This window comes from Arthrobacter sp. StoSoilB5, from assembly GCF_019977235.1.
Classification (GTDB): Bacteria; Actinomycetota; Actinomycetes; order Actinomycetales; family Micrococcaceae; genus Arthrobacter.
Genome location: NZ_AP024646.1, coordinates 450,002 through 911,374, shown reverse-complemented (window position 1 = coordinate 911,374; position 461,373 = coordinate 450,002). Strand labels below are relative to the sequence as shown.

General features: G+C 62.5%; 406 protein-coding genes, 6 tRNA genes, 3 rRNA genes, 1 other RNA gene, 2 pseudogenes and 2 riboswitches (2 of these 420 only partly in view). Of the genes and pseudogenes, 204 read left to right on the top strand and 214 right to left on the bottom strand.

Features of this window, described 5'->3' with window-relative positions; translation table 11 throughout:
- From LDN75_RS04325 to LDN75_RS04295, 7 genes are all read right to left on the bottom strand, one after another.
- Positions 1-470 carry the 5' portion of a pyridoxamine 5'-phosphate oxidase family protein gene (locus LDN75_RS04325; RefSeq protein ID WP_223935941.1) on the bottom strand. Its footprint begins 19 nt before the window's first position, so only the first 470 of its 489 coding nucleotides appear in the window; its start codon is at positions 468-470; the stop codon falls past the left edge of the window.
- Between the two features lie 61 nt (positions 471-531).
- Entirely contained in the window at positions 532-1,857 is a 1,326-nt protein-coding gene (locus tag LDN75_RS04320; protein ID WP_223935940.1) for an MFS transporter, read from the bottom strand.
- A 131-nt stretch (positions 1,858-1,988) separates the two neighbouring features.
- Positions 1,989-3,449 carry an FAD-binding protein gene (locus LDN75_RS04315; RefSeq protein ID WP_223937479.1) on the bottom strand — a complete coding sequence of 487 codons (1,461 nt, stop codon included), beginning with the start codon at positions 3,447-3,449 and terminating at the stop codon, positions 1,989-1,991.
- A 92-nt stretch (positions 3,450-3,541) separates the two neighbouring features.
- Positions 3,542-5,497, bottom strand: a complete 1,956-nt coding sequence (locus tag LDN75_RS04310) for a glycoside hydrolase family 13 protein (RefSeq protein WP_223935939.1) — start codon at positions 5,495-5,497, stop codon at positions 3,542-3,544.
- Between the two features lie 2 nt (positions 5,498-5,499).
- Positions 5,500-6,438, bottom strand: a complete 939-nt coding sequence (locus LDN75_RS04305) for a sugar ABC transporter permease (RefSeq protein WP_223935938.1) — start codon at positions 6,436-6,438, stop codon at positions 5,500-5,502.
- Complete coding sequence (locus LDN75_RS04300) at positions 6,438-8,096, bottom strand: ABC transporter permease subunit (protein ID WP_223935937.1); 1,659 nt, start codon at positions 8,094-8,096, stop codon at positions 6,438-6,440. Before LDN75_RS04300 ends, LDN75_RS04305 begins: the two co-directional genes overlap by 1 nt.
- A gap of 98 nt (positions 8,097-8,194) precedes the next feature.
- On the bottom strand, positions 8,195-9,493 hold the full coding sequence (locus tag LDN75_RS04295) for a maltose ABC transporter substrate-binding protein (RefSeq protein WP_223935936.1): 1,299 nt from the start codon (positions 9,491-9,493) through the stop codon (positions 8,195-8,197).
- A 206-nt stretch (positions 9,494-9,699) separates the two neighbouring features.
- Between LDN75_RS04295 and LDN75_RS04290 the strand changes: the two genes are divergently transcribed.
- Both LDN75_RS04290 and LDN75_RS04285 read left to right on the top strand, forming a co-directional pair.
- Entirely contained in the window at positions 9,700-11,442 is a 1,743-nt protein-coding gene (locus LDN75_RS04290; RefSeq protein WP_223935935.1) for a glycoside hydrolase family 13 protein, read from the top strand.
- Between the two features lie 20 nt (positions 11,443-11,462).
- Positions 11,463-12,485: a LacI family DNA-binding transcriptional regulator gene (locus LDN75_RS04285; protein WP_223935934.1), complete on the top strand. Its 1,023-nt coding sequence runs from the start codon at positions 11,463-11,465 to the stop codon at positions 12,483-12,485.
- 26 nt (positions 12,486-12,511) lie between these two features.
- Here LDN75_RS04285 and LDN75_RS04280 read toward each other — a convergent pair whose 3' ends face one another.
- Positions 12,512-12,955: an N-acetyltransferase gene (locus LDN75_RS04280; RefSeq protein ID WP_223935933.1), complete on the bottom strand. Its 444-nt coding sequence runs from the start codon at positions 12,953-12,955 to the stop codon at positions 12,512-12,514.
- A gap of 73 nt (positions 12,956-13,028) precedes the next feature.
- Positions 13,029-13,523 (bottom strand): SRPBCC domain-containing protein, encoded by a 495-nt coding sequence (locus LDN75_RS04275; protein WP_223935932.1) that lies wholly within the window; start codon positions 13,521-13,523, stop codon positions 13,029-13,031.
- Positions 13,524-13,764: 241 nt separating this feature from the next.
- Between LDN75_RS04275 and LDN75_RS04270 the strand changes: the two genes are divergently transcribed.
- Complete coding sequence (locus LDN75_RS04270; protein WP_223935931.1) at positions 13,765-14,781, top strand: patatin-like phospholipase family protein; 1,017 nt, start codon at positions 13,765-13,767, stop codon at positions 14,779-14,781.
- Between the two features lie 108 nt (positions 14,782-14,889).
- On the opposite strand, the gene rrf is transcribed toward LDN75_RS04270, so the two are convergent.
- From rrf to LDN75_RS04240, 6 genes are all read right to left on the bottom strand, one after another.
- Positions 14,890-15,006: ribosomal RNA gene (gene rrf / locus LDN75_RS04265) — 5S ribosomal RNA — on the bottom strand.
- 160 nt (positions 15,007-15,166) lie between these two features.
- Positions 15,167-18,312, bottom strand: a 23S ribosomal RNA gene (locus LDN75_RS04260).
- Between the two features lie 543 nt (positions 18,313-18,855).
- Positions 18,856-20,376, bottom strand: a 16S ribosomal RNA gene (locus LDN75_RS04255).
- The 16S, 23S and 5S rRNA genes sit together here, the layout of an rRNA operon.
- 491 nt (positions 20,377-20,867) lie before the next feature.
- Positions 20,868-24,524, bottom strand: a complete 3,657-nt coding sequence (locus LDN75_RS04250) for a 1,4-alpha-glucan branching enzyme (RefSeq protein ID WP_223935930.1) — start codon at positions 24,522-24,524, stop codon at positions 20,868-20,870.
- Between the two features lies 1 nt (position 24,525).
- Positions 24,526-26,322, bottom strand: a complete 1,797-nt coding sequence (gene treS / locus LDN75_RS04245) for a maltose alpha-D-glucosyltransferase (RefSeq protein ID WP_223935929.1) — start codon at positions 26,320-26,322, stop codon at positions 24,526-24,528.
- Positions 26,322-28,382, bottom strand: a complete 2,061-nt coding sequence (locus LDN75_RS04240) for an alpha-1,4-glucan--maltose-1-phosphate maltosyltransferase (RefSeq protein ID WP_223935928.1) — start codon at positions 28,380-28,382, stop codon at positions 26,322-26,324. The genes treS and LDN75_RS04240 overlap by 1 nt, the downstream gene beginning before the upstream one ends.
- 152 nt (positions 28,383-28,534) lie before the next feature.
- Here LDN75_RS04240 and glgP point away from each other — a divergent pair, with 152 nt between their 5' ends.
- Positions 28,535-31,159 (top strand): alpha-glucan family phosphorylase, encoded by a 2,625-nt coding sequence (gene glgP / locus LDN75_RS04235; protein ID WP_223935927.1) that lies wholly within the window; start codon positions 28,535-28,537, stop codon positions 31,157-31,159.
- A gap of 78 nt (positions 31,160-31,237) precedes the next feature.
- On the opposite strand, the gene LDN75_RS04230 is transcribed toward glgP, so the two are convergent.
- The 3 genes from LDN75_RS04230 to glgX are packed head-to-tail and all read right to left on the bottom strand — an operon-like array spanning position 31,238 to position 34,193.
- Complete coding sequence (locus tag LDN75_RS04230) at positions 31,238-31,597, bottom strand: barstar family protein (protein WP_223935926.1); 360 nt, start codon at positions 31,595-31,597, stop codon at positions 31,238-31,240.
- Positions 31,598-31,603: 6 nt separating this feature from the next.
- Positions 31,604-32,068 carry a ribonuclease domain-containing protein gene (locus tag LDN75_RS04225; protein WP_223935925.1) on the bottom strand — a complete coding sequence of 155 codons (465 nt, stop codon included), beginning with the start codon at positions 32,066-32,068 and terminating at the stop codon, positions 31,604-31,606.
- A 10-nt stretch (positions 32,069-32,078) separates the two neighbouring features.
- Complete coding sequence (glgX, locus tag LDN75_RS04220; RefSeq protein WP_223937478.1) at positions 32,079-34,193, bottom strand: glycogen debranching protein GlgX; 2,115 nt, start codon at positions 34,191-34,193, stop codon at positions 32,079-32,081.
- Positions 34,194-34,430: 237 nt separating this feature from the next.
- Between glgX and LDN75_RS04215 the strand changes: the two genes are divergently transcribed.
- Complete coding sequence (locus LDN75_RS04215; protein ID WP_223935924.1) at positions 34,431-35,240, top strand: carbon-nitrogen hydrolase family protein; 810 nt, start codon at positions 34,431-34,433, stop codon at positions 35,238-35,240.
- Positions 35,241-35,607: 367 nt separating this feature from the next.
- Here the strand turns inward: LDN75_RS04215 and rlmB are convergent, their stop codons facing one another.
- The 6 genes from rlmB to LDN75_RS04185 form a co-directional block, all read right to left on the bottom strand.
- Entirely contained in the window at positions 35,608-36,600 is a 993-nt protein-coding gene (gene rlmB, locus LDN75_RS04210) for a 23S rRNA (guanosine(2251)-2'-O)-methyltransferase RlmB (protein WP_223935923.1), read from the bottom strand.
- 79 nt (positions 36,601-36,679) lie between these two features.
- Complete coding sequence (cysS, locus tag LDN75_RS04205) at positions 36,680-38,149, bottom strand: cysteine--tRNA ligase (RefSeq protein ID WP_223935922.1); 1,470 nt, start codon at positions 38,147-38,149, stop codon at positions 36,680-36,682.
- A gap of 35 nt (positions 38,150-38,184) precedes the next feature.
- Positions 38,185-38,541 carry a hypothetical protein gene (locus tag LDN75_RS04200; RefSeq protein ID WP_223935921.1) on the bottom strand — a complete coding sequence of 119 codons (357 nt, stop codon included), beginning with the start codon at positions 38,539-38,541 and terminating at the stop codon, positions 38,185-38,187.
- The gene (ispF, locus tag LDN75_RS04195; protein WP_223935920.1) at positions 38,534-39,094 is read right to left on the bottom strand and encodes a 2-C-methyl-D-erythritol 2,4-cyclodiphosphate synthase; all 561 of its coding nucleotides are present in this window, start codon (positions 39,092-39,094) and stop codon (positions 38,534-38,536) included. The genes LDN75_RS04200 and ispF overlap by 8 nt, the downstream gene beginning before the upstream one ends.
- Positions 39,094-39,876, bottom strand: coding sequence for a 2-C-methyl-D-erythritol 4-phosphate cytidylyltransferase (ispD, locus tag LDN75_RS04190; RefSeq protein WP_223935919.1), 783 nt, complete (start codon positions 39,874-39,876; stop codon positions 39,094-39,096). The genes ispF and ispD overlap by 1 nt, the downstream gene beginning before the upstream one ends.
- A gap of 122 nt (positions 39,877-39,998) precedes the next feature.
- Entirely contained in the window at positions 39,999-40,481 is a 483-nt protein-coding gene (locus LDN75_RS04185) for a CarD family transcriptional regulator (protein ID WP_011690592.1), read from the bottom strand.
- A gap of 292 nt (positions 40,482-40,773) precedes the next feature.
- Between LDN75_RS04185 and LDN75_RS04180 the strand changes: the two genes are divergently transcribed.
- Positions 40,774-41,319 (top strand): hypothetical protein, encoded by a 546-nt coding sequence (locus LDN75_RS04180; protein ID WP_223937477.1) that lies wholly within the window; start codon positions 40,774-40,776, stop codon positions 41,317-41,319.
- A gap of 94 nt (positions 41,320-41,413) precedes the next feature.
- On the opposite strand, the gene LDN75_RS04175 is transcribed toward LDN75_RS04180, so the two are convergent.
- Both LDN75_RS04175 and LDN75_RS04170 read right to left on the bottom strand, forming a co-directional pair.
- Positions 41,414-42,094: a response regulator transcription factor gene (locus LDN75_RS04175; protein ID WP_216921232.1), complete on the bottom strand. Its 681-nt coding sequence runs from the start codon at positions 42,092-42,094 to the stop codon at positions 41,414-41,416.
- Complete coding sequence (locus LDN75_RS04170) at positions 42,091-43,377, bottom strand: ATP-binding protein (RefSeq protein ID WP_223937476.1); 1,287 nt, start codon at positions 43,375-43,377, stop codon at positions 42,091-42,093. The genes LDN75_RS04175 and LDN75_RS04170 overlap by 4 nt, the downstream gene beginning before the upstream one ends.
- A gap of 198 nt (positions 43,378-43,575) precedes the next feature.
- Here LDN75_RS04170 and phoU point away from each other — a divergent pair, with 198 nt between their 5' ends.
- Entirely contained in the window at positions 43,576-44,229 is a 654-nt protein-coding gene (gene phoU, locus LDN75_RS04165; RefSeq protein ID WP_223935918.1) for a phosphate signaling complex protein PhoU, read from the top strand.
- 147 nt (positions 44,230-44,376) lie between these two features.
- Here phoU and LDN75_RS04160 read toward each other — a convergent pair whose 3' ends face one another.
- Positions 44,377-45,123: a phosphoglyceromutase gene (locus LDN75_RS04160; protein ID WP_223935917.1), complete on the bottom strand. Its 747-nt coding sequence runs from the start codon at positions 45,121-45,123 to the stop codon at positions 44,377-44,379.
- A 79-nt stretch (positions 45,124-45,202) separates the two neighbouring features.
- On the opposite strand from LDN75_RS04160, the gene LDN75_RS04155 reads away from it, so the two are divergent.
- Positions 45,203-46,024, top strand: a complete 822-nt coding sequence (locus tag LDN75_RS04155; RefSeq protein ID WP_223935916.1) for a class I SAM-dependent methyltransferase — start codon at positions 45,203-45,205, stop codon at positions 46,022-46,024.
- A gap of 6 nt (positions 46,025-46,030) precedes the next feature.
- On the opposite strand, the gene LDN75_RS04150 is transcribed toward LDN75_RS04155, so the two are convergent.
- Entirely contained in the window at positions 46,031-46,372 is a 342-nt protein-coding gene (locus LDN75_RS04150) for a DUF2516 family protein (RefSeq protein WP_216921243.1), read from the bottom strand.
- Between the two features lie 10 nt (positions 46,373-46,382).
- Entirely contained in the window at positions 46,383-47,567 is a 1,185-nt protein-coding gene (locus tag LDN75_RS04145; protein WP_223935915.1) for an aminotransferase class I/II-fold pyridoxal phosphate-dependent enzyme, read from the bottom strand.
- Between the two features lie 74 nt (positions 47,568-47,641).
- Between LDN75_RS04145 and tmk the strand changes: the two genes are divergently transcribed.
- Genes tmk through LDN75_RS04130 form a run of 3 tightly spaced genes read left to right on the top strand, consistent with a single transcriptional unit; the run spans position 47,642 to position 51,083 of the window.
- Positions 47,642-48,316 carry a dTMP kinase gene (gene tmk, locus LDN75_RS04140; protein WP_223935914.1) on the top strand — a complete coding sequence of 225 codons (675 nt, stop codon included), beginning with the start codon at positions 47,642-47,644 and terminating at the stop codon, positions 48,314-48,316.
- On the top strand, positions 48,313-49,464 hold the full coding sequence (locus LDN75_RS04135; RefSeq protein WP_223935913.1) for a DNA polymerase III subunit delta': 1,152 nt from the start codon (positions 48,313-48,315) through the stop codon (positions 49,462-49,464). Before tmk ends, LDN75_RS04135 begins: the two co-directional genes overlap by 4 nt.
- A gap of 8 nt (positions 49,465-49,472) precedes the next feature.
- Positions 49,473-51,083: an alpha/beta hydrolase gene (locus LDN75_RS04130; RefSeq protein ID WP_223935912.1), complete on the top strand. Its 1,611-nt coding sequence runs from the start codon at positions 49,473-49,475 to the stop codon at positions 51,081-51,083.
- A gap of 21 nt (positions 51,084-51,104) precedes the next feature.
- Here the strand turns inward: LDN75_RS04130 and LDN75_RS04125 are convergent, their stop codons facing one another.
- Positions 51,105-51,836, bottom strand: a complete 732-nt coding sequence (locus LDN75_RS04125) for an HAD family hydrolase (protein WP_223935911.1) — start codon at positions 51,834-51,836, stop codon at positions 51,105-51,107.
- A 219-nt stretch (positions 51,837-52,055) separates the two neighbouring features.
- Here LDN75_RS04125 and LDN75_RS04120 point away from each other — a divergent pair.
- Positions 52,056-52,128: transfer RNA gene (locus LDN75_RS04120), tRNA-Thr, on the top strand.
- Positions 52,129-52,208: 80 nt separating this feature from the next.
- Here LDN75_RS04120 and LDN75_RS04115 read toward each other — a convergent pair.
- The 3 genes from LDN75_RS04115 to LDN75_RS04105 are packed head-to-tail and all read right to left on the bottom strand — an operon-like array spanning position 52,209 to position 55,197.
- The gene (locus tag LDN75_RS04115; protein WP_223935910.1) at positions 52,209-53,615 is read right to left on the bottom strand and encodes an amidase; all 1,407 of its coding nucleotides are present in this window, start codon (positions 53,613-53,615) and stop codon (positions 52,209-52,211) included.
- Positions 53,612-53,827, bottom strand: coding sequence for a hypothetical protein (locus LDN75_RS04110; protein ID WP_223935909.1), 216 nt, complete (start codon positions 53,825-53,827; stop codon positions 53,612-53,614). Before LDN75_RS04110 ends, LDN75_RS04115 begins: the two co-directional genes overlap by 4 nt.
- Positions 53,824-55,197, bottom strand: a complete 1,374-nt coding sequence (locus tag LDN75_RS04105; RefSeq protein ID WP_223935908.1) for an amidohydrolase family protein — start codon at positions 55,195-55,197, stop codon at positions 53,824-53,826. The genes LDN75_RS04110 and LDN75_RS04105 overlap by 4 nt, the downstream gene beginning before the upstream one ends.
- 92 nt (positions 55,198-55,289) lie before the next feature.
- On the opposite strand from LDN75_RS04105, the gene LDN75_RS04100 reads away from it, so the two are divergent.
- Positions 55,290-56,219, top strand: coding sequence for a polysaccharide deacetylase family protein (locus LDN75_RS04100; protein WP_223935907.1), 930 nt, complete (start codon positions 55,290-55,292; stop codon positions 56,217-56,219).
- Between the two features lie 12 nt (positions 56,220-56,231).
- Here LDN75_RS04100 and LDN75_RS04095 read toward each other — a convergent pair whose 3' ends face one another.
- The 15 genes from LDN75_RS04095 to LDN75_RS04025 all read right to left on the bottom strand — a co-directional run bounded on the left by LDN75_RS04095 (position 56,232) and on the right by LDN75_RS04025 (position 69,261).
- A complete protein-coding gene (locus tag LDN75_RS04095; protein WP_223935906.1) occupies positions 56,232-56,951 on the bottom strand; it encodes a hypothetical protein in 720 nt (239 codons plus the stop codon).
- Between the two features lie 2 nt (positions 56,952-56,953).
- Positions 56,954-57,571, bottom strand: coding sequence for a cupin domain-containing protein (locus LDN75_RS04090; RefSeq protein WP_223935905.1), 618 nt, complete (start codon positions 57,569-57,571; stop codon positions 56,954-56,956).
- Positions 57,572-57,684: 113 nt separating this feature from the next.
- A complete protein-coding gene (locus tag LDN75_RS04085; RefSeq protein ID WP_223935904.1) occupies positions 57,685-58,407 on the bottom strand; it encodes an aldolase/citrate lyase family protein in 723 nt (240 codons plus the stop codon).
- Positions 58,408-58,470: 63 nt separating this feature from the next.
- Complete coding sequence (locus LDN75_RS04080) at positions 58,471-58,896, bottom strand: cupin domain-containing protein (RefSeq protein WP_223935903.1); 426 nt, start codon at positions 58,894-58,896, stop codon at positions 58,471-58,473.
- Positions 58,896-59,828 carry a polysaccharide deacetylase family protein gene (locus LDN75_RS04075; RefSeq protein ID WP_223935902.1) on the bottom strand — a complete coding sequence of 311 codons (933 nt, stop codon included), beginning with the start codon at positions 59,826-59,828 and terminating at the stop codon, positions 58,896-58,898. Before LDN75_RS04075 ends, LDN75_RS04080 begins: the two co-directional genes overlap by 1 nt.
- A gap of 38 nt (positions 59,829-59,866) precedes the next feature.
- Positions 59,867-60,691, bottom strand: coding sequence for an MBL fold metallo-hydrolase (locus LDN75_RS04070; RefSeq protein ID WP_223935901.1), 825 nt, complete (start codon positions 60,689-60,691; stop codon positions 59,867-59,869).
- A complete protein-coding gene (locus LDN75_RS04065; RefSeq protein ID WP_223935900.1) occupies positions 60,688-61,452 on the bottom strand; it encodes an MBL fold metallo-hydrolase in 765 nt (254 codons plus the stop codon). Before LDN75_RS04065 ends, LDN75_RS04070 begins: the two co-directional genes overlap by 4 nt.
- A 34-nt stretch (positions 61,453-61,486) precedes the next feature.
- Positions 61,487-62,170, bottom strand: a complete 684-nt coding sequence (locus LDN75_RS04060) for an isochorismatase family cysteine hydrolase (protein ID WP_223935899.1) — start codon at positions 62,168-62,170, stop codon at positions 61,487-61,489.
- Positions 62,171-62,249: 79 nt separating this feature from the next.
- Positions 62,250-63,845, bottom strand: coding sequence for an ABC transporter substrate-binding protein (locus LDN75_RS04055; protein WP_223935898.1), 1,596 nt, complete (start codon positions 63,843-63,845; stop codon positions 62,250-62,252).
- Between the two features lie 28 nt (positions 63,846-63,873).
- Positions 63,874-64,704, bottom strand: coding sequence for an MBL fold metallo-hydrolase (locus tag LDN75_RS04050; RefSeq protein ID WP_223935897.1), 831 nt, complete (start codon positions 64,702-64,704; stop codon positions 63,874-63,876).
- Between the two features lie 9 nt (positions 64,705-64,713).
- Positions 64,714-65,541 (bottom strand): hypothetical protein, encoded by an 828-nt coding sequence (locus LDN75_RS04045; RefSeq protein ID WP_223935896.1) that lies wholly within the window; start codon positions 65,539-65,541, stop codon positions 64,714-64,716.
- Between the two features lie 51 nt (positions 65,542-65,592).
- Positions 65,593-66,678: an ABC transporter permease gene (locus tag LDN75_RS04040; RefSeq protein ID WP_223935895.1), complete on the bottom strand. Its 1,086-nt coding sequence runs from the start codon at positions 66,676-66,678 to the stop codon at positions 65,593-65,595.
- Positions 66,675-67,478 carry an ATP-binding cassette domain-containing protein gene (locus LDN75_RS04035; RefSeq protein ID WP_223935894.1) on the bottom strand — a complete coding sequence of 268 codons (804 nt, stop codon included), beginning with the start codon at positions 67,476-67,478 and terminating at the stop codon, positions 66,675-66,677. The genes LDN75_RS04040 and LDN75_RS04035 overlap by 4 nt, the downstream gene beginning before the upstream one ends.
- Before the next feature lie 2 nt (positions 67,479-67,480).
- Positions 67,481-68,377 carry an ABC transporter ATP-binding protein gene (locus LDN75_RS04030; RefSeq protein ID WP_223935893.1) on the bottom strand — a complete coding sequence of 299 codons (897 nt, stop codon included), beginning with the start codon at positions 68,375-68,377 and terminating at the stop codon, positions 67,481-67,483.
- Positions 68,374-69,261, bottom strand: coding sequence for an ABC transporter permease (locus LDN75_RS04025; RefSeq protein WP_223935892.1), 888 nt, complete (start codon positions 69,259-69,261; stop codon positions 68,374-68,376). The genes LDN75_RS04030 and LDN75_RS04025 overlap by 4 nt, the downstream gene beginning before the upstream one ends.
- A gap of 442 nt (positions 69,262-69,703) precedes the next feature.
- Between LDN75_RS04025 and LDN75_RS04020 the strand changes: the two genes are divergently transcribed.
- The 3 genes from LDN75_RS04020 to LDN75_RS04010 are packed head-to-tail and all read left to right on the top strand — an operon-like array spanning position 69,704 to position 73,080.
- The gene (locus LDN75_RS04020) at positions 69,704-70,678 is read left to right on the top strand and encodes a branched-chain amino acid transaminase (protein WP_223935891.1); all 975 of its coding nucleotides are present in this window, start codon (positions 69,704-69,706) and stop codon (positions 70,676-70,678) included.
- A gap of 12 nt (positions 70,679-70,690) precedes the next feature.
- The gene (locus LDN75_RS04015; protein WP_223935890.1) at positions 70,691-71,647 is read left to right on the top strand and encodes an acetamidase/formamidase family protein; all 957 of its coding nucleotides are present in this window, start codon (positions 70,691-70,693) and stop codon (positions 71,645-71,647) included.
- Between the two features lie 8 nt (positions 71,648-71,655).
- Positions 71,656-73,080: an amidohydrolase family protein gene (locus tag LDN75_RS04010; RefSeq protein ID WP_223935889.1), complete on the top strand. Its 1,425-nt coding sequence runs from the start codon at positions 71,656-71,658 to the stop codon at positions 73,078-73,080.
- A 66-nt stretch (positions 73,081-73,146) separates the two neighbouring features.
- On the opposite strand, the gene LDN75_RS04005 is transcribed toward LDN75_RS04010, so the two are convergent.
- The 5 genes from LDN75_RS04005 to LDN75_RS03985 are packed head-to-tail and all read right to left on the bottom strand — an operon-like array spanning position 73,147 to position 78,819.
- Positions 73,147-74,694 carry a carboxyl transferase domain-containing protein gene (locus LDN75_RS04005; protein WP_223935888.1) on the bottom strand — a complete coding sequence of 516 codons (1,548 nt, stop codon included), beginning with the start codon at positions 74,692-74,694 and terminating at the stop codon, positions 73,147-73,149.
- Positions 74,695-75,960 (bottom strand): CoA transferase, encoded by a 1,266-nt coding sequence (locus tag LDN75_RS04000; protein WP_223935887.1) that lies wholly within the window; start codon positions 75,958-75,960, stop codon positions 74,695-74,697.
- A 19-nt stretch (positions 75,961-75,979) separates the two neighbouring features.
- Positions 75,980-77,209 (bottom strand): amidohydrolase, encoded by a 1,230-nt coding sequence (locus LDN75_RS03995; RefSeq protein WP_223935886.1) that lies wholly within the window; start codon positions 77,207-77,209, stop codon positions 75,980-75,982.
- Between the two features lie 49 nt (positions 77,210-77,258).
- Complete coding sequence (locus LDN75_RS03990; RefSeq protein WP_223935885.1) at positions 77,259-77,990, bottom strand: hypothetical protein; 732 nt, start codon at positions 77,988-77,990, stop codon at positions 77,259-77,261.
- Between the two features lie 52 nt (positions 77,991-78,042).
- A complete protein-coding gene (locus tag LDN75_RS03985) occupies positions 78,043-78,819 on the bottom strand; it encodes a DUF5058 family protein (protein ID WP_223937475.1) in 777 nt (258 codons plus the stop codon).
- A 271-nt stretch (positions 78,820-79,090) separates the two neighbouring features.
- On the opposite strand from LDN75_RS03985, the gene LDN75_RS03980 reads away from it, so the two are divergent.
- Entirely contained in the window at positions 79,091-80,557 is a 1,467-nt protein-coding gene (locus tag LDN75_RS03980) for an amidase (RefSeq protein WP_223935884.1), read from the top strand.
- Here LDN75_RS03980 and LDN75_RS03975 read toward each other — a convergent pair.
- The 8 genes from LDN75_RS03975 to LDN75_RS03940 all read right to left on the bottom strand — a co-directional run bounded on the left by LDN75_RS03975 (position 80,538) and on the right by LDN75_RS03940 (position 88,065).
- Positions 80,538-81,494, bottom strand: coding sequence for an AsnC family transcriptional regulator (locus LDN75_RS03975; protein ID WP_223935883.1), 957 nt, complete (start codon positions 81,492-81,494; stop codon positions 80,538-80,540). The genes LDN75_RS03980 and LDN75_RS03975 overlap by 20 nt on opposite strands.
- Positions 81,495-81,687: 193 nt before the next feature.
- Entirely contained in the window at positions 81,688-82,527 is an 840-nt protein-coding gene (locus tag LDN75_RS03970; RefSeq protein WP_223935882.1) for an aldo/keto reductase, read from the bottom strand.
- A gap of 132 nt (positions 82,528-82,659) precedes the next feature.
- Positions 82,660-83,100, bottom strand: a complete 441-nt coding sequence (locus LDN75_RS03965) for a hypothetical protein (RefSeq protein ID WP_223935881.1) — start codon at positions 83,098-83,100, stop codon at positions 82,660-82,662.
- 8 nt (positions 83,101-83,108) lie between these two features.
- Positions 83,109-83,750: a bacterial proteasome activator family protein gene (locus LDN75_RS03960; protein ID WP_223935880.1), complete on the bottom strand. Its 642-nt coding sequence runs from the start codon at positions 83,748-83,750 to the stop codon at positions 83,109-83,111.
- Positions 83,751-83,829: 79 nt separating this feature from the next.
- Complete coding sequence (locus tag LDN75_RS03955; protein WP_223935879.1) at positions 83,830-84,021, bottom strand: YbdD/YjiX family protein; 192 nt, start codon at positions 84,019-84,021, stop codon at positions 83,830-83,832.
- Positions 84,021-86,315, bottom strand: coding sequence for a carbon starvation CstA family protein (locus tag LDN75_RS03950; RefSeq protein WP_223935878.1), 2,295 nt, complete (start codon positions 86,313-86,315; stop codon positions 84,021-84,023). Before LDN75_RS03950 ends, LDN75_RS03955 begins: the two co-directional genes overlap by 1 nt.
- 153 nt (positions 86,316-86,468) lie before the next feature.
- The gene (locus LDN75_RS03945; RefSeq protein WP_223935877.1) at positions 86,469-87,011 is read right to left on the bottom strand and encodes a PadR family transcriptional regulator; all 543 of its coding nucleotides are present in this window, start codon (positions 87,009-87,011) and stop codon (positions 86,469-86,471) included.
- Positions 87,012-87,081: 70 nt separating this feature from the next.
- Complete coding sequence (locus tag LDN75_RS03940; RefSeq protein WP_223935876.1) at positions 87,082-88,065, bottom strand: NAD(P)H-quinone oxidoreductase; 984 nt, start codon at positions 88,063-88,065, stop codon at positions 87,082-87,084.
- A gap of 102 nt (positions 88,066-88,167) precedes the next feature.
- On the opposite strand from LDN75_RS03940, the gene LDN75_RS03935 reads away from it, so the two are divergent.
- From LDN75_RS03935 to LDN75_RS03925, 3 genes are all read left to right on the top strand, one after another.
- Positions 88,168-88,258, top strand: a tRNA-Ser gene (locus LDN75_RS03935).
- Positions 88,259-88,479: 221 nt separating this feature from the next.
- Entirely contained in the window at positions 88,480-89,265 is a 786-nt protein-coding gene (locus tag LDN75_RS03930; RefSeq protein WP_223935875.1) for a VOC family protein, read from the top strand.
- A 4-nt stretch (positions 89,266-89,269) separates the two neighbouring features.
- Positions 89,270-89,638 carry a hypothetical protein gene (locus LDN75_RS03925; RefSeq protein ID WP_223937694.1) on the top strand — a complete coding sequence of 123 codons (369 nt, stop codon included), beginning with the start codon at positions 89,270-89,272 and terminating at the stop codon, positions 89,636-89,638.
- 78 nt (positions 89,639-89,716) lie between these two features.
- On the opposite strand, the gene LDN75_RS03920 is transcribed toward LDN75_RS03925, so the two are convergent.
- Both LDN75_RS03920 and LDN75_RS03915 read right to left on the bottom strand, forming a co-directional pair.
- Positions 89,717-91,204, bottom strand: a complete 1,488-nt coding sequence (locus LDN75_RS03920; RefSeq protein ID WP_223935874.1) for an amino acid permease — start codon at positions 91,202-91,204, stop codon at positions 89,717-89,719.
- A 132-nt stretch (positions 91,205-91,336) separates the two neighbouring features.
- Positions 91,337-91,435: riboswitch (glycine riboswitch) on the bottom strand.
- A 74-nt stretch (positions 91,436-91,509) separates the two neighbouring features.
- Positions 91,510-93,495, bottom strand: a complete 1,986-nt coding sequence (locus LDN75_RS03915; RefSeq protein ID WP_223935873.1) for an FAD/NAD(P)-binding protein — start codon at positions 93,493-93,495, stop codon at positions 91,510-91,512.
- Between the two features lie 59 nt (positions 93,496-93,554).
- On the opposite strand from LDN75_RS03915, the gene LDN75_RS03910 reads away from it, so the two are divergent.
- Entirely contained in the window at positions 93,555-95,822 is a 2,268-nt protein-coding gene (locus LDN75_RS03910; protein WP_223935872.1) for a prolyl oligopeptidase family serine peptidase, read from the top strand.
- Positions 95,823-95,899: 77 nt separating this feature from the next.
- Positions 95,900-95,987 (top strand) — tRNA-Ser (locus LDN75_RS03905).
- Between the two features lie 66 nt (positions 95,988-96,053).
- On the opposite strand, the gene LDN75_RS03900 is transcribed toward LDN75_RS03905, so the two are convergent.
- Both LDN75_RS03900 and LDN75_RS03895 read right to left on the bottom strand, forming a co-directional pair.
- Positions 96,054-97,487, bottom strand: coding sequence for an MFS transporter (locus LDN75_RS03900; protein WP_223935871.1), 1,434 nt, complete (start codon positions 97,485-97,487; stop codon positions 96,054-96,056).
- Between the two features lie 140 nt (positions 97,488-97,627).
- Positions 97,628-99,793, bottom strand: coding sequence for a RecQ family ATP-dependent DNA helicase (locus LDN75_RS03895; protein ID WP_223935870.1), 2,166 nt, complete (start codon positions 99,791-99,793; stop codon positions 97,628-97,630).
- Positions 99,794-99,934: 141 nt separating this feature from the next.
- Here LDN75_RS03895 and LDN75_RS03890 point away from each other — a divergent pair, with 141 nt between their 5' ends.
- From LDN75_RS03890 to LDN75_RS03875, 4 genes are all read left to right on the top strand, one after another.
- Entirely contained in the window at positions 99,935-101,353 is a 1,419-nt protein-coding gene (locus LDN75_RS03890; RefSeq protein WP_223935869.1) for a phosphomannomutase/phosphoglucomutase, read from the top strand.
- A gap of 12 nt (positions 101,354-101,365) precedes the next feature.
- Positions 101,366-101,821, top strand: a complete 456-nt coding sequence (locus LDN75_RS03885; protein WP_223935868.1) for a hypothetical protein — start codon at positions 101,366-101,368, stop codon at positions 101,819-101,821.
- Positions 101,822-101,844: 23 nt separating this feature from the next.
- Positions 101,845-102,315, top strand: coding sequence for an Rrf2 family transcriptional regulator (locus LDN75_RS03880; RefSeq protein ID WP_223935867.1), 471 nt, complete (start codon positions 101,845-101,847; stop codon positions 102,313-102,315).
- Positions 102,316-102,455: 140 nt separating this feature from the next.
- Positions 102,456-103,628 carry a globin domain-containing protein gene (locus tag LDN75_RS03875; RefSeq protein WP_223935866.1) on the top strand — a complete coding sequence of 391 codons (1,173 nt, stop codon included), beginning with the start codon at positions 102,456-102,458 and terminating at the stop codon, positions 103,626-103,628.
- Between the two features lie 98 nt (positions 103,629-103,726).
- On the opposite strand, the gene LDN75_RS03870 is transcribed toward LDN75_RS03875, so the two are convergent.
- Positions 103,727-105,553 carry a phosphoenolpyruvate carboxykinase (GTP) gene (locus LDN75_RS03870; RefSeq protein ID WP_223935865.1) on the bottom strand — a complete coding sequence of 609 codons (1,827 nt, stop codon included), beginning with the start codon at positions 105,551-105,553 and terminating at the stop codon, positions 103,727-103,729.
- A 284-nt stretch (positions 105,554-105,837) separates the two neighbouring features.
- On the opposite strand from LDN75_RS03870, the gene LDN75_RS03865 reads away from it, so the two are divergent.
- A tRNA-Arg gene (locus LDN75_RS03865) sits at positions 105,838-105,911 on the top strand.
- A 154-nt stretch (positions 105,912-106,065) separates the two neighbouring features.
- Here the strand turns inward: LDN75_RS03865 and LDN75_RS03860 are convergent.
- Positions 106,066-106,794 carry a FadR/GntR family transcriptional regulator gene (locus LDN75_RS03860; RefSeq protein ID WP_223935864.1) on the bottom strand — a complete coding sequence of 243 codons (729 nt, stop codon included), beginning with the start codon at positions 106,792-106,794 and terminating at the stop codon, positions 106,066-106,068.
- Between the two features lie 336 nt (positions 106,795-107,130).
- Here LDN75_RS03860 and LDN75_RS03855 point away from each other — a divergent pair, with 336 nt between their 5' ends.
- The 7 genes from LDN75_RS03855 to LDN75_RS03825 all read left to right on the top strand — a co-directional run bounded on the left by LDN75_RS03855 (position 107,131) and on the right by LDN75_RS03825 (position 115,385).
- On the top strand, positions 107,131-108,768 hold the full coding sequence (locus LDN75_RS03855; protein WP_223935863.1) for an ABC transporter substrate-binding protein: 1,638 nt from the start codon (positions 107,131-107,133) through the stop codon (positions 108,766-108,768).
- Between the two features lie 156 nt (positions 108,769-108,924).
- The gene (locus tag LDN75_RS03850; RefSeq protein WP_263422343.1) at positions 108,925-109,830 is read left to right on the top strand and encodes an ABC transporter permease; all 906 of its coding nucleotides are present in this window, start codon (positions 108,925-108,927) and stop codon (positions 109,828-109,830) included.
- Positions 109,831-109,833: 3 nt separating this feature from the next.
- Complete coding sequence (locus LDN75_RS03845) at positions 109,834-111,945, top strand: dipeptide/oligopeptide/nickel ABC transporter permease/ATP-binding protein (RefSeq protein ID WP_223935861.1); 2,112 nt, start codon at positions 109,834-109,836, stop codon at positions 111,943-111,945.
- Positions 111,942-112,757 (top strand): ATP-binding cassette domain-containing protein, encoded by an 816-nt coding sequence (locus LDN75_RS03840; protein ID WP_223935860.1) that lies wholly within the window; start codon positions 111,942-111,944, stop codon positions 112,755-112,757. Before LDN75_RS03845 ends, LDN75_RS03840 begins: the two co-directional genes overlap by 4 nt.
- A 37-nt stretch (positions 112,758-112,794) precedes the next feature.
- A complete protein-coding gene (locus LDN75_RS03835) occupies positions 112,795-113,712 on the top strand; it encodes a dihydrodipicolinate synthase family protein (RefSeq protein ID WP_223935859.1) in 918 nt (305 codons plus the stop codon).
- 6 nt (positions 113,713-113,718) lie between these two features.
- Positions 113,719-114,684 (top strand): ROK family protein, encoded by a 966-nt coding sequence (locus LDN75_RS03830; RefSeq protein ID WP_223935858.1) that lies wholly within the window; start codon positions 113,719-113,721, stop codon positions 114,682-114,684.
- A 14-nt stretch (positions 114,685-114,698) separates the two neighbouring features.
- Positions 114,699-115,385 (top strand): N-acetylmannosamine-6-phosphate 2-epimerase, encoded by a 687-nt coding sequence (locus tag LDN75_RS03825; protein WP_223935857.1) that lies wholly within the window; start codon positions 114,699-114,701, stop codon positions 115,383-115,385.
- 17 nt (positions 115,386-115,402) lie between these two features.
- On the opposite strand, the gene LDN75_RS03820 is transcribed toward LDN75_RS03825, so the two are convergent.
- A complete protein-coding gene (locus LDN75_RS03820; RefSeq protein WP_223935856.1) occupies positions 115,403-116,218 on the bottom strand; it encodes a sulfurtransferase in 816 nt (271 codons plus the stop codon).
- Between the two features lie 152 nt (positions 116,219-116,370).
- Between LDN75_RS03820 and LDN75_RS03815 the strand changes: the two genes are divergently transcribed.
- From LDN75_RS03815 to LDN75_RS03795, 5 genes are all read left to right on the top strand, one after another.
- On the top strand, positions 116,371-117,828 hold the full coding sequence (locus LDN75_RS03815) for an NAD(P)/FAD-dependent oxidoreductase (protein WP_223935855.1): 1,458 nt from the start codon (positions 116,371-116,373) through the stop codon (positions 117,826-117,828).
- A gap of 70 nt (positions 117,829-117,898) precedes the next feature.
- A complete protein-coding gene (locus tag LDN75_RS03810; RefSeq protein ID WP_223935854.1) occupies positions 117,899-118,648 on the top strand; it encodes an ABC transporter ATP-binding protein in 750 nt (249 codons plus the stop codon).
- Positions 118,645-120,681: a YhgE/Pip domain-containing protein gene (locus LDN75_RS03805; RefSeq protein WP_223935853.1), complete on the top strand. Its 2,037-nt coding sequence runs from the start codon at positions 118,645-118,647 to the stop codon at positions 120,679-120,681. Before LDN75_RS03810 ends, LDN75_RS03805 begins: the two co-directional genes overlap by 4 nt.
- Positions 120,678-121,310 carry a TetR/AcrR family transcriptional regulator gene (locus LDN75_RS03800; RefSeq protein ID WP_223935852.1) on the top strand — a complete coding sequence of 211 codons (633 nt, stop codon included), beginning with the start codon at positions 120,678-120,680 and terminating at the stop codon, positions 121,308-121,310. Before LDN75_RS03805 ends, LDN75_RS03800 begins: the two co-directional genes overlap by 4 nt.
- Before the next feature lie 76 nt (positions 121,311-121,386).
- Positions 121,387-122,010, top strand: coding sequence for a hypothetical protein (locus LDN75_RS03795; protein WP_223935851.1), 624 nt, complete (start codon positions 121,387-121,389; stop codon positions 122,008-122,010).
- Positions 122,011-122,051: 41 nt separating this feature from the next.
- On the opposite strand, the gene LDN75_RS03790 is transcribed toward LDN75_RS03795, so the two are convergent.
- Complete coding sequence (locus tag LDN75_RS03790; RefSeq protein ID WP_223935850.1) at positions 122,052-122,972, bottom strand: EamA family transporter; 921 nt, start codon at positions 122,970-122,972, stop codon at positions 122,052-122,054.
- Between the two features lie 64 nt (positions 122,973-123,036).
- On the opposite strand from LDN75_RS03790, the gene LDN75_RS03785 reads away from it, so the two are divergent.
- A complete protein-coding gene (locus LDN75_RS03785; RefSeq protein ID WP_223935849.1) occupies positions 123,037-123,957 on the top strand; it encodes a LysR family transcriptional regulator in 921 nt (306 codons plus the stop codon).
- 13 nt (positions 123,958-123,970) lie between these two features.
- Here LDN75_RS03785 and LDN75_RS03780 read toward each other — a convergent pair whose 3' ends face one another.
- Together LDN75_RS03780 and LDN75_RS03775 are read right to left on the bottom strand one after the other, a co-directional pair.
- On the bottom strand, positions 123,971-124,495 hold the full coding sequence (locus tag LDN75_RS03780; protein WP_223935848.1) for a histidine phosphatase family protein: 525 nt from the start codon (positions 124,493-124,495) through the stop codon (positions 123,971-123,973).
- A gap of 214 nt (positions 124,496-124,709) precedes the next feature.
- Positions 124,710-125,576 (bottom strand): winged helix-turn-helix domain-containing protein, encoded by an 867-nt coding sequence (locus LDN75_RS03775; RefSeq protein WP_223935847.1) that lies wholly within the window; start codon positions 125,574-125,576, stop codon positions 124,710-124,712.
- 670 nt (positions 125,577-126,246) lie between these two features.
- On the opposite strand from LDN75_RS03775, the gene LDN75_RS03770 reads away from it, so the two are divergent.
- The 10 genes from LDN75_RS03770 (at position 126,247) to LDN75_RS03725 (ending at position 138,571) form a co-directional block, all read left to right on the top strand.
- Positions 126,247-126,987 carry a response regulator transcription factor gene (locus tag LDN75_RS03770; protein ID WP_223935846.1) on the top strand — a complete coding sequence of 247 codons (741 nt, stop codon included), beginning with the start codon at positions 126,247-126,249 and terminating at the stop codon, positions 126,985-126,987.
- 3 nt (positions 126,988-126,990) lie between these two features.
- Positions 126,991-128,484: a HAMP domain-containing sensor histidine kinase gene (locus LDN75_RS03765; protein ID WP_223935845.1), complete on the top strand. Its 1,494-nt coding sequence runs from the start codon at positions 126,991-126,993 to the stop codon at positions 128,482-128,484.
- Positions 128,485-128,594: 110 nt separating this feature from the next.
- A riboswitch (cyclic di-AMP (ydaO/yuaA leader) is annotated at positions 128,595-128,779 on the top strand.
- Between the two features lie 3 nt (positions 128,780-128,782).
- Entirely contained in the window at positions 128,783-129,595 is an 813-nt protein-coding gene (locus LDN75_RS03760; RefSeq protein ID WP_223935844.1) for a hypothetical protein, read from the top strand.
- 242 nt (positions 129,596-129,837) lie between these two features.
- Positions 129,838-130,740, top strand: coding sequence for a glycosyltransferase (locus tag LDN75_RS03755; RefSeq protein ID WP_223935843.1), 903 nt, complete (start codon positions 129,838-129,840; stop codon positions 130,738-130,740).
- Positions 130,741-130,865: 125 nt separating this feature from the next.
- On the top strand, positions 130,866-131,885 hold the full coding sequence (locus LDN75_RS03750; protein ID WP_223935842.1) for a LacI family DNA-binding transcriptional regulator: 1,020 nt from the start codon (positions 130,866-130,868) through the stop codon (positions 131,883-131,885).
- A 207-nt stretch (positions 131,886-132,092) separates the two neighbouring features.
- Positions 132,093-133,403 carry an extracellular solute-binding protein gene (locus LDN75_RS03745; protein WP_223935841.1) on the top strand — a complete coding sequence of 437 codons (1,311 nt, stop codon included), beginning with the start codon at positions 132,093-132,095 and terminating at the stop codon, positions 133,401-133,403.
- Positions 133,404-133,483: 80 nt separating this feature from the next.
- Complete coding sequence (locus LDN75_RS03740) at positions 133,484-134,371, top strand: sugar ABC transporter permease (protein WP_223937474.1); 888 nt, start codon at positions 133,484-133,486, stop codon at positions 134,369-134,371.
- Between the two features lie 187 nt (positions 134,372-134,558).
- A complete protein-coding gene (locus LDN75_RS03735) occupies positions 134,559-135,314 on the top strand; it encodes a carbohydrate ABC transporter permease (protein WP_223937473.1) in 756 nt (251 codons plus the stop codon).
- A gap of 6 nt (positions 135,315-135,320) precedes the next feature.
- A complete protein-coding gene (locus LDN75_RS03730) occupies positions 135,321-136,403 on the top strand; it encodes a glycosidase (RefSeq protein WP_223935840.1) in 1,083 nt (360 codons plus the stop codon).
- 68 nt (positions 136,404-136,471) lie between these two features.
- The gene (locus LDN75_RS03725) at positions 136,472-138,571 is read left to right on the top strand and encodes a hypothetical protein (protein WP_223935839.1); all 2,100 of its coding nucleotides are present in this window, start codon (positions 136,472-136,474) and stop codon (positions 138,569-138,571) included.
- 3 nt (positions 138,572-138,574) lie between these two features.
- Here the strand turns inward: LDN75_RS03725 and LDN75_RS03720 are convergent, their stop codons facing one another.
- The 4 genes from LDN75_RS03720 to upp all read right to left on the bottom strand — a co-directional run bounded on the left by LDN75_RS03720 (position 138,575) and on the right by upp (position 141,998).
- Positions 138,575-139,966 carry a pyridoxal-dependent decarboxylase gene (locus LDN75_RS03720; protein ID WP_223935838.1) on the bottom strand — a complete coding sequence of 464 codons (1,392 nt, stop codon included), beginning with the start codon at positions 139,964-139,966 and terminating at the stop codon, positions 138,575-138,577.
- Between the two features lie 71 nt (positions 139,967-140,037).
- Positions 140,038-140,742 (bottom strand): HAD-IA family hydrolase, encoded by a 705-nt coding sequence (locus LDN75_RS03715; protein WP_223935837.1) that lies wholly within the window; start codon positions 140,740-140,742, stop codon positions 140,038-140,040.
- Between the two features lie 45 nt (positions 140,743-140,787).
- Positions 140,788-141,165 (bottom strand): VOC family protein, encoded by a 378-nt coding sequence (locus tag LDN75_RS03710; RefSeq protein ID WP_223935836.1) that lies wholly within the window; start codon positions 141,163-141,165, stop codon positions 140,788-140,790.
- Between the two features lie 197 nt (positions 141,166-141,362).
- Positions 141,363-141,998 carry a uracil phosphoribosyltransferase gene (gene upp / locus LDN75_RS03705; protein ID WP_223935835.1) on the bottom strand — a complete coding sequence of 212 codons (636 nt, stop codon included), beginning with the start codon at positions 141,996-141,998 and terminating at the stop codon, positions 141,363-141,365.
- A 23-nt stretch (positions 141,999-142,021) separates the two neighbouring features.
- On the opposite strand from upp, the gene LDN75_RS03700 reads away from it, so the two are divergent.
- Positions 142,022-142,558: a nucleoside deaminase gene (locus LDN75_RS03700; RefSeq protein WP_223935834.1), complete on the top strand. Its 537-nt coding sequence runs from the start codon at positions 142,022-142,024 to the stop codon at positions 142,556-142,558.
- Positions 142,559-142,580: 22 nt separating this feature from the next.
- Positions 142,581-142,961, top strand: coding sequence for a VOC family protein (locus LDN75_RS03695; RefSeq protein WP_223935833.1), 381 nt, complete (start codon positions 142,581-142,583; stop codon positions 142,959-142,961).
- A 42-nt stretch (positions 142,962-143,003) separates the two neighbouring features.
- Here LDN75_RS03695 and LDN75_RS03690 read toward each other — a convergent pair whose 3' ends face one another.
- The 4 genes from LDN75_RS03690 to LDN75_RS03675 all read right to left on the bottom strand — a co-directional run bounded on the left by LDN75_RS03690 (position 143,004) and on the right by LDN75_RS03675 (position 146,652).
- The gene (locus LDN75_RS03690; protein ID WP_223935832.1) at positions 143,004-144,227 is read right to left on the bottom strand and encodes a crosslink repair DNA glycosylase YcaQ family protein; all 1,224 of its coding nucleotides are present in this window, start codon (positions 144,225-144,227) and stop codon (positions 143,004-143,006) included.
- Between the two features lie 4 nt (positions 144,228-144,231).
- A complete protein-coding gene (locus LDN75_RS03685) occupies positions 144,232-145,068 on the bottom strand; it encodes a glycosyltransferase (RefSeq protein WP_223937472.1) in 837 nt (278 codons plus the stop codon).
- Between the two features lie 180 nt (positions 145,069-145,248).
- Positions 145,249-145,647, bottom strand: coding sequence for a 6-carboxytetrahydropterin synthase (locus tag LDN75_RS03680; RefSeq protein ID WP_223935831.1), 399 nt, complete (start codon positions 145,645-145,647; stop codon positions 145,249-145,251).
- A gap of 3 nt (positions 145,648-145,650) precedes the next feature.
- The gene (locus LDN75_RS03675) at positions 145,651-146,652 is read right to left on the bottom strand and encodes a zinc-binding alcohol dehydrogenase (RefSeq protein WP_223935830.1); all 1,002 of its coding nucleotides are present in this window, start codon (positions 146,650-146,652) and stop codon (positions 145,651-145,653) included.
- A 160-nt stretch (positions 146,653-146,812) separates the two neighbouring features.
- Between LDN75_RS03675 and LDN75_RS03670 the strand changes: the two genes are divergently transcribed.
- Both LDN75_RS03670 and LDN75_RS03665 read left to right on the top strand, forming a co-directional pair.
- A tRNA-Ser gene (locus LDN75_RS03670) sits at positions 146,813-146,902 on the top strand.
- 547 nt (positions 146,903-147,449) lie between these two features.
- Positions 147,450-149,033: a glycosyltransferase family 39 protein gene (locus LDN75_RS03665; RefSeq protein WP_223935829.1), complete on the top strand. Its 1,584-nt coding sequence runs from the start codon at positions 147,450-147,452 to the stop codon at positions 149,031-149,033.
- A gap of 93 nt (positions 149,034-149,126) precedes the next feature.
- Here the strand turns inward: LDN75_RS03665 and LDN75_RS03660 are convergent, their stop codons facing one another.
- Complete coding sequence (locus LDN75_RS03660; RefSeq protein ID WP_223935828.1) at positions 149,127-150,410, bottom strand: MFS transporter; 1,284 nt, start codon at positions 150,408-150,410, stop codon at positions 149,127-149,129.
- Positions 150,411-150,988: 578 nt separating this feature from the next.
- Here LDN75_RS03660 and LDN75_RS03655 point away from each other — a divergent pair.
- The 6 genes from LDN75_RS03655 (at position 150,989) to LDN75_RS03630 (ending at position 159,686) form a co-directional block, all read left to right on the top strand.
- Positions 150,989-151,540 carry an SRPBCC family protein gene (locus tag LDN75_RS03655; RefSeq protein ID WP_223935827.1) on the top strand — a complete coding sequence of 184 codons (552 nt, stop codon included), beginning with the start codon at positions 150,989-150,991 and terminating at the stop codon, positions 151,538-151,540.
- 134 nt (positions 151,541-151,674) lie between these two features.
- The gene (locus LDN75_RS03650; protein WP_223935826.1) at positions 151,675-152,295 is read left to right on the top strand and encodes a hypothetical protein; all 621 of its coding nucleotides are present in this window, start codon (positions 151,675-151,677) and stop codon (positions 152,293-152,295) included.
- A gap of 100 nt (positions 152,296-152,395) precedes the next feature.
- A complete protein-coding gene (locus LDN75_RS03645; RefSeq protein WP_223935825.1) occupies positions 152,396-153,133 on the top strand; it encodes a YcnI family protein in 738 nt (245 codons plus the stop codon).
- Between the two features lie 113 nt (positions 153,134-153,246).
- Positions 153,247-153,876 (top strand): DUF4232 domain-containing protein, encoded by a 630-nt coding sequence (locus LDN75_RS03640; RefSeq protein WP_223935824.1) that lies wholly within the window; start codon positions 153,247-153,249, stop codon positions 153,874-153,876.
- Between the two features lie 55 nt (positions 153,877-153,931).
- A complete protein-coding gene (locus LDN75_RS03635) occupies positions 153,932-158,842 on the top strand; it encodes an ATP-dependent helicase (RefSeq protein WP_223935823.1) in 4,911 nt (1,636 codons plus the stop codon).
- Positions 158,835-159,686 (top strand): DNA-formamidopyrimidine glycosylase family protein, encoded by an 852-nt coding sequence (locus LDN75_RS03630; RefSeq protein WP_223935822.1) that lies wholly within the window; start codon positions 158,835-158,837, stop codon positions 159,684-159,686. Before LDN75_RS03635 ends, LDN75_RS03630 begins: the two co-directional genes overlap by 8 nt.
- A gap of 8 nt (positions 159,687-159,694) precedes the next feature.
- On the opposite strand, the gene LDN75_RS03625 is transcribed toward LDN75_RS03630, so the two are convergent.
- Positions 159,695-160,414 carry a hypothetical protein gene (locus LDN75_RS03625; RefSeq protein WP_223935821.1) on the bottom strand — a complete coding sequence of 240 codons (720 nt, stop codon included), beginning with the start codon at positions 160,412-160,414 and terminating at the stop codon, positions 159,695-159,697.
- A 60-nt stretch (positions 160,415-160,474) separates the two neighbouring features.
- Between LDN75_RS03625 and LDN75_RS03620 the strand changes: the two genes are divergently transcribed.
- Positions 160,475-161,929: a PLP-dependent aminotransferase family protein gene (locus tag LDN75_RS03620; RefSeq protein WP_223935820.1), complete on the top strand. Its 1,455-nt coding sequence runs from the start codon at positions 160,475-160,477 to the stop codon at positions 161,927-161,929.
- Positions 161,930-161,936: 7 nt separating this feature from the next.
- On the opposite strand, the gene LDN75_RS03615 is transcribed toward LDN75_RS03620, so the two are convergent.
- A complete protein-coding gene (locus tag LDN75_RS03615) occupies positions 161,937-162,434 on the bottom strand; it encodes a DUF4188 domain-containing protein (RefSeq protein WP_223935819.1) in 498 nt (165 codons plus the stop codon).
- A gap of 89 nt (positions 162,435-162,523) precedes the next feature.
- Between LDN75_RS03615 and LDN75_RS03610 the strand changes: the two genes are divergently transcribed.
- Entirely contained in the window at positions 162,524-163,099 is a 576-nt protein-coding gene (locus tag LDN75_RS03610) for a TetR-like C-terminal domain-containing protein (RefSeq protein ID WP_223935818.1), read from the top strand.
- An 89-nt stretch (positions 163,100-163,188) separates the two neighbouring features.
- On the opposite strand, the gene LDN75_RS03605 is transcribed toward LDN75_RS03610, so the two are convergent.
- Positions 163,189-163,881 carry an SRPBCC domain-containing protein gene (locus LDN75_RS03605; RefSeq protein ID WP_223935817.1) on the bottom strand — a complete coding sequence of 231 codons (693 nt, stop codon included), beginning with the start codon at positions 163,879-163,881 and terminating at the stop codon, positions 163,189-163,191.
- Positions 163,874-164,509, bottom strand: coding sequence for a helix-turn-helix domain-containing protein (locus LDN75_RS03600; protein ID WP_223935816.1), 636 nt, complete (start codon positions 164,507-164,509; stop codon positions 163,874-163,876). Before LDN75_RS03600 ends, LDN75_RS03605 begins: the two co-directional genes overlap by 8 nt.
- Before the next feature lie 161 nt (positions 164,510-164,670).
- On the opposite strand from LDN75_RS03600, the gene LDN75_RS03595 reads away from it, so the two are divergent.
- Both LDN75_RS03595 and LDN75_RS03590 read left to right on the top strand, forming a co-directional pair.
- Positions 164,671-165,621, top strand: coding sequence for a pseudouridine synthase (locus LDN75_RS03595; protein ID WP_223937471.1), 951 nt, complete (start codon positions 164,671-164,673; stop codon positions 165,619-165,621).
- Positions 165,622-165,710: 89 nt separating this feature from the next.
- A complete protein-coding gene (locus tag LDN75_RS03590; RefSeq protein ID WP_223935815.1) occupies positions 165,711-166,370 on the top strand; it encodes a hypothetical protein in 660 nt (219 codons plus the stop codon).
- Between the two features lie 31 nt (positions 166,371-166,401).
- On the opposite strand, the gene LDN75_RS03585 is transcribed toward LDN75_RS03590, so the two are convergent.
- Complete coding sequence (locus LDN75_RS03585) at positions 166,402-166,896, bottom strand: Lrp/AsnC family transcriptional regulator (RefSeq protein WP_223935814.1); 495 nt, start codon at positions 166,894-166,896, stop codon at positions 166,402-166,404.
- 101 nt (positions 166,897-166,997) lie between these two features.
- Between LDN75_RS03585 and LDN75_RS03580 the strand changes: the two are divergent.
- Positions 166,998-168,224 (top strand): annotated as a pseudogene (locus LDN75_RS03580) (amino acid permease); the annotation flags it as partial.
- 134 nt (positions 168,225-168,358) lie between these two features.
- Here LDN75_RS03580 and LDN75_RS03575 read toward each other — a convergent pair.
- On the bottom strand, positions 168,359-168,898 hold the full coding sequence (locus LDN75_RS03575) for an O-acetyl-ADP-ribose deacetylase (RefSeq protein WP_223937470.1): 540 nt from the start codon (positions 168,896-168,898) through the stop codon (positions 168,359-168,361).
- Positions 168,899-168,951: 53 nt separating this feature from the next.
- Between LDN75_RS03575 and LDN75_RS03570 the strand changes: the two genes are divergently transcribed.
- Entirely contained in the window at positions 168,952-169,584 is a 633-nt protein-coding gene (locus LDN75_RS03570; RefSeq protein WP_223935813.1) for a DedA family protein, read from the top strand.
- Between the two features lie 7 nt (positions 169,585-169,591).
- Here the strand turns inward: LDN75_RS03570 and LDN75_RS03565 are convergent, their stop codons facing one another.
- The 8 genes from LDN75_RS03565 to LDN75_RS03530 all read right to left on the bottom strand — a co-directional run bounded on the left by LDN75_RS03565 (position 169,592) and on the right by LDN75_RS03530 (position 179,258).
- Positions 169,592-169,897, bottom strand: a complete 306-nt coding sequence (locus LDN75_RS03565) for a hypothetical protein (RefSeq protein WP_223935812.1) — start codon at positions 169,895-169,897, stop codon at positions 169,592-169,594.
- A gap of 149 nt (positions 169,898-170,046) precedes the next feature.
- Positions 170,047-172,845 carry a phosphoenolpyruvate carboxylase gene (gene ppc, locus LDN75_RS03560; RefSeq protein ID WP_223935811.1) on the bottom strand — a complete coding sequence of 933 codons (2,799 nt, stop codon included), beginning with the start codon at positions 172,843-172,845 and terminating at the stop codon, positions 170,047-170,049.
- 117 nt (positions 172,846-172,962) lie between these two features.
- Positions 172,963-173,274 carry a hypothetical protein gene (locus tag LDN75_RS03555; RefSeq protein WP_223935810.1) on the bottom strand — a complete coding sequence of 104 codons (312 nt, stop codon included), beginning with the start codon at positions 173,272-173,274 and terminating at the stop codon, positions 172,963-172,965.
- Positions 173,275-173,335: 61 nt separating this feature from the next.
- A complete protein-coding gene (locus LDN75_RS03550; RefSeq protein WP_223935809.1) occupies positions 173,336-174,469 on the bottom strand; it encodes a hypothetical protein in 1,134 nt (377 codons plus the stop codon).
- Positions 174,466-175,752: a glycosyltransferase family 2 protein gene (locus LDN75_RS03545; protein ID WP_223935808.1), complete on the bottom strand. Its 1,287-nt coding sequence runs from the start codon at positions 175,750-175,752 to the stop codon at positions 174,466-174,468. The genes LDN75_RS03550 and LDN75_RS03545 overlap by 4 nt, the downstream gene beginning before the upstream one ends.
- Positions 175,740-176,663, bottom strand: a complete 924-nt coding sequence (locus LDN75_RS03540) for an ATP-grasp domain-containing protein (RefSeq protein ID WP_223935807.1) — start codon at positions 176,661-176,663, stop codon at positions 175,740-175,742. Before LDN75_RS03540 ends, LDN75_RS03545 begins: the two co-directional genes overlap by 13 nt.
- On the bottom strand, positions 176,663-177,577 hold the full coding sequence (locus tag LDN75_RS03535; protein WP_223935806.1) for a PIG-L deacetylase family protein: 915 nt from the start codon (positions 177,575-177,577) through the stop codon (positions 176,663-176,665). The genes LDN75_RS03540 and LDN75_RS03535 overlap by 1 nt, the downstream gene beginning before the upstream one ends.
- 112 nt (positions 177,578-177,689) lie before the next feature.
- Complete coding sequence (locus LDN75_RS03530) at positions 177,690-179,258, bottom strand: sigma-70 family RNA polymerase sigma factor (protein ID WP_223935805.1); 1,569 nt, start codon at positions 179,256-179,258, stop codon at positions 177,690-177,692.
- A gap of 207 nt (positions 179,259-179,465) precedes the next feature.
- Here LDN75_RS03530 and LDN75_RS03525 point away from each other — a divergent pair, with 207 nt between their 5' ends.
- The 3 genes from LDN75_RS03525 to LDN75_RS03515 all read left to right on the top strand — a co-directional run bounded on the left by LDN75_RS03525 (position 179,466) and on the right by LDN75_RS03515 (position 182,695).
- Positions 179,466-180,161: a hypothetical protein gene (locus tag LDN75_RS03525; RefSeq protein ID WP_223935804.1), complete on the top strand. Its 696-nt coding sequence runs from the start codon at positions 179,466-179,468 to the stop codon at positions 180,159-180,161.
- A 91-nt stretch (positions 180,162-180,252) separates the two neighbouring features.
- Positions 180,253-181,680, top strand: a complete 1,428-nt coding sequence (locus LDN75_RS03520; RefSeq protein ID WP_223935803.1) for an Ig-like domain-containing protein — start codon at positions 180,253-180,255, stop codon at positions 181,678-181,680.
- Between the two features lie 187 nt (positions 181,681-181,867).
- Positions 181,868-182,695 (top strand): DUF1684 domain-containing protein, encoded by an 828-nt coding sequence (locus LDN75_RS03515; protein WP_223935802.1) that lies wholly within the window; start codon positions 181,868-181,870, stop codon positions 182,693-182,695.
- Positions 182,696-182,722: 27 nt separating this feature from the next.
- Here the strand turns inward: LDN75_RS03515 and LDN75_RS03510 are convergent, their stop codons facing one another.
- Positions 182,723-183,994 (bottom strand): acyl-CoA dehydrogenase family protein, encoded by a 1,272-nt coding sequence (locus tag LDN75_RS03510; protein ID WP_223937469.1) that lies wholly within the window; start codon positions 183,992-183,994, stop codon positions 182,723-182,725.
- Complete coding sequence (locus tag LDN75_RS03505; RefSeq protein WP_223935801.1) at positions 183,994-184,815, bottom strand: SDR family NAD(P)-dependent oxidoreductase; 822 nt, start codon at positions 184,813-184,815, stop codon at positions 183,994-183,996. Before LDN75_RS03505 ends, LDN75_RS03510 begins: the two co-directional genes overlap by 1 nt.
- A gap of 90 nt (positions 184,816-184,905) precedes the next feature.
- Here LDN75_RS03505 and LDN75_RS03500 point away from each other — a divergent pair, with 90 nt between their 5' ends.
- The 4 genes from LDN75_RS03500 to LDN75_RS03485 all read left to right on the top strand — a co-directional run bounded on the left by LDN75_RS03500 (position 184,906) and on the right by LDN75_RS03485 (position 190,077).
- Complete coding sequence (locus LDN75_RS03500) at positions 184,906-186,063, top strand: glycoside hydrolase family 76 protein (protein ID WP_223935800.1); 1,158 nt, start codon at positions 184,906-184,908, stop codon at positions 186,061-186,063.
- Positions 186,064-186,252: 189 nt separating this feature from the next.
- Entirely contained in the window at positions 186,253-187,308 is a 1,056-nt protein-coding gene (locus tag LDN75_RS03495; RefSeq protein WP_223935799.1) for an iron ABC transporter substrate-binding protein, read from the top strand.
- Between the two features lie 4 nt (positions 187,309-187,312).
- On the top strand, positions 187,313-188,914 hold the full coding sequence (locus LDN75_RS03490; RefSeq protein ID WP_223935798.1) for an iron ABC transporter permease: 1,602 nt from the start codon (positions 187,313-187,315) through the stop codon (positions 188,912-188,914).
- Complete coding sequence (locus tag LDN75_RS03485) at positions 188,911-190,077, top strand: ABC transporter ATP-binding protein (RefSeq protein WP_223935797.1); 1,167 nt, start codon at positions 188,911-188,913, stop codon at positions 190,075-190,077. Before LDN75_RS03490 ends, LDN75_RS03485 begins: the two co-directional genes overlap by 4 nt.
- Positions 190,078-190,095: 18 nt before the next feature.
- On the opposite strand, the gene LDN75_RS03480 is transcribed toward LDN75_RS03485, so the two are convergent.
- Positions 190,096-190,701 (bottom strand): YdeI/OmpD-associated family protein, encoded by a 606-nt coding sequence (locus LDN75_RS03480; protein ID WP_223935796.1) that lies wholly within the window; start codon positions 190,699-190,701, stop codon positions 190,096-190,098.
- A gap of 81 nt (positions 190,702-190,782) precedes the next feature.
- On the opposite strand from LDN75_RS03480, the gene LDN75_RS03475 reads away from it, so the two are divergent.
- From LDN75_RS03475 to tgt, 6 genes are all read left to right on the top strand, one after another.
- Positions 190,783-191,514: a hypothetical protein gene (locus LDN75_RS03475; protein WP_223935795.1), complete on the top strand. Its 732-nt coding sequence runs from the start codon at positions 190,783-190,785 to the stop codon at positions 191,512-191,514.
- Between the two features lie 286 nt (positions 191,515-191,800).
- Positions 191,801-193,483, top strand: a complete 1,683-nt coding sequence (locus tag LDN75_RS03470) for a prealbumin-like fold domain-containing protein (RefSeq protein WP_223935794.1) — start codon at positions 191,801-191,803, stop codon at positions 193,481-193,483.
- Positions 193,484-193,866: 383 nt separating this feature from the next.
- Positions 193,867-194,406: an NUDIX hydrolase family protein gene (locus LDN75_RS03465; protein ID WP_223935793.1), complete on the top strand. Its 540-nt coding sequence runs from the start codon at positions 193,867-193,869 to the stop codon at positions 194,404-194,406.
- A 91-nt stretch (positions 194,407-194,497) separates the two neighbouring features.
- Positions 194,498-195,478 carry a DUF6707 family protein gene (locus tag LDN75_RS03460; protein ID WP_223935792.1) on the top strand — a complete coding sequence of 327 codons (981 nt, stop codon included), beginning with the start codon at positions 194,498-194,500 and terminating at the stop codon, positions 195,476-195,478.
- Positions 195,479-195,588: 110 nt separating this feature from the next.
- Positions 195,589-196,299: an SRPBCC domain-containing protein gene (locus LDN75_RS03455; protein ID WP_223935791.1), complete on the top strand. Its 711-nt coding sequence runs from the start codon at positions 195,589-195,591 to the stop codon at positions 196,297-196,299.
- A gap of 47 nt (positions 196,300-196,346) precedes the next feature.
- Complete coding sequence (tgt, locus tag LDN75_RS03450) at positions 196,347-197,672, top strand: tRNA guanosine(34) transglycosylase Tgt (RefSeq protein WP_223935790.1); 1,326 nt, start codon at positions 196,347-196,349, stop codon at positions 197,670-197,672.
- A 102-nt stretch (positions 197,673-197,774) separates the two neighbouring features.
- Here tgt and LDN75_RS03445 read toward each other — a convergent pair whose 3' ends face one another.
- Together LDN75_RS03445 and LDN75_RS03440 are read right to left on the bottom strand one after the other, a co-directional pair.
- Entirely contained in the window at positions 197,775-198,485 is a 711-nt protein-coding gene (locus tag LDN75_RS03445; protein WP_223935789.1) for a queuosine precursor transporter, read from the bottom strand.
- A 206-nt stretch (positions 198,486-198,691) separates the two neighbouring features.
- Positions 198,692-199,192 (bottom strand): isoprenylcysteine carboxylmethyltransferase family protein, encoded by a 501-nt coding sequence (locus LDN75_RS03440; protein ID WP_223935788.1) that lies wholly within the window; start codon positions 199,190-199,192, stop codon positions 198,692-198,694.
- 449 nt (positions 199,193-199,641) lie between these two features.
- Between LDN75_RS03440 and LDN75_RS03435 the strand changes: the two genes are divergently transcribed.
- From LDN75_RS03435 to LDN75_RS03415, 5 genes are all read left to right on the top strand, one after another.
- Positions 199,642-201,045: an MFS transporter gene (locus LDN75_RS03435; protein WP_223935787.1), complete on the top strand. Its 1,404-nt coding sequence runs from the start codon at positions 199,642-199,644 to the stop codon at positions 201,043-201,045.
- Between the two features lie 144 nt (positions 201,046-201,189).
- Positions 201,190-201,852, top strand: a complete 663-nt coding sequence (locus tag LDN75_RS03430) for a response regulator transcription factor (RefSeq protein ID WP_223935786.1) — start codon at positions 201,190-201,192, stop codon at positions 201,850-201,852.
- Complete coding sequence (locus LDN75_RS03425; RefSeq protein ID WP_223935785.1) at positions 201,849-203,264, top strand: HAMP domain-containing sensor histidine kinase; 1,416 nt, start codon at positions 201,849-201,851, stop codon at positions 203,262-203,264. Before LDN75_RS03430 ends, LDN75_RS03425 begins: the two co-directional genes overlap by 4 nt.
- A 4-nt stretch (positions 203,265-203,268) precedes the next feature.
- The gene (locus LDN75_RS03420) at positions 203,269-204,219 is read left to right on the top strand and encodes a TAXI family TRAP transporter solute-binding subunit (RefSeq protein ID WP_223937468.1); all 951 of its coding nucleotides are present in this window, start codon (positions 203,269-203,271) and stop codon (positions 204,217-204,219) included.
- Positions 204,220-204,261: 42 nt separating this feature from the next.
- Entirely contained in the window at positions 204,262-205,104 is an 843-nt protein-coding gene (locus LDN75_RS03415) for a hydroxymethylpyrimidine/phosphomethylpyrimidine kinase (protein ID WP_223935784.1), read from the top strand.
- Here LDN75_RS03415 and LDN75_RS03410 read toward each other — a convergent pair.
- Positions 205,101-206,030 (bottom strand): cytochrome b/b6 domain-containing protein, encoded by a 930-nt coding sequence (locus LDN75_RS03410; RefSeq protein ID WP_223935783.1) that lies wholly within the window; start codon positions 206,028-206,030, stop codon positions 205,101-205,103. The genes LDN75_RS03415 and LDN75_RS03410 overlap by 4 nt on opposite strands.
- A gap of 307 nt (positions 206,031-206,337) precedes the next feature.
- Between LDN75_RS03410 and LDN75_RS03405 the strand changes: the two genes are divergently transcribed.
- Complete coding sequence (locus LDN75_RS03405) at positions 206,338-206,952, top strand: TetR/AcrR family transcriptional regulator (protein WP_223935782.1); 615 nt, start codon at positions 206,338-206,340, stop codon at positions 206,950-206,952.
- A 91-nt stretch (positions 206,953-207,043) separates the two neighbouring features.
- Here LDN75_RS03405 and LDN75_RS03400 read toward each other — a convergent pair whose 3' ends face one another.
- Together LDN75_RS03400 and LDN75_RS03395 are read right to left on the bottom strand one after the other, a co-directional pair.
- On the bottom strand, positions 207,044-208,345 hold the full coding sequence (locus LDN75_RS03400) for a serpin family protein (RefSeq protein ID WP_223935781.1): 1,302 nt from the start codon (positions 208,343-208,345) through the stop codon (positions 207,044-207,046).
- 147 nt (positions 208,346-208,492) lie between these two features.
- Complete coding sequence (locus LDN75_RS03395; RefSeq protein WP_223935780.1) at positions 208,493-210,007, bottom strand: XRE family transcriptional regulator; 1,515 nt, start codon at positions 210,005-210,007, stop codon at positions 208,493-208,495.
- Positions 210,008-210,161: 154 nt separating this feature from the next.
- Between LDN75_RS03395 and aceA the strand changes: the two genes are divergently transcribed.
- Together aceA and aceB are read left to right on the top strand one after the other, a co-directional pair.
- Positions 210,162-211,484: an isocitrate lyase gene (gene aceA / locus LDN75_RS03390; protein ID WP_223935779.1), complete on the top strand. Its 1,323-nt coding sequence runs from the start codon at positions 210,162-210,164 to the stop codon at positions 211,482-211,484.
- A 245-nt stretch (positions 211,485-211,729) separates the two neighbouring features.
- A complete protein-coding gene (gene aceB, locus LDN75_RS03385) occupies positions 211,730-213,382 on the top strand; it encodes a malate synthase A (RefSeq protein WP_223935778.1) in 1,653 nt (550 codons plus the stop codon).
- A 199-nt stretch (positions 213,383-213,581) separates the two neighbouring features.
- On the opposite strand, the gene LDN75_RS03380 is transcribed toward aceB, so the two are convergent.
- Entirely contained in the window at positions 213,582-214,775 is a 1,194-nt protein-coding gene (locus LDN75_RS03380) for an MFS transporter (RefSeq protein ID WP_223935777.1), read from the bottom strand.
- Positions 214,776-214,860: 85 nt separating this feature from the next.
- On the bottom strand, positions 214,861-216,081 hold the full coding sequence (locus tag LDN75_RS03375) for an ROK family transcriptional regulator (protein WP_223937467.1): 1,221 nt from the start codon (positions 216,079-216,081) through the stop codon (positions 214,861-214,863).
- A 182-nt stretch (positions 216,082-216,263) separates the two neighbouring features.
- Between LDN75_RS03375 and LDN75_RS03370 the strand changes: the two genes are divergently transcribed.
- The 12 genes from LDN75_RS03370 (at position 216,264) to LDN75_RS03315 (ending at position 228,069) form a co-directional block, all read left to right on the top strand.
- Positions 216,264-217,004 carry a sugar phosphate isomerase/epimerase gene (locus LDN75_RS03370; RefSeq protein WP_223935776.1) on the top strand — a complete coding sequence of 247 codons (741 nt, stop codon included), beginning with the start codon at positions 216,264-216,266 and terminating at the stop codon, positions 217,002-217,004.
- On the top strand, positions 217,001-218,143 hold the full coding sequence (locus LDN75_RS03365) for a Gfo/Idh/MocA family oxidoreductase (RefSeq protein ID WP_223935775.1): 1,143 nt from the start codon (positions 217,001-217,003) through the stop codon (positions 218,141-218,143). The genes LDN75_RS03370 and LDN75_RS03365 overlap by 4 nt, the downstream gene beginning before the upstream one ends.
- A gap of 42 nt (positions 218,144-218,185) precedes the next feature.
- Positions 218,186-219,514 carry a sugar ABC transporter substrate-binding protein gene (locus tag LDN75_RS03360; RefSeq protein ID WP_223935774.1) on the top strand — a complete coding sequence of 443 codons (1,329 nt, stop codon included), beginning with the start codon at positions 218,186-218,188 and terminating at the stop codon, positions 219,512-219,514.
- Positions 219,515-219,574: 60 nt separating this feature from the next.
- Positions 219,575-220,588 carry a sugar ABC transporter permease gene (locus tag LDN75_RS03355; protein WP_223935773.1) on the top strand — a complete coding sequence of 338 codons (1,014 nt, stop codon included), beginning with the start codon at positions 219,575-219,577 and terminating at the stop codon, positions 220,586-220,588.
- On the top strand, positions 220,581-221,420 hold the full coding sequence (locus LDN75_RS03350) for a carbohydrate ABC transporter permease (RefSeq protein WP_223935772.1): 840 nt from the start codon (positions 220,581-220,583) through the stop codon (positions 221,418-221,420). Before LDN75_RS03355 ends, LDN75_RS03350 begins: the two co-directional genes overlap by 8 nt.
- Before the next feature lie 74 nt (positions 221,421-221,494).
- On the top strand, positions 221,495-222,271 hold the full coding sequence (locus tag LDN75_RS03345) for a sugar phosphate isomerase/epimerase (RefSeq protein WP_223935771.1): 777 nt from the start codon (positions 221,495-221,497) through the stop codon (positions 222,269-222,271).
- Complete coding sequence (locus tag LDN75_RS03340; protein ID WP_223935770.1) at positions 222,268-223,389, top strand: Gfo/Idh/MocA family oxidoreductase; 1,122 nt, start codon at positions 222,268-222,270, stop codon at positions 223,387-223,389. The genes LDN75_RS03345 and LDN75_RS03340 overlap by 4 nt, the downstream gene beginning before the upstream one ends.
- A 32-nt stretch (positions 223,390-223,421) precedes the next feature.
- Positions 223,422-224,663, top strand: coding sequence for a Gfo/Idh/MocA family oxidoreductase (locus tag LDN75_RS03335; protein ID WP_223935769.1), 1,242 nt, complete (start codon positions 223,422-223,424; stop codon positions 224,661-224,663).
- A 1-nt stretch (position 224,664) separates the two neighbouring features.
- A complete protein-coding gene (locus LDN75_RS03330) occupies positions 224,665-225,666 on the top strand; it encodes a sugar phosphate isomerase/epimerase family protein (protein WP_223935768.1) in 1,002 nt (333 codons plus the stop codon).
- Between the two features lie 12 nt (positions 225,667-225,678).
- Positions 225,679-226,578, top strand: coding sequence for a biopolymer transporter Tol (locus LDN75_RS03325; RefSeq protein ID WP_223935767.1), 900 nt, complete (start codon positions 225,679-225,681; stop codon positions 226,576-226,578).
- 4 nt (positions 226,579-226,582) lie between these two features.
- A complete protein-coding gene (locus tag LDN75_RS03320) occupies positions 226,583-227,602 on the top strand; it encodes a Gfo/Idh/MocA family oxidoreductase (protein ID WP_223935766.1) in 1,020 nt (339 codons plus the stop codon).
- A complete protein-coding gene (locus LDN75_RS03315) occupies positions 227,599-228,069 on the top strand; it encodes a heme-degrading domain-containing protein (RefSeq protein WP_223935765.1) in 471 nt (156 codons plus the stop codon). Before LDN75_RS03320 ends, LDN75_RS03315 begins: the two co-directional genes overlap by 4 nt.
- A gap of 70 nt (positions 228,070-228,139) precedes the next feature.
- Here the strand turns inward: LDN75_RS03315 and LDN75_RS03310 are convergent, their stop codons facing one another.
- Positions 228,140-228,922: an IclR family transcriptional regulator gene (locus LDN75_RS03310; protein WP_223935764.1), complete on the bottom strand. Its 783-nt coding sequence runs from the start codon at positions 228,920-228,922 to the stop codon at positions 228,140-228,142.
- A 404-nt stretch (positions 228,923-229,326) separates the two neighbouring features.
- Here LDN75_RS03310 and LDN75_RS03305 point away from each other — a divergent pair, with 404 nt between their 5' ends.
- From LDN75_RS03305 to LDN75_RS03290, 4 genes are all read left to right on the top strand, one after another.
- Positions 229,327-230,700: an MFS transporter gene (locus tag LDN75_RS03305; protein ID WP_223935763.1), complete on the top strand. Its 1,374-nt coding sequence runs from the start codon at positions 229,327-229,329 to the stop codon at positions 230,698-230,700.
- Positions 230,701-230,741: 41 nt separating this feature from the next.
- Positions 230,742-231,506: an SDR family NAD(P)-dependent oxidoreductase gene (locus LDN75_RS03300; protein WP_223935762.1), complete on the top strand. Its 765-nt coding sequence runs from the start codon at positions 230,742-230,744 to the stop codon at positions 231,504-231,506.
- Positions 231,503-231,928, top strand: coding sequence for an RbsD/FucU domain-containing protein (locus tag LDN75_RS03295; RefSeq protein WP_223935761.1), 426 nt, complete (start codon positions 231,503-231,505; stop codon positions 231,926-231,928). Before LDN75_RS03300 ends, LDN75_RS03295 begins: the two co-directional genes overlap by 4 nt.
- A 134-nt stretch (positions 231,929-232,062) precedes the next feature.
- Positions 232,063-233,172: an ROK family protein gene (locus LDN75_RS03290; RefSeq protein WP_223935760.1), complete on the top strand. Its 1,110-nt coding sequence runs from the start codon at positions 232,063-232,065 to the stop codon at positions 233,170-233,172.
- A gap of 55 nt (positions 233,173-233,227) precedes the next feature.
- Here the strand turns inward: LDN75_RS03290 and LDN75_RS03285 are convergent, their stop codons facing one another.
- Positions 233,228-233,797 carry a TetR/AcrR family transcriptional regulator gene (locus LDN75_RS03285; protein WP_223935759.1) on the bottom strand — a complete coding sequence of 190 codons (570 nt, stop codon included), beginning with the start codon at positions 233,795-233,797 and terminating at the stop codon, positions 233,228-233,230.
- Between the two features lie 101 nt (positions 233,798-233,898).
- Between LDN75_RS03285 and LDN75_RS03280 the strand changes: the two genes are divergently transcribed.
- Entirely contained in the window at positions 233,899-235,107 is a 1,209-nt protein-coding gene (locus LDN75_RS03280; protein ID WP_223935758.1) for an MFS transporter, read from the top strand.
- Positions 235,108-235,237: 130 nt separating this feature from the next.
- Positions 235,238-236,269 (top strand): LLM class flavin-dependent oxidoreductase, encoded by a 1,032-nt coding sequence (locus tag LDN75_RS03275; protein WP_223935757.1) that lies wholly within the window; start codon positions 235,238-235,240, stop codon positions 236,267-236,269.
- Positions 236,270-236,346: 77 nt separating this feature from the next.
- Here the strand turns inward: LDN75_RS03275 and LDN75_RS03270 are convergent, their stop codons facing one another.
- From LDN75_RS03270 to LDN75_RS03260, 3 genes are all read right to left on the bottom strand, one after another.
- Complete coding sequence (locus LDN75_RS03270; RefSeq protein WP_223937466.1) at positions 236,347-236,772, bottom strand: ChaB family protein; 426 nt, start codon at positions 236,770-236,772, stop codon at positions 236,347-236,349.
- A gap of 99 nt (positions 236,773-236,871) precedes the next feature.
- On the bottom strand, positions 236,872-237,540 hold the full coding sequence (locus LDN75_RS03265; RefSeq protein WP_223935756.1) for a response regulator: 669 nt from the start codon (positions 237,538-237,540) through the stop codon (positions 236,872-236,874).
- Positions 237,541-237,542: 2 nt separating this feature from the next.
- Positions 237,543-239,132 (bottom strand): sensor histidine kinase, encoded by a 1,590-nt coding sequence (locus LDN75_RS03260; protein ID WP_223937465.1) that lies wholly within the window; start codon positions 239,130-239,132, stop codon positions 237,543-237,545.
- 293 nt (positions 239,133-239,425) lie between these two features.
- Here LDN75_RS03260 and LDN75_RS03255 point away from each other — a divergent pair, with 293 nt between their 5' ends.
- The 5 genes from LDN75_RS03255 (at position 239,426) to LDN75_RS03235 (ending at position 243,552) form a co-directional block, all read left to right on the top strand.
- On the top strand, positions 239,426-240,436 hold the full coding sequence (locus LDN75_RS03255) for a tripartite tricarboxylate transporter substrate-binding protein (RefSeq protein WP_223935755.1): 1,011 nt from the start codon (positions 239,426-239,428) through the stop codon (positions 240,434-240,436).
- Entirely contained in the window at positions 240,433-240,936 is a 504-nt protein-coding gene (locus LDN75_RS03250) for a tripartite tricarboxylate transporter TctB family protein (RefSeq protein WP_223935754.1), read from the top strand. Before LDN75_RS03255 ends, LDN75_RS03250 begins: the two co-directional genes overlap by 4 nt.
- The gene (locus tag LDN75_RS03245; protein WP_223935753.1) at positions 240,936-242,546 is read left to right on the top strand and encodes a tripartite tricarboxylate transporter permease; all 1,611 of its coding nucleotides are present in this window, start codon (positions 240,936-240,938) and stop codon (positions 242,544-242,546) included. The genes LDN75_RS03250 and LDN75_RS03245 overlap by 1 nt, the downstream gene beginning before the upstream one ends.
- Positions 242,543-242,935: a universal stress protein gene (locus tag LDN75_RS03240; protein ID WP_223935752.1), complete on the top strand. Its 393-nt coding sequence runs from the start codon at positions 242,543-242,545 to the stop codon at positions 242,933-242,935. Before LDN75_RS03245 ends, LDN75_RS03240 begins: the two co-directional genes overlap by 4 nt.
- Before the next feature lie 86 nt (positions 242,936-243,021).
- Complete coding sequence (locus LDN75_RS03235) at positions 243,022-243,552, top strand: GNAT family N-acetyltransferase (protein ID WP_223935751.1); 531 nt, start codon at positions 243,022-243,024, stop codon at positions 243,550-243,552.
- A gap of 12 nt (positions 243,553-243,564) precedes the next feature.
- Here LDN75_RS03235 and LDN75_RS03230 read toward each other — a convergent pair whose 3' ends face one another.
- Together LDN75_RS03230 and LDN75_RS03225 are read right to left on the bottom strand one after the other, a co-directional pair.
- The gene (locus LDN75_RS03230) at positions 243,565-245,700 is read right to left on the bottom strand and encodes a glycogen debranching N-terminal domain-containing protein (protein WP_223935750.1); all 2,136 of its coding nucleotides are present in this window, start codon (positions 245,698-245,700) and stop codon (positions 243,565-243,567) included.
- A 40-nt stretch (positions 245,701-245,740) separates the two neighbouring features.
- Positions 245,741-246,823 (bottom strand): glycosyltransferase family 4 protein, encoded by a 1,083-nt coding sequence (locus tag LDN75_RS03225; protein ID WP_223935749.1) that lies wholly within the window; start codon positions 246,821-246,823, stop codon positions 245,741-245,743.
- Positions 246,824-247,042: 219 nt separating this feature from the next.
- Between LDN75_RS03225 and LDN75_RS03220 the strand changes: the two genes are divergently transcribed.
- On the top strand, positions 247,043-247,741 hold the full coding sequence (locus LDN75_RS03220; RefSeq protein WP_223935748.1) for a DsbA family oxidoreductase: 699 nt from the start codon (positions 247,043-247,045) through the stop codon (positions 247,739-247,741).
- A gap of 101 nt (positions 247,742-247,842) precedes the next feature.
- Here LDN75_RS03220 and LDN75_RS03215 read toward each other — a convergent pair whose 3' ends face one another.
- From LDN75_RS03215 to LDN75_RS03195, 5 genes are all read right to left on the bottom strand, one after another.
- Positions 247,843-249,381, bottom strand: a complete 1,539-nt coding sequence (locus tag LDN75_RS03215) for an alpha-N-arabinofuranosidase (RefSeq protein WP_223935747.1) — start codon at positions 249,379-249,381, stop codon at positions 247,843-247,845.
- Positions 249,382-249,434: 53 nt separating this feature from the next.
- On the bottom strand, positions 249,435-250,337 hold the full coding sequence (locus LDN75_RS03210; RefSeq protein ID WP_223935746.1) for a carbohydrate ABC transporter permease: 903 nt from the start codon (positions 250,335-250,337) through the stop codon (positions 249,435-249,437).
- Positions 250,338-250,339: 2 nt separating this feature from the next.
- Entirely contained in the window at positions 250,340-251,287 is a 948-nt protein-coding gene (locus LDN75_RS03205) for a sugar ABC transporter permease (protein WP_223935745.1), read from the bottom strand.
- Positions 251,288-251,322: 35 nt separating this feature from the next.
- The gene (locus LDN75_RS03200; protein ID WP_223935744.1) at positions 251,323-252,657 is read right to left on the bottom strand and encodes an extracellular solute-binding protein; all 1,335 of its coding nucleotides are present in this window, start codon (positions 252,655-252,657) and stop codon (positions 251,323-251,325) included.
- Between the two features lie 182 nt (positions 252,658-252,839).
- Complete coding sequence (locus LDN75_RS03195; RefSeq protein ID WP_223935743.1) at positions 252,840-253,838, bottom strand: LacI family DNA-binding transcriptional regulator; 999 nt, start codon at positions 253,836-253,838, stop codon at positions 252,840-252,842.
- Between the two features lie 159 nt (positions 253,839-253,997).
- On the opposite strand from LDN75_RS03195, the gene LDN75_RS03190 reads away from it, so the two are divergent.
- On the top strand, positions 253,998-254,669 hold the full coding sequence (locus tag LDN75_RS03190; protein ID WP_223935742.1) for a TetR/AcrR family transcriptional regulator: 672 nt from the start codon (positions 253,998-254,000) through the stop codon (positions 254,667-254,669).
- Positions 254,670-254,704: 35 nt separating this feature from the next.
- Here LDN75_RS03190 and LDN75_RS03185 read toward each other — a convergent pair whose 3' ends face one another.
- Together LDN75_RS03185 and LDN75_RS03180 are read right to left on the bottom strand one after the other, a co-directional pair.
- Positions 254,705-255,379, bottom strand: coding sequence for a LytR C-terminal domain-containing protein (locus LDN75_RS03185; RefSeq protein ID WP_223935741.1), 675 nt, complete (start codon positions 255,377-255,379; stop codon positions 254,705-254,707).
- Positions 255,372-255,671: a type II toxin-antitoxin system VapB family antitoxin gene (locus LDN75_RS03180; protein ID WP_062069994.1), complete on the bottom strand. Its 300-nt coding sequence runs from the start codon at positions 255,669-255,671 to the stop codon at positions 255,372-255,374. The genes LDN75_RS03185 and LDN75_RS03180 overlap by 8 nt, the downstream gene beginning before the upstream one ends.
- 136 nt (positions 255,672-255,807) lie before the next feature.
- Between LDN75_RS03180 and LDN75_RS03175 the strand changes: the two genes are divergently transcribed.
- Positions 255,808-256,728, top strand: coding sequence for a hypothetical protein (locus LDN75_RS03175; protein WP_223935740.1), 921 nt, complete (start codon positions 255,808-255,810; stop codon positions 256,726-256,728).
- A gap of 112 nt (positions 256,729-256,840) precedes the next feature.
- The gene (locus LDN75_RS03170) at positions 256,841-258,370 is read left to right on the top strand and encodes a stealth family protein (protein ID WP_223937464.1); all 1,530 of its coding nucleotides are present in this window, start codon (positions 256,841-256,843) and stop codon (positions 258,368-258,370) included.
- 9 nt (positions 258,371-258,379) lie between these two features.
- Here the strand turns inward: LDN75_RS03170 and LDN75_RS03165 are convergent, their stop codons facing one another.
- The 4 genes from LDN75_RS03165 to LDN75_RS03150 all read right to left on the bottom strand — a co-directional run bounded on the left by LDN75_RS03165 (position 258,380) and on the right by LDN75_RS03150 (position 262,212).
- The gene (locus LDN75_RS03165; RefSeq protein WP_223935739.1) at positions 258,380-259,333 is read right to left on the bottom strand and encodes a phosphodiesterase; all 954 of its coding nucleotides are present in this window, start codon (positions 259,331-259,333) and stop codon (positions 258,380-258,382) included.
- Between the two features lie 140 nt (positions 259,334-259,473).
- Positions 259,474-259,956, bottom strand: a complete 483-nt coding sequence (locus LDN75_RS03160; protein ID WP_223935738.1) for a glutathione peroxidase — start codon at positions 259,954-259,956, stop codon at positions 259,474-259,476.
- Between the two features lie 95 nt (positions 259,957-260,051).
- A complete protein-coding gene (locus LDN75_RS03155) occupies positions 260,052-261,677 on the bottom strand; it encodes a M23 family metallopeptidase (protein ID WP_223935737.1) in 1,626 nt (541 codons plus the stop codon).
- Positions 261,678-261,834: 157 nt separating this feature from the next.
- The gene (locus LDN75_RS03150; protein ID WP_223935736.1) at positions 261,835-262,212 is read right to left on the bottom strand and encodes a MarR family transcriptional regulator; all 378 of its coding nucleotides are present in this window, start codon (positions 262,210-262,212) and stop codon (positions 261,835-261,837) included.
- Between the two features lie 96 nt (positions 262,213-262,308).
- On the opposite strand from LDN75_RS03150, the gene LDN75_RS03145 reads away from it, so the two are divergent.
- The 6 genes from LDN75_RS03145 to LDN75_RS03120 all read left to right on the top strand — a co-directional run bounded on the left by LDN75_RS03145 (position 262,309) and on the right by LDN75_RS03120 (position 269,003).
- A complete protein-coding gene (locus tag LDN75_RS03145; protein WP_223935735.1) occupies positions 262,309-263,748 on the top strand; it encodes an MFS transporter in 1,440 nt (479 codons plus the stop codon).
- Positions 263,749-263,839: 91 nt separating this feature from the next.
- Positions 263,840-264,760 (top strand): oxygenase MpaB family protein, encoded by a 921-nt coding sequence (locus LDN75_RS03140; protein WP_223937463.1) that lies wholly within the window; start codon positions 263,840-263,842, stop codon positions 264,758-264,760.
- Positions 264,761-265,076: 316 nt separating this feature from the next.
- Positions 265,077-266,171, top strand: a complete 1,095-nt coding sequence (locus LDN75_RS03135) for an extracellular solute-binding protein (RefSeq protein WP_223935734.1) — start codon at positions 265,077-265,079, stop codon at positions 266,169-266,171.
- Between the two features lies 1 nt (position 266,172).
- Positions 266,173-267,060, top strand: coding sequence for an ABC transporter permease (locus tag LDN75_RS03130; protein WP_223935733.1), 888 nt, complete (start codon positions 266,173-266,175; stop codon positions 267,058-267,060).
- A complete protein-coding gene (locus LDN75_RS03125; protein WP_223935732.1) occupies positions 267,047-267,874 on the top strand; it encodes an ABC transporter permease in 828 nt (275 codons plus the stop codon). The genes LDN75_RS03130 and LDN75_RS03125 overlap by 14 nt, the downstream gene beginning before the upstream one ends.
- A gap of 7 nt (positions 267,875-267,881) precedes the next feature.
- Positions 267,882-269,003: an ABC transporter ATP-binding protein gene (locus LDN75_RS03120; RefSeq protein WP_223935731.1), complete on the top strand. Its 1,122-nt coding sequence runs from the start codon at positions 267,882-267,884 to the stop codon at positions 269,001-269,003.
- Between the two features lie 72 nt (positions 269,004-269,075).
- Here LDN75_RS03120 and LDN75_RS03115 read toward each other — a convergent pair whose 3' ends face one another.
- Positions 269,076-272,534 (bottom strand): bifunctional proline dehydrogenase/L-glutamate gamma-semialdehyde dehydrogenase, encoded by a 3,459-nt coding sequence (locus LDN75_RS03115; RefSeq protein ID WP_223935730.1) that lies wholly within the window; start codon positions 272,532-272,534, stop codon positions 269,076-269,078.
- A gap of 124 nt (positions 272,535-272,658) precedes the next feature.
- On the opposite strand from LDN75_RS03115, the gene LDN75_RS03110 reads away from it, so the two are divergent.
- Both LDN75_RS03110 and LDN75_RS03105 read left to right on the top strand, forming a co-directional pair.
- The gene (locus LDN75_RS03110) at positions 272,659-273,558 is read left to right on the top strand and encodes a LysR family transcriptional regulator (RefSeq protein ID WP_223935729.1); all 900 of its coding nucleotides are present in this window, start codon (positions 272,659-272,661) and stop codon (positions 273,556-273,558) included.
- Positions 273,559-273,765: 207 nt separating this feature from the next.
- Positions 273,766-274,971, top strand: a complete 1,206-nt coding sequence (locus LDN75_RS03105; RefSeq protein WP_223935140.1) for an IS481 family transposase — start codon at positions 273,766-273,768, stop codon at positions 274,969-274,971.
- 25 nt (positions 274,972-274,996) lie between these two features.
- On the opposite strand, the gene LDN75_RS03100 is transcribed toward LDN75_RS03105, so the two are convergent.
- A tRNA-Ser gene (locus LDN75_RS03100) sits at positions 274,997-275,081 on the bottom strand.
- A gap of 308 nt (positions 275,082-275,389) precedes the next feature.
- On the opposite strand from LDN75_RS03100, the gene LDN75_RS03095 reads away from it, so the two are divergent.
- The 6 genes from LDN75_RS03095 (at position 275,390) to recR (ending at position 281,430) form a co-directional block, all read left to right on the top strand.
- On the top strand, positions 275,390-275,740 hold the full coding sequence (locus LDN75_RS03095) for a hypothetical protein (RefSeq protein WP_223935728.1): 351 nt from the start codon (positions 275,390-275,392) through the stop codon (positions 275,738-275,740).
- 9 nt (positions 275,741-275,749) lie between these two features.
- Positions 275,750-276,664 (top strand): hypothetical protein, encoded by a 915-nt coding sequence (locus LDN75_RS03090; RefSeq protein WP_223935727.1) that lies wholly within the window; start codon positions 275,750-275,752, stop codon positions 276,662-276,664.
- 13 nt (positions 276,665-276,677) lie between these two features.
- The gene (locus LDN75_RS03085) at positions 276,678-277,436 is read left to right on the top strand and encodes a M15 family metallopeptidase (RefSeq protein WP_223935726.1); all 759 of its coding nucleotides are present in this window, start codon (positions 276,678-276,680) and stop codon (positions 277,434-277,436) included.
- 108 nt (positions 277,437-277,544) lie between these two features.
- Positions 277,545-277,641, top strand: an RNA gene (ffs, locus tag LDN75_RS03080) — signal recognition particle sRNA small type.
- Between the two features lie 33 nt (positions 277,642-277,674).
- The gene (locus tag LDN75_RS03075; RefSeq protein ID WP_223935725.1) at positions 277,675-280,797 is read left to right on the top strand and encodes a DNA polymerase III subunit gamma and tau; all 3,123 of its coding nucleotides are present in this window, start codon (positions 277,675-277,677) and stop codon (positions 280,795-280,797) included.
- A 33-nt stretch (positions 280,798-280,830) separates the two neighbouring features.
- Entirely contained in the window at positions 280,831-281,430 is a 600-nt protein-coding gene (gene recR, locus LDN75_RS03070; protein WP_223935724.1) for a recombination mediator RecR, read from the top strand.
- Here the strand turns inward: recR and LDN75_RS03065 are convergent.
- Positions 281,384-282,508, bottom strand: coding sequence for a hypothetical protein (locus tag LDN75_RS03065; protein ID WP_223935723.1), 1,125 nt, complete (start codon positions 282,506-282,508; stop codon positions 281,384-281,386). The genes recR and LDN75_RS03065 overlap by 47 nt on opposite strands.
- Positions 282,509-282,706: 198 nt before the next feature.
- Here LDN75_RS03065 and LDN75_RS03060 point away from each other — a divergent pair, with 198 nt between their 5' ends.
- The gene (locus LDN75_RS03060; RefSeq protein WP_223935722.1) at positions 282,707-284,053 is read left to right on the top strand and encodes an aspartate kinase; all 1,347 of its coding nucleotides are present in this window, start codon (positions 282,707-282,709) and stop codon (positions 284,051-284,053) included.
- A gap of 81 nt (positions 284,054-284,134) precedes the next feature.
- Here LDN75_RS03060 and LDN75_RS03055 read toward each other — a convergent pair whose 3' ends face one another.
- Positions 284,135-284,734, bottom strand: a complete 600-nt coding sequence (locus LDN75_RS03055) for a TetR/AcrR family transcriptional regulator (RefSeq protein WP_223935721.1) — start codon at positions 284,732-284,734, stop codon at positions 284,135-284,137.
- Between the two features lie 145 nt (positions 284,735-284,879).
- Between LDN75_RS03055 and LDN75_RS03050 the strand changes: the two genes are divergently transcribed.
- A complete protein-coding gene (locus tag LDN75_RS03050; RefSeq protein WP_223935720.1) occupies positions 284,880-287,372 on the top strand; it encodes a glycoside hydrolase family 3 C-terminal domain-containing protein in 2,493 nt (830 codons plus the stop codon).
- Positions 287,373-287,530: 158 nt separating this feature from the next.
- A complete protein-coding gene (locus LDN75_RS03045) occupies positions 287,531-287,830 on the top strand; it encodes a DUF4193 domain-containing protein (RefSeq protein WP_216921958.1) in 300 nt (99 codons plus the stop codon).
- Positions 287,831-287,932: 102 nt separating this feature from the next.
- Here the strand turns inward: LDN75_RS03045 and LDN75_RS03040 are convergent, their stop codons facing one another.
- From LDN75_RS03040 to LDN75_RS03030, 3 genes are all read right to left on the bottom strand, one after another.
- Positions 287,933-288,142, bottom strand: coding sequence for a hypothetical protein (locus LDN75_RS03040; protein WP_223935719.1), 210 nt, complete (start codon positions 288,140-288,142; stop codon positions 287,933-287,935).
- On the bottom strand, positions 288,120-288,497 hold the full coding sequence (locus LDN75_RS03035; RefSeq protein ID WP_223935718.1) for a LapA family protein: 378 nt from the start codon (positions 288,495-288,497) through the stop codon (positions 288,120-288,122). Before LDN75_RS03035 ends, LDN75_RS03040 begins: the two co-directional genes overlap by 23 nt.
- Before the next feature lie 218 nt (positions 288,498-288,715).
- Positions 288,716-288,946 carry a hypothetical protein gene (locus tag LDN75_RS03030; protein WP_223935717.1) on the bottom strand — a complete coding sequence of 77 codons (231 nt, stop codon included), beginning with the start codon at positions 288,944-288,946 and terminating at the stop codon, positions 288,716-288,718.
- A gap of 336 nt (positions 288,947-289,282) precedes the next feature.
- Between LDN75_RS03030 and LDN75_RS03025 the strand changes: the two genes are divergently transcribed.
- Complete coding sequence (locus LDN75_RS03025) at positions 289,283-290,671, top strand: potassium transporter TrkG (RefSeq protein WP_223937462.1); 1,389 nt, start codon at positions 289,283-289,285, stop codon at positions 290,669-290,671.
- A 21-nt stretch (positions 290,672-290,692) separates the two neighbouring features.
- Here LDN75_RS03025 and LDN75_RS03020 read toward each other — a convergent pair whose 3' ends face one another.
- The gene (locus LDN75_RS03020; RefSeq protein WP_223935716.1) at positions 290,693-290,917 is read right to left on the bottom strand and encodes a hypothetical protein; all 225 of its coding nucleotides are present in this window, start codon (positions 290,915-290,917) and stop codon (positions 290,693-290,695) included.
- 86 nt (positions 290,918-291,003) lie between these two features.
- On the opposite strand from LDN75_RS03020, the gene LDN75_RS03015 reads away from it, so the two are divergent.
- Positions 291,004-291,468 (top strand): MarR family transcriptional regulator, encoded by a 465-nt coding sequence (locus LDN75_RS03015; RefSeq protein ID WP_223935715.1) that lies wholly within the window; start codon positions 291,004-291,006, stop codon positions 291,466-291,468.
- Positions 291,469-291,489: 21 nt separating this feature from the next.
- Here the strand turns inward: LDN75_RS03015 and LDN75_RS03010 are convergent.
- Positions 291,490-291,684: pseudogene (locus LDN75_RS03010) on the bottom strand (M24 family metallopeptidase); the annotation flags it as partial.
- Positions 291,685-291,742: 58 nt separating this feature from the next.
- On the opposite strand from LDN75_RS03010, the gene LDN75_RS03005 reads away from it, so the two are divergent.
- From LDN75_RS03005 to LDN75_RS02995, 3 genes are all read left to right on the top strand, one after another.
- On the top strand, positions 291,743-292,393 hold the full coding sequence (locus LDN75_RS03005; protein ID WP_223935714.1) for an SSI family serine proteinase inhibitor: 651 nt from the start codon (positions 291,743-291,745) through the stop codon (positions 292,391-292,393).
- Between the two features lie 34 nt (positions 292,394-292,427).
- Positions 292,428-293,294, top strand: a complete 867-nt coding sequence (locus LDN75_RS03000; protein ID WP_223935713.1) for a 3-methyladenine DNA glycosylase — start codon at positions 292,428-292,430, stop codon at positions 293,292-293,294.
- A 64-nt stretch (positions 293,295-293,358) separates the two neighbouring features.
- On the top strand, positions 293,359-293,748 hold the full coding sequence (locus tag LDN75_RS02995) for a serine protease inhibitor (RefSeq protein ID WP_223935712.1): 390 nt from the start codon (positions 293,359-293,361) through the stop codon (positions 293,746-293,748).
- 72 nt (positions 293,749-293,820) lie between these two features.
- Here the strand turns inward: LDN75_RS02995 and LDN75_RS02990 are convergent, their stop codons facing one another.
- Together LDN75_RS02990 and LDN75_RS02985 are read right to left on the bottom strand one after the other, a co-directional pair.
- Positions 293,821-296,988 (bottom strand): S8 family serine peptidase, encoded by a 3,168-nt coding sequence (locus LDN75_RS02990; RefSeq protein WP_223935711.1) that lies wholly within the window; start codon positions 296,986-296,988, stop codon positions 293,821-293,823.
- Between the two features lie 258 nt (positions 296,989-297,246).
- Positions 297,247-300,171 (bottom strand): exo-alpha-sialidase, encoded by a 2,925-nt coding sequence (locus LDN75_RS02985; RefSeq protein ID WP_223935710.1) that lies wholly within the window; start codon positions 300,169-300,171, stop codon positions 297,247-297,249.
- Between the two features lie 166 nt (positions 300,172-300,337).
- Between LDN75_RS02985 and LDN75_RS02980 the strand changes: the two genes are divergently transcribed.
- On the top strand, positions 300,338-301,276 hold the full coding sequence (locus tag LDN75_RS02980; RefSeq protein WP_223935709.1) for an NAD(P)-dependent oxidoreductase: 939 nt from the start codon (positions 300,338-300,340) through the stop codon (positions 301,274-301,276).
- A 67-nt stretch (positions 301,277-301,343) separates the two neighbouring features.
- On the opposite strand, the gene LDN75_RS02975 is transcribed toward LDN75_RS02980, so the two are convergent.
- Both LDN75_RS02975 and LDN75_RS02970 read right to left on the bottom strand, forming a co-directional pair.
- The gene (locus tag LDN75_RS02975; RefSeq protein ID WP_223935708.1) at positions 301,344-301,634 is read right to left on the bottom strand and encodes a DUF1540 domain-containing protein; all 291 of its coding nucleotides are present in this window, start codon (positions 301,632-301,634) and stop codon (positions 301,344-301,346) included.
- Between the two features lie 136 nt (positions 301,635-301,770).
- Positions 301,771-301,968: a hypothetical protein gene (locus tag LDN75_RS02970; protein WP_223935707.1), complete on the bottom strand. Its 198-nt coding sequence runs from the start codon at positions 301,966-301,968 to the stop codon at positions 301,771-301,773.
- Between the two features lie 256 nt (positions 301,969-302,224).
- Between LDN75_RS02970 and purS the strand changes: the two genes are divergently transcribed.
- Genes purS through purL form a run of 3 tightly spaced genes read left to right on the top strand, consistent with a single transcriptional unit; the run spans position 302,225 to position 305,569 of the window.
- A complete protein-coding gene (gene purS / locus LDN75_RS02965) occupies positions 302,225-302,476 on the top strand; it encodes a phosphoribosylformylglycinamidine synthase subunit PurS (protein ID WP_011773385.1) in 252 nt (83 codons plus the stop codon).
- 1 nt (position 302,477) lies between these two features.
- A complete protein-coding gene (gene purQ / locus LDN75_RS02960) occupies positions 302,478-303,263 on the top strand; it encodes a phosphoribosylformylglycinamidine synthase subunit PurQ (protein ID WP_223935706.1) in 786 nt (261 codons plus the stop codon).
- On the top strand, positions 303,260-305,569 hold the full coding sequence (purL, locus tag LDN75_RS02955) for a phosphoribosylformylglycinamidine synthase subunit PurL (protein WP_223935705.1): 2,310 nt from the start codon (positions 303,260-303,262) through the stop codon (positions 305,567-305,569). The genes purQ and purL overlap by 4 nt, the downstream gene beginning before the upstream one ends.
- Positions 305,570-305,620: 51 nt before the next feature.
- On the opposite strand, the gene LDN75_RS02950 is transcribed toward purL, so the two are convergent.
- From LDN75_RS02950 to LDN75_RS02935, 4 genes are read right to left on the bottom strand one after another with little or no spacing between them, the layout of a single operon-like run.
- Complete coding sequence (locus tag LDN75_RS02950) at positions 305,621-307,045, bottom strand: bifunctional diguanylate cyclase/phosphodiesterase (RefSeq protein WP_223935704.1); 1,425 nt, start codon at positions 307,043-307,045, stop codon at positions 305,621-305,623.
- Positions 307,042-307,545, bottom strand: coding sequence for a hypothetical protein (locus LDN75_RS02945; protein ID WP_223935703.1), 504 nt, complete (start codon positions 307,543-307,545; stop codon positions 307,042-307,044). The genes LDN75_RS02950 and LDN75_RS02945 overlap by 4 nt, the downstream gene beginning before the upstream one ends.
- Positions 307,542-308,720, bottom strand: coding sequence for a GGDEF domain-containing protein (locus LDN75_RS02940; RefSeq protein WP_223935702.1), 1,179 nt, complete (start codon positions 308,718-308,720; stop codon positions 307,542-307,544). The genes LDN75_RS02945 and LDN75_RS02940 overlap by 4 nt, the downstream gene beginning before the upstream one ends.
- Before the next feature lie 34 nt (positions 308,721-308,754).
- A complete protein-coding gene (locus tag LDN75_RS02935) occupies positions 308,755-309,189 on the bottom strand; it encodes a hypothetical protein (RefSeq protein WP_223935701.1) in 435 nt (144 codons plus the stop codon).
- Between the two features lie 128 nt (positions 309,190-309,317).
- Here LDN75_RS02935 and LDN75_RS02930 point away from each other — a divergent pair, with 128 nt between their 5' ends.
- Positions 309,318-309,611 (top strand): DUF503 domain-containing protein, encoded by a 294-nt coding sequence (locus tag LDN75_RS02930; protein ID WP_223935700.1) that lies wholly within the window; start codon positions 309,318-309,320, stop codon positions 309,609-309,611.
- 8 nt (positions 309,612-309,619) lie between these two features.
- Here the strand turns inward: LDN75_RS02930 and LDN75_RS02925 are convergent, their stop codons facing one another.
- On the bottom strand, positions 309,620-310,261 hold the full coding sequence (locus LDN75_RS02925; protein ID WP_223935699.1) for a GntR family transcriptional regulator: 642 nt from the start codon (positions 310,259-310,261) through the stop codon (positions 309,620-309,622).
- A 215-nt stretch (positions 310,262-310,476) separates the two neighbouring features.
- Between LDN75_RS02925 and LDN75_RS02920 the strand changes: the two genes are divergently transcribed.
- Genes LDN75_RS02920 through LDN75_RS02895 form a run of 6 tightly spaced genes read left to right on the top strand, consistent with a single transcriptional unit; the run spans position 310,477 to position 315,704 of the window.
- Positions 310,477-311,820, top strand: coding sequence for an MFS transporter (locus tag LDN75_RS02920; protein WP_223935698.1), 1,344 nt, complete (start codon positions 310,477-310,479; stop codon positions 311,818-311,820).
- Complete coding sequence (locus LDN75_RS02915) at positions 311,817-312,611, top strand: carbon-nitrogen family hydrolase (RefSeq protein WP_223935697.1); 795 nt, start codon at positions 311,817-311,819, stop codon at positions 312,609-312,611. Before LDN75_RS02920 ends, LDN75_RS02915 begins: the two co-directional genes overlap by 4 nt.
- A 37-nt stretch (positions 312,612-312,648) precedes the next feature.
- Positions 312,649-313,335, top strand: a complete 687-nt coding sequence (locus LDN75_RS02910) for a DUF2848 family protein (protein WP_223935696.1) — start codon at positions 312,649-312,651, stop codon at positions 313,333-313,335.
- Positions 313,332-314,804, top strand: coding sequence for a 4-hydroxyphenylacetate 3-hydroxylase N-terminal domain-containing protein (locus LDN75_RS02905; RefSeq protein WP_223935695.1), 1,473 nt, complete (start codon positions 313,332-313,334; stop codon positions 314,802-314,804). Before LDN75_RS02910 ends, LDN75_RS02905 begins: the two co-directional genes overlap by 4 nt.
- A 2-nt stretch (positions 314,805-314,806) precedes the next feature.
- Positions 314,807-315,178, top strand: a complete 372-nt coding sequence (locus tag LDN75_RS02900) for a cupin domain-containing protein (protein WP_223935694.1) — start codon at positions 314,807-314,809, stop codon at positions 315,176-315,178.
- Between the two features lies 1 nt (position 315,179).
- Entirely contained in the window at positions 315,180-315,704 is a 525-nt protein-coding gene (locus LDN75_RS02895; protein WP_223935693.1) for a flavin reductase family protein, read from the top strand.
- A gap of 125 nt (positions 315,705-315,829) precedes the next feature.
- On the opposite strand, the gene LDN75_RS02890 is transcribed toward LDN75_RS02895, so the two are convergent.
- From LDN75_RS02890 to LDN75_RS02820, 15 genes are all read right to left on the bottom strand, one after another.
- On the bottom strand, positions 315,830-316,723 hold the full coding sequence (locus LDN75_RS02890) for a carbohydrate ABC transporter permease (RefSeq protein ID WP_216922004.1): 894 nt from the start codon (positions 316,721-316,723) through the stop codon (positions 315,830-315,832).
- Positions 316,723-317,748, bottom strand: a complete 1,026-nt coding sequence (locus LDN75_RS02885) for a sugar ABC transporter permease (protein WP_223935692.1) — start codon at positions 317,746-317,748, stop codon at positions 316,723-316,725. The genes LDN75_RS02890 and LDN75_RS02885 overlap by 1 nt, the downstream gene beginning before the upstream one ends.
- Complete coding sequence (gene ngcE / locus LDN75_RS02880; protein WP_223935691.1) at positions 317,745-319,154, bottom strand: N-acetylglucosamine/diacetylchitobiose ABC transporter substrate-binding protein; 1,410 nt, start codon at positions 319,152-319,154, stop codon at positions 317,745-317,747. The genes LDN75_RS02885 and ngcE overlap by 4 nt, the downstream gene beginning before the upstream one ends.
- 176 nt (positions 319,155-319,330) lie before the next feature.
- A complete protein-coding gene (locus LDN75_RS02875) occupies positions 319,331-319,957 on the bottom strand; it encodes a hypothetical protein (RefSeq protein ID WP_223935690.1) in 627 nt (208 codons plus the stop codon).
- 118 nt (positions 319,958-320,075) lie between these two features.
- On the bottom strand, positions 320,076-320,486 hold the full coding sequence (locus LDN75_RS02870) for an MmcQ/YjbR family DNA-binding protein (RefSeq protein ID WP_223935689.1): 411 nt from the start codon (positions 320,484-320,486) through the stop codon (positions 320,076-320,078).
- 24 nt (positions 320,487-320,510) lie between these two features.
- A complete protein-coding gene (locus LDN75_RS02865; protein WP_223935688.1) occupies positions 320,511-321,419 on the bottom strand; it encodes a polysaccharide deacetylase family protein in 909 nt (302 codons plus the stop codon).
- A 64-nt stretch (positions 321,420-321,483) separates the two neighbouring features.
- On the bottom strand, positions 321,484-321,909 hold the full coding sequence (locus tag LDN75_RS02860; protein ID WP_216922015.1) for a CoA-binding protein: 426 nt from the start codon (positions 321,907-321,909) through the stop codon (positions 321,484-321,486).
- Between the two features lie 9 nt (positions 321,910-321,918).
- Positions 321,919-322,788 (bottom strand): hypothetical protein, encoded by an 870-nt coding sequence (locus LDN75_RS02855; RefSeq protein ID WP_223935687.1) that lies wholly within the window; start codon positions 322,786-322,788, stop codon positions 321,919-321,921.
- Positions 322,785-323,339: a sigma-70 family RNA polymerase sigma factor gene (locus LDN75_RS02850; protein WP_223937461.1), complete on the bottom strand. Its 555-nt coding sequence runs from the start codon at positions 323,337-323,339 to the stop codon at positions 322,785-322,787. Before LDN75_RS02850 ends, LDN75_RS02855 begins: the two co-directional genes overlap by 4 nt.
- A gap of 646 nt (positions 323,340-323,985) precedes the next feature.
- Positions 323,986-324,432, bottom strand: a complete 447-nt coding sequence (locus tag LDN75_RS02845; protein WP_223935686.1) for a DUF1801 domain-containing protein — start codon at positions 324,430-324,432, stop codon at positions 323,986-323,988.
- 147 nt (positions 324,433-324,579) lie between these two features.
- Entirely contained in the window at positions 324,580-325,692 is a 1,113-nt protein-coding gene (locus LDN75_RS02840; RefSeq protein ID WP_223935685.1) for an FAD-binding oxidoreductase, read from the bottom strand.
- Between the two features lie 48 nt (positions 325,693-325,740).
- Positions 325,741-326,802 carry a Gfo/Idh/MocA family oxidoreductase gene (locus tag LDN75_RS02835; protein WP_223935684.1) on the bottom strand — a complete coding sequence of 354 codons (1,062 nt, stop codon included), beginning with the start codon at positions 326,800-326,802 and terminating at the stop codon, positions 325,741-325,743.
- Complete coding sequence (locus LDN75_RS02830; protein WP_275959799.1) at positions 326,802-327,602, bottom strand: amino acid ABC transporter ATP-binding protein; 801 nt, start codon at positions 327,600-327,602, stop codon at positions 326,802-326,804. Before LDN75_RS02830 ends, LDN75_RS02835 begins: the two co-directional genes overlap by 1 nt.
- Positions 327,599-328,387, bottom strand: coding sequence for an amino acid ABC transporter permease (locus LDN75_RS02825; RefSeq protein WP_223935683.1), 789 nt, complete (start codon positions 328,385-328,387; stop codon positions 327,599-327,601). Before LDN75_RS02825 ends, LDN75_RS02830 begins: the two co-directional genes overlap by 4 nt.
- 124 nt (positions 328,388-328,511) lie before the next feature.
- On the bottom strand, positions 328,512-329,378 hold the full coding sequence (locus tag LDN75_RS02820) for an ABC transporter substrate-binding protein (protein ID WP_223935682.1): 867 nt from the start codon (positions 329,376-329,378) through the stop codon (positions 328,512-328,514).
- Between the two features lie 182 nt (positions 329,379-329,560).
- Between LDN75_RS02820 and LDN75_RS02815 the strand changes: the two genes are divergently transcribed.
- Together LDN75_RS02815 and LDN75_RS02810 are read left to right on the top strand one after the other, a co-directional pair.
- Entirely contained in the window at positions 329,561-330,658 is a 1,098-nt protein-coding gene (locus LDN75_RS02815; RefSeq protein ID WP_223935681.1) for a LacI family DNA-binding transcriptional regulator, read from the top strand.
- A gap of 184 nt (positions 330,659-330,842) precedes the next feature.
- Positions 330,843-332,093, top strand: a complete 1,251-nt coding sequence (locus LDN75_RS02810; protein ID WP_223935680.1) for an Nramp family divalent metal transporter — start codon at positions 330,843-330,845, stop codon at positions 332,091-332,093.
- A gap of 50 nt (positions 332,094-332,143) precedes the next feature.
- On the opposite strand, the gene LDN75_RS02805 is transcribed toward LDN75_RS02810, so the two are convergent.
- The 3 genes from LDN75_RS02805 to LDN75_RS02795 are packed head-to-tail and all read right to left on the bottom strand — an operon-like array spanning position 332,144 to position 334,716.
- A complete protein-coding gene (locus LDN75_RS02805) occupies positions 332,144-333,355 on the bottom strand; it encodes a phosphatase domain-containing protein (protein WP_223935679.1) in 1,212 nt (403 codons plus the stop codon).
- A gap of 30 nt (positions 333,356-333,385) precedes the next feature.
- On the bottom strand, positions 333,386-333,679 hold the full coding sequence (locus LDN75_RS02800) for a putative quinol monooxygenase (RefSeq protein WP_223935678.1): 294 nt from the start codon (positions 333,677-333,679) through the stop codon (positions 333,386-333,388).
- A gap of 38 nt (positions 333,680-333,717) precedes the next feature.
- A complete protein-coding gene (locus LDN75_RS02795) occupies positions 333,718-334,716 on the bottom strand; it encodes a LacI family DNA-binding transcriptional regulator (protein WP_223935677.1) in 999 nt (332 codons plus the stop codon).
- 177 nt (positions 334,717-334,893) lie between these two features.
- Between LDN75_RS02795 and LDN75_RS02790 the strand changes: the two genes are divergently transcribed.
- The 5 genes from LDN75_RS02790 to LDN75_RS02770 all read left to right on the top strand — a co-directional run bounded on the left by LDN75_RS02790 (position 334,894) and on the right by LDN75_RS02770 (position 340,603).
- Positions 334,894-335,997 carry a substrate-binding domain-containing protein gene (locus tag LDN75_RS02790; protein ID WP_223935676.1) on the top strand — a complete coding sequence of 368 codons (1,104 nt, stop codon included), beginning with the start codon at positions 334,894-334,896 and terminating at the stop codon, positions 335,995-335,997.
- Positions 335,998-336,015: 18 nt separating this feature from the next.
- Complete coding sequence (locus LDN75_RS02785) at positions 336,016-337,062, top strand: ABC transporter permease (protein WP_223935675.1); 1,047 nt, start codon at positions 336,016-336,018, stop codon at positions 337,060-337,062.
- Entirely contained in the window at positions 337,059-337,853 is a 795-nt protein-coding gene (locus LDN75_RS02780; RefSeq protein WP_223935674.1) for an ATP-binding cassette domain-containing protein, read from the top strand. Before LDN75_RS02785 ends, LDN75_RS02780 begins: the two co-directional genes overlap by 4 nt.
- Positions 337,854-337,971: 118 nt before the next feature.
- Entirely contained in the window at positions 337,972-338,931 is a 960-nt protein-coding gene (locus LDN75_RS02775; RefSeq protein WP_223935673.1) for a carbohydrate kinase, read from the top strand.
- 322 nt (positions 338,932-339,253) lie between these two features.
- Positions 339,254-340,603: an MFS transporter gene (locus LDN75_RS02770; protein WP_223935672.1), complete on the top strand. Its 1,350-nt coding sequence runs from the start codon at positions 339,254-339,256 to the stop codon at positions 340,601-340,603.
- A gap of 57 nt (positions 340,604-340,660) precedes the next feature.
- On the opposite strand, the gene LDN75_RS02765 is transcribed toward LDN75_RS02770, so the two are convergent.
- From LDN75_RS02765 to LDN75_RS02745, 5 genes are all read right to left on the bottom strand, one after another.
- Entirely contained in the window at positions 340,661-342,184 is a 1,524-nt protein-coding gene (locus LDN75_RS02765) for an APC family permease (RefSeq protein WP_223935671.1), read from the bottom strand.
- Positions 342,185-342,213: 29 nt separating this feature from the next.
- Positions 342,214-343,887, bottom strand: a complete 1,674-nt coding sequence (locus LDN75_RS02760) for an amidohydrolase (RefSeq protein ID WP_223935670.1) — start codon at positions 343,885-343,887, stop codon at positions 342,214-342,216.
- A 4-nt stretch (positions 343,888-343,891) separates the two neighbouring features.
- Entirely contained in the window at positions 343,892-345,319 is a 1,428-nt protein-coding gene (locus LDN75_RS02755) for a cytosine permease (protein ID WP_223935669.1), read from the bottom strand.
- Between the two features lie 171 nt (positions 345,320-345,490).
- On the bottom strand, positions 345,491-346,987 hold the full coding sequence (locus tag LDN75_RS02750) for an aldehyde dehydrogenase family protein (protein ID WP_223935668.1): 1,497 nt from the start codon (positions 346,985-346,987) through the stop codon (positions 345,491-345,493).
- 32 nt (positions 346,988-347,019) lie between these two features.
- Positions 347,020-347,502: a hypothetical protein gene (locus tag LDN75_RS02745; protein WP_223935667.1), complete on the bottom strand. Its 483-nt coding sequence runs from the start codon at positions 347,500-347,502 to the stop codon at positions 347,020-347,022.
- A 120-nt stretch (positions 347,503-347,622) separates the two neighbouring features.
- On the opposite strand from LDN75_RS02745, the gene LDN75_RS02740 reads away from it, so the two are divergent.
- Together LDN75_RS02740 and LDN75_RS02735 are read left to right on the top strand one after the other, a co-directional pair.
- Positions 347,623-349,599, top strand: a complete 1,977-nt coding sequence (locus LDN75_RS02740) for a primary-amine oxidase (protein ID WP_223935666.1) — start codon at positions 347,623-347,625, stop codon at positions 349,597-349,599.
- A gap of 107 nt (positions 349,600-349,706) precedes the next feature.
- The gene (locus tag LDN75_RS02735; RefSeq protein ID WP_223935665.1) at positions 349,707-350,330 is read left to right on the top strand and encodes a TetR/AcrR family transcriptional regulator; all 624 of its coding nucleotides are present in this window, start codon (positions 349,707-349,709) and stop codon (positions 350,328-350,330) included.
- Positions 350,331-350,406: 76 nt separating this feature from the next.
- On the opposite strand, the gene LDN75_RS02730 is transcribed toward LDN75_RS02735, so the two are convergent.
- Positions 350,407-351,315: a LysR substrate-binding domain-containing protein gene (locus LDN75_RS02730; protein ID WP_223935664.1), complete on the bottom strand. Its 909-nt coding sequence runs from the start codon at positions 351,313-351,315 to the stop codon at positions 350,407-350,409.
- Between the two features lie 133 nt (positions 351,316-351,448).
- Between LDN75_RS02730 and LDN75_RS02725 the strand changes: the two genes are divergently transcribed.
- From LDN75_RS02725 to LDN75_RS02710, 4 genes are read left to right on the top strand one after another with little or no spacing between them, the layout of a single operon-like run.
- A complete protein-coding gene (locus LDN75_RS02725; RefSeq protein ID WP_223935663.1) occupies positions 351,449-351,871 on the top strand; it encodes a RidA family protein in 423 nt (140 codons plus the stop codon).
- On the top strand, positions 351,868-352,539 hold the full coding sequence (locus LDN75_RS02720) for a DUF1028 domain-containing protein (protein WP_223935662.1): 672 nt from the start codon (positions 351,868-351,870) through the stop codon (positions 352,537-352,539). Before LDN75_RS02725 ends, LDN75_RS02720 begins: the two co-directional genes overlap by 4 nt.
- Positions 352,529-353,686, top strand: coding sequence for a M20 family metallopeptidase (locus LDN75_RS02715; RefSeq protein ID WP_223935661.1), 1,158 nt, complete (start codon positions 352,529-352,531; stop codon positions 353,684-353,686). Before LDN75_RS02720 ends, LDN75_RS02715 begins: the two co-directional genes overlap by 11 nt.
- Before the next feature lie 38 nt (positions 353,687-353,724).
- Positions 353,725-355,143 carry an aspartate ammonia-lyase gene (locus tag LDN75_RS02710; RefSeq protein WP_223935660.1) on the top strand — a complete coding sequence of 473 codons (1,419 nt, stop codon included), beginning with the start codon at positions 353,725-353,727 and terminating at the stop codon, positions 355,141-355,143.
- A gap of 139 nt (positions 355,144-355,282) precedes the next feature.
- Here LDN75_RS02710 and LDN75_RS02705 read toward each other — a convergent pair whose 3' ends face one another.
- The 5 genes from LDN75_RS02705 to LDN75_RS02685 all read right to left on the bottom strand — a co-directional run bounded on the left by LDN75_RS02705 (position 355,283) and on the right by LDN75_RS02685 (position 361,899).
- Complete coding sequence (locus tag LDN75_RS02705) at positions 355,283-356,560, bottom strand: NAD(P)/FAD-dependent oxidoreductase (protein WP_223935659.1); 1,278 nt, start codon at positions 356,558-356,560, stop codon at positions 355,283-355,285.
- Positions 356,561-356,764: 204 nt separating this feature from the next.
- Positions 356,765-358,027: an MFS transporter gene (locus tag LDN75_RS02700; RefSeq protein ID WP_223935658.1), complete on the bottom strand. Its 1,263-nt coding sequence runs from the start codon at positions 358,025-358,027 to the stop codon at positions 356,765-356,767.
- Complete coding sequence (locus LDN75_RS02695) at positions 358,024-358,398, bottom strand: MarR family transcriptional regulator (RefSeq protein WP_223937460.1); 375 nt, start codon at positions 358,396-358,398, stop codon at positions 358,024-358,026. Before LDN75_RS02695 ends, LDN75_RS02700 begins: the two co-directional genes overlap by 4 nt.
- Before the next feature lie 263 nt (positions 358,399-358,661).
- A complete protein-coding gene (locus tag LDN75_RS02690; RefSeq protein ID WP_223935657.1) occupies positions 358,662-360,170 on the bottom strand; it encodes an MFS transporter in 1,509 nt (502 codons plus the stop codon).
- Positions 360,171-360,609: 439 nt separating this feature from the next.
- The gene (locus LDN75_RS02685) at positions 360,610-361,899 is read right to left on the bottom strand and encodes an adenylosuccinate synthase (RefSeq protein WP_223935656.1); all 1,290 of its coding nucleotides are present in this window, start codon (positions 361,897-361,899) and stop codon (positions 360,610-360,612) included.
- A gap of 441 nt (positions 361,900-362,340) precedes the next feature.
- On the opposite strand from LDN75_RS02685, the gene LDN75_RS02680 reads away from it, so the two are divergent.
- Positions 362,341-362,973, top strand: a complete 633-nt coding sequence (locus tag LDN75_RS02680) for a uracil-DNA glycosylase (protein ID WP_223935655.1) — start codon at positions 362,341-362,343, stop codon at positions 362,971-362,973.
- 147 nt (positions 362,974-363,120) lie between these two features.
- Here the strand turns inward: LDN75_RS02680 and LDN75_RS02675 are convergent, their stop codons facing one another.
- Positions 363,121-363,543 carry a DUF3151 domain-containing protein gene (locus LDN75_RS02675; protein ID WP_223935654.1) on the bottom strand — a complete coding sequence of 141 codons (423 nt, stop codon included), beginning with the start codon at positions 363,541-363,543 and terminating at the stop codon, positions 363,121-363,123.
- Positions 363,543-364,562 (bottom strand): class II fructose-bisphosphate aldolase, encoded by a 1,020-nt coding sequence (gene fbaA, locus LDN75_RS02670; protein ID WP_223935653.1) that lies wholly within the window; start codon positions 364,560-364,562, stop codon positions 363,543-363,545. The genes LDN75_RS02675 and fbaA overlap by 1 nt, the downstream gene beginning before the upstream one ends.
- Positions 364,563-364,830: 268 nt before the next feature.
- Here fbaA and LDN75_RS02665 point away from each other — a divergent pair, with 268 nt between their 5' ends.
- The gene (locus LDN75_RS02665) at positions 364,831-366,051 is read left to right on the top strand and encodes a DDE-type integrase/transposase/recombinase (protein WP_223935652.1); all 1,221 of its coding nucleotides are present in this window, start codon (positions 364,831-364,833) and stop codon (positions 366,049-366,051) included.
- A gap of 84 nt (positions 366,052-366,135) precedes the next feature.
- Here the strand turns inward: LDN75_RS02665 and LDN75_RS02660 are convergent, their stop codons facing one another.
- From LDN75_RS02660 to LDN75_RS02645, 4 genes are all read right to left on the bottom strand, one after another.
- The gene (locus LDN75_RS02660) at positions 366,136-367,068 is read right to left on the bottom strand and encodes a hypothetical protein (protein ID WP_223935651.1); all 933 of its coding nucleotides are present in this window, start codon (positions 367,066-367,068) and stop codon (positions 366,136-366,138) included.
- 159 nt (positions 367,069-367,227) lie between these two features.
- Complete coding sequence (locus tag LDN75_RS02655) at positions 367,228-368,448, bottom strand: DDE-type integrase/transposase/recombinase (RefSeq protein WP_223933130.1); 1,221 nt, start codon at positions 368,446-368,448, stop codon at positions 367,228-367,230.
- 148 nt (positions 368,449-368,596) lie between these two features.
- The gene (locus LDN75_RS02650; protein WP_223935650.1) at positions 368,597-369,283 is read right to left on the bottom strand and encodes a TrmH family RNA methyltransferase; all 687 of its coding nucleotides are present in this window, start codon (positions 369,281-369,283) and stop codon (positions 368,597-368,599) included.
- Positions 369,284-369,321: 38 nt separating this feature from the next.
- Positions 369,322-370,605 (bottom strand): hypothetical protein, encoded by a 1,284-nt coding sequence (locus tag LDN75_RS02645; RefSeq protein WP_223935649.1) that lies wholly within the window; start codon positions 370,603-370,605, stop codon positions 369,322-369,324.
- Between the two features lie 290 nt (positions 370,606-370,895).
- On the opposite strand from LDN75_RS02645, the gene LDN75_RS02640 reads away from it, so the two are divergent.
- Both LDN75_RS02640 and LDN75_RS02635 read left to right on the top strand, forming a co-directional pair.
- A complete protein-coding gene (locus LDN75_RS02640) occupies positions 370,896-371,726 on the top strand; it encodes an HAD-IIA family hydrolase (RefSeq protein ID WP_223935648.1) in 831 nt (276 codons plus the stop codon).
- A gap of 17 nt (positions 371,727-371,743) precedes the next feature.
- Positions 371,744-372,466: a tyrosine-protein phosphatase gene (locus tag LDN75_RS02635; protein WP_223935647.1), complete on the top strand. Its 723-nt coding sequence runs from the start codon at positions 371,744-371,746 to the stop codon at positions 372,464-372,466.
- A gap of 94 nt (positions 372,467-372,560) precedes the next feature.
- Here LDN75_RS02635 and LDN75_RS02630 read toward each other — a convergent pair whose 3' ends face one another.
- The 4 genes from LDN75_RS02630 to LDN75_RS02615 all read right to left on the bottom strand — a co-directional run bounded on the left by LDN75_RS02630 (position 372,561) and on the right by LDN75_RS02615 (position 376,942).
- Positions 372,561-373,697, bottom strand: a complete 1,137-nt coding sequence (locus LDN75_RS02630) for an alpha/beta hydrolase (RefSeq protein WP_223935646.1) — start codon at positions 373,695-373,697, stop codon at positions 372,561-372,563.
- 72 nt (positions 373,698-373,769) lie between these two features.
- Positions 373,770-374,354, bottom strand: coding sequence for an orotate phosphoribosyltransferase (pyrE, locus tag LDN75_RS02625; RefSeq protein ID WP_223935645.1), 585 nt, complete (start codon positions 374,352-374,354; stop codon positions 373,770-373,772).
- Between the two features lie 55 nt (positions 374,355-374,409).
- Positions 374,410-375,666 (bottom strand): FAD-dependent oxidoreductase, encoded by a 1,257-nt coding sequence (locus LDN75_RS02620; protein ID WP_223935644.1) that lies wholly within the window; start codon positions 375,664-375,666, stop codon positions 374,410-374,412.
- Complete coding sequence (locus LDN75_RS02615; RefSeq protein ID WP_223935643.1) at positions 375,659-376,942, bottom strand: aromatic acid/H+ symport family MFS transporter; 1,284 nt, start codon at positions 376,940-376,942, stop codon at positions 375,659-375,661. Before LDN75_RS02615 ends, LDN75_RS02620 begins: the two co-directional genes overlap by 8 nt.
- Positions 376,943-376,990: 48 nt before the next feature.
- On the opposite strand from LDN75_RS02615, the gene LDN75_RS02610 reads away from it, so the two are divergent.
- The 4 genes from LDN75_RS02610 to LDN75_RS02595 all read left to right on the top strand — a co-directional run bounded on the left by LDN75_RS02610 (position 376,991) and on the right by LDN75_RS02595 (position 380,640).
- Positions 376,991-377,812 (top strand): IclR family transcriptional regulator, encoded by an 822-nt coding sequence (locus LDN75_RS02610; RefSeq protein WP_223935642.1) that lies wholly within the window; start codon positions 376,991-376,993, stop codon positions 377,810-377,812.
- Between the two features lie 97 nt (positions 377,813-377,909).
- Positions 377,910-379,037, top strand: coding sequence for a cupin domain-containing protein (locus tag LDN75_RS02605; RefSeq protein ID WP_223935641.1), 1,128 nt, complete (start codon positions 377,910-377,912; stop codon positions 379,035-379,037).
- Entirely contained in the window at positions 379,037-379,873 is an 837-nt protein-coding gene (locus LDN75_RS02600) for a fumarylacetoacetate hydrolase family protein (RefSeq protein WP_223935640.1), read from the top strand. Before LDN75_RS02605 ends, LDN75_RS02600 begins: the two co-directional genes overlap by 1 nt.
- The gene (locus LDN75_RS02595) at positions 379,873-380,640 is read left to right on the top strand and encodes a maleylpyruvate isomerase family mycothiol-dependent enzyme (protein ID WP_223935639.1); all 768 of its coding nucleotides are present in this window, start codon (positions 379,873-379,875) and stop codon (positions 380,638-380,640) included. The genes LDN75_RS02600 and LDN75_RS02595 overlap by 1 nt, the downstream gene beginning before the upstream one ends.
- Here LDN75_RS02595 and LDN75_RS02590 read toward each other — a convergent pair whose 3' ends face one another.
- The 5 genes from LDN75_RS02590 to LDN75_RS02570 form a co-directional block, all read right to left on the bottom strand.
- Positions 380,641-381,654 carry a LacI family DNA-binding transcriptional regulator gene (locus tag LDN75_RS02590; protein ID WP_223935638.1) on the bottom strand — a complete coding sequence of 338 codons (1,014 nt, stop codon included), beginning with the start codon at positions 381,652-381,654 and terminating at the stop codon, positions 380,641-380,643.
- Positions 381,655-381,750: 96 nt separating this feature from the next.
- A complete protein-coding gene (mmsB, locus tag LDN75_RS02585; RefSeq protein WP_223935637.1) occupies positions 381,751-383,034 on the bottom strand; it encodes a multiple monosaccharide ABC transporter permease in 1,284 nt (427 codons plus the stop codon).
- Between the two features lie 5 nt (positions 383,035-383,039).
- Entirely contained in the window at positions 383,040-384,569 is a 1,530-nt protein-coding gene (gene mmsA, locus LDN75_RS02580) for a multiple monosaccharide ABC transporter ATP-binding protein (RefSeq protein ID WP_223935636.1), read from the bottom strand.
- Positions 384,570-384,681: 112 nt separating this feature from the next.
- Complete coding sequence (gene chvE / locus LDN75_RS02575; RefSeq protein ID WP_223937459.1) at positions 384,682-385,830, bottom strand: multiple monosaccharide ABC transporter substrate-binding protein; 1,149 nt, start codon at positions 385,828-385,830, stop codon at positions 384,682-384,684.
- A 389-nt stretch (positions 385,831-386,219) separates the two neighbouring features.
- Positions 386,220-386,510 (bottom strand): hypothetical protein, encoded by a 291-nt coding sequence (locus tag LDN75_RS02570; RefSeq protein WP_223935635.1) that lies wholly within the window; start codon positions 386,508-386,510, stop codon positions 386,220-386,222.
- 607 nt (positions 386,511-387,117) lie between these two features.
- Between LDN75_RS02570 and LDN75_RS02565 the strand changes: the two genes are divergently transcribed.
- Positions 387,118-387,627 carry a DUF433 domain-containing protein gene (locus LDN75_RS02565; protein ID WP_223935634.1) on the top strand — a complete coding sequence of 170 codons (510 nt, stop codon included), beginning with the start codon at positions 387,118-387,120 and terminating at the stop codon, positions 387,625-387,627.
- Positions 387,624-388,034 (top strand): hypothetical protein, encoded by a 411-nt coding sequence (locus tag LDN75_RS02560; RefSeq protein ID WP_223935633.1) that lies wholly within the window; start codon positions 387,624-387,626, stop codon positions 388,032-388,034. Before LDN75_RS02565 ends, LDN75_RS02560 begins: the two co-directional genes overlap by 4 nt.
- Positions 388,035-388,140: 106 nt before the next feature.
- On the opposite strand, the gene LDN75_RS02555 is transcribed toward LDN75_RS02560, so the two are convergent.
- From LDN75_RS02555 to LDN75_RS02510, 10 genes are read right to left on the bottom strand one after another with little or no spacing between them, the layout of a single operon-like run.
- A complete protein-coding gene (locus LDN75_RS02555; RefSeq protein WP_223935632.1) occupies positions 388,141-388,779 on the bottom strand; it encodes a gluconokinase in 639 nt (212 codons plus the stop codon).
- Positions 388,769-389,998, bottom strand: a complete 1,230-nt coding sequence (gene manD / locus LDN75_RS02550) for a D-mannonate dehydratase ManD (protein ID WP_223935631.1) — start codon at positions 389,996-389,998, stop codon at positions 388,769-388,771. The genes LDN75_RS02555 and manD overlap by 11 nt, the downstream gene beginning before the upstream one ends.
- A gap of 24 nt (positions 389,999-390,022) precedes the next feature.
- Entirely contained in the window at positions 390,023-391,309 is a 1,287-nt protein-coding gene (locus LDN75_RS02545; protein ID WP_223937458.1) for a mannitol dehydrogenase family protein, read from the bottom strand.
- A gap of 44 nt (positions 391,310-391,353) precedes the next feature.
- Positions 391,354-392,748 (bottom strand): glucuronate isomerase, encoded by a 1,395-nt coding sequence (gene uxaC, locus LDN75_RS02540; protein ID WP_223935630.1) that lies wholly within the window; start codon positions 392,746-392,748, stop codon positions 391,354-391,356.
- Between the two features lie 3 nt (positions 392,749-392,751).
- On the bottom strand, positions 392,752-393,678 hold the full coding sequence (locus LDN75_RS02535; protein WP_223935629.1) for a sugar phosphate isomerase/epimerase family protein: 927 nt from the start codon (positions 393,676-393,678) through the stop codon (positions 392,752-392,754).
- Entirely contained in the window at positions 393,675-394,868 is a 1,194-nt protein-coding gene (locus tag LDN75_RS02530; protein WP_223935628.1) for a Gfo/Idh/MocA family oxidoreductase, read from the bottom strand. The genes LDN75_RS02535 and LDN75_RS02530 overlap by 4 nt, the downstream gene beginning before the upstream one ends.
- Positions 394,865-395,713, bottom strand: a complete 849-nt coding sequence (locus tag LDN75_RS02525; RefSeq protein WP_223935627.1) for a sugar phosphate isomerase/epimerase family protein — start codon at positions 395,711-395,713, stop codon at positions 394,865-394,867. Before LDN75_RS02525 ends, LDN75_RS02530 begins: the two co-directional genes overlap by 4 nt.
- Positions 395,714-395,715: 2 nt before the next feature.
- Positions 395,716-396,651, bottom strand: a complete 936-nt coding sequence (locus tag LDN75_RS02520; protein ID WP_223935626.1) for a carbohydrate ABC transporter permease — start codon at positions 396,649-396,651, stop codon at positions 395,716-395,718.
- Positions 396,648-397,709, bottom strand: a complete 1,062-nt coding sequence (locus LDN75_RS02515) for a sugar ABC transporter permease (RefSeq protein ID WP_223935625.1) — start codon at positions 397,707-397,709, stop codon at positions 396,648-396,650. The genes LDN75_RS02520 and LDN75_RS02515 overlap by 4 nt, the downstream gene beginning before the upstream one ends.
- Positions 397,710-397,721: 12 nt before the next feature.
- The gene (locus LDN75_RS02510) at positions 397,722-399,080 is read right to left on the bottom strand and encodes an extracellular solute-binding protein (protein ID WP_223935624.1); all 1,359 of its coding nucleotides are present in this window, start codon (positions 399,078-399,080) and stop codon (positions 397,722-397,724) included.
- Positions 399,081-399,213: 133 nt separating this feature from the next.
- Between LDN75_RS02510 and LDN75_RS02505 the strand changes: the two genes are divergently transcribed.
- The gene (locus LDN75_RS02505; RefSeq protein WP_223935623.1) at positions 399,214-400,233 is read left to right on the top strand and encodes a LacI family DNA-binding transcriptional regulator; all 1,020 of its coding nucleotides are present in this window, start codon (positions 399,214-399,216) and stop codon (positions 400,231-400,233) included.
- A gap of 289 nt (positions 400,234-400,522) precedes the next feature.
- Here LDN75_RS02505 and nadE read toward each other — a convergent pair whose 3' ends face one another.
- Complete coding sequence (gene nadE / locus LDN75_RS02500) at positions 400,523-401,344, bottom strand: ammonia-dependent NAD(+) synthetase (protein ID WP_223935622.1); 822 nt, start codon at positions 401,342-401,344, stop codon at positions 400,523-400,525.
- Between the two features lie 231 nt (positions 401,345-401,575).
- Complete coding sequence (locus LDN75_RS02495) at positions 401,576-402,292, bottom strand: GntR family transcriptional regulator (RefSeq protein WP_223935621.1); 717 nt, start codon at positions 402,290-402,292, stop codon at positions 401,576-401,578.
- A gap of 283 nt (positions 402,293-402,575) precedes the next feature.
- Between LDN75_RS02495 and eat the strand changes: the two genes are divergently transcribed.
- The 9 genes from eat (at position 402,576) to LDN75_RS02450 (ending at position 411,040) form a co-directional block, all read left to right on the top strand.
- Entirely contained in the window at positions 402,576-404,006 is a 1,431-nt protein-coding gene (eat, locus tag LDN75_RS02490) for an ethanolamine permease (protein WP_223935620.1), read from the top strand.
- 50 nt (positions 404,007-404,056) lie between these two features.
- Positions 404,057-405,439 (top strand): glutamine synthetase family protein, encoded by a 1,383-nt coding sequence (locus tag LDN75_RS02485; RefSeq protein WP_223935619.1) that lies wholly within the window; start codon positions 404,057-404,059, stop codon positions 405,437-405,439.
- Positions 405,420-406,178 (top strand): gamma-glutamyl-gamma-aminobutyrate hydrolase family protein, encoded by a 759-nt coding sequence (locus tag LDN75_RS02480; protein WP_223935618.1) that lies wholly within the window; start codon positions 405,420-405,422, stop codon positions 406,176-406,178. The genes LDN75_RS02485 and LDN75_RS02480 overlap by 20 nt, the downstream gene beginning before the upstream one ends.
- Positions 406,175-407,545: an aldehyde dehydrogenase family protein gene (locus LDN75_RS02475; RefSeq protein WP_223935617.1), complete on the top strand. Its 1,371-nt coding sequence runs from the start codon at positions 406,175-406,177 to the stop codon at positions 407,543-407,545. The genes LDN75_RS02480 and LDN75_RS02475 overlap by 4 nt, the downstream gene beginning before the upstream one ends.
- 31 nt (positions 407,546-407,576) lie before the next feature.
- Positions 407,577-408,359, top strand: a complete 783-nt coding sequence (locus LDN75_RS02470; RefSeq protein ID WP_223935616.1) for a 3-oxoacyl-ACP reductase — start codon at positions 407,577-407,579, stop codon at positions 408,357-408,359.
- A gap of 155 nt (positions 408,360-408,514) precedes the next feature.
- Positions 408,515-409,156 (top strand): PadR family transcriptional regulator, encoded by a 642-nt coding sequence (locus LDN75_RS02465; RefSeq protein ID WP_223935615.1) that lies wholly within the window; start codon positions 408,515-408,517, stop codon positions 409,154-409,156.
- A gap of 88 nt (positions 409,157-409,244) precedes the next feature.
- Positions 409,245-410,003, top strand: coding sequence for a MerR family transcriptional regulator (locus tag LDN75_RS02460; protein ID WP_223935614.1), 759 nt, complete (start codon positions 409,245-409,247; stop codon positions 410,001-410,003).
- A gap of 44 nt (positions 410,004-410,047) precedes the next feature.
- Entirely contained in the window at positions 410,048-410,653 is a 606-nt protein-coding gene (locus tag LDN75_RS02455) for a TetR/AcrR family transcriptional regulator (RefSeq protein WP_223935613.1), read from the top strand.
- Between the two features lie 78 nt (positions 410,654-410,731).
- Entirely contained in the window at positions 410,732-411,040 is a 309-nt protein-coding gene (locus tag LDN75_RS02450; RefSeq protein WP_223935612.1) for a hypothetical protein, read from the top strand.
- A gap of 54 nt (positions 411,041-411,094) precedes the next feature.
- On the opposite strand, the gene LDN75_RS02445 is transcribed toward LDN75_RS02450, so the two are convergent.
- A complete protein-coding gene (locus LDN75_RS02445; RefSeq protein ID WP_223935611.1) occupies positions 411,095-412,054 on the bottom strand; it encodes a prenyltransferase/squalene oxidase repeat-containing protein in 960 nt (319 codons plus the stop codon).
- Between the two features lie 102 nt (positions 412,055-412,156).
- On the opposite strand from LDN75_RS02445, the gene LDN75_RS02440 reads away from it, so the two are divergent.
- The 3 genes from LDN75_RS02440 to LDN75_RS02430 all read left to right on the top strand — a co-directional run bounded on the left by LDN75_RS02440 (position 412,157) and on the right by LDN75_RS02430 (position 417,265).
- On the top strand, positions 412,157-413,668 hold the full coding sequence (locus LDN75_RS02440) for an aldehyde dehydrogenase family protein (RefSeq protein WP_223935610.1): 1,512 nt from the start codon (positions 412,157-412,159) through the stop codon (positions 413,666-413,668).
- On the top strand, positions 413,669-415,309 hold the full coding sequence (locus tag LDN75_RS02435; protein WP_223935609.1) for a GMC oxidoreductase: 1,641 nt from the start codon (positions 413,669-413,671) through the stop codon (positions 415,307-415,309).
- 372 nt (positions 415,310-415,681) lie between these two features.
- Positions 415,682-417,265: an APC family permease gene (locus tag LDN75_RS02430; protein ID WP_223935608.1), complete on the top strand. Its 1,584-nt coding sequence runs from the start codon at positions 415,682-415,684 to the stop codon at positions 417,263-417,265.
- Between the two features lie 78 nt (positions 417,266-417,343).
- Here the strand turns inward: LDN75_RS02430 and LDN75_RS02425 are convergent, their stop codons facing one another.
- Positions 417,344-418,564: an acyl-CoA dehydrogenase family protein gene (locus LDN75_RS02425; RefSeq protein WP_223935607.1), complete on the bottom strand. Its 1,221-nt coding sequence runs from the start codon at positions 418,562-418,564 to the stop codon at positions 417,344-417,346.
- Positions 418,565-418,700: 136 nt separating this feature from the next.
- Here LDN75_RS02425 and LDN75_RS02420 point away from each other — a divergent pair, with 136 nt between their 5' ends.
- The 4 genes from LDN75_RS02420 to LDN75_RS02405 all read left to right on the top strand — a co-directional run bounded on the left by LDN75_RS02420 (position 418,701) and on the right by LDN75_RS02405 (position 423,183).
- On the top strand, positions 418,701-420,419 hold the full coding sequence (locus tag LDN75_RS02420) for an AMP-binding protein (RefSeq protein ID WP_223935606.1): 1,719 nt from the start codon (positions 418,701-418,703) through the stop codon (positions 420,417-420,419).
- A gap of 24 nt (positions 420,420-420,443) precedes the next feature.
- A complete protein-coding gene (locus LDN75_RS02415; RefSeq protein WP_223935605.1) occupies positions 420,444-420,953 on the top strand; it encodes a MarR family transcriptional regulator in 510 nt (169 codons plus the stop codon).
- A gap of 86 nt (positions 420,954-421,039) precedes the next feature.
- Entirely contained in the window at positions 421,040-422,071 is a 1,032-nt protein-coding gene (locus LDN75_RS02410; RefSeq protein WP_223935604.1) for a hypothetical protein, read from the top strand.
- A 449-nt stretch (positions 422,072-422,520) separates the two neighbouring features.
- Positions 422,521-423,183 (top strand): TenA family protein, encoded by a 663-nt coding sequence (locus LDN75_RS02405; protein WP_223935603.1) that lies wholly within the window; start codon positions 422,521-422,523, stop codon positions 423,181-423,183.
- A 68-nt stretch (positions 423,184-423,251) separates the two neighbouring features.
- On the opposite strand, the gene LDN75_RS02400 is transcribed toward LDN75_RS02405, so the two are convergent.
- The 8 genes from LDN75_RS02400 to LDN75_RS02365 all read right to left on the bottom strand — a co-directional run bounded on the left by LDN75_RS02400 (position 423,252) and on the right by LDN75_RS02365 (position 430,194).
- Positions 423,252-423,392 (bottom strand): hypothetical protein, encoded by a 141-nt coding sequence (locus LDN75_RS02400; RefSeq protein ID WP_223935602.1) that lies wholly within the window; start codon positions 423,390-423,392, stop codon positions 423,252-423,254.
- An 83-nt stretch (positions 423,393-423,475) separates the two neighbouring features.
- Positions 423,476-423,772 (bottom strand): DUF4190 domain-containing protein, encoded by a 297-nt coding sequence (locus LDN75_RS02395; protein ID WP_223935601.1) that lies wholly within the window; start codon positions 423,770-423,772, stop codon positions 423,476-423,478.
- A 128-nt stretch (positions 423,773-423,900) separates the two neighbouring features.
- The gene (locus tag LDN75_RS02390; RefSeq protein ID WP_223935600.1) at positions 423,901-424,680 is read right to left on the bottom strand and encodes an enoyl-CoA hydratase; all 780 of its coding nucleotides are present in this window, start codon (positions 424,678-424,680) and stop codon (positions 423,901-423,903) included.
- Between the two features lie 39 nt (positions 424,681-424,719).
- Positions 424,720-425,643: a 3-hydroxyisobutyrate dehydrogenase gene (gene mmsB, locus LDN75_RS02385; protein WP_223935599.1), complete on the bottom strand. Its 924-nt coding sequence runs from the start codon at positions 425,641-425,643 to the stop codon at positions 424,720-424,722.
- A gap of 56 nt (positions 425,644-425,699) precedes the next feature.
- Positions 425,700-426,761 (bottom strand): enoyl-CoA hydratase/isomerase family protein, encoded by a 1,062-nt coding sequence (locus LDN75_RS02380; protein WP_223935598.1) that lies wholly within the window; start codon positions 426,759-426,761, stop codon positions 425,700-425,702.
- The gene (locus tag LDN75_RS02375; RefSeq protein ID WP_223935597.1) at positions 426,761-428,260 is read right to left on the bottom strand and encodes a CoA-acylating methylmalonate-semialdehyde dehydrogenase; all 1,500 of its coding nucleotides are present in this window, start codon (positions 428,258-428,260) and stop codon (positions 426,761-426,763) included. Before LDN75_RS02375 ends, LDN75_RS02380 begins: the two co-directional genes overlap by 1 nt.
- 169 nt (positions 428,261-428,429) lie before the next feature.
- Complete coding sequence (locus tag LDN75_RS02370; RefSeq protein ID WP_223935596.1) at positions 428,430-429,827, bottom strand: deoxyribodipyrimidine photo-lyase; 1,398 nt, start codon at positions 429,825-429,827, stop codon at positions 428,430-428,432.
- A 25-nt stretch (positions 429,828-429,852) separates the two neighbouring features.
- Positions 429,853-430,194, bottom strand: coding sequence for a hypothetical protein (locus LDN75_RS02365; protein WP_223935595.1), 342 nt, complete (start codon positions 430,192-430,194; stop codon positions 429,853-429,855).
- A 322-nt stretch (positions 430,195-430,516) separates the two neighbouring features.
- On the opposite strand from LDN75_RS02365, the gene LDN75_RS02360 reads away from it, so the two are divergent.
- Positions 430,517-432,670 (top strand): glycogen debranching N-terminal domain-containing protein, encoded by a 2,154-nt coding sequence (locus LDN75_RS02360; RefSeq protein ID WP_223935594.1) that lies wholly within the window; start codon positions 430,517-430,519, stop codon positions 432,668-432,670.
- Between the two features lie 110 nt (positions 432,671-432,780).
- On the opposite strand, the gene hxlA is transcribed toward LDN75_RS02360, so the two are convergent.
- Together hxlA and hxlB are read right to left on the bottom strand one after the other, a co-directional pair.
- Positions 432,781-433,404: a 3-hexulose-6-phosphate synthase gene (hxlA, locus tag LDN75_RS02355; protein ID WP_223935593.1), complete on the bottom strand. Its 624-nt coding sequence runs from the start codon at positions 433,402-433,404 to the stop codon at positions 432,781-432,783.
- Between the two features lie 78 nt (positions 433,405-433,482).
- Positions 433,483-434,073 (bottom strand): 6-phospho-3-hexuloisomerase, encoded by a 591-nt coding sequence (gene hxlB, locus LDN75_RS02350; protein WP_223935592.1) that lies wholly within the window; start codon positions 434,071-434,073, stop codon positions 433,483-433,485.
- A gap of 149 nt (positions 434,074-434,222) precedes the next feature.
- On the opposite strand from hxlB, the gene LDN75_RS02345 reads away from it, so the two are divergent.
- Positions 434,223-435,488 carry a LuxR C-terminal-related transcriptional regulator gene (locus tag LDN75_RS02345; protein ID WP_223935591.1) on the top strand — a complete coding sequence of 422 codons (1,266 nt, stop codon included), beginning with the start codon at positions 434,223-434,225 and terminating at the stop codon, positions 435,486-435,488.
- 34 nt (positions 435,489-435,522) lie between these two features.
- Here the strand turns inward: LDN75_RS02345 and LDN75_RS02340 are convergent, their stop codons facing one another.
- Entirely contained in the window at positions 435,523-436,941 is a 1,419-nt protein-coding gene (locus LDN75_RS02340; RefSeq protein ID WP_223935590.1) for a ferredoxin reductase, read from the bottom strand.
- Positions 436,938-438,242, bottom strand: a complete 1,305-nt coding sequence (locus LDN75_RS02335; RefSeq protein ID WP_223935589.1) for an aromatic ring-hydroxylating dioxygenase subunit alpha — start codon at positions 438,240-438,242, stop codon at positions 436,938-436,940. Before LDN75_RS02335 ends, LDN75_RS02340 begins: the two co-directional genes overlap by 4 nt.
- Before the next feature lie 169 nt (positions 438,243-438,411).
- On the opposite strand from LDN75_RS02335, the gene LDN75_RS02330 reads away from it, so the two are divergent.
- Positions 438,412-439,344, top strand: a complete 933-nt coding sequence (locus tag LDN75_RS02330) for a LysR family transcriptional regulator (RefSeq protein WP_223935588.1) — start codon at positions 438,412-438,414, stop codon at positions 439,342-439,344.
- A 181-nt stretch (positions 439,345-439,525) separates the two neighbouring features.
- Here LDN75_RS02330 and pdxS read toward each other — a convergent pair whose 3' ends face one another.
- Both pdxS and LDN75_RS02320 read right to left on the bottom strand, forming a co-directional pair.
- Positions 439,526-440,374, bottom strand: a complete 849-nt coding sequence (pdxS, locus tag LDN75_RS02325; RefSeq protein WP_275959814.1) for a pyridoxal 5'-phosphate synthase lyase subunit PdxS — start codon at positions 440,372-440,374, stop codon at positions 439,526-439,528.
- Positions 440,375-440,601: 227 nt separating this feature from the next.
- Positions 440,602-441,282, bottom strand: a complete 681-nt coding sequence (locus LDN75_RS02320) for a GntR family transcriptional regulator (RefSeq protein ID WP_223935587.1) — start codon at positions 441,280-441,282, stop codon at positions 440,602-440,604.
- A gap of 119 nt (positions 441,283-441,401) precedes the next feature.
- On the opposite strand from LDN75_RS02320, the gene purU reads away from it, so the two are divergent.
- From purU to LDN75_RS02260, 12 genes are all read left to right on the top strand, one after another.
- Complete coding sequence (gene purU, locus LDN75_RS02315; protein WP_223935586.1) at positions 441,402-442,316, top strand: formyltetrahydrofolate deformylase; 915 nt, start codon at positions 441,402-441,404, stop codon at positions 442,314-442,316.
- Positions 442,317-442,365: 49 nt separating this feature from the next.
- The gene (locus LDN75_RS02310) at positions 442,366-444,858 is read left to right on the top strand and encodes an FAD-dependent oxidoreductase (protein WP_223935585.1); all 2,493 of its coding nucleotides are present in this window, start codon (positions 442,366-442,368) and stop codon (positions 444,856-444,858) included.
- 116 nt (positions 444,859-444,974) lie between these two features.
- A complete protein-coding gene (locus LDN75_RS02305; RefSeq protein ID WP_223935584.1) occupies positions 444,975-445,601 on the top strand; it encodes a cyclodeaminase/cyclohydrolase family protein in 627 nt (208 codons plus the stop codon).
- Positions 445,598-446,488, top strand: a complete 891-nt coding sequence (locus tag LDN75_RS02300) for a tetrahydrofolate dehydrogenase/cyclohydrolase catalytic domain-containing protein (protein ID WP_223935583.1) — start codon at positions 445,598-445,600, stop codon at positions 446,486-446,488. Before LDN75_RS02305 ends, LDN75_RS02300 begins: the two co-directional genes overlap by 4 nt.
- A gap of 2 nt (positions 446,489-446,490) precedes the next feature.
- Entirely contained in the window at positions 446,491-446,937 is a 447-nt protein-coding gene (locus LDN75_RS02295; RefSeq protein WP_223935582.1) for a hypothetical protein, read from the top strand.
- 106 nt (positions 446,938-447,043) lie between these two features.
- Positions 447,044-449,362 (top strand): FdhF/YdeP family oxidoreductase, encoded by a 2,319-nt coding sequence (locus tag LDN75_RS02290; protein WP_223935581.1) that lies wholly within the window; start codon positions 447,044-447,046, stop codon positions 449,360-449,362.
- A gap of 173 nt (positions 449,363-449,535) precedes the next feature.
- Positions 449,536-449,958: a heme-binding protein gene (locus LDN75_RS02285; protein ID WP_223935580.1), complete on the top strand. Its 423-nt coding sequence runs from the start codon at positions 449,536-449,538 to the stop codon at positions 449,956-449,958.
- A 171-nt stretch (positions 449,959-450,129) separates the two neighbouring features.
- Entirely contained in the window at positions 450,130-451,347 is a 1,218-nt protein-coding gene (gene fdhA / locus LDN75_RS02280) for a formaldehyde dehydrogenase, glutathione-independent (RefSeq protein ID WP_223935579.1), read from the top strand.
- Between the two features lie 107 nt (positions 451,348-451,454).
- The gene (locus LDN75_RS02275; protein WP_223935578.1) at positions 451,455-452,783 is read left to right on the top strand and encodes a molybdopterin molybdotransferase MoeA; all 1,329 of its coding nucleotides are present in this window, start codon (positions 451,455-451,457) and stop codon (positions 452,781-452,783) included.
- Positions 452,771-453,649: a formate dehydrogenase accessory sulfurtransferase FdhD gene (fdhD, locus tag LDN75_RS02270; RefSeq protein WP_223935577.1), complete on the top strand. Its 879-nt coding sequence runs from the start codon at positions 452,771-452,773 to the stop codon at positions 453,647-453,649. Before LDN75_RS02275 ends, fdhD begins: the two co-directional genes overlap by 13 nt.
- A gap of 126 nt (positions 453,650-453,775) precedes the next feature.
- On the top strand, positions 453,776-454,582 hold the full coding sequence (locus tag LDN75_RS02265) for an IclR family transcriptional regulator (RefSeq protein WP_223935576.1): 807 nt from the start codon (positions 453,776-453,778) through the stop codon (positions 454,580-454,582).
- 649 nt (positions 454,583-455,231) lie between these two features.
- Positions 455,232-457,253 (top strand): BCCT family transporter, encoded by a 2,022-nt coding sequence (locus LDN75_RS02260; RefSeq protein WP_223935575.1) that lies wholly within the window; start codon positions 455,232-455,234, stop codon positions 457,251-457,253.
- Between the two features lie 325 nt (positions 457,254-457,578).
- Here LDN75_RS02260 and LDN75_RS02255 read toward each other — a convergent pair whose 3' ends face one another.
- Positions 457,579-458,256: a fasciclin domain-containing protein gene (locus LDN75_RS02255; RefSeq protein ID WP_223935574.1), complete on the bottom strand. Its 678-nt coding sequence runs from the start codon at positions 458,254-458,256 to the stop codon at positions 457,579-457,581.
- A gap of 240 nt (positions 458,257-458,496) precedes the next feature.
- Here LDN75_RS02255 and LDN75_RS02250 point away from each other — a divergent pair, with 240 nt between their 5' ends.
- On the top strand, positions 458,497-460,269 hold the full coding sequence (locus LDN75_RS02250; protein ID WP_223935573.1) for a cytochrome c biogenesis protein DipZ: 1,773 nt from the start codon (positions 458,497-458,499) through the stop codon (positions 460,267-460,269).
- A gap of 123 nt (positions 460,270-460,392) precedes the next feature.
- Positions 460,393-460,965, top strand: a complete 573-nt coding sequence (locus LDN75_RS02245) for a GNAT family N-acetyltransferase (RefSeq protein ID WP_223935572.1) — start codon at positions 460,393-460,395, stop codon at positions 460,963-460,965.
- A 14-nt stretch (positions 460,966-460,979) separates the two neighbouring features.
- Here the strand turns inward: LDN75_RS02245 and LDN75_RS02240 are convergent, their stop codons facing one another.
- On the bottom strand, positions 460,980-461,373 hold the 3' portion of the coding sequence (locus tag LDN75_RS02240; RefSeq protein ID WP_223935571.1) for an IclR family transcriptional regulator. It continues 392 nt past the right edge of the window; only the last 394 of its 786 coding nucleotides appear in the window; its start codon lies beyond the right edge, outside the window; its stop codon occupies positions 460,980-460,982.

Sequence of the window (461,373 nt, the reverse complement as noted above, 5' to 3'; positions counted from 1 at the left end):
GGCGCCTCATCCAGTGGGGTCCACCACGTCACCGGCGGCGTCACCTTGAACCGACGGCCGGAAACGTTCGACGGGACAATTCGGATGAACTGGTCCTTTTGCCCTGCCTCCCATGGAAACAGCAGCAGGCCGATGGTATCCAGCACGTCCTGCGTCAGTTTCACGGCGGATGCCTGCCCCTTGACCACTACGCTCCAGGCAACTCCCGTTTCCGCGTTGACGCCGTCGGCTTCGATGGCCACAGGCGCGTCACCCAGGGCAGCATGAAGCTTGGTTCCCTCGCCCGTGCGGAAAACCATCGTTCCATGGTCCACTTTGTAGTTCACGGGGAAGATGTCCGGGTGGTTGTCCACCCACACCGCTAGCCGACCCACGGAGACTCCGCGAAGGAGCTCCCAGCATTCGTTTGTCTCCAGGATTTCCGTAGCCGGCGTGTTTGGCTGATTCGTTTCAGCTGGTGAGTTCGTCATACCGCCGAGGATACGCCGGGGAATAGCCCGCCGACAGTGTCATCGAACACCGTCCAACGGACTATTCACCCCCGCCTACGAGGGTGAACAGTCCGTTGGAGGATGAATTTCGGCTTACCGGCTCAACGTCGACCACGGGGCCACGGATCGCCAGGAAGCCTGCAGCAGCCAGCACCACAGCCTCAGCCGCGAGCGCCCAGAACGTTACTTCCCAGCCACCGGTCCACGTGTGCAGCAACCCCGCGACCAGCGGACCCAGCGAGGCAAGCGCGAAACCGAGTCCTTGGCTCATGGCGGAGAGCCGGCCCGCCGTCTGCGGCCCGGCGGAGCGGAGCACCACCAACGCCATGGCCAATCCGAACCCGGCGCTCTGGACAACCCCAAGCATCCCCACCATGAGGAACTGTATGCCAGCGGGCGCCATGAGGACCCCCAGGAGTGCGAGCGCCACCGATAATCCGAGTCCTGGGGCCATGATCCGCAGGACGGCCGGACGGCTGGCAAGCACCGGCGCCAGCAAGCTGGCGGGTAGTCCTGCAAGGCTGAACCATGCCAGCAACGCAGCAGCGTCCGCAGATGAGAGCCCCTTGGACACGAGGTAGACGGCCAGCCACGACGTGATGGCGAAGTAGAGCATGGCCTGGAGTCCAAAGAACGCCGTCACGGCCCATGCTGTGCGCTGCTTCCGCAGCGGCTTCCTGGGCACTACGTCAACGGGAACAGCCGACGACGGCGCGTCGCACGTCAGCGCTGCAGCCTCGCCCGCTGCCGGGGTGCCTTTGCCCACGGTGGTGGCTGCCGACGTCGGGCTTTCTCCGGAGCCTTGGATGAGGCATGCTCCCAACAGCGCTGGAACGGCCCAAACCGCCAACGCCCAGGCGAGGCTGCCTCCGAAGGCCTGCTCGAGCGGCTGCACCAGACCGGCTCCGAGCGCTGCTCCGAGTCCGAACCCCATGGTGCAGAGCCCCGTCCACCAGCCGGTGCCATGGTTGGCTTTGACGATCTGGGGAACCAAGACACTGGCCGTCATAATCGCCATTCCGGCCAGGAAAGTGCCCGGGAGCAGGAGCGCAGGAACCGCAACCCTAAGGATGAGGGCTGCGGCCAGCACCAACAAGGCCAGTGCCACGGCACGCCCGATTCCAAGCCGCCGCGCCAGCCACGGTCCGATCGGCCCGGAAATGCCGAAAGCGAGTACGGGCAAGGTACCCAGAAGCGGGAGGAGTCCGGAGTCCAGGCTGAACGCACCGTGGAGTTGATTCATGACGCCGGCGATGGTGGTGATAGCGGGCCGGAGGTTGATGGACACCATCACCAGTGCGAGCAGTATCAAGCCCGCCTTCAGCCTGGGACCTGGGCCCGCTCCGCCCAGCCGTTTCTCGCGCACGTCATTCTCCTCATAATCTTTTGGTATACCAAGTAAGAGTATGAGGAGAATGACGGAAAGTAAATCCTTACAGCTTTAGGGTTTCAACAAGCATCACCAAAGATGCCACGCAAGCTGGAATACCAAATGAGCTAGATAGCCTTCCCGGGGTTCAGGATCCCCGCCGGATCGAACAACTCCTTGATCCGCCGCTGCAGTTCACGCACTGGCTCAGGTTGCTCAAGGCCAAGCCATCGGAGCTTGTACTGGCCCACTCCGTGCTCGCCGGTAATCGTTCCACCCATCTCCAGGCCAACACGGATCGATTCGTCCAAGGCCGCGTTGAGGCGTACCAAGGCGTCGGCGTCTGTGGCAGGGTCTACGCGGTCCATCCAAAACGTGGGGTGGAGGTTCCCGTCCCCGGCGTGGGCCACTACCTTGAGCAGGACCTGGAACCGGGCAGCCATGGACTCAAGTTCGGCGACGAAGTCCACCAGACGGGAGCGCGGAACGGCAATGTCCTCGCCTACGCGAAATTCGTCATCGACTTCCACGCCTCTGCTGTTTCGCCGCAGTTCCACCAGCATCTCCGCCTCTTCGCTGGCTTCCATGGTGACCGTGGCACCGCCCTCGGCGAGCACCCGGCGGACTACGTCGGCCTCCGCCGCAGCTCCATAACCGTCCGTCTGGATCAACAGCAAAGACTTGCCGCGCGTTTGGAGGTCCGAGCCGTTCATCTCATCAAGCTGTACGAGTGTTCCGTTGTCCAGGAGCTCCATGATGGCGGGTTGGACACGGGCTTTGCCGACCGCCAGCACTCCAGCAGCGGCACTGCGGAAATCGGGGTAGAACGCTGCGATGGTCTGCACTTCGCGCGGAAGGTACTTCAGACGGACCGTCACGCCAACCACGATTCCGAGTGTCCCCTCGGAGCCCACCAGGAGCGCCGTCAGGTCATAGCCAGCCACTCCCTTGAAGGTCTGGTGCCCGGTGTGCAGCAGTGAACCGTCGGCGAGGACAACGTCCAAGGCCAGCACAGAATCCCGTGTCACCCCGTACTTTGCACAGCGCAGTCCCCCGGCGTTCGTGGCTACGTTGCCGCCGATGGTGGACATCTTGTAGCTCGCCGGATCCGGCGCATACATGAGGCCGTGCTCGGCGGCTGCGGCGTTCAGTTCGGCGTTGATGACGCCGGGTTCGACGACGGCGGTCTCGTCGTCGGGGTTGAGGTCCAGGATGCGGTTCATGCGTTCCAGGCTGAGTACGATGCAGCCTTGGGTGGCGTGCGCGCCTCCCGAAACACCCGTTCCGGCACCACGGGCGACGATCGGCACCTGGTGGGCAGCGCAACTCCGAACGATGTTTTGGACGTCCCCCACGGATTCGGCCCACACGACAGCGAGTGGCAAGTGCCGTTCCAGCAATGGCCCCTGGTCTGCGGAATAGACCGTGCGGGTGGCTTCATCCTGCGCGACCTGGTCGTGCCGAAGACCGGCGGCCAGGTCCTGCAGGAACGCGCGTTGCTGCTCGGTGTAGCCCGTATCCGATTGCGGGCCGGCTTCCGGGTGGCCGACTGCGCGGCCCTTGATGCTTTCCTCTGTTGTTCCGGCCATAGCCGTTTCGTCCGACAAGGTGGTCCCTTCACACATGAGCGCCGCGGACACGCCAAATCGGCAGTCTTCGCAGCGTTTTCAGTGCCCCCAGTCTAGTCAGCCCCGCCCACCACAGTGGGAACATTGGTTCCGGGCAGGACCCACAGGCCAGTTGAAATTCCGTCGGCGCGCAGCAGCACAGTGCCGTTAATCCCCCGACTCATCGAGATGTTCCCAGAGGCGTGCACGGGCGCTTCGGAGAGCGATTCGAGTTGCACCGTGGAAAGCACTGCGTTGTCCACGAGGACCTGAGCTGAGTCGCGGGCTGCAATGACCAGCACTGCGGAATCGGCCGTCTCCCGCACGAAGACCAGAGCGTCACCTTCAGCGTGGATCCAGCGCACGCCGCCTTCGCTTAATGCGGGCAGCTCACTCCTGAGCCGCCCCAGGCCAGAGTAGAAGGGACGCAGATCCTTGACGGGGTGGCGGCCGGATTTTCCCTCCTGCCAGCCCCATGGCATGGGCGTCCTGGAGTCCTCGCCATTGAAACCTTCAAGGCCGAACTCGTCGCCCGCGAACAAGACAGGGATGCCGGGGAGGGTGAAGGTGAGCACAGCGCCTACTTTCTGGCCGCCGTCGATCATTACCGTTGCTGCGCGTGCGGTGTCATGCGTATTGAGCGCATTCATGTTGTTATTTCGCACACCCCAGCTAAATCCCGCCGAGAGGTCCTGATGCGTGGCCAGGAAGTCTTCGGCCTCGATCTTGTTGGGTCCCGCTTGGGGCGATCCGAAGAAGTTTACGTGCGGTACATCCCCCGCAAGCCAGGACCACAGGGGCCGGGTGAGGTTGGAGTACGTCATGGCACCGTGCCAGTGCTCACCCGTGAAATCCGGCGCGGCGTCGGAGGTGGACTCGGCCAACAAGGCGGCATTCGGGTTGATCTCGCGGACCCGCTCCGCGATGAGCCGCGCAACCTCGTGATTCAGGTCCACGGAGCCAAGGCGTCCGGTCATATTGCCGACGTCTATCCTCCACCCATCCAGGTTGAAGGGCGGCTGGAGCCAGCGGGCAACCACCGAATCGTTGTCCGTCACGAAACGCCGCCGAAGGGCGTCCGAAGACCAGTTAAGTTTCGGCAGCGACGGCACACCCCACCACGACTCGTACGTCGAATGGTCCTCGCTGAAGTAGTAGTAGCCTGCTTCCTCTGAGCCGGGATCGGCGAGCGCCTTCACGAACCAGTCGTGCGCGTCCCCAGTGTGATTGGCGGTGAGGTCACCCATGACACGAATGCCCCGGGAATGCGCCGCGTCCACCAGCTCCACCAGCGCTTGGTTCCCGCCAAGGAGGGGGTCCACGGAGTCGAAGGTGGAGGCATCGTAGCGGTGGTTGGAACGGGCCGGAAAGAATGGTGTCAGGTAGAGAACATCGATGCCCAGTTCCTGGAGATGGTCCAGCTTCTCCGTGATTCCCGGCAGGTCGCCACCGTAGAACTGGATGGGCGTTTCCCGTCCGGTAGCCACCACTGGCTCGTCCCACGCGCTGCCCACAGCCCAGTCCGGGAGGGGGTGCGCATCGGCTTGGGCAGAGCGGGCGAAGCGGTCCGGAAACACCTGGTACATGGTGGCCTGATGCAGCCACTGCGGTGCCGGGGCAAATGTGGTGAGGCGGAAGTCCGCTGAATCGGCTACGTCCCTGTTGAAAAGCCCTTGGGCGTTGAGGTTCCAGTAGTGCCGCCCACTTGCGCTGCTGATGGGAGCACCGGGCCTGGTTCCGACACGGCTGTTTGCTTCGATTTCGAGCAGGAAGCGGTATTTGGCCACAGGATTGGCCACGAGCATCGCCGCTTCCCACCAGTCCCAGCCATCGATGCTGCCGAGCCTGATCGCGGCGTCGTACCGTGGCTCCCCGTCCTGCACCGAACGGACCCAAACGCGGGACGCGGGACCCCACTCCTGCGGAACCCGCAGACGGAGCCGAACAACATCGCCCAATGAAATCCGTCCGGGAGCATGACCCGAAACATGAAGAGCGGATCCGTCGTGATGTGGAACGGCAAGTGACATGGTCATCCTTTCACTGAGCCAGCCGTAAGGCCGCTGACGATGTACTTCTGCAGGAAGAGGAACAGCGCCATGACCGGGATAGCGGCGATAACAGCGCCGGCTGCGAAGACGCCCCAATTCTCGGAACGCTGCTGTGCCACGTAGGAATAGAGCCCGACGGCGAGTGTCTGAGTATCGGGATCGGTCAGGACAACGCTCGCGATCACGAATTCACTTGAGATACCGATGAATGCCAGCAGCCCAACAACCGCCAGAATGGGAGTGACCAGCCGCAGGATGATGCCGAAGAAGATCTGGACGTGGCTGGCGCCATCGATCTTTGCCGCTTCGTCCAGCGACTGCGGGACCGTGTTGAAGAAGCCGTACATAAGGTACGTGTTCACGCCCAGCGCGCCGCCGAGGTACACCATGATGAGCCCCAGCTGGCTGCCAAGTCCCAGGGCCGGGATGACCTGCGAGATTCCGCTGAGCAGGAGGAAGATCGCGACGACGGCCAGCAGTTGCGGGAACATCTGCAGCAGGAGAAGGGTCAACAGTCCTACCCGTCGGCCCTTGAAGCGCATGCGGGAGAACGCGTAGGCGGCCATCGCCCCCAGGAAGACTGTGGCGGCGGACGTCACCAGCCCCACCACCAAGGTATTGAGGAACCAGCGGCCGAAGGGACGGCTCGGATCGCTGAAGAGCGCCGTGAAGTTGCCGGTATCGAACCTGGAGAACAGACCGTTGGAGCCTACCAAGGTGCCGTTGGAGTCCAATGCTGCCGACAAAACATAGAGCAGCGGGAACACGGCGAAGATGGTGGTGACTATGCCGACGGCGTGCCTCCAGCCTTTGTCTTTGAACCAAACCCCGAAGGGACGCCGCTCTGGCACCAACGGTGCGGGACCGCCGTCGTGCGCCTTTTCGGTGGTGGGGAGGGTGCGTACCTGTGCCTCGCTCATTAGTTCACGTCCTCGAGTGCTTTGGTCTGCTTGAAGCTGATGGCCGAAATCGTGGCCACGATGATGAAGATGATGATGGCGAGCGCGCTGGCCAGTCCGTAGTCGCGCCCTGTGCCTTGGCCGAACGCCACCTTGTAGACCAGCGTGATCAGGATGTCTGTGGCTCCGATATCGCGGTCGGTGTCTGCAAAGCGCGGCCCGCCACCGGTCAACATGTAGATGACATTGAAGTTGTTGAAGTTGAACGCAAAGGAGGAGATCAGCAGTGGCGCCACGGAGACCAGCAGCAGCGGCAGTTTGATGGAGCGGAACACTCGCCATGGGGACGCTCCGTCCATGCGGGCAGCCTCATCAATTTCTGTTGGCAAGGATTGGAGTGCCCCGGTGCAAACGAGGAACATGTAGGGGAATCCGAGCCACACATTGACCACCAGCACGCTGATCTTGGCCAGGACAGGGTCCGTGAGCCAGCCAATGTTCGCCCCGCCCAGCAGGGTCTGGTTGAGCCAGCCGAACTCGGGGTTGAGGATGCCGGACCACACCAATCCAGACAGGAATGCCGGGAAGGCGTAGGGCAAAATCATCAGGATGCGGTAAACCTTTTTGCCGCGGAGGTCCTCGCGGTTGAAGGTGATGGCGAGGAAAAGCCCCACGGCGAAAGTCAGGGCAACGGACGCTACGGAGAAGGTGAACGTCCAAAGGATCACGCCCAGCAGGGGACCCCGGAGGCTCGGATCGGTGAAGGCCCGGGCGAAGTTATCCATGCCGACGTCGATCTTCCAGCCGGTGGCCAACGTCTCTCCGTTGGCGTCCGCGAAGGCGCCCTTGCCATTGTCGCGGTAGGCCTTGCCGGTCTCGCTGTCATTGAAGGTATCGGTGGCGGCGTCGTAGCTCAGCGCTGGCTTGAACTGGTAGGCAGTGCTGCCATCCGCGGTGCGCAGGGTCCCATCAGCGGGGTCCTCTGAAACGGGAACGGTAATCTTCAGGATTTCCTGCTGGTTGGCCACGATCTCCTGGAACTTCAGTGTTTCGTAGCCAGGCAAGGAGTTGGCCTTGCCTGCGGAATCCTTTCCAGCACCAGAGACCTCGGTGAGTGGCTCCCCCGTGCTGCCAATCTGGGCTTTGCCGGACGGGTCAGTAAACAACAGGTAGAACGTATCGCCCTTGGTCAGCACGGCTGCCTTGTATGCGGGTGAATCCGGGACGCGCTTCTGTGCCGTCAGCTGGATGGCCGCGATTGCGTCCTCCTTGGTGCTGTTGTGCCCGTCGCCGTAATTGGTGAAGGCGATGTAGCCGCTGAAAAACACAACCAGGACCTGAAACACCAGCAGGAACAGCACACCCGGAGCCAGATACTTCGCCGGAAGGCCGCCCTTGCGCAAATAGATCCAGTTAATGGCCAGGACCACCAGGGAGGACACAGCCAGCGCGGCCCATGATTGGCTCAGGAACAGCATCATCAGCACGTACACGGCAAGGGCATCCACCAGACCCAGCAGGACGATCTTGAGAACGGTGCCCTTGATGGAATCGGGGCCCCGGCGGCTGTTCCGTAGATTCCGGTGGAAAGCGTTCTGGTGGGCAGCAGCGCGAGGCGGCTGCGCCGGCGTCGTACTGGTTGTGCTGGCTTGCAGTTCGTGGACATCTGGCTTTGGCATTTTGGATCCTTGGAATAAGCAGGTTGCGACTGGCACGGGCCGGACGGCGTGAGTACCGTCCGGCCCCGATCAGACCTGTGGAGTCACCGGTCTGGGCGTCAGCCGCCGATCTTGGACTTGATGCTCGCTGCCATCTTGGTCCACGCTTCAGCGGGATCGCCCTGCCCCTTGATGATGGCCAGTTCCGTGGCGCCCCAGTCAGCCCAGACGGCGCTCATTTCGGGGATGGCCGGCATGGGCACGCCGGTGGCACCGATCTTGCCGAAGGCCTCCACGACGGGGTCGCTGGCTGCCTTCTCAAAGGATGCCTTGAGTGCCGGCGGGCGGCCGCCTGCCGTGTACATGGAATCCTGGGCGGACTCGGAGGTGAGGTAATTGGTGACGAACTCATTGGTGGCCAGAGCATTGGCGCTCTTGGCGCTGATGAAGAACCCATTGACGCCGATGAAGGGCTGGGCAGCTTCGCCACCGGCCGTGGGCAACTCGTCAACTGCGAACTTGATGCCCTTCTTCTGAACATCCGGTACGTTCCACGGGCCCGTCAGGAAGTACGGGGATTCGCCGGCAAGGAACTTCTCCTTGGCGATGTCGCCCGTAATGTTGGAGTTGATGATTTTCTCGCCGGCGTCGCCCCAGACGGCCAGCTTCTTGGCGAATTCGACGCCGGCGGCGTCACCAATGAGAAGCTGCTTGGCATCGTAGCCACCGTCGGCGTTCTTACCGAAAACCTGCGAACCCATGGAGGACTGCAACGGGTACAGGTGGTACGGATCGCCCTGCTTGGGATCCATGCCCACCAGGAACGGGAAAGTGGCTTTGCCCTCTGCAACTGCCTTCTTGCCGTTGGCCACTACCTCATCCAGGGTGCTCGCCTTGCTGTCCACGATGCTGGTGTTGCGCAGGAGGGCAATGTTTTCGATGGCGTACGGGACACCGTAGACAGCCCCGTTGTAGGTCATGGCCTTGATCGATGAATCCTGGAACTGGCCGGCTTTGTCGCCAAGTTCCACAGGTGCGATCACACCGTTTTGGACAAACTTTCCAATCCAGTCGTGGGGTCCAACGATCAGGTCGGGGCCTTGGCCAGTAGGAACCTGTGTGATGAAGTCATCGCGGACGGCAGCGAAGTCCTTCACTACGAGCTTGACTTCGATACCGGTGTCCGACTTGAACTTTTCGGTGATGTCTTTCAGAGCCGGCGACCGTTCGGCGTCCACCCACATGGTGATGGTCCCGGCGCCGGCTGCCTTGAGGTCCGGCTTTGCGGCTTCCGAGCTGGGAGCTGTGGAGGCACTGCCGCCACAGGCGCTCAGGGCCAAGGCCGCGACCACGGAGATCGCGCCGGTAGCGAAGACGCGGCGGGTGGTCTGCGTCGCGAGGGTGTTGTGCACCTTCATTGGTGTCCCTTTCCTTATGTGCTTCGACGGCGGGGCACTAGGCCCAGCGGCAGCGTCGGTGATGCGGCTCACAACTGCAAGCGCTTCCACAGAGTACATCCCTAATCGGAAGTTGGTAAACCCCGACACTCCGCAGAGCTGCCATTGGAGGGTCATTTTGATTGAAAGCGTTTCCAATTCTGCACAAGGTCTTCTACGATTTGTTCATGTCTGTTGATTCATTGCTCCCAGTTGAGGCGTCCGCGCCCTCTGCAGCTTTCGCTACATTGACGCCCGTCCACGATGCCTCCCCGGCGCACGGCTGGTGGCGCTCCGCAGTCATTTACCAGATTTATCCGCGCTCCTTCCGGGACCTCAATGGCGACGGAATCGGCGACCTCGCGGGCATCACCCACGAACTCGCCCAGCTCGCCGAACTGGGCGTTGATGCCGTCTGGCTCTCGCCGTTCTACCGCTCACCGCAGCGGGACGCAGGTTATGACGTCAGCGACTATTGCGATGTCGATCCGCTGTTCGGCAGCCTCGCGGACTTCGACGCCCTGATCTACGAAGCCAACCGGCTTCGCCTGCGGGTGATTGCAGATCTTGTTCCCAACCACTGCTCGGACCAACACGCCGCCTTCCAAGCCGCACTCGCGGCTCCGGCCAACAGCCGCGAGCGGGACATGTTTATCTTCCGGGACGGCCAAGGACCTGACGGAAACGAACCTCCCAACAACTGGCAATCCCATTTCGGCGGCCCCGCGTGGACCCGCATCGTGGAACCGGACGGCCGGCCCGGACAGTGGTACCTGCACCTCTTTGATTCATCGCAGCCGGATTTCAACTGGGACAACCACGCCGTGCACGCCGAGTTTGAGCGGGTCCTCCGCTTCTGGCTGGACCGCGGAATTTCCGGTTTCCGGGTTGACGTTGCCCACGCACTGGTCAAGGCAGCCGGCCTGCCCAACTGGGGCGGGCGCGCGGATGGCAACAGCTCAGACGGTTTTCCCGGCCACGAGGCTCCCATGTTCGGCCAACCTGCCCTGCACGATATCTACCGGCGTTGGCGCTCCATCCTGGAGGAATATGGCCCCGACCGGATCCTCTGTGCGGAAGCCAATGTCGATCCCCTTCCCCGGCTGGCACAGTGGGTCCGGCCCGACGAAATGCACCAAGCCTTCAATTTCCCGTATCTGCACGCCGGCCTGGACGTGAACCGCCTCCGTCACATCATCACCGATTCCCTGGTCTCGCTGGACGCTGTCGGCGCCCCCAGCACGTGGGTGCTGTCCAACCACGACGTCGTCCGGCACGCCACCCGATTCGGTTACGAGGGATCCGGTCCCCGCGATGGCGACGGCATCGGTCCCGACGACGAACAGCCCAATGAAGAACTCGGACGACGGCGGGCTGCCGCGGCCACCATGTTCATGATTGGCCTCCCTGGCGGCGCCTACCTCTACCAAGGGGAAGAGCTTGGGCTACCTGACTCCACAAACATTCCCGGGAGCATGCGCCAGGACCCCACGTTCGCCAGGACCGGCGGAGAAAGGATAGGCCGCGACGGCTGCCGCGTGCCGTTGCCGTGGCGGTCTTCGGAATTGCATGCCGGTTTCGGCGATGGCCAGGATCCTTGGCTGCCGCAACCAGAGTCCTGGGCGGCATTGGCGAGGGATAAGCAGCTGGAGGATCCGGCGTCGCACCTTAATCTTTACCGGGAAATGCTTGCCCAACGCTCCGAACGTCGGCTGGGCCAGGGTTCCCTGGCGTGGGTGGAGGACTACTGCACTGATTCCTCGCTCGCCTACATCAACGGCGACACCCTGGTGATCATGAACGTGGGTAGCGAGCCCTTGCCGCTTCCCGAGGGCGAGGTCATCCTTCGCAGTTCAGGGGCGGCTGGCACCAATCCACTTGGCGCGGATCTACTAAGCTCGGGGGAGAGCATTTGGCTCACATCGAGCTAACTTTCCCACCGAGGAGCAGCATGACCGGCATCAAGGACGTAGCCGAGCGATCGGGACTTTCTGTTGCCACGGTTTCACGCGCGCTCAGTGGCAAAGGCAACGTCTCCCCGGCCAGTCGCGAACGGGCACGTGCAGCTGCGGCCGAGCTCGGCTTCGTGCTCTCCTATCACGCCTCAAGCCTGGCCTCCGGCCGTACCCACAACGTTGGCCTGGTGGTGCCCTCGGTCCACCGATGGTTCTATTCGGCGGTGATCGAGGGCGCCTCCGCTGCGCTACTGAGTGCCGGATACGACCTCACCCTCTACAACATCGGCGAGGACCCACAGCACCGGCACAGGGTATTCAACGACTTCCTCCTGCGCAAGCGCGTGGACGCGGTCATTGCGGTCTCCTTGGAGCTCAGCGAAAAGGAGATGCAGCAGCTCCTTGCAGTCCATCGTCCGATCGTTGGCATCGGCGGCCCCCTACCGGGAGCCTCGACCATCCGGATCGACGATTCCGCAATCGCACTGCAAGCCACAAACCACCTAATCGGCCTGGGCCACACCAAGATCGCCCACATGACCGGCGAGGAAGCATATGAACAGGACTTCAAACTGCCCGGCACGCGCCGCGGTGGTTTCGAAAAGGCGATGAACGACGCCGGTTGCCAGGTTCGGCCTGAATGGATCGTTTCCGCGGACTTCACCATCGAAGGTGCTTACGCTGCTGCCCGGCAATTGCTGGGGGGCGCACCGGAGCGACCAACAGCCGTGTTTGCGGCGTCAGACGAGATGGCCATCGGGACCATTCTTGCGGCGCGCGACTTCGGCCTGCGGATTCCAGAGGACCTCTCGGTCATCGGCATCGACGGACACGACCTCGGTAAGGTCATGGGCCTCACCACGATCGATCAGGACGCGAAAGGGCAAGGAGCACTGGCCGTGCGAACCCTGCTGGGCGCCATCAACAATGGCCTGGTTCTTGAACCTGCCGATACTGAACACCCCACCAAACTGGTGGTTCGTTCCAGCACTGCCGTGCCCAGGAACGACGCCGCGTAGCCCACGGCTGCTCCCTAAGCCAACGGCTACTGCTGCAGGGCCTTTTCCATGACTAGTTCCCGCTTCGACGTGTCCTGGGGATATGGTCGGCTGTCGCCTGTGGTGTTGAAACCGTGCCGCCGGTAGAAAGCCAACGCCCTGGTATTGTCCTCGTGGACGCCCAACTCCAGGACCTTTGCGCGCAAGTCGATCCGGGCAGCCTCGCAGGCTTGGTGGAGGAGTTCATCCGCCAACCCCAAACCTCGATGTTCGGGGGCAACATAGACACTTATCAGCATGGCCTGAAGTGGCTTCCGCGGGTCTTGGGGATGCTTCAGGACAACCCTCATCAGCCCACAGAACCGGCTTCCGTCCACGCCACCGTCAGCCACCAAGGTCACACTGGAATCGCCGGCCATAGCCGCAGCACGTTCCTGCCATTGCGCATCCGTTTGCCGATGCGCCGCCTCCAAGCTTTCGACATAAGCCATGGGCGTGTCCGACAGCATTTCCAGCCGGACTTTCCTCAACAGACACCAGTCTTCAGCACGAAGTCGCCTGACCCTAGGCAACGGTCCCGCCCATGAACCGTACATAGCGTTCCAGGACACGAGGCCAACCTTCCGCATACGATGCCCGGCTTGCAGCAGGATCCTCCGCGCCTTCCCAACCGTCGTGAACCAACCGCAATTCCGTACCACCCTCTACCGCCCGGAACGAAACCCTCAGCTCGGTGGACCAGAGAGGCGTGCTCGCCGGATACCAGCTCGCGTGGAAGGACAAAGGCGGCTGCCAGTCATCGATGGTCCCCCAGACCGATGTGCGGCCGTCCTCGGCCGTCTCCAGAATCAGGTTCTCCTCGAACTCCACGTGCGAGCCCGCACCAAACACGCTCTCGTCTTCGAGGGGCCACCAAAGATGGGGATGGTCCGTAAAGCCCATGAAGGCATGCGAAACGTTGGTGGGCACCACAACTGTCACAACGAGCGGGTCAAGTTCGTTGCTGTCCGGCGACGAGGGCTCAGAGTCCGGCTCGGGATGGCTGAAAATACTGTCCATGACCACCAACTCTACCGGTGCGGGAACACACCTTCCTGGCCACATCCACGTTCACCCAAAGGGTTTGGTTGCGCAGCCTCTTCGTGCGGTGCTAGAGTCCCGTTGATCGTGATCTATCAGCAGGAGGTGAGACCCATGAACGCAGTATCCGCAATGGGTGCTTCCCCGCAGTACACGATCTCGCGACTCACTTAGTCGCCAGCGGGAGCGCCCCAGTGGCAATTCGCGAAAGGCGACTCCCATGAATACAACACCTTTTTCAACCCTGCACGTCACTTCCCATCTCACGGGGTCCGCTCAGGACCAGCCTCAGGAGAAACCCACCAACCCTGCGGGGCGTACAACCGGACGGGCGTTGGTGCTTGGTGGCGGTGGATCCACGGGCAATGCATGGCTGATCGGCGTCATCGCCGGAATGTTCGATGCTGGCATGAATGTGACCACGGCCGATCTGACCGTGGGCACGTCAGCAGGGTCCACGGCCGCGGCACAGTTGGCTGGGGCGAGCCCTATAGAAATGTTTGCCGCCATCCTTGAGGCGCCGCCTCAGCCACAGCGACAGCCACAGTCCCAAGTCAATCCACTCAGGCACGCCGAGACATTGAGGCAGGCCAATCCGTTGAAGCAGGTGGTGAACCATTTGGAGAGAACAAGCAAGATCATTGCCGCCTCTACCGACGCCGCCGATATGCGTCGCAGAATGGGTGCTGCTGCGTTGGAGTTGGATGCATCTGCAGACGAGTCAAGGCAAGCGCAGTGGCGTGCCACCGTGGCCTCCCGGCTGCCAAGCCCGCAGTGGCCGCAACGAACGGTCCTCATCACGGCGGTGGACGCCCGCACGGGAGAGCCCGTCGTTTTCGACCGGCACAGTGGAGTGGAACTGGTGGACGCTGTGGCCGCCAGCTGCGCGAGTGGCTTTGCCTACGGCATCGGCGACGACCGATACATTGACGGCGGCTACCGATCCAACGCTGAGAATGCAGACCTGGCAGCCGGGTACGCACGGGTACTGGTGCTGTCGCCATTCGGCGGCAGAACGCGGACTCCCTTGGAATGGGGCATGCACTTGGCAACACAGGTGGACGCGTTACGCGCCGGCGGTAGCCACGTTCAGGCGGTTTTCCCGGACAGCGCCTCCGAGCACATGTTCGGCGCCAACGCGATGGACCTGTCGTTGCGTCCGTCGGCCGCCCAGGTCGGTTACGACCAAGGAAGGGCACTCGTGGAGGAACTCAGCGGGTTCTGGAACGTGGGTTAACACTTGTTAAATGGGGCAAGCCCCGGCCGTGAGGGTCGGGGCTTGCCTGGTTTAAATGTGGGAGACCCCCCGACCTGGTGTGGGTTGGGGGGTCTCGACCTAATGTGTGTCCGGCGGTGTCCTACTCTCCCACACCCTCCCGGGTGCAGTACCATCGGCGCTGTGGGTCTTAGCTTCCGGGTTCGGAATGGGACCGGGCGTTTCCCCCACGCTATGACCGCCGTAACCTTGTTACCCGTCCCCCCGCTTGGCCGGTTGTGGTCCGGTGGGGGTGGGAAGTTTTGTGGTTACAACATTGTGGTGTTGTTATTTAGTTGTGTTTGTTCCTGGGAGCAACGGTGTTGTTGTTCGGGAACCACATAGTGGACGCGTGCAGTGTTTGTGTGTGGTGTAAGTTGTTGGCCTATTAGTACCGGTCAGCTTCACGAGTCTTTGGTCCTCGCTTCCACATCCGGCCTATCAACCCAGTGGTCTGGCTGGGGGCCTCTCACACAAATTGTGTATGGAAATCTCATCTTGAAGCGAGCTTCCCGCTTAGATGCTTTCAGCGGTTATCCCATCCGAACGTAGCTAATCAGCGGTGCACTTGGCAGTACAACTGACACACCAGAGGTTCGTCCGTCCCGGTCCTCTCGTACTAAGGACAGCCCTTCTCAAATTTCCTGCGCGCGCAGCGGATAGGGACCGAACTGTCTCACGACGTTCTAAACCCAGCTCGCGTACCGCTTTAATGGGCGAACAGCCCAACCCTTGGGACCTACTCCAGCCCCAGGATGCGACGAGCCGACATCGAGGTGCCAAACCATGCCGTCGATATGGACTCTTGGGCAAGATCAGCCTGTTATCCCCGAGGTACCTTTTATCCGTTGAGCGACGGCCATTCCACAATGTACCGCCGGATCACTAGTCCCGACTTTCGTCCCTGCTTGAGATGTCTCTCTCACAGTCAAGCTCCCTTGTGCACTTACACTCGACACCTGATTGCCAACCAGGCTGAGGGAACCTTTGGGCGCCTCCGTTACTTTTTAGGAGGCAACCGCCCCAGTTAAACTACCCATCAGGCACTGTCCCTGACCCGGATCACGGGCCGAAGTTAGATGTCCAAAGTGACCAGAGTGGTATTTCAACGATGACTCCACCCGAACTGGCGTCCGGGTTTCAACGTCTCCCACCTATCCTACACAAGCCACTCCGAACACCAATACCAAACTATAGTAAAGGTCTCGGGGTCTTTCCGTCCTGCTGCGCGTAACGAGCATCTTTACTCGTACTGCAATTTCGCCGAGTTTATGGTTGAGACAGCGGGGAAGTCGTTACTCCATTCGTGCAGGTCGGAACTTACCCGACAAGGAATTTCGCTACCTTAGGATGGTTATAGTTACCACCGCCGTTTACTGGGGCTTAAATTCTCAGCTTCGCCACACAAGGTGGCTAACCGGTCCTCTTAACCTTCCAGCACCGGGCAGGAGTCAGTCCGTATACATCGTCTTGCGACTTCGCACGGACCTGTGTTTTTAGTAAACAGTCGCTTCCCCCTGGTCTCTGCGGCCCACACCCGCTCCACAGAGCAAGTCTGTATCACGGGGCAGGCCCCCCTTCTCCCGAAGTTACGGGGGCATTTTGCCGAGTTCCTTAACCATAATTCTCTCGATCGCCTTGGTATTCTCTACCTGATCACCTGTGTCGGTTTGGGGTACGGGCGGCTAAAACCTCGCGTCGATGCTTTTCTTGGCAGCATAGGATCACCGGATCCCCCCTTACGGGAGTCCCATCAGATCTCAGGATCGTGCTCGAAACACACAGGAACGGATTTGCCTATCCCTGACCCTACATCCTTGGACCGGGGCAACCATCGCCCGGCCCGGCTACCTTCCTGCGTCACACCTGTTAATACGCTTACCTCCCGGGATCAGGTCCCGCGCTCGGCCAAAACCCACACACCACAAGGGTGATAGGGCAGGCTCCGGGCGGTTAGTATCCCCCGCTTGGCATGGGCGGTTTTTCGCCGGTACGGGAATATCAACCCGTTGTCCATCGACTACGCCTGTCGGCCTCGCCTTAGGTCCCGACTTACCCAGGGCAGATTAGCTTGACCCTGGAACCCTTGATCATTCGGCGGACGGGTTTCTCACCCGTCTTTCGCTACTCATGCCTGCATTCTCACTCGTGTAGGCTCCACCGCTGGTTTCCACCGCGACTTCACTGCCCACACGACGCTCCCCTACCACTCCACACCCCTGAACCACGAAGGCTAGGGCAATGTGTGAAATCCACAACTTCGGCGGTGTACTTGAGCCCCGCTACATTGTCGGCGCGGAATCACTTGACCAGTGAGCTATTACGCACTCTTTCAAGGATGGCTGCTTCTAAGCCAACCTCCTGGTTGTCTTCGCAACTCCACATCCTTTCCCACTTAGCACACGCTTAGGGGCCTTAGTTGGTGGTCTGGGCTGTTTCCCTCTCGACTATGAAGCTTATCCCCCACAGTCTCACTGCTGCGCTCTCACTTACCGGCATTCGGAGTTTGGCTGACGTCAGTAACCTTGTAGGGCCCATCGGCCATCCAGTAGCTCTACCTCCGGCAAGAAACACGCAACGCTGCACCTAAATGCATTTCGGGGAGAACCAGCTATCACGGAGTTTGATTGGCCTTTCACCCCTACCCACAGCTCATCCCCTCCATTTTCAACTGAAGTGGGTTCGGTCCTCCACGACGTCTTACCGTCGCTTCAACCTGGCCATGGGTAGATCACTCCGCTTCGGGTCTAGATCACGCCACTACACTCGCCCTGTTCAGACTCGCTTTCGCTACGGCTACCCCACACGGGTTAACCTCGCGACGTAACACTAACTCGCAGGCTCATTCTTCAAAAGGCACGCCGTCACCAGAATCAGACTGGCTCCGACGGATTGTAAGCACACGGTTTCAGGTACTGTTTCACTCCCCTCCCGGGGTACTTTTCACCTTTCCCTCACGGTACTGGTCCGCTATCGGTCATTAGGAAGTATTTAGGCTTATCAGGTGGTCCTGACAGATTCGCACGGGATTTCTCGGGCCCCGTGCTACTTGGGATCCTCTCCAGGCGGTACACAACATTACGGTTACGGGGCTCACACCCTCTCTGGCCGGCCTTTCAAGACCGTTCACCTATGCCTGCACTACACACCCCACCAGTCCGGCAGAACCAGTACGGAAAGTCCCACAACCCCGCCCATGCAACGCCCGCCGGCTATCACACATGGAAACGGTTTAGCCTGATCCGCGTTCGCTCGCCACTACTAACGGAATCACTCTTGTTTTCTCTTCCTGCGGGTACTGAGATGTTTCACTTCCCCGCGTTCCCCCCACGCACCCTATGTGTTCAGATGCGGGTCACACAATCACCTTGCAGCGTTGTGCGGGGTTTCCCCATTCGGACATCCTGGGATCAACGCTCGGTTATCAACTCCCCCAGGCTTATCGCAGATTCCTACGTCCTTCTTCGGCTCCTAATGCCAAGGCATCCACCGTGTGCCCTTAAAAACTTGACCACACAAGATCAATAAACTTACTCGAGAGAACCATGCGCCACTTGGGCCCAAGGTTCATTCATAAGAAATTGCTGTAAGAACACACACACACGTGTGTGTGTCCTAGATGCTCGCGTCCACTATGTAGTTCTCAAACAACAACCCCATCAACCAGACCCCCGGACACCACAACCCACAACACGGGGCTGATAACAGTGACCGGCAATACCGGAAGCAGGAACAAGAAGAAACACCAGAACTGTGCCCCCCTGCATTGCTGCAAAAAGGTCCTGTTGCCTCAGGACCCAACAGTGCGCCAAACACAACCCACACAATCCACGCCCCGGCACGTTCCTGACAACACCCCACCACCACAAAAGCAGAAAAGGCGTTGCCGTACTGGCACCAGGACACAACCGGTAAAGGCCATGCCAAAAAACTTTGATTCGTTGATATTCCACCCATGAGCACCCACCGCAGAACAGACGCCTGCGCAATGGGCAACACTGACAACCACCACGCACCCGCATACACGGACACCAGCAGTTGTTAGCAGCTCCTTAGAAAGGAGGTGATCCAGCCGCACCTTCCGGTACGGCTACCTTGTTACGACTTAGTCCCAATCGCCGGTCCCACCTTCGACGGCTCCCCCCACAAGGGTTAGGCCACCGGCTTCGGGTGTTACCAACTTTCGTGACTTGACGGGCGGTGTGTACAAGGCCCGGGAACGTATTCACCGCAGCGTTGCTGATCTGCGATTACTAGCGACTCCGACTTCATGGGGTCGAGTTGCAGACCCCAATCCGAACTGAGACCGGCTTTTTGGGATTAGCTCCACCTCACAGTATCGCAACCCTTTGTACCGGCCATTGTAGCATGCGTGAAGCCCAAGACATAAGGGGCATGATGATTTGACGTCGTCCCCACCTTCCTCCGAGTTGACCCCGGCAGTCTCCTATGAGTCCCCGGCCGAACCGCTGGCAACATAGAACGAGGGTTGCGCTCGTTGCGGGACTTAACCCAACATCTCACGACACGAGCTGACGACAACCATGCACCACCTGTAAACCGACCGCAAGCGGGGCACCTGTTTCCAGGTCTTTCCGGTTCATGTCAAGCCTTGGTAAGGTTCTTCGCGTTGCATCGAATTAATCCGCATGCTCCGCCGCTTGTGCGGGCCCCCGTCAATTCCTTTGAGTTTTAGCCTTGCGGCCGTACTCCCCAGGCGGGGCACTTAATGCGTTAGCTACGGCGCGGAAAACGTGGAATGTCCCCCACACCTAGTGCCCAACGTTTACGGCATGGACTACCAGGGTATCTAATCCTGTTCGCTCCCCATGCTTTCGCTCCTCAGCGTCAGTTACAGCCCAGAGACCTGCCTTCGCCATCGGTGTTCCTCCTGATATCTGCGCATTTCACCGCTACACCAGGAATTCCAGTCTCCCCTACTGCACTCTAGTCTGCCCGTACCCACTGCAGAACCGGAGTTGAGCCCCGGTCTTTCACAGCAGACGCGACAAACCGCCTACGAGCTCTTTACGCCCAATAATTCCGGATAACGCTTGCGCCCTACGTATTACCGCGGCTGCTGGCACGTAGTTAGCCGGCGCTTCTTCTGCAGGTACCGTCACTTTCGCTTCTTCCCTACTGAAAGAGGTTTACAACCCGAAGGCCGTCATCCCTCACGCGGCGTCGCTGCATCAGGCTTTCGCCCATTGTGCAATATTCCCCACTGCTGCCTCCCGTAGGAGTCTGGGCCGTGTCTCAGTCCCAGTGTGGCCGGTCACCCTCTCAGGCCGGCTACCCGTCGTCGCCTTGGTAGGCCATTACCCCACCAACAAGCTGATAGGCCGCGAGTCCATCCAAAACCACAAAAGCTTTCCACCCCCCACCATGCGATGAGGAGTCATATCCGGTATTAGACCCAGTTTCCCAGGCTTATCCCAGAGTCAAGGGCAGGTTACTCACGTGTTACTCACCCGTTCGCCACTAATCCCCCCAGCAAGCTGGAGATCATCGTTCGACTTGCATGTGTTAAGCACGCCGCCAGCGTTCATCCTGAGCCAGGATCAAACTCTCCGTTGAAAACAAAAAATCAAACAGACACAACCACACCCACCGGAAATAACGACGGACCATGGCTGCACAAAATTCGAAACCAGCTGAAAACCAGACCACCACACACGGGGGTGCGCAGCAATCCGGCCATAATTTCAACCAATCAATAAAACAATCGGCATCAACAAACTTGGCACACTATTGAGTTCTCAAACAACAGGTCACTATTCCAAAGCTGTACCACCAGCCTTCGCTGGATCGCTCCGGAGCAACTTTTCAAACTTACCCGCTGGACCTCTCGGAGTCAAATCGGCAAGCATGACTTGATTTTTCGTTGCGGTATCTTGTCGGCTTGGCGATCTCCACTCGGGGACCAGCGCGGGTACTAACTATACCCCTACTCCAGCGAGATGGCAAAGCCCGTCGGTAGAGGTCTCCCTCACCACCTCAGAAACCCCTGAAACACAGGGAAGGAGGGCCCGGAGCGGCAAGCTCCAGACCCTCCCTGATCCAAGGAACTACTCAGCCAACGCGAACCACGAGGCTCCCAGCGGTGGAAGTGTCACGGTCAACGCTGCCGGCTGGCCGTCAGTGCCCGGTGACGCAGCCTTCAGTGTTCCAGCATTGATGACGCCCGAACCACCGTAGGTTTCAGAATCGGTGTTCAGGACTTCAACCCACTCCCCTGCTTCCGGCACTCCCAGGACGTAATCGTTGTGGGGGCCACCGGAGAAGTTGACTGCGCACACCAAAGGCTTGCCGTCGTGGTCCCAACGAATGAAGGTCAGCACGTTGTGGTCGGCATCTCCACCGTTGATCCACTGGAAGCCGCCGGGCTCGTTGTCACGGACATGCAGCGCAGGCGTTGATTTGTATAGGCCATTGAGGTCGCGGACCAGGAGTTGAAGCCCACGATGCGCCGGGATGTCAGCCAGGAACCAGTCGAGCCCGTACTGCTCCGACCACTCGGCTTCCTGGCCAAATTCGGTGCCCATGAAAATGAGCTGCTTGCCGGGGTGTGCCCACTGGTAGGCGAAGAAAGCGCGGAGGTTTGCCAGTTGCTGCCAACGGTCACCCGGCATCTTGCGAAGCATCGATCCCTTGCCATGGACTACTTCGTCGTGGCTGATGGGCAGGAGGAAGTTCTCCGAGAACGCATAGACCATGGAGAACGTGATGGTGCCGTGGTGCCACTTGCGGTTGATGGGGTCTTCAGAGATGTACTTCAGCGAATCGTGCATCCATCCCATGTTCCACTTCAGGCCAAAGCCCAGCCCGCCATGATTGGTGGGGGCTGTGACACCTGGGAACGCGGTGGATTCCTCTGCAATGGTGACAGCGCCGGGGTGCGTCTTGTAAACGGTCGCGTTCACCTCCTGCATGAAGGAAATTGCTTCGAGGTTCTCGCGGCCACCGAACTTGTTGGGTTGCCACTGTCCTTCCTCGCGCGAGTAGTCCAGGTAGATCATGGAAGCCACGGCGTCCACGCGGAGTCCGTCTATGTGGAATTCTTCGAGCCAATAGAGCGCGTTGGCAACCAGGAAGTTCCGCACCTCTGTGCGTCCGAAGTCGAAGATCAGGGTGCCCCAGTCCGGGTGTTCCCCCAGGTTGGGATCTGAGTGTTCGTACAATGCCTCGCCGTCAAAACGGGCAAGTGCCCATGAATCCTTGGGGAAGTGAGCCGGGACCCAGTCCAGGAGGACGCCGATCCCCGCCTGGTGCAGGGAGTCCACCAGGAAACGGAACTCATCGGGGTGCCCGAACCTGGAGGTAGGGGCAAAGTAGGACGTGACCTGGTAGCCCCAGGATCCCCCGAAGGGGTGCTCTGCCACCGGCATGAATTCCACGTGCGTGAAACCGAGCCATTTCACGTAGTCAACCAGTTCCTTGGCCAGTTCCTTGTAACCCAGGCCAAGGCGCCAGGATCCCAAGTGGACCTCATAGACGCTCATGGGCGAGTTGTGCGGATCCTTTTCGGCACGCGCGGTCATCCACTCCGCGTCCTTGAACCGGTAACTGGAGTCGACCACCCGGGAGGCCGTCAGCGGCGGAACTTCCGTACCGAAGGCCAAAGGATCCGCTTTTTCGAGCCAATGCCCGGACTTGCTCAGGATCTCGTATTTGTAGCACGCCCCTGCTACAACCCCGGGAATGAAGACTTCCCAGACACCGGAGGACCCCAGGGAACGCATTGCATGGCTACGGCCATCCCAGCCGTTGAAATCCCCCTTGACCCGGACGGCCTGGGCGTTCGGGGCCCACACAGCAAAGGAAACACCGTCAACTTCACTCAACGAAGAGCGGTAGTGCTGGACATGGGCGCCGAGGACATCCCAGAGGCGCTCATGCCGGCCCTCGCCGATCAGGTGCAGGTCCACTTCACCCACGGTAGGCAGGTAGTGGTAGGGGTCATCAATGGTGACGGGTTCGGCGTCGTACACCACTTCCAGGCGGTAGTCCGGCACATGGCCGTGTTGCAGCGGATCCAGGACAGCGGCCCAAATGCCGTTGGCTTCGTGCTCCATGGCAGTGCGTCCGGCCTCCGTCACCACCGTCACCGACTTTGCGAGGTGCTTCACGGTCCGGATGGTGACGTGGCCGTGATCGTCCAGATGCGCACCCAGCACGGAGTGTGGTGCGTGGTGGGCTCCAGCTGCCACGCGGGCCAAGGTCTCGGAGTCCACATGCAGGGGAACTCGGGGCCGTTCGGTGCGTGCAGAGCCTGTCATTTCATTACCTTCCGCTGTAGCCGCGGCGTGCTTGCCGCGGCTCGTGTTGTCGAGGATTTGCCGCGATGCGTTGACCGGTATGGACAGCCAGTCCGGCCGGTTCCGCAACTCGTAGACCACCTCATATAAGGCCTTGTCCAGCCACAATGCCACAAAGAGCGGCGAGCGGCGGTCAATGGTTCCCGGCATGACTTCGCTGTATCCCGCCAGGAACGCGGTGGCGCAGTCATCCACCCAGGATGCGGGCACTTTGGCTTCCGCGTTCTCACGGACAGCGGCTCCTGCCGCATAGTCGAAGGAGCGGAGCATGCCCACAACGTCCCGCAATGGGAGATCGGGGGTATTGCGCTCGTCAATTGTCCGGAGGGGCTCGCCTTCGAAGTCGAGGATGGCCCACCTGCCAGGCGCGCCATCCTTTCCGGGAACCTTGAGGATTTGGCCAAGGTGGAGATCGCCGTGGACGCGCTGCAGCTGGCCCACATCGCGGGGATGCAGCGCGGCAAGCAGCTCTTCGAGGTTGCCTTCATAAGGCCCGACGGCGGAGGCCGCTTCCGCCCATGACTGGCGGACACGCCGGGCCAGGGTCGCAATGATTTCGGCGCCCTGCGCCTGGCCGTCATGTGTGCCAAAAGTTTCCGCGAGCCTGGCGTGGACCGTCGCTGTGGCGGCACCGAGTTCATGGGCCTCGTGGGTGAAATCGGCACCTGCCGCGGCGGCTTCGACAGCCAGCCGCCAGGCATCCAGTCCTCCCAGCAGGAATTCGTGGGCAACGGTAAGCTCGCCAGTGGCCGATCCGCTGGGTCCTTTGCTGTCCCAGGAACCCGTAATCCAACCGAGCGTTGCCGGGACCTCGGTGGTCCCTGCCGCCGTCAGCGCGGCGCCCAGCTCCACTTCGGGATTCTTGCCGGCCGCCAACACGCGGAAGATCTTCACGATCGCCGTCGAAACGCCGTCGTCAATGATGACGGATGTATTGGACTGTTCGCCGGAGACCACCCGGACGGAGGCGGGCTTTTCCGGAAACGCAACGCGGCCCCGCGTGAGATGGCCGGCCGCAAGGCCGTCGCCCACGATGTCCTCCCGCCGCATGAGATCCAGCCACGCCGTAATGAAGTCGCTGTCGTAAACGGCGTCGTACACCAGTCGCAGCCCGCGTTCCGGGTCCGCGACTTCCCCCAGCAAGGCGGTGGGAGCATCTGGCAACGGCTGGCTTCTGAAACTCAACGGCACCTGGACAATGTCAGTCCGGGGACCGCCGTCGGCCGTCCGATACGTCACGGCGAGCAGTTCAACCTGCAATCCGGCGCTACCTCCCGGGAATGGGAGGTCGAAGCCGCCAACACGCTCCAGCGCAAAGTCGGGGCTCTTCACCGGGAACCAGCGTTTAGTGGGAAGCCAGCTCCGGAGAAGACTTTCGATCGAGGGGTTAAGTGTTCCCTTTTTCATCTCATCCTTTGGTCGACACCACGGGGATCGCCTGCGTAAATGGCGATGAGGGGTTTGAAAACGCCGAGCGCAGCCGCAGCCAATAAAAGCTGTGGCTGCCCAGCATGACCGTCAGTTGGCCATTGTCTCCGACAGCCGGGAAGGTTTGGCCACCGAAAATATCGCGGAAGCCCCTGCCAGCGTACTCCGGCAGATCCAGACTGGCGGCCACGGGATGCTGGGACAGGTTGAAGACGCACAGAATGGTCTCCGCGTCCTCGCCTTCAGGGTTGCCCGCCGGCAGTTCCCTCACGTAGGCCAGTACAACCTCGTGGTCAGCTTCCACGTGGCGGAAGCTTCCCAGGCCGAACACAGGGTGGTTCTTGCGCACGCTCAGGATCTGCCGGGTCCATCGCAACAGTGAACCTGAGTGCGCGGCCTCTGCTTCGACGTTGGCCATGCTGTAGTTGTAGACGAGGGACTGGATCACCGGCAGGTACAGCTTGCCCGGATCCGCGCCTGAGAAACCCGCGTTCCTGTCCGGGTTCCATTGCATCGGAGTGCGGACGGCGTCGCGGTCATCGAGCCAAATGTTGTCCCCCATGCCAATCTCGTCCCCGTAATAGAGGAAAGGGCTGCCCGGCAGGGAAAGCAACAGCGCGTTGATGAGCTCAATCTCAGAGCGGGAATTGTCAAGCAGTGGCGCCAGCCTCCGGCGGATACCGATGTTGGCACGCATCCGGGGATCCGGTGCGTACCAGCCAAGCATGGCGGCACGATCGTCCGCGCTGACCATCTCCAAGGTGAGTTCATCGTGGTTCCTCAGGAACGTACCCCACTGGGCTCCCTTGGGAATATCCGGAGTCTCCCGCAGGGTCTGGATGATCGGAGCCGCCTTCTGGTCCCGCAGGGCGTAGTAGAGCCGGGGCATGATCGGGAAGTGGAAGGCCATGTGGCATTCGGGGGCTTCTTCGGTGCCGAAGTACTCCACCACCTCATGAGGCGGCTGGTTGGCCTCGGCGATGATCACGCGTCCGGGGTAGTTGGCATCCACCATCCTGCGCAGGTCCTGAAGGAACGCATGGGTAGCTGGCAGGTTCTCGCAGTTGGTGCCTTCTTCCTCAAAGAGGTATGGAACGGCGTCGGCGCGGAAGCCATCGATTCCCTGGTCGAGCCAGAACCGGATGACGTCGTAGAGGGCCTCAACGACTTTGGGGTTCTCGAAGTTCAGGTCCGGCTGGTGGCTGAAGAAGCGGTGCCAGAAAAACTGGCGCCGGATGGGGTCGAAGGTCCAGTTGGATTCTTCCGTGTCCACAAAGATGATGCGCGCATCCTGGTATTTCTCGTCAGTATCGCTCCAGACGTAGAAATCGCCATAGGGCCCGGTGGGGTCCTTCCGGGACTCCTGGAACCACGGGTGTTGGTCCGAGGTGTGGTTCAGCGGAAGGTCGATAATCACCCGGACGCCGCGGGCATGCGCCTCTGCCACGAGGCGTTTGAAATCACTGATGGTGCCGAACTCATCCAACACCGAGGTGTAGTCGGCGATGTCATAGCCGCCATCACGCAACGGGGAATGGAAGAACGGCGGCAACCAGAGGCAGTCAACGCCCAGCCATTGAAGATAGTCCAGTTTCTCGATCAAGCCGTGGAAGTCACCGGAGCCATCCCCGTTGGCATCCGCAAAGGCCCGCACCAGTACCTCGTAGAAGACTGCCTTCCGGTACCAGTGCGGATCATGCTGGAGACCGGGAGCATTCAGCTCGAAGGTGTTCTTCGGAGTGAAGTACTGGCTGGGGTTTTGCGGAGAAAAACTCACTAAGGCTGCCTCCGGATGCTCAGGATGTGTGCGGGCTCAACGTGTGCGTCGAGCCTGACGTAGTTGTGCTCGCCCCACCACCAGCTTTGACCGCTGATCAAGTCATCCACCAGGAACCGGCCGTCCTCGTTGAAGTCTGCCGGGTCCAGCTGCAGGGCCGCCAAGTCCAGGGAGACCGTGCTTTCGCGGGCGCTGTGCGGATCCACATTGACCACGATGATCAAGGTGTCCTTGGTGCCGTCCGGCAACGTCTTGTGCTTGGAGTACACGATCGTTGCGTCATCGGTGCTGCTGTGCAAAGTCAGGTTCTGCAGGTCGCCCAGGGCCAGGTGGTCCTTGCGGATTGTGTTAAGCCTGGTGATGTACGGCGCCAACGTCCGGCCGGAGGCGGCTGCACCTTCCCAGTCCCTGGCCTTGTACTCGTACTTTTCATTGTCGATGTACTCTTCCGCACCCGGCCGTGCCACATGTTCATACAGCTCGTAGCCGGCGTACACACCCCAGAGCGGGCTTGCCGTCGCAGCAAGGACAGCACGGATCCGGAAGGCCGCGGGGCCGCCGAACTGGAGGTACTCCGTGAGGATGTCCGGCGTGTTCACAAAGAAGTTGGGCCGGAAGAAAGCCGCGCTCTCGTGGCTGACCTCGTGGAAGTACTGTTCCAGTTCCGTCTTGGTGTTCCGCCAGGTGAAGTAGGTGTACGACTGCTGGAACCCTGCACGGCCCAATGCGTGCATCATGGGTGGACGAGTGAACGCCTCCGCCAGGAAAACTACCTCGGGGTTCTTTTTGTTGATCTTTCCAATCAACCATTCCCAGAACCAGACAGGCTTTGTGTGTGGATTGTCCACGCGGAAAATCTTCACGCCATGGTTGATCCACAACTGAACGATCCTCAGGATTTCCTTGGAAAGGCCTGCCGGATCGTTATCGAAGTTCAGGGGGTAAATGTCCTGGTATTTCTTTGGCGGGTTTTCTGCATACGCAATGGACCCGTCAACACGCGTGGTGAACCATTCCGGGTTGGACGTCACCCAGGGGTGGTCAGGGGCTGCCTGCAACGCCAGGTCCAGCGCGACCTCGAGACCGAGCTCGCGGGCGTGGGCCACAAAAGCGTCAAAATCATCAAAGGTGCCCAAGTCAGGGTGGATGGCATCGTGGCCACCGTCTTTGGAACCAATAGCCCACGGCGAACCCGGATCCTGTGGGCCCGGTGTCAGCGTGTTGTTCCGGCCCTTACGGTGCTGGAAACCAATCGGATGGATAGGTGGCAGGTAGATGACGTCGAAGCCCATCTCCGCAACCGCCTCCAAGCGCTTTGCTGCGGTGCGGAAGTTGCCCGAGGTCCAAACACCTGTGGCGTGATCCAAAACCGCGCCCTCGGAGCGGGGAAAGAACTCGTACCAGGAACCACGACCGGCGAGGTCCCGTTCCACCTGCAGCGGGAACTGCTCGGAAACGGTCACCAATTCACGGATCGGAACGCGTCCGACGGCGGCCAGCACCTGTGGGCTGAAACCGGCGCCAAGGCGTTCCTCGGCAGATTTGGTGGTGTCTGCCAGGACGACTGAAGCAGCACGGAGGGTGCGCTTCTCTGCGGCGGTGCGGCCGGCGTCGTCGTCTGCTGCCTCCGAAAGAAGGGCAGCGCCCTCGGCGAGCATCAACTCGACGTCAATGCCGGCACCCACCTTCACTTCAGCATTGTGGTGCCACGTTCCGTAGCGGTCATGCCATGCCTCAATGACGAAAGACCACGCGCCGGTCCCGGACGGCGAGAGCAAACCTTCCCAGCGGTCCAGGCCCTTCCAGCGCTCATCCTTGGCCGGTGCCATGCGGACCCGCTGGCGCTCCTTGCCCCTGGGATCGAGCAGGACAGCGGAAACACCGAGTTGATCATGTCCTTCACGAAAAACCGTCGCGCCGATGGCGAGGTCCTCACCCGGAAGGGCTTTCGCCGGGAACCGGCCACCCTCAACCACCGGCTGGACGGCCGTGATGGGGAACCGGCCGAAGCGAAGTCCGGCGGTGATGTCCGTTTTCGTCTTGGATTTCAAAGCGGTCATGGTTCGCGAGGTATTCGTCACAACCACGACGTTAGCGACAAATATCCAAGAATGCTAAGCACACGAGCCATCTTGGCGACGCAAGATGACTTTTACCTAAAAGAAACCCAAAGCAGTTCCGACTGCCATGTGAGTCAGTTAGTGTGGCGCTCGTGAAGGCAATTCGAAGGTTTACAGTCCGTACCGTCCTCCCTGAGCCCATCCGGCCACTGGCCCGCTTGGCGACCAACTTGCGCTGGTCCTGGCACCGGCCCACCAGGGAACTTTTTGCGAGCCTTAACCCGGCTCTCTGGGAGGCCGCGCAGCGCGACCCCATCGCCCTCCTGGGATCCATCAGCAGGGAGCAGTTGCAGGACCTGGCCAACAACGGCGAGGTAGTCAACCGCGTACAGGAAGCTGCAGCGGATCTGGACCGTTACCTCAGCGAGCCGCGCTGGTACCAGGGCCTGGGTGAAGAGGCCCCTGCCTGCATCGCCTACTTCTCGCCGGAGTTCGGCATTACCGAGGTTCTCCCCCAGTACTCCGGTGGCTTGGGCATCCTCGCTGGCGACCACCTCAAAGCCGCATCGGACCTCGGTGTGCCGCTGATCGGCGTCGGGCTCCTTTACCAGGCCGGTTACTTCAAGCAGTCACTGTCCCGGGACGCCTGGCAGCAGGAAACGTACCCGGTACTGGACCCGGACGGCTTGCCGCTGACGCTTCTCCGCCAGCCTTCCAAGGACGGCGTTCCCGGCAAGCCGGTGCACATTTCGCTTCCGCTGCCCAACGGCCGGGAGCTTCACGCGCACGTGTGGCGTGCCGACGTCGGGCGCGTTCCGCTGCTGCTGCTGGACTCCAACGTCCCCTCCAATGATGAAGCCGCCCGAGGAATCACCGACCGCCTCTACGGCGGTGGCGGCGATCACCGCCTCCAGCAGGAACTTCTGCTGGGCATGGGCGGTGTCAAAGCCCTGCGCGTGTACCAGGAACTGACGGGCACTCCCGCGCCGGAGGTCTTCCACACGAACGAGGGCCACGCAGGATTCCTGGGAATCGAACGTATCCAGGAAGCCATGTCCGACGCCAACGATCCCCTCACCTGGGACGAGGCCCTCGCTGCGGGACGTGCATCCACCGTCTTCACCACGCACACCCCTGTCCCGGCAGGCATCGACCGATTCGAGACCGTCCAGATCAAGCATTTCTTCGAAGCCGGGCTCGCCCCTGCTGTGCCTGTGGACCGGATCCTGGAAATCGGCCGGGAAAACTTCGACGGCGGCAACCCCTCCGTCTTCAACATGGCCGTCATGGGCCTGCGCCTCGCGCAGCGCGCCAACGGCGTGGCCAAGCTGCATGGCGTGGTGTCGCGGGAAATGTTCTCCGGCCTCTGGCCCGGATTCGACCATTCCGAAATCCCCATCACGTCCGTGACCAACGGCGTCCACGTTCCCACCTGGGTGGACCCGCGGATATCGTCTTTGGCCCGGCAGCAGTTCGGTGCGGAAGCCGAGGCCCTTGGCCGTTGGGACCTCGCATACAACGTCAGTGACGAGGACGTCTGGGGGCTCCGCAGGGAACTACGCGCCCAGCTCGTGGAAGACGTTCGACGCAGGCTGCGCGCCTCGTGGAAGACACGCGGCGCCGCCGACGCCGAGCTTGGATGGACGGACAGCGTACTGGATCCGGACGTGCTGACTATCGGCTTCGCCCGAAGGGTGCCCACCTACAAGAGGCTCACGCTGATGCTGCGCGACCCCGCGCGTTTGAAGGCCCTCCTGCTGCACCCCAAACACCCCATCCAGCTGGTCATCGCAGGAAAATCGCACCCCGCAGACGACGCCGGGAAGAAAATGATCCAGGACCTTGTCCGGTTCACTGACGACCCCGCGGTGCGCCACAGGATCGTGTTCCTGCCGAACTACGACATCGCCATGGCCCGCACACTTTTCCCCGGCTGCGACGTCTGGCTCAACAACCCCCTGCGTCCGCTGGAGGCCTGCGGCACCTCAGGCATGAAGGCGGCCATCAACGGCTCGCTCAACCTCTCCGTCCTGGACGGTTGGTGGGACGAAATGTACGACGGCGAAAACGGCTGGGCGATCCCCACGGCCAACAACGGCGCATCCGCCGATGAACGCGACGACATCGAGGCTTCCGCACTCTACGAGCTGCTGGAAACCCAAGTGGCACCGCGCTTCTACGGGACCACCGTCGCCCAGGGCGCAGGCGCTGCAGGCCCCTCCGAATCCACCCGCGAGACCGTGCCCACGCACTGGGTGTCCATGATCAAGCACACCCTGGCAAACCTGGGCCCGGCAGTCTCAGCCGAACGCATGCTCCACGACTACGTCAACAACCTGTACTGCCCCGCGGCGGTAGCCGGGCGCCGGGCCACTGCGGAATCCTTCAAGGAAGCCAAGGAACTCGCGGCCTGGACCTCCAAGGTCCGCAGCGCCTGGCCCGACGTCGTCGTGGAACACGTCGATTCCGTTGGAGTATCCGAAGAACCCCAGGTTGGCGACACCCTGCAGGTCAACGCGTACGTAGCACTCCACAACCTGACCCCTGACGACGTCTCCGTGGAAGTGGCCTTCGGGCGCGCCGAGGAGTCCGATGAGCTTGAGGACATCGTCGTAGCCGAACTGGCCTCCTTGGAGAACCTCGGCGGCGGACGCCATCTCTTCCATGGCGACCTGGTCATCAACCGCTCCGGGTCCTTCGGATACACCGTCCGGGTGTTCCCGAAGCACTCTGCGCTGGCTTCGAAGGCTGAGCTTGGATTGATCGCGAACGCGTAGTCCGTAACTCGTTCCTGGCCCGCTATTCCGTTGTTGCTCAACAACGGAATAGCGGGCCAGAAACGTCTTTACCCGCGACTAGTTCTCGAAGACGGCGATGACCGCCAAATCCCGGCCGGCGTATTTTTCTGCGTCCTGCAGGATTTCGCAGACTACGCCGAAGGAACGGTCCGTCCGGTAGGCCGCAGGGACCTGCCAGATCATCGTGACGGGAGTGCCGTCGTCGTCCGACAGGGCATCAGCGAAGTCATGCAGGGAGTCGTTGAGGGCGTCCAGGTTCACGCCGTAGTACTCCGGGAAGTCCAGGACCTGGCCAAAGACCTCCAGGACAGCCTTTTTTGTTGTGGCCGGCGGGACGAGGACGGCCCTGCGCCCCGCGTCTGCCACCTGCTCCTGAAGTTCTTCGAGCGTCCAGGTGTCTGCGGAATAGATCTTCATGGGCTCCTACTTGCCTTCGACGATGAACTTGAACGAATCGTAATGGTCAGCGGTGTAGTACTTGGCAGTGTCCTTGCCAACAATGATCCGGCGGGCGCCGCGGTCTGACTCGCCTGGCGTTGGGACGGTGTATTCCTTGTAAAATCCGCCTGACTTCTTGGGCAGGAGGCCCTCAAAGTTGCTGAAGGTCACGCCGTCCCGGTCATAGGGGTACGGACCGCCCTTCGCAATCAGGGCAAGCGTCTGTTGCGCTTCCTTGGGTAGCTGCGAGGCGTTGATGGTGGGCAGCGCAGAGGGGTTTGCCACGGACGGCGGCGTTGACGCGGAGCCAGGCTCCGCCGTCGTGGTTTGAGCGCTTGACGTTTCCTGAGGGGCGGTCAGCGGGCCGCCGCCCACCATTGCGACCACGAGGGCGACGACGGCAATCACCAGAGCTGCGAAGGCCAGCAGTTTGCTGCTGCTCCGTTTCATGCAGGGGCTCCTACGTGCGATAAATGTTGATGGTGTTGGCTTGCAGGATATCCCGCTCGCCCGAGGCCACCAGCGCACCCTTCCGGCGTTCATGCAGCACCGAGGTTGTGAAACGGAGTTCGAACATGCGCTTGCCGATTCCCGTTTCGCTCAGGATCTCGGGCAGCACCATTTTCATGTCCTGGTTGCTGCCGTTCACCACGATCAGCCCGCGAACTTCACTGTCTTCCGCGCCCATCAGCAGCTGAACCGAGCGCACGCTGGGATCGTTCCAGCGCGCCGGAGTCATACGCTTGCCCTTGTCATCGAACCACTGCAGGCTCGCGTCGTTGGCCTTCGCGGGGAAGTTCTCGGGCTGGTGGCGCAGGAACCAGCGGCGAAGCTTCACAAGCTCCTGAGTGGTCCGGAACATGGCGTTGGCTTCCGACGTCCGGCTCCAGTCCAGCCATGCCGTGGGGTTGTCCTGACAGTAAGCGTTGTTGTTGCCCTGCTGCGTGCGGCCGAGCTCGTCACCGGCTGTGATCATGGGGACACCGATGGACAACAGCAACGTGGCCATGAGGTTCCGGATGGACAGCGCACGGGCGGCCACAATCGCCTCGTCTTCGCTGCGGCCCTCGAAACCGTGGTTGTAACTGCGGTTGTCGCCGTGCCCATCACGGTTCTGCTCGCCGTTGGCCTCGTTGTGCTTACGGTCGTAGCTGACAAGGTCCTTGAGCGTGAAACCGTCGTGTGCTGTGACGAAGTTGACCGACGCCAGGCGTGTGCGTCCCGAGGATGCGAACAGGTTGGCCGAACCGGCCATGATCTCTGCCAACGACGCAATGGAGCCGCCTTGGCCCCCGGCCTCCATCGCAGCCCGGTCAGACAACCAGAACCGGCGGACGCCGTCGCGGAAGTGATCGTTCCAGTCCGACCATCCAGGCGGGAAGCGGCCGGTCTGCCAGCCGCCGTAGCCAACATCCCATGGTTCGGAGATGAGCTTCACGACCGAGAGGACAGGGTCTTCCTCGATGGCCCGCAGGAAGGGGTGCCGCGGATCGAACTGGTTGCCGGCGTCGCGACACAGCGTCACGGCAAGATCGAACCGGAAACCGTCCACATGGAACTCGTTGACCCAATAGCGAAGGGAATCCAAGGTCAGGTCCACCACCACAGGATCGCTGAAGTCCAAGGTGTTGCCGCACCCGGTGGTATCCAGATAGCGCCCATGCGCATCGTGGCGGTAGTAGCGGTCCTCCGCAAGGCCGCGGAAACTCAGTGCAGGTCCGTCCGGTCCGGCTTCGGCCGTGTGGTTGTAAACGACGTCCAGGATGACCTCGATGCCGGCGGCATGGAGCAGCTTAATCATGCCCTTGAGCTCATCCTGCACAGCGTGGGGCCCGGCGTTCCGCGCAGCCTCAGTGGCGTAGTCGGCATGAGGGGCAAAGAACGCAGCAGTGTTGTACCCCCAGTAATTCGTCATGCCCAGGTCCTGCAGGTGGGACTCGTCCAGGTGGAAGTGGATGGGCAGGAGTTCCACAGCAGTGATTCCAAGCTCCGTCAGATGCTGGATCATCACCGGGTGCGCCATTCCGGCATACGTCCCGCGGAGGTGCTCCGGGATGTCCGGGTGAAGCATCGTCTGCCCACGGACGTGGGCCTCGTAGATCACTGACGTACGCATAGGGGTCCGCGGCGGTGCGTCGTCGCCCCAGTCGAAGTCTGTTGCCATGTGGACACTCGTGAGGAACTCGCCCCGCTGATCCACGGCGCGACCGTAGGGATCGAGCAACAGTGACTGTTCGCCGTCGTCGTCAAAGTCCAGGGCCGGTACTGACATCGGCAGCCCGCCCCCTGACGGTGCCGCACGGAAACCGTATCGCGTGCCCGGCGGCATACCGCTGACGATGCCAAAATGCACGCCGTCCTCCAGATTGGGGAGCGTGTGGACCCGCCAACCATCACCTGGCGCCTGGTAGGCGACTTCAACGCGTTCCAGGTCCGGTGCAAACACTGCAACGTTGACGTTGTTTGTCTGCTGGGTGACGGCATCGAACAGATCGGGCTGGGGCTCGCTCAGTCCGAGGGGCCTGGGGCGCGATGCATCCAAGGCGGCTGCTGGGTCCAAAATAGGCATAACCATTGCTTGCAAGTTTAGTTCCATACAGAGTGAGTGCTGAGTTGGCCGCCCATGTGACGGCGCCCACCACATCGATTTTCCGGTGGGCACAGGCTACGGCCGTCGTTCCGGGGCGCTCACGTGCTGGAACGTTTTGCCGGGGCAACACCACGCCCCTATCCGCTCCCGCGAATGTGTCGCTGTGGCTGTGTTTTCCGGCAGCCTTGCCATACTGGGACTGACAGAACTGGAGGTTCAATCGTGCGCGTTGCACTCGCTCAAGTCATCACCGGCCGGGACCTGGCTGACAACCTGCGGCTCCTGGAAGACTACGCCCGCCGCGCCAAGGACGCCGGTGCGGAACTTGTTGTTTTCCCGGAGGCAATGATGCGCGCGTTCGGCAACTCCCTGCTGGACATCGCTGAGCCGCTCGACGGCCCGTGGGCGAGCCGCGTGCGCGAGCTCGCAAGGGAATTGCAGCTGGTGATCGTCGCAGGAATGTTCACGCCCGGCGGTGTTTCGGATTCCGGCACGCGCCGCGTCCGGAACACGCTCATGGTCACAGGCCCCGGCGTTGAGACCAGCTACGACAAGATCCACCTTTTCGATGCCTTCGGGTTCGCCGAGTCAGACACGGTTGAGGCGGGAACAGACCCAGTGACGTTCGACGTCGGCGGTGTCACCTTTGGTTTGGCCACCTGCTACGACATCCGTTTCCCGGCACTGTTCACGGCCAACGCGCTGCGTGGAGCCGTGGTCAACATCGTAGCGGCGTCGTGGGGCGCCGGACCGGGCAAGGCTGAACAATGGCAGCTCCTGGCCCGCGCCCGCGCGGTGGATACCACCACGTTCGTGCTTGCCTGCGGCCAAGGAGATCCTGCTACCCAGGGCATCGAAGCGAAAGGCACCGCGCCCACGGGCGTGGGGTACTCAGCCGTCGTGTCCCCCTTTGGGCAGGTCGTGGAGGCACTCGACGGCGAACCCGGCCTTCTCTTCGCCGACCTCGACCCCGCAGTGGTGAACGAAGCCCGCCAAAAGCTCCCGGTCCTGGCCAACCGCCGCGACTTCTAACCCGCCCGTCCGATGCTCGCTCACTTCCTGCGGGTTTTGGGCGGATCTTCTCTCACATCCGGATACCTTCTGGCCGATGCTCGCTCACATCCCTGCCCAAAGGCGAACGGACCGCCCGGGCCAGGTGCCGCCGTCGTCCACATTCTCTGGAAAACAGCAAACGCTCCCCCACGTGCATGACGTGAGAGAGCGCCTGCCGCAAACGGTCAGGATATGAGAGAGCATCCGTAAAAAACCCGCAGGAAGTGAGAGAGCATCCGTAGTTGTCGCGGTCCGGCGCCCGGAAGCGTGCGTCAAAGCGACGAAGGAGCAGCACGCGGAGGGCGGCCGTCGCGACCGCTGCTCACCCCTTGCGCCTTGGCGTGGACTACTTGGCCGCCCGCTGCCTGGACACCTCGTACAGCGAGATACCAACTGCCATGGATGCGTTGAGCGACTCCATGGCGGAGTCAATCGGAATCGAGACGATCTGGTCGCAGTTTTCGCGCACGAGGCGGCTGAGGCCCTTGCCTTCGGAGCCGACCACGATGCAGACAGGCTCTGTTGCCACGGTGAGATCGGGCAGCGAGACGTCGCCGTCGCCGTCCAGGCCAAGGACGTAGATGCCCATGTTCTTGAACTGCTTGAGCGCGTTGTTCAGGTTCGACGCGCGGGCCACGGGTACGCGGACTGCGGCCCCTGCGCTGGTCTTCCAGGCGGAAGCCGTGACACCGACGGAACGGCGCTCGGGGACGATGACACCGTGGCCGCTGAAGGCTGAGACGGAGCGGATGATCGCGCCGAGGTTGCGGGGATCGGTGATGCCGTCGAGTGCAACGAAGATCGGGGCGTTGGAGATGTGCCCCTTCTTCCACTTGGCGATGGTGGTCTCGGCGAGGTCGTATGCGTCCTCATACTCGTACGGCGGGATCTGCAGGACCAGGCCTTGGTGGACAGCGTCCTCGGTCATGCGGTCCAGTTCGGGCTTGCCGGTTTCGAGAAGCGGGATGCCGCGCTCGGCTGCAAGCTTGAGGGACTCCTTGACGCGGTCGTCCATTTCAATGCGGATAGCAACGTGCAGGGCCTTGGCAGGGATGCCGGCGCGCAGCGCTTCTACAACCGAGTTGCGGCCGGTGACCAGTTCTTCGGTTGCGCGCCCCTTCGGGCCGGAGCGGGCGCCGGTACCCGGACGTGCCGGACCGCGCTTAGCAGCGGAACGTTCGGAAAGCTGCTTGTTCTTGTATGCCTTGTGGTAGGTCCGGTCCTCGGCCTTAGGGGTGGGCCCCTTGCCTTCGAGGGCCTTGCGACCGTGGCCTCCGGTACCCGTGGAGGGGCCCTTCTTGCTCTTGCGGATTGCACCCGGGCGACCGTGGTTGGCCATTCTGTCCACCTTGCTTGAAATTAATGAGTCTGCATTCCAGTCTACTGACCCAATGCAATTCGGCCGTGGCGGCGGTTTATCAGTCGCGTTTCAGGCTCCAGGTAGCGCCCTCCGCACCATCTTCGACGACGACACCGGCGGCCGCGAGGGTATCCCGGATGGCGTCAGACGCAGCCCAGTCCTTGTTGGCCCTTGCGGCTGCCCGGGCTTCGAGCTGCGCTTCCACAAGGACTTCCAGGGCGGCGTGTTCACGGCCCTGCACAGCCTCCGGCCGCTTGACGGAATCCAGGCCGAGGACGGACGTCATGGCGTTGACGCTGTAAAGGGCCGCCTTCACGGCATCTAGATCCCCGGCGGCCAGCGCGGTATTGCCCGCACGGACGGTCTCGTGGAGTACGCCAAGTGCTTGCGGAACGTTGAGGTCGTCGTCCATGGCGGCAGCGAAGGCGGCCGGCATGTTTGCCTGCGGAGCCACGGCGTACGCCTTCGGACCGCCCATGTCGTGCCTGACCTTGGCAGCCGCCTTGGCGATAAAACCATCTATCCGTTCCACGGCAGCGGCGGCTTCCTGAAGGGACGTGGGCCGGTAGTCCAGCACGGACCGGTAGTGAGCCTGGCCCAGGTAGTAGCGCACCACGCGGGGTGAGGCGAGGTCGAGCATTTCGGCGGGACTCACCGTGTTTCCGATGGACTTGGACATCTTTTCGCCCTCGTACGTGACCATGCCGTTGTGCATCCAGAAATTGGCGAATTCATCGCCTGCAGCCTGTGACTGGGCCATCTCGTTTTCGTGGTGCGGGAAGCGCAGGTCCAATCCTCCACCGTGGATGTCAAAGCGCGTGCCCAGGTATTTGGTGACCATGGCGGAGCATTCGAGGTGCCATCCGGGTCGTCCGGCGCCCCACGGCGATGCCCAACTGGCGGACTCGGGTTCGCCTTCCTTGTAGCCCTTCCACAGCGCGAAGTCGCGCGGATCCCGCTTGCCGCGAGGGTCAGCGTCCGGGGCGCCCTGCATGTCGTCAATGTTCTGCCGCGTCAGCGAACCGTACTTGCTCCAGGACCGGACGTCGAAATAGACGTCACCGGAGTTGTCCAGCGCGGGGTAGGCGTGGCCGCGATCGATCAGCCGTTGGATCAGGGCGTGCATTTCCGGGATATGCCCAGTGGCACGGGGCTCGTACGTTGGCCGTTGGACACCGAGGGACTCGTAAGCGTTCTCGAATTCCTGCTCGTAGCGGTAAGCCAGAGCCCACCACTCCTCGTTTTGCCGCGCGGTGGGCTCCTCGGCCCAGTCGGGGCCAAAGGATTGCTCGGACTTGGCCAGGATTTTGTCGTCGATGTCAGTGACGTTGCGGACCACAGTGACGCGGAGGCCACGGAATTCGAGCCAACGCGTCAGTTGGTCAAATGCAATTGCGGACCTGACGTGCCCTACGTGCGGCATCCCCTGAACGGTAGCCCCGCAGTAGTACACGCTGGCCTTGCCATGTTCGAGGGGAACGAAGTCGCGGACTTCGGCGGAGGCGGTGTCATAGAAGCGCAGGGTCACCGCTCCAGATTAGCCGATGACGCGGCATGACTTGCCTACTTGCAGTACTCGCCGATTTTGTTGAAGTGCACTGTCAGCTGCTGTTGCTGCTCCTGCGTGGCTGCCCCGAGAGAGGAAGCAGCGGCCTTGTCCATGATGGCGGCCATCTCCTTGATGGGATCGCCGATTTCCGGAGCCAGTTTGTCCGCGATCTCGTGGTAGTGGGCAGCGATCTGTTTGGACTGCTGCTGCTGGTTGCCGTCGGGCTTGAAAGTGTCGTTGTTCAAGAACTCGCAACTGGCCTTCACGTCCATCTTCGGCGTCCCCGCGCACCCACCGAGCAGGAGCGCACCAGCCACAGTCACTGACAACAACGCGGCGGAACGCACGACGCCGGAACCCGGCTTAACCATGTGGCCCACCTTTCGCGGGACCCGGCTCGGATGCCGTGACCGTGTAAACGAGTGCCGTAGCAACAGCAGAAATGCCCTCGCCACGGCCTGTAAATCCCAAGCCGTCGCTGGTGGTTGCCGTGACGCTGACGGGTGCGTTCGCGGCTTCGCTCAGGACCCGTTGGGATTCTTCACGGCGGGGGCCGAACTTGGGCCGGTTGGCTACGAACTGCACGGCGACATTGCCGATCTCGAACCCTGCGGCCCTGACGATCCGTGCAGCCTCGCTGAGCAGCTTTATCCCGGAGGCACCGGCGAACTCGGGGCGGTCCGTGCCGAAGTGGGTACCAAGGTCACCGATTCCGCAGGCTGAAAACAGGGCATCGGCCGCCGCGTGGGCGACGCAATCGCCGTCGGAATGTCCCGACAGCCCTTGCTCGCCTTCCCAAAAGAGACCACCCAACCACAGCGGCTGGGGATCGTCCTCGGGCGCGAACGCGTGCACGTCGATGCCGATCCCTGTACGGGGCAGGGCTATGTTGGTAGCCGCACGCACGGCTTGCTGTGGGCCCATCAGCCTTCCACCCAGCGCATTCCGAGCGGGCCCTCCAGGAGGCCCTCGGCGATGATGAGATCAAGCGGCGTGGTGATCTTCAGCGATTGGCTGGCCCCCCGGACGGCGTGGACAGGAACGCCGAGGAGCTCAACCAACATGGCGTCGTCAGTGACCGCCGCAGCCTGTTTGTCATCAAAGAGCTCCGCGGCCTCGTGCGCGCGGCGTAGCGTGGCCAGTTCGAAACCCTGGGGCGTCTGGACTGCCCTCAGCTGTTCCCGGGGCGCAGTTCCGGTGACAACTTCCGGAGCGATAGAGGACTCCGATGCAGTTGTCTGGGCCACGGTCTTGATCGTGTCCACCACGGGCATGGCAGGAATGACGGCCTGGGCGCCGGAGGCCAAGGCATCGGCTACGCGCTGGAATACGCGTTCAGGGGTCAGGGCGCGGGCGGCGTCGTGGACGAGCACGAATTCGGTACCGTCCTCCAACGCAGTCAAGGCAGCGCGGACGGAATCCGCCCGGGAGGAGCCGCCGTCGACGACCGTCACTTCGGGGCCCCCGTCCACCAGTTCAACAGTGAACCCGGCAATCAGTTGGCGGAGTTCCGTATCCCCCTTGGGCACTGCGATGCAGATCTGGCGTGCGACGTCGGCCGCCACGACGCCTCGGAGGGCGTGCATCAGGATGGTTTCGCCACCCAGCGGAACTTTCGCTTTGGGCATGCCGTAGCCGAGGCGCTCGCCCGAGCCGGCTGCGACGACGACGACGGCCGTGACCGAGCGCTTCGAAGGAATACTCATGCGCCCAAGGTTACTGGGAAAGTACTTGAAAATGCCGCATGATACTTGACTATCAAGTATCTCCGTCAGTTTTGTGGCAAAAAGAAACCCGGCGGCGCTTGCGCACCACCGGGGATCAATTCTTAGGAAGCCAAGACCTCGTCAAGAACGCTTGCTGCCTTCTCTTCGTCTGTCTTCTCAGCCAGGGCCAGTTCTGAAATCAGAATCTGCCGCGCCTTGGCCAGCATTCGCTTCTCACCTGCGGAAAGGCCGCGATCGTGATCACGGCGCCAAAGATCGCGAACGACCTCCGCCACCTTGATGACATCGCCCGAAGCAAGCTTCTCCAGGTTTGCCTTGTAACGACGCGACCAGTTGGTAGGCTCTTCGGTGAACTCGGCGCGGAGAACGTCAAATACGTGCTCCAAGCCTTCCTTGCCCACTACGTCCCGGACCCCAACAAGGTCAACGTTCTCTGCTGGAACTTCAATGGTCAGATCACCCTGAGCCACCTTGAGCTTGAGATACATCTTCTCTTCGCCCTTGATGGTGCGCATCTTGATTTCCTCAATTTTTGCTGCACCGTGGTGAGGGTAAACTACTGTCTCGCCGACCTCAAAAACCATGTGGACTTTCCCCTTTCCCGCAGACTAGTCTATCACGATTAAGGCATACGACTGGCACCGGACGGCCCGCCCAGCCGCGCCAATAAAGGGAAACAGCCCCCAAACGAGCCCACGCTACCCCTTGACGTGAGCCCGGAAAGATGCATCAGGGAGGCAAGGAGCGCGCCGGATCTTCCCGGTCGCGTACGCCACAATGCCTTCCCGAATCCTTGTTTCGGCCGGTTTGCCGATAGGCTATGCCTGAAAAGTTTCCAATGACTCTTGAGGAGTAGGTGTCGTGCGCATTACTGCGATGAACCCTGTCCAGCGCGGCAAGCTGGCAATTGCGGCGGCTGCAATCGGCGTCGGCCTTCTGTCCGTGACCGGCTGCGGCTTCGTCAACGCCCAGCAGACTTCCCACCAGTACTCAGCATCGGACGGGGTCAAAGCGGATCTCGGCCAGCTGCAGCTGCGCAACATGCTGATCGTCGCTTCAGGCGAGAACCAGCCCGGCCGCGTGATCGGCGCAGTGTTCAACAAGTCCAACTCGGATGCCACCCTGACCATCAGTGGTGCAAATGGCGCCCAGACGGAAATCCCGGTCAAGGCCAACTCGGAGACGTACCTGAACGACGAAGCCGACGCCGCGGTTCTTAGCACCGCAGGCACCAGGCCCGGCGGACTGAGCCCGGTCACCATTCGCAGCGGTTCGGACTCCGCAACGATCAACGTTCCCGTGGTTGACGGCACGCTGCCGGAGTACAAGAAGTACCTCCCCTCCTCGAGCGCATCGGCAACGCCGTCTTCTTCTTCCACGGCAACGCCGACGCACACCGAATCTGCAGCTGCCGGCCACTAGCAGGCCGCAAGCTGCAAGCAAGACAACAACGAAGGAAGGGTTCCGCCGCGGCGGAACCCTTCCTTCGTTGTTGCGCAATCTGTTGACTGAAGTTTTACGGCTCGAACTTGTAGCCCAGTCCACGCACCGTCACCAAATATCTTGGAACGGACGGATCAGGCTCGATCTTGCTGCGCAGCCTCTTTACGTGGACATCCAGCGTCTTGGTATCACCCACGTAGTCCGAACCCCACACGCGGTCGATCAGCTGCCCCCGGGTCAGCACACGTCCTGAATTGCGGAGCAGCATTTCAAGGAGTTCAAATTCCTTCAAGGGCAGCGATACTTGCTCACCATTAACGCTCACCACATGGCGCTCAATATCCATCCGGACGGGCCCGGCCTGCACGGTGGATGTGATCAGCTCTTCTGGTTCACCCTGCCTCCGAAGCACTGCCCGCACCCGCGCAACGAGTTCGCGTGAGGAGTACGGCTTGGTCACGTAATCGTCGGCACCCAGCTCCAAGCCAACCACCTTGTCGATCTCCGAGTCCTTGGCGGTCAGCATGATCACCGGCACGCTGGAACGCTGGCGAAGTTGACGGCACACTTCCGTGCCTGGCGTTCCTGGCAGCTGAAGGTCCAACAGGACGAGGTCGGCACCATTCCGGTCGAATTCCACCAAGGCGTCGGTGCCGTTGTCCACTACCTCGACGTCGAAACCCTCTTTGCCCAAAAGGTAGGACAGGGGGTCGCTGAAGGACTCTTCGTCCTCCACTATCAAAATCCGGCTCAAGCGCTGGCTCCTTGCTCTTGGGCGCCGCTGGCGCCCCCTTGTTGATTCGCGTGATGAGGTTGCTGAATCGTGTGATGGGTTTCGAGGGCGGCAATTCCCGCCGCTGGAAGTTCAGGGGACAGAGCCGCGGTGGCAGCGGAGGCCGGGAGGCCGGCGTCGTCGTCCTGGCCTTCCATCTCCGGCAGGCGGATGGTGAAGGTGGAGCCCTGGCCTGGCTGGGACCACACGGTCACCTCGCCACCGTGGTTGGACACCACGTGCTTGACGATGCTGAGGCCCAGGCCGGTGCCGCCAGTGTGCCTGGAGCGCGCAGCATCCACCCGGTAGAAGCGCTCGAAGACGCGTTCCTGGTCCTCGGGGCTCAGGCCCTCGCCCTGGTCCGTCACTGAAATGGCGACGACGCCCTCCCGGGTCCGGACCCCGACGCCTACCCGGGTGTTCTCAGGCGAGTAGCGGATGGCGTTGTCGATCAGGTTGCGCAGGGCGGTGACCAGAAGGTCCCTGTCTCCGAACACCAGGGAATCCGAATGGCCGCCCACCACGATCTGGATGTTCTTGCTCTCCGCTGGCAGCTGGGAGCGGTCCACGGCCTCGGTAATGACGGTGTTGATGTCCACAGCGTGGCCCTGCTGGGCAACGTTGGCGCCTTGAAGGCGGGAAAGCTCAATGATGTCCTGGACCAGCGCTGCGAGGCGCCCTGATTCCTTATGCATGCGTTTGGCGAAGCGGCGTACCGCTTCCTCGTCATCGGGTGACGCTTCCAGCGCCTCGGCCAGGAGTGAAATGGCGCCTACCGGCGTCTTGAGTTCATGGGAAACATTGGCCACGAAGTCGTTGCGGATCTCCTCGGTGCGGGTGATCTCGGTACGGTCGTCGGCCAGCAGCAGGATGTACTCCCAACCGAGCATGGCTGCCCGCACCTGGACCACGATTGTGCCCTTGCCAAGCGGGCCCCGGGGAAGTTCGTACTGCTGCTCCAGGATCACGCCATCGCGGCGCACCTTTGCGGTCATGTCCAGGAGCTGCTTGTGGACTACCGTGTGACCGCGCACCAGGCCGTAGGCGTACGCCGCCGGGCTCGCACGGACCACGCCATCGATCGCATCAACCACTACAAAAGCGCGGCCGACGACGGCAAGCACCTCCGCTGCACCTTCCGGAAGCAGGGGTTCGGTAACATCCAGGTCCACGATCCTGCGTTGCCGCTCGCTGATCCTGAATGCGAGCATGCCAAAGACGCCCAGCGACAGGCCAACCAAGCCTGCAACGACACCAATGAGCAACGGATCCACGTGACCAGCTTATGCTCTGGAATCACGCCAAAGTATTGATCCGGTGCTAAACCGGGGCGGTTCAACTAACGTTCATCTAAAGGTGCGCAACCGTTCACTGGCTCCTGACACAGTTACTGGTTGGACTGCCAATGGTTTTGAAATCCGCACCCCACCCGGGGACGGGATTTCCAAGGAAAGGACGCCTTAGTGCGCAAGGTTTTTCAGGAGGAGCTCACCCAGGTCGGTGACGACCTCGTCGAGATTTCCAAACTGGTTCACGAAGCAATCACGAAGGCCACCACGGCCTTCGAAGGCGCCGACGTCGATCTTGCCCAGGACGTCATCGCGGCAGACGCCCGCATCGACTTCCTGCAGAACAGCCTCGACGAACGTGCCATCGACATCCTGGCCCTGCAGGGTCCCGTTGCCAGCGACCTGCGCATGATTGTTGGTTCGCTCCGTATGAGTGCATCGCTGGAGCGCATGGGCGACCTCGCCCGCCACGTAGCGCAGCTGGCCCGCCTGCGCTACCCGGCCACCGTCATCCCGGCGTCAATGACCCAGACGTTCAAGGCGATGGCCCAGCACGACATCGATATCACTGCCAAGGTGATCGAGCTCCTGGAGACCCGCAACCTTGAGGTGGCCAGGGACATCCTCAAGATCAACATCGCCGTAGACGATCTCCACCTGAGCGTCTTCAAGGCCATTGCGTCCCCGGACTGGAACGAAACTGCTTCCACCACCGTTGATGTGGCTTTGGCCAGCCGCTACTTCGAGCGCTTCGCCGACCACGGCGTCTCCGTTGCCCGCAAGGTCACCTACTTGGTGACGGGCGAATGGCAGCCTGAGGGCTTCTAGCCAATTCCCGCATTACTCCCGCATGACGACGGCGGCCGGTCACCTGAGGTGACCGGCCATCGTTTTAATCTGCTCCGTAGCTGGTGCCGCGGGCGAACTGCGTCTAAGGGAGGAACGACCGAGCACCCGGCGTAGAACCGCGAAGCCCTACTTCTTGCCCTGGTTGGCTACCGCAAGAATCGCATCTGCTGCAGCCTCGGGGTCGAGGTAGGTGCCGCCCGGGTTGATGGGCTGGAAGTCCTCGTCCAGTTCATAGACCAGCGGGATGCCGGTGGGAATGTTCAGCCCTGCAATGGCCTCATCGCTGATGCCGTCAAGGTGCTTGACGAGCGCGCGCAGGGAGTTGCCGTGCGCAGTAACCAGGACGGTCTTTCCGGCCTTGAGGTCTTCCTTGATGTCCGATTCCCAGTACGGGAGGAGGCGGACCAGGACGTCCTTGAGGCATTCGGTCCGCGGAAGGGCGTCGCCGAGGTCCTTGTAGCGGACGTCATGTGCTTGCGAGAATTCGCTGTCGTCGGACAGGGGCGGCGGCGGGGTGTCGTAGCTGCGGCGCCATTCCATGAACTGCTCTTCGCCGAACTCGGCGAGGGTCTGGGCCTTGTCCTTGCCCTGCAGCGCACCGTAGTGGCGCTCGTTGAGGCGCCAGTCGCGCTTAACCGGGATCCAGCCTCGGTCGGCCTTGTCCAGCGCAATGTTGGCGGTGTTGATGGCCCGCTTCAGGAGCGAGGTGTACAGGATGTCCGGGAGGATATTGTTCTCAACCAGGAGTTCCCCACCGCGCACTGCTTCCGCGCGGCCTTGGTCGTTCAGGTCAACGTCCACCCAACCGGTGAACAGGTTCTTGGCGTTCCAGTCGCTGTGGCCGTGGCGCAGCAGAATCAGCTTGTAAGTCATGGTTTTCATCCTAGCCGAGGGGTCCTGTGCCTTGCCGGGCATTACGTTTCTCAACAGAGCCCCCGATAAAGTGGTGGCCGTGGTGCAAAAAGCGGAACGGGTGAGTACTTCCCGCAATCGAAGTGGCAAACCCGTTGGCAACGTCACGCGGGGCACCACGAATCCCAACCGTATGCGCCGCCTGGATCGGTGGCTCTCCGGCCCGCAGGCGTGGCGGCTCCGCGCCGCCGTCGACCCTTTGGTTGTGGACCTGGGCTATGGCTCCTCGCCGGCTACCGCCGTCGAACTGTTTGAGCGGCTCCAGGCCGTCCGTGCGGATGTTCGCGTCTGCGGGATCGAGATTGAGCCTGAAAGGGTTCGCACGGCGAAGTCGCTGGAACGTCCCGGACTTAGCTTCCACGTGGGCGGTTTCGAAGTGCCTGTTCCTGGCAACCCCATTCTTGTGCGGGCCTTCAACGTACTCCGCCAGTACGAAGAGGCGGACGTGGCTGGGATCTGGGCGCTGGTGCAGTCGCGCCTGGCTTCGGGAGGCCTGTTCATTGACGGCACCTGCGATGAAATCGGCCGGTGTGTCACGTGGGTGGCCTTGGATCGGGACCGGCCCCTGAGCCTCAGTTTCTCTGTGCGGTTCGGCAGTTTCGAGCTGCCCTCGGAAGTGGCCGAGCGGCTGCCAAAAGCCTTGATCCACCGGAATGTGCCCGGAGAACCCATCCACATATTCCTGCAGGCCATGGACAAGGCTTGGCTGGAGGCCGCGCCGCTGGCGTCGTTCGGCAACCGGCAGCGCTGGACGGGAATGTGCCGCTTACTGCGCGACGCCGGGTGGCCGCTTCAGGATGGCCCCGCGCGGTGGCGCCTGGGTGAAGTGACGGTGGCCTGGGACGCTGTTGCGCCGAAGTAGCGTCCTCTACCAGGGACCGTAAGGACCCACGTTGCGGTTGCCGCCGCTGCCCGCTTCGCGGACTGCCGGGCGAACGTCCGCGAGGTAGACGCAGGACGCCGTCACTGCGGCGATGCCGAACAGGCCAAGGCCGCTTCCACCACTCAACAGGGTCAACGCGCCGATTGCGAAAGCAACGCCCGTGAGCGCCAGCCAGAAAGTCTTGGTGCGCTTGGAGGCAGCGACGAACAGGGTTGGCCGGTGGCGCAAGCAATCCACAAACGCCCACAGTTCAAGGACAACGGCCACCAAGCCAAGGATGAAGTAGACCGCGTTGGTGACAATCGCGATCAAGAATTTTCCGTCCACGCCCCTTAGCCTAACCGTCCAGCGACTTCAGTGCTTGTTCAAGGTCGGACCAGAGGTCTTCCACGTTCTCGATGCCCACGCTCAAACGGACCAGGTTTTCCGGGACGCTGGTGGGCTCGGCCGCGTGCCGCCGTCGGCGTTCGATCAGCGACTCAACGCCGCCCAAAGATGTCGCTGGGAGCCAGAGCTGCAGCGCGCGGACCAGTTCGTCCGCGGCGTCAGCGCCGCTGCGGGACTCGTCACCGGCGATCTGGATGCAGAGGATGGAACCGAATCCCTTCATCTGCGCCTTCGCGCGCTCATGTCCCGGATCGGTCACGAGGCCCGGGTAGCGGATGGTCTCGACGCGGGGATGGCTGCGGAGCCGTTCGGCGAGGGTAGCGGCCGAGGCCTGGGAACGCTCGATCCGCAACGCGAGGGTGCGCAGTCCGCGCAGCGCCAGCCACGCTTCGAACGGTCCGGCGATGCCGCCGTGGATGATGCGGTGGTGCAGGAGCGTGGCGCGCAGTTCCGGATTGGAGGTCACCAGGGCGCCAAGTACGACGTCGGAATGGCCGGCAAGGTATTTGGTCACCGAGTGGAGCACGACGTCGGAACCCAGGCCCAGGGGCTGCTGCACCAAGGGTGTGGAGAAAGTATTGTCGGTGACCACGATTGCGCCCACCGCGTGGGCGGCGTCCGTGAGCGCGCGGACATCGGCGATGCCGAGCATGGGGTTGGTGGGGCTCTCAAGCCAGAGCAGGTCCGCGGCTTTGCCCTCTTCCGGGCTGATCAACGCCTTCACCGCGTCCGTGTCCGTAATGTCCACGATGCGGAGCTCCAGGAAGCCCTTCTCCGCGAGTTCCGTCGCCATGACCAACGATCCCGAGTAGCTGTGTGATGGCATGACAACAACGCCACCGGCCGGTACCAAGGAGAGGGCTGAGCTGACGGCGGCAAGCCCCGAGGCATAGAGCAGACCGGGCAGCGCTGCGCCTTCCAGTTTGCCCAGGGCGTCTTCGAACGGGTCCCAGGTGGGGTTGGCGTAGCGACCATAGCCGCGATCGCCGTCGCCAAGAGAACCAGTTCCAAAATATGTGGAGGAAAGGACGATCGGCGGATTCACCGGTTCATCGTGTTTGCGCTCGGGGCGGCCGGCAGCCACCACAACGGTTTCCGGGGACAAATCGGCGGCGCGCTGATCGGAAAGGCTCATGGTTTCAGCGTAGCCGCGGGTCAGCCTGTGGATGAAAGCCGTTACGGTTTGCCCGTGATCGGTAGGCTAGACAAGTGAGTATTCAGAGCGCCGGCCTTTTTATTGCTTTCGAGGGCGGAGATGGAGCGGGCAAGTCCACCCAGGCTGCCCTGCTCTGTGATGCCCTCGGCTCGCGGGGCCTGTCCGTGCTGCGTACGCGCGAGCCCGGCGGGACTCCCATCGGCGAAAAATTGCGCTCCCTGGTGCTGGATCATGGCCATGGCACCATCGATGCCCGTACAGAGGCCCTGATGTTCGCCGCGGCCCGGGCAGCGCACGCCAGCCAGGTGATCCGCCCGGCACTTGCGGCGGGGCAGGTTGTCATCACCGACCGCTACATTGACTCCTCAGTCGCGTACCAGGGAGCCGGCCGGGGGTTGGGTGCTGAGGGTGTCCTTTCCCTTAACGAATGGGCCACGGAAGGCTTGCATCCGGACCTGACTGTGCTTCTCGACGTCGAGCCCTCGGACGGGCGTCAACGCCGCATCGCCGGAGCGGCGGCTGAGGACCGCTTGGAATCCGAACCTGATGCCTTCCATTCCACCATCCGCCACGCCTTCCTCGACCTGGCGGCGGCCGCTCCCTCGAGTTACCTCGTACTGTCGGCCAGGTCCGGGATTGAGGCGTTGGCCGCGCAGATCCTGGAGCGCGTGGAATCACTGCTGGCTGAGCGCGGGCTGGGCGAGCGTATTTCGGGAAACCACCTGTGAGCGTTTGGGACGACCTCCAGGGCCAGGCGCCAGTGGTTGCCCAGCTCAAGCAGGCAGCGCAGGGCGACACCGGCCTCACCCATGCCTGGCTTTTCACCGGCCCTCCGGGATCGGGCCGTTCCAATGCTGCCAAGGCTTTCGCCGCTGCCTTGAACTGCGAGCAGGATGACGTTTCCTTACGTGGGTGCGGCGAGTGCGCCGCGTGCCACACCATCCTTGGCGAGACGCACTCGGATGTGACGTTCGTGCGGACCGAAAAGGTCACCATTACCATCGACGAAGCCCGGGACCTGGTGTCCAAGGCCGGTGACCGGCCTGCCACGGGACGCTGGCGGATCATCATCGTTGAAGACGCGGACCGCATGGCAGAGCGAACAACCAACGTCCTGTTGAAGGCGATCGAAGAACCGACACCCCGCACCATTTGGATGTTGTGCGCACCGTCGCCGGCAGATGTGCTGGTAACGATCCGTTCGCGCTGCCGTCCTGTCAGTCTCCGGCTCCCGCCTGCGTCCGATGTCGCAGCGCTGCTGGTCAGGCGTGACGGCGTGGAGCCCCAACTGGCCGATCGCGCCGCGCGGGCGGCTCAAAGCCACATCGGAATCGCCCGTCGGCTTGCCCGCGACGCCGATGCCCGGGAACGACGTTTGGAGACGGTCCGCATCCCGCTGGGCCTCCGCGGCGTTACTGCTGCGGTGATGATGGCCGAAAAGCTGGTCAAGATCGCCACGGACGAGGCCAACAGCTCCAACGACGAACGTGATGCGGCTGAAAAAATTGCATTGCTGGCCAGCCTTGGCGCACCTGAGTCAGGCACACTCCCGCCGTCCATGCGGAGCCAGGTGAGGCAGCTTGAAGACGACCAAAAACGCCGCGCGAAGCGCTCCATCACGGACTCGCTGGACCGCACGCTGACGGATCTGTTGTCCTTCTACCGGGATGTGTTGATCATCCAATTGGGGAACGCGGTGGAGTTGGTCAACGTTGAGCTCAAGAGCGAACTTGAAGAATACGCCGCCCGCTCAGCCCCGGAGACCACCCTCGCCCGCATGGACGCCATTAACAAGGCCCGTGTCCGCATTACCACCACCAACGTCGCGCCGCTGTTGGCGGTCGAGTCCATGGCGACGAGCCTCATCCAGCAATAGGAGAATGCATGAAGTCCGCACTTCGCCGGCCCGCCGGTGCCCTTTCAAGGGACCGGTCTGTCCAGCCTGCTGCGGATGGAGGTGCCCGGCGGCGGGGTTTTGCGGCCCTCTGTCTGGCCCTTGCCTCCCTGCTGGTGCTCAGTGCATGCTCGTTGCCCTTCCTGCCAACACCCACAGCGAAGCCGAGCACCAGCACTGTTGACCCGTCCATCGCGGCCTCGGCGCCTAAAGGTCTCGAAAAGTACTACTCACAGACGGTGAAATGGAGCTCGTGCGAGGACGGGTTCCAGTGCGGTGAGATAAAGGTTCCCCTGGACTACGGCAATCCGGACTCCGCCGAGATCACGCTGTCCGCCATCAAATTGCGGAGCACGGGCACCAAGCAGGGCTCCATCCTGGTCAATCCCGGAGGTCCGGGCGGCTCCGGCGTTGACTTCGTCAAGGACGCTGGAAACACGCACTTCACCGAAAAGCTGCTCGCCAACTTCGACATGGTGGGGTTCGACCCCCGCGGCGTGAAGCGGTCCGCTCCGGTCACCTGCATGTCGGATGCCGAACGGGATGCCGCGCGCGAAAAAGTATTCCGGAAGGAAACGGACCAGGGATTGGCGGCCGCACTGGCTTTCAATAAGTCTCTGGCTCAGAAGTGCGTCGAGAAGACCGGCCCCGTGCTGGAACACATTGATACCGTCAGTGCTGCCAAGGACTTGGACATCCTGCGCGCCGTGGTCAACGATGCCAAGCTCAATTACCTTGGCTACTCCTACGGTACTTTCCTGGGCTCAACCTACGCGGCCCTGTTCCCCGGCAACGTCGGCCATCTGGTCTTGGATGGTGCCGTGGATCCCTCCATCAGCAACGAGGAACTGACCGCTGGCCAGGCGAGGGCTTTTGAAAAGGCCCTCCGCACCTACGTGGACGACTGTCTTCGGCAAAAGGAATGCCCCCTCAGCGGCTCCGTTGATAACGGAATCCAGGAAATCAGGGATCTCATCAAGGCAGTGGACCAGAATCCCCAAACCGCCAAGGACGGGAGGCTGGTTACCGGGACCGAGTTTGTGAACGGGCTCTTCCTTCCCCTCTATGACGACCAAAGCTGGCCAGCATTGACCCAGGCCTTGGACAGTGCATTCTCCGGCGACGTGTCACAGATGCTGCGCATTGCCGATCTCGGCGCAGACCGCGAGGCCAATGGTACGTACAGTTCCAACTCCGCCTTCGCGTTCCAAGCCATCAACTGCCTCGACTACCCGATGGTCACGGACACGCCCGGAATGCGGGCGGAGGAAGCCCGGCTCAAGCAGGAATCCCCAACATTCGGCTCCTACTTCGCCTACGGTGGAGTCACCTGCAAGGACTGGCCCTACAAGAACACACGCACTCCTGCCCCTGTGGAATACAGCGGCTCCTCCCCTATCGTCGTGATCGGCACAACCGGAGACCCGGCCACGCCCCTCGAATGGGCACAGTCGCTGCGCAAGCAGCTTGAAAACGCAGCCCTGGTCACATGGGAAGGTGAGGGGCACACAGCCTACGGACGCTCGAACTCGTGCGTCAGCACCGCCGTCGACGATTACTTTGTTGACGGCAAGCTGCCGCAGGACGGGCTCCAGTGCTAGGGCTCCCCTGACCTAAGCGTGCTAAACGTGCCTGGCTTCGCGTTTCTCCAACAAGAGCGGGAGCTGCTTGATGGAATCCACGACGACGGTGGCGCCCGCTGCGCGCAGCGTCGCCTCAGAGTGCGAGCCAGTGAGGACGCCGGCAATGAGCGACGCGCCCGAACGGACGCCCGAGAGCATGTCTGAGCTGGTGTCGCCGATGACGGCCACCTCACGAACATCATCCAAGTCCAAGGCGAGCAACGCTGTCAGGATCATGTCCGGGTAGGGCCGTCCCCGTCCAGCATCCGCAGGGCACAAGCTGAGGTCCGCCAAGCCCATCCAGCCCAGTGATTCGAGCACCATGTTCTGCGTGTGGCGGCCGAAGCCCGTGGCAAGACAGACCTGCATTCCGCACTCCCGCATCCAGATGATGGCATCCTCCGCGCCGGGAATCGCGCGGATACCGCCGTCCTCAATCAACTCGTCGTAAGCCTTCTCGAAGACCTTGTTCGCGCTCTCTGCAACACCAGGGTCACCAAAAAGGTCCCCGAAGACGGCCATTTTGGAGAATCCCATGGTGTCACGTGCGTAGCCGAGCATGCTCTCAAAGCGGCTGCTGCCGGGTTCTACGCCATGCTCCACCAAGGCCCGGGACAAGGCACGCTCCGTGCGCCCATCGTCTGTGATGGTGGTCCCCACCATGTCCACCACGGCCAGCCGCAGCCGGGTGGGAGTGTTGTTGTTATCCCTGGTCATTGTGTCCCCGGTCATTTGCGCGGCTCCTTCGGCTGGTTTTGCGGGGCCGGATGTAACCCGCCACCGTTGATTTCCCAGCCTCCGGCGGCCGGGAAAAGGCCGATTGAACCCGGCCCGACGTGCAGGTGAACATCCCCGCAACGGCCGCCACCGCCCTCGTTTTGACCCGGGCGCGGTGCCTCTATTACAGTTATGTCTTGCGTGATCGCCCGGGAAACCGGTGATGAACGCGGTGCTTCCTTAGCTCAGTCGGTAGAGCGTTTCACTCGTAATGAAAAGGTCATCAGTTCGATTCTGATAGGAAGCTCAGCAGAGAACCCCCGGAAATCACGGATTTCCGGGGGTTCTCGTGTTTTCCTCCCGTTCCCTGGGAGTCAGATACCTCGCCTACCCCACAGTTTGCGGCAGCATATGCACCGGCACGAACCCCTTCCATTGCGTGGCGCGCTCATAGGCGTGGGCGATGGCCAGCACTGTGGCATCGGTGTGTTCCGGTCCCATGATGTGCAGGCCCACGGGCTGCCCGCTTGCGAAGCCACAGGGAACACTCACCCCGGGCATTCCGGTCAGGTTCGCAGCTGAAAGCATGCGAAGGGCAGCCGAAAGGGAATCCTCTCCGGGGGAACCGGTGAGTTCAGAGGACATAGTGCGGGCGAACGGGGCAATCGCCGGCAGCGTAGGCGACACGAGTCCGTGCACTCCAGCTTGTGCCATGGCGCGCGGCAAGAACCACCGGAGGTGCTCCCTTACCTGCCACGCCAGTTGAAGGTCCTCCTCCGAAGCCAGCGCACCCGTCTCGATCATGATGCGGGTTGCCGGCAAATATCGTTCGGCAGCGCTTCCCAGCCGGGCGCGGTGATGGTGGGAAGCTTCGGACAGTGAGATTGCCACGCTAGCGTGCAGGGCAAGGTCAAGTTCGGGTAGCGGAAGTTCCACGATCTCGAACTTAAGGTCCGTGAGTACGCGCAAAGCTCCTTCCACAGCTTCCCTGACATCCGCGGTAACTCCCCATTCCGACCACATTCTGCGATCGACCCCAAGCCTGACCGGAACAGGGGCGTCACGCATTTGGGCTGACACGGGCCCCCCAAGCAGTGCCATCCCCTGTGGATCCACCATGCCGTCCAGAAGTGCCGCGCAGTCTTCGACGCTCCGGGCAATGGGTCCCACGTGGTCCATGGTGTGGCTTACGTGAAGGACGCCGGAGGAAGAAGCGACGCCGTAGCTTGGCTTGAGCCCCACCAGCCCGTTGATGGCGGCCGGGTTCCGGACGGAGCCACCGGTATCAGTGCCCAGCGCCCCGGGAATTGATCCCACAGCGACGGCAACACCCGATCCAACGGATGAGCCTCCTGCGTACCTGTCAGGATCCCACGGGTTTCGCGACGGCGGAGTTCCCTGTCCGAAGGCGAACTCGTGTGTTTGAAGCTTTCCGAGAATAACGGCACCGCTTTCACGGAGTCGGCGTACCACTCCGGCGTCGTCCAGCGCGATATTCCCACGGAGGCTTTCGGAGCCGGCTTCCGTCGGCATCCCCTGGACGTCTATGACATCCTTCACTCCGATGGGGATCCCGTGAAGGCTGCCTGCGAATTGGCCCCCGACGGCCAGGTCATCGGCGATGCGGGCCGCTTCACGTGCGCCGCGTTCGTCGATATGCGCCCACGCCTGGGCATACTCCTCTGTGGCCCGGGCACGATCCAGAACAGAGTCGAGCAGTTCAACAGCGGACAGGTGGCGGCGCCGGATGAGTACGGCTGCTTCCGCGATGCCCAGTTCCCACGCTTCCGTCAAGGATTCACCTCCCGTTTTGCGTCGGTCTCCTTTTCCAGAAGGATTTGCTGTTCAAAGGCAGCCTTCAGGGAATACATCCCAGTCCGGAAGTCGCGGTAGGCACTCTCCAGCGCGGGAAGGTCCTGCTGGGCAATCGAAGCTCCAACCAGCTCACGGACGATTGCCAGTTGGTGACTGCTCAACGGCAGCGCCTTGTTGGATGGTTGACTCATCGGTGCGCCTCCGGGGTGAGCCGTCCATCGCGAACCACGCAGACGCCGTCTGCCAGAACAAAACGCACATCCCTGAAATCCTCGGCGTTGGCGACCACTAGATCCCCGACTCGCCCAGCCTCGAGCCGCCCGCTTCCGGGTGCGATGCCCGGAACCAGATCAGCTACGGCAGAGGTTGCCATCGCCACGGCACCTGCCAAGGATCGGTGTCCGTGCGCCGCGATGTCCTGGACGGCAGAGATTAGCTCGTCATGATCCCCGTCGTGTCCATAGTCGGTCCCGAGGACTGATATCAGTCCGGGTTCCTGAAGCAGCAAGTCCCAGTGCTCGCGCGTCGTCACCGTTCGCTGGCGGTGCAGCAGATCAAACACTGAAGCCTCGGCCGGCCAACCCATTCTTCTGCCCAGGACAGCCAGTTCGTAGGCCTCTGCCGGCGTGTGGGAAGGGTGGTTAGCGTGCGCCGCAATGATCGTGGCTCCCGTTCCATCAAGCTCGGGCATCAGTTCCCTTAAGACGCTGGAGGTCGCGGATGCGCTGTGCACGATGGCTGGCACGCCAAACTTCGACGCTGCACGGACGCCCTCCCTGATTCCTTCGATGGCCGGGACAAACGACGGCATCACGGTGTCCCTGACGAGCTTCGCCAACTGGGTAGCCGTGAAGGCGTCGGCCAGGCCAGCGTCCTGGGCCGCCTCCGCAAGGGCTGCCGGATCGAATGCGCGGACGTCGATGAACCTGCCCAGGACTGCTTCCTTGATGCGGCGGGCTTGATCAATAGTGACTCGAATGCCGGAGGTTTTTTGGATGGCCGCAGGGATGTATACGAGGTCCTGCCCTCCGCCGCCCAGGGTTTGTCCACCGCCCAACTCACCGATGGCGACAGCGCCGTCGTCGAGCATCGCCTCAACGGTGAGTTCGCCCGCCTCGACTGTAAGACCCCGGCCGTCCGCCAGAGCTGCGGCCCGCAAGCAATGGGGTAGATGCGTCGTTGCACCACGGACGTGCACGGCGTGCCTTTTGTCTGCTTCGCGGACATCGTCCATGGAGGCGAAACCACAGAGGCTGAGGACTGTGGTGGTTCCCGCCAGAAGGTGCCTGTCCAGGTTCGCCATCCATCGCTCGGCGGGCAGCGCCGGTGCCGCACTCGGGAACAGCGGGCCCGGGGTCACTCCGTGGGTGTGGATATTGATCAGTCCTGGCATGACGACGCAGCCGGACGCCTCAATCACTTCGCCGTCAAACGGCTGACCTGCATCCCATCGGTGGAGCACATCCGCAATGCGGCCATCGCGGATGACTACCGCGCCGCCGTCGATGGCTGTATCGCCCGACGCCGTAATGACGGTGCCTCCGCGGATGAGCGTAGACATTCAGGCCCCTCTCGGCTAGTTTCATCATATCGAAGTTTGCTTCACTATAGCCGTAACGCTGCGGCGCAGGAACCCCCGAAATGGAGAAGCCAATGGCACAACCACCCACGCAGCGGGATTTCGTCGGATATGGCGAAACGCCGCCAGAGTTCCGCTGGCCGGGCAATGCCAGGGTGGCGGTTTCCTTGGTGATCAATGTGGAAGAGGGCGCTGAGCGCAGCATCGCCCGCGGCGACAAGGCCGACGACCTGGCGGCACACTGGATTCCCGCCCAGCCAGCAGCAGTACGGAACGTCACCCTGGAATCGGCGTTCGAATACGGCTCCAGGGCCGGCATCTGGCGCTTGCTGAGGATCCTGCGCAAGCACGGCGTCCAGGCCACCGCATTCTGCTGTGCCGTAGCGCTGCAGCTCAACCCTCCAATTGCTGCCGCGTTGGTCCGCGACGGACATGAGATCGCAGATCACGGGCACCAGTGGGACACCCACACGGAACTCGACGACGACGCGGAGCAGCGCCTGATTGTCGCATCCAGGGATGCGATCAAGGAGAGCACAGGCCACGTCCCCACGAGTTGGTACTCGCGCGATGGACTCAAGCCGGGGACCCGCCAGGTGCTCGCCACCAACGGGTTCTCCTACGAATCGAACAGTTTCAATGACGACCTGCCTCATTGGGGCAGTGGCCAGGGAAACCCGCGCCTTCCCGTCCTGCCGTACGCAGGCGATACCAACGATTCCGGGCTGTTCAAGCAATTCCCAACCGCCACAGCGTTCGGCAACCACCTCACCGCCGCCTTGGACATGCTGCTCGAAGATCCCCGCGGCGGCCCCTCCGTGATGAGCGTCGGACTACACCCCCGGCTTATTGGACGGCCAGCGTACGCAGTGGCGCTCGAGCGGTTCATAGCCCACGCGCGCCACAAAGATGTCTGGTTCGCAACGCGCGAGGACATCGTCAATGCCTGGCTGCACATTACGACGGCGGAGCAGACTACGGCGGGTGGGTCTCCGGCGTCGTAGGGCCACCCGCTTCTACTCCAAGGCCAGCAGCGCTCCCCATCCCGGGATCGGCCGAGCGACCCCGGCAATGCGGAGCAGGTGCCAAATAGTCGCGATGGCACTGTCCACTACGGGAATGCCGAATTCCTGCTCAAGGCCGGCCACGAAATAGCCCGAGCGAAGGTTGGTTCCGATACACACCACGGCATCTATGTCCGCAGTGAAGGCGGGCCTCATCAGCCCCTCGACGCCGGACTGGTCCAGCCGGGCTATTTCCGGGTTGGTCATTACAACCTCCGGAACCGAGATATCTGTGACGTCAATGCCGTGGGCGGCGTACTCCCCCTGAATCAGGGATGCAATAGTGCCGGGCCCCGGAAAAACGAGCCCGACGCGCGTCGCCTTCAAGGCTGAGAGGGCCTCGACGACGGCCACGGATGCAGTGGTTGCGGGCGCACCGCACACCGACTCAAGCCCGGCACAAAGTCCCTGATCGCCTGCGATGCCCGTCCAGGAACCGGATGTGCCGTGGAAGGCGATGGCTTGCAGCTCGGCGTCATTCAACAGTGAAGGAGCCTCTCCGAGGACGCCCAGGTCAACTGGATCATCAAGCCTTGGAGGCAGACGGAAGCGACTGTAGTGCACCCCAAGGTCGCGCTGTTCCGCAAGGATCGATGCTGTGAGGGTTTCCGCATTCGAATTGCTCGACGGGACCAGGATGCCAAGCCTGGTCTCCGGGCCGGGAGCGCCCACGGTTAGTGCGCTTTGCCGAGAGAGGGCGGCGTGGAGATGGCGAGCATGACTGCGGCGGAATTCGTTTGGTTGCTCCACCAGTGCGGCAAGGAAGCGTCGTACGTTAGGCTGTCGCCGGCTTCCAGCACGAAATCCTGGCCACCGACGGTCGCTACCAGGGTGCCGGCCTGCAGGATGACACATTCCTCGCCCTCGTGGGAGTGCGGAACGTGCGCGCCCTCGAAGTTGGCTGGAATGGTCATGCTGATGACGCCCAGCTTGCGCTCCGAATCCGGAACGATCAGTTCCATGATGATGCCTTGGGAAGGAATTTCGATGCGTCGCCGGTCGGCCCGGCGTACCAGCATGTGGTCCTGGCCCTCATTGGGGTCCATGAACATGCTTGCCAGCGGAAGGTCCAGTGAATTGGCCAAGCGAAGCAGCGTTGCGAACGAAGGGTTGCCGATTCCGCGCTCGATCTGGCTGATGAGTCCCGCGCTGACGCCGGCGCGTTCGGCAAGTTCCTCCACGGTGAAGCGGCCGAGGCGCTGCTGCTTGATCATGGCCCCGAGATGTGCAATCCAGAAGTCGCGTTCCAGGGACTCGGCTACTTCGCCCTGTGCTGTGTCCGTACCGTCCACGACGACTCCTTCATTAGTCCTCGGTTTTGCGTCAGTATATCGAAGATGATTTCGGTTGGTTGCCTTTTTGAAGACACCGGATTCGACGACGGATGCCCCCTTGGCCAGGTTGCTCACGCCGCCCGCAACCCGGCGTAACCGGTCAACATGGAGGCAACCTCTTTCTCCCAATACACGGCGCATCGGTCAGCTCCACGGCGGAAAACAGTGGCCGCTTCAGCCATGGCGGGCGCTGGCAACCCGATGCTGCAACCGGCACCTGCGACAATATCCACCACACGTTGGATGGCCTCCTGCAACGCTTCCGGACGCTCTTCTCCATGTCGACGGAGGTCTGCGGCGAGGTCCGTCGGGCCCACCCAGCCTCCGCCAAATGCTTCACTGTCAACGAACTCCTTGACGCGCTCCACAGCTTCCGCCGTCTCGAACAACACGGTCAGCAACGGAGAGAAGGAATAGTCCATGCCAAAGGACGAAGCGGGGTTCACTTGGTGAGGGCGCGATCCCAGGGGGGCGTACCTCGTGGCCTCGTAGGCCCGTTCGAGTTGGTCCACCGTGCGCACCTGCGGAAGGACGATCTCGCCAACCCCAGTGTTCGCGAAAGCCACCAGTGTGTTCGGTTCCAGGTCCGGAACCCGCACTGCCACGCGCACCGCGGTGCCAGCCAGGCGCTGCACTACATCGCCGCACTGGCGGATGGAAATCCCTGTCTGCTCAGCGTCCAGAACTAGGAAGTCCACCTCGGCGTGGGCGAGGAGGGCCAGCAGGGTAGGAGTGGGGTCGGCGGTAATGATGCCAACGCTGCGTTTCAGGATCGGAGACTGTTCCTGGGTCACGTGTGGGTCCTCCTGAAGGTGATAATGACGAATGGATCTGGCCTTGAGCGCCCGTTGGAGACTTCACTCATCCGGGACGAATTGCCAGTCAGCAGGCTTGCTCACACCAACTACGAGATCCACATTTTCCGAGCCGTCGTTGGTGAGTCCGTGGGTAGTGCCGCGGGGGATGTAAATGCCATCCCCCGGTTTTGCCCGGTACGTAAGGTCGCCAAGATGGACAATCGGGGTCCCGCTGATGACAACATAGAACTCTGACGCGTCCGGGTGATGGTGGCACAGGTGGTGCTGACCGGGAAGGATCCGGCCCCAGCTGACGCACAAATCATCTGAACCGCTGAGGTCCCGGGAGATGAGCGTGCTGACCAGGCCTTGGTCGCGCTGCCCGTTCAGTCCTACCTTGTCCAGTGCAGTAAAGCCTTGCTCGTGTACGTTGTGCACGAGCCGATCGATGGTTACCGTGGCTGTTTCGCCGTCTCTTGTTCCCATCAGGCCGCCCCTTCGAAAGCAGCGCCGACCGGCGTGGCATTGGCCTCAACAGGCGGGTGCTCCATCCACCACCGTGCGATTTCCTCGCGCGTGGCGAACCAGACGCCCTCTTTGGCGAGCGCGTACTCCAGAAAACGGCGCACGCCGTAGGCAACGCTGGGCCGGCCGCCGATCCTCAAATGCAGCCCGACAGACATCATCTTGGGAACCGTTTCGCCCTCAATCAGCAGGCAGTCCAGTGAGTCCTTCAACACGTTGAAGAAGTCCTCCGCAGTGCCGAGGCTACCGTTGCCCCAAAAGCGGGCATCGTTCGTGTCACCCGAATATGGCACCACCAGGTGATTGTGCGTGCCGGCCTTCACATAGTAGGGAAGATCGTCTGCATAGGAATTGGAATCGTAAAGAACGCCTTCCTCGGCCAGGATGGTTCGCGTGTTCTCGGTGATGCCCTCGCGGACATACCAGCCCACCGGCCGCACTCCGGACACGGCCTCGACGGCGGCCAACGACTTCCGGATTTCCTGCCGTTCTTCCTCGGGTTCCATACCCACGGTTCCGCGCCACTTGTAGCCGTGTGCGCAGATCTCATGACCGTCCCGGACAATAGCAACGGCCGCATCCGGATTCCGTTCAAGGGCAGCCCCGCAAGCCATGACGGTTGCTGGAACGTTGTACTCCCGCAACAGGCCCAGGTACCGCCAGATGCCAACGCGGCTGCCGTATTCGAAGAAGGACTCCTTCATGAGGCTGCGCCGCGTGGGATCAGCGGACCACCCGCCAAAGATCGAAACATCCTCGTCCCGCTCATCGCCGGCTTCGATCGAACTTTCAGCGCCTTCCTCGTAGTTCAGCACCAAGGAGACGGCAACCTTGGCGCCGTGGGGCCAGGTGACAATCGGGGGATTCTCCCCATATCCAATCAGGTCCCGCATTGACTCGCTCCTTGCTGTTCATGGTGACGGGAGTTCATTCAGACCCGCCGCCCTTCGTAAACCTTGCGGTGGGCAGCCAGTGATGTCTTGAGCATGCCCTGGACGTCGTCAATGACGTTTCCGTGGGCAGGCCCTATCAACCTGGCTGGGTAGTTTTCCAAGGATTCCTCGATGCTTCGGAACGCACTGCCGACATCAACGAATTTGGTCCAGTAGAGGGCACGGCCCGTGCCATACGCCGCCTGTTCCACGGACGGCGGTTCCGGCATCTCAGAGGAGAGCAAACGGCACTGCCCGGGCAGATGCACGGGTTCGTCGTCCTCATCCGGTCCCGGTATGTCGTGGATGTAGGAAAAGCCATCGGAAACGAACATGATCCCCGCACCGGAGTCGTAGCCCCAGAGAGTGTTTTCCAGGTCACGAATGTAAGCCGGAAGGAAATGGAACTCCCTGTCCCCCAGGTCAACCGACTCCCCAGCACGCTTGGCTTGCAGACGATCGGCATACTCGGGGAAATGAAGCCCATAGTCACGAACGTCGCCCACAACGACGGCCGACGGATAACGCTCCAGCAGAACCGGAAGATTGCCAGCATGCGGGATTTCCGGATGCGTTGGAAACACGTAATCAAGCGATCGGCTTCCAAGCGCATTCTCCAGTTCCGCCAGCACCGTATCCCTGTGCGCGGGATCTCCCGTGTCCACCAGGATCGAGGCTTCGGAGCCCACCACCAGGTATGACGAGACGTGGTAGTGGACTTCCTGTCCCTCGGCGTTGGCGGACAGGCAACCGCCCAGCCAATGCACACCTTCTGCGATGACGCGACCGTTGGCGGGCTCACCGCCTGAAACCTCGGCACTCACTGGATACCCACCTTCCTGATGGCCTCGGCCAGGGCGGCGGCCTCGGCAGCAGATTCGCCCACGCCAACGATTGGCTCGCCGTACCCGGGTCCGATTGCCTCAACCTCCCGCCGGAGGACTGTTTCTTCAACATCCCTTGCGATGCCGCGCGTATCAGCCCGGCCAAACCACTGGAATTTTTGCAGTCCCGCCGCGGCAGTGGAGCTGCCTGGGTAGCGATGGGTGAATGCGTCCGAGGTCAGGAGCACCTTGGAGACTGGATCGAAGATCCACAGTGTTGGCAGCAGCCGCATCAACGGCGATACGAACTCCAAGGTCAGGCCGTCCATAACCTCCACTTCACGCGACGTTCCAGGATTGACCATGATGCGCTGCGGTGAGGCAGCCATCCTCGGCACCGTAATTCCGCCGGTGTACCAGACCGATTCGACGTTGAACCGTGCTTCGATGGCCGGAAGGTTCAGGCAACACTCCATTTCCGTTCGTGTCAGCACCACAACGAGCGGTTCCCCCTGTTCCAGGAGTGAGTCCAACTGCCGGATGATGTCGGCCTCATGAAGCCGGATACCCGTATCCACCAGCACCGAGCCGTTGTCTCCCTTAATGAGGTAGCAATTGACAGGCTGGGTGGTCCGGGTGCCGGGAGGGCACCAACTGACGTTTTCATCCAGGACGATATTTGCTCCCAAACGATGAACACGGTCTCCAATGAGGCTGTGGGCGCCGGTGACCGCCGCCCGTTGGGCTGTGCGTGGATTCAACGGCTTCTCCTCTCTGTGGTTCTCGTCAGTCGAATCAGGAGCCGGCGCTGGCGCTGGCCGAATCCCACACCTCAATGGCCTGGTCCAGCGTGCAGACATCGTGGCGGGCCCTCATGACAGTCAGCGCAGCGTCGTGGACCACGGTGTCGTAGGCGCCCACGGCGTCCTCGATCAGGACTGCGTAGAAGTCGTTATGAACCGCGTCCCGCAGCGTTGCCTCGACGCAACCGCCCGTAGAGACGCCTACCAAAGCGACTGATTCGATGCCCTGGCTCCGTAGCAGGAGCGCCAATTCCGTGCCTACGAATGCGCTGGGGCGGCGCTTTGTGATGATGACTTCGCCGTCTTCGGGCATGCACGCGGCGCAAAATTCCGTGGCCGGATCACCCCTGAGGCTGAGCCTGCCAAGATCGATCGGCCGCCCGTTGGCAGCCGTGTACAAAGCCCGCAGCCAAGCGGCAGGCGAGCTGGCGCCGTCGGGAAGGTTTTCGACCCGAATGTGGAAGATCGGCACGCCGTTCTTCCGCGCAGACTCAATCGCCCTGCCGCAGCGCTTGGCGACGGCGGGCATCATGCTTAGGTCGTGGCCGGAATCGCCGATGGCGCCGCCGGCGTACACCGCTCCTTCCTGCATGTCGATAACGACAAGGGCCGTGGTGGCTGGGTCCAGTAACTCCTGCAGGGTGTCGCGGACCTGCTTTCCGCAGATTTCAATCATCGGAAGTCTTCCTTCTGTGAAGTGATGCCGGCCGGGTTTCGAGGGCGACCGGCCGGCATCACGCGTGGTTACTGGCGGCCTAGCGGCCGAGGGAATTGAAGTGGATCTGGCCATTGGTCAGTGGAACCGCACCCGAGAGGCCGTCCCTGGTGACCAGCACTCCCCTGGTTTCAACGAGCGACAGAATGGCTGCGCCCTCGTCCACCAGCCCGGCCATCTTCTTGAGAAGGGCATTGCGCTTGTCCGTTTCCTGGTCCGGTGTGGCCGCGAGTTCGCTGCGTGCCTTATCGAATTCGGGGTTGGACCACCCGGTACTGTTGCTGGGAGCGCCCGTGCCGTAGAACGCGTAGCTGTAGAAGGCGGGATCGGCAATGACGATCGGCTCCGAGTACAGCACCGCCTGGTAGCGGCCGTCGATCAGCGCGGTGGAGAAGTCGGTGGAGCTGGCCACATTCTGCAGCTGGACGTCGATGCCGACTTCCTTGAGCATGGACTGGATCAGGACCGCCGACTTGGCGGCTACGGGCCCCGGACGCGTAACGCTGTAGCTAAGGGTCATCGGGAAACCACTGCCATATCCGGCCTCGTTGAGCAGCTTCTTGGCCTCGTCCTTGTTGAACTTGTAGATCGCAGAGTCATCGACATTGGGGAAGATCGAACCTGCGGGTTCACCGAAGCCAGCGTACGCACCCTTGATCAGCGCCTCGCGGTCGATGGCCATGGAGACTGCGTGCCGAACCTTGGGATCGGCAAGTGGACCGGTCTTCGTGTTGATCATCATGGTGTCGCGGGTCTGGCTCGGGCAGTTCAGGACAGTCACGCCAGGAGACTTCTCCAGTGACTTGTACTGGTCGTATTCAAAGCCATTGGCCACCTGGACTTCGCCGGTTTCCACCAGCTGGCTGCGGGTAGCGGTGCTCTGGACAGCCTTGACGGACACGCGCTTAACCGTGCCGCGAGTGCCCTCCCACTGAGGATCCGCCGTCACCGTCAGGGAAGCGCCGGGAGTAAACTCTTCCAGCTTCCAGCCGCTGTAGTCGGCGAGGTTCTTGGAAAGCCAGGCGTTGGCGGTGGGGTCATCCGCCGTGGCATGCTTCTTTGCCTCGGTGCTGTCGTGGATGTAGAAGAGGTTGTTTTGCAATGATTCTTCTGTGTAGGAGGTAATTCCGGTGGTGTTCAGTTGCAAAGTGTGCTCGTCTATCACCTTGACCAGGTTGTCAACGTTGAAGCCGCTGCTCTTCAGCGTCCCCTTCATAACCGGCTGACGCTTCATGCCGATATCGAAGCTCCATCGGACGTCCTCGGCCGACAATGTGTTGCCAAACTGACTGGTGAGCTTGCGAAGAGTGACAATCACGCCCGTTCCGTCCGGGCTTGGTTTGGCGCTTTCGGCCAAGCGGCCGGACACCTCTGTGGACGGCGCTGGGCACGACTTGCCGTCATTTGTTCCAACTTTGTATTCGAGGAGTTGCGAGCCGAGCCCACTGAGCACTACGTGCGAGGCGCTGCCTCCCCAAGGCGCCGGCGTCAGGCTGTCAGGCAGTGCGCCCACAGCAACAACAACGCTTTCGATGGATTTGGTAGCTGTAGATTGTGGGGCTGGACCCCCGCAGGCAACAAGGGTTGTGGTGAGGGCTATTGCAGCGCCTCCGGTGAGCAAACGCAGACTTTTCATGAAGGTGGCTCCGTTTATTGGGGGAAAGCTACGGCTGTGCAGTCTCGTAGCGGTATGCCCGCTTGTGGCCGGCCCGGATGATGGGCTCCACGTCGCGGATGTTGCTAATGAAATTGCCGTGGGTTGGGGCCACGGATGTGACGCCGAGTTCATCAATAAGGTGAAGGACGCGGTCATATACTGCGTCTGCGTCGTTTGCGAAGCGTGCCCAATAGAGGGCACTTCCGGTGAAGAAGGCCGCGTTCTCGACGGCGATGGGAACCTGCAGTTCGCCGGTGGTCAAACCGCATTCGCCCGGGAGGTGTACCGGGTCTTCGTCGTCGAGTTCGGGCCGGTGCATGTAACAGAAGCCGTCGGCGGTGAAGAGCACGCCGGCTCCAGGCGCGAATCCCCATTGGGTGTTGGGCAAGTCCCGGATGAGGGCTTCCACCACCACAAACTCCTGCCCACCAAGATCCACCTTGTCCCCGGGCACCTTTGCGTGGAGATTCGGAACGATCTGAGGGTAAAACAAGTGGTAGTCGCGGGTGTCGCCCACCACCTGGATGTTCGGATACTTCTCCACGAGCCTTGGCAGGTTTCCGGTGTGCGGAAGCTCAGGGTGCGTGGGGAAGACGTAGGTCAGCTCGCGTCCATCCAGCAGCTCATCCAGAGTGCTTGAAATGATCGGCCAGCTGGACGGGTTACCGGTATCGACCAGGATGGACGAGTGTTCACCCTGGACCAGGTAGGTGGAGTTATGGCCGTGGATCACGCGGTCGGCCAGGTGGAACGGGAGGCAGGAACTCATCCACGTGACGCCCTTCGCGACGCTGCGTGGGAGGTCGCTGCTCATCGTTTCTACGAGTTGTTCTTCCATGATTCTCTCCTAAACCAACTGCGGGGTGAGCGCGTCGAGCATGAAACCGAGGTGCCGCCGTACGACGTCGCGTCCCTTGAGAACGCAGCCGCGGGAAGGTGCGATGATCTCTGGGTCCAAGGTGTCGAACTTGTCCTGGAGCCATTCCCTCAGGGGCTCGCACGTAGAGCGCGGGATCCACTCGTACTTCGCATACAAGTGCCCGGCCACCTGTTCCACCGTGGTGGTGTCCTCCACTGTGGAGTCGATAATGCGCTGTCCGTCGGGCCGGTCCATCACGCCATGCGTGAAGGTATCCGAGGTGAACAGCGTGCCCGTTTCCTTGTCCCAGCCCCAGAAGGTGGGAAGGAGGCGCAGAAGGGGCGATTCCACCTGGAGCACGCGACCGGGTGCTATCTCGATCTCGGCAGCCCTGGCCAGGGAGTCACCCTCTTCGGTCCTGTGCGCGTCGATTTGGTGGCGCCTCCCCCGCAGTGCCATCCTGCTCAGGTCATCGAACGCGTCGAAGGGGTTGATCACCCCGCCAGTGAAGAGCCGCTCGATGTCGAATCGCCCGGCGATCGGTTCGAGGTTGGACACACAGTCCATCTCGCTTCGGGTGAAGAAGATGGATACTCCCCCGCCTTCACCAATGAGCTCCGCCAGGTCGTCAAGGATCTCCTCGCTGTGGACAGCCAAACCTGAATCAACCAGAAGGTTGGAGGTTCCTTCGGTCAAGAGGTAGGCGTTCGACGGCTGGAAGCCAGTTGCACCTTGCGGAACCCAGCTCACGCGGCCGTCGAGCGGGATGTTTCCGCCGAGGACCGTCAACTTGTCTGCATGCAATGAAGTGAACATATCTTCAATCTATTGAATCTGGAGGGTTTGTCAAGGACTTTCTTCGGGCTGCTAGCCCTGCTGCACGGCAGGCTCTACAGCCGGCTCTGCGGCAGGACCCAGCTTCGAGGTACGCTTTACCCCACTGATGACGTTGTTGCGCGTCCTGGGATCCAGCAGCGTAATGAGGGTGTCCAACAGCACGTAGCCAAGGAGGCTCGTGGCACCCATGATCAGCACGAACCCCTGGATGACGGGTACATCGCCCTTAAGCACCCCGTCCAATGACCAGCCACCAACGCCTGGCCAGGAGAAGACACTTTCCACAATTGCCGCACCGCTCAATGCGGCCGCGAACAACAGCACCATGTAGGTCATCAAGGCTCCCCTCACGTCGCTGAGGGCGTAGCGGAATACCTGTAGCGGCCTCAATCCGCATGCCCTCGCAAATTCGATCTGCGGTGAGTTAAGCACTTGGAGTAGACCGGTCCTGACGGTCTTTCCAAAGGGAGCCGCAAAAAACAAGCCCATGGTAATGATCGGTAGCACTGCCCTGCTGAGGATGGACTGCATCGTCCCCCACTGCCCGGCGAGCATCGCATCCAGCGCCAGGGATCCCGTGACTTTAGGTGGAGGGATATCGGAGCTGGACAGCATGCCCAAGGGTGCGGGGGCCAGATGGAGTTGCTGATAGAAGATAAAGAGGAGAAGGAGCGCCAGGACAAACTCCGGCATGGCCATGAGGACAGAGACCCCTGCAGTGAATGCCTTGTCTGCTGCGCGGCCGTATCGGTACGCCGCAAGGGTGCCCATTCCCATTCCAATGAGCAGGGCCAGAATCAGCCCTGGCACAAGATAGACAAGCGTGTTGGGCAACCGCGTCCAGATCTCGCTGGAAACGGAGCTTCCCGTGAAGAACGAATTTCCCAGATCCCCGTTCAGCGTCCGGCCGATGTAATCGAAGTAGCGTTCCCAAAAAGGCTTGTCCAGACCAAGCTGGCTATTGATCCGGGCGATATCCGCTTCAGTCGCGTACTCGCCCAAAAGCGCCACAGCCGGATTACCGGGGAGCAGGGAAACCAAGCCAAAGCTCAGCGTAATGAGCCCCAACAGGAGCAGAAGCGCAATAGCAATACGGGAGAGGATGTAGCGGATCATGCCATGGCCTCCTTGGCTCCTGGGGTGTACGGAATGGGAGGCATCGCCGCCGACATCAGGGCCTGGGTGTAAGGCTCCTGGGGATTGGAAAGAACGTCATCCGTGGAACCCGTTTCTACGAACCGTCCGCGATGCATGACAGCCACGCTGGTACAAAAGTGACGGACTGTGTCGATGTCGTGGGAAACGAAGACGTAGGTCAGCCCCCTGGCCACCTGTAGCTTGGCCAGCATGCGCAGGATGGATGCCCGGATCGTCAGGTCCAGCGAGGACGTCGGTTCATCCAGGACCACCAGCGTCGGGTCAGTCACGAGGCAGCGGGCGATGCCCACGCGTTGCTGTTGCCCACCACTGAGGTTTGCGGGACGCCTGCCCAGGAAGTCCGGCGACAACCCCACCTCTTCGAGCGTTTCCGTGACGCGGCGCAGACGTTCAGCCCGGGAGCCATATGTCTTCGCAACGATCAGCGGCTCTTCGACGATCTGGCGGATCGTCAAACGCGGGTTCAGCGACGCGAAAGGCTCCTGGAACACAATCTGCCAGCGCCGGCGTCGTTTCCGCAGCTGTGCTTTCGACAAGTCCCGGATGTCCTCGCCTTCCAGGAGGATCGTGCCCGAATCAGCTTCAATGAGCCTGAGAATAAGGCGGCCCAGCGTGGACTTGCCGGAACCACTCTCCCCAATGATTCCCAAGGTTTCGCCCCGTTCCACGGCAAGTGAGACTCCGTCCACCGCAGTGACGAGTTGCCCCTGCGGGCTTCGGAACGTTTTCCTGACATCCTTCAGTTCGATGATGGGCATGGTTAGGCGCTCCTGGATGGAGAGAGAACGGTGGGATTCGTTTTGTCGGAAGTCTTGGGCTGCATACCGGCAGGCGTCTCGGCTTCCGGCTCTACCTTGCGGGGCACAGCGGCTTTCGGCTGCACCACGGAGTCGAGCAAGGACACGGTGTAGGGATCCTTTGGGCGGACAAAAACCTCGGACACGGGCCCATGTTCAACAATCCGGCCGCGGTACATCACCAGGACGCGATCGCAGTAGTTGGCCACCACTCCAAGGTCATGGGTGACGATCAACATCGACCGGCCACTCCCCTTCGTCAACCGGGTGAGCGTGTCCAGTACCTGGCGCTGCACGGTGAGGTCCAGGGCCGTGGTCGGTTCATCCGCAATAACCAACCGTGGGTTGAGGTACAGCGCCATGGCGATGACGACGCGCTGTGCCATTCCGCCGCTGAGTTCGTGCGCATAGCCACGCATTACACGTTCGGGTTGGTTGACACCGGAGGAGGCCAATAAGTCGAGCGCCCGGCCACGTAATTCGGCGTCCGCCCTAAGCCCGTGCGCTTTGGCGATGTTGGCGAACTGCTTCTCGATGCGGACCACCGGGTTCAATGCGCTGAAGGGGTTCTGCGCCACGAAGCCGATCTCTTTGCCACGGATATGGCGGATTTGCCGCTCCGGCAAACGGATCAGATCCTGGCCGTGGAATTCGGCAGTACCTTCCATGACACGCCCGGGAGGCATCAGCAGCTTGATCACCGAGCGCACCACAGTGGACTTCCCTGATCCCGACTCGCCCACGATGCCCACGACTTCGTTGGCGCCGACATCGAAGGAGATACCGTGCAGGGCCCGCGTTACACCTCCGCGGGAGTGGAACTCGGTGACGAGGTCCTGTACGTGAAGTCCTGTCATCATCGTGCCCTTTCCACTCGCTCGATCTTGGTTTCGATTCCCCCGGCGATCACGTTCAGGGAACCAATCGCCAGGAGCATGGCAAGCGTGGGAAAGGCAGCAGCCCACCATTCCCCACGAATCAGCATGCTGACGCCGTCGTTGATCATTGCCCCCCACGTAGGTGTAGGAGGCTTCACGCCTACGCCAAGGAAGTTCAGTGCAGCAATGGTTCCGAGCGCATTGGCTGCGGTAAGCGTTGCTTGCACTAAAACCACGCCGTAAGCGTTGCGGAAGACGTGGTTGAAGGCGATGCGGATGGGTGAACAACCAATCGCCGCCGCAGCCTCCACGTAGCGCGCGGAGCGAAGCGCCAGGGCCGCAGCGCGGGAAAGGCGCACAAACCTGGGCGCGGCCACGATGGCGATCGCAAGGACCACGTCCGTTGCCCCACCACCCATCAGCTTGATGGAGACTACAGCGATCACGATGATCGGAAGCGCTGCAAATGCGTCAATGACCCGCATGATGGCATCGCCGAGCTTGCCGCTTGTTGCGAACAGGCCCAAAGGGACGCCAACCACCAGCGAGAGTGCCGTGGCGGCGAGGGCAACGGGAAGGTCCAGCTTCGCGGCCTCGATGGTACGGGAGAAAATGTCCATCCCGTTTCCATCAGTTCCGAACCAATGGGTCCCGTTGGGTGCAATACCGATTGCGTCGGTATCCGGACGCAGCGGGTCATGCGGCAGCGGAGCCACCATGGCCATGAGCGGCAATCCCACAATGATGGTCACCGCGACGGCGACCATGATCGTGCTGGACCTGTTCATCAAGAGGCTCTGGCCTCGGCGGGCCCACCCGGTGACGCGGAGGCCGGGCGAGGTACGCGGAAGGCCTTGAATGCTCATGGAGCCTCCTCACGAAGTCCGCGGGTGTTTGAGAGGGAGTAGTTGCGTGCGCTGGCGTTGAGCCCACTCGCAATGTATTGAAGATCGTCCTGACTGCGGACCGGTGGCTGGTACATGTTCAGCTCCTGTTCGGACCTTGACGGGCGAGGGCCTCATATCAAAGTCTCATCACTTTATTGAATTTGACTGTAGCGCCAAGTGTGACGAATTGCACTCTTTTTTGGAAAAATCGCCGGATTGACGCAGATGGAGAGCTGCAGCGCGGATTGTGCCACGACCGCCGCTCTGCGGCCACTTGAACACGGTAAAGCGGCCACGCGACAACCCTGGACCATTGACACCATTGCCAACTAACTTCAATATAGTGAGCAAGTGCCGCTTGAGATGAAGCTGGCTGCTGTCGACGCCGCCAGCACGGATAAAAGAGGAAACGGAACCCACCATGGACGATTTTCAAGAAGCAGCATCCGCAGTTGACACCCGCCAGCCACCTCCGGGCCAGCCAGTGAAGTACCTCCTGCACGACGGTGAGCTGGTGGACTATGCCGATGCCCGCCTCCATGTGCTGAGCACATCCCTGAAGTATGGCGTCGGAGTATTTGAGGGCTTCCGCGCGTATTGGAGCGAGGACGATCAGCAGCTGTACGCCTTCAGGGTGGCCGACCATATGAAACGACTGATCGATTCCATGCGGGTGGTGGAAATTGACGGCCCACAGGACATCAATCAACTCGGCGATCAGCTGCTTGGACTCATCCGCGCCAACAACCTGCGGAGCAATCTGCACATGCGGGCGCAGGTATTCGTTGACTCCAAAGATGGCAAACCTGAGGACACGGGTCCCTCCACCGTCTTTATGGCAGCAATTCCCATGGGCAATTACTTCGGCGCTACCGGCCTGGATGTGCAGATCAGCAGCTGGGCCCGCCTCTCTGATCGGTCCATGCCGCCCAGGGTCAAGTCAATTGCCAATTACCAGAACGGGAGGCTGGCCCTGTTGGAAGCCAAGCGAAACGGCTATGACGCGGCGCTGCTTCTTACCGAAAGTGGACATGTGGCCGAAGGCGCCGGTTACAACGTCTTCATGGTCCGCCAAGGGAGGCTGTGCACTCCTCCCGTCACCGACAGCATCCTTGAGGGAATCACGCGGGACAGCGTTCTGCACCTCGCCCGGACTGAACTCGGCCTCGACGTCGACGTCCGGCCCATCGACCGCACCGAACTGTACTCAGCTGACGAAGTGTTTGTCTGCGGCAGTGCCGCCGAGGTAAACCACGTTGCCTCGGTTGACCGCACCACTATCGGCAACGGAACAGCCGGGGACCTCACCCGCAGCCTCCAGGACCTCTACAGGCGGGCCGTGATCGGACAGGTCGCCCAAGACCAGAACTGGGCCATTCCCGTCTACCCGTCCTGAATGGAGGCACCAATGAACGAAACACAGACGCTGCAAGAAGTGCCGCGCGTCGGATTTGGCAACGCCTCACTATCCTTCGAGTCCGGAGCCAAACCAGAACTTACCGTCGATCAGGGCGAGCATTTCTGGCTGGATGCGCGCAGCCTGCTCACCGGAGGCCTCTTCGAGGAGACCGGGGAGTACGAGAAACTGTCCATCCCCGTCACCGGTCCGGTCGCCGTCCGGGGAGTGAACGCGGGCGATGTCCTGCGGATAGACATCCACGAGATCAGGATTGACCCTCGCGGCGCGATGGTCACCCTGCCAGGAAGGGGCGGATTCACCGACGGCTTGGGCCGGGCTGGTCACGTGGTGGAAATCGTGGACGGGCATGTTGTGTTTGACGAGGACACCGCCATTCCTGTCCGTCCAATGGTGGGAAAAATCGGAGTGGCGCCTGTGGGCGTCGGTCCGAACTCCAGCACGGTAGGAATCCACGGCGGCAATATGGACTGCAAGGACGTAACTGCAGGTTCTGCCGTCGTAATCCCTGTCCAAGTAGCCGAGGCAATGTTGTACGCCGGTGACCTGCACGCGGCGCAGGGCGATGGCGAGTGCTCACTGACCGCAGTGGAGGTCGAAGGCAGCGTGCGGCTCTCCTGCACAGTTGTTCCACGGTCCACAATTCCAGTTGCAGAGGGCGCCGGCATTCAGCGGCCAGTGGTCCTCAGCGGCGGTTCGGTCATCACAATCGGCGACGGCGACACCCTGGATGAGGCGGCAAGGCTCGCCTTGGACGACATGCTGGAACTGCTCCAAGCCGACAGGCAATGGACGCGCGAGAAGACCGCGATGCTGCTGAGCGCAGCCGCGGACGTATCCGTTTCACAACTGGTCAACGCCCGGGTATCGGCCAAGGTCACTCTGGCGTCCCGCTATTTCAACACTGAACCGTTTTCCTTGGAAACTACCGACACTACGAATGCGTAGGTCTGACGATGTTTGATCTCCTCCTGACCAATGGATTGGTCGTCACGCCCTCAGGCGCCGAACGCCTTGACATCGGAATAGCCCAGGGCAAGATCGTGTCCTTGCGCGCCACCGGACTTGGCACGCCCGATGAAGCCCGGCGCGTGGTGGACCTCAAGGGTCAACTGGTGGTGCCCGGCGGCGTCGATCCGCATGTACACACCAACTCGGTCCTTCCCACCGCCGCGGAAAGCGGCATCATGTGCTTCGGCCCCGACCGCGTGAGTGAGGGCGCCATATATGGCGGCACAACCACGCTGGTGGACTTCGCCCACTGGAAGCCCGGCGACGAATTATCTGAGTCGTTCGCCCGGAAGTCCGCCGAGTGGGCCGGCTCCACCTACACCGATTACGCGTTGCATGGGACGTTCAAGGAGCCTGAAATCCCCTTCGAGGTCCTGGAGCAGATCCCCGACGCAGTGGCTGGGGGCCACGGCAGTTACAAGGTGTGGATGACGAATACCACGCCGACGCGGCCCAAACAGAAAACTGATCTGGGCAACATGTGGGGGCTGATGGAACAGACGGCAGCTGCCGGAGCAATGCTCGCCGTGCACGCCGAGGACGATGACATCGTTATGTACTCGTACAAGAAGTTGCAGCGCGAAGGCAAGACCGGCATCGAGTATATGCACCATGCCCACAACAATTTGTCCGAGAAGCTCTCCTTCCAGCGCGCCATCACGCTGGCCCACCATGTTGGGGCTCCCATCTATTTGATGCACGTCAGCGCACGCGAGGGTGTAGATGCAATCCGCGAGGCCCGCGGACGCGGCCAGGCGGTTTATGGAGAAATCCTTCCCCACTACGCGTATTTCACCGCCGACGATTACCGGCAGAAGAATGGCGCCATTTACCACACCTATCCATCGTTGAAGTCTGAGACAGACCGGGATTCGATGTGGGAGTCGCTGCTGGAGGGCTCGCTCAGCACGCTTGCTACTGACGGAGTCTGCACAGACCTTGACGTCAAGACGCGTGGAAAGACAATTATGGACGCAACCGGCGGTCACGCTGGCGTGGAGATGCGCATGGCGGTGGCCTACACCGAGGGCGTCTCAAAGCGTGGACTGGACCTGACGCGTTTCGTTGACATCACCAGTGCCAATGCCGCGAAGATCCTCGGCCTCTACCCACAGAAGGGCGTCATCGCCATTGGCAGCGACGCGGACCTGGCAGTTCTGGACACCAGCGTGGACCGCCGGATCACCGCCTCGGACCTCCACGAGGCGGACTACACGCCATGGGAGGGCTACCGCGTAGCGGCGTGGCCAAGCATGACAGTACTGCGCGGGACCGTCATGGTGGAAGACCGGAAGTTGCTGACCGGCCCGGGTGGCTCGCTGCTCAAGCAGCGGGTGTCCAGCGACGTACTCAACCGGCCGGCCTGCTGACCCAGAACGCGAGGATAGGTTGAGGCCCTGCCCGTTGGCCGTGGAACGGGCAGGGCTCCGGCCCGGCTACGACACCAGTGCGCGATACTTTGCGCGTCGCTGCTGGAGCCCGGGGGCACCCCGCCGGGCAAGGCCTTGGAGCTCGACGGCGATCGCGTCACCGATGCGGCGGCAGAAGTCAACGGGTTCTTCCGCCGCATCGGGATTCTCCTCCACCACCACGTCCACCACTCCGCTTGCTGCGAGCGCGGCGGCCGCGATGCCCTGGCTCTCCGCGAGTGCCGGTGCGTGCGAAACGCTCCGGTGCACAATGGCGCTGGCACCCTCCGGCGGCAGCGGTGCGAGCCAGGCGTTCCGGGCGGCGATGGTCCGGTCGGCGGGCAGCAGTGCCAGTGCCCCTCCCCCGGTACCTTGGCCCATCATGACCGATAACGTTGGCGTTCCGAGGCCCAGCAGGTCATAGAGGGACCGGGCGATTTCGGTGGCCAGCCCACCCTCTTCGGCTTCCTTCGAGAGCGCCGCGCCGGGGGTGTCGATCACTGTGACAAGCGGGAGCCGCAGTTCCTTGGCCAGGCGCATCCCGCGTCGGGCGTCCCGCAGCGAGGCCGGCCCCATGGCGATGGGGCTGTCTTCAGTAGGAGAAGAACGTTGATGCCCCACTACCACGCAGGACGTGGCGCCGAACCGCGCGAGCGCCACGAGCATGCCCAGGTCCTTGGAGCCATCACCCGCGCCGCGCAGCAGCACCACGCTGCCTGCGGCTTCCTTCAAGAGCTCCACTGTGGAGGGTCGCAACGGATCCCTCGAGCGCTGCACGGACTGCCAGGCGCCTGCGTCCGCTGGGCGGGATCCGGAAAGATCCGCGGACGCCGGCCGCGACTCCATAGCCTCGCGCGCACGGGCCGGCCGCAGCAGGTCCAGCACACGCCCGAAGTAATCCCCCAGAGCTTCCGGAGGTACCACGGCATCCACCAGGCCATGATCGAAAAGGTTTTCCGCGGTCTGCACGCCGGAGGGGAACGTTTCGCTCTGCAAAGCCTCGAAAACCCTCGGGCCCAGGAATCCCAAGAGGGCACCCGGCTCGGCCGCGGTGACGTGCCCCAACGAACCCCACGACGCCATGACACCCCCGGTGGTCGGATGCCTCAGGTACACCAGATACGGCAAGCCAGCTGATCGATGCGCCTGGACGGCGGCCACAATTTCCACCATGGTCAGGAACGCACTGGTCCCCTCTTGCATACGAGTTCCGCCCGACGCCGGCATGGCCACGAGCGGGAGGCCCAGGTCCGTGGCACGTTCGACGGCGGCTACGAGCCTTTGTGCCGCGTCCCGCCCGATCGAGCCGGCCAGGAAGGCGAAATCGGACGCGACTATCACCACGCGGTGGTTGCGTATCCGGCCTTCCCCCGTGAGGACGGACTCATCGCTGCCGGACTTCTCGCGCGCCGCTTCCAGGTCGGCAGCGTAGCCAGCGGTCACAGCGCCAGCTGCACCCGGAGAACCCGCCGCGCCACTAACCGGACGATCCCACGAAACGAACGTCCCGGCGTCGAGCATGGTTTCCAGCAGTTCACGGACTGCAAGCCGACGGCGGGTGGCAGTTGACGCCATTCAGCCCACCTCCCCGGCGGCCAGCCATTCGCGGATGCCGTCGCCGTGCTGGTTGAGCAGTGGCGGCGCGGTGTGGGCGCTGCGAGTGGACTCCGTACCGTCAATGTTGTCGAAAAAGCGCAGCGGCGGCCCCGGCAAAGTGACGGGCCCCAGAACGGGGTGATCGACGTCCACAAGCAGTCCTTGCGAGGCAAGCTGCGGCCACTCGAAGACTTCCTTGAGGGTCCGCACTTTCCCGGCTGGAATGCCAGCGTCGCTGAGCTTGGCGAGGAGCGGCTCGGCGTCGTAATCGGCGAAGGCGGCCTCCACGATGTCGATGACGTGGGAGCGGTTCCGGACCCGTTCCGCATTGCTTGCAAGACCCGGTTCAGAGGCGTCGATTCCAAAGGCCACAGCAAACGCGGCCCACAGTTTCTCGCTCCCGACGCTGATCTGGACGCTGCCACCCCTGCATCGGAAGAGCCCGTACGGCGCAATGGACGGGTGATGATTTCCCTGCGCCTCCGGGGCTTCACCGGCGACCGTGACCTTGGTGCCTTGGAAGGCATGAACACCCACAAGGGAGGCAAGCAGGGAAGTCCGCACGACTTGGCCCCGGCCCGTATGTTCCCGTTCCAGCAAAGCAGCCACCACGCCATACGCGCCGTACATCCCGGACAGGAGATCGGCGATCGGCACACCCACCCGCTGCGGATCATTGGGACCGGAACCCGTGAGGGACATGAGCCCGGCTTCGCCCTGCAGGATCTGGTCATAGCCGCTTCGGTGTGATTCCGGACCGTCGTGCCCGAACCCGGTAATGGACAGGATCACCAGGCGCGGGTTGATGAGGTGCATGGCGTCGGTGCTGAAGCCGAGCCGTTCCAGGACACCGGGCCGGAAGTTTTCCACTACGACGTCGGCGCGCTCCAGCAGTTGGCGGAGGACGGTGCGGCCATCGTCGCTCTTGAGGTCCAGCGTGAGGGATTCCTTATTGCGGTTGCAGGAAAGGAAGTACGTAGCTTGCGGATCGTCCTCGGGACCCACGAACGGTGGACCCCACCCGCGGGTATCGTCTCCCGTGACGGGGTTTTCAATTTTGATGACCCGCGCTCCAAGATCGCCCATCATCATGGCGGCGTGCGGGCCGGCAAGCGCCCGGCTGAGATCCACCACGAGCCTGCCTGTGAGCGGGCCTTGGGTTCCTTGCAGAGACGGGCTTATCGATGGCGGTACCTCTGTAGAGCTTTGTGGTTGGGTTAGAGAACCGGTCAGAGCTGAAGTCATGGGAATGTCCTTGAATATGTCAGTTGCCCAGCCGGGACATCAGCACGGCGACGGCGGCCGAGACGCCTCCGGCCAGGGAGCCTTCCAGCTCGGGGGCGAAGAATGGCGAGTGGTTCACGGGGATGGGCCCGGGACCGTCGTGCCCGGCTGCAGGAGTACCGCCGAACATCCAGAACACGGACGGCACACCGATCGCTGTTCCCAGGTGTCCGAAGTCTTCGCTGCCCATCATCGGCGGGGTGATTTCCACCGATTCAGCCCCCAACCCGGCGCGCAGTGCCTCGATCACTGCAGGAACGGCGTCGGGATCGTTGAAGCACTGCGGGAAGCGGTACATCTCCTCGATCACAGGCTTCGGGGCGCCGGAGGCGGCAGCCTCGGCGTCGATAATGCGGCGGACGGCCGCAAGGACCTGTCCGCGGACGTCCTCGTTGAAAGTGCGGATGTTCAGGGTGAATTCCGCGGAAGCCGGAATGATGTTCTCCTTGAGGCCCGCGTGGAACGTCCCCACGGTCACGACGGCGGACTTCCGGGGGTCCAGCTCACGGGACACGATCCCTTGCAACCGGGTGACCATGTGCGCGGCCATAACGATGGGGTCGATGGAATCCTGCGGCTGCGAGCCGTGTGATTGCTGTCCGTGGACGGTAACCTTCAGCGAATCTGCCATGGCTGCCACGGGGCCGCTGGAAATGGAGACCGTACCAACAGGGCGCGGCATGACGTGCTGGCCAAAGACCACTTCAGGACGTGGCGCTCTGTCCCACAGTCCGTCTTCGAGCATGGCGAGCGCACCGGCCGCGGTCTCCTCGCCCGGCTGGAAGATCAGCACCAACGTTCCGGACCAGGCGTCGAGGTTTCCGGCCAAGACCTCAGCGGCGCCCAGAAGGCTGGCCACGTGGGTATCGTGGCCGCAACCGTGCATCACCGGCACCGTTGAGCCGTCAGGCAGCGTTCCAGTATCCGTACTGGAGTATTCCAGGCCCGTTGCTTCCTCGATGGGCAAGCCATCGGTATCCGCGCGGAAGGCCACCACGGGACCCTCACCGTTCCGAAGGATGCCCACCACGCCCGTACCTCCGCAACGGAAATGCTCAATGCCGAGGCCGTCCAACTGTTCCTCGATGAGCGTGGCGGTGGCGAACTCCTGCATGGAAAGCTCCGGGTGGGCGTGCAGGTGCCGGTACAGGGTGTGAAGCTTGGTTGTCTGTTCGCTGTCGAGCTGAAGTGCGGTAGCTGTTTGGGTCATGGTCCTGTCGTCCTTGTTTGTCAGTCGGGAGTTGCTTCGGGCCTGGCCGCTACTCGATGTGGATCGGCTTGGCCTCCATGACCTGCTTTCCGCGGAAGAACCAAGCCAGCAAGATCGTGCCCAGCACTGCGATGGCCGTGGACACCATGGCGAGCGAAGGCACAAACGGCAGGACCACGAACACCACGACTGCCGAGACCAGCAGCGCGAACACCGTGGTGCGTGGCTGCTTCATGGACACGATGGCCTGGACCAGGACGGCCCCCAGGACGGTGGGCAGCACGTACAACCGGGTCACGAGCAGTACAGACGGCGGAATGACGCTGATCAGCCAGCTGCCCAGCAGCCCGACGAAGATCGCGAGGGAGATCAGGTGGACTGCGGCAGCACCGCAGATAGCGACGACGGCGGCAAGCTCCGCGCGCTTGCTGCCCGGCTTTGCGCCGATGTTGGTTTGGGCGATCAAGGCCGCCGGCAGGAGCTTGTTGGAGATGTTGCCGATCATGAAGGCCTGGTACATGGCGGCCGGCCCGAGGATCGGGAAGTACGTGAGCGGCTCAACGATCCAGATGATGCCGAAGGTTGCGGCGACGGCAGCGAAGGCAATCCAGAGTTGGGCAGGGCCGATGTCGAGGCCGCTGGCAAAGACCAGATACAGGGGCCCGGCGATGGAGATCAGTAATCCACCGATCATGGTGATCTGTCCCCAGCGGGACGTGGTGCGGTTGAAGTCCGCCATGGCGGTATTGGTGGTGGCAGGAGCGGAGGTAATGGAAGACATGAGGGGTGTTCCTTTCGTGCTCAAAGGTCAGGGGCTGCAGGCCGGAGTTGGGTCAGGCGCCGACGGCCGGACCGACGGCGAGGTAGGCAGCGCCCAAGCCGATGACGATTGAGAATCCCAGTCCCCATTCGCGCAGCCAGCTCTTGCCGAGCTTCTTGGCCAGCAGCAGGCAAATACCCATGACCGCCGCCGAGACGACGAAGGACAGGACGTGGACCCCGGATTTCGGCAGCTCGGTGAGTCCCAGGCAGGAGAACGCGCCGATCAGGGCGGCTGCCGGGACGATCGCCATGGCCGCCGGGTTCACGGATCGGATCTTGGCGTCGCCCTTGCGGAGCAGCGGGGTCAAGATCAGGGTGGCAAGCATCCACATCGCGCCGCCGATGCTCATGGCGAAGAACGCGACCGCGAAGACGCTCTGCGTATAGCTGGCATCGCCGAGTTTTGCTCCCATTGAACCTGCGGCGATGCCGGCTGCGGATACGTCGTAGGCGGCCGAGCCGATCAGGCCAATCCTGGACAGGACAGCCGGCGCACCAAAGAGTCCCAACAGGGCAATGGCTACGAGTGAAACGGCGAGTGAAGGTCCGATCGCCGAAACGGCTCCGGAGCGTAATGACGTCTTGATGTCCTGTGCGCTCATGTCCACTGAGGGAGCTGCACGGCGGGCCGCCTTCATAAAAATGAGGGACTGGATGATGATGACGCCGAAGACGCCGGCAACGCAGATCCACAGGACTGGGTTGTTCGCGATGGACAGGATGTCGGTTGAGCCGTTCGCGGCGAACGGTTGGAGTGCGAGGGATTGAAGTGCCAGGGGTTGATACATGGGGAACCTCCGGTTGGTGCCCGGCGCCAGTCCGCGGTCGACGTCCTTGTCCGGTACGTACTGCGCTAAGGGCAAATCCTTCCCCAACGACCAGATCGGCCAGTGGGTTAGCAACACCTTCCACTATGAGCCGGATCACACGCAATAGCTGACGGAATCAGCCACTGGATTGGCCGAAATAGTCAAACCGGACTCCTTACAAGCACAGACTTCCGCGGCCTGATGTGACGGGGCACACTTTCAGGCAGAGAACACCCAGCAAAGGAGCACCATGCCTGACACCATTGGCGAGCTGTCCGCCGTCGAACTCACCGCGGCCATCCGGGAGAAGAAGGTCTCGGCACGCGAGGCCCTGGCCGCGCATCTGGAGCGGATCGCCCAGGTAAACCCAATCATCAACGCCGTGGTCACCCTCGACCCGGAAGGTGCGCAGGACCTGGCGCACCGCGCCGACCAGCTCACCGCATCCGGTGCGGAACTCCCGCCCCTCCACGGCCTGCCCATGACGCACAAGGACACCAACAACACCGCCGGGATGCGCACCACCCAGGGGTCGCTTGCGTTGCGCGACTTCATTCCCGACGCCGACGACCTGATCGTTGCACGCTTGAAAGCGGCCGGGGTGGTCAGCACCGGAAAATCCAATGTTCCCGAGTTCGGAGCGGGTTCACACACCTTCAACGAGCTCTTCGGCACCACCACCAACCCCTACGCGCCCACCCTGAGCGCGGGCGGGAGCAGCGGTGGGGTTGCCGCCGTCGTCGCGTCCCGCGTCCAGAGCATCGGCGACGGCAGCGACATGGGCGGCTCGCTTCGCATCCCGGCCTCCTTCTGCAATGTGGTCGGCTTCCGGCCGTCGACGGCGGTCATCCCCATGCCATCCGACGTCAACGCCTATGCGTGGCTGGGGCGGACCGGGCCCATGGCCAGGAGCGTTGAGGACATCGCCTTGTTCATGTCCGTCACAGCCGGCAAAGACCCTCGCGTTCCACATCCGGCAGGTCTTGATCCGCAGGTATTCCGGGCCGGACTGGAGACCGACATGCGCGGGGTGCGCATTGGCTGGTCACGGGACTTCGGCATTGGGGTACCCGTGGAGCCCGAGATCCTGGAGCACCTAGAGCGGCAGCTGGCAGTCTTCGAGAGCCTTGGAGCGGTGGTGGAAGAGGCCGCGCCGGATTTCAGCGAGGCGGACTTGGTCTTCGGCAACACGCGGGCCATGGACTTCGCCGCCGGCCTCGGGCCGATCCTGGAACGCGCCGGGGACCTCATCAAGCCCGAAGTTCATTGGAATGTGAACAAGGGCCTGGGTTTGACCGCCCGGGATCTCATCGAGACCGCGGCGGCCCGGACCCGGCTTGAAAAGAGCGTGCAGGAGTTCTTCGGGCGCTACGACCTCTTCGCCAGCCCCTGCGCCCAAGTCCTGCCTTTCGACGCAACGCTGCGGTACCCCTTGGACGTAGCCGGCACGGCCTCCGAAACCTACTTGGACTGGATGCGCTCCGCTTGCCTATTGTCCGCCACGGGGTTGCCCGTGCTCAGCATGCCCGCCGGATTCAGCTCCGCCGGCCTGCCCATCGGCCTCCAGCTCGCCAGCAACCACTACACGGACATGCAGCTTCTCCGGTGGGGCCGCGCCTTCGAGCAGCAGACCGGATACGCCGCCGTCGCTCCAGTCATTGCGGCCGGGGCCGACACACCAGCGGGCGAAGCAACGCTTACGACGACGGCCGCATGAGCCGTCCGCCGCGCTTCCGGGCGTCGAGCAGGATGGAGACGTCGACGCCTGCAGCGTACTGCGCCCAATCCGAGCCCGTGATGAAGCGGTAGAGGGAGGACATGTCGCCCACGGTCACATCCGCAACGAGCTGGTAGTCGCCTGCGATCGCGGCTGCGTAGCGAACCACCGGAAGCTCCGCCAGGCCTTTGCCGAGCTGCTCAACGTGTTGCGGCGAAGCGCGGATCCAGAGCAACGCCTCTACGGCCAGTCCAAAGGACGCGGGTTCAACGACCGCTCGGAGTTGGACCTGGTTGTTGGCCAGGAGCCATTCGCTGCGGCGCCTGGCAGTAGCCTCGGAGACGCCGACCCGCCGCCCGAGTGCCTCGAAACTCATTCGGCCATCCGCACACAACGCGTCCACCAGTTCAGTGTCCTGGCGGTTCAGTTCCCGCCGGGGCTCCAGGATGCCTGAGTCGGACGTCAAACTCGAGCGAAGCGCTTCAGCCCTGTCCGCGGTCAGGATCTCGGGCCGCCAGCCCCGGATGGTCCGGAAGTAGCGCAATACGGGGTAGCTGGTGGAGTCGCGCAGCCCGATGGTTGAGGGCAACTCATCGGAGAGGACATCGCCCATGTGGTTTGGTTCGGTGAGGATTTCGGCAACGCAATCGCCGGTGCCCGTGGTGGTGTAGACGAACGTGGTGTCGGTGCGCTGCGCGAGTGCTTGTGCAGCGGCACGCACTGTTCCCGGAGTGCAGCGCATCTCCACGAGGACTGCAGTCGGCCTGGGGCGTATCCCCACCACGGCGACGGCCCCGGATTCCAAGAGCTGGGATCCCCGGCGGGCCACTGTCCGCTCAGCTTCACCGAGCACAGCGGCCATCTTGCGCCAAGGACAGCGCGGATCCAGTTGGAGGGCAGCGACAATCTGCCGTTCCAATGCGTCAAGCACCACCATGCGAACTCCGTCCGTTGCGTCGCTCAATTTCACCACGGACTTCGGGGTGCTGCGCCCCGGTGACGAGTACCGCCGTCGTGCGTTAACTGCAGGTGCCCGGCCCCAACTGGGGGGACAGACAACGTCGCTCTGAGCCGTCAGAAGTCCGTTATCTGTCCCCGGGTTGGGCCGGGCACCGGGCCGGGCTTCGGGTTTAGGCGAAGTCGGATACCGCCGGGTCCGGACCGATACGGCCTTCGGCGCCGCGGTCGAGGGCGTTGATGGCCTCGATGTCGGCCGCGTCCAGCGTGACGTTCAGCGCCGCGAAGTTCTCCTGGATGCGGGACTCGGTCACGGACTTGGGGATCACGACGTTGCCGATAGCAAGGTGCCAGGCAATGACAACCTGCGCTGGGGTGGCACCATGCTTGGCGGCAATCTCGGCCACCGTGGTGTTCTCAAGCAGCTCCCCGCCCTGTCCCAGCGGGGACCAGGCCTGGGTCAGAATGCCCTTGGACGCGTTGAACTCGCGCAAGTCAGCCTGGTTGAAGAACGGGTGCAGCTCCACCTGGTTGATGGCCGGGACAACGCCGGTCTCATCGATGATGCGCTGCAGGCCTTCCTTGGTGAAGTTTGAAACACCGATCGACTTGACCCGGCCGCGTTTCTTCAGCTCGATCAGGGCCTTCCAGGTGTCCACGAACTTGTCCTGCTGGGGCTGCTGCCAGTGGATCAGGTAGAGGTCCAAGGTCTCCAGGCCGAGTCGGTCCATGGAAGCCTCGAAAGCTTCAAGCGTGGTTTCATAGCCTTGGTCGGCGTTCCACAGCTTGGTGGTGATGAAGATTTCTTCGGCAGAAAGGCCCGAGGAAGCAATTGCGCGGCCTACGCCGGACTCATTCCCGTAAATCTTTGCGGTGTCGATGTGGCGGAATCCGGCTTCGAACGCCTGGCGCACAACTTTTTCGGCTACATCGTCTTCAACTTGCCACACCCCGTAGCCGAGCTGGGGAATGGTGTTGCCGTCGTTAAAAGTAAGTGTTGGTGACGAAGTCATGAGTGCCATCCTGCCAGCACTGAGTTGCCTGAGGCACCAAATATTACAGAGATCAGCTATCCGCTTAACTTCTTGCAATGTGGAAATAGAGGCGCGCGCCTGTAGTTGCACACGCTTCCCATGTTGGATGCGCTAGTCCCGCAGCTGACGTTCGGCGTCGGCAACCTGCTCGAAAACCGATTCCGCCCGACGCCGAACGGACAATGCGCCCACGGGGACGGGGCCCACCGCCAGCCGCAGCATGGCCGCTGCCTCAGCTGTGGTGGCCAATGAGTTACCAGCTTTGGAAAGGGCGCGGTGGACACCGGCGAGTGAACCAGGAACGTCCAGGCCGTCGCTTGGCGCGCGCCTTTGGGCTTCAACGCAGATGATCCTCACACGTGGCGACAACTCGGCCAGTTCGTTCGCGATCTCTACAAGTTCGTTGTAAAGCTGCTCGTCGTCGACGCCCTCAAGAACCTGGTGGTACCGGTCCAACCCGCGGTGAAAGCGATCATGGGCGCGCCGCCAGAGCCCCTTGCCGAGTTCAAGATCGTCCTTCCGTCCTTGCCGGACGGCCCCAAAGAAACCCACGGTCAAGCTCAGAGGTACTGGCCGGGGCCGTGATCCGGCTCTTCGGGCCGGCCTTGGGCGGCCGCGCCGGGGGCACCCGGTGCGGTTGCCCTCTGGGGTTGACCGTTTTCGCCGATGATAACGCCGGGCGCAATGACAGTTCCCGGCGGAAGCTGACGGAGTTGCATCTGCGCCTTTGCGGCCTGCTGTGCCGCAATCGCAGCCTGGATGCCGTGGAAAAGCCCCTCCAACCAGCCGACAAGCTGGGCCTGGGCGATACGAAGTTCTGCGTCCGTCGGCGCCTTCTTATCCGGAAAGGGAAGGCTGATGCGTTCCAGCTCTTCGATGAGCTCCGGAGCAAGTCCGTCCTCAAGTTCCTTGATGGAGCGCTCGTGAATCTCTGCCAGCCGGCCCCTGGCAGCATCGTCCAGCGGGGCACTTTTCACCTCTTCAAGGAGCTGGCGGATCATGGTGCCGATCCTCATCACCTTGGCTGGCTCGTCAACAAGTTCCTGTACGCTGGCGCCCCTGGGCTTGGAATCCTTGGCAGGCACCCCTTCGCCGGGCTGCGGTTCGCTGGGCGCGACTGTGTCCTCGTCCAGGGTGGTTCCTTCCACGGGGGTGTCGTCCGAAGCCTCATCCGTGGGCTGAATGTCGTTCAGATCGCTCATCCGTTCATACTCTCATGTGGGCTACGGGAACCAATGTCCAGAACCGGAATTTGGACTTCGTTCGTAGCGAAACTGCACGTCAGCAGCAGCGGCCCTGTGGATTGCTGTCCTGCCGGTCCATCCGGTCCCGCCAGAACTCACGTTCTGTCATGGCGGGACCAGAGTGGCCCGTGGACGTGAAGTGCTCAAGGTACTTCCGGTAAGCGTCTGCGCCCATGAGCGAGCCCATGTACGCGGCGAAACCTCGGAAACCCCTCACGACGGCATGCATTAGTGATGCCCTGCCCTTTGTGTCCTTTGCCCGGCCGGCAAGGCATTCCACTCGGCGAGCAACTCCTTCTCGGCAGGCGTCGGGAAGAGTCCGGCAGGGGCAAACACCTTGGATGGCACAGCCGGGTCTTCGTGGTCCTTCCCGCCACCAGCACGGAAGGCCCTGACGGTTGCCACTACGGCCGTGATGATCACAACGATGCTCAATGCGACAAAGATGACCGAAAGCACGCCTTGAATCGCCGTATTGCGGACCACCGCTTCCATGGCTGCGGCCGTCTTGGCAGTCCCGAACTCCGTTTTGCCATCTGCCAGGGCTTTAGCAAATGCCTGGTTGTTGGCAAAGTAGCCCACTGCTGGAACCGGAGAGAAGATCTTGTGAAAGCTGGCCGTGATGGTGACGACGGCGGCGAAGGCCAGGGGGACTGCCACTATCCACAAATAACGGAAGGCCCCGCGCTTGGCCGCGATGGCCATGCACACCGCCAAGGCAATGGCTGCCAGGAGCTGGTTCGCGATGCCGAACAGAGGGAAGAACGTATTGATACCGCCAAGGGGATCCGTGACGCCCAGCAAAAGTACCGCGCCCCAGGCTCCCACCATGATGGCCGTGCACAGCCAAGCGCCCGGGCGCCATGCGGCGTCCTTGAACCTGGGGGCGAAGTTGCCGATGGAGTCCTGAAGCATGAAGCGGGCAACGCGGGTTCCTGCGTCCACTGCCGTGAGGATGAAGAGTGCCTCGAACATGATGGCGAAGTGGTACCAGAAGGCCATCATTGCGGGCCCTCCAATGAACTGCTGCATGATGTGGGCGAGGCCTACCGCCAACGTGGGGGCTCCACCCGAGCGCGAGATGATGCTCTCTTCCCCCACGTCCTTGGCAGTCTGCGCCAAAAGGTCCGGAGTGATATTGACATTGGCCAAGCCAAGGCTGTTTACCCACTGCGCGGCCGATTCAACGGTGCCACCGGTAAGTGCCAGAGGTGCGTTCATGGCGAAGTAGATGCCGCGATCAATCGAGATGGCAGCCACCAGCGCCATGATTGCCACGAAGGATTCCATCAACATCCCGCCGTAGCCGATGAACCGCGTCTGGCGTTCCTTCTCGATCAGTTTGGGCGTGGTCCCGGACGAGATGAGCGCATGGAAGCCGGACAACGCCCCACACGCGATGGTGACGAAGAGGAACGGGAAGAGCGATCCTGAGAAGACGGGGCCGTTCTCACGGCCCGCGAACTCACTGAACGCCGGAACGCTGATTTCCGGGCGGACCACGATGATGGCGACGGCGAGCATCACGATTACGCCGATCTTCATGAATGTGGACAGGTAATCGCGCGGCGCAAGGAGCAACCACACGGGCAGGATGGCCGCGATGAAACCGTAGACGATGATGCCCCAGGCGATGGTGACCTTGTCCAGATGGAACAGGGCCGCGCCCCATTCCGTGCCGGCTACGGCCCCGCCACCAATGATCGCTGCCATCAACAAAATGAAGCCGATAATGGACACTTCCATGACCTTGCCAGGACGAAGGTAGCGGAGGTAGACGCCCATAAAGAGTGCGATGGGAATCGTCATGCCCACCGAGAACACGCCCCATGGGCTTTCGCCCAGGGCGTTGACCACCACGAGGGCAAGAATGGCCACGATGATGATCATGATGAGCAGCGTTGCCACGAGCGCCGCTGTGCCGCCAATGACGCCGAGTTCCTCACGAGCCATCTGGCCCAGTGAGCGGCCACCACGGCGCATGGAAAAGAACATGACCAAGTAATCCTGCACAGCACCGGCAAGAACGACGCCGATGATGATCCAGATAGTGCCGGGGAGATAGCCCATCTGGGCTGCAATGATCGGGCCAACCAAGGGTCCAGCACCTGCAATGGCGGCGAAGTGGTGGCCGAACAGGACGTTGCGGTCAGTGCGAACGTAGTCCTTGCCGTCAGCCTTGTATTCGGCCGGAGTGGCGCGGCGGTCATTGGGCTTAAGGAGATACCGCTCAATGACCTTCGAATAGAAGCGGTAGCCGATCAGGTACGTACAGACCGCCGCGAAAACAAACCAGATAGCGTTGACGGTCTCGCCGCGGACCAATGCCAGCATGAACCAGGCCACGGCCCCCAGCAGGGAAATCGCCACCCAGATTCCGATCCTCGCCGGAGTCCACCTGCGGTCCTCAGCTTCCAGCACGGCTTCATCCACGGCCGTTGGGGGCAGCGCAGGATCGAGCCCCTTCACTTCTTCTGTTTGGTCAGCTTCTGTTTGGTCAGCTTCTGTGTGGTCAGGGGTCATGCCCGTGTCTCCTCCTTGAGAACTGCTGCGGTGGTGGCCGCGGGTGCGCTGAACAGTCAGGGCACGCTAACAATGAGGACATGCCGGAGGTGGTGGCGACACCTGAACCCCAGCGAGCTTGCGGTGAACGGTAGTTCCCCTGCGGTGGGCGTACTAATTCAGCCCTCTGTTGCCCTGCGACTGGATCATCCGTGCCTCGCAAAGATCCAGCCAGCGCACTTCCGCCTCGGCTTGAAAGATCAGGGAATCGAGCACCAAGAGCCATGCGGTATCAGAGGACCGCTGGTTGGCTGAGACAGCTTTCCGTGCTTGCGTATGTTCGTGCAGGGCCCGAACCGAAACCTCGCGCTGGGACTGGATCACCGCCGAGGCGTCCACCCCGGGCAGCGTCACGGCCAGCGCAAGCTTGATGGCAATCTCATTCCGCGGCGGGTTGTCGCGGTCCACCGCCCCTTCAAACCAGGCCGCAACTTCGGCAACCCCGGCGTCGGTGATGCTGTAAACGACGTGGCCGCCGCCGTCGTCGCCGTCTTTGCTGACAAGGCCGTCCCGCTCAAGCCGGTCCAGGGTTGTGTACACCTGACCGATATTCAGCGGCCAGGCAGCACCCGTACGGTCCTCGAATTCCACGCGCAGCTCATAGCCATACCGTGGCTGGTCCTGAAGCAGGGCCAGCAGGCTGTGCCGGATGGACATGAGGCTCCTTGCTTCTTGGGAATTGGCTGCTTGTACGGACGTCCTGCGTGGAACGGGCTGTGGCGACGGGTCAGAGGAGCAACAGGACCTTGCCTACGTGCTCGCCGGAATCAAAGTATTCGTGTGCCTCGCGGACACGGTCCAGAGGAAATGATTTCGCAACCAGGGGCTTGATGCGGCCATCGGCGAGCATCGGCCAGACGACTTCCCGTACGGCGGACATGATGATTCCCTTTTCGGCCACCGGGCGCGGCCGGAGGGCTGTGCCGATGACGGCGGCCCGCTTGCTCAGGAGCTGGCCCAGATTTATCTCCGCTTTCGTCCCGCCCTGCAGGCCGATGACAATAAGCCGGCCGTAGTCGGCGAGCGCTTCGATGTTCTGTTGCAGGTACTTGGCGCCGACGACGTCGAGGATCACGTCTGCGCCTTTGCCGCCGTTTTGTGCCTTGAGGCTTTCAGGGAAGTCTTCCTCGGTGTAGTTAATGGCGATGTCGGCACCGAGGAAGGCCTTGGCGGTGCCGACTTTTTCGTCAGAGCCTGCGGTAGTGGCAACCTTGGCACCGTATGCCTTTGCAAGCTGGATGGCCATGGTGCCGATGCCGCCGGTGGCGCCGTGGATGAGCACGGTCTCCCCCGGTTGGAGCTGGGCAGTCATGATGAGGTTCGAATACACGGTTGCCGCCACCTCGGGCAGTGCTGCAGCGGTGACAAGGTCCACACCTTCGGGAAGTCGAAGTACCTGTTCTGCGGGCACGGCGACCTGCTGGGCATAACCCCCGCCCGACAGCAGCGCTACTACTTTGTCGCCCACCGAGAAGGCTTTGGTGACACCGGGTCCGAAAGCCGCGATCCGGCCGGAGACCTCCAGCCCTGGAATCTCCGAAGCGCCAGGCGGTGGTGGGTAGAAGCCGCGGCGCTGCTGGACGTCCGCGCGGTTCAGGCCCGCGGCCACGACGTCGATCAGTACCTCGCCCTCGCCCGGCACCGGGGCCGGTACGTCGCGCACTTCGAGGACTTCGGGTCCGCCTGGTTCAGAAATATAGACGGCTTTCATGACGAACTCCCGGTTTCTTGCTTGTACATCCAGGCCCGGGGCAGGGACTGGAGAACGTGATGTTTTGGAACAGCCAACTCCCTATGAAACACTACTAGGCAGGGAAGGTTGTCCGAGCGGCCTAAGGAGCTGGTCTTGAAAACCAGTGTGCGGTAACCCCGTACCAAGGGTTCAAATCCCTTACCTTCCGCCAGCAGATGCCCCGGGTTCACGGACCCGGGGCATTTTTGGCTTAAACCGGGGCAACTTTGGCTAAAGACCGGCTTGGCGTTTGGGCCCTAATCCGGATCTGAGAACTGACACCCAGAAGATCATTGAAACTGTCATAGCCCCCGCATAGTGTTCTGCTTGTCCTCACAACCGCTGACAAACAGCCGTAGCTTTCGCTGCGGAGCAAACACAGGAGCCTCATTAATGCCTACGCCTGACATCACCCCCGGCGCACCGTGCTGGATTGATCTGATGACATCCGATACTGAAAAAGCCAAGTCCTTCTACAACGCACTCTTTGGCTGGACATACGAGACGGGCGACCAGGAGAAGTACGGCGGCTACATCACAGCGTCCAAAGACGGACGCATGGTTGCGGGAATCATGCAGAAGCAGCCGGACATGGGTGCCATGCCCGATGTCTGGTCAACGTACCTGCGCACCGACGACATCAAAGCCACCACGGAGGCCGCTGCCGCCCACGGCGGCCAGGTCTATATGGAACCGATGGATGTCCCTGAACAAGGAGTCATGGCAATGTATGGCGACTCGTCAGGAGCCGCAATCGGTGCCTGGCAGTTCGGTGAAATGAAGGGTTTTGAACTGGCCGCAGAGTCCGGCGCCCCGGCGTGGCACGAGCTACTCTCCAAGGACTATGAGTCTGCAGTCACCTTCTACCAAAACGTCTTCGGGTGGGAAACCGCCGTCATGAGCGATACTCCGGAATTCCGGTACACCACCCTTGGCGCTGGTGATAATGCCAAGGCCGGCATCATGGACGCCGGCGGTTTCCTCCCGGAGCAGGTTCCCTCCATGTGGAGCGTGTACTTTGCGGTGGACAACACGGACGCCACAGTGGAACAAGCCTTGGCTCTGGGCGCAACCGTCATGGAAGCGGCAGAAGACACTCCCTTCGGGCGGTTGGCCACACTGTCGGACCCTACGGGTGCCGTTTTCAAGGTGATCCAGAACCTGGACCAGACCAGCTAAACCCTTGAACCGCTCAGCCCGGCCAACGCGGAAGCGGTCCAGCCTGCCAGCTTCACGGGGTCACGGGGTCACGGCCGGAGGGTCCCGCGACGTTGGCGGCAACCTCAAGCTGGCTTCCTTCAATGTGCTGAACTACTTCCCCACCACTGGAGATCAACTCAACGGCTGCGTTTACTACAACGACCGCGACGGCAACCCGATCACCGCCGTCGAATCCGGGACCGTAGTGAAGGCCCTGGTGACGGTCGCCGGGAGCGGCACGAACCCGCCGCAATGCATTCCGCCGGTCAAGCCCGACAAGTGGTACGACATCGTCGGCTGGCTCCGGTATGCCTTTGCCTGGCTGGAATATCAGAAGTGCCTGAGGGGCTAGGCACCCCTTTGCCATGACCGAATGAAGCAGGCCCCTCACGGATGACACGTCGTGAGGGGCCTGCCTTCTGGTTATCAGTTATTTCTTGGCGAGCTCAGGCTCCGCCGTGCGCCTGGAATCCTGCTCCAACTCGGCCTGGAACGCTGCGTAGCGGGCCAGGTGCGCCGGGCGGCGACGCAGGACGAACCAAGCGACACCCAGGATCAGGAACCACACCGGCGTGGCCAGCAGCGCCGCAAAAGTGTCCGGCTGTGTGGTCAAGGTCCAGAGCACGAACGCAAAGAATGCGAAGACCACCCACACCATGGCTATGCCACCGGGCATCTTGAACGCGGAGGCATCGTGCAGGTGCGCCCGACGCTTCCGGAAGGCCAGGTAACTGGCAAGGATGATCGACCATACGAAGACGAAGCAGACCGCGGACACAGTGGTCACCATGTCAAACGCCTTGCCGATGTCCTGGCCGGCATACATGAGGACGACGCCGGACAGCAGGAGAACGCAGGAAAGGAACAGTGCGTTGCGGGGTACTTTGCGTCCGGACAATGCCCCGAAAACGGCGGGTGCGTCGCCTTCCTGGGCCAGCCCGTAGACCATGCGGGACGTGGAATAGATACCCGAGTTGGCCGAAGACATAGCGGAGCTCAGAACCACGAGGTTGACGATGGTCGCCGCGGCTCCCAGGCCAGCCAGGGAGAACATGGCAATGAACGGGCTGTGGCCGGCGGCGAACTGGGTCCACGGAGTGACGGACATCAGGATGATGAGCGCGCCAACGTAGAACAGCAGCACGCGGATCGGAATCGAGTTGATGGCCTTGGGCAGGTTCTTCTCCGGGTCCTTGGCCTCGGCGGCCGTGGTGCCTACCAGTTCAATGCCCACGAACGCGAACACGGCGATCTGGAAACCGGCAACGAAGCCCATGAATTCGTTCGGGAAGAAGCCACCGTGGCTCCACAGGTTGGTGAAACTGGCCGGTCCGGCGTCGTACTGGAAGCCGCTGAAAATCATGAACAGGCCGACGATGATGAGGGCTGCGATGGCGACGATCTTGATGAGGGCGAACCAGAACTCGGTCTCGCCGAACGCCTTCACCGTAGCCAGGTTAAGGAGCAGCAGGATGCCGATGGTGATCAATCCGGGTACCCAGAGCGGAAGGGAAGGCCAGAGCTCCTTGGAGTACCCGGCGATCGCGATCACATCCGCGATGCCCGTAATGACCCAACAGAACCAGTAGGTCCAGCCGGTGAAGAACCCGGCCCAAGGACCCAGCAGGTCCGCTGCGAAGTCGCTGAAGGATTTGTAATTCAGGTTGCTCAGGAGCAACTCGCCCATGGCCCGCATGACGAAGAACAGCATGAAGCCGATGATCATGTACACGAAAATCACGGAGGGACCGGCAGCAGAAATCGTCTTTCCAGAGCCCATGAACAGGCCGGTGCCAATCGCACCGCCGATGGCGATCAGCTGGATGTGGCGGTTACTGAGTTGGCGTTCGAGATGTGGCGAGTCTGCTGGACCGGAGGCGGCGGATGATGGGCGCTGAATCGTCAAGAGGAACTCCATTGTTCAGGCGGCACAGGGTGCCACGATGATTCGGGTTCCTCCCCGCTCTGTAGGTGGACCTGAGAGTTTCCGCAGGGATGGCCTGCTTGCACCTTCGGTGAGCCCGGATGACGGACTGCTTTCCAGAGTTGCCTCGCCGCGGCGGTACATGGGCCTGAGAGATTCCTGGGGAGGGTTTGCTCCTACGGCGCCTGACGGGATGTACCGGCAGGACTCTCCCGCCGCAGATCAAAAGCGCGCACCACCTTGCCGGTGATGCAGCTCACACACTAGCGAAGCGTTGGACTCATCGCAACCGAAGGCAACTAGCTGCCCAGAATACTTCGAGCGATTTCGTCGGCATCCCGCAGGGTTCGCTGGCCGCTGGCATACGCCTTCCCCGTCGCAGGACGCGCCTCTGCAGCAATGGCTGTTCCCCACTGGGTCGCCGATAGTTGGAGGCCCAAAACATACATGCCTTCAGTCACCGAGCCGTTGGAAGCTACAGGTCTGTACGGGTGCGGTTCCACATCCAAGCCCGTTGTTTGTACCGGCGTGCCCTCGGCACTCATCATGATTTTGGTCCGCACAAGGCCGTCGGCCATGAGCTGCTCCAGTAGCGGGGAAATATTAATGCCCACCCGGTTGGCCGGCGACATCGCTTCAATCAAAGTAGGTGCCTCGGCGGGCCCGTCGTGGACCCAGGGCGAAACCGCACGGAAAACCTTAGCGCTTCTATCCACGCTGAACTTCGGGTCGGGGCCAACGAAACCAACGACGCCGGCACGCGCCAAAGCTGCCAACTGCTCCGAACGCAGTGCCGGGGCTCCGCTTGCAAGGCGCTCAACGAACGATTCGAACCATCCACGCAGTTCAGCCACCCACGATTCGTCCGTGATTCCCCCGTCTGCCACAACGGACTTGAGGATCGCCCTGCCCGTGTGGAGGGCGCCGATGGCCATTTTCACGGGATCCGCCTCGCCCAGGGCTGAGCGTCGTGCGTCGTCGTCAAGGTAGGCGGTTACTGCCAGATCCAGCTCCTTGCGGGACGCGAAAGTGCGCCCGGCCAACGGCGCAGCGAGTCCGCGGACATTCAGTCGACGGGAGGCAACCACGTGCTTGTCCACCAAGGCGGCAACGTCGCTTTCCCAGTTGGCGGTGGTGTGCGCGTGGGGCTGCAACGCATCCTCAAGGTCCGCGAGGAACTGCGCCGCATCGCGGATGGCGGCAGGCTGCGACCTGGCAAGGGTGGAGTAATAGGCCCACAAGGCGTCGCGGTGCAGGAGCGGCCAAAGATCGTGGTCGAATCCGGGCTGGATACCGGCTGCCCTGAACCGGTCCACCGCCGCTTCAGTCAGGTAGCGCATGGTGACGCTGCGGGGGTAATACCCCACCAACCCAGCCTTGGCCCGGTACGGTGTGCCGCGCCGGGACGCTGCGATAATCCGGGGTTCCCTGCCCGACGGCCGGTACTCGAGAACTCCGGCTCCCGGTACGCCCGCTTCAACGAACTTGCCTCCGCGCCCCTCGGTCAGCTGGCCCATGACGTCAAAGAAATTCAGTCCCATGCCACGCACCAGGACAGGCTCGTTGTCCGGCACCCGCTGCCAGTCGACGTCGGCCGGTGGTGCAGGCGGGAAGTAGAGGAGGCCGTGCTCATCGGCGGCCCGTTGGAACGAACGCTGCTCCGGATTCAAACGTGACTCGATGTGTCCCAACGCGAGGACCACCGAGCCGACGGTGAGTGTAGTACCGTCGGCCAGTTCGACGTCGAACGCTTGCCGCATCGTGGCGGTCGAGTTGACCGGAACCGGGCGCGCCGCCACGGCGGACGTCTCATGGAAGGTTACCTCCACGCCGTCGGGCATCCGCTTCAGCAGTTCCGCCAAAGTCTGCCGCAGGTACCGTCCGTAGAGCGCCCGGCTGGGAAAATCGTGGGACTCGAGTGTAGCCAACTCCGCCTTTTCGGCGTCGTTCAGGCCCTGCCCATCACGACGCCGGGCCGCGCGCCACTGGTCGAAGGAACCGCCTGCCAGGGGCGGAGCGAGCTTGGGGTCTTCAGGAATGAGAGTGGGATAGAAGGCCTGGGTGTTCATCAAGTACAGCCTGGACTGCTCCGGCTGCCACACATGGCCGGATGCTGCGGGGAAAGGATCCACAACGTGGATGTGCAGTGGGCGCTGCCCAGTATCGCTCTGGTTCGCCCGGTTCGTGGCCCCCGCAACCCAATTCGCGAGCAACCGCTCAAGGACACTTGTGCCCCGGGGGCCGGCCCCAATCAGGGCAACACGGTTGATTTGCGATTTAGCCACGCTCAAGCCTAACTTCCTGTGACTTGCTTCCCGTTGAAAAGTGTTGCTTGGATGGGGCGATGACCACCACAGAAGCTGATCAGACGCCCCTCCCTGACAACGACACTGATCTGGGGACCAAGTCCGGGCCTCGCCACGCTGCGGCAATCGCGCCCGAACCCACGGATGAGAACGTGTGGTTGGAGGACATTCACGGCGAAGAACAGCTTGCCTGGGTCCGCGAACAGAACGCGCGAACCGAAGATTTGCTGGAGGACGCAGACTACGCAGCGGTTGAAGCCGGCATCCTGGAGGTCCTGGATTCAACTGACCGGATCGCCATGGTGAACAAACGCGGCGATTTCTACTACAACTTCTGGAAGGACCAGGAGCACCCCAAGGGCCTTTGGCGCCGTACTACCTGGGAAAGTTACGTTTCCGAGGCTCCCGAATGGGACGTGCTGCTGGACATCGATGCCCTGGCCGCCGCAGAAGGCGTCGAGTGGGTGTTCCATGGGGCTGGGTTCCTCCGTCCGTTGGACGGCGACGAGTACCGCTTGGCCATGGTTTCGCTATCCCCCGACGGCGGCGACGCCAACCGCCACCGCGAGTTCGACGTCGAATCCCGCACCTTTGTTGACCCTGCCGCTGGCGGATTCGATGTGCCCACGGCAAAAGGCAACGTGAGTTGGCTGGACGCGGACACGCTGCTGGTGTCCAGTACGGCAGAGGGGTTGCCTGCAACTACCTCGTCGTACGCCCGAACCGGCGTGAAGCTGCGTCGCGGCCAGTCCCTTGCCCAGGCCGAGCGGATCTTCGACATCCCTGAAGACCACATGCTGGCCATGGTGGCACATGACTCGACCCCGGGCTTCGAACGGACCTTCGCCGTCGACTACATCGACTTCTATAACCGCACTACGTGGCTGTTGCGCGAGGACTCATGGGTTGCCATCGATGTTCCCACCGATGTGAACATCAGCGCGCACCGCGAATGGTTGATGTTCCGCCCGCAGAAGGACTGGGACGTGTCCGGTGCTACCTACCCCTCCGGTTCCTTGCTGGCCGCTGACTTCGAGGGCTATTTGGCCGGATCGCGGCAGTTCGTGGTGCTGTTTGCCCCTGACCACCACACTTCCCTGCAGTCATGGAGTTGGACCAAGGACTATCTGCTGCTTAACCTGCTGCGCGACGTCTCTTCCGAGATCAGGGTGCTGGACCCTTCCCGCGTGGATTCCGACGGCGGCTGGGTTGCCACCGTCCTGGACGCCTGTCCGCCGCTTCACGACGTCAATGCGTACGCCGTGGACGATGAAGACGATTCCGACTCCGGCGCGGGAAATGACTACTGGTTGATCGCCACCGGCTTCACCACGCCCACTACCCTCACCCGAGGGACCCTCACTGCAGGGCCGGCGGCTTCATCCGTTACCGGACCGGCTGCCGGGGTCACCAGCCAGCACGCCGTGGTGAAGCGATCGCCGTCGTTCTTCAATGACGGCGACTATGAGGTCCAGCAGCATTTCGCTGTCTCGGCGGATGGGACGAAAGTCCCCTACTTCCAGGTGGCATCCAAGGACCTGGTCCTGGACGGACAAAATCCCACTCAGCTTTCCGGCTATGGAGGCTTCGAAGTTTCCCGCACGCCTGCCTACAGCGGCACCATTGGCAGGGCTTGGCTGGAGCGTCGCACTTCCGCCGCTGCCTTGGCAGACGGGTCCGGCTCACACGCACGCGGGGGCGTGTACGTCGTTGCGAACATCCGCGGTGGCGGCGAATACGGACCCTCGTGGCACAGGGCAGCGTTGCAGGAAAAGCGGCACCGGGCCTACGAAGACTTCGCTGCCGTGGCGCAGGATCTGATTTCCCGCGGCGTGACCAGCCGCCGTCGGCTCGGCTGCGTGGGCGGGTCCAACGGCGGCCTGTTGGTGGGCAACATGCTGACCCAGTACCCCGAGCTGTTCGGTGCGGTGTCCTGCGGCGTGCCGTTGCTGGACATGCGCCGCTATACCAAGCTCTCTGCCGGATATTCATGGATCGCGGAGTACGGAGACCCCGATGTGCCTGAGCAGTGGGATTTCATCCGTACGTTCTCGCCCTATCACCTGCTTCACGACGGCGTCGAGTACCCCGAAACGTTCATCTGGACCGCGACCTCGGATGATCGGGTAGGCCCCGTTCAAGCCCGAAAGATGGCAGCCCGGATGCAGGCGATGGGTATCCCGAATGTCTGGTTCCACGAAGCACTCGAAGGCGGGCACGCGGGCGCCTCGGACAACCGACAGGCCGCCGCGCTCCAAGCGAGAAGCAACCACTTTCTCTGGCGCGCGTTGGCCGGGAGCAACTGACGGTCGTTCCTCATCGGCGGCGGTTTTGCACTGGACGGCACGTTCTGCGTATCCTTGGTGGGCTAGCAATAGCAAATGGAGACGTGCCAGAGCGGCCGAATGGGCTTCACTGCTAATGAAGTGTGGGGCACAACTCCACCGGGGGTTCAAATCCCCCCGTCTCCGCGATTTGGTCCCGGTTTTCGAACCGGGACCTTTTGCGTTTAACCCAGCCCTTCCGCCGCGCTGGGCTTAGCTGTGCTTCGCTCCGTGGCTGACTTCGGCGCCAGCATGCCGGTGAAGGGCCAGGCTGTCCACAGTGCTGGCCAGCATCAGCACAGCCATGGCTATGAAGGCCCCCTTATAGGCCGACACCTGGTCCGCCCCAAGCACGTCCGTTGCCTCGAACAGCCTCAGGAACAAAGCACCCACGGCGATCCCTGCCGCAGCCGCCAACTGGACGAGCGTCGCCGAGATCGCGTTGGCCGAGGGCAACTGTTCCGGCCCAATGTCGGCATACTGCACGGAAGCATAGGCGGAGAAGCCTATGGATCGGAAGGCCCCGCTGAACAGCAACAACGCGAAAATAATGGGCTCGGGTGTTTGGGCATCCAGCAACGCACACAAGGCAAACGTCACGGCTGACGCGAACGATGCAAAGACCAGAACCGGTTTGAACCCAAAGCGCCTTATCAGGGGCGTGGTGGCTGGCTTGATCCCGATGTTGCCCACGAAAACCGCAGCCACCATGACTCCGGCTTTCAGGGGATCCCAGCCAAATCCATCCTGGAACATCAAAGGCAGCAGGAACGGGACCGAACTGATGGTCAGCCGGTAAATGAAACCGCCCGTGGATGTCGCCCTGAAAGTCCTGGTGCCGAACACGCTGAGGTTGAACAGCGGAACACTTGCTTTGCTCATCCACCAGACGGCACCTGCCAGAGACATGACCCCCGCGATGACCACCACGACGGCCAGCACATTGGATGCATGTCCACCCAACGTTTCCAGACCCACTACAAGGGACCCCACGCCGACAGTAGTCAGCAGCAGGCCAAACCAGTCAAGGCGGCGTTGGGCATCAAAATGTGTCTGCGGCACCAACCTGAGCGCGGCGATGAAGGCGGCCAGGCCGAGTGGGACGTTGATGATGAAGATCCAGTGCCACGACAGGAAAGTTGTGAGGGCTCCGCCCACCATTGGAGCCAAAACCGGAGCAAGGAGGCCGGGCCACACCAAGTAGGCAGTGGCACGGAGAAGTTCAGATTTGGGGGTGCCCCGCAATACCACCAGCGTGCCCACAGGAACCATCATGGCCCCGCCCATCCCCTGCGCCACCCGGCTGAACGTCAGCATGGTCAAGTCGGTGCTGACTGCGCAGAGGAGGGAAGCAACGGTGAACACAGATATGGCCAGACAGAAGATCCTGCGCGCGCCGAACCGCTCGGCAAGCCAACTGCTCAACGGGATGCCCATTGCAACCGTCACTAAATACGCAGTCATGGTGATGTTGATGTCAGCCGGTGCCGCCCGGAAATCTGATGCGATGCTGGGAATGGCCGTGGTGAGGATGGTCCCGTCGAGAAACTCCATGAAGAATGTTGCCGCCACCAACAAGGCCAATCGCGGGCGCCAACTGGTTTCGTTGGCCGCTTCGACGTCCGTGTTGCTCGGGTTTGTGCTCATGGCTCCGGTCCAGGTTTTCGGCTGGGTGGCCCGCGACAGGCAGCGGGTGTGTTTTGCTCGATCCTATAGAGGCAAACTGGCAGCGTTCACAACATGACGCTTTTCAGCACTTACACGTGACGCCCTACCCCGCTTGAGCCCTACCCCGCTTGAGCCAGGGCGAGCGGTAGCACCGCACCCACGCCGGAAAGTCTGAGAGCCCTCGCAGCGATGGTCAATGTCCACCGGCTGTCGATGAGGTCGTCCACCAAGAGCACTGGCTGCCCGACAATACCTCCGAGCGCCTGCGCGAGCTCCGGGCCAACGGCTAGGCGGTCCCACACTCCTGCGAGCCTGTAAGCGCTGTTGCCGCCACGGGATCCTGTGGGACCTCCATTCTCTGGCTGCAACTGACCCAGGTACGGCATCCGCCCTATGCCCGCGATTCCTTGCGCCAGGGAGTCCACAAGTTGCGGCTTGCTCCTCGAGGGAATGCTGACAACTGCCGCCGGGCGACCCACCCCACTCCAGGCTGCTCCGCCGTCTGCCCCCGACCATTCGCGCAGCACCTGGACGCAGGCCTGCAGCATCGCGGGGTCCACTGCACGATCGGGGGCCCCGGCACCGAAGAGCTCGCGGAGCGCGCCACCCCACCCAAGGTCCGTCAGCCTGGCCAGGACGCGGCCTTCAGCGATGCTTTCATGCGGCTTGATCTTGCCCTTGACCCCCACGCCCAGCCTTTCCATCCCGCTGGGCCACTGAAGCCGCGGCTCCACCGCGATTCCGGCTCGTCGGAGCGTCTGGCCTGCTGCATCGACCGCAGCAGCTGCAATGTCCACCGGGAACCAGCGTCCCGCGCAATTGTCACAACGGCCGCACGGGGCTGCGGACTCGTCATCGAGCACGGAGGTGATGTACTCCATGCGACAACCTGCGGTGTCCTGGTAGATCACCATGGAGTCCTGCTCATCCACCCGGGCCTCCGCGATTCGCGCATAGCGCTCGGCATCGTAGGTCCATGGCCGTCCTGTGGCCCGCCAACCGCCACCTACGCGTTCAACTGCACCGTCAACTGCCAAAACCTTAAGGAGGAGTTCCAGGGGCGTACGGCGAAGGTCCACGCGAGCCTCCAGCGCCACGGTGGACGTGGCCGTGTTGGCCTCACCAAGCACCCTCAGCACGGCGTCGGCTTTTTCGGCTGAAGGCATGGATGCGGTGGCAAAGTATTGCCATATTTCGCGGTCTTCGGAGCCAGGAAGCAACAGGACGTCCGCGTTGGCTGCGCCTCGGCCAGCCCGGCCAACCTGCTGGTAATAGGCAACCGGCGAGGACGGCGCTCCGAGGTGGATGACGAAGCCGAGATCCGGTTTATCGAATCCCATCCCCAACGCGGAGGTGGCCACAAGCGCCTTGACCTGGTTGTCCTTGAGGAGTTGTTCTGCCCGCTCGCGATCGGCCGGATCCGTCCGGCCGGTGTAGGACAACACGTTGTGTCCAGCCTCGGAAAGAAGCCGGGCGGTGTCCTCTGCGGCTGAAACAGTCAGTGTGTAAATGATCCCGCTGCCGGGCAGGTCAGCCAGGTGCGTCAGCAACCAACCCAGGCGATCACGTGAGTCTGCGAGATTGAGAACGCCGAGCCGGAGCGACTCACGGCCAAGTGCGCCCCTGATGGTCAGGACTCCGGCGCCGAGTTGTTCCTCGATATCGTGAACCACGCGTGAGTTTGCAGTAGCCGTGGTGGCCAGGACTGGAACGGATTCAGGCAGCTGCGCAATGAGATCCGCGATTCGCCGGTAATCGGGCCTGAAGTCGTGACCCCAATCCGAAATACAGTGGGCTTCGTCGATGACGAGCAACCCGGTCCTCCGGATCAGCTCGGGCAACTGGTTCTCCCTGAACGAGGGATTGGTGAGGCGCTCGGGCGATACCAGGAGAACGTCAACCTCGTCAGCTGCCAATTGGGCCAGGACAGTGTCCCACTCAAGTGCGTTGGCAGAGTTGATGGCTACTGCACGGACTCCGGCCCGTGCGGCTGCCGCCACTTGGTCCCGCATGAGCGCGAGAAGTGGAGACACGATCAGCGTGGGCCCGGCACCCCTGCGGCGCAGCAACAAGGAAGAGACGAAGTAGACGGCTGATTTTCCCCAACCAGTGCGTTGGACCACCAGCGCACGGCGGCCAGCGTCCACCAAGGCCTCAATGGCCTCGAACTGGCCGTCATGGAAGTCAGCTTCAGGGTGCCCCACAAGCTCGCGAAGACAAGCCAAAGCCTGCTGACGGGTAGGGGATTCCACGGAAACGACGGCATTTAGGGGATTGTTGGCCATGGACCCAGTATTCCAGCAGCCCCTGACAGCCAGAACCCGGTGCCCCGGCTATGTGGATAGCGGCTTTCCATAGGACTGGCTTTCCACATAGCAGGTACCCCGGTTCATGCTCAATTGCGTCGCCACAGTAGGATTGAGCCCGTGACTAGCGAGCAGAACAAGAACTTCGACCTCTCGGCATCCTTCAAGGCGTACGACGTCCGGGGCATCGTGGGGGAATCCATCACGGCCGAAATCGTCGAGGCAGTCGGTGCTGCCTTCATCGACGTCTTGGGCCTTGAGGGTGAAACCGTCCTTGTTGGCGGGGACATGCGCCCGTCCTCGCCGGAATTCAGCCAGGCCTTCGCAAACGGTGCTGCCACCCGGGGCGCCAACGTCCAGTTGCTGGACCTGATCTCCACCGACGAGCTTTACTACGCCTGCGGTGCCCTGAACGCAGCCGGTGCCACGTTCACCGCCAGCCACAACCCGGCCGAGTACAACGGCATCAAAATGGCCAAGGCCGGGGCGCAACCCATTTCCTCCGAGAGCGGCCTGAAGGAAATCCAGGCCCTCGCCGAGCAGTACCTGAACGAACGCAACATCCCCGCCGCAGCGGTGCGCGGGCAGATCGGCGTCCGGGACGTGTTGAAGGACTACTCCGAATACCTGCGCCAGCTGGTGGACCTCTCTGGTTCCCGTCCGTTGAAGATCGTCGTGGATGCCGGCAACGGTATGGCCGGGCTGACCACCCCGGCAGTGCTTGGCAACAAACTCCTCCCAGCATTGCCGTTCGAGATCATCCCGCTTTACTTCGAACTGGACGGCTCGTTCCCGAACCACCCGGCCAACCCGCTGGAACCGGAAAACCTCCGCGACCTCCAAGCCGCCGTCATCAAGCACGGCGCGGACATCGGCCTGGCTTTCGACGGCGACGCCGACCGCTGCTTCGTGATCGACGAAAAGGGCGAGCCCGTCTCCCCTTCGGCGATCACCGGCATGGTCGCACGCCGCGAGATCGCCCGCGCCCGGGCCGCAGGTGAACAGACCCCGGTGATCATCCACAACCTGCTCACGTCCAAGGCCGTTCCCGAGCTCGTGGCCAAGGACGGCGGCCGGGCCGTCCGGACCCGGGTCGGTCATTCCTTCATCAAAGCTGTCATGGCCGAAGAAGGTGCCGTGTTCGGCGGGGAGCACTCCGCCCACTTCTATTTCCGTGATTTCTGGAACGCGGACACCGGCATGCTCGCCGCGATGCACGTCCTGGCAGCACTCGGTGAGCAAGATGGTCCCTTGTCCGAGCTCGGCCGCGAGTACGAGCCCTACGTTTCCTCTGGGGAAATCAACTCCGAGATCGAAGACAAAGCAGGCGCCGTCGAGCGGGTCCGCCTCGATTTCCAGGCCGATGATGTCGAGATAGACCACATGGACGGCAGCACCTTCACCGCCACGGATGGGAGCTGGTGGTTCAACCTGCGCCCCTCCAACACCGAGCCCTTCCTCCGCCTGAACGCCGAAGCCAAGGACCTCCCCACCATGGAAAAAATCCGCGACCGCGTCCTGGCACTCGTCCGGGCATAAGGACAGGCGAACATGAGCGAGCAGCCCATCGATGATGCCGCTTCAACCGGGACTGTCCAAGAGCGTGAACTCCGGGAGATTCTGGGTACGGCCTTGGGAACTGCCCAGGAGCACATACTGCAGAATGGCGGCTTCCTTCCCTTCGGGATCACGCTCTCGCACGAGGGTGAGGTGCGGATTGTCATGGTTTCTCCAGGCGAACCGGACGAGGATGGTCACATTGATGCCGGGACAATGTTGACGGACGTTCATGAATTGCTCCGTCAGGGCCGGAACGATTATCGGGCCGTGGCCATCGCAAGTGATGTCGCACTGCCCGAGCATGGCTCTGACGGCATCCATGGCACCGCCGAGCACCGGGATGGCGGGGTCATGGCAGCAGTAATCCCCTACGCCCAAACAGCCGATGGCTTCGCCTTCGGCTCCCTGGAGCCTGACACCCATGAGCCCTCGCTCTGGGTGGACTAGACCTGACTGCGTAAGCTGATGCCATGAAAATCAACGCGTTCGCAGATGTGAGCCTCCGCGCCGTCATGGTGTTGGCTTCCGCCCCTGAGGGTACGTTGCTGACAACCCAGGCTGTTGCCGACGCTGTAGGGACTCCGTATAACCATGTCAGTAAGGCCATGGTCCGATTGCGTAGCCTTGGATTGATTGATGTGGAACGAGGCCGACTTGGTGGCTCGCGCCTGAACGAAGCTGGGCGCCAAGCAACTGTTGGCCAACTCCTTCGCCACCTGGACAGTCGGCAGGACCCAGCCGAATGCCAGTCTCCCAACCGCGACTGCCCCCTCATCACAGAGTGCGGTCTCCGCCACGCCATGAACCGCGCCCGCGAAGCGTTCTATCGCGAGCTCGACACCGTCGTCATCTCCTCCCTGCCGCATGCCCGGCAAATGAATCCGGTCTTCCAAACGATCGGCCTCCGGCCCGAGTTCAGGACCCCCGCAACCCTGCCCTGACCACCTGCCTATAGGCTGGCACTCCGATTTGCACATCTTTTCTACAAGGAGTAGAAATTGAGGTGTAAATACAGGCATTTCAAATACTTGTATTGTGACGGTCCGATCGACCAAGCCGGGCCCCTACCCCCAGGAGAACCATGCTCTCGGAAAAATCCCGCCCCATCATTGAAGCCACTCTTCCGCTGGTCGGGTCGCGTATTAGTGACATCACCGCCGATTTCTACAAGCGCCTCTTTGCAGCACACCCCGAGTTGCTGGACGGCCTTTTCAGCCGCTCCAACCAGCGTTCTGGCGACCAACAACAGGCACTCGCCGGGAGCATTGCAGCCTTTGCGAGCCATCTTGTGAACAACCCGGGCACACTCCCGGAAAAGGTCCTGGCCCGGATCGCCCACAAGCACGCCTCACTGGGCATTGCTGAAGAGCAGTACGGCGTGGTTTACGAGCACCTCTTCGCAGCAATCGCCGCTGACCTGGCGGACGTCATCACACAGGAAATCGCCGAGGCATGGACGGAGGTTTACTGGCTTATGGCAGACGCCCTGATCAAGCTCGAAAAGGACCTCTATGCTTCCCAGGCGAACAACAAAATGTGGATGCCTTGGCGCGTGGTCGCGAAAATGCCGGCGGGCAAGGACGCTATGACGTTCACCTTGGAACCCGCCGATGATACTCCTGTTACAGCGGCCCTGCCCGGCCAGTACGTCAGCGTCAAGGTCGCGCTCCCGGACGGCCTGCGCCAGGTGCGGCAGTATTCACTGTCAGGCGACGCTGGAACCAGCCGGATCTTCACCACTAAGCTCAACGACGGTGGCGAGGTGTCAACCGCCCTGCATACCGGAGTCGAACCTGGCGATGTCCTGGAAATCTCCAACCCCTATGGCGAGATCACCCTCAAGGACGGCGAAGGACCGGTTGTGCTCGCATCAGCGGGCATCGGATGCACGCCGACGGCGTCGATTCTTCGCTCCCTGGCTGAGGCCGGAACAGATCGCCAGGTTCTTGTCCTTCACGCCGAACGCTCCATGGACAGTTGGGCCCTGAGCGGCCAAATGACTGCAGACGCGGCAAGCATTGACGCGGAGCTGCAGCTCTGGCTGGAGTCCCCGCAGCCCGGCAACAAAGCGCAGGGCACCAACGAAGGCTTCATGTCCCTGCGGGAAGTCGACCTGCCGGCAGATGCTTCGCTCTACTTGTGCGGCCCGCTGCCGTTCATGAAGAAAATCCGCGACGAAGCCATCGACGCCGGTATCCCGGCAACCCGAATCCACTACGAGGTCTTCGGTCCGGACGTCTGGCTGGCGAACTAACGCAAGAAGCCCTCAAAGCACGACGGCGGCCCGTCACCTTTCCAGCGAAAGGTGACGGGCCGTCGTCGTTCACTTAAGACGCCATTGTCTTAAGAGGTCTAGCCCAGGCGGGACTTGAGTCCATCCAGCTCGGACTGCAGTGCCGCCGGGAGGGATCCGCCGAAGTTGGCGAACCATTCCTCGATGGATGCCAGCTCGGTTGCCCACTCATCGGCGTCAACACGCACGGCAGACTCGACCTCGGCCGGAGTCATGTCCAAGCCCTCAAGGTCGATCGACTCGCCGGTTGGGACGAAGCCAATGGGGGTTTCCACGGCGTCGGCCTTGCCTTCGAGGCGTTCGATTGCCCACTTGAGCACACGGGCGTTGTCCCCGAAGCCAGGCCAGGCGAAGCCGCCCTCGGCCGTGCGACGGAACCAGTTGACCAGGAAGATCTTGGGCAAGCGCTCCGGGTTTGCCTTGGCGGACAGGTTGACCCAGTGGTTCAGGTAGTCACCTGCGTCGTAGCCAATGAACGGCAGCATGGCCATGGGGTCGCGGCGAACAACGCCGACGGCGCCGGCAGCTGCAGCCGTGGTCTCCGAAGACAGAGTGGAGCCCATGAAGATGCCGTTTGACCAGTCGCGGGCCTCGGTGACCAGCGGGATGGTGGTCTTGCGGCGGCCGCCGAAGAGGATCGCGGACAGCTCCACGCCTTCCGGGCTGAAGTATTCCTCAGCCAGCATGTCGATCTGGTCGATCGGCGTGCAGAAGCGGGAGTTCGGGTGCGCGGCGGGGGCGTCGGAGTCCGGAGTCCAGGAGTTTCCGCGCCAGTCGGTCAGGTGCGCCGGAGTTTCCTCGGTCATACCTTCCCACCACACGCCACCGTCATCGGTCAGGGCAACGTTGGTGAAGATGCTGTTGCCCTTGGCGATGGCGCGCATGGCGTTGGGGTTGGTGCCCCAGCCGGTGCCCGGAGCGACGCCGAACAGGCCAGCTTCCGGGTTGACGGCGCGGAGCTCGCCTTCCTTGCCGAAACGCATCCAGGTGATGTCGTCGCCAAGGGTTTCGACTTTCCATCCCTTGATGGTGGGGTCCAGCAGCGCGAGGTTGGTCTTGCCGCAAGCCGAGGGGAAGGCAGCGGAGATGTAGTAGGTCTTCTGCTCCGGGGAGGTCAGCTTGAGGATGAGCATGTGCTCGGCAAGCCAACCCTCATCGCGGGCCATCACGGAGGCGATGCGCAGCGCGTAGCACTTCTTGCCCAACAGCGCGTTTCCGCCGTAGCCGGAACCGAAGGACCAGATGGAACGCTCTTCGGGGAAGTGGACGATCCATTTGTCGGTGTTGCACGGCCACGCGACGTCGGCCTGGCCGGGTTCCAGCGGAGCGCCAAGCGAGTGGAGGGCCGGAACAAAGAATGCATCGGTCTGGGTAATGCGGTCCAGGACGTCCGTGCCAATGCGGGCCATGATGCGCATGGAGGCAACGACGTAGGCGGAGTCAGTGATCTCGACGCCGAACTTCGGGTCCTCAGCATCCAGGTGGCCCATGACGAACGGGATGACGTACATGGTGCGGCCGCGCATGGAGCCGGCGAACAGTCCGCGCAGCTTCTGCTTCATCTCGGCCGGAGCCATCCAGTTGTTCGTGAACCCTGCGTCGCGCTCATTCTCGGAGCAGATGAAGGTCTGCTCTTCCACGCGGGCAACGTCGGCGGGGTCGGAGAACGCCGCGAAGGAATTCGGGAATGTTTCCGGGTTCAGCCTCTTCAGGGTGCCGGCCTCGACCAGTTCGTCGGTCAGCTTCTTGTTTTCTGCTTCGCTGCCATCAACCCAGTGGATGCGGTCCGGCTGAGTCAGCTCGGCAACTTCCTCAACCCAGGCCAGCAGGCGTGCATGCGTAGTAGGTGCCTTCTCAAGCAGCGGCAGTCGCGCCAGATCGCCCATTGCGGTTCCCTTCCTCGGGTTCAGTGGTGTGTCCTAAACGATAGGGGTCCCGGACCAGACCAATCCCCTGTCAGACATCGGACGACCGCAAGCCCCGAAAGGAAAAACCGCTAGAAATCAACACTTCCGTTTCATGGGAGGGTGATTTAAGTGAGTAAGGTCACATAGACCGGTCTAGTTGCGTAGATTACAGCTTTTCGATTTGGAACTTCACATGAACTTCTGTAAAGTTTATTGAGGTTCGAGGGGGTCAGAGAAACAGACCGCCGAGAATCACGCGAAATGCGCCCATAGCTCAGCTGGATAGAGCGTCTGTCTACGGAACAGAAGGTCAGGGGTTCGAATCCCTTTGGGCGCACAGATCAAGACCCGCACCGGTTAGCCGGTGCGGGTCTTTTGTTTTAGCGACACCTACTGTCCCCCAGTTGGGCGATCCGAGCGCAGAAACGCAAGGGCCGCCGTCGTACTTTCTGAAAAAGTACGACGGCGGCCCTTGCCGTGAGTGGGGGCGCTTACTCCCCAACGGCCTCGGTGATGCGGCGCCGGATGCCGTCGAAGTGGCGGTTGAGCAGCTCGGCCGCGAGCACCTTGTCTCCCGCTGCAACCGCAGCGTAGATGTTCCGATGGATGGCAGCTGTCTTGGCCAGGTCCTCGTTGCCGGCGCCGATCTCTACGTGGATCTTCCGGTAGACCTTCCAGAAGACCCCCATCAGGTTGATCAGAAGATCGTTGTTGAGGGGCTCGAAGAGCCGGCGGTGGAACTCGGCGTCAGCGGCGACGAAGTTCTCTCCGGCGGCCGCGAGCTCCTCCATTTGCTTCACAGATTCCTCTATGGATGCCAATTGCTCTTTGGTCATGACATCAATGGAGGATCCGATCAGCCCGGACTCCAACGCCTGCCGCACGTCCACCAGCTGCAAAGCTTCGAGTCCCTGGTGGCGGAGCGAAAGGCGGCCGCGGAATGTCAGGCCATCAGCCAAAGCATCAAAGTTGCTGGGCGCCACGAACATCCCGAAGCCGTGGCGGATCTCGATCACGCCCAGGGCCTGCAGCACTTTCAGGGACTCGCGCAACGTATTGCGCCCAACACCGAGGGCGACTGAAAGCTCGCTCTCCGTGGGCAACGGATCCCCCGCCTCGAGCTCGCGCTCAAGGATGAGCTCCATAATGTCCGACTGCAATGCACGCAGCCGGGCCTGTGCACTGAACCGCGCTTGCGGTACGACACCGGAAGTTGTCATGGCGCTCTCCTTGCCAATGCACTCTTCCCGCAGAAGCCTGTGAACCTCGGATGCGGACGGAGTGCGGTGTTAATATTGAGGCGAGCTTAGTGCCCACCACAGAATGAGTGACTCGCAACATACAATATCGGATGTCCCACCTCCTTGATAAGTATGTCTCGGAAATTCGTTGCGAATTCCGCCTCCTGGCGCCTGGATGGCCGTGAACTCTTCACGCTCCGGCCTCCCAAGCAGCCTCACCGTGATCCATTTCTCACTTGACGTCCCCTTGTGACCGCCCTTACAGTTTCAATACGAGCATCGGACGTCCTACATCCGATAACCCACGAAACTCGAATGGTGAGGCACCTTATGAGCAAGACGATCAACAGCCTGCCGCTGGTCAACGACGCCAGCCGCCGGAACTTCCTGAAGCTAAGCGGCGCAGTTGGTGCAGCAGCCGCCTTCACGGCAACCCTCTCTGCGTGCGGCGGCGCTGCCAGCACCACAACAGGGAACACGGCGAACACGGCAGCCGTGAACAAGGACCTCATTATCGAGGCAGGCATCTCCTACGCTCTCTCCACGGGCTTCGACCCGCTGAGCTCCTCGGGCGCCACGCCGATGGCAGCCAACCTGCACATCTTTGAAGGCCTCATCGAGCTGCACCCGGCAACCCGACAGCCCTACAACGCACTGGCCGCAACGGATCCCAAGAAGATCAACGACACCACGTACCAGGTGACCATCCGTGATGGTGCCAAGTTCCACGACGGCTCCCCCGTCACCACCGAGGACGTCGCTTTCTCCTTTACACGTGTCATGGATCCGGCGAACAAGTCCCTGTTTTCCCAGTTCATCCCCTTCATCCAAGACGTCAAGCCGCTCGACGCGAAGACCGTCGAGTTCACCCTTAAGTACGCCTTCCCGGGCTTCGGACCCCGCATCTCGGTGGTCAAGATTGTTCCCAAGGCACTAGCGACCGACCTGAAGGCCTTCGACGCCAAGCCAATCGGCTCCGGTCCCTACAAGCTCGTCTCGGCAGTCAAGGACGACAAGATCGTCTTTGAAGCCTTCGCCGATTACAACGGCCCCAAGCCCGCGCTGGCCAAGGGCATGACGTGGCTGTTGCTTTCGGACGCCGCGGCCCGCGTCACCGCCGTCCAGTCCGGTCGTGTGCAGGCCATTGAAGACGTTCCGTACCTGGACGTCGATGGCCTCAAGTCCAAGGTGAAGGTGGAGTCCGTCCAGTCCTTCGGCCTGCTGTTCCTCATGTTCAACTGCGCCAAGGCACCGTTCGACAAAAAGCTGGTCCGCCAAGCCCTGCACTACGGCCTGGACAAGGAAGCCATCATTAAGAAGGCCCTCTTCGGCAACGCGAAGGCTGCCAGCTCCTATTTCCAGGAAGGCCACCCGGACTACGTCAAGGCCAAGAACGTCTACGGTTTTGACACTTCCAAGGCCGGGGACCTGCTGAAGCAGGCGGGAGTCACCAACCTCGAGTTCGAACTGCTCACCACGGACACTGCCTGGGTGAAAGACGTTGCACCGCTGATCCTTGAGTCGTGGAACAAGATCCCGGGCGTCAAGGTCACCGTCAAGAGCCTGCAGTCCGGCGCCCTTTACAGCGACCGCGTGGGCAAGGGCGATTACACCGTGGTTGCTGCCCCCGGTGATCCATCCGTGTTCGGTAACGATGCGGACCTGCTCCTGAGCTGGTTCTACTCGGGTGCCACGTGGATGGAGAAGCGCGCCTTCTGGACCACTCCTGAGCGCAGCAAGCTGCAGGAACTCATGAACAAGGGATCGCAAGCTTCCGGAGACGACGCAAAGAAGATCGTCGCCGAAATCGTGAACATGGTTTCGGACGAGGTCCCCCTGTACCCGATCCTCCACCGCCAGCTTCCCAGCGCCTGGGACGAGAAAAAGCTCAACGGCTTCCAGCCCCTGCCTACCACCGGATTGTCGTTCATCGACGTCGGACGTACCGCCTAGGCGACTCCCAGCCGTTGCGAGGCCTGCTCTGCGCCCCAAGATTCGCAAATAGCACGCAGAGCAGGCCCCACAACAAGCAGCACCCCCAACTAACCGGAGAACAAATTGGTCACGATATTGCGTTTGCTTGGCCGCAGACTTGCAGCATTGCCATTGATGATCCTGGGCATTACGTTGCTCGTCTTCCTCGTCCTGCAGGCCGCTCCCGGCGACCAGGCCAGTTCCGCCCTCGGTGACGGCGCCAGCGAAGAAGCGAAGCAGCAATACCGCCAGGAAAATGGCCTCAACGACCCCCTGGTTCTGCAGTACTTCCGATTCCTCGGCAAGCTCCTGCAGTTGGACCTCGGCGTCACTACCCCGCCGGCCAAGTCGGTGGCTTCCATGATCGGCTCGGCGTTCCCGCTGACGCTGCAGCTCACCTTCCTGGGCGTCCTCATCGCGATTGTCCTTTCGCTCGCGTTCGGCATCCTCGGTGCCCTCTACCGCGACAAGTGGCAGGACCAGTTGGTCCGCGTCTTCTCGATCGCCGCGATCGCCACGCCGTCGTTCTGGCTCGGCATCCTGCTCATCCAGTGGTTCGCCCTGGGCGCCAACCCAATGTTCCCCTCAGGCGGAATTGCGACGCCGGAATCAGGCTTTGGCGGTTGGCTCAACTCGATGGCCCTTCCGGCACTCGCGCTCGGCATCCCCGTCTCGGCCTCGTTGATCCGCGTGGTGCGTACCTCCATGGTGGAAGAGCTTGACCGCGACTACGTCCGCACCGCCATCGGCAACGGCGTTCCCTACCGCGAGGTCGTCTCCAAGAACGTCCTCCGCAACGCGCTCGTCACCCCGGTGACCGTGCTGGGACTACGCGTCGGCTACTTGCTGGGTGGCGCCGTCGTGATTGAAATGATCTTCGCCCTGCCCGGCATGGGCCAGCTGATCCTCAACGGCATCACCAACCTGGACGTCAACCTGGTTCAGGGCGTGGTGCTCACCATCTCGGTCACCTTTGTCCTGGTGAACATCGTGGTGGACCTTCTCTACCTGCTCATCAACCCCCGAATCAGGACGGTATAGCTCATGCGCAGCAAGCTCGCAGAACGGCTAAGCGCCCCGGGCATACGCTTCAAGGCCCTGCCCTGGGGCTCCCGCATCGCCCTGCTCTTCCTCATCATGATTGTCCTGGCAGCCGTCTTCGCGCCGGTCATTGCACCGCACGATCCTCTGGAGACGTTCATCCCGGCCACCCCGCCGGGCACCGAACACTTCTTCGGCACGGACCGTCTGGGCCGTGACATCTTCTCGCGGCTCCTCTTCGGTGCCCAGTCATCGCTGCTGATCGGCCTTGGCGCAGTTGGCCTGGCAATCCTCGCCGGTGCACTCCTCGGTTCCTTCGCCGCGACGTCCAGCAAGTCCGTCAATGAGATCATCATGCGGCTCATGGACATACTCATGGCATTCCCCGGTATCGCGCTGGCTGCTGTGTTGTTGGCCGCTTTCGGCAACTCGGTTCCGACGATCATCATCGCGATCGCCATCATCTACACTCCCCAACTGGCACGCGTGGTCCGCGCCAACGTGCTGGCCCAGTACGGCGAAGACTATGTCCGTGCCGAGCGCGTGATCGGTGCAGGCCGTTTCTACATCCTGGTCAAGCACATCGTCCGCAATACCGCCGCTCCGGTGCTGGTGTTCGCCACGGTCATGGTGGCCGACGCCATCATCCTCGAGGCATCGCTGTCCTTCCTGGGCGCCGGCGTCCAGGATCCTGCGCCGTCGTGGGGCAACGTGATTTCCTACGGCCGCAACCTGGTCCTGTCCGGCGGCTGGTGGGCCACCACTTTCGCGGGTGTGACCATCCTGCTGACCGTGCTGTCCCTGAACATCCTGGCCGAGGGCCTCACCGACGCCATGGTGAACCCGAAGCTGCGCCGTGCTCCTGTGGTAAAGGACGACGACGGCTCTGCCGCGGCTATAGCTGTTGATTCCGAGGTTGCGACGTCGGTCGCCCAGCCCTCCGTGGTTGAAGAACACGAGCTCGACGGCGTCCGCGCGGCTTCCGGAGACGCCGGCACCGATGATTTCGGCAAGTCAGCCCTCCTCACCGATGTGAGGGTCGCAGCCACCAACCCGCACCTCCTGCTGGACAAGGAATTGGAACTGCTCGCAGCCATCGAAGCCAAGCGCACGGACCGCCTCCCCCAGGTCGCGGCAACCGCCCGCAACGTCCTCGAAGTGAAGAACCTGTCCATCCGCTTCCCGGGCCGCTTCGGCGACATCGCGATCGTGGACAACGTCTCCTTCACGGTCCGCGAAGGCGAAACCATGGGTCTGGTGGGCGAATCCGGTTGCGGTAAATCCATCACCTCGTTGGCGGTGATGGGACTGCTGCCCAAGACGGCCCAAGTCACCGGATCCATCAAGTTCGACGGCAAGGAACTGCTGGACCCAGAGACCAAGCACAGCAAGGTCAAAGCCTACGAAGGCCTCCGCGGCGAACAAATCGCCATGGTCTACCAGGACGCCTTGAGCTCCCTGAATCCGTCCATGAAGATCAAGGACCAGATGGAGCAGCTCACCAAGCGCGGCGGGCGAAAGACCCCGGCGGAACTGCTGGAAATGGTGAAACTGGACCCCGTCCGGACCTTGGCTAGCTACCCGCACGAGCTCTCCGGCGGACAGCGCCAGCGCGTGCTGATCGCCATGGCCCTGTCCCGTTCACCGAAGATCGTTGTGGCCGACGAACCCACCACCGCTTTGGACGTCACCGTCCAAAAGCAAGTTGTTGATCTCCTGAACGAGCTGCGCGAACAGCTCGGATTCGCCATGGTGTTTGTTAGCCACGACCTCGCTTTGGTGGCCTCGCTGGCCCACCGCATCACGGTCATGTACGCCGGCCAAGTGGTTGAGTCCGCACGGGCATCGGAGCTCCTGCAGAACCCCAAGCACGAGTACACGCGGGGCTTGCTCGGCGCGGTCCTCTCCATCGAGGCCGACGCCGTCCGCCTGCACCAGATCCCCGGCACAGTCCCGTCCCCGCGGGATTTCGCCACGGGTGACCGGTTCGCAGCACGTTCATTGCGTGCCGACGCCGATCCCCACCAGAAGCTGGTCCTCACCACTGTTCCAACCGCGAACGGGGACGACGCCGACCACTACTGGGCGAGCCACCTGAAGGAGGACGCGAAATGAGCGAGTCAATTCAACAAGGCTCCAAGCCGGTCATCGAACTCAAGGACGTCAAGGTCTACCACCATGCACGGACGGGCGGCCTGTTCCGGCCGAACATCGTCAAAGCCGTCGACGGCGTTGACTTCAGCATCAGCCGTGGCGAAACCGTGGGCATCGTGGGTGAGTCCGGCTGCGGCAAGTCCACGCTCGCGTCCGTGCTCGTGGGACTCCAGCCGCCGACGTCGGGCGAGGTGCTGTTCCACGGCAAGCCGGCCATCAAGCGGAACGCATCCATGCGCAAGCAGTTTGGCCGCTCCGTTTCCGTGGTCTTCCAGGATCCTGCGACGGCGCTCAACCCGCGCATGACCATTCAGGACATCCTGACCGATCCGCTTCAGATCCACGGAATCGGCAACGCGGCCAGCCGCGCAGCCAAGGTCAAGGAACTGTTGGCGCTGGTCGGCTTGCCGCAATCGGCAGCCGAGGTGACGCCGTCGCAAGTTTCCGGCGGCCAGCGCCAGCGTGTGGCGATCGCCCGCGCCCTGGCGTTGGATCCGGACATCATCGTGGCGGACGAGCCGACGTCGGCCCTGGACGTTTCGGTCCGCGCGCAGGTCCTGAACCTGCTGTCCGACCTGAAGACCCAGCTGAACCTCGGCATGGTGTTCATCTCGCACGATATCCAGACCGTCCGCTATGTATCGGACCGCATCTGCGTCATGTACTTCGGCAAAATCGTCGAGCAGGGCACAGCCGCACAGGTCTTCGACAACCCCAGCAACGACTACACCAAGAAGCTGCTGGGCGCCGCGCCGAGCCTGCTTCACATCTAGCTTTTCCTTTCACAAGTTACAAACAACGGAGATTTCTGTGTCCACTCAGTTCCAGGGCGTCATTCCCCCGGTCATCACCCCGCGCCACGCCGACGGCAGCATCGATACTACGTCGCTGAAAAACGTCACCAAGCACCTGATCGACGGCGGTGTGTCCGGCCTTTTCGTCCTGGGCTCCTCCGGCGAAGTCCCCTACCTCACCAACGCCGAGCGTGAACTGGTGGTCTCCACCATCGCCGACGCCAACGCCGGAGCCGTCCCGCTGATCGTGGGCGCAAACGAGCAGACCACCAACCGCGTGATCGAGGAAGCGCGCAAAGTGGTGGATCTTGGTGCCGACGCGATCGTAGTCACGTCCATGTACTACGCAATCGGCAACGCCGCGGAGACCGAAACGCACTTCCGCAGCATCCACGCCGCCATCGACAAGCCGATCTTCGCTTACGACGTCCCGGTCCGCACCCACTTCAAGCTGCCCACGGACCTGCTGGTCCGGCTTGGCCGCGACGGTGTTATCGCCGGCGTCAAGGACTCCTCGGGCGACGACGTCTCCTTCCGCCAGCTGCTTTTGGCAGCCAAGGACATTCCCAACTTCGACATTTTCACGGGTCACGAAGTTGTGGTGGATGGCGCCCTCCTTGGCGGCGCGCAGGGCGTCGTTCCGGGTCTTGGCAACGTTGACCCGGCCGGTTACCGACGCCTTTTCGACGCCGCGCAGGCCGGAGACTGGGCTCTCGCGGCAAGGGAGCAGGACCGCCTGGCCGACGTCTTCGAGATCGTCTACACCCCCAACGGCCGCGTCTCCGGTGGTGCCGCTGGGCTGGGTGCCTTCAAGACCGCACTGCAGGTCATGGGAGTCATCGAGTCGAACACCATGAGCGAGCCCATGCTGTCTTTGAATGAATCGGAGACCGCGTTGATTCGCGAAATCCTGGAGCGGAACGGGCTGGTCTAAGCTATCGTGACCGCTCCCCTAGCCCAAGCGACCCACGTGATCGGTGTTGATCTCGGCGGCACCAAAACCGCCGCCGGGGTTGTTTCCGAGCTTGGTGAAGTGCTCATGTCGGAGACCATTCCGACGTTGAACAGGGACGGTGGCGAGGCGATCCTCGACGCCACCGCAGCGCTGATCACGGGCTTGGTGGAGCGCGCTGCCGACGCCGGACTTTCCGTGTCCGGCGTCGGCGTCGGCTCCGCAGGGGTCATCGATGCTGTTGCCGGGTCTGTGGTGTCGGCGACCGACGCGATTCTTGGCTGGGCCGGGACTTCCCTTGTTACCGGGCTGTCCTCACGGCTTGCTGTCCCGGTGGTGCGTGCCGTTAACGACGTCCACGCCCACGCCCTCGGTGAGGCCTGGCTTGGTGCGGCTGCCGGTTCCTCGAGCTCGCTCATGGTCGCCTTCGGAACCGGAGTTGGCGGGAGCTTTGTGCTGAACGGCGCTCCTGTCCTGGGACACCGCTTTGTTGGCGGGCATGTAGGTCACGTCGCGTCGCCGCTGGCTGTGTTTGACGGCGTTCCGTTGCCTTGCGTGTGCGGTGGATCAGGACACATCGAGGCCATCTCCTCGGGGCCCGCCATTTACGAATCGTTCCTGCGCTTTGGTGGTTCTTCGCGTGAGGCAGCGGACACGCGGGGCGTGTTTGCGCTGGCCGCTTCAGGAACTCACGACGGCGGTGCTGCCGCTTTGCGTGCCATCGGCATCGGGGCCACGGCGGCCGGACAAGCCGTAGGTGGGCTCATTAACATTCTCGACCCCGAAACCGTGGTGATATCCGGCGGGCTGGCCGATGCCGGCGAGCTTTGGTGGAAACCCATGGAGACGGCCCTGCGCCAGGAATTGCTGGCACCGTTGGACGACGTCCCGGTAGTGCGGGCGACCCTCGGCAACACCGCGGCCATCGTTGGTGCCGCGAAACTTGTTCTTTAGCAGAGAAAGACATCATGATCCTCACCACTGAAGGCCTCGAAGCCCTCCGTTCCCAGCTGATCGTCTCTTGCCAGGCGTACCCGGGCGAGCCGATGCGTGACCCGCGAACCACTGGGCAATTGGCGGCTTCAGCGGTCATCGGCGGCGCCGCGGGGGTCCGCGTCCAAGGGTTGGCCGACGTGCAATCCACGCGCACCGCCGTCGAAGTCCCCGTCATCGGGCTCTGGAAGGACGGGCACGATGGCGTCTTCATCACCCCTACGCTCCGGCACGCGCTTGCCGTGGCTGGTGCCGGTGCGCATGTTGTGGCGATCGACGGGACCCGGCGGGTCCGCCCTGACGGATTGTCCCTTCAAGCGACCGTTGCCGGTATTCATGCGGAATCCCATGCGCTGGTCATGGCCGATTGCGGTTCGTTTGACGATGCTGTTGCAGCCGTTGAAGCCGGCGCGGACCTGATCGGTACCACGTTGGCCGGTTACACCGGCGAGCGCCCGAAGTCCGACGGCCCGGACCTGGTTCTCTTGGAGCAGATCGCTTCCGCGGGACTGGGCAAGCCGCTGCTCGCGGAAGGCCGGATCCACACCCCGACCCAGGCACGTCAGGCCCTCGATGCCGGTGCGTTCGCCGTAGTTGTAGGCACCGGCATCACACACCCGGCCACGATTACGGGTTGGTTCAAGGGCGCGATGCACAGGTAGCACCTGTGTTGCAGGGGTTAGCTCTCCGTCTCGACCGGTCTGTCCGTCGCATGCCCGTACTGGGACCACCCGCCGACGAATAGCCTCCCCTTGCCCATTGCCAATTGCTCCATCATCAGGAGGTTGTGGCAGGCGGTCACTCCGGATCCGCAATAGGTAATGGTGTTCGATGCAGACACCACTCCTGCACGCTCGAAGTTCGCACGAATTTGCGGCTCCGGGAGCAGGTGTCCCGTGGAGTCGAGATTCCCGCGGCATGGGACATTCACGGCACCGGGTATGTGGCCAGGTCGGGGATCTATGGGGTCTTGGCGGCCCTCGAAGCGGTCGCGATTCCTGGCATCCACAGTGATGTAGTTTTCAGAGGAAGCCTCCGAGATGTCTGCCAGCAGGTGCCACACTCGGGCCGAGAAACTGCCCCTCCGGCGTTCCGTGCCCTCCACAGTGAGGTCTCCCGGATAGCTCCCCATACCCCCGTCCAGGATGGCTGCATTGTTGCCTGTCGATCGGAGCATCCACACCAGCCGGGCCGCGATGACTCCACCGGCGTCGTCATAGGCCACCACGGTGTCGGAATCGTTGATGCCGGCTTCCCGCATCCCTTGGGCAAACACCTCAGGATCAGGTAGCGGGTTCCTCCCAGCCTCTTGGGAAGCTGGCCCGGAAAGCCATCTATCCATGTCCATGAAGATGGCGCCTGGGATATGGCCAGCATGGTAGGCATCCTTCCCGGATGATCCATCCAGGTACCAGCGCGTATCCACGAGAATGAACTTTCCCTGGTTGCGGGCGCACCAGGCCCAATCCACAAATGGCTTCAAGTCAGTGCTCATGAGCAGCAGCCTAGTTCTGAAATCCATATGTTGAGATATAGATATCAATATATGGACAAGCAAAATGAGGGCCCCCCTTCCGTCCCCATAGGCCCTCTTGAGCATGCAAAACAGGCCTCACAACGTCCGGGCAGCGGTTGTAGGCTTCTCCCATGACTGCCGAAAGCTCCCGTGAATTCGACGTAATTGTGATCGGCGCGGGCGCCGTCGGGGAAAACGTCGCGGACAGAGTGGCTCGTGGCGGACTGACGGCAGTGATTGTGGAAAGTGAACTGGTGGGCGGCGAATGCTCGTACTGGGCGTGCATCCCTTCCAAAGCTCTCCTTCGACCAGGCAGCGTGCTCCACGCGGCGCAAGGAATTCCCGGGGCTTCGGAAGCCGTCACGGGATTGGTTGATGCCGAGGCAGCACTGAAGCACCGGGACTGGTTTACGAACAATTGGCAGGACGGGAGCCAGGTCGAGTGGCTTGATAATGCGGGCATCGAGTTGATCCGTGGGCGAGGCCGCATCACAGGTCCGCGCGAGGTCCAGGTGGACGGTATCGATGGCAACAGCTACGCCCTCAAGGCGCATCATGCAGTGGTTGTGGCCACAGGCTCAACCCCCACCATCCCGGATATCGAAGGCTTGAGGGACGTGCCGTTCTGGACCACCCGCGGCGCGACCGCGGCGAAAACCATCCCCAAGCGTTTCACGGTGCTCGGAGGTGGTGTGGCCGGCGTGGAGTTGGCCCAGGCTTTTGCCCGCCTCGGTTCAGTGGTTACGCTCATCGCACGTGGCCGCCTGTTGAGCAGCTACACCGAGGAGGCTGCCAATCTGGTCCTGGCCGGGCTGCGAGCCGATGGCGTCACCGTCCACCTCCATTCTGATGTCGAAAAAGTCGAAGAAGACGACGACGGGTCAGTGGCGGTCACGCTCAACGGCGAGGTCATCATGGCCGACAAACTCCTTGTCGCGTCCGGCAGGCATCCAGCGTTGGCCAATCTGGGCCTGGAAAATGTGGGGGTAGAACCGCAGAACGGAAAACCGCTGCGGCTCACTACCGACGCCAGCGGATTGGTCGAGGGCCCGGCCAGCGATGGCACCAGCGGGCTGTGGCTGTACGCCGCAGGTGATGCCGCGGGCAAAGTGTTGCTCACGCATCAGGGAAAGTATGAAGCGCGGGCCACCGGCGATGCAATCGTCGCTCGAGCCAACGGCAAGCTCCAGGGCACACCCCGCCCTTGGAGTGCATGGGCCCACACCGCCAACGAGCACGCGATTCCAAGCGTCGTCTTCACGGACCCGGAAGTAGCATCGGTGGGTCCGAGCCTTGAGCAGGCCCTACTCCAAGGCAGGCACGTCACGGGCGTGGAATTGCCCATCGACGTTTCCGGGTCGCAGCTCTATTCCCCCGGCTACAAGGGGTGGGCTCAGATCGTGGTGGATGAGGACCGGAAAGTCATCCTCGGCGCTACATTCGTTGGCCCAGGGGTAGCTGAACTGCTCCATTCGGCCACGATCGCGATCGTTGGCGAGGTCCCATTGGACAGGCTGTGGCACGCGGTTCCTTCGTACCCCACCATCAGTGAAGTGTGGTTGCGGCTCTTGGAGAAGTACGGACTCTAGCCCCTATTTGAACTGACCAGTCAGTTCAGTTAGACTTTCAGCAGACACCATTTCTGCGAAAGGCTTCATTGTGCTGTCCGTACAGCAACTCCAGATCAACGGCCGCCGGGACGATCTCCTTCCGGCAACGTCACTCCAAGCACGCCGCGGCGAACTCCTGCTCGTGTCCGGCGAAGGCCAGGATCAGCGGACCGCGTTGGCCTTGGGACTCAGCGGCCGCATGAAGCCCAGCAGCGGCGTCCTCAGTTGGGACAACAACACCAAGACCAAAAAGATCCGGCTCGCCAGCGCCTTGGTTGATTCGCCCGGGGTCAACGAGCCCGAGCAGCACCTGAGCGTCCGTGACCTCGTCACCGAGGACCTCTCCCTCATTCCGCGCCGCTACCGTGGTGCCCTGCTCAGCAAGCCGTGGCTGAAGATCAACAGCTTCGAGGACATCGCCGGCCTCTGGATTGAACAGCTTCCCGCCAGCCGCCGGCTGGAACTGCTGACTGCCCTTGCTTTGGCGGATCCGGCCACCGACCTCCTCGTGGTTGACTCCCCCGATCGCCACAGCGCCGATCCCGGAGCATGGCTGCCGCGACTTGAGGCATTGGCGTCCGACGCCGGGCGGCCGCTTGCCGTCGTCGCCGTCGTCGCTGCCCTTCCGGAGAACTGGACCGGCCCTGCTGCGGTGATCGGTAACTCAATCCTGCACCCGCCCGAACCGGAAACGGAACGGGAGCCAGAACCCGAAACGCACACGGACACCGAACAACCCGCCGCAACCAAACAAGAACAACCCCAAGAAACCCCGGTACTTCAAAGGACTGCAAAGTGACTGTTCTGCGGCTCGCCCGCTCCGAACTCAAACGCATGACCGGCGGGCTCCTGCCCAAGCTGACCATCCTGGCCTTGACGATGGTGCCGTTGCTCTACGGCGCCGTATATCTCTATGCCAACTGGGATCCTTACGGCAACCTGAACCAGATCGACGCCGCATTGGTAGTAGAGGACACTGGGGCAACCCCAAAAGATGGCACCGAACTGCAGGCTGGCAAGAAGGTTGCCGACAGCCTGGTGGACGGCCACGTCTTCAACTGGAAACAAGTTTCCAGCGCCGAAGCCGCGGACGCGGGTGTTCGGACGGGCGAGTACGCTTTCGCGCTGCGGATCCCCAAGGATTTCTCCGCCAACCTGGTCTCCCCCGGCAGCTTCGATGCCGCCAACCAGGCAATGCTCCATGTCACCACCAACGACGCCAACAACTACCTCCTGAGCACCATCGTGGACAAACTCACCACGGCCGTGCACTCAACGGTCGCCAAGGAAGTGGGCGAGGAAACAGCCAACCAACTCCTCACCGGCTTCGGCACCATCCACGCCTCCATCGTGAAGGCTGCGGATGGAGCATCCGAACTAGCTACAGGCGTGGGGCAGCTCAGTGACGGCGCAGCAACGCTGCATGACGGCACCACCCAGCTGGTCACGGGGGCAGACCAGCTTGTCGCCGGGCAGACCAAACTGCGCGACGGCGCTGTCCAACTCAACAGCGGCGCCGGCCAGTTGAGTTCGGGCCTCACCGAGCTGAAAAACAAAACTGCGACCCTCCCTGCGGATTCGCAAAGGCTTGCCGACGGTGCAGCGCAAGTAGCGGCCGGGAACGCGGAGCTGAACGCGAAAGTCCAGGACGTCGTCGGGCAGCTCGATGCCGCAGACAAAGGCCTTCGCAATCGCGTTGTCGAGTCCAATGCGCGGCTGGTGAGCGCTGGCGTGCTCACCCAGGAGCAATCGGACAAGATCCTTGCCGATTTCGACTCCACTGCAACCTCCGGCCCGGTTACCGACGCAAAGGCCAAGATCGCGGGCGATGCCGCCAAAATCCAGCAGCTCTCCGATGGTTCAGCGGCCGTGAGCGCCGGGGCTTCGAAGCTCGCCGCCGCAACGCCTACTCTCACCGACGCCATTTCGCAGGCTGCGGCAGGAGCCGGGCAGCTCAGCACTGGCGCTTCCACCCTCGCCGCCGGCCAGCAGACCGCCTTGGATGGCGCAGTGAAGCTCGACGACGGCGCCCACCAACTCAACGACGGCGCCGGGGAGCTTGCCAGCGGTGCGGTGAAGGCCTCCGATGGCTCACATACCCTGGCCACGGAACTTGCCAAGGGTGCCGGAGACATCCCAAACCCGAACGACGAACAGAAAAGCAGTGTGTCCAAGGTGATCGCCGATCCCGTGGCGGTGGACAACGTATCGCAGGCCAAGGCAGGTTCTTACGGCGCCGGGCTGGCACCCTTCTTCCTGACATTGGCCTTGTGGATCGGCGTTTTCATGCTGGTGCAGGCCATGCGTCCCATCACCCAACGGGCGCTGGCATCCAACGCCCCCGCTTGGAAAATCGCGGTGGGAGGCTGGCTTCCCTTCTTCGTCGTCTCAGTCCTGCAGGCCACCATCCTCACCCTCGTGGTGAACCTGGGCCTTGGCCTGAACGCCGCCCACCCCATAGGCATGTGGCTGTTCATGCTGGCCGCGGTGATGGCATTCAGTGCGATCATCCAAGGCATCGTGGCGCTGATGGGAACCCCGGGCAAGTTCGTGGTGCTGATCCTGCTGGTCCTGCAGCTGGTCTCTTCCGGCGGCACGTTCCCTTGGCAGACCACTCCCATGCCACTTCACGTGGTCCATGAAGTCTTGCCCATGGGTTACGTGGTCACGGGGATGCGGCACCTCATCTACGGCGGCGAACTCAGCATGATCTGGCCGACGGTCCTGGGCCTGCTTGGATACACTTTGCTGGGAGCGGCACTGTCCACGCTCGCTGTCCGCAAACACAAGATGTGGACCCTCAAGACGTTGAAGCCGGAGATCGCAGTATGACTACCACCGAGCCGGCGGGCCAGGGCCCTGCCGAGAAGAAGCTCCGGCCGGGACGCACCAACGCCACCAAACAGCGCCTCTTCGAAGCGTCCATGGAATTGATCGGCGAACGCGGCGCCGCTGGCGTGACCGTGGATGAGATCGCGGCCGCGGCAGGAGTGTCCAAGGGAACGGTCTATTACAACTTCGGCAGTAAATCGGACCTGATCGCGCAGCTGCTGCGGCACGGCGTAGACATTATGCTGGTACGTCTCCAAGCAATCGAAGGGCAGAGCAGCGATCCCCTGGAGTCCATGAAGAACATGGTGGGGCAGGCCATGGAGTTCATGGACGAGTACCCGTCTTTCGCGCGGCTGTGGGTCAGCGAGAATTGGCGGACTCCGGGCGAGTGGAGTGCCGTGTTCGCGGAGCTACGCGGTGAACTCCTGGCCGTGATCGGCTCGGCGGTGGAGCGCGTTGCTTCCGGGTACAAGGTGGACGAGTCCATCGCCCGGGGCAGCCTGGAAGCTGCGATCTTCGGGGCAATCTTCGTGGTGGGACTCGACCGGCAGACCTATAACCCGGAGCGCACCCGCGAACAGAGCGTGGCCGCCGTCATGACCATCATGCACGGGTACGTCATCAAGTAGCGCTTTCCCGGGAACGGTATCCAACTGCAATCTACGACGGCGTGGCGCGGCCCGCTGGTCGGCGATGATTAACCTCATGCGTCACATGGGGAACAGCGGAAAGCTTGCGGTAGTGGCCGCCTTTGTGTCTCTCGGGCTCTTGGTGCTCGCCGCTGTGGTCCTCGAAGAACTGGTCCTGTACCTGTTCCTGGGAGCGGTGCTGACGTGCTACTTGGCCTCGATCGTGCAGGTCTTCAACCGGCGGCGATACCTTGTGGTTCTCCTTGGCGCCGCCGGCACCAGCCTGTTCATCGGCTTCAGCATCGCGTTCCTTCGCATGTGGGGGCTGGCGTTCAACCAGGACGCCAACGCCATGGGAAGTGCGGTAAGCACCGAGGACTCCGACATCTACTTCTACTTGGCCGCCGTGGCTGGCTGCGGAACCTTGCTGGTCCTGTTCCTGGGGGCGGTCTGGCCTTCGTGGGGTTCCGCCCGGGCGCGGCAACCCGTCCCAGCGGCTAAGCGGGCCACGGCTCAGCGGACCACCCCTCAGCGGGCCACGGCTCAGCGAACCACCGCTCAGCGGACCACGGCTCAGCGGACCACGGCTACACGGGCCGCAACACCAACTAAACGAGCATCCACCCCTCGGCCTGCAACAGCTGCCAAGCGCCCGGCGTCGAGCGTTTCACCCCAACGCAAACCCACCCCGAGGCGCTAACGCCTGCGTTGCGGGGCCTGCACTGCGTGCTTCGCGAGCGATTAGACGCGCAGAGCGGGCCTCACAACGGGAGTTTCCGTGCGTTTTCGCGAGGCGCCGAGCACGGCAGTCGCCACTCCGAGGAGCAGGATCAGCCCTCCCATGATTTCGGCCACCGTAGGGATTTCGTTCAGGACCAGCCAGGCCGCCGTCATGCCGACCACCGGAACCAGCAGCGTAAAAGGCACGACGTCGGAACTCGGGTAGAGCGTCAGCAGCCGGTTCCAGATGCCGTACCCAATAAGCGAGGCGAAAACCGCCGTGTAGATTGCGCTCAGGATCGTAGCTGGTTGGAGGTCTGTGATGGTCGCCCACATGGCGCCCGGACCGTCCACCACAAGTGACAATCCCGCCAAAGGAAGCGGCACCACGGCCCCGGACCAGACCACCAGGCCCAGCCCCGACGTCGCTTTCGAGTGGCGCGCCACCACGTTTCCGATCGCCCAGGACAACGCTGCGGCCAGCACGATCATGAGGGGCAGGACGGGCGCCACGGCACTGCGCCCAACAGCAACCACGCCGAGACCCGCCAGGCCCAGCACAACCCCGAGCATTTGCCTGCGATTGGGCCTCTCGCCCAGGAACCGCGCTGCGATCAGCACTGTGAACAGCACCTGCGCCTGCAAGACAAGGGAGGCCAGGCCCGCCGGCATACCCAGCGCCATGCCCAGGTACAGCAATCCGAACTGACCGGCGCTCATGAAAAGCCCGACGCCGATAATCGCCTTCCAACTCACGTCCGGTTTGCGGATGAAGAGGATGAACGGAAACACCACGAGCAGGAATCGGAAGGCGACGAAAAGCAGGGGCGGGACATCGCGACCGTTGGGGTGGAGCCCCAGGTCTATGGCGACAAAGTTCACGCCCCACAGGACGGCGACAAGGACGGCGAGGGCAGAGTGGCGGAAGTTCACGAGAAACACTCTGGCACCTGAATGGTTTAAGCACCAGCGTTGAATTCAGCATGAAACCAAGTAGATTTACTTCATGATCGATATTTCAGCCTTGCGGGCCCTGGTAGCCGTGGAACAGCACGGATCGGTAGTGGCTGCCTCCGATGTGATGGGCTACAGTCCATCGGCGGTTTCACAGCAGATCAAGAAGTTGGAGAAGCAAACCGGGGTGACCGTGCTGGAACGCAACGGCCGCGGCGTACTCCTTACCGAAAGGGGCCTTGCCCTCGCCGGCTACGGACGGCGGATCATGGGCGAACTCGAGGAGCTGCAGGCAACACTCCTCGCCGATCCCGCCAAGCCTTCCGGGCTCCTGCGGCTCGTGGCATTCTCAACGGCCTGCCGCGGTTTGGTGGGGCCCATGCTCGGACGTATTGGCACCACGGATTCAGAACTTGAAATCAGCGTGCTGGCGGAGGACCCGCGTGAAGCCGTGCAGCGGGTTGCATCAGGCGAGGCTGAGCTTGCCGTAGTGCACAACTGGAACTCCGTGCCGCTTGTCATTCCTGAGAATCTGGTGCATGAAGACCTGTGCCTGGACCAGGCCGACGTCCTCGTTAACAGCAGCCACGAACTTGCTGGACGGACCGTCGTCGAGCGTGAAGACCTGCTGGACGAAATTTGGGTCAGTACACCGGCTGGCGCCATCTGCAACGAAGCCCTCCTGCAGATCTTCGCCGGGCTGGGGCGGGTCCCAGATATCCGTGTCTACGATCCCGACTTCTCCACCCATATCGCCATGGTGGAGCAGGCCGTGGCCGTAGCGCTGGTGCCTCGGCTGGGCAGGCCGCCCCTGCCACCGGGCGTCGTTGCCGTGCCGGTCGTCAACCCCATCCAGCAGCGAGCGGTGGGAATCGTGTACAGAAAAACCATGACCGCCAGCCCCAATATCCGGCATGCAGTCCGCCTGCTGCGCGAAGTGGCGGCCGAGCACGAACTGCCCGTCAGGGGCTGAGCAACGGGCGTAGCTACTTGCGCGGCACTTTAAAGTGCGTCAGACGGGCGTCCTGCCCATCCAGCTCCGCCCATGGCTTGTCAGTCTCCATCACTGTCAAAGCACTGGTTGGGAACCGTGTGGCGGCATCCATATAGGCATCATGGTCCGAATCGCGCGAAGCGAGGTGCATGGCCAGGTCCTGGACGCCAGGCATGTGCGAGATAACCATCAAGGTGGTGACAGTGTCCGGGACGTGGTTGATCACGGTCAACATCCGGTTTGCCGAGGCGGCGTACAGGCCGTCCTCGAGCTTGGGCGTCGGCGCCTTGTCTCCCAACTCATCGCACACCCACGTGCAGGTTTGGCGGGTCCTCAGCGCAGACGAGCACAGAATGAAGTCTGGAACGACGCCATGCTTGAGCAACCATCTTCCGGCCAGTGGGGCCTCACGGTGTCCGCGTTCCTCGAGGGGACGTTCATGGTCCGGAACCCCCATGGGCCAATCCGCTTTGGCATGCCGCATGATCACAAGGCGCCTGATGTGATGGTCACTCATGAACCAACCCTATAGCGGCAAACCCTCTCCGCGGCGGAGGCCAATACTCACGGGAGCACTACAAAAGCAGAAAGGCGGCATGTCCCGATAGCGCCGTTGTTGCTGGGCCCACTCCGCCCGGGTTCCCTGACCGAGCTTGCGAGGGCAGGGAGGCGGAGGGGAGGCACGAGCGCAGGCGCAGAGGGATATGCCGCCTTTCTGCTGCAGCAGTAGCTTAGATCGAGTATTCCGGAGCGGCCCAGACGATGACCTCAGGGTGCTCGTAGAAGCGGTAGCCCTGGCCACGTACGGTGCGCACGGTGTTGGCAAGGCGGCCCAGCTTGGAGCGGAGGCGGCGGATGTGGACGTCGATGGTGCGCTCGTTGGGCACTTCTTCGGCGTTGCGCCACAGGCCCTCAAGCAGCTCGTCGCGGCCAACCGTGCGGGTACCGTTTTCGACGAGGTAGTTGAGGAGCTCGAATTCCTTGAACGTCAGGTTCAGCGACTCACCGTCGAGGTGGACTTCGCGGCGGGCGAGGTCGATCAGCACGCCGGAGGGGCGGGCTTCCTGCTGCGGTGCCGGGCGCGCAGCCTCGGTGCGCTGGCGGGCTGCGACCGTGGGGTCACCGAAGGTGGAACGCACGACGTCGAGTGCGGACCCGGGTGCCCCGGCCGGTGCAACGGCGACTGCAGCGTAGCTCTCTGCGCCGGTGACGAGGGACTGGGCATAGGCCCGGATTTCCTGGGCAAGCTTGGCGATGGACGTACCAGCCGCTGCTGCTGTCTCTTCGTCGATGCCCATGTAGAGCACGAAGCCGCGGGCCACGTTGTCGTTGGCGACGGGGCGGAGGCGGTCAGACTGCGCAATGACGGGAGTGGGCGCCGTCATGGGTGCTGGCTCGTTGGTGGGAACTGCCCGCAACTGGCCGTAGGAGTTGGGGTTGTAACCCTGGGGCACGTAGCCGGGGGCCTGCTGGCCGTTGCCCTGGGTGGCGGGGGCGTACCCGGGACGGTTGCCGAAGCCGGGGCGGAGCCCTGCGTTTGAAGCGGCCTTGTTGGCGTTTCGGACTGAGATGTGGACGTAACCGGATGCAACTGACATGGAGTGATTACCTCAAAAGTGAATAGCCGTCATCGCGGCTTCGAATGCTGGTTGTCCCCGCAATGAGTTTGGGGAAGGGCGCCCAACGCTGGGCTAGGGGGCGAATGCCTGAAACTTCTTTGGGGTGGAAAGTTAGGCTTGCATTCGACAACAGCGGGTCTCGTCGCCAGCGGGTGTGCTGGACCAGATTGCTGCGGCTGCAGGTGCTGTTGAGTTCTTGTTCACATTGGAAGTGTGCAACGTAACAATGGCAACACGCAAGTAACAAAGCGCCAAACCGTCCACATTTTGAGACAAGAGGGTCTATTGTGCCGCAGATCACAATTCTTCCCTCGTTGAAAATGAACGTCATTTCATTCGGTCTCGACGAGAAATATTCGGTATATGGTGAATTTTCTTCGGCCGATAAGGCATGATGTCCTCCCCGATTCCCATTCGGCACAGAAGGACGGAATCTCAAGATCTGAAACACTTGCTGTCCAATCGCAAGCCGGTCCGATCTCGAATTTTTGCTCCAAAATCTGCTACAAGCCGTAGAAACAGTCTGTATGGGCCTGCCCAGGGTCCACGAACTCCTGCCACCTAACTCCCACGTAGCTAGTGTTGATCTCACAGCGTCCTCACAGGACTGCCAAAGCCTCGGCAAACCAGCAGAATGGAGAGTTGTCACATGGCCTCCTCGCACTCCATGACCAACAACCTTCCCCAGCTCTCCCACCCGGACGGCTCCCCAATCCGAGCCCTGGTAGTGGACGACGAACCCAGCCTTGCCGAACTCATGAGCATGGGTTTGCGCATGGCAGGCTGGTCCGTGGCGGTAGCTGCCGACGGACCAGAAGCCGTGAAGATTGCCAAGGACTTCCGCCCTGACGTGCTGGTGCTGGATGTCATGCTTCCGGGATTTGACGGTGTGGAGGTCCTCAACCGGATACGCGCCTTCGCGCCCGAAGTACCTGCGCTGTTCCTCACAGCCAAGGATGCTGTCCAGGACCGCATCGTAGGCCTTGCCGCCGGCGGCGACGACTACGTCACCAAGCCCTTCAGCATGGAGGAGGTCCTCCTGCGCCTGCACAGGCTCGTCCAACGATCAGGCGTAGCCGCCATGGACACCGCCGAACTGGTGGTGGGCGATCTCACCCTGAACGTGGATACACGCGAAGTTTCCCGCGCCGGCGAGGACATCCAGCTCACGGCAACGCAGTTTGAGCTGCTTCGTTACCTCATGGAGAACCCCAAGCGCGTGGTCAGCAAGGCACAGATCCTGGACCGCGTCTGGGACTACGACTTCGGCGGGCAGGCCAACATCGTGGAACTGTACATTTCCTACCTGCGCAAGAAAATCGAAGCCAACCACCCCCCGATGATCCACACCATCCGCGGGGCCGGCTACGTCATCAAGCCTGCGGACTGAACCTTGTCCACCCTTTCAGGAGTAGCCCGCAAGACCCAGCGGAGCTGGTTCAATCCCTCTACCTGGCATCTGCGCACGCGACTGGTCCTGGTGGCAATGGCATTGCTGGTGGCGATTTGTGGTGCAGTCGGGGTGGTCAGCTATGCCTCCATGGACATGTACTTCAACAAGCAACTCGATAAGCAGTTGGAGCAGGCGTCCAGCCGCGCGAATGACTTCGGCAGGCCGCCGTCGAACTTTCCTTCAAGCGGCCGGCCAGATCCCCTGGAGGCCCGCGGCCAAGGTGCCGGGACCCTCAACGCGAGGATCGATGGTTCCACCGTCATCAACTCGGGCCTCATAGATGCCAACGGACGGCGCGCCGCACTCTCGGCCGAAGACAAGCAGGTCCTGCTGTCACTCCCCCGCGGCAATCTGCCTGTGGACCGCTCATTGTCCAATGGCGACTACCGGCTGGTGGCCGTTGAGACCGCCTACGGCGACGTGATCGTGACGGGACTGCCGTTGGCTGACAAGCAAAACGCCGAGGCATCGCTGGTATGGACCATGGTGTTTGTTTCTCTTGGCGGCCTGGTACTGATCGGACTCGCGGGTACCGTCATTATCCGTAGGACCATGCGGCCCCTGGAGCAGCTTTCGGAAGTCGCGACGAAAGTCTCGCGGCTGCCCCTCGACGCCGGTGACGTGGCACTTGCGGTGCGCGTACCGCCGTCGGCCTCCCATCCGGGAACGGAAGTGGGCAGCGTTGGCCACGCTTTGAACCAAATGCTCAACAACGTTGCCAGGGCGCTGGCAGCCCGGCAGGAAAGCGAAACCAAGGTCCGACAATTTGTGGCCGACGCGTCCCACGAACTCCGGACGCCACTGACCGCCATCCGCGGCTACACAGAGTTGCTACGCATGACCGAGAACTTCACCGACGATGGACGAAAATCCTTGGCACGCGTCCAGAGCCAATCGGAACGGATGACCACGCTAGTGGAGGACCTGCTTCTGTTGGCGCGCCTGGACGAAGGCCAGCCGTTGAAGGTCACGGATGTGGACCTGACGCAGCTGGTGATCGAGACCGTCAGCGACGAAAAGGTGATGGCACCGGACCATATCTGGAAGCTCCAGCTCCCTGACGAACCGATTACGGTGCGCGGTGACGCAACCCAACTGCATCAAGTGTTGGCCAATCTGCTGTCCAACGCACGCAAGCACACAGATCCCGGCACCACGGTAGTCACAGGCGTCATGCTCTCTGCTGACGGTAGTGCGGTGGTCACCGTCACTGACGATGGGCCTGGCATTCCGCCCGAATTCCAAGGCCGTATTTTCTCGCGATTTGCCCGGGCTGACGCCGCAAGATCGGGCTCTGAGGGGACCTCCGGATTGGGCTTGTCCATTGTCGAATCGATCGTTCAAGCGCACGGCGGAAGCGTGGAAGTTACGTCCAAGCCGGGACGCACTGAGTTCGCCCTCCGGCTTCCCTCAGTTTCAAACGAACGCGCATAACGAATCGGGCAACATGACGCGCCGTGATCGTGATCTCTGTTACCTAAATGTGACTTAAGCCGAAACCTCCTGTACCGTCGAAAGGGTGGGTCGCCCCTAACTGGCCCCACACCCGGGATGCGCCGAGCTCTGCCACTTCCCGGAGTTCCGTTCTCATTCGAGGCAGAGACGGGGGACCCAGAGTCTCCGGGCACAGTATTTTCCTTGCCCTTGGGGTGAAGCCGCAGCTACGCGCGCGGCCGGATGACCTCATCCGAACCCGACAGCTAACTCCGCAGGCGCTGAGAGGTAATCACACATGTCTGAATTCAACGATCAGACGCGCCCTTCCGCGCGTCACCGTGACGAACACAATGCTCCCCTGACCAAGTCGCAAACCGTTCTGAAGAACGCTGCACGCCGTGGCAAGACCGGGCAGCGGATGTCCGTTGTTGCAGGAGTCGTTGCCGCCGCCTTGGGCGTCGCCTCGCTCGGCCAGGCCGCAAACGCTGCGTTCAACCTCCCGGAAACGAGCCAGGCGTCCGAGACGCAGGCTACCGCCCAGGTCAGCAACAAATCAGCGGAAATCTCAGCTTCCTTGGATGCTGCCGCCAAGAAGGGCGCCGCCGATAGGGCCGCCGCAGACCAGGCAGCGGCCGCACAAGCCGCCGCCGAGAAGGCCGCCGCTGAGAAGGCTGCCGCGGACCAGGCAGCGGCCGCACAAGCCGCCGCCGAGAAGGCTGCCGCTGACGCAGCCGCCAAGCAGGCTGCAGATGCCGCCGCTGCTGCAGCCGCAGCCGCCGCAGCTGCCCCCAAGGCAGTGGACGATCCCGCAGCTGCCAAGGCGTACGCCGCCAGCATCCTCGCCAACTACGGCTGGGGTCCGGGCGAAATGACTGCGCTGAACACGCTGTGGGAGAAGGAATCCAACTGGCGGACCACCGCGACCAACGCCTCCAGTGGCGCCTACGGAATCGTGCAGTCATTGCCGGCTTCCAAGATGGCGACTGCCGGCGCTGACTGGGAGACCAACTACCAGACCCAGATCAAGTGGGGCCTGAACTACATCAAGGAACGCTACGGCTCCCCCTCGGCCGCCCTTGCCTTCCACTTGGCCAACAACTGGTACTAAGCCAAACCCTGAAGCAGGCTTGAGCCCACCCCAGCGGGCTCAATCGTGCAGGGCCTGATTGCCGCCCCGTTTCCGCCGTTCGCAGTGTTTATTGAAGCGACCGGCAGGAACCGGGGCGGTTTTCGCGGTTCAGGCCGTTTCCCCGTTTGAAGGCTTTCCACGTTTCAAGGCTTTCCACGTTTCACAGTCACATCACAGCGGCTGCCTATGGCCCTCATAATCCCTGGCCGCATGCTGGATGCATGACGCTCATAGATCCAGCGGGCAACGCAGTGCAGCACGCTGCACACGCTGGGCACTGTGGTGCTTCAGCCGTGCCTCAACAGCGGTCGCGGCGGTCTCCCGTGAACATCCGGGGAACAGTTCCCGTCCTTGACGTCGCGGTTCCCGTCTTCAACGAGGAAGGCCACATCGAGTGGAGCCTGCGCCGGCTGCACGCGCATCTCGTGGACTCGTTGCCTTACAGCTTCCAGATCACTGTGGCCGACAACGCCAGTACTGACACCACATTGAGAATTGCCGAACGGCTGGCCCGCGAACTCCCGAGCCTGAAGGTCCTGCGCTTCCAGGAACGAGGGCGGGGAAATGCGATCCGCCATGTCTGGCTCCATTCACCCTCACCTGTGCTGGCCTACGTCGAAGCCGGCATGTCCATCGACCTTGCCGCGGTGGCTCCCCTGCTGGCACCAGTAATTTCCGGCCATTCGGATCTTGCCATTGGCACACGGCTAGCCCGGACTTCCAATGCGATTGGTGGTCGCCGAAGCACCTTGGTTTCCCGCGGCTACAACATCCTGCTGCATCTGGTCTTGGGCGCCCGATTCTCCGACGCCCAGTGCGGTTTCAAAGCCATCCGCGCGGATGTAGCCCATCGGATCCTGCCGCACGTTAGGGACGACTCGTGGTTTTTCGATACCGAACTCCTGGTTATCGCTGAGCGCTGCGGCCTGCGCATTCACGAAGTCCCCGTCGACTGGACCGACAATCCCGACCCAAATATCGACGTCGTACGGACCGCTGCGGCTGACCTGCGGGGTATCGCGCGCCTGGCGCGCGATCTCGTGACGGGGCGCATCCCCATCGCGGAACTCCGGGCAACACTGGAGCGTGGCCCTTGCCCGCGTCGTTGCCCCGTTCCGAAGTGACACGTCGCACCAGCGTGCAATAAGCCCCGCCTCATCCTGCTTGACATAGGTCAACTGAACCGGTTTACTTACCAACAACTGAACCGGTCAAGTGATCGGGATCACTGCTCGTAAATTGGGGAGTCATGGCCGTTACCATCAACGACGTCGCGAATGCAGCAGGCGTGAGCAAGGGTGCTGTTTCCTACGCGCTGAATGGCCAGCCGGGCGTCAGCGAAGGCACGCGGACGCGGATCCTCCAAGTTGCCAAGGAACTGGGCTGGAAACCAAGTCTCCGGGCCAAGGGACTGTCCTCCTCCAAGGCTTATGCCTTGGGACTCGTGGTGGCACGTGATGCGAAACTGCTCAGCACGGACCCCTTCTTTCCGGCCTTCATAGCTGGCATCGAAACCACCCTGGTCCGGCATGAATACACGTTGGTCCTGTCCATCGCTTCCGGCCCCGAGGCAGAAGAGAAAAGCTACAGAAAGCTCGTAGAGGATGGTCGCGTGGACGGCGTCATCCTCACCGACATGCGGAACAACGATTCCCGCATCGCCCTGCTCGGCGAGCTGGAACTGCCCGCTGTCACACTCAATCGGCCGGACACGCGCTCACCTTTCCCCGCGGTCTGCATGGACGATACCGATGGCATCACGTCCGCCGTCAAGCACCTGATCTCTCTGGGACATACTCGAATCGCCCACGTGGGCGGGCCCCAGCCCTACGTCCACAGCCGAAGCCGCCACGGCGCGTGGGCACGAACGCTCGAATCAGCTGGACTCGGAACGGACCTGTTTATCGAGGCCGATTTCACGGCAGCAGGCGGAGCAGCCGCCACAGAATCTTTACTCAGCCGCCCGAACCGGCCCACGGCCATCGTTTACGCCAACGACCTCATGGCCATCGCCGGACAATCACTTGCCCAAACGCGAGGATTCAATGTGCCGGAAGACTTGTCCGTCACTGGCTACGACAACACCGAGATCACGCAGTACTTGAACCCCCCGCTGACCACCATCTCGACCGATCCGCTTTTGTGGGGGCAGACGGCAGCACAGCTGCTGCTCAATCGGCTCAACGGAACCCCCGCCGAAGACATTCTCTTGCAAGCCCCACGGCTGCTTATCCGTGGCTCTACCGGCCCAGTCAGCCCGGCTGACTGACTGACCGACCAGGCCAGGCCAGCCGGATCAACAAAGAAGTTCCAGCAATGCCGCTGTAACGCGCCTCGCTGCTGCCACCCATGGGTGACAGCGCGTGGCCATGCATTCCCGTGTCCTGCGCCATGACCGCCGTCATGACCGCCGCAACGGACCATCACAAGTACCAACGCTCCACCACGCATCAATTACCTTCAATGAGGAGTTGCAATGAAGCACGGACTTACTTCGACACGAATCGTGTCCATGGCTGCGATGGCAGTATTGGGTGCCACGCTGGCGGCTTGCGGCGGCGGAGGAAGCGGCAGCACCACCACCACCGCTGACGCTGCAACCGCGGCCAAAGGCCCCATCAAGATCTGGTACTCAAACAACGAGTTCGAGGTGAAGTGGGGCAAGGCCATGGTGGAGTCGTGGAATTCCGCCCACCCCGACGAAAAAATCGACGCCCAGGAAATCCCGGCCGGAAAGTCCTCCGAGGAAGTCATCGGAGCGGCCATCACAGCGGGCAATGCGCCGTGCCTGGTCTTCAACACCGCCCCGGTGGCAGTGCCGCAATTCCAGAAACAAGGCGGACTGGTGGCACTGGACAAGTTCCCCGACGCCGCGCAGTACATCAAGGAGCGCATAGGAGACCTGGCAGAGCAATACAAGTCAACCGATGGCAAGATGTACCAGTTGCCGTGGAAGTCCAACCCCGTGGTCCTCTTCTATAACAAGGACATTTTCCAGAAGGCCGGGCTGGACCCGGAAAACCCTAAGCTGGCCACACAGGACGAGTTCCTGGACACCGCCCGCACTCTGGTCAAGTCCGGATCAGTAGCCAATGCCGTCTGGCCGTCCCCGGCAAGCGACTTCTTCCAATCCTGGTTCGATTTCTACCCGTTCTACGCCGCCAATTCCGGGGGCACCCCATTGGTGAAGGACGGTAAAGCCACCTTCGACAACGAATCAGGTAAGCAGGTTGCCGGCATGTTTGAGACCCTCTATAAGGAAAAACTGGCCTCAAGCGAGGTCTACCAAGGTGATTCCTTCGGCGAGGGTAAAGCGGCCATCGCCATGGCAGGGCCCTGGGCCATCAACTACTACAAAGGCAAGGTCAACTGGGGTACCGCACCAATCCCAGGTTCCAAGGCCCAGGCTGACGGTTACACTTTCTCCGACGCCAAGAATGTGGCAATGTACTCAGCCTGCAAGAACCAAGGCACGGCCTGGGAGGTCATGAAATTCGCCACCAGCCAGGAACAGGACGGCAAGCTGCTGGCCGTTAGCGGTCAGATGCCCATGCGCAAGGACTTGACGGCAACCTACCCTGACTACTTCGCGAAAAACCCTGCCTATGAGCGGTTTGCCGAGCAGGCCGCGCACACCGTGGAGGTCCCCAACGTGGCCAACTCGGTAGAAATCTGGTCCACCTTCCGCACCGCCTACGCCAAGTCAGTGATCTTCGGCAACGAGAGCATTGACACCTCGTTCAAGGGCGCGGCAGAGAAGATCAACCAACTGGCAGCCCAAAAGTAGCCGTGGCCCCCATGCCACTCGCCTCCTCCGAAAGCACATCCGCAACACGGAAAGCCGACGGGAGAACAGTCTTCCGGCGGCTGAGGCCAAAGTGCATCTTTGGCCCTCAGCCGCTGGGATTGTTGTTCAGCGCACCATACGTCATCTTCATCCTGGCGGTACTGGCTTACCCCTTGGGGTACGCCGTCTACATTTCCTTCCACGATTTCTTCTTCACGGCCCCCGGTGTACCCGTGGAACGTCCCTTTGTGGGCTTGGAGAACTACGTCACCATCTTGTCCGACCCCGCTGTCCAGCGATCGTTCGCCAACATCGGAGTGTTCCTGGCCATCAACGTTCCACTCACCGTGGGCTTATCCCTCGTGCTGGCCAACGCCTTGAACCGGGTCACCAGGCTGAAGACTTTCTTCAGGGTCAGCTACTACGTCCCATACGTCACGGCGAGCGTAGCCGTTGTCGGAGTCTGGCTCTTCCTGTTTCAGCAGAACGGCCTGGTGAACTCCCTCATGGGACCGCTGGCTCCGAACCCGTCGTGGTTGGTCAACTCCTGGCTCGCGATGCCCACCGTGGCGCTGTACGTGACGTGGAAACAGCTGGGCTTCTTCATCCTGCTCTACCTCGCCGCGCTCCAGAACATCCCGGATGAACTGTACGAGTCCGCCTCTGTGGATGGTGCCAACAAGTGGGTTCAGTTCTGGAACGTCACTGTTCCGGGCGTGCGCGCGGCCAGCGTGCTCGTCACCCTTTTGGCCACTATTACTGGCGCAAACCTCTTCACTGAGCCGTACCTCCTCACCGGTGGCGGCGGGCCGGATGGCGCATCCACCTCGCCGGTGTTCCTCATGTACCAAAAGGGCATCCTGCAGGGCAATCCGGATGTCGCCGCTGCGCTGGGGGTGGTGTTGGTGATCGGTGTGTTGCTGATTGCCCTGATCCAGAAACGCCTTGTGGGCGGGAAGGAGGCCTGACATGTCGGTAGTCAGCGCCAGCAACCGAACAAACGACGACGACGGCCGGCGGCTTGGTCCGTCAGTGTCAGTTCCGGAAAACGTCGCTCCGGAAAACTCCTCTGTGGAAAAGCACCGGAACCTCGGCGTGGGAAGCTTTGTGCTTCTGGCCATCGGCGCCTTCGTATTCCTCTTTCCCTTCTACTACATGCTCATTGGCTCGTTGCAGGGCTCGCCGGATACTTCTGTGGCCGGCGCATTCCCCAATCCGGCAAACCTCACAGTCGAGAACTACAGCAGCATCAACGGGTCAATCGATCTGCTGCGTGGATTGGCCAATTCCGGCATCTTCACGGGCGGCGTCATTTTCTTCACCGTGGTGTTTGGGTTGCTGGTTGGCTATGCGCTCGCGCAGATGCAGTTCCGGGGTCGCGGTGTGGTGTTCGCAATGATGCTCCTGGTGCAGATGGTCCCGTTCCAGCTGCTGCTGATCCCGCTGTACGTCATGATCGTGCGCGATTACGGGCTGGCTGACAGCTATTTGGGCATGATCCTGCCGTTCGCCATCAACTCAACTGCCGTATTCGTGTTCCGCCAGTACTTCATGCAGTTGCCGTCAACGCTGTTTGAAGCAGCGAGGATCGACGGCGCGTCTGAGCTTAGGATCCTGTGGCAGATCGCCATTCCGCTTGTCCGGCCGGCAATCGTCACAGCGGTCCTCTTGACGTTCATCGGTCCGTGGAACGAGTTCCTGTGGCCATTCCTGGTGACAAAGGACCAGGCTATCCAGCCACTGGCCGTTTCCCTGGCCAACTACATCTCCAACATCGCCGCGACAGCTTCAAACCCGTTCGGCGCCATCCTGGCCGGTGCCTGCGTCCTCGCGGCCCCTGCCATCGCGCTTTTCATTTTCTTCCAACGCCAATTCATTTCCAGCAACATCGGTTCAAGCGTAAAGGGCTAACTTCTTATGACTTCCACTCAATCAGCACTGCCAACTGTCCCGTTCGCCCTCACTCGTGCCGGCGTCATCATGACGCCGGAGGACGGCAATGATTTCGAAGCGGAGGGGGTGCTCAACCCTGCCAGTGGCCGCGGCCCGGACGGCGAGCTTTACCTTCTACCCCGCTTGGTCGCGAAGGGAAATGTCTCCCGTGTGGGCCTCGCCAAAGTGGTCATTGGCGACGACGGCGTCCCCACCGGCGTCGAACGCCAGGGCGTCGTGATGGCCCCCGACGAAGGATGGGAACGGGGCCTGAACAACGCAGGCACAGAGGACCCCCGCACAACGTGGGTGCCCTCGCTGGGCAAGCACTTGATGACATACGTGGCCTACGGGCCTTTGGGTCCCCGCCTGGCGTTCGCCCATTCCGAGGACCTGCGCAACTGGGAACGCATGGGTCCGTGTTTCTTCGAGTACAAAGCCGAGCTGTCCATGGACCTGAACCTGTTCCCGAACAAGGACGCCGTGTTCTTCCCTGAGCCGGTCAACGACCCCGACGGCGTGGCGTCCTATGCCATGCTGCACCGGCCAATGTGGGACCTCGGCTGGATCCGGGAAGGCGAAGGCGAGCATGTGCCCGCCGGACTCACGGACAAGCGGCCCGGAATCTGGATCTCGTATGTGGCTGTGGAAGACGTCCAGAAAGACCTCAGGAACCTGGTCCACATGGGCAAGCACAAGCTTGTTGCCCTGAGTGAGTATCCCTTCGAGGAGCTCAAGATCGGCGGCGGGCCGGCGCCAATCCGCGTGGAAGAGGGCTGGTTGCTCATCCACCATGGAGTGACCGGCAAGATCGTTGCCTCGGCTTTTGGACAACAGCAAAACGTCAACTATTCCGCAGCGGCCATGATCCTGGATGCCGATGATCCCTCCCTCGTCATCGCCCGCAGCGACAAGCCGCTCCTTGCCCCCGAAACCGAGGACGAAATCTCCGGCATCGTGCCCAACGTAGTCTTCCCCACCGCGATCGAAAAGATTGGCGACCAGCTGTTTGTGTTCTACGGCATGGCTGATTCAAAGATTGGCGTCGCCAGGCTCGATCGAGTCTGACGGTGCCGTGGCCGGGGCATCAAGCCTCGGCCATGATCGCCCCCACCCTACCCAAACCAGGAGAAGACATGACCAAAACACCTGTCCGTTCGAAGCTGCTCGCCAAGCCCGCGGCTCTCGCTGCGGCGATGTCATTGCTCGTGGTGGGTGTCGGGACCGGACCTGCCGCCGCTGCGCCGGTAGAGGCGCCCCTTGTTGCACCGACGGCAACATCGGACGCGACAGTGACTGAGCCGCTTACCAACCTGTCCCATCTGGATTTCCTGCTGGAAACGGTTCCGCTCGCGGCCCTGGAAGGGCACACTACCTACGAACTGGAGGCGCAGCCGAGCGCGCAGGCCCCCTGGACCTATGCGGACAAGAACGCGGACGGGAGCTTCCGGCGCGTTGGTGGCGGATCCCTGGACCCGGCCACCGGACACTGGAGCCAAGGCGCGTATAACGCGGACGACATCGCCCGGACCGCCGTGGTCTACCTGCGCCATTGGCAGCAGACCGGACGGGAAGCGAGCCGAGAACATGCTTTCCAAACACTGCGTTCTTTGACTTTTCTGCAAACCACCACCGGCCCCCACGCGGGAAACGTAGTGCTGTGGCAACAGCCGGACGGAACACTGACCCCCAGCGCCTCGCCCATTGAGTTGCCGGATCCTTCCGATTCCGCCGAGTCATACTGGCTCGCCCGTACTGTCTGGGCCCTCGGCGAGGGGTATGCAGCCTTCAAGACCGCCGACCCCCAGTTCGCTTCTTTCTTGCAGGATCGGCTGCATTTGGCCGTCGAGTCCCTAAAAAAGCAATCCTTGGCCAAATACGGCAGCTACGACGTGGCCGACGGCACCAGGGTCCCGGCCTGGTTGATCGCCGGTGGCGCAGACGCTTCGGCGGAGGCCGTGTTGGGGCTCGCCGCATATGCAAAAGCCGTGCCGGATGACATGCTTGCCAATACTGCACTGACCCAGCTAACTGAAGGCATCGCTGGGATGTCTTCAGGCTCTGTGGGCCAATGGCCATTCGGTGCGATCATGCCGTGGAACAAGTCCCAGACGCTCTGGCACGCCTGGGGCGGCATGGCGCCGGCCGCCGTCGCCACTGCCTCGCCGGTCCTCGACCGGGACGACCTACTGACGTCTGCCGTTCGGGATGCCGCACAGTTCACCCCGCAGCTGCTAGTCGCCGGTGGCCCGGACAACGCTTGGAGTCCGACGCCGGGCGAAGCACAGATCGCTTATGGCGTGGATTCCCGCGTGCAAAGCCTCGTGGCAACAGCCAAGGCAGGCAACGCACCCGGGCTGCTGGAGGTGGCAGCGATCACCGCCGGCTGGTTCTTCGGAGCCAACCGCAGCAACGCTCCCGCCTACAACCCGGCCACCGGTACCGCCGTCGACGGCATTGAACGCGACGGCCGCGTCAACCCGAACTCGGGCGCTGAATCCACTATCCACGCCCTGCTCACCATGCTTGCCCTGGACGCCGATCCGGCGCTGAAGGCGAAGGCACTCGGCATCAACAAGACTGTCAGCACCAACGGGCTAAGCGTCGTCGAAGCCGAATCCGGCACAATCGGTGGCTCAGGTTCAGTGGTCAAGCCCACCTCCGCATGGACGGGCGAAGCCAACTATTCCGGCGGTGCCTACGTAACGCTGGAGGCTGGGGCGTCGCTGGGCTTCCAGTTACCGGCTGCGGACCAGGAGCGGGCCGTCTACCCGATCGTCAATCAGGGCATCACGCCTTCGGGGACTACGGGTTGGTCTGCCAATCGGACGCTGCTGGGCACTACTGCCAACGGCGAGGCCGGCGCGCAGGGCATCACGGAAGCAGCGGGCAAGCTGTCCCCACTCTCGCTGGAACGTGCACTGCCGGCGGGAGCAGGCAACTTCCTCGGCAAGAGTACAGGTACTGTCGTCATCGATGCCCTGCTCATCCAGCCCATCATCTCTGCCGTCTCCGTCACTGGAGCCGCGGGAACCTCCACGCTGTACATAAGCGCCGCCGCAGACACCAGGGTGCGCAAGGTAGATGTGCCCCGCGGCTTTACGCTCCGACAACAGGCCTACGACGCGTCCGGTAAGGCTATTCGCCCGGCCCAGGCAAGCATTGGAGAGGACCGTTCCGGCCGCGTGACCGTTGCGCCCGGTGGTTTCACCATGGTCCAGTTGGTGCGGAAGTAGGGGCTATCCTTCCGGTTCCGCCTTCACCGCACGCCGCACAGCGTCCACCGACCGGGCGACGTCGTCGGCATCCGTGGACCAGTTGCTCACGGAGATCCGCAGGATGTCCCGGCCTCTCCAGGCGGAACCTGACATCCACACTGCGCCCTCGGCCATGAGACGCTGCGTGATGCGGCGGGTACGCTCATCGCTGCCGAAGCTGACGGAGACTTGGGTGAATACGACCTCGTTGAGGATCTCCACTCCCGGAATGCCGGACAGACCCTCAGCCAAGGCGCGGGCGTTGGCGGCCAGTCCTTCCACCATCTCGATTGTTCCTGAGCGGCCCAACTGCCGGAGGGCCGCCCAGACCGGAATACCGCGGGCACGGCGGGACAATTCCGGGACCTTGTCGAACGGATCGCCCAGTCCGGTCTCCGTTGCAATGAGGTAGCTCGTATGGATGCTGAAGGCGCGTCTCAGAGCTTCCGGTCGGGAGACAATGGCCAAGCCACAGTCGTACGGAACGTTCAGCGTCTTGTGGGCATCGGTGGCCCATGAATCGGCCGCCTCCACTCCGGCCAACCGCTCCCGCAGGTGTGGGCTGACCGCGGCCCACAACCCAAACGCCCCATCCACGTGGACCCAGGCCTCGCGGTCATGGGCTACCGCGATTGCTTCAGACATCGGATCGAACGCACCTGAATGCAGGTTGCCGGCCTGCAGGCACACGAGGGAACGTCCGGGTTGCTCGTCCATGGCGTCCGCGAGGGCCTCCGGCAGGATCCTGCCTTGATCGTCCGTGTCCACGGGAACGCAGGCTCCCAGCCCCAGATACCGCAGGGCAAGGTCCACTGCCGCGTGCCTTTCCCGGCCAGCAAACGTGGTGATCCGCGGCGCCCCCGTCAAGCCCAGGTCCGCGAGGTCCCACCCGGCTTCATCCATCAGGTATTGCCGCCCGGCAGCCAGCCCCGCGAAGTTGGCGGTGGTCGCCCCCGTGGTGAATCCGACGTCGGACCCTTCGGGAAGGTGCAACAGGTCCAGCAGCCACGCTGCAGCCGACTCCTCAATGGCAGCGGCGGCTGGCGTCGCAAATCGAAGTCCGGCGTTCTGGTCCCACGCGGTGACCAGCCAATCAGCGGCCATGGCAGCTGGCAGGGTTCCGCCCATGACCCAGCCGTAGAACCGTCCCGACTGGATCGCCATCAATCCCGGTTCGGCCAGCGCGGCGAGTTCATCAACTACGTCCGCCGCGTCCGTAGGACCATCGGGGAGGCGCGGAAGAAGGGTCGCGGCGACTTGATCGGCGTCGAATTCAGGACGGACTGCCCGCTCGGGTACGGATGCTAGCCAGTGGGTAGCGTGGGCCATGGCCCGTTCCAGTGCAGCACCATACGCCTCCGGCAACGCAGACATGCGCACAGCCTACTCCCGGTTCACCGGTTGGAACAGTCGGGGCCTGCCGGGGCTAAAGAGGCTAACCAGAGCTATAGCGTGAAGCTGATGAGGTGACCGCCGTCGTCGTCCTTCACAGCAGTGACGGTGACTGCGGAGTAGTCCGGGATACGCCACATGCCGGGCCCAAGCTCGCCACCGGCGTCGCCTACCACTACGGTCCGCATCCCGGCCGCACGGGCCGCCGCGATGCCTGCGGGGGCATCTTCGAAAACCACGACGTCGGCCGGGTCCGCGCCCAGCAGAGCCGCGGCTTTGAGGTAGCCCTCCGGGTGCGGCTTGCCGCGCGTGACAGCCTCGGCGGTGACCGCGGTCGCCGGCATCGAAAGTCCGGCAGCCTGCATGCGGATGTCGGCAAGGATGCGGTCGGCAGACGTGACCAGCGCGATGGCGTCGTCAGGCAACGCAGCAAGCAGGGCTTCGGCACCCGGGAGGGCAACCACGCCATCGATTCTGGTGCGTTCCATTTCGCCCAGCTCGGCCGTCAGAGCTTCAAAATCAGCACCTGCCGGCGCATAGCGGCGCACAGTATCGCCCGCTTGCACGCCGTGGGACGTCCGCAGGATCTCGTTGTAATCAAGGCCGTATCGTTCGGCGAACTCCAGCCACACCTGCTCCACGATCGCTGTAGAGTCCACCAGTGTTCCGTCCATGTCGAAGAGGACAGCACGGACGGTCAGGGTTGGCGCCCGCTCGGCTCGTTCGGCAGGCATAGTCGGTTCGGCAGGATGGCTCATGGCTCCATCCTGCCGCACCATGCAAGGGTAGGGGCGAACTGTGACTTAGCCGTTGGGCCGATGCGGAATGTATTGCACCGCCCATTTATTGCCGTCGGGGTCCGCAAAATGGACGAACTGTCCCCAGTCCTGGACGTCAATATCGCTGACCTCGACGCCGTTCGCCTTGAGCTGCTCGTGCGCCTTGTTGATATCGCTCACCACCATTTGCAGGGATGGCGCTGTTCCAGGAGGGGCATCGCTGAGCCCCTCGCCGATCGCGATGGAACAGGCCGAACCCGGCGGGGTCAACTGCACAAAGCGGATGCCGTCCATGGGACGCTCATCGAAATCGGGGTTGAAACCAACTTTGTTGACGTAAAAATCCTTCGCGCGATCCACATCGGACACAGGGACAAACACCAGTTCAAGTTTCCAGTCCATGCGCCACAGGCTATCCGGGGACCCACGAAACCGGTAGGGGGCAATCGTTCCCGGGAGAACTGACATTCCTGCCCAGTTGCCACCGGTAGCAGGAGTTTTCGGCACCGGGCAGTCCCGGAAATCCGGCGATCCAACACGGATTTTCCGGGACCGGGCTTAGCTAACTGGGCAGGAGCGTCGAGGCAGAAAAGGGAGCGTCAGCCGGCCACACCGTACAGGCGGTCGCCGGCGTCGCCGAGGCCCGGCACGATGTAGGACTTCTCGTTGAGCTTCTCGTCGATCGAAGCGAGGACCACCTTCACGTTGGCGTCTTTGAGTTCCTCTTCCAGCTTGGCCAGGCCCTCCGGAGCTGCCAGCAGGCAGATGCAGGTAACGTCCGATGCGCCGCGCTTGAACAGGAACTTGATGGCTTCGCGCAGCGTGCCGCCGGTGGCCAGCATGGGGTCCAGCACGAAGATCTGCCGGCCGGTGAGGTTCTCGGGGAGGCGCTCGGCGTAGGTGATGATGTCCAGTGTTTCTTCGTCCCGGGCCATGCCCAGAAAGCCGACCTCGGCTGTGGGAACGAGCTTGGTCATGCCTTCAAGCATGCCCAGGCCTGCGCGCAGGATGGGAACCACCAGTGGAGTGGGCTTGGTGAACGCCGTGCCCACGGTCTTGGTGACAGGCGTCTCGATCTCGACGGGCTGCGTCTTGACCTCTCGGGTGGCTTCATAGGCCAACAGGGTTACGAGTTCTTCAGTCAACTGCCGGAAGACCGGTGAAGGAGTGTTCTTATCCCGCAGAACGGTGAGCTTGTGAGCGACCAGCGGGTGGTCCACGACGAGTGTGCGCATGCGTCCAAAACTATCATTGAGATATGAGCGCCAACGAGCCGTATCACGCAGAACACATGGCCTGGATGGGCCTTGCCTTGGACGAGGCCCGGCTGGCGTTGGAGACGGACGACGTGCCGATCGGCGCCGTCGTCTTAGGACCCGACGGCGGTGTGCTGGGTACTGGTCGCAACGAGCGGGAAGCGCACGGGGATCCGACCGCCCACGCAGAGATCGTCGCCATCAGGGAAGCTGCCGCAGCCCTGCAACGCCATGCCCTCGAGTTGGGCGAAGGTGGCGATGGCTGGCGGCTTGAGGACTGCACGCTCGTGGTCACCTTGGAACCGTGTGCCATGTGTGCCGGAGCAGTTGTGCTGGCCCGTATCCCCCGGGTCGTCTTCGGCGCTTGGGATGAGAAAGCCGGCGCAGCAGGTTCTGTGTTCGACATCCTCCGCGAGCGCCGCCTCAACCACTGGGTGGAGGTCTATGCCGGAGTACGCGAGGAAGAATGCGCGGCCCTCCTCCGGGACTTCTTCGCTACGCACCGGGTACCAGCAGCGGAGCACCGCTCGCCCGCTTGAGCTGCCAATAAGGGAGCAAGCCATGACAGTCGCTTTCAACCACACCATCGTCTACGCCACGGACAAGCACGCGTCCGCTGCGTTCCTGGCCCGCATTCTTGGGCTTCCCGCGCCGCAGCCCATGTGGTCCTTCGTCACTGTTCCCTTGGAGAACGGCGTCACGCTGGACTTCCTCGAGGCCGCCGGAGATATCGCGCCGCAACACTATGCCTTCCTTGTCAGCGAGGAGGAGTTCGATGCGATTTTCCTCAGGATTACCGCCGAACACATCCCCTATTGGGCCGATCCCGCACGCTCCCGAGCCCAGCAAATCAACCACAACGACGGCGGCCGCGGGATCTACTTCTGTGACCCGGACGGCCACTTTCTCGAAGCGATCACCCGGCCGTATGGTTCTGGCTGAGTGCCTTTGGTTCTGGCTGAGTGCCTTGGATGGCCAAGTGCCCTAGAGACCAGCGGCCTCGTTGAGGGCATCGATCCGTAGCTGGCGGGACGCCGGCGAGTCCAGGCTGAACGACCTGAAGTCGCCAAGTTCGTCCCGGATCCAGGCCTCGATTTCGCCGATTCGACGACTGACCGCGGCAGTGGGCGCCGCGAAGGTCCATGCGGCAATGCGTTCGTTGGCGGGATCGTACTGCCACAGGCCGATGATCCTGCCCCGGTCCAGGATCGGATGATCCGGGAGGTCGGCCTGAAGGGCAAGGGTGGTGTCCAGGACCTTCTTTCCTTTGTCCTCCTCAGCGAACATGTCAGCCGAATTCCGCCTGTGGAGGACCAGTGAGTCCGTGCCAGCCAACAAGTGGATCTGCTCGTCTCCAGGCTCTTCGAAGTCGGCCAAACGTTCGACGTCGTCAGGCAGCATCCACAGCACATCGCCACTCGCCGTTGGCACCTCCATGGCGCCGACGGCGGCGAGCGCCGCTTTGCTCTGGGCCACGGTGAACGCGGTGAACCACTGGCTCTGCTTGAACGTCGCACCGCCAGTCCAGCGTAAGTAGCGTTCGAGCAGGAGGCGGCGGGCGCCGTCGTCGTCGAGTTTGCTGGGCGGCAGGCCCCAATTCGTGTAGGCGTAGCGCTGCTGATCGAGGCGGCCGTTGATGGGGACGCGGCGGATGCGGCCGTCGGCCTGAAGAAGTCCCAGGGCCGTGGGCAGCGTGGTGGCGGCGCCCTTCTTCTTGCCTTCCTCCCCGAGGCTCCGGACGGAATCACCCAGTAGATCCTTGAGCTGTTTGGGGTCCAGGGGATCGCCGGATTCTTTGAGGGCGTGCTCAATCTCGTCTTCCAGCAACGTGATCTCGCCGCGGTCAACACCCATCCTGGCCAGCACTTTGAACGGGGCGATGGCGGCATCCCTGCCTACCTGCAGGCCCCATGCAAAGTCGGCTTGGCCCAGGACGTAGGTGCAGGCACGTGCAGTGGGGAGTTCGTGAATCCGCAGTTCTTTGACGTCGCGGTCCACCTGTTCGCGGCTGATCCCCGCCCGCGCAAACAGCGTCAGGTACGGGTTGGCGCCGCCCACCGAACGTGCCCATCCGGCATGGTCCAGGACTTCCTCGGAGGCCTTTCCGGCCAGTGACCCGTCGAGGCCCTGTTTGTGCCATGCCCAGGCCCGGAGGCGTTCCGGAGTGAGGGTTGATGCGGCCGGTATGGTCTGGACTTTGGGCGTCATGGCCCTATTCTGCACCCTCGCCCCAGCCAAGGGCTTTCAGAACTGTCGCTGCAGTGGTGTCCCAGCCGGGAAGGTTGGCCCGGGCATGGAGTGCCGCAGTGCGCCAGCTCCTTTGGAGTTCGTGGTCGCTGAGCCAGCGCCGGATGGTTCCGGCGAGGTTGTTGGGGCCCGTAAGGTCTAGCGCCGCCCCGGCTCCGGTGTGTCCGAGGGCCTCCACGGCGCCGGTCCCCTGCCGGACAAGGACCGGTACGCCGTGGGCCAACGACTCCGTCACCACCAGCCCGAACGCCTCAGACTTCGAAACCAGGACGCTGAGATGCGCTTTGTGCCACTGGTCCTCCAACGCGTCGCCGGCGAGCTCCCCAGTCATGGTGATGCGATTTTGGAGTCCGTAACGCTCGACGGAGGCTCTCACCTCCGCGGCGTAGGCCGGGTCAGCGTGTTCGGTGCCGATCAGGGCAGCCGTCCATGGGAGGTCCTTCAGCGTGGCAAGGGCTTCCACGATTTCTGTTTGGCTCTTGTTGGGCAGCAACGCGGCGAGGGCGATGATGTGCGGGGTTTCCGAGCCCTTTGCCATCGCAGCCGCTTCAACTCCGGGATGGGCAACCACCACGTTTTTGAGGCCATGCCTTTTTTCCAGTGCCGCAGCAGCATGGGCGCTCGGGCAGATCACTCCTGTGGCCGCGCCCAAGGCCCTGGATTCAAGGTCCGGGTGGTCTGCGAGCGCCATGTGGGAGAGGATCCACAGCCTGGTTCCTGCACTCACCGCGCCGGCGACCTCATCCGGCGCCCCGCTCGCAACCAATCCGTCGGCAATCACTGCGGTGCCGCCGTCGAGCATTTCGGCGAACCGCTGCCGGTCCGCCGGGCTCCCAACCGGCCAGCCGCCGTCGACGATGACTGTCTCTATTCCGACGCCCAGGGCCGTCAGGTGCTCGGCGAGCATGGCGTTGTACTTGTTCCCGCCAGAGCCGTGCCGGACGTTTCCCGGCACCAGGAAGCGGATCGCCTCCACGACAGATTAGCTGCGCGTCAGGTCAAGTGAATACCCTGCCCACGCATCCGGGTTCTCACGGAGGAGGACGTCGATACCTGTGAGGGCCCTGCCGTCGGGAGTGCTCGCGATGTTGCCGGCGACGGCCTCAGCGATGTGCTTCGCCAGCGCCTCCGTGGTGGACAACTTGCCCTTGAACGCGGGGTGTTCGTCGAGGTTCTTGTAGTTCAGGTCTTCGAGAATTTCCTCAAGAATGCCGCCTGCAGCGCCGATATCGAGGACGATGGCGTCCTCGTTGAGGTCGGGGCGCCGGAAGGTCACCTCGGCGACGAACGTGGCACCGTGGAGGCCCTGGGCTGGGCCGAACGCTTCGCGGGGAAGGCTGTGGGCAATCATGAAATGGCGTCGGACGGTCAGGCTGAACATGTCTTACTCCTCCGGCTTTGGATAGGCGACCACGTGGCAGAAGCCGCCTGGCTTTTCCAACAACTTAACGAGTGTGGTGGGTAGGTTCTGAAATTGGCATTCGCTACTGAGGAACGTATCGAACAGCGGATCTTTCAGGGTTGCTGCCGCGAGTTGGAGGCGCTGGGCGTTGGTTCTCCTGTGCCGCCTGGGCAGCGCCACTGCCCCAACTTGGCTGGAGCGGATGGTGAGCCGCCGGGCGTGGAAATCTTCCCCGAGTGGCAGCGTGACTTCCTTGTCGGCGAACCACGAAAGCTCGATCACGTCGGAATCATCGCCCGCAAGTTGGAGGCTCAGTTTGAGGCCCGCGTTGGATGCGGAGCAGTGGAAAACGATGTCGCAATCGTTCTCTGCCTCGTCCGGGAGGGCGAAGTCGATGTTGAGCTTTTCCGCGAGGACTCGCTTGGCCGGGTCTGAGTCCACTAGTTGCAGGCGCCCCAGCGGATACTTCCGTAGGAGCGTCGCCAGGACGCCGCCCACCAGGCCACCACCGACGACGGCGACACGATCTCCCAGCCTCGGCCCGGCTTCCCAAAGGGCATTGATGGCCACCTCCACAATGCCCGTGAGCACGGCGCGGCGGGCAGGCACGTCCTCCGGGATGGCTGTGAGCTGGTTCGTAGGGACTACGTAGAAATCCTGGTGCGGGTGCAAGCTGAAGACGGTCTTGCCGGTCCAGTCCTCGGGGCCTTCTTCTACGACGCCAACCGACAAGTAGCCGTACTTGACCGGGCCCGGGAAGTCGCCTTCCTGATGTGGGGCATGCATCAAATCAGCCACGCGCTCTGGGACGCGCCCTTCATGGACTACGCGCTCCGTGCCGCGGCTGACGCCTGAGTAGAGAGTCCTGACGAGCGCTTCTTTGGGACCTGGGGTTGGGATGGCCTCGGGGCGCAACTCACCGTGCCCCGACTCAGTGACCCAATAGGCATGGGCCTCGTGTTCTTGATCGCGCGAGATAGTCATGATGCTTATGAATCTATCGCTGGGCTGGTGCAGGTGGAAGCTGGCGTCCCTTACCGGCGATTCCCTCGTGGTTGGTTGGGGGCTCGTTGGGGCTCGTTCGCGGCTCGCTTTGGGGCTCGTTTTGGGGAACAGGCCCCGACTCCGGTACCCTATTTCAGTTGGTGACGTGTCCGAGCGGCCGAAGGTGCAACACTCGAAATGTTGTTTGGTGTAAAAGCCAACGTGGGTTCAAATCCCACCGTCACCGCCACGTTGAAAGGCCCTGGTTCCCTTTGTTTACAAGGGAGGCGGGGCCTTTTGCTTTGCCAGCACTGGGCTCCGTCGTAAGAAATTGGCAAGCGAAGCCGAACTTGGTCAGTGCCCCTTCCCCGCCCCCAAGTACCTACGGGCCGAGACGAAGGATGCCGACTGTCCGGACGCCGACACTGACTACCTGCGTGAAGGAAGAACCATCCATTTTCACCCGACCCATGTCCTGTATTTGACCGCGGAAATTGACCGCGGACCGTCAGGCGATTAACGACGGTGGCGCAGCCTCACTCCGTCGTTGGCAACGGGCCCTTTCGCGGCGGTTCGCCAATAAATCAGAACCCGTCACCTTAGGCAATTCCAGCGCGTAAACAAAAATCTTAATTTCGTGACGCGGAAAACAGTAGACTTAATCAAATTGAGACTAAGTGCTAGGTGACGCTCGATACCCAATACCAGCGCGAGTAGCCCAAATTCTTTGAACCACGAAAAGTCCATTACCTTTGGGAATCGTGCACGAAGTGCATGAAACAACCCTGAGGAGAGCCATGGACTCGCTGGAACAAACCGAAGCATCGCCACCACATTTTCGAGTGCGGAAGCCGGCCAGCACATCTCCGCGGCGACTTCAACATTCATGGTGGATCGCGGTGTCTGTAGGACTACTTGGCCTGGTATTCCGAGTGTTCGGCGTTCAACGGGCAAACGATGTATTTATCGACGAGGTTACCTACGCGGACTTGGCTAGAGAAATCGCCGATGGAAAAATGCCATCAATCCTCGGCAACCCATTTTTCCTGCATCCGCCGGCTTCTTACGCTCTAAACGCGCTGGTAATACGTGTGCTGGGTCTCGAGGGCCATCCTATGGACCTGGCTTTGCAATTGCGTTGGGTCAACACGGTCCTCGGAGCCTTGACAGTGGTTGTCTGCTTTCTGTTGGTACGCCGTCTGGTCGGAATAGGGCCCGCTGCGGTGGCTGCCGTCATCCAGGCGAGCGATCCATTTGTCCTCCGCATGGACGGGCGTCTGATGATGGAGACTCCAGCCGGCTTCGCGGTATTGTCGGGATGGCTGCTGGTCCTGCTTCTGATAAACCGTAAGTGGGACCGCGCGCGATTGTGGCTTGAATTAAGCGCCGGGACGGTCTTCGGGCTGGCGATCCTCACCAAAGATATGACCGTCGTCTTCACGGTCGTCCCGCTCTTGGCCGCCACGTTCTGGCGCAGAACCGTTCCCCTGCTGACAACTCTGCGAATCCTCGTCGTTTCCCTCGTTCCCTATTTGATCTATCTGGGTGTGATCGCCGCTAACGGGCTTCTGCCGCAATTCGTAGAACAAAAATCGGTGGGCGTCCTTAGAATGATGGGAGTCGTTCAAATGACCGGCTTCAATTCTGTTCCGGGCGTAAACCTGGTAGAACGACTCATAGACATGGCTGGCCGGTTCGGCACCAGTTATCTGCTTTTGGGTCTATCGATTCTGGCTGGTGCGGTGGCCGCCACCTCACAACTGGCGCATCGGCGCGTCATTGGCTTGTTCTCGCTTTTTACAGGTTTCGTAGGCATCTACTCTGTATTCTTCGGGGCGGCGGAAGAACAATTTGGCTACTGCGTAGTGCTTGCAGCCCTGGTTTCAACACCGGTAGCCGTCGCGATGTTGATTTCGTGGCGGCCCCGACTTCGCAAGGCCACGGCCGCTGCGGTGGCAATCGTGGCAGTTCTGAGTCTTGTTTTGGGTGTTCAGGAAAGGTCAGTGGTGGATGACGGCCTTGTCCGCGCACGAGATTGGATCAATGCCGAACTTCCCGGATCCTCAAAGGTGGGTTTGACCTCAGTAACGGGTGAATTCGCGCTATTGCCACACGAAGGTTGGGAGGTACTTCCCTCGTTGCGGTCCCTAAGGGATGGAGGCGCTGAGTATGTCCTGACCCAGGGCAGGCCATTGAGTGAGGGCTATGGCTTCGCTGCTCCGGAACTCCTGGACTGGCTGCAAGACAATGCACAACCGGTTTTCACATTTACCGGACCCACTTCAGGTGACACGGTGGTTTGGAGGCTGGACCGAACCAAGCTGGACGCCGCCGTCGCCGGAGGGACGATCCTCCCACCGATAAATGGAGGGTACCGGTGAGGCAGGATTTTGCCAATTTCGGTTCGAATGGCTCTCGATATCGCCTATATGTCGCAGATGAGTGCGGTGGCAACGCGGCATTGCAGGATGCGCCTACCCATGCGAAGTTAGGGACGATTTCTCCGGGTGTCTTGGCCTCGGAGTAGCGGCAGCGGCCCTTGCTGCAGAGATACGCCCTACAACCAAGACGAACCCAAGAGCAACCATTACAGGCACGCACACTGAAAGAACTATGAAGCTGGTATCTACGCCGAATCCAATAAGGATCCCGCCGAAGATCGGTCCAACCACGGAGCCGAGTCGCCCCAGCGAAGCTGCCCACCCGACGCCGGCGGTCACTGTTGCTTGCGGATACAGTGCGACTGCCAGCGCGGTAGCGCCGATCATCCCAGCCTGGAGTCCCAGGCCGACTCCACCAAAGACGAGCAGCAGCAGAGTTTTGTCGGGGCCGAGAAACGCAGAAGTAACAAGAAACATAATGGCTACTGACGTGGTTCCAGCCAGCACGGACGTCATGCGGAATCGACGTGATCCGATAATTAGCACGCCAGCGCCCACGATGCTTCCGATGCCTAGAGCCGCTGACCCCATTGGTGCTAGACCGGCACTGAAGCCGTAGCTGGTGAGCAAGGTCGGCAACCATGACGAGAACACGTAGAACACGGCGAATATGAGAAAGGAAAAGGCCCATAGGAGAAGAGTTCTGCTTCGAACGGGGGCATCGAACAGGCGCGCAACCGAGGCATGGTGCTTAGCTTCGAGCGCTTTGTTGAGCGTGTCTGGCCTTTGGCTTCCCGAGAGCCCGAACCACAAGAATGGCAGAAGAATACCGGAGGCGATAGCACCCAAAATGAACACCCATTCCCACCCAAAAGCCCCCACGATAGCGCTGCCGGTAAGCCCTGCAATGAGTGCCCCGAATGAGATGCCTGTCATTACGACCACTGCGATAGATTGACGCAAACGTGCGGGATTGACTGCGGTTGCATGGGATACGGCGGCAGGAAGAACGGCGCCCAACCCTAGGCCCGTTATGAACCGCAGAATCGTGAGTTCCACAATCGAAGTCGACCACGCTGTCATCACTGAAGCAAGAGTGAAGACCACAACGGCAGAAAAGATGACGTTCCTTGTGCCCAGCTTTGCCACGAGGCGTCCCACAGCGAGATATCCCAGGGCCACTCCGGCGCTGGTCAGCGAGAGGGCAGGAGTGAAAAACGAGGGTTGAACCGCCCAGTCTTTCGCAATTGTCGGTATGGATACGCCCAATGCGACCGTGTCGTAGCCATCGAGCACTACAGCCGCACAAGTGAGGAAAAGTACCCACCAATTTGGTCTTGTCTCTTCCTGCTTCTTGAGTTCGGTCTTCATGTCCATCGGGACATCCTTAAGGTTGGGAGGGCTTCGAATCCAGTGTCGAAGGGGGGCATCCGCCGGTCACCGGCGGTTCAACAGGCCAGGGCCATAGGCGAGCCTCCGTGATTGCAGGCTCGGCCAGGCAACTACTTCACACACCAACGAGCAAGCTCACTTCGCCCATAACTCTGCCCAACAGGTGCGGCCTGGCGAGGTGCCGGATGTGGTGAAGATCATGGCACTGCGTCAGTTCTATCTCCTTAGCGCTTAAAGGTCAAGAACCCATTTTCTTAATGCAAAGCATCTTAGTACTGTCATTCCTTGGCATGGCGTGAAATCCATGCCGTCGTGGGCCTGGAAGAATTCGTCCCATTTCATGGCTCTGAGTCGCTCATGGACACGCTGGAACTGGGAGGTAAATCTCCAACCATCATTTTTCCGACGCGGATCTGGAGCAGGCCGTCACCGGTGTGCTTTACGGAATGCTCTTACAGGTCCAACTGGCGGTGGCTTTCGTAGAACCAGGCATGGTCCCGGCGGTACATTGAGTCCGGATGCCATGAGACATCCTCCTAACCAGGCGGACCGCGGAGGCACCAATGGCCAGGTCAACACAGCGAACCAGCAAAAGCACCGACTACGAGTTCCTTACGGTCTGGAGAGTGGCCGGAACGCGCGAGGAAGTGGTGGAAGTCCTCGGTAACGCGGGCACCCTCAAGCAGTGGTGGCCCTCGGTGTACCTCAACGTGACACCTGTGGCGCAAGGCAACGCGGACGGCGTGGGCTCGTCCTTCGACCTCCACACCAAGGGCTGGCTGCCCTACACCCTGCGTTGGCGGCTCACCGTTACCGAACCCGTCACCCTGCACGGCTTTGCGCTCAAAGCCGAGGGAGACCTCAACGGCACGGGCCGCTGGACATTCGAAACCGACGGCCCTGAAGTCGTCATCACCTACGACTGGCGGGTCAGTGCCGCCAAGCCGCTCCTTCGCAGGCTGAGCTGGCTCCTGAAACCTGCGTTCTCGGCCAACCACCACTGGGCCATGGCGCGTGGCGAGGAAAGCCTGAAACTTGAGCTCCGCCGTCGTCGTCCCGGTGCGGACCTCAGCCGCATACCGGAACCGCCCGGACCAACCTTTGTCCGCACCTAAAGCGCCAGGAACCCCACCGGCGCACAAGTTATCCACATACGCACCCATCCGAGGCCAGTCCGGCTCCGAACTCCCGATAGAATCAAGGCGCTGACAACAGGCAGCATCCAACCAGGCAATCGAGGGAGGACTCCGTGCGCTCATCGCCGTTCCGGGCACCCTTCCATGCGTTGCGGTCCGGCGCGATCTCGCTCGTTATCGTGCTTCTTGCAGCTGGCGCCCACGTGATCGGCGGCGGGGAACTTCCCACTGCTCCGGTCCTGTTGGCACTCGTCGCGTTGACGGCATTGGCTGCGACGCTGGCCACGCGCTTCAAGCTGAACTTCACTGCCATGACCGCTTTGCTTGGAACCAGCCAGCTCGCGCTCCACGAAGCGTTCACGGCCTTGGGTCCGGTAACCACCACTGCTCAAGGGACCGCGCACCACCTCTCTGCCGAACCCCTGAATCCATTGCTTTACACAGCGACGCCCCACGTCCATGAGCTCGGCACCACCGTAGGCACTGCGATGTTGGCTGGGCACATTCTTGCGACGATCGGTTCTGCCGTGATCCTGGCCAAGGGCGAGGTCGCCCTGTGGCAGTTGGCGGCTTGGCTGCGTCCTTTGGTTGCGTTACCCACACTGTTGTTCAGGCCCGACGCCGGTGCCTCACGTATCGCCGTTGGCGCACCCGGCGTTTTCCTGCCCCGCCCTTGGCGGAACCTGAGGCAAGACAGCCGCCGCGGCCCGCCCGCCGCCGTCGTTCTTCCCTGATTCCGCCCGGCACCAGCGCAACGCATCACGCAGAAGCCTTTGGTGACGGGCCACAAACCCGTACCCGGCGCCGACTCCGGCGCCCCCGAAAGGCAATCCCATGAAGAAGTCCACCCTGCGCCGTACCCTGTTCGCGACCGCTGCCGCCAGCGGAACCGCTGTCCTGATGATGGCCGGCCTCGCCGGAGCATCCGCACATGTATCGGCCGATCCGAACAAGACCGCGGCGAACTCGTACGCCCTGTTGACGTTCGGCATCCCCCACGGCTGCGACACGTTCGGCACTACAAAAGTCGCCATCTCGTTGCCCGAGGAACTGACCGATGCCCAGCCCACGGTCAATCCAAACTGGACGGTCGAGAAGGTCACGGAGACCTTGGCCGAGCCGAAGAAGCTGGACGATGGCACCACCATCACTAAGCGGACCAGCCAGATCGTCTACACAGCCAAAGCACCGTTGGACCCGCATCTTCGTGATGCTTTGGTTCTCTCGGTCAAGCTGCCCGACGCAGCGGGCAAGACGCTCTATTTCCCCACGCTGCAGACTTGCGAGCAGGGCCAGACTGACTGGTCCGAAATCCCGAAGGAGGGACAGGACGCCCACGAACTGAAGGCGCCGGCTCCGTCCGTCACCATCACACCGGCCGAAGCCCCAGGTGACCACCATGCTGCAAGCACCGTGTCCACGGAGCAGGCCTCAGCTGTGACTGACGACGGATCACAGGCCCGCAGCTGGGCAGGCCTGATCGCCGGTATCGCTGGTTTGGTTCTGGGCGGCGCCGCATTCTTCCGCAGCCGGTCAGCAAAGACGGCAGTAGCCAAGGTCGACGCCAAGTAACTGGCAGGCCTTTAGTGGGTTGGCGTCCGGAAAGATCACGATCCGGACGCCAATCCCCTTTCCCCGCCGTGGCTCGATTGACTCCCGCCACACCCGGCGCAAGGCTGGTGCCCATGTGGACTCAGCGCATCAAAACCGGACTCGTGACGACGACCGCGGCAGCCTCGCTGCTGCTCCTTGCTGCTTGCGGACCAAGCCCAAGCCCGGCGGGAAGCAGCAGTGCCCCGCCCACCTCATCTTCGGCTTCTCCGACGTCGGCCTCCCCCAGTGCGAGCAACTCGCCTTCACCGTCCGGAACAGTTACGTCCGCAGCACCTGCCGCCGAAGGTCTCTGCAAGGCCGGTTCCCTGACGGCCGCCACGGATGCCACTGGCGGCGGTGCTGCTGGAAGCATCTACGAGAAACTGATCCTGACGAACTCCGGAACCACGCCTTGCACCTTGGAGGGTTTCGCTGGCGTTTCCCTGACGGCCGACGCCAACGGTGCCCCTATCGGCGAGCCTGCTACCCGCGAAACCACCACGCCGGTCACCAAGGTTGAGCTTGCTCCGGGCAAATCGGCGTGGGCTGAACTGCGTTACACCCAGGCTGGAAACTACGGCGATTGCACCAAGGTTCCTGCCGCCGGTTACCGCATCTACCCGCCCAACGACACCGCTTCGCTGTTCGTCGCTGAGCCGCACGATGCCTGCAGCAACACCGGCATCAAACTCCTGACCATCACTGCCTTCCAGGCCGTCTAAGCATCAGCCCACGGCTCGGGCTTATTCTGTCTGAGCCGTGGGGCATGATGGAGGAATGCAGGAGCAGCAGGCGTCCATGGGCGCCATCGGCCGTTTCAGCCAGGCAACCAGGGAATGGTTCCTCGGCGCTTTTTCCGCGCCCACACCCGCCCAGGATGGTGCGTGGAACGCTATCTCTTCCGGCTCTCATGCCCTCGTGGTGGCACCCACTGGTTCCGGCAAGACCCTCGCCGCTTTCCTTTGGGCCTTGGACCGGTTGCATTCCAGGCCGTCGAATACGTTGCCGGGATTGGAATCCGTGCCCGATGGAAAAGGCCGTGCCAAACGTCCCAAGACCAAGACCCGTGTCCTCTACATATCGCCTCTCAAAGCACTGGGCGTGGACGTGGAGCGGAACCTGCGCTCACCGCTCATCGGGATCACGCAAACCGCCAAGCGTTTAGGGCTCCCGGCACCTCTTGTGACAGTCGGCGTACGTTCAGGAGATACGACGGCGGCAGATCGCCGCTCGCTGCTATCGAACCCACCGGACATTCTGATTACAACGCCGGAGTCCCTGTTCCTCATGCTGACGTCCCGTGCACGGGAGACGCTCAGCGAAGTCGAAACCGTCATCATTGACGAAGTGCATGCTGTCGCGGGAACCAAGCGGGGCGCCCACCTTGCCGTGTCCCTGGAAAGGCTCGATGCCCTTCTACCCAAGCCCGCACAGCGGATCGGCCTCTCGGCTACGGTGCAGCCGCGTGAACTTGTGGCCCAGTTCCTGGCCGGCCAGGCCCCTGTTGAGATTGTGGCTCCGCCGTCCAAGAAGAACTGGAATCTCACAGTCACTGTGCCTGTGGAGGACATGTCGGACCTCCAAGGGGCTGCGGGCGCGTTTGACTCCGGCCCTGCCTCCGGGCTCCAGCCGCAAGCGTCCATCTGGCCACATGTTGAGGAACAGATCGTCGATCTTGTCCTTTCCAAGCAGTCCACTATCGTCTTCGCCAACTCGCGCCGCTTGGCCGAACGCCTGACCGCCAGACTTAACGAGATCCATGCGGAGCGGCAAATGATGGCGGCGGGCGGCGATGAGTGGTCTGGCACCAGGGAGGCAGAGGATCCGGGAAGCTGGGGAACAGGGCCAGCCACTAAGGCTGCGGCGGCCGTGCCCGTCTCCACCGCTACTCCCGCGCACATGATGGCCCAGGCCGGCAGCACCAGCGGAGCAGATCCTGTGTTGGCGCGTGCCCATCACGGTTCGGTCTCCAAGGACCAGCGGGCCATGATCGAGGATGACCTTAAGTCGGGCAGGCTGCGCTGCGTGGTGGCTACGTCGTCACTGGAACTTGGCATCGACATGGGAGCCGTGGACCTGGTCATCCAGGTTGAGTCACCGCCGTCGGTGGCCAGCGGCCTGCAGCGTGTAGGTCGTGCCGGCCACCAGGTGGGCGAGATCTCCGAAGGCGTGCTGTTCCCCAAGCACCGGGCTGACCTCCTGCACACCAGCGTCACCGTCGAACGGATGCTGAGCGGCCAAATCGAACGCCTCAGCATCCCCACCAATCCGTTGGACATCCTGGCCCAGCAAACCGTCGCCGCCGCGGCGCTGGGCAGTATCGACGTCGAGGAATGGTTCAGCACCGTCCGCCGATCGGCGCCGTTCGCCAGCCTGCCCCGGTCCGCGTTCGAGGCCACATTGGACCTTCTTGCGGGACGCTACCCGTCCGACGAATTCGCAGAACTCCGGCCACGCATCATCTGGGACAGGCATGCAGGCACCATTGAGGGCAGGCCGGGGGCCCAGCGCCTTGCCGTCACCTCTGGTGGCACCATTCCGGACCGCGGCCTCTTCGGCGTGTACATCATCGGCACCGAGGTTGAAGGGTCCTCATCCGCAGCCAACGCGGACGGCGATGCTCCCAGCGCCTCGGCCCGGGCCGCGAAAGGCGGACGCCGCGTTGGTGAACTCGACGAAGAAATGGTCTATGAATCGCGGGTAGGCGACATTTTTGCCCTCGGTGCCACCAGCTGGAAAATCGAAGACATCACCCACGATCGCGTCCTGGTCTCCCCCGCTTTCGGCCAACCAGGGAAGCTTCCCTTCTGGAAGGGCGATTCGCTTGGCCGCCCCGTGGATCTGGGCCGCGCTTTGGGCGCCTTTATTCGAGAACTCTCGGCGGCCGATCCTGCGCCGGCCATGGAGCGCTGCCAAGCCAGCGGGCTCGATTCCTTTGCGGCCGCCAACCTGCTGCAATATCTGGAGGAACAGAAGCAGGCTACAAACATCGTTCCCAGCGATCGAACATTGGTTGTGGAACGTTTCCACGATGAGCTCGGGGACTGGCGGGTTGTGCTCCATAGCCCCTTCGGCATGCCCGTCCACGCACCTTGGGCACTGGCCGTTGGACAACGCCTTCAGCAGCGCTACGGCCTGGATGGTTCAGCGATGGCAGCGGATGACGGCATCGTTCTTCGCGTACCCATGATGGAGGACGAGCCACCCGGCGCCGAGCTGTTCCTCTTCGATCCCGAGGAACTCGAACAGATCGTCACCGCCGAGGTTGGGGGCAGCGCACTGTTCGCCTCCAGGTTCCGTGAGTGCGCCGCCCGCGCCCTGTTACTGCCCCGCCAAAACCCCGCCAAGCGCCAACCCCTATGGCAGCAACGCCAACGCTCTGCCCAATTATTGGACGTCGCCCGGAAGTACCCGTCCTTCCCTATCGTGCTGGAAACCGTCCGCGAATGCCTTCAGGATGTCTACGATCTGCCCGCCCTTAAAGACATCGCGGCATCGGTTGAGCGCCGCGAACTGCGCATCGTAGAGACCACCACCCAGCAGCCGTCGCCATTCGCGAAGTCCCTGCTGTTTGGCTATGTGGCCCAATTCCTTTACGAGGGCGATTCCCCTTTGGCGGAGCGCAGGGCAGCCGCCCTCGCCTTGGATTCCACGCTGCTCAACGAGCTTTTGGGCAGGGTGGAGCTGCGCGAACTCCTGGACGCCGCAGTCATCGATGCCACGGAACGGGAGCTGCAGCGGCTGGTCCCGGACCGTCGCGTGCGCGGGATGGAAGGCGTTGCTGACCTCCTCCGCCTCCTGGGCCCGCTCAGCACCGAAGAAGTAGCGGAGCGTCTTGAAGAAGGGCCGGACGCCGGGTCCCACCTCGCAGCACTCCAGAAAGCCAACCGTGCACTCAAGGTGACAATCGGCGGCGTCGAGCGTTTCGCGGCAGTGGAAGATGCCGCCCGGCTGCGGGACGCCATTGGTGTTCCCCTGCCTATGGGCGTGCCGCTCGCCTTCATTGAGCCTGTTCACGATCCCCTGGGCGATCTCGTCTCGCGGTATGCGCGCACCCACGGACCTTTTACGGCGGCCGAGGCTGCATCAAGGCTGGGACTTGGTGTGGCCGTCGTCAATACTGCGCTGAAGCGGCTCGCTGCCGACGGCCGCGTTGTGGAGGGTGAGTTCCGGCCTCACGCGGTGGCGACTGAGAGCACCACCCAGGAGGCCACCGACTCCGAGCTCATGTCCGCAGACGCGCCGCCGTCCAGCGAATGGTGTGATGCCGAGGTCCTGCGGAAGCTTCGGCGTCGTTCACTGGCTGCCTTGCGTGCAGAGGTTGAGCCCGTGGACACTGCCGCCTACGGGCGGTTCCTGCCCGCCTGGCAGAACGTGACGGCGCCTGGGAAATCCCGAAGCCAGGCGTTGCGTGGACTCGATGGCATCATCACGGCGGTAGACCAACTCTCTGGCGTGCCCATCCCCGCCTCCGCGTGGGAGCCCTTGGTGCTCGCGAGCCGCGTGGCCGACTACAAGCCAGCCATGTTGGACGAACTCATGGCGGCGGGTGAGCTGCTGTGGTCCGGAGCTGGCGCCCTGCCCGGAAACGACGGCTGGATCAGCCTCCACGTGGCTGACTCCGCCGAGCTGACCCTAAATCCGGCTCCGGACTTCGAACCCGGGGATGCCCAACAGCGGCTCCTGGACTACTTGAGTGCAGGTGGCGGCTACTTCTTCCGCCAACTCACTGAAGTGGCAGGCGGAATGGACTCCGTGCTGAGCGATGATGCCGTGGTCTCGGCACTCTGGGATTTGGTGTGGGCCGGCCGCGTCACGGGCGACACTTTCGCTCCCGTACGGGCCATGATTGCCGGTGGGCACACAGCGCACCGGCAGGTGGCCAAGGCACCACGCGCCCGTGCCCCGAGAATGAGCAGGTTGGGGCGCTCCCACGGTACAGGCCTGCTGGGATCCCCTGGGCTTACGGGCGGGCGATATGGTTCCGTGTCCGGCACAGCTCCCGCCCCGCCCTCGGCAGTGGGACGATGGTCTGCACTGCCTTCGCCCGAACTTGACCCGACCATCCATGCACGCGGCACCGCCGAACTGCTGCTGGATCGGTACGGCGTAGTCACCCGCGGATCGGTCATGGCCGAGAACATCATCGGCGGTTTCGGGCTCATGTATAAAGTTCTGGCACGGCTTGAGGAAGCCGGGCGTTGCCGCCGCGGCTACTTCATCGAACATCTGGGGGCCGCCCAATTTGCCGTCCCCGCCACTGTGGACAGGCTGCGTTCCTTCACCGAAGATGCGCGCATCTCCAAGGCAGAACCGGCCGCCCTGGCACTTGCAGCCACGGACCCGGCCAACCCTTACGGCGCCGCGTTGCCTTGGCCTGCGCTGTCCGTCGACGCCGGCTCCGGACACCGCCCGGGGCGGAAGGCAGGCGCGCTGGTAGTGATGGTCGACGGCGCGCTGGTCCTTTATGTTGAGCGCGGCGGTAAGACCCTCCTCACCTTCACCCACGACGACGCCGTCCTGGCGGTCGCTGCCGAAGCGTTGGTGGATGTGGTGCGTCGGGGAGCAGTGGACAAGCTCTTCATGGAGAAGGTCAATGGTCATGACCTCCTGGGTACGCCGATTGCCGTTGCGCTTGCGGCTGCCGGGGCCTACTCAACGCCGAAGGGGCTGCGGATCCGTGCCTGAGGGAGATTCCATATGGCGTGCAGCTTCGCGCCTTAACGCGGCCTTGGCCGGGCACGTCATCACCGCTTCAGACTTCCGCGTGCCGCGCTTCGCCACGCTCAACCTCGCGGGCTGGACAATGACCGAGGTGATTCCCCGTGGCAAACACCTGCTCATGCGCTTGGTGGGACCTGCGGACCAGGAATCCGGCGCAAGCCGAAAACCCCGTGAGCTGACCATCCACTCCCACCTCAAGATGGAAGGCAGCTGGATGGTCTACCCACCGGGAGGTCGCTGGACCAAACCAGGCCACACTGCACGTTGCGTGCTGCGAACAGCTTCCGCTGATGCGGTCGGGTTCTCGCTGGGCATTCTCGAGGTGGTGCCAACCAGCGAGGAAGATCGGATCGTCGGCCATCTGGGGCCTGATCTACTCGGCCCTGACTGGGATGAAGAAGAAGCCCTCCGCCGGCTCCAAGCTGAACCTGACGTTCCCATCGGCTACGCCCTGCTCGATCAGCGGAAGCTGGCCGGGATCGGCAACATCTACCGTTGCGAAGCGTGCTTCCTTTCCGGGATCCACCCCGCGTTGTCTGTCGGCTCAGTACCGGACCTCGCCAAGACCGTCAACGATGCGAAGCGGCTCCTGGGCGAGAACCTGGGTCCGGGCCTGCGGACCACCTTGGGCCCTCGGGCGATGAGGCCCGGCTACTGGGTCTACGGCAGGGCCCGCCAGCCGTGCCGTCGCTGCGGAACGCCTGTTCGTCGAGACGTCCTCGCAGCGCCGGATGGAACCGAGGAGCGGGATATCTACTTTTGTCCCCGATGCCAACCAGTTCCACAGGGCCAGGAACCCGCCAGGTAGGCTGACGGTCAGGCGGCCGGCGCGGCGTCCACGGCTTCCGTGGGGGCCGTCGCGTTGGCCGTTTCCGGGACCCTGCCTGGCTCCGCGCCCCTGGCCTTTTCCGAGACCTGGACTGGCTCCGCGCCCCTGGCCTTTTCCGAGACCTGGACTGGCTCCGGGACCATGAACTTCGGCAGGAGAACCTGCACGATCGGGCCGATTGCGAGCGCGTAGACCACCGTGCCTACACCGACGGAGCCACCCAGCAGGAAGCCAACGGCGAGGACCACTACTTCAATTCCCGTCCGGACCAGGCGGACGGACCAGCCTGTTCGGCGAACCAGTCCGGTCATCAAGCCATCACGGGCTCCGGGACCGAGGCGCGCTCCGATGTAGCAAGCCGAGGCGATTCCGTTGAGGATCACCGCACCGGCCAGCATGGCAATTTGCCCGCCCAGATGTGAGAACTCCGGGATGAGCCACAAGCCCAGGTCAGCAAATACACCCACAAGCACCGCGTTCGCCAGCGTTCCGACCCCCGGCATTTGCCGCAGCGGGATCCAGAGGAGGAGCACAAGGAAGCTGACTGCGATCACCACAACCCCAATGCTGAATCCAGTCTTTTCCGAAACACCCTGGTGGAAGACGTCCCAGGGATCCAGGCCAAGCCCGGCGCGGATAAACATGGCCAGGGAGATGCCGTACATCGCCAGGCCGATCAGGAGTTGTGTGATTCTTCGGGTCATCATGAAACCATGGTCGCGGAAAACTGGCCTTGCATTCCATAGCCAGTTTGGAATACTGGTCTCATGCCCGGCTCACTGAATCCCACTGCACTGGTCCGCCTCCTGGGCTCTTGGAGCAACGGCGCCCTGCCCGCCTACCGTGAGCTGGCCGACGTCGTGCGTTTGCTGGTGATGGATGGGCGCATCCCACTTGACGTCGCACTCCCCAGCGAGCGTGCGCTTGCGCAGACGCTCGGCCTAAGCCGCACCACTGTCACCGCGGCCTATGCGAGCCTGCGCGAGCAAGGTTTCCTCACCACAGGCCAAGGCAGCCGCGGCAGGACGAGCATCCCCCACCGCAACGCACCGGTGAGCATTCCGGGCCTTGCCGCCCCGGAGGGACTCCTTGACCTGGCCTACGCGTCGCTTCCGGCCGCCGGCGAAGTTGTTCACCGGGCATTCGCTGACGCCCTCACCGAGTTGCCTGCGTTGCTCCCCGGTTTCGGGTACGACGCCCTTGGAGTTCAGGCGTTGCGTCAGGCGATCGCCGAGAAGTATGCCGCGGAAGGAGTGCCCACTACCGCGGATCAGATCCTGGTGACGTCCGGCGCACAGCACGCTCTCAACATCGTTCTCCATACACTCGTGGGAAAGCAGGACAAGGTTCTGGTGGAACACCCCACGTACCCAAATGCCCTGGACGCCATCCGGGTGGCCGGCTGCAAAGTGCTGCCCGTGGCGTTACCGCCGCACGCCTCACCTGCTTGGGACGTTGATGCGATGGTGTCCACGATGAACCATCAGCGCCCAGCGATGGCCTACCTTGTGCCCGATTTCCACAACCCGACCGGGCGCATCATGTCGGATTTGCAGCGCCGCCGCTTGGCGAGGGCGGCCGTTGCTGCCGGGACGGTCCTGGTGGTGGACGAGACGTTGCGCGGGTTGAACCTCGATGGCGTCCGGACGTCGCCGATGTCCGCCTTCAATCCCAGCGTGGTTGCGATCGGTTCGCTCAGCAAATCCCATTGGGCCGGACTCAGGACGGGCTGGATCCGGGCGGAGGAGGAGATGATCACCCGGTTCGTGGCGACGAGGACCACCATGGACCTGGGCGGACCAGTGGTCGAGCAGTTGGCCGCCGCGCGGTTGGTCAGGTCATTCGCGGAACCGCTCGATGCACGACTGGACCAGCTGCGGCACAATCGGGAATCGCTACTGGCCTTGCTTGCTGAACACCTGCCGCAATGGGAAGTGGAACGGCCCCGCGGCGGCCTCACCGTTTGGTGCCGCCTACCCAGCGCCTGCAGCACCGCCCTCACAGTGCTGGCGCCGGATTTCGGGCTACGGCTGGCGGCCGGACCGCGCTTCGGAGTCGGCGGAGCTTTCGAGCATTACCTGCGCGTCCCTTACACGCTGCCACCCGCGCAGCTCGAATTCGCCGTCGGTGCACTGCATGCCGCCCAGCAGAAGCTCGACGCCTCGCCCCAACTCCGCCGGACCCTCAAGACCGAGCGGCCGGCCGCCGTCGCAATCGCCTAACTGCGACCTACTTGGGGGCGACCCCCGCGGCCGAACTCATGCGTTGCTTCGCCGTGTTGCTGCCCGGGCCGACGGGAACATGGGAAGTTGCCTTTGCCAAGCCAAAAAGCGGCATCCCGTTGTACACCACTTCAATGCCCGACGCCGGTACCTGGTACGTCTCGTGCCACACCCCGACGTCGCCGCCGCCTGCAATTTCCTTCATGAACTTCCGCCACGGACCCAGATGTGGCGAATCGCGGTCCGCGGCGAAGCGCCTCAGATGCTCAGGACTTTCCCAATAACTGAGCAGGATGGTGGTGCGCCCAAACCATTGCTCGCTGCCAAGCAACCCCGCCTCGGGATTGGCGGCAAGATGCCGCATCATCGTGGGCATGGCTGATGCCACCCGCCCTACCTTGCCCATCTTCCACCACCGGTTGGCGCGCATTCCGATCAGGAAGACGGTCACTGTTTCGCGCCCGATATCCGCCGTAAAGCGCCCCGGAAAGACCTCTTGTGCCATGACACTCCTTGGGTTTGGGAACCAGAAACGTTGCGGACTTCCGGTTTCGTAACGTTGTTATGAAACAATGTTATGAAACACTTGGAGACATGGCAAGACCCATCGTTCATGATCAGCACGTACAGCAGCGGCTGCTGGAAGTAACGGCCGAACTCGTAGACCGGGAAGGCCCCGCCCGGGTCACCCTGCGCGATGTTGCCGCGGCTGCAGACACCTCCACCTCGGCGATCTACTCGCTCTTCGGCGGAAAGGCGCAACTATTGACGGCCGCCGTCGACGACGGCTTCCGTTCCTTCGGAGAGTCGCAGCAGGACGCGGCCGCAGACGGACTCCTGGGCCTGGGCCGGGCCTACCGCGTCTGGGCTTTGGAGCATCCGGCCCTTTACCGGCTCATGTTCAGCGGCGCCTTGGCCGCTTACGTGGATTGCAGCCCGACGCCGGAAGTCGCCTCAGCCTCGATGCGCCCCTTGCTGGAGGCAGTAGCCGCAGCCCAGGAGGCCGGGAGGATCCGTTCCGATGACCCCTCGATTGTCGCAATGGCCATTTGGGGGCAGGTCCACGGGCTCGTCAGCCTGGAGTTGGCCGGGATGAACGAACCCGAAACGGACTGGGCCGGGATCTATGAAGCATCCCTTCTGGCAGTTGCCCGGGCCTGGGCCCCCTAGGGCCCCAACCCAGGGGACAGCAGATGTCCCAATACCCGCTCAATAGGACGTTTGCTGTCCCCTACTTGGGGGCGCCCCGGAAGGTGACCCTACGCGTACACCTTCTCCAGGAACGCACCCCACGCCTGCGCCGTCTTCCCAGAGTCCCCCGAGCCACCGAATTCATGCACGGTCATGCCCACCGGTGCACCAAATGCGTTCCTGCCGAAGAATCGGAACAGCGCATTGGAGGTGCGCAAGCCCAGGAAGTTCTCGTTGGAGAAGTCCACCTCGCCGCTCAGCCGGCCCACGCCGTCGACGTCCACCTCGAAGGGCGTGCCGGCCGCTACTCCTTCCACACCCAAAGCCTTTTTCAACTGCACAAACCCGTCGGGGATCTGCGACGAAGCGGGCGCTTGGATATCCGTGAAGACCACAGGCTGACCATCGAAATGCTGCAGGTACTGGCCCAGCGTGTGCAGGTAAAACTCGGTGTGCTTGCTGGCGCCGTCGTACTGCTCGTCCCAGTTGTCGGCGAAGATGCCGCTGTGGACGTAATGGAGCTTGGCGCGGCCACCTTCTACAGGCTCAAGGACGTGCTCCAACTGGTTGAACCAGCCATCGGGACCATCCATCCGCGACACAAGGTGGCTGGGGTATTCCTCTACAGTCTTCACGTCGGGCCACTGGTCCGTGGGGAACATCCAGGCCGCCGTATCCTTGGTGACCGCTTGCCACACCCGCTCAGGAGTGCCCGGCAGTTCGGTGTCCGCCACGATCTCAAATTTCCGGTTGTCAGTCATTGCCGTGTTCCTTTTCTGCTGCTTTTTCCGTTGACGGGACTTTAAGTGCGGGGTGAAGTACGACGACGAGCCGGTGCTTGCGTGCGCCGCTCGCCACTGCGGTAGCACCGCCGTCGTGGTACTTATCGACAAGTTGGGTCACCGCCACCCCAAGCTCTTCCGCGAAGGCGGCACGTTCTGCGGCTGAGCGGAAGGTAATTTCGCCGTCGATCGCGAAGCTTGCGAGCTTCTTCTTGGCTGCGGCCGCACCGGCAATGAGCTTCCCCATTTCCTGCACAGTGCGGGACGCCAGCGCCAAGAGCCAGAAGGCGGAGAACCTGTCGGCGAAATGCCGCGGATCCGGCGCCACGGAAGCCAAGGCGACAGGCGAGATCAGGTACGAGGCCGCCGTCGCCTGGAAAACGCGCTCGGTGACGTTGCCTTTCCGGCGCTCTTCCACAAGTTCCACCAAACCATGCCGCTCAAGGGCTTTGAGGTGATAGTTGACCTTCTGCCGGGGCAGCCCCACCTTGGCGGCCAGTTGAGTGGCCGAGCCCGGCTCGGCAAGCTCACGCAGCAGGCGCGTACGGATCGGGTCCAACGAGGCCTCTGCCGCGGCTGCATCCTCAATCACTTCGATGTCCAACATGCTTCCAGTATGCCAACCGACAATTTTTATTGTCAAGAACTTTTTTGTCGTCGGTTGGTCCCTGCGTTGCGGGGCCTGGTTTGCGCCCTTCAACCCCGCGGAGGCGCGTAAAGCGGGCCCCACAACGGGAGAACCAGAGGCCACAGTAGAATTAACCGGTGATGCAATCCCCCCTTCCCGTGCGCGACGGCGTAAACGCGACCCGCTTGCGCCTCCCGGACGAGGGGCCTTGGGACACCGCGATGGACTACATGATGCACCGCTGGGGACACATCGACCCCCAGGGCATCGAGGACCGTTTCGATGCCGGCGAAATCGTGGGCGAAGGCGGGGTGCGCCTGAACAGGGGCACCAAGCTCGAGGACCACACCTTCATCTGGTACTACCGCACGCTCCCCCCAGAGACCCGCCTGCCCGTGGAAATCAATATCCTCCACCAGGACGAGCACATCCTCGTGGTCGACAAACCGCATTTCCTGCCCACCACGCCGGGGGGCACGTACATCCAAGAGTCCGCGCTTGTCCGTCTGCGTAACCTGCTGAATCTTCCGGACCTCATCCCCATGCACCGCCTCGACCGCATGACGGCCGGTATTTTGCTGCTCTCCACCAACCCGGACACCCGCGGCAGATACCAGGTCCTCTTCGAGAAGCGCCAAGTCCAGAAGGAATACGAATGCGTGTCTGCCGCGACCCCCGCTGCAGGCTATCCCGCCGTCGAATTCCCCGTGGTGGTCCGCAACCGCATGACCAAGTCCCGCAGCTATCTCCTCGCCGAGGTCATCGATGGCGAACCGAATGCGGAAACGCGTATCGAAAGAGTCAGGGCGTTCGACGCCGGTGACCCCACCGACCACACGGCTACTTCTCGACGCGCGCTGTACCGGCTTGAACCTCATACCGGCAAAACTCACCAGCTCCGGGTCCACATGGCCTCGCTCGGTCTGGGTATTGTCAACGACGCCTTTTATCCGGACCTCCTCGACAAAGCCCCGGATGACTACACCAAGCCTCTTCAATTGCTGGCCCGCGGCATCACCTTCGTGGATCCCATCACCAAGGAGCGCGTGGAATACCGCAGCCAGCTGGAGCTCAGCGAAGCACGCGGCTGAGCCCGCTCCGGAGCGTGTTACCGGACGAGGTTCCATCCAACGCAGCGCGGGTCTAGCATGATTCTGCTGGGCAGGATCCGGGAGTTGCGATGGAGCACATCACTGAAATGCCAGGCGACAGGACCGTCTCGGTCTTCGCCTATTCTGCCGCGACTGTCGGCGTGGCCGGGGTACTGACGCTTGGCGCCATGTATGCGGTCGAAGTACCCAAGGGTGGCCCCTACGTTTTCGGGACCATCAACGATGCCACTGGAGCAGCGTTCAATCTCCTGGCCATCCCGGTGATCCTTCAAGTGCACAAACGTCTTCCGGCAACTCCGTGGAATCAGCCGTTGAAATGGATCACGGCCGGCGCCTGCGCTGCGGGGGCAACAAGTTCCGCGCTGCTGGTGTTCAAGATCCTGGCCTTCGAGCCGTCAACGGCAGTATCGGTGGCCGCGATCATCACCCAGGGAGTCTGGTTCCTGGTTGCGAACAACAAGCTCCTGGATGTCGAGGGGTACCCGACCGGACTGGCGCGGCTGGGCCGGTTCATCGGTGGTGCTTTGCTTGTCGGGCTGCCCGTTGCCGGCTTGGGATTCCTGATTCCGGGCCCGGAGTGGCTGCGCTACACCATCATGGGTGCTGGGATCGCTGCTGGTGCTGCGGCGTGGGCCGCCTGGCCCTACTGGTACTACCGCACAGGTAAGTTCCTCCGGCATGGTCACGCCATCGAAGTGCCCCGCGGGGCCACGCCGGAAGCAGCCTAGGCCCGGTCCCCGGGGCGTCAGTTGAAGGGCGTTAGTCCCCCGGTGTCAGGTGATCGAAGACCAAGTTTGTCTGTGTGTTGGCAATGGCGGGATCCGACGCCAAATGCAGGGCAATGAAATCCCGCAATTCCTTGGGCGTCCCGCAGGCTACGTGCATAAGGAAGTCCTGGTCGCCAGCAAGCAGGAAAACGCTCTGGACGTTCGGCAGCGCCCTTAGCCGCTGCCCGATTGCCAACATCTTGTTGCGGGCCTGCGAGTTCACGCGCACGGAGATGAGCGCGTAAACCAGCAACCCCAAGGCCTCCAGATCCACGGATGCGTGGAAGCCCCGGATAATCCCGGCGTCCCGCAACGCACGGACACGGCCCAAGCACGTGGAGGGCGCGATCCCGGCTTTTGCGGCGAGCACGTTGTTGGGGATCCTGGCATCTGCCATGAGTTCCTTGAGGATCAGGCGGTCCGTGTCGTCCAGTCGAACCCGATTCGAATGCTTGTCCAAGGTACGCGTAGAAAGTGAATCCGCCATGAAAAAGCCTCCAGAATATTTGCAATGATTCAGAATCGTTGCTGTCCATCTGATCTCAATTCTATCTTGAAGGGATTTGCAGAATCGACTAGGAGGTCGTTATGGCCAGTTTCGACAAGATCCAAGCGCGTGAGGGCGGGCTCAAACGCCAGCTCACTTCGCGCCAAATGACCATGATCGCGCTGGGCGGTGCCATCGGGACAGGGCTGTTTCTCGGGAGCAAGTTTGCCATCGGTCTGGCGGGCCCCAGCGTCATCATCAGCTACGCGATCGGCGGCTTGATTGCCCTGTTGCTGATGGGAAGCCTGTCAGAGATGACGGTTGCCCACGCTACATCCGGATCGTTTGGAGCCTACGCCGAACACTACGTCAGTCCGCTGGCCGGATTCCTGGTCAAGTACATGTATTGGTCGTGCATCGTCCTTGCAGTGGGAACGGAGGTCACGGCCATTGGCGAATACATGAAGCTGTGGTTCCCGGATGTTCCGGCACTGCTATGGGTCGTCTTCTTCTCGGCGGTGCTGATCGCAGTCAACGCCATGAACGTCAAGGCCTTTGGGACACTCGAATACTGGTTCTCGAGCATCAAAGTGTTCGCAATTGTGGCCTTCATCGTTCTGGGTGCCTACATCGTGTTCGGCAGCCGGAAGGAGGGCACGGGCTTCCAAAACTACGCTGCCGACGGTGGATTCTTCCCCAACGGCTTGTCCGGCACTTGGTTCGCGGTGATCGTATCGATCTTCAGCTATCTCAGTATCGAGATGATCGCTGTGGCGGCTGGCGAGGCAAAGGATCCCGCTACAGCGGTCAAGAAGGCCTTCCGCACCACCATCGCCCGGTTGCTCCTGTTCTACATCGTCACGCTCGCCCTCATTATGGCCATCGCGCCGATGGGCCAGATCCTGGCCGGCGGAAGTCCGTTCGTCACGGTCATGCAAAGCCTCGGCATTCCCTTCGCGGACAGCCTGCTGACGTTTGTGGTGATCATCGCTGCGCTCTCCGCCATGAACAGCCAGTTGTACATCTCCACCCGAATGATCTTCAGCCTCTCACGCAGCGGGGACGCACCGGCCCTGTTCGGAAAGCTGCGCGCCAATGGTTCGCCCGTGAACGCCTTGGTCCTCTCTACCACCGGAATCGCGATCGCCACAATCGTCTATGCGATGTTCCCTGAGACAGCGTTTACGTTCATGATGGCCATTTCCATGTTTGGGGCGATGTTCACCTGGTTCATGATCTTCGTGACGCACTGGTTCTTCCGCCGCAGCGTGAAACGGTCAGGAACGGAACTCACCTTCAAGACCAGGTTCTACCCCGGAGGCACCATCCTTGGCGCCGCACTGATGCTCGCGATCCTGATCAGCACCTTGGCCACTGAGGCTTTCAACATGACCCTGTTCTTCGGCCTGCCGTTCCTGGCGCTCGTGACCGCGATGTTCTTCGTGGTGCGGCGACGCAAACGTCAGGACTCGAACGCAGCGCGGAAGACCGCCGTCGTTTCTTCCGAAAACAGCACGAACTCCACTAACTCCAGCACGCTGGCTGAGGCTGCACTTCCTGACGACGACGGCGAAAACGACCGCACGGCGTCGAACGCTACCTCGGCGACCTGACGCGCGTCCCATCCGTAGATCCCGGCGCTGAGCGCGGGAAAGGCGATTGACCGTGCACCCACCTCCACGGCTGCTCTTAGACTTTCACGGAAACAAGAAGCGAGCAGCTCAGGATCGGTTTGCCCAGCGTGCCGGTTGGGACCCACGGTGTGAATCACCCAGCGCGACGGGAGCCTGAATCCGGGAGTCACGACGGCGGCGCCAACCGGCAGCCCGTCCGGAAGTTTGGTGCGGCGGACCTCGCGACAGGCTTCAAGCAGTTCGGGCCCGGCGGCCCTGTGGATTGCGCCGTCCACTCCCCCTCCACCGAGCAGGGCCGAGTTGGCGGCGTTGACGATCGCATCGACGTCGCGCGTGGTGATGTCCCCGTGCATGATTTCGATCTGCATTGCGCCAGTCTCCCGCCGAGCGGCCACGGCGGCAAGTGCGGTACCTTGTGCCAATGGACTTCATCGCCCCCGAGACGTGGGGATCCGCAATTTACTTGTGGATCGTTCCCATCGTGCTCGGCGATGCCATTTTCCCGCCGATCCCGTCCGAAATGGTGGTCATCACCGGCGGAGCGCTGGCGGCCGACGGCCACGCCAATTTCTGGCTCATCCTCCTCCTCGCAGCCTTCGCGTCCTGGCTCGGAGACATGGCAGTCTACGTGCTGTTCAAGCGGCGGGTGAGCCATGTACTGGATCGCTGGGGATGGGGCCGGAAAGTCCACCGTGGAATCCACGAGGCTATCGCCAAGGCCGGCCGATCCTCCACGTACGGCGCCATTATCGGCGCCCGGTTCGTCCCTGGCGGCAGGCTCGCAACCTCGTCCGCAGCTGGAATCGCCAACGTCTCCGCCCGCGGCTTCAGCCTCTGCGCCGGATTGGGCGCAGTGCTGTGGGCGGTGTGGCAGGTGGGCCTGGGCTACTTCACGGGCTCCGCAACCAAACTGCCGTTCTGGGCCAGCTCACTGATTGGAGTGGGGGTCGGCTTGGTCATCGGCGTGGTGGTCGGATTGATCGTCACACGGCGGCGCGGGAGCCGCTCCCCAGTTGATGAACCGTTCGACGGAGACGTGCCCCAGCCGGAGTGACGCCTGCCTAGATCGGCGCCCAGCGTCCGCGGCTGCGGCGCAACACGTAAAGGCTCCCTGTCAGCGCAACGCGTTCGACGGCGTCGCGCATCATGGCCGCCGACGTCCGGGCTTCGTCGTTCTCACCGATGTAGTCCCGCGCATCCACCATGAAACGGAGGCTAAGCTGCGGGACGCCGCCCACGATATCGAGCTGGTTCGACTCGACATGATGGCGGGTTTCCAACGCCTCGATGGCCGCCGCCATGACCGACTCGGGAGGGTTGCCAGGCTTGAGGCCAGTGATCTTCAACTTGGTCTGGAACGACGGCATCCAACAACCCTAACGCTCATGCGAAGGTGCCTTAAGCCGAAACGCTCCCCCGCCCCATCGACAGTTCATTGGGGTGAGAGAGCGATCCGAAAAAACCGGCAGGATGTGAGAGAGCGATCCGTCAGAAGCGGCAGGATGTGAGAGAACGTCTAGCCTGTGTTGCGCAGGCCGGCGGCCACTCCGTTGACGGTGATCAGCATGGCGCGCTGGAGCCGCTCATCGATCTCCGCACCGGATACCGATTCCTCGCGGACGCGTCGGAGCAGCTCCACCTGGAGGTAGCTGATGGGATCCAGATACTGGTCACGGATTTCCAGGGACCGCTTCAGCGTGGGCTGGGCGTCCAGAAGTTCAATCTCTCCAGTGAGGCGTTCGATTTCCGCCACGGTGAGCTCATACTCGTCCCGGATCATGTGGAACAGGCGGTGCAATTCCTCCGGGACCAACGAGGAAACGTAGTGCCCCGCGATTTCCATGTCGGTCTTGGCCAAGGTCATTTCGACGTTGGAAATCACCGAACGGAAGAAGTGCCAGCGGTCCATCATTTCCATCAGCTGATCGGCGTCACCGGCTTCGCGTGCTGCCTTCAGGCCAGAGCCTACGCCAAACCAACCGGGAACGATCTGGCGGGACTGCGTCCAACCGAACACCCACGGGATCGCACGGAGGCCGCCCAGTCCTGCTCCGGAATCGGGCCGCTTGGAGGGGCGTGATCCGATGTTCAAGGAACCCAGCTGCTCCACAGGTGTGGACGCCAGGAAATAGGCCGGAAGATCGGCGTCGTCGATCAAAGCCCGGTAGCGTGCAAAGGCGGCATCGGAAATTGTTTCCATGACGTTCGCGTAGCGCTCGCGCTCGTCTTCGGAGGTACGCGGAGTCCGGTGCAAGGCAGAACCCTGCATGACAGCTGCCAGGGAAAGCTCAAGGTTCTCGCGGGCAAGCTCGGGGAGCGAGTACTTGTCCGAGATGACCTCGCCCTGCTCGGTGAACTTAATTTCGCCCTCAAGGACACCATTGGGCTGGGCCATGATGGCGTCGTACGTCGGACCACCGCCACGGCCCACGGAGCCGCCGCGGCCATGGAACAAGCGGACCCTGACGCCGTGCTTGGCAGCCACGTCGCGCAGCTTCCGCTGGGTCTTGTGGATCTCCCACTGGCTGGTCATGACGCCGGACTCCTTGTTGGAATCGGAGTACCCGAGCATGATTTCCTGGACGTCCCCGCGGAGACGGACGAGCTCACGGTAGGACGGATCGGAGAGCAACTGATCCACAATCTCAGCGGATGCGCGCAGTTCCTCCACGGTTTCCAACAGTGGGGCAAAGCCGATCTTGGCGTGCGGCTTGGCACCGAAGAGGTCAATCAAACCAGCCTCGCGTGCCAGAACAGCGGCGGCCAGGACGTCATCGGCACCGCGCGTCATGGAGATGATGTAAGTTTCCACAACATCCGGACCGTAAGTGTGCAAAGCCTGGCGGATGCTTCGGAAGACATCGTACGTGCCGTCAGCTGTGCCTTCGAGCTTGATCGGGTGGCCCGAGAGCGGGCGGCGGGATGCCAGCTCGGCACCGAGGAATTCCAAACGTTCTTCGCGGGTCAGGGAACTGTACGGTTTCTCGGTACCGAGACGGTCCACGAGCTGTCCGACGGCGTCGTGGTGGTAATCCGCATGTTCACGGATGTCCAGGGTTGCCAAATGAAGGCCGAAGGCTGCGATCGCACGGCGAACACGGGCCAACGCGCCATCGGCAACAAGGCCTGCAGCGTGGTTCCGGAGCGACTCTTCGAGCAAGCCGAACTCGGCCAGCAGCTCCGTTGTCGTGGCGTAGTCCCTGCCGGGCTCATGGTACGTCGAGGAAGAAACGCGGCGGCCAGTGTTGATGAGTTTGGCTTTGATACACGTGAGCTTGAGTCGATAAGGCTCTTGGGCATTTAGCTCCAGGATGCGCTTGTCCAAACCAGGGAGGTTCTTGAGGTCCACATCGATCGAATCCAACAGCTCCTGGTCAGCCCCGAACAAGGCAGTGGAGTTGGACAGGACCGAAATCAGCTCGTCGATCAACGCAATACTGATCCGCACAGCGTTCTGGTTCTGCAGCTGCAGAATTTCGCGCGTAACGGCCGCAGTGACGTTGGGGTTTCCATCGCGGTCGCCACCGATCCACGAACCGAAACGCAGCGGCGCGCTGCCAGCGGGCAGAACCACGCCGTGCTCGGCCAGGAGTTCGGAAAGGTCCGTCAGCATTTCCGGCATGGCATCGGTGAGGATGCTGTTCAGGTAGTAGATCGCATTACGCGCTTCATCCACCGGTGTTGGCCGGACCTGGCGGAGCTCGTCGGTCTGCCACATTTGGTCGATGATTTCCGAAAGCTGGCGATCCTGGCGGCGTCGGGCAGACGTTCCCTCTTCAGTGGGCTGGGCCAATACGTCGGAAAGTTTGCGGACCTTGTCCAGTACTGAGCGACGGGAGGCTTCCGTGGGGTGCGCCGTAAAAATGGGCCGAACATCAAGTTCGTTCACCACGTCCTGAAGGACCTGCGGGCCGGCCTGGCCCGCGATCTCCGTGACAGCCTTCGCCAGCCAGCCGTCCTTTTCCTGCCGGGTCCGCAGCCCACGGACGCGATGGACCTGTTCGGCCGCATTGCTGAGGTGGAAATAGAACGCGAAGGCACGAACCAAGTCCGTCGCCTGGTCCAGAGGCAGGGACGCGAGCAACTCGCGGACCTGGGCAACGACGTCGTGCGCGCTCCAAGGGCCGGTGGCGTCGGCGCCGCCCCGCGCGGCCTCTTTGGATTCCTTGGTCAGCAAGCGGACCTGCTCCACGAGCTGCAGCAATTCCGGGCCGTGTTGTCGTACCAGGGACTCACCCAACAGGGTGGAAACGCGGCGCACATCGGCCCGCAGTTCTGCAGCGAGATCGGTGTCTTGATGGGCAGTGTGAACCATTGATACTTACCTTCGGGATCTGGTTTGGCTCGTACACTGCGCTGGATACTGTGAGCCGGATTACTAATGTTTCCTACGGGATCTTACCTGTACAGGAGTCCACTGCGGGAATACGTGTCAGATTTTGGCGTCACCGGAGTGCTGCTTAGCAGCTTTGCTCGTCGACGGCGGCAGGACCACCTTCCCGGCGAAAAGCCCGGCCTCTGCGGTGCCAGGGCCGGCTACCAATTTCTCGTGCCTTCGCTGCCGCATTTCCTCGCGGGCTGCCGCCGCCTCCATTTTGGTCGGCGCACCTGTGGCTGGCTCGATCGTGGAGAGGACACTCCCGAGCGTGCCCGTTGCCCCCTTCGCGGAAACACCTTTCTGCACCATCCGCGTGCCAGCCCAAACCGACCCAACAATGAGTGCCAGGCTTACTACTGCCGCCATCACGGATTCCATGCCCATGCGCTCAGGGTACGCCTCGGGATGAGCACCGGACATCCCGTAATTACCGTGCCCAGGCTTTCCGCAAGACCTCCCAATGCCCGGCGCCCATGAGGCTTGCGGGTGTCACGGACACGGATGTGGCACCGCCCCGAACAGCATCATCCAAGGCGGTTTTGAACCTTTCATCGGAGATCGTGCCGTCATCGGACCAAAGCCCGATAGACAATGACATGCGGGAGCCTGCGCGGCGGGTCAGGGCTTCAGCGAGGTCCTTCGTCTGCGGCGAGCGCTCGGCATTGAGTCCTACGTACTCCCAAACGTGGAGCCGATCGAGCTGCTTGAGCAAGAGGTCGTAGTCATGGCCGCTGTCAGCACGGTCCGCCGATGGTGAATCCCGCGGCGAGCGCACGTCCATCTCCAACCGGACACTATATGGTTCGACGGCGGCCCTCACCTTGCGCACGATGTCAGCCATGGCTTCGCTCCGCCATGTGCTGATCCGGGCATCCGACTGGTCGATCCCGCCTTCATGGTTCCTGGGCCAGTCATTTTCCCCGGTAGTGGCTTTGAAGTCATCAAAGTCTTCGCTGCCAAAAGTGAAATCGTCGAACATCAATTCCGTAAGGTTCACCGCTGTGGGCCGGTACTTCTTCGCGACGGCGGCTGCCAAGGAAGCCAAGCGAACACCGGCCCTGCCATGCCGCAGGGACGACACACTGGCAAAGGCTTTGGACGGCTCGCCAGCAGTATTTCGTCCTGCCAGGGAGGGGTCGTCACTCAGCGCACGGTCCAAAAGGACATCGATCGTGAGGATCACATCACGTTCCATACCGCTTTTCGCCACCCCCAATGCTGAGATCGACTCCCCCACGAAGTCCCGGCCAGTGCGGGAAACCTCATAAGAGGTCGCATTGGTTTGGCCGGACCAGGGAAAGGCCGTCCAATCTGTGCGTCCCACGGAGATCGATACGGCAGTGGCGTCTACAGCATCCAATCGTTCCGCCAAGTCCACAAGGTGTGAGCGGTCCTCGTTGACGACGTCCTCGAAGCCAAGATTTACCATGCGGTCCTCGGGACGAGCCTGCGGGTCCCCTGCGCACGCAGTGATACCCGTCAATGCAACACCAAGGAGAACCGAGCCCACCAGGGCAGCACTGAGCCTGGCAACCAAGAGCGTGGGTCCAAAAGCCTTCATACCCCTGCCTCGTAGCGGGGGCCGGCCTCTGTGGCAGTTACGGAGATGACGCCGGTCCGTTGCAACTTGTTCCACAAGGCAGGGCTGCCGCGGATCTCCTTGATGATTGCACTGGCTAAGGCCAGGCCAACGAATACCGAATACAGGGGCCACAGGGGCAGCGTCCACAGAAAGCGAAGGTCCTTCCAGGACCGGTTGAGTCCGATGGAGAAGACGATCAGCGCCAGGGACACGAACAACCCCAACCAACCAAGAATGGCGAGGACTTCACCTGGTACGGGACCCGAACCGGCAAGATAGAGGAATGGCAACACCGCCAAAATGGCAAGTTGCAGCACTGGGATCACCACCATGGTGATGGCGTTGAACAACAGGAACATGCCAAACAGCCCGTAACGCCGCCGCCCAAGCATTCCCATATGCATCCGGAGCGTCTGCAGCAAGCCCCGGGACCACCGAACCCGCTGCCGCCACAATCCGCCCATCGTTGACGGCGACTCGGCATAAACCAGGGCCGAGGGCTGGAACCTAACCCTGTAGCCAGCCTTATAGACACGCCACGTAAGCTCAAGATCCTCGCCGAGTGTGTCCTCGTGGAAACCGCCAACCTGCTGGACCACGTCGCGGCGGAAGGCACCTATGTTTCCCGAGACGATAGGCAGGCAATGCAAGAGGGACAAGGCCCGGCGGACCAGGCCTGTCCCGACGTGGCTTAGGACAGCAAGCATCATGGTCTGAACCCGATTCAGGTTAACCGGCCGGTCGTCGCCGCACACCGCTCCCACTTTGGTGTGATCAAAGCCATCGAGCATGCGCATCAGAGTGTCGGGTGCGAAAATTCCGTCGGCATCAACGAACATCAGGATGTCGCCGTGGGAGGCAGCGATACCGTAGTTAAGCGCAGCTCCCTTCCCCGCGTTGGCTTGTGAGAGAAAACGGACCCGATCATATTGATCTGCAAGCCCGGCCATGATGCTGGCGGTGGAATCAGTGGAGCCGTCGTCCACCAGAATCACTTCCAGGCGTAGATAACGGCTGGCCAGAATCGACTCGACGCAGCTGGTGATCACCACGGCCTCGTTGTAGCCAGGCACGATCACAGACACCAGGGGCCGATCAGTAATGATGGAATAGCGATGCTTGGCAGAGTTGGAACGGTAAAGCCGGTTGAAATACAAAGCCAGTGGAACATAGACGATTTTGACCACGCCGAAGCTGAGAATCAGGACTCCTCCAACCTGGACAAACGCCAGTGCAGCATCAAGAGGTGTCACGCATGCCATCCGGTCAATCGACCGCCGACGTATCGTCTGAGGACACTCTCCAGGAGTTCGGGGGCGAACGCACTGTTTGCACCAAACCTCGCGTTGATTTCCAGTACCACTGGGCGTCCGCCCTGCAAGCGGCGTACATCGATGTCGATCGGTCCTGTCAAGCCGAGTGCGGCCACGGCTGAATCAGCCAATTGCGCCACGTCCGCACTCTCAGCCCCCTCTATCCTCCTGACAGACAGGGCATTACCGACCCGCCCCTCTTTGAGTTCCGTCTTCTCCAGCACCACCACAATGTCGTCCTGACCCGACTCAGGGCTATGGCGGAGGACCACGGGTGCATACTCCGTACCTGGTGCGAACCGTTGCACAATCCACGAATCGTCCAAGGAAGACCAGACGTGCGCGGCGTTCCGGCCGCCGTCGACAGTTCTTTCCAAAACCTGGACCCCGCGTCCGCCGCGGGAAATCCTTGGCTTGACCACCAGCGATCCCCCGAGCCGGGCCATTGCCTGGTTGACAGAGGTGAAATCGCTCGACAACCCGAAGTCGGGGACAGCGACGCCAGCGTTTGCAAGGCACCTCATGGTGAGGAATTTGTCATTCGCGATTCGAACGGGAGCGGGGTCGGCAATGAGGACTTCGGCACCAGGAGCGAAGCCATGCCGGCCTTCCGAAACGAGGACCAGTTCATCGCTAACCGTGGGTACCACGAGCTCGATTCCATGGGTGCCCACCAGTCCCCCCAGTTCCTGCAGGTAGCCAGGAGAACTGGAGGCCGATACCAATGAGACCGTATCCGCCACAGAAGCATGGACCGGCCGCATATCAACGCCCAGAACCCAATGTCCCAGTTCCCTTAGCTGGCGCGCCAATGAGGAGCCAGCCGGTCCGCCAACGCCTGTCACGAGTACCCGAACCATCAGAACTCCCCTACGGCGGAGCCGAGCAATCGAACTGGCTCGAAGCCCTCTGCATACGTGGTTTTCACTTGCGAGCCCCTGAACGCTGCGAGGCTGCGCACTCTTTCTGCACTCATATATGGCTTGCCTTTTTGGTTCCGGTGCATGGCGACGGCGTGAATCTTCACGTCCACGTAGCCGGCGATATCCACGAAGACGCTGGGGTCGAACTGCCGCGTGGATGAAGGACTCTCGAAGCACAGGATGGAGGAATGCTGGCGGGCTGCCCGCATGGTGGCACTGTGTACGGCCTGATGGTCCTGGTGGTAGTCGTTACGGGAATGGGTAATGACAACGTCAGGTCGAAATTCCTCCATGAAGGCCTCAATCGCCTGGACCATTTCATCCCCGTGCTCCGCCAGGCTGGTATCCGTAAAGTCGTGGACCTGCACCTCGGATGCGCCCATGAAGTCCGAGCCTGATGCAGCTTCGGTCACACGGACGGAGCTGTCTCCTCCCTTTCCGCCGGAGCTCATCACCATGGTTCGGACTTCATGGCCGGCGTCGGCCAATTTGGCGAGAGTGGCACCGCAAGCCAATTCGAGGTCGTCTGGGTGCGCTCCAATAGCCAGCACCCTCCGAGGCTGCGAAGCCACCCCATGGTGAATCCGGAAAGCGGGCGCGACGAGAAAGCCCACAATCAACCCTGCTCCCGCGAGCAGGCCTACAATCTCAAGCCACGGGCGGTACGTCGGCCCGATTGCGTATCCCACCAGTGACAGCAGCAACATGGTGCCCAAACTTGTCACGGCCCATCGGAGGCCGTGCGGCGAGCTGAACCTGCGAACGAACCATTTTTGACCGATCGGGACCAAAGCCCAAACCGCCGTCAAGGCGCCCAGCAAGCCAGCAACGGCCAACAACGTTGCTTTCATAATTCCCCTAAATTGCACAGATAAATGTGCGGCTCCCGCCTCCGGGCCACCGCCGCTTGGTTAGTGGCCGGTGCAATAGCTTCGTGACGCTGTCTTTCGCAGGGAATCGTGATCAGTAGTTGTGGACAAACTCACCCGTTTCAAGACCGCTTCCACTCAAGGAATATGTGAGGACACCTGCGCCCTTTTGACGCTTGGACTGGGCGGAAACTTCAAAATGGAGATCGCCTGGCCGGGCCGAACCCGTGATGCATGTGACGTTTGTTTGCCCCTCCATGGAGCACGACCACCCCTCCGGAGCAAGCAGCGAACTCTCCTGGATCCGAGCATCCATTTCCACCGAGAACACGGCTTTGGCCGGTCCTAAGGACTGTGAGTCACGGATCCCAAAGTCCACCTCCATCGCCGTCATGCCGGAGCCATGGTCCTTTGGTATCCGCACCGAGGCTGTCACTGCCACAAGCGACGCCGGAAGTGCTGTCGCGGCTGGTGTGACCGGGATATGCGAGGGAGTAAGCTGTTGCGCCGACGGCTGGGATTCCGCCGGCGCGGCGACCGGTGGTTCGGGCGCAGCGTTCGACGGCGGCGGCTCAACCGCCGTCGGCGACACGGGCAATGGCGGACTCGGTTTCGATGTCGGGGTCGGGGCAGGGGTCGGGGGCAGGGTCCCGACGAAAGACTCCTGACGGGAGGAGGTTGTCTCAACGGCCAACTGCTCCATTGGAGCATCCGGTGTCAGGCGACCAACGATTCCAACCGCCCCCAGAACCAGGCCCAAGCCTGCTACTGCAACCATGGCCATCACCGCTGGTTGCCCAATGGCTGGCACCGCAATGGCTGCCTTGATGGGCACCAGCCCTCCCAAAACACCCAGTCCGGCACCCTTACCGGTCAGGGTCGCGAGGGATATGCCGGTCACCAGCGGGAGAAGCACGGCCCTCATGGTTCCTTGGACGTCCTTCAGCTCGGCGAGTGCACCGGTGCACCTGGAGCAACCGTTGAGGTGATGACGCATCTTGCGTTCAGCCACCCTCGAAAGTCCCCCGCGAATGAAAGTGCCGAGTTTTGAAGCGAATCCGGCGCAGCCGCTGTCCAGTTCTTCCGCGACGTGGGCCTGGAGGTATTGCCTCCTCAAACCTTCCCGCGCGCGGAGCGCAAGGGCTGAGACAGCATTGGCGGAGAGACCCAGGAGTGGTGCCACAGCAGCCGGCTTCATTCGTTCCACGTCCAGATACCAAAGCACCGCCTGCCACCGTTCCGGGAGGGCACGGAATGCCTTTGCCACCGTATGCGATTCGAAGGCTTTCAGTACTGCATCGGGATCCGCCAGCGTGCGGTCAAGGACGGCGTCGTCCCCGCTGGGCAGCGCCCTGCCCGCCTTCCGGTTCCGATGATGTGACAGCCGGGTAACCGTGGACAGCAGATAAGCCCTGAAGAAGTTGTCTGGACCCCGGCCGGCAACCAGGCTCTGCAACACGGCTTGGAAAGCCTCGGCCACAATATCCTCGGCATCACTTGGATTGTCCACGTTGCGACGGGCCACGGTGGACGCGACGGACACATGGCGTTCATACAATTCGTCGAATGCGGACATGTCACCGCCACGCACCAACCCGATAAGATGCCCGTCGCTCTCAACGCCCGCGCTTGAAGCGTTGTCAGTACCTGTCCCGGATGCCATCTATGGCACCCCCACAACGTATAAAATCGTGCCCATATATAGGCAGTGGGCATCAACCGCAAGTCATGACGCGATTTTGTACACAGTCTTTACCAAAGAGAACCTCCTGCCGTTTCGTCATGATTCCTTGTCCCGACGCACTAGTCGGATATGACATCGTTCCGGACAAAATCAGTGGCTGAGTGTACATTTTCCCGACACCTGTTGATGCGCAGATGGCAGACCACCAGCTATGAAAATGGTTGGCGGTTCCGGGCCGATTGGTTCCTGCCAGAGGTCCGGACGGTGGTAACTTCCCTGGCTACGCGGGCCAGTGTCCCAGCTCCATCGGCAAGGTCCTTGGGCGCTGCGCGAGCCCGGAACGGCGTCGGCATCAGTGAAACCATGACGGACTTCCGCGCCCTCTTCCTTGCCGCAGACCAGAACATGGACATCGAGGCTCTCCAATCCTTGGCTGAAGGTTGGGCAGAAGCCGCCGAATCCGCACCCCCGATTTCGTGCACGGATGTTTATACGGGATTAGCCACACAAGCCTATTTCCAGCGACGCATCCACGAACTCTCCATTTTTGGGCCGGCATGCGCCCACCCCTATGCCCTTGCAATCCTGTCGCTGCCCCAACCCCGTGAGAGCCGCAGCCATCGCTGGACCCTGCTGGCGCGACTTGGAGAAATTGTTCAAAGCGAGTTACACGGAACGGGGGCTACGGCCATGTACCAGAACTCTGCAGTCCACGTGCTGTTACCCCTCTCAGAGAACAACGTTGCACGCCTCATGGAGTGCAGGACAGCCATGGAAAGGCTGGGCGAAGGAGCGCTGGGACCGGCGCGCATACAGTTCTTCCCGTTGGCAAGTGCCCCCTCCGAACCAGCACCGCAGGAGCACATTCCCGAAGCAATATGAGTGACGCCTGTTGGTGCCGTCACGAACAGCGTAGAGCCGCCACTCACCATGCGACGAGACACGCTTCCGGATTCGAAGGACCATCCAACAAATGAAGAATCAGCTCCATCTAAAGTCCGCCTCCCTGGTGGCTGCACTACTGGCTGTTGTCATGACAGCCTTGGGACTCGCTTGGTCGGCAGCGCCAGCCAACGCTGCCGTCATCCCGGGCGCAGTGGTAACCATCAGCACGGATTCAGTGGTTACAGACCAGTGGGACCAAGTAGATCTGGCCTGTCAGTGGTCCGTCCCGGATAACTCGCAACCCGGCGATACCTTCAATCTCCAACTGCCAGAACAGCTTCGCTGGTTTGGCGCGGCGTCGTTTGATCTCGACAACGCCGACGGCGAAACGGTCGCCAAAGCCGCAGCGAACGACGCCGGACAAGTGGTGTTCACGTTGACCGCCTTCGTGGCGACCCATCCCAATGATGTGGGTGGGACGTGCAACTTCACCACTCAATACGCTGCGCAGCCAGGCACCGGCGGAACTACGGAACTGACTTTCACTGTGGGCTCCACGGTGGTCCGCGTGCCCGTGGTTGTCGACGGTCCGTGCACCAAGGACTGCGACCCCGCTCCTCCGACTTCGGCAGGCAAATCAATGTGGTGGGCCGACGCCGCACAAACTGAACTTGAATCCATCTTCTACATGCCTCCCATGCCTTCAGAATCAAACGATGTCGTTGTGACGGACACTCCCGCCGCTGGCATGGAGATCGATTGCAGCCACATAACTCCACGGGTGGGCAAGGTTGTCAGCAGTTCCGGGAACATCATTGATCCAATGGACAACGAGCAATACCCGGCCAGTGTCGACTGCAGTCCCCAGGAAGCAACGGTCCGCTGGACTGACCTGCCCAAGGGTGAACGAGTGGAGCTGTTCGTCGTCACTAAAGTGACCGACAAGAAGCAGGACGTCTACAACAACAGCGGAACCGTCACCATTGCAGGCGAGGAGACTCCCGTCAGTGCCGAGACCCGGCGGACCCGCGCTGACGGAACGGGCGACGGAACAGCAAGCCCAACACCCACACCCACCCCAAGCACCACCACCGCAACACCCACACCCACCCCAAGCACCACCACCGCAACACCCACACCCACACCCAGCCCCACCACCGCAACACCCACACCCACACCCAGCCCCACCACCGCAACACCCACACCCACACCCAGCCCCACCACCGCAACACCCACACCCACACCCACCCCAAGCACCACCACCCCAACACCCACCCCAAGCACCACCCCCGCAACACCCACACCCACCCCAAGCACCGCCAGCCCTAGCGCAACCACCGCGCCGCCTATAGCGACTGGCGAGCCCACTCAGCCCGCAGAAGTTGCCGTGCCAGAACCCCTGGCTTCCACTGGCGCTCAAAGCCCGGTGTTCATCTTCGCAGCCGCCGCGCTGTTGGCTCTGGGATCGTTGCTCGCTTTCCTGGGTGCCCGGCGTTCGGCAGGTCGACAGCACTGACCAACCGACCGATGGGCCGTGCACGGGGTGCACGGCCCATCGTTGCCCCCAACGCCCGTCTCCCCAAACGCCCGCTTCGGGGACGCCCGCTCCCCCGAATGCCCGCTTCCGGGAATGCACAGCGGCAGCGCATAGTTGAGGAGATTGCAACGCCGCCAACCGTGGCTCACATCAGCCGAGGAGAACCATGAGCTCGCCCACCACTGCAACAGACGCCCAGCTTGCCCGTTGGGAGCGGTTCCGCACGGCCCGGAATGCAGCACTGGCCACGGACCATGGCTGGCTGACCCTGACGTCCTTTCAATGGCTTGAGACGGAGCCTTCGGAAGTCGAATTTGTCCCCGGGCTGTGGTCTTCGGACGGCACGACTGCAACCCTTACGGCCACCATCGAGGACGGCCTGACTTTCGTTGAGACGGGCGACAGGGTTGATGGCACAGTGACCGCAAACCTGCAGGATGAAGAGTCCCTGATGTGGGTGCAGTTCGGTGGCCACGACGGCAAGCAGGTGGTGGTGGAACTTGCGATGCGGGCGGACAAGTACGCCATCCGGACCCGTGATGCGGGTTCGCCCGTTTTTACGGATTTCGCCGGGGTCCCCATCTACGACTACAACCCGGAATGGGTGATCCAAGGCCGCTTCGAGCCCTATGACGAGCCCGTGGATGTACCCATCGGAACGGCCAACCCCTTGGTGGACGGCATCCATCGTTCGGTCGGAGAGGTGGTGTTCCGGGTTCCTGGCGTTCCCCATGAGGTTCGCCTCCACGCCGAGGAAGAGAAACTCGGTGCCTTGAATGTGACCTTCCACGATGAGACCAACGGCGACACCACGGATGAATGGCGGAAGGTTTTCATCCCCCGCCCCCGGCCTGATGGATCCGTGGTCATCGACTTCAACCGCGCCATCAATTACCCCAGCGCCTTTACTCCATATGGCACCTGCCCGATGCCCGTGCGCGGAAATTCCATCGATGTCCGCGTTGAGGCTGGCGAAAAGATCCCTCAGGAGTAAGCGACGCAGAGCCAGGGCAGTGGCCGGCTAGACGATAGCAGAGACCCCCGTTACTGCACGGCCCACGATCAGTGAGTTGATCTCGTATGAGCCCTCATAGGTGAAGATGGCCTCGGCGTCGGCGAAGATCTTCGCGATTTTGTAGTCGGTGACGATGCCGTTTCCGCCCAGGATGGAGCGTCCCAAGGCCACGGTTTCACGCATCCTTGCACTGCAATAGGCCTTTGCGAGAGCCACCTGGGCCATGTCGGCGCCGCCATGGCGGGCGCCCTGCGCGTCGCGGGAAATGTCCTCCTGCAATTGGGCGATCCGCACCATCATCCCCATGCTTGCCACGGCGTTACCGAGCATGTCCACCAGGTGCTGCTGGATCAGCTGGAACCTGGCGAGGGGTTTACCGAACTGCATCCGCTCCACGGCATACTGCCGGGCAATATCGAAGGCCGCCAATTGTTGGCCGACCGCCTGCCAGGCGACCATGATCCGTGAGCCACGCAGGAGGTGGTTGGTATCCGCGAAACTGCTGATGCCGGCGAAACGGTCCGCTTCCGCCACGTGGACGTTTTCGAAAAGAATATCGGCGTTCTGCACAGTCCGCAGCGCGATCTTGTTCTCGATCCGGCTCCGGGTGATGCCCGGCAAGGAGGCGTCCACGATGAATGCCCGGACAGCGCCGTCGCTTTCGTCCTTGGCCCACACCAGCATGTAGTCGCAGAACGTCCCATTGCCGATCCAGCGTTTGGCGCCGTTGATCACCCAGTAGTCACCGCCGTCGGACTCCGCTCTTTCCACGCGCCGGGCTGTTGTCTGCATGCCGCCCGCGACGTCGGACCCATGCTCTGGTTCGGTGAGCGCGAAGGCGCCTGTGGTGCGGAGGTTCGAGGCGTCGTCGAGGTATTTGTCCTGCTGGGCGTCGCTGCCAAAGTCGTAGAGCGACTCAACGAAGAGATCGTGGTGGACCATGAAGAACGTCGCGATGGAGGTGTCCACGCGCGTCATCTCGGCTATGACCAATCCGGCGAACAAGTGTGTGTAACCACGCTGCGCCGGGGCGCTGAGCCGGAGTGCCGCCAGCTTGGGCAGGATGTGTTCCGGGAACTCGGCCTTGTCCCACCACTGCCCTGCATAGGGGGCAATCTCGGAGGCAAGGAAGGAGCGGAGCTCGTTGAGCTTTCGCTGTTCCTGGACGCTCAGGAGTGATTCAAAGTCGAAGAAATCAGCCGTAGGCAGGTCAGCCACAGACGCTGGTACTTGACCCACCAATCCCGCGGGAATCGGGGCGCCGCTGTAGTCGCCCATCATTTGAGGCCCATGCGGATGGCGCCGTCCAGCCGGATCGTCTCGCCGTTCAGCATGGCATTTTCGACGATGTGTGCTGCAAGGTTGGCGTATTCGGCCGCGCGGCCCAGCCGGGCGGGGTGGGGTACCTGCTGCCCGAGGGATTCCTGCGCCGCTTGTGGCAATCCGGCCATCATGGGGGTTTCGAAGATGCCGGGTGCAATGGTGTCAACGCGGATCAGGGAGCGGGCGAACTCGCGGGCCAGGGGCAAGGTCATCGCCGCAACAGCGCCTTTTGATGCGGCATATGCTGGCTGGCCGATCTGGCCCTCGAAGGCGGCGACGGACGCCGTGTTGATAATGACTCCGCGCTCGGGTCCGCCCAATTCCGTGGAAACCGGCTCGCTTTCCACCATGGCCGCTGCTGCCAGGCGGATGACATTGAAAGTTCCAACGAGATTGATCTGGATGACTTTGTTGAACGTCTCGAGCGGGAGGACACCGTCGCGGCCCAGGACCTTGCCTGGCGTGGCGACGCCGGCACAGTTGACCACAATGCGCAGGGTTCCCAGTGAAGCTGCGGCGTCGACGGCGGCCTGTACTTGGGCCTCATTCGTTACGTCTGCAGGGACAAAGACGGCGCGTGGACCCGAGTGCCCGCTGGCAGAACCAGCCGCATCCGAGCCAGCAGAGTTCAGCTCCGCCGCGAAACCCTCCCCGGCAGATTGCGGCAGGTCCACCAGCACCACCGACGCTCCGCCGTCGAACAAGCGCTTGGCGGTTGCCGCGCCCAAGCCTGACGCCCCGCCGGTGACCAGCGCAACCGTGCCGTTGATGTCCATCCATCCTCCTTGATGCAGACTCAAATCCGTTAATGCATGTTAACTGGAATTGTGATCCAACGCACCCCGGCCGCCCGATAGGCTGATTCCATGCCCACCGAAAGCACCCCCGCCGGCCAGCAACAACCTGCCACAGAGGCGGCCGTCTGGGCGATGCGGGCAGATGAAGCAGCACGGTCTGTGACGCGCGCTTTCGGCCGGCGGCTGTTCTTCCTTCCGGGGACGCACATCGGCATCGTCTGCATCCCCTCGCGGGGCTTCCGCAGCGTTTTTGGCCCGTGGCACTACTGGTGGCAGGCGCACTACGTGGACTGCCTGGTGGACACCGGCCGCCGCGAACTCGCTACCCGGACAAAGTTCGACGGCGACTCCCGCCCGAGCGCGGGACGGCTCGCTTCCCGGCTTGTCACCACCATCCGGCTCCGGAACTTCTTCAGGTTCGTCAATGACTACTACGACGATATGGCGTGGCTGGCACTGTCCACCCTCCGGTTGGAACAACTGGCCAAGGAGACACGGAAGCCAGGACGGCGCCGAAATGCCTACGTCCAGAAAAGCCTCACCCTGCAATTCGATTCGGCTTCCACGGACGATCTGGGCGGCGGAACGTTCTGGAGCACCAAGCGGGATTTCAAGAACACTCCCGCAACGGCGCCGGCGGCGCTCTACTTCGCAAGAACAGATCACCGCGAGCGGGCTCAAGCGTTGGTGAACTGGCTGAACAGCAAGCTGCTGCACCCGCAACGCGGCCTTTACCTGGACGGCCTACGCATACGGAATGGGGAAATCGTCCTTGAGGATGCGGTCTACACCTACAACCAAGGGCCGATCCTGGGCGCGCTACTGGAGCTTGGCGGAGAGGAGAACCTGGACCGCGCCGCCCAATTGGTGGAAGCCATTGCGAGGGAGCTCACCGTACCCGGCACGCAGGTAATCCACGGGGATGGAACCGGGGACGGCGGACTCTTCACAGGCATCCTGATCCGCTACCTGGCCCTCGCGGCCAAGGATCAGCGTCTGCCGGAAGCCACCCGCGAAACAGCTGAGGTCCTGGTAGTCAGCACAGCCAAGGCCTTCTGGGATGGCCGCTGGAAGGCCGACGGTGACCCCCAAAGACCAAGCGTCGTTTTCTCCCCCAGCCCACTGCGTCCGGCCACTGAGACGTATCCGACGGGGACCGTCGTCGAGCTTTCCACCCAACTGCAAGCGTGGATGGCGCTGGAAGCCGCAGCGACACTGGCGACCTAGGCCTGCACAATTACGGCACGCAACAGTTCCGTAATTCTTGTGATCCTTATCACATAAGGGCCCCAAGCTTTGGAAGCATAGGTTTGCCTAACCTACGCTTTTCTCAGCGGGCTCTCCAAACCTTCCCGCTCACACGGACCAAGCCCCAAACTTGGCACTCGGTGTCTTTGTTCGCAGAAAGAAGCCTTCATGAAGCTCTCCAAAAACGCGCTGGCGGGAATTGCCCTGCTCGCCTCCGCCGCCCTTGGCCTCACCGCCTGTGGATCCAACGCCGGCGCCCCCGCCGCCTCCGGGTCGCCATCAGACGCTGCCTCTGGCGAAGGCATCACGGTGTACAACGCGCAGCACGAGAGCCTGACCAAGGAATGGGTGGATTCCTTCACCAAGGAAACCGGCATCAAAGTCACCATGCGCCAGGGCTCGGACACCGAACTGTCCAACCAGATCGTCCAGGAGGGTGCTGCTTCGCCGGCAGACGTCTTCCTCACGGAGAACTCCCCCGCAATGGCGCAGGTGGAGAACGCCGGACTCTTTGCCGACGTAGACAAAGCCACGTTGGACCAGGTCCCCGCCGAATTCCGTCCGTCCACGGGCAAGTGGACCGGCATCGCGGCCCGCTCCACCGTCCTGGTGTACGACAAGAACAAGATCAGCGAAGACAAGCTGCCCAAGTCCATGCTTGACTTGGCGAACCCTGAGTGGAAGGGCAAGTGGGCCGCTTCACCGTCGGGTGCTGACTTCCAGGCGATCGTCGCAGCCCTGCTCGAACTCAAGGGTGAAGCCGTCACCGAAGAATGGCTCAAGGGCATGAAGGAAAACTTCAAGGCCTACAAGGGCAACAGCACGGCCATGAAGGCCGTCAACGCCGGTGAAGTGGACGCCGCTCTGATCTACCACTATTACTACTATGGCGATCAAGCCAAGACCGGCGAGAACTCCAAGAACGTCACGCCATACTTCTTCAAGAACCAGGATCCGGGCGCGTTCCTGTCCGTCTCCGGCGGCGGCGTCCTGAAGTCCTCCAAGAAGGCAGCGGACGCCCAGGCGTTCCTGAAGTTCATTACTGGCAAGAAGGGCCAGGAAGTCCTCAAGACCGGTACCTCGTTCGAGTACGCCATCGCCTCGCAGGTGGACGCCAATGACAAGCTTGTCCCGATCAAGGACCTGCAGGCGCCCACCGTTGACCCGGCCAAGCTGAACTCCACCAAGGTCACCGATCTGATGACCAAGGCAGGACTCCTGTAATTCTGTGACCACTGATCTATCGGCTCCCAACGTTTCACAGTCGCCAGGGAGCACGACGACGGCGGGCAAGGGCAAACGCCCTCGCCCGCCATTCGGCGTTTCCACGGTGTCCTTGCTGGCGGTCCTGATCGCGCTGTTTTCCCTTATGCCTTTGGGCTACGTCATCTTCATGACGGCAGCGACAGGCTGGGACACCGCCGTCGAACTTATCGTGCGCCCGCGCGTTGGCGAACTGCTGTTGAACACCATTATGTTGATGGTCCTGACGGTGCCGTTGTGCCTCATTCTTGGGGTGGGTGGCGCCTGGTTGGTGGAGCGCACCAAGCTGCGCGGGAACCGCTGGTGGGCTGTGGCACTGGCCGCTCCCCTTGCCATCCCTGCCTTCGTCAACAGCTACGCGTGGGTCTCGGCTGTGCCTTCCCTGCAGGGGATCTGGTCAGGTGTGCTCATCGCCACCCTCTCCTATTTCCCGTTGGTCTACATTCCCGCGGCCGCCACGCTGGGCAGGTTGGATCCGGCCATCGAACAATCTGCCGCGTCACTTGGCTTGGGTCCGTGGGCTGCATTCTTCCGGGTGGTGCTGCCGCAGCTTCGTATCGCCATGACTGGCGGTGCGTTGCTGGTGGCGTTGCACCTCCTTGCGGAGTATGGCGCTTTCGCGATGATCCGTTTTGATACCTTCACGACGGCGATCATGGTCCAATTCCAGTCGACGTTTAACGGTGCCGCCGGAAACATGCTGGCCAGTGTCCTGGTATTCCTGTGCTTGCTTCTCCTTCTCGCGGAGGTGAAGAGCCGCGGCACAGCCCGTTATGCACGGATTGGCTCTGGTGCCCAAGCCAAAGCAATCCGGGTGCACTTGCGCGGATACCAGGCTCCGGCCCAGCTCGCCCTGCTGACCCTGACAACGTTGGCGTTTGGGCTTCCTGTCTGGTTCGTCCTGCGATGGCTTGTGGCCGGAGGCACCGAGGTATGGGCCGCCGACGAGTTCATGCCCGCCCTGCTGCAGACCCTCCTGTACGGGGCCGTCGGCGCCGCTGTTACCACCATCGTGGCTTTTCCCATGGCCTACTTGGCGGTCCGGCATCCCAGCTGGTTCAGCAAGATGCTTGAACTGTCCAACTACGTGACCAGCTCCCTGCCGGGAATCGTGGTGGGCCTTGCCTTCGTCACCGTCAGCATCCGCGCCGTTCCCGGCATCTACCAAACTGCCGGCGTGCTGGTCGCCGCCTATGTGCTCCTCTTCCTCCCCCGCGCGCTGGTTAACATCCGCTCCGGCCTGGCCCAGGCACCCAAGGAGCTCGATGAAGCCGCTCAATCCCTGGGCAAGGCTCCGCTGGTGTCCTTCTTCAGGGTGACTTTGCGGCTCACCGCACCTGCTGCGGCAGGCGGCGCTGCACTTGTCTTCCTGGCCATCGTCAACGAGCTCACGGCCACTCTTCTTCTTTCGCCCAATGGAACCCGCACGCTGGCAACGGAGTTCTGGAGCAAGAGCAGCGAGATCGACTACTCAGGCGCTGCACCCTATGCACTGTTGATGATCGTGCTTTCCGCCCCCATGACCTATCTTCTTTTCCAACAGTCCAAGAAAGTTGCCGGACAGTGACCGAACAATCCCCATCCAGGCTCCCGTCACCCCGTGTCGCGCCATCCATTGTGCCCACGACCAACACGCACTTGGACATCGCCGAGGTCACAAAGAATTTTGGTTCCCAGGCTGTGCTGAAGGGCGTCAATCTTTCCGTAGCCAAGGGCGGAACCACGGCCATTGTTGGCCCTTCAGGCTCGGGCAAAACCACACTGCTTCGCTTGATCGCCGGCTTCGAGCATCCAGACACCGGCACGATTTCCCTGAATGGCTCAACGGTTGCGGGCGATGGTGTGTGGATTCCTGCGCACAAACGGCAGGTGGGATACGTTGCCCAGGACGGTGCCCTTTTCCCGCACTTGACGGTAGGGCAGAACGTCGCCTTTGGGTTGGATTCCGGAAAGCTCGACGGCGGCCGGCGGGCTGTAGCGTCCCGCGTCAAGGAACTACTCGAAATGGTGTCGCTGGATGGGTCCATGGCGAAGCGACGGCCGCACCAGTTGTCAGGCGGTCAACAACAGCGCGTTGCCCTGGCGCGTGCCCTGGCCCGCGAACCCGAACTCATGTTGTTGGATGAGCCGTTCTCCGCACTCGACGCCGGGCTCCGCGTAGCTACCCGCCGGGCAGTGGCCAAGGTGCTCAATGCGGCAGGCGTCACAACCATCCTGGTAACGCACGACCAAGCCGAAGCCCTCTCCTTTGCCGATCAAGTAGCCATCATGCGCGGAGGCAAGCTGGCACAAATTGGCAACCCTTTTGTGGTCTACACGCGCCCGGCGGACCGGGCAACAGCGGAGTTCCTCGGCGACGCCGTGATCCTGGACGCCTGGATGGAAGGGTCCTTGGCCACGTGCTCCCTCGGCGGGATCCCGGTACGACGACCACCGGCACAGGGAAAGGTGCAGCTCATGCTCCGCCCCGAACAGATCCGCATCGCCCCGGACGGCCCCATCCGCGGGGTGGTTGTGGATACTGACTACTTCGGGCCCGAAACAACTGTTCGGATAAGGCTCGCGGCATACACCGCGGCAGACGGTGTTCTCTCCGGACATGGCCACCGTTACCCCGGCGGAGGCGAGATCATTACTATCCGGCACTGGAATGCTTCCATCACCAAGCCCGGCACTGAGCTCAGCCTTCGCGTGGTGGGCGAGGGCGTGGCGTTCCCCATCGAGGGCTGAATACTGGTGCCCGGCTGACTACTGGGGTCCGGAAGCCGGGCGCTTCTTCTGCGGGTACGGTGCCTCGTGCCGTGCGAGCATCTCCACAAAACCAGCGATTTTCTTCTCCCGTGTGTCCGCCCTTTTGACAAGGTTGGTCCGATGGATGAGTGCGAAGCGGTTCTGGGACGTCAGGACGTCGAACATGGCTTGCGCCTCCGGAACAGCGGCGATGGCAGCTGCGAGATCATTGGGAACCACCGAATCGGCGGGTCCGGCGTACGCAGCTTCCCAGCGCCCATCGGCTTTGGCGGCGTCGACGGCGGCCCACCCGGCTGCTGTCATCTTGCCTTCCTGGTCCAAGCGGGCAATATGCCCAACGTTCCGCGCTGACCAGATGCTCCGGCGACCCCGTGGGGTCATGCGCTGGAAGTAGCTTTCGGCGTCACGGCTCTTGGATTGGCCATCGATCCAGCCGAAACACAGCGCCTCGTCCAATGCGGCGTCGTAGTCCAACTCCGTGACGTTCCCGCCCTTTTTGTGCAGGACCAGCCACACACCAGGACTGTCGGCAGCGTGTTCTTCAAGCCACGCCCGCCATTCGGCCGCGTCCTTGACGATCAATTCTTCGAGCTCAATGGGCATGGGTTCATTCTGCGGCAAACCGGACGGCATAGGCTGGAGGACAGAAGCCGGAGTGCCAGTGAAGCCAGCCCAGGAGGACCCATGTTGCGAGCCCGCCCCATCCACTTCACCTCCCGCCCGCATCAGTGGACTGAACTGCTGGAGGCACTGGGCATGGTCAACACCGTCAAGGATAACGAGTGGTTGGAGTTCGACGCCGGCTCGGGTCGGCTAGCGTTGCACCGGGTGGAACACACGCCGGCGATGAGCGGCGCACCGCAGGACGGCGTCACGATCTTTGGCGTCGAGGTTGGCGCGTTGGAAGAGTTCGCCCGGCGCACGCAGGACGACGGAACCATCGCAGAGGTCACCGAGGCCTCACACGGCCAGACCGTGCAGATCACTGCCCGGGATGGCTTCACGTTCCTGGCTGACCCCGCCCAGCGCGCCGGGGACGGCACTTGGGCGACGTCGGACAAAGCCGATCCGGCTCTCGCCGTGGTGGCCACCTGGGTGAGTCCCGGCGTCGACGATTCCGCACAGGAGCTCCGCAACATCGGAGCCCGTCCGCGGACGTCGGATGACGAATCCGCAACGTTTACCGCCAAAAACGGCGGTATCCTGCGCGTGGTCCACGGCGCGGCTGCAGAGTCCGGTGACCTCGCTTTTGAGTACGACGCCGATCTTGAGCCCCTGTTGCGTCGGCTCACCGGGGCGGGGATCGAAGCGCGGATCAGCGAGGACGTCCTGTACATCGCCAACCCGGATGCCGCGGGTGGGTCAGCGCCGGCGTCGATCGTTGTGGAACGGACAAGTTCTCCCGCGAAACGTTGATTTGGCTGCCGTCTGGGCCTACGATCATCGTGTTCCCGGTGATAACGGCCGGGTTCTTATTGGTCCGTAGGTAACTCATGTACAAGGGGCCTCCGCCCCACATGGGCTGTCCGCGCATCGTTGCTGTTTCGGAGCAACCCGGGCAGCTACTGCCACTCAAGTCTCAGAGTGGTTCGTTATTCAGACGCCAGCCATCAGTTGGACCAGTGGGGGGGAATGTCGCGGCGCCGGATATCCCCGTCCGGGCCGTATGGATTTCGTGTGTAAATTGAAATCAGGCACCCCAATGAGAAACAAGAAACTTACCTCGATTGGTGCGGCCGCAGCCTGTCTGGCTTTAGTCCTCTCGGCCACCGCTGCCCAAGCCAACCTTACCGGAAGCCCGTTTGATGCGGCCGACGGCAACCTCGTCCTCAATGATGAGACACAGGATTGGGCCAACGCTCCCATCAGTTGCGTTGCTCCCATCTCTGGTTGTGGAATCGACCTGGCCACAGGCCAGAGTGACAACTCATTTGGCCAAGGCACTAAGGAAGACACCGCCGTCCCGTCCGTGGTCACGGGTTCCATCCCGAACAATAAGAGTGACCTGCTCCGCTTTTATGCCTACTTGAAGACCGAATCCAATAATAAGGACTACGCCTACTTAGCCTGGGAGCGCGTCCAGGAGCCGACAGGCACCACGAATATGGACTTCGAGTTCAACAAGAGCACTGCGGTGTCAGCCAACGGCGTGACCCCAGTCCGCAGCGAGGGCGACGTCCTGATCAAATACGATCTCTCCCAAGGTGGTACAAATCCCACGCTGGGCTTCCACCGGTGGGTTACCAGCGGTGGAAAGGAGCTGTGCGATTCAGCCAACAGCACGCCTTGCTGGGGACCAGTACAGCCCCTGGCTGGCAACTTCGAGGGATCCATAAACGATCCGGCGAACAACCCAACTACAGGTTCAGTAGTGGACCCCATCGCCCCGAACGCACCACGGACCCTCAGTGCCCGCACGTTTGGCGAAGCGGCAATCAACCTGACCGATGCCGGCATCATTCCGGCTGGCTCCTGTGAGACCTTCAGTGGCGCGTATTTGAAGAGCCGGTCCTCGGACTCGTTCACTGCCGCTTTGAAGGACTTTATTGCTCCTGTGCCGCTGAACTTCAGCAAGTGCGGTTCCATAAAGATCCATAAGGTCACGGTAGGCGGGGACGCAACCTTCGGCTACAGCACCACCGGCGGACTGACACCTGCTAGCTTCAACCTGGCCAATGGCGGAACCCAGGATTACGGCACCTCCGTACCCGCGGGAACCTACAGTGTCACTGAAAGCACACTGCCCTCAGGTTGGACGCTCACGAACCTGCAATGCACTGTGACCGGAACAGGCACGTCAGCGACTCCAAATGGCGCAACCGTTGACATTATCTTGGGATTCCAAGGCACAGTTGATTGCACCTACACGAACACTGCGAAGGGCGCGATCAACGTCCACAAGCGGGACGACGGAACAGGCAGTGGAGCATCCCTGGCCGGTGCCGTCTTCACGTTGTTCAATAACGCCGCACCGCTTGCAGCACCGCGTGGCGTGGAGGACACCACGACAGGACTCACCTGCACCACGAATGCCAGCGGCGATTGCTCGTTCACAAACATTCTTGCCGGCGAGTACTGGGTGGTTGAAACGACGACGCCCGCAGGCTACGACACTGCAGCCGATCAGCGAGCCACCGTCACGGCGGGAGCAACCATCAGCCTGACGTTCACGGATCCCCGTGATTTCAAGATCATCGTGCTGGTTTGCAAGTCCGCGGACAACTCGCTGTACCCCAGCGACGTGACCGTCGACGGCGTCCCGCTCACCTCGCTCGGGGCGGCACCGGCAGGACTCACCGCTGCGCAACTGTGCGGCCTCGGCGGCGCTGCCTACGATGACAAGAAGGCTGGAGACCATCCGGCCGACGTGAACATACCTCAGTAATACGGAGCACCGGTAGCCTTAAATGGCAGCCACTCATCTGAAACAGGAAGGGCCCCCACCGATGGCGGGGGCACTTCCGCGTAGGCTGCAATCCTGATGGAGCGCTACGTCTGTCTGACCTTTGCCGGCTGGACCGCACGCACCGCAAAGTGAACTTATTGATGGTGAGCCGATCTCCCCCGGCCTCCCGCGCGGGGCGTCGTGCCTCACCATGGAACGGATCGCGGGACCGGTTCTACCGTAGATGTTCCGTTGGACTGCGGCAGCATGCAGGTCCCGGATCACCTTCGGCGAACCGCTTGAGTAGATCATTGCGCTGAAACGCCACGGTGCTGGCCGGGCCGCAGCGGGTGCCAGCGCCGGGGATGCGGTAGAACTTAACCATGAGCGTACGTACACCCGACCCGTATCCAGGCTGGCTTTCTGACGAAGACCTCTTCGAAGCCCGCGGCCGCCTTCCCATGGTCTACGTGGAGGCAGTCCCCGTCCGCTTGGATCCACTCGGATACGTCAATGAGGTCGGTTCCCTCCTGCAGGGCGACGCTGACGGCAACATGGTGCGCTACCTCGTTTCCGGCCGAGTGCTCTACCGCGAGACCATCCGCGCAGCCCTGCTGCGGCACATGGAAAAGGACCTCGGACCCCTCGCTTTCCCGCAACTGCCCATTAGCCCCGTTCCCTTCACCGTGGCCGAATACTTCCCCGCGCCCTCCCAGACCGGATTCACTGACGACCGCCAGCATGCGGTGTCGCTTGTGTTCATCATCCCTGTCACGGGCGAATGCGAACCGCGCCAGGACGCCCTGGAACTCACGTGGATGACGCCGCAGGAAGTCCTCAGCGACGATGTGCAGCAGGAGTTCGAAGGCGGCCGCGGGAACCTGGTGCGCCAGGCGCTGGCTTTCTCGGGCATCGTCCTTTAGCCGGGCATCGTCCTTTAGCGGGTCCCGCCTCCAGCGGCGGCTGGAGTTTGTAGACTGGACGGCGGACCGCAAGAGAACCAAAGGACTTCCGATGACTCACAGCCCAGCCTCACAGCAATACCGCGAAAAGCAGGCTGGGGACCTGCAACCCGGAGACTTTGTGTTCCTGCCCGGAGACGGGCCCGCCGAGGAAATCAGCAGCATAGAAGTCCAGAACGATGACTACGGCGTTGCCGCCCTGCTGCTGGTCACAACGGTCGACGGCGGCACGGTGCGGATCGCCGTCGGCTCCAGTGTGCCGGTGGGGGACGGAACCCCCGCCGGTAACGTCGGCTCCGATGGCGGGCCGGGCTCCAGCACCTCCAATGAAGACGACATGGAAGTAGCGGCGGGCTCCGACGTCGTCGTCCCCCCGCGCCCGGAAACGCCACCAGCCGTCACCACGCCGGTCCCCGAAGAACTCGCGCTGATCCCCGAGCCGAACGGGACGCCTGAAGCCGTGGTGCAGGCCGCCGTCGCCAATCACAAGGGCAAGAACGGCGTTCAGGTGCTCGCCGAAAGGCTGGCAAAAGGCATCAACACCAAATCCGGCAGCTGCCTCCGGGACCTCAGTAACCTGGCGTTCGACCTCTGCATCATCCTGCGCGATCCGGACAACGCCCTTGCGGTCGCGGATCTCCTGAACGTGCTGCCCTTTGACGGCAACCCGGACCGCTGGGCGTCGATAGAACGCGCACTGGCGCTGTCGAGCTTCATTTGCCGGGAGGGCGGACAAACTGAACGAGCTGCCGTGTACGAGAAATTGCTGCGCGCGCACGAGTCGGAGGAAACAGACCCCTTCAAGGCCCGCATCGCCGCCAAGGTCCGCCAGCGCGCACTTAACGAACCGAATCTGTACGACAAGGAAATCTTCCGCGCGATCGACAACGGCAATCATGAAGCCGAGCGCGAATGGCGGTTCCTCCGCCTCGAGTCGCTGCTGTTCCTCCGCGCCCACGGTGGCTCCGAGACACTGGGAGAAGCGGAACTGGGCCGGCGCATCGGCATCGAACTGGACGCCGTGAGGGCCTGAGTGAGCGGCTCCCCGGCAACCCCTGCCTTCATGCGCCAAGGGGCCTAGTCCCGGCACTTCTAAACTTCAAGACCTGTTCTACGGAGGCGAACGGCGGTAGATTCGGGGCCATGACGAACAATCTGAGCGTTGTGGTTAATGCCGACGCGCAGCAGGTTTGGACAATGCTGCGCGAACCCTCGCTGGTGGCTCAATGGCACGGATGGGAAGCCGATGACCTCGCCGACGAAATCAAACAGATCTACTTCCATCCAGATGTGGTGGAAAATCCGGATCACACCAAGCTGACTGTGCATGGCGGGGACGAGTTTGAGCTCCACCCTGTTTCCGGCGGCACCGAAGTGAAGGTCACGCGCGCAGCGCTGGACCACGACTCCGAGTGGGCGGAATGGGACGAGGACATCACCCAGGGCTGGCTCACGTTCCTGCAACAACTCCGTTTCGCCCTTGAGAGACACCCGCATGGTCAACGGCGAACCCACTTCGTGTCCCTTCCAGGAAGTGGTGGTCCGGCCATCAAAAAGCTGGGGCTGGGCGATCTCCCGCCCGTCGGCGACGACTACTCCCTCACGCTTGAAACCGGCGAAAAAATCTCCGGCCGAGTGTGGTTCAAGAGCCGCCACCAGGTTGGCCTCACAGTGCACAGCTACGCAGAGCATGGCGATGGTCTCCTGATCGTTGCAGAGCAACTGCCGATCCCCGAGAAAAGGCCCGACGGCGGTTCCATGGTGATTGCCTCCACGTACGATTTGGGGGCTCACACCTTGGCGGACATCAGGTCCTCCTGGGACAAGTGGAAGGATGAGAACTACAGCTCCTAGGCCGGGTTCCACAGGTTACCCGCGGTAAAGCTGGCACACTTGTTAGCGTGCCAGCTTCCGCTTTCCTGCCCTCGCCGCCTCCGTCCACGCCCGCCCCTGCCTTGCCGGATCTTTCTTCACCGCAAGCCGGTTTCTCTTTCTCGGTTGGCCAGCGACTGACTGAAACGTGTTCGCCGTCGGACGCCTTGGTTGCGGCCAACGGCGGCTCTTTCCTGGGCCGGACCGGAACCATCACCACGCCGCACGGAACCATCCAGACGCCCGCGTTCATCGCCGTCGGGACGAAAGCCACCGTCAAGGCTGTGCTGCCTGAGTCTATAGCGGCACTCGGCGCGCAGGCCGTGCTGGCCAACGCCTACCATCTGTACCTGCAGCCGGGCCCCGAGATCCTCGACGCCGCCGGCGGGCTGGGCGCTTTCATGAACTGGTCCGGGCCGACGTTCACGGATTCAGGCGGATTCCAGGTGATGAGCCTGGGCTCGGGCTTCAAGAAAGTCATCGACATGAAGAATGTTGACACTTCCGGGCCCGACGACGCGGTGGCGCCTGGCAAGGAGCGGCTGGCGCATATCGATGACGACGGCGTGTGGTTCAAGTCGCACCTCAACGGCGACCGGCACCGCTTCTCCCCCGAGATTTCCATGCAAGTCCAGCACCAAATCGGCGCGGACATCATGTTCGCGTTTGACGAACTGACAACCCTGCAGAACTCCCGGGTGTACCAGGAGGAGTCACTGGAGCGGACCCGGCTCTGGGCGTTGCGGTGCTTGGAGGAGCATGCCCGTTTGACGGTTTCCCGGGTGGGGAAGCCGTACCAGGCTCTGTTCGGTGTGATCCAGGGTGCCCAGTACGAGGACCTGCGGCGCAAAGCGTGCCGGGACCTCGGCGCCATGCCATTTGACGGGTACGGAATCGGCGGTGCGTTGGAGAAGGAGAACCTGGGCACCATTGTGCGGTGGTGCAACGAGGAACTTCCTGAGAACAAGCCACGGCACCTGCTGGGCATTTCCGAGCCGGACGACATCTTCACGGCAATCGAGAACGGCGCTGACACGTTCGACTGCGTCTCACCCACGCGTGTGGCCCGGAATTCCGCGTTCTACACTCCTTTTGGGCGCTTCAACTTATCCGGGGCCCGGTACAAGGCCGATTTCGGGCCGCTGCAGGAGGATTGTGACTGCTACGCCTGCCAGAACTACTCCCGCGCTTACATCCACCACCTCTACAAGGCCAAGGAAATGCTCTCGGCAACGCTCATTTCGATCCACAACGAACGTTTCGTGGTGAAGATGGTGGACGACGCCCGGCTGGCCATCGAGTCCGGGGATTTCTTCGAGTTCAAGGCGGAGACGCTGGGGCGGTACTACTCGTAACTCCTTCGTCTCGTAACTCCCGCGTTGAGTTCGCCGGAGGCGTGCGTGAGCGTGCGGAAACTTCCGGCGAACTCACGCGGTTCCGGCGAACTCGGCCCGGGCCTAGGCTGCGACTGGTCCGTAGCTCGGCTCGCGCTTCTTGATATAGCCAACTACCAGGACTGTGATCGGTACAAAGAGGAACTCCACGGCGGTCTTGTAGACGAAGCCCACCAGGACATAGTTGGCGAACATGCCGAAGTCCGTGATGCCAATGACCGAGGCTGCGATGCTGCAGAAAATCAGCGTGTCCACGAATTCACCCACAACGGACGAACCCATGAGCCGGGCCCACAGTGTCTTTTCGCCCGTGCGCTCCTTCATTTTTACCAGGATCCAAGAATTGATGGTCTGGCCGGCGAGGAAGGCCAGAAGTGAAGCGAGGACGATCTGAGGGACCGGTCCCAGGGCGCCCTCGATAGCTGCCTGCTTGGCGGTTCCGTACTCGTCCGTGAAACCGGGAAGCGCGATGATCACCCAGTAACAGAGCGAGGCGAAGACTGAGAGCGCGAACGAGGTAACGATGGCCTTGCGCGCCACTTTGAAGCCGTAGACCTCACTCATGACGTCGCCCAGGATGTAGGCAAGCGGGAACAGGAAGAATCCGCCATCAGTGATGATCGGGCCAAGCACAACGCCCTTTGATGCGCCGATGTTGGAGAGGATCAGCACCACGGCCATGATGGCGAGCATGATGCCAAAGTACGGGGATCCGATCGAGGCGAAGCGGGGTGCGGGCTTGCTCAAGGTGCTGGAGCCGGAAGGCGAGGGCATGGGTCATCCATTCGTAGTGGTTCGCGCGGGCGCTGTTGGTTCCGGCACCCGGCTGTATTAGCACTGTGGTTGGTGGGGCGCTGGCCCAACACCAGCATCATTGTCCCACCCCACCGATCCTCTCTCACATCCTGACCCGCTTCCACCGATCCTCTCTCAGCTAATCCCCCTTTTGGGAGAACGCTCGTTCACATCACACGATGATGTCAGCGGTTCTCCGGGTGGCGACGACGGAATCCGAGGTAGCGGGGAGTCCTCGTCGCGTACTCGGCGTACCCACCGAAATATTCCGACAGTTCGTCTTCTTCGCGGAGCACGCCCTTGTGTTCCATGAGTATTCCAATCGGCAAAGTCGCGAGCACCCACGATGAACCGGAGAGGATCGCTCCACCCATGTGGATGAGCCACCACCCCACGTACATCGGGTGACGGGTTAGTGCGTACGGGCCGCTGGTCACCAGTTCCTCCGGCCGCTCCAACTCGAAGCGGCGGGCCGAACGGCGGGCCCGCTCAGCCAGAGCCCAAGCGTTCAGCCCTCCACCGATCACCAGCAGGCCAGTACCTGCGATCTTTTGAAGTGCTTCAGATCCTGGCAGTGGCCAAGGGCACCGTCGTTTCAGGAGCACGTCGGCAATCAAACCGGTCACCTGTCCCGGAGGAAGGGGCAGGTTGCCGAACACGCTTCCTATCGCGGTCCAAGTACCCATGCCTGAACAGTAATCCCGTGGCCCGATCTTGTCCGCAGCAAGGGGCAGGACGTGAGAGAACAACCGCCAAAAACCCGCAGGACGTGAGAGAACAACCGCCAAAAACCCGCAGGACGTGAGAGAACAACCGCCAAAAACCCGCAGGACGTGAGAGAACAACCGGTTTGTGTCGGTGGGCCTGCACAGAAGGTTCCTTTGAGGCGGCTGCCGGATACCGCCGTCGTGCGTTCAGGCCTTTTGAAAACCTAAGGAAGTGTTAGGAAATCGGTTCCGGCGTTGGTTGTGCCGTGCATCACCAATAGTTTGGAATATGTCCTCTTCACCCATGGAGGACCTTTCTTAGTCGACGAAGAGCCATGCGCAAGGACGCCATGAGCACGAGCTTCATGGACAGAACGAACTCATGCAAGACACGGCTGCTGTCGCAGGCCGTCCAGGAAGGTTCATTGATGAGCACCCAACAAGCTGCGCCCCTCAGCGAGGCCGCACAGACACGCAAAGCCGTGAGCAACATTCTTAAGGGCTCCGCGGGCAACCTCGTGGAGTGGTTTGATCTCTACGTCTACACAGTTTTCGCGGCGTATTTCCAATCGCACTTCTTCAACTCCTCAGACGATCTGCAGGCAGGACTTGAGGCGATGGCTGTCTTCTCGACGTCGTTCCTCATGCGTCCGATCGGCAGCTGGTTCTTCGGCCGCTATGCCGACCGGAATGGCCGCAAGGCTGCGCTGACGCTCAGTGTCACCATGATGTCGGCCGGTTCCTTCGCCATCGCAGTCCTTCCGACGCAGGACGTGATCGGGCTCTGGGCACTGATCCTGCTGGTGTTCATCCGTGTTGTGCAGGGTTTCTCGGTGGGCGGGGAATACGGCACCAGCGCCACCTACATGTCCGAGGCCGCGACTGCCAAGCGCCGTGGCTTCTTCTCCAGCTTCCAGTATGTGACGCTCATCGGCGGGCAGATGCTGGCGTTGCTGGTGCTGGTGATCCTGCAGAACACCATGAACAAGGAAGACCTGACCGCGTGGGGCTGGCGAATTCCTTTCGCGATCGGTGGCGTGGCTGCGTTGGTTGTGCTCTGGCTTCGCCGATCCATGGAAGAAACCCTTTCCGCCGATCAGCTCCGCGCCGCCCACGTCAAGGTTGAGGGTGAGGCACAGCCGGGCACCATGAAGCTGCTGTTCACAAAGCACTGGAAGCCGCTGCTCATCTGCATCGGCATTACGCTCGGTGGCACGGTGGCGTTCTACACGTACACCAACTTCATCCTGAAGTTCATGAACGATACGTCCGGCATCGCAAAGACCGATACCTCAGTCATCAACTTCTGGGCTTTGTTCATCTTCATGCTGCTCCAGCCGGTTTATGGCCTGATTTCCGACAAGATCGGCCGCAAACCGTTGTTGATCTGGTTCGGCGTGACCGGCGTATTGTTCACGTGGCCGCTGCTCTCCGCCTTGTCCGGAACCAAGGATCCGTTCGTCGCGTTTCTCCTGATGCTCGGCGGCCTGCTGATGGTGGGCGGTTACACATCGATCAACGCACTGGTGAAGGCCGAGCTGTTCCCGGCGTCGATCCGTGCGTTGGGTGTTGGCTTGGGATACGCGATCGCGAACTCGTTGTTCGGTGGCACGGTTCCATTGATTGGCGCAGCACTGCAGAAGGCCGGGCAGGTGGACATGTTCTTCACGTACGTGACTGCGGCGATCTTCATCTCGCTGCTGGTGTACATCTTCGCGCTGAAGAACAAAAAGGCCACGCACTTGGATGCCGAGCAGGGAAGCGCGTTCGCCGCGAAGGGCTCTGACACGCGCGACGCCGACGAGGACAAGAAGGATCTCGCCCGCGCATAAATCGGGGGGGCTTGTGAGGCCCGTTCTGCGCTCTTTGGTCACTCCGAAGGGCGCAGAACGGGCCTCACAACGTTAAGCTCTAGTAGCGAACCCCACCTAGCGAACCCAGCCCACCCAGCCCACCCAGCCCCAAAGGATCAGACCGTGCACGTGCTCATCGTCGAGGATGACGACGCCATGGCGTCCGCTTTGAGCGCTGCCGTTGCATCCGCCGGTCACAAAGCCACGAGGGTATCCCGTGGCGAGGACGCACTCCTAGGGCATCGGCACCACGAGGTGATTCTGCTCGATCTCGGTTTGCCGGACTTGGACGGACTGGACGTCCTGCGGAAACTGCGCCAGGTCACGCAGGTCCCCATCCTGATCCTGACGGCGCGCGATGACGAACGCAGTGTGGTCCTTGGTCTTCGTTCCGGTGCCGATGACTACCTGGTCAAGCCTGTGAAGCTGGTGGAGTTGCTGGCAAGGATCGAGGCCGTGACACGCCGCACCAATCGCGCCGGGCAAGAGGCGCCCCACAGCATCGTAGTCGGAAGCGTCAGCGTAGACCTCGACCGCAGGATGGCATCCGTTGGCGAAAGGGAATTGTCCCTGACCGCCACGGAATTCGAACTTCTCAGCCTCCTGGCAAGGAACGCGGGATCAGTGGTGACCCGGGAACAGATCCTTGATGCCCTCTGGGGTGATGCTTTCCTGGCAAATTCCCGGTCCTTGGACGTTCACCTCACCGGCCTGCGGTCCAAGCTCCAACTGCCTGGCTTCATCATCAACGTCCGCGGGGTCGGTTACAGGGTCGAGCAGACGTGAAGATCCGCGTACTGGCCATCCTGAGCGTGATCGCAGTGCTCATTGTGGTCACCGTGTCCAGCGTCATCCTGACGTCGGCCGGCAGGGAGCTCGCCCAGGAACTCCAGATCAACCGCGTCACATCATTGAACCGCTTCGCCCAGCTCGCCAATGACGCTTCTTTGGACAATGACACCACCCAGCTGCAACGCGAAATGGACCGCTATTCCGAGCTCTACGGCGAGGGTATCCTGATCCGCCTGCAGCCGCAGACAGTGCGCTCAGGCGGCCTCAGTGAGGATCGGGCCGAAGTCCGTGAGGCATTGAACCGGGCGAGCTTGAACCTCAGCGACACCACGCTCAGCCCGCTCAGGCCGTTCGGATCCGGGACGGAGGTCATCTCGCGGTCTTTCGGTACAGCCAGCCAGGTGCTTGGGGAGGCCGTCCTTGAAGTCAATCCCGAGGCGGCCCGGCAGAAATTGAGGGAGCGGTGGCTCGTGGTCGGACTCGCGGCAGTGGCGCTTGGCGCGCTCCTGCTCTTGGCAGCAGCCCGCCTCACCGGCTGGGTCCTGAAGCCGGTCCATCGCCTCAGCAAAGCCGTCCATGAACTTGAGGCGACAGGCAAGACGAGCCATCTCCCCGATGCCGGCCCGCCAGAGCTGCGGGAGCTGAGCCGCTCATTTACTGCGATGGCCAACACCGTCACGGAGAGCATCGATTCGCAGCGCCAACTGATCGCCGATACTTCCCACCAATTACGGAACCCTGTGGGCGCTTTGCGGCTCAGGATCGATTTGCTGCAGCTGGCGCTGACCTCGGAGCCCGAAAAGGCCGCCGCCGCTGGCGTGGTGGCTGAACTTGAACGCGTGGAGGCAATTCTCGACGGCGTGCTGAAGCTGGCTACGGCCGAACACCGCGCCTTCGAATGGTCTACCCGCGCAGATCAAGCAACAGAGCACAAACACCACGCCGTCATTGACCCCTTCCCGGTCCTGCAAGGAGAGGTGGAGCGGGCGCTGCCTGCTGCTGAACGCGCGGGTTCCACGATCACGCTGGCCCAGCCTGAGCAACCACTGGAACTCGCCTGCAGTCCCGACGAGTTGGCGCATATGGTGGGTGAGCTCCTGGCCAACGCCATCAAGTACGCCCCTGCCGCCCGGATCACCGTGGCAACGAAGCGGACGCAAGGAGGCCTCGCCGTCGAGATTTCCGACGACGGTCCCGGACTTTCCGCGGAGCAGCGTGCCGCCTCCACAACGCGGTTTTGGCGGGCGCCGCAGCACAGCAGGATCGCAGGGAATGGATTGGGCATGACGATCGTGGACCGCTTGGCGCATGCGAATGGCGGTGCACTTGTGCTGGAAGGAAGAGAACCGCACGGGTTGACGGCACGTCTTGAGTTCCAGCAGCCGCAGGGTGGTCGGGGTGAATAGCAGGATGGTGCCAAGGCGGGCTGCGCTCAGGGCTGGACTGTCGATTGGTTTGGCTGGCGTTCTGCTGCCGGTTTCCACCGCCTGCACCCCTGAGGAGAAGCCGCAAAAACTAACGGTCGCCGGCGGTGAAGCGGGAGGTTTTTATCTGGAGTTCGCTACGTTGTTAGCGGAGTTGCTCCAACGCGAGGGCGTGGCCGAAACCGCCGTGCCACTGACCACCGGCGGAAGCCTGGAGAATATCAGGCGGGTGTTGTCCGGCGAGGCGACGTTCGCCGTCGCGCTTGCCGACGCAGCTGCCCAGGCTGCGGCCAGCGGGCAACCTGGCGACCTTGTGGCGCTCGGAAAGGTGTACCAAAACTACGTTCATTGCATCGTGCGGGAGGACAGCAGTCTCCGCTCCTTCTCCGATCTGGCCGGGAAGACGGCCGGTGTAGGCGAGGTGGGCTCGGGAACATCGCTGACCGTTCCGCGCATCATCTCCGCAGCCCCGGCCGGCATGGGCCTCAAGCAGGTGAATCTCGGGCTGAACCAAGGGCTGGCAGCCTTGCGCGACGGCTCCATCGATGCCCTCTTCTGGTCCGGCGGCGTGCCAACCGCTGCCATCGCCGCCACTGCCAATGAAATTGGCCTCCGTCTGATCGACCTATCGGAGCACATCAAGGCCATGCGCGAACAATACGGCGTTTTCTATGATCGCGTCCTGATCCCCGCCAAGAGCTATGGGGACGCAGCTGCCACATGGACCGTGGGCGTGGCTAACCTGCTCCTTTGCCGCAGGGACTTGGCCGACCACCTGGTTTCGGAGACCGTGAAACTGCTTGTGGAGCAGGCCCAGGAGCTGGTGCCGAAGACGAGCACGGGCGTTCAGTTCCTCAGCCCAGAGACACTCATCAACACCGCTGGCGTGCCCCTTCACCCGGCGGCCGAGGCTGCCTACCGGACTCTGCACGGGTAGGCGCGAAGCGCTAAAACCGGAGCACGCCGGGCAGCTGGCAAGATGGAAGGCATGACTTCAGCCGTTGCCCCTGCCATTGCACTGACCATCGCCGGCTCCGAAGCGACCGGCGGCGCCGGCGCGCAGGCCGACCTCAAGACTTTCCAGGAACTGGGAGTGTTCGGCATCGCGAACCTCACGTGCATTGTTTCCTTTGATCCCCAAGACAACTGGAACCACCGTTTTGTCCCTGTTGACCAGCAAGTGATCGCTGACCAATTGGAAGCGACGACGGCGGCATACGGCGCCGCTTCCGGCGCGCCTTCGGTTCTGGATACGGTGAAGATCGGCATGCTCGGGAGCCCTGCAACCATCAGCACTGTTGAGCAGGCGTTGGCTGGCGCTTATTTCACCCACGTGGTGCTGGACCCGGTCCTGATCTGCAAAGGACAGGAGCCTGGCCACGCTTTGGACACGGACCAGGCGCTCAAGAGCCAGATCCTTCCATTGGCGACGTTCGTGACACCCAACCATTTCGAGGCCGAGTCGCTCTCCGGTCTTCAGATCACGGATGAGGAAAGCCTCAAGGCCGCTGCGATCCGGATCCACGAAATCAGTGGCGCAGCAGTTCTGGCCAAAGGCGGGGTCCGACTGGAAGGCCCGGACGCCGTCGACGTTTACTACGACGGCGAAACGCTGGAAGTCCTGCGCGCTCCGAAGGTGGGCGAAGTTCCTGTGTCCGGCGCCGGCTGCTCACTGGCCGCAGCTGTGACCGCCGAACTGGCCAAGGGTGCCACGCCGTTGGAAGCCGCCCGCACCGCAAAGACGTTCGTGACGGCCGGTATCGCGAACCGTGTGGCTTCGGGTGCTCCGTTTGATGCCCTGTGGCAGGGCGGGTCCCGCTAGCGCGAGACCTTGCCCATGAGCGAGGCTATCGGGCGCAGGAACAGCGGGCGGGCCAGGAACCAAGCGGCCGCAGTAAAGACGATTGAGGCGGCGAAGATCCCGAAGCCCCACCAGCTGTAATCGTTGTTGGAGGCGTACATGTGATTCAGGTTGTTCAGCGCACCGGTAGCCAGCACCAGGGTCACGTGGACGATCACGAACGCCACGAAGTAGATCATCACCGGGAAGTGGATCTTGCGGGCGAGCTCGATCGGGTAGAACTTGTTGATCGCAGCTTTCTTGGGCCAGGCGTTGGATGTGCGCAGGCCGGAGATGATGGCCAGCGGGGCGGCAATGAATACCGTTGCGAAGTAGGTCAGCAACTGCAGGCTGTTGTAGTTGTTCCAGCCATTTTCAACGGGCCAATTCAGCGAGGCGTACTGCAAGGCGGCGGAAAGGGCGTTCGGGATGACATCCCAACTGGTGGGGACGATCCGAAGCCATTGGCCGGTTGCGAACAGCAGGACGATGAAAATGATGCCGTTCAGGACCCAAAGGGCATCCAAAGTGAGGTGGAACCAGAGATCAAGGCTGATCTTTGTGGGCGGGTTCTTGGTCTTGATGAAGCCTTTGTTGTTCCGGGTCCAGTTCGCGGCGGGACGCGTGGTTGTCCGGACCTGCCAGCCGGATCGGATGATCAAGACAAGGAAGAACATGTTGAGGAAGTGTTGCCAGCCGAGCCAGGCAGGGAAACCCGTGGGGGTTCCTTCGGGAATGGCGGCATGTCCGGGGTAGTCCACAAGGAACTGCTGCACAGGCTGCAAGGACCTGAGCCACTGCGCGACGAGCACCAAAACAAGCGCCACCACCAATGCCACGGCGGTAACGACAGCGGGCTTGAACCACCTGTTCGACGTGATCCTGGACGACTTGCTTGAAACGGACATCAGGCCGCGTTCCTCTCTGGCTTTGTTTGGCGTGCGACCAGTTGGCGCTCTCTTATAGCGATTCAACCAGTTGCAGCCCGACGGTGAAAACGGCACCCGGGTTTCGGGGCGTTCGACGTCAAAAATCGCAGCATTCGGATACATACCGCAATACATATTTCTAGAACAAGCTTCTAGGATTATTTCTTGTAGATGTTTGATGGTCAAGGGGTTGATTGCTGGAAGATCCAGATCTTCTGAAGGTACGATTCCAGAAAGAAGCCCGTCCGACACTCCGCCAAACTCCGTGTCAGCGAAAGGAGCACCTTTGGTTCGAAAAACGTCTGACGCGGCGGTCCATGCCGGCGCGTGGCAATGGACTCGAACAGCCGCCACCCGGCGAAACCTCCTTGATGCCTCCAGGGAGGTTTTCTGTGAGCACGGCTTCACCGATGCCAGCATTTCGGACATCGTGGCCCGTTCCGGGTCAAGCGTTGGCAGTCTCTACCACCACTTCGGTGGCAAGACCGAACTCTTCCTCGCGCTCTGGGATGACTACCAAAATGAGCATGAGAGGCTCGTCGCGGCGGCCGTGGCAAAGGCCAAGAAAGCCGGAGAGCAAGACCCCCTGGCACTGTTCAACGTGGGCAGCCGCAGCTACTTCGACTACACCTGGAAACACCGGGCCTTGGAACGCGTCTTCATCGAGGGTGATACTCCCCCTGGATTCGAAGTGCTCAGGCGGGAGCGCGGACGCGAGTGGGTCCGGCAGAACTCTGTGCTTCTGGGCGCCAGCGACGACGCCTTGGGCAGGCTCACCGTCGCCGTGATCACGGATATCGTCACTCTGGCCGGGCACGAGGTCGCCATGAGTTCGTCCAAGCGCGAGGCCGACGACGTTGTGGACGCAGCAGCCGTGTTGGTGCAGCGGCTGGTCCGATAGCCGTACGTGCCGAATTCGCCGAAAGCGTGCTAGCTCACCGGGAAACTTCCGGGGGATTCGCATCGTTCCCGGCGAACTCGATCCGCCGAGCTCAACGGGGGTCCGCCACCCAACCAGTGAACAAAGGCAGGCCGGTGTCAACGTGCACTATTTCGTAGTGGAACGGGTGGTCGAGGGTGATCTCACGTTCGGGGACCAAGGCGCTTGAGGCGTCCGCATTCATCTGGGTCACCGCGGCAGCGATAGTGCCCTTCTCGGCCACGGTGATGTTGGCAGCCTGCGCGGCCTGGGTCAGGAACATCCCACGTTGGATGGCATCGAAGTCGGAGTCGGTAGCGAGCATCTCCTTCAAGCCCAGCGTCTCGAAGACCTTCCGAAGATCGAAGGCGGTCTTGTGGTCCCACTTCGGCAGCGTGATCTGGACCATTTCGTGGTCCCCACCGGTCAGCTGGAGGCCTGCCTGACTCAGCACCTCAGCAGAAACCGCCGCCGGACCCACTGAACCCGAGGTACCGCCGTCGGGCAGTACCAGCCGCATGACGAAACCATCGGCGTAAGGCAAGTCCACTGCCTTCCAGCCCGCGCCTTCGGCGTACGCCATGCTGACGGCAGCGTGCATGGTGGGAACGGAAATCTGTTCTCCGCCGGCTTTGGTGAAGGGCCCATCCGAAGTGTCGTTGGCGTCGAACGGCGTTTGCCAAGCTGCAGCGAAGTAGAGCGCGTTGAGCAGGCTCAGTGTGTTGTCGGGGTCGTACTTTGCAGGCGCTTCCTTGATCCGGCCACCGGTGTTCTTGCTGACCCATTGATCGATGGCGGGCTTGGTCACGGCCTCGTCCTGGAAGGAGACTGGGTAGACGCCCGTGCCGTAGTGCTTGGCAAGGGTGGCCAGGTAGTCGGGACCTGTGGGCTCGCCCTTGTCGATGAACAAGCCGTTGGCCGCGTGCATCACTGGTTTGCTCGGGGGGTTCTCTTCGTCCACTGAGCCGGGATCGCCGTCGTACTTCTCCAGGGAGGCGAGCATCGCGTTCATCGCTTCGTCGCGCCCCTCGGCGGGCAGTCCCAGGACCGCATCCATCTCCGCCGCCGTGGCTCCGGACGCTCCGGCGCGGAGCATGCCAAGCGCGATCAACAAACTGGCTGGCGAGGACACGACGTTGCCGCTGCTTGCATCGCCGCCATCGGCCAACAGCGTGGCACCAAGCTTCCGCGCGGACGCACGGAACGCCTCAAGTTGGGCCGGATAGTCAGCAGTTTGGACCGAAACGCGGGTGACGCCGTCGGCTTTTAAAAGCCCGACGTCGGCTGGCTGGGGTGCGCAGGCGCTGATCATCGCCGAGCCACTCACCAACGCGGCTGCCGCGACTATCGCTGCCGCTTTCCGGATTCGAATCATGGTGCATCCCCTTTGCCCGCGTGTCGTCTTCACATCCTGCTCCGGTCCCACCCAGTATTCACGCGATCTGATAGAGGGACGGCCGAAAGTAGCCAAAATGTGAGAGAGCGATCGGGAAAAGATGCCCGGAAGTGATAGAGCGTGGGGTTAGCGCGCCGAGTGGGCCGCCAGGAAGCTGTACACCTCGGTCTCGTCCACGCCAGGGAACGCGCCCGGCGGCATGGCCGCGAGCAGATGCGAGTGGGCGCGGGCGGAGGGCCACGCGTTTCCGGCCCACTCGTTTGCCAGGGACGCTGGTGGCCGTTTGCAGCAGTTCGGATCCGGGCAGGTTGAGGTTGCCCGGGCAGTCGTCTCGCGCCCCCGGAACCACTTCACATGCTGGTACGGCACGCCGATGCTCAGCGAAAACTCACCGCTGGCCGAACGCTCCGTGCGGGCTGTGCACCAGTACGTGCCGGACGGGGTGTCCGTGTATTGGCTGTAGGCGCTGAACTTGTCCGGCACGTCGAACACAGCCCGGGACGTCCACGCCTTGCACGACGGTTGGCCCTCGATGGCGCCGGTGTGGTCCTGCGGGAAGGTCACGCCGTCGTTCTCGTAGGCCTTGTAGATGATTCCAGACTGGTGGGTCTTCTGGAAGTGCGTGGTGATGCCAAGGTGCTTGGTGGCCAGGTTGGTGAAGCGGTGCGCAGCGGTCTCATAGGACACAGCGAAGGCGTCGCGAATGTCCTCCACGGCGATTTCCTTGGCAGCCTTGGCCTTTTGGAGAAACTCAACGGTGGCATGCTCCGGCAGCAGGAGCGCAGCAGCGAAGTAATTGGTGGCCACTCGCTGCGCCAGGAAATCCCCATAGTTCCGCGGAGTCTCGTGCCCCAGGACGTAGTGTCCCAAAGCCTGCAGGAGGACCGAACGGGGATCATGATCCTGCCGCTGGTTCTGCGTCAGATAAATTCTGCGGTTCTTCAAATCGGTCACGGAGCGCGTGGAATGCGGCAAATCACCCACGTGGTGAAGGGTGAAGCCGAGGTTCTCGGCGATGTCCGCAATGACGTGCTGGCTCAGTGGTCCGGTGGTGTAACCGACCCCCTTGAGGACCTTCTGCGCCTCGGCCTCATACTCGGGGAAATAGTTACCGCGCTCACGCATCATGGCACGCAACTCGCCGTTCGCGCGGCGGGCTTCTTCCGGCGTCGCAACTTGCTCGTTAAGTTTGCGTTCGAGCTCCTGAAGCAGCCCCACCTGCGACTCAAGCACATCCAGCGGAAGCCGCGAGCTGATGCGGATTTTCGGCAGGTTCAGTGACTCATAAAGGGGTCCGCGCTGGTACCGTTCCAGCTCGATCTCCAAGGCCGCGCGGCGGCTCGGCGGCTCGGCACCGAGCAGCTGATCGATGGTCACGTTGAGGGCCGCGGCTAGCTGTTGCAGCAACCCGAGTTTGGGCTCGCGTTTGCCGTTTTCGATCAAGCTCAGCTGACTGGGCGCGGTCCCGACGGCGGCACTCAAGTCATCGAGCGTCAGGCCTGCCTGCTTGCGCAAGTGGCGCACGCGGCGGCCAAGGCTGATGACGTCCAGTTCAGGGGACGCAGGGGACGACGACGGCGACGCGACTTCGCGATTCCAGCTCACAGGCGACATTTCTTGAGAATACGCGAAGAACTGCATTTCTTTCCATAGTTTTCCTCTAGAAAGCCTGTTGAAAGTGCAGAAAAGTAAGTCTCACGAAAAGAAACACAGACCCCGGGTAAGCCGGCCGACGCAGCAAAGGCGCAGCGGAGGCCGGCCCGGGGAACCCCGCTTGGATATTAGGAGACATGCAATGACCGCATCGTTTGAACCAGCAGAATCCGCACAGACTGCAGAGCAGCAGGCAGCAGCGCTGGAACTTGAATGGTCTGCCAACCCGCGTTGGGAAGGCGTCACCCGTGATTACTCGGCTACCGACGTCGTCCGCCTCCGCGGTCGCGTCTCCGAAGAGCACACCCTGGCCCGTCGCGGATCCGAGAAGCTGTGGAAGCAACTCACCGAGGAAGCCCCCACCGGCGGCTACACCAACGCCCTCGGTGCCCTGACCGGCAACCAGGCCGTGCAGCAGGTCAAGGCCGGGCTCCGTGCCATTTACCTTTCCGGCTGGCAGGTGGCAGCTGATGCCAACCTCTCTGGCCAGACGTACCCGGACCAGTCCCTCTACCCGGCCAACTCGGTACCCCAGGTTGTCCGCCGCATCAACAACGCCCTGCTCCGGGCCGACCAGATCGAATATGCCGAGGGCGTCAAGACTGTTGAGGACTGGCTGGTTCCGATCGTTGCCGACGCCGAGGCCGGATTCGGTGGCCCGCTCAACGCCTACGAACTCATGAAATCCATGATCACCGCAGGTGCCTCGGGCGTTCACTGGGAAGACCAGCTCGCCTCGGAAAAGAAGTGTGGCCACCTGGGCGGCAAGGTCCTGATCCCTACCCAGCAGCACATCCGGACCCTGAACGCAGCCCGCCTGGCAGCCGACGTCGCCGGTACCCCGACGGTCGTCATCGCCCGTACCGATGCCGAGGCAGCAACCCTGATCACCTCCGACGTGGACGAGCGCGACCAGGAATTCATCACAGGAGAACGTACAGCTGAGGGCTTCTACAAGGTCCGCAACGGCATCGAACCGTGCATCGCCCGTGCCAAGGCCTACGCCCCGTACTCCGACCTCATCTGGATGGAGACCGGCACTCCGGACCTGGAGCTTGCCCGCAAGTTCGCCGAATCGGTTAAGGCCGAGTTCCCGGACCAGATGCTTTCCTACAACTGCTCCCCGTCCTTCAACTGGCGCAAGCACCTGGACGACGCCACCATCGCCAAGTTCCAGCGCGAACTCGGTGCCATGGGCTTCACGTTCCAGTTCATCACCCTGGCCGGCTTCCACGCCCTGAACTACTCGATGTTCGATCTCGCCCACGGTTACGCCCGTGAAGGCATGAGCGCTTACGTCGAGCTCCAGGAGAAGGAATTCGCCTCCGAGTCCCGCGGCTACACCGCCACGAAGCACCAGCGCGAAGTCGGCACCGGCTACTTCGACGACATCGCCACTGCGCTCAACCCGAACGCATCCACCCTGGCTCTGGTGGGATCCACCGAAGAAGGCCAGTTCCACTAACCAACACGCCCAAGGTGAGCTGTTCGCTTCGCTCACCGGAAGGCACGACGGCGATTGTCGCCTCCGGCCTGCGGAACGGCAATGCTCTGCCTGCTATTCCCCACGTCCCGGTTTCGACCTCGCTGAGCGAGGACGGACCGGGACGCAGGGCCCCTTTTACGCAGGCTGCCGCATCACCGCACCTCCGGCCTCGTGTCCACCTCACCGAGGCGCCGCCGTCGAACTTTTTCTTAGGAGTTTTTGAAATGAACAGCTTCACTGACAACTTCACTATCAATGGCATCACTTTGACCGCTCAGCCCATTTGCCGGCAGAACGAGGTCCTCACGCCGGACGCTCTGGAATTCATCGGCAAGTTGCACCGGGCTACGGCTGATCGTCGTCAGGAGCTGATGCAGGCACGGCATGCCCGCCGTGGGCAGATTTCTTCCGGCCAGGATCCGCGCTTCCTGCCGCAGACCGAGGCCATCCGGAATGACCCGTCGTGGCGCGTCGCTCCCCCCGCCCCGGGCCTGGAGGACCGCCGCGTGGAGATCACGGGCCCGGTGGATAAGAAAATGACCATCAACGCCTTGAACTCCGGCGCGAAGGTCTGGCTGGCTGACATGGAAGACTCCTCCACGCCCACGTGGCGCAACGTCATCCAGGGCCAGCTGAACCTGACAGACGCACTGGAGCGCCGCATTGATTTCACGTCCCCGGAGGGCAAGGAGTACAAGCTCAAGGCTGCCGAGGACCTGCCCACCATCGTGGTCCGCCCCCGGGGCTGGCACCTGCCGGAGAAGCACATGCTGATCGACGGCAAGCCGATCGCCGGCGGCATCGTAGACTTCGGCCTGTTCTTCTTCCACAACGCCCGCCGCCTGCTGGCCCAGGGCAAGGGACCGTACTTCTACCTGCCGAAGATCGAGAACCACCTCGAAGCCCGCCTGTGGAACGACATCTTCGTCCTGGCCCAGGACCTGCTCGGCATCCCGCAGGGCACCATCCGCGCCACCGTGCTGATCGAAACCATCACGGCTGCATTCGAGATGGAAGAGATCCTGTACGAACTGCGGGACCACGCCTCAGGCCTGAACGCCGGCCGCTGGGACTACATCTTCTCCCTGATCAAGAACTTCCGCACCCGTGGACCGCGCTTCGTGCTCCCGGACCGCGGCCAGGTGACCATGACCCAGCCGTTCATGCGCGCTTACACCGAGCAGCTGGTCCGGGCCTGCCACCGCCGCGGTGCCATGGCGATCGGTGGCATGGCTGCCGCTGTTCCCAACCGCAAGGACGAGGCAGCCAACACGGCTTCCTTCGAGAAGGTCCGTGCGGACAAAACCCGCGAGGCCAACGATGGCTTTGACGGCTCGTGGGTGGCCCACCCGGATCTGGTGCCGGTGTGCCGCTCCGTCTTTGACGAGGTTCTCGGGGACCGTCCCAACCAGCTGGACCGCTCCCGCGAGGACGTCACCCCGGATGACCGCGCACTGATCGACATCGCCAGCACCGAGGGAACCATCACCGAGGCCGGCGTGCGCCTGAACATCGAGGTAGGCATCCGCTACATCGAGTCCTGGCTTCGCGGCAACGGTGCCGTCGCCATCCACAACCTCATGGAAGACGCCGCCACCGCCGAGATCTCCCGCTCCCAGCTCTGGCAGTGGATCCACTCCCACGCCATCACCGAACACGGCGACATCATCACCCGCGAATGGGTGGAAGACATGCTGGACGAGGAATTCGCCCGCCTGGAACGCTTCGACGGAGACCGCTTCGCCGATGCCAAGAGCATCTTCGAAGAGGTCACCCTCACCGAAGAGTTCCCCACCTTCCTGACCATCCCGGCGTACGCACGCTTCCTCACCGAGGCCCGTGAAGAGGCCACGGAAGAAGAACTCGTCGCCGCCTAGCCCGGGGCGCCGCCCCAGGAAAACTAAGCCCCGACGCTGGGCTGCCTACACTCTTCGCAACAAGTGACCCCGATGGTCGGGGAGGCAGCCCAGCAACGGTGCTTCTCCGTACCCAACTGGGTCGCAGTTAAGCGCGTTTAGACGGCTCAAAACGCGCTTAACTGCGACTCAGTTGGGTAAGCACGACGGCGGCACTGGCCTAGCGCTGGCGGGCCACCCAGCGCACGGAGAGCGTCGTGCACACGCAGAACGCCGTGACCGAGCCAAGAATCACCAACAGCGGCACTGTCCAGCCCTCTGAAACACCATGCACATAGCCAACGATCGTGGGGGCCAACGCGGCAAAGCAGTACCCAACGCCCTGGACCACGGCGGACATCTTCCCTGCCGAAGCTTGGTCGCGGGCGAACTTGATGATGGCGATGAAGATGACCGTGATGCCCCCGCCCTGAGCGATTCCGCCCAGCGAGGACCACATCCACCACCAGGAAGGCGCCAGCAGCAGGCCTACGGGAACGGTCAGCCACAGGGCACTCAAGGTGACCGCGACCGTCGTCGTACTGGCGAATCTGGCCAGCAGCGGCACACCGAGGCCGCCAACAATCGCGAAAATCTGGAACAGGGAGGATCCCGCGCCGGCCTCGGCGGTGCCCATGGCAAGCTCATCGGACAGGAAGCTCGGCAGCCACGCCGTGACGCCGTAGTAGGAGAAGGCCTGGCCTGCGAATCCGAGCGTCAGGCCGGCAGTCAGCCATCCCACCCCGGCAACCTTCCCCGGTCCGGAAGGAGAAGCCGCCGGAACCGCGGCCGGCACAAATGCCCGCCGCGCGCCAACAGTTGGCACCCAGAACAGAATGGCTGCCAAGGCCAGCAGCGCACTCGCCGCGAGGGAAAGCCGCCAACCAACAAGATCGGCAAGTGGCGCGGTGGCCACCGAGGTCAGGAACGAGCCGATATTCAGCGCCGCCGTGTAGACACCCATTGCCGTTGCCTGCCGCCGCGGCGCAAAGTCTCGGCGAATGATGAGCGGCACGGCGATATTGCCGATGGTGATGGCTATGCCGATGAGCACCGTGCCCACCATGACAGGAACACCGCCACCGCTGGAGCGGATCACGACGCCCGCAAGGACGCCCAAAAGTGTGAGCATCACGGCGAATTCGGCACCCAACCTGCGGCCAGCCATGGATGCCAGCGGCGAGGCAAGCGAGAAGCAGAGCACAGGAATGCCGGTCAGCAGCCCGAGTTCCACGGGGGAGAAACCCAGATCCTGTTGCAGCGAATCCACCACGGGTGCAACGGCCACAAAGGGTCCGCGCATGTTCAGGGCGATGAGGCCGATGCAGGCGAGGATCAGCCAGCCGCGAGGAACTTTGGCGAGGAACTGGCTCATGGTGTGCCCTGGTGGGTGGCGGGAAACGTTTTCATCACCTTTATTGCTATCACGCCGTCACCGGCCGTCCGGGCACAAAAGGCGTCTATCCCGCTGCTTGGAGCGTGGCTTCAATCACTGCCGGCGAGAGTACGTACTGCGTCACCATTTGGCTGGCGCCCAGGATGGCGGCGCGATCACCGGCCATGGAAATACCGATGCGCAGGTGCGTGGTGGCCAAGGGCAGCGAGCGCCGATAGACCACTTCGCGGATGCCGGCCACCAGGTGTTCGCCTGCCTCGCCCACACTGCCGCCGATGATGATCATGGACGGGTTAAGCAGGTTGACTACGGTTGCCAGGACGTCTCCAACATCCCGCCCCGCTTGCCGCAGAGCTTGGATCGCTTGCAGGTTTCCCTCCGCCACCAGCCGCAGCACGTCCGCTCCGGTGGTCGCTTGGAGCCCTTGCGCCTGCAGTTGGCGTGCGACGGCGGGCCCTGAGGCAAGCGCCTCCAGGCAGCCGTGGTTGCCACAACGGCAGAGGACGTCGTCGCCGCGCGGAACACGGACGTGGCCGAGGTCGCCGGCCGTGCCGTTGGCGCCGCGCTGCAGTTCGCCGCTGCTGATGATGCCTGCGCCGATGCCGGTGGCCACCTTGATGAAGAGGAAGTTGTCGTGGTCAGGCCAGTAGGCGGTCCGTTCACCGAGCGCCATGATGTTGACGTCGTTGTCCACCAGCACGGGTACGGGCAGTGAGCGCTGGACGTACGGGACCACGTCGAATCCGTCCCAACCGGGCATGATCGGCGGCTTGACCGGGCGTCCGGTGGCGTGTTCCACGGGGCCCGGGAGTCCGATGCCAATTCCTGCGAGGTCGCCCAGTTCCCGTCCCGCTTCGGCGAGCAAGTCACGGCCCGCGCTGATGACCTTGCCCAGCACCACCTCCGGACCGTCCGCGACTTCCTGCGAAAGGCGCCGTTCGGCGAGGATGCTGCCGCCAAGATCGGTGACGGCAACAATCACGTGGGTCGCTCCGACGTCGACGGCCAGCACCACGCGCGCGGCGGGGTTGAAAGCAAAGCGCGACGGCGGCCTGCCGCCGCTGGAGGTGGCCTCACCGGCGGGGCCAACTAGTCCGGAACTGATGAGGGCATCGATGCGCGAGGCGACGGTGGAGCGGGCCAGCCCGGTAGTCAGCGCGAGCTCGGCGCGGGTCCGGGCCTGGCCGTCACGCAGGAGCTGGAAGAGGTCCCCGGCACGCGAAAGGTTACCGGCGTCCTGTGCGGAGGCGTCTTTTCCGCCTTGGTGTCCGGGTTCTGAGGTCATGCCATTAGTGAAGCACGATTGCTTATGCGTGTCATGCATCAGAAGTTTGTCGGCCATATTCCAACTTTTGCTTGACGCTCGGCAAAAGTCCCCCTAGGTTGTGAGGAGCAGCACATCAACCCCCTCGATGCCGGAAATCAACAGCATCAATCTGCGTCCACCCACAACGACGAGGAGAGACAGTGTCATATTCGATCCAGCTCTACACGGTCCGAAAGGCCCTTGAAGAGGATCTGGCTGGAACCATCCAGCGCTTGGCTGACATCGGCTTCACGATGGTTGAGCCATACCGGTTCGTTGCCAAGGCCGATGAACTTAAACGGGCATTGACGGAGAACAACCTCACCGCTCCGTCCGGCCACGCTCCGTTGCTCAGCGATGACCAGGACGCAATCTTTGCCGCCGCGCAGCAGCTGGGTATCGGCACCGTCATCGACCCGCACGTTCCGATTGAGCGCTGGAACACCATCGAGGACATCAAGGACACCGCCGAACAGCTCAACGCTGCAGCCGTCAAGGGTTCCGAATACGGTGTCCGCGTTGGCTATCACAACCACTGGTGGGAAGTTGAGTCCGTCATCGACGGCAAAACCGCGATCGAACACCTGGCCGACCACCTCGATCCTGAGGTCGTGCTGGAGCTCGACACGTATTGGGCCGCGGTGGGCGGTCAGGATCCGGCAGAGCTGCTTACCCGGCTGGGCGACAGGGTCAAGTTCATCCACATCAAGGACGGACCCGTGACCTCGGATCCGTCGAGTCAGCTCGCCGTTGGTGACGGTCAAATGCCCATCTGGGACGTACTGAACGCCGCAGGCTCACTTGAGGCAGGGGTCGTCGAACTGGACGATTTCCAGGGCGACATGTTTGAGGCCGTCCAGGACAGCTACAACTACCTGAGCGCCGGAAAGGTATCAGTATGAGCCACGCAGCAGGACAGGCCTTCGGGCAGGTGGGATCAGGCCCGGTCGGCATTGGAATCATCGGCGCCGGCGTCATCAGCAAGCAGTATCTGGACAACCTCACCAGCTTCCCGGATGTCCGCGTAATCGCCATCGGCGATTTGTTCGAAGAAGCCGCAGCTGCCCGGGCCGCTGAATACGGAATTCCCAACCACGGCGGTGTTGACACCGTGCTCGGAAATCCCGACGTAGAGATTGTCATCAACCTGACCATCCCCGCGGCCCACGTGGAAGTTGCGACGCAGGCTGTCAACGCAGGCAAGCATGTCTGGAGCGAAAAGCCGTTCTCCCTGGATCGCGAAAGTGGCCTCGGCTTGCTCAAAGCGGCGGACGCTGCCGGTGTCAGGCTGGGTTGCGCACCGGACACGTTCCTCGGCGCCGGCCTCCAGACTGCCCGCCGCATGATCGAGCGCGGCGACATCGGCACTCCACTGACTGCACTGACTCTAATGCAGTCGCCCGGACCGGAATCCTGGCACCCGAATCCCGCTTTCCTCTTCCAGGACGGCGCCGGTCCCCTGTTCGACATCGGCCCTTACTACCTGACCACGCTTGTTCAGACCTTCGGCAGCGTCCGCAAGGTGGGCGCTTTCGGCTCCAAGTCCCGCGAAACACGTGTGATCGGCTCAGGCCCCAAGGCCGGCGAGACATTCGACGTCACAGTCCCGACCCACGTCAGCTCCATCCTGGAATTTGAGAACGGTGAATCCGCGCAGAGCATCTTCAGCTTCGATTCCCCACTCAAGCGCGCAGGTTTCGTGGAGATCACCGGCTCCGAGGCCACCATCGCGTTGCCGGATCCGAACAACTTCGACGGCGACATCCGGATCTGCGCGCTCGGCTCCGACGACTGGACTACTGTCCCGTCCGTTGGGTCAACTGCGAGCCGGGGTGCAGGTGTCCTGGAAATGGCCCGCGCCATCCGCGAGGGCCGCCCACACCGCGCGCAGGGCGAGCTGGCGTTCCACATCCTGGACACCATGGCCTCCATCGCGGAGTCAATCGACAACCGCGCCTTCGTGGATGTGGAAAGTTCCGCCGCGCAGGTCCCTGCACTTCCCGAGGACTGGGATCCCACCGCGGCAACGCTTTCAGCCTAGTTTCAACCAGCACCAGCTCGACGACGAGAAAACCGGAGCATCATGAAGAATCCCCTGAAAGTCCTATCGGCGGTTGCCGCGACGGCAGCCTTGGCACTCAGTCTCAGCGCCTGCGGTGGCGGCAGCAACAGCCCACAAGCGAGCAGCGACACGATCACCTACTGGGCGTCCGATCAAGGCAACAGCCTGGACGACACCGCAGCCAAGCTGAAGCCTACGCTGGACCGATTTACCGAAAAAACCGGAGTGAAGGTACAGCTGGAAGTCATCAGCTGGACCGACCTCTACAACCGCATTCTTACCGCAGTCACCAGTGGCGACGGCCCCGATGTCCTCAACATTGGTAACACCTGGGCAGTGACCCTCCAGGAAACGGGCGCGTTTGAACCTGTTGAAGGCGAGCTGTTGGAGGCCGTTGGAGGCAAGGACCGCTTCCTGAAGACCAGCTGGTCCACCGGCGGCGCAGAAGGCAAGACCCCCACGTCAGTACCTCTCTATGGCCTTGCGTACAACATGTACTACAACACGAAGCTGTTCAAGGAAGCCGGCATCGAAAAGGCACCCACAACCTGGGACGAATTCGTAGCCGATGCCAAGAAGCTCACCAAGGACACCAACGGTGATGGAAAGCCTGATCAGTGGGGCTTCACCGCAGCCGGAGCATCGGTATCCGCCAACTCGCACCAGGCATTCGTTCGCGGCCTCCAAAACGGCGGCACCTTGTTCGATAAGGACGGAAAGCCCACCTTTGACAGCGATCCCCAGGTAGAGGGTGTCAAGCAATTCGTGGACCTGATGGCCACGCAGAAGGTGATGTCGCCGTCGGACGCTGAACTGAGCCAAGGCAGCCAGAAGGTGGACAACCTCATCAACGGCAAGGCGGCCATGATGTTCGACCAGAGCCCGCTCAAGAACTTCGCAGCCCGCGACTTCAAGGACTGGGGCGTAGCTCCTATCCCCATGATGACTGCGGACGCCACCGGTGAGCGCGGCACTCAGAGCCACGTGGCCGGCATCAACCTCAGCGTCTTCAAAAACAGCGACAACAAGGCCAACGCCATCAAGCTGGCCGCGTTCCTGACCAGCGACGAAGAGCAGATTGCCCTCAACAAGGCCTATTCCTCGCTGCCGGTGGTTACTGCAGCGTCGAGCGATGCCGCGTTCCAGACAGAGGAAGTCAAGGCCAAGAACGACGCCCTGGCCAACCATTCACTGCCGATGCCGCTGATCGCCAAGGAGGGCCAGATGGAGACCCTCACCGGCACGGCCATCAAGAACCTCTTTGCCAAGGCAGCAACCGGAACCGTTTCCGAGGACGACATCCGGGCAGCCCTCAAGGACGCCAATAACCAGATGGCTGCGGCCCAGTAAACAGGCCTGGTGAGTGGGGGCACCCCTAAAAGGTGCCCCCGCTCCGGCAAAGGAGTTTCCATGTCACATTCAGCATTGGACAGCGGACCCGCCGCTGCCGGCAGCGCCGCTGCCGTTAGTCCTGAGCCCGGCCAGCCAAAGGCCGAGACCACGCCGCCGGTACGTAAGCGGCGTCGCTCATTCCTCCCCTATGGCTTGATCCTTCCGGCCGCGATCCTTGAACTCCTGATCCACATCGGGCCGATGCTCCTGGGCATCTGGATCGCCTTCATCTCCCTAACGCAGCTCAACCTCACCAACTGGCTCAACGCACCGTTCGTAGGGCTACAGAACTTTATCAACGGGCTTAACCCTGAAAGCACCATCGGCCAGGCGTTCTTCAGCACGGTTGGCCGCACGCTGGGCTACACCATTCTGGTGGTCGGCTTCTCCTGGGTGCTCGGCATGGCTGGCGCAGTTTTCCTGTCCTCCAACTTCAGGGGCCGTGCACTTCTGCGTACGTTCTTCCTGGTCCCGTACGCACTCCCTGCATACGTCGGAACCATTGCCTGGGCATTCATGTTCAACCAGCGCGACGGTGCCGTGAACCAGATCCTGGTGGATACTCTTCACCTCTTCGGAGACGAACGCCCCTTCTGGCTACTGGGCGAGAATTCCTTCGGAGCCATGGTGATAGTCAACGTCTGGCAGCTGTGGCCGTTCGCCTTCCTCATGTTGATGGCGGCCTTGCAGAACGTCCCGACGGACGTCTATGAGGCGGCGGCCATTGATGGCACCACGCTTTGGCAGCAGTTCCGCCGGATCACGTTGCCCATGGTCCGCCCGGCCAACGGGGTGCTGCTCATGGTGATGTCGCTCTGGACCTTCAACCAGTTCAACGTTCCCTTCGTCCTGTTCGGAGCCACGTCTCCCAAGGAAGCCACCCTCATTTCCCCGCTGATCTACCAAAACTCCTTCGGCAGTTGGAACTTCGGTCTGGGCGGCGCAATGAGCGTGCTGCTGCTGATCGCCCTGTTTATTGCCTCCGCCTTCTACATCCGCATGGTGCTGCCCAAGGGGGCCGACAATGATTGAGACACGCAACTTCAGGATCCTCCGGAACGTGGTCCTGACCATCCTTTCCCTCTGGGTGGCGGTTCCGCTGTTCGTGGTGGTCTCCACCTCGCTGAAACCCCTCAAGGATGTGTCCGGGCTCTTCCAGTGGATACCCCGCGAAATTACCGCCTCACCGTATGTGGACATCTGGACCACGGTTCCGTTGGCCAAGTACTTCCAGAACAGCCTCATCATCACTGTCTGCGCGACAGCCTGCTCAGTGACCGTCGCCGTCCTGGCCGCCTACGCCATCGCACGGCTGCAGTTCAAGGGAAAGCGCGCGTTCAGCCTGACTGTCCTGTCCACGCAAATGTTCCCTGGGATCCTGTTCCTCCTGCCGCTCTACCTGATCTTCACGCAGATCCGGAACATGACCGGCTTGCAACTGCAGGGCTCCTACCTCGGGCTGATCATCACGTACATGACGTTCACCCTGCCGTTCGCCATCTGGATGCTGAGCGGTTACTTCGCCTCGATTCCCAAGGAACTGGAAGAGGCCTCGATGATTGATGGCACCGGCAGGATGGGAGCACTGTTCCGTGTGATCCTCCCTGTTGCCAAGCCCGGCATCATCGCGGTGGCTGTGTATTCGTTCATCTCCGCATGGGGCGAGGTTTTGTTCGCATCCGTGCTGACTAACGAGTCCACAAAAACACTGTCCTTGGGGCTCAAGGCCTACGCCAGTGAGTCGGATGTTTTCTGGAACCAACTCATGGCTGCTTCGGTTGTGGTCAGCCTTCCCGTTTTGATCGGGTTCATCCTGGTCCAGAAACATCTGGTGGCAGGACTCTCGTCAGGAGCAGTTAAGTAGGTTCAGTGTTAAGTAGAGCCAACAGCTAGTACAAGCAACACCGTTATCCGGGCGATCACCGAAAAGGAACCCAAATGTCGTACTCACTCCAGCTGTACACCCTCCGGAACGCCATCCAGGAGGACCTGCCTGGAACCATCAAAAAGGTCGCCGAGATCGGTTTTACGCAGGTTGAACCGTACAACTTCGTGGCCACCGCCAAGGAGCTCGGGGCTGCGTTGAAGGAGAACGGCCTGACCGCTCCTTCCGGGCACGCGCCGCTTCTGAGCCAGGACCAGGACGAGATCTTCGCGGCAGCCAGGGAACTGGGCATCACCACCGTGATCGATCCCTTCCTTCCGGCCGAGCACTGGCAGGACGCGGAAACCATCCAGGACACGGCAGCTGCTCTGAATGCTGCGGCCAAGAAGGGTGCGGAGTACGGTATCCGGGTGGGTTACCACAACCACGCGTGGGAACTGGAGTCCACCATCGAGGGCGAGACCGCGCTGGAGTACTTCGTGGGACTGCTGGATCCGGAACTCGTCCTTGAGGTAGACACGTACTGGGCTGCTGTGGGCGGCCAGGATCCAGTGGAACTCCTGGCCCGTTTGGGTGACCGCGTGAAGCTCATCCACATCAAGGACGGCCCGGGCAACACTGACACCAAGGCCCAGCAGCCCGCCGGCCAGGGCACCATCCCGGTGCTGGACGTCATCGCTGCTGCCAAGTCCCTTGAGGTGGGCGTCGTTGAATTCGACGACTACTCCGGTGACATCTTCGAAGGCATCACCGAAAGCCTGGCATTCCTGACCGCCGCGGCCAGCGCACAGGCAGCCGAGGGCGCTGTTTCCCAGGAGGCAGGGGAATGAGCTTCTCTCCCTCAACCCGCAAAGGCCCGGTGGGCGTTGCCATCATCGGCGCGGGCAACATCAGCAAGCAGTACCTGGACAACCTCACGGTCTTCCCGGACCTGAAGGTCCTGGTGATCGCTGACCTCTTCGTCGAGGCCGCCGAGGCGCGGGCCAAGGAATACGGCATCCCCGAGTTCGGTGCGCCCGAGCTGGCACTGAACCATCCCGACGTCGAAATCATCGTGAACCTGACCATCCCGGCGGCGCACGTGGAGGTCGCAACGGCCGCCGTCAACGCGGGCAAGCATGTCTGGACCGAGAAGCCTTTCTCGCTGGACCGTGAATCCGGGCTTGGTCTGCTCAAGGCGGCCGACGCCGCCGGGATCCGCCTGGGCACCGCCCCGGACACGTTCCTCGGTGCGGGCCTGCAGACCGCCCGCCGGATCATCGAGCGCGGTGATATCGGCACGCCGCTGACCGGCATGACCACGTTCCAGACCCCGGGCCCGGAGTCCTGGCACCCGAACCCTGCCTTCCTGTTCCAGCACGGCGCCGGCCCCCTGTTCGACATGGGCCCGTATTACCTCACCGCACTGATCCAGACCTTCGGCTCGGTCCGCAAGGTGGCCGCCGTCGGATCCTCCGCCAAGGCGATCCGCGTGATCGGTTCCGGTCCCAAGGCCGGCGAGGAGTTCGCCGTCGAGGTCCCCACGCATGTCTCCGCGATGGCGCAGTTCGAGGGCGGCCAGTCCTCGCACAGCGTGTTCAGCTTCGAGTCTCCGCGCCTGCGGATGGGCTTCGTGGAGATCACCGGCTCCGAGGCCACGCTCTCGCTGCCGGACCCGAACTACTTCGACGGCGACCTCAAGCTCTGGCGTCCTGGCGTTGAAGAACCGGAGATCATCCCTGCAACCGGTCCAGCCAACGGGCGCGGGCTCGGCGTGCTGGACATGGCCCGCGCACTGCGCTCCGGCGAACCGCATCGCGCAACCGGCGAGCTGGCCTACCACGTGCTGGACACCATGGTCTCCATCGCGGAGTCCGTGGAATCGGGCTCATTCGTGGACGTCACCAGCAACGCCCCTGCCTCGGCGGCCGTCCCTGAGGACTGGTCCCCCGAAACAGCAACCCTCTAGCAGCCGCAAGGCGATAGAAAGAGAACAAGAACATGACCACCCCCACCCACTCGTCCCGGCCGTCCGACCGCCCGGCATCCTCGCTGGCCTCGCGCCAGGATAAGTCCCCGTTGGGGGTTGCCGCCATCGGCTACGCCTTCATGGGGAAGGCCCATTCGAATGCGTGGCGGAACGTGGGCAGCTTCTTTGACGTCCCGGCCTTCGAGCAGAAAGTACTCGTGGGCCGGGACGCCGGTGCCGTCGCGGAAGCCGCAGCGAAGTACGGCTGGGCCGAGACTGCCACGGACTGGCGCTCCGTGATCGAACGCGACGACATCGACATCGTGGACATCTGCGCGCCGGGCTGGATGCACGCCGAGATCGCCATCGCCGCGCTCGAGGCCGGCAAGCACGTCCTCGTCGAAAAGCCGCTCGCCAACACGATCGCCGAGGCCGAAGCCATGACTGCGGCTGCCGCGGCTGCCCGGGCCAAGGGCGTCCAGTCCATGATCGGGTTCAACTACCGCCGCGTGCCCGCCGTTGCCCTGGCCCGCGACCTGATCGCGGAGGGCCGGCTCGGCACCGTCCGGCACGTCCGGGCCGCGTACCTGCAGGACTGGCTCGCCGACGCCGAATCTCCCATGACCTGGCGTCTGCGGAAGGAAACCGCCGGTTCCGGCGCGCTGGGCGACATCGCCTCCCACGTCATCGACCAAGTCCAGTTCCTCCTCGGCGACGCCGTCACCGAGGTCTCCGGCCGCCTGCACACCTTCGTGAACCGCCGCCCCGGCGCAGGTCCCGCAAGCGGTCTGGAAGATGTCACGGTCGACGACGCCGCCTGGGCCACGCTGACCCTCGCCTCCGGAGCAATCGCCTCGGTGGAAGTCAGCCGGGTAGCCACAGGCCAGAAGAACTCCCTCAAGCTAGAAATCTACGGGGACAAAGGCACCATCCTGTTCGATCTCGAAAACCTGAACGAACTCGGCTTCCTGGACGCCACTCTTCCCGTGCGGGAGCAGGGCTTCCGCCGGATCCTCGTGAACGAACCCGAACATCCCTACATGCAGGCGTGGTGGCCACAAGGGCACATCATCGGCTGGGAACACACCTTCACACACCAGATCCGCGACTTCCTGACCGCCATCAGCGCAGGTGAGCCGCCGTCGCCTTCGTTCGAAGACGGGCTCCAGATCCAGCACATCCTGGCCGCCGTCGAAGAGTCAGCGGCCGCCAAGAGTTCTTTGATCCAACTGCACACGAAACCCACCACCCAGAACACGACTGAAGGAGCCTGACATGCCCCGCCCGTACACCCTGTTCACCGGCCAGTGGGCCGACCTCCCTTTCGAGGAAGTCGCGCGCCTTGCCTCGGGCTGGGGCTACGACGGCCTGGAAATCGCCGTCTCCGGAGACCACCTGGACGCCTGGCGCTGGGACGAACCCGGCTACGTCGAGTCCAAACTCGCCGTCCTGGAAAAGTACAACCTGAAGGTCTGGGCCATCTCCAACCACCTCAAAGGCCAGGCCGTCTGCGATGACCCCATCGACTTCCGCCACGAAGCGATCGTCGGCTCACGCGTGTGGGGCGACGGGGACCCCGAAGGCGTCCGCCAACGCGCCGCCGAAGAAATGAAACACACCGCCCGCCTCGCCAAAGCCCTGGGCGTGGACACTGTGGTCGGGTTCACCGGCTCCTCCATCTGGCAGTACGTGGCCATGTTCCCGCCCGTCCCCGAAAAAGTCATCGACGCCGGCTACCAGGACTTCGCCGACCGGTGGAACCCCATCCTGGACGTCTTCGACGAACAAGGCGTCCGCTTCGCCCACGAAGTCCACCCGAGTGAGATCGCCTACGACTACTGGACCACCGTCCGGACCCTCGAAGCGATCGGCCACCGGCCAGCGTTCGGCCTGAACTGGGACCCCTCCCACTTCATGTGGCAGGGCATCGATCCCGTGTCCTTCATCTGGGACTTCAAGGACCGGATCTACCACGTGGACTGCAAGGACACCAAGCTCCGCCCCACCGGCCGGAACACCGTCATGGGCTCCCACCTGCCGTGGGGCGACCCGCGCCGCGGCTGGGACTTCGTCTCCGCCGGACGCGGCGACGTGCCCTGGGAATCATCCTTCCGCGCCCTCACCGCGATCGGCTACAACGGACCCATCTCCGTGGAATGGGAAGACGCCGGCATGGACCGCCTCCACGGCGCCCCCGAAGCCCTCGCCGCCCTCAAGAAGTTCGACTTCCCCGCATCCCAAACCAGCTTCGACGCAGCCTTCAGCAGCAAGGACTAGGACAAAACCGACGTGATCCGCACCCTTCAACCCGGCCAGCGCTGCGAGGTGTGGATCGCGTCGGTCACCTGTCAGGCTGAGCTGCTCTACAGCTCGGACGGCTTGTTGTTCGAAGCACCCAACTGGACCCTCGACGGCGCCGCACTTGTCCTCAACGGGGATGGGAAGCTCTGGACGCTGGACGTGACCGGCGGTGAGCCCACGGAGGTCCCGCTCAGCGGCATCCCGGATCTCAATAACGACCACGTCCTGGCCCCCGATGGCGCTGGCATCTTCCTCTCCGCCAACGACGGTCACATCTACCGCGCTTTGCTGGACGGCAGACCCGCCACGCGGATCACCGAGGACGATGGATCCTTCCACTTCCTCCACGGCGTCAGCCCCGACGGCAAGGAGCTTGCCTACGTAGCTATTGAGGCCGGTGACTTTTCGCAGCCAGGTCGCCTCATGACCATAGCGTCCGACGGCGGTGCTGCCGCCAGCGTTGATCTCGGCCGCTTTGATGTCGGTTCAGCCCACTGCGACGGCCCGGACTACTCACCGGATGGCAAGTGGCTCTACCTGAATACGGAGTCCTTCGGTTCAGTTGCCGGTCACGCCCAGCTCGCCCGTGTCCGTGTGGATGGCACTGGCTTCGAGCAAGTCCTTGCATCCGGCACCGTCGACTGGTTCCCGCACCTCTCCCCCGATGGCCGCTACGCCACGTACATCCGGTTCCCCAGCGGCACTGTTGGCCACCCCGCCGACTTGCCGGTCGCCGTCGTGCTTGTTTCGACCGAGGACTGGACCACTCCCCTCCATACATGGCCTCTCTTCGGCGGCCAAGGTACCCTCAACGTCAACAGCTGGTCGCCGGACTCGACGCGCTTTGCGTTCGTGGCCTACCCACCCGCAGACTCAACGAAGGAGTAACGACGTGACCTCTCCCTCTCCGATCCGCTGGGGCATCCTTGGCACTGGATTCATCGCAGGCCTGCAAACGCAGGACTTGAACGAGAACGGCTTCACGGTTCAGGCCGTTGGCTCGCGGAGCCCGGAATCCAGCAAGGCGTTTGCTGGGCAATACGGCGTGGACACCGCCCATGGAAGCTACGAAGACCTGGTGGCGGATCCTGAAGTGGACGTCATTTACATCGCCACCCCGCACCCCATGCACCACGCGAACGCGCTCCTGGCACTGAACGCAGGCAAGCATGTGCTGGTAGAGAAGTCGTTCACCATGAACACCCGCGAAGCCCAGGAGATCGTGGATCTGGCGGAATCCAAGGGTCTGGTGGCTTTGGAAGCCATGTGGACGCGATTCCTCCCCCACATGATCCGCATCCGCGAACTCCTCCAGGAAGGCGCCATCGGCGAGGTCCGGAAGGTGGTGGCCAGCCACAACCAGAGCCTGCCAAAGGATCCTGCGCACCGGCTGAACGATCCGGCCCTTGGCGGTGGGGCGCTGCTGGACCTGGGCATCTACCCGATCTCCTTTGCGTTCGACATCCTGGGTACGCCAGAAACTATTCGCGCCAGTGCCTCCATGACGGCGACAGGTGTTGACCGGCAGACCGCAGCCATCTTTGAGTACGCCAATGGTCAACAGGCGATTGTGGATTGTGAACTCGACGCAGCCAGCGCCAACCGGGCCATGGTTATCGGAACAGAGGGCTGGATCGACATCGAACACACTTGGTACAACCCAGTTCCATTTACTGTCTTTGGAGTTGATGGCACCGTTGTTGAGCGGTACGACCAACCCGTGAACAGCCGGGGAATGCAATACCAGGCAGCTGAGATGGAACGCCTTATCCGTGCCGGTGAGACTGCTGGAAGCATCCTGCCGCCGAGTGAGACCGTGGCCATCATGGCAGCTATGGACGAGATCCGCCGACAGATCGGGCTGAGCTACAAAGCCGACGCTGTTGTTTCAGAAGAAGGTGCAAAGAAATGACTGAATCTGCCCGCCTTGTGGAGTTGCGCCAGCAGGAAGAAGAGCTGGTGTTCGCAAGTTTTGACCACCACGACGCCTGGCGGCTCGGCTCACTGATCGCCAACCACGCGATCGCTTCAGAGCTTGGAGTGGCCATTGATATCCGCCGGCACAACCTCGTGCTCTTCCGCTGCGTCCTGCCAGGCGCCACAGCCGACCAGGAGGAGTGGATCCGCCGGAAGTCCGCTTCCGTGCTGCGGTTCGAGCACAGCACGGCACTGCTGACTGAGCAATTCTCCGAACGCAACCCCCTGGGCGGCGGGTGGCTCGCTCCGGAGGATTACACGCTGGCCGGTGGTTCGTTCCCCATCCGGGTCCGTGGGGCAGGCGTGATCGGGGCTGTCACGGTGGCTGGCTTATCGTCGGACGAGGACCACCAACTGGTGGTTGATGGCATCCGGAGTTACCTGAAGACGGTGGGGGTTTAGGCCACGATCGGGCGTGTAGGAGGCGGCGCTTCCCGCTAGATGTATGAAAACAGTCTTTGGTGCTGCTCGGTCAGCCAGTTGCCTTTGCCCATGAGGGTGCGGACTCGCCTTTAGGCTTCCAGCCGAGCTCGAGCGAAATGGACATGGTCGTCGCCAGAAGGTCAGGAACGCTGCGGCGGAGCTCTTCCAGACCGGTCTTCTCCCGGAACGTTGTAATTGAAATGGCGCCCGCTACACGATCTGCGTGATCCCATACCGGTGCCGCTATGCAGTTCGAGACGATGTCGAACTCGCCGTCGTCCTCTGCCCATCCTCGAGCGCGTACCGTTTCAAGACGCTTCACAAATTCGGATCTGGAAGTGATGGAGTTGGGCGTCCGTTGTTCAAAGGTGGCGTTATCCAGGATGGACTCACGACGGGCACCATCAATGAACGCGAGAATGGCCTTACTGACCCCGGCTGTGTGTATGACTACGAATCCGCCGATTCTTGTGTTCAAGCTGATGGATTGTTCGGGTTCGACTTTATCGACATAGACAATGCGGTTGGCTTCCGGCACGGCGAACTGAACGGTGTGGCCAAGGTGTTCACTGAGTCGGACAATGTGGGGGTGAACGACTGACCTGAGATCGAACTGTTCCAAGGCTGACTGTGCCAGGCCGGCGAGCCTGAACCCGACGCCGAAATACCCGCGCTCGTCGGTTCGCACAAACCCCGCTTCGATCATGGTCTGCAGGATCCTGGATGCCGTTGTCCTGTGAACCCCCAGGTCTGCGGCAATATCCTTCAGCGTCCGCGGGTGTTCACTGCAATATTCCAGAATTTGGATTGCCCGGGCTACCGTCTGCGACATGGTTTCTGCTCGATCCTGTGTTTTGGTGGTCGGTCGGGTTTACGGCTCATCAGCTGATCAGGCTTCCCAGTTTAGACAGCGGGCCAACGCCTGAACCGTGCCGCCAGCCCGGGCTGTCCCTTTTCGCCGCCATGCCGCGGGCGATGACAGGTTTGTGGGCCAAACAATCCCGCACTGCCTCCTCCACAAACCTAGGTGCAACATGTGCACACGATGTGTACAAATGTACGATCCCGTTCGAGCGGCGGTCAAGCTGAATCGCCACGATGGGCCAGAACAAGCGCGCTGATTTGGTGCACCCCTTGCACAGCATGTGCATATGATGCACACTATTGGCGTATAGGACTAGTCGTAGGATCGCGTGATGATCCGTTGCGGCTTTGAATTAAGCCAAAGGAGTCTTGATGAAGACATTGATTTCAGCTAGGCAGCGCTCGGCCCGGCTCACCTTCGGGGAGCTTGGGGACCGGAGCCTGGCAAAGGTACGGCGCAGGATCATCCCCGTGATCTGCCTTCTCTACTTCGTCGCATTTTTGGACCGGAACAACGTCGGTTTTGCGAAACTGACAATGAGCGAAGACATCGGCCTGACAGCATCCGCGTATGGTCTTGGTGCCGGTATTTTCTTTATTGGGTATGCACTGTTCGAAGTTCCCAGTAATGGGGGCATGTATAGGTTCGGGGCGAGGAAGTGGATCGCTCGGATCCTAATCAGCTGGGGCATCTGCGCCACCGCCATGGCGCTGGTCAACAGTGAGACGACGTTTTACGTCATCCGTTTCCTGCTCGGCGCCGCCGAAGCCGGCTTCTTTCCCGCTGTCGTCTTCTACCTCACCCTGTGGTTCCCCGCGGCTCAGCGGGTCACCGTCCTCGGACTATTCATCCTGGCCCAGCCCATCTCCAATGCCATCGGCGCCCCACTCTCGGGGTTGCTCCTGAATCTGGACGGGATGCTGGGACTCCACGGATGGCAGTGGCTTTACATCATTGAAGGCATCCCCGCCATCATTCTGGGGTTCATGGCGCCGCGGCTGCTGACCGACCGCCCGGAAGATGCCCGCTGGCTCAAAGCAGACGAACGCAACTGGTTGAGCATGACCATGGCCAACGAACTGGCGGAGAAACAGCGCAGCGGATCGCATAGCTTCCTGGACGGGCTGAAAGACCGCCGGGCCCTTGTGTACGCGTTCCTGAACTTCGGCATGGTCTGCGGCATCTACGGCTTTGGCCTATGGCTGCCAACCGTGGTTGCCGGACTGGGGAAGCTCGATCCAGCCCAAGTGGGCTTCATCGTCGTCATTCCCTACGCGGCTGCAGCCTTGTTCGTCTTCTACTGGAGCCGCCGCTCGGACCGGACCGGCAAACGCGCAGCCCACGCCAGCATCAGCATGCTCATTGCAGCATTCGGGCTGACCGGGGCCGCGTTCCTTCTCCCGGTCAATCCTGTCGCCGCACTGGTATTCCTCACGATCGCGGCGATGGGCGTCTTCTCCGCAACCGCACCGCTCCTGTCCATGCCATCAGCCGCATTGGGCGGCGCAGCCGCGGCTGCGGGCCTGGCACTGGTCAACTCCATCGGGAACGTTGGAGGATTCGTAGCCCCCTACGCCGTCGGGCTGCTCAACGACGCCACGCACAGCAACCTTGCCGGGCTGCTCTTCCTGGCCGGCTGTCTGGTCATCACGGCCATCGCCACATTCCTCTACGCGCGGAACCGACCAGAAGGCACTGCCGCTCCCAGCGCGGTCGCCGCAGCCGAACTCGCAAAAACCAATTAGCCGTGCGGCCGGAGAACCGGCTCGCCTGAAAGGAACAACTCATGATGTTTGAACAGTCACTGCGCGGAAAGACCGCTCTAATAACGGGCGGAGGCACCGGCATCGGTCAAGGCATCGCACTGGCCCTCGCCAAGGCCGGGGCCAGAATCGCCATCACCTACAACAACCACAAACCCGACCAGGATTTCGCCGATGACGTGGAACGCCTCACCGGGCACCCGTTGACCTCCCTGCAGTTGGACGCGACCATCGAAACCGAAGTCCAGAGGGCTATCGAGGCCCTTGGCCGCGACCTAGGACGGCTGGACATTCTCGTCAACAATGTCGGCGGGCTCATCCAGCGCTCTGCCATCGGCGACATGGATTTCAGACTCTGGAAGCAGGTTCTGGCCGTTAACCTGGACAGCACCTTCCTGATGACACACTTCGCCCTGCCACTGATCAACGGCGGCGGCCGCATCATCAATGTCGCCTCGTTGGCAGGCCGTAACGGCGGACACGCCGGGGCGACAGCGTACGCCACGGCCAAAGCTGCGATCTTTGGCTTCACTCGTGGGCTTTCAAAGGAACTGGCATCATCTGGTATCACCGTCAATGCCCTTGCCCCTGGATTCATCGAAGCGACACCCTTCCATGACACCTTCACCACCGCAGAATCCAAAGCCGCCACAGTCGAGACAATCCCCCTCGGAAGGCCCGGAGTTCCCGAAGATGTCGCGGGTGCGGCGTTGTGGCTAGCGTCCGAGCATGCACGCTTCGTCACGGGTACAGTTGTCGACATCAACGGCGGCCAGTACTTCGCATGATCACCGGGCAACTGACGCATCCTCGCATCCTCTCCGCCCTGGCGGCAGCCGGCCACGGTGCTACCGTACTCATCACAGACGGACACTATTCAGCCGCGACTGCAGTCGGACCAAACGCAGAAACCGTCTACCTGAACCTGCAGGCAGACTTTCCAACGGTGCCCCAAGTCCTACGCGCCGTCCTAGGCACCATCCGAATCGAAAAACTAACGCGGATCATCCCCTCCGAAGACGCAACTCCATGCCTCGTTCATACAGAAATCGATGACCTAATGCCCGAAGGCACCGAAACAGAGTTCATTAACCGACACGAATTCTATGACCTCGCCAGGTCACAGAATCTTGCCTTGTGCATCGTGACGGGCGACTCCCGGCGCTTCGCGAACGCGCTGTTGACCGTGGGCGTTCTCCAAACGGCATAAAACGCCGTCGTTTGGCAGTACCGAGCGACCTGTGACCGTGCCGGTCACAGGTCGTCGCTGCTGTGACCGGCATAGGTATTTCGAGTCATCCCACTGGAAGGAAAATGTGTCGTGTCCATCATCAGACACCGTCATTGAATCCGCGGAAGTTAGTTCACCGTCAGGAAGCACCCACCACGGCGGCCCTCAGGGTCAATGAGCTGATCCAGCTCGGCTACGTAGTTGAAACTGGCCCGGGACAGTCCCAGATCGGGCGTCGACCACGTGGGGTGGGAATCAACGCCTCGTACGGGATGGTCGCCGGAGTGGACCTCGGTGCCAAACACGCTTCGTTTGGACTGTTCGATCTGCAAGGCCGGCTGATCTCCGAGCGCCATACCGCGTTGGACATCACCCAAGGTCCCGACCCCGTGCTCAATGAGGTAGCACGGCAGATCCGGAACCTGGTCGAGACAAGCTCCGAGCGCTTAAGGTTGCTTGGCGTTGGGATGGGCTTGCCGGGCCCGGTCAGTTTCCCTGGGGGAAAAATGGTCTCTCCCGCCCGGATGCCTGGATGGAATGGCGTAGAGCCAGGCGCCCTGCTCAGGGAAATTCTTGGCGTGCCGGTCTTCGTGGACAACGACGCCAACCTCATGGCTCTGGGCGAGCATCTGATCCGTGGAGAAGACGCCGACGATTTCATCTTCGTCAAGGCTGGCTCCAGCATTGGTGGCGGGGTCATAGCCGGTGGCCGTATTCATCACGGCTACCGCGGCATGGCTGGAGACATCAGCCATGTCAGCGTCCCGGACGCGCCTGCGACGCTGTGCTCCTGCGGACGAACTGGATGTTTGGATGCCGTCGCCGGCGGGGCAGCGATCGTCAAAGTCCTGCACTCAGCGGGCGAGGCCGTGACAGATACCCCCGACCTTATCCGTTTGGCCGCCAATGGCCATCCCGTCGCAACCCAGCTGTTGCGTGAAGCGGGCAACCGCACAGGGGTCGTTCTGTCCTCAATCGTTAACTTCTTCAATCCTCGACGCGTGGTGCTCGGCGGGACCCTTAGCGAGGCTGAATCTTTCATCAGCGGCGTCCAGTCAGCGATCTACACCGAGTGCCAGCCCTTCGCCACCGACAGCCTCGAGATCGAAGCGACGAAGGCCAAAAAAACCGGCGGCATAACCGGGAGCGCCCGTCTCGCCCTGGACAGAATCCTCGACCCGGCCAGGATTACCGCAGCGGTAAACGCATCCACCCGGAAATAGCGGCCACTGACCTCGGGGGCTGGGCATTCTCAAGAAACAGCAACAGCCTTTCCCCTCAGGCCCGGCGTGAGGTTTCCAGGACCATTTGTGCGAGCTCCCTGGCCAACCGGACCGCGTCCGGGTGCTTGTCGAGCTGTGAGTTGGCGACTGCTCCGTCGTAGAGCAACCGGAGACGGTCGGCCACATCGGCGGCGTCCAGAAAGCCTGCTTCCTCGGTCTGCGACAGGATGACGTCGGCGAGCCAGTCGCGGAACGCGCGCAGCGCAGTGGCTTCCACGCTGCCCGGGAGGGCCTCGGCATTGGCATTAGCGAACGCGCAACCCCGGTAGCCCGGGGCCAGGACCGCTTCCTGCAAGGCATCAAAGATTGCCAGCAATTTGTCGACCGGGTCATCCAGCCCCTGCTGGTGCCGCGCAATCCGATCCCGCCGCCGCTGGTCCCAGCCAGCAAGATATGCGGCTACAAGCTCGTCCTTGCCCGAAAAGTTGTAGAAGAGCGAGCCTTTGGCAACGCCAGCTTCCTCGATGACCCTGTCGATCCCGACAGTATGGACTCCCTCTGCGTAAAACAGCCTGTCCGCTGCATCGAGGAGGCGTTGCCGTGCGGGAACTCGGGTGGAGGTCATGCCTCATTTTATCAGACAGATCTGTCTAAATCTGTATTGACTTAATTAGACAGATCTGTCTAACTGAAAGAGTTTAGACCACTCTGTCCAAGGAGCCCGTGTTGTCCCCCAAAATTTCCCCAGCCGTCTCTTTTGCCGGCCTCGCCACGGTTTTTGCAGCGTTTTTCTTCGCCGCGGGAGCGCCGACTCCTCTGCTCTCACTTCGCCAGCATGAGTGGCAGTTCTCATCCGGCGCGCTCAGTATCGCTTTCTCCATCTACGCCCTCGGCCTGTTGGCGGCGCTCCTGATAGGCGGCTCACTCTCCGACCATGTCGGCCGCCGGCCGGTCATGCTTGCCGCCCTTTACGGTGAGCTCGCTTCCATGATTGTGTTCCTGGTCGCCCCGACAATCACCTGGGTGATCGTCGCCCGCGCCCTCCAGGGTCTCGCCACGGGGCTTGCCACCAGTGCCTTCAGCGCTGCCATCGCTGAGCAGGCACCCGCCCACCTCAAGAAACTCGCCGGAGGCCTGGCCGGTGCCTCGGTCGCAGGAGGTCTCGGCGTCGGCGCTCTTCTGACCGGCGCCGCGGTTCAGTTCACTCCGGACGCCAACACGCTTGTGTTCACCATCCTCGCTGGAGTCATGGTTCTCGCCATCGTCTTCGTCAGCCTCACAGCCGAAACTGCAGCAAAGCGGCCTGGTGTGCTCCGGTCGCTGACTCCCCGCCTTGGACTCCCTGGCAGTGTCCGCGGTGAGTTTGCCGCAGGGATACCCGTGCACATCGCAGGCTGGATGTTTCCTGCCTTCTTCCTCGGACTTTCGCCCGTGATGCTTCGTCTTCAGTTCACTTTGGACGGCGGCCTGGTGGCCGGCTTCACGGCTTTCCTCGGCCCGTTCGCGGCCGCTATATCAAACTTCGTTTTCAACCAGCATCCTGCCCGGCGCAGCACCTTGGTTGGAACATCACTCACCCTTCTCGGGACGATCGCGGTCCTTCTCGGAATCAGCGCACTGTGGCTGCCCGCCGTCTGGATCGGTGCAGCGCTCGGAGGCATCGGCTTCGGCGCGTCATTCGGCGGCCAGCTCCGGCTAATAGCCCCGCACGTTCAGCCGCACCAACGCGCTAGCGTCTTCTCCGGCATCTACACGGTCGCTTACCTCGCATTCGGGATACCCGTCATCATCGCCGGCCAGCTTGTCCCCGTGTTGGGGCTGGTCCCAACCTTGCAGTGGTACGCGGCTGCCGTCATTGCCGTCGCAATCCCGGCAATCCTTATCCAGATGGCACGGTTCCGTCTGGATATCACGCCCACGCCCAGCCCCGCATGATCCGTCTCCGCAGGCCTGCCGAGCGTAACGGCAACCCGCCGATCCATCACAAAAGGTAACGTCCCGCCGTCGTCCCCGGTACCCGCACCTATTCTGGGCAGTAACTGCCGATCGATCGCGAAGGAAGTCCATGCCCAGCCCCGAACGCCCCCTCCGCAAGCTTGGATTTCTCACTATCGGCCTGTTCGACCCCGCGGATCCGGCCGCCGGCCACCGGTCAACGTTGGAGATCATCGAACTCGGTGAGCAATTGGGGTTCGACAGCGCCTGGTTGCGGCACCGTCACTTGCAATTCGGGATCTCCTCCCCCGTCGCAGTGATGGCCGCCGCCAGCCAGCGCACGTCCAGAATCGAACTCGGAACCGCAGTAACCCCGCTGGGTTGGGAAAATCCCTTGCGTCTGGCGGAGGACCTTGCCACCGTGGATCTGCTCGCCGGGGGACGGATCAATCCAGGGCTGAGCGTGGGCGAACCGATGCACTACGACACAGTGAAGCATGAACTGTTCCCGGATTCCTCAGAAACAGAGGACTTCTCCTATGCCCGCGTAGGGCGGTTTGCCCGCCTGGTCGCCGGCGAAAAGGTCCGGGAGTTCTCCGGCAAGCAAGGTGTTGTGGAGGAATTCTCCAACCGGGTGGAGCCACACTCTCCCGGGCTGCGAAGCCGCCTTTGGTACGGAGCGGGCAGCATGAAGTCTGCCGTCTGGGCCGGGGCAAACGGTTTCAATCTTCTGTCCAGCAGCGTGATTTTCCCGGATAAGGACCAGAAGCCGGACTTTGCCACGGTCCAACAGACGCAGATTCGTGCGTACCGCGAGGCCGCCGCAGCGGCCGGAAACACTGCCCGGGTTTCACAGGGCTTGGTGGTGATCCCAACAGATTCCGCTTCGAATGCCCAGCGGGAGAAGTACCAGCGTTACGTCGATGAACGCACTCCCCGCACGCGGGCGCCCCAAGGGCCGAAGGGTATGCTGTTCGCCCCGGATGTGATCGGGACCTCCGCTGAAATCGCCGAGCAACTGTACGCCCATGCTGGATTCCAGGAAGTCGACGAGGTAGCTTTCGCACTGCCGTTCAGCTTTGAACATGAGGACTACGTGCAGATCCTCACCGACATCGCAGGAAAATTGGGACCCGCCCTAGGGTGGAAAGCCGCCGGATGACGAGGTGCGGTGACCGTTTCGGTCCGAAACTCTGATGAGGGCCGTGGGTGGTTATACGGGCAATAATCCGGCAGAGACTAGCCGCCTCGCGCCTTCCGGGTCGCGGCGTCGTTGGCTTTCTGCAGAGCTTCGACGAGCTCGTCCTTGCTCATTTTCGAACGGCCCTTAATGTCCAGTTCCTGGGCACGTTGATAGAGATGCTCCTTGGAGGCATTGGCGTCCACTCCCCCGGCCGTGGGTTTCGTTGATTCAACGCCCTCTTCCGCGTGCTGGTCAGAAGGGCCTCGCTCCTCCTTCGCCTCCCAGTGGTCGCCGACTTTCTCGTAGCTGTGCTTCAGCGACGCATATGCGGTGCGGGCCGCACGGCTCTCATCGTTGTCGTAGGACTCCATGGCGGAATCGTAGGTCTTGGCGAAGGTGTCTTGGGCCTTCTGCTCAGAGCGCTGCAGGGTGGATGGGAGTTCGTCTTTGCGGGCATGATCGTTCTTGCCGGTCTTTGGCACAGTACTCACGCTCCTTGTCAGAAAGGCTGATCTTGGACGTGCGTCCAGCTTATCAATTGCCTATTCGGCCAGGCTTGGCGCAAGTGCTCGACACCGTCGTCACCGCGCCTTCAGCACATACCTTCTTTCGGGACGCCCGACGCCGTACTTAAGCCTGACTTCCAACGCACCTTCATCGTGGAGGTACTCAAGGTATCGGCGCGCGCTGACGCGTGAGGTCCCCAATTGTTCGGCCACTTCGGCCGCGGAGACATCGCCGGGCGCTGATTTCAGGGCAGCTTCCACCAGTTCCAGCGTCTCTACACTGCAGCCCTTGGGCAACGTCCGCTCGGATACGCCGAGCCCAAACACCCGGTTCACGTCGGATTGCTCCGCCTCGCTCTTGGACGCATCAAGCCCTTGGTAGGCATTCAGGTAGTGCTGCAAACGCTCCTGAAGATCAGACTGCGAAAACGGCTTGATCAGGTAGTGCACAATGCCACCGCGTAGTGCCTTGCGCACCGTTTCAGTTTCACGCGCTGCGCTGATCACCAGCACATCAAGGTCCGGGGCCACGTCCCGCAGCTGATGCATCAGGTCCAGGCCGTTGATGTCAGGGAGATGGATGTCCAACAGCACCAGGTCCGGCTGCAGCCGTTGCGTTTCAAGGAGAGCTTGCGCACCCGTGTGGGCCACCCCCACCACACCGAACCCCGGCGTTCGCTGGATGAACCCTGCGTGGACCTTGGCCACCATGAAGTCGTCATCGACAATCAGTACTTTGATCACGGCTACGCTGCCCCTTTGAAATCCGAATTGTGCTTGTTGAATCGTGCGGTGAAAACGGCCCCATGGTCGTTGGCCACTGTCAGGTCGCCGCCGCTGCGCCGGCATATCACCCGCGAGAGTGCCAGGCCAAAGCCGCGGGCGTCGCCGGGACCCGGCTCCTTCGTGGAAAAGCCCTGCCTGAAAATGTCCTCAGCGGAGCCGGAGGGCACTCCTGGACCGTTGTCCCGGACGGTGACTGTAACACCGTCCGCAGAGTTGACCGCCAACACACTCACCGACGCCCCAACGAGGCCAGTCACGGCGTCGAACGCGTTATCCACCAGGTTGCCCACCACGGTGGTGAGGTCCCGGGACAGTTCCTCGTTAACGCGCGGGAGGGCGGACTGGGGGTCGAGTTGCAGCTCCACCCCGCGCTCGGTGGCCAAACTGGCTTTGGCTATCAGCAGGGCTGCGAGCGCAGGGTCCTGGATGCGGCTGGTCACTTCGTCGTTAAGCCGCGTCCGGTCCACGGTGGCGCCGTTGACGAACTGCACCACGGAATCGTATTCGCCAATCTGTATCAGGCCGGAAATGACGTGCAGTTGGTTGGCGAACTCATGGGCCTGGGCCCTCAAAGTATCGGTCACGGTCCGGGTGGCACCGAGTTCACGTTCCAGCGACGACAATTCGGTTCTGTCCCTCAGGGTTGTCACGGAGCCGATGTCGCGCCCACGGGATCTGAGGGCCACCCTGTTCATGACCACCAGCCTGTCCCCCACCAGCACTAATTGGTCGGGGTCCGTTTGTTCCCGGGTGAGTACCACTTTGAGCGCACTGTCCACGTGAAGGGACCCGAGTTTCCGGCCTACGCAGTCTGCGGGCAATCCCAGCAGTTGTCGGGCGCTCTCATTGGCCACCGTAATCCGCTCGTGCGGGTCCAGCGCCACCACGCCTTCCTTCAGGCCCTGCAGCATCGCTTCACGGTTTTCCACCAGTCCGGTGATCTCCCGAGGCTCCATTCCCAGCGTTTGCCGTTTGACGCGGCGGGACAACAGGAGGGAACCGGCTACGCCGAGAACGCTGGCAACGCCCACGTAGGTGAGGAGGTTGGGCACCACGTCTTCCAGCCGTTCAAGGGCGGATGGATAGTTCCTGCTGATGGCGGCGATGCCGATCATGGTTCCGGAGTCGTCCAGTACCGGCACGTGTGCTGAGAGAACTTTTCCTTCATTACCGGCGAGGACTCCGGTCCAGGCCCGGCCTTCCTTCACCCTGCTGTCGCCCAATAGAAGTGGCTTGCCCAGCTGGCTGGGATCCGAGGAGGCCACCACCGTGCCGTCAAGCTTTGCCAGTGCCACGTGGGAGGAGCCGGAAACAGTCCGAACGGATTCGGCCACGGCCGGAAGGGCTGACCCATTGCGTGATTCGGCGGTGGGCAACAGCGCACGCACTGTCGGGTTGTTGCCCAAGGCCTCTGCCGCGGACAAGGCCCGGCGTCCTTCAGTGCGTTCAAAGGCAGCGGCAGATTGGGCCAGGGAGATGGCTACCACGGCAACCAGAACCGCCAAAACGATCAACAACTGCAGCACAAGGTACTGCCCGGCCAGGGACATCCCTCTCCGTCGAGTCAGTCGAGACACTGTTTGGATCCTTTGGTGATTCCAATTTGCAAGGGCCGCTAACAGCTTCAAAAGTAGTCCGCCTTGGCGTATCGGAACTATACCCTAAGCACGCTGAGGATCAGCTGCGCCGGGTCTTTTGCGAAGGCAAAAGCGTGAACGCAATGAACTTAAAGATCACTGCGAACACAAGAGTGATCACCGTCACGCCGGGACCTAGCATCAATCCACAGGGGCACAATGCTGACCGCCCTGCACAGAATTTCCATACTGAGAAGAGGAACACCATGCGCCAGATCCGCGCATTGCGAATCGCCGCCGTTGCTGCCGGCATCGCCCTGATGGCTACCGGCTGCGGCGCCACAGGTAAGAGCTCCACTGGTTCTGCTAGCTCCGGCGCCGCAGCCGGACCCATCACCGGCCTTCACATCATGGTTCCCAATACTCCCGGTGGCGGCTACGACACCACTGCACGGGCGGCCGCCAAGGTCCTCGACGACGAGAAGATCGCGAACAACACCGAGGTCTTCAACCTCGCAGGCGCAGGTGGCACAGTGGGCCTGGCCCGCGTGGTCAACGAAAAGGGCAACGGGGACCTCGCCATGCTCATGGGCCTGGGTGTTGTGGGTGCCAGTTACACCAACAAGTCGGAGTCGAAGCTGACCGAGACCACCCCGCTGGCACGGCTCATTGAAGAGCCCGGTGCCATCATGGTCAGCAAGGACTCCCCTTACAAGACCATCGATGACCTCGTGAAAGCCTGGAAGGCAGATCCCGGTTCCATCTCCGTGGGTGGCGGTTCCTCGCCTGGTGGCCCTGATCACCTCCTGCCCATGCAGCTGGCTGGCGCCGTGGGCATTGACGCCACGAAGGTCAACTACGTCGCTTACGACGGTGGTGGAGATCTCCTGCCGGCCATCCTGGGCAACAAGCTTGGCTTCGCGGCTTCCGGTGCAGGCGAGTACCTGCAGCAGATCAAGTCCGGTGAAGTACGCGTCCTGGCCACCAGTGGCGAGAAGCGCCTGGACGGTGTTGACGCCCCCACGCTGAAGGAGTCCAAGATCGATCTGGTCTTCACCAACTGGCGCGGCATGGTGGCCCCTCCGGGCATCAGCGAGGACGACAAGAAGTCCCTGATTGCCGCCCTGGAGAAGATGCACGAATCCGCTGGCTGGAAAGAGGCCCTGAAGACCCACAGCTGGACCGACGCCTTCATCACCGGTGACGAGTTCCAGAAGTTCCTGACGGACCAGGACAAGCGGGTGGCGGACGTGCTCACCAAGCTTGGCTTGGCGTGAGCACTGTAGCAACAGGCCTGAAAGGCCGCGCCGAGCTGGGGGTCGCCCTCCTGCTCGGCGCGGTGGGCGTCCTTGTCTTCCTTGACGCGAATGGCCTGGCAACCCCGTATTCGAAGTCGGACCCCGTAGGGCCCAAGGCAGTTCCCTTCATCGTTGCCGGACTTCTGGTGGTCTGCGCTGTTTTGCTGGCCATCAACGTTCTGCGTGGTGGCAAGGGAGAAGTGGAAGGCGGCGAGGACATTGACCTCGCGCACCCCGCCGATTGGAAGACGGTGCTCCCGCTGGCAGGAGCGTTCATCCTCAACATCCTGCTCATCGACTGGGCCGGCTGGGTCATTTCCGGGACTGTCCTGTTCTGGGGCAGCGTGCTGGCACTTGGCAGCCGGCACTACGTTCGTGACGGGATCATCTCCGTTGCGCTGTCCCTGGCCACCTTCTACGGCTTCTACCTCGGCCTTGGCATTGCATTGCCGGCCGGACTCCTGGAAGGAATCCTCTGATGGACGTCTGGTCCTCTTTGATGGACGGTTTCGCCACCGCCCTGACCCCCATGAACCTCTTGTACGCGGTGATCGGCGTACTCCTTGGAACGGCCGTTGGCGTCCTGCCAGGGCTCGGCCCGGCCATGACTGTGGCGCTGCTGCTTCCCGTCACGGCCGCCCTTGAGCCCACCAGCGCCTTCATCATGTTCGCCGGCATCTACTACGGCGGCATGTATGGCGGTTCCACAACGTCCATTCTGCTGAATACACCTGGAGAATCGTCGTCGGTTGTGACGGCAATCGAGGGCAACAAGATGGCCAAAGCAGGACGCGCAGCCCAAGCGCTCGCTACTGCGGCCATTGGCTCCTTCGTGGCAGGTACCATCGGAACTGCGTTGCTGGCTGTCTTTGCACCCCTGGTGGTGCAGTTCGCCGTGAGCTTGGGCGCACCGAGCTATTTTGCCATCATGATCCTCGCCTTGCTGGCCGTCACTGCGGTCCTGGGTTCATCCAGGCTCAGGGGCTTTGCCTCCCTGGGTCTGGGCCTGGCCATCGGCCTGGTGGGCATTGACTCCGTGACTGGCCAGCGCCGCCTGACATTTGGCCAGCCGATGTTGGCCGACGGCCTGGACATCGTTGTGGTGGCAGTGGCCATCTTCGCCGTGGGTGAAGCACTGTGGGTTGCCGCCCACCTGCGGCGTTCACCGCTTCACATCATTCCCGTGGGGCGGCCTTGGATGGGCAAGAAGGACTGGGCCCGCTCCTGGAAACCCTGGTTGCGTGGCACCGCTTTCGGCTTCCCGTTTGGGGCACTTCCCGCCGGTGGTGCCGAGATCCCCACATTCCTCTCTTATGTCACCGAGAAGCGGCTGACAAAACATCCGGAGGAATTCGGCAAGGGAGCCATCGAAGGCGTCGCAGGACCTGAAGCAGCCAATAACGCTGCCGCAGCTGGAACGCTGACCCCAATGCTTGCCCTCGGCCTGCCTACCAACGCCACCGCCGCCGTCATGCTCGCAGCGTTCACCTCCTACGGCATCCAGCCCGGCCCGCAGCTGTTCTCCAGCCAAGGTCCCCTGGTGTGGGCGCTCATCGCGAGCCTCTTCATCGGCAACCTGCTGCTCCTTCTCATCAACCTGCCCCTGGCACCCCTGTGGGCAAAACTGCTGCAGCTTCCGAGGCCGTACCTCTACGCCGGCATTCTCTTCTTCGCTACTTTGGGCGCCTACTCCGTAAACCTGCAGGCGTTCGACCTTGTGATCCTCCTGGTGCTCGGAGCCTTGGGATTCATGATGCGGCGCTTCGGGCTACCCGTGCTGCCCCTGATTCTGGGCGTCATCCTCGGCCCGCGCATCGAAGGCCAGCTACGCAGGACTCTCCAACTGTTCGCCGGTGACCCCGCCGGGCTGTGGAGCGAGCCAATCGCCGTCGTCGTCTACATCATCGTGGCTATCGTCATCCTCTGGCCGCTGATCTTCAAGCTGGTCCGCCGCAACCGTCCGGTGTCAGCCAGCGTGGTCCCTGCCCACCCGGGCGAAACCGTCACGGCGAAGGACGCCGCCATCCAAGCTGACGAAAACACCACCCCGCTCCAGCACAACAGCCACCACAACAAGGAGAAGCCATGACCATCGTGGTGGGATACGTCCCCACACCCGAGGGCGAAGCCGCATTGACCCAAGCCATTGCCGAAGCCAAGAAAAACAACGACACCCTTTTGGTGATCAATTCTTCCAAGGGCGACGCCTTGGTGGATAACAGGTACGCCCAGGAACCGGAGATCCAGACCATCGAGGAACGCTTGGCCCTTCAAGGCATCCAGCACGTCATCAAGCAGCCGGTCCGCGGCCATGACGCCGCCGCTGAGGTACTGGATGCGGCCGACGAGACCAACGCCGAGTTGATTGTGATTGGCCTCCGCCGTCGCAGCCCGGTTGGCAAGCTGATTATGGGCAGTGTTTCGCAGAGGATCCTGTTGGAGGCGGACTGCCCCGTGCTCGCCGTGAAAGCAGACTAAACGCAAAACTTGAGTTCGTGCCCAGCTAATGCCCTTAAGATTCGTTCTTAGGGGCATTAGCTATACACAAACACCGAGGGGACCACGTGGCCGAGACCATTCGAACAGCAACAACGGACGACGCCGGAAAGCTGGCCGAGCTTGCGGCCGTCACCTTCCCGCTGGCGTGCCCGCCCGGCGCCTCACCGGCGGACATCCAGGCCCACCTGGAGAAGACGCTCGCCGAGGACAACTTTGTGGACTACCTCGCCGATCCAAACATCACCATTTTGGTGCTCGACGACGACGGGCAGCTCAACGGGTACACCATGCTGATTGCCAAGCCGGCAAGCGACCCGGATGTAGCCTCCGTGCTCTCGGCACTCCCCTCCACGGAACTCAGCAAGTGCTACGTCCACCCGGACCACCACGGCCAGGGAGCCGCGTCCCGCCTCATGAAGGCGTCCGTCGCGGACGCTTCGGAAAAGGGCGCGGCGGGAGTATGGCTTGGCGTGAACAGTGAAAACGCCAAGGCCATCCGTTTCTACGAGAAGAGCGGCTTCCAAAGGGTGGGCACCAAGTCGTTCAAACTCGGCGACACCATAGAGCACGACTTCGTCATGGAGCACGAGCTCTAGGAAACGCCGAACCTAGCCGAACAAGTCCCCAGCCAATGGTGGCCGGGGATCGGAGCGCAACTCCAGGCCAGTGGGCAATCCCGTCACAGTGCCATGTCCCGCGGACGCCTGGATCGTGACCCGCGAGCGCCCCAGCAGCACGTTTTCGGCCTTGAACTCCCCAAACGAGTCCGGGAGGATAGGCGCCAGGTGGAGTACTTTCCTGGTGAAGTCGGGGTCGAACCGCAAGAGGATGCGGGCCAGCTGGATCGGCGCCGCGGCCGCCCACGCCTGGGGTGAACACGCCGTCGGATAGGGCACCGGCTCCGGGAAGTCTGAGCGGTCAAAGCCGCAGAACAGTTCCGGGAGCTGACCGCCAAAGTGCTCGGCGGCGTCGAACAATCCGCTCGCCACCCGGCTGGCTTCCTTCACGAAGCCGTAGCGCATGAGTCCGGTGGCCACGAGCGCCGTATCGTGTGGCCAGACCGAGCCGTTGTGGTAGCTGACGGGGTTGTAGGCACCCATGTCCGAACCCAGAGTGCGGATCCCCCAGCCCGTGAACATCTCAGGTGACATCAGCCGCTCCGCCACAAGTGCAGCCTTGTCCTCGTCCACGATGCCGGTCCACAAGCAGTGGCCCATGTTGGACGTACAGGAATCCACGGGTTTCTTGTCCTTATCCAAGGCAAGGGCGTAATAGCCCCTGTCCGGCAGCCAGAAAGTCTCGTTGAACGCTTCCTTCAGCGCTTCGGCCCGGTCGGCGCAACGGCGTTCGACGGCGGTATCGCCGGCAGCGCGCGCCAGCAGCGAACGCCCAACGTAGGCCCCGTAGGCGTAGGCCTGGACCTCGCACAGCGCGATGGGCGTTTCAGCCATCTTGCCGTCCGCGAAGTTGATGCCGTCCCAGGAGTCCTTCCACCCTTGATTGATCAGGCCGTGGCTATTGGGCCGCTGGTACTCGATGAACCCGTCGCCATCCCGGTCGCCATAGTTTTCCATCCAGGAAATTGCACGGTCGGCATGGGGAAGCAGGGAATCGATGATGTCCGCCCCCAGGCCCCACCGGCTGAGTTCGCCCAGCAGGGTGACGAAGAGTGGCGTTGCATCCACGGTCCCGTAGTAGGCGGTTCCGCCCAAGGAAAGTCCTGCCGTGACTCCCAGCCTTACCTCGTGGGGCATGCGGCCGGGTTCCTCCTCGGAATCGGCGTCCACTTTGCTGCCCTGGAGCCCGGCCAGTGTTTGCAGCGAGCCGGCAGCAAGTCCAGGATCCACCATGAGTGACATATAGGACGCCAGGATCGAGTCGCGCCCAAACAATGCCATGAACCAGGGCGCCCCGGCTGCGACGGCAGCACGCCCGGGATGCTCATGGTCGAAGATCCGCAACGAGCCAAGATCGCTCTGGCTTCGCTCCAGGACTTCCTCAACGTTCCTGTCCGTAACAGCGATCCGGGGAACGTGCTCCGCCCAGGCCATGTGCCGGCGGACACCTGCGGTGTGGTGCAAGGGAGTGGTTTCGGTGAAAGGGTCGTTGGGCCCTTCCCCGTTGGTCAGCGGGATGGCAATGACGCTAGTGGTCCATTGGCTCCGCGCGGGGATGGTGATGTGGAAGCTCAGCCCATCTTCCGTGGGTTTCCCTCCGGATGCCCGGAAGGATACGCCCCGGCGTTGTCCATTGGCGTGAACCGACTCGATGTGCAGTTCCTTCTTGTGGACCGTTCTCGCCACGGATGCGGCCTTGCCCGCCCTGCCACCTTTGACGTCGAAGAGGTCGGCGAGGTCCGCGTCGATGAGCAGCTCAATATCGCAGGTGGATGCCTGCCCGGAGTAATTCCGGATAGTGATGTCGTCCCTCAGGCCGTGCCCTACATGCCGCTGATGCCTCACAACCAACGGGCTGTCGAACCTACCGTCTGCTGAGAGTGCACGACCCACGAATTCCGCCTGGAACGCAGTTGGATTACGAGCCACCAACGGCTCACGGAACGCCCCGTTGACGCGGAGGACCCACCGCGACACGATCCGGGTGTCCTGGTAGTAGGCGCCGTGGGCCCCACCTCCGTGGATGTCACCAGTGTGGGCGGAAATGCAGAAGGACGATCCTTCGACGACGGTCACCGCACCAAATTCGGAGGCGCCCGCCTCCGTGTCGGCGTTCCAAGCAGTCATGGCCCACGAAGCCTTCCTCGGGAAATGTCCTGCTTATCGATCACAGGTTGATGGGGGCTTGCCTCTGATTGTCTTGCAACTTGCCGTCGCCGGGAAGGCCTCCGGCCTTGAATTCTTCGATGACCGTGGCGTAAAGCTCCAGATGGTCCGCTGCCATCCGTGAAGCGTTGAAATACTCATCCACGGTACGCCGGCACTCCGCACGGTTGAGACGTTGCACGTCCTCCATGAACCCTGCGAGTTCGTGGGTCTGCGCCAGATATCCCGTCACTCCATGCTGGACTATTTCGGGGGCGGCACCCATCGGAGTGGAAAGTACTGGTGTTCCGGTAGCCAGGGACTCGATCATGACCAGTCCGAATGGTTCATGCCACTGGATGGGGTTGATCAGGGCCACGGCTCCCCCCATGAGCTCGTACTTCTCGGGATCCGAGAGTTCACCGAGGAATTCTTCCTGTGAACCAAGGATCGGCTCAACAACGTCGTGGTAATAGTCCTGTTCACTCTTGGCATGCATCTTGGCAGCGATGCGCAGCGGCACCCCGGCCTCGCGGGCAACGGCCACCGCCTCCAACAAGCCTTTGTCCGGGCACATGCGTCCAACAAAGCATGCGTAACCGCCGGCACCCTCGCCGACAGAAACCGTGGAGAGATCCAGCCCATGATGGATGACGGCCGATATTGGGAGGTCGGAAATGCGGCTGCATTGGTCACGCGAAATGGCGATGATCGCGGTGTCCCGGGCCATATCCCGGTAGAGCCCTGCGTACCGCGGTGTCAGCGGGCCATGGACAGTGGTCACCACCGGCACATTCGGCGGCCGGTGGGCGTAAAGAGGTCCGGCAAGGGTGTGATCGTGGATAACGTCTACGTCCTGCATGCCGGCATATGCCTTGATCACGTGGTGCAGCTCGCTGAGTGTCTGCCCTAACTCCTCCGGCTCGCTCTGCCCGAAACCCCGCAGCTGTGGCACGGGGCAGGTACTGTCGGCCGCCGTGGCCAGGAGTACCTCGTGCCCTGCATCGGCCAAAGCCCTTGCCAAGGCATCCACAACCCGTTCAGTGCCGCCGTACCGTTCCGGGGGCACTGGGAACCATGGGCCAACGATGAGTCCAACGCGCATGCTGTAGGCCTCCACAAATATGCGAACCCGCGCACGGGGTTCAACCTCGTGTTCATCGCGGCCCCAGACACACGCGATTCTTCGGGACGAAGAGCGCCCCATCGGCTGACTGCATAACCTGCTTCACACATTAGGCTGGGCACGCCCGCCCCGGCAATGGGTGACGAAAATAACAGACTTTTCCGGAATGCCCCTGAACCGCCGAAGGTTGACCACAGCATGAAGATTGAGATCTGGTCCGACGTCGCGTGTCCGTGGTGCTACATCGGCAAGCGCCGCTTTGAGACTGCCCTGGCACAGTTCCCCCACCGCGGGTCGGTGGAGATTCAGTGGAAGAGCTACCAACTGGATCCTTCGATCCCGGAGCACTACGACGGCACGGAACTGGACTACTTGAGCAAGCGCAAGGGCCTGGCTCCGGAGCAGGTCAAGCAGATGTTCGCCCACGTCACCGAGACCGCCAAGGGCGAGGGCCTGGACTACCAGTTCAACAACGTAGTGGTTGCCAACAGCTTTACAGCGCACCGCCTCATCCATCTTGCCGCAACACATGGCCGCCAGGATGCCGCCAAGGAGCGGTTACTTAGCGATCACTTTGAGCACGGCAAGGACATCGGCAGCCGGGAATACCTGACGGAGCTTGGTGCCGCCTTGGAGCTCCCGGCCGCCGAAGTGGCAGAGCTGTTCACTACCGACAAATATTCGGACGCCGTCAACGAGGACATCAATGAAGCCCGCGCCATCGGCGTCACAGGCGTCCCGTTCTTCGTGATCGACCGCAAGTACGGCATCTCCGGCGCCCAGCCGGCGGAACTCTTCAGCGAGGCCCTGAACCAGGCGTGGCAGGAAACCAATCCCCTGATCCCCGTGGGCGCATCCGACGCCGAGGCCTGCGGCCCTGACGGCTGCGCTATCTAGCTAGCCAGCCGCCGTCGTGCGTTAACCCAAGTGAGTCGCAGCAGAGCGCGTTATGAACCTTCATAACGCGCTCTGCTGCGACTTAGTTGGGTGAGCGGGGGTTAGCCCTTCACTACTTCAAGCTCGACGACGGCCCATGACAGGGCGGGCAGCGTCAGCCGAAGCTCCGAACCGCTCGCCTTAACGCCGTCCAAGGGTTTCAGGCCGACGCGGCCCTGCTGGTCCTGGGTGTTGGTGGTGAACCTGTCGCCGCCTTCCGGGATCTCCAGGACTTCGGCCCGGAGCACCTGGCGGGCGTCGAAGCCGCGCAGGGCTGCCTCGACGTCGGCAGCTTCTTCCAGCCCGCGGTTGGCGAAGAACAGCGCAACGCGCCCTGTCTCCTCGTTCCACGTGGCGCTGACGTCGACGAGGTCCGTGCCGCCGAACCGCTCGTTGTCGTATTTGTCCGAGTCCACTGACAGCCGCAGGATCTGGCCCTTGGCGAGCTCGGCCATCCGGGCGAACGGGTGGAAGATGGTTTGCTTCCACGCCGGCCCGTTCTCCTCAGACAGGATCGGCGCAATGACGTTGACCAGCTGCGCCTGGTTGGCAATCTTGACGCGGTCGCCGTGCCGGAGCAGCGAGTTGAGCAGCGTCCCCACCACCACGGCATCGGTGACGTTGTACTTGTCCTCGATGACGCGGGGGTGCTCGCGCCAACCGGCCTTGATCACGTTGTGCGGCTGGTCCTCAGTGTCCAGGCCACGCTGGTACCAAACGTTCCATTCGTCGAAGGACAGGTTGATGTGCTTCTTGTGCTTTCCCTTCGCCCGAACGGCGTCAGCGGTAGCAATCACCGACTCGATGAAGTAATCGGTGTCGACGGCGGATGCCAGGAAGCTGCCGACGTCCCCGTCGTGCTCTTGGTAGTAGGCGTGGAGGGAAACGTAATCCACCTCGTCATAGGCGTGGGTGAGGACGGTCTGCTCCCAAGCTCCAAAGGTTGGCATACCGGAGTTGGAGCTGCCACACGCAACAAGCTCGATGTCGGGGTCCACAAAGCGCATTGCCTTCGCGGCTTCCTGCGCCAAACGCCCATATTCCTCAGCCGTCTTGTGGCCGATCTGCCAAGGACCGTCCATCTCATTGCCGAGGCACCAAAGCTTGATATCGAACGGATCCTTGTGCCCGTTCTTCGCGCGTAGATCGGACCAATAGCTGCCGCCGGGGTGGTTGGCGTACTCCACGATCTCGCGGGCAGCTTCAACTCCCCTGGTGCCGAGGTTGATGGCTTCCATGATTTCCGTGCCTGCCTGCTTGGACCAATCCACGAACTCGTGCAGGCCGAAGGCATTCGTTTCCACCGTGTGCCAGGCGCCGTCCAGGCGGCGAGGCCTGTTTTCCCGGGGGCCTATCCCGTCTTCCCAGTTGTAACCGGAGACGAAGTTGCCGCCGGGGTAGCGGATAACGGTGGCGCCGAGTTCCTTGACCAGCTTGAGGACGTCCTGTCGGAAGCCGTTCTCGTCAGCCTCAGGGTGGCCGGGTTCGTAGATGCCGCTGTAAACACAGCGGCCCATGTGCTCCACGAAGGAGCCGAAGAGGCGGCGGGGTACTTCGCCGACTGTGAAGTCGCGATCCAGGGTAACGCGTGCGCGGGACATGTATCTCCTTGGTTGTGGTTCGAGTCTGGGTGGTTGGTTCGGAAGGTGCCGGATCAGGTTCCGGCGAGACCCGTCGTCGCGACGCCCTTGATGATCTGGCGCTGGAAGAACAGGAAGACGAGGATGAGCGGCAAAGCCGCAAGCAGGGCCGACGCCATGTTCTGCGCGTACTGGACGCCGTAGGCACTCTTGATGGTTTGCAGGCCCACCGGGAGCGTCAGCAGGCTGCCGTCATTGGTGGAGATGAACGGCCACAGGAAGTTGTTCCACGCGCCGATGAACACGAAGATCGCGACGGCGGCCAGAATCGGCCGGGACAACGGCAGGATGATCTGCATGAAGATCCGCAACCGGCTGGCACCGTCCATGACGGCCGCCTCCTCAAGTTCACGCGGGATCTGGTCGAAGAACTTCTTCAGGACGAACACCATGGCGGGGTGGATGACCTGCGGGAGGATGATTGCCCACGAGGTATCGATCATCTGCAGCGCCAGCATTTGGTAGAACAGCGGAATGATCAGCACGGGTGGCGGGATGATGATGGACGCGATGATCACCGTCATCAGCACCTTCTTACCCTTGAAGTCGATCCTTGAGAGCGCGTAGGCCACCAGTGCGGATATCACCAACGTGATCGCCGTAATGGCTGCCGAGGTGTACAGGGAGTTCCACGTCCAGAGCGGGATGTTGCCGTCCTGGAACACTTTGGCGAAGGCCTCCACCGTAAAGCCCGACGGCGGCACCCAGCTGATCTTGGCAGCCGACGCATCCGTCTCGGTCTTGAAAGCGGTGACCGTAGCCCAGGCGAATGGAATGAGCCACAGAACAGCGATAAAGGCAGCGACGACGATTGCTGCGATCCTGCCGACGGTCAGTTTCTTCCGTGGTTGGCGCATCTTCTGGGCAGTGGCAGGCGCGGCGCCCGGCGTGGGACGGGTGAGGGTGGTGGTTGCCATGGTTATGCACTCCTGCGGCGGGTGATGACGAACTGCATGATGGAAACCAGCACGATCAGTCCGAAGAAGATGTAGGAGATGGCTGCGGAATACCCCAGCCGGTAGCCGGTGAATCCGGTTTCGAAGATGTACTGCACCACGGGCCGGGTGGATCCGCCAGGGCCGCCCGCGGTCATTTGGTACACCTGGTCAAAGATCTTCAAGGAGGCCAGGATCTGGAGCAGCACGATCATTACTGTGGTGGGCGTCAGCTGCGGGAGCGTGATGGAGAAGAACTGGCGCCAGGCTCCGGCGCCATCCAGCGACGCGGCCTCGTAGTGCTGCGCAGGGATGTTCTGCATAGCTGCCAGGTACAGGAGGAAATTGAAGCCCACGGTCCACCAGAGGGTCGCGATAACGATCGCCCACATGGCCACATTCGGATCATTCAGCCAGGCAACCTTTGGCAGGCCCAACTTGGACAGGAAGTCGTTGATCAGGCCCAACTGCGGGTTGTACATCCAGGTGAAGAAGAGGGAGACCACCGTGGAGGCCAAGAGGAAGGGCGCAAAATAGGAAAGCCGCCATAGCCACTGTGCGGGAAGCCCGATGTTGAGCAGTGCCGCCATCACCAGTGCAACCAGCACCAGCGGAACCGTACTGATCACCGTGAAGTACAGGGTGTTGCCAAGGGAACGCCACATCCCCGCGTCGGCAAAAGCCTCGGCGTAGTTGGCAAAACCAATGATGCTCTCGTTGGCGCCCGTCAGGGATTTGCCTGTGAGGCTCATATAGAAGCCCGAGATGAGGGGCCAAATGAGGAAAACGAGGAAGAACACCAGGAACGGGGCCGCGAATCCCCAGCCGCTCAGGTTGGCGCTGCTGCTTCGCAGCGATGGCCCGGCTTTGGCGCCTGGTTTTGGTGTTGTCCGGGGCTGGTTGGTCCGCCGGGACATAGTAGAGGAACTCATGAAGGACTCCTTTGTCGCTCGGTGCGCTGTGCCGGTCAGACCGGGTTCGGCCGGGATAGAAGGTTGTTGGTGCGGGCCGCGAAGCCATCCCACCCTGCGGCGGCCTTGTCCCGCCCCAGCAGCACGTTTTGGATGTGCTCGGCGAAGTAGGTCTGCCAATCCGAGCCGGAGCCGCTGAACCAGGCTTCGGGATCGTAAGCGATGATGTCTGCCGCATTGGCGTAGTGGATCTGCGGCGTGAGGTCACGGTATGCCTGGGATTGAACCACGGCCTGGAACGCGGGGATGTGGCCGGCTTCCGCCCAGGACAGCGAGCCTTTCAGGACGTCGCTGACGAACTTGTAGACATCCTTCCGTTTCTCTTCGTCAACGGTGAGCTGCCGTGGAAGGACGAATGAATGCGAATCCGCATATGAAGCCGGTGTTCCGAAGAGCGTTGGGATGGTGGCCGCGTCAACCGGCAACTTTGCTTTCTTCATGGTGGGAAGCTCCCAAACGCCGCTGAAGAGCATCCCGGAATCGCCGCGGACAAACTCGGCGATGCCGGTGTTGATGTCGCCGCTCTTGGCCGCGATGGTGTCATCGAAGAGCGATGCCATGAACTCCAACGACTCGATGGCAGCGTCCCGGTCGGCCTTCATCGGCTGGCCTGGGGTCAGGACGATCTCAGCCCCGTGCTGCTTGTAGAGCGTGTAGAACAGCCGCCACATCTGTGATCCCAGGCCGAGGTATCCGAACGAGAGGCCATGGGCCTTGGTGACTTTCTGCATTTCCAGGGCCATGGCCTTGAACTCGTCGGGGGAACTGACCTCCTGGAGTTGGCCGTTGCTTTCAAGCATCCCCGCCTTGCCGGCGACGTCCGTGTTGTAGAACATGACGAATGGATGCGAGTCCAGCGCTATGGAGAAGATCTTGCCGTTCTGCTGGCTCTTCTCCCAGATCCGCGGGGCGAAGTTCTCTGCCGTCACGCCGTTTTCGGCGAGGAGGTCCAGGTCCCAAGGCTCGATGAGTCCTCCCGGCGCGTACCCCGGAACCCTGCTGGCGTGCATGATGGCGACCTCGGGCGGCCGGCCGCCGGCCGAGGCCATGGCGAGCTTGGTGTAGTACGGCGGACCCCATGCGAGCACCGTGGGGTGCACCTTGAAACCAGGGTTGGCCTGGTTGGCGCTGTTGATCATGGCCTGCATCTTGATCCCGTCACCGCCGGACAAGAGGTGCCAGAAATCGATGTCCTGAACCGTGGTGGCTTGGGCCGCACCTCCACAGCCTGTGAGGCCCGTGGCGAGGAGCCCGCCTCCGAGGAGGGCCGATCCCGTCAATAACTGTCTCCGGGACAACTGTTTCCCGGTCAAAGATTCAAACTGCTTCACCCGTCACTCCTTTGGAAGGGTCCGCTGAATAGGACACAACTGCTGTGCAAGTCCGGCTCCGATGCGTCTCCACGTCCAGGTAAAGGGTGGCCCGGGGGTGACGCGGCTCTCACATTACATCGTTGTAATAGTGGAGGCAAGAGAAAATTGTTAGCGCACACAGTTTAATGTGAAAGACCGCTTCAGCGGCTGCTGCCCCGCTCCACAATGCTGTAGTCCACGGTGACAACGCGCTGTCCCTGGCCCCTGTCCGCCATGCGCTCAGTGAGGAGGCGCAACGCTTCGGTGGCGATGGTTCGTTTATCGAAAGACACTGTGGTCAGGGAGGGGACCGCGTAGCGCCCATCCATGACGTCGTCGAAGCCGGCCACCGCGATCTCATCAGGGACACGGACACCCTTCTTCCACAGTGCATTGAGGGCACCAATGGCCAGGGAATCCGTGAAGCAAAACAACGCCTCAGGCAGCGGGTTGGAATCCAGGTAATGCATCAGGGACTCGGCGGCGGAGCCAGGAGTCCATTGATCGCAGGAGATCAACAAGGATTCATCCAGCGGGATCCCCAACTCCCCAAGCGCTGCCTCATAACCCTGGGTCCGCTGGATCGCCGTAGCCGACTGCCTCCCCCGGTTGACGCCCAGCACGGCGATGCGCCGGCGTCCGGGCTTGGCCAGGGCCAAGGTCATATCGCGTGCCGCCGCGAAACTGTCCACGTAAACCCTGTCTGCAAGCTCCTGCGTCACCTCACCCAACAGGACCACCGGGGGCAAAGCCACCCCAACCTTCACGGCACTTTCATCCAGCACCACAGGGTTAAGAATCAGGCCGTCGATGAGGTTGGAGCGCGCACGGGTCATCAGCTCATGCTCGCGCTGTGGATCGGAACCTGTTTCCTCGATCTGGACGCTCCAGCCCTGCTCGTGGGCCACTTCGACAATGTTCTGGGCTATTTCAGCAGAGAAGGGGGTCGCCAGGTCCGGCAGCGCCAAAGCGATCACGCCGGAACGGCCGTTGCGTAGTCCGCGCGCGGAAAGATTGGGCACGTAGTCGAGCTCCTGCATTGCCTGCTCAACCCTGAGCCGTGTTGGAGCGCTTACTGGCACGATTCCGTTCATGACGTTCGAGACGGTTTTCGGCGACACTCCCGCGCGACGCGCCACATCCTTGACCGTTGCCCGCAACAGTCCCCCTTTGAACTAGTGCCCGGGTGAAATTGGTGTCCGGTTCCCACGATGTTACGCGAGTTTGCGTAGGCTCCGCGCCCACGGGAAGGCCTCCAGAGGTTATGACGCGCACACAAACTGGCAGGACTTGGTGACACATCACTGTAAAGTGTCTATATGCCCAGGATCACGGCCGCCACGAACGCTGCCCAACGCGCCGAGACCCAACGCCGTATCCTGACTGCCTTCGGCGAACTCCTCTTTACCCACGGCCTGCCCGGCCTCACTATGACCGACGTCGCACGCCACGCAGGCGTTGGCCGCACCGCCGTCTACAACTACTACGCCGACATGGAGCAGCTGCTCATCGCGTACGCGCTGGACGAAACGGAGCGCTTCATCGTGGACCTTCGCGATTCGCTGGCAGCCCTTGAAAACCCAGTGGACAGACTGGCCCTCTACGTGCGCGCCCAGGTGGAGGACCTCAGCCGCCGCCACCTGCCGCCGGGACCAGCGATGGCCGCCGTCCTTTCCCCCGCATCGTTCGCGAAACTTGCAGACCATGTGGGCGAGCTCAACGTCCTCCTCCAGGACATCCTCACGGATGGCGTCCAGCAGGGCTACCTCCCGGAAACCGACGTCGCCCAAATGGCGCGGCTCATTCACGGCACGCTGTCCGCCAGCGCCGCACGACGCAACCGAACGCCCGACGGCGAGACTCCCCCGCCTGCCCCAGCCTCCGACGTCGAACCCCAGACGGCGCAAACGGTGCGCTTCATCCAACTGGGCGCTGGAGCGAAGTTCGATGAAGCGGGCAAGCCCGTCCGCCTGGATGCACTGACGCGCTAACTACCGGGCCTACTAACAACCAGGGCCGGACTCATCTACTGCGCGGGCTTGGTGGGGATGATGGGCCACCTGGAGTTATCCGCGATCCTCAGGTCCTCGCGCGGACAGCTGAGCTTGCCCGGTGTCTGGTCCACGAGTTGCGTTTCCACCAAGCCCTGGTACCCCCGGGTGAGGACGACATCCACTGATTCGTCCTCGCGGTTGTCCTGGAAATAGTCCGTTCCGGCCAAATTCCGCTGGACGTTGAACGCAGCTGCTTGGCCTTTGACTCCAGAGACCACCACGCCGATCCCCGAGTAGGCAGTATCACTGTTGTCTATGGATAGCACTTTGTACCCCCGTGCCTTGAACTCCTCCGCAACAGTAGTTGCCAGCCCTGCACGGGACGTGGCATTGAAGACGTTGATGTTCACGGTTTCGTTCGGTATGTAGTCGAACGTGGTGGTGGGGCAGAGACTGGTGGGTGCTTTGCTGGCGATCGCTGTCGGAATCCTGATGACGCCGTTCATGATCGCCCAGGCGCCCACGGCTCCGGCGGCAATGACCCCCACCAACAGGACCAGGACGATCGCGTGGAAGACGCGGCGCCGGAAGCGGCCACGCTGCGCGCGGGCGTCCTCGGCGAACGTAGCGCGAAGCTCAGGTCCGGTCACCACATGGTGCCCGTGCAACTGCGTCACATCTTTGGGACGCTTGCTCTGCCTAGCCATCGATCACCAGCACGCGTGCGTGGATGGCCGTCCGCTGGTGGAGCGCGGTGCGGACCGCCCGGTGGAGCCCGTCTTCGAGGTACAAGACGCCCTGGTACTGGACCACGTGCGGAAACAAATCCCCAAAAAACGTTGAATCCTCAGCCAACAAAGCCTCCAGGTCCAGGGTGCGCTTGGTGGTGACGAGTTCATCGAGGCGAACGGGTCGCGGCGGAAGGGCGGCCCAGTCACGCGGCGCGGAGTATCCATGGTCAGGGTACGGGCGTCCCTCGCCCACAGCTTTGAAGATCACCCTGCAAGCCTATGGAAGTTGCTGCGCTAACGGAACTTGTGACCCCCGGCACACGCAGGTTGTGGCCAAATGGTGACTATCCGACGTCAGGCGTCATAGCTGTGATGCACACCTCGGAGACTGACAGAATAGGGGCATGACTCAACCGCTCCAAGGTACTGACCGGACCGCTGCCCACTTGGCTCCGGCCCTCGCGCTGCTGCTTGATGTCGACGGCCCCATCGCCAGCCCTGTGACGCGCGACGTCAAGCCGGACATCATCGCAGACCTCGTGGCCTTGGCTTCTGCCGGCATCCCCGTCATCTTCAACACTGGCCGCTCGGACGCCTTCATCAGTGAGCAGGTGATGGGGCCGATGATCGCTGCTGGAATGCCGGCCGACACCATCATCCACGCCATCTGCGAAAAGGGCGCAGTCTGGTTCAGCTACACCGCCGCCGGCCCTGGACCCATCCACATGGACCACGAGCTCGCCGTGCCCAAGGCCTACGGGGATGACATCCGCAGGCTCGTGGCCGAGGATTACTCCGCGCACATGTTCTTCGATGAGACCAAGCGCGCCATGGTCTCCGTTGAGCAGCACCTCGAGGTGGCCAGCGAGGATTATCTGGCCGAGCAAAAACTCTTCGACGCCGATGCCCTGGACATCATGGGCCGCCACGGCCTGAACGCAGCGATCCTGGACCACCATGCACCGGAGTCCGATGACACCGTGGACTACCGGCTGGACCCCACCATCATTTCCACGGACATCGAATCCGTCCGGTTGGGCAAGGACCTTGGAGCCAGCCGGGCAGTGGAAATGTTGGCTGCCCAGGGAATCACGCCGCTCTCCTGGCGGACCGTGGGTGATTCCCGTACGGACTACGCCATGGCAGACTGGCTTCACCACAACGACCACGATGTGAAGCACGTGGACGTCCGGCCCGCAGACGGCGTTCCGGTGAAGCCCTACACCATTCTTACCGCCGCCGACCTCGAGCTGGCGGACGACGTCATTCACGACGACGCCGGCGGAGCCTTCCTGCGCAGCTGGCGCGAAGCCCTCGCCATCTAAGCATTCCTGCGTTTCCCCCCAGAAAAGACTCAGAACAGTACGGAGAAAAGCCATCACTCAAGCACAGGTCGATCCGATTTACCACGGCAGCCCCACCGTAGAGGAAGATGCGATCGCCGAGGCGGTCTCACCTGCCGTCGTTGCCCACCTGAAGCACCGGTCCGACGTCGTCCGCCACCGCGGGCGGTACGCCCTCCTCAACGGAGACCTCACGCCCCAACAGGCAATGGTTGCGGACCTCCTTGCCATCCGCGCGGCTTTGGATGCCGCCGGCGTGGACTTCATCCTGGTGCGAGGGAACGACGAAAGGCCGGTCATCGCCGTCGACTGGGAGTCGCGCAGGGACGTTCGCGAGGCCCTGGTTGCTGCCTTCCGCAATGAGCCGTTTTACTCCATGACTGTCGACGCCAAGAAGAAAACCTCGGTTTTGGTGGCGGACGGTGAACTCTCCGCCAACCGGAAGGCACGGATTTTCCGCCTGTACCGGCCCAGGGTGGAGCTCGGCGGCGGGCTCTGGTACGGCCCTGCCCTTGGTGTCCAGCTCGAGCTGTGGAGGTTCGAAGGCGACCACCTTGAACTCCCCGTGGAGAATTCCCTGACCCGTCGCACCATGCTGCGCCAGGACGCTGTGCGCGGAACAGTGCAACGGCATGGCCTCACCTGGCCAACCATCGAGAACATGTTCGCGGACCACGCCAGCGACATCGACTTCGACATCGACATCGTCTTCTCGTGGGTGGATGGCAGCGACCCCGAATACATCGCCCGGAGGCGCGCCCAGCAAGCTGGGGCTGTCCTCGGCGAGGGCGACGACCATGAGGCACGCTTCCGGCAGATCAACGAGCTGAAATACGCGCTGCGCTCGGTCCACATGTTCGCCCCGTGGATCCGCCGGATCTTCATTGCGACCGACTCCCCCACCCCGGCATGGTTGGCCGACCACCCATCAGTGACGATCGTACGCAGCGAAGAGTTCTTCGCCGATCCGTCAGTATTGCCCACCCACAACTCCCAAGCCGTTGAGTGCCAGCTCCACCACATCGAGGGGCTGTCCGAGCACTTCCTCTACTCCAACGACGACATGTTCTTCGGCCGGCCCGTTGGCCCGGACATGTTCTTCACGCCAGGCGGAATCACCAAGTTCATCGAGGCTGACACCCGCATTGGGCTGGGAGAGAACGACGCCGAACGCAGTGGCTTCGAGAACGCGGCGCGCGTCAACCGCAAGCTGTTGTGGGAACGCTTCGGACGGATCACCACCAGGCACCTGGAACACACGGCCGCTCCCCTGCGCCGGAGCGTGGTGGCCCAGATGGAGCACGAATTCCCTGCCGAGTTCTCCAAGACGGCGGCCAGCCGCTTCCGCGCTGCGGACAACATCTCAGTGACCAACTCGTTCTACCACTACTACGCGCTGCTCACCGGCAGGGCCGTGACCCAGACCAACGCCAAGGTCCGCTACGTCGATACAACGCAGTGGTCTGGACTCCACTACCTTCCAAAGCTGCTGGCCAAACGGCACATGGATCTCTTCTGCCTCAACGACGGCAGCTTCCCGGAGGTTGAAGCGGACGAACGCGCGGAGCTCGTGACCGACTTCCTGGAGAAGTACTTCCCAGTCAAAGCGCCCTGGGAGAAATAGGGAACCGGATCAGTCCCTGTTGTTCGATTGGGAGACGAGTTCCTGGGCCGGCACCACTGGTTCCATCCGGGAGCGCTTCGGAATCCTGATTCCTGCTTCAGTGAGACGGCGCTGGACTTCGGCAGCGTCCACAGGCTCGCCAACAGTTTCGCCACCGGACATGGGCACCACCGAATGCACGATCGTGTGCTCGTAGACGTGCACCATGTTGTAGGACTGGGCACCGTCCCGCCCCCGCTGTCCGCCGGCACGCACGCCAAGGTCCTGGGTATAGCACGTCGCCGACGCGACTGACACCGGGACGCCGGCGAAGGCCGCGGTCGTGGAGTAATGCAGGTGACCGGCCAGGATGGTGCGGACGTCGGAATTGCGGACGACGGCGGCCAGTGCGGCTTGGCCGCGCAACTCCACCAACACTGCGAGGTCCTGGACGCACGGGACAGGCGGGTGGTGCAGGGCGAGGATGGTGCCGTCGGGAGCGGGAGTAGCCAACTCTGCAGCCAGCCACTGTAGCTGCGATTCGGACAACTCGCCGTGGTGGCGTCCTGGGACGGTGGTGTCCAAGGTGATGATACGGAGCCCGTTGACGAAGTAGCTGCGGTCCACGGGGTCCTGTGGGCGGCTCGCTGCCGAGGCATCCAGGAACGCGGAGCGGAAATTGGCGCGGTTGTCGTGGTTGCCCATGGCCCAAATGGCCTTCGCTCCGAGCGAATTGCACGCAGGCTCAATCATTTCGCGAAGCCGTTTGTAGGCTTGGAACTCGCCTTTGTCCGCGAGGTCCCCGGTGAAAATGATGGCCTCGGGCCTGATCCTGGAGGCAATGATCTGATCGCAGATCTCCTGGAGCCTCGCAGCACTGTCCACAGAACCGTGGAGCGTGCCTGGACCGGCCACCAGGTGAAGATCACTCAGGTGCAAAAGCACATGACCTGGTTTGGGGTACTCGGCCTCGATGAGCTCCATAGCTGCCTTAGCGTTTGGTGGGAGACGGTGTCCCCCGTGTCATTCCAGTACTGCCAATCCAACCAGACAACAAGCCAACAACAGGCGAACTGCCGGCGGAATGTTGGAAAATTACTTTCTCCCTTCGAGGGTATTGATGCTTATGACAAGGCCTTTTCAAGCGCGTCAACCAATTCCTGCGCGTCAGGTTCCACGCTTGAGGGAAACCTTGCAACCAGCTCGCCGTCACGGTTTATGACGAACTTCTCGAAGTTCCACTTGACCTTGACCGGCTGCCCGGACTCGTCCTGGGTCAGCTCGGCGAACAACGGGTGCTGCTCCTTGCCCAGCACGTTGGCCTTGCTGGTGAGCGGGAAAGAGACGCCAAAGTTGCGTTCGCAGAACTCCGCGATTTCCTCGTCGGCGCCGGGCTCCTGGCCGCCAAACTGGTTGCAGGGCACGCCGAGGATTTCCAAGCCGTCCTCACGGTACTTTCCGTAGAGCTCCTCAAGGCCCACATATTGGCGGGTGTAGCCGCACTTGGAAGCGACATTCACAACCAGGACCGCTTTCCCTTCAAAGCGTCCGAAGTCTGCCTCAGAGCCATCGTTGAAGGTGAGGGGAATGCTGTATAGGGTTCTCATGTGATCGCTTCCTGACTACGTCGTCTGGCGGGATTGCCGCCATCGAGCTTACGGGAGCTGCCCAAGCCATGAAACGTAGGAGTACCTACGCTGGCTTATGAGGTGGGAAGGATGAGGGTAGACAACGGCACGATCACGCCGTCCGGCCGCTGGACCATGTCCGGGCCAATGAGGATGTATCCAGGCGGAAGGACCACTGCCGGTGGCGTCGACGGAAGCACGGCGACTGGGGCGGGTGCCGGAACTGGTGCTGCTGGCACAGGAGCAACCGGAGCTACGGATTGAGTGACCGCAGTGGGGGCCGGTTCAGGTGCTGCAACCACGGGCGCAGGGGCAACAGCCACGGGTGCGGGCGCGACTTCGGCCGGCGCAGGGGCAACCGGGGCAGGGGCCACAGCTACAGGGGCCGGATCAGCGGGCGCTGGTTGAGCCACCGGCGCCGTGGCGGTGTTGGGGGCTACCGTCGACGTGCTGGGCGCAGTAGTCGTGGTTCCGGTGCTCGTGGTTCCAGTGCTCGTTGTGCCCGTAGTCGTTGTGCCCGTAGTCGTTGTGCTAGGCGTCGCTGTTGAGGTAGCCGTGGCCGTCGGTGTAGAAGTCGCCGTCGGGCTTGGCGTCGCGGTGGCCGTCGCTGTTGAGGTAGCCGTGGCCGTCGCTGTAGCCGTCGCCGTCGGTGTTGGGGTCGCGGTGAGCGTCGGAGTCGGAGTGACCGTCTGCGTAGGCGTCGACGTTGCGGGTGGCGTCTGCGTAGAGGGCTGCGTTGTGGTGGTGCCAGTGCCCGAGGTGCTCGGAGGTACGGTCACCGTAGGAGCAACACTCTCCTCGTGGTCCCCACCGATGATGGCGCGGTTGCTGCTGTCTCCCACGGGCACGGCCCACTGGGGCGTAGCCGAGGAACCCGTTCCAACTCCAGGCTGGTAGTTCACCATGGTGATGTTCTGCAGCGGATCAACCTGCCGGAGGGGCAGGTAGGTCCAGCCGTTGGGGTTGGTGTGCAGGCCGTTCACGATCGTCTCAAAGTGCAGGTGGCAACCAGTGGACCACCCTGTGGTCCCGACCTGGGCGATGACTTCCCCGACGCGCACGGACTGGCCCTGCGTAACACCTATTGCCTGGAGGTGGTTGTACGTGGTGACAAGGCCATTGCCGTGTTCAATCTCAACACGGTTGCCGCCACCCCAGATGTGCCAACCGACGGCCCTGACCACGCCGGCGTCTGCGGCGTAGACGCGGGTGCCGCATGCTGCGGCGTAATCCTGGCCCCAGTGGAACTCGCCGGGAAGTCCAGTCAGCGGACTGTAGCGGTAGCCGTACGGGGAGCTCGGATTGAGGACTTCCAGCGGCGCGTAGAGGCTGCCGGTTGGTGGTCGCGATAGTCCCGCAGATGCAACGGTCAGGCCGGCGGAGCCATCCTTGGCCACGGTCCGGACGATTGCGCGATCGAAGTAGACCATGGGCGTGCCGGCCTGTTGCGCGGGCGGCTCGGGCATGGTGTCAATCACCGTGGTTTCGGCTTCCGGCGGCACGAGGCTGCCCAGCGACATAGGTCCAACGACGCCTTGCGCCACAGAACCATCCACGGAACCGGTAGAGACGGAAGTCAGGGGTTGGAAGCCAAAGGCGATGAACGCTACGGCCGCCAGGATTCCGGCGATGAGCACGCGACGGAAACCATCGGTGCGCACCAGGTCTACAAACCGGTCAGACTCACTATGCTTGCCCACAAGAACACTCCCCAAAGCCAGCGGCACCAAACCCCAGCCTGGCGTGCAAGCACCATTGTTGCGGGAATCACCATGAAAATAAAGTGTTTCCAAGGGCAATGAAGCGCAGGGTTACCTCAGTTTTTGCTCAAGAGATCTTGAGGTTCGCGGAGGCCGCTTAGCCGAGGTTTTCCTTGAGCAGTGCACGATGTTCCACGGCAGCGGATTCATGCAGGGCGCGGCCGGCGTCTGTGAGCTCCAGAAACAAGGACCGACGATCATCGGCGCACGTTTGGCGGGAGACCAGACCTGCTTTTTCCAGCCTGTCCACCACCTTGGACACGGCGCTTTGAGTCATGGGGGTGCGCTCCCCCAAGGCCTTCATGCGGCAAGCGGCATCGGTGCTTTCGGCCACGAGGTCCAGAATTTCGAACTCGTTCAGGCCGATATCGAACTTGGCCTCCAGGGCGCGGTCAATGGCTCCTGCGGTGCGGAAGTAGGAGTCCTGAATGCTGCGCCACTGCTCAACCAGCTGGCGGTCACGCGTCGTTGCCATGCCCCGATTCTAGTCCATTCCACCGTTAGAATCCACGTCATAATATTCCGTGTCATATTCCTTGTCATCGAATGACGCGTCATATAGATTGAACGCATGACATCACCCACCACCCTTCAAAGATCCGCCGAACCCTTGGTTTCAGCCGTCCGCTGGACGCGCGCCCAGTGGCTGCTGCTGATGGTTGTGTGCACCGTCCTCGCCTTGGATGGGCTGGACGTTTCCATGGTTGGCGTGGCCCTGCCTTCCATCGGACAGGAACTCAACCTCGGAACCGATTCCCTCCAGTGGATCGTTTCTGCCTATGTCCTGGGGTATGGAAGTCTGTTGCTCCTGGGCGGCCGGCTCGCGGACCTGTTGGGCCGCCGTCGTATATTCCTCATAGCCCTGGCCGTGTTCGCCGCAGCATCACTGCTGGGTGGCCTGGTGGACGATCCCGCAATCCTGATCGCTACGCGATTCGTCAAGGGTCTCGCCGCAGCGTTCACCGCGCCCACAGGTTTCTCCATCATCACTACCAACTTTGCCGAGGGCCGCGAGCGCAACAAGGCGTTGTCCATCTTCACCACGTTCGGCGCCAGCGGCTTCTCGTTGGGCCTTGTGGTCGGTGGACTGATGACCAGCCTGAGCTGGCGGTGGACGTTCCTGGTGTCCGTGCCGATCGCGGTGGCCGTGGTCGTGCTGGGCATGAAATTCATTCCGAAGGACAAACCGTCCGCTGAAAACAGCGGGCATGACATCTGGGGTGCGGTGACCCTCGCGCTGGGCATGCTCGGTCTCGTCTACACGTTGGTTTCAGCACCTGAGCAGGGCTGGGGATCTGTGGCAACTATCGCCGGATTCGCAATCTCTGCAGCCGTGCTTGCAGCCTTCGCGGTGATCGACAACAAGGTGAAGCACCCGCTGATCCGTTTCGGCATCCTCAAGGAAGGCTGGGTGGCCAGGGCCAACCTCAGCGCCGTTGGGCTTTTCGGTTCTTACTTGAGCTTCCAGTTCATCGTCACCATGTTCCTGCAGTCGGTTCTCGGTTGGACGCCCTTGGGCATGGCATTGGCCTTGCTGCCAGCCGGACTACTGGTGGCAACGAGCGCACCCTTTGCTGACCGGCTGATCGAGAAATTCGGCGCCACCCAGCTGATCCTCACGGGCCTCACCGCACTTGGATTGGGCTATGTCCTTTTCCTCCGGGTTGGCACCACACCCAACTACGCTTTGGACATCCTGCCCTCGGTGATCCTCCTGGGCATTGGTTTCGCCCTGGCCTTCCCATCCATCAACGTCCAGGCCACCACCGGCATCAAGGACTCCGAGCAAGGCTTGGCTGCCGGTTTGATCCAGACCAGCACGCAGGTGGGAGCCGCACTGGTCCTGGCAGTCACCACCGCTTTGGTGAGTGGGCACGGAGAGGCCAGAGGAACGCTCAGCGCCCAAGCCATGCTGGAACAGTACCGTCCGGGCCTGATCCTGAGTGCCGCCGTCGCCATCGCGGCCCTGCTGGTGGCCGCAGCACCGTCAAGGCGCCGGATCCGGGTTTAGTCCGCGCGAACCCTCCGGCCCCCATGGCGTTGCCATGGGGGCCGGAGCTGTTCACGGCCTGCTCTGTACAGGTTCGGCGAAGAGCGGTCTCATGGGATGCATGAGGAATTACCTCACCGAGTACAGATACGACCTGCAACGCACGTTCACGGGGACGTCCGGAACGCCACCTGAGTGGGTGCCCCGCCTCGCAGAAGGGAACGACGCCGGATACCACCTTCCGGGCTCGGCCGTCTGGGCGGTGCATGGCTCCATGGCGACGATCGTGGCCGGAATCAGGGTCCTGCTGATGCAGGCCCTGCACCCCGGCGCACTTGCAGGTGTTTACGAGCACTCTGGTTTCAAGGAAGATCCACTGGGACGGCTGGCCAATACGGTGCGTTGGATCTTCACTGTCACGTATGGGTCCAAGGAAGCCGCTGAGGCAGCTACGTACCGTGTCCGGAAAATCCACGAGCATGTTCGGGGAAGCTATGTGGACGGAACCGGCACGTACCGCCATTACGCAGCCAACGATCCCGAACTTCTTCGCTGGGTCCATGTCACCTACGCGGATTCCTTCCTTACCGCCAACCGCATCTGGGGCCGCCCGGTACCCGGAGGCGCGGATGCGTACGTCCGCGAGTGGGCGCAGGCTGGCCGGCTCATGGGCATCGAGGATCCGCCGGTCACCGAAGCCCAGGTGCGCGGGGAACTGGAAGCCTGGTACGCCTCCGGGATCCTGCGCTCGGATGAACGGCTGGCGGAAACCGTGGCCTTCATCCGCCGCCCACCCCTTAGCCCGCTGCTCCAGCCGGGCTACAGGATCCTGTTCGCTGCCGCCGTCGCGAGCCTTGAACCCAAGTACCGGGACATGCTGGGTCTGCGACCCGCCCGCTTGGGTCCGGTCCCCCTGCCTGCCATCACCACCGCCCGCATTGTTCTGAGAATGGTTCGTCTGGCATTGGGCTCACACGGGCCCAGCGAACTCGCAGCGCGACGGCGCCTGCAAAGACTGGGATACGCGGTGTGAGGCCAACCTTGGAAAGAAGCCCGAAAGAAGCCCGCACGTCACGTGCGGGCTTCTTCTTGAGCTAATTGTTTCTTAATGCAATACAACCGTTGACTAGTGAGCAACCTCACAGTTACAGTTACGGCACCCCAAATGGCCGAACGACGGCCGGACTACCCAACTTTCGAATGCTCTGCTGGAGGGTGCGCGCAATCCGCCGTCCTCAAGCTTCAAGAGCCTTCTTCAGGATGTAACCCCAGCACACGCCCGTCTCCCCCATGGCTCGTCTCCTTGAAGCGAGCCTGGACGTTGGCGTACATGAGAGGCAATGCGAGCCATGACAGATTTCCGTTCCCCCGTTTTTGACCGCAGGCAGATCCTCAAGGCAGCGGCGCTGACGCCGTTTGCCGGATTGGCACTATCCGGCTGCAGCTCCAAGCCGGCCGAAAGCGCCGCTGCCAACAAAACCGTCACGGTCACTTCCTACGGTGGTTCCTACAACGATCAGTTCACCCAGACCATCCTGGATCCCTTTGCGAAACAGACGGGCATCCAGCCAACGCTGCTTGCCAACACGAGCCTGGCCTCCCTCAAAGCGCAGGTGCAATCCGGCGATGTGCAATGGGACCTGGTGGAAATCACAGCACCGGAATACGAAACGGCCGTGGCCGAAGGACTGCTGGAAAAGTTCGACTACGACATCATCAGCGACAAAGGGCTTCCCGGCTACGCCAAGGCGGAGTACGGCATCAAGTACCTGAGCTTCCTGTTCGTCATGGCCTGGGACCAGAACGCCATTCCGGATGCGCAGGCGCCTAAGGATTGGGCGCAATTCTTCGACCAGGACAAGTACAACGGCAAGCGCTCCGTATACAACCAGCTTTCCGACAGCTCCGTGCTGGAAGCCGCCCTGTTGGCTGACGGCGTGCCGTTCGACAAGATTTACCCCCTTGACGTTGACCGGGCGCTGCGGGTCCTCGGCCACCATCCCGGAAAGGACCGCCTCCTTTACCATTCGGCCAACCAGGAGCCCATCCAGCAGCTCACGTCAGGAGAGGTGGCACTGTCAACGAGCTTCAACAACCGGGTCAACGCCGCACGCAAGGACGGAGCGAAACTGAACTTCTCCGCCGAGAACGCGGTCCTGGCCGGCGACTATTTTGTGGTCCCCAAGGGGGCAAAGAACAAGGAAGCCGCTTTCAAGCTGATGAACTTCATGTCCAACGACGCCGAGGCCGGGGCTGCCTTCGACACCGTCACCAACCTGACCCTGGCGAACACACCTGCGCTGTCCAAACTGCCCAAGGAGGTGGCGGACACCCTTCCCACCAGCCCGCTGCTGGCCGACAAGATCCTCATTCGGGATGACAAATGGTGGTCCCAGAACCTGAAGAAGACTGAGCAGCAATTCAAGCTGTGGCAGGCCAGCTGACATGAGCACCATAACTTCTCAAAGAATCCAGGCGAAAGGCCGCGGGACTCCGACGCCGGATGAAGCGAAGCCGCGCCGGAGAAGGAGCGGGTGGTGGCTTCTGCTGGCGCCTGTTCTTGCGTTCGACGTCGTACTGTTCCTCACCCCGCTGGGGAAGCTCGTTGGCTCAAGCTTTTCCGGTAACGCCTATCAGCGGGTACTTGAGGATCCCCTGGTACTGCGTTCGCTAGCGAACACGCTTACCATCAGTCTGGCATCCACCCTGGTGACCGTCGGACTTGGCTATGTCATTGCCCTTGTCCTCTGGCGTTCCGGGAACATTCTGCGGGTAGTCCTCTTCGCAGTCGTCTTGTTGCCGTTCTGGACCGGCATCCTGGTGAAGAACTTCGCTTGGGCGGTTCTGCTGCAGGACAACGGCATCATCAATGCCTTCCTGCAGGGCATTGGCCTGACGGACGCGCCCATCGAGTTGCTCCATAACCGGTTCGCGGTGATCGTTGGCATGGTTCACTGCCTGCTGCCCTACGCGGTCTTCCCGATCTTTTCTTCACTGATGTCCATCGACGACCGCCTCGGCTTGGCGGCACGGTCGCTCGGCGCCAGGGAAGGATCCGTATTCCGTCACATCACCCTCCCGCTTAGCGCTCCGGGTGTCTCGGCGGCCGGACTGCTGGTCTTCATCATGAGCACCGGCTTCTTCATCACCCCGGTGGTCATGGGTGGGCCCGGCGACATGATGATCGCCAACCAGATCGACTATTACGCCCGGCAGTTGACAGACTTCCCAGGCGCCGCGGCCCTTGCCGTGATCCTTACAGCCCTGGTCAGTATCCTCGTGGCGGTCTACCAGCGGGTCCTCAAGGCCGGAGGCCAGCATGAAGACAACTAATCCACAACACCGTTTGATACCCCTGCTTTCTTTGCCGGTCTTCCTGTTCCTGGTGATTCCGACCCTCATCGTGGTTCCCGTAGCGCTCAATGACAGCCGCTACATCACGTTTCCGCCCGAAGGCTTGTCCTTCGCTGCGGTGGCCGGCTTCTTCGCCGACACCGCATGGACTTCGGCATTGTCGGCCAGCCTCCAGTCAGCGGGCATTGCCGTGGTGATCGGCGTAATTATTGGTTCTACGGCGGCCATCGCACTTCATGGCCGCAGCTTTCCAGGGAAGTCCGCTGTGATGGGGCTGATACTCGCTCCGATGATCGTGCCCACCGTGGTGCTGGCCCTTGCCTTCTATCAGTTCTTCATCTCTGTTGGCATGGTGGGGAGCATCGTGCCCATCGGCTTGGCGCACGCCGTCATCGCCACGCCCTACGTGTACCTCACAACACGTGCCAGCCTTGCCGGGCTCAACCCTGCCCTGGTGCGATCGGCCCAAAGCCTCGGTGCGGGCACGCTGTCCGTGTTCCGGCATGTGTATCTGCCCGTCATCCTCCCGGGCCTGGTCTCCGGTGCGTTGTTCGCCTTCTCGGTATCCATCGATGAAACCGTGATGTCCCTGTTCATGCAGTCCCCCAGCGCCACCACCTTGCCAGTGAAGATGTTCACCGACATCCAGTTCAACCTGACCCCCAAGATCGCTGTCTCATCCGCCCTGTTGGTGACAGTGGCCACCATCGGGCTACTCCTGCAAGTCATGTTCGTCCTGAAGCGCCGATCGATCTCCCGGATGGTGCCCCTGGCCGTATCCGCCCAAACGTAAAGGAACAATGATGACCGCATCAATGACTTCCACCGCCATCTCTCCCGAGGCACCCACGCAAGCAAAGGGACTTCTTGAGTTACGGCAAGTCCGCAAGAGCTACGGCGAGTTCGTCGCCGTCGATCAGCTGGACCTGACAGTCCAGCCCGGCGAATTTGTCACTCTCCTCGGACCCAGTGGATCGGGCAAAACCACCACCATGATGATGGTGGCCGGGTTCGAAGAACACACGTCCGGCTTCGTCCTCATTGACGGGCAGCCCGTAGACACGCTCCCCCCGAGGGAACGGAACCTGGGCGTCGTCTTCCAGAATTACGCCCTCTTCCCACATATGACCGCCCTCGAAAACGTGGAATTCGCGCTCCGCATGAGAAAAGTGCCGGCGGCGGAACGGCGCCAGCGGGCCAACGAAGCACTGAAGCGTGTGGGGCTGGGCGCTTTGGGTGATCGCAAGCCCCGCCAGCTCTCCGGAGGTCAACAACAGCGCGTTGCGCTCGCCCGGGCCTTGGTGTTCAACCCTGCGGCCCTGCTCCTGGATGAGCCCATGGCAGCGCTGGACAAGCGGCTCCGCGAACAAATGCAGGAGGAGATCAAGACCCTTCAGAAAAGCCTGGGCATCTCCGTACTGTTCGTTACCCACGACCAAGAAGAAGCAATGGCGATGTCGGACAGGATCGTGGTGATGAAAGACGGGCAAATTGTCCAATCAGGACCGCCGGAAGAGGTCTACAACCACCCCATGACCGATTGGGTTGCCGGCTTCCTTGGCGACACCAACCTGATTCCGTGCACGGTACTGGAGCGCAACGGCCACGAGGCCACCGTGGATTTGGGTGGCTTGGGAGTGGCCCGCGTAAGGGACCAGGGCGCTATGGGCGCAGACTACGCAGTATCGATCCGCCCGGAACACCTCAAGCTCAGCTCAACGCCGCCAGCCGGTGGCGGCTCCGTGGCGGTCATTACGTCATCCACCAACCTTGGCGCCACAGTCCGGCACCGGCTCACCGCAGGAGGCCACGAATTGATGCTGCGGGAAATGAGCTCAGAGTCCGGAACCCGTTCCGCGGCAGAGGACCTCTGGGTTGGCTGGGAGCCGGACAAGGCCCAGTTGCTGGTCTTGGAGGGCTGACGCGCCAACCAAACACAGCCGGGCAGGACGACTTTATGGACGTCCTGCCCGGCTGCTCTGGAAGGTCTTCCCTTAGATCAGGTGGTCCGACAGGTGGTTCGGCGTACCGAAGCGGTGCGCGGTAATGGACACGGCCTGCTCACGCAGGAACGGGAGCATCTCGATGCGGCCAGCCTGCGTCACTGCACCGTGGTAGACAGCAACATCCGGGCGGCCACCCATGGCTGCGCTCAGCGCGGCAAAGTCGCCACCGATCAGGCGGATCCGCCCGGCGTCGAACTTGGCCGCACGGGCCAGCCACGCGGCGTCGTCCTCGATCCGGACGCTGACGCCCAGGTTGGCGAATACCGTCACCACAGCGTCGGGGAGTACGACGGCGGAGCTCACCTTGACGGCCGAGCCCGCCACCGCGCCGGCGGCCACGACGCGGAGCAGCTCAGCGAGCCGTTCACCTTCGGACAGGCGGACTGTGACCGGGATCGGGCGGTAGCGGAACACGTTGCGCTCCGCGGACAGGGCCGAGACGTCCTTGCTGGTGCCGAACTCGGATTCCCAGGCGGCGGCGTCGCTGAAGAGTGCCTGCTGGAGGGTCTGGAGTTCCTCGGCAGTGACATCAGCCGACTTCGCTGCGGCGAGAAGCTGTGCAGCTGCACCCTGAAGTACGGTGCCGCGCTTGGCCTTGGCCTCGGCTGGGAGCCAGCTACCCAGGCCGATCAGGTAGTTCGGTCCACCGGCCTTGGTTCCGGCGCCCACAGCGGACTTCTTCCATCCACCGAACGGCTGGCGCTGGACGATCGCACCAGTGATGCCGCGGTTGACGTACAGGTTTCCGGCTTGGATGTTGTCCAGCCAGACGCCCATTTCAGCGGAGTCCAGGGAGTGGAGGCCAGCGGTGAGGCCGTACTCGATCTCGTTCTGGATGGCGATGGCTTCCTCGAGGGTTTCCGCGGTCATGACGCCCAGCACCGGGCCGAAGAACTCGGTCAGGTGGAAGTAGGAGCCACGCTTGACGCCCGAACGGATACCCGGAGACCACAAGCGGCCGGTTTCGTCGAGGCGCTCGGGCTTGATGGCCCAGGTTTCGCCGTCGCCCAGGGTGGTCAGGGCGTTCAGGAGCTTGCCGTTGGCCGGCTCGATGATCGGCCCCATCTGCGTGGTTGCGTTGTCCGGGTAGCCGACGGTCAGTGAGCGTGCGGCATCGATCAGCTGGTTGTGGAAGCGGGCGCTCTTGGCGACCGAGCCCACCAGGATCACCAGGGATGCGGCGGAGCACTTCTGGCCTGCGTGGCCGAACGCCGAGTACACGACGTCCTTGGCTGCGAGGTCCAGGTCAGCACTCGGGGTGACGATGATGGCGTTCTTGCCGGAGGTCTCAGCCAGCAGCGGCAGGTCCTGGCGGAAGGAACGGAACAGCTCAGCGGTTTCGTAGCCGCCGGTGAGAATGACGCGGTCAACGCTCGGGTGCGAAACCAACTGGGTACCGAGTTCACGCTCTTCGAGCTGGACCAGGGCCAGCACTTCGCGGGGCACGCCGGCTTCCCACAGCGCATCCACCATGACGGAACCCGAGCGGCGGGCCTGCTTTGCAGGCTTAATTACGACGGCGGAACCTGAAGCGAGCGCTGCGAGCGTCGAGCCCGCGGGGATCGCCACCGGGAAGTTCCACGGCGGGGTCACCACGGTGAGGTTCGCTGGGACGAACGTGGCGCCGTCGACCGTTTCCAGGTCCTTGGCGCGCTCGGCGTAGTAGTGCGCGAAGTCGATTGCTTCGCTGACCTCGGGGTCGCCTTGGTCGATGGTCTTGCCGGTTTCGGAAGCCATGACCTCCAGCAGCTCTGCGCGGCGGGCCTCGAGGACGTCGCCGGCGCGGTGCAGGATGGCTGCACGCTCGGCGGCCGGGCGGGCGCCCCAGGCCTTACCGTGATCCACGGCGGTGGCGATGATGCGGTCCAGTTCAGTGGAGTCGGAGACCTTGGTGGACTCGACGATCCTGTTGCCTGCGGTGGAGCCCGGGATGCGCTTGAGGATGTCGCGGCCCCACGCACGGTTGGCCGGAAGTGCCGGGTCCGTGTCCGGGGTATTGCGGAAGCCTTCAAGGGGAGCAGGCTCGGCTGGCAGGCGGCGGTCCTGCTTGCGGTTGGGCCCGGGAACCTCGGCCGTCATGCCTGCGAGGGAGCTCAGGAAGCGCTGCTGCTCGCGCTTGAACAAAGCCTCGTTTTCACTCAGTTCGAACACCGCGGACATGAAGTTTTCCTGGCTGGCCCCTTCTTCGAGGCGGCGGATCAGGTAGGCGATGGCGACGTCGAACTCACCCGGGTGGACCACCGGTGTGTAGAGGAGAAGGCTGCCGACGTCCTTACGGACGGCCGTGGCCTGGCCGGTTGCCATGCCCAGGAGCATTTCGAACTCAATCCCCGCAGTGACACCCCGCTGCTTGGCGAGCAGCCACGCAAAGGCGACATCGAAGAGGTTGTGTCCCGCGACGCCAATGCGGACGGCGTCGATGTGCTCCGGGGTGAGGGCGTAATTGATGACGTTCTTGTAGCTGGTGTCCGAGTCCTGCTTGGTACCCCAGGTGGCCAGCGGCCAGTCGTGAAGGGAAGCTTCCACGTGTTCCATGGGAAGGTTGGCGCCCTTGACCACGCGGACCTTGATGGGTGCGCCGCCCTGTGCACGTCGGGCCGATGCCCATTCCTGCAGCTCCTGCATCGCCCCGAGGGCATCAGGGAGGTAGGCCTGGAGAACGACGCCGGCCTCCAGGTTCTTGAATTCCGGCATGTCCAGGATCCGCTTGAACACCGCAATAGTCATGCTGAGATCCTTGTATTCCTCCATGTCCAGGTTGATGAACTTGGGCTTGGGGAAGGATGCAGCCAGCCGGTACAGCGGAGTGAGCTTCTCCACCACGTGGTCCACGGCTTCGTCGAAGGCCCACGGAGAGTGCGGCGCCACGGTGGAGGATTCCTTGATGGAGACGTAGTCAACGTCTTCGCGGGCCAGGAGCTTGAGCGTGCCATCCAGTCGGCGCTGGGCTTCGTGCTCGCCCAGGACTGCCTCGCCCAGGAGGTTCACGTTCAGGTGCACACCGTCCTGGCGGATCTTGGCGATGGCCGGGCCAAGCTTGGCGTCGGTAGCGTCCACAATCAGGTGGCCCACCATCTCGCGGAGCACGCGGCGGGCGATAGGGATGACCACCTGCGGGAGGATCGGAGCCATGACCCCACCCACGCGTACTGCGCTGCGCATGTACCAGGGGAGGAACTTGGGCACCTTCGGGGCCAGCTCGGCCAGTTTACGGCCGGCGACGGACAAGTCCTCAGGGCGGATGACGCCGTCGACGAATCCGACCGTGAAGTCAAGGCCGTTTGGGTCTTTGAGGACTCCGGCGAGGCGCTGGGCGGAAACGTCGACGGGAATCTTGCTGGCTTCGGTAAGCCAGTGGCGGACCAATGCAATGGCCTCCTGGGCCAGTGCGTCGAACTGCCCTGAATCCTCGGTGCGCGGGGCGGCGGCCGGGAGGGTGCTGGTCATAAGGGGCTCCTTCTGAGGCGGAGAAGTTTGTTTGTTTCCATCAGTATGGATCTACAATCACGTTAGGAAAAGCGATGTTTTCTGACGAATATTGATTACCCATTCCGAACCTTTGGAGGCTGCCGTGCTGGACGTCCGCAGACTGCGTTTGCTGCACGAATTGAAGATCCGCGGAACCCTCGCCGAGGTGGCGGACGCGATGCAGTACAGCCCATCGTCGGTATCCCAACAATTGACGCTTCTGGAGAAGGAAGCAGGCGTCGAGCTGCTCCGAAAGGCCGGCCGCCGCGTCCAACTGACGCCACAGGCCGAGATCCTCGTTGCGCACACGGCGGACCTGTTGGAAACACTCGAACGCGCTGAAACGGACCTTGCAGCGTCGCTCTCCATGGTCACCGGAACCGTGCGATTGGCGGTATTCCAGTCCGCAGCCCTGGCCCTGCTCCCCGATTTCCTCACCATCATGCGCAGCGAGTATCCAGAGGTCCGGGTGGAAATGACCCAGCGGGAACCGGAGACCGCCCTCTACGAAACGTGGGCCCGCGACTTCGACATCGTGGTGGCGGAGCAATACCCCGGGCATGCGGCCCCGCATCACCCCGGCCTGGACCGAGCCACGCTGACCAGTGACGCCATCCGCTTGGCCACTCCCCCGGCAGGGCTGGGCGGGGAGCTCGTTTCATCGCTGGAAGATACCGCTGACATGCCCTGGGTCATGGAACCCCGCGGCGCCGCCTCCCGGCACTGGGCTGAGCAAGCCTGCAGATCTGCCGGTTTCGAGCCGGACGTTCGATACGAAACGGCCGACCTCCAAGCCCAGATCCGGCTCATCGAATCCGGAAACGCCGTTGCCCTCATGCCGGACCTTGTCTGGACAGGGATGTCACGGCCAGTGCAGTTGCTCGACCTCCCCGGCCTGCCCAAGCGAACCGTCTTCACCTCCACGCGGACGGCCGGCCGGATCCACCCCGCGATCCTGGCCTGCCGCGAAGTCCTGGAGCGCGTTGCTGCGGCGCAACAGTAACGCTGCCCGCCCCGGAGGGCCTGATTCCGGGAACGCAAAAGGCCCCGGTCCGAAGACCGGGGCCAACCGCGGAGAATGGGGTGTGTGATTTCAGGACATCGTTTACACATGTGGCGGGACATCCTTGACAGTGCCTGTGGCGGGACATCGTCGACACTGCCGGCATGTCGCGGGACATAGACGACACATGCCCTGATGGGCTGGGCCATGTCGAAGAACAAGGTCATCGTCCTGGCCGTCCTTGAGGGCGGAATGTCCAAAACCGAAACCGCCCGCCGCTACGGCGTCAGCCGGCAATGGGTGCACGAACTCCTTCGCCGCCACGCCGAGGCCGGCGAAGCGGGCCTCTCGCCCCGGTCCAGGCGCCCCCGCCGCAGCCCACAGGCGACCAGCCCTGCCATCCGGGACCGCGTACTTGCCCTGCGGCAGCGCCTCGCCGCCGAGGGCCTTGACGCAGGCGCGGAAACCATCGCCAGCCATCTTGAACTGGAAGGGTGCAGGCCGCCGGCCTCGAGCACCATTCATAGAATCCTGCGCCAGGCCGGAACCGTCACCCCGGAACCCCACAAGCGCCCCCGCTCCTCGCTGCGGCGCTTCGAAGCGCACCAGCCCAACGAGACCTGGCAATCCGACTTCACCCACTGGGCCCTGGCCGACGGAACCGACACCGAGATCCTGAACTTCCTCGATGACCACTCCCGCTACCTGCTGCACTGCACCGCCCACCGCCGGGTTACCGGCCCCATCGTGGTCAACGCGTTCCTCGACGCAGGCAGCGAACACGGGCTCCCGGCCTCAACCCTGACCGATAACGGCATGGTCTACACCACCCGCCTGGCTGGCGGGAAGGGCGGCCGGAACGCCTTCGAAACCCTCATAGCTTCGCTCGGCATCACGCAGAAGAACGGCCACCCAGGCCATCCCCAAACCCAAGGCAAAATCGAGCGATTCCACCAGACCCTGAAAAAATGGCTTGCCGGGCAGCCTCGCGCCCACACCCTCGACGGCCTGAACGACCAGCTCGCGAAGTTCAGGCAGATCTACAACCACGAACGCCCGCACCGTGCCCTGAACCGGCGCACACCGGCCACCGCCTACAACGCCGCCCCCAAAGCCGCCCCGAAGCTCGCCATCCAAGGCGACCACTGGCGGACCCGCACCGACCGAGTCGATGCCGATGGGAAAGTCTCACTCCGCTACGCCGGACGCCTCCGCCACCTGGGCATCGGTCGACTCCACAAGCACAAACGAGTGATCCTGCTCGGCCACGAAGAACACGTCCTGACCATCGAACACGGAACCGGTGAAGTCCTCGCGGAGTTCACAATCAACCCAGACCGCGGCTACCAGAAAAAACAAAACACCCCCGGTCCGAAGACCGGGGGTGTCAATGATGTCCCGACACATCCGTAAAGGATGTCCCGCTACATCACAACCGCGGAGAATGGGGGATTTGAACCCCCGAGGGCGTTAACCCAACACGCGTTCCAGGCGTGCGCCATAGGCCGCTAGGCGAATTCTCCTTGCTTCCGAATCGAAAGCAGATACTACTGTACCTGAGAATTTCGGCATCGTGTAATCGGGCCATTTCACCCTCGCCGTGCGTCCAAAAAAAGCGTTGTTCGCCTTAACGGAAAAATGGACGCCCCCAACGCGCCCATTCTTGCGGTATCACCGTTGAGCTGCCGGGTCCGGCCCCTCGCCCCCAGGCCCCGCAGCTCACAATCTTGAGATTGCCCCAATCGGTGTACATACCCATGGTCCGCTGTGACCCGCAGATATGCAATGGTGCGGGCCGGTTTGCAGCCGAAGTTACTGACAGGATGTTCCTATGACGCAGCTCCATGCACTCGTTGTGTACGTGCCCGAGACCCATGCTCCTGCCCTCCTTAAGGCAATCGGCGACGCCGGCGCAGGACGGATCGGCGACTACTCGCATTGCTCGTTCACGTCGCCCGGTACTGGCCACTTCACTCCCCTGCCGGGTGCGCAGCCGTTCATCGGCGACGTCGGAAGCCCCCAGCAGGTGCCTGAAACAAGGGTTGAGTGCGTGGTTGAGGAGGCTGTGCTCGACGACGTTGTGCGTGCCCTGCGCGCGGCCCACCCCTACGAGGAGCCGGCTTTCATGACGTGGCCGGTGAACGGGTGGCGACCTTTCCCGCCGCATCTGCCGGAGAGCTAGGATCACTGCGTGGACGAAAGGCAAATACCACCTGACTCTGCCGGTTCGCTGGACGGGGCAGACGAAGAAAGCCGGGCCGCGGAAAGAATCTTTGAACGCCTCCGGGCCTTGGAGCCACTCTGCGATCGACGAATGGACGTTGGCGGCGTCGAGGACGGTTCGCCCCTTCACCAGTTGGATGACCTCTTCAGTTCCTCCCGCAGCGTCAGCCATCTGCTGACGCAGTCCCTCGTGGCCGCCGTGGACAATCTGCAGGCGCTCCGCCGCCTCTTGTTCATCGAGGCGCCCGACGGGAACATCCACTTCCGTACGCAGACCCATGCACCGTATGCGCTGGTACGCACCATCATGGAGTGCACTGCAACGGTGCTGTGGGCGCTTTTGCCGGAGAGCTCCGATGAACGCGCGCGGCGGGGCCTGGTACTCGTGTCCCGGGAGGTGTTCAACGCCGCGGCGTTCTGGGACGCCTACCTTGGTGAGTTCCATCCGGAAAGGCATGATGTCGCGGCGGATTACTTTGACGGCCTCCGCCGGGCGCTGAATTCATCGGCGGAAGCGTTGCGGTTGCCTCCGATGTTCCGGCGGAAAGGGGATGGAAGCTGGGGGTATGCCACCAAGAACCGCACGGAGACAGCGATCCTCAAGGAGCTGCGCTCGAGCAGCAGCCTGCCTCCGGGCTTGATCTATGCCTGGCAGTTCTGCAGCGGCTACTCCCATGGGCTGGAGTGGACTACTGCGGAAAGAAGCGGTTACGACGTCGCAAGCAGCCTTGCCGAAGACGATGTGTTCCAAGCCGAAGGTATGGAACAACTGCGGCGCATGTGCGACGTCGCGTTCGATCTGATACCCCAGGCGTGGGAAGTTTTCGATGTTCGGCGCCGCAGCAGCACATTCTCCAACTCCGGGGAACCATCCTTGGACTGAAGAGGCGACGGCCTTGAAAGTCAAGATTGTCGGCATTCCGGACCCGGAGTACAGTCACCCCATCGCTGGACACACTTCACTGGACACACGTGACTGGGAGGACTCGATGAAGCTGCGCCAATTCTGGTTGGGGATTGCAGGGGCGGTGCTTTCTGTGGGGTTGCTGTCTCCCCAGGCTGCAGTGGCGGTCGATTACGACATCAATTCTGCAAACAGCCTTCAAGTAGTGGTCAACAAGCACCGCATGCTTACCGCTTCGAGCTATGTTCCGGCGTCGCTGACCCGCGTCTCGGCAGAACGGCTGCGCACTGAGGCAGCTACGGCCTACAACAAGTTCTCGAAAGCGGCCAAGGCCGCCGGCGTCAACGTCCGGCCCCTCAGCGGATACCGGTCCTATGCCGAGCAGCAGAGCCTCTACGCCGATTATGTGGCCCAGTACGGCCAGGCGACGGCGGACACCCTGGCTGCCCGTCCCGGCTACAGCGAGCACCAGACCGGTTTGGCGATGGACATCGGAAATGCCAGTGGGGTGTGTGCGCTGCAGCCGTGCTTCGCCGACACTCCTGCTGGCCGTTTCGCGGCGAGCGAGGGGTGGAAGTACGGGTTCATTGTCAGGTACCCGGCTGGGGCACAGAGCATCACTGGCTACGCATATGAGCCGTGGCACCTGCGTTTTGTCGGCGTAGAGCTGGCCACCGACATGAGGGCCAACGGAATCACCACGTTGGAGCGGTATTTCGGGCTTGAGGACGCGCCGGATTATCTACCGTAGCGCCGGCCTGCCATAGCGCCTGCCTGCTCATTCGGCCACCGCCGTCGGGGTTTTCCACACCCTCCGCCAGCCGATTCGAACCCCGAACTAAGTTCGGGTAAGCTTGTCGACGGCCCCTCATGTGGCGTCATCCTGTTGAACTCCCCCAGGACCGGAAGGTAGCAAGGGTAGATGGGCTCTGGCGGGTGCATGAGGGGTCTCTTATTTAAATGTCAGTCCCTATAGGTAGGTTTCCCCTGTGACTGTTACAACTGCCCTGTATCGAAGGTATCGCCCGGACTCTTTCGCGGACGTTATCGGGCAGGAACACGTCACCGAGCCCCTGATGACGGCGCTGCGGAAGAACCGCGTGAACCACGCCTACCTCTTCTCCGGCCCCCGCGGCTGCGGCAAGACCACCTCCGCGCGCATCCTGGCCCGTTGCCTGAACTGCGCCGAGGGTCCCACGGACACACCCTGTGGCAAGTGCCCCAGCTGCATCGAACTGGCGCGCGGCGGCTCCGGCTCGCTGGACGTCATCGAGATCGACGCCGCCAGCCACGGTGGCGTGGACGATGCCCGCGATCTCCGCGAACGCGCAACGTTCGCCCCGGTGCGGGACCGCTACAAGATCTTCATCATCGACGAAGCCCACATGGTCACGTCGGCCGGCTTCAATGCGCTCCTGAAGATCGTCGAAGAGCCGCCGGAACACATCAAGTTCATCTTTGCCACCACGGAGCCGGACAAAGTCATCGGCACCATCCGCTCGCGCACGCACCACTACCCCTTCCGGTTGGTGCCGCCCGAGCCACTCATGAAGTACCTTGAGCTGCTCTGCCATCAGGAGAACGTTCCCGTGGCTCCGGGCGTGCTTTCGCTCGTCATCCGTGCTGGCGGTGGTTCCGTCCGTGACACCCTGTCAGTGCTGGACCAGCTCATGGCAGGTGCCGGACCCAACGGCCTTGACTACGAGCTCGCGGTCGCACTTCTCGGCTACACCCATGCTTCGTTGCTGGACGACATCGTGGATGCCGTGGCAGCGGCCGATTCCGCAACTGTTTTCCGCGCTGTTGACCGCGTCATCCAGACCGGGCACGATCCCCGGCGGTTCGTGGAGGACCTGCTGGAGCGTTTCCGCGACCTCATCATCGTCCAGGCGATGCCGGAAAGCGCACAGGCGATCCTCCGCGGCGTGCCTGAGGACCAGATTGCCCGGATGCGCAACCAGGCCACAAACCTGGGTGCCGCGGAGCTTTCCCGCGCGGCGGATGTCACCAACACGGCGCTCACGGAAATGACCGGAGCCACCTCGCCTCGCCTGCACTTGGAACTTCTTTGCGCGCGCATCCTGCTGCCCGGTTCCGAGCAGACGGAACGGGGCATTGCGGCCCGGATCGACCGCGTGGAGCGTCGCCTGAATTACGCCGGCGACGCCGGTATCCCGGCTGTCGCCTCTGGCCCGCCTTCTTCACCGGCTGCTGCGTCAGGCGCCCAGACTGCCCCTCCACAGGCGCCCGCGGCAGCACCAGCTCAGGCACCGGCAGCAGGTCCAGTTCAAGCGCCCGCGGCAGCACCAGTTCAGGCACCGGCAGCAGGTCCAGTTCAAGCATCTGCATCTGTGCAGGAAACGTCGTCAGCGCCCGTGTCGCGGGAGCCAATCTCCGCCCCCCGCGTTTCAACGAACGATTGGCCAGTTGAGGACCGTCCGGCTGCCCAACGTTTGGCCGAGGAGCGGCCGGCTGCGGAGTCAACAGCACAGCCCGCTGCGCAGCCCGCTCCCGTATCGCAGCCGCCCGCATCCCAGCCCAGCGCTCCACCGCAGCCTGCCCCTGCCTCCCAACCAGCGCCAGCCGCTGGCGGAGACGTTGAAGCCCTACGTCGCGCTTGGCCGGAAGTCCTGCAGACGCTGACCAAGATCAAACGCAGCACGTGGGCCTTGGTGGAACCGAATGCCCAGGTGGCCCAGTTCGATGGCCAGGTGCTGACTCTCGCCTTCACCACCGCCGGCCTCGCTGGGGCCTTTGGGCGCGCGGATCACTCCGAGAACCTTCGCCAGGCAATCCACAAGACCATCGGCATCGACTGCCAGATCGTCGCAGTGGCTGGCGGCAACAGCTCAGCGAGCTCTGAGCCAAACCCAAAAGCACCTACTAGCCGGGAGGTTCCGGCGTCGGCTGGCACCGCATCGCCGTCGGCTGCCCCAGATTCAGTGCCGGGCCCAACCGCAGTGCCAGCCGAGGTACCAGCGCCAACCCAGGAACGAGTGCCAGCCCAGGCGCCAAGTGCTGTTTCATCGGTCGACTCCGCCTGGGGCTTGGCACCGGCCGCCCCTGAGGCAGCGACGCCCGCGCCGGCCAGGCCGGAGGCAGTAGCACCAATTGCGGATGCCCCGGCTCCCGCGGAACCCTCGGCGCCGGCGGCTCCCGCCGAACCCACGGCGCCGGCGGCTCCCGCAGACCCCACGACGTCCGCTGGGGAGTATTCCTACGCCGACGATGACTGGGGTCCTCCGCTCGACGAAGATGCGCCGCCGTTGGACGAAGAACCTCCGATGGATTGGGAACCGTCCCCCGCATTGTCGGGTCCGGACACCCCTTCGGCGCCGGCTTCCCCAGCACCGGCGTCCCCGGCGCGGGGGATTCCGTCTGCGGCATCGATGCCATCCGCTGGGCAGGACGCCCCCGCATCGGCAGTCAACACAGCTGGCAAATCCTCAGAACCGGCCGCTTCCGTCGACCCCTGGTCCAGGGCAGTAGAACAAGCGCCTGGTACGTGGGTGGTCGGCACCGAATCCAATGTCGGCGCCAAGCAACAGACTCCCATCGAGGCTGATACTGGTGTGTCGAACGTCCGCGACTACGAACCGGCGGCGGCGCAGGTCCCGGCGGCCGGCGGTCCTGCCTTTGAAACACCGGCGGACGCAGCAGCCGCGGCAGGCCCGAGTTACGGCCACCCGACCAGCGCCGGGCAAAACGGCTCTTCGACCTGGGATGTCGCTCCGGCGTCGAGTTGGCCCGGAACCGTACAAGCACAGGCGTCCGCCCCGGCGCCTGCGGCGTGGCCCACCACAGCCACGGAAACCCAGCACACAGGTGGCTCCGTCGCCACGCTTGAGGAGGGCGCGCCGTCGAGCGGTCCCTCAACTCGCCAGAGCCTATACCAGCGCTTGACCAACAGCCCCGAAGCCCAAGCCGGCAGAGTCCAAGCACCCGTACGTAGCCAAGCCAGGCCAGAGACAGCACCGGAGGACATCCCCAGCCCGGAAGACGAAACCATCGAGGAATCGAGGGTCTTTGGGCGGGCTGCCGTGGAGCGTATTCTGGGCGGAAAGCTGATCGAAGAGCGCGCCTTGGACGGTTCTCCCCTGCAACCCCGCTGATCACAGCATTGAAACCAAACAAACGAGGACATTTTGTACGAAGGTGCAGTTCAAGAGCTGATTGACGAGCTCGGCCGGCTTCCCGGTGTGGGTCCGAAATCGGCACAGCGCCTTGCGTTCCACATCCTGGAGGCTGACCCCGAGGACATGAAACGCCTCGTCGCGGCCATCACCACGGTGAAGGAACGGGTCAAGTTTTGCTCCGTGTGCGGCAACGTCACAGAGCAGGAAATGTGCAACATTTGCCGCGATCCGAGGCGCGACCCGTCGGTCATTTGCGTGGTGGAGGAGTCCAAGGACGTTCTCGCCGTCGAGCGCACCCGGTCTTTCCGCGGCCGCTATCACGTGCTGGGTGGGGCGATCAATCCCATCGCGGGGATCGGCCCCGAGCAGTTGCGGATCCGTGAACTCCTCACACGCCTCAATGACGGCGCTATCCAGGAAATCATCATCGCCACGGATCCCAACCTTGAGGGTGAAGCCACTGCCACCTATTTGGCCCGCATGCTCAAGTCGATCGGGATCACCGTGACCCGGTTGGCTTCCGGCTTGCCGGTGGGTGGGGATCTTGAATATGCGGACGAAATCACGCTGGGCCGGGCTTTTGAGGGCCGACGGAACGCCTTGATGTAAGTCGGCGTGAGGACAACCAGCGGCCCGGAAGGAGCACCAGGGCAGCAACCGCTGCCTGGATCGCGAGGCCGGTGAGGGCTATGGGCACCGGAGGCGCAAGCTGATCGCTTGATTCGCCGCCAATGCACGGAACGTCCCACCTGGGCCCGTCGGCAGCCCATTGCAGTCCGGCAAGCACCCACGCAAGTTCGTGCTCCCCTGGAACAGCGTCAGCGGCGATACTGCCGAAGAGCAGGACCGGGTTTGAAGCTGCCAGCCAAGCTACCCGCTCTGTGTGGGCCACCTCGACGGGCCGCAGACTCCCAACGCACTCGTACGCTGTGATCCTTCCGGAGTCGTCCCGCTCCACGTTGACGGGCACTGAAGCTTGGTCCATCACCGCGGTCCCGGGGAGCAGCGCGATGGTGGCTGCTACATTGCCCAGGCACAGGAATGCCACCAGCGCCGCAGCCAGGGCAACACCCGCCGGTGTTCGGGCCGAGCATGCTCGGGCACCAGCGCCTATGAGTCCAAACAGCAGAACCTCTAGGACGACAACCACGACGGCGGCACCCGCCAACCCGATCGGCCCGCCCACGCCCGCGCCCACCACGAGCAGCAGGATGCCGGATGGCACTGCGAAGACCGCCCCGCGGAAGATTCCGGCGAACAGGGCGCCAAGGAATGTTCGAGCGACATGCCGGAAGCCCCAGACTGCCCCGAGCAGGGCGGAAACGGCTGCCATCAATCCGGCCATCAGTATGTAGGTGGCGCTGGGAAGGCTCGATTCAAACCATCCGTTGGCTTCGGCGAAGGCCACCACGGCCGAGGCCATCGCCCAGGCGAGAAGGAGCCCCGATGCGCAGGCCACCCAGAACCGCCACGATCGCAAGGACGTGTAGCAGTCTTCCCAAGCCTCCCCTAGGGCAGCTCCGAGAATGTCCGGGATCCCAGGTTGGCGCTTCCCCCTGAGTTCATTAACCGCAGTCCCGTCACGACGCGGAAAGCGGTCGTCGATTACGCCGCCACCGATCACCTCGTAGTCCGAATCGCTGCGCGCCGGCCCGGGATCGTCCGGGTCCTCAGGAACCCAGGCCATGGCACCACGCAATGCTCATAGAAGGGATCGTACGCCCGGCGGCCTGCTCCCGAAACAGCCTGACTGGCCGCCATGTGGTCACAATTCCTGCGGGGACACACCACGGCGATAAACTGGCCCAATAAGCTACGCAGGTGTGCCCAATTTGGAATTTGGCATGCCGCGTTCGAACCCTATTGATGCAGTGAGGGTGCGCGCATGACTATGCCCACTACCGAAGTGAAGATCGAAGAGCTCTCCGACGGAGCTGCCATTACCAAGCAGCTGATCGTTCAGAAGTTCGGCGGTTCCTCGGTTGCCGATGCTGATGGCATCAAGCGGGTCGCTCAGCGTGTTGTGGATGCGCAGAAGGCCGGCAACGAGGTTGTGGTTGTTGTTTCCGCCATGGGAGACACCACAGACGAACTCCTGGACCTCGCAGGCCAGGTCACGGACTCCGCTCCTGCGCGCGAAATGGACATGCTCCTTTCCGCCGGTGAGCGAATTTCCATGGCACTGCTTGCCATGGCCATCAACAAATTTGGCGCCTCCGCCCAGTCCTTCACGGGCTCCCAGGCCGGCATGATTACCGATGGCATCCACGGCAAGGCCCGGATTATCGACGTCGACCCGCACCGCATCCGCACTGCCCTGGACAAGGGACACATCGCGATCGTGGCCGGTTTCCAGGGCATGAGCCGCAGCACCAACGAGATCACAACGCTTGGCCGCGGCGGCTCGGACACCACCGCCGTTGCGTTGGCCGCCGCGCTCGAAGCAGACGTCTGCGAGATCTACACCGACGTGGACGGTATCTACACCGCGGACCCGCGCGTTGTGTCTTCCGCGCAGAAGATCGACCGCATCTCCAGCGAGGAAATGCTGGAACTCGCCGCCTCCGGCGCCAAGATCCTGCACCTGCGTTGCGTGGAGTACGCCCGCCGCTTCGGCGTGCCGCTGCACGTCCGCTCTTCATTCAGCCAGCACGAAGGCACGTGGGTCATCCCGGGCGCCGATGAAAAGTTCACGATTCAAGAGGGAGTTGCCTTGGAGCAGCCAATCATCTCCGGCGTTGCACACGACCGGTCCGAAGCCAAGGTCACCGTTGTAGGCGTTCCGGATATCCCCGGCAAGGCTGCCGCAATCTTCCAGGTGATCGCGGATGCCCACTCGAACATCGACATGATCGTCCAGAACGTGTCAACCCACGGCACGGGCCGCACGGACATCTCGTTCACCCTTCCGATCGTCGAAGGTGCCGATGCGTTGGCCGCCCTGCGTGCAGCTGAAGGCCAGATCGGCTTCGAGAGCATCGAATACAACGAGCACGTTGGCAAGCTCTCCCTTATTGGCGCCGGCATGCGTTCACACCCCGGCGTTTCGGCCACGTTCTTCAAGGCCCTCTCAGACGCCGGCATCAACATCGACATGATCTCCACTTCGGAAATCCGCATCTCCGTGGTCACCAGCGCTGACAAGCTGGACGACGCCGTCCGCGCCATCCACGCTGCGTTCGAGCTCGACGGCGATGCTGAAGCTACCGTTTACGGCGGCACCGGCCGCTAGGGCACCCAAACGGGCGGCGAGTACCGCCGTCGAGGTTTACCCAAGGAAGGATCGGGGCAAGCGCCCCGGTCCTTCCTTGCGTTAACCTTTGCTGCGCTGTACCGGAGCCAGCAGGACGTCGATGAGTTGCCTCAGCCCATCGGCCATGTCCACGTCTTTGTCATAGAGCCACTGCAACTGCAGGCCATCGAACGCCGCAACCACCAGCCGTGCAAGCATGGCTGCCTCCACGTCGCTCCGGACTTCACCGGCCTGTTGGCGGCGGACAATGTCCTCACAGACGTTCCGCACCACATTTTCGTACCGTTCCTTGAAGTAGCCGTGGGAGTCATGTCCGGGATCATTGGCGGTGGCCGATGCAACAGCGTACAGCGTGGTAAGACCCGGTTCGTGGCGGTTCCGCTCGGCGATCGGCGGCATCAGGCGAAGCCCCACTTCCTCCTGGCCAACCACCGCCATGGACCGCCGGTCGCGCTCGGCCAGGACTGCAGTGAGGAGCTCCTGCTTGCCCTTGAAATAGTGGAAGAGAGTGGCTTCCTTCACCCCAACGAGTTCCGCCACGCGCTTGAGCGCAGTCCCTTCGAATCCTTCCGTCGCAAAGACGTCCGTAGCCGTTTGGATGATCTGTTCGCGGCGTTCGGCACCCTTCGCGTATTGCCCGCGGGCCTTGGAAGTAGACATTGGGTCAGTCTATTTCACGAACAAAATCGAGTAAGACTTGATTTGTTTTCACAAAAACCTAGTCACACTAGATTTTAGTCGCTAGAGTCTCTCAATGAGACCTACCGGCACCCTCCTGGTCATCCGCATCAAAGGAGTCAAGTAAATGAACCCCACACTCTCGCAGGCAGTCCTGGCAACAAACGTGCCAAGTGCCGAAGAACGCATCCGCGAGCTCGCACAGAGCCTGTCCATGGAGCAGCAGATCCAACTTCTGACAGGAGCGGACGTCTGGTCCACCCGTGCCATCCCGGAAATCGGCCTCAGCCGCATCGTCATGTCCGATGGGCCTGCAGGCGTCCGCGGCGAAGACTTCGACGAACGCCACGACTCGATCTCCCTCCCGTCATCCTCCGCCCTGTCCGCTACGTGGAGCGTAGAAACCGCTCGCCGCTACGGCCAGGTCCTCGGCCAGGAGGCCCGCCGCAAAGGCGTCCACGCTGTACTCGGCCCCACCATCAACCTGCATCGGTCACCCTTGGGTGGCCGTCATTTCGAGTGCATGAGCGAGGACCCCCGACTCACGGCAACCATGGCCGCCGGTTACGTTGCCGGGGTGCAGTCCATGGGCGTCGGGGCTACTCCCAAGCATTATCTGGCCAACGAGGCCGAGACGGAGCGATTCACTGCAGACTCCGTGGTGGACGAACGCCCGCTGCGTGAGCTCTATTTGGCAGCGTTCGAAGACGCCATTACCGAAGCCCGGGCTTGGCTGGTCATGAGCTCCTATAACTCCATCAATGGCACCACGGCGAGCGAAAACAAGCTGCTGGAAACCCCGCTCTCCACGGAATGGGGCTTCGACGGCGTCGTGGTATCCGACTGGACCGGAGTGCGTTCCGTTGAAGCAGCAAACGCCCACCAGGACCTGGAAATGCCAGGTCCCGTAGGCCATTGGGGACCCAAACTTCTGGCCGCCGTCAATGATGGCCGCGTCAACCATGGCGCCATCCTGGAAAAGGTCACCCGTATCCTGCGACTCGCTGCCCGCGTCGGCTCACTCGAAGGCTTCGAGCCCGCCGTCGCCGAGCTCCCCGCGAAACTGGACGGTGCCGCCGTCGCGCGTGAAGTCGCCGTCCGCGGCGCCGTGCTGGTTCGCAACGAGGGAAGCATCCTTCCACTGGATGCCTCGACGCTGACGAGCGTGGCCGTGATCGGCCACAACGCTGAAGAGGCCCGCACCCAAGGCGGCGGGAGCGCCACTGTGATGCCCAAGTACACCGTCTCGCCCTTGGAGGGGCTGCGGAAAGCACTGCCCGACGGCGTCAGAGTCACCTATGCGCGTGGCGCGAAGGTGGCCGAGGGCCTCCAGGCGTTCCCCCGGACTTCGCTGCAGAACCCCGTCTCCGATGTGCCTGGAATCCGGGTCACTTTCCTGGCGGAGGACGGCTCGGAGATCTCCGGCGAAGACCGCCTGGCTTCACACCTGGTCTGGTTCGGTATTGGCATCCCCGACGACGCCGCCATCATCCGGATGGAAACCGATTGGACTGCCGAAGTAGCCGGTGTCCACCACCTCGGAGTGGGCACCGTGGGGCAAATCCGCTTCTCATTGGACGGAGCGGAGGTCTTCAACGACGAAATCCAGGACGACACCGACGTCTTGGGTGCCGCGCTGTTCGATCCTCCCAAGACTGTTCACGCCATCGAGACCACGGCTGGCCAGGTTGTGCGCATTCAGGCCGAATACCGCCTGCCCAAGCAACAGGTCATCCCGTTCACGGCCATCCTGCTGGGCGAAGAAACAGTAGTGGCCGATCCTCAGGCGGAGATCGATGCCGCCGTGGAAGCCGCCCGTAACTCCGATGTTGCAGTGGTAGTAGTCGGAACCAGTGCGGCCATCGAATCCGAGGGCTTTGACCGTAAAGACCTGGACCTCCCCGGCTTCCAGAACCAGCTCGTGGAGGCTGTGGCCGCGGCCAATCCACGCACTGTGGTAGTTGTGAACTCGGGTTCGCCTGTGGTGATGCCGTGGTTCCGGAAGGTAGACGCCGTGCTGCTGGGCTGGTTCGGTGGACAGGAGTTCGGCACCGCAATCGCAGACATCCTGCTCGGCGCCGAGGAACCCGGGGGTCGCCTGCCAACAACATGGCCAGCGGCCCTGGAAGATGTCCCCGTCCTCAACACGACTCCCGTGAACGGCAAGGTGGTCTATTCCGAGGGAATTCACGTTGGCTACCGTGCGTGGCTCAAGCAGCAAGCGGCTGGCGGCGCGGCTCCGGCGCTGCCTTTCGGCTTCGGGCTCGGGTACACGACGTTCGAGTTCGGCGCCGCACACGCACCACAGTCGGTCACGGCTGGCAATGACGCGGTAGTGCACGTCCCGGTCCGGAACACCGGTACCCGCACCGGACGCGAAGTGGTTCAGGTCTACCTTGAGCGTGCCGATTCCGTCGTCGACCGCCCGGTCCGTTGGTTGGCCGGTTTCGCCGGAGCGCACCTTGCGCCGGCCGGCACCGACAGCGTTGAAGTCCGCATCCCGGCAAAGGCTTTTGCGCATTACGACGGCGGCTGGAAGTTTGAGCCCGGAAGGTTCCGCCTGCTGGTGGGTCGCCATGTTGCGGACAGTTTCCAGACTCTGGACATCGACCTGAGGTAATAATAGAGGGCAATTGGCGCGAGGTGGCGGCCTTTTTTGGGCCGCCACCCACGTGGTTTTCGCCACAAGCGCCGCATCTGGGGTATGGTATGGAATTTTCATGGCATGCTGTACGTTGCATACCCGGTAACCCCCTAACACGAAGAGGCATCAAAAAAGTGGCAGCCGACTACGACGAACTCCGTACCGATGTGAAAGAGAACCAGGAGCAGTCCCTCCAGGCGCTCCAATCCGCCAGTGCCCCCACGGCCAAGAGCGTGGTTCTTGAACTCGACGAAACCGACGGCCTGGACGCCAACGGTCCCGGCGGCGAAATCGTCGCCGAAGAACTCATCATCCAGGTCATCCCCCAGGCTAACGACGAGTTCACTTGTAACTCATGCTTCCTGGTCCGCCACCGTTCGCAGATTGCCCGCGAAAAGGATGGCGTCGCCTACTGCACTGACTGCGAAGGCTAAGACGACCACCACCCCGGCGGAACATAAATCGTCAGGGAGTGCCGCCGTCGGGATTAATTGCGGAAGGACCGGAGCAACACGCTCCGGTCCTTCCGCACTTAACTAGTTCCCGGCCTCTTCCGCCGTGTACTGCTGATCGGCCCCAGACTTATTCGGCTCGGACTTATCGGGCTCGGAGAGTCGCTCCTCGTCCGTGTATTCAGGGGCGACCACCGGGGAAAGGGCGTCACCAAGGAGACCGGCAGCCTCCCTGCCATCCTCCGGATCAGGCCGGTCCGGCGCCTGCTCGTCATCCAGCGGCGTGTCCGTCATAGCCCTTCTCCTGTCCAGTGATCCTCTTCCGCCGCCGATGGTTGCCCCCTCTGAGTTGCAGAATCCGCGCACCGCCTGCCAGCGCCACCAGCACGCCTCCTCCAACGGCTGCGATGAACAGCGTGGTGCCGAGGGCCAGGACCCCCTCCAAGCCGAAGAACCGGACGGTAACCATGTCCTGGTTTTGCACGAAGAACACGATCAACAGGACCAAAACCACCAGGCCCACAGCTACGGCAACCCAGATTGCTGCCGTACGCGTGGGACGGGAACTGCCCGGTGCCACCCGTCGCTGCGGGTAATGCGCCCGTCCAGAGCCTCCCTGGGCCATTGCGGCATCATCTTGAGCACTCATTGACAGCCCCTTTATTTCCAGATTGATTTCCCAGGACGCATGCGTGTACTTCACATATTCGTCCACTTCATATAATAAGCATGCTTATGAGTCACTCAACAGTGGCACGGCGGGCCGGGGTCAAGGGAGGGATGCATGCTGCGCGAGGCGTACTCCACGTAATGAAGGACCGGAGTTCGCGGTCCGGTCCTTCGGTATCGGATGCCTGTTTTTGGCGGTCACACGCTGTAGTCAGTTGAAGTTGGCCCGGGATCGTCGTTCCGGACAGCGTAGTGATGACCTTCGGAATCGGTCTCAACGTCGAAATGCTTCAAGTCTTCCTCGGAAGCCGTTTCGAAGTCGTCGTGTTTGTGCACGACGGGGGCGTCCGTGTCCCCATGGGTTGCTGGTCCGAATACGGACTGCAGCCGCTCGGTCACGTGCTGAAAGCTTTCCAACTTGCGTCCCATGTTCTTCCACCTCCTTTCGACGGGAGAGAGAAAAGCGGCAGGACGGCGCATGCCGTACCAGTACGCCAATTTTACGCCCGCCGGCGGGAAAAGGCGCGCGGACAACAGGGCGTTAAGGATTCATAAAGACTGCCCGCAACCGAGGCTGATGGCAATTATCCGATGCTACGCTCCGTGGTGTTCCCGGCGGCCAACCAACTGACTGGGTCAACCAACCGACTGGGCGACACCCCAGACCGGAGCCCACGTTGGCCTACGGGCGGAAAGGACCATCCCATGCGGGCACCACACAGATCCGTCCCCATGCGTGGTGGTGCCTCCGGACAACTGGGCAGCATGGTCGACCTCAGTAATGGACGAGTGAAAACGTGGATCACAGGCCAAGGCAACAGGCTGCAGCGCGGGCTGCTGCATCCTGTGCGCTCCGTACCACTGGCGTTCATCGTGGTCATCTTTGTTGGCGCAGGTCTCCTGATGCTGCCCATGTCACGTACGGACGTAGACGCAGATTCTGGACTTCCGGCGCTGTTCACGTCCGTGTCTGCCGTCTGCGTCACCGGCCTGATCACAGTGGACACTCCTACCTATTGGACACCCTTCGGGCACGCGGTGATCCTTTGCCTGATCCAGGTGGGAGGATTCGGGATCATGACCCTGGCCACCTTGCTCGCCCTGCTGGTGCGAAAGAGCATTGGGCTGCGTGGCCAGCTTGTAGCGCAGTCTGAAACTCACACGCTGAACTTCGGGGACGTCCGCTCCGTCCTCTTCCGCGTCGCCCGGATCATGATACTTTTCGAATCCGCCACAGCAGCCGTACTGACCATTCGCTTCTGGTTGGCCTACGACGACAACCCCGGCACTGCCCTATGGCACGGGACGTTCCATGCTGTTTCTGCGTTCAATAACGCCGGCTTCGCCCTCTACAGCGACAACCTGATTGGTTTCGCTGGCGACCCCTGGATCATCGTCCCCATTTGCTTGGCCGTCATTACCGGAGGCCTCGGATTCCCGGTCCTGATCGCCCTGCTCAGGGGCGGGGTGAGGATCAAGGACTGGACAGTCCATCTACGGCTGACCGTCTTCGGCACGTTGCTCCTCCTGGGAGTGGGCGGCGCCCTCTTCGCTGCTTTTGAATGGAACCGCGACCAGACACTTGGCCAAATGTCCCTGGGCGGAAAACTCCTGGCGACGCTTGCCGGGAGTGTATTTCCCCGCACGGCGGGATTTAACAGCGTCGATTACGGCGCCGCTTCTCCCGAAACCCTGATGATCACCAACATCCTCATGTTCATTGGAGGTGGCAGCGCCGGCACCGCCGGGGGAATCAAAATCACCACATTCCTGGTGCTTGGATTCGCCATCTGGAACGAGATCAGGGGCCGGGAGCATGTCACGATTGCTCATCGCTCGATCAGCTCCCCAGTGCAGCGGCAGGCTCTCTCGGTGGCACTGCTCGGGGTCGGCGCAGTGGTGGGAGGAACCCTGCTGCTGCTGATGTTCACGGACTTTGGCCTTGAGAAGGTCCTGTTCGAATCCATTTCCGCGTTCGCCACTGTTGGTGTCAGTACCGGGATCACCTATGACCTGCCGGCCAACGCCCAATGGGTTCTGATGGTCCTCATGTTCACCGGCCGAATCGGCACTATTACGGTCGGATCAGCCCTCGCTTTGTCCTCCCGCCCACGGCTCTACCAGCTCCCGGAAGAACGCCCCATCATTGGCTAGGAGCGGGGTGCGGAGAAAGGCTTAGCGCAGCGACTTATCGTCCGGATTGCGGGGAACCACATACGTGCTGCCATCGGGGCGGCGCAGCGTTTCCCACTGTTGCGTCTCAGCCTGCCGCTGGGCGAGGAGCCTGCGGTTGGCTTCTGTCATTTCGTGATCGATGGAGCTGCTGTGCGCGGGGCCAAAGATAACCCTCAGCTTTCCCGTGGCGCGCATGAACTTCTGGGTAAAGGATTCCTTTGCCACCCGGATCGACTCCTCTTTTAGACGGTGCAACATGTTCATAGTACGCTAATAATTAGTACACTAACTAATCCGGCGGGAAGACAACCATGACTCATGCCATCGAGACCACCCAGGAAACTGACGACCTCCTCTTGGAGCGTCAACTGTGCTTCGCGTTAACCGTTGCCTCGCGGAGTGTTGTGGGCATCTATAAGCCCATCCTGGAACAGCTCGGACTGACCCATCCGCAATACCTCGTGATGCTGGCGCTCTGGGAGCGGAGTCCCCGGACACTTAAAGACATCAGCGATACCCTCCTTCACGAGCCCGCCACCCTGTCCCCACTCCTCCGCAGACTTGAAGAAGCCAAGCTCATTACCCGCGAGCGCGTGGCGGGCAATGAGCGCGCGCTTGCAGTCAAGCTAACGGAACAGGGAGCAGCGCTGAGGGAGCAGGCAACCGCGGTTCCTGGCACCATCCGGGAGCGCCTGCAGCTCAGTCGCGAGGAGGTGGCCGAACTCCATCAGGCAATGACAGGCCTCATCGCCGCCACCCAGCGCAGCGGCTCCTGAGGTAGGGGTCAACGCAGCGTACAACAGCCCGGGGCGCAACGTGTACCCACGCCCTGGCCGTCCGGTGTTCACTATGTGCGGGTCTTGGTGCATGGTGGATCCGATGCCATGGCCGCCGAACTGGGTGTTGATGGGATACCCGGCTTCGCTGAGGACAGAGCCGATGGCATGGGAAATGTCACCCGTACGGGCGCCGGGCCGCGTGGCTACCCCCGCATTCCCCACCAGCTTCCTGCACCAATCGGCGTAAAATGGCAGCAACCAAGGAGATTCCATGCGCTCGCGCCGCTTCGACCGGGCCCCACAGACTGCCCGGGCCCCACAGACCGTCTGGCCCCTACTGGCTGCCCGCCCCCTACTGGCTGTTCTGGTCCTCGCCGGACTCGCCGGCTGCTCGGGTACCCCCGCCCCGGGCGGGTCGAGCAGCGCTACCTCCGTGTCGCCGTCGTCCGTCAGTCCAAGCACCGCCTCCCCGAGCGGCACGCAATCCAACCCCGCGCCCACCGAGGTGCCCACAACCCTCGGCCCTGACGATACGACGCCTGACCCCAGCTTGCCCGGAATGACGCCCACACCGGGACAAGGCAACGCCGAACTGTCCATCACGGTGCTGCAGTCAGCCGAGGCAGCACCGCAGAACTATACGCTGGTCTGCATAAACGGCTCCCCGGCAGCCGAAAGCAAGCACCCAACCGCAGACGCGGCCTGCAAGGCCCTCAAGGACAATCCGTCGCTCCTGAACCCTGCCCCGATCAAAACCGATCAAGCCTGCACGCAGCAGTACGGCGGCCCGCAAACAGCCAAGGTGACTGGCGCCGTTGACGGCGTGGAAGTCGATGCCTCCTACAGCCGCACCGACGGTTGCCAGATCGCCTTGTGGGATGCGGCCAGCGCGATCATCGGCTCCAGCGGTGGAGCAGCCTAGGCCACAGCACCTCCCCCAAGAGCAGTGGCTCGGGATGGAGGCAGCACATCATGCACGCGTCGCGCGCTACGCGGACCCATATTTGGCACGCCGGTCGGCCGGACAGAAACACCCCGTGGAGGACTTCCTCTTCACGTATTACACCCAGAAGCCTGGCCAACTGCTGCGCTGGCATCCCGGCGATGGCGTAGTGCTGAGCGGCGAGCGCGTCCTTGAGCGCGCCAACTGGAAGTTCTACCGCTTGCTCGACGACGGCCACCTTGCAGCAGTCGGACTGCCGCCAGGTACGCCCGCGGTCACCTTTGACCGGGACAGTTTCATGGCCCAGCGCGCCGAGGCTGTCAGTTTCGCCGGTATCATCCTCACCGGCACCGCGAAGCGTCCCGCGCAGTTCGGCTGCTTCGGCCTCCATGAGTGGGCCATGGTGTACCGGCAGGAGAAATTCGAACTTCGGCACGAGTACCTGCAACTGCGCCTGGGCGGCGAGGGCACTGACACCGTGGTGGAGGAGAACCGCATCCGTTGTTCCCACTTCGATGCCTTCCGCTTCTACACACCGGACGCCATCCCGCTCAACGAGCTCACGCCCACACGCGAGAACCAGCGCACCATGGAACAACCGGGCTGCCTGCACGCCAACATGGACCTGTACAAGTGGGCCTACAAACTGACGCCTGCGCTGCCCAGCGAGCTGGTGATGGACTGCTTCGAACTGTCGTGGCGGATCCGCATCATGGACATGCAGGCCTCCCCTTATGACCTCGAAGAATGGGGCTACCCGCCCATCAGGATCGAGACACCGCAGGGCAAGGCCGAGTACGTTGAGTACCAGCGGGCTTTTGCTGCCGAATCCCAGGCGCTGCGGGCCCGCGTGCTTCAGGCAATCGAACCGCTTCTGTAGAGAAGCCGGACCGTCTCCCGGGACTCCTTGCCCAAGCACCCGCCGCCACCAGCGAAAGGTAACCATGGTTTCCCCCGACAACAGCGGGTACGACGTCCACCTCACGGTCACGCTGACTGAGGCACCTGGCGCCACACCCACAGAGTTCTACCTGCGCTCCGCAAAAGGAATACTCTCTTCGGAGCCGGACGCCATCGAGTCGAACCTACCGGACGCAGGCGCAGCCCTTGCCGCCGTCGAGCAGTTTGGCGAGGAAGTGTTCTTCCCGGTTCCACGTCCGGACAGGATCTGCACGCAACAGTACGGCGGCCCCCAGGTGGCCGTTGTGACAGGTTGGTTCCGTGGGCGGAGGGTCCACAGCCAGCTGAGCCGGACCGATGGTTGCGAAATCGCACGCTGGCGCAGCATGGCACCGCTCCTGGGCGGCACAGAAGGATCCACCGGCGCCATCTAGGCCCTCACCCCAGGGCGAAAACAGCAGTGGCCGGCGGGATCATCCACCGGCCACTGCTCTCATTTCAACAAGCTAGCTCGCGTTGTTGCTTTGCGTCGGCTCGTCTGCGCGGACCTTCTTGTCCTGCTTTTCCTTCGTCGGGTTCTCGTTATCCGGAACAATGGCGGCACCGCTTTGGCTCACCACTACCGTGACGAAGCTGGGCTGGCTGGTGCCGTCGAACGTCAGACGCCCGATGTACGAGCCTGGCGTCAGGTTGGTCCAGTTCAGCGAGATGGTCCCGGTCTTGCCGTTGGCGAGGCTGATCGGGTTGGGCGTCACCGTGGCGTTGCCCTCGTTGGCACCCAGGACCGCCGCATCAACTGTTGCCTTGGTGGGCTGGTTGTTGGGGCTGGCATAGAGGTTGGCGAAAACGTAGTAGTCGCCCGGTGCCGGGTTGGGCACCGTCACGGATTCGCTGGCCGAGGCCGTCGCGGACGGGAGCTGCTGCCCCGCCGGAGTAAGGACCAACATGTCGAAGTCCGCCGCTTCGTCGGAGGAAATGACCGAGAACTTGGCCAACGCGCTGTTCTCACCCACCGTGACCTTCTTGACGAAGTTCGAGGCGTTGGTCTCGCCGGCAAAGGGACCGGGGACCAGTTCCACGGCAGAGGAATCCGCCTTGGACAGGCCATCTACCGTGACTCCCACAGGTGCGTTGGTACCGGAGACGATGTTGATGGCCGCTGAGCCGTTGGGACCCGTTCCCGCGAACGCCATGGCCTTATCCGCGATCACGGACTGCGGACGGACAGCAATCGGGGAGGTGACGGTCTTGTTGGCTCCCTGCCAACTCAGCGAACCCATGGCGAACTTACCCAGGGCAGCGTTGTTGTTTTCGAACTGCACCTTGAAGGTCTTCTTTTCGCCCACAACGCCAAAGTTCAGCACGGACGGCGTGACCTTGACGTTGACGCCGGGAACGTTGACCGAGGCTCGGTAAAGGCCCGGCGTCAACGCTGTAACCGTCCGGGTGACCTCGATCTTGCCGGCCAGGTTACCCAGTGCAAACGAGGGGACGTTCATGTCCCGCGGCTGCGTGGTGCCCAGTCCCTCAATGCCGAGGTCCATCCCCGTGCCCTGAACGAATTTCAGATAGTCCTCGGTGGTGGCGTCGTACACCAGGCCCGGGCTGAGGACCTTTGCCGGGTCCACCTGCCCTGCTCCGGTAGCGAAGACGTCCTTGTTGATGGCGCCGTTGGCCAGCTTGACCGGGCCAGCGGTGGTCATCATGGCGGACTTCACCGTTGCCGGGGACCACAGCGGGTTCTTGCCCAGGATCAGTGCCCCGAACCCGGCCACGTGCGGTGACGCCATGGACGTTCCGGACAGGAAGCCAAAGTTGTCGCCACCGGTTCCGATGGGTGAAACGCCTGCGAGGATTGCGACGCCGGGTGCTGACACGTCGGGCTTCAGAAGGTCTGAATCCGTTGCCAGCAACGGACCGCGGGACGAGAATCCGGCGATCTGCGGCTGCGCCTCCAGGGGCAGGCCCGTGGTGTCGTGGTTCAGCAGGGACACGGTGATGGCCGGGTTGGCCGCGACCTTGTCCTTGATGGCCTGCGTGGCCGGAGGGTTCACGTGGACGGTGGGAACAGCGTGCTTGTCCGTGTCCAGCGACGATTCCGTCAGGTTGACCAGGATCATTCCCACGCCACCGCCTCGAAGGACCTCCGCGCTCTTGGCCGTGCGGTCAACCACGCCACGGTTGCACACCACAACCTTGCCCACGATCTTGGCGGGATCAAGGGACCCGGGAGCACACAGAGCCGCGTCACCTTCACCGCTTGCAGCGTTGGTGGAAAGCACGACGCCGGCCCCGCTCACCTCGTGGTTCATGATGCTCGCTCCGCGGAACTTGCTGCCATCGGAGAATTCAACGGTGCCCTGAAGTTCCTGCGAGAAAGAGGTGGCGGCCACTGTAGTCAACCAAGGTGCTCCGTGGTTCACGGTGCTGGCCGTTGGCCCGGAGTTTCCGGCAGAGGTTGCCACGAAAATCCCGGCCGACGCAGCAGACAGGAACGCCAGCGATACGGGATCGGTGGTGGATGTGCTGGAACCGGAAATGGAGTAATTCAGGACATCCACGCCGTCCAGGATGGCCTGCTCAATGGCGTCTACCGAAGCCGAGCCGTAGCAGCCACCCGTTGTGGGATCTGTGTCTTCCCAGCAGACCTTGTAGATGGAGAGCTTGGCGGCCGGAGCGATGCCGCTGGTGATACCGAAGCTGCGGCCGTCCACTACGGCGTCCACATTGCCGTTGCCGGCCGCGGTGCTTGCGGTGTGGGTGCCGTGGCTATCCACATCAACGGGCGAGATGACTTCCTCGGGGGCGCGGTTTTCCGGCGCAACAGTTTGCAGGAAGGCGTCCGCGAAGTAGTGGGTGCTGAGCACCTTGGAGTTGCAGGCGCTGCCGTCGTAGTCGCCGCCTGTGTCCGTACCGGGCTGGCACTCGCCGATGAAGGTGTCGCCATCTGCCTTCAGCATGGCGATTTTGCCGTCAGCGGTCTTATAAGGGACGCCAACCTGGGGGCTGCCGACCAGGGGACCGACCGGTTCGCCTGCAAAAAACGGATTAGAGGGGGTGTAGCCGGTGTCGATAACGCCAACAACGGTGCCCTTGCCGGCGTTCTCCTGGCCTCCGTATTGTGTGGCCCAAGTGCCATTGGGGCCGCTGAGTTTCAGGAAATCAGTGGTGGAGTAGTCCGGTGCGTACTGCGTGTCCGGCGCTACCATGAGGACCTTCGGGTCTTTGGCCAGATTGATGGCCTGGTCTGCCGTCAGGTTGGCGCTGAAGCCGTTGACGGCGGTGGTGAAGTCGCGCTCAATGGTGACGTTTTCCTGCTGCGCAACTTCTTGCTGCGCCTGTTGCAAGTGTTCTTGGTATTCCTTCACCTCGACGCTGCCGGAATCGAGCTTCTTGCCCTCTTCCGGCTTGGTGGGCGCAAGACCAGGGGTACCGCCGTCGTAAATTGCCGCAGGCTTTTCTGCCAGGACAACCATGTAGCGGCCATCCTTGTAGGCGCTGGGGTCAAGGTTCTTCTTGGCCACGCCTGCCAGATTCCCGGACACGGTCTCCGGCGAGGGAGCTGCCTGGGCCGGCAACGCCACGGAAGAGAGCAGCAACGGCAAGCCCACGGCGAGAGCCGCTGCCTTTCGAAGCCCCCCGCTTCTGACGAAGCTCTTTCCTTGTGATTTCACGAGTGATAGCACCTTTCACTGAGTGAGGCCCGGGCTCCATCGCCAAGGCCTGTCAACATTTGAATCGCTGCGTTCGTGACAGGTCTTGTCAAAAATGCGCAACCAGTCGAGTCACAGAGTACAGACTGAGAGCAAAATATGACATACAGCACACTTCATGAAATTTGTCTTGTCGCCGCATCAAATTTAGGTCATATGACGGCAAACAGCGGACCGCAGGAAACTTTCTGCGGTCCGCTGTTTTGCCCAAGCGTTGTGCTAGCCCTTTGGCGTCACCTGCAGGCGATCAAACGAGACCTGCGCGCCGTCCTTATCCAGGACCACAACATCGTCCCGGCCATTCTTTACGTCCGATGGAAGAATGAATTCCACGGTGTTATCCGTGGTGGGAAAGATCCATCCCAGACGGTAACTGTCCTTGTTCAGATAAACGTAGTACCACTGCCCGTATTCCAAGCCCTTCAAAGTCACTTTCTGGCCATTGCGATACTTCTCCCCCGTGCCCAGATCAAACGACGGCGTTTGGCCATCGAAGTCCTGGACAGTCAGAGCGGGCTCGGTATCCGGTTTTGCGGGCTGGACTCTAAGGGCCAACGCCTCGCCTTCGGCAGTGGCCGCCACTTCTTTGGTGCCGTTGTGCGCCGTCGCATCGAAACTGACGGCGGCGAGGCTTCCGGCCACGACGTCCTCTGCAGTGAGCACATGGACCCGCGTGGCGGTCGCCGTGCCGCCAATAGCCAGGGCAGTTTCAGTGATTCCAGAGCCTGTCGCCTCAAGCCCCGTCAGCGCCACATTGCCGGCGTTGCCCACGGTGTAGGTGTACGTAACAGGATCGCCTGCGCTGGCGAAGCGGTCACCGTCGGCGTCTTCCCAGACCGCGGAGACCGTTCCTTCAAGCTTCGGTTCCCGGACTTTCAAGTCCACCTCGCCGCCGTCGATCCCGTAGTTCCTCGTGCTCTGGCCCGCCGAGCTGACTTCCCAGCTGGTGCTTGGAACGAAGAAACCCTGCTCGGCTTCCCCGGCAGTCACGGCATGGCGCGGTGTGGCGCACTGGTAGCTCTGGCCGGCCGGCAGGGTGAGGTAGCGGCAGTTGCCCGGCCCCTCAGGGACCAAGGGGCTGAAGTTGCCGGCAGTGGGCACTACCTTCTCCACGAGCGGACTCGTGTTCTTCACCGTGAATGTGTACGGGAAAAGGTCGCCTGCCGCGTAGGGCTGGGCCGCGAGATCACGCCCGACGTCGGCACGTGCCCCGCTGATGTCGGCCGCCACCAGGCCGTCGCGCAGGGCCACGGCAGCGCCGGTGAACGGAACCGTTTTGGTGAGCGACGGCGTCGAGCTGGCTGTGATGCTGAAGCTCGCCTCGGGCACGAAGTAGCCGCGCTCGATGTCCGCGGCAGTCAGCACATGCTTCGCGGTAGTGCAGTTGTAGCTGGCGCCGGCGGCCAGGTTGTTGAACCGGCAGTTAGGTGCAGTCGGCGGTAGGAAACCGGAGTCGAAGGTCCCGGATACTGGAACGGCGTTGGCAGTGACGTTGGACGTGCTCTTGACGTTGAAGGAGTAACTAAGGGCCTCCCCAGCCTGATACGGGCTGGCCACAACGTCACGAGCAGGGGCAGAGCCTGTGATGGTGAGCCCCACTTGCGGGGCTACCGGGACCGTCGCCGTGAACGTGAACTGCGAAACCCGGCCATCCGCCGTCGCGAATGCTGCGTTAAGGTTCTGCGGACCACTGGCGTTCGCGGGAGCGGTCAGCGAAACGTTGACGGTTACCGAGGCACCACGCGCGACGTCGGGAACCGGCACCGAGGTGGCCGACCAGCCGCTCGGCGTGTAGACGGTGGCGTTGGCGCCGGAGATCGTGGTGGCCTCCTGGTTGGTCACCGTCACGGCGACTTGCTGGGTTGCACCGGGAGCGGTGGTAACGGCAGGGACGGAAAGCGGTGCGCAGACGTAGTTCAGCCAGGCGTCGTCAAACTTCGCGAAGGGCATGTTGTCCGTGTAGTTGCCCTCGTAAAGGACACCGAACTTGCCGTCCTCCATGCGGGTCACCGTGGAGTAGGCCGAGAAGCCGGAACGAATGGTTCGGACGCCCGGCCAGGTGGCGCCGTCGTCGCACGATACCCGGGCGGAGACGTTCTCGCGGCCGGTCTTGGAGTTTGCGTTGGTGAAGATCAGCTTCCTGGCGTCCGCGGAACCCTGCTCCGCATTCGGGAACATCCGGGCAATGGCACCGTTGTTAGCGGGATCCGGCAGCTCGGTGTCCTGGGTGACCGGACCGTAAGTGGCACCACCGTCCGTGGAGATCGCTACCTTACGGTAGCCCTGGTTTGCGTTGTCGCGGGAGTTCAGCAGGACCCTGCCATCGGAGAGTTCAACGGTCTTGTTCTCATCCATGCGGTCGCCGACGTTGGCACCCTTGTGCCAGGTCACGCCATGATCGTCTGAGTAGACGCTGTAGGCCTGGATCTTGTTGGTGCCATCGGCCTGGCGGACATCACCGGCGTACTGCTGGATGAGCCTGCCCTTGTGCGGACCGTACTTAAGCTGGATGCCTTCGCCGGAAGAGGCGAAGTTGGAGCGGACATCGCCAGCCACGGGGTTGGTCTTGCTGGTCCCGGGCTTGGTGACGTTGGTGATGAGCCGTGGCTGACTCCACGTAACGCCGCCATCGGAGGACTCGATGACGGCCGAGGAGATCACGGTCCGGTCTGCGTCGTCGTTGCCGAACTGGCTGCCGCCGAAGCCTTGGTCCTTGGAGTACACGAAGAAGGCAAAGACTTTGCCCGCCTCGGCGTCATAGATGTATGAGGGGTCGCTGTAGCCGTACTTGGGCCCGCTGGCGTCGGCGACGTGTCCGGCGGCAATGACCTGCACAGGGCCCCAGGTCTGGCCGCCATCCGTGCTGCGGCGTTGCACGATTGAGTTCGGGTTGGGAGCATCGGCGGCCGAGCCGGGCCGGCCATCCCATGCAGCCAGGACAACGTTATTGCCCAGGTATGCCAGTGCCGGGATCCGGTAGAAGAAGTTGGCGGACGTGCGATCAGCGGCGATATTTGCTTCGGCGAAACTTCCAGGGGCGGCCGTGGGGTTGTTTGGAGGAATCGGGGCTGCCGTGGCCGGAAGACCGAGGCTGGCCAGGAGGGCCAGGCTAAGGGCTCCAGTGGCTGCGATGCGTGCAAGCAATTTTGTGTCCTTTCGAATGCCTTGTGTTACGTGCTACGTCGAACGTCCTACAACCATAGAGTGCTGCCTGTCACATTGCTAGGGATGAAGCTGGAGAAGCCTCGTGGCCCCATGTCGGGCTAACCTCGTGAACGTACCGGCATTACCTTCTAGCGATGGAGCTGCAGTGAAAATCCTCGTCCCCAATACCGTGACCCTGGACCTTCCTGGCTCCGCCCACCGCGTGCACGTCTACCAAGTCGACCAGCCCATTCCGGACGAGCACCTCGACGCCGAAGTCCTGGTTGTTTGGCAGAACACCTCGGCGAACCTGGCCGACGCAGCCCAGCGCTTGGCCCGGCTCAAACTCGTCCAGACCCTCGCTGCGGGGCCGGATTCCGTGCTGGCAGCAGGATTTGCCGGCAATGTGGCCATCACTTCGGGTCGTTCACTTCACGACGGCCCCGTGGCGGAGCATGCCCTTGCCCTCATCCTCGCAGCGGTGCGTCGGCTCGATCAGCTGCTGGATGCCCAGAAGTCCGCGACGTGGGACCGCGCCTACAACGCAGCGCAGTCCAGTCCGGACACGGAGCAGCTGTACACGCTCGACGGCGCGAACGTCACCATTTGGGGATTCGGCTCCATCGCAGGACGACTCGCTCCCCTGCTTGCCGCCCTGGGCGCAAACGTCACTGGCGTTGCGGGTTCACGGGGTGAGCGCTACGGCTTCCCTGTCGCTGCGGCAGAGGAACTTCCCGACGTCCTGCGAACCACGGACGTCCTGGTATCCATCCTTCCCGCCACCCCTGACACCTACAACGCCCTGAATGACGAGCTCCTGCGTGCGCTGCCAGAGTCCGCAATTTTCGTGAACGTGGGCCGCGGGGCCACCGTCGATGAGGATGCCCTCGTCGCGGCCCTGCAGGAAGGTCGCCTCCGGGCGGCTGCACTGGACGTGACACAGGTGGAGCCGCTGCCTTCGGATTCCAAGCTCTGGAGCGCCCCGAACTTGATCATCACGCCTCATGTGGCAGGCAACCGCCCAAAGGGCTCAAGCCAACTGGTGCTGGCAAACCTCTCGGCGCTTCAAGAGGGCCGCGCCTTGACCAACCAGGTTGCCGGGTAGTGCCTTCATCGGACACGAAAAAGTGGGCCCGCCCGGGAAGACGGACCCACTTTCGCGAGAGTAAAAGTCAGGCGTGCTCGTAGGTCAGGCAGTCTGCAGCCTCGCGGCCGGGACCAACCTTGACGTCGTGGGCCTCGCACATGAGGTTGTTGTTGTGAATGCATTCGGACCGTTGGCAAGCACCCACGTGGGCAAGGACCTTGGGAAGGCCACCCATGGCGTTGGTGTCGATGAACGTGGCGCAGGAAGCGTGGTCCTGGCTTCCACCAATGGTGATTCCAAAAGCAGTGCATCCGTCATGGTTGAAGCCGCAGCTGCCAACGCTACAGGCGGATACTTCGGCAATGTGTTCGGTCATTGTTCCTCCTGGTTGGATCCGGATCCAACGGGGGCCTGGCCCCACGTGTAGTCCCCAAACTACGCCGCCTTTGCCGGATTTAACCCGCTGGAATAGCGCATTTGTACATGCGCTAATACCGCCACTATTTGTGCCGCTATTTGTTTTCAGCCTTGTTTGGAACGCGGAGGGCCTCGCTGATCCTGGCTCGCGTTTCCTTATCCAAAGGGGCTGTCACGTGATGCTCCCTCGCCGCCCTGTCGGCCTTGATTTTCTGGATGACCATTCGTCCCAGACCCGCAAAAACAGCTGCCGCAACAACGCCCAGCACCATCGACCTTGGTTTCTCCGCCATGCGTCAATCCTAGTGACGGGCGCCACGCCCGGCGAGAGCCGCCGTCGGACATTCATTGGCCCCAATTTGGCGGGGATCGGCGGGGGGTCCTCGCGGATTCCGCCTGAATAGGGTATGCGCGCCCGTCCCGGTAAGATAGGTGTGCAAGCTCGCGGAGCGCCCCCACGCTGTATGAACTCAGTTGAACGGCGTGAGACGGCAACCTCCGCGGCAGCCTTATTTAAGGTTCACCCAACTCACGCACAGGAGTTACCGGATGCCCCGGATCGTCGTTGACGTCATGCCCAAGCCCGAGATTCTGGACCCCCAGGGGAAAGCCATCGTGGGTGCACTGCCCCGCCTCGGCTTCAACAGCTTCAGCGCAGTCCGCCAGGGCAAGCGTTTCGAACTGACGGTTGACGGCGAGGTGACCGACGCTATCCTGGCCCAGGCCCGTGAGGCCGCTGAGACCCTCCTGTCCAACCCGGTGATCGAGGATGTCGTCAACGTCGAGGTCGTCGAGGCCTGATATGACTTCGCTTCCCCTGATTGGCGAGGCCGTGGCCGTCGCCGCTGACGCTTATGGTGCTCGTGGCCTCGCCGGCGCCAAGATCGGCGTCGTCACCTTCCCCGGTACCCTTGACGACCGCGACGCCGCCCGTGCAGTACGCCTTGCAGGTGGCACGGCGGTTTCCCTGTGGCACGCTGACGACCACCTTGGCGACGTTGACGCCGTGATCATCCCCGGCGGGTTCTCCTACGGTGACTACTTGCGCGCAGGTGCCATTTCGCGTTTCGCGCCGCTGATGTCCAAGATCATCGACGCCGCCAACTCTGACGCAAAGCTCCCGGTTTTGGGTATCTGCAACGGCTTCCAGATCCTGACCGAATCGCACTTGCTGCCCGGTTCCATGATCAAGAACGACCACCTGAAGTTCATCTGCCGGGACCAGGTCCTGCGCGTGGAGAACTCCAACACTGCATGGACCCTGGACTACCAGGACGGCCAGGAAATCACTGTGCCGCTGAAGAACCAGGACGGCCAGTACATCGCGGACGAGAAAACGCTGGATGCCCTTGAGGCTGAAGGCCGCGTGGTGTTCCGCTACGTGGGCTTCAACCCGAACGGCTCCCGCCGCGACATCGCAGGCATCTCCAACGCCGCCGGCAACGTGGTTGGCCTCATGCCGCACCCCGAACACGCGGTTGAGGTCGGATTCGGCCCCGAGTCGCTGGATGGGATCGGCGGCTCCGACACCGACGGCCTCGGTTTCTTCACCTCCGTATTGAACAAGATTGTGGGAGGCGACAAGTGACCACGGAAACCACCAAGAAGTTCAACATCGATACCGTTGAGCACGCTGCCAAGACCCCGGACACGGAACTCCCGTGGGCCGAGCTCGGCTTGAAGCAGAACGAATTCGACGAAATCGTCAAGGTCCTTGGCCGCCGCCCCACCGGCGCCGAACTGGCCATGTACTCGGTCATGTGGAGCGAGCACTGCTCCTACAAGTCCTCCAAGAACCACCTCCGCCAGTTCGGCGAGAAGGTCACCGAGGAAATGAAGAAGGACATGCTGGTGGGCATCGGCGAGAACGCCGGTGTAACCAACCTGGGCGACGGCTGGGCCGTGACGTTCAAGATCGAGTCCCACAACTCGCCGTCGTTCGTTGAGCCGTACCAGGGTGCCGCTACCGGCATCGGCGGCATCGTCCGCGACATCATCTCCATGGGCGCCCGCCCCGTGGCCGTGATGGACCCGCTGCGCTTCGGCGCGATCGACCACCCGGATACCGCCCGCGTCATGCACGGTGCTGTTGCCGGCATCGGTGGCTACGGCAACTGCCTTGGCCTGCCGAACATCGGTGGCGAGATGGTGTTCGACTCCGTCTACCAGGGCAACCCGCTGGTGAACGCCCTGGCCGTGGGCGTCATGCGCCACGAGGACATCCGCCTGGCCAACGCTTCCGGCAAGGGCAACAAGGTTGTCCTGTTCGGTGCACGCACCGGTGGCGACGGCATTGGTGGTGCTTCGGTGCTCGCCTCGGAGTCCTTCGACGACACCAAGCCTTCCAAGCGTCCGGCCGTCCAGGTGGGCGACCCCTTCGCTGAGAAGGTCCTCATCGAGTGCTGCCTTGAGCTTTTCAAGGGTTCGCTGGTTGAAGGCATCCAGGACCTCGGTGCCGCAGGTATTTCCTGTGCCACGTCCGAGCTCGCTTCCAACGGCGACGGCGGCATGCAGGTTGAGCTGACTTCCGTCCTGCTGCGCGATCCCACGCTAACCCCGGGCGAGATCCTCATGTCCGAGTCGCAGGAACGCATGATGGCCGTGGTCACCCCGGAGAACATCGAAGCGTTCGAAGCTGTCATGGACAAGTGGGCCGTGGAGTACTCCTGGTTGGGTGAGGTCACCGACACCGGTCGCCTCATCATCACCTGGGAAGGCGAAGTAATCGTCGACGTCGATCCCCGCACCGTTGCGCACGACGGCCCGGTCTACGACCGTCCGTTCGCGCGCCCTGAGTGGCAGGACTCGGTCCAGGCGAACTCCTTCACGGGTTCCGTTGAGGATGCCGGCCGTCCGTCCGCTCCCTCGGAGTTGGCTGCAGCCGTCACCGAGCTGGTGGCCTCGCCCAACATGTGCAGCAAGTCCTGGATCACCAACCAGTACGACCGCTACGTTGGGGGCAACACTGCCATGGCCTTCCCGGACGACGCCGGCGTGGTCCGCGTTGACGAGGAAACCGGCTTGGGCGTTGCCCTGGCCACCGACGCCAACGGCCGCTACACCTACCTTGAGCCGTACCAGGGTGCACAGCTGGCTCTGGCTGAGGCTTACCGCAACGTCGCCACCTCCGGCGCTGTTCCGATGGCCGTCAGCGACTGCCTGAACTTCGGTTCCCCCGAGGACCCGGACGTCATGTGGCAGCTCGCCGAGGCCATCCGCGGCCTCTCCGATGCCTGCATGGAGCTCGGCATCCCGGTCACCGGCGGCAACGTCTCCCTGTACAACCAGACCGGCACCACGCCGATCCACCCCTCCCCCGTGGTGGCAGTCCTGGGCAAGCTCGACGACGTCGCCCGCCGCACGCCGTCGGGCTGGCGCGAGGACGGCCAGGCCATCTACCTGCTCGGCACCACCGCAGCAGAGCTGGACGGTTCGGAATGGTCCAACCTCCGCGGACACCTCGGTGGCCTGCCGCCGAAGGTTGACCTCGCAGCCGAGCGTGCCCTGGGCGAGATCCTGATCAACGCTTCCCGCGATGGCATGGTGGACGCAGCACACGACCTCTCCGAGGGTGGCCTCGCGGCCGCACTGGTTGAGTCCTCGCTGCGCTACGGCGTCGGCGCCCGGATCGCCCTTGAGGAACTCATGGAGCGCGACGGCGTGGACCTGTTCACGGCCCTCTTCTCCGAGTCACAGGCCCGTGCAATCGTGTCCGTGCCGCGTTCGGAGGAAGTCCGCTTCAAGGACATGTGCACCGCCCGCGGCTTCGCCCACCTCCGGATCGGCGTCGTTGACGCTGCCGGTGGAAAGCTGGAGATCAACGGCGTGGACGAGCTGACCTTGGACGCTCTCCGTGAAGCACACGAGGCAACCCTGCCGAAGTACTTCGGCTAAGCCTCCCCACTTAAGCAACGCAGGGTCACTTACGTGACCCTGCGTTGCTGTTTAAGCGGGCCAGGTCTGTTGCCGGGACAGCTGGGCCGTGAATTCCGGTCCGGGCAAGGGCCGGCCGAAGTAATAGCCCTGTCCACTCGAGCAACCGATGCTTCGCAGCGCTTCGGCCTGTTCCGCCGTTTCGACTCCCTCCCAGATGCCCTCAAGGCCGCACGAGCGGATAACCTGTAGGATCGCAGCGAGGAAGCCAAGTTGCGTCGAATCCTGACCGAGCCCTTGGACGAACTGCCGGTCCACTTTCACGCGGTCCACCGGAAGTTTTCGGAGATATCCCATGGACGAGTAGCCGGTGCCGAAGTCGTCGATCTCCAGCCCAACACCCAAGCGGTGTAGGCTCGCCAAGGTGTAACGGTCCAGTTCGTCGTTTTGGATGATGGCGCTCTCCGTGAGCTCCAAAACCAATGATTCCGGAGGAAGCCCCGCTTTGCCCAGCGCTTCCCGCACATCATCCACGAACTCAAGGCTTTGAAGGTCGGCAGCGGAGACGTTGATTCGCATCGTAAAACGGTGTTGTGCCGTGTCCGGGTTGTCCCGCCACTGACGCAGTTGCTCCACGGCCGCCCGGAGGACCCAGCGGCCCAACTCCGCGATCAATCCGGTGGCCTCTGCCACGGGGATGAAGTGGTCCGGCATGATGAGCCCACGCACGGGGTGGTTCCAGCGGACCAAAGCCTCGCTGCCCTCAATCCGTCCGGTGGCCAACTCAACGATCGGCTGGTAGAAGAGGATCAGCTGGTCCGTGCGGATTGCTTCGCGGAGCTCCCCCACGATCTGGCGCTGAAGTTGCCGGGCGTGGAGGGTGGAGGGATCGAACACCTTGAGCTTGTTGCGCCCCTCGCTCTTGGACTCCTCCATCGCCATATCCGCCTCTTGGAGGAGGTCCTCCACACTGTGGTGTGGCTCGGCGATCCGCAGTCCCATACTGGCACCACAGCGGACGCTGCTGTTGCCGAGGTCGATATTGGGTTCCAGCGCCGCAAGGATGCGGTTCCCGACGGCGGCGGCCCGGTTTTGGGGCGTGGCGGGCAACAGCACGGCGAATTCGTCGCCGCCCAGGCGGGTGACGACGTCGTTCTCCCTTACCGCCGAGCGGATCCGCATCGCGACCGTGACCAGAATCTGGTCCGCCGAAGCATAGCCGGCGGACTTCTTGAGTCCCTTGAATCCGTCCAGGGTTAGCAGGAGCAAAGCGGCTGGCGCGGCGCCGTCAGCTGCGGCTTCTTGTGCTTCGATGAACGCATCCACCAAAGCCACGCGGTTGCCGAGCCCGGTCAGCGTATCCGTGAAGACTTCCCGGCGCTGTTCGTGGCGCGCATCGTGGAGCTCCTCCATCAACGCCCTGATGTGCCGTTCCAGCTTCCCGATCCGGGCGTCAATGTCCGGGGGAAAGGACCGGCTTGGCTGGGTTGCGTTCACGAGGCTTCCATGAGCCGCAGGGTACAGTCGGCTACGGCTTTCGGTTTGGCGACGGGGTTGCGGCGTTCGTCGAGGAAGAGCCGGTAAGAGGCGACATCGAGCCTGCCGTCCCCCTCAATGGGAGTCCCCGCCCGGTACACGTGCGTAATCCAGGAGCCACCCAGGATGGCTTCGATCCACGCATCGCATTCAGCCAGCGGCAGGGGTACGCGCGTTCCGGTGTTTCGACGATGGCCTGCGATGGAGACCGTAATGCAACTGCCCAGGAGTCCCCTATCGGCAGTGAACCAAGCCAGGCCCTCGACGTCGGCCACAATGGTCAGGTTTGCGCTGTCGTCCCCTACGGACTGGACCGGCTGCATCCGAACAGAACGCCGTGCCACGTTCAAGGCTGCTGGTGTTCCAGCCTGGTACGGAGCACTGGTGATGTCTTGCCGGAAGGCGCTCAGCTCCTGGGTGTGCTGGATCTGGATCTTGGTGGTCAGTTCATTAATGCTCATGATTGTGCCTCGTCAGCGATCGTGGCCGCCTGGAGGCGGTCGGCTCCTACAATCCGGTTTCTTCCCTGTGCTTTGGCGCTGTACAGGGCTGCGTCCGCCACTTCGATCATCAAAGTGAGGTCTGAGGCGGTGGTGGTGCTCGATGTGACTCCATAACTGACGGTGGGGAAGGACACGCCTTCCGGAACCTCCGTGGAAGCCATGCGGCGGCTTATCTCGGTGGCGATGCTTTCGGCCCTTTCCTGCGTGGCGCCCGGGAGGAAAAGAATGAACTCTTCCCCGCCGTACCGGCCGATGAGGTCCGTTGACCTGACCGATGACATGCAGGCCTCGGCGAAAGCCTTTAGGGCCACGTCCCCTGCCCGGTGGCCGTGTGCATCGTTGACCAGCTTGAAGTGGTCCAGGTCAGCCAGGACTATTGCAGCACCGGACTCGTTGGCGTGAAGTCGTTTGAGTTCGGTGGATGCCAGGTCCAGAAAGGCTCCGCGGTTGAGCAGACCTGTCAGGTGGTCCTTCGTGGCCCGCTCCCTCAGGCCCTTGATCAGTTGGTCGCTGCTCAGCGTGGTCATGCTGAAGGAGACCGTGACGAGCAGCACCAGGGACACCAGGCCCGAGGGCGCCGGACCAAAATAAGTACGGAATGCTTCGCTGCCAGGGCCTTCCAATGCATAGACCACCCAACGGCCCAGGTAGTAGATGGCCAAGAGTCCGGCAGCCAGGGAGAGGGCTTTGTGAACTTGTGAATGCACTGCCTTGATGAACCACAAGTCGCGGGCAGCCAGTGCGATACCAAAAGTCATCATGGCCAGATAAACGAAACCTCCGGACCAGACATTGGAGCCGGGGCTCTCCAGTACGGAGGCGACTGCCGTGATGACAGGAGCCACGGCGAGCTGCCATGGAGCTGCCTTGAGGTCCCTCAGGGTACGGGCGCCGGCCCAGACGCTGAACGCTCCGGCCACCACCAGGACGTTGCCGAACGGGTTTGCCCAGTGCTGGGCCGGTGTGCCGTTCAGGAGGAACGCCGTGTTTCCGAGCATGAACTGCAGCAAGGCCAGGCTCCACCAGCCTGCGTATGGTGACCGCGTGCGGCGGTATGAGGAGAAGAACAGCACTAAGAGGGTCAACGTGACCACTCCGAGGGCAACCCTTACCGAAAACGAGTCGAGCACCATTGTTCGCTCCTGCCACTTGGTCCCACGCCAATCTCTAACATGTCAGGGTTCCTGTCAAAGCGGAGCCTTTCCATGTGTTGGTGGTGCCGGGAACCTTGTAATACCCGCGGATTTCGTAGGTCCAGGTGCCCACAGGCTGAATTCCTGACCTATAGGACTTTCCGGCATTCTTGCCAAGGTCGCCCGTGAACTCCAAGCTCCCGGAGGGGTTGTAGAGCTTGACCTCGTGATAGTTCGCGCCGGGGACCTCCGCGAAGGAATTCACGTCCACAACAACCTTGGCACCATTCGCCGAGCACGTCATGACCACGTCCGCGCTGGTCGGTGCCAGGAGACGCATGGCCGAGTACTGAGGATTGGCATTCTCGGTAGCAGAGAATGCGGCAAGTGCTGCGGCAGGCGCCGCCATCAGGGAAAGAGCGACCGCGGTCACGCCCGCGAGCGCGCGCCAGGTATGGTTACTGCTCATGCCGCCCGCCCCCTTAGCTGCTTCCGGCCCTGCTGTGTTTCCAGTTTGATCGCGCTGGATCAATCCCGGTGCGGCGTTTCCTCAAGATTGGCTCAGGATTGCAGGGCGGCGACGGCTCATAATGGACCATGTGGATCGGTTGGATTGAATTCGATGTGCTCCTGGGCGATGTCCATAGCCTGAAGGAGAAGCGTTCGCTGGTGCGGCCCCTCCTTGCCGAAATCAAACGCCGCTTCGAAGTGTCCGCTGCCGAGACTGGCCTGCAGGACCAGCATCGCCGGAGTTTGCTGGGTGCGGCGCTGGTGGCACCCGACCGCGCGCACCTCAAGGAAGTGCTCGACGCCGTTGAACGGTTCGTGGCTGCCCGCCCCGAGCTTGAGCTGCTGAGCGCAAGGCAACGCGAACTGCACAGCGAAGACTAATTGCGTGGCTAGTAACCGATGACGGCCAGCCGGGTTGAATCCAGATGGGCATCGATGGCTTGGTGTGCCGCGTCCAGGCTCCGGCTGCGCAGGGCATCGACAATCAGCTGATGCTCGCGGAGCACATCGCCCGCACGGTCCGTCCCCTGGGTCACTGCCCGGACGCCAATCCTGAGTTGCCGCTGCCGAAGCGAGGCGTAGAAATCAGCAAGGATTGGATTTCCTCCTGCGCGGACCATGACCGTATGGAATTCGGTGTCCAACTCGATGAACCTGGCGGGGTCGTCCTTCGCCTCGTGCTGCTGGTCGATGATGCGTTGGAACGCGTCGATCTGCCCATCCAGCATGCTGTCCAAGGCTGAGACGGCCCACTTTTCTACTACGGACCGTGACTGCAGGATCGCGCGGACATCAGGGTCCGAGATCGGCGGAACGTAGGCGCCTTTGTGTGGAATCCGCTTGACGAAGCCCTCGGCCTCGAGGCGCAGCAGGGCCTCGCGGACCGGGGTGCGCGAGGTACCGGTGGATTTGGCGAGGACCGCCTCGTTGAGGAAGGCCTCCTCGTCCCGCGGCAGGGCAGCGATATAGCTTTTCATCCACTGGTAGGCCACTTCGGGCTGTGATTGAGCAGTGGGAGTCATCTGGATCATGGAGAGCCTTTCTCGCGAAGCCCAGTATACGAGTTGCATTCAGGACCAACCCGGACACTCGTGAAAAAACTTCTTCATCACATGTAGACGGGTTGTATACAACTAGTCTACAGTGTTATTCAGTGACTCCGCTCACGCATTTGGAACCCCTCAATTTCCTGGGATAGGCCTCGCTTCACGGCCCGGCCCCTCCCAACCGCAAAAGGATCCCCACAATGACCGATTTGAAGAAAGCAGAACTGAGGCAGCAGAAGCACTCCAGCCTGCCGGTGGTCGCCGCTTCGAGCCTGGCCGGCACGGCCGTCGAATGGTACGACTTCTTTCTCTACGGCACCGCCGCCGCACTGGTTTTCAACAAGCTCTTTTTCCCTACCAGTGACCCGCTCGTGGGCACCATGCTGGCGCTCGGAACATTTGCCGCCGGCTTCCTTGCACGTCCGCTGGGCGCCATCGTCCTGGGGCACTTGGGCGATAAGCACGGCCGTCGCGCCACCCTGGTAGCCAGCCTCATGCTCATGGGCGTCGCCACCACGCTTATTGCGTTCATCCCTTCTTATGCGACCATCGGCATCGCAGCACCGTTGCTGCTTTTGTTGCTGCGTCTGATCCAGGGATTCGCACTGGGCGGCGAATGGGGCGGGGCCGTTCTCCTCGTCTCCGAACACAGCAATGACAGTGCACGGCGGGCATTCTGGGCATCCTGGCCCAATATGGGCCCGCCCTTGGGCAACCTCATGGCTGCCGGCGTTCTTGCAATCCTCGCTGCCACCATGCCCGAGAGTGAGTTCGTTGCCTGGGGCTGGCGCGTCGCCTTCGGGCTCTCCGCCCTGCTGGTGATCATTGGCCTCGTCCTGCGTCTCTATGTCCAGGAGACCCCGCTGTTCAAGGAAGCACAGCTGAAGCGCGAGGCCGAAGCAACCAAGGAACGGAAACTGCCCCTGGCCATTTTGTTCCGCCGCAACTGGCGCCAACTGCTCATCGCCACCGGAAGCCGCATGGGCGAGAACGCAGGCTTCTACATCTACTCGCTGTTCATCATCACTTACGTCACCCAAATCATGGGCTTGCAGCGGCAGACCGGCCTCACCGCCGTCATGATCGGTCAAGGTGTCGCCGTCGTCGCCATTCCCATCCTTGCCCTTTACGCGGACAAAATCGGCCGGAAGCCCATCATGATCGGTGCTTCGATTGCCACCGTGATCTGGGCGTTCGCGTTCTTCGCCCTGCTGAACACGGGCCAGGTGTGGGGCATTATTGCAGCCGCGGTCGGAGGCTTGTTGATCTTCGCCGCCTACAGCTCCGTGATAGGCGCGTTCTTCTCCGAACTCTTCCCCACGGATGTCCGGTACAGCGGCACCTCCGTGGCCTACAACCTCGCCTCACTGATCGCTGGCTCACTGTCCCCCATCATCGCCCTGGCACTCTACAGCGCCTTCGGCACCGGATACGCGATCGGCATCTACCTCGCCGCGATGGGCCTGATCTCCATGGTCTCGGTCATGTTCGCCAAGGAAACCAAGGGCCTGCGGCTCAGCGACCTGGACGAGGAGCAGAAATGAAAGTCGCACTCGTCCAGGTGGCCAGCCCGGATTCGGAAACCCGCGAGGAACGGATCGATCGCGTGGAAGCGATTCTTCGCGGCATCAACGGTGCCGAGTTGATCGTCTTGCCGGAGTTGTGGAGCGCCGGATACTTCCACTTCGACGAGTACCAGGCCCTTGCCGAAACCCTCAGCGGTCCCACGGTGTCCATGTGCTCACGCGTGGCGGCGGATCTGGGTGTGTACCTCCACGTCGGAAGCGTCATTGAAGCAGGCGCGGACGGCCAACTCAGCAACACGTCCATCCTGCTGGGACCGGACGGTCAAGTCCTCCATACGTACCGGAAGATCCACGTCTTTGGTTACAAGTCCAAGGAAGCCAGCCTCCTCACGGCGGGATCCTCACTGCCGGTGGTGGAGTTGCCGTTCGGAGCAACGGCCGGGATCACCTGCTATGACCTTCGGTTCCCAGGTCTGTGGATGGAGCTGAGCACCCGGGGCGCGGAAATCGTCATCGTCCCGGCAGCCTGGCCGGCAGCGCGTCGCGAACACTGGCGGCTGCTCACAACGGCCCGGGCACTGGAGCACCAGATCTTCGTGATTGCCTGCAACGCCGCCGGCAGCCAGGAAGGTGTGGAGCTCGGAGGACACAGCCGGGTGGTCGATCCCGCAGGGAATGTCCTCGCCGAGGCCGGGGCCGGGGAATCGGTGCTCATGGTGGACATCGATCCCGATCAGGTCAAAGCAGTACGCACCGAATTTCCCGTCATTGGCGATCGGCTCGCGGCGTACGACGCTCTTGCCGTTTGACCCACAAGACGATTCAGACATCATTCAAGGAGACGGTATGGAAACCACAAGGCAAGTCCCACTCACCTTCAGGGTGGTGGGCACGGACAAGACAATCACGGTCTCGGACTTCCACGCAGTAGTGGCCGGCTACACGGGCCGCGATCCGAAGGCCGTACAGCACCACATCGATGAGCTGGCAGCCATCGGCGTAGCTCCACCGCCGGAAGTGCCCATGTTCTACCGGATGGACTCGGACCTGTTCGATACATCAGGCGAACACGACACCAGCACTAACCTGACCTCCGGAGAGATAGAACCTCTCTACATCCGCCACGACGGCAAGTATTACCTCGGCATCGGGTCCGACCACACGGACAGGGACATCGAAGCCCAGGACATCGGCGATTCCAAAAGGGCATGCCCCAAGCCAGTCGCAACCGAGGTCATCGAAGTCGAGTCGCTCGAAGACCTGGACCTTGACCAGTGCACCGCACGCTCGTGGGTGGACGGAAACCTGTACCAGGAAGGGTCGCTGGCCGGCCTGCGCAAGCCTGCCGACGTCGTCGAAAAGCTCCTGGCACGCACCGACGTCGGCGACGCCGACTTCATGTGCCTGGGCGGCACCCTGCCGCTGCTGGACGGAAAATTTGTCGACGGAACTTCCTGGAAAGTAGAGCTCTCGTTCCCCGATGGGACGAGAATCGAACACAACTACAAAATCAAGAAAGGCTCACTTCGATGAGAACCGGAAAGCAATACCTGAAGTCCCTGAACGATGGCCGGTCGGTGATCCTCGATGGCGAGGTAGTGGGCAACGTCCTGGAACACCCGGCGTTCGCGAAGGTCGCCCAGACCATGGCTGAGCTGTTCGACATCGCAGCCGATCCCAGCAACGGCATGCAGTTCCACTCCGAAGAAATCGACGGACCCGCCAACCGCACGTTCGCCGCTCCCCGCACGCAGGAAGAACTCGTCCTCCGGCGCCAGGCCATTGAAAAGTGGGCCAAGCACACCCACGGCTGGGTTGGCCGCAGCCCCGACCACGTGGGTACGTTCTTCGCCGCTTTCGGCTCCCACGCCGATGTCTTCAAAAATGAAGAACGTGACTTCGCCGGCAACATGGGGCGGTACTACAAGAAGATCCTGTCCGAAAACCTGTACCTTTCCTACGCGATCATTCCGCCGCAGGTCTCCCGGGCAACCACAGCATCAGGTTGGGAAGGCGAGTACCTGCAGGTCGGCGTCGTGCGTGAAACCGAGGAGGGCATCATTGTCCGCGGATCGCAGATGCTCGCCACGGGCGCGGCGATTGCCGACGAAGTCTTCGTCACCTGCATCAAGCCACTCGGACCGGACGACGTCGATTTTGCCGTGAGCTTCGCCATCCCGGTGGCCACCGACGGATTGAAGCTGTACTGCCGCCGTCCGTTCGCGCCCGCCGCAACCAGCGACTTCGACTACCCGCTGACCAGCCACTACGACGAGCCGGATGCCCTGGTGGTGTTCGATGACGTGCTCATCCCCTGGGACCGCGTCTTCATCAACCGGAACATCGATACCCTCCGCCGCCAGTTCTTCGATACCGGTGCCCACGCGTTGGGAAACTGGCAGGCCCAGATCCGGTTCTCCACCAAGCTGAAGTTCATTGCTTCTGTCGCCCGCAAGGTCACCCAGGTGAACGGCACGGACAAGATCCCCGGCGTGCAGGAAAAGCTCGGCGAACTCGCCGCCATCGTCCAGTCCGTCGAATCGGCAGTTCTCGCCGCCGAATACACGGCAACCAAGGACGACGCCGGCATGATGGTTCCCGGAAAGAGCGCCCTTTACGGAGCCATGGGTCTTCAATCCGAGACGTACCCGCGCGTGATTTCGATCCTTCGCGACCTCGTTGGTGGTGGCGTGCTGCAACTGCCGTCCAGCATCGCCGACATGACCAGCAGTGTGACCCGCCCGGACATGGAACGCTACGTGCAGTCCCCCGGTGTTACCAGCGAAGAGCGCGTGAAGCTGTTCAAGTTGGCCTGGGACATCATCGGCTCCGAATTCGCCGGCCGCCACCAGCAGTACGAAATGTTCTACGCCGGCGCTCCATTCGTAGTCCGCGGCGCCTACACCTACAGGAACTACGGCTACGACGCCCTGGTGGCAGAGCTCGACAAGTACCTGGGTTCCTACAGCATCAACGGCACCACTGAATCGGAGGGGATCTGATCATGGGAAAGCCCGAATTCGAGTTCACCCCCACCTCCTCGGTGGACTTCGCACCCTGCAACCCCCACATCGAGGGCCTGTCCGAGGCCATCCTTGCCCGGGACTCAGACAATGACAGCGTCACTCGCGTCCTCAAGTTCGAGCCCGGAACGGACACCTCGCCCAACGGCGTCCTAACGCACGATTTCTGGGAAGAGGTCTTCATCTTCGAGGGCTCGTTCGTGGACCAGCGCCTCGGCAAGACCTTCAAGGCAGGCGACTGGGCCACCCGTCCGCCTGGCATGGAACACGGGCCGTGGGTTTCCGAAAACGGCGCCAAGATGTTCGAGGTCCGGTACTACACCGATCCGGTACAAGCCGAGCGGAGCAACTGACATGAGCCTCGCACCGCTCTTCACTGTTCCCGATGCCATGGGAATGCGCCGCGCCATGGGCCGCTTCCTCACCGGCGTTGCCGTGGTCACCACCAAGCACGAGGATGAGCTGTACGGGATGACCATCAGCTCGTTGACCTCCATCAGCTTGGAACCGCCCATCCTCATGATCTCGCTGAACTTCGGCACCCGGACCGGTGAGGCATTGATGGAGAGCGGCAAGTTCGCCGTCTCGATCCTTGGGGCCAAGCAGGAGTCGATGGCGCGACGCTTTGCGGTGCGAGGCGGCGACCGTTTCGGCGACGGCGAATTCGACATCACCGAGAACGGGCTTCCTGTCATCAAGGGAGCCCTCGCCCAGGCGGACTGCACGGTTGTGCAGCAGTACGACGTCGGAGATCACCAGGTCTTCTTCGGCCAGGTCACGACGTGCCGGGACCGGGACGGCGAGGTGCTCGCGTTCAAGGCGGGCCGCTTCGGCTCGTTCTCGGACTTCGGCCACGCGGAGATCCCCTGGATGTTCTGAGTTAGGTTTTTAGGAGCCGTCGCTTCCTGACCTTCTTTGAGGCACGAACGCCCCCGACACGCCGCTAATTGCGGCGCGTCGGGGGCGTTCCGCCTTCAAAGAAGGTCAGCACCGTACAGGCGCTGCTACTTCGAGGTGCCCTGCGACACTGAACCCTGCAGCTGACGCTGGAAGATGACGTACACAATCAGCACCGGAACCACCGTGACAGTGACTGCAGCGAAGAGTGCGCCGAAGTCCACTGCGTACCCCATCTGGCCAGCGAAGGCCGCGAGGCCCTGCGAGAGAACGCGCGGCCCGGCAGCGTTGATGGAAACAGGGATCAGGAACTGGTTCCACAGTCCAAGGAAGTTGAAGATGGCAACCGAGGCGAGGCCCGGCTTGGCCATCGGCAACATGACTTGGAAGAATGTCCGCCACTCCCCTGCGCCGTCGAGTGCTGCGGCTTCAGTGATTTCGTGCGGCAGCGACTTGAAGAAGGAGAACAGGAAGAACACTGTGAACGGCAGGGCGAACCCCACGTACACAATGATCAGGCCCGGCAGGGTGTTGAGCAGTCCAATGTTCTTCAGCACAAAGAACAGCGGGACCATGGCGAGGAAAATCGGGAAGGTAAGGCCAGCAAGCATGAGGTAGTAGATGGCCCGGCTGCCAGGGAACGTGTACCTCGCCAGGACGTAGGCACACATTGCGCCGAGCACCATGACGATCACCAATGCCGAACCCACAACAACTACCGAGTTCAGGAAGTAGCTCCCGATTCCAGCCTCACTCCAGGCCTTCACATAGTTGTCGAACCGCCATTGCGAGGGCAAGGCGAACGGAGAGGCAAAGATCTCGCTGGACGTCTTGAAGGATGACATGAACGTCCACAGAAGCGGCAGGATCACAATGAGGGACCAAATGGTCAGAGCGGTGTGTGAAACAGCGCCCACCAATTTGTCCCCGGGCGTCGTGGCAGGTTTGCGGGGCTGGAAGTGCAGCGACTTCATTTCCGGGGTTGAAACTTTTGTTGTCATTAGATGCTCACGTCCTTGTCGCCACCAGTGAGCCGATTAATCACGAACACCAGGCCGGAGAAGATCAGGGTGGCAACAGCCAGGACAACGCCCATGGCGCTGGCCAAGCCGAATTGGCCCTTGCTGAAGGCCGTGAAGAACAACTGCTGTGCCATCACGAGCGTCGAATTGTCCGGACCACCACCGGAGTTGAGGGCCGCCATGTAAACGAACGCATCGAGCGCCAGGATACCCATATAGATGTAGGCGGTCTGGATGTTATCCCGGATCAGCGGGATGGTGATGGACACGGCGGTACGAAGCCTGCCTGCGCCATCGATCCTGGCGGCCTCGAACAGTTCGGCAGGAATGCCCTTGATACCGGCCACGAACAGCACCATGTAGAAGCCAACGAAGCCCCACACAATCACGAACATCGTGGCGATCATGGCCGTATTCTTGTCGCCAAGCCACGCGAAGTCCTTGAACTGGTCAAGGCCCATGCTGGTCAGGATCCCGTTGAGCAGGCCCCCGGACGGATCATAGATCTGGCCCCACATGATGCCAATGGCGATTGCGGGAATCGTGTACGGGAAGAACGAGACCACGCGGTAGAAGCTGGAGTTCCGCAGGCCCTTGATCTGGCCTTTGCTGCTTCCGCCGACGGTCACCAGGGTGGCGAGGACCAGGCTCAGGATGATGGTGACGATGGGCAGCACGATGACCAGGAGGATGTTGTTCCCCATGGCCTTCATGAAGATGTCGTCAGTGAAGATCCTGGCGTAGTTCTCAAAACCGATGAAGTTCTGCGTGGGCGAAAAACCCGACCAGTCCGTCAAGGAATAACCGAAAGCCTGAATAAAAGGCCAGATCACGAACAAGAGATAGATCGCCAGCGGCAGGCCAAGGAACACCGCGAAGAAGCTGACTTTATCCCACGTCAACGGCTTGCGCCGGCGCCTCACCACAACCGGTGGGGCCATGGCCGGAACGACGGCGGCCAGGCCGTCGTCGTTCCGGCTCTGCTTGGTTTTCACTACGGTCACTTCACTTCAATCTTCTTGACCGAGCTGTCGTTGCGGACCTTGTCGGTGATGTTCTGGAGGGCCGAGGTAAGCGTCGCAACGTCCGACTTGCCATCGAGGAAGGTATTCCAGACGACGAGTTGGTCCTTATTGGTGCCGTAAAGGTCAATGAAGTTCCAGGTGTAGATGTTCTCACCGGCATCACCCAGCAGCTTGGTCTGCGAGACCAACGCGGTGGAGCCGAAGCCATCGGCCGGGACGGTGTCCTTGACGATGGTGGGAGCGAGTTTGGTCTTGGCGAAGTTGGTAGCAGCTTCCTTGGAGAGCATGACGCGGAGCAGTTCCTTGCCGCCGGCCACGTTCTTGCCTTGGGAGGGAACCACATATGGCTCGCCGGCTGCACTGTGCAGCGAGGCGTACGGCTTTTTGGGGCTCGCACTCACTGAAGGCACCGGCGCGCCCGTCATCTTGAAGTCCGCCTTGGTCTGGTCCTTCATCTCGTTTTCGATCCACGAACCGGACGGGTAGAAGACTGCCTCCTGGGCGTTGCTCCACTGGGCCTGGGCTGCCGTGAACTGCGTTCCGGAACCACCGGGCTTGAAGTAGCCCGCCTTGATGATCTTGTCCAAGGCGGTGAAGACGGACTGGATCGCCGGGTGCGACCAGCAGTCTGCCTTGAGGTTCTCCAAGGCCAGCCGGACGTCGTCGCCACCTTCCTTGATAGCGGAAGCGATAGCCATTTCCTGGTAATACGTGGCAGCTTCCTTGCCCCAGAGGAACAAGTACTTACCCTTGGCCTTGGCCTGCTCGCCCAGTGCGTACATTTCGTCCCAGGTCTTCGGAACGGTCCAGCCGTTTTCCTTGAGCAGGGAGTCTGAGTACCACATGGCGTAGACGGTGAGCACATAGTTCAGCGCGGCCAGCTTGCCCTCGAAGGTCCCGGGAGCGAGCACGCCCGTGTACAGGGTGTCCTTAATGACCTTGCCCTCGAGGTTCTTGGCCTCTACCACGCTGGTGAGGTCCTCGAGCTGGGCAAGGATGGTGCTGAAGCCAATAGCCTTGGCACCGGAGTTGTCGATCAAGTCCGGCGGGTTGCCACCGACGAAGCGCGGTTGCAGCTCCTGCGCGATATCCGTGGACGGGGCAATCTTGGCGGTGGAGCCCGAGTGGGCCTTTTCGAAAGCCTTGCCGGCGAAATCGACGTAGTCGATGCCGTAGCCGCCCTTGAAGATCACGGCGTCGACGGTGGACTTGTCCGCCATGCCAAAGGGGTTGGTGTCGGAGACGGTGCCCGTGGGGCCGGTAGTGGTACCGCCGCCACCTGCTGCACAGGACGCAATGGTTCCGCCCATAGGGACAAGCACCGCAGCTGCGAGTGCCCCGCGGAGGAATCCGCGGCGACCAAGGGACTGGTGCTGAACGTTCATTTCGTAACCCTCCAGTGACTCGTAATGTCGACTCTTGCGGCAGGCGGCCGGAAAGTCGGACAGTCTGGGTTGGCCACTCTGCAGCGCCAACCTTCGTGTGACATACTTCACCACGAATGATCGAAAATCAATATTTCTCGGTACTTTCGATCAACATTTGTCAAAGCGTGATCTTTCTACGGACCCTCCGCGAGGGCTTTTCCACACTCGGTAATCGCTTCCCGGGCGAGGAGCCTTTGCCGCTCAGTTCCCAGTCGTTCCGCCCATTGTTCGGCCAATTGGAACTCCACCAAGGCTTCCGTGAAGCGCCCGTTACCGTGCAGAAACCAGCCGAGGCTTGTGTGCAAAGCAATCATCCATCGCTTGGTTCGCTCATGATGGGCCGTGGATGCGTATTCCAGGGCGCTCCGCATCCAGGCTTCGGCGTGGGCTACGTCCGCAATCGAGAGCATGTGCAGTGCGTCCACGGCCAGGAATTCCTCACCAAGGTGGTCAGCCAGCTCCGCAGCCTGTTCAAGGAGCGGCACGGCCATCGCTGCGTGTCCGCCGGCATTCAAAACGCGTCCACGCTCCAGGAGGACGCGTACACCCACGGTGGGTTCATCGCCATCGATTCCGTCCAGCAGAGCGTCGGCTTCCTCGAAACGGCCCTGCAGGCTGATGGCCCGCCCAAGCTGTGTTGCCAACTCGGCCCGCTCATCGGCGTCGTAAATTTCCTCCAGCATGGCTGCCCGGAACCTGGCCTCAGATGCTGCCGGATCGCCAAAGTTCCATAAGTGGTCCAAAGTTCCCTGATCCAGCATCAACCCGCTCCTGACCAGCCTCCGCTGCGCCCGTTGGCTTGCACTATCAATGTAGCCCCATGTCAACGGCGTGGGGAGAGGGTTTGGGGCCGTGTCAGTCCGGGGTCAGGTTGCCGTTTCAGATGCCGGGGCGATTGGCGAGCCGTGCCCAGCCGAGCTGTTCCTGCTGCTTGCGGCTGAGCGTAGCCACCACCAGATCATAGGAGTCCTCCACCATGTCCCGGATCATGTCATCGGGGAGGGACCCATCCAGCCGGACGCCATTCCAATGCGTCTTGTTCATATGCCAGGCACCTGTGATCTCGGGATGGGCTGCGCGGAGTTGCTCGGCCAACGCAGGCTCGCATTTGAGGCTCACGGACCAGTTGCCGGGATCCATCGCGGAGAGCGCGAACATCTTGGCCTCGTGCCGGGCTCCACCCGCGACGGCGGCCCGCACCTTGAACACGGACGTTTCAGGTCCGAACGGGAAGTCTTCAAAAGCCCCGGGAAAGCCCAGGCAGATCTGGCGGAGCTGGGAAACATCCATGGAGGTGAGATTACCCGGGCAGGCCTACGCCACGCCCAGGAAGTCCTCCAGCAGCACGACTTCCAGTCCCGCGGCCAGCTGTGCAGCACGGAATGCAGCGAGGTCCGCGGCAAACTCGGCACGGAAATGCATCAGCACGATGTCACCGGGACGCAGTGAGTTACCCACCTGGTAGTCCATCTTTCCGGCGTTGGCTTTAGCTTCCCACGTGATGATCGCCTTCATTCCAGCAGCCGCAACCGCCTGCCGCATGACGTTGGAGTAAGCTCCGCCCGGGGGCCGGAACAGCGTAGGACGGCGGCCGTAGTGCTGAAAGGCGTACTCCTGCATGCCCACAATGTCGTTCAGCTGCTGCTGGTACCCCCACTGCCGCACCATGTTGATGTTGTGCGTGACGGTGTGGTTCTCCACCAGGCTGCCTTGGACCCGGAAGGCGTCGAAGAAAGCGGGGTTGTCCGCAATGGTGTCCCTGGTCAGGAACAGGGAAGCCGGGTAGTCGTAGTCGGTCATGAGCTTGACCGATTCCGGCGTCTTGATGTTGCCGTCATCGATGGTCAGGAACACTACCGGATGCTTGGTTTCGATCTTGGTGATCACAGGTGCCAGGCCACCGACGATCGGTGGCAGCTGGTAGTCCGGAATGAAGGTGCGGCGGATCCGTTTGGTCGGCCTTGGGGTTGGGGGTGCACTGTTCGTTGGGGTTGCACTATTCGACGGCGGCACCTCACCCCCGGCCGACAGCCCGCCATTCGGGCCCGGCACCTCGGGCGATGCAGACGCGGAACCGTGCGGCAGCTCCGGCGTCGAGCTTTCCGGTGCAGCGCAGGCACTCAGTCCGGCAACGAGCGAAGCGCCAAAAACCCCCAGCACGGCGCGTCGGGCTGGTTGGAAAGCTGGCGTGGAGATGGGCACCGCTGAATGGTCGCCACACATGGCCGTCCCCTAAGGCTAAAAAGAATGAGTCAGCTGCAGATTAGCAAAGGAATCACCCTGGGGATTACAAGCCGTAATGCCAGCCTTCACGTGCCGGGCAGGAATTGACCACGACGTCCAGACCTGCATCCCTGGCGCGCTGTACGGCGTCGTCGTCAAAGACCCCCAGCTGCAGCCACACAGCCTTCGCGCCGATGGCGATCGCCTGATCGATAACAGCACCCACCCGCTGCGAGTTGACGAAGCAGTCCACGACGTCGATAGGGTGCTTCTCAGCAGGGATATCCGCGAGGGACTTGTAGCCCTTTTCGCCATGGACATCCTCGCCCTTGAGGTTCACGGGGATGATCTCCATGCCCATGCGGTCCCGAACGTACAGTGAGACGTCATATGCGGAGCGCCACTCATTGTTGCTAAGCCCTACGATGGCCCAGCATCCTTTTGTTCGCATCAATCGTTCCACCACGGCCGGATCGTTGACATGCATCATGACGCAAGCTTAGTGTCCCGTGCCCCTCAACCAATGCTTCAGTTTGTCCACGAAGGACTGGAATTGTTCATCAGTCGGCTTCTCGTTCAACGATGGGAGTGCCTGGCTTGGTTTTTTACCGTGGGCGGGTGCGGGTTTGGCCGTTGTAGTCGCCGGGACGCTCGGATTGGCAACGTCAGGGAGCGTTGGCACGTTCTGGCTGCTTTTTGCCTGCTGGAGCGCTCCCGCACCGAGCTTCGCCTCTGCCGGCGTCGCCTCGTCGTTTCGGGGTGGCTGGGCGTTTCGAGGTGGCTGGGCCGCAGTTGCGCCGGGAGCCGCCGGGACGTTTTCGACGTCGGCCGCCTGCGCTTCAGTCGCTGCCTGCTGCCCCCGGGTCTGGACCGGCAGGGAAGTCCCCGCAGACTCATCGGCTTGCCGGGCTGGCGCGGCAGCACGTGATTCGCTTGCTAGCGGGACGGCTGCGGGATCCACGGCAGGTGCTGGTTCCGTGCTGACTTTCGGGGCATCCGGCGTGGGCAGCACCGGCACTGCGGCGGACCACGGCGGAACGAAATTGCCCAGCAGTTCATTGACGAACGCAGGCGTACGGGTGAAGCCGGAACTGGCCGCGGCCACACCACTCACGCCAAGCCCCATAGCCGCGACCACAGCCACGCTGACCACAGCCGTGCGGTGCTTGCGGCGCCAACGGCGCTTGCTGACTTCATCATGCGGTCCAGCGAGCATCGCGGCCAGTGCCGCATTGGGGGCCGGTGCCGGAAGGTTCGCGAAGGAACGGATGGAGAGCAGTGCCTGCCGAACGTCGGGCGCGCCAGTGAGCTCGGCGTCGAGCAAAAGCTCGTCGACGACAACTTCGCGTTCCATATCCCTGTATGTCATGAGGACACGTATTCCTTTACTGCCGAATGCTCACGGAGCGCCATCAAAGCCCTGCGCTGCAGTTGCTTTACAGCGCCGGCGGATTTCCCCATGATGTCGGCCACCTGTTCCACCGTGAGTCCTGCCACGATCCGGAGGGCCAGGACCTCCCGCTGATCGTCCCTGAGGGTATCCAGGAGTTTCATGACCTCTTGGGGAGCCAGCAGGCCCATTGCCTCAGACTCCGCGGAGCTTGACTCGCGGGTATCGCGCTCGGGCTCGAACTCGTGGTGTTCCGGGGCCCTGCTTTGCTTCCGATGCTCATCCACCATGCGGGCGTGTGCCACCGAAAAAACAAAAGTCCGTAGTCCGCCTGCTCCTCCCCTGATGTCGTCCAAACGGGGCAGGACAGCCAGGAACACATCCTGTGTGATGGCCTCGGGATCTGACACCCCTTTAGCGGTCAGGTAGCCGAGGACCGGTCCGGCGTACGCCTGGTAGACGGCGCTGAACAGTTCCGCGTTATTGCCCTTGAGTGCATGAAGCGCTTCGTCGGTCAATGCGTCGGTCACAGTGAAGAGACTTTCGATCGGCGGCAGGTCCGGGGCTTGGAGCCAGGTCATCCGCCTTTGCTCGACGGGCAACCCACCAAGGGTATCTGCTCAACCGGGCCGCCCCAAGGACGGCCCACAATGTCCCTCAAAATCTCATCAGGACAGAGAAGGGCCGAGCTGGAACATGATGGGGGACAAATTCCAGCTCGACCCTTTCAAAGACGTAATCGTCGGGGGACGCCCAAGGGTTACGCAGGGTACGAACTTTTTTAGGACTTTTTTGTGGCGCATCCATGCGGGCAGTGGGCTATGGACTCTGCCCGCATAATCACTACGCTGAAAAAGACCAATACCGAGTTCCAAAGGAGAGATGATGACGCTTCCTCCAACTCACGAACCTGAGCCGTTTCCGCCGGACCCGGGACCGGTCCCGCCACCACCGGATCCCACTACCCCGTTCCCGCCCAGCCCCATTCCGAGTCCGAATCCGACGCCCGGACCGCTTCCGGTTCCGGATCCTGGTCCCGTGCCACCACATCCTGATCCAACGCATCAACCAGATCAGCCCAACCAACCGCCAAGTTAGGCGCGTTCAGGACTTAGACACCTACGACGACGGCGGTCACCTACCAAGGTGACCGCCGTCGTCGCCGGTTCAGCTCCGCTAGCCGACCGCCCTCTTGATGAGCTCGACGATCCTGGCTTCAACGTCCGGGGTGAGCTCCGTCAGTGCGTACGACGTTGGCCACATGCTGCCGTCGTCCAACATTGCACTCTCTTCAAAGCCGAGGGTGGCATACCTGCTCTTGAACTTGTCGGCGCTCTTGAAGAAGACGATGTTCTTCCCGTCTTTGGCATACGCCGGCATTCCGTACCAAGTCTTCGGGGAAAGCTCCGGCGCATGCTCCCTCACGAGCGCATGAAGTCGCTGCGCGATGGCCTTATCCGCTGGCGGCATCTCGGCGATCTTTTCCAGGACGTCGCTCTCGCCGTCGGCCTTTGAAGCCTTCCTGTTCGAGGTCTTCTTGAGTTCTTGCGCACGCTCCTTCATCGCGGCGCGTTCGTCCGCGGTGAATCCGTCGTAGGACTTGGCGGTTCCGGTCTCAGCCATGACAGGCCCCTCTCGCTGCTGGAAATCTTTTCGGATATTTCAACCATAGGTCGCTGCCCACAAGCGGGCTTCTCCGAAACTGCTCAATGAGCTTCAGGACCTCCTCCGGCCAGGAGCCTTTTGGGGCGGCTTTCCAAGCGGTAGCAGCTAGGAGAAACGTCCCGGCCGGAAGGTTGCCAGCATGGGGTGCTTGTTGCCGGTTAGGATCTCTCCGGACAACAGTTCACCTGCAATGAGTCCCAACGTGGCGCCCGAGTGCGTGAACGCTACGAAACAGCCAGGTACTTGGCCCAGTTCACCGAAGACGGGCTCACCGTCGCCGGGTATGGGCTTGTAGCCAATCTTCCAGGAGGCAGGCTTGAGTTCCGGGTTGCCGGCAATCAGCTTGGAGGATTCGTCGGCCAGTTCCTGTACAACCTCGTCGGGAATGCTGAAAGAACCATCGGCGTGTTCGGTGATCCGGTCTTCGTACCAGTCGTGGTCCAGGGCGAACGTGTTGCCCGGGTTGGGACGGACGGCGGCACGTGGCGTATTCATCACTGCTTTCACCTGGTGCTCCACAGGCTTGGTGACCACCAGCATGGAGACCGGGGAACCATTGGGGATTTCCACACCGAGTGGCTTCACGACGGCGGGCGTTGCTGCGCCGCATGCCACGAGGACGGCATCGGCTGGATAGGTCTGGCCGGAAGCAGTCTCGACGCCGGTGGCCTTGCCGCCGTCGAGCGTCACCTGGACTTTTCCGGCGTTGAGGATGAGCTGGCCGCCGAGGGCGTGGAATTCCTCCATCAGGAAGTTGACCAGGTCCGGCAGGCTGACCCAGCCTTCGCCCGGGTTGAAAATGGCGTTCTCGGGAACAGCACTGGCGTCGATTCCGGGCGTTACTGATGCGATTTCTTCAGGGGCCAGAAGCTTGGAGTCGTAGCCAATCGACTGCTCGTAAGCATGGCGGGCCTCGGTTACTTCGCGCTTGCCTGCGGCGTTCCACATGAGGCCTCCGCCGAACTGAAGCCACTCGCGGCTGGGATCTGCGGCGAACAGCGTCCGGTACCGGTCGACGCCGGCAACCCGCAGCTGGTGGTAGGGGGTGGACCTCTCGCCTGCGGAGTTGAGCCAGGAAAGTGATCGGCCCGTGGCCTCGCTGGCCAGGCCTTGTTCAGTCAGCAGCGTGACTGAAGCTCCCCCGCGGAGCAAGTGAACGGCGGTGGAAACGCCCAGGATGCCGCCCCCGATGACGGCGACGTGCTTGATGGAGGACATAGCTCTCCCTTTCTTTGATGTGCTTGTGGGTGCTTGGGACGCACTTGCTTACGCGAAGGCGTGGATGCTTTCGATGATTTTGAGGGTTTCCAGCGCCTCGGCCGGCGCTACGGGAAGCGGGCCTTGCCCACGAAGGCAGGCTGCGAGCCCGGTGTAGAACTGTGGGTACGCGCCCTTTTCTGCGGGAACGGGTTTAGCTGAACCGTCCACTCCCAGAAGCCCCCAAGACTCCTGGGGTTCGGTGCCATAAGAGGCGTCCGACGGAGTGACCCCAGCTGCGAGCGCGGGTTCCTGACTGTCCAGTCCCCACTTGGTGTACGCGGCTTTTGATCCGAGGACATGGAACCTTGGGCCAACCTGGGCCGCCATGCCGTTCATCCATAGCCGGGACCGCACGCCGGATTCATGGAGCAGGGACACGAAGGCCTCGGTGTCCGCCGCGGCTGGATACGGACCGTGGCTTGCGGTCTCGCCGTAGCTCTCCTCCACAGGCCCGAACAGCTGGATGGCTTGGTCGATCAAGTGGGCGCCGAGGTCATGAAGGATGCCACCGCCCTCGGCCAGGGTTGATGTATCGCGCCAGTTTCCGAAGCCTTCCGGGCGCCACCATTCAAAACGGGACTCAAATGTCCGCACCTCTCCCAGTGCGCCGTCGCGCAAAAGTTTCCGCAACGTCAGGAAGTCGGCGTCCCACCGGCGGTTCTGGAAGACCGTTAGCTGCACACCGGCGTCGGACGCGCGCCCGGCCAGTTCCTCGCCGTGGGCCACCGTGGTGACGAAGGGCTTGTCCACCACGACGTTCAGGCCGCACGCGATGGCCGTGGCCCCAAGTTCGAGGTGAGTAAGTGGCGGCGTTCCCAGAACGACGAGATCGAGGTCGCCTGCCTGTGCGAACATCTCCTCCGGAGTGGGCACTATCCGCGCCTGAGGGTAGAGGCGCGCGGCTTCGGTGGCACGCTCCGGGTCCGCCGTCACGATGACGTCCAGCGAATAGTTCTTATCCGCTGCGATCAGCGGGGCGTGGAAGACTTTTCCGGAGACGCCAAACCCGACGACGGCGGTCCGGATGGGTGCCGCTGTTACCTGGCCGATCACAGGATTCGCGCCCATTACAGGACTTCCGAAAGGAAGCGCTGCAGGCGTTCGCTACGCGGGTTGTCAAAGAGCTCGGCCGGGGTGCCGACCTCCACCACTTCGCCTTCATCCATGAAGACCACTTGATCAGCAACCTTGCGGGCAAAGCCCATCTCGTGCGTGACCACCAGCATGGTCATCCCGCGACGGCCGAGGCCCGCCATGAGGTTCAGGACACCCTTGACGAGTTCCGGATCCAAGGCACTGGTGGCTTCGTCGAAGAGCATGACTTCGGGTTCCATGGCGAGGGCCCGGGCGATGGCGACGCGTTGCTGCTGACCGCCGGAGAGGTCACGTGGCCGGTGGTCGGCGCGTTCGGCGAGGCCCACTTCGGCGAGCCGGCGTTGGGCGCGTTCCCGCGCCTCCTTCTTGGACATTCCCTTGACGCTCCACAGGGCGAGGGCCACATTTTCCAGGGCTGTGTGGTCAGGGAAGAGGTTGAAGTGCTGGAACACCATGCCGATGCGGGCGCGGAGGATGTCCGGCTTGACCTTGAGGGCGCTTTCGCCGGCCAGAAGCACATCCCCGCTCTTGGGTTCGTGCAAGCGGTTGACGCCGCGAAGGAGTGTGGACTTGCCGGAACCGGACGGACCGATGATGCATGTGGTGGTGCCCGGAGCTACGGTGAGGCTGACGTTGCGAAGTACCTCGACGTCGCCGTATGCCATGGTCAGGTTCCGCAGTTCCAGGCTGGAGCCGTGGAACTTTTCGATGTCTGGGGCGGTTTTGTTTGCGCTGGCACTAGCGGTGCTGCTGCTGTTGCTTGTGAGGTTCACGTGTTGCTCCCGGTGATGAGCGGCGATGCCGCGTCGAGTTCCTTGACTTCCTTCAGCCCGCTGGTTGGGGCTGTGGGACGGCGGCGACCGGTGCGGAACTTGTTGTCGAAGTAATTAACCAGGTGGGTCAGTGGCACTGTGATCACCAAGTAGAAGATCCCTGCCATGACCAGCGGCGAGAGATTGCCTGAGAGTACTGCGGCATCCTGGCCCACACGGAACAGTTCACGTTCGCTGACCAGCAGGCCAAGGAAGTAGACCAATGAGGAGTCTTTGACGATCGCAATGAACTGGTTCACCAGGGCAGGCAGCACACGGCGTACCCCTTGTGGCACCACTACCAGGGCCATTGACTTGGAGTAGCTCATGCCCAATGCGCGGCATGCCTCGCCTTGGCCTTTGTCCACGCTCTGGATGCCGGCACGGAAGATTTCTCCGATATAGGCGCTGGCGATCAGGCTCAGTGCGATGATTCCCAGCGGGTACGGCGAGGGTCCAAACACGGACTGGCTGAACCGGGCAAAGCCTTGGCCTATCAGGAGGATGGTGAGGATTGCGGGCAGGCCACGGAAGAGGTCCGTGTAGATCCGAGCCGGAATACGCAGCCATTTGGACCGTGAGATCCCCATGACAGCCACCACCATGCCCATCACTACGCCGAGGATGGTTGCTGCGATGGAGATGATCAGGGTGTTGAGGAGTCCAACTCCCAGGAGTTGGGGCAGTACTTCGATCATCGAATCGACATCGAAGAATGTGCGGCTGATGGTATTGAGCCAATCCATTGAATGCTCTCAGACGTTTGTTGGTTTTCGGATTGCCGGGCGGGCTGGGTGCGGCCCGCCCGGCTGTTGTTTGGGTACGGCGCTGTTCTTTGGGTACGGCGCTGTTGTTGGGTGCGGCGCCGCGTTACTTGGCAGCCGTCGGGGACGGGCTGGAGGTCTGCTCAGCCTTGGGCAGGTACTGCTCCGGCATCGGCGAGCCGGGGAACCACTTCTGGTAGAGCTTCTTCCACGTGCCATCCTCCATTGCCGCGGCCAGGCCCTTGTTCAAGGCTTCCTTGAAGGCGGGCTTGTTCTTCGCGATGGCAAAGCCAGCCGGGGCGTCGAAGGACGGGATGTCGGCTGCACTGACCAGTCCGAACTGTTCCTGGTAGGCCTTGGCTGCCTCGTAGTCCAGGAAGTGGGCGTCCACCGAACCGCTGTTGACCGCAGAGATTGCGGTGTTGTTGTCCGGGAAGCGGACCAGCTGGGCCGACGTGAAGTTCTTGACGGCGTAGGCTTCCTGCAGGGTTCCCTGGACGACGCCCAGGCGCTTGCCGGAGAGACCGTTCACGTCCTTGATTCCGGATGTCTTGGTGGTGATGACCGTCAGGTAGCCAGCCAGGTAACCGTCGGAGAAGTCAACAGTTTCCTTGCGCTTGTCCGTGATGCCAATGGCCGCGACGCCGACGTCGAATTGGCCATTGGATACGGCTGCGAGCAGTCCGGAGAAGTCCTGGCCGGTGAAGACAACCTTGTCTACGCCCGCACGGTGGGCTACATCTTTGAAGAGTTCCACATCAAAGCCCGTGAAATTACCCGAGCCATCCGTGAAGGTGTAGGGCTTGGAGTCGCCCAGGCTGGCGACGCGGATGGTGCCGGGTTCGATCAGGCCATAGGGGTTCTCGGCCGAGCTTGAGGTTCCGGCGGACGATCCACCACAGCCGGAAAGGGCGAGGATGGCCGCCAAGGCTGCTGCTGCGAGGGCTGCCGGGCGGAAGTTCAGTTTGATCACAGCGTTGTCCAATCGTGGGGAGGGCCAGCGGTGCTGTCTTGGGCCGCTTTTTGGGGTCTTACTCGATGTCAGGTCTTGCTGAGTCCGGTCTCAGTCCCTAAGATTGAGACCGGACTCACATCGATTGATTGAAATGTAGCGGAAGTCACAAGCCGCGTCAACACCACTTCTGAAAGGTGAACATGAGCACTGATGGATCCCGACGGCGGGACGTAACGGTTGCCGACGTCGCCAAAGCCGCCCAGGTCTCCAAAGCCCAGGCCGCGCGCGCACTGGGCAACTACGGCGCCGTCAGCGAGGACGTTCGGGAACGGGTTCTCGCCGCAGCCGAAGAGCTTGGCTATCGCCCCAATGAGCTTGCGCGTAGCATGAACACGGGCAAATCCAACACCATTGGCGTGGTGGTGGGCGATATCGAAAACCCGCACTTCGGCCTGGCCACCAGAGGCATCACCGATACGGCGAAGAAGAGCGGTTACAACGTCATCCTGATCAACACCGACGAAGAACGGGCCGCCGAGGTGGACGCCGTCCAGGTGCTTCTGGATAAGCGGGTTGATGGGCTCATCGTTGCTCCCGCTTCATCAGTGGAAACCTCGCACTTGAAACAGGTCCGCGACTCCGGGCGGCCGCTGGTCCTGTTGGACCGCGCCGCCGATGGCCTCGACGTCGAGACGTTTGCCGTGGACATGGGCACCATCTCCTACGAGTCCACCAAGTACCTCATCGAGGCAGGCCATCGACGCATCGCGTTCGTCTCGACGGTTCGGACAGACGGCCCCTACCAGGCGGGAATGCCCCTGGATTCCTCGCAAATATCGGACCGCCTTGAGGGGATCCGCCGCGCCTTCGCAGAAGAGGGCCTCAGCCAGCCGACAGACCTGGTGCGGCTGAATGCCGGCGACGCGGATTCGATCATGCGAATTACCCGTGAGCTGCTGCAAGGACCTGATGCTGCCACTGCCATTATTGCCTCGGACGGCCTGATCGCCTTGAGCGTTGTGGAGGCCATCCAGGAATCGGGCCTCTCCATCCCATCGGATGTGTCCCTGCTCATGTACGACGATTTCGCGTGGACCCGTCTGACCACTCCCCCGCTCACCGTCATCGCGCAGCCCGTCTACGACATGGGAATGGCTGCCGCCACCGCGTTGATCCGGCAGATTGAGGGCAGGAAATCTTCCTCGCCAGCCGGGCCGCCGTTGGAGGCGCGGCTCGTGCGACGCGGCTCAGTCGGTTCGCCGAGGGACGCCGGGGTGCTCAGCCAGGCGGGCGGCTAGCGAGTACAAATCCACTTGCGCGGCTGCGGGAAACCCAACTTGCCGGACTTCGCCGGACTTCGGGGCGGGGCAAGCACGCCCAACACTTCCCCTAGCGCAACTTGGCATACCTAAATCTCACTTTTCGGCATGCCTAACTTTCGGTTATCCTCGTATCAAGACACCCCGAGGACGAGGAACAGTGATGGCCGTACCCACGCTCCAACTACGACCCGCACCAGGCAGGGTCTGGTCTCGGCTACTGCTGCTCGGACCGGCTTTCGTGGCTGCCATCGCGTACGTGGACCCGGGGAACGTTGCCGCGAACCTGACCGCAGGCGCCAACTACGGATACCTGCTGGTGTGGGTCCTCGTTGTGGCCAACGCGATGGCAGTCCTTGTCCAGTACCAGTCAGCCAAGCTGGGCCTCGCCACGGGCTTGAGCCTTCCAGAGATCCTGGGCAAACGGTTGGGGACGAAACGTCGCCGCCTGTACTGGGCGCAGGCCGAGATCGTCGCCGGGGCCACGGACATGGCCGAGGTAATCGGCGGCGCCGTTGCCTTGAACCTGCTTTTTGGACTCCCCCTGCTGGCCGGTGGTGTGATTATTGGCCTCGCGTCCATGGTGCTTCTGGCCCTGCAGTCCCACCGTGGTCAGCGGTCCTTCGAGTACGCGATTTTGGTGTTGCTGGGGATCATCGCAGTCGGCTTCATGTCGGGATTGTTCGTCAACCCACCCGACGGCGGGGCCGCTGTGGGCGGGCTACTGCCCCGCTTTGAGGGCACCGACACTGTCCTGCTGGCGGCGAGCATGCTCGGCGCCACAGTGATGCCCCACGCGATCTACCTGCACTCCGCCCTGGCCAGGGACCGGCATGGATTCTCGGAGGACCCATCCGTGCGAACCCGCCTCATCCGGGCCACGCGCGTGGACGTCATCGGTGCCTTGCTGCTGGCCGGCGTGGTGAACATTTCCATGCTGCTGCTGGCCGCCTCCAGCCTTCGCGGCATCGAGGGGACCGACACGATCGCCGGCGCCCATGCCGCAGTCACATCCGCCCTCGGTCCCGCCGTCGGCGTCATCTTCGCGATCGGGCTGCTGGCCTCGGGACTGGCGTCAACGTCGGTAGGTTGCTACGCCGGCGCCACCATCATGGGTGGTCTGCTGAAGGTCCGTATCCCCCTACTCACCCGCCGGGTGATCACGCTGATCCCAGCCTTGATCATTCTGGGTGCCGGCATCGAACCAACGCTGGCGTTGGTGCTGAGCCAGGTGCTGCTCAGCTTCGGTATCCCGTTCGCACTAATCCCGCTGATCCGGCTGACGGGCAAGCGCGATGTCATGGGCATCCACACCGATTCCAAGCCCCTTAAAATCGCCGGATGGACGAGTGCCACGTTGATCGTTGGCCTGAACATCGTGCTGATAACACTGACTTTCAGCGGTCAGTCCTGACACTAATGGCCGGACCAACCGGCCCCCGACGCCATCCTTCGCCCCGCACTTCAGTCGCCTTGCTCCGGCTCGTCGGCGGAGCGCACGGTGCTCTGGATGATGCCCAGTTCCTCAAGCTGTGCTGACATCCCGGCACCGTCCGGAGCATAGATCCAAGGGATTCCCGGCGTTGGCTGTCCCCCGGTCTTCGACCTACCGCCGGCGAGCACCGCTTCACCCACTGAGAGCTGCCGGATGGCGATCGCCCTGACGTTCTGCGGGTGGCGATGTGCGAACTCGGAGTAGATGGCTTCGTCGTGCTGTCCGTCGTCGCCTACAAGCAGCCATTTGATGCCGGGGAATTCTTCAGCCAAGCGCTCCAGGGAAGTGCGCTTGTGCTCCTGGCCGCTGCGGAACCAGCGGTCCGGTGTCGGTCCCCAGTCAGTCAAGAGCTTCGGCCCTGCGGGGTACAGATTACGGGACAGGAACCGTGACAACGTGGGCGCTACGTTCCAGGCCCCGGTGGACAGGTACACCACGGGCGCCGTTGGTGCCGTCCGGGCAATCCGCTCGTACAGGACGGCCATGCCTGGCGTCGGTGTGCGTGCGTGCTCATTGAGCACGAAGGTGTTCCAGGCCGCCAGGAAGGGGCGGGGCAAGGCGGTCACCATCACGGTGTCATCGATATCGGAGACCACCCCGAAGTCCGCGTCATCAGCCACGATTTCCACCGGAGCCTCAAGGACCCTGGAACTCCCGGATTGCAGGGTGATCGTGTGCCAGCCAGGGTTCAGAGCTGCCTCAATGCGCACATCGACGACGCCTCCACGATCGGCTTCGACGTCATGGACGGTGCCTGCAATGGTTACCTGCACGGTTGCATGCGCTACGGGCGCGCTGATGAAGTTCCGCCAGCCGCGCATGCTCTCCTGCAAGGGATTGGCATGACCTGCGGCGTCCCGCGGGTCGCTGCGGACAACGCGCGCCAGCACCCGGACCCAGGAAGTAGTGCCGTAGCCGGTGTACGGGATGACCGTTTCAACCCGACCCCGGCGGATGGCGAGGCGAGTCTGGAACCTCAGCCACGCGTCGTCGAGCCTGACGGCGAGATGACGGCCCTTGTCGCTTTCGGACGTCGGGTCGCTTCCCTGCGTCGGGCCGCTTCCGGGCGTCGGGCCGCTTCCGGGCGTCGGGTCGCTTTCGGGCGTCGGGTCGCTTCCCGGCGTCGGGGGCTGGTCGTCGCTCTTGGACACAATGCGCGGCTTCTCAGGACGGGGAAACATGCGTCCAGTCTGGCACGGCCTGGCGTAAGGCTACGATGCGGGCGTGAGCCAGGTGAGGACGGAGCCGTCACCTTCAATGTGTTGGGCAAGCTCGGCGTTGAACTTTTGGCCGTATTCCGCGCTGATGTGTTCCTGGAAGGCTTCCTCGTCGCGGTAGACCTCGAACACGAAATATTCCCGTGGATTGGTTTCGCGGGTGTAGGGCAGGAAGGTGACGTTGCCGGGTTCGTTGCGGACGTGTCCGGTGAGTTCTGCCATCATTTCAGCGACTCTGGTTTCGCTGCCTTCCTTGACGGTGAATTCTGCGTACAAGGTTTTGGTCATGTCCGGTCCTTTGGTCGGTTGAGTGGGATTGCTTTTGGTTAGTTCGGGGGCAGTATCTCGCCGGAGCCCCTGGGGATGAGTTCTGTTGGGACGATATAGGTTTGCGGTGCGCGGTTGTCGCCGTCGATCCTTGCAAGGATCCTCTCGGCAGCGAGCTTTCCGATGCGTTCAGGGTGCTGGGCAATCACGGTGACTCCGGGCTCCATCATGTCGGCCAGGGTGAAGTCGTCAAATCCGACCAAGGCAACTTTATGGTGCAACCCGAGGGATTTCAGCGCCCGCATGGCACCGAATGTCACCAGGTTCTGACTGGAGAAGATCGCCGTCGGTGGGTTCTCCGAAGTGAGCAGTTCGCGTGCAGCCCGGAGGGCCGTTTCCTCGTCGTGGAGATTCTCGCGGACCGCAACCGTGGAGGTCGCGATGCCGGACCTGCCGATCTCGTCCAGGAAACCTGTGCGCCGTTTCACGGCAGTCTGGATATCGGTCCGGTCCCCAAGGTAGGCCAGTTTGGTGTGGCCATGCGTGATGAGATGCGCGGCTGCCGTCGCGGCGCCCACCTCGTTGTCCGTGACTACCGCATCTGCCTCGATCCCCACGGGCTCGCGGTCGATGAACACCAAGGGCATGTCCCGTGAGTGTTCCGGGATCATGTACGCCTGGCTCTTGGCGATGGTGGTCAGCACAAGTCCATCAACGCGGCGCCCCAGGAAAGCCGAAATCAGCTTCCTTTCGCGGTCCGGATCGTCATCCAGGCTTGAAGCGAACACGGCGATTCCCCGCACAGCCAAAGCGTCTTCCATCGCGCGGTGGATCTCGCCGCTGAAGGGGTTGGACACACTCGGAAGCAACAATCCTATGGATTGGGTCTTGCGGCCGGAGCGTTTCAGGCTGCCGGCTGTGATGTCCAGGTGGTACTGCAGCTGCTCCGTTGCCCGGAGGACCTTTTGCCGCGTTTCCTCCGAAACGCCGGGTTCGTCGTTCACCACTCTTGAGACCGTCTTGATGCCCACCCCGGCAAGGTCTGCGACGTTTTTCATGGTGGGGGGCTTGCGCACAGAATCGGGTTGGTAACGATTAGACATCGTTGTCAACGAACTACTCCTCAACTTCAATTAACACTTGACTGCACCGTGTGAGATTGGTTACATGTTACCTGACAACGTTGTCATGGGGGAATCACTCGCCATGAGCAGCCACAAAAAACAGGAGTTTCAATGTTGAGTTCCAAATCGGCCAAGACCCGCCTTCTTGCCGCTGGTGCAGTCCTGACCCTGGGCGCACTAAGCCTCACAGCATGCGGCGGCGGTTCCACGCCCTCGTCCAGCGGAAACACCAATGAAAAGATCGGCGTTTCGCTGATCGTGAAGACCACGTCCAACCCGTTCTTTGTGTCGATGCAGGATGGCGCCAAGAAGGCTGCCGCGGCGGACGGCGTTGATCTCAAGCTTGCCGCAGGCAAGGCCGACGGCGACGAAGACACCCAGATCCAGGCCATTGAAAACGCGATCTCCAAGGGCGACAAGGGAATTCTCATCACGCCCAACGGTCCGTCGGTAGTGGATGCCTTGAAGAAGGCCAAGGACGCCGGCTTGTTCGTGATCGCCCTGGATACCCCGCCGGACCCCGCCGATGCCGCTGACATCACGTTTGCTACGGACAACTTTGCCGCCGGTGAGCTGATCGGCAAGTGGACCGCCCAGCAGCTGGCGGGCAAGAAGGCTGTGATCGCACTCGTGGACCTCTTCGATGACAAGGTTGTGTCCGTTGACTATAACCGTGACCAGGGCTTCCTGACTGGACTGGGCATCGACACTGCCGATAAGAAGAAGAACGGCGACGAAGCCAAGACGGGCAAGTACACCGGCGGCAAGGGCGGCGAGTACGAAATCGTCGGCAGCCAGGCCTCCCAAGGCGCCGAAGACGGCGGACGTACCGCCATGGAAACCCTGCTGGCCAAGAACCCCAACATCAACGTCGTCTACACGATCAACGAGCCTGCCGCTGCCGGTGCCTTCGAAGCACTGAAATCCGCAGGCAAGGAAAAAGACGCCCTGATCGTCTCCGTTGATGGCGGCTGCTCAGGCGTGAACAACGTCAAGTCCGGCGTGATCGGCGCCACCGCACAGCAGTACCCGGTGAAGATGGCCGAGCTTGGAGTCAAGGCCATCGTTGACCTCGCAAAGACCGGCAAGAAGCCTGCCAACTCCGAGGGCCTGGACTTCTTCAACACCGGTGTCGAGCTCGTCACGGACAAGCCCGTCGACGGCGTGAAGAGCATCACCACCACTGAGGCGTCCCAGATCTGCTGGGGCAAGTAAGTTCAGGAGCAACCTAAAGTGACCCAGCAACAAACCGCCGGCCCCCCGAGCGCCGGGCACGCTGACCTGGCCGAGGAATTCCTCGACCGCCAAACACCCCTCAGCAGAATCCGCAACGTTCTCCACCGCTACCCCGCCCTCAGCCCGGCCATTGTCCTGCTGATCGCGGTGGTGGTCTTCGGACTCCTCAACGACCGCTTCCTGCGGGTGGAGAACCTCTCCCTGATCACCCAGCAGGTCGCCGTCGTCGGAACCCTGGCCATTGCCCAAACCCTCATCATCCTGACCGCCGGCATCGACCTCTCCGTCGGCGCAGTCATGATCCTGTCCTCGATGGTGATCGCCCAGATGGCTGTCGGCAGTGGTGTCCCCGGCCCGCTGGCACTCATCGCCGGTTTGATCGTGGGACTTGCGTCAGGTGCACTGAACGGTTTCCTCGTGACACGTTTCCGGCTACCACCGTTCATCGTCACGCTTGGAACCCTGAACATCTTCATCGCCCTGACCCTGCTCTACTCCGGCGGCAGCACCGTCCGCGGGTCCGCCATGCCCGGCGTGCTCACCTGGCTGGGAAGCACCTTCCCGATCGGCCCGGTCCGTATCTCCACCGGCGTCGTGATGATGCTCCTGCTCTACATCGCCGTCGCCTTCATCCTCGGCAAGACCGCCTGGGGACGGCACGTCTACGCCGTGGGCGATGACAAGGAAGCGGCCCGCCTGGCCGGTATTCCCGTCAACCGCGTCCTGATGAGTGTCTACCTTGCCGCAGGTGCAGTCCTTGCTGTTGGCGCATGGATCCAGATCGGCCGTACCAACGCCGCAAGCCCCAACGCCGGCGTCGACCTGAACCTGGACTCCATCACCGCCGTCGTGATTGGCGGAACCAGCCTCTTCGGTGGCCGCGGCTCCATCTGGGGTTCCTTGCTCGGAGCGCTGATCGTCGGTGTCTTCCGCAACGGACTCTCCCTGGCCGGCCTGGACGTCCTCTACCAGACCCTCGCGGTGGGCATCCTGATCATCATTGCCGTGTCCGTCGATCAGTGGATCCGAAAGGTCAAGTCATGACCATGACTGAATTTGCAGCCTCACAGACAGAGACCCGCGAGCCCATCCTTAAAGCCAGGAACCTCGTGAAGACCTTCGGCCGGGTGGTTGGCCTCGACGGCGTCAACCTTGACCTCTACCCCGGCGAAGTCCTGGCCATCATCGGCGATAACGGTGCCGGTAAGTCCACGCTCATCAAATGCCTCACCGGCGCCGAAGTTCCCGACACAGGAGAGCTCTACGTCTCCGGCCAGCAGGTGCACTTCAAACGGCCACAGGACGCCCGGGTCCACGGCATCGAAACGGTTTACCAAAACCTGGCCGTCTCACCGGCCCTCGATGTCGCGTCCAACCTGTTCCTCGGCCGTGAAGAGCGTCTCCCCGGGCCCCTGGGGAGCCTGTTCCGGATCCTCGACACCAAAGGCATGCGCAAGAAGGCCAAGGAAGAGCTGACCCGGCTGGGCATCTCCACCCTTCAGGACGTCACCGTACCGGTGGAGAACCTTTCCGGCGGCCAGCGCCAAGCCGTCGCCGTCGCCCGCGCCGCGGCATTCGGATCCAAGGTGGTTGTCCTTGACGAACCGACAGCTGCACTGGGCGTTCGGGAATCGAACCAGGTACTGCAGCTGGTCCGGGACCTTCGTGATCGCGGCCTGCCTGTCATCCTGATCAGCCACAACATGCCCCACGTGTTCGACGTCGCAGACCGCATCCACATCCAGCGCCTGGGCAAATGCGCGGCCACCATCACCCCGCAATCCCACACCATGACCGACGCCGTCGCCATCATGACAGGTGCCGCCAAAGCCTGACGGCCACACCGCACAATCCGTGCCAAACGGAACCCCCTTCTCCGTCCGCGGACCTGCCCACAGGTCCGCGGACGGATCCACACCCGGCCCTCCAGCCGGTACCGACGAAAGAACCGAGATGCACAAGCCTCCCCCCGGCACCTCCGCCCACGACCAGCTGGATGTTGTTGTTATCGGCGAAGCCCTGATCGACATCGTTAACACCCCCGAAGGAACCATCAGCTACCCAGGAGGATCCCCCGCGAACGTGGCCTATGGCCTTGGCCGGCTCGGCGTATCCACAGGGCTGCTCACAGCAATCGGCGAAGACGACCACGGCACCGCCATCACCAACCACCTCCAGAGCGCAGGCGTCCGGCTTCTACCGGGATCAACATCCCTCGAACACACCGCCACCGCAACTGCCACCCTGGCCGCAGACGGCTCGGCCAACTACGAGTTCGACATCGCCTGGGAACTTGCACCGGTAGCGCCTGCCATGATCCCGAAAGTCCTGCACACCGGATCCATCGCCACATTCCTCGCCCCGGGAGCCACCACCGTACGCTCCCTTCTCGAGCAAAGCCACAAGTCATGCCTGGTCACCTACGACCCCAACATCCGCCCCGCCCTCCTTGGCAGCCATGCCCAGGCAAAGAGCATCTTCGAGGACCTGCTCCCGCTCACCGACGTCGTCAAACTCAGCGACGAAGATGCCCACTGGCTCTACCCGACGGCGTCTCCGGACGAGGTCACGTCCCACCTGCTCGCGCAGGGGGCACGCCTGGCCGTCATCACCATGGGCGCAGACGACGCCCTCCTCGCCACCCAAAGCTCCAAGCTCAACATCCCCTCCGTGAAAACCCACGTAGCAGACACCATCGGCGCCGGCGACTCCTACATGGCCGCCCTCATCTTCGGCCTTTTGGCAGAGGGCGAAGAAGGATTTGCCCCGGAAACACTGGAAAACATCGGAAAAACTGCCTCCATGGCCGCAGCAATCACGGTCAGCCGCTCCGGCGCCAACCCACCCACCGTTTCAGAACTGCAGGCACGGCTGGGCATGTCCCTCAGCGCCAGCCTTCCCGTTGCGCCGTAACCAAGGTCTTTCTCCTGATGGCCTGACTTCCTGAACAAACGGCCAAATAACGACGGCGGCTGGTCGCCTTCGGTTCCGATGAACTAACGGTTCGTCGGGCACCGTGGCGACCTGCCGCCGTCGTGCGTTTCTCCGGGCTGCCCGACTATCCCTCCACAGCGACCTTTGACGTATCGCAGGTCACATCGTATGATTAATGAATCGATTCAAGAGAGAATCGATCCACATGTAACCTTCCTCATGCTGAATGAGCACCGCATTGTTCAGTCCTGGATTGGAAGAGTTTTTGTTCCTTGCCAACGACGCCACAGGAGTTCAGCGAATGACCGTCACGCACCGGAGGGATACCCACTCCACCCAGGACGAGACCATCGGCCGGAAGGATCCGAAGAAAGCCGCAATGAGCGGCTGGATCGGAAGCGCGTTGGAGTATTACGACTTCGCGCTGTACTCTCTGGCTGCGACGTTGCTTTTCCCCACCATCTTCTTCCCCACCGAGAATCCGACGGTCGGTATCATCGCATCTTTGGCCACCTATGCCGTGGGATACGTCTCCCGCCCTCTTGGCGCAGTGGTTCTGGGGGCTTACGGTGACCGGCATGGCCGCAAAAAGGTCCTCGTCTTCGCGATGCTGCTCATGGGGTTCGCTACCTTCGCCGTGGGGCTCCTGCCAACATACGGGCAAGTGGGGCTTCTCGCTCCCGTCCTCCTGGTGATCCTCCGGTTGATCCAAGGGTTCGCCGTTGCGGGCGAGCTCGGCGGTGCCAGCGCGATGATCGTGGAGCACTCCCCCGATTCCAGGCGCGGCTTCTTCGCTAGCTTCAGCCTTCAAGGCACGCAGGTCGGCTCCATCCTCGCCACGGCTGTCCTCATTCCGCTCGCCGCCCTCCTGCCGGATGATCAGTTTCACTCCTGGGGTTGGCGGCTCCCGTTCCTGCTCAGCGCCCTCGTGATTTTGGCCGGATACATCATTCGCCGCCGCGTGCAGGAGCCTCCGGCATACCTGGCTCAATCGGAAGAGGCCAGCACCAAGCGCAGGTTCCCGCTCGCAGACCTCCTGCGCACCCACCCGTGGGTCCTGGTCCGCTGCGTTGCGATGACGTTCACGAACGTCATCGGCATGGCCACCCTGATCTTCGGCGTATCGTTCGCGACCCAAAAGAGCTATGGCAATGGCTTCTCAAGCAGCGAGTTCCTCTGGGTGACCATGGCAGCAAACGTCGCCGCAGTGGTGACGATCCCGGTTTTCGGGGCACTGTCAGACCGGATTGGCCGGCGAACGCTCATGGTTGCAGGCGGTGTTGCCGGCGGCTTGCTGACCACGGGCTACCTCTGGGCGATCGAACAAGGCAGCTTGCCACTGATCTTCCTCTGCGTTGTGATCGTGCAAGGCATCCTCTTCCAAATGTGGAACTCCACCTTCGCTACGTTCTTCCAGGAGCAGTTCCCCATGCGGATGCGGGTCACAGGTTTCGCCGTCTCACAGAACATCGGCCTCATGATCGCATCGTTCTTCCCGAGCTTGTTCACGGCAATGGCTCCCCCCGGATCAGAGAACATCCCCGTGGTCATCGGCCTGACCACGCTGGGCATCTGCCTTGTCTCGGCGCTGGCGACCCTCCTGTCCTCCGACACCAGGGGAAAGACGCTCGAGGACCTCGAGGCCCGCTGACTTACGACGGCGGCGGGTCACCTGAAGTGACCCGCCGCCGTCGTGCGTAATGCGGGGCTAGTCGCTGACCAACTCCGCGGTCTCGCTGACAGGCGCCACCGCGTCCCTGACCTTCTTGCCGCGGGCATAGCCCACCAGTCCCAGCGCCAGGATGCAACCGAGAGTGCCAAGGGCGAAGGCCTCGAACGTGAATTGGGAGACGCCCCACGTTCCCTCGAAGTCGTACTCCAGGCCAAGTAGCACGTCCAGGGTTCCCGGGAAGATGGCCACCCACGAGCCGACCAGGATCCACACGAAGCAGATGTAACCGAGGATGCGGAAGCCGGTGTCGGAGACCGGAACCTTGAAGGGCCGGTCAACATAGGGGTACTTGCTACGGAGCTTCACCGCCGCCGGGATGGCCAACAGATAGCTGAGCAGGAACGTCGAGATGGCGATGGAGAGGACCACTCCAAACAGCGCGCTGCTGGTGCCGCTGAGCTGCATGGCCGCGAGCATGAACAGTGTCGCCACCACTCCGGAGAGCGTGTTGACGCGGATCGGCGTGCCCAGCTTGGGATGGAAGCGGCCAAAGAATCCGCCGAAGAAGGATCCATCTGCCGCGGCCATGGCCTGCATGCGGTCGCTGATGATCATCCATGCGGCACCCTGGGAGACCAGGATGAAGCAGAAAACGATCGCGGAAATGGACAACATGACCTCGGCAGCCGGACCAAAGACTGCGTAGACCGTGGACACGGCGCCAAAGAGCCCGCCGATGCCCGTGATCTGGTCCAGCGGCACCACCAGCAGGATGGCAAGGATCGGGAGCAGGTAGCTCGCTGCAGCGATCATCGATGAACGGGCCACCGAGATGGGAACGTCCTTGGCCGGGTTCTTCATCTCACCGGCGGCGCTATTGCCGGATTCAAAACCAAGGAAAGAGAACAGCAGCAGCGGCGTGACACCGAGGAAGCCTGCAAGCGTGGGTGAGAAGAAGCCCAGGTCCAGGCCGTTGAAGCCGTGCTGCAGCCCGAAGATCAGGGTGACGATAATGAAGAAGGTCAGGAAAGCCACCTTCAGGATGGCACCCAATGAGGGCAGCCACTTGCCGTGCTTCAGGCTGACGATGGCCGAGGTCACCGTGATCCAGATGAAGACGAGCTTGAAAATGTAGTCGCTGACGCTGCCGGCCTCCACGTGGCCCACATACTCGGACCACGTTTCGACGGCCACGAAGGCCATGGCGCCTCCCACCCAGACCGGCTGCGTCACCCAGGTGAACAGTGACGTGATGGCTGCAACCACGCGGCCATAGGCCATCTTGGTCCAGACGTAAACGCCGCCTTCTTCGGTGAAGGCACCGCCCGTCTCGGCGAAGATCAGGCCGTAGGGGACCATGAACGTGATGGCTAGGATGAGGGTCCAGGTGAAGGTTTCTCCGCCGAAGCCCGAGACCTGCCCCAGGACCTCAACGGAGATGACGGCCGCGACAACCAACAAAAGGATGTCGAAGCGGCCCAGGGATTTCTGCAGATGGTTGCTTTGCTCTTGGGCTAATTGAGTTTGGCCCAAGTGCGTTGAGGATACTGGCTGATCCATGATCGGTCCTTTGCTGCTGCTTAAGTTTGCTACTGCGCAAGAAGGGTGGGAAGAGCGCCGTTGCGGACGCGGCTGTAGACATGCTGGTCTCCAGCAAAGGTGTGTTCGACGCCGATTTCGCCCAGTGCCGTGGCTTCGGCGGCAAGAGGATCGGCGTCGAGGACCACCAGGTCAGCGGTCATGCCCACCCGAATGGCTCCACGTTCTGCGTCGAGTCGATTGGCGCGCGCGGCTCCGGTGGTATGGGCCGCGAGCGCAGCGCCGAGAGTAATGGCTTCGGCTGGCAACAGCGGTTCGGTTTGCGAGCGGCGGTCGCGGGCATGGGGATCTGCCGACGGAGCCGTGCGGTTCACCGCTGTATGGATGCCCCACAGCGGGTCCGGACTGGACACGGGCCAGTCACTGCCGATCGCCAGTTCGACGCCGGCGCGGCGCAACGTCTCGAAGGCAAAGTGCACCTTTTGGTGGGCTTCGTCGAGGTAGGGAAGCTTGGTTTCGACGAGCACCGGATCCTGCCGCGCCCATAGCGGTTGGATATTCGCGATGGCCCCTGTGGCGGCGAAGCGGGCGACGTCTGCGGGGTCCACCAGGTCCAGGTGCGCGATCTGGTGGCGGGGGTCCCACCCTTCGCGGCGGGGCAGCTCGAGTGCGTTGACGCAGTCCCGCAGCGCTTGGTCGCCCACTGCGTGCAGGTGCAGGTCGAAGCCCTCCGTGTCCACGGCGCGCGTGATGCGGGCCAGCTCCTCCGGTTCGATCAGGCTCATGCCCACTTCATGGGGATGTCCTTTGTAAGGTCGGGTCAGGGCCGCCGTGAGGTTTTCGCACACGCCGTCCACCATGATCTTCACGGCCGTGGCTCGGAAGCGTCCCTGTGCTTTGGCCCGGCGTTCCTTGAACAAATGGAGCTGCTCCAGCCCACGGTCCCGTTGCCACCAGAGCGCCCCGGTTACCGTGGCGGTGAGTAGACCTTCCGATTCCAAGGCCAGGTAGTGCTCGTAAGAATCGGGCATGCCCAGGGCATTTCCGACGGCGGCGTCCTGCCAGGCGGTGACGCCCAGTGAGTGCAGATACGCCTGGGCGGTGAGGAGGGCCCGGCGGACGTGCTGTTGGTCCGGGTCCGGAATCAGGGCGGACACGAGGTCGGCCGCGTGTTCAATCAGCATGCCCGTGGCACTGCCCGAACCATCGCGTGCAATGATGCCGCCGTCCGGGTTGGGGGTGTCATCCGTGATGCCGGCAAGCTCGAGGGCACGGGAGTTCACCCAGGCGCCGTGGCCGTCATGGCTGATCAGGAAAACAGGCCGGTCAGGGACCAATTCGTCCAGCAGCGCGCGGTGCGGGAAGCCGCCGTCGAAAACGTCTCCGTACCAGCCCGCGCCCTGGATCCACTCTGCGGCAGGGTGGGCTTGGGCATGGTGGGCGATCAGCGACCGGTATTCGGCAACGGAATGGACGCCTGAGAGATCGCACCCGAGCATCTGCAGTCCGCCCGCGAGCGGGTGGACGTGAGCGTCCTGAAAGCCCGGAAGCAGCGCTTTGCCTTCAAGGGTGACGAGCTCGGTTGCCGGTCCGCGCCAGTGCGCGGCATCGGCGCCGAGGGCCACGATCTTCCCGTTGGCTACCGCAACGGCGTCGGTGCGCGGGTTGGCGGGGTCCATGGTGTGGACCGGGCCACCGCTGAAAATCCAGTCTGCGTGCGTCATTTCTCTACTTTCCAAGGAGCTGGGCTTCAATGGTGCCGTGGTCAGCACCCAGGCGCACCAACGCCGGGGCGGTGCGGGCGATCACGATATACGCCAGCGCGCTGACGCCGAGGCCAACCAGCCAGGCGATGTCGATCCCGCCCATGGCTTCAGCCGCCGCTCCTGTATAGAAGGGAGTTGCCATAAAGGGGATCTGCGCGAGGACGCCAATGGCGAAGACGACCAGGGAACCGGCATTCCAGCGCCCATAGCGGCCACCGTCGGCAGCGTAGAACTCGTCCACGGCGTACGAGCCGTGCCGGATGACGTAGTAGTCCACCAGGTTCACCGCGGACCACGGGATGAGCACGTAGAGCAGCACGCTGAGGAAGCTGAAGTAGGAGGATGCGAAGCTGGTTGCCGCGGCCAGTGCCAAGGTCACGCCGAGGACGTGCAGCACCATTGACGTCACGAGCCGGGCTTTCGCACCGGGGCGCCATCCGCTGAAGAACGTTTCCACCAGTGTCAGGGCACACAGAGCACTGCAATACGCGTTCACGGAGTTTCCCGCGGCAGCTACGAGCGCGAAGCCCACCAAAACGGCGGCACCGAGTCCAGGCCCGAGCATGCCGTGAAGCCCGGTCATCGTGTCCACGCCGGCTACGGCAATTCCAATACCAGAGCCCAGGACCATCAGCAGCGCGCTGGACAGCACACAGCCCAGATAGGTACCCCAGAAGGCTCCCTTGGTTCCGGACTTGGCCGGCATGTACCGGGAGTAGTCCGAAACGTAGGGAGCGTAGGTCAGCTGCCACACGATGCCGATGGCCAGCATGGCGAGGAAACCGGTCCACGTGAATTCGCCGTGGTTCAGTTGGGCCCAGAAGTCCCCGCTGGCAAGCAGGGCTGCGAAGGAAACCAGCACCAGGGCGCCAACCACGTAGGCCCCCATGGCGGTCACTTTCCGCACCAGGTTGTAGCCGAACGCCGCGATGACGAAGCTGAGGACAGCGCAGCCGATGATCATTGCTGTTCCGTTGGCCTCCGGCAGGAGAGCGGTGATCGAATCCGACGAAACGATCAGGTTCGAGGAAAAGTAGCCCACGAACATCAGGATCGCCACGGCAACGATCAAGCTTGCACCCCGTGAACCGAACTGGCCGCGGGCCTGCAGCATCTGAGGGACTCCGAGCTGAGGCCCTTGGGCCGCGTGCAGTGCCATTCCGATTCCACCGAGCGCGTGGCCGATGAGGATCGCGATGACGGAGCTGAGCATCGGCAGGCCAAGGAGCGTAGTGGCGGTCGCGCCGGTGACCACGGTCAGTGGGGTCATGTTCATTCCGAACCAAATGGTGAAAAGTTCCCGGGAGCGTCCGTGCCGGGCTTCGGGCGGAATGGGTGCGATGGATTCTTGTTCTATCTCGAAGAGGCGGGAGCGGAGCATCGATTTCATGGAGGGTGTCCTTAAGACGGTGGAAGGATGCTGGCAGATTCTGGCGGGCGTTCCCCAAAAGCCCTTCGGTGTCTGGCCGGTTCTGCTGTCAGGCCCAGCGTAGGCTTGTGAATTGCATCACGTAAACCATTGAATCGTGATGCGTATCATCGAATTTATAGATGAATCAGATCAGCCGAACTGGATCCATGTGGTCTTCGGCGCGGTGTAGTTATCGAAGGCGTGCAGGGACAGATCCCGGCCAAACCCTGACTGCTTGAAGCCACCAAAGGGCGTAGTGTTGCCCAGCGCGTCCACCGTGTTCACGGACACCGTTCCGGCCAGCAACCCTCCTGCCACCCGATGCGCGCGCGAGAGGTCCGAGGTCCAAACAGACGCCGCCAATCCGTAGTCGGTGGAATTGGCCAACCGCACCGCTTCCTCCTCCGAATCGAAGGCGTGCAGCACAGCCACGGGTCCGAAAATCTCCTCGCGGTGGACCTCGTGATCTGGCCCGAGCCCGCCCAACAACGTCGGTTCCAGGTAAGCGTCGGAGCCATGGATGACGTGCCGCTCACCGCCGAAAAGTAGCTCACCTTCGGTGCGTCCGCGAACGATCCAGCCTTCGACGTCGTTCGCGTGGGCGCTGCTGATCAGGGCGCCATTGCCCTCCAGGCCAGCCAGCGGGTCTGCGGGTCGATATCCGGCAGCCGCCCCCGCAAGCAGGCCCGCGAACTCGTCGCGGATGTCCCGTTGCACCAGTATGCGGGAGTTGGCCGAACACACCTGGCCTTGGTTGTAGAAGGCGCCGAACGCCGCCTTCGCCGCAGCCGCAGCGAGATCGGCCGTATCGGCGAAGATAATGTTGGAGCTCTTGCCCCCGGCCTCGAGGCTCAGCCGTTTGAGGTTGCTGCGGCCCGAGGCTTCCAACAGGGTGCGGGAGACGGCTGTGGATCCCGTGAAGGCCAGGGCGTCGACGTCCATATGGTGCGCCAGGGCAGCACCCACTTCCCGGCCTGTGCCGGTGATGACATTCAGGACACCATCAGGAAGTCCGGCACCGGCGGCCAATTCAGCCAGCCGAAGGACACTCAGGGACGTCTGCTCTGCGGGTTTCAACACCACCGTGTTGCCGGAGGCGAGCGCGGGGGCCAGCTTCCACACGGCGATCTCCAGCGGGAAGTTCCACGGCACAATGGCGGCCACCACCCCCAGGGGTTCGCGCGTGACCAATGCCGTGGCTCCCGGAGGGACTGCAGGCAGTTCCCCGCTCTGCTTGTCCACGGCCTCCGCGTACCAGCGCAGCGTGGAGATGGCCCCCGGAACATCCACCGTGGTGGTCTGCAGGATGGGCTTTCCGCTGTCCAGGGTTTCCAGGAGTGCCAACTCCTGGGCATGCTGCTCCATCAGCGCGGCGAGGGCCAGCAGCAAGCCCTTCCGCTTTTCAGCTCCCAAACGGGACCACGACGGGAACGCACGTCGCGCTGCCGCCACCGCAACGTCGACGTCGTCGGCACCGCACGCAGCAAGGTCACCCAGGACACGGCCGTCTATGGGACTGGTGGTGGGACGGAACTGCTGGCCGATCGCGGTGACGCGACGGCCGTCCAGAAACGCCCGGCCGTCAACGGCCAAGGCATCCGCGCGGCGCTGCCAGTCAGTGGAAATCATGGTGGAAGTGGTGTTCACAGAGGCTCCTTGGATGGGGTTTCAGTGGTAGGTCAGGTTGCCAGGGCTCGACGGCGGTGCGGAGTGCGGTGTGCGAGGCGCAGTGCGGCGGACGCGGCCAAGAGGCAGATCAGTTCAACGGCAATGAGGGCCAGCATGGTGATGCCGTGGGCGGAAGGGTGCACCCCGTCCGCCCCGCCGTGATGGCCGCGCGCGCCTGGCACCACCAGCAGGACCAGATGCGTGAGGACCATGACCGCACTCATGGCCACGAGGTGCCCTGCGGCCCTGAGCGCGTCATTCCTTGCGCTCCCGCCATTACCCACGTTCCTGTCGCAAAACCGGCCACGCACCAGCGGCATTACACACGCAAGGCAGGCAATCCCCATAGCTGCCATCCACCAGGCCATCATTCCCGCCGGTCCGGTTGCGGCAGCCACCAGGTGCGCTGTGGCGCTGCCCGCGGCGGCGGTGCCGACGATGCCGGCCGGAACAGGCGCGAAGCGCCCAGGGCGCAGGCTGGTTTGCTGATCCATGGTTCTCCTGGCTGTTCGGTGGGGTTTGGGTCCGGGACTTTACGCCGGGCTTGTGAGGTGGGTAACATCAAAGCGTTGGTTGAACAGTTGTACCATCAAAATTCGACTTCAGGAAGTGCCATGACCCTTCAGACCATCCCTTCGGCCGCACAGACGCAGGCTCCGCTGGGGCACCATCCGCTTGAGCAGCTCTCGGCACAGGAAATCCATGAGGCCCGACGGATTCTGGCAGAAGCCGGGCTCGTCGCAGAGACCACCCGGTTCGCCTACCTCGGCCTCATTGAACCCCCGAAGTCCGTATTCCAGGACGGCGCCGCAGATGTCGCCCGATTGGTCCGTGCCATGCTCTGGGACGCTGCACTGTCGCGTTCCCTCGACGTGCGCCTTTCGCTGACCGCCGGCCTGGTCCTGGACCAGCGGGAACTCAATCCGGAAAACGACGGCCAACTGCCCGTCCTCTTGGAGGAATTCGGGATCATCGAGGACATCCTCGCCAAAGACCCGCAGTGGAATGCAGCCCTTGCGGACCGTGGCCTGACGCCCGCGCAGGTCCGCGTCGCTCCCCTGTCGGCAGGCGTCTTCGAGTACGGCAACGAGGAAGGCAAACGGCTGCTGCGCGGCCTCGGATTCCGCCAGGACCACGCCGCAGACCACCCATGGGCCCACCCCATCGACGGCCTGGTAGCCTTCGTGGATATTGAGAACTATCGCGTCAACCACGTGATCGACGACGGCCCCGTCCCCGTCCCCGAGGTCAACGGCAACTACACCGACCCCACCATTCACGGCGAGCTCCGCACGGACCTGAAGCCGATCGAGATCACCCAGCCCGAGGGCCCCAGCTTCACCCTGGAAGGCAACCTCCTGTCATGGGCAGGTTGGGACCTGCGCGTGGGATTTGATGCCCGCGAAGGATTGGTGCTCCACCAGCTCCACCACTCGCACAAGGGACGCCGGCGCCCAGTGGTCCATCGGGCGTCCATCTCCGAGATGGTGGTCCCCTACGGCGACCCTTCCCCGTACCGGAGCTGGCAGAACTACTTCGATTCCGGCGAATACCTGGTGGGCCGGGACGCCAACTCACTCAAGCTTGGGTGCGACTGCCTGGGGGACATCACCTACATGTCCCCCGTGGTGGCCGATGACTTCGGCAATCCCAGAACCATCGAGAACGGCATCTGCATCCACGAGGAAGACGCCGGAATCCTGTGGAAGCACACGGATGAGTGGGCGGGCTCCAACGAGGTTCGCCGCAACCGCCGCTTGGTGGTCTCCTTCTTCACCACCGTGGGCAACTACGACTACGGCTTCTACTGGTACCTCTACCTGGACGGCACCATCGAGTTCGAGGCGAAGGCCACTGGCATTGTGTTCACAGCGGCACTGCCCGATAAGACCTACGCCTATGCCTCGGAGATCGCTCCCGGCCTTGGCGCGCCGTACCACCAGCACCTCTTCAGCGCCCGGCTCGACATGATGATCGACGGCGCAACGAACCGCGTTGAGGAACTGGACCTCGCGCGCCTCCCGAAGGGACCCGGTAACCCGCACGGCAACGCCTTCACGCAGAAGCGCACGTTGTTGGCCCGCGAATCGGAGGCGGTCCGTGACGCCGATGGAGCCAAGGGACGCGTGTGGCACATCAGCAACCCGGACTCGCTGAACCAGCTTGGCCACCCCGTGGGCTACACGCTCTACCCGGAAGGAAACCCCACCCTGGCCATGGCGGATGATTCATCGATCGCCTCGCGGGCAGCGTTCGCACGGCACCACCTCTGGGTCACCCGGCACGCCGACGAGGAGCTGTACGCAGCGGGCGACTTCGTCAACCAGCACCCGGGTGGCGCCGGGCTTCCGGCCTATGTGGCACAGGACCGCGACCTCGATGGCCAGGATCTCGTGGTGTGGCACTCGTTCGGGTTGACCCACTTTCCTCGCCCGGAGGACTGGCCCATCATGCCGGTCGACACCACCGGCTTCACCTTGAAGCCGCACGGTTTCTTCGACGAGAACCCCACGCTCAACGTGCCGTCATCGGCGGCGGGCCACTGCAGCACCGCCGTCGGGCAGGCCGAGCCCGGCCACTGCGCGCACTGAAGCTGGCCACACAACACCCACTCACCGCCGCGGGACGCGCAACCGCGCTCCCGCGGTGGTAGTGTGCTCACGGTCCCAGCCATGGACCCCGCGAACGAAGGAGCACCATGCCCCGCTTGGTTGATCACGAGGAACGACGCCGTTCCATCATCGAGACCACGTGGCGGTTGATCGCGGACCAGGGCATCGAGAACGCCAGCATGCGGGACATCGCCCGTGAGTGCGGCTATGCGGCGCCGGGCGTGCTGGCCCACTACTTCCCCAACAAGGACGCGTTGCTGCTGGCCTCCTACGAGTTGATCTGCGACCGAACCAACGAACGCATCGCCGCTGGCACGGCGGGCCGTCGGGGCCTTTCAGCGCTGCGCAGCCTTTGCTTGGAGATCATTCCCGCGGATCCGCTCACTGTGGTGGAAGCCCGCGTGGCGGTTTCCTTCTGGCAGCGCGCCCAGACGGAGGACGCGCTGCGCGCCGTCGGTCGGGAGGCCTTGTTGCACTGGCGTGGCCTGGTGATGGGCTTCCTCGCCCAGGCAGAGCACGACGGCGAATGCGAACCTTTGGTCGACCCGGATGCGGTTGCCGATGAGCTGCTGAACATCATGATGGGGTTGCACGTCACGTCAATGCTGGATCCAGATGCCATGACGGGTTCCCGGCAGCGGCATCTGGTAGAGCGTGCGCTGGCGAGGCTGGCCGCCCGCAAACAGGTGCAGCCCGGGCTCAGATCCTGAGCCCAGGCTTCTGTCGAATAGATTTTTAACGCCAATTGCATCTGTTCAACAGATGAATAGGCTGGGCCTCCTAGCTTCAGGCCGAGCGGGCGGCCACGATTTGATGCCTGACTGCCTGCGCTACCGCCCGCACCCTCGCCGTGGGGCGCTGGGACTTCAGGTGCGCCAAAACTGTCTTCAATTCCGGCACTTCATCGCGGATTTCGACGGCGGCAAGCCGGCCGCCGTCGTACGTCAACTGGTGCTGCGGCCGCTGATGCAGGATGGAATAGCCGAGGCCGCGGGCGACGAAAGTGCGGACGGTTTCATAGCTGGCCGAACGGAACCTGATGTCCGGTTCCTGGCCGCCGAGGCGTGCGATGGACAGCATGAGGTCCCGGGTGTGCGGGAGGTCCAGGAGCACAAAGGACTCACCGCGCAGCGCGGACAACGAGATGCTCTTGGACCCCGCCAGCCTGTGATCCGGCGGGAGCGCCACGTAGGGGCGGACGGTGTCCACCACAGAGCTGGCGATTGCCTCCGGCAGGTCGAGGTCATAGCACAGGGCAAGATCAGCCTGCCCGCTGAGCAGGGCACTGATACAGCCCGACGTGTCGGTCTCGATGACCTCTGTTTCGAGGTTCGGATGGTCTTCCCTCAGCTTGGTCAAGACCCCGGGAAGCAGGAAGGGCGCCAGGGTACTGAAGCAGGCGATCCGGATTCGCCCGGCAACGCTCTGGTGTTCACCACGTGCGTGATCAATGCTTTCCTCCACCTGCGCCAGGATGGCTTGGGCATCCCTGACGAACAGCTCACCGGCCGGCGTCAGTACGAGGCCTTTGGAACGCTGCCGGATAAAGAACTGCGTTCCGACATGTCGCTCCAGCTGGGCAATCGCGGCCGATACCGCCGACTGGGCCACGTTCAGGCGCACGGCTGCCCCCGTCATGGACAACTGGGCTGCGGCTTCCACGAAATAGCGCAACTGCGTCAGGGTCACATCCATGCCACGAGAATACACTGTGCATCAGAAAAGGCGATGCAATCGTTCTAAAAGAACTGTTGGACAGATTTAGTGCGCCACAGGAAGCTGAAGGATACGAGCACCCGGCTTACAGCACTGAAAGGCAAGCTGCGACATGAAGCACCAGCGTATCCGCACGTTCAATACCAAAGAGACCTATCCCGAGCAGAACCTGGATAACGATCTCTGCCAGGCAGTTGTGGCCAACGGGGTGGTCTACCTCCGCGGCCAGATCGGGCAGGACCTTCAGACGCGGGAATCGGTGGGAATCGGCGACGTCGAAGCCCAGACGGAGAAGGCCATGGCCAACATCGACATGTTGCTCAAAGAGGCCGGCAGCAGCCTTGAAGACATCGTCAAAGTGACGGTCTACCTTATCGATCCCCGCTACCGTGAAACCGTCTACCGCACCATGGGCCGCTGGCTCAAGGGAGTGTTCCCCGCATCCACCGGCATTGTTGTCCAGGCCCTTGCCCGCCCGGAATGGCTCGTGGAAATTGACGCCACGGCAGTGCTCTCCACGGAGGGACAGCAGTGACGTTCAGCATTGCCGCCACGGACGGCCACGGCAGGTTCGGCATAGCGGTCTCCTCGTCCTCCCCCGCCGTGGCCGCGCGGTGCGCGCACCTGCGCGACGGGATCGGCGCCGTCAGCTCACAGAACATCACCGATCCCCGGCTGGGAACAGCGCTGCTCGACCGCCTGCAAGCCGGCTATTCCGCGCAGGAGGCGATCGACGCCGTCGTGCAGGAGTCACCATCGGTGGACTACCGGCAGCTGGTGGTCCTGGACGGCAAGGGCGGATCGGCAGTCTTCAGCGGCGCCCATACCCTTGGCGTGTTTGGCGAAGGCCGAGGTGCGAACAGCGTGGCTGCCGGCAATATGCTGGCGCATCCGGGTGTTGCCCAGGCCCTGTGCGACGCGTTTGAAGCGGCCTCCGGGGAGCTGGAAGTGCGCCTCATGGCTGCCCTTGGAGCCGCCGAGGCAGCCGGCGGCGAGGCTGGACCCGTGCGGTCAGCCGGTATCTCGGTGGTGTCCGGACACGGTTGGCGGGACACGGACCTGCGTGTGGACTGGCATGAGGACCCGATTAGCGAACTGGAGCATCTCCTGGGGGTGTGGCTTCCGCAGCGGCATGACTACGTGGTCCGGGGCTTGGACCCCGCCGCTTCGGTCGGCTATGGAGTGGCTGGCGATGAGCGCTGAACCGGCAACCACCACCCCTCCCAACGTCCAGCACCACCGGGTACTGAAGGCCGTCAATGCCCAGCACCAAGACTTGATCCGGCTCTCGGAGACGCTCCACGCCAACCCCGAGCTCGGCTGGCAGGAACACCGTGCCGCGGCTTGGACTGCCGACTATCTCGCCTTGCATGGCTTTGACGTGGAAAGAGGGTATCTGGGCTTCCCCACTGCGATCCGTGCGGTCTTCGGAACAGGTTCCCGCCGCATCGGGCTCATGGCCGAGTACGATGCCCTTCCTGGTCTCGGCCACGCGTGCGGCCACAACATCATCACAGCTATCTCGTGTGGTGCCGCAGTAGCCCTGGCAGAGTTCGCGGCCGAGCGTGACCTGACCGTGGAACTCTACGGAACCCCGGCGGAAGAAGGCGGTGGCGGGAAGATCGAGCTGTTCAAGAAGGGTGCCTTCCACGGCCTGGACCTGGCCATGATGGCGCATCCCAGCCCCGTGGATTCCGCCGAAGCCCGCCCCTACGCAGTGGCTCACAACCACGTGGAGTACCGCGGCAAGTCGGCTCATGCTGCTGCCTATCCCGATCAGGGAGTCAATGCCAACGACGCCTTCATTGTTGCCCAGGTGGCGTTGGGCCTCCTCCGCCAACAACTGCCGGCCGGTACCCGGGTCCACGGGATCCAGACCCGGGGTGGTGAAGCGCCCAATGCCATCCCCGAAAGGACCGAGGGGCGCTGGTACGTCCGGGCCGAAACACTGGCCCAGCTGGGCACGCTGGAGGAGCGCGTCCACCGGTGCTTCCAAGCCGGCGCCTTGGCGTCCGGTTGCGAGCTGTCGGTGACCCCGGAATCGGAGCCCTATTCGGAGTTCCGGACGGACCTGCGGGCGCTGGAGCTGTATGTCAGGCATGCGGAAGCCCTCGGCCGCGATTTCAATGCGCCGCCGGAGCAAGCCACCATGAATCGGGCGTCCACTGACATGGGCAATGTGTCCCAAGTGGTTCCGGCCATCCATCCCTATATAGGACTCGGTTGCTTCCCTGCGGCCAACCACCAACCCGAGTTCGCCGCACATTGCGTCGGCGGCGCAGCCAACCTTGCAATTCACGACGGCGCAGCCGCCTTGGCGCTTACGGCGTTGGATTACCTGGCAACGTAGCCGGGGAATCCACTGACTGCATTTCCAGGAACAGGACCATGACAGATCAACTATCCTCTCCCCTCCCGGGAGCACGGCGAGAGCATGACAGCCTCGGGGACGTAGACGTCCCCGAGGCTTCGTACTGGGGCATCAGCACACTGCGAGCGGTGGACAACTTCCCCGTCAGCGGACGGACCATTGGTACCCTGCGTTCCCTGATATGGGGCCTGGGTACCGTCAAATATTCTGCAGCCCGCGCAAATGAGAGCCTCGGATTGCTTGATCCGGCCAAATCCGAGGCCATCCAAATGGCTTCCCTGGAAGTCATGGAGGGGCTCCTCGACGAGCAGTTCGTGGTGGACACCATCCAAGGTGGAGCCGGGACCAGCACCAACATGAACGCCAACGAGGTCATTGCGAACCGCGCCCTTGAAATCATGGGACTCCCCAAGGGCTATTACGCCGCACTGCACCCCATTGATGATGTGAACCGCAGCCAGTCAACCAACGACGTCTATCCGACGGCCATCAAGATCGCCCTCCAGCGGGAAATCTCTGAGTTCTGCGCCGAGCACGGCAGGCTCATCGGAGCATTCGATGCCAAAGCTGCCGAGTTCGCTGGCATCATCAAGGTAGGCCGCACCCAACTCCAGGATGCCGTCCCCATGTCCATGGGCCAGGAGTTCGGCGCCTTTGCCGAAACGCTCCGCGAAGACGGCCAACGGCTCTTGGAACTGTTGCCCCACCTGCGGGAATCCAACCTTGGAGCCACGGCCATCGGCACCGGTATCACCGCTCCACCGGGATACCGTGACGCCGTCATCCGCGAGCTGAGTTCCATCACGGGCCTGCAGCTAACCTCCGCCACCAACCTCGTGGAGGCCACGAGCGATACGGGCGTCTTCATGCTCGTCTCCGGCGTCTTGAAGAGGGCAGCGGTAAAGCTCTCCAAGATCTGCAACGATCTTCGATTGCTGTCCTCCGGTCCGCAAACAGGCTTCGGGGAAATCCGCCTGCCCGCAGTCCAGGCGGGGTCATCCATCATGCCCGGCAAGGTGAACCCGGTGATCCCGGAGATGGTCAACCAGGTAGCCTTCCGGGTTCTCGGCGCCGATGCGACGGTGACCATGGCCGTGGAGGCCGGCCAGCTCCAGCTCAATGCCTTCGAGCCGGTCATTGCTGACGCATTGCTGGAGTCGATCGCTTGGCTCACTGTGGCCTGCCGTCAGCTCCGGACGCACTGCGTGGACGGTATCACGGCCAACACGCAGGTGCTGGAGCAACGCATGATCGAATCGATCAGCGTGGTCACCGGCCTGGCACCTTTGATTGGCTACGCGGCTGCGGCAGACCTCGCCAAGGAAGCCCTCGCCTCCCGTCGGGGCATCGCGGAACTCGTGATCGAGCGCGGCCTGCTTGATCCGGCGAGGATGGAGGCAGCTCTTTCGGCCAGGTCGCTGGCAGGGCTCGGCTGAGCCACCACCCCCGCAAGGCCCGACGTCGGAACTCACCCATGAGCCGACGTCGGGCCTTTTTGTGCGGAAACCCTGGCCGCACGTCAGGTACAGCAAAAGGGACCATGCCGCTGTGGCATGGTCCCTTTGGCGTGGGGAGTTAGACGGCTCCGCTCGCCACCAGCGCATCCTGCTCGTTGTGGACCAGGTAGCCCCGCTGGATGGTGATCTGGTCGGCAACGTATTTGGCGTCGTGCCAGACACCCCAGATGAAGCTGGATCCTCGGCGTGACTGCCACGGCAAACCCAGGAAGTACACGCCTGGCTCTGTGGATACACCGCGTTGCTGCAGCGGCTTGCCCTTCTCATCGAAGGCGTCCACTTGCAGCCAGCTGTAGTCCACTGCGAAACCTGTGGCCCACACGATCGACGTGACTCCGGCGCGGGCGAGGTCGAGCTCGCGGATGGGGTTGGTCAGGCTTTCCGGGTCCGGCCGGAGGAAGCGGGCTTCGGGTTCCTCCGGCAGGTCCAGGCCATTGCGTTCAACGTACGCATCAGCTTCGTCGAGCAACTCCAGGTAGTGGGCATCACCGTTCGCGATGTTGGTGCGGAGGTCATCCGCGAAACGCATTGTTCCGTTGTCGAACGCCGTGGTCCGTCCCACGAGCTTGATCCCGTTCTCGGCGAGCGCGCGGAAGTCAACGGTGTGGCCACCGTCTGCCCCGCTGACGGCGATGGTCACATGTTCTGCGCCCGCTGCCGGAGTGGAAGCGTCCCACTTGCCGAGGACTCCCAACCACCAGCAGAAGTCCCGGCCACGGTAGTTCCGCGGGGGCCGGTCATGCGGCCCCACCGAGAGGAACACCTGCCGGCCCGAGCGCTGGATTTCCGCGGCGATCTGGACACCCGAGGACCCAGCCCCGACCACCAGCACGGCCCCTTCGGGCAGTTGGCCAGGGTTGCGGTACGAGCTGGAGTGCAGCTGCATCACGCCGGCGGCTTCAGGAACGACGGCGGGGATCACCGGCCGCTGGAACGGCCCCGTGGCGGCAACGACGTAGCGGGCGTTGAACTCTCCGTCGGACGTCTTCACCTGGAAGCCCGGTGCGCCGACGTTCCTGCGCACGGATGTCACTTCCACACCGCAGCGGATGGGGGCGCCAATCTTCTCGGCGTAGGCCACGAAGTAGTCCGCTACCTGCTCTTTGGAGGGAAACGAACCGGGTTCGATGTCGGTGAATTCCAGGCCCGGGAAGCGGTCGTGCCAGGCCGGCCCATTCGCAACCAGGGAATCCCACCGCATGGAACGCCACCGCTCTGCGATGCGATGGCGTTCCAGCACGATGTGGGGAATACCCCGCTCGCTCAGGTGCTCGCTCATCGCTACCCCGGCCTGGCCTGCGCCTACGACGAGGACCTCAACCTCTTGGCTTGACATGTGATCTCCTATTTGGCGAAAGGTCACAGCGCGAATAGATGGCTCCCTTCGTTGGGAGCATCGGCTGGAATGACGGACGCTGTGGCCCTTTTTCTGTGACGGTTAATTCATTCTCACGTGCACAAAGTGCATCTGCATAGCGAATAAAACCGCGTAACCACATCGAAAATTGTGATGTCATCGCCCGCTTGCGTTTAGCGGGTCTCAGGACGTTTGCGTCGCGCGCCTCCTGAGCCATGCTCGGCGCACCTGCTCGCGGATGGTGCGCTGGCTACGCCGGCTGACCAGGATCACTGCAGCAACGCCGGTGACAAGGACTGCTGCGCCACCAACAGCCACGGCCCATCGGGCACCGAACTCTGTGCCGATCCAGCCCATGAGGGGAGCCCCAACGGCCGTACCGCCTTGCAGGATGGCCAGGTACAGGGCAAGGACGCGGCCCCGGAATTGGGGCTCGACCGACAGTTGGATGGTGGTGTTGCAGCTGTTGAGGAACGTGATGGAAGCAAGTCCCACCGGGACGAGGACGGCCGCGTAGATCCAGAAAGTTGGCGAGATGCTGGCCAGGAGGGTGAAGACACCGAGGCACAGCGCACCCCCGAGCATGAAGCGCAGCCGTGGACCCGAGCGTCGGGCCGCAAGCAGGGCACCGGCGAGGGTACCCACGGCCATGATGGAGCCAAGAAGGCCGAATTCTTCAGGTCCCATGCCAAATTCGGCGGTGGACATCAGCGAGTTGGTGACCGGGAAGTTCATGCCGAAGGCTCCCAGCATCCCCACCATGACAAGGATCAGGACCAGGTCCGGGCGCTGGCGCACATAGCGCAGACCCTCGGCCACCTGGTGCTTGCCGCGAACCACAGGCGTCGCTGGCTCAAGCTGGGAGATCTTCACCCGGAAGAGGGAAATGATCACCGCGGCAAAGCTCGCAGCGTTCAGGAGGAACACCGGACCTGTTCCGATCCACGCAATGAGCACGCCGGCAATGGCCGGGCCGGTGAGCCGGGCCGTGTTGAAAGAAGCGGAATTGAGGGCCACGGCATTGGAGATTTTGTCCGGTCCCACCAGTTCGGAGACAAACGCCTGCCGGGCCGGTCCGTCGATGGCTGCCGCAAGTCCGAGCGCGAGGGCGGCTAGGTAGACATGCCACAATTGAGCCACGCCGGTGACGACCAGCAGTCCGACGATCAGCCCACAGATTCCCATGGCGGTCTGGGTCCAGAGCAGGATCACGCGCTTGCGGTAGCGATCGGCAAGCACGCCCGCGTAGGGGCCCAACAGCAGCATGGGAAGGAACTGAAGCGCCGTGGTGATGCCCACTGCCGTTCCGGAGTGATCGGTCAGGACAGTCAGGACCAGCCAGTCCTGTGCCACCCTCTGCATCCAGGTTCCGATGTTGGACACCAAGGCACCGCCAGCCCAAAGCCGGTAATTGGGATTCTCCAGGGCACGGAACATGGCGCTCACTTGGCGCTCATCTCCTGCATGATGTGGGCGGCGCGGCTGAGCGTCAGCCGATCCTCCTCGCTGAGTCCTGCTACGCGCTGGGCCAGCCAGGCAGTCCGCTGGCTACGGGCCTCGGCCAGGACTTCCTGGCCTTCGGGAGTGATGCTGATGTGGACCTGGCGGCCATCTTCCGGGTTGGCCTGCCGTGACACGAAACCTTGGCCGGACAAGGCGTTCACGATCCGGGTCATCGACGGTGCCTGGACGTGCTCCAACTCGGCCAATTCCCGGAGTGTCTGTGAACCGGAGTCCAGGTGGGCAAGAACCGTGTACTGCCCGGGGGTTATGACGTCGCCTGTCGCTTCGATCCGGAGCCTGCGGGACGTTCGCATCACTGCGGTCCGAAGATCGATCGCAAGGATGTCTGCTTGAATCTCCGCCGGTCCGTCGTTAATAGCTGCGGTCACTGGGAGGCGCCTCCTGAGGTTGGCATAATAGTTAGCAGTGCTAATTAGCTCCGCTAACTATTATGCTCCTCCTCCAGCAGGCTGTCCACGGAATGTGATCAGGCCGATGCCACGCTCACGCTCCCTCCACGACGCTGCCGTCGTGGTCCAGGGTCCAAGGTGAGGGATTCCGTGTGCGGTCCTTTCAGTCAGGAAAGTTCCTGATTCTGGGCGTGTGCCGCGCCAGCGTTCGCATCACCGCCAGCGTTCGCATCCCCGCCAGCGTTGGCATCCATCCGGGCAGTGGCCGCCTTGTCATGGGTGGCCGGCATGGCGAGGACCGCAATAACGGTGAGTGCGGCACTTATGAGGACGGCCGAAAACACGGCAGATGAAGCCACGATTGTTGTCCGCGGATCAGGGCCGTCACCGGGACCGTTGGCGTAGATGGCATTGGCTACGGCGCCGAAGACCGCTACGCCGATGGAGCTGCCGATCGAGCGCGCAAAGAGATTGGTACCGGTAACCACACCGCGCTCGTTCCATTCAACACTCGATTGGGCGGCGATGAGGCTCGGCGTAGCCACCAGCCCGAGTCCCAGCCCGACAGTAAAGCAGGCAGCGGCTACCAAGAGGACGTTGGGCGACGAAGCAGTAAAGGCAAGGACAGCCGTGCCGATGACCGTAATGGAGATACCGATCATGGCCGTCTTACGAAATCCAATCCGAAGATAGAACCTGCCAGCTTGGGAAGCACTGAGGGGCCACCCCAGCGTCAAGGCAGCCAAGGCCAGGCCCGCCAACACCGGTGATACCTGCAGTGATCCCTCAAGGAACGTTGGAACGTATGAGGTGAGGCCAAGCATGACCGCGCCAACACCGAAGGAGATCATCGCCGTGGTCGCCAACAACCTGCGGGAGACAACCCATGGCGGCAGGACCGGCTCTGCAGCCTTCCGCTCCACCAGCAGGAAGGCCGCGAACAACAAGGCTCCCGCAGCAAAGACCGCGATGCTGATGCTTGAGTTCCAGGCCCAGGCCTGGCCGCCCTCAAGTGCGCCGAGGATGAGCAGGCTCAAGGAAATCGTCAGCAGCCCGGCCCCCAGGTAGTCGATGCGGTGTTTCTTACGCTCGACGTCCTCATGGAATGTCCGAACCAGCATCCACCCGGCCAGGAGGCACAGGGGGATGTTGATGAGGAAGATCCAACGCCAGATACCCAACGAAGAAAACACACCGCCCAGCGTTGGGCCCACAACGGAGGAAACGGCCCACACACTGGCCAGGTAGCCCTGCACTTTCGCCCGCTCGGCAAGCGTGTATATATCGCCGGCAATCGTGATGGCTACAGGCTGGACGGCGCCCGCCCCTAATCCTTGAAGCACGCGGAAGGCGATGAGCGCCGGCATGCTCCAGGCCAATCCGCAAAGGACGGATCCAAGCAGGAAGAGCCCGATACCACTGAGGATGATCGGTTTACGGCCCAAGACGTCAGAGAGCTTGGCATAAACAGGCACTGAAACCGCCTGCGCCAAGAGATACGCCGAGAAGAGCCACGGAAACGACGTGAAACCACCGACGTCATCCACGATCGAAGGCACTGCCGTAGCAACGATGGTGGAATCGATCGCCACCAGGCCGGTGGAAAGCATCAGCGCAATCAGGATCGGTCCGCGCCGGGAACGGAACCCGACTCCGTCTTCAGTCTCTGTAGTCACATGGTCTCGTTCCGTCGTCACCTGTTCATGGGCCCTCTTGGCGTAACCGCCCCAGCCCCAAGATTAGTCCCGGACCTGGACCTGGTCTTTGAGCGCCTCCGTTCGCTCCTGGACGAAGGTTCATGGTTGCGGTGTACCGCGCAAACGATTCAAGATCCACCCAGTTTCCCAGCCCGGCGTCGTCTGCGTTGGGCCGTCATTGACCGAGTACGTCGTATCCGCATAACGCTGGGTTGCCTGGTCAGGATGGAGCGTGGATGGCGTCGCATGAACCTGCTGCTTTCAAGCTCGGGAATGGTTGTTTACAACGTTTCCCGGCGCCTGTGCACACACTGTGCCGATGCCATGCCGCAGATGGGTTCGAACGCCAACGGCGGGCCACCCACCGGTTCCTTTTGGAACCCCAGGGCGACCCGCCGTCGTCGTAATTCAGTACGACTTAGTCGTTGATGAGGTCGTGAACCACGATTGTCTGGTCGCGGTCCGGGCCGACGCCGATGGCCGAGAAGCGCGTACCGGAGAGCTTTTCGAGTGCAAGTACGTAATTGCGGGCGTTCTCCGGAAGGTCTTCGAGCGTGCGGGCGCCGGTGATGTCCTCGGTCCAGCCGTCGAAGTACTCGAAGATCGGCACCGCGTGGTGGAATTCGGTCTGCGTCATGGGCATTTCGTCGTGGCGGACGCCGTCCACATCGTAGGCAACGCAGACCGGGATCTGCTCGATACCTGTGAGGACGTCCAGCTTGGTCACGAAGTAGTCCGTGAAGCCGTTGACGCGGGAAGCGTGGCGGGCCAGCACGGCGTCGTACCAACCGCAGCGGCGGGGACGGCCGGTGTTCACACCGAACTCACCGCCGGTCTTCTGCAGGTACACGCCCATCTCGTCGAAGAGTTCCGTGGGGAACGGACCGGCGCCAACACGTGTGGTGTAGGCCTTGATAATGCCGATGGAACGCGAAATCCGGGTTGGGCCAATGCCTGAGCCAACGGATGCGCCGCCAGCCGTCGGGTTGGATGAGGTGACGAACGGGTATGTGCCGTGGTCAACGTCAAGGAACGTGGCCTGGCCACCTTCCATGAGCACAACCTTGCCCTCGTCCAACGCGTTGTTCAGCTCCAGCGTGCTGTCGATAACCAGCGGGCGCAGGCGCTCGGCGAAGGAGAGGAAGTACTCAACGATCTCATCAACCACGATGTCGCGACGGTTGTAGACCTTGACCAGGAGCTCGTTCTTCTGGCGCAGCGAACCTTCCACCTTCTGGCGGAGGATCGATTCGTCGAAAACGTCCTGGACCCGGATGCCCAGGCGGGCAACCTTGTCCATGTAAGCCGGCCCAATGCCACGGCCCGTGGTGCCGATGGCGCGGCTGCCCAGGAAACGCTCCGTGACCTTGTCCAGGACCTGGTGGTACGGCGCAACGAGGTGTGCGTTGGCCGAGACACGCAGGCGGGACGTGTCCGCACCGCGGGCATCAAGGCCGTCGATTTCCTGGAAGAGGGCCTCGAGGTTCACCACGCAGCCGTTGCCAATAATAGGAATTGCATTGGGGCTCAGGATGCCCGCGGGAAGGAGCTTTAGCTCGTACTTCTCACCGCCAACCACCACGGTGTGCCCGGCGTTGTTACCGCCATTGGGCTTGACCACGTAGTCAACACGGCCACCGAGCAGATCGGTAGCTTTGCCTTTGCCTTCGTCGCCCCACTGGGCTCCGACGATCACGATAGCGGGCATGGGATCCTCCCCCATTCTTTCGGGCGAGACCAAGCCGGATGGCCAAGACTCGACGCCGTACATGAGAATGCCCCGACTTACCGGTGCAGCCTGCCGCGGGCGGCGGCATACGCAAGAGTTTCGGGGCTCTTACCAGCCAAGTTTAGCCGATGGCGCCTGAAACTCTGGCGTCAAGGAGCCGTCCAACCACGTTTTGCCTGCACAGATGGGTTAATGTTCAGGCTCGACGGCGACGCGGAGCACCGACGCCGTCGAGACGTGCGCCACGCTGCTGGGCAACACGCCGTGTCTCATTTAAGGGCGCGCCGGAACAGGGTGCTGCCGCGCCCATAGTCCGGTAAGGTTAGTTAGCCCCCAACAGCACCCTTTGAGGTTCGGCTGCGGCATGCCCGCGGCCCCCTTGGAACGGTGCGCTGTAACACCTAGGAGACCTAACCCCTGATGCAAGAACTGGCGACTGAATCACCCGAAGAAATCCTCTGGAACCGCCGCTACGAATCGCACATCGCCGAGGTCAACGAGCTGTGCGACTCCATCAAGGAGCAGAAGCCGGGCAGCGAGGTCCTCTACATCGACCCCGCCCACAGCATGGATGACTGCCGCATCGTCAGCCTTTTCTCCAACCAGCGCACCAACACCGGTGAGGGTTTCATCACCCCGGGTGACGAAGAAGCAACCACCCGGATGCTCGGCATGCAGTGGCAGTTGGGTCTCCGCCCCGAGCTCATGATGCCGTGGAACGCGTACCCATGGATCGAGCCCAACGAGGAACCGGGCAAGCTGACGCCGGCCAACATCACCGAAGGCCTAAAGCCGCTCCTGCGCCTGCTCGCCATCCTGCCTCGCACTTCCGCACTTGTGGCACACGGCAATGAGGCACACCGCCTTGCCGACCAATTGATGAAGGCCGCGCCTGCCAGCATCGCCCGGCGCGGATTCAAGACCTTCAAGGTCCGTTCCCTTGGTGGCCGCTCCTTCGCCGGTACACCCGCCCGCCAGCAGGAATACCTCGATGCCATCCACGGCGCCTACGCCGAGGCAATGGCGCGCACGGGCATCCCGCGCAAGGCTTAGTCTCCGGCCTTTCGGGGCCCGCTCTGCGCCCCTGGCACGCGCCCAGGCACGCAAAGCGGGCCCCACAACGAGCTAACGACGACGGCGGCCCCCACCTTTTTGGTGAGGGCCGCCGTCGTCGTTTGCTGCAGTGGCGCGGTGACCGCCTTAGCTGGCTTCGATCGCTGCTTTGGCCTTGGGGTCCGAGTCGTTCAGGAACTTCTCAATCCGCTCGGGCTCTTCAGGTTCGCCGATAGCAGCTGCCGCACGACCCAGCGCGTAGAGGGCACGCAGGAAGCCCTGGTTGGGCTCGTGCTCCCACGGAATGGGGCCGACACCGCGCCATCCGTTGCGGCGGAGCGAGTCGAGTCCGCGGTGGTAGCCGACCCGGGCGTAAGCGTAGGAGTCGATGGTCCGGCCCTCAGCCCAGGCTTCCTCGGCAAGGATTGCCCACAGAAGGGACGACGTGGGGTTTTTCTCCACGAGGTCCAGCGCTTCCTTGCCGAGAGCCAGGTGCTGGTAGACCTCGGTTTCGGCGGGCAGGAGCGTGGGCTCCGGCCCCATCAGGTTCTTCCGGAATTCGTCGGACATTAGAAGGTCTTGCCAACCGATCCGAGCTGCTGTGCTGCTTCGACAATGCGCGCAGCCATGCCGGCCTCGGCGGCAGCGCCCCAGACGCGGGGGTCGTAGGTCTTCTTGTTGCCCATTTCGCCGTCGACCTTCAGGACGCCGTCGTAGTTGGAGAACATGTGGCCGGCAACCGGGCGGGTGAACGCGTACTGGGTGTCGGTGTCGATGTTCATCTTGATGACACCGTAGGAAACGGCGTCAGCGATTTCCTGTTCCGTGGAGCCGGAGCCGCCGTGGAACACGAGGTCGAACGGGTTTTCCTTGCCGATCTTGGCGCCAACCTCAGCCTGGATCTGCTTGAGCAGTTCGGGGCGGAGCTTCACGTTGCCCGGCTTGTACACGCCGTGCACGTTGCCGAAGGTCAGGGCGGTCAGGTAACGGCCGTTTTCGCCGGCACCCAAGGCCTCGATGGTAGCGAGGGCGTCTTCGGTGGTGGTGTAGAGCTTCTCGTTGATTTCGTTCTCAACGCCGTCTTCCTCGCCACCGACGGTGCCGATTTCGACCTCGAGGATGATCTTCGCAGCAGCTGCACGCTCAAGCAGTTCCCGGCCGATGCGCAGGTTCTCGGAGAGGGTCTCGTGCGAGCCGTCCCACATGTGCGAGTTGAAGATCGGGTCCTTGCCGGCCTTCACGGCTTCCTCGGAAGCGGCCAGCAGGGGCAGGACGAAGTCTGCCAGCTTGTCCTGCGGGCAGTGGTCCGTGTGCAGGGCGATGTTGACGTTGTAGTTCTTGGCAACTTCGCGGGCGAACGCGGCGAAGCCGAGGGAACCGGCAACCATGTCCTTGACCGAAGCGCCCGACCAGTAGGCTGCGCCACCGGTGGAAACCTGGATGATGCCGTCAGATTCGGCCTCGGCGAAACCGCGGATCGCAGCGTTCAGAGTCTGCGACGACGTCACGTTGACGGCGGGGAAGGCAAATCCGCCAGCCTTTGCGCGGTCGATCATCTCGGAGTAAATCTCTGGGGTTGCAATGGGCATGGTGACTCCTATGCTGAATTCGTCTGTGGGTTGGTAACCCTGGAGTAGACCGCTTACGGCTAGCACCCATCCTAGCGATATCCGCCGGGACGCCGTGTTTCGGGTCACTGGGGCTCTTAACACTTCCGCCGAGTTGGCATTTGATGACAGTCCCGCAGCTCGGGATTGTCTGTGGAGTCTCATGACTTAATGGACACTTCTGTCTCAGGACATCGTGGACAGTGTGTCTCGGGACATCGTGGGCACTTGTGCGGGTTTTGCTCGTTCCATGAGCGAACTCAAACCCGATATGAAGGTCCGGTATCTTGTCGCCTCGTGGCCTGAGGAGAGTCCTCGAGGTGCCGTGGCAGCCTTCTGCCGCGAGCACAACGTCTCACGGTCTTGGTTCTATAAGGTCAGGGCCGCTGCGGTGTCGGGTGGGCCGGCACAAGCGATGGCTATGCGTTCGACCAAGCCACGTACCAGCCCTAACGCTACTCCCGCAGGGGTCACCGCGTTGGCTTTGCATGTGAGGGAAGCGTTGGAGGCCCAAGGCCATGACCATGGGCCTTTGAGCGTTCAGGCAAGGATGCGCCGGGACGGTGTGGAACCGCCGTCCCGGGCAACGCTTGCCCGGCTCTTTACCAAGGCCGGCATGGTGGTTCCGGAGCCGCGGAAGAAGCCTCGAAACGCTTACCGCCGGTTCGTATATCCCGCACCGAACTGTTGCTGGCAGATCGACGCCACGGAATGGCAGCTGGAAAACGGGCGGAAGGTTGTGATTTTCCAGCTCATTGATGATCATTCACGCTTGGCCTTGGCGTCACTGGTTGCGGCCGGAGAAACGAGCGAAGCGGCCCTGCGGGTGGTCAAACATGCCATCAGTAAACACGGGGTTCCCCGGAAGTTTCTCTCCGACAACGGCATGGCCCTGAACCCCACACGCAGGGGACGAAGCGGGGCATTGGTGGACTACCTGAGATCTCTCGGAGTCGAACCGATCACGGGCAAGCCCTACAAGCCCACCACCCAGGGCAAGAACGAACGATTCCACCGCACACTGCACCGGTTTCTGCACAAGCAAAAACCGGCTTCAACGATCAAGGATCTTCAAGCCCAGGTCGACACCTTCGACCACTACTACAACACCGAGCGTGAACATCAGGCACTGCCGGCCCGAATGACTCCCCAACAGGCTTGGGAAGCCACCGAGAAAGTGCCCGCCCCCTCGGTCCCCGTGATCTCTGAGATCAAAACCCAGATCCGGCGAACCGTACGAAGAACCGTCAGCCGCCTGGGCGTCGTCACGGTCGTGGGCACGCACTTCCAAGTAGGCAGAGACCGCGCCGGAGAAACAATCCACATCCTCTACGACGCACAACGCATCATGTTCTTCGACGGGCACGGAACCGAAATCATTTCCCATCCGCGCCCGCCAAGAGGAACCAAATACATAGGCAACAACAAACCCCGCGGCTTCATGGCGAACCAAGTGTCCACGACGTCATGAGACATACAGTGTCCACGAAGTCCTGAGACTCGAAGTGTCCTCAATGTCCTGAGACATGACACGCGCTGCCATTGTCATTAAGTGTCATCTCGCGCACCAGCCGCGGCTTTGGAGCGCGCGGCGGACTTTATGTACGACGGCGGGCCGCTCACCTTCGAGGTCGTGCTTGGAGATCCGGACTTCCAGCCAGCCATGGGAGAGGGAGTTTTCCTGGCGTTGGATGTCCCTGAGGTGCTGGTCTGCGCCGCCATGGTGTTGTCCGTCGTATTGAAGGGAGATCCGGTACTCAAGGTAGGCGGCGTCCGGCCACAACACTGGACGGCCAAGGGCATCACGGACAATGTGGTTGAGCACGGGTTCCGGCAGGTTCGCGTCGACTACTGCCAACCGCATCAGCGTTTCCGGCGCAGAATCTGCCCCCACACGGATGAGTCCCAGTGCGGCACGGGCCGTCCGCACTCCGCGCATGCCTGCGTGGCGGCCCACGATCTCCGTCAGTTCATCAATGCTGCACAAAGCCGCTTTGGGGACGGGGAAGTCCTCGCCGTGGGAGCAGACGATGAAATCGCCCGCTGCAACCAGGTCCTCCAAGTCCAGCTGTGAAGCCAAGTCCAACCACGTCCGCGCAGGCGAGGTGAGCCTGACGCCGTCGTACTCAACGGCCTCCTCTGGAAGAAGGCTAAGGAGGTGTCCCGCCACGTTGACCCGACGGGGAAAACTAAACCCCTTCCGCCGGGCGAGGTGAATGCGCCAGTCCCCGCTGCGATTGCCCGGCAACGGGACACCCCAGATCCTGGCCGCCGATAACGAGACGAGGATGGAGGAATCATCCAGGTCGGTGTAGGCCCGCAGGGCCGAGGCTCCGGAAGCCTCGGACAGGGCCGGAATCCGGATCCCCCGGGATACCAGCAGCAGATCCTTGGCACGGGTCCGGGACCGGGTCACGCCAGCCTTGTCCGACGCGCGAACAGAGAAGGACCCCGCGGTCAGCTGATCCGGAAGCATTGCTCTGCGCATGCCTCATTTTTGCTGCCCATGCTGGCCTCCGGGAGGTTATCCACAGGCTGCAGCTTCCGGGGCTCATCGAGATGGCACTTAATGACAATCCCGAGCTGTGTCATGTCTCAGGACATTGAGGACACTTCGAGTCTCAGGACTTCGTGGACACTGTATGTCTCATGACGTCGTGGACACTTGGTTCGCCATGAAGCCGCGGGGTTTGTTGTTGCCTATGTATTTGGTTCCTCTTGGCGGGCGCGGATGGGAAATGATTTCGGTTCCGTGCCCGTCGAAGAACATGATGCGTTGTGCGTCGTAGAGGATGTGGATTGTTTCTCCGGCGCGGTCTCTGCCTACTTGGAAGTGCGTGCCCACGACCGTGACGACGCCCAGGCGGCTGACGGTTCTTCGTACGGTTCGCCGGATCTGGGTTTTGATCTCAGAGATCACGGGGACCGAGGGGGCGGGCACTTTCTCGGTGGCTTCCCAAGCCTGTTGGGGAGTCATTCGGGCCGGCAGTGCCTGATGTTCACGCTCGGTGTTGTAGTAGTGGTCGAAGGTGTCGACCTGGGCTTGAAGATCCTTGATCGTTGAAGCCGGTTTTTGCTTGTGCAGAAACCGGTGCAGTGTGCGGTGGAATCGTTCGTTCTTGCCCTGGGTGGTGGGCTTGTAGGGCTTGCCCGTGATCGGTTCGACTCCGAGAGATCTCAGGTAGTCCACCAATGCCCCGCTTCGTCCCCTGCGTGTGGGGTTCAGGGCCATGCCGTTGTCGGAGAGAAACTTCCGGGGAACCCCGTGTTTACTGATGGCATGTTTGACCACCCGCAGGGCCGCTTCGCTCGTTTCTCCGGCCGCAACCAGTGACGCCAAGGCCAAGCGTGAATGATCATCAATGAGCTGGAAAATCACAACCTTCCGCCCGTTTTCCAGCTGCCATTCCGTGGCGTCGATCTGCCAGCAACAGTTCGGTGCGGGATATACGAACCGGCGGTAAGCGCTTCGAGGCTTCTTCCGCGGCTCCGGAACCACCATGCCGGCCTTGGTAAAGAGCCGGGCAAGCGTTGCCCGGGACGGCGGTTCCACACCGTCCCGGCGCATCCTTGCCTGAACGCTCAAAGGCCCATGGTCATGGCCTTGGGCCTCCAACGCTTCCCTCACATGCAAAGCCAACGCGGTGACCCCTGCGGGAGTAGCGTTAGGGCTGGTACGTGGCTTGGTCGAACGCATAGCCATCGCTTGTGCCGGCCCACCCGACACCGCAGCGGCCCTGACCTTATAGAACCAAGACCGTGAGACGTTGTGCTCGCGGCAGAAGGCTGCCACGGCACCTCGAGGACTCTCCTCAGGCCACGAGGCGACAAGATACCGGACCTTCATATCGGGTTTGAGTTCGCTCATGGAACGAGCAAAACCCGCACAAGTGCCCACGATGTCCCGAGACACACTGTCCACGATGTCCTGAGACAGAAGTGTCCATTAAGTCATGAGACTCCACAGACAATCCCGAGCTGCGGGACTGTCATCAAATGCCAACTCGGCGGGAGGGCTACGAGACGGGCTGCTTGAACACGTGCCGGCGCACCCAGGCGTGCATCGCGATAGCCGCAGCGGAGGCAGCATTCATGGAACGCGTGGAGCCGAATTGCTCGATGGAAAGCGTCGCAACAGCGGCCTCATGGACCTCGGGCGTAAGGCCCGGGCCTTCCTGCCCGAACACCAGGACGCACTTCTCCGGGAGGTCGTAGGTCTCCAGCGGCACGGAATCCGGGAAGATATCGATGCCGATCACGGCAAGCCCCTCCCCCTGCGCCCACTGGACAAATTCCTCAACAGTGGGGTGGTGGCGGACGTGCTGGTAGCGGTCAGTGACCATGGCCCCGCGACGGTTCCACCGGCGTCGTCCGATGATGTGGACCTCCTTGGCGAGGAACGCGTTGGCGGTACGAACAACCGTGCCGATGTTGAGGTCGTGCTGCCAGTTCTCGATTGCGATGTGGAATTCGTGCCGCTTGGAATCCAGGTCCGCCACGATCGCCTCGTGCTTCCAGTACCGGTACTGGTCCACCACGTTGCGGCGGTCACCGTCCCTTAGCAGGTCCGGGTCCCACTGCTCGCCTCCCGGCCATTCGCCTTCCCAAGGCCCGACGCCGACCTCCGGCTTCGCTTCAGCCTCGCCGTCCGCTGGAGGAACCTCGGGAGTGGGCAGGGCTGTGTTGGGGGGAAGGTCAGTCACCCCTCAACTTTAGCCCTGCCCGGTCTTGGCCCGAGCGCCTAGACCATCTTCCACTTGTTGATGCGGTACGAGTTGGCCAACTGCTCCATCAGGCCGGGGTGGGCATCCCAGTAGGTCTTGTGCCCGCTGACGCCCAGCATCTGCGGAGTTCCCCACGGTGTCACTGAGAAGAGGTTGACTGCCTGGATTTCTTCGCCGCGCGCGTTGGTGCAGGTGAAGCCAATAACCACAGCGGCGCCACGGCGGAACTCGCGGATCTCGGGCATCGAGGTCTTGAAGTCCGAGGTGCACTTGTGGCCCACCAGGTTCTGGGGCAGTTCCGTGGCGGTCATGCCCTTGTACCTGGCTTCGATGTCCTCGATGGCAGCCTTGATCTCTTTCGGATCCTTGCCAAACTTACCTTCGTCGGACTCAGCGAAGAACGCGTACGCGAGGGCAATCCCGTCGCCGTCCGCCTCCACGGTGCCTTGGGCCTTCTTCTGGATTTCTTCACCAGTGGTGGGGTCCTTGGTGATCCCGAAGGACTCGTCATGGGTCCACTCGGCCAAGTACTGGAAGGAAGATTCCCCCGTGACCCACTTGCTGAACGAGGGATCGCCATCGGCCGGAACGTTCGTTGGGCCTGCGAATTCTTCCCACACGCTGGGCAGCGGGATGGCACCCTCCGGAATCTCCGAGGAGGCGGTTGCCTCGCCTGAAGGCTCCGCAGACGGGTCCTCCGAAGGCTCGGCCGCTGCGTCGGAAGCTTCGTCGGATGCACTGACGGAAGGCACGGGAGACTCCACGGCCACGGGCTTTGTCACCGAAGGAATCAGCCAGGCGAACACGACTACCAGCGCAATGATCACGACGACGGCGATCCCGCCGAGGATCAGGAACAGCGCCTTCTTGTTGTGGTCGCCCGAGCCCTGGCCGGGTCCACCAGGCTGGCCGGGTCCGCCAGGCTGACCTGGGTAGCCGGGCTGGCCAGAGTAGCCGCTGCCCGGCGTCGGGATACCGGGACCGGGCTGGCCGGGCTGCGTTTGCGGGTAACGGTGGACGGTTTCCGCGTACTCGCCGTCAGCGTGGCCCTGCTGGGTTGGGAATTGCTGCGTTGGGAATTGCTGCGTTGGGAATTGTTGTGCGGAGAAAGCCTGGGTGGGTGCAGGCTGCTGCGGCACCTCGGGCTGCGCTGCAGCAGGCTGCTGCGCTTCCGGCTGATACAGCGGCTGGGTCTGGCCCGGCTGATACTGCCGATATTGATCCTGCCCGGTGTCGTACCGCGGCTGCGGCACGCCCTCGGGGTTGTACGGAGGCTGCGGCACTCCATTGTTGTTGCTCATTGACAGGCCCTTTCAAACGCGTTGAGTACCGGCGTATCTGGGAATAACCGGTTGTCGATCCAGTACAGGGGACCTGCTGAAGTGCGGGCGACACAAAAAATCCACCATGTCGATCCCCCGACCCACGGTGGTGGCACGCCTGCGCCGCCCCAAGCGTAGTGCAGTCCACGGCATCCAAGGCAAGTCACACGAAAGATCCAGGCGGCGCCATCAGGGACACGGGATGTCTCCCCGCCCGAATAATGAAAGACTGGGAGGCAGTGCATGACCAACCCCAGCCGGAGGCAAATATGGCAGAAGAATCCACGCCCCACACGTCCGCGTCGGTTTACCGGAACGGCCACGAAATCGAATGCTGGCTCACGGACATGGACGGCGTGCTGGTTCATGAAAACCAGGCAATCCCCGGAGCAGCCGAGCTCATCCAGCGCTGGGTGGATACGTCCAAGCGCTTCCTTGTGCTGACCAACAATTCCATCTTCACCCCGCGCGACCTCGCAGCACGGCTCCGGGCCTCCGGACTGGAAGTTCCGGAAGAGAACATCTGGACGTCCGCGCTGGCCACCGCCCAGTTCCTCAAGGACCAGGTCCAGTCCTCTGATTCCGGCAACCGCGCGTACACCATCGGCGAGGCAGGCCTCACCACCGCCCTGCACGAGGCCGGATTCATCCTTACGGACACCGAACCTGACTTCGTGGTACTCGGCGAGACCCGCACGTACTCTTTCGAAGCGATCACCATGGCCGTCCGGCACATCCTGGCTGGCGCCCGTTTCATCGCGACCAACCCTGACGCAACCGGCCCCTCCAAGGACGGCCCCATGCCGGCAACCGGCGCCATAGCAGCAATGATCACCAAGGCCACGGGCCGCGAACCCTACATTGTGGGCAAGCCGAACCCCATGATGTTCCGCTCTGCCATGAACCAGATCGACGCCCACTCGGAGACCACGGCCATGATCGGCGACCGCATGGACACGGACATCGTGGCCGGCATGGAAGCGGGATTGCACACCGTCCTGGTGCTTAGCGGCATCACGCAGCGTGAGGAAATCGTGTCCTTCCCGTTCCGTCCCAACCAGATCCTGAGCTCCGTGGCGGACCTCAAGAGCCAGATCTAAAACCAAGGAGTCCCGTCATGGCTGTGCTCAATCTCCGTCCTCTGGCCGGCGGCCGGATACTGAGGGGGAGCCAGCCGTTTGGCTTGGATGCCGCAGCGACGTCAGGGTTTCTGGCGGAGCACGGCATCCAAGCCATCATGGACCTGCGCAGCGAGCTTGAGCGTTCCTTGGTTCCGTGGTTGGTTCCGAACGGCTCCGCCGCTCCGAACGCGACCACGCCCGACGGCGCGGGCGAGAGTACCGCCGTCGAGCTCATCCACAACCCCCTGGATCCCAACGCCGTGGCGGGGTCGCTCCAGGCGGTGGAGACTCCGGAGGATTTGGGGGATCTGTATCTGGGCTGGATCCGTGTCCGCCCCGAGTGGGTTGCCGATGCCCTGCGTCCTGTGGTGGAAGGCAAGCGCACGCTGGTTCATTGTTCGCTGGGCAAGGACCGGACAGGAGTGGTTTCTGCGATCGCGCTCATGGCGGCCGGTGCATCGGACGAGGCCGTGGTGAAGGATTACACGGCCACCACCAGGAACCTTCCCAACCTGCTGCAGGTCATGGCCGAGACGTGGCGGCTGCACGTCCCATCCACGCCTGCCCAGTACTTCAGCGCTGACCTTATGATCCTGCAGAGCCCGGAAGCGGCGATCCGGCATTTCCTGGTGGGCTTCGCGCGGGAGTTCGGGGACGCCCGCGGCTTCCTGCGCGAGGGGGGCCTCACCGCCGTCGAGGTTGAATCACTGCGCGACTAAACCCACCACGCCCCAACCCTCCATCCCCAAACCCACCGCGCCCAAACAGGGTCAGGAAGCCACGCGCCAGGAAAACCTAAGCTGCCAATAAAACCTATGCCGGCCGGATGACCCGTCCACTTGGTTCCTGGTACGACGGCTCCTCGGGTGCAGGCGGCAACGGCTCCAGCTCATTCTGGACCCGCTCCAACAGGGGCCTGTAAACATCGGCACTCCATTGCGGGCTCGCATGGGCAGGGCGGGCACCCTCTGTGCTGAGGACCGGCATCGCCATATTGGGCGCGAAGACTTTGCTCCACCCCGCGCGTGCGGACTCGTAGTTGACCGTGTTGTCCTTGGTGTTGCCGAGGAATGCCATTTTGGCCGAACCGATTTTGCCGGCGAATCGCAGGCCGTCGAAGTGGTAGATGTACGCCGACTCCGTCTGGATCAGCACGCTGGAGGGAGCAATCGGCGAGAGCTGTTCGAGGCTTTGATCCAGGATCTGCCGCCAAGTGCGCTCGTCCTTGTGCACCACGCGCTCCCCCAGTTCATAGCCGCCACGGAGCACGGAGGGTACGCGGAAGCCATTCTCATAAAGGAACACCACGCCGTCGAACCAGCTCTGATCAAGCACGTCGGCGCGGCTGAAGGGACTGGAATCGAGGACAATCAGCTGGGTCTCAACACCGTGCAGCTCCAGCAGGCGGGCCGCGACTTGCGTGGCAAGCATCCCACCAAAACTGTGGCCGTAGAAGTACAGCTTCTCCAACCCGAGCTCGCGCACGTGGAGAATGAGTTCGCGGACGATCTCGTCAACGTCCAGGCCCAGGTTGGAATAACCGACGGCGGCAAGGCGGCCACGCTGGTGCAGCGCAGGGCGCAGTGAGTTGAGGATCCACTGGGCCTCCTCCCAGCTGGTCTTGTACCCGGGAAAGAGAATCCAGCTGGCCTTCGGGAAGTACAGATCCGAGTAGGAGTCCGGAACGCGCAGGATCTTGGTGGCTCGCCGCTCGGCCTGAACGCGCCGCGTAAACAGCATGTCCCCGGCCAGCGCCACCGAAACCCCGGCAGCGATGAGGAAGTTGCGCCGCGACGACCGTTTAATGCGGGCAACCTGGGGCAGGATCCGGGCCCAATCGCCCGGATCCCCAGCATTCTCCGGCCCGGCCCCTGGCGCACGGGAGTACTGCGCCGGGAGGTTTTCGTTCACCTCCGGCGGTGCCGTGAGCTTCCCTACTTGAACGTCCACGCAGCTAGCATAGGCTTCGCGGACACTGCCTTACAGTCCCGCATCGTGCCTGTTCAGAGTGTGGAACGAGGCCTAGTCGAGGCCCAGTTCGTCCTTGCCGAAGGCAAAGAGGTAGGGCACGCCGGTTTCGGCTTCGATCTTCTCTTTGGCGCCGGTGTTGCGGTCCACGATCACGGCGACGGCCACTACATTGCCACCGGCCTTACGGACACCCTCGACGGCGGTCAGTGCGGACCCGCCGGTGGTGGAAGTGTCCTCGAGGACGACCACGTTGCGGCCCTCAACTGAGGGACCTTCCACCTGGCGGCCCATGCCGTACGACTTCTGGGCCTTGCGGACAACGAAGGCGTCCACGGCACGGCCAGCGTCGGCGGCGGCGTGCATAACAGCGGTACCTACGGGATCGGCACCCATGGTGAGTCCGCCAGCGCACTCAACCGGGATCCCGGCGTCGTCGATCATTGCCAACATGACCTGACCCACCAGTTTGGAGGCCTCGTGATGCAGGGTGATGCGGCGGAGGTCGATGTAGTAGTCAGCTTCCTTGCCGCTGGAGAGGATCACTTTTCCGCGGACCACCGCCAACTCTTTGATGAGTTCAAGAAGGCGGGCACGGGCAGTTGCAGTGTCTGCTGCGGGGGTACTGGTGGAAGTCATGGCTTCTATTCTACGTAAGGCACCGGGTCTTCCATTTCAGACGGAATCCTCCATTTCAGGCGGGAATCCGGTCAGTCTGGCTGGAAGGCGCCGCCACCAAGGCGGGGCTACCGTCGACGTTGCCGGCGTACAGCCAGTCGTTGTACTGGAAGTCGTTGTCCTTGCGGCTCTTGAACAGCAGGTTCCGCAGCACCCGGGCCACTCCGGACACGTGCCAGGACTCTCCCCAGATCCGTGCCGTGCGCTGGACGCGGGCGGTTCGGGCGGCCCGGACCGAGTTGAAGGAGCGAATGGCCTCGTCCCACGCGTCCGGGTTGACGCCGTCGGCGGTGAAGACCGTACCGTTGCTGACGTCCTGGAGAACAGCCGCGTCTTCGAGGGCCTGGCAGGCGCCCTGCGCCAGGTACTGGAGCATGGGGTGTGCGGCGTCGCCCATCAGGACCATGCGGCCGGCAACCCAGTTTTCGATCGGATCGCGATCGTACATGGGCCACCGAATGCCCGTGCCGAGGTTCGCGAGCGCAGCTTGCACGGCGGGGACGCAGTCCTTGTAGGCGGCCTGGAGTTCGTCCACTCCCCCGTACTGTTCTTCACCGCGCTCAAACGACGGCGATTTGAAGACGGCCACAGTATTGAGCAGTTCGCCCTTGCGCAGCGGGTACTGCACCAGGTGGCAGTCCGGGCCGAGGTAGACAACAACGTCCTCCAGATCCGTGGCGGGGGTTTCCGCAGTGATGGGCACCGTGCCACGGTAGGCAACGTAAGCGGAGGAAACGGGCTGGTCTGTTGCCACGAGCGGCCGCAGTGTTGATTTGAGCCCATCAGCACCGATCACCACATCTGCTTCATAGTCCACACCAGCCGCGGTGTGGACAATACCGCGTCCGTTCACGGTTTCAACGCTGTCCACCATGACGTCGTTGACCAGCTTCACGCCGGCCGCTTCACATCCTTCGAGCAGCACGCGGTGCAGGTCGCTTCGGTGGATCACCACGTACGGGGCGCCGTAGCGCTCCTCAAACTCGCCCTTCAGGCTCTGGCGCGTTAGTTCGTCGCCCGTGATTGCGTCGCGGAACACCAGGTGCTTGGGCTGGACTCCGATCTCCAGCGCCTTCTCCAGCAAACCCCAGCGTTTCAGGACCCGGGAGGCATTGGGGGCCATCTGCAAGCCCGCGCCTACCTCGCCGAACTCCGGTGCCCGTTCCACGAGCGTGACGTTGGCGCCGTTTTCACGCAGGGCCAGGGCTCCGGCCAGCCCGGCCATACCCCCTCCCACAACCAGGACATCGGTGGACATGGTGTACTCAGACATTGCTTGCTCCTTGGGAGATTTTGGTTTTGATTTTGAGTCCGACGGCGGCCAACAGGACCGCTGCAATGGCGGCGGCGCCGGCGAACGCGAGGAAGTTGGAGTTGACGCCGAGACCGGCGGCCAGCAGGAGGCCACCCACCTGCGGCGCAACGACGGCGCCGATGCGCCCGGTGCCGAGCGCCCAGCCAAGTGCGGTCCCCCGCAAGTGATCTGGATAGTGGCTGGCCACCGCAGCGATAATGAGGCACTGCGTGCCGTGGGTTCCGACGCCGGCAAGCACCAAGGCGACGTACACCACCGTGACCGGCGGACCGGCCAACAGGACCGAAAGCCCCACGGCAGCTACCGCGGCTGCCGCTATCGCCGTCGGAATCGGACCGAAGCGTGTACCCGCCCAAGCGGTGATGACCGAGCCGGCGACTGCGCCGAGGTTCAGGGCCAGGGCGAAGGTCAGCGCCGACCCCAGGTTGTAGCCAGCCAATTGCATGAGGTTGGGCAACCACGTGCCCAACCCGTACCAGGCGAACAACGTGGCGATGGTAGCCAAGGCGAAGAGCATGCTGACACCCAGATAGGGTGCGCGGAGCAGGGAGCCGAAGCCGGCGGGCTCTTTGAAGTCCTTGCTGACGGATCCTGTGGATACGAGCGTCTCCGGAAGGTACCTCAGCCCCAGCGGCACCACGATCACCAGTGCCACCACAGCCACCAGGAACATGGACTGCCACCCGAAGGCAGGAATCATGGGGATGCCCACCAACGCGGCGATGGATCCACCGATCGGGACGCCGGACATCATCAGTGTGGCAATCGTGGAGCGCCACTTGGCCGGGACCAGTTCAGCCACCAACGCGTTGGCCGACGGCACCAACCCGCCGAGTCCGATCCCGGCGAGGAGCCGCAACGCTCCGAAGACAGCCGCGTTGGGTGCCAAGGCGCAGAGGACCGTGAACACCGAGAAGGCGATCGCGCAGCCGAGGATGGTTTTGCGCCTACCCCACGAGTCGGCCATGCGACCCGCGAAGATGGCACCGATCATCATGCCGAGGAACGCCATGGATCCGATGGTCCCTGCTGTTGCCTTGGTGAGGCCCCAACCGGTTTCGGAAATCAGGGAGGACTGCACGGTGCCGTAGACGATGAGGTCGTAGCCGTCGAAGACCACCAGCAGCCAGCAGACCAGCACGGCGAGTGCCGAGCCCTTGGAGAAGCGTGGGGCCATGTGGCCAAGGTCTGCAGTAGGCCGTTGCGACGCTGCAGCGGGGAGTGTGTGATTCATCCCACCACTGTCAGGTGAACAGCAACCGAAGCACCATAGAATTCTGTTGTGCAGAACAAGCCAGCCACCCAGTCCAACCGGAAGCCCGTACAGAAGCGGCCCACGTATTCCATTGAGGCAGTAGACAACGCCTTGCAGCTCCTCCAGCTCCTCCGTGACGGCGGCGCGCTCCGCCTCAAGGACGCAGCAGCAGAGCTCGGAGTGGCTCCCTCAACGGCCCATCGGCTCCTGGCAATGCTCGTTTACCGGGGCTTCGCGGTCCAGGACGAGAACCGCCGCTATGTCCCGGGACCAGCCATGGGCGTCGGGCCCGCCGGCCTGAGCTGGACCAGGCTGCTGAGGGATTTGGCGCTGCCGCACATGGAACTCCTGTCCGCACGGCTCGATGAGACGGTCAACCTGATGGTCCGCGTGGGCACCAAGGTCCGCTTCCTCGCAACAGTGGAAGGCAGCAACGTCCTGCGTATCGGAGACCGTCAGGGGACCGTCATGCCAGCGGACAAGACCTCGGGCGGGAAGGCGATGCTCGCCGAGCTGGAACCCGCGATGATCGAACAACTCTTCCGCAGCCAGAATGCCGAAATCGGCGGCGACACGATCCCGGACGCAGAGTACGCCGCGTTTATCCGCGAACTGGACAGCATCCGGAACAACGGCTTCGCAGCCAACTTCGAGGGCACAGAGGAAGGAGTCAGCGCCCTCGGGATGGCCGTCCATAACCGGCACGGGCAGATAGTTGGGGCGCTCAGCGTCGCCACGCCTGCCACCCGGTTCCGCAAAGTGTTCGACGCCGGTTTGGTCGCCGCCCTCCGGGAAACCTGCCGGCAGCTGGAGATCGACATCGCAGCCAACCCGGCAGAACCCGAATAGAAGATTCTGCACAACAGAATATCCTCGGGTCCACCCGCATCCGTCCGTAGGGTCGAACTACACCAATAACTGTTCTGACCCTATAGAGGAGGCCTACGTGTCCATCAGCGCCGAGAACACGACTCATGAATCTGTGGCCGCCAGCCACGCCCTACCGGAGCCGACCCCCGAGGAACAGGCGCAGCTGGACCAGCTGTACAAGGACTTCGAAACGGAGAACCTGATCCCGCTGTGGACGGAGATCGGTGATCTGATGCCGATGGTCCCGACTCCGAAGGCCGTCCCGCACGTGTGGCGTTGGAATGACCTGTACCCGCTTGCCGCGCGTGCCGGGGACCTGGTGCCCGTTGGCCGGGGTGGCGAGCGGCGCGCCATCGCCCTGGCGAACCCCGGCCTGGCCGGCACCCCGTACGCGACGCCGACGTTGTGGGCGGCGATCCAGTACCTGGGTGCCCACGAGACGGCCCCGGAGCACCGGCACTCCCAGAACGCGTTCCGTTTCGTCGTCGAAGGCGAAGGCGTGTGGACGGTGGTGAACGGCGATCCCGTGGCGATGCGCCGCGGTGATTTCCTGCTCACCCCGGGCTGGAACTTCCACGGCCACCACAACGACACCGACCAGCCCATGGCATGGATCGACGGCCTGGATATCCCGTTCGTGCACTACGCGGACGCCGGGTTCTTCGAGTTCGGCACCGAGCGCGTCACGGACGAGGCCACGCCTGACATTTCGCGGTCCGAGCGTCTCTGGGCCCACCCCGGCCTGCGTCCGCTCTCCGGGCTGCAGGACACCACCAACTCTCCCATCGCCGCCTACCGGTGGGAACACACCGACGCCGCCCTCCGCGAGCAGCTTTTGCTGGAGGATGAGGGCCACCCGGCCACGGTGTCCCAGGGCCACGCCGCCATCCGGTACTCGAACCCCACCACCGGCGGGGACGTCATGCCCACCATCCGCGCCGAGTTCCACCGCCTCCGGGCCGGCGCGACCACCGAACCGTTGCGGGAGGTTGGTTCCAGTGTGTGGCAGGTCTTCGAAGGCACCGGCACCGCAGTCCTGAACGGCGAGACCAAGCAGCTGGCCAAGGGCGACCTGTTCGTGGTCCCGTCCTGGCAGGAATGGTCCCTGCAAGCAGACACACAGTTTGATCTTTTCCTTTTCAGCGACGCCCCCATCTTCGAACGACTGAACTTCAACCGCAGCTACACCGAAGGACGCAAGTAATGAGACTCCTCACCCTCCGCACCGAAACCGCCGCTGGCAAAGGCACCGTAGCTGTCCGCCAGGACGGCGACACCCTCACCGAGATCGACGGTTTCGCCGACGTCGGCGCGCTGCTGGCCGACCCCGCCTGGGAAGAAAAAGCCACGGCTGCCAACGGCGCAACGCATGCCCTCGACGGCGCGGACCTCGCCGCCGTCGTGCCCGCACCGGGGAAGATCATCTGCGTGGGCCACAACTACCGCAACCACATCAAGGAAATGGGCCGGGAGATTCCCGAGTACCCCACCTTGTTCGCCAAATACCAGGAATCGCTGATTGGCCCGAATGATGACCTCGCCCTGCCGCAGGAATCGGACACCGTGGACTGGGAAGCCGAACTCGCCGTGATCATCGGCAAAAAGGGCCGGCGGATCGCCGAGGCAGACGCGAAAGACCACATCGCCGGGTACGCGGTCCTGAACGACATCTCCATGCGCGACTACCAGTTCCGCACCATCCAGTGGCTGCAAGGCAAGACGTGGGAGAACTCGACCCCGTTCGGCCCGGCCCTGGTCACCAAGGACGAATTCACCGCCGGCCCGCTCATGACCTCCGCGGTGGACGGGGAAATCCAGCAGTCCACCCCCACCGGAGACCTCGTCTTCACCCCGGAATTCCTGGTCTCCTACATCTCCACCATCATCACGCTCAACCCGGGTGATGTGATCGCGACCGGTACCCCCGGCGGCGTCGGCCACGCCCAGGACCCCAAGCGGTACCTGCAGGAAGGCCAACTCCTGGTCACAACCATCGAGGGACTGGGCCAGCTGAGCAACCGCGTGGTCAAGGAAGCCTGATGGTCGCCCGCCACGACCTCGCCACCGATCCGGGCCTGCAGGAAGAACTCCTGCAGGCCCGGCGCGGCACCGCGTTCTTCGCCCGCAAACTCAACGAACTCACCGACGCAGAGCTCGACGCCGGCACCCGCCTCCCGGGCTGGACCCGCCGCCACGTAGTAGCACACGTGGGCTACAACGCTCGCGCGATCGCCCGGCTCGTGGAATGGGCTGCCACCGGCGTGGAGACGCCCATGTATGCCTCCCCCGAGGCGCGAAACCAGGAAATCAACTTCGGCGCCACCCTGTCCCCGATTGCGTTGCGGAACCTCTTCGACCACTCCGCCGTGCACCTGTCCGTGGAATGGCGCGACCTCCCCGACGCGAACTGGGCCAACGACGTCCGCACAGCCCAAGGCCGGACCGTCCCGGCCTCGGAAACAGTCTGGATGCGCACCCGCGAAGTGTGGATCCACGCCGTGGACCTGGACAACGGAGCCACATTCAACGACATCCCAGCACCCGTCCTCGAACGTCTGCTCAAAGACATCACCGGCGCTTGGAAAACCCGCGGCACGGATGCGGGGCTTCTGGTCAAAGTCATGGGCACTGCCGGGAACGGCGCCGGGCTCACGTTCGGCGACACCACCGCTGCAGACCCGACGATCATCACGGGAGCCCTGCCCGCCGTCGTCGAATGGGCCGCGGGCCGCGGCAACAGCGGCGTCACTGCCGCCGGACCGGGCGCCCCGACGCAGGAAGTCCCGGCCGCGCCGGCTTGGATCTAACTACAACGCGGCAGGTGGAGTTGGCGGCGCCGTAGTCGAGCGGATCACCAGACGGGGATTGACGATCTGCTCCTCATTGCCGCCATCGCTTTCCAGCTGGTGGAGTACTGCGGACATGCAACGGCGGCCGAGCTCTTCAAAGTCCTGTTTGATGGTAGTCAGCGGAGGCAGGAAGAACGCGGCTTCAGGCTGGTCGTCATAGCCAACCACGCTGATGTCGACAGGCACCCGCAGATTGGCTTCCTGGAGGGCGCGAAGGACGCCAACGGCCATTTGGTCGTTCGCGACAAAGACGGCGGTAACGGCGGGCTTTTCGTCGTGGCTGCGTTGCTCAATGAGCTCCAACCCGGCCTGGTACCCGGACGCGGCGTCCCATGCCCCTTGAAGGAGGACGTCGGCCTCCAGGCCAGCACTGGCGAGTGCCTCCCGCCATCCCTTGATTCGCTCCGCGGCGTCAATCCAATGCGGTGGCCCGGAAATATGCCCAATGTGGCGGTGACCAAGCCCGATGAGATGCTCCACTGCCAGCCGCGCTCCCAAACGCTGGTTCAGTGAAGCGCCCGTCAGTTGTGTTCCCGTTCCTGCACCAACGGCGACCACGGGAAAGGGAACGCTGACGTCACTTAAAGCAGCGAGGACATCCGGATGCGGGACAAGGATGACCACCCCCTCCACGGACTGGTTGCGGAAGTGCGCGATCGCATCGTTGATGCTCTCGCCCGTCACCTCGCGGAGATTGGCGATGCTGACGAAATAGCCTGCTTCCCTTCCTGCCTGCTCGACTCCCAGCAAGGTATTCGCTGGTCCGTACTGGCCGGTTTCGCAGGCCAGCACGCCGATCGTCCGGGAACGTCGCGTCACCAAGCTGCGCGCTGCTGTATTGCGCCGGTAGCCCAGGCTGGCGATGGCCGATTCCACGCGTTCCTTGGTCTTCCCGCTGACGTTCGGGTGGTTGTTCAGGACACGGGAAACGGTCTGGTGCGAGACCCCAGCCAACTTGGCTACGTCCCCCATGACCGGTGGCCTTGCCGGTATTCCAGGCACGGCCCCGGGCATTGCCCGGGGCCGTGATGATGGTGGTGGCGCTGGAACGCCGCGGGACATCCTGACCTACTTCGCGTCGACCCGCACAGGCTCTGTCGCGGCAGGTTTCGTAGCTTCGGTAGCGGGAGGCGTGGTCTTCCACTTGAAGCGGCGGCCGATGGATGATCCTCCACCGGCACCGGTCCGGTTCTTGTTGAAGATATCGAAGCCTACTGCAAGGAGGAGAACCAGGCCCTTGATGAGCTGCTGGTAGTCGGTCCCAAGGCCCAGGATGGACATGCCGTTGTTCAGGACACCCATGATGAGGCCACCGATCATTGCTCCCGCAACGGTACCGATGCCGCCTTGGACGGCCGCGCCACCGATGAAGGCGGCCGCAATGGAGTCCAGTTCAAAGCCGGTACCGCCTGCGGGCTGGGCCGAGTTCAGTCGTGCCGTGAACACCAAGCCAGCCAACGCGGCGAGGACGCCCATGTTGACGAACAGCCGGAAGGTTACCTTCTTGGTCTTGATGCCGGAGAGTTCTGCTGCATGGAGGTTGCCACCAATGGCGTAAGTGTGGCGCCCGAAGATGCTGTTGTTCATCAAAGCCGAGTAGAGGATCACGAGGACTGCCAGCACGATCAGCACGATCGGCGTTCCACGATAGCTGGCCAGCAGGAACGTGATGATGAGCATTAGCACAGCGATGAAGCCATTCTTGACGGCAAACCACGCCATCGGCTCATTCTCCAGGTTGAACTTGCGCCGGACCCGGCGTTCCTTGATGGCCTGGAAGAGAATGGCTGCCGTGCCGCCCACACCAAGAATGACCGTCAGCCATTCCAGTACGGATGTGCCGCCGGAAATATCCGGGAGGAAGCCGCCACCGAGCGCCCGCAACTCGTTGGGGAACGGGGTGATCTGCTGGTTCTTCAGCGTGATCAGCGTCAGGCCGCGGAAGATGAGCATACCGGCCAGGGTGACGATGAAGGCGGGAATGCCCACGTAGGCAATCCAGTAGCCCTGCCAGGCACCCACCAAGGCACCTACCAGGAGACAGGCCGGGATGGCCAGCCACCACGCCCAGCCCCAGTGCACGATCATCACACCGGCAACAGCACCGATGAACCCGGCGATGGATCCGACGGAGAGATCGATGTGGCCGGCGATGATAACCATCACCATGCCTATGGCAAGGATTAGGATGTAGCTGTTCTGGACCACCAGGTTGCTGACGTTCTGGGGTTCGAGCAGGATGCCGTTGGTCAGGACCTGGAAAAGGATAACGATCAGGATCAGGGCGACGAAGATGCCAACCTGGCGGAGGCGGCTTGTGAGGAAGCCAAGGGATTCTCGTAGGGCGGACATGTTGGCTATTCCTTCTCTTGAGTCATGAAGTGCATGAGTGTTTCCTGGGTGGCCTCGGCGATGGGGACCTCGCCAGTGATGTGACCTGCGGACAGCGTGTAGATCCTGTCGCAAATGCCCAGGAGCTCCGGTAGCTCCGAGGAGATGACGATGACGGCTTTCCCGGCGGCTGCCAGCTCATTGATGATCGTGTAAATCTCGAACTTGGCGCCGACATCGATGCCCCGGGTCGGTTCATCCAGGATCAGAACGTCCGGATCCGAGAACATCCACTTGCTCAGCACGACCTTCTGCTGGTTGCCGCCCGAGAGCTTGCCGGTGATGGCTGCCACTGACGGCGCCTTGATGTTCATGCTCTTCCGGTAATGGTTGGCAACGGTGGTCTCCTTGTTGCCATCAACCCAGCCGCGTTTGGCCAGTTTGTTCAGCGCCGCCATGGAGATGTTGCGCTTGATGTCCTCAATCAGGTTCAGGCCATAGTGCTTGCGGTCCTCGGTGGCATAGGCAATGCCATGGTCGATCGCGTCGGAAACAGTGGAAGTGTTGATCTCTTCGCCGTACTTATAGACCTTGCCCGAAACGGCGCGTCCGTACGTCCGGCCGAACACGCTCATGGCCAGCTCGGTACGGCCAGCGCCCATCAGGCCAGCCAGGCCCACCACTTCGCCCTTGCGCACATTCAGGTTGGCGTTGTGCACCACAATCCGGCTGTGGTCCTGGGGGTGCTGCACCGTCCAGTCTTCAATGCGCAGGACTTCCTCGCCGATGTTCGGGGTCCGGTCCGGATAGAGGCTTTCGAGATCGCGTCCCACCATGCCGCGGATGATGCGCTCCTGGGTGATCTGGCCCTGGTCCAGCCGAAGGGTCTCGATGGACTTGCCATCGCGGATGATGGTGACGGCGTCAGCCACCTTGCGGATCTCGTTGAGTTTGTGGCTGATGATGATGCTGGTGACGCCTTGGCCTTTGAGGTGCAGGATGAGGTCCAGCAGGTGGTCCGAGTCTTCATCGTTCAGAGCAGCGGTTGGCTCATCCAGGATGAGGAGCTTCACCTCCTTGGAAAGCGCCTTGGCAATCTCCACCAACTGCTGCTTGCCAACACTGATGTGCTGGATGGGCGTGACGGGGTTTTCGCTCAATCCCACACGGGCAAGCAGTTTGGCGGCCTCGAGGTTGGTTTTTCGCCAATCCACCCAGCCATTGTTTGCCAGTTCGTTACCAAGGTAGATGTTCTCCGCGATGGAAAGGTACGGGCTAAGGGCCAACTCCTGGTGGATGATCACAATCCCGCGCTTCTCGCTGTCCGAGATGCTGTTGAATTCGCAGGGTTCGTTCTCAAAGAGGATGTCGCCGTCAAAGGAGTTGTGCGGGTACACGCCGGACAACACCTTCATCAGGGTGGATTTCCCGGCGCCGTTCTCTCCGCAGATGGCGTGGACTTCGCCGCGGTTTACATCCAGGGTGACGTCCTGAAGGGCCTTGACCCCGGGGAAGGTCTTGGTGATTCCTCGCATTTGAAGAATGGGTACGTTCATCGTCAATTCCCACTGACTGGTTGGAACTTGGCCTGGCCGGGGATTCGGCCGGCTCATGGTGGGTTGTGGCCCCGCCCCGCTTGGCGGCAGGGCCACAACCCGAAGGAAATGCTTACTTGACGTCGGATTCCTTGTAATAGCCCGAGTCGATGAGTTCCTTCTTGTAGTTGTCCTTGGTGATAATGACGGACTTCAGGAGGAAGGCCGGAACAACCTTGACCTTGTTGTTGTAGGTCTTGGTGTCGTTGGTTTCCGGTTCATTGCCCTTGAGTACGGCGTCAACCATCTTCACGGCCTGTGCACCGAGTTGGCGGGTGTCCTTGAAAATCGTCGAGTACTGCTCGCCGGCGATGATGGACTTCACTGAGCCCTTCTCGGCGTCCTGGCCGGTCACAACCGGCAGCTTACCGGTGGAGTAGCCGCCAGTGCTGGTCAGGGCCGAGATGATGCCGATGGAAAGGCCGTCATACGGGGAGAGCACGCCGTCCAGCTTGGTGCCGGAGCTGTAAGCGGAGGTCAGGATATCTTCCATGCGCTTCTGCGCCACAGGTGCCTGCCAGCGCAGGATGGCTGCTTGTTCGAACTTGGTCTGGCCGCTGGGAACCTTCAAGGTGCCGGCGTCCAAGTAGGGCTTGAGCGTGTCCATTGCGCCAGTCCAGAAGAAGTTGGCGTTGTTGTCATCCGGGCTTCCAGCGAAGAGCTCCACGTTGAACGGGCCCTTGCCGTCAACCTTCTTGCCACTTGCATCTACCAAGCCCAGGCCGGTGAGCAGCGAGGTAGCCTGCTGGACACCAACGGTGTAGTTGTCAAAGGTGGTGTAGTAATCAACGTTTGGTGTGCCGTTGATGAGGCGGTCGTAGGCGATGACCTTGACGTTCTGTTCCTTGGCCTTGGCCAGGACGTCAGTCAGCGTGGTGCCATCAATTGCTGCGATGATCAGGGCCTTGGCGCCCTTGGTCAGCATGTTCTCGATCTGGGAAACCTGCGTAGGGATGTCATCGTTGGCGAACTGAAGGTCGGTCTTGTACCCAAGGTCCTTCAAGGACTTCTCAACGTTGGCGCCATCGGCAATCCAACGCTCGGACGTCTGTGTCGGCATCGAAATGCCCACCAGCGAATCGCTGGGCTTGGCGGTGCTGCTGGATTCGGCAGCTCCTCCGCGGCTACCGCAGCCCGTGGCTCCCACGGTCAAGGTAAGGACAACCGCTACGGCGCCCAGGAGTTTCTTTAATCTCACGATGCTCTCCTTCCGCGGCAGCATTGCCGCGAACTCTGATGCAGCCGGAGCATCTGCGCGTCCGGCACGGTGAAGCTGGGTTGGCCTGTGTGCTGGGGGCGGCACATGCCACTTCAAGGTGATACGACTGCCATTGTGAACGCTAACAATACCGTCGGTCAAGTGGATTAGATCACAATTCGCACACGGCCCTACCAAGTGCAGAAGCTTGCCAAGAACACTTGACTTGAATCGTTGTTAGCGTTCACAATTGGCGCGTTCCCGTTCGATGGGCAAGGAAGAGCCCGGCACCGCTTGGAGGCGGTACCGGGCTTCGCGCGCTCCTCCTAGCCTCACCACAGGGACGGGTAACCAAGGGCAGAGCTGAGTACGCCATCCGGGACTTCGCTAAGCCAAGCGCCTCCACCATTCCTTCAGAGTTGGGCGTGAATCGGGCGGATGTGCTTGTCGTCGCGGCTGTAGGAGGGCGGATCTTCGGTAAACTGCCTGTCCAAAATCTCCACGTCGGACATTTTGCCTGTCAGGAAGAGGTCCCAAAATGGAACGGGCCGGGACTTGCCCGTCCCTTCAACTTGGTAGCCCCGCAAGACCTCGTTACCGCTCGTGGCATGTCTTCCAAATGCCGCAGGTACGACCACCCGCTGGTGTCCGTCATATTGAAAAGCCACGAGATTGCGATTCTGTATTGCTTTCGAAAGATCCACGGTTATTCCTCAATTTCGCATTTCAACTTCGAGCAGAAGATATTCAGAGCATGCCATGTGCGCGCGCATGAAAATTCGGGAAACGCCGATACATGTTGACCTCGAATTTCGCCTCTCCCGAAACACCCGAAGGTCAGCGGATTCCCAAGTGAGTACACGTGACCTTGAACAGACCGACGTTCACCGCATTCCCTGCCCTGCTTCGCCACCCCGGGAGCCTGTTGACCTCCGGCCAAACTGGTCGATGAGGCTGGTCCGGTTCGCATTTGACCCGGCTACTGAAACGGACCATCGCCCCATGGGAGCACCCGGGGCTGCAGGATTGAGAAGTCATCGAGCAAACATGGCGAGGCTTCTAGGGGCCGCGCAATGATGTCATAGCCTCGATCTATTCTGATGTTGCGGGATACTTCCAATAGAGGGGGAACGGTGGAGCCCTGTTACATTTAGACCGCACGTGGCAAGAGAACCGGAGGAAGGTGGTGTTCTCGTGACATTTCCATCCGAATTGGCGTCAGTTTTGAGTGGTGCCTCCATGTCCCAGCTGAGGCACTGGCGCAACGCTCCCGCGCTGCTAGCGCCCGAGGTGGCTTGCCGACCGAGAGCTATGTACTCATTTCGCGACATTGTGGCGCTGCGTACGTTCGTCAGGCTTCGCAGTGAGCTTCCTCTGCAGCGCATCCGCACAGCTATGGGCACCCTCCAGGATTACGACCTTACTGACCACCCATCAAGCTACAAACTCGTGACGGACAGGAAGACAATCTTCCTTGTTGACGAGGATGGCCGGGACCTGGTCGATCTGGTGAAGCGACGCGGTCAAACTCTTCTGCTGTCGATGGCTGACGTCTTCGAGCCTTTCACTAACCTTCAAGGTCAAGACGTCGTTGATTTCCGTCAGCCCCGGACGAACATCGAAGTCCGCGAGCGGCGCATGGGGGGTTGGCCAACAATCGCAGGCACGAGAGTCAGATACGACACTGTTGCCCTGCTGCTGGAAGATGGATCCGTTGCGCCCGAGGATGCCCACCACTACTACCCGCACGTATCGGCGCAAGCCGCCTTGGACGCTGCGGACTTTGAGGCCTCAGTCCGGGAACGGCGGCTCGGACATTGAAGCTTTACTTAGACGAAAATCTTCCATACCAAGCCTTGGTTGAGCCCCTCACTAAGCTGTATCGACGGCACACCTTCCGCCACCCAGATCAAGAAACGCTGCGAGGCGTTGAAGACATGGAGCTCTTCGAGTATTTGGCCGAGAGGGATTTCGACGCGATCATCACGCAGGACGCGAACCAGCTGACCAACGCCGATGAACGAACAGGCTTGAGAACGGCTGGACTCCATTGGATTGGCGTCCCGCAATTGAACGAAGCTGGCCTTCACGGTATCGCCGCAGTTGCAGGGATGGTCATCTCAGGGTTGCCGTTCTTCCTGGAGAGCGAGGTAGAAGTCCCCCACATATATAGGCTCAAACCGGCTGCGAGGAAGGCCAAGCGGGGACCTGAAGTCGAGCCTGTCTAGGCATTTCAGTCCTGTGCCTAAACACGGGTCAGTAATCGTTGATGTGGTTAATGAACAGATGGCAGATCTCCTCTTCCGGGGTCATGGAGCCGCTAGCACTCCCCACTCACTCCACGGCGGAATCGTCCTCGTTGAACTGGGTCGCCTTGGGGTTCGCAAGGAACGGTCCGGCGGCCGCCTCGGCCAAGCCTTCGAGGGCTGCGACTACCCCGTCCAAGATCTTCTCCACGGGTTGATCGATGTCCAGTTCCAACCCGGCTTCATCGGCCTGCAACGGCTCCAGCGTTGAAAGTTGCGAATCCAGCAAGGACGCCGGCATGAAGTGGCCAGGCCGGGCGTTCATGCGTTCATTCAGTATCTCCCGCGTCCCCTGCAGGTGCACGAACACCACGGACGGATCGCCGGTGCGGATGATGTCCCGGTAGGCGCGCTTGAGCGCGCTGCAGGCAATCACCAGGGCAGAGTTCGACGCCGTGAACCGCCCCCCGATCTCGGCCAGCCAAGGCGCGCGGTCCTCATCGTCCAGCGGAGTACCCGAAGCCATCTTGTCGATGTTCGATTGCGGGTGCAGCGAATCGCCGTCGAGGAATTCGGCTCCGAGACGCTCAGCAACGGCTGCGCCGACAGTGCTCTTGCCACAGCCGGCCACGCCCATCACCACAATGTGCGGATGGGCGCCTCGTGCCGCAAAACCGGAATCACCAGTCATGTCCGCTGTACCCGTCACGTCCGCTTTACCAGTCATGAACAGTACCGTCCACGAGTCGGTTGTACGGCAGGTATGCCTGCTGGTACGGGTAGGCGGCGGCTGCTTCCTCGTTGAACTCGACGCCGATACCCGGGTTATCACCGGGGTGCAGGTAGCCGTCCTTGAAGGTCATGGACTGCTGGAAGACCTCGTTGGTCTTGTCGGAGTGCTGCATGTATTCCTGGATGCCGTAGTTGTGGATGGCCAGGCCAACGTGCAGCTGCGCGGCGAAGCCCACCGGGGAGATGTCAGTGGGCCCGTGGAATCCGGACTTGATCTGGTACTGGGCTGCGAAGTCCATGACCTTCTTCAAGGGTGAGATCCCGCCGAAGTGTGTGGAGGCTGCGCGGACGTAGTCGATCAGCTGCTCCTTGATGAGCGTCTGGTAATCCCACACGGTGTTGAAGATTTCACCGATAGCCAGCGGCGTGGTGGTGTGCTGGCGGACCAGGCGCAGGCCCTCCTGGTTCTCGGCAGGCGTGCAATCCTCCAACCAGAACAAGTCATACGGCTCCAAGGCCTTGCCAAGCTTGGCGGCCTGGATGGGTGTCATGCGGTGATGGCCGTCGTGCAGCAGCGGGATTTCCGGTCCAAACTCGTTGCGCACGGCTTCAAAGACAGTGGGCAGGTGCCGCAGGTAGGCACGGGTGTCCCAGTCCTCTTCCAAGGGGAAGGTACCGCGGCCGGCGGGCTCGTAGTCGTAACGTTCACCGGAGGCCTGGGCCTGCGCGGCAACACCGTACACGGCCTTGATGCCGGGAACTGCGGTCTGGATTCGGATGGACTTGTAACCGAGCTCCAGGTGCTCGCGGACGGAGTCGAACAGCGACGGAATGTCCGAGCCCGACGCGTGGCCGTAGGCGCGCAGCCCATTGCGCGACGCGCCGCCCAGGAGTTGGTACACCGGCATATTGGCCACTTTGCCCTTGATGTCCCACAACGCCATATCCACGGCGGCAATCGCCGCCATGGTCACAGGCCCACGACGCCAGTAAGAGCTCCGGTACAGGAACTGCCACGTGTCCTCGATCCGGTGCGGATCCTTGCCGATCAACAGCTGCGCCACATGCTCCTTCAGGTACGCAGCGACGGCGAGTTCCCGGCCATTCAGCGTCGCGTCGCCGATGCCCGTCACGCCGTCCTCCGTAGTGATGCGCAAGGTGACGAAGTTACGGGAGGGGCTGGTCACGAAGACTTCAGCGGCAATGATTTTCATGGTCTTGGGTCCTTCCGATGGGATCTAAACGTGGGTGGGCGCGGTGGCGATGTAGCCCTGCAGCCGGTGGATCTGCGCAACAACGGCGGGGTCCTTGCCCAGCTCAGGGCTGAGCAGCGCCAGCAGCGCAGCGGTGCGATGTTCGCCGTCGAGCGTTTTCGTTGCCTGGATGTCTGCGGAGAGAGGGTCCTGGAAATCCGCTGTGGAGGACACGTACGCGATCCATGCGGCGATCATCCGGGCGGCACCGTCTCCGGGGCGCCCTGCGGCACGTTCGGCAGTCAGGACCGGCAAGGCACGCATGCGCAGCTTGGTGGTTCCGTCCATGCCGATCTGGGTCAAATGGTGTGCGATCCTGGCGTTGCCGAAGCGTTCCACCAGAGCCTGCAGGTACTGCGGGATTCCCAGCGCATCTCCGGGAAGGTGCCGCGCAGCTTCATCCCAGAACGCCTCCACAGCGTCCCTGCACAGGGGGTCGGACAGTGCCTCAGCTACCGTTGAATGGCCCCGGACCAGCCCCGCATAAGCCAGGATCGAGTGCGCGCCGTTCAGGAGCCAGAGCTTCCGGTTCTCATAGGGCTCGATGTCCTTCACGAAGACCGCACCAGCGTCTTCCCAGCGAGGCCGGCCGGCCGGAAAGTCTCCGCTGAGGATCCAGTTGTGGAACGGCTCGGTGACCACGGGCGCCGCGTCCCGGTAACCGCAGTCTTCAGCCACCACTGCAACATCATCCCCAGTCGTTCGGGGAGTGATGCGGTCAACCGAGGTACTGACAAAGCTGACTTTGGATTCGATCCACGCGGCCAGGTCGGCGTCCTTGGCACGGGCCAGGGCCCCAACAGCCTGCCGGGCCACGTTGCCGTTATCCGCCAGATTGTCGCAACTCACGACGGCGATTGGTCCGGCGCCTGCCTCCCGCCGGGCAGCGAGCGCGGTCACCAAACGGGCCAACGGCGAATCGCCTGCCGCCGCCGCGTAGGCGGCCTCCGTAATAGTGAGCGTGATGACCGCGGTCGACGGTGCGGCCACAAGCTCCGCCAGCCGTCCGACGTCGGAGCCGTCCACAGCTTCCACAATGCTGCCGATGACCTCGAACGAGTCACCGGTGCCGGACCGTTCCACCACGGTGAACAGTCCGTCCTGTTCCGCCAGAACCGCTGCGGCGTCGGGGCGGCGTCCGGTGAAGGCCGCGATCCCCCACTCCGCAGAGTCGCCAGCGTGCTGCGTGTACCAGGCCTGGTGCGAGCGGTGAAACGCGCCAAGGCCCAGATGCACAATGCGGATGGGCGGCTTCACGATGGGCCGGAGCATGCGGTTGAGTCGCGGCAGATCCGCGGAGTGGTTGGGTTCGAGGATCACAGTTTGAAGACCCGTCGGGGTGAAGAATCCACGACGTCCACAATCAACTCGTGCGCGCGGTCCTCGCTGATGCGGTGCTCGGCAACGAGCCGTGCCAGGAACGAGGCCTCGATCCTGCGTGAGGCGTCGTGCCGGGCCGGGATCGAGCAGAAGGCCCGTGTGTCGTCGATGAATCCCGAAGACCGCGAGAAGCCCGCGGTCTCCGTGACCGCCGAACGGAAACGGAGCATTGCGTCCGGCGCGTCCAGGAACCACCACGGTGCACCGATGTACACGGACGGGTAGAAGCCGGCCAGCGGTGCGAGCTCGCGGGAGAAGACCGTCTCGTCCAGGGTGAAGAGCACCAGGTGGAAGTCCTTCGCCGTCCCGAAGTCCTGCAGCAGCGGCCGGATGGCCTCCGTGTAGTTCACGGCGAAGGGGATATCGTGGCCGGTGTCCGCGCCGAAAGCCTCAAAAGTGGGCCGGTGGTGATTCCGGAAGGAGCCCGGGTGGATGGTCATCACCAGGCCGTCCTCCACGGACATGCGGGCCATTTGGTACATCATGTGTGCTTCGAAGACGTCACGGTCCTGCGCGCTTGCCTGACCGGAACGAGCCCGTTCGAACAGCCTCTCGGCCTCCGCGGCGTCAAGCTTGAGGGTGGCCGGGGTGCGGACGCCGTGGTCAGCGGAGACAGCCCCGTGTTCCACGAAATGACGACGCCGGTTCTCCAGGGCGGTGAGGTACCCGCGGTAGCCTGTGCCGCCGTCGGACGCTGTTTCCAGGAGCCGCTCGACGTTGTCTGCCCACGAGGGATGGGCGATATTCAGGTACGCATCCGGGCGGAACGTGGGCAGGACCCGTCCGTGGAAGGAAGGATCTGCCGCGAGCGCCTTGTGGCTCGCAAGGTCGTCCAGGGGATCGTCCGTGGTGGCAAGAACCTCTATATTGAACTCCTTGAAGAGTTCACGGGGACGGAATCCCGGCTCGGCAAGCTTTGCCGAGATGGCATCAAAGGTGGCGTCCGCGGTCTCAGCACTCACCTCACCCTGCAGTCCAAAAACCGTCTCGAACTGTGTCCGCAGCCAGTATCCCGAGGCCGTGCCGTCAAAGAGCGGCCAGGACTGGCAGAAAAGCTGCCAGACCTCCCGCGCCCCGGCGCCCGGCTGGAGCTGTTCCAGCGGAGCGCCGGAGGCGTGGATGAGTCGCGTGACGTAATGGTCCGGCGTAACAAGCAGGGCGGCCGGATCCGGGAATGGCGTGTTCTGCTGGATCACTGCGGCATCAACGTGTCCGTGCGGGGAGATGATAGGCAGGTCCTGGACCCGTGCCAGCAACGTGCGCGCTATGGCACGCGTTCCGGGGTCCGCTGGCAGCAGTCGGTCCGGGTGGGTGGCAAGCGACTCGGTCATGGGTCAGCCTTTCGAGAGGGAGTCAGCAGGCAAGCTTCCGTGGACAGTCAATCCGGCGAGTCCGGCAGCGCGGCGCAGGAAGTCCAGGTTGCCGGCTGTGCGTTCGGCGAGCGGAAGGTTGGTGGAGAAGTCCTCCACAGTCACCCAGGCGTCATATCCGACGTCGGCCAGTGCCTTGAAGTAGGCAAGGACGCTCCCCTGCCCCTCCGTGAGTGGAGCCCACTCGTTCACCCACACCGCTGCCCCCGCCTCGTCACGCTCATCGGTGCGGACCCAACGGGCATTTTTCACGTGGATGTGCGCCAGGTACGGCCCCAGGAGTTCAAGTGCAGGCAGCGGTGACTCCCAGCCTTCGATCAACAGGTTGCCGAGGTCATGGATCACCCCCACATGCTGCGGGTCCAAGCCTTCCAGGAGCCTACGGGCGGATGACGCCGAGGCCGTTACCGTGCCGTGGTGCAACTCAACGAGCGCTTTGACACCGTGGTGTGCTGCCCTGCCAGCCACCCATTCGTAGTGCTCACGGGTCGCATCGAAAAGCTCCGGGTAGGTCAATCCACTCGGTTGCTGTCCGCCCATCCTCGAGTTGCCAAGTGGCAGCACATTGACCCTGACCTGGCGGGCACCCAAGGCGGCCGTCGCTGCGAGAACCCTTTCGACGCCGTCGTGGTCGTCGCACCGTGCGTAGCCACCCAAGCCGGAGTACTCGAGTCCGGCCTCGGATGTGAGCCGCGCGATCTCCGGCAGCGAGTCCTCCAGACCAGTCATGGGCCAGGTTGCCTTGTTTCCTGCCCAGAAGCCGGGTTCAGCGGCGTCTGCCTGGTCCGTGACGCGCCATTCGATGCCGTGCCAGCCCTGGGCTGACAGTTCTGTCACGGCTTGCTGGGGCGTCCAATCCGGCGTCGAGGCCGTGAAGACGGAGAATTTCATGCCGTAACCTCCTCGAAGTGGCCGTTACCGGTTTGCACCTCAACGTCGTTGTATTTGCCAGCCATGACGTCGGCGATCAGGACCGGACGGCTGAGGGTGGCCGAGAGGTACAGCGCCCGGACAGTGGCCAGAGCGGTGACGGCGTCCTGGACAGTGACTCCTGCGGGACGGCCCTTGCGGATAGCGTCCACAACATCGCGGTACTGGCGAATGTGGCCAGCGGGGTAAACGGTTGGGTCCAGGTTGGTCTGCTGTGGTGGCTCAGTGAATTTGGCGAGCTCCTCAGCAGCTTGGTTGCCGCCGCCCCGGATGCCCATCGGTCCGCTGTCCGCATCGCCGTTCTCATCAGCAGCATGGAAGTACTCGAGGTTATCGTTGTCGATCACCGCGGAACCCTTGCTTCCCATGACCTGCAGCCGGACTGTCAGGCCAGGGTAGGCTGCCGTCGTCGCGTGCAGGACGGCGAGCGCGCCGGACTCGAACGTGACGGTTGCCACGGCTGTGTCCTCGACCTCCAGGTCGGTGTGCGCCAGGAGCGCGGTCTTGGCGCTGATTTCCACGGGCCGTCCAAGGAACCACAGGAGAAGGTCCACGGTGTGGACGCCCTGGTTCATCACAGCTCCCCCGCCGTCCATGGCCCACGTTCCGCGCCAGGCACCGGAATCGTAGTAGCCCTGGCTGCGATACCAGCTAACGGAAGCTATGGCGGAGGTCAGCCGTCCGAACCGGCCTGCCCGGCGGGCTTGGTCCACCACGACGCTCGCGGGATCGAAACGGTGCTGGCTGATGACGCTCGCTACGAGTCCCTTCTCTTCGGCGGCTTTGGCAGCGGCGAGAATTGCCTCCGCGCCGTCCAGGTTCACATCGAGCGGCTTTTCGATGACAACGTGCTTGCCGGCGTCGAGGACTTCCAAAGCCTGCTGGATGTGAAGTCCGCTGGGGGTGGCGATGATGACGAGATCGACGTCGGCGCTCGCGAATGCTTCACCCAAGGTCCTGAACGTGGCTGGCCGGGCGGCGCCGCCGTCCGCGATCTCCTGGGCCAGTGCGTCCGCCGCTTCCGGTATTTCGTCCACCAGTGCGGTGACGCGAAGCTCAGGCAGTTCTCCCACCGCCGCGGCGTGCGTTCGGCCGATGGTGCCGCATCCGGCGATGGCGACATTAATGACTGCGGGGTTTTCTGTGCTCACTTGGTTTTCACTCCTGCTTCGTTCACGACTTTTGCAAAGGCCCTCGCGGCCATCCCGAATGCGGTGGGTCCGGAGAAGCCGCCCAGTCCGTGTGCGCCGGCCAAGTGCGGCTCGAGGCTTGCGAATCCCACGAAGCCATCGGATTTCAACGCCTCAACCGTTCTCAGCAGGTCGCCGTCGCCCTCACCGGCGGGGACCACGACGCCGTCGGCGAACCGCGCGTCCTTGACCTGCAGGTACTCCAGGTGCGGACGGAGCTTGGCATAGCCCTCGTCGAAAGGCTTGACGCCCACCTGGACGAAGTTGGCCGGGTCCCAAGCGACCTTCAAGGCCGGCGAGGCCACTGATTCGATGATGTCCAGGACGCGGTCCGGCGTATCGCCGAAGATGTCCTTCTCGTTCTCGTGCAGGAGCACCACGCCGGTCTCCTCGGCCACGGCAGCAAGGGCACGCATCCGCTCGATCACGGCGTCACGGATACTCTCCACGGCAACGCCTTCGCCGTAGTAGAAGGAGAAGATCCGGATATAGGGGGCGCCAAGGACCTGGGCTGCGTTTGCCGCCCTCCGGAGTCGCTCCACCTCATGTTCCACAGGCAGAGAGACATCCACTTTGCCGATGGGCGAGGCGATGGCGGACACTCCCATGCCGGCTGCGTCCAAGAGCTTTTTCAGCTCTCCAAGCTGCTCGGCATTGAGGTCCACGATGTTTGTACCCCACGCGCTGCGGACCTCAATGTGGTTGGCGCCCAGGGCTTGAAGTACCGCGATCTGCAGCACGGGGTCGTCGTCGATTTCGTCACCGAAGCCCGAAAGCGTCCATTCGACTGTTGCTGAACCGGTCATTGCTATTTGACTCCTCCGGCGGTAAGTCCGCCCACTAGGTAACGCTGGAAAATCAGGTACAGGATCACGACGGGAGCGGCACAGACGAGCGAAGCTGCCATCATCTGGCCGTACAACGGGATGGCTCCGCCTTCCTGGGAAGCACCGAAGATCTGGAGGGCGACGGCAGCTGTCTGGCTGTCCGGCCGGGTCATGACCGAGGCGAACAGGACATCGTTCCACCCCAACAGGAAGGCAAAGATTCCCGAGACCACGATTCCGGGCCAGCTCAGCGGCAGGATGATGCGGACCAGGACGCCAAGGTTGCTCGCGCCGTCGATCCTTGCGGCCTCTTCCAGCTCCCGCGGCAAGCCGCGCAAGTAGGTGACCATCACCCATGTTGAGAACGGCATGGCGAAGGTCAGGTACGTAATGAACAACCCCCACTGTGTGCCGATGACCTGGATGCCGAGGTAGCTGGCGGCTGAGGAGAAGAGAACGAACACTGGCAAGACCATAAGCGTGCCGGGCACGGACTGCAGCGCCAACAGGCCACGCAGGATGCTGAGCCGCCCACGGAACTGGTACCTGACCAGCACGTAGGCGATGGACACGGACATCGCAGCGGACACCACGGCCGTGGCTCCGGCTACGAGCACACTGTTGGTCAAGCCCTTGGCCAGCCCCACGCTGGACCAGATCTTGGTGTAGTTCTCCATGGAGAACGTTGACGGCCAGAACTCGCCGTTGGCCACGCCGATGTCCGAGTTAACGGAGGCCAGGAAAATGTAGGCAACGGGGATGAGCACAATGGCGCACAGCAAGGTAAGGATGATCGCCAGCATCGGCACGGGCAGGAGACGGGTTACTTCATGTTGCCGCTTTGAGCCTGGCCGGAACGTGGTTGCCGACGTGCCCCGGCTGGCCGTGCCGCGGACGGAGGTGGTTGATGCGCTCACTTCTTGCCTCCAGGCGTCTCGGCGTCGTCCAGCTTGACGGCGCGCAGGTAGATGAACAACGGAATGGCGATCAGGACCAGTGAAACGAAGGCCATGGCGGCGCTGAGGCCGAAGCGGAAGCTCTGGAAGCTGGTCACGTACGTGAGGATCGGAAGGACCTCGACGTCGGCGGGAGCCGGAACACCGAACAGCACGAACGGGAGCGTGAAGTTGTTGATGTGGTGCAGCATGCCGATCAGGAATGCCAGAGCGAGGGGTCCCTTGAGGTACGGGAAGATGACGTAACGCAGCTTGTTCCACCACAGCGCACCATCCAGCGCAGAGGCCTCATGGACTTCATGGTCCACAGACTGCAAGCCGGAGAGTGCAAGCAGATAGATGAAAGGCCACGAAGCCCAGATCTGGACCAGGATGAGCGTCCAATAAGTCTGCGGCCCATTAAGCCAAAGCCCGGCATCCATCCCGAACGTTCCCAAGGCGGAGTCCACTACGCCGTTGGGCTGGAACATTGTCCGCCACACAGTGGCCACCACGAAGGACGGGAGCACGTAAGGGATCAGGAAGATCGATCGGATCACGGCGCGGCCCTTGAACGAGTTCTGGGTTGCCACCGCCGCAGCAATACCCAGCGGCAGCGTGACAATCATGGCGATCAGCGAGTAGCTGACGCTCAACCACACGGAGTGAAGCAGCGGCGAGTCGGTCAAGGCCTCCACAAAATTCCCGACGCCGATAAACGGTGCGCTGACCCACTTGCGGAGCGAGTACTGGTCCAGGTTGAGGGCCGACATGTAGATGCCAAGGAACAGCGGCAGAACAATGATGACGAACATCAGGAGCCCGCCCGGGATCAGCATCCACAAGGGGCGGTTGCGCTCGCTCAAACCCTTCCGGCGGACGGGTTTCTTCCCGCCTCCAGCCGGCTGGATGGTGCCTGTGCCCGCATCCGGCAACGTGCCGCCGTCGGACGCTTGGGCTGTTGTGGCCGGCCGGGCCAGCTGCCCTTCGGCAGCCGGGCCCGTCATGGCCTTCATTTCCCTGAAGGAATCAGTGGACATGGGAGACCCTGCCTAGGACTTCGCGGCCCGGTCGAGGGATGCTTGTCCCTTTGCCTGTGCGTCCTTGAGCCGTTGCTCCAAGGCTGCGTCGTCCACGGCGCCGTTGGCCAGCTCCGGAATGGACTGGACCGTGACGTTCAGGAGCCCAAGCTGGATGTCTCCCCAGGCGCCGGTGAAGGGGGTGGCCTTCGACTTGCCCGCGGCATCGGCAATCGGCTTGAGTTTCGGATCTGTCAGCGATGCCAGCGCGTCCGCGTTCGCGGGAAGTTCCCCGAAGATCTTCTGGTAGTTCAACTGCTCATCCTTTGACGTAATGAGCTCGATGTACGCGAAAGCCAGATCCTTCTGCTGCGAGTAGTCCGCAACCACCACGTTGTCGCCGGAGAGGATGCTAGCGGCTTTGTCGCCGTCGCCCTTCGGTGAAGTTTCTCCCGGTGCCGTGGTGGGCATGATGGAGTACGCGTACTTGCCTGCGATAGCGGACTTGTCCAGGGTGGGGACTGAACTCGACGTCGTCATCATCAGGTAGCCGGCCTTGCCGGAGGCGAAGGCGGCCACGGCGTTGCTGTTGCTCCAACCAATCGCGGCCGGATCCACCACCTTGTCCTTGGTCAGCCAGCCGAAGTAAGTCTCGTAGGCCTTCTTGACGGTGGGATCGTCCATCTTCAGTTTGTCGCCGTCCACCAAGGGGTTGCCGGCCTGGACGGACATGGCCCAAATGAACTTCCATGGGTCGAAGTTGTCCTTGTAGCCGGTGGCGAGGCCGAAGGTTCCCGTGCTGGCGTTGGTCATCTTCTTGGCTTGTTCGGCGAGTTCGTCCCACGTGGTTGCCGGCTTCTCGATCCCTGCAGCGGCAAGGATGTCTTTGTTATAGGCCATCACGAAGGGGCGGCTAACAAAAGGAATGCCGGCCTGGTGCTCAGAGTCCGGGCCGGAGATGCCCAGCGCTGCCTGGTTGAAGCGGTCCTTGCCGCCAACCTTCTTCCAGTCATCCGCAGAGAGGGTGACGAAGGCTTTGGTGGCGTATGCAGTGGGTGTGAACGTGGTGCCCAGGCTGTAGACGTCAGGGCCCTGGCCGGAAACCACCGACGTTTGGATCCGGGTCAGTTCGTCGTTCGCGGATGCGAACGTCTCGAATTCAACATCGGCGCCTGTCTTGGCCTTGAACTTGGCCGCGATGTCCTTGAACCATTCCTTCTGTTGCTCAGGGTACTGGCTGTTGACGCCGGTCAGGACGCTCAGCTTCTTGCCGGCGCCATCCACGGCACCTCCGGAGCTTTCAGAATTGCTGCTGCTTCCCCCGCAGGCCGTCAAAGCCAGCGCAGCCGTTGCGATGACGGCGGCCAGCTTTGCTGATGGTGCAAACCTCATTGTTTCCTCCTTGGATACCAAGCCCGCAGGTGTGGTGTCGTGCGTCACAGGGGCTTCGTTGTCGAGTCTAGGGAGTTGGCAATCAAAGCGGCAAGCGTTTGCCAAAAGTTGCCAAAAGTGCTGCAATTGCCACATGGCAGATGCAAAAGCCCGCGCGGCAGGGGCGCCTCCCACCATCCGTGACGTTGCGGAACTAGCGGGAGTCGCAACCTCAACCGCGTCCCGGGCGTTGTCCAATCCCGGCAGGGTGAACCGCGTGACCCGCGAGCGCGTTGAGCAAGCGGCAGCCTCGCTGAATTACGTGCCCAGCTCGCAAGCACGCGGGCTGAGTTCGGGCCGCACCAATGCAATCGCACTCCTGGTGCCCGACGTCACCAACCCCTTCTACTTCGACATCATCCGGGGCACCCAGAACCAGCTCAAAGCCGCCGGCTATACGCAGCTGCTCGTGGACACGGAAGAGTCAGCTGAGATGGAGGCAGACACCCTCCGCAAAATGCAGCGGACAGCGGACGGTTTCATCCTGGCCGCCTCCCGCCTCACGGATGCGCAAATCCTCGAAGCCGCTTCCTCACAGGCCATCGTCACCATCAACAGGTCCTCAGCCAACGCCCCCACGGTGATGATTGACACCCCCGGCGCAGTGGTTCAGGCCCTGGAACACCTCACCTCACTGGGACACTCCAAGATCTGCTACGTCGGTGGACCGGCGTCGTCATGGTCCAATGCCAAGCGCTGGAAGACGTTCGAAGACGAGAGCCGGGATCGGGGACTGACGACCTCCCACGTTGGCCCCTTTACGCCCAAGACGACGTCCGGCGCAGCGGCCGCCGACGCTGCAGCCCGCACGGGCGCGACAGCGTGCATCGTCTTCAACGACCTCTTGGCCATCGGTATGCTGCAGCGGCTACGCGAGCGCGGCATCCGGGTCCCTGAGGACATGAGCATCGTGGGCTGCGACGATATCTTCGGGGCTGACTTCTGCAACCCTCCGCTCACAACCATTGCCTCGCCCATTGAGCAGGCCGGACGCGTGGCGGTCTCCATGCTGCTCGCGCAACTGGATCCATTGCACTCCGGCTCCACCCGCCGCTTGGCCGTCATGCCCACCCACCTCACAATTCGCGGCTCCACGGGTCCGGTCTCGACCTAGGTCCTGCGCGTTGTAGGCGTTGCTCTCTCACATCCTGCGGGTTTTCGGCGGTTGCTCTCCCACATCCTGCGGGTTTTCGGCGGTTGCTCTCCCACATCCTGCGGGTTTTCGGCGGTTGCTCTCTCACATCCTGCGTGACGCCGGATGGCCGCCATGCGCTAAAGTCCGACGCCGGCACTCCCGGGAGTGTCCGACGTCGGGCGGTGCGGCCGTCAGGTTTTTCTCACACGGCGGATGTGAGAGAACGTCGGTCAGAAGCCTGTTGGATGTGAGCGAGGATCCTGGAGGGCTATTTCCACCAAGTATCGAAGATAGTGACCGGCACGGTGCGCTTGTGGCGCGTGCGGAGGTACTTCTGCTCGATGATTTCAGCGACCCCGTCGGGAACTTCGCGGCCTTCGAGGTAGTCGTCGATCTGGTCGTACGTGACTCCGAGCTCGTCTTCATCGGTGCGGCCCGGCTTGTCGTCCAACAGGTCAGCCGTGGGCACCTTCTGCCAAAGTCGCGCGGAAGCGCCCAGCTCGGCCAGGAGTTCGCGGTTCTGGCGTTTGTTCAGGCCGAACAGCGGCAGGATGTCTGCACCGCCGTCGCCATATTTGGTGAAGAAGCCCGTGACGGACTCGGCGCCATGGTCTGTGCCGATCACCAGGTAGTTTGCTTCCCCGGCGATTGCATATTGGGCAACCATGCGAGCGCGGGCCTTTGTGTTGCCTTTGTGGAAGTCGGAGATTTCGGCACCGGTGGTTTTCTCGAACTCTTCCTCGAATCCGTCCACTGCGCGGGAGATGTTGAAGGTCCGTTCGGTCTTGGCCTTGATGAAGTCCAAGGCCGCCTGGGCGTCGTCTTCGTCGTGCTGGATACCGTAAGGGAGCCGGACCGCGACGAAGTTCGCATTGACGCCTTCAGCTTCCAGTTCCTCGACGGCCAGCTGTGCCAGTCGACCGGCAAGGGTGGAATCGAGTCCGCCGGAGATGCCGAGCACAAAACCGTGGGTACCTGTGGCTTTCACATATTCCTTCAGGAACGTAACCCGCTTGCGAACCTCCTCTTGGGGGTTGATCCGGGGCTGGACGCCCATTTCCTCGATGATCTTGGCCTGGAGTTCGCGCATGTGTCCAACACTAGTCAGCCCGATAACAAAGGCTCAACCATATTGCGCCGTGATTCGGCCCCGCTGTGATGCGACCCAGACGGCGTTGGACGTGAGAGAGCAACGGCCCAAAAACCCGTTGGACGTGAGAGAGCAACCACCAAAAACCCGTTGGACGTGAGAGAGCAACCACCAAAAACCCGTTGGACGTGAGAGAGCAACCGCCAAAAACCCGTTGGATGTGAGAGAGAATCAGGCGAGGAAGCCGCGCAGGAGTGAAGCTGTCCCTTCAAGGTGTTCGATGGTTGCACGCTCGGCGGCGGGGGCATCGCCGCGCAGAATCGCTTCGGCGATCTCGGCGTGTTGTTCGTTGGCGTGCTCCAGGTTGGTGCTGAGCAAGGGGATCCGGTCCAGGAGTTCGTTGAGCCGGGACCGCGTTTCCGCCACCGCGCCTACCAAACTCGCAGAGCCGGACAACTCGGCAATCGCAATATGGAACCGGGCGTCGCGCGGACGGTAGCCCACGGCGGGGGAAGCGCTGACTTCAGAGAGGCAGACCTGCAGGTGCCTGCGGGCAGCCGCGGATAGATCCGCTTTTGCAGCCAGCGCGGCAGCTGCAGGCTCGATGATGGACCTGAACAGGAGGACGTCCTCCACCTCGGCGGGATCGAGCGGCCCCTGGTCCGGCTGCCGCTGGACTGCTGTGGTGGAGACGTACGTACCGCCGTACCGGCCGCGCTGGACTTCCAAATAGCCGGCACTCTGCAACTCCCCCAACGCATCCCGAAGGGTGGCGCGGGAAACGCCCAGTTGTTCGGCCAGTTCGCGCTCGGGCGGCAGTTTTTCGGCGGGGGCGAAGATCCCCAGCTTGATGGTCTGCAGGATGTGTTCGATGGTCTCTTCGAACGCGTTGCCGCCCCTGACTGGGCGCAGCATCGAGAACGACGGGCCAAACGGTGAGTCCGGCACGGCATCTCCTTCCACGGAATGCGGGCTGCGCCAATCAGTGAGGCCATCCACAGACGCTGCTGCCTCCATGCTACCCATGCGAACCAATAAAGGTCATCAAATAAACCATTGGACACACCTTCAATGTGATCCCAGTCATCAGGTTTTTTAAAAAAGTCTTGACTCCCGGCGAATCACGCTCCAGACTTTGAAGCACACTTTGGACTGAAAACAGTCCTTTAGGATCTGGAAGATCCCCCGCTCGACTTTTCCCAGAAGCATTCCTCAGACGATAGGAACACGCATGGAAACAGTGCACCAGCCGCCCGGCGGCGAGGATGAATACCTGAAGCACCGGCGCCTCAAACGAGGTGCCGCCGGATGGGTTCTCCTCGCGGGGCTTGGAGTGGCCTATGTGATCTCCGGCGACTTCGCGGGCTGGAACCTTGGCCTGGCCCAAGGAGGTTGGGGTGGCCTGCTGATCGCCTTCCTGCTCATGGCCGTCATGTACACCTGCATGGTTTTCGGGCTCGCTGAACTCTCATCAACGCTCCCGACGGCGGGGGCTGGCTATGCGTTCGCCCGCCGGGCTTTAGGCCCACTCGGCGGATTCGCCACTGGCATGGCGGTCCTGATCGAATACGCGGTGGCCCCGGCCGCTATTGCCACCTTTATCGGCGGCTATGTGGAGGCACTTGGCCTCTTCGGCCTCACCAACTCGTGGCCGGTCTACCTGGTCACCTACGTCATCTTCATCGGGATCCACATCCGCGGAGTGGGCGAAGCCCTCAAGATCATGTTCGCCATCACCGCAGTGGCCACAATCGCCCTGGCCGCCGCCGTCGTCGGCCTGTTTCCAAAGTTCGATTCCGCCCGGCTGTTCGATATTGTTCCCGACGGATCCGCGGGGTCCAGCGCCTTCCTGCCAATGGGTATCAGCGGCATCCTCGCGGCACTGGTTTACGGGATCTGGTTCTTCCTGGCTGTGGAGGGCGTTCCCCTCGCTGCCGAGGAAACATCGAATCCCAAGCGGGACATGCCCCGGGGAATCATTGTGGCGGTCATTATCCTGGTCATTTTTGGCGCCCTCATGCTAGTGCTGGTCCCGGGAGCAGCTGGGTCGCAAGCCATGAGCGAGTCGGACAATCCCCTGCCGGAAGCGCTGCGCATCGCTTATGGCGGCAACACCTTTCTGGCCGACTTCATCAACTACGCTGGCCTGGCCGGCCTGGTGGCCAGCTTCTTCTCCATCATCTACGCCTATTCACGCCAACTGTTCGCCCTCTCCCGGGCGGGCTACCTCCCCCGCTGGCTGTCCCTCACCGGCAAACGTCGCACCCCCTACTGGGCGTTGATCGTCCCGGGCACGGTCGGCTTCCTACTGGCCGCCCTGACGCGGGACGGTGCCTTGCTCATCAACATCGCGGTCTTCGGCGCGACGGTTTCCTACGTCCTGCTGAACCTCTCGCACATTGTGCTTCGCAAGAAGGAACCCCATCTGGAACGCGGCTACAGGACGCCGGGTGGGATCGTCACGACGTCGATTGCCCTGGTCCTGTCCGCCGTGGCAGTCGTGGCGACGTTCGTCGTCGACGTCTTTGCCGCTTCCATCACGGCAGCCATCTTTGCCGCTGCCCTTCTCTACTACTGGCTCTACAGCCGGCACCGGATCGTGGCGGGCGCACCCGAAGAAGAGTTCGCCCAACTCGCCATGGCCGAAGCCGAACTGAAGTAACAGCCGGCAGAACCTGACATCCACTCACAGAACCACACTGCGGAGACATCATGAATTCCCACATCCAAGAGTCCAGCCGGAACCGGCAGCTCACCGTCGACGAACTGCGCGAATCCGTTGCAAGCGGCGAAATCGATACTGTCATTGTCGCAATCACCGACGCATTGGGACGCCTCCAGGGCAAGCGTTGCGGCGCACGCTCCTTCCTTGAGGACGTTCTGGATCACGGCGCGGAGGGCTGTAACTACCTGCTGGCCGTAGATGTTGAAATGCAAACGGTGGACGGTTACGCAATGTCGTCCTGGGAAACCGGCTACGGCGACATGGTGATGCTGCCGGACGTCTCCACCCTTCGCCGGGTTCCTTGGCTCGAAGGCACAGCCATAGTGCAGTGCGATGTCCTGTGGACGGACCGGACGCCGGTGGCCGCATCACCCCGGCAGATCCTGAAGGCCCAAATCGAGCGGCTCGAAAAGCTTGGCTACCGGGCCCACGTAGGGACCGAGCTTGAGTTCCTTATGTTCGATGACTCTTACAACCAGGCATGGCAGAAGAACTACACCGGCCTCGCGCCGTCCACGCAGTACAACGTGGACTACTCGCTCCTGGCCACCGCGCGGCTGGAACCAGTGATCCGCTCTATCCGCAACAACATGGAAGCAGCCGGCCTGGTGGTCGAGTCGTCCAAGGGCGAATGCAACCTCGGCCAGCAGGAAATCACGTTCCGCTTCGATGAAGCCCTCGCCGCCTGCGATAAGCACGCGTTCTACAAGAACGGCGCCAAGGAAATCGCCGACCAGCACGGCAAGAGCATCACGTTCATGTCAAAGTTCAACGAGCGTGAAGGCAACTCCTGCCACATCCACTTCAGCCTCACCGATTTGGACGGCAACCCCGTACTGGCGGGCGACGGCGAACACGGCTTCAGCCCCCTGATGGAACGGTTCGTTGCGGGTCAACTCGCGGCGCTGCGCGAACTGGCCTATTTCCTGGCGCCCAACATCAATTCCTACAAGAGATTCGTGGAAGGCAGCTTCGCCCCAACAGCTATCGCTTGGGGCCTGGACAACCGCAGCTGCGCGCTCCGCGTGGTGGGTCACGGCCGCGGCCTCCGCACCGAGAACCGCGTGGGCGGCGGCGACGTCAACCCCTACCTGGCGGTGGCAGCAATGATCGCCGCTGTCATCCACGGCATCGAAAACGATCTCCAGTTGCCGGCGATCACCAAGGGCAATGCCTACGACTCGGACGCTGAACGGCTGCCCACTACGTTGCGGGACGCGCGGGATCTCCTGGCCGAGAGCAGCATTGCGCGCAAGGCGTTCGGCGATGACGTGGTAGACCACTACGTCCACGCCGCCAACGTGGAGCTCACTGCTTACGACAGCGCCATCACAGATTGGGAGCGGGTCCGTGGCTTCGAACGACTCTGAAACGTACCGCCCGCGAATCGCGCTCACCAGTTACCTTCAAGAGGCCTCCTGGGGAGTTTGGAACACGACGGCGGCGATTCTCCCCGGAACGTACGTGGAGGCAGTGGTCGCAGCCGGAGCAACACCGATGCTGCTGCCGCCGCTCGGCACCGACGAATCCGTGCTGGAGCTTGTGGACGGCTTGGTTGTGGTGGGAGGTCCCGACGTCGATCCTTCCCTGTACGGTCAGCCACCGCATCCCACCACCAAGTCCCAACCACTGCGGGACAAGCATGACTCAGCGCTGATCCGTGCGGCGCTTGAGCGTGAGCTCCCGCTGTTCGCCATTTGCCGGGGAGCCCAGCTCCTCAACGTGGTTTTGGGCGGAACGCTGATCCAGCACATCCCTGACGTCATTCCCGGCAGCAACAGTCAGCCGGCACCAGGTGTGTATGGTGAGGCGGCATTCGACACCACCCCAGGCAGCCTCATCCATGGCCTTCTCGGCGATTCCGCTACGTCGCCGTGCTACCACCACCAGGCCCTGGACTCGGTGCCGGGCACCCTCCGTGTGACCGCCCGCTCCGCCGATGGCCTGGTCCAAGCCGTTGAAACTACAGACGCCGGATGGGTCCTTGGAGTCCAGTTCCATCCGGAACAGAACCCAGATGACCTAAGGCTGTTCCACGGCTTCGTGGAAGCTGCCGCTGGCTACCGCTCAGACCAGACCGCAACGATGAAAGCGATGTCCCCCGCATGACAGCAACAGTGTTTGATGTGATCAATCCGGCCACCGAGGAGGTCATCCAGACCGTGCCTCTCGCCGGCCTGGCGGAAACTGACGCCGCCATCGCCAAGGCAGCTGCCGCCTACGAAACCTGGCGCGCCGTTGCCCCGGCGGATCGTGCCTTACTGCTGCGCCGGTTCGCTGCCGCCGTCGACAATGACTTGGAGAACCTCGCGCAGCTGGAGGTGCGAAACGCCGGGCATACGGTTGGCAACGCGCGATGGGAAGCCGGCAATGTCCGCGACGTCCTCACGTACTACTCCGCCGCGCCGGAACGGCAGTTCGGCCGCCAAATTCCTGTGGCAGGCGGGGTCAACGTGACGTTCCACGAGCCCCTGGGCGTTGTTGGCATCATTGTTCCCTGGAATTTCCCCATGCCCATCGCAGGCTGGGGCTTCGCTCCGGCCCTCGCCGCAGGAAACACGGTTGTCCTCAAACCCGCGGAAATCACTCCTCTGACTGCCATCCGCCTTGGCGAATTGGCCCTTGAGGCCGGCATACCCGAGGGCGTCTTCCAAGTGATTCCCGGCAAGGGATCCGTGGTGGGACAGAGGTTTGTCACGCATCCGGCGGTCCGCAAAGTGGTTTTCACCGGCTCCACAAGCGTGGGCAAGCAGATCATGGCAGGCTGCGCGGACCAGGTGAAGCGCGTGACGCTGGAGCTGGGCGGCAAGAGCGCCAACATCATTTTCGATGACGCCGATCTTGAGATGGCTGCGGCCGCCGCTCCCGGCGGCGCTTTCGACAACGCCGGACAGGACTGCTGCGCACGTTCCAGGATCCTGGTGCAGCGCAGCGTCTACGACCGCTTCCTGGAGCTGCTGGAACCAGAGGTCCTGGGCATGCGCGTCGGAGACCCCGCAGATCCGGCCACCACTATGGGTCCGCTGATTTCCTCCCAGCAGCTGAGCACCGTTTCCGCGTTCGTGCCCGACGGCGCACCGGTCGCCTTCCAGGGGAAGGCGCCGGAAGGACCAGGCTTCTGGTTCCCGCCCACGGTGCTGACACCGGATTTGAAGGCGCCTTCCTTCACGGACGAGATCTTTGGTCCGGTAGTCGCCGTCGTACCGTTCGACGACGAAGCCGACGCTATTCGGATAGCCAACAACACCGAGTACGGATTGTCAGGCTCCATCTGGACATCCAAGGTGGACCGCGCATTGCGTGTGGCCCGGGGCGTCGAGTCCGGCAATCTTTCCGTGAATTCGCACTCCTCCGTCCGGTACTCCACACCATTCGGTGGCTTCAAGCAGTCCGGCCTTGGCCGTGAACTCGGCCCCGACGCACTTGACGCCTTCAGCGAGGTCAAGAACGTCTTTATTTCCACCCAGTCAGCCTGAACTTTTTCCACTTTTTCAAAGGAGAGCACCAATGCAAGCAGTAGTTTCGAACCGTCTCGCCGGCCGCAGCGCAGTCATCACCGGCGGCGCCAGTGGCATCGGCCTTGCCACGGCACGCCGGATGGCAGCTGAAGGCGCCAATGTTGTCATCGCCGACATCGAACCGACCTCCGGGATTGCAGCGGCCAACGAAGTAGGCGGCCTGTTCGTCAAAGTCGACGTGACCAGCGAAGAAGAAGTCCGCAACCTCTATGCGCAGACAAAAGAGACGTATGGCAGCGTGGACATCGCTTTCAACAACGCGGGCATCTCCCCCGCTGATGACGCCTCGATCCTGGACACCGGAATCGACGCGTGGCGCAGGGTCCAGGAAGTGAACCTGACCTCCGTCTATTACTGCTGCAAGTACGCCATCCCCTACATGCAGGAACAGGGCAAGGGATCCATCATCAACACGGCATCCTTCGTGGCTGTCATGGGAGCGGCAACGTCGCAGATTTCCTACAGCGCGTCCAAGGGCGGCGTTCTGTCCATGAGCCGCGAACTCGGTGTCGAGTTTGCGCGTCAGGGGATCCGCATCAACGCCCTTTGCCCCGGCCCGGTGAACACTCCCCTGCTGAAGGAACTCTTCGCCAAGGATCCTGAGAAGGCCGCACGCCGGTTGGTCCACGTTCCTCTGGGCCGCTTCGCGGAACCGGAAGAACTGGCCGCAGCGGTCGCGTTTCTTGCAAGTGACGACGCTTCCTTCATCACGGCGTCCACCTTCCTTGTGGATGGCGGCATCTCGGGAGCTTACGTCACTCCCCTCTCGTAGCATCCCGCCCGCGGTTCATCCGGCTGCCCCTGCCCTCTTTGGGCGGGGGCAGCTTTCACGTTTAGGAGTCTTGACGTCGCGATACTTACCGATATATCGTTAAGTATCGCCGATAATCCTTCGGCGAACCATTACACCGAAAGGACGATGCTGTTATGAAAGGCATCCACGAACACGACAACACCTTCCCGGAACATGGTTCCGGACTCCCCGAGCACGGCCACGGAAGAGGTCGCTTCAACCGAGGCAAAGGGCGCCGCGGTCCCCACGGACACGGCGGGCCCGGCTTCGGACCCGGCGGTTTCGGTCCTGGCTTCGGCCCCGGCGGCTTCGGACCCAGGGGCTTCGGTCCCGGTGGCGGGCGAAGGGCAAACCGCGGCGACGTCAGGGCAGCCATCCTGTCACTGCTGGCTGAGTCTCCGTCCAACGGCTATGGGCTGATCAAGACGATTGCGGAGAAGACGTCCGGAACATGGCGTCCCAGCCCCGGATCCGTCTACCCCACGTTGCAGCAGTTGGTTGATGAAGAGCTCATCACAGCGGTGGGCGAAGGGCGCCGCACGGAATTCACCTTGACCGACGACGGGCGCGCCTACGTTGCCGAGCATGAAGAAGAACTCGCCAACGCCTGGAACACCGAGGCCGACGGAAACATGCAGGAGTTCCACCAAAGCATCGGAAAACTGATGGGCGTCGTCCACCAGTTCCGTGCCGCAGCAACCGACGAACAGCGGAGGGCAGCGATCGAAAAGCTCGATGAAACCCGCCGTGCGCTCTACCTGATCCTGGCTGACTAAATCCCCCATCCACCCTTGACCTTGACGTAACGTCAACCATTACTGTCAAAGGACAAGCCAGGAACGAGAGGGCCAGGACGGAGGACCCATGGACTGGTCGATCCAGGAAATCGCCAAGATGGCAGGGACCACCAGCCGCACGCTGCGTCACTACGACGACATTGGGCTGCTCAAGCCAAGCCGGACCGGTCATAACGGTTACCGCTATTACGACGGTCCGGCCTTGGTGCAGCTCCAGCGGATCCTCCTGCTCCGGGAACTTGGGCTCGGTTTGCCTGCGATTGCCGATGTGCTTGCCCGGGAGACCGACACCGTCAAGGCGTTGAGCGGCCATCTGGAATGGCTTGGTCAGGAGCAGGACCGCCTGGCGCGGCAAATCGCGTCGGTGCGGCAAACCATTGAGACATTAAAGGGGGATGGAAATTACATGGCACAGGACATGTTCGACGGCTTCGACCACACTCAGTACAAGGACGAAGTAGAGGAGCGCTGGGGCAAGGAAGCGTACGCCACAAGTGACGCTTGGTGGCGCGGCATGAGCGCCGAAGAAAAGCAGGCGTGGAAGGACCGCTCCCGGAAGCTCGGGAGCGACTGGATCGCCGCCGCCGAATCCGGCGTCGCGCCGGATAGCGCCGAAGCACAAGAACTGGCAAAACGGCACGTCGAATGGCTCCGCGGAATCCCCGGCACACCATCCGCCACACCCGATGGGGACGTGAAAGGGTACGTCACGGGCCTCGGCGAGATGTACGTTGCCGACCCTCGATTTGCCGCCAACTATGGCGGAGAGTCAGGAGCTACGTTCGTTCGGGATACCCTGCGGGTTTACGCCGAGGCGAACCTGTAGGCAGCCGGGATGCGCCGATCCGGGTTAGGCAATAGTCTGGCCGAATGGGTACAAGCACCGTAAAGGCCGGCGAACAGGCTGACAGGCAGACACGCATTCTCGAAGCGGCCCTGGAACTACTGTCCCGCCACGGCATTTCCGGTATCAACATGCGCGCCGTGGCGCGTGAAGCCGGCGTCGCACTCGGGCTCGTGAACTATTACTACGAAGACAAATCGAGTTTGATCCGTGCGGTGCTGCACCAAATTGAACAGCACGACCTCATGCTGGTGGAGCCGGCGCTGGACTCAACCCCTGAGGAGCAACTTCGAGAGTCACTTCGGCGCGTTGCGGACCCCGAACTCCTGACCACGCCGTACCTGTCCCTCCGCCTCCACCTCTGGGCCCTCGCCCAGGCCCATGAGGACTTTGCGCGGATCAACGCCACCGCGTTTGATGGGTATCTCCAGGGGCTCGCGACCCTGATAGGGAATGCAATGTCCGGGCTGTCCCCGGAAGAATGCAAGGATCGGGCAGCCGACATCGTCGTCGTGCAAAACGGCATGTGGCTCACCACGCTCCTGGGCATAGACAAGGCTGCCATCGAGAGAGGCATTGCCCGCACAGAGCAGATCGCTTTCGCGCCTTCGCGGGACAACGACCGGCGGTGATGCGGCCGACCAACCGACATGGGCAGTAGGACTATGTGCCCTTCCGCCCTTGATCTGCGGTGGCGTAATTTCAAGCCCATGAAGACGCGGAAAGAAGGCGCCAACTGGAAGGTCGCTCCTTCGACGCGCTTGGGTTGGTGGGCTCTCTGGCTCGCAGCCGCCGTCGTCTTATACCCCCTGTACTGGAGCATCCTGCTCATCCTCCCCTCAGCTGCGGGACCGTGGGTGGGAGTGGTCCTGGCAATCCTTGCCATTGCGGCCATCTCTGCTGGATGCATAGCTGTTTTCCGGCGCCGGGACCGGAGTCGGCTGCTGCTCGCTGTCCTGATGCTGTTGGTCGTCTCTGCCATGTTCTTCATCGGCGGCGAGTTTCTGTTCCCGCATTAATATGAACGGCTCAATATGAACGGCGCCGAAAGCTGGACCATGCCGCGCTCGCCGTCATGGCATGCGCGCGAAGACCCGGCACACGGCGAGGCTAAACCAGAGCTGAAGGTCATGGAATCTGTCTCGGAGCAGGTGGCCGGCGAAGAGGCCGCTCGGCTCTTGGCGGTCAGCAAGCCAGTCCCGCGCCCGGTCGGTTTTCTTCGTCGTTAGCTCGGGTTGGATGTTGCTTATGGAATCGAGGGCGGAGACGAGATCGGTCATCCAGAAGGGGAAGCTGAATTCGGTCCAGTCGGCGATCCTCCCTTTGTCCCGGTAGGCGTCAGGCTCGAAGAAACGACTCGCCAGCAGTTCCGATGCCTTCCTCGCGGAGGGGCCCGAGCGGTGCCGGGGATGTGCCGCGTAGGCCCTGAGCACAACGCCTGTGATGAGGTGCGAGAACGGCCGGGTCGGATCCGGGGCAATAGTGGACGACTGGTCCAAGGCATCGAGGTTTCTTCCCCGCGTACGCAGTGGTAGGGCCCATCCGCCGTCGTCCTGTCGAGCGGACTCGAGCCACGCGAACGCGAGGTCAACCCTGGGGTCGTCCGTGTACCCGGCCTTGACAAGGAGTTCGATAAAGCCCGCGGTGTAGTTGGGGGAGTATTGGTTTCCGTAGATTCCCCGCAGGTCGCCTTCGGGTGTCTGATGGGACAAGACGTATTGGGCTGCTGCCGCAAGGGCGGGGTGCTCGCGCGTGAGTCCGAACATCTCCACCAGGAATCCGAGATTCCGGTAGGTCTCGAGCAGGTCGTAGTCTGTCCGGGAGCGGGGCCGCCTGCCCGGGTAGGGCCACGACCCGTCTGGGCCCTGATGCCGCATGATGCGCCGGGGAATGGGGAGATCCCAGAGGGCGGTCTCTGCCGTGCCAGCGGAACCCTGCAGGAACTCCCGCTCGGCCCAGTAGCGGACGGCCGGGTGCCCGCTGGACACCAGCGGGGCGATCGGGTCAAAACGGAGGCCATTAAGCCAAGTCATGTCCACCATCATGCCGCCATCACCAAAACGCAGCTACCATTCTTGAACATTTGTTCATACTGACTCTTGAACAGATGTTCAAGATCAACTAATCTGCAACGTATGACCCAAGCCACATTCTCCGATTCCGCATCCACTCTTTTCATCAACGGCTCGTGGGAGCCGGCTGCATCCGGCGCAGTCCGTCAAATCCACAACCCGGCCGACGGCGAACTGGTCGCCACAGTGTCCGAGGCCGGTCGAGAAGATGCCGAGCGCGCCATTTCTGCCGCTCGTGCAGCCTTTGACTCCGGCGTCTGGTCTTCAGTCCCCGCTCCCGATCGCGGCGCGTTCCTGCTGAAGGTCGCCGCAGAACTGCGCGAACGCCGGGAGAAGTTCGCCCGTGCCGAATCGCTGGACACCGGCAAGCGAATCATCGAAAGCCGCATCGACATCGACGACATCGCTGCCTGCTTCGAATACTTCGGAAGGCTCGCAGGGCAGTCCGCGGGCCGGGTAGTCGATGCCGGGGACAACGCCGTCGCCAGCAAAATCGTCTACGAGCCCGTTGGCGTCTGTGGCTTGATCACGCCGTGGAACTACCCGCTGCTGCAGGCCGCTTGGAAGATCGCACCCGCGCTGGCGGCTGGCTGCACCTTCGTCCTCAAGCCCGCCGAGCTGACCCCGTCCACGGCAATCCTTGCCATGCAGTTGCTCAAGGACCTTGGCCTGCCGGACGGCGTCGCCAACCTTCTCACCGGACCCGGCCGCAAGGTGGGCGCACCGCTCACCGAACACCCCGAGGTCGACCTCGTTTCCTTCACGGGCGGCTTGGAAACCGGCAAGCGCATCGCTGCTGCCGCTGCCGCTACGGTCAAGAAGGTCGCGCTTGAACTCGGCGGCAAGAACCCCAACGTCATTTTCGCGGACGCCGACTTCGACGCCGCCGTCGACAACGCCCTCAACGGCGCCTTCCTCCACTCAGGCCAGGTCTGCTCCGCTGGGGCACGACTGGTGGTGGAGGAATCCATCGCCGAGCGCTTCGTTGACGAGTTGGTCCGCAGGGCAAAGGACATCCGCCTTGGTGGCCCGTTCGATGAGGCCGCCGAAACCGGCCCGCTCATTTCCGCCGAACACCGCGACAAAGTCCACGAGTACGTCCAGCGTGGCGTGGCGGAAGGTGCGCGGTTGCGGTGCGGCGGCGCGGCCCCTGAAGGGGAGAAGTACGACGCCGGTTACTACTACCAGCCGACCATCCTGGACCGCGTCCAACGGGGAATGTCAGTGGTCGTCGACGAAGCCTTCGGCCCGGTAGTAACGGTGGAAACCTTCCGCACTGAAGACGAAGCCGTAGCCACCGCGAACGACACCATCTACGGACTGGCCGGCGCCGTCTGGACCCAGGATGCAGGCAAGGCGCAGCGGGTAGCAGGCCGGCTGCGGCACGGCACCGTTTGGATCAACGACTACCACCCCTACCTTCCACAGGCCGAATGGGGCGGCTTCGGCCAGTCCGGCGTCGGCCGCGAGCTCGGTCCCACCGGACTCGCTGAATACCAGGAAGCCAAGCACATCTACCAGAACACCAACCCGCAGGTAACCGGCTGGTTCGCTGACCGCAGCAAGGAGAAATAGATGCACACTGACAACATCGAGAACCTCAATGACCGAGGATTCGACTACGTCGTCATCGGCGGCGGCTCTGCCGGAGCCGCTGTAGCCGCCCGACTGAGCGAGGATCCTTCCGTTTCCGTGGCGCTGGTTGAAGCCGGTCCGGATGACCGCGGCCTTCCAGAGATACTGCAGCTTGACCGCTGGATGGAACTGCTGGAGTCGGGATACGACTGGGACTACCCGATCGAGCCGCAGGAAAACGGCAACTCGTTCATGCGCCACTCGCGCGCCAAGGTCATGGGCGGCTGCTCAAGCCACAACTCCTGCATCGCCTTCTGGGCCCCGCGCGAAGACCTTGACGAGTGGGAGTCCAAGTACGGGGCCACCGGATGGAACGCTGCCACCGCCTGGCCGCTGTACCAGCGGCTGGAGACCAACGAGGACGCCGGCCCGGACGCACCCCACCATGGCGACTCAGGACCCGTGCACTTGATGAACGTGCCCCCGGCGGACCCCGCCGGCGTCGCGCTCCTTGATGCCTGCGAAGAAGCCGGCATCCCGCGCACCAAGTTCAACACAGGCGCAACCGTGGTCAACGGTGCCAACTTCTTCCAGATCAACCGCCGCTCTGACGGGACACGTTCCTCCAGCTCGGTTTCCTACATCCACCCCATCATCGATCGCGAAAACTTCACGCTGTTGACCGGCCTTCGTGCCCGCCAACTGGTGTTCGACGCAGACAAGCGCTGCACCGGCGTCGACGTCGTTGACTCGGCTTTCGGCCGGACCCACAGGCTCACAGCGCATCAGGAGGTCATCCTGTCCACCGGCGCCATCGACTCCCCCAAGCTCCTCATGCTCTCCGGCATCGGCCCGGCGGCGCACCTCGAGCAGCACGGCATCGAGGTCCTGGTCGATTCCCCCGGCGTCGGCGAGCACCTGCAGGACCACCCTGAAGGCGTGGTGCAGTTCGAGGCCAAGCAGCCCATGGTGCAGACATCCACCCAGTGGTGGGAGATCGGCATCTTCACTCCCACCGAAGAGGGTTTGGACCGCCCGGACCTGATGATGCACTACGGCTCTGTCCCGTTCGACATGAACACCCTGCGGTACGGCTACCCCACAACGGAGAACGGCTTCAGCCTCACGCCGAACGTCACCCACGCCCGTTCACGCGGGACCGTCCGGCTGCGCAGCCGGGACTTCCGCGATAAGCCCATGGTCGACCCCCGGTACTTCACCGATCCGGAGGGGCACGACATGCGCGTCATGGTTGCCGGGATCCGCAAGGCCCGGGAGATCGCCGCGCAGCCGGCCATGGCTGAGTGGACCGGCCGGGAGCTCTCCCCTGGCATCGAGGCACAGACCGACGAGGAACTGCAGGACTACATCCGCAAGACGCACAACACCGTCTACCACCCGGTGGGTACGGTCCGCATGGGGCCAGTGGACGACCAGTTGTCACCGCTGGATCCCGAGCTACGTGTCAAGGGCGTTACCGGCCTGCGCGTGGCCGACGCCTCTGTCATGCCTGAACACGTCACGGTAAACCCCAACATCACCGTCATGATGATCGGCGAGCGGTGCGCGGACCTCATCCGGGCCAGCCGGACGGATGAAACAACGACGGCGGAGGCGGACTTCAGCTTGTCCCTTGCCTGAGCAGGCGATCGCCGCTGAACGGAAACACCGGTGAAGGGTGCCCGCACCCCCACCGGCGTTTTTCGTGCCCTCGCGGGCAATCAGGGGCTGGAAATGCGCCCGCATTATTCTTGAACATTTGTTCATGCGCAAGTCTTGAACGCCTGTTCAATCTGAACTAATCTGCTTCTTATGACCCACGCCACACCCAAACGGTTGCGGCTTGGCGGGCATGGACCGGACTTCGACTACATCGAGGTCCAGCAAGCCACGCAACAACAATGGGGGAAACAGCCGGAGGCACACAGTGGTGCCCGGCCTTTTGATTTCGACTGCGTCCAATGGCGGCCGCAGGTCATCACCATTCGTGCATGTCTGAGTTAGGAGTTCCGAATGTTAGAACCCAGCAAAATAGGACCCAGCAAGAGCGATACAAGCGGCATGGACGAGTTTGGCTACGCCCAAACCCTCGACCGCAGCATCGGTAAGTTTGCCAGCTTCGCCGCCGGCGTCAGCTACATATCCATCCTCACCGGCGTTTTCCAACTTTTCTACTTTGGCTTTTCCACGGCTGGACCCGCCTACGCGTGGTCGTGGCCCATCGTCTTTGTCGGTCAATTGATGGTCGCCTTGTGTTTCGCGGAACTGGCGGGGCGGTACCCCGTGGCAGGATCTGTCTACAACTGGGCCAAGCGGCTCTCGACCGGAACCTGGGCCTGGCTGGCAGGGTGGTTGCTGTTGCTTTCCTCGATCATGGCTCTGGGGTCCGTTGCCTTGGCCCTTCAAATCACCTTGCCGCAGATCTGGAGCGGCTTCCAGCTTGTGGGCGATGGAACAGGTCCCTACGACTTCGCCGTCAACGGCGTCATCCTCGCCAGCATCATGATCGGCATTTCCACACTCATCAACGCATTCGGCGTGAAACTCATGACCATGATCAACAGCGTGGGCGTGTTCGTGGAACTGGTTGCGGCCGTACTGCTGATCGCGGCGCTGATATGGCATAGCGTACGGGGACCGGAAGTCCTCCTGGACACTGCCGGATTCGGCGAAGAACATCCCCTGGGCTTCTTCGGAGTGTTCATGATTGCCGCCATGGCTTCCGGCTACGTCATGTACGGGTTCGACACGGCCAGTTCCCTGGGCGAGGAAACCAAAGATCCCAAGCGCACGGCTCCCAAGGCCATCCTGCGCGCCGTGACCGCGTCATTCCTCTTGGGGGGACTGCTCCTCCTGGGCGGGATCCTGGCCGCGCCCGACCTGTCCGATCCCAAGCTCGGTGCTGCCGATGGCGGACTCCAGTACATCGTGCTTTCCGTGCTGGGCGGCCCCTTCGGCAAGGCCTTCCTGGTTTGCATCGTGGTGGCAGTGATCGTCTGCACGCTTGCCGTCCATGCAGCAGCTATCCGGATGATGTTTGCCATGGCCAGGGACAACAACCTTCCCTTCAGCCGCCAGCTCAGCAAAGTGCACCCTACCCGGAAAACCCCCACAGTGGCTGCCATCGTTATCGGTGTAGTGGCTGTGATTCCGCTGATCGTTAACATCTCCCAGCCGGCCATCTTCACCATTCTCTCCAGCATCAGCATCGTCCTGATCTACCTCTCCTACCTGCTGGTGACGGTGCCGATGCTGCGGCGCCGGTTCCTGAAGAAGTGGCCCCTGAAGGACGACGGGTCAGAACCGGGGTTCAGCCTCGGCAAATGGGGGCTGCCCGTGAACATCCTGGCAGTGCTCTGGGGTGGTGCCATGACAGTGAACCTGATCTGGCCACGGCCGGAGATTTACAACTCGGTGCCGCCGTTCGAGTGGTACCTGCAGTGGGGCGGCGTCATGTTTGTTGCCGCGGTAGTCATCGGCGGAACGCTCCTTTACCGCCTCCGCATCAGGCACCGGACAGGAGTCCTGGCCGAGCACGCCGCGGTGACCCCGGCCCCGGAACCGGAGCCCGCCCAAGTCGTAGTCCAAAGTTCGTAGCAGTCACGTCAGCAGTTCCCCAACGAGCATCCCTCCGCCAGCGTTCCACCGGCGGAGGGATGCTTTTTGGTTGTTGCCTCAGACGAAGGCGGACTTCCCCGTTACCGCCCTGGCCACGATCATCGAGTTGATCTCATAGCTGCCCTCGTAGGTGTACAGGATTTCGGCGTCGCCAAAAAGTTTGCCCATCTCGTAATCCGTGGTGATGCCATTTCCGCCCATCAAGGATCGGCCCATGGCCACGGACGAGCGCGCCAAACGCGTTGTGGTCGCTTTGCACATCGCTGCCTGCACCATTTCCAGTTTCCCGGCTTGTTGGATGCGTGCGAGTTCCACCATCATGGACAGTGAAGCGTTGGCGTTGCCCAGGATGTCCGCGAGTTGCTGCTGGATGAGCTGGAAGCGGGCCAATTCCTTGCCGAACTGCTTGCGTTCCAGGGCGTAGGACCGCGCAATATCGAAGGCCGCCAACTGGATGCCCGAGGCCTGCCAACCAACCCAGGCCCGCGAATCCCTCAGCAGGTCATTGGCCCGCGAGAACGCCGTAGCTCCGGGCAACAGGTTATCCAAAGGAATACGGACTTCGTCCAACGCGATGTCCGCATTCTGCATGATGCGGAGGCCGATCTTGTTGGTGATCTTAGTGGCTGAATAGCCGGCCCGGTCAGTCTCCACAATGAAACCCTTGATCTGGTGATCGGACACGTCACGCGCCCACACCAAGGCAAAGTCGGCGATCGTGCCGGCCCCGATCCAGCGCTTGGCACCGTTGATGACCCATTCGCCGCCGTCGCGCCGCGCCGTCGTCGAGAGTCCTCCGGCAATGTCCGAGCCGTGATCCGGTTCCGTGAGCGCGAAAGCACCCAATTGCGTGAAGGCCTCCAGTCCGGGCAGCCACTTTTGCTTCTGTTCGGAAGAGCCGAGCTCATGGATCATCCCGACGATGAGCTCGTTGTGGATGCCCACGAGCGCGGACAGCGAGACGTCGGCGCGAGCTACCTCGGTGTACATGAGGCCCTTGAATAGCTTGGAGGAGCCATCGGTCTGCAGTCCGCCGAGCCCGAACGCGGCCATCTCGGCCAGGAGCCCGAAGGGGAACTCTTCCCGATTCCAGTATTCGATGCTGGCAGCCCGGATCCGCGCCTGGAGGAACTCCCGCACCTCCATGTACCGCGCACGCTCCCCCGGGGGAAGCAGGTCCACCACATGCATAAGGTCCGCCTCCGGATAAGGAGGCAGGATACTTTCTGTCAGTGCGCCGCTGGTAGCGATTCCGGCAGCTGCTTTTTCGTCGAGCATTTGACCCCTTCGTCATGTCCAACGCAGGCTCTTCCAAACCCTTGGATGTCCTAGTATATTGCAAGGTGATGAGGATCACTAGGCGGGATGCTCCGGCGACGACGCCAAGGCAAGATCCCCCAGCGAAAGGTGGACTATGACAGTCACAGAAGACTTCCGCGCGGCCCGGGACCGGCTGCTGGAACTGCGTGAGGACTACAAGCAGGCGCACAGCGAATTCGAATGGCCACGGTTCGAGGAGTTCAACTTTGCCCTGGACTGGTTTGACCACATCGCGGCGGATCCCGAACGCGGCAACAAGCCCGCATTGGTCATCGTTGAGCAGGATGGCAGTTCCACACGGCGCACGTTTGCGGACCTTTCGCAGCGGTCCTCCCAACTCGCCAACTGGCTGCGCGGCCAGGGCGTGAAGCGCGGGGACCATATGATCATCATGCTCGGCAACCAGGTGGAGCTATGGGAGCTCATGCTGGCGGGCATCAAGCTGGGCATCGTCATGATCCCCACCACCACGCTCATGGGCGCCCGGGATCTGCAGGACCGCGTCGAGCGGGGCGGGGCCAACTGGGTGGCCGTGGGCAGTGCCAACATCGGCAAGTTCGCGGACGTCGCTGGTGATTACACGCTGATTGAGGTCGGGGCGGACCGCGCCAACGCCCAGGCGCTCCAGTACGCGGATTCGTACGACGCCGGCACGGACTTCACGCCCGATGCCCCCACCCGCGCAGACGAGACACTGCTGCTCTACTTCACGTCAGGCACCACCTCCCGCGCCAAACTCGTGGAGCACACGCACACGTCCTACCCCGTTGGCCACCTGTCCACGATGTATTGGATTGGCCTTGAACCCGGCGACGTGCACCTCAACGTTGCCTCACCCGGTTGGGCAAAGCACGCCTGGTCCAACGTCTTCACGCCGTGGATCGCCGAGGCCTGCGTCTTCATCTACAACTACCAACGCTTCGACGCCGCCGCCCTCATGGACCAAATGGGCCGCGAAGGAGTCACGAGTTTCTGCGCGCCGCCCACCGTCTGGCGCATGCTCATCCAGGCAGACCTCACGCAGTTGACCGCACCGCCGCACAAAGTGGTGTCCGCCGGCGAACCGCTCAATGCCGAGGTCATCGGCCAGGTGGAGGAAGCGTGGGGCGTCACAATCCGCGACGGTTTCGGCCAGACGGAATCCACGGTGCAGATCGCCAATACGCCGGCCCAGTCGGTAAAGATCGGTTCCATGGGCCGGCCGCTGCCTGGGTACGACGTCGTCCTCGTCGATCCTCTCACCGGCGAGGAAGCCGACGACGGCGAGCTCTGCCTGCGCCTGGACCCTCGCCCCGTGGGGCTCATGAAGAGCTACTTCGGCGACGAAGCCAAGACGGCCGAGGCGTTCCGCGACGGTTATTACCACACCGGCGACATGGCCAGCCGTGACGCTGACGGCGTCATCACCTATGTCGGCCGGGATGACGACGTTTTCAAGTCCTCCGACTACCGATTGTCGCCTTTCGAGCTTGAAAGCGTACTGATCGAACACCCCGCAGTGGCGGAGGCCGCCGTCGTACCCTCCCCGGACCCGGTGAAGCTGTCGGTGCCGAAGGCGTTCGTGGTGCTCGCCGCCGGCTACGAACCCGGGCCCGCTGTTGCGGAGGACATCCTGCGATACTGCCGCCAGCACCTGGCGCCCTTCAAACGGATCCGGCGACTCGAATTTGGTGAACTGCCCAAGACCATTTCAGGCAAGATCAGGCGAGTTGAACTGCGTGGAACAGAAGTGGCGAGGCACGGTGCCGGACCACTGCCGGCAGGCCTGGGCTTGGAGTATTCAGAGGAAGAGTTCCCGAATCTGAAAGACTAGCCTACCGAGCAACGAAGGAGGCCCATGGGCACCCCACTCCCCCGCGACCCCATCGCCGACGCCCAACGCAACTGGGAACGGCATGGCTGGGGCGATGTCGCCGCGCCCATGGCTGCCATCACCGCGATCATGCGCACCCAGCAGATCCTGCTTGCACGCATCGAGACGGTCCTCAAACCGTTCGGGCTGACCTTCGCACGCTACGAACTCCTCGCCCTACTGAGTTTCGCTCGCAGCGGCGCGCTCCCCATGAACAAGGCGAGCGCGCTCCTGCAGGTGCATCCCACCTCGGTGACCAACGCCGTCGACCGTCTTGAAAAGGCCGCACTCGTGGCCCGTTCGCCACATCCCACCGACGGCCGCACCACCCTGATCGAGCTCACCGCCGAGGGCCGCACCCTCGCCAAGAAGGCGACGGCGGCACTCAACTCCGAGGTTTTCGGCAAGTCAGGCTTCGGGCCCGACGACGTCGATCACCTCATCCGGGTTCTTGGCACCTTCCGCCGGGACGCCGGGGACTTCACAGAGGAGTGACCAACGCGGGAGTGACCCAGCGCGGGAGTGACTCAAAGCGCTAACGGTTGTATCCTAAAGCTCCATTGCCGCAGTGGGGGTGGAGCATGGCCAAGGACCAGGGACAGCGCCGCAGCGTTCTTCTGCGCCCTCTCCTCGCGGCCATGCTGGGGTCATCCGCCGTGATGCTGTGGCTGACCGCGCCTTCGGCAGCCGCGGCGGATATCGTGCCCGTAATACCTCCGCTACCCAGCGGCACCACGACGCTCACGCAGACCCTGCAGGCGCCCTCGATCACATCCGTAGCCGATGCTGCGGACTCAGTGGCCTCCACTCTGGATCCGTTGCCGGAGGTTCCCACGCTGCCTGAGGCTCCCACGGTTCCCGCGCTACCGACGGTGACCGTCCCCCAAGTTCCGGGCGTCCCCCAAGTTCCGGGCGTCCCCCAAGTTCCGGGCGTCCCCCAAGTTCCGGGCGTCCCCCAGGTTCCGGTCGTCGGCCAGGTTCCCGAGGTACAGAAACTTCCTGTGGTGGAGGATGTTCTGGAGCTCCTGCCCGAAGTCACGGACGTGCTCCCCTTACCCGAAGTGCCTGCGCTCCCCGAAGTGCCTGCGCTCCCCGAAGTGCCTGCGCTCCCGGAAGTGCCCGGCTTACCCGAGGCGCCCGACTTGCCGGGGCTTACTGCCCCTCCGCTTCCTCCGCTACCTGGCACCACGCCGGACCCGCTCGGCGGCGTCGCCCCGCCTGAGGTATCAACCTCCCCTGCAGCCACAACTTCGCCAGCAGGGGCTCCGACGCTGCCACTCGCCGTCGTACTCCAAACCACGCAAGCAGCGGCGCCTCTGTTTGGAGGCCCCGGCGTCCCGCAGCCCTTACCGACTTTTGATCCAGCAGCTGTTCCGCCCGCCGCGATGCTCGCACCCGGCAGCCCGGTTCCCGGCGCGCCGCTTCATCCGGTACCGACGCCAAGCACTACAGGCGTATCCGGAGCGGGCGGCTCAAACACTTCGGCCCCCGGGGCGTCCGACATCCCGGACGTCCTCTCACCGCTGCCGCCTCCGAGAGCCGGTCCAGTGACGGACCCGCAGCGAACGGCATCACCACAACCTTCGTTCGATCCAGGGTCCCGACCTGACTGATGCGGTGGCTCCTGCTTTGGCAGGCACCACCACCTGCGCCAACCGACGCAGGCATAAGACATCAGTCAGGAGGCACCCATGCTTCGCAAAATCCAGGTCCCCGTCCGCAACCACGCAAAGGCATCCGCCAGCCGACGTATCGGCTTTTGGCCCGACTTGGTCGGCAACTGGCCGGACCCGATGCACGCGGAAAGGAGCCGGATAGTCTGCTGAGGGGCGGCACACCGCCCAAGAAACATAAACGACGCCGGCCGGATAGTCAGTCTGACTGTCCGGCCGGCGTCGTGTTGACCGAAGGCGCACATTTCCGCCAAGGCTACATGAGCTCCCAGAACCCATTTCGGAGCGAGCTATGGATGCCTGAGCCGGCGACATCTGTCGCGTCATGCAGCCGCAGCCACCACCGGCGGCTGCTAGGCTCCGTTTCTGAACTTCCAGGAGGAAACACCGTGGGCTTTGCCGAAGAACTCAGAAACAACTGCGCCGCAGATTGGTACGCCGCCGTCAATCATCCGTTCGTGGATAAGCTCTTGGACGGCAGCCTTCCGGATGATGAACTCCGCCACTACCTCGTACAGGATTATCAGTTCTGCGACGCCTTCGTTGCGCTGCTTGGACAGGCTGTTGCCTCGGCACCCTCGCTGCCTTCACGGTTGGTGTTCGCACGGGTGCTCGGGGCTTTCGCTTCGGATGAGAACACGTACTTCCAAGACTGCTTCGACGAACTGTCGGTTCCCGATCCTGACCGGAGCGCGCCGGCACTGGGTCCCGTGACGCGCGACTTCGACGCCCTCATGCGCAGCGCCCTGGCTACGGGCGCTTACCCGGACGTCCTGGCTGTGCTGCTCGTGGCGGAGTGGCTCTACGGAGACTGGGCAGCGCGGGCTGGCGACGCCTCCACGTGGCCGGCCCAAACAAAGCACTCCGAGTGGATCCGCCTGCACAACAACCCCGAATACAACGCGTGGGTGCAATGGTTGCGGGCAGAGTTCAACGCCGCCGAACCCAGCAACCCGGAAGATCGAAACAGGGTCGCCGAGACGTTCTATGAGGCCGTGCGGCTGGAGCGCGAATTCTTCGACGCGGCTGTGCTGCCTACGGCGGTCCGCTAGCCCTTCTTCCGGGCTTTGTTGTTCAGTTCCCTGAGCTCCAGAAGTGGCGGGTCATGCGCCGCGGGAGCCTACGCCGGGAAGCGTCGGGCGACAACCCCGGCGAGGTGGATACTTTCAGCGGCGTCTGGGCAGGCGGCGGTGGTCTCCCCCAAATCAGTCCAGTGCCAGCTGTCCAGGCAGTCGTCGTTATTGCAGAATTGCCACGTCATTTGCGTCTCTCAGTCATAGCCGTGTTGGTGTCCTTATATAGGACGAGCCAACAGCCGGGTCATGACGGGAAAAACGCAGGAAATTATTGCGAGGCGAGTGTGAACGCGTAAATGATCGCAGAGACCAACGCGAACGATGCGATAGCGTAGCCGATTGCCAGGGCGGTGATCGCCAGACCCCTGCCCCGCTCGGTTCCCTGCTGGATCTGGGTGAGGGCTACATGGCCCGCGCCCACCACAAAGACGGCTATGACGGCCATTCCGGAGAGGAACAGGCCGGCAACTGCTACTGCGGCCATCGCCACCGCCACAAGTGCCAAACGGTTGATCGGCTGGACGGGTGCCTGTGTCTGAGTGGTCTCAGTGTTCTGCACGGACATTGATCTCTCCCCCATTGGTTAGTGCCCCGAGTCTATCCGGGTGGCACACGATTCCTCGTTGCGGGGCCCACTCTGCGCGCTTCGCGTCGGATATGACGCGCAGAGCAGGCCCCACAACGCAAGAACACCTAGCGGTGCTTGAACTCGGGCTGCCGCTTCCCGCTGAACGCGGCCATGCCTTCCTTCTGGTCTTCGGTGGCGAACAGTGAGTGGAACACCCGCCGTTCGAAAAGCACGCCCTGCGCCAGGCCCATTTCAAACGCGGCGTTGACGGCTTCCTTGGCCACCATGGCTGCGGGCTTGGACTTGGAAGCGATAACGTCAGCGGCTTTCACGGCCTCGTCAATCACTTCTGCTGCCGGGACAATCCGGGAGACAAGTCCGGAGCGTTCAGCTTCCTCGGCGTCCATGAAACGGCCTGTGAGGACCATGTCCATCGCTTTGGCCTTACCCACGGCACGCGTGAGCCGCTGCGAGCCGCCCATGCCTGGGATGACACCCAGGTTGATTTCCGGTTGGCCGAACTTGGCATTATCCCCGGCAATGATGAAGTCCGCCATCATCGCCAGTTCGCAACCTCCGCCGAGGGCAAAGCCGGAGACGGCAGCGATGACGGGGATGCGGAGTCGGGTGAGGTCCTCCCAGCGGCGGAACCAGTCCGCCGCATACATTTCCATGTAGCTCTTGGAGGACATCTCCTTGATGTCTGCACCTGCCGCGAACGCCTTGGCGGATCCCGTGATCACCACGGCACCAATCCCAGGATCGGTGTCCATCGCCGTCACGGCGTCCACCAGTTCGTTCATGAGTGCGGTGTTCAGCGCATTCAACGCTTCCGGCCGGTTCAACGTCACCAAACCTACGCGGCCCCGACGTTCCACCAGGATGTTTCCGTACTGCTCCGTCATTCTCTCCCTCTCACTCAACGTCGTCATATACAGAATCTCTCACGCAGACTTGTCGCGTATGTCCGTGATGATGCCTGAGAAGTCACGTCCGGCACCCTCCCCGGCCGCGAAGGCATCGTAGATACGTGAAGCAAGCGGCCCCATTTCCGCAGCAACGCCGGTGCTTTCCAAGGCATTGACGGCCAGCCTCAGGTCCTTGGCCATCAGCGCCCCGGCAAAGCCTGGCTGGTAGTCGCGGTTTGCCGGGCTGGTGGGCACGGGACCGGGAACCGGACAGTTGGTGGTCAGTGCCCAGCACTGGCCGGAAGCGTTGGAAGCGACGTCGAAGAGTGCCTGATGCGTGAGTCCAAGTTTCTCCCCGAGCACGAAGGCCTCGGCAACAGCAATCATGGACACGCCCAGGATCATGTTGTTGCAGACCTTGGCTGCTTGCCCGGCACCGTGATCGCCGCAGTGAACGATCCTCTTGCCCATGAGTTCCAGGATGGGTTTGACGGTCTCGAAATCCTCCGGCAAGGCCCCCACCATAAAGGTCAAGGTGGCGGCTTCGGCGCCCACTACACCGCCGGAAACCGGGGCATCCACTGAACGATGGCCCGCTTCCACAGCAATGACGGCGGCCTCCCGGGCCTCGTCAACGTTGATGGTGGAGCAATCCAGGAACAGGGTATTCGGCCCTGCAACAGACAGCAGCCCGGGCCCGTCAACCCCGCGGTACGCGTCCAACACGTGCTTGCCGCTGGGCAACATGGTCAACACCACGGCTGCGCCGTCCACGGCTTCCTGGGCCGTGGATGCCATGGGAATACCGTGAGCCTTGGCGGCCTCGACGGCGGCTGGCACGGGGTCATAACCGATCACGTCGTGTCCGGCTTTGATCAGGTTGGCCGCCATGGGTCCGCCCATATGGCCGAGTCCGAGGAAAGCGATGAGTCCCGTTGCCGATGCTGCGTTCTCTGTCATGTCGTCTCCTTCAACTGGCTAACAAACTGGCTGGACAGGCGGGTGGACAAGATGGGTCACGTGGCGTCAGCGCCCAAGGCGGCGAGGCCCAACTCGCGCTCACCGAGCGAGGCAAAGTAGCCCTCGACGTCGGACTCGTGCACGTCAGCCAAAGTGGGAGGCTTCCATTGCGGGTTCCGGTCCTTGTCCACTACCTGGGCGCGGATCCCCTCCCGGAAATCGGGCCCGGCCAGGCAGCGCAGTCCCACCCGGTACTCCTGGTCCAGCGCTTCCTCCAGCGACATCCCCCGCACGCGCCGCAAGGACTCCAAAGTGACCTTCACGGAGGTAGGCGACTTCGAATCAATCGTGTCGGCCGCGGCAACTGCCTCCGCCCCGAGGGAACGCAAACTCCGCACAATTTCCTCCGCATCGTCATAGGCGTATGCGGCATCGATCCACTCCCGCTGGCCCGCCAGGGCCGAGTCCGGCGCCGCTTGGGCAAAACGCTCGACGGCGGCCTCCGCCGTCGAGCTTTCCAACGCCTCTGCCAGCGCGGGGAGGTTTTCGGACGGCACGAAGTGGTCCGCGAGTCCAAGGAACAAGGCATCCGCCCCGGAGAGATGGGCGCCCGTCAGTGCCGCATGGGTTCCCGTCTCCCCCGGCGAGCGGGACAGCAAAAAGGTGCCGCCGACGTCGGGCACGAATCCAATGGTGGTCTCGGGCATGCCGGTGCGCGTCCGCTCAGTGACTACGCGGAACGAGCCGTGCGCCGAAATCCCCACGCCGCCACCCAGCACCAGCCCATCCATGAAAGCGACATAAGGCTTTGGATACCGGGCAATGAGTGAGTTCAGCCGGTACTCGTCGGCCCAAAACTCTGCCGTTTCCTGACCGCCATGCAACATGTCCTTGTAGATGGCCACGATGTCCCCGCCGGCACACAGCCCACGGTCGCCGGCGCCGCGTACCAGGATGGTTGCCACGGCGTCGTCGTCAGCCCAGGCAGCCAACTGCTGGAGCATGGCTTTCACCATTCCCGCGCTGAGGGCGTTGACTGCCCGGGGCCGGTTGAGCGTCACGATGCCAAGATGACCGCGGCGCTCGAAGAGAACTTCGTCCGCGTCCACGGCCTCCATCAGCTGCCTGCCGGCATGATGAAGCTGGCGCCCTGGCGAATGCCGGAAGGCCACCGCGACGTCACCGTCTTGGTCTTGGTGTAGAAGCGGAAGGCGTCGGCGCCGTGCTGGTTGAGGTCGCCGAACCCGGAGGCCTTCCAGCCGCCGAACGTGTAGTACGCGATCGGCACGGGAATGGGCACGTTGATGCCCACCATGCCGACCTCGACGCGGCTGGCGAAGTCGCGGGCGGAGTCGCCGTCGCGGGTGAAAATTGCGACGCCGTTGCCAAACTCGTGCTCGCTGCAGAGCCTTAGCGCTTCGTCGTAGTCAGCCGCGCGCAGCACGCTGAGGACGGGACCGAAGATCTCTTCCTTGTAGATCTTCATGTCCTTCGTGACGTTGTCGAAGAGCGTGGGACCAACCCAGAAGCCGCCATCGTAACCGTCCACTGTGAGCCCACGGCCGTCGGTGACCAGGGTGGCGCCTTCGTCCACGCCGGACTGGATGTAACCCTCGATCCGTTCCTTTGCGGACTGCGCTACGACAGGTCCAAAATCCGAGTCCTTGTCCAGGCTGTGGCCCACCTTGAGGTCCTTGACGCGCTCGGTCAGCTTTGCCACCAGGGCATCCGCGGTCTCCTGGCCAACGGGCACCGCCACGGAGATGGCCATGCAGCGCTCGCCGGCGGAACCGTACCCGGCACCAATCAGGGCGTCGGCAGCCATGTCCAGATCGGCGTCGGGCATGATCACCATGTGGTTCTTCGCGCCGCCGAAGCACTGCGCGCGCTTGCCGTGCGCAGCCGCGGTGGCGTAAATGTACTGGGCGATCGGCGTGGAACCAACGAATCCAATGGCCTTGACCCGAGGGTCCTCAAGGAGGGCGTCGACGGCCTCCTTGTCACCGTTGATCACGTTGAAGACGCCGTTGGGAACACCGGCCTCGCTGTACAGCTCGGCGAGCCGCAGCGGAACGGAGGGATCCCGCTCGGACGGCTTGAGGATGAACGCGTTACCGGCTGCGAGCGCGGGGCCCGACTTCCATAGCGGGATCATGGCGGGGAAGTTGAAAGGCGTGATGCCCGCGACTACGCCCAGCGGTTGGCGCAATGAGTGAACGTCAATGCCCTGCCCAGCGTTGTCCGAGAATTCACCCTTGAGCAGGTGCGGTGCCCCTGCCGAGAATTCAACTACCTCGATCCCCCGCTGGATGTCACCCTTGGCATCGGCAAGCGTCTTGCCGTGTTCGGAGGACAGCAGCTTGGCGAGTTCGTCAATGTTCTCGTTCACCAGGTCCACAAACTTGAGCAGGATGCGTCCCCGGCGTTGCGGGTTCATCGCCGCCCATTCGAGTTGGCCCTTTTCGGCGTTTGCGACGGCGTTGCGGACCTCGTCCGCGCTGGCCAGCGGAAGCCGCGCCTGCACTTCACCCGTGCAGGGATCGTAGACATCGCTGAAGCGGCCGGACGTGCCTTCGATCCTCTGGCCGTCTACGTAATGTGAAAGCTCGCGCACCATGATGGAATGCTCCTTTGCATCGTGAATGACTACCGTGGCGCTGGGTTGCAGTAATCGGCAGGAACGCCTCAGCGACTGTGATCCGGGTCATCTCTGAATCGAATATACTCGGACTTCCTACTAATTTCCAGAGGGCGTTTTCCGGTCCCTGCTCAACAACATGCAGAAGCTAGTGCACTTCTTTGAGTCCCTTGTAGGCTTCCAAGGCATCCTGCCTGGTGGTCTTGAGATCCACGATCTCCTCCGGATACTCGGGTGTGCCGAACTCCTGGATCCACTGGGCAATGTATTTTCCCCGGGGATCGAACTTGATGCGTTGGGCCTCCGGATTGAAGATCCTGAAGAACGGGGAAGCGTCTGCCCCCGAGCCCGCCACCCACTGCCAGTTCGCCGGGTTGGACGCCGGGTCAGCGTCCACCAAGGTGTCCCAGAACCACTGCTCGCCGAGTTGCCAATGAATGCCCAGGTTCTTCACAAGGAAGCTGGCCGCGACCATGCGCACCCGGTTGTGCATCCACCCCGTCTGCCAGAGTTGCCGCTGTCCTGCGTCCACCAAGGGAAAACCGGTGCGGCCCAACTGCCAGGCGCGGAGTTCCGCGGCCGCAGTCTCGTGACCAGCGTGAGCCTTCGCGGGGCGGGAGCCGGAGCCATCCGGCCAAGCCCACGGGAATCGGTCAAATTCCTTACGCAGGTTCGCTGTGGCCAGATCCGGGTTATGGAAGTACTGGTGCCAACAGAATTCGCGCCAGCCGAGTTCGGAGGCGAAAATACTTGTGCTTTCCGATCTATTGGAAGCCAGGGCATGCCACACCTCGAACGGGCTGAGCTCACCCCAACGCAGGTATGGCGAAAGGCAACTGCTGCCATCGACGTCCGGGCGATTACGGCCTTCGCTGTAGTTTGTGAGTCCGTCAGTCACGAATTTATTGAGCCGCTGGTGCCCTGCAGCCGATCCCGGCGTCCATGCCTCCACCAACCCTGCGGACCAGTCCGGGTTGGTGGGCAACAGGTGCCAGGATTCCAACGAATCGCAGCCGGGCAGTTCGCCCGCGTAGCCGTGGCCATGAGCCGGTACAGCCAAAGGATCCCGGAAGTCCTGCGATGAAACAGTCCGCCAAAAAGGGGTGAAAACCTTGTACTGCCCGCCGGTCTTGGTGGTGACTTCCCACGGCTCATGAAGCAGGGACGCCTGAAAGCTCTCTACATGCATGCCGGCCCCACGCGCCCACGCTTTGATCCCGGCGTCGACCGTCCGCTCCGCCGGACCGTACCGGCGGTTCCAGAACAACGCGCCGGCGCCGATCGCCGTCGTGATTTCCTGAACAACCGGGCCGGCCGGTCCTCGACGCAGCAGAAGCGGTACTCCGATGGCCGCGAGATCGTCCCGCAGCGCCGTCAAAGAGTAGTGAAGCCACCACCGCGCGGCACCGCCGTGGGGCCGGACACCGCGCGATTCTTCGTCCAGTACGTAAAGGGCCACCGCCCCGCCGTCATCGACGGCGGCATGCAAGGCTGGGTTGTCCCGGACCCTTAGGTCGTCGCGGAACCAGACGACGGACGGCTTCACTTATTACCTGCTTCCTCGGAGGGGGCTACCCCAAGGAAGGTACCGAGTCTTCATCTAGTTGGGGCATTGCTGGGGCGCTGGTCTCTGTACCAGTCCAGACGGGAACACTGTTCATCACGTAATCCCTGGCTGCAGGGCCAACCATGTTCAAGCCGGGGTAGATGCGTTGGCCGTGATCTTTCCTGGCGCGCAATCCTTCAAGTTCAAGGGCGGTCCTGAAAGCGGAATCAGGAACGGGCACTTTGCGTCCCAGGACGCACCAACTGATGTAGAGGCCGTAGAGGGTGTCGAAATCCAGCCCCTTCTCGGTGTCGTCGTCAAACACCACACAGTCACTCAGAAAACTACTGATTTGGGTGTCGGTCATTGCGGGGCCTCCGGTGGCGGAAGAAAAAACGGGCCGCCGGGCTGCATCAGCGAATGTCCTGTTCACCCACTATAGCCCTCCTGAAGTTCGTCCGTACCGGCAGGTAGGTTAACTCTGGATTGCATTTGATGTGGCGCGGCCGCCAAACGAGCGTTCAGGCTCTGGTGCCAACCGCAGCATCGGCGTAGCTTCGGATACGTCCACACATACGGCTGCACCCCGGACTTCAGGCGGGCCAGGCAACGGTTTGTGAGGGCATTGTTCCGCGCTGATTGACTGTTCCGCGCTGATTGACTGTTCCGCGCTGATTGGAGGCACAGACGTGGCTGGATGGAATGCCGATACTGCAGCCGGGCCCCTTGGCTCAGGCACGGTCACTCTGGTTGAGGGCTCGTCCTTCTGCATCTCTGCCGCCAACGGAGACATCCGTCCCGATCTACCGCAGGGTGTCTTCCATATGGACACCCGGATCCTGTCCAAATGGGAATTGACGGTCAACGGACAACCGCTTGAACCACTTGCCGCAGAGACCAAGGAGCCTTACCGTGCGCTCTTTGCCTGCCGGGTGCCCCGGCCCGATGGATACGCGGACAGTCCGCTGCTGGTGGAGCGGCTGCGTGAGGTGGGCGCCGGAATCCTGGAGACGATCACAGTCCGGAATTACTCCACCAATGCAGCGGATTGCCGGATCCTGCTGACGGTCGAGTCTGATTTCGCGGACCTCTTTGAAGTGAAGGAAGCCCGGATTACCCGCCAATGGACCGAGACCCGGCTGCCTGAAGGGGATTCCCTGGAAATTCGCGGTAGGTGGGAGGGTTATCGAAAAAGCGTTGTGATCCAGGCAGACGGTGCAGGCGCAGGGGCAAAGGCCTTGGGCTTCAGGACCACGATTCCACCATTCGGGCAATGGAGCACCCGCGTGAGCGTTTTGCCAACTGCTGATGGGACCCAAGCACCTTTCGCCCATCCGTCACGCGGCGAAATGTCCGCCAGCGACAGGCGCCGGCAGGAGTGGGTGGACAAGATCCCGGTCGTGCAGATGGGCAATCGATCCATCGAGCGGACCCTGCGGCGCAGCTACGAGGACCTCGGCGCCCTCAGGATCCAGGACCCGGACCATCCGGACAGGGTGGTGGTGGCCGCCGGCGCTCCATGGTTCATGACGTTGTTCGGCCGCGACTCCCTCTGGGCATCCGAGATGGCGTTGCCCGTTGACCCCTCCCTCGCTTTGGGGACGCTCCGGACGTTGGCCGATCTCCAAGGAACAGTAGTGGATGCGGTGAGCGAGGAAGAACCGGGCAAGATCCTGCATGAGGTGAGGCTCGACGTCTCCAGCGGCCTGGCTCTCGGCGGAAAGTCCGCTTACTACGGCAGCGTTGATGCAACACCGCTCTTCGTGGTTGTCCTGGGATCGGTCAGCCGTTGGGGATTTTCCAAGGACACCATCGCCGCCCTCCTGCCCAACGCCGACCGCGCCCTTGAGTGGATCCGCGATTACGGCGACCGGGATGGCGACGGCTTTGTTGAGTACGGTCGTCCCAATGCCCACGGGCTCATCAACCAAGGATGGAAGGACTCCTGGGACGGCATCAACTTTGCCGATGGCACCCTGGCGGAACCGCCCTTGGCGCTGTGCGAAGTCCAGGCGTACGTGCACGGCGCCTATACCTCCCGGGCCTGGATGGCGTACGACGCCGGCGACCTCACTTTGGCTGCGGAGTTCCAAGAACGCGCGGACCGCCTCAAGCAGAAGTTCAACGAAGAGTTTTGGCTTCCGGACAAGGGCTATTATGCCGTCGCGTTGGACCGAGACAAGCGGCCTGTGGACGCGTGCGCCTCGAACATGGGCCACTGCTTGTGGTTTGGCTTGGTGGATGAGGACAAGGCCCCCTCTATGGTGGAGCACCTGATGTCCCCCGAGATGTTCAGTGGTTGGGGAGTCCGGACGTTGGCAAGCAACATGGGCGCCTACAACCCGGCCAGCTACCACAATGGCTCAGTCTGGCCTCACGACAATGCGTTGATTGTCCAAGGGCTGCTGCGGTACGGCTTTGTGGACGAAGCACAACGGATTGCCACAGCTTTGCTGGAAGCGGCCGAGTATTCAGGCGGCCGGCTCCCGGAACTCTTCTGTGGCTTCGACCGGAAACAGTTCAGCGAACCGGTTCCCTATCCAACCGCCTGCTCACCGCAAGCATGGGCTGCCACAACGCCCATTCAACTGGTCACGGGTCTCATGCGCTACGACGCCCACATTTCGTTGGGCGGCGTCTGGCTGGACCCCGTTTTGCCGCCGTCCTTCGGAGACCTCCACATCGGCAACGCCCCCATGGGAAGTGGCCGCATCACGATCGACGTTGTCGGCTCGAAGCCCACGGTCCATGGCCTGCCGAACGGGCTGACCTTCCACCACGCGCAGCGGCCCTGGCTCACGGAGCTACTGGAAGAGGCGCACCTTCCGAGCCCGGAAACCTGAGCCCGGAAAGGAAAAGCCGCCCGGAAAAGCACCTTTGAGTGGGTACTTTCCCGGGCGGCGACACCAACTGGCTGACGACGTCAACCAGGTTAGTGCGGTGGTCGCAGGCCCTACTGGATGGCGGCTTTGAGCTCCTTGGCGGCAAGCTCCGGATCTTCGGCGCTGTAAATGGCGCTGCCGGCCACGGCTACGTCTGCACCAGCCAGCTGCACTGCCGCGATGGTGGAGGCGTTGACGCCGCCTGCGACGGAGAACGGTACGCGGGCTTCCTCGCCGGCGTTAAGGAGGCCGCGCAGGTCGTAGCCAGGCTGGGCTTGCTCGTCCAGGCCTGCGTGGAACTCGATGAACTTGGCCCCGAGGGCCCGGGCTTCCTTTGCACGGGTGACCTTGTCGGCAACACCGATCAGGTCCACAACGATGCCCTTGTTGTGCGACTGTGCCGCCTTGACCGCACCCGCAATGGTGGAGTCGTCAGCCGTTCCGAGCACCGAGACCAGATCGGCTCCCGCTTTGAAGGCGATGTCGGCTTCGAGTTCTCCGGCGTCCATGGTCTTCATGTCGGCGAAGACGATCTTGGTGGGGTGTGCTTCCTTGATGGCGGTCACTGCTGAGAGGCCCTCGGCCTTGATGAGCGGCGTGCCCAGCTCGATGATGTCAACGTGCTCGGCTACCTTGCCGGCCAGTTCCAGGGCGGCCTCGGTGGTGAGGAGGTCCAGTGCGACTTGAAGTTTCATGGTTTTCTTACTTTCCTTGTGGGTTGTCGGTGTTGGTGAGTTGGAATCGAGCCAAAGAAATTGGCTACTTGGTTGGGCTTATTCGAGGTTGGCGTGACGCAACCAGAGCTGCTCAGCGGGTTCGTCCGCGGCGTCCCAAAGAGTCTGGAAAACCGACTCGGTGGCAAGGAACAGCGCCTGCTCGAACAGGCTGCCGGAGTACTGGCGCGAAATGTTGGAACCGTGGTCCGTCTTTTGGGCGGCCGGGACAACCACCACGACGTCGGCCAGCCCGGCCAACGGCGAGGACGGGTTGGTGGTGATGGCGGCAACCTGTGCACCTGCTTCAAGCGCGGTTTGCGCAGCCTTGACCACACCGGAGGTCGTACCTGAACCGGACGCGACCACCAGCAAATCGCCGGAACTGATGGCGGGCGTGGTGGTGTCACCTGCCACGTGGACAGTCAGGCCGAGGTGCATCAGGCGCATGGCCGCCATCCGGAGGACCAGGCCGCTGCGTCCAGCTCCGGCGAGGAACACACGCCCGGCCCCACTGATCCTGTCCGCAAGATGGGCCAACTGAGCGTACTCAATCCCAGAAGTAGTGTCAGCGACTTCGCCGAGGATCAGGGACACATTGTTGGCTACGTCCGTGCTCGTGGCAGTTGCTGTTTCTGCGGTGACGTTCACATTCACTCCTTCGTGTATAGGGTGCTCGAGCCTTTCGGGCCTGCAATCAAGTCTCCCGGTCAGTTCGGGTAGGTGGAACGCTGAAAAAGAGCAGTTGCTACCACCCTTTTGGGTAGTACACGCGGCCTACTTCGTTTAGGCTTGGGAGCATGTCCGAGCCCACCGTCATCCCCTGGCAGCTTTTAAATGCCATCGCAGACATCACCCAGGCACCTCTCATGCGTATAGCGGACAGCCTGCGAACAGCCCTGCTGCCCTACGTCAAGTCCAGTGCCTTGGTCATCTTCACCGAGGACTGCACTGGCCGCCCCCAGAAGAAGGCAGGCGAGGAAAGCATTGTCAGCAGGGTCTCCATCCCGGAGTTGGATAAGGTACGGGCCGCGATTCCGGACGAGGGTCCATGGCGCGCCAAAGCTACCGTCGCCGGGGAGGAACGGGATGTCCTGGCTTTGGCGTACGCACCCAGCAATGCGCTGTTGGTCTTGACTGATCCCGGAGTTGGACAGGACAGCGAATCCCTGCGCGTCCTCTCCTACCTTTGGCGGCTCACCGCGGCACGTATCCAGGAGAAGGTCTCTGATGCGCCGCCGTCGTATCTGTTGGAGTCCCGTGCCGCATCAGCGGAGCGGATCCGGGTGACGGCCGAGCTGGTGGACCAGCACTCCACCACGCTGGAAACCGTGCTCGCCGCGCTGCGGTCCAACAGCATGGACGATCACGCAACCCGTGCTTTCGTAACCGACATGACTGCCAAGGCGCTGATCGGCCTGAGAACCCTTAACGACCGCACAAGCGATCTCGTGGAGGAACCAGTCAGCACGGCGTTCGAGCGGCTTCGCGTGGACCTCCGGCCGCTAATGCACTTCAGCAACATCGACATCCAGTTCATTGAACCGCCTGCGAATGGCAGGGCATTGCCAGGAGAAGTAGCCCACGCTGCCCGTGCCGTGGTCCGGGGCCTGGTGCTCGCAATAGCCGAGCAACCTGATGTGCACCGTGTCCGGGCCCAGTGGGACTGCGATGGTGAAAACCTGCTTATCAACGTCCGGGACGATGGCCGGGGCGAGCTGTCCCCCGATTCCCCCAACATCGAACGGTTGCGCCAACGGGTGCAGGCCGTGGATGGCAGGATGAGCGTAGATGTCATGCAGGGCTGGGGAGCAGATATCTCTGTGGTGCTGCCGCTGGATCCACCATCGGCACCCGCTGGTGATGTCTCAGCGTGGGGCCTTGCCGCAAGAGAACTGGAAGTCCTTCAATTGCTGGCCGCCGGCCAGCGTAACCGGGCCATCGCCGCTGAACTCAATGTCAGCGAAAATACTGTGAAATTTCATATCCGGAACCTCTTCCGGAAGCTGGACGTCCGGTCCCGCACTGAGGCCATTGCGTTGGCACACAGTGCGGGACTCCGGTAGTCGCTTGCTTTTCAGCCAGGGCAGCTGGAAGCGGCTAGGCGTCGATCACCAAATCGGTCTGCGCGGTGGAGCAGCAGGGCAGGAACTTCCCGGCCTCGATTTCCCGTGCGCGGATTCCGCCCTGGTGGTTCATCTCGACCTCCCCGGAAAGCTTGACCACCTTGCACGAGCCACACATGCCTTCCTTGCAGTTCGCGCCGATCCGAACGCCTGCACGCTGCGCCACCCCGAGGATGTGTTCGCTGGGGTCGATGCGAACATTGATGCCGGTGCGCATGAAGGACAGTGTGAGGCTTCCCGTCCCCACCGTGTCGAAGGTCGAGGCATCGGGTGCTTCGGCCTCCGGCGCCGGCCCCGAACCGCCGTCGGGTGCCTCGGAACCGGGCGCGTCCGGGTCGACGGTTTCCAGCGGCAGGCCCGTGGCCTGCAGGGTTCCCTCCGCGTCGTAGCCAGGCTCGTAGAGTCCGAAGGCGGTGGGCTGGCTTTCGTAGTAGTCCTCGGCGGAATCGGCGATTTCCTCAGCGATTTCCTCTGCGATGTCTGCCGCAAGCGCGAGCTCCGCCTGGTATTCAAGGAGCGTCTGGCGATCACCCGAGAAGAATTCCATGTAGATGGAAGTGTCGTCGACGCCAACTTTGCCCAGGAGCTCGGTGGCTGTGTTCAGGTAACCCTCGGGGCCGCAGGCATAGACCTGGCGGCCGTTGGCATCCGGGGCAACCTCGTCCAGCATGGCTGCCGTCAACCTTCCACTGAGCCCTTCCCATCCCTCGGGTTTGCTGCGGTCACCCAGGGAGTAGAAGACCTTGACGCGAGAGTCCACGGAGGCGATGTAGGCCAACTCCTTGTGGAAGGCAAAGCCTCCGGCCTCCGCTCCGTGATAGAGCACCACAACATCGGCATGCCCGGGCAGGGAATGGATGGTCCGCAGCATGGACATGATGGGGGTGATGCCGGCGCCGGCGGCCAAGAAGAGGTACCGCGCCCGCCGGTCGGCATCGGGCAAGTGGAATGCGCCCACCGGTCCGAGCATCTCGAGCACAGTCCCGGGTTTGACGTTCTCGTGCACCCACGGTGAGACGAGTCCTGTGGCGTCGCGTTTGACGCTGATGCTGAAGGTCCAAGGCTCGGTTGGGGAACTGGACAGCGAATAGCTGCGGTCCACCGGTTCCTGGTCCTGGCCGTTCACGGGAAAAGCGACGTTTACATACTGGCCCGCACGGAACGCCAGGGGCGCACCGTCGCAGCGGCGGAACACGAAGGTCATCAAGCCGCCCGCCTCGGGAACGGTCTCCACACATTCGGCCATGAACTCCTGTGGATGCCAGGGGCCCAGTGCACGTGCAGCACGAGCGGGTGCCTCGGTGCTGCCCATGACCCTGTTCCATGGCATCTCAAGACCGCGAATGCGCTGTGGCTCTTGGTGGATTGCCGTCTCAGTGAGGAGTTCAATCATGCCAAGTGCTCCTGGACCCGCTGCACGTACCAGTTGATGAACGCCTCTACCTGGTACTCGCTCTTCATGTACGGGCCGGGCTCGTAGGCCGGGCTGCCGGCACCCTGCTGGCACAACTCCACGAACGCCTTGTCCTGCAGGTTCGTCTGCTTCCAGGTGTAGGTGAGTTTGTCGAGGTCGTAGTCAACGCCTTCCACGGCGTCATCAGCTACCAGCCAGGTGGTGCGGACCAGGGACTGGTGCTCATTGATCGGGAAGACACCAAACGTGATCACGTGGTCGCCCAGGAAGTGGAACCAGCTGTTGGGTTGCAGGTGCATCGAGCAGCGGCCAAGGCGGAAGTCCGGCAGGTCGCCGAGCAGCTTCTTGGAGAGCCTGCGCCCATCGGCCGAGAACGATTCGCCTTCGCCGTCCAGGGATTCGCGGGAAATGCGGATACCGGCAATACGGGTGTCCAGCTCCTCGACCACCTCGTAGGGCAGGCCGTAGCGGCGGCAACGCTCCTCGAGGGAGGACTGGGCTTCCTTGTTGCGGTCCCACACTTCTTCGAGATGGGCCGGGATCAGGCCCTCCGTCAGGCCCCAGGTGGGAAAGAGGGAACAGGCAAGCTCCGGGTGTCCGTCGCAGTGGTAGCACTCACGGTTGTTCTCCATGACGAGCTTCCAGTTGCCCTCCTCGATGATGTTCTGCTGGTAGGCGACCTTCGTCTTCGACAGATCATGGGGCGCGAGGTACGGCTCGAAGATCTTTGAGGTTTCGTCGAAGTCGGTTGGCGGTTCGTCGGCAATGCAGACGAAGATGAGTCCGGCGACCATGCGGCTGTGGGCACGCTTGAGGGCGAAGCAGTTCTTGTCGAATTTGGCTTCGCCGGGAGCGGAGGCGTGGATCAGGTTGCCCTCGGGGGAATAGGTCCAGGAGTGGTAGCCGCATACGAGGTTTCCGGTGGAACCGGCAGCTTCGGTCAGGACGCGGGCACCGCGGTGGCGGCACACGTTGTGCAGGACGTTAACGTCGCCATCGTCGTTGCGCAGGACGATCAGGGAGTAGGGCCCGTAATCGACGGTGACGTAGTCTCCCGGCTCCGGCAGCTCGGCCACGCTGGCGGCAAAGATCCAGTGCTGGCCAAAAATGGCTTCCATGTCGATCTTGAAAATCGTCGGGTCTGTGTAGAAGGGGGCATCGAGGGAGTAGCCCGTACGACGGAAGTCGAACAACCCGGCGATTTCCGCCAGCTGCTCAGCAGGCAATGATGAAGCGAGTTTTCCGCGTGATTTCAGGGGCAAGTTCACTGGAGCAGTCATGGGTTTCCTCCCGGGAGGCTGGATGAGTGTGCATTTTGTGGAGACCGCTGGTGCGTCATCGCGACCGGCGTTATCGAAGTCTTCGTAGTACGAGATTAGGGACGAATGAACTGCAACAAAAGCGCAATATTTAGGAGATAACCATGCACAATCAGTGCATGATGGGTGCATGATCGATCCAAGGCTCATAACCCTTCGCGTGTTTGCCCGATGCGGCACAATCGGCGCAACGGCGGAACTCACAGGATATTCTCCCTCCGCCGTCTCCGCACAGTTGCGGGAGCTCCAGCGCATGCTGGGAATGCAGCTACTGACCAAGGACGGCCGCGGCGTCCGGTTGACCGCCACGGGGCGCTTTCTGGTGGCGGGCTCGGACACCCTCATTGCCGAATGGGAGAGCCTGCGCGCTGCAGCCATGGAGGCCGGCGACCAAGTGCAGTCCCATTTTGGCCTCGGCGGATTCTCCACGGCGGCCGCGCAGTTGCTCGCGCCGCTGGCCGCTACCCTGCGCTCCACCCGCCCCTTGCTGGAGGTACAGGTACTTGAGGCCAACCCGGCCCGCTGCTTCGACTTGTTGGTTGCGGAGAGAATCGACCTCGCGGTCATCGTTGCCATGCAGTCCGACACTTATGGTGAGGACGATCCGCGCTTCGAGCAGAGAGTCCTGCTCGACGATCCGCTGGACGTGATCATTCCCGCCGACCATCCGTTGGCGTCGCGGGAAACAGTGACGCTGGAAGAACTGGCGTCGGAACCCTGGATCACGGAGGCCGTCGGTTCCACCTACCATGCCCTCTTTACAGCGGCATTCACGGCAGTCGGGGTGACACCGCGGATTGCCCACGAGGCCGTTGAGTGGGAAACCCAAATCGCCTTCGTGGGTGCAGGGCTGGGCGTGGGCCTGCTGCCGCGGCTGGCGCCGCTGCACAGTGCCGAAAACGTGGTTCGACTACGTATTACCGGCAAGGGGAAACCCGCGCGGCGCATTGTCGCTGCGATGCGCAGGGGCAGCATCGCATCGCCCCTGATCCAGGAGTCGCTCGGCATCCTGCAGATCAACGCCAACCGGATCCTTGCCGCCCGGCCCGAAGATGATCTCTGACATCGCAGGCACCATGGAGGGGTAGGTCAAACCCAGACCTGATATCCGGTGGACTGATCGAAAAGCCGCCGCGTACTTGCTCCCGCGGCGGCGATCCATAGGACAGAGTCGTCGTCCGCCGCCTGCTCAACCACGCCAGTCATGACATGGTCTTCAACGGCTTCGTATCCAACTTTTCGCCCTACCAGCCGCGTTCTGCGAGGCGGTGGGGCTGCGGGATTTCGTCGACGTTGATGCCGACCATCGCTTCGCCCAGGCCGCGGGAGACCTTGGCGATGACGTCGGGGTCATCGTAGTAAGCAGTGGCTTTCACGACGGCGGCAGCGCGCTCGGCGGGGTTGCCGGACTTGAAGATGCCGGAACCAACGAACACGCCGTCGGCGCCGAGCTGCATCATCATCGCAGCATCGGCCGGGGTGGCGATGCCACCGGCGGTGAACAGCACTACCGGGAGCTTGCCCGTGGCCGCGATTTCCTTGACCAGCTCGTACGGGGCCTGCAGTTCCTTGGCCGCAACGTACAGCTCGTCCTCGGGAAGTGCGGCGAGCTTGGCGATCTCGGCACGGATCTTGCGCATGTGTCCCGTAGCGTTGGAAACGTCACCGGTACCGGCTTCGCCCTTGGAACGGATCATCGCCGCGCCCTCGTTGATGCGGCGCAACGCCTCACCCAGGTTGGTGGCGCCACAAACGAAGGGAACAGTGAAGTTCCACTTATCGATGTGGTTGACGTAGTCGGCCGGGGTCAGGACCTCGGACTCGTCAATGTAGTCGACACCGAGGGACTGCAGGACCTGGGCTTCGACGAAGTGGCCGATACGGGCCTTGGCCATGACCGGAATGGACACGGCAGCGATGATCTGATCGATCATGTCGGGATCGGACATCCGGGACACGCCACCCTGGGCGCGGATATCGGCGGGCACGCGCTCAAGCGCCATGACCGCCACGGCACCGGCGTCCTCGGCGATGCGGGCCTGCTCGACGTTAACGACGTCCATGATGACGCCGCCCTTGAGCATCTCCGCCATGCCCCGCTTGACACGGCTGCTGCCCGTGAGCGGAATGTGTTCGAACAGGAAGGGTCTTGTAGTCACGTTATACTCCGAGGACTGAAGGGCTGCGTTTTCATCACCAGCTCCCGGATCGAGTGCTTTGCCAGCCGCCAAGCACTGATATCCGAGTGATATATTAGTGTGAGGTCCAGTATGCTGGCGGCCCGGCGCGGAGTCAACCGCCCTAAAGGTGAATGCTGCCCTTAGGCGGCGAAGAGTGCCTCACGGACGGCGCGCTCGAAGCCACTGACATGTACGCGGGCAAGTTCAGCGGCTTCTTCTTCATTCCCATCGATGACAGCCCGCAAAAGATCCAAATGCTCGCGCACGTGATGCTCAAGATCCGGCAAGCGGTCCAGCACCATGCACCAGATACGCGTGGCCAGGTTGTCGTAGCGAATCAGAACGTCCTCCAGGTGTGGATTCGCAGCAGCCGCATAGATTCCCTGGTGAACGCTTGCGTCAAGGCGCAGTGTTTCAACCACCGACGCGGCGCTGACATCAAAGTTCTCAACTGCGCGCATTACTTCCCGCAGGTGTTCCCTGGTGGCCGCCGAAGCAACCCGCGCCGCACGCGCGGCGGCGAGCGGTTCCAGTTGGGCCCGGATCTCGGAAATAAAAGCGAGGTCCGTCACTTCCACACGGGTGGCGAACGTCCCACGCCTCGGGTAGGTAATCACCAGCCGGTCCAGCTCCAGTCGCTTCAGGGCCTCCCGAACTGGAGTGCGTCCGATCTCCAGCTCCTTGGCGAGCTGGTCATCGTTGAGGAGGTCGCCGGGCTTAATGTCCAGCATGAGCAGCCGGTCGCGCAGCCGCTCGTAGGCGACGTCAGCCAAAGATTTCCGGGTGGCATCGCCGATGCTTGCAAGAGTTCCAAAAGCCACAGCGCCAGCCCCTTCTTCAAAACCGAAAAATCTATTGACCTGCTTCGGACACCAGTATACGCTGATTCCAATCCTAATATATCAGTTCAGGACCCAAGAATATATCTAAAGGAGGCGACATGACCCTCATGGCGACAGATTCCCCCGTAAGCAACCAGCCGAAGCCGGAATTGCTCAAAGACGAGCAAGCACAAAAGTTCGTACTCACATTGTCGTGCGTCGAACGCGCCGGCATCGTTCAGGCAGTCACCACCTTCCTGTTTGAGCGTGGTTTCAACATCGAAGAGCACCAGCAGTTCGACGACGGCCTCCGCCAGACGCTGCACCTGCGGACCGCTTTTTCCGGCCCACTGTCCTACTCGCCGGAGCGGCTCGAAGAGGAATTCAGCGCGATTGCTGACCGCTTCGAAATGAAGTTCAGCTTCCATGACCAAACCAAGAAGCGGGTCCTGGTGATGGTGTCCAAGTTCGGGCACTGCCTCAACGACCTCATCTTCCGCTGGCGGGGTGGCAGCCTGGGCGGCGACCTTGTAGTAGTAGCCTCCAACCACGAAACGCACCGCGCCATGGCTGAGGCAGCGGGCCTGCCTTTCGTCTACATTCCCGTCACCCCGGACACTAAGGCGGAGGCTGAGCAGCGGCTCCTGGACCTGGTTGAGGAATATAACGTGGACCTCGTGGTGCTCGCCAGGTACATGCAGGTGCTCTCGGATGATCTGTGCCGTGCCCTGGAGGGACGTGCCATCAACATCCACCACTCGTTCCTGCCGGGCTTCAAGGGTGCACGCCCCTATCACCAGGCCTACGACCGCGGCGTTAAGCTCGTTGGAGCAACCGCACACTACGTGACGGCGGACCTCGACGAGGGTCCGATCATCGAGCAGGAAGTCATCCGCGTGGACCACAGTTACGGCCCCACCACACTCTCAACTGTGGGTCAGGACGCCGAAGCCCTGGCATTGTCCCGTGCCGTCAGGTGGCACTGTGAACACCGCGTACTTCTGGACCAGACCAGCACAGTGGTTTTCCGCTAGGCCACCCGCCTCCCCCGTCCACACACGAACTTCAGCAGGAGAATCTTTCATGGCATCCACGCCTCGCATTGTCATCATCGGAGCCGGGATTGTCGGCACCAACCTCGCCGACGAACTGGTCACCCGCGGTTGGAACAACATCACCGTCCTGGACCAAGGACCCCTTGACATGCCCGGGGGCTCCACCTCACACGCACCGGGACTGGTTTTCCAAACCAACCCCTCCAAGTCCATGGCACTTTTCGCCAAGTACACGGTGGAAAAGCTGCTGTCCCTCACCGAGGACGGTCAAAGCTGCTTCAACCAGGTGGGCGGCCTGGAAGTCGCCACGACTGAGACGCGCTTGGCTGACCTGAAGCGCAAGCTCGGCTACGCGGCATCGTGGGGCATTGACGGCAAGATCCTTTCCCGCGAGGAATGCAAGGCGCTCTACCCGCTCATCAACGAGGAAGACATCCTGGGTGGCCTCCACGTACCCACCGACGGCCTGGCCCTGGCCGCCCGCGCCGTCCAGTTGCTCATCAAGCGCACGGAAGCTGCCGGAGTAAAGTACATCGGCAACACCGAGGTGACCGGAATCGAGCAGTCAAACCGTCGCGTCACCGGCGTTCAGACGGCCGACGGCGTTATCCCGGCCGACATCGTGGTCTCCTGCGCAGGCTTCTGGGGTGCCAAGATCGGCGAGATGATCGGGATGTCCGTCCCGCTCCTCCCGCTGGCACACCAGTACGTCAAGACCACCCCGGTTCCTGCGCAGAAGGGCAAGAACGAGCTGCCCAACGGCGCCCAGCTGCCCATCCTGCGCCACCAGGACCAGGATCTCTACTACCGCGAGCACGGCGAGCGCTACGGCATTGGCTCCTACGCCCACCGCCCCATGCCCGTGGACCTGGACGAACTGGGCACGTATGCGCCGGAGACCATCAGCGAACACAACATGCCTTCCCGCCTGGACTTCACGTTGGAGGACTTCCTCCCGGCTTGGGAAGCCACTAAGCAACTGCTGCCGGCTCTCCGCGAAAGCGAAATCGAGGACGGCTTCAACGGCATCTTCTCCTTCACGCCTGACGGCGGCTCGCTGGTGGGCGAATCCAAGGAAGTGGATGGCTTCTTCGTGGCCGAGGCTGTGTGGGTCACACACTCCGCCGGCATCGCCCGCGCCGTTGCCGAACTCCTTGTGGATGGAAAGTCGCAGATCGATCTTGGGGACTGCGATATCCACCGCTTCGAAGAGGTCCAGCTGACCCCTGAATACGTCAGCGAAACCTCCCAGCAGAACTTCGTGGAGATCTACGATGTCCTGCACCCGCTCCAGCCCAAGCTCTCTCCCCGCAACCTCCGCGTCAGCCCGTTCCACGCCCGCCACAAGCAGCTGGGTGGTTACTTCCTGGAAGGCGGCGGCTGGGAACGCCCCTACTGGTTCGAAGCAAACGCCGAACTGCTCAAGGAAATGCCGGACGACTGGCAGCCGCCCGCACGTGATGCCTGGTCCGGGATGTTCAGCTCCCCCATCGCCGCCGCAGAAGCGTGGAAGACCCGTACTGCAGTGGCCATGTACGACATGACGCCGCTCAAGCGCCTGGAAGTATCCGGCCCGGGAGCCTTGAAGCTGCTGCAGGAACTGACCACCGGCGACCTCAACAAGAAGCCCGGAGCCGTCACCTACACCCTGCTCCTGGACCACGCCGGCGGCATCCGAAGCGACATCACCGTTGCCCGCCTCAGCGAAGACACCTTCCAGCTTGGCGCCAACGGCAACATCGACACCGCCTACTTTGAGCGCGCAGCCCGCCACCAAACGGAGAATGGAACCGCCAGCGACTGGGTCCAGGTCCGGGACACCACCGGTGGCACGTGCTGCATCGGCCTGTGGGGTCCGCTCGCCCGAGACCTCATCAGCACGGTCAGCAGCGACGACTTCACCAATGACGGCCTGAAGTACTTCCGCGCCAAGAAGGTCACCATCGGCGGCGTCACCGTCACCGCAATGCGCCTGTCCTACGTGGGCGAACTCGGCTGGGAGCTCTACACCAGCGCAGACAACGGCCAGCGCCTCTGGGACGCCCTATGGAAGGCGGGCCAGCCGTTCGGCGTCATCGCAGCGGGACGTGCGGCCTTTAGCTCACTGCGCCTCGAAAAGGGCTACCGTTCCTGGGGCACGGACATGACCACCGAACACGACCCCTTCGAATCGGGCCTTGGTTTCGCCGTGAAGATGACCAAGGAGAACTTTGTGGGCAAGGCAGCGTTGGAGGGGCGGAGCGAGGAAAGCTCCGCGCGCCGCTTGCGCTGCTTGACGGTCGACGACGGCCGCAGCCTTGTGCTGGGCAAGGAACCAGTGTTCTACAAGAACCAAGCGGTTGGTTACGTCACCAGCGCCGCGTACGGCTACTCGGTCAGGAAGCCGATCGCCTACGCCTACCTGCCGGCCGCGGTTTCCCTTGGTGATTCCGTGGAGATCGAATACTTCGGACGCCGCATCCAGGCGACCGTCACGGAAGATCCGCTGTACGACCCCACCATGAGCAGGCTCCGCGGCTAAGGCTGCCTAACCATTAGACGGCCAGCGGCCCGGACTCCCAACCTCGCAACCGAGTCCGGGCCGCTGCCTTTCCCGTATTCTTCAGCCTTTCTTCTTCAGCCAGTCCAGGAAGACACATGATCAGTTCAGAAACCATCAACGACTACCTCGCCAGGCTCGCTGCCCGCCAGCCCACCCCGGGTGGAGGCGCTGCAGCCGCCCTTCACGCCGCTCAGGGCGCCGCCTTGGTGGCCATGGTGGCCCGCTACACCACCGGCGAAAAGTATGCGCAGCACGAAGCACTGGTCACCCGGATCACCAGCGCAGCCGACCATTTGATCGTTGAAGCACTGCGCCTCGCGGACGCTGACGAGCACGCTTTCCAAGGTGTCATTGATTCATACAAGCTCCCGACCGGGACCGAGGAACTCAAGGCTGCCCGGGCTGCGGGCATTGTGGACGCGCTGATCCAGGCAGCCCAAACCCCTGCCCACCTCATCAAGCTTGCCGGTGAGGTGGTGGAACTTGCCGCGGAACTGTTTGACGTGGCAAATCCCAACGTCATCAGCGATGTCGCCGCGGCAGCCGATGCCGCCCGCGCTGCCGCCACCACTGCCCGGGTCAACATCGACATCAACGTAGTGGCCATCAAGGATGACGCTGCCCGCTCCCGCTTGGCCGAACAGACGGACGGCCTCGAGGAAAAGGTGGTTCTCGCCGCCGATTCCCTTGTAAAGCGCGTACGCGAAAGGATCCTCGCGTGAGTACAGAAGTGCTTTCCGGAAAGGGGCTTGCCGCACTCATCCGGCAACGGGCGCAGGATGAAGCGCGCCGCCTTGAAAGCGAAGGACTGCGCCCCTCCCTCGCTGTGGTGGTAGCAACCGACGTCGAAGCCACGCACTGGTATGTCCGGTCCATAGAGCGCGCCGCAGAACGCGCCGGTATTGGCTGCCGGATCCTTGATCTGGGGCATGACGCCACGGAACAAGTGCTGGCCACCGTATTGAAAGACCTCAGTGCTGAGCCTTCCGTCAGTGGCATCATTCTTCAGACGCCGCTGCCCGCGGGCGTTCGAACGGACGAACTGGTTGGGCTCATTGCCCCGGAAAAGGACATCGACGGCGCCAACCCACTCAGCCTGGGCCGCTTGGCTGTGGGGCAACCCGCCTTCGCTCCGGCTACCGCACGCGCCGTCGTCGAACTCCTCGAGCACTTCCAGGTTCCGCTTGCGGGAAGGAACGTAGCCGTCGTCGGGCGTTCCGCCGTGGTGGGCAAGCCGCTGTCCTTGCTCCTGCTCGAAAAGGACGCCACGGTCACCATCTGCCACTCGAAATCAGGCGAGCTTGGGCGCTACACCCAGCCAGCCGACGTCGTTGTTGTTGCCGCCGGGCGCACCGGGCTGCTGACCGGCAGCCACGTTTCGTCCGCGTCGGTAGTGATCGACGTCGGAACGAACGTACTGCCCGACGGTTCCCTGGTTGGGGACGTTGACGAAGCCAGCGTCACCGGCGTGGCCGCTGCCCTGTCACCGGTCCCGGGCGGGGTTGGCTCGGTCACCACTGCGTTGTTGCTGCTGCACACTGCTGAGGCGGCGCGGAAACAGGCTGGCGCATTGGATCCAGCTGCCTTGGTCTTGGGAACCGCTGGCTAGCGATGAACCCGGAATCCGGCGTCCCGGTTCGGCTGGAGGTAAGCCCATCCGCTGGCCTTGCCCGTCAACTGCCCCTCGCATACGAAGCACCGGGCATGGTCAGCGTGACGTGCCTGCCGCATCATGGTCCGGCCAGGACTGTGGCTGCGTCGGTTGAACTCGCCCGGCTCGGCTACGACGTTGTCCCGCACTTGGCTGCACGGAGCATCGCAAGCCAGGCTGAGCTGCACTTGTTCCTGAAGCAACTGCGCCACGAGGGCGTCTCGGAACTTTTCCTCATTGCCGGAGACCGCAGCACCCCGGCCGGTCCCTATTCCTGGAGCGGCCAGCTCATGGAGGACGTCAAGGCCTTCTCGGAAGAGTTCTCGCCAAGTTGGCCCGCGGCACAGGAATGGCCAAGGCCCTCCTGGGTGGCGGCGACGTCCTGCGCTACGACAGCTCCGGCCTGATCAGCGACGTTCACATGGCACTTGCCGACCATCCGCTGTTCGCTGGCTTCCACGTCTACAGCTTCAACGACCTTAGCCGCCTACCCAGATCCGAAGGGAAGATCGCATGGCTTCCAAAGCCCCCCGTGAAAACATCGACGAGTCGAAGCTGACCGTCACCAAACCCAAGACAAAGGCTGTCGGCATTCCTGCTGTTGCCAACGCCCTGAAGATTTCGCTGGAACAAATGGGTCCGGTTCGGAGCGTGCAGACGCTGCTGGCAGTGAACCAGATCGATGGCTTCGACTGCATGGGCTGCGCCTGGCCCGAGCATGAAAAGCGAAATGCCGCGGAGTTTTGCGAGAACGGCGCCAAGGCTGTTGCCGAGGAAGCCACCCGACGCCGGGTCACGCCGGAGTTTTTCGCCCAGCACTCCGTCGCTGACCTGAAGACCCGAGATGACTACTGGCTGGGCCAGCAAGGCCGGCTGACCCACCCGATGTTCCTCGATGAAGGCGCCACCCACTACAAGCCGATTGAGTGGGACGCCGCTTACGACCTCATGGCCGGGGAACTCCGGGGCATGGACCACCCGGATCAAGCTGTCTTCTACACATCCGGCCGTACCTCGAACGAGGCAGCCTTCGTTTACCAGCTCCTGGTGCGGGGCCTGGGCACGAACAACCTCCCGGACTGTTCCAACATGTGCCACGAATCCTCCGGCTCCGCGCTGGTGGAAACCATCGGCATCGGCAAGGGTTCAGTCAGCCTGACGGACTTGGAGACGGCGTCGCTGATCTTCGTGGCAGGCCAAAACCCGGGCACCAACCACCCGCGCATGCTCAGCGCCTTGGAGAAGGCAAAGAAGAACGGTGCGATCATCGTGTCCGTCAATCCCCTTCCCGAAGCCGGACTCCTGCACTTTGAAAATCCTCAGCATGTATCCGGCATGGTGGTGGGCACGCAGCTGACGGATGATTTCCTGCAAATCCGCGCCGGCGGCGATCAGGCCCTCTTCCAGGGCCTGGGCAAATATCTCCTTGAGGCTGAAACCGCGGGCCGCAAGACCCCTGGCCTGGACACCGTGCTCGACCATGGGTTCATCAATGACCACACGGTTGGCATCGATGAATACCTGCGATTCCTCGAAAAGGTGGCGTGGGAGGACATTGTTGAAGCCACAGGCCTCACCCTGGAGCAGATCCATGCCACAGGTGAACGGCTTTTGGCTTCGAATGCCACGATCGTCTGCTGGGCCATGGGGCTGACGCAGCATAAGCATTCGGTTCCCACGCTCCGGGACGTGGTCAACGTCCTGCTGCTCCAAGGCAACATCGGCAAGCCCGGCGCCGGCGTTTGCCCGGTGCGCGGACACTCGAACGTCCAAGGTGACCGCACCATGGGCATCTTCGAGAAGATGCCGGAGAAATTCCACGACCGCTTGGACCATGAATTCGGGTTCCTGTCACCACGCGAGCATGGCTACGACACCGTTGCCGCCATCCGCGCCATGCGGGACGGGAAGGTTCGCTTCTTCATGGGAATGGGTGGCAACTTTGTTCGCGCCGCCCCTGACTCGGAGGTCACCGAGCAAGCACTGGCCAACACAAACCTGAGCGTCCAGATCTCCACCAAACTCAACCACTCGCACCTTTCCACGGGACGGCGGGCGCTGATTCTGCCTACTTTGGGACGGACCGAGAAAGACACCCAGCTGACGGGAGACCAGAGGGTCACTGTGGAAGACTCCATGAGCGCGGTCCACGCCTCGCGGGGCCGCCTCAAACCCGCAAGCGATTACCTCCACTCCGAGGTAGCCATCGTCTGCAACCTCGCCTACCGGCTCTTTACGGACGGACACAGCCGTTTGCCGAATACGCCGAATGCGGCGTGGCTTGCAATGCGGGATGACTACTCGCTGATCCGGAAACACATCGAGGCCGTCTTCGATGGCTTCGAGAACTTCGAGGAGCGGATCCAGCACCCCGGCGGCTTCGTGCTGCCCCACCCTCCGCGGGATGCCAGGAAGTTCGATACGCCATCCGGCAAGGCGCACTTCACGGGCAACGAGCTGGAATTCATCAAGACTCCGCCCGGCCGCCTGGTCCTGCAGACGCTCCGTTCGCATGACCAGTACAACACCACCATCTACGGCAAGGACGATCGCTACCGCGGCATCCACGGCGGCCGGCGGGTAGTCCTCATCAATGAAGCGGACATTACCGAACTGGGTTTTGCCGATGGTGAGATGGTCCACCTTGTTTCCGAATTCCAAGGAACCGAGCGTCGGGCCGAACACTTCCGCATCGTCTCCTACTCCACGCCCAAGGGTTGCGCGGCCGCCTATTACCCGGAAACCAACGTCCTTGTGCCGCTGGACTCGGTTGCCGATACCAGTGGGACGCCGACGTCCAAGTCCGTCATCGTTCGTCTGGAGAGGGCCTGAAAACTCTGGACACTGTGTGATTCGTGCCATAGTATGTGACTGATATATCTTTCCCGTTGCGGCAAAGATATCAGGGCCGGGGGTGCTCGGGCTCTTCGCCAGCCAGGCCCCTCCAGACCATCCGGCCCATGCAGACCAGCCAGTTCATGAAGACATCAATCAATGGAGAAACAATGTCTGATATCACCCAAGTCCAAGCAGATGCAGTACTTGCCGCAGCGCGCGACGCTGCCCGTGAAACCGAGACCGCAATGAACATCGCTGTGGTGGACGCCGGCGGAAACCTCAAGGCCTTCACCCGCATGGACGGGGCCTGGCTGGGCAGCATCGACATATCCGTCAAGAAGGCACGCACTGCCCGGTTCTTTGACATGCCCACGGGCGCAATCGGCGAGCTCTCGCAACCGGGTGGATCGCTTTACAACATCGAGGTCTCCAACGGCGGACTCATTACCTTCCCGGGCGGCCTTCCACTGCGCGCCGAAGACGGCACCGTGATCGGTGCAATCGGCGTCAGCGGCAGCACTGTGGAGAACGACCACACGGTAGCGTCCGCAGGCGCCGCCGTACAGCTTCAGGGCGCAGCCCAGCTCTGATGGGGGTTGGGCTCCACGCGCAGCCCAACCTCAAAAGAAAGCTGTCCACTTGTCCGTGACTGGTGCTTCGGTGGCCTGAAACCTGGGGAGGTATTCCTCATCGAAGCACCGCTCTCGGGCAAGTGGACAGAATTCATTTTCCGCACCAGCCATATGTACCAAGGAGTGTCCATGTCCGGAAACAGAGCAGTCGCCTACAAGGAACCCGGTGTCGTCGAAATCATCAACACCGACTACCCGACGTTCGAACTCAAGGACGGACCGGGCGTCAACCCGGCCAACGTGGGACGGAAGGTGCCGCACGGAGTGATCCTCCGCACCGTAACAACCAACATCTGCGGTTCCGACCAGCACATGGTCCGTGGCCGCACCACAGCCCCGCAAGACCTGGTCCTCGGTCACGAGATCACCGGAGAAGTGGTGGAGGTGGGTCCCGACGTCGAATTCATCAAGGTGGGCGACATCGTCTCGGTGCCGTTCAACATCTCCTGTGGCCGCTGCCGGAACTGCAAGGAACAGAAGACCGGCATTTGCCTCAACGTCAACCCGGACCGGCCCGGCAGCGCTTACGGCTATGTGGACATGGGTGGCTGGGTAGGTGGACAGGCGGAGTACGTCCTGGTCCCTTACGCTGACTGGAACCTGCTGCGCTTCCCGGACCGCGACCAGGCCCTGGAAAAAATCATGGACCTGACCATGCTCTCGGACATCTTCCCCACCGGATTCCACGGTGCCGTTACCGCCGGCGTGGGCGTAGGTTCCACGGTTTACATCGCCGGTGCCGGTCCAGTGGGCCTTGCTGCTGCCGTCGGCGCCCAGTTGCTTGGCGCCGCCGTCGTGATTGTGGGCGACATGAACGAAGACCGCCTGGCACAGGCACGCTCATTCGGCTGCGAAACGGTCAACGTGTCCAACGGAAACCCGAAGGACCAGATCGAACAGATCCTGGGCGTACCCGAAGTGGATTGCGGCGTGGACGCCGTAGGATTCGAGGCCCGTGGCCACGGAAAGGACGCTTCGCACGAAGCCCCTGCCACTGTACTGAACTCCCTCATGGACATCACCGCCGCTGGCGGCGCGCTTGGCATCCCCGGCCTCTACGTCACGGGCGATCCGGGTGGAATTGACGAGGCAGCCAAGCACGGTTCCCTCTCGCTGTCCCTGGGCACCGGCTGGGCAAAGTCGTTGTCGTTTACCACCGGGCAGTGCCCTGTCATGAAGTACAACCGTCAGCTGATGATGGCCATCCTTCACGACAAGGTCCAGATCGCCAAGGCAGTCAATGCCAAGGCCATCCCGCTCGAGGACGCTCCGCGCGGCTACGCAGAATTCGACGCCGGGGCGGCAACGAAGTTCGTGCTGAACCCCAACGGCTACGTGAAGGCTTAGTACGCACCAAACAGATACCGGGGACTGCGCGGCAAGAATTACGGGAATGCCGTGCAGTCACCGATATCTGCGCACACCAGAAGCACCACCTCAGGAAGCGGACATCCATGCTTGCACAAGAAGTCGCCGCCAGCACTCCCCTCTTCCACGAACAGGAGTTGACTGACAGCAGGGAGTCAAGGCACAGCCGGGAGTTGACGGCCAGCCTCCAGCGGAAGCATGCACCCACGTGGGCGGAAGCACGGCAGCTGGCCTACCACTGCGCCGCACCGCTCCCGTCCTTGAAAGTCACCCTCGCTGAAGCCATCGGCTGCACGCTGACCACCGACGTCATCGCCCACCAGGACCTTCCCCACTATGCTTCGTCGGCCATGGACGGCTGGGCCATCAACGGCGGCGGTCCATGGACCATCACAGAGTCGGGCCGCCCCCTTTCAGCTGGTGAAGCCAACGTAATCGCCACCGGTGGGCGGGTTCCTCCCGGCGCCACGGCCATTCTCCGCAAGGAGAGTGGGCAGGTCTCCGCGGACGTGCAGCTCTCGCTCAGGCACGACGCGAAGCTGGGTGAGACACTCCCCGGCAGGCACATTCGTCCAGCCGGCGAAGAAGCCACAGCGGGCGATGTCCTCATACCCGCAGGGACGCTCCTCAACCCTGCACACATTGCCCTCGCCGCTGTGGCTGGGCACGATCACCTGCACGTACAGCGCAAGCCCAGGGTCGCCGTCGTACTGACGGGCTCGGAGGTAGTGACATCGGGTGAGCCTGCACCGGGCCAGGTGCGCGACGCGTTCGGCCCACAGCTGGACGCGGTCATTTCGCAATTGGGCGGAGTGCCGGGTGGCCAGCTCCGGATAGGCGACTCGTACGATGAGTGGCTGACAGCGCTGGCTGGCGCCCACCAGGGCGAGCGGCCCGACGTGACGATCACCACCGGCGGAACCGGGAAATCCGGGACAGACCACTTCCGCGACGCCGTGGCGGCGCTCGGTGGGCGGCTCCTCCTGGACGGGATCGCCATGCGGCCGGGTCATCCTGCAGTGTTGGCGGAACTTCCGGATGGCCGTTTCATCATCGGCCTGCCGGGAAATCCACTGGCCGCCATGCTGGCACTCATGACCCTTGGCGAACCCCTGTTGGCTGCCTTGGGAAACCGCCGTTTCCAAGGGATCTCGCACGCGCTCTCCGGCGCCGACCTGGAACCCACCCCGGGAAAAACACGGCTGGTACCCTGCGCTTTTGTCCACGAACTCGCGTTCCCCGCCTCCCACATCGGCCCCGGGATGATGCGTGGGCTTGCCTGGGCAGACGGATACATGGCTGTTCCCCCTGAAGGCGTATCGGCTGGCGATCCGGTTCCCGTCCTGCCGCTGCCGTGGACAGCGCCCATCAGCTCCGCGAACCAGAGAGGAAGGCACTCCGGATGGCACGCATGACGCAGCGCAGGAAAATCCATCGCTTCGTACTGGACGGGCCGGGCACCGAACATCCCGTGCGGTTCAAGGAGGACGTTCTGGCCGCCGAGGAACCCTTGGAAATCAGGATTGGAGGCTCGTCCTTCGCCGTGACCATGAGGACGCCGGGGGATGACTTTGATCTGGTGGCTGGCTTCCTGGTATCTGAGGGCATCATCCGCAGCCACTCGGAGCTGGTCTCCCTGCGCTTCTGTGCTGGTGAAAAGGACGGGATGCAGACCTTCAACGTGGTGGAAGCACAGCTTCGGCCGGATGTGCCCATGCCGGACACCATGCGCCACGTCTACACTTCCAGCTCGTGTGGCATCTGCGGCACGGACTCCATTGAGGCCGTGCGCAAGACCATCCACTTCGATCCATCCCTGGACGAATTACGCGTTCCCGTCGATCTCCTCGCCGAGCTACCGGAGCGCCTCCGTGAAACCCAGGCCGTTTTCGACAGAACCGGCGGCGTCCATGCTGCAGGACTCTTCAAGGTAGACGGTCCCATCCCGGAGCTGCTGTGCCTGCGCGAGGACGTAGGCCGCCATAACGCCGTAGACAAAGTGGTGGGGTGGGCGCTCCGCCAGGACTTGCTGCCGTTGACTGGCCTGGTCCTGCAGGTTTCCGGCAGGGCGTCATTCGAACTCGTCCAGAAGGCCGCCCTGGCTGGCATTCCCGTCCTGTCCGCGGTCAGCGCACCCTCAAGCCTGGCTGTTGATCTGGCTACCGAGACCGGGCTGACGCTGGTGGGTTTCAGCCGGGGACACAGCTTGAATGTCTACTCAGGAAGAGACCGGCTGGCCAGCTCGCGAAAGGCGGTGCCGAAGGCCGCCATCAGCGCGTAATCGCGCGTGCCCCATGATGTGAAAGGGTCCGTGGAAAACTCCGTCTAGGATGAGAAAAGACGAGGGTGCAGGCAGGACAGGGCTTCCAGCCCAGGGCCGCCTGCCTGGACAACGACACGAGGCATCATGGCCGCACGCAACAACCCGGACATCGACAAAGACCCGGACGCCCAGGCCGGAGGCGTCCAGTCAGTAGACCGTGCACTCCAAATCCTGGAAATCCTGGCCCGGGAAGGCGATGCCGGAGTGAGCGAGATCGCTGAGGAGATGGGCGTCCATAAGTCCACCGTGTCCCGGCTGGTCGGCTCCCTGGTGGGCCGTGACCTGGTCCGGCAAAACAGCGAACGGGGCAAGTACCAGCTGGGCTTTGGGATCCTCCGCCTGGCATCTTCCATCCCCGGCCGGCTGAGCGTGGTGCATGAGGCGAGGGAAGTCCTGGAGGCGCTGGCAGCCGAATACAAGGAAACCGTCAACCTCGCCGTGCTGAGGTCAAACTATGCCGTCAATGTGGACCAGGCGATGGGACCGTCAACGCTGGCCACCTACGACTGGGTGGGCAGCCTGACGCCGCTGCACGCCACCTCCAGCGGCAAAGTCCTCCTGGCTGCACTGACCGTCGACGAAAGAAGCCAGGTCTTTAAGGCAGTCGGCCTTCCCGCGCGCACGCCTCGGACCGTGACAAACCGTGGGGAGCTGGAAAAGCAGTTGCTGGACGTGGCCCGCAAGGGGTACGCCACCGTCCACGAGGAGTTTGAAATCGGCCTCACCGCCATCGCGGTGCCCATTTTCAACCACGAGGGAAGTGTCATCGCCGCTGTCAGTATCTCCGGCCCGGCGTTCCGCTTCTCGCCGGAGGACCAGCCAGGCCTCATCGACGGCCTCCGCGAGGCCGGGCTGGCCATCAGCGCCCGTATGGGCTACAGACACCGATAAGGCCGCGACGCCTCGCGGATGACGGCCACGTGAGGTTCGCACGCCTCGAAGCCAGCCGATGTTCGGCGCAGCAGATTGCGGCAACGAGTGTAGTAGCAATAATGACGCCGCAGAGCGTAATATTTCGGCCTTCCAAGAGCTGAGACCGGGTTCAAAAGCTTGCCCCTCCTATGCCCGGAATTCATGAGCCGATAACGCTTTCTACGCAACAACCATCACGATATGCAACATGGATGATCAATTCCGGCCACCCTGTCAAGGTATCGGCCAACATGGAAAAGTTCTTGACTTTGACTGTGACCGGGCGCACTCTGTTGCTTAGCGCGAATGTTGTTGATTCATGCGGAACGCTCGTAAGGCCTAGAGCCCGGCGCCGAACCAACCCGTCTCACTAACCAAATGAGGTGCAAGATGCATAAGGCCTGCCCCCTCAGTGCACTTGCTCCCGGGGAGGCGTCAGGGCTCGACACAGCTCCGCCGATCGCCGTTTTCCATGCCGGCAGAAGGCAGGAATTTCCAGAACGGCGGTACGCGCACCGCACCATCATGGTCATCGAATCGGAGGAAGCCCCCAACCTTCCTCCCGGACGCACACTTCAGGGCCATGTATAAACGCAAACCCATGACCCGCCGAGCAAAGGACCCGCTCATGGCTATAAACAGTGACACCAAACCCCTAACGCCAGAGGAGTTACCTGCCGACGACCGCTTGGCAGACACTCCCGCGACACGTAAGACCGCACGTACGGAGATCTCTGAAGAATTCATCAGCGTCTCCCCTGACGAAACCAACCCCGCAGTCCTCGACGCTGAGGATGGAGGTGCAGAACTCCTCCCGGATGCTGAAGAATACGAACAGATCCTCGAAGAACTGCGCTCCGCAAAGACCGAGCAGGCCGTATCGGCACGCCGGAACCAGAAACTTACGCTCGACAAAGTCACCTTCGGAATCACGGGCGCCATCGCCGTCGCCTTCGTGGTCTGGGGCTTCGTCGGCCGGGACAGCCTCTCTGAGACGTCCAAGGGTGCCCTGAACTGGGTCATGGAGTACACCGGCTGGCTCTTCATGGTCCTCGCCTCCTTGTTCGTCGTCTTCGTCCTGTGGCTCGCCCTGGGCAAGTTCGGAAACATCCCACTGGGCAAGGACGGCGAGAAGCCGGAATTCCGAACCGTCTCCTGGGTAGCGATGATGTTCGCCGCCGGCATGGGCATCGGCCTCATGTTCTACGGCGTGGCTGAACCGCTGTACCACTACATCTCGCCACCACCGGGCACTGTGGACGGCCGCACACCCGCTGCCATCCAGACCGCCATGGCCACATCGATCTTCCACTGGACCCTGCACCCTTGGGCCATGTACGCAGTGGTGGGCATCGCCATGGCCTACGGCACGTACCGCCTTGGCCGCCGGCAACTGGTCTCGGCAGCGTTCACTTCGCTGTTCGGCATCAGGATGGTCGAAGGGCCGATCGGGAAGTTCATCAACATCCTCGCTATCTTTGCCACCCTGTTTGGAACCGCTGCTTCCCTGGGCCTTGGCGCCCTTCAGATCGGCAGTGGCATGACCTCCAACGGCTGGATGGGTGAAATCGGTACTCCCGTGCTGGTGGTCATCGTGGCCATTCTGACTTTCTGCTTCGTTGCTTCAGCCGTCTCGGGCATCAGCCGCGGCATCCAGTGGCTTTCCAACATCAACATGGTCCTGGCCGTCGTACTTGCCCTTATCGTCTTCGTTGCCGGCCCTACTTTGTTCATCCTGAACCTGATCCCGTCAGCCGTCGGCGACTACGCCCGGGACTTGGCAGAGATGTCGTCCCGGACCGAAGCGGTCGGCGACGATGCGCTTCGTAGCTGGATGACGAGCTGGACCATCTTCTACTGGGCATGGTGGATCTCCTGGACGCCCTTCGTAGGCCTCTTCATTGCACGCATCAGCCGCGGCCGCACCATCCGCCAGTTCGTTACCGGCGTACTGCTGGTGCCCAGCGTGGTCAGTGTAATCTGGTTCGGCATCTTCGGCGGGGCCGCATTCCACGTGCAGCAGGAAGCCGACAAAGCCGGCACACCGGGCCTGGTGACCACGACCAACGGGGTCCCATCAGTCAACTTCGACGGCGCACTCTTCGACCTCGTGAAGAACCTCGGCATGCCTGGCTGGCTCACAGCAGCCGTCATCGTGCTGGCCATGGTCCTGGTGGCGATCTTCTTCATCACCGGTGCCGACGCAGCCTCCATCGTCATGGGATCCCTCAGCTCCAATGGAGCAGAACACCCGCGGCGTGCGGTAGTGATCTTCTGGGGCAGCCTCACCGGTGCAGTAGCAGCGGTCATGCTATTGGCCGGCGGCGACGAACCATCTGAGGCCTTGGCCGGGCTTCAAAGAGTCACCATTGTGGCGGCACTACCCTTCGTCGTAGTCATGTTGCTGCTCTGTTTCGCCCTGACCAAGGACCTGCGCCGCGATCCTCTGGCATTGCGCAGACGCCTGGCGACATCCGTTGTTGAACGGGCCATCCGCACCGGTGTTGAACAACACCGCGGTGTCCAGTTCGACCTCGTGACCAAGCACGACTGCGCGGAGAACTGCCCGGATACCGACTGTCCCGGCGGAACCCCCACGGGGAGCATTCCCACCGTTCGGTCTCCGCGCCCGGAGCCAACCGATAACTAACCAGCTTTTGGCCGACCAATCCACACACCAGTAAGGTCCACCATGTCCAACAACCCTGCTCAAGGCACCCTCCGTCTCAGCAACGAAGCCACAAACGATGTGACTCTCACCCTGGACGCGTCCAAACCCATGACAGTCCGGCTTGAGGTTGACCATTGCCCCTGCGGCTCGGAACATAGCCGGCCCGGCTCATACGTCGACAGCGATCTGGGCCAGCGCTGACCGCCCAACCCCCTTCGAATACAACAAAGAAGCAGGTGCCGGATTCCGGCGCCTGCTTCTTTGTTGTCTTGCTTTGGACCCCAGGACTATTTGGATCTCAGGACTATTTGGGCATCAGGACCGAGTCGATCAGGTAGACCGTTGCGTTGGCCGTGTGCACGCCGCCGCAGATCACGTTGGCGCCGTCAACGGTGAGGGCATCCTTGGTGCCGCCAACGGTCACTTCGCCACCCTGTACTGTCTTGTGCGTTCCGACTACCTGGTCCGGAGTCAGCTGGCCCGGGACCACGTGGTAGGTGAGGATCTTGCTCAGTAGGGCATCGTCCGTCTTGAGCGTCTCAATCGTGGCGGCATCGATCTTGGCAAAGGCGTCGTCAACCGGTGCGAAGACAGTGAACTCACTGCCATTCAGGGTTGAGACCAGATCCACTTTGGGGTTGAGCTGACCCGAAACGGCAGCCGTGAGGGTCTTGAGTAGCGGGTTGTTGGAGGCGGCCACCGCAACGGGGTCCTGGGCCATGCCCACTACCGAGCCGGCGCCGTCAGGAACCTTTGCGGCATAACCGGCGCAGCCGGGGCCAACAAGATCGCGGGCCGGGTCCATGGCAGCGCTGGTCATGGCTGAAGCCGACGGCGACGGCGCCGCGGAGGTCATCTCCGGGGCTGCGGACGATGACGAAGGTGTGCTGGAGCTGCTTGTACCACCACAGGCCGTGAGTCCGAGAAGGGCGGCTGCAGTGAGGCCAACGAAGGCGAGGGCGGGGCGCTTTGTGGACAACATGTCATTCTCCTTGTTTTTGGAACCAGGGCGTTGGGTCCATTGGGTGTGGGCACTGGCTGCCCGGTGTTGCTTTTGCGTTACCGGCGTTTGTGCCTCACCAGCTATTCGGAGGTTGCAGTGGTGTGGATGGGTGCGGATTGAAAAAGATTTGAACCAAGCCGTCGCGGCTTCGGCTCCGAACTGCCTACAGATATCCGGAGCCGCCCCCTCACCGTCGGCCCGGCAACATTGGGAGACGCAATGCTGCAATTAGCACTTATCGGCCTGCTGGGCGGGCTAATCACAGGGATTTCGCCCTGCATCCTGCCTGTCCTGCCTGTCATCTTTCTTTCCGGAGGTGTACAGGGCGCCCGGAAGGTCACTGGTAGTGGTTCCGTGGCCACCGAAACCCGGCCAACCGCCGTCGAGCTTAAGGCCCAAGCCAGGCAACGTAGTCAAGCCGGCTGGCGCCCGTACTTGGTGATCCTCGGCCTGGTGATCAGCTTCAGCACGTTCACCTTGGTTGGTTCGTTCCTGCTGAGCCTGGTGAACCTGCCACAGGATCTGCTCCGGTGGATCGGCCTGGTGGTCCTGGTTCTGATTGGGCTCGGCCTGATCTTCGACCGTTTCCAGCACATCCTGGAAAAGCCGTTCTCGTGGATCCCGCAGCGCAAGGTGGGCACGGAAAACGGCGGACTGGTGCTGGGGCTGGCGCTCGGCGTCGTCTATGTGCCCTGTGCAGGACCAGTGCTTGCTGCGATTGCCGTGGCCGGCGCCACCGGTCAGGTTGGCGCCGAAACAATCGTCCTCACGCTGACGTTTGCCGTGGGTGCGGCCCTTCCCCTGCTGGTGTTTGCGTTGGCTGGCCGCCGTGTGGCAGAGCGGGTCAAGGCCTTCCGCAAGAACCAGCGCAAGATCCGGATCGCCGGCGGCGTCATGATGATCGCACTGGCTATCGGCCTGGTGTTCAACCTCCCGCAGCTGCTCCAGAAACTTGTCCCGGACTACACCTCCACACTGCAGGAACAGGTCCAGGATAACGAGTCCGTGAAGAAGGCGCTGGATCTGGGCGGACTGGTTAACGACCAGAACCGGGATCTGGACAAGTGCAGCAACGGCGGCACCGAGCTTGAATCCTGCGGTACGGCACCAGATATCAAGGGCATCCAGGAGTGGTTCAACACTCCCGGTAACCAGGCTGTGAACCTGAAGGACCTCAAAGGCAAGGTGGTCTTGGTGGATTTCTGGGCCTACTCCTGCATCAACTGCCAGCGCTCCGTTCCGCACCTGACCGCTTGGTACAGCAAGTACAAGGAGTCCGGCCTGGAGATCATCGGCGTCCACTCCCCCGAGTACGCGTTCGAGAAAGAGACCCGCAACGTTATGTCCGGCGCTCAGGGCTTGGGCATCAGCTACCCGGTGGCCATCGACAACAACCTCTCAACGTGGACCAACTACCGCAACCGCTACTGGCCGGCGCACTACCTGATCGATTCCGAGGGCACGGTGCGGCACATCAAGTTCGGCGAGGGCGGCTATCAGACCACGGAGAAGCTGATCCGCGAACTCCTGCAACAGGCCAACCCTTCGGTGACGCTCCCCGCACCCATTGAAGCGTCCGACGACGGCCCGGTAGCAGGTGCCACCACTCCCGAGACATATTTGGGCACCACCAAGAAGGTCAACTATGCCGGTACCCAACCGTACAAGGCCGGAGCCGGTGAATACACGGCCCCGGCCGACCAAGCAGCAGACAGTTTCGCACTTGCGGGCGGCTGGGATCTGGGTACGCAGTCCATCACACCCGCCGGAGCCGGCTCCTCCATTGCCCTGAACTACCACGCCAAGCAGGTGTACATCGTGGTCAGTGGCGAAGGAATGATTGACGTTGTCCGGGACGGCAAGACGACGTCCGTTCCAGTGTCAGGAACGCCCACCCTTTACAAAATTGTGGACGACACCGACATCCGCGAGGGCAAGCTCGAAGTCAGGATCCCGGAGGGCATCCAAGCGTACTCGTTCACGTTCGGATAAGCCTTGCTGCCAGAGCGCGTCAGAGGTCGGCCGGGTAGCCAATCCGTGCAGGGCCAAAGCCCGATCCGGTCATCACGTCCAGCCGTCTAGCGGAGGGCTGGACGCCGGTGACAGGATGGCGGCATGGCAATCGAGGTTCGCCCCGCAACCGAGTTCGATGACGTGAGAACAATGGTCGGCCCCAAACGTCCGGACGCCAACGTGTGCTGGTGCCTGAGCTATCGGATTCCTTCGAAGCAAAATCTTGCGCTCCAGCGGGAAGAGCGGGGAAAGTTCGTCGAGAAGCTGGTGGCGGAGGATCCGCCGCCAGGGGTTCTCGCTTACGACGGCGGCGAAGTAGTTGGGTGGGCAGCCGTTCACCCACGCGCCGACACCAGCTTCGCAACCAACCGAAAGATCCCACACGTGGACGACGCCAATGTGTGGTCCATCTGGTGCATCCGGGTGCGGCCTGGGCATCGAGGCAAGGGCATCTCCCATCATCTGTTGAAGGGTGCCATTGATATGGCCCGCGAGTATGGTGCGCCAGCCGTTGAGGGCTACCCCGTGGACAACAAGGGCAGCAAAGTGGACTTGACCATGGCGTACGTTGGCACCCGCAGGCTGTTCGAGAAAGCCGGCTTCACAAAGGTCGCCGAAACAACGTCCATCCTCAACGGCTTCCCGAGGGTCCTCATGCGCCTGAACCTGCGCTAACCCTTGCAGCTGAGTCAGCCTTGCAGTTTCGCCGTCATTCGGTGGGCTTCCTCCAGCAGCAATTTGCCCAGGACGTCCTGCCGATCCGGACGGAAGCGGGGTTCGATCCCTGTCAAGGACAAGGCCCACGCCGGCCGCCCTTGTTGGTCAAAAACCGCAGCCCCCATCCCCCAACTGCCTTCCAGGACCAGGCCGGGATTCACTGAATAACCCGCCAGACGGGTGCTCTCCAGGTTGGCCCGCACCACGTCCGCCGTGTGGCCGGCAGCGAAGTCACCAGCATGCATGTCCCAGTCGGCGAGCAATGCTTCCTGTTCCTCAGGCGGCAGGAAAGCCATAATGGCCGTCCCCGCGGAGGCGACTCCCAGCGGAAAGCGCACGCCTTCATGCAGCACGAAGGACCTCACA

Coding starts and splice junctions, on each gene's coding strand:
- LDN75_RS04315 (WP_223937479.1), bottom strand. CDS start 3,449: ATGGCCGGAACAACAGAGGAAAGCATCAAGGGCCGCGCAGTCGGCCAC.
- LDN75_RS04310 (WP_223935939.1), bottom strand. CDS start 5,497: ATGTCACTTGCCGTTCCACATCACGACGGATCCGCTCTTCATGTTTCG.
- LDN75_RS04305 (WP_223935938.1), bottom strand. CDS start 6,438: ATGAGCGAGGCACAGGTACGCACCCTCCCCACCACCGAAAAGGCGCAC.
- LDN75_RS04300 (WP_223935937.1), bottom strand. CDS start 8,096: ATGCCAAAGCCAGATGTCCACGAACTGCAAGCCAGCACAACCAGTACG.
- LDN75_RS04295 (WP_223935936.1), bottom strand. CDS start 9,493: ATGAAGGTGCACAACACCCTCGCGACGCAGACCACCCGCCGCGTCTTC.
- LDN75_RS04290 (WP_223935935.1), top strand. CDS start 9,700: ATGTCTGTTGATTCATTGCTCCCAGTTGAGGCGTCCGCGCCCTCTGCA.
- LDN75_RS04285 (WP_223935934.1), top strand. CDS start 11,463: ATGACCGGCATCAAGGACGTAGCCGAGCGATCGGGACTTTCTGTTGCC.
- LDN75_RS04280 (WP_223935933.1), bottom strand. CDS start 12,955: ATGGCTTATGTCGAAAGCTTGGAGGCGGCGCATCGGCAAACGGATGCG.
- LDN75_RS04275 (WP_223935932.1), bottom strand. CDS start 13,523: ATGGACAGTATTTTCAGCCATCCCGAGCCGGACTCTGAGCCCTCGTCG.
- LDN75_RS04270 (WP_223935931.1), top strand. CDS start 13,765: ATGAATACAACACCTTTTTCAACCCTGCACGTCACTTCCCATCTCACG.
- LDN75_RS04250 (WP_223935930.1), bottom strand. CDS start 24,524: ATGAAAAAGGGAACACTTAACCCCTCGATCGAAAGTCTTCTCCGGAGC.
- LDN75_RS04240 (WP_223935928.1), bottom strand. CDS start 28,382: ATGACCGCTTTGAAATCCAAGACGAAAACGGACATCACCGCCGGACTT.
- LDN75_RS04230 (WP_223935926.1), bottom strand. CDS start 31,597: ATGAAGATCTATTCCGCAGACACCTGGACGCTCGAAGAACTTCAGGAG.
- LDN75_RS04225 (WP_223935925.1), bottom strand. CDS start 32,068: ATGAAACGGAGCAGCAGCAAACTGCTGGCCTTCGCAGCTCTGGTGATT.
- glgX (WP_223937478.1), bottom strand. CDS start 34,193: ATGGTTATGCCTATTTTGGACCCAGCAGCCGCCTTGGATGCATCGCGC.
- rlmB (WP_223935923.1), bottom strand. CDS start 36,600: ATGGCCAACCACGGTCGCCCGGGTGCAATCCGCAAGAGCAAGAAGGGC.
- LDN75_RS04200 (WP_223935921.1), bottom strand. CDS start 38,541: ATGGTTAAGCCGGGTTCCGGCGTCGTGCGTTCCGCCGCGTTGTTGTCA.
- ispF (WP_223935920.1), bottom strand. CDS start 39,094: ATGGGCCCACAGCAAGCCGTGCGTGCGGCTACCAACATAGCCCTGCCC.
- ispD (WP_223935919.1), bottom strand. CDS start 39,876: ATGAGTATTCCTTCGAAGCGCTCGGTCACGGCCGTCGTCGTCGTCGCA.
- LDN75_RS04185 (WP_011690592.1), bottom strand. CDS start 40,481: ATGGTTTTTGAGGTCGGCGAGACAGTAGTTTACCCTCACCACGGTGCA.
- LDN75_RS04180 (WP_223937477.1), top strand. CDS start 40,774: ATGAACCCTGTCCAGCGCGGCAAGCTGGCAATTGCGGCGGCTGCAATC.
- LDN75_RS04160 (WP_223935917.1), bottom strand. CDS start 45,123: ATGACTTACAAGCTGATTCTGCTGCGCCACGGCCACAGCGACTGGAAC.
- LDN75_RS04145 (WP_223935915.1), bottom strand. CDS start 47,567: ATGAGCCTTTCCGATCAGCGCGCCGCCGATTTGTCCCCGGAAACCGTT.
- LDN75_RS04130 (WP_223935912.1), top strand. CDS start 49,473: ATGAAGTCCGCACTTCGCCGGCCCGCCGGTGCCCTTTCAAGGGACCGG.
- LDN75_RS04125 (WP_223935911.1), bottom strand. CDS start 51,836: ATGACCGGGGACACAATGACCAGGGATAACAACAACACTCCCACCCGG.
- LDN75_RS04110 (WP_223935909.1), bottom strand. CDS start 53,827: ATGAGTCAACCATCCAACAAGGCGCTGCCGTTGAGCAGTCACCAACTG.
- LDN75_RS04105 (WP_223935908.1), bottom strand. CDS start 55,197: ATGTCTACGCTCATCCGCGGAGGCACCGTCATTACGGCGTCGGGCGAT.
- LDN75_RS04100 (WP_223935907.1), top strand. CDS start 55,290: ATGGCACAACCACCCACGCAGCGGGATTTCGTCGGATATGGCGAAACG.
- LDN75_RS04080 (WP_223935903.1), bottom strand. CDS start 58,896: ATGGGAACAAGAGACGGCGAAACAGCCACGGTAACCATCGATCGGCTC.
- LDN75_RS04075 (WP_223935902.1), bottom strand. CDS start 59,828: ATGCGGGACCTGATTGGATATGGGGAGAATCCCCCGATTGTCACCTGG.
- LDN75_RS04060 (WP_223935899.1), bottom strand. CDS start 62,170: ATGATTGAAATCTGCGGAAAGCAGGTCCGCGACACCCTGCAGGAGTTA.
- LDN75_RS04055 (WP_223935898.1), bottom strand. CDS start 63,845: ATGAAAAGTCTGCGTTTGCTCACCGGAGGCGCTGCAATAGCCCTCACC.
- LDN75_RS04050 (WP_223935897.1), bottom strand. CDS start 64,704: ATGGAAGAACAACTCGTAGAAACGATGAGCAGCGACCTCCCACGCAGC.
- LDN75_RS04045 (WP_223935896.1), bottom strand. CDS start 65,541: ATGTTCACTTCATTGCATGCAGACAAGTTGACGGTCCTCGGCGGAAAC.
- LDN75_RS04040 (WP_223935895.1), bottom strand. CDS start 66,678: ATGATCCGCTACATCCTCTCCCGTATTGCTATTGCGCTTCTGCTCCTG.
- LDN75_RS04035 (WP_223935894.1), bottom strand. CDS start 67,478: ATGCCCATCATCGAACTGAAGGATGTCAGGAAAACGTTCCGAAGCCCG.
- LDN75_RS04030 (WP_223935893.1), bottom strand. CDS start 68,377: ATGATGACAGGACTTCACGTACAGGACCTCGTCACCGAGTTCCACTCC.
- LDN75_RS04025 (WP_223935892.1), bottom strand. CDS start 69,261: ATGAGCATTCAAGGCCTTCCGCGTACCTCGCCCGGCCTCCGCGTCACC.
- LDN75_RS04020 (WP_223935891.1), top strand. CDS start 69,704: ATGGACGATTTTCAAGAAGCAGCATCCGCAGTTGACACCCGCCAGCCA.
- LDN75_RS04015 (WP_223935890.1), top strand. CDS start 70,691: ATGAACGAAACACAGACGCTGCAAGAAGTGCCGCGCGTCGGATTTGGC.
- LDN75_RS04010 (WP_223935889.1), top strand. CDS start 71,656: ATGTTTGATCTCCTCCTGACCAATGGATTGGTCGTCACGCCCTCAGGC.
- LDN75_RS04005 (WP_223935888.1), bottom strand. CDS start 74,694: ATGGCGTCAACTGCCACCCGCCGTCGGCTTGCAGTCCGTGAACTGCTG.
- LDN75_RS04000 (WP_223935887.1), bottom strand. CDS start 75,960: ATGACTTCAGCTCTGACCGGTTCTCTAACCCAACCACAAAGCTCTACA.
- LDN75_RS03995 (WP_223935886.1), bottom strand. CDS start 77,209: ATGACCCAAACAGCTACCGCACTTCAGCTCGACAGCGAACAGACAACC.
- LDN75_RS03990 (WP_223935885.1), bottom strand. CDS start 77,990: ATGTCTTCCATTACCTCCGCTCCTGCCACCACCAATACCGCCATGGCG.
- LDN75_RS03985 (WP_223937475.1), bottom strand. CDS start 78,819: ATGTATCAACCCCTGGCACTTCAATCCCTCGCACTCCAACCGTTCGCC.
- LDN75_RS03980 (WP_223935884.1), top strand. CDS start 79,091: ATGCCTGACACCATTGGCGAGCTGTCCGCCGTCGAACTCACCGCGGCC.
- LDN75_RS03975 (WP_223935883.1), bottom strand. CDS start 81,494: ATGGTGGTGCTTGACGCATTGGAACGGCAGATTGTCGCTGCCCTCCAA.
- LDN75_RS03970 (WP_223935882.1), bottom strand. CDS start 82,527: ATGACTTCGTCACCAACACTTACTTTTAACGACGGCAACACCATTCCC.
- LDN75_RS03960 (WP_223935880.1), bottom strand. CDS start 83,750: ATGAGCGATCTGAACGACATTCAGCCCACGGATGAGGCTTCGGACGAC.
- LDN75_RS03955 (WP_223935879.1), bottom strand. CDS start 84,021: ATGCATGCCGTCGTGAGGGGTTTCCGAGGTTTCGCCGCGTACATGGGC.
- LDN75_RS03950 (WP_223935878.1), bottom strand. CDS start 86,315: ATGACCCCTGACCACACAGAAGCTGACCAAACAGAAGCTGACCAAACA.
- LDN75_RS03945 (WP_223935877.1), bottom strand. CDS start 87,011: ATGTCCATCCGGCACAGCCTGCTGGCCCTGCTTCAGGACCAGCCACGG.
- LDN75_RS03940 (WP_223935876.1), bottom strand. CDS start 88,065: ATGAAAGCCGTCTATATTTCTGAACCAGGCGGACCCGAAGTCCTCGAA.
- LDN75_RS03930 (WP_223935875.1), top strand. CDS start 88,480: ATGCCTACGCCTGACATCACCCCCGGCGCACCGTGCTGGATTGATCTG.
- LDN75_RS03920 (WP_223935874.1), bottom strand. CDS start 91,204: ATGGAGTTCCTCTTGACGATTCAGCGCCCATCATCCGCCGCCTCCGGT.
- LDN75_RS03910 (WP_223935872.1), top strand. CDS start 93,555: ATGACCACCACAGAAGCTGATCAGACGCCCCTCCCTGACAACGACACT.
- LDN75_RS03900 (WP_223935871.1), bottom strand. CDS start 97,487: ATGAGCACAAACCCGAGCAACACGGACGTCGAAGCGGCCAACGAAACC.
- LDN75_RS03895 (WP_223935870.1), bottom strand. CDS start 99,793: ATGGCCAACAATCCCCTAAATGCCGTCGTTTCCGTGGAATCCCCTACC.
- LDN75_RS03885 (WP_223935868.1), top strand. CDS start 101,366: ATGAGCGAGCAGCCCATCGATGATGCCGCTTCAACCGGGACTGTCCAA.
- LDN75_RS03880 (WP_223935867.1), top strand. CDS start 101,845: ATGAAAATCAACGCGTTCGCAGATGTGAGCCTCCGCGCCGTCATGGTG.
- LDN75_RS03875 (WP_223935866.1), top strand. CDS start 102,456: ATGCTCTCGGAAAAATCCCGCCCCATCATTGAAGCCACTCTTCCGCTG.
- LDN75_RS03870 (WP_223935865.1), bottom strand. CDS start 105,553: ATGGGCGATCTGGCGCGACTGCCGCTGCTTGAGAAGGCACCTACTACG.
- LDN75_RS03860 (WP_223935864.1), bottom strand. CDS start 106,794: ATGACAACTTCCGGTGTCGTACCGCAAGCGCGGTTCAGTGCACAGGCC.
- LDN75_RS03855 (WP_223935863.1), top strand. CDS start 107,131: ATGGTGAGGCACCTTATGAGCAAGACGATCAACAGCCTGCCGCTGGTC.
- LDN75_RS03850 (WP_263422343.1), top strand. CDS start 108,925: ATGATCCTGGGCATTACGTTGCTCGTCTTCCTCGTCCTGCAGGCCGCT.
- LDN75_RS03845 (WP_223935861.1), top strand. CDS start 109,834: ATGCGCAGCAAGCTCGCAGAACGGCTAAGCGCCCCGGGCATACGCTTC.
- LDN75_RS03840 (WP_223935860.1), top strand. CDS start 111,942: ATGAGCGAGTCAATTCAACAAGGCTCCAAGCCGGTCATCGAACTCAAG.
- LDN75_RS03825 (WP_223935857.1), top strand. CDS start 114,699: ATGATCCTCACCACTGAAGGCCTCGAAGCCCTCCGTTCCCAGCTGATC.
- LDN75_RS03820 (WP_223935856.1), bottom strand. CDS start 116,218: ATGAGCACTGACTTGAAGCCATTTGTGGATTGGGCCTGGTGCGCCCGC.
- LDN75_RS03815 (WP_223935855.1), top strand. CDS start 116,371: ATGACTGCCGAAAGCTCCCGTGAATTCGACGTAATTGTGATCGGCGCG.
- LDN75_RS03800 (WP_223935852.1), top strand. CDS start 120,678: ATGACTACCACCGAGCCGGCGGGCCAGGGCCCTGCCGAGAAGAAGCTC.
- LDN75_RS03795 (WP_223935851.1), top strand. CDS start 121,387: ATGCGTCACATGGGGAACAGCGGAAAGCTTGCGGTAGTGGCCGCCTTT.
- LDN75_RS03785 (WP_223935849.1), top strand. CDS start 123,037: ATGATCGATATTTCAGCCTTGCGGGCCCTGGTAGCCGTGGAACAGCAC.
- LDN75_RS03780 (WP_223935848.1), bottom strand. CDS start 124,495: ATGAGTGACCATCACATCAGGCGCCTTGTGATCATGCGGCATGCCAAA.
- LDN75_RS03775 (WP_223935847.1), bottom strand. CDS start 125,576: ATGTCAGTTGCATCCGGTTACGTCCACATCTCAGTCCGAAACGCCAAC.
- LDN75_RS03770 (WP_223935846.1), top strand. CDS start 126,247: ATGGCCTCCTCGCACTCCATGACCAACAACCTTCCCCAGCTCTCCCAC.
- LDN75_RS03760 (WP_223935844.1), top strand. CDS start 128,783: ATGTCTGAATTCAACGATCAGACGCGCCCTTCCGCGCGTCACCGTGAC.
- LDN75_RS03755 (WP_223935843.1), top strand. CDS start 129,838: ATGACGCTCATAGATCCAGCGGGCAACGCAGTGCAGCACGCTGCACAC.
- LDN75_RS03750 (WP_223935842.1), top strand. CDS start 130,866: ATGGCCGTTACCATCAACGACGTCGCGAATGCAGCAGGCGTGAGCAAG.
- LDN75_RS03745 (WP_223935841.1), top strand. CDS start 132,093: ATGAAGCACGGACTTACTTCGACACGAATCGTGTCCATGGCTGCGATG.
- LDN75_RS03735 (WP_223937473.1), top strand. CDS start 134,559: ATGCTCATTGGCTCGTTGCAGGGCTCGCCGGATACTTCTGTGGCCGGC.
- LDN75_RS03730 (WP_223935840.1), top strand. CDS start 135,321: ATGACTTCCACTCAATCAGCACTGCCAACTGTCCCGTTCGCCCTCACT.
- LDN75_RS03725 (WP_223935839.1), top strand. CDS start 136,472: ATGACCAAAACACCTGTCCGTTCGAAGCTGCTCGCCAAGCCCGCGGCT.
- LDN75_RS03720 (WP_223935838.1), bottom strand. CDS start 139,966: ATGTCTGCGTTGCCGGAGGCGTATGGTGCTGCACTGGAACGGGCCATG.
- LDN75_RS03715 (WP_223935837.1), bottom strand. CDS start 140,742: ATGAGCCATCCTGCCGAACCGACTATGCCTGCCGAACGAGCCGAGCGG.
- LDN75_RS03710 (WP_223935836.1), bottom strand. CDS start 141,165: ATGGACTGGAAACTTGAACTGGTGTTTGTCCCTGTGTCCGATGTGGAT.
- upp (WP_223935835.1), bottom strand. CDS start 141,998: ATGCGCACACTCGTCGTGGACCACCCGCTGGTCGCTCACAAGCTCACC.
- LDN75_RS03700 (WP_223935834.1), top strand. CDS start 142,022: ATGAGCGCCAACGAGCCGTATCACGCAGAACACATGGCCTGGATGGGC.
- LDN75_RS03695 (WP_223935833.1), top strand. CDS start 142,581: ATGACAGTCGCTTTCAACCACACCATCGTCTACGCCACGGACAAGCAC.
- LDN75_RS03690 (WP_223935832.1), bottom strand. CDS start 144,227: ATGACGCCCAAAGTCCAGACCATACCGGCCGCATCAACCCTCACTCCG.
- LDN75_RS03685 (WP_223937472.1), bottom strand. CDS start 145,068: ATGCTCGACGGCGGCACCGCAGTGATTGCCGACGGATTGGTTGCGAGC.
- LDN75_RS03680 (WP_223935831.1), bottom strand. CDS start 145,647: ATGTTCAGCCTGACCGTCCGACGCCATTTCATGATTGCCCACAGCCTT.
- LDN75_RS03675 (WP_223935830.1), bottom strand. CDS start 146,652: ATGACTATCTCGCGCGATCAAGAACACGAGGCCCATGCCTATTGGGTC.
- LDN75_RS03665 (WP_223935829.1), top strand. CDS start 147,450: ATGGACTCGCTGGAACAAACCGAAGCATCGCCACCACATTTTCGAGTG.
- LDN75_RS03660 (WP_223935828.1), bottom strand. CDS start 150,410: ATGGACATGAAGACCGAACTCAAGAAGCAGGAAGAGACAAGACCAAAT.
- LDN75_RS03655 (WP_223935827.1), top strand. CDS start 150,989: ATGGCCAGGTCAACACAGCGAACCAGCAAAAGCACCGACTACGAGTTC.
- LDN75_RS03645 (WP_223935825.1), top strand. CDS start 152,396: ATGAAGAAGTCCACCCTGCGCCGTACCCTGTTCGCGACCGCTGCCGCC.
- LDN75_RS03640 (WP_223935824.1), top strand. CDS start 153,247: ATGTGGACTCAGCGCATCAAAACCGGACTCGTGACGACGACCGCGGCA.
- LDN75_RS03635 (WP_223935823.1), top strand. CDS start 153,932: ATGCAGGAGCAGCAGGCGTCCATGGGCGCCATCGGCCGTTTCAGCCAG.
- LDN75_RS03625 (WP_223935821.1), bottom strand. CDS start 160,414: ATGATGACCCGAAGAATCACACAACTCCTGATCGGCCTGGCGATGTAC.
- LDN75_RS03620 (WP_223935820.1), top strand. CDS start 160,475: ATGCCCGGCTCACTGAATCCCACTGCACTGGTCCGCCTCCTGGGCTCT.
- LDN75_RS03615 (WP_223935819.1), bottom strand. CDS start 162,434: ATGGCACAAGAGGTCTTTCCGGGGCGCTTTACGGCGGATATCGGGCGC.
- LDN75_RS03610 (WP_223935818.1), top strand. CDS start 162,524: ATGGCAAGACCCATCGTTCATGATCAGCACGTACAGCAGCGGCTGCTG.
- LDN75_RS03605 (WP_223935817.1), bottom strand. CDS start 163,881: ATGACTGACAACCGGAAATTTGAGATCGTGGCGGACACCGAACTGCCG.
- LDN75_RS03600 (WP_223935816.1), bottom strand. CDS start 164,509: ATGTTGGACATCGAAGTGATTGAGGATGCAGCCGCGGCAGAGGCCTCG.
- LDN75_RS03595 (WP_223937471.1), top strand. CDS start 164,671: ATGCAATCCCCCCTTCCCGTGCGCGACGGCGTAAACGCGACCCGCTTG.
- LDN75_RS03590 (WP_223935815.1), top strand. CDS start 165,711: ATGGAGCACATCACTGAAATGCCAGGCGACAGGACCGTCTCGGTCTTC.
- LDN75_RS03585 (WP_223935814.1), bottom strand. CDS start 166,896: ATGGCGGATTCACTTTCTACGCGTACCTTGGACAAGCATTCGAATCGG.
- LDN75_RS03575 (WP_223937470.1), bottom strand. CDS start 168,898: ATGCAGATCGAAATCATGCACGGGGACATCACCACGCGCGACGTCGAT.
- LDN75_RS03570 (WP_223935813.1), top strand. CDS start 168,952: ATGGACTTCATCGCCCCCGAGACGTGGGGATCCGCAATTTACTTGTGG.
- LDN75_RS03565 (WP_223935812.1), bottom strand. CDS start 169,897: ATGCCGTCGTTCCAGACCAAGTTGAAGATCACTGGCCTCAAGCCTGGC.
- ppc (WP_223935811.1), bottom strand. CDS start 172,845: ATGGTTCACACTGCCCATCAAGACACCGATCTCGCTGCAGAACTGCGG.
- LDN75_RS03555 (WP_223935810.1), bottom strand. CDS start 173,274: ATGGCGGCAGTAGTAAGCCTGGCACTCATTGTTGGGTCGGTTTGGGCT.
- LDN75_RS03550 (WP_223935809.1), bottom strand. CDS start 174,469: ATGAAGGCTTTTGGACCCACGCTCTTGGTTGCCAGGCTCAGTGCTGCC.
- LDN75_RS03545 (WP_223935808.1), bottom strand. CDS start 175,752: ATGGCATGCGTGACACCTCTTGATGCTGCACTGGCGTTTGTCCAGGTT.
- LDN75_RS03540 (WP_223935807.1), bottom strand. CDS start 176,663: ATGGTTCGGGTACTCGTGACAGGCGTTGGCGGACCGGCTGGCTCCTCA.
- LDN75_RS03535 (WP_223935806.1), bottom strand. CDS start 177,577: ATGAAAGCAACGTTGTTGGCCGTTGCTGGCTTGCTGGGCGCCTTGACG.
- LDN75_RS03530 (WP_223935805.1), bottom strand. CDS start 179,258: ATGGCATCCGGGACAGGTACTGACAACGCTTCAAGCGCGGGCGTTGAG.
- LDN75_RS03525 (WP_223935804.1), top strand. CDS start 179,466: ATGCGCAGATGGCAGACCACCAGCTATGAAAATGGTTGGCGGTTCCGG.
- LDN75_RS03520 (WP_223935803.1), top strand. CDS start 180,253: ATGAAGAATCAGCTCCATCTAAAGTCCGCCTCCCTGGTGGCTGCACTA.
- LDN75_RS03515 (WP_223935802.1), top strand. CDS start 181,868: ATGAGCTCGCCCACCACTGCAACAGACGCCCAGCTTGCCCGTTGGGAG.
- LDN75_RS03510 (WP_223937469.1), bottom strand. CDS start 183,994: ATGGGCGACTACAGCGGCGCCCCGATTCCCGCGGGATTGGTGGGTCAA.
- LDN75_RS03505 (WP_223935801.1), bottom strand. CDS start 184,815: ATGGACATCAACGGCACGGTTGCGCTGGTCACCGGCGGGGCGTCAGGC.
- LDN75_RS03500 (WP_223935800.1), top strand. CDS start 184,906: ATGCCCACCGAAAGCACCCCCGCCGGCCAGCAACAACCTGCCACAGAG.
- LDN75_RS03495 (WP_223935799.1), top strand. CDS start 186,253: ATGAAGCTCTCCAAAAACGCGCTGGCGGGAATTGCCCTGCTCGCCTCC.
- LDN75_RS03480 (WP_223935796.1), bottom strand. CDS start 190,701: ATGCCCATTGAGCTCGAAGAATTGATCGTCAAGGACGCGGCCGAATGG.
- LDN75_RS03475 (WP_223935795.1), top strand. CDS start 190,783: ATGTTGCGAGCCCGCCCCATCCACTTCACCTCCCGCCCGCATCAGTGG.
- LDN75_RS03470 (WP_223935794.1), top strand. CDS start 191,801: ATGAGAAACAAGAAACTTACCTCGATTGGTGCGGCCGCAGCCTGTCTG.
- LDN75_RS03465 (WP_223935793.1), top strand. CDS start 193,867: ATGAGCGTACGTACACCCGACCCGTATCCAGGCTGGCTTTCTGACGAA.
- LDN75_RS03460 (WP_223935792.1), top strand. CDS start 194,498: ATGACTCACAGCCCAGCCTCACAGCAATACCGCGAAAAGCAGGCTGGG.
- LDN75_RS03455 (WP_223935791.1), top strand. CDS start 195,589: ATGACGAACAATCTGAGCGTTGTGGTTAATGCCGACGCGCAGCAGGTT.
- LDN75_RS03445 (WP_223935789.1), bottom strand. CDS start 198,485: ATGCCCTCGCCTTCCGGCTCCAGCACCTTGAGCAAGCCCGCACCCCGC.
- LDN75_RS03440 (WP_223935788.1), bottom strand. CDS start 199,192: ATGGGTACTTGGACCGCGATAGGAAGCGTGTTCGGCAACCTGCCCCTT.
- LDN75_RS03435 (WP_223935787.1), top strand. CDS start 199,642: ATGAGCACCCAACAAGCTGCGCCCCTCAGCGAGGCCGCACAGACACGC.
- LDN75_RS03420 (WP_223937468.1), top strand. CDS start 203,269: ATGGTGCCAAGGCGGGCTGCGCTCAGGGCTGGACTGTCGATTGGTTTG.
- LDN75_RS03415 (WP_223935784.1), top strand. CDS start 204,262: ATGGAAGGCATGACTTCAGCCGTTGCCCCTGCCATTGCACTGACCATC.
- LDN75_RS03410 (WP_223935783.1), bottom strand. CDS start 206,030: ATGTCCGTTTCAAGCAAGTCGTCCAGGATCACGTCGAACAGGTGGTTC.
- LDN75_RS03400 (WP_223935781.1), bottom strand. CDS start 208,345: ATGATTCGAATCCGGAAAGCGGCAGCGATAGTCGCGGCAGCCGCGTTG.
- LDN75_RS03395 (WP_223935780.1), bottom strand. CDS start 210,007: ATGCAGTTCTTCGCGTATTCTCAAGAAATGTCGCCTGTGAGCTGGAAT.
- aceA (WP_223935779.1), top strand. CDS start 210,162: ATGACCGCATCGTTTGAACCAGCAGAATCCGCACAGACTGCAGAGCAG.
- aceB (WP_223935778.1), top strand. CDS start 211,730: ATGAACAGCTTCACTGACAACTTCACTATCAATGGCATCACTTTGACC.
- LDN75_RS03380 (WP_223935777.1), bottom strand. CDS start 214,775: ATGAGCCAGTTCCTCGCCAAAGTTCCTCGCGGCTGGCTGATCCTCGCC.
- LDN75_RS03375 (WP_223937467.1), bottom strand. CDS start 216,081: ATGACCTCAGAACCCGGACACCAAGGCGGAAAAGACGCCTCCGCACAG.
- LDN75_RS03365 (WP_223935775.1), top strand. CDS start 217,001: ATGAGCCACGCAGCAGGACAGGCCTTCGGGCAGGTGGGATCAGGCCCG.
- LDN75_RS03360 (WP_223935774.1), top strand. CDS start 218,186: ATGAAGAATCCCCTGAAAGTCCTATCGGCGGTTGCCGCGACGGCAGCC.
- LDN75_RS03355 (WP_223935773.1), top strand. CDS start 219,575: ATGTCACATTCAGCATTGGACAGCGGACCCGCCGCTGCCGGCAGCGCC.
- LDN75_RS03350 (WP_223935772.1), top strand. CDS start 220,581: ATGATTGAGACACGCAACTTCAGGATCCTCCGGAACGTGGTCCTGACC.
- LDN75_RS03345 (WP_223935771.1), top strand. CDS start 221,495: ATGTCGTACTCACTCCAGCTGTACACCCTCCGGAACGCCATCCAGGAG.
- LDN75_RS03340 (WP_223935770.1), top strand. CDS start 222,268: ATGAGCTTCTCTCCCTCAACCCGCAAAGGCCCGGTGGGCGTTGCCATC.
- LDN75_RS03335 (WP_223935769.1), top strand. CDS start 223,422: ATGACCACCCCCACCCACTCGTCCCGGCCGTCCGACCGCCCGGCATCC.
- LDN75_RS03330 (WP_223935768.1), top strand. CDS start 224,665: ATGCCCCGCCCGTACACCCTGTTCACCGGCCAGTGGGCCGACCTCCCT.
- LDN75_RS03315 (WP_223935765.1), top strand. CDS start 227,599: ATGACTGAATCTGCCCGCCTTGTGGAGTTGCGCCAGCAGGAAGAAGAG.
- LDN75_RS03310 (WP_223935764.1), bottom strand. CDS start 228,922: ATGTCGCAGACGGTAGCCCGGGCAATCCAAATTCTGGAATATTGCAGT.
- LDN75_RS03305 (WP_223935763.1), top strand. CDS start 229,327: ATGAAGACATTGATTTCAGCTAGGCAGCGCTCGGCCCGGCTCACCTTC.
- LDN75_RS03300 (WP_223935762.1), top strand. CDS start 230,742: ATGATGTTTGAACAGTCACTGCGCGGAAAGACCGCTCTAATAACGGGC.
- LDN75_RS03295 (WP_223935761.1), top strand. CDS start 231,503: ATGATCACCGGGCAACTGACGCATCCTCGCATCCTCTCCGCCCTGGCG.
- LDN75_RS03285 (WP_223935759.1), bottom strand. CDS start 233,797: ATGACCTCCACCCGAGTTCCCGCACGGCAACGCCTCCTCGATGCAGCG.
- LDN75_RS03275 (WP_223935757.1), top strand. CDS start 235,238: ATGCCCAGCCCCGAACGCCCCCTCCGCAAGCTTGGATTTCTCACTATC.
- LDN75_RS03260 (WP_223937465.1), bottom strand. CDS start 239,132: ATGTCCCTGGCCGGGCAGTACCTTGTGCTGCAGTTGTTGATCGTTTTG.
- LDN75_RS03255 (WP_223935755.1), top strand. CDS start 239,426: ATGCGCCAGATCCGCGCATTGCGAATCGCCGCCGTTGCTGCCGGCATC.
- LDN75_RS03245 (WP_223935753.1), top strand. CDS start 240,936: ATGGACGTCTGGTCCTCTTTGATGGACGGTTTCGCCACCGCCCTGACC.
- LDN75_RS03240 (WP_223935752.1), top strand. CDS start 242,543: ATGACCATCGTGGTGGGATACGTCCCCACACCCGAGGGCGAAGCCGCA.
- LDN75_RS03230 (WP_223935750.1), bottom strand. CDS start 245,700: ATGACTGCTTGGAACGCCGACACGGAGGCGGGCGCCTCCGAATTTGGT.
- LDN75_RS03225 (WP_223935749.1), bottom strand. CDS start 246,823: ATGCGCGTTGGACTCATCGTTGGCCCATGGTTCCCAGTGCCCCCGGAA.
- LDN75_RS03220 (WP_223935748.1), top strand. CDS start 247,043: ATGAAGATTGAGATCTGGTCCGACGTCGCGTGTCCGTGGTGCTACATC.
- LDN75_RS03215 (WP_223935747.1), bottom strand. CDS start 249,381: ATGTCCCGCGCACGCGTTACCCTGGATCGCGACTTCACAGTCGGCGAA.
- LDN75_RS03210 (WP_223935746.1), bottom strand. CDS start 250,337: ATGGCAACCACCACCCTCACCCGTCCCACGCCGGGCGCCGCGCCTGCC.
- LDN75_RS03205 (WP_223935745.1), bottom strand. CDS start 251,287: ATGAGTTCCTCTACTATGTCCCGGCGGACCAACCAGCCCCGGACAACA.
- LDN75_RS03190 (WP_223935742.1), top strand. CDS start 253,998: ATGCCCAGGATCACGGCCGCCACGAACGCTGCCCAACGCGCCGAGACC.
- LDN75_RS03185 (WP_223935741.1), bottom strand. CDS start 255,379: ATGGCTAGGCAGAGCAAGCGTCCCAAAGATGTGACGCAGTTGCACGGG.
- LDN75_RS03175 (WP_223935740.1), top strand. CDS start 255,808: ATGACTCAACCGCTCCAAGGTACTGACCGGACCGCTGCCCACTTGGCT.
- LDN75_RS03165 (WP_223935739.1), bottom strand. CDS start 259,333: ATGGAGCTCATCGAGGCCGAGTACCCCAAACCAGGTCATGTGCTTTTG.
- LDN75_RS03160 (WP_223935738.1), bottom strand. CDS start 259,956: ATGAGAACCCTATACAGCATTCCCCTCACCTTCAACGATGGCTCTGAG.
- LDN75_RS03150 (WP_223935736.1), bottom strand. CDS start 262,212: ATGGCAACGACGCGTGACCGCCAGCTGGTTGAGCAGTGGCGCAGCATT.
- LDN75_RS03145 (WP_223935735.1), top strand. CDS start 262,309: ATGACATCACCCACCACCCTTCAAAGATCCGCCGAACCCTTGGTTTCA.
- LDN75_RS03140 (WP_223937463.1), top strand. CDS start 263,840: ATGGGATGCATGAGGAATTACCTCACCGAGTACAGATACGACCTGCAA.
- LDN75_RS03135 (WP_223935734.1), top strand. CDS start 265,077: ATGACAGATTTCCGTTCCCCCGTTTTTGACCGCAGGCAGATCCTCAAG.
- LDN75_RS03130 (WP_223935733.1), top strand. CDS start 266,173: ATGAGCACCATAACTTCTCAAAGAATCCAGGCGAAAGGCCGCGGGACT.
- LDN75_RS03125 (WP_223935732.1), top strand. CDS start 267,047: ATGAAGACAACTAATCCACAACACCGTTTGATACCCCTGCTTTCTTTG.
- LDN75_RS03120 (WP_223935731.1), top strand. CDS start 267,882: ATGATGACCGCATCAATGACTTCCACCGCCATCTCTCCCGAGGCACCC.
- LDN75_RS03115 (WP_223935730.1), bottom strand. CDS start 272,534: ATGACCAGCACCCTCCCGGCCGCCGCCCCGCGCACCGAGGATTCAGGG.
- LDN75_RS03105 (WP_223935140.1), top strand. CDS start 273,766: ATGTCGAAGAACAAGGTCATCGTCCTGGCCGTCCTTGAGGGCGGAATG.
- LDN75_RS03095 (WP_223935728.1), top strand. CDS start 275,390: ATGACGCAGCTCCATGCACTCGTTGTGTACGTGCCCGAGACCCATGCT.
- LDN75_RS03065 (WP_223935723.1), bottom strand. CDS start 282,508: ATGGCCTGGGTTCCTGAGGACCCGGACGATCCCGGGCCGGCGCGCAGC.
- LDN75_RS03060 (WP_223935722.1), top strand. CDS start 282,707: ATGACTATGCCCACTACCGAAGTGAAGATCGAAGAGCTCTCCGACGGA.
- LDN75_RS03055 (WP_223935721.1), bottom strand. CDS start 284,734: ATGTCTACTTCCAAGGCCCGCGGGCAATACGCGAAGGGTGCCGAACGC.
- LDN75_RS03050 (WP_223935720.1), top strand. CDS start 284,880: ATGAACCCCACACTCTCGCAGGCAGTCCTGGCAACAAACGTGCCAAGT.
- LDN75_RS03040 (WP_223935719.1), bottom strand. CDS start 288,142: ATGACGGACACGCCGCTGGATGACGAGCAGGCGCCGGACCGGCCTGAT.
- LDN75_RS03035 (WP_223935718.1), bottom strand. CDS start 288,497: ATGAGTGCTCAAGATGATGCCGCAATGGCCCAGGGAGGCTCTGGACGG.
- LDN75_RS03030 (WP_223935717.1), bottom strand. CDS start 288,946: ATGGGACGCAAGTTGGAAAGCTTTCAGCACGTGACCGAGCGGCTGCAG.
- LDN75_RS03025 (WP_223937462.1), top strand. CDS start 289,283: ATGGTCGACCTCAGTAATGGACGAGTGAAAACGTGGATCACAGGCCAA.
- LDN75_RS03015 (WP_223935715.1), top strand. CDS start 291,004: ATGACTCATGCCATCGAGACCACCCAGGAAACTGACGACCTCCTCTTG.
- LDN75_RS03005 (WP_223935714.1), top strand. CDS start 291,743: ATGCGCTCGCGCCGCTTCGACCGGGCCCCACAGACTGCCCGGGCCCCA.
- LDN75_RS03000 (WP_223935713.1), top strand. CDS start 292,428: ATGGAGGCAGCACATCATGCACGCGTCGCGCGCTACGCGGACCCATAT.
- LDN75_RS02995 (WP_223935712.1), top strand. CDS start 293,359: ATGGTTTCCCCCGACAACAGCGGGTACGACGTCCACCTCACGGTCACG.
- LDN75_RS02975 (WP_223935708.1), bottom strand. CDS start 301,634: ATGACCGAACACATTGCCGAAGTATCCGCCTGTAGCGTTGGCAGCTGC.
- LDN75_RS02970 (WP_223935707.1), bottom strand. CDS start 301,968: ATGGCGGAGAAACCAAGGTCGATGGTGCTGGGCGTTGTTGCGGCAGCT.
- purS (WP_011773385.1), top strand. CDS start 302,225: ATGCCCCGGATCGTCGTTGACGTCATGCCCAAGCCCGAGATTCTGGAC.
- purQ (WP_223935706.1), top strand. CDS start 302,478: ATGACTTCGCTTCCCCTGATTGGCGAGGCCGTGGCCGTCGCCGCTGAC.
- LDN75_RS02945 (WP_223935703.1), bottom strand. CDS start 307,545: ATGAGCATTAATGAACTGACCACCAAGATCCAGATCCAGCACACCCAG.
- LDN75_RS02940 (WP_223935702.1), bottom strand. CDS start 308,720: ATGGTGCTCGACTCGTTTTCGGTAAGGGTTGCCCTCGGAGTGGTCACG.
- LDN75_RS02935 (WP_223935701.1), bottom strand. CDS start 309,189: ATGAGCAGTAACCATACCTGGCGCGCGCTCGCGGGCGTGACCGCGGTC.
- LDN75_RS02930 (WP_223935700.1), top strand. CDS start 309,318: ATGTGGATCGGTTGGATTGAATTCGATGTGCTCCTGGGCGATGTCCAT.
- LDN75_RS02925 (WP_223935699.1), bottom strand. CDS start 310,261: ATGATCCAGATGACTCCCACTGCTCAATCACAGCCCGAAGTGGCCTAC.
- LDN75_RS02920 (WP_223935698.1), top strand. CDS start 310,477: ATGACCGATTTGAAGAAAGCAGAACTGAGGCAGCAGAAGCACTCCAGC.
- LDN75_RS02915 (WP_223935697.1), top strand. CDS start 311,817: ATGAAAGTCGCACTCGTCCAGGTGGCCAGCCCGGATTCGGAAACCCGC.
- LDN75_RS02910 (WP_223935696.1), top strand. CDS start 312,649: ATGGAAACCACAAGGCAAGTCCCACTCACCTTCAGGGTGGTGGGCACG.
- LDN75_RS02905 (WP_223935695.1), top strand. CDS start 313,332: ATGAGAACCGGAAAGCAATACCTGAAGTCCCTGAACGATGGCCGGTCG.
- LDN75_RS02900 (WP_223935694.1), top strand. CDS start 314,807: ATGGGAAAGCCCGAATTCGAGTTCACCCCCACCTCCTCGGTGGACTTC.
- LDN75_RS02895 (WP_223935693.1), top strand. CDS start 315,180: ATGAGCCTCGCACCGCTCTTCACTGTTCCCGATGCCATGGGAATGCGC.
- LDN75_RS02890 (WP_216922004.1), bottom strand. CDS start 316,723: ATGACAACAAAAGTTTCAACCCCGGAAATGAAGTCGCTGCACTTCCAG.
- ngcE (WP_223935691.1), bottom strand. CDS start 319,154: ATGAACGTTCAGCACCAGTCCCTTGGTCGCCGCGGATTCCTCCGCGGG.
- LDN75_RS02875 (WP_223935690.1), bottom strand. CDS start 319,957: ATGCTGGATCAGGGAACTTTGGACCACTTATGGAACTTTGGCGATCCG.
- LDN75_RS02870 (WP_223935689.1), bottom strand. CDS start 320,486: ATGGATGTTTCCCAGCTCCGCCAGATCTGCCTGGGCTTTCCCGGGGCT.
- LDN75_RS02865 (WP_223935688.1), bottom strand. CDS start 321,419: ATGTGTGGCGACCATTCAGCGGTGCCCATCTCCACGCCAGCTTTCCAA.
- LDN75_RS02860 (WP_216922015.1), bottom strand. CDS start 321,909: ATGATGCATGTCAACGATCCGGCCGTGGTGGAACGATTGATGCGAACA.
- LDN75_RS02855 (WP_223935687.1), bottom strand. CDS start 322,788: ATGACATACAGGGATATGGAACGCGAAGTTGTCGTCGACGAGCTTTTG.
- LDN75_RS02845 (WP_223935686.1), bottom strand. CDS start 324,432: ATGGCTGAGACCGGAACCGCCAAGTCCTACGACGGATTCACCGCGGAC.
- LDN75_RS02840 (WP_223935685.1), bottom strand. CDS start 325,692: ATGTCCTCCATCAAGCACGTCGCCGTCATCGGGGGCGGCATCCTGGGC.
- LDN75_RS02835 (WP_223935684.1), bottom strand. CDS start 326,802: ATGGGCGCGAATCCTGTGATCGGCCAGGTAACAGCGGCACCCATCCGG.
- LDN75_RS02825 (WP_223935683.1), bottom strand. CDS start 328,387: ATGGATTGGCTCAATACCATCAGCCGCACATTCTTCGATGTCGATTCG.
- LDN75_RS02815 (WP_223935681.1), top strand. CDS start 329,561: ATGAGCACTGATGGATCCCGACGGCGGGACGTAACGGTTGCCGACGTC.
- LDN75_RS02810 (WP_223935680.1), top strand. CDS start 330,843: ATGGCCGTACCCACGCTCCAACTACGACCCGCACCAGGCAGGGTCTGG.
- LDN75_RS02805 (WP_223935679.1), bottom strand. CDS start 333,355: ATGTTTCCCCGTCCTGAGAAGCCGCGCATTGTGTCCAAGAGCGACGAC.
- LDN75_RS02800 (WP_223935678.1), bottom strand. CDS start 333,679: ATGACCAAAACCTTGTACGCAGAATTCACCGTCAAGGAAGGCAGCGAA.
- LDN75_RS02795 (WP_223935677.1), bottom strand. CDS start 334,716: ATGAAAAACGTCGCAGACCTTGCCGGGGTGGGCATCAAGACGGTCTCA.
- LDN75_RS02790 (WP_223935676.1), top strand. CDS start 334,894: ATGTTGAGTTCCAAATCGGCCAAGACCCGCCTTCTTGCCGCTGGTGCA.
- LDN75_RS02780 (WP_223935674.1), top strand. CDS start 337,059: ATGACCATGACTGAATTTGCAGCCTCACAGACAGAGACCCGCGAGCCC.
- LDN75_RS02775 (WP_223935673.1), top strand. CDS start 337,972: ATGCACAAGCCTCCCCCCGGCACCTCCGCCCACGACCAGCTGGATGTT.
- LDN75_RS02770 (WP_223935672.1), top strand. CDS start 339,254: ATGACCGTCACGCACCGGAGGGATACCCACTCCACCCAGGACGAGACC.
- LDN75_RS02765 (WP_223935671.1), bottom strand. CDS start 342,184: ATGGATCAGCCAGTATCCTCAACGCACTTGGGCCAAACTCAATTAGCC.
- LDN75_RS02760 (WP_223935670.1), bottom strand. CDS start 343,887: ATGACGCACGCAGACTGGATTTTCAGCGGTGGCCCGGTCCACACCATG.
- LDN75_RS02755 (WP_223935669.1), bottom strand. CDS start 345,319: ATGAAATCGATGCTCCGCTCCCGCCTCTTCGAGATAGAACAAGAATCC.
- LDN75_RS02745 (WP_223935667.1), bottom strand. CDS start 347,502: ATGGATCAGCAAACCAGCCTGCGCCCTGGGCGCTTCGCGCCTGTTCCG.
- LDN75_RS02740 (WP_223935666.1), top strand. CDS start 347,623: ATGACCCTTCAGACCATCCCTTCGGCCGCACAGACGCAGGCTCCGCTG.
- LDN75_RS02735 (WP_223935665.1), top strand. CDS start 349,707: ATGCCCCGCTTGGTTGATCACGAGGAACGACGCCGTTCCATCATCGAG.
- LDN75_RS02730 (WP_223935664.1), bottom strand. CDS start 351,315: ATGGATGTGACCCTGACGCAGTTGCGCTATTTCGTGGAAGCCGCAGCC.
- LDN75_RS02725 (WP_223935663.1), top strand. CDS start 351,449: ATGAAGCACCAGCGTATCCGCACGTTCAATACCAAAGAGACCTATCCC.
- LDN75_RS02715 (WP_223935661.1), top strand. CDS start 352,529: ATGAGCGCTGAACCGGCAACCACCACCCCTCCCAACGTCCAGCACCAC.
- LDN75_RS02710 (WP_223935660.1), top strand. CDS start 353,725: ATGACAGATCAACTATCCTCTCCCCTCCCGGGAGCACGGCGAGAGCAT.
- LDN75_RS02705 (WP_223935659.1), bottom strand. CDS start 356,560: ATGTCAAGCCAAGAGGTTGAGGTCCTCGTCGTAGGCGCAGGCCAGGCC.
- LDN75_RS02695 (WP_223937460.1), bottom strand. CDS start 358,398: ATGCGAACGTCCCGCAGGCTCCGGATCGAAGCGACAGGCGACGTCATA.
- LDN75_RS02685 (WP_223935656.1), bottom strand. CDS start 361,899: ATGCCCGCTATCGTGATCGTCGGAGCCCAGTGGGGCGACGAAGGCAAA.
- LDN75_RS02680 (WP_223935655.1), top strand. CDS start 362,341: ATGCAAGAACTGGCGACTGAATCACCCGAAGAAATCCTCTGGAACCGC.
- LDN75_RS02675 (WP_223935654.1), bottom strand. CDS start 363,543: ATGTCCGACGAATTCCGGAAGAACCTGATGGGGCCGGAGCCCACGCTC.
- fbaA (WP_223935653.1), bottom strand. CDS start 364,562: ATGCCCATTGCAACCCCAGAGATTTACTCCGAGATGATCGACCGCGCA.
- LDN75_RS02665 (WP_223935652.1), top strand. CDS start 364,831: ATGAGCGAACTCAAACCCGATATGAAGGTCCGGTATCTTGTCGCCTCG.
- LDN75_RS02660 (WP_223935651.1), bottom strand. CDS start 367,068: ATGCGCAGAGCAATGCTTCCGGATCAGCTGACCGCGGGGTCCTTCTCT.
- LDN75_RS02655 (WP_223933130.1), bottom strand. CDS start 368,448: ATGAGCGAACTCAAACCCGATATGAAGGTCCGGTATCTTGTCGCCTCG.
- LDN75_RS02645 (WP_223935649.1), bottom strand. CDS start 370,605: ATGAGCAACAACAATGGAGTGCCGCAGCCTCCGTACAACCCCGAGGGC.
- LDN75_RS02640 (WP_223935648.1), top strand. CDS start 370,896: ATGGCAGAAGAATCCACGCCCCACACGTCCGCGTCGGTTTACCGGAAC.
- LDN75_RS02635 (WP_223935647.1), top strand. CDS start 371,744: ATGGCTGTGCTCAATCTCCGTCCTCTGGCCGGCGGCCGGATACTGAGG.
- pyrE (WP_223935645.1), bottom strand. CDS start 374,354: ATGACTTCCACCAGTACCCCCGCAGCAGACACTGCAACTGCCCGTGCC.
- LDN75_RS02620 (WP_223935644.1), bottom strand. CDS start 375,666: ATGTCTGAGTACACCATGTCCACCGATGTCCTGGTTGTGGGAGGGGGT.
- LDN75_RS02615 (WP_223935643.1), bottom strand. CDS start 376,942: ATGAATCACACACTCCCCGCTGCAGCGTCGCAACGGCCTACTGCAGAC.
- LDN75_RS02600 (WP_223935640.1), top strand. CDS start 379,037: ATGAGACTCCTCACCCTCCGCACCGAAACCGCCGCTGGCAAAGGCACC.
- LDN75_RS02595 (WP_223935639.1), top strand. CDS start 379,873: ATGGTCGCCCGCCACGACCTCGCCACCGATCCGGGCCTGCAGGAAGAA.
- LDN75_RS02590 (WP_223935638.1), bottom strand. CDS start 381,654: ATGGGGGACGTAGCCAAGTTGGCTGGGGTCTCGCACCAGACCGTTTCC.
- mmsB (WP_223935637.1), bottom strand. CDS start 383,034: ATGTCCGCCCTACGAGAATCCCTTGGCTTCCTCACAAGCCGCCTCCGC.
- mmsA (WP_223935636.1), bottom strand. CDS start 384,569: ATGAACGTACCCATTCTTCAAATGCGAGGAATCACCAAGACCTTCCCC.
- chvE (WP_223937459.1), bottom strand. CDS start 385,830: ATGCTGCCGCGGAAGGAGAGCATCGTGAGATTAAAGAAACTCCTGGGC.
- LDN75_RS02565 (WP_223935634.1), top strand. CDS start 387,118: ATGTACTCATTTCGCGACATTGTGGCGCTGCGTACGTTCGTCAGGCTT.
- LDN75_RS02555 (WP_223935632.1), bottom strand. CDS start 388,779: ATGACTGGTAAAGCGGACGTGACGGGTACAGCGGACATGACTGGTGAT.
- manD (WP_223935631.1), bottom strand. CDS start 389,998: ATGAAAATCATTGCCGCTGAAGTCTTCGTGACCAGCCCCTCCCGTAAC.
- LDN75_RS02545 (WP_223937458.1), bottom strand. CDS start 391,309: ATGCTCCGGCCCATCGTGAAGCCGCCCATCCGCATTGTGCATCTGGGC.
- uxaC (WP_223935630.1), bottom strand. CDS start 392,748: ATGACCGAGTCGCTTGCCACCCACCCGGACCGACTGCTGCCAGCGGAC.
- LDN75_RS02535 (WP_223935629.1), bottom strand. CDS start 393,678: ATGAAATTCTCCGTCTTCACGGCCTCGACGCCGGATTGGACGCCCCAG.
- LDN75_RS02525 (WP_223935627.1), bottom strand. CDS start 395,713: ATGACCGGTTCAGCAACAGTCGAATGGACGCTTTCGGGCTTCGGTGAC.
- LDN75_RS02515 (WP_223935625.1), bottom strand. CDS start 397,709: ATGTCCACTGATTCCTTCAGGGAAATGAAGGCCATGACGGGCCCGGCT.
- LDN75_RS02510 (WP_223935624.1), bottom strand. CDS start 399,080: ATGAGGTTTGCACCATCAGCAAAGCTGGCCGCCGTCATCGCAACGGCT.
- LDN75_RS02505 (WP_223935623.1), top strand. CDS start 399,214: ATGGCAGATGCAAAAGCCCGCGCGGCAGGGGCGCCTCCCACCATCCGT.
- nadE (WP_223935622.1), bottom strand. CDS start 401,344: ATGCGCGAACTCCAGGCCAAGATCATCGAGGAAATGGGCGTCCAGCCC.
- eat (WP_223935620.1), top strand. CDS start 402,576: ATGGAAACAGTGCACCAGCCGCCCGGCGGCGAGGATGAATACCTGAAG.
- LDN75_RS02485 (WP_223935619.1), top strand. CDS start 404,057: ATGAATTCCCACATCCAAGAGTCCAGCCGGAACCGGCAGCTCACCGTC.
- LDN75_RS02475 (WP_223935617.1), top strand. CDS start 406,175: ATGACAGCAACAGTGTTTGATGTGATCAATCCGGCCACCGAGGAGGTC.
- LDN75_RS02470 (WP_223935616.1), top strand. CDS start 407,577: ATGCAAGCAGTAGTTTCGAACCGTCTCGCCGGCCGCAGCGCAGTCATC.
- LDN75_RS02465 (WP_223935615.1), top strand. CDS start 408,515: ATGAAAGGCATCCACGAACACGACAACACCTTCCCGGAACATGGTTCC.
- LDN75_RS02460 (WP_223935614.1), top strand. CDS start 409,245: ATGGACTGGTCGATCCAGGAAATCGCCAAGATGGCAGGGACCACCAGC.
- LDN75_RS02455 (WP_223935613.1), top strand. CDS start 410,048: ATGGGTACAAGCACCGTAAAGGCCGGCGAACAGGCTGACAGGCAGACA.
- LDN75_RS02450 (WP_223935612.1), top strand. CDS start 410,732: ATGAAGACGCGGAAAGAAGGCGCCAACTGGAAGGTCGCTCCTTCGACG.
- LDN75_RS02445 (WP_223935611.1), bottom strand. CDS start 412,054: ATGACTTGGCTTAATGGCCTCCGTTTTGACCCGATCGCCCCGCTGGTG.
- LDN75_RS02440 (WP_223935610.1), top strand. CDS start 412,157: ATGACCCAAGCCACATTCTCCGATTCCGCATCCACTCTTTTCATCAAC.
- LDN75_RS02435 (WP_223935609.1), top strand. CDS start 413,669: ATGCACACTGACAACATCGAGAACCTCAATGACCGAGGATTCGACTAC.
- LDN75_RS02430 (WP_223935608.1), top strand. CDS start 415,682: ATGTTAGAACCCAGCAAAATAGGACCCAGCAAGAGCGATACAAGCGGC.
- LDN75_RS02425 (WP_223935607.1), bottom strand. CDS start 418,564: ATGCTCGACGAAAAAGCAGCTGCCGGAATCGCTACCAGCGGCGCACTG.
- LDN75_RS02420 (WP_223935606.1), top strand. CDS start 418,701: ATGACAGTCACAGAAGACTTCCGCGCGGCCCGGGACCGGCTGCTGGAA.
- LDN75_RS02415 (WP_223935605.1), top strand. CDS start 420,444: ATGGGCACCCCACTCCCCCGCGACCCCATCGCCGACGCCCAACGCAAC.
- LDN75_RS02410 (WP_223935604.1), top strand. CDS start 421,040: ATGGCCAAGGACCAGGGACAGCGCCGCAGCGTTCTTCTGCGCCCTCTC.
- LDN75_RS02400 (WP_223935602.1), bottom strand. CDS start 423,392: ATGACGTGGCAATTCTGCAATAACGACGACTGCCTGGACAGCTGGCAC.
- LDN75_RS02395 (WP_223935601.1), bottom strand. CDS start 423,772: ATGTCCGTGCAGAACACTGAGACCACTCAGACACAGGCACCCGTCCAG.
- LDN75_RS02390 (WP_223935600.1), bottom strand. CDS start 424,680: ATGACGGAGCAGTACGGAAACATCCTGGTGGAACGTCGGGGCCGCGTA.
- mmsB (WP_223935599.1), bottom strand. CDS start 425,643: ATGACAGAGAACGCAGCATCGGCAACGGGACTCATCGCTTTCCTCGGA.
- LDN75_RS02380 (WP_223935598.1), bottom strand. CDS start 426,761: ATGGAGGCCGTGGACGCGGACGAAGTTCTCTTCGAGCGCCGCGGTCAT.
- LDN75_RS02375 (WP_223935597.1), bottom strand. CDS start 428,260: ATGGTGCGCGAGCTTTCACATTACGTAGACGGCCAGAGGATCGAAGGC.
- LDN75_RS02365 (WP_223935595.1), bottom strand. CDS start 430,194: ATGACCGACACCCAAATCAGTAGTTTTCTGAGTGACTGTGTGGTGTTT.
- hxlA (WP_223935593.1), bottom strand. CDS start 433,404: ATGAAACTTCAAGTCGCACTGGACCTCCTCACCACCGAGGCCGCCCTG.
- LDN75_RS02345 (WP_223935591.1), top strand. CDS start 434,223: ATGTCCGAGCCCACCGTCATCCCCTGGCAGCTTTTAAATGCCATCGCA.
- LDN75_RS02340 (WP_223935590.1), bottom strand. CDS start 436,941: ATGATTGAACTCCTCACTGAGACGGCAATCCACCAAGAGCCACAGCGC.
- LDN75_RS02335 (WP_223935589.1), bottom strand. CDS start 438,242: ATGACTGCTCCAGTGAACTTGCCCCTGAAATCACGCGGAAAACTCGCT.
- LDN75_RS02330 (WP_223935588.1), top strand. CDS start 438,412: ATGATCGATCCAAGGCTCATAACCCTTCGCGTGTTTGCCCGATGCGGC.
- pdxS (WP_275959814.1), bottom strand. CDS start 440,374: ATGGCGGAGATGCTCAAGGGCGGCGTCATCATGGACGTCGTTAACGTC.
- purU (WP_223935586.1), top strand. CDS start 441,402: ATGACCCTCATGGCGACAGATTCCCCCGTAAGCAACCAGCCGAAGCCG.
- LDN75_RS02310 (WP_223935585.1), top strand. CDS start 442,366: ATGGCATCCACGCCTCGCATTGTCATCATCGGAGCCGGGATTGTCGGC.
- LDN75_RS02305 (WP_223935584.1), top strand. CDS start 444,975: ATGATCAGTTCAGAAACCATCAACGACTACCTCGCCAGGCTCGCTGCC.
- LDN75_RS02295 (WP_223935582.1), top strand. CDS start 446,491: ATGAACCCGGAATCCGGCGTCCCGGTTCGGCTGGAGGTAAGCCCATCC.
- LDN75_RS02290 (WP_223935581.1), top strand. CDS start 447,044: ATGGCTTCCAAAGCCCCCCGTGAAAACATCGACGAGTCGAAGCTGACC.
- LDN75_RS02285 (WP_223935580.1), top strand. CDS start 449,536: ATGTCTGATATCACCCAAGTCCAAGCAGATGCAGTACTTGCCGCAGCG.
- fdhA (WP_223935579.1), top strand. CDS start 450,130: ATGTCCGGAAACAGAGCAGTCGCCTACAAGGAACCCGGTGTCGTCGAA.
- LDN75_RS02275 (WP_223935578.1), top strand. CDS start 451,455: ATGCTTGCACAAGAAGTCGCCGCCAGCACTCCCCTCTTCCACGAACAG.
- fdhD (WP_223935577.1), top strand. CDS start 452,771: ATGGCACGCATGACGCAGCGCAGGAAAATCCATCGCTTCGTACTGGAC.
- LDN75_RS02265 (WP_223935576.1), top strand. CDS start 453,776: ATGGCCGCACGCAACAACCCGGACATCGACAAAGACCCGGACGCCCAG.
- LDN75_RS02260 (WP_223935575.1), top strand. CDS start 455,232: ATGGCTATAAACAGTGACACCAAACCCCTAACGCCAGAGGAGTTACCT.
- LDN75_RS02255 (WP_223935574.1), bottom strand. CDS start 458,256: ATGTTGTCCACAAAGCGCCCCGCCCTCGCCTTCGTTGGCCTCACTGCA.
- LDN75_RS02250 (WP_223935573.1), top strand. CDS start 458,497: ATGCTGCAATTAGCACTTATCGGCCTGCTGGGCGGGCTAATCACAGGG.
- LDN75_RS02245 (WP_223935572.1), top strand. CDS start 460,393: ATGGCAATCGAGGTTCGCCCCGCAACCGAGTTCGATGACGTGAGAACA.